Annotated in this window: 399 protein-coding genes, 3 pseudogenes and 4 riboswitches (1 of these 406 only partly in view); of the genes and pseudogenes, 153 read left to right on the forward strand and 249 right to left on the reverse strand. The window is 68.8% G+C overall.

Going from position 1 to position 461,373, the window contains the following annotated elements; genetic code table 11:
- Positions 1–4: 4 nt before the first annotated feature.
- Positions 5–661, reverse strand: a complete 657-nt coding sequence (locus BKA25_RS14810; protein ID WP_069849002.1) for a CGNR zinc finger domain-containing protein — start codon at positions 659–661, stop codon at positions 5–7.
- 227 nt (positions 662–888) lie between these two features.
- On the opposite strand from BKA25_RS14810, the gene BKA25_RS14815 reads away from it, so the two are divergent.
- Positions 889–1,470: a TetR/AcrR family transcriptional regulator gene (locus BKA25_RS14815; protein ID WP_069849000.1), complete on the forward strand. Its 582-nt coding sequence runs from the start codon at positions 889–891 to the stop codon at positions 1,468–1,470.
- Positions 1,471–1,506: 36 nt separating this feature from the next.
- On the opposite strand, the gene BKA25_RS14820 is transcribed toward BKA25_RS14815, so the two are convergent.
- The 3 genes from BKA25_RS14820 to BKA25_RS14830 all read right to left on the reverse strand — a co-directional run bounded on the left by BKA25_RS14820 (position 1,507) and on the right by BKA25_RS14830 (position 3,718).
- Positions 1,507–1,755, reverse strand: coding sequence for a Na+/H+ antiporter NhaA (locus BKA25_RS14820; RefSeq protein ID WP_069848999.1), 249 nt, complete (start codon positions 1,753–1,755; stop codon positions 1,507–1,509).
- 68 nt (positions 1,756–1,823) lie between these two features.
- Positions 1,824–3,071: a right-handed parallel beta-helix repeat-containing protein gene (locus BKA25_RS14825; RefSeq protein WP_084642946.1), complete on the reverse strand. Its 1,248-nt coding sequence runs from the start codon at positions 3,069–3,071 to the stop codon at positions 1,824–1,826.
- Positions 3,072–3,331: 260 nt separating this feature from the next.
- Positions 3,332–3,718 (reverse strand): ArsR/SmtB family transcription factor, encoded by a 387-nt coding sequence (locus tag BKA25_RS14830; RefSeq protein WP_311734479.1) that lies wholly within the window; start codon positions 3,716–3,718, stop codon positions 3,332–3,334.
- 286 nt (positions 3,719–4,004) lie between these two features.
- Between BKA25_RS14830 and BKA25_RS14835 the strand changes: the two genes are divergently transcribed.
- The 4 genes from BKA25_RS14835 (at position 4,005) to BKA25_RS14850 (ending at position 10,549) form a co-directional block, all read left to right on the forward strand.
- Positions 4,005–5,249 (forward strand): calcium:cation antiporter family protein, encoded by a 1,245-nt coding sequence (locus BKA25_RS14835; protein ID WP_069848997.1) that lies wholly within the window; start codon positions 4,005–4,007, stop codon positions 5,247–5,249.
- A 307-nt stretch (positions 5,250–5,556) separates the two neighbouring features.
- The gene (locus BKA25_RS14840; RefSeq protein ID WP_069848995.1) at positions 5,557–8,277 is read left to right on the forward strand and encodes an exo-rhamnogalacturonan lyase family protein; all 2,721 of its coding nucleotides are present in this window, start codon (positions 5,557–5,559) and stop codon (positions 8,275–8,277) included.
- A 355-nt stretch (positions 8,278–8,632) separates the two neighbouring features.
- On the forward strand, positions 8,633–9,004 hold the full coding sequence (locus BKA25_RS14845) for a DoxX family protein (RefSeq protein WP_069848992.1): 372 nt from the start codon (positions 8,633–8,635) through the stop codon (positions 9,002–9,004).
- A gap of 327 nt (positions 9,005–9,331) precedes the next feature.
- A complete protein-coding gene (locus BKA25_RS14850) occupies positions 9,332–10,549 on the forward strand; it encodes an MFS transporter (RefSeq protein WP_069848990.1) in 1,218 nt (405 codons plus the stop codon).
- Between the two features lie 365 nt (positions 10,550–10,914).
- Here the strand turns inward: BKA25_RS14850 and BKA25_RS14855 are convergent, their stop codons facing one another.
- The 6 genes from BKA25_RS14855 to BKA25_RS14880 form a co-directional block, all read right to left on the reverse strand.
- Complete coding sequence (locus BKA25_RS14855) at positions 10,915–12,834, reverse strand: ABC transporter ATP-binding protein (protein ID WP_084642942.1); 1,920 nt, start codon at positions 12,832–12,834, stop codon at positions 10,915–10,917.
- Positions 12,831–14,543: an ABC transporter ATP-binding protein gene (locus BKA25_RS14860; protein WP_069848988.1), complete on the reverse strand. Its 1,713-nt coding sequence runs from the start codon at positions 14,541–14,543 to the stop codon at positions 12,831–12,833. The genes BKA25_RS14855 and BKA25_RS14860 overlap by 4 nt, the downstream gene beginning before the upstream one ends.
- Positions 14,540–15,373: an ABC transporter ATP-binding protein gene (locus tag BKA25_RS14865; RefSeq protein WP_084643645.1), complete on the reverse strand. Its 834-nt coding sequence runs from the start codon at positions 15,371–15,373 to the stop codon at positions 14,540–14,542. Before BKA25_RS14865 ends, BKA25_RS14860 begins: the two co-directional genes overlap by 4 nt.
- Positions 15,374–15,395: 22 nt before the next feature.
- Positions 15,396–16,487 carry a FecCD family ABC transporter permease gene (locus BKA25_RS14870; protein WP_236750760.1) on the reverse strand — a complete coding sequence of 364 codons (1,092 nt, stop codon included), beginning with the start codon at positions 16,485–16,487 and terminating at the stop codon, positions 15,396–15,398.
- 20 nt (positions 16,488–16,507) lie between these two features.
- Positions 16,508–17,542 (reverse strand): FecCD family ABC transporter permease, encoded by a 1,035-nt coding sequence (locus BKA25_RS14875; RefSeq protein ID WP_069853610.1) that lies wholly within the window; start codon positions 17,540–17,542, stop codon positions 16,508–16,510.
- Between the two features lie 183 nt (positions 17,543–17,725).
- The gene (locus BKA25_RS14880) at positions 17,726–18,748 is read right to left on the reverse strand and encodes an iron-siderophore ABC transporter substrate-binding protein (protein ID WP_069848985.1); all 1,023 of its coding nucleotides are present in this window, start codon (positions 18,746–18,748) and stop codon (positions 17,726–17,728) included.
- A 405-nt stretch (positions 18,749–19,153) separates the two neighbouring features.
- Between BKA25_RS14880 and BKA25_RS14885 the strand changes: the two genes are divergently transcribed.
- A complete protein-coding gene (locus tag BKA25_RS14885) occupies positions 19,154–22,186 on the forward strand; it encodes an AfsR/SARP family transcriptional regulator (RefSeq protein WP_084642937.1) in 3,033 nt (1,010 codons plus the stop codon).
- A gap of 27 nt (positions 22,187–22,213) precedes the next feature.
- Here BKA25_RS14885 and BKA25_RS14890 read toward each other — a convergent pair whose 3' ends face one another.
- On the reverse strand, positions 22,214–24,013 hold the full coding sequence (locus tag BKA25_RS14890; protein WP_084642935.1) for an ABC-ATPase domain-containing protein: 1,800 nt from the start codon (positions 24,011–24,013) through the stop codon (positions 22,214–22,216).
- Positions 24,014–24,205: 192 nt separating this feature from the next.
- On the opposite strand from BKA25_RS14890, the gene BKA25_RS14895 reads away from it, so the two are divergent.
- Positions 24,206–25,198: a bile acid:sodium symporter family protein gene (locus tag BKA25_RS14895; protein ID WP_069848981.1), complete on the forward strand. Its 993-nt coding sequence runs from the start codon at positions 24,206–24,208 to the stop codon at positions 25,196–25,198.
- Positions 25,199–25,301: 103 nt separating this feature from the next.
- Positions 25,302–25,739, forward strand: a complete 438-nt coding sequence (locus BKA25_RS14900; protein WP_069848980.1) for an SRPBCC family protein — start codon at positions 25,302–25,304, stop codon at positions 25,737–25,739.
- Positions 25,740–25,821: 82 nt separating this feature from the next.
- Here the strand turns inward: BKA25_RS14900 and BKA25_RS14905 are convergent, their stop codons facing one another.
- Positions 25,822–26,355, reverse strand: coding sequence for an adenine phosphoribosyltransferase (locus tag BKA25_RS14905; RefSeq protein WP_069848978.1), 534 nt, complete (start codon positions 26,353–26,355; stop codon positions 25,822–25,824).
- Positions 26,356–26,510: 155 nt separating this feature from the next.
- On the opposite strand from BKA25_RS14905, the gene BKA25_RS14910 reads away from it, so the two are divergent.
- The 5 genes from BKA25_RS14910 (at position 26,511) to ligD (ending at position 31,655) form a co-directional block, all read left to right on the forward strand.
- Entirely contained in the window at positions 26,511–27,311 is an 801-nt protein-coding gene (locus BKA25_RS14910; protein WP_069848976.1) for an SAM-dependent methyltransferase, read from the forward strand.
- 91 nt (positions 27,312–27,402) lie between these two features.
- Positions 27,403–29,544, forward strand: coding sequence for a catalase (locus BKA25_RS14915; RefSeq protein WP_069848974.1), 2,142 nt, complete (start codon positions 27,403–27,405; stop codon positions 29,542–29,544).
- Positions 29,545–29,648: 104 nt separating this feature from the next.
- Entirely contained in the window at positions 29,649–30,065 is a 417-nt protein-coding gene (locus BKA25_RS14920; protein WP_069848972.1) for a CBS domain-containing protein, read from the forward strand.
- Between the two features lie 38 nt (positions 30,066–30,103).
- A complete protein-coding gene (locus BKA25_RS14925; RefSeq protein WP_069848970.1) occupies positions 30,104–30,697 on the forward strand; it encodes a DNA polymerase ligase N-terminal domain-containing protein in 594 nt (197 codons plus the stop codon).
- 40 nt (positions 30,698–30,737) lie between these two features.
- The gene (gene ligD, locus BKA25_RS14930) at positions 30,738–31,655 is read left to right on the forward strand and encodes a non-homologous end-joining DNA ligase (protein WP_069848969.1); all 918 of its coding nucleotides are present in this window, start codon (positions 30,738–30,740) and stop codon (positions 31,653–31,655) included.
- Positions 31,656–31,711: 56 nt separating this feature from the next.
- Here ligD and BKA25_RS14935 read toward each other — a convergent pair whose 3' ends face one another.
- The 3 genes from BKA25_RS14935 to BKA25_RS14945 all read right to left on the reverse strand — a co-directional run bounded on the left by BKA25_RS14935 (position 31,712) and on the right by BKA25_RS14945 (position 36,370).
- A complete protein-coding gene (locus tag BKA25_RS14935; protein WP_069848967.1) occupies positions 31,712–31,927 on the reverse strand; it encodes a hypothetical protein in 216 nt (71 codons plus the stop codon).
- Positions 31,928–32,046: 119 nt separating this feature from the next.
- Complete coding sequence (locus tag BKA25_RS14940; protein WP_069848965.1) at positions 32,047–33,600, reverse strand: serine/threonine-protein kinase; 1,554 nt, start codon at positions 33,598–33,600, stop codon at positions 32,047–32,049.
- Between the two features lie 2,260 nt (positions 33,601–35,860).
- On the reverse strand, positions 35,861–36,370 hold the full coding sequence (locus tag BKA25_RS14945; RefSeq protein WP_069848963.1) for a hypothetical protein: 510 nt from the start codon (positions 36,368–36,370) through the stop codon (positions 35,861–35,863).
- A gap of 233 nt (positions 36,371–36,603) precedes the next feature.
- Between BKA25_RS14945 and BKA25_RS14950 the strand changes: the two genes are divergently transcribed.
- On the forward strand, positions 36,604–36,801 hold the full coding sequence (locus BKA25_RS14950; protein ID WP_069848959.1) for a DUF397 domain-containing protein: 198 nt from the start codon (positions 36,604–36,606) through the stop codon (positions 36,799–36,801).
- Positions 36,802–36,959: 158 nt separating this feature from the next.
- Positions 36,960–38,258, forward strand: coding sequence for a glycosyltransferase (locus tag BKA25_RS28415; protein WP_084642933.1), 1,299 nt, complete (start codon positions 36,960–36,962; stop codon positions 38,256–38,258).
- A gap of 18 nt (positions 38,259–38,276) precedes the next feature.
- On the opposite strand, the gene BKA25_RS14960 is transcribed toward BKA25_RS28415, so the two are convergent.
- Entirely contained in the window at positions 38,277–39,497 is a 1,221-nt protein-coding gene (locus BKA25_RS14960; RefSeq protein ID WP_157421046.1) for an ATP-grasp domain-containing protein, read from the reverse strand.
- A 202-nt stretch (positions 39,498–39,699) separates the two neighbouring features.
- Complete coding sequence (locus BKA25_RS14965) at positions 39,700–40,593, reverse strand: helix-turn-helix transcriptional regulator (RefSeq protein ID WP_084642932.1); 894 nt, start codon at positions 40,591–40,593, stop codon at positions 39,700–39,702.
- Positions 40,594–40,721: 128 nt separating this feature from the next.
- A riboswitch (cobalamin riboswitch) is annotated at positions 40,722–40,873 on the forward strand.
- Between the two features lie 238 nt (positions 40,874–41,111).
- Between BKA25_RS14965 and BKA25_RS27885 the strand changes: the two genes are divergently transcribed.
- From BKA25_RS27885 to BKA25_RS14995, 6 genes are all read left to right on the forward strand, one after another.
- On the forward strand, positions 41,112–42,209 hold the full coding sequence (locus BKA25_RS27885) for a CbiQ family ECF transporter T component (RefSeq protein WP_069848956.1): 1,098 nt from the start codon (positions 41,112–41,114) through the stop codon (positions 42,207–42,209).
- Complete coding sequence (locus BKA25_RS14975) at positions 42,206–43,822, forward strand: ABC transporter ATP-binding protein (RefSeq protein ID WP_069848954.1); 1,617 nt, start codon at positions 42,206–42,208, stop codon at positions 43,820–43,822. The genes BKA25_RS27885 and BKA25_RS14975 overlap by 4 nt, the downstream gene beginning before the upstream one ends.
- A complete protein-coding gene (locus tag BKA25_RS14980; protein WP_069848952.1) occupies positions 43,819–44,616 on the forward strand; it encodes an ECF transporter S component in 798 nt (265 codons plus the stop codon). Before BKA25_RS14975 ends, BKA25_RS14980 begins: the two co-directional genes overlap by 4 nt.
- 288 nt (positions 44,617–44,904) lie before the next feature.
- Positions 44,905–45,636 carry a DUF742 domain-containing protein gene (locus BKA25_RS14985; RefSeq protein WP_084642930.1) on the forward strand — a complete coding sequence of 244 codons (732 nt, stop codon included), beginning with the start codon at positions 44,905–44,907 and terminating at the stop codon, positions 45,634–45,636.
- A 113-nt stretch (positions 45,637–45,749) separates the two neighbouring features.
- On the forward strand, positions 45,750–46,376 hold the full coding sequence (locus BKA25_RS14990; protein ID WP_069848950.1) for a DUF2231 domain-containing protein: 627 nt from the start codon (positions 45,750–45,752) through the stop codon (positions 46,374–46,376).
- Positions 46,373–47,413: an NAD-dependent epimerase/dehydratase family protein gene (locus BKA25_RS14995; protein ID WP_236750753.1), complete on the forward strand. Its 1,041-nt coding sequence runs from the start codon at positions 46,373–46,375 to the stop codon at positions 47,411–47,413. Before BKA25_RS14990 ends, BKA25_RS14995 begins: the two co-directional genes overlap by 4 nt.
- A gap of 70 nt (positions 47,414–47,483) precedes the next feature.
- Here BKA25_RS14995 and BKA25_RS15000 read toward each other — a convergent pair whose 3' ends face one another.
- From BKA25_RS15000 to BKA25_RS15010, 3 genes are all read right to left on the reverse strand, one after another.
- Positions 47,484–48,218 carry an SGNH/GDSL hydrolase family protein gene (locus BKA25_RS15000; RefSeq protein WP_084642928.1) on the reverse strand — a complete coding sequence of 245 codons (735 nt, stop codon included), beginning with the start codon at positions 48,216–48,218 and terminating at the stop codon, positions 47,484–47,486.
- A 219-nt stretch (positions 48,219–48,437) separates the two neighbouring features.
- Complete coding sequence (locus BKA25_RS15005; RefSeq protein ID WP_069848946.1) at positions 48,438–49,907, reverse strand: phytoene desaturase family protein; 1,470 nt, start codon at positions 49,905–49,907, stop codon at positions 48,438–48,440.
- A gap of 29 nt (positions 49,908–49,936) precedes the next feature.
- Positions 49,937–50,674: a zf-HC2 domain-containing protein gene (locus tag BKA25_RS15010; protein WP_069848944.1), complete on the reverse strand. Its 738-nt coding sequence runs from the start codon at positions 50,672–50,674 to the stop codon at positions 49,937–49,939.
- 64 nt (positions 50,675–50,738) lie between these two features.
- Between BKA25_RS15010 and BKA25_RS15015 the strand changes: the two genes are divergently transcribed.
- The 3 genes from BKA25_RS15015 (at position 50,739) to BKA25_RS27890 (ending at position 53,390) form a co-directional block, all read left to right on the forward strand.
- Positions 50,739–51,314 (forward strand): sigma-70 family RNA polymerase sigma factor, encoded by a 576-nt coding sequence (locus BKA25_RS15015; protein ID WP_069848942.1) that lies wholly within the window; start codon positions 50,739–50,741, stop codon positions 51,312–51,314.
- A 168-nt stretch (positions 51,315–51,482) separates the two neighbouring features.
- Entirely contained in the window at positions 51,483–52,484 is a 1,002-nt protein-coding gene (locus BKA25_RS15020; RefSeq protein ID WP_069848940.1) for a glycoside hydrolase family 5 protein, read from the forward strand.
- Between the two features lie 303 nt (positions 52,485–52,787).
- Entirely contained in the window at positions 52,788–53,390 is a 603-nt protein-coding gene (locus tag BKA25_RS27890) for a winged helix-turn-helix domain-containing protein (RefSeq protein ID WP_236750751.1), read from the forward strand.
- Positions 53,391–53,405: 15 nt separating this feature from the next.
- Here BKA25_RS27890 and BKA25_RS15030 read toward each other — a convergent pair whose 3' ends face one another.
- The 4 genes from BKA25_RS15030 to BKA25_RS15045 all read right to left on the reverse strand — a co-directional run bounded on the left by BKA25_RS15030 (position 53,406) and on the right by BKA25_RS15045 (position 57,159).
- Positions 53,406–54,035 carry a DUF1707 SHOCT-like domain-containing protein gene (locus BKA25_RS15030; protein ID WP_236750744.1) on the reverse strand — a complete coding sequence of 210 codons (630 nt, stop codon included), beginning with the start codon at positions 54,033–54,035 and terminating at the stop codon, positions 53,406–53,408.
- A gap of 119 nt (positions 54,036–54,154) precedes the next feature.
- Entirely contained in the window at positions 54,155–54,796 is a 642-nt protein-coding gene (locus tag BKA25_RS15035) for a DUF1707 SHOCT-like domain-containing protein (protein ID WP_236750742.1), read from the reverse strand.
- An 82-nt stretch (positions 54,797–54,878) separates the two neighbouring features.
- Entirely contained in the window at positions 54,879–56,510 is a 1,632-nt protein-coding gene (locus BKA25_RS15040; RefSeq protein ID WP_069848934.1) for an amidohydrolase, read from the reverse strand.
- Positions 56,511–56,559: 49 nt separating this feature from the next.
- A complete protein-coding gene (locus BKA25_RS15045) occupies positions 56,560–57,159 on the reverse strand; it encodes an FxsA family protein (protein ID WP_084642922.1) in 600 nt (199 codons plus the stop codon).
- Positions 57,160–57,330: 171 nt separating this feature from the next.
- On the opposite strand from BKA25_RS15045, the gene BKA25_RS15050 reads away from it, so the two are divergent.
- Genes BKA25_RS15050 through BKA25_RS15060 form a run of 3 tightly spaced genes read left to right on the forward strand, consistent with a single transcriptional unit; the run spans position 57,331 to position 61,335 of the window.
- Positions 57,331–59,943: an ABC transporter permease gene (locus BKA25_RS15050; RefSeq protein WP_157421045.1), complete on the forward strand. Its 2,613-nt coding sequence runs from the start codon at positions 57,331–57,333 to the stop codon at positions 59,941–59,943.
- A complete protein-coding gene (locus tag BKA25_RS15055; protein WP_236750740.1) occupies positions 59,936–60,649 on the forward strand; it encodes an ABC transporter ATP-binding protein in 714 nt (237 codons plus the stop codon). The genes BKA25_RS15050 and BKA25_RS15055 overlap by 8 nt, the downstream gene beginning before the upstream one ends.
- Positions 60,646–61,335: an ABC transporter ATP-binding protein gene (locus BKA25_RS15060; RefSeq protein ID WP_236750738.1), complete on the forward strand. Its 690-nt coding sequence runs from the start codon at positions 60,646–60,648 to the stop codon at positions 61,333–61,335. The genes BKA25_RS15055 and BKA25_RS15060 overlap by 4 nt, the downstream gene beginning before the upstream one ends.
- On the opposite strand, the gene BKA25_RS15065 is transcribed toward BKA25_RS15060, so the two are convergent.
- Positions 61,332–62,180: a putative RNA methyltransferase gene (locus tag BKA25_RS15065; protein ID WP_069853603.1), complete on the reverse strand. Its 849-nt coding sequence runs from the start codon at positions 62,178–62,180 to the stop codon at positions 61,332–61,334. The two genes, BKA25_RS15060 and BKA25_RS15065, sit on opposite strands and share 4 nt — an antisense overlap.
- A gap of 283 nt (positions 62,181–62,463) precedes the next feature.
- On the opposite strand from BKA25_RS15065, the gene BKA25_RS15070 reads away from it, so the two are divergent.
- Positions 62,464–63,543 carry a GDSL-type esterase/lipase family protein gene (locus tag BKA25_RS15070; protein ID WP_069848927.1) on the forward strand — a complete coding sequence of 360 codons (1,080 nt, stop codon included), beginning with the start codon at positions 62,464–62,466 and terminating at the stop codon, positions 63,541–63,543.
- A 31-nt stretch (positions 63,544–63,574) separates the two neighbouring features.
- Here BKA25_RS15070 and BKA25_RS15075 read toward each other — a convergent pair whose 3' ends face one another.
- Positions 63,575–64,027 carry an Lrp/AsnC family transcriptional regulator gene (locus BKA25_RS15075; RefSeq protein ID WP_069848925.1) on the reverse strand — a complete coding sequence of 151 codons (453 nt, stop codon included), beginning with the start codon at positions 64,025–64,027 and terminating at the stop codon, positions 63,575–63,577.
- A complete protein-coding gene (locus tag BKA25_RS15080) occupies positions 64,024–65,178 on the reverse strand; it encodes a M24 family metallopeptidase (RefSeq protein ID WP_069848924.1) in 1,155 nt (384 codons plus the stop codon). The genes BKA25_RS15075 and BKA25_RS15080 overlap by 4 nt, the downstream gene beginning before the upstream one ends.
- A gap of 125 nt (positions 65,179–65,303) precedes the next feature.
- Here BKA25_RS15080 and BKA25_RS15085 point away from each other — a divergent pair, with 125 nt between their 5' ends.
- On the forward strand, positions 65,304–66,284 hold the full coding sequence (locus tag BKA25_RS15085) for a 5'-3' exonuclease (RefSeq protein WP_069848922.1): 981 nt from the start codon (positions 65,304–65,306) through the stop codon (positions 66,282–66,284).
- Between the two features lie 29 nt (positions 66,285–66,313).
- Here BKA25_RS15085 and BKA25_RS15090 read toward each other — a convergent pair whose 3' ends face one another.
- From BKA25_RS15090 to BKA25_RS15100, 3 genes are all read right to left on the reverse strand, one after another.
- Positions 66,314–67,522: a GNAT family N-acetyltransferase gene (locus tag BKA25_RS15090; protein WP_069853602.1), complete on the reverse strand. Its 1,209-nt coding sequence runs from the start codon at positions 67,520–67,522 to the stop codon at positions 66,314–66,316.
- A 67-nt stretch (positions 67,523–67,589) separates the two neighbouring features.
- Positions 67,590–68,162: a DUF4333 domain-containing protein gene (locus BKA25_RS15095; protein ID WP_069853601.1), complete on the reverse strand. Its 573-nt coding sequence runs from the start codon at positions 68,160–68,162 to the stop codon at positions 67,590–67,592.
- 153 nt (positions 68,163–68,315) lie between these two features.
- Complete coding sequence (locus tag BKA25_RS15100) at positions 68,316–71,282, reverse strand: DEAD/DEAH box helicase (protein WP_069848920.1); 2,967 nt, start codon at positions 71,280–71,282, stop codon at positions 68,316–68,318.
- Between the two features lie 338 nt (positions 71,283–71,620).
- Here BKA25_RS15100 and BKA25_RS28420 point away from each other — a divergent pair, with 338 nt between their 5' ends.
- Complete coding sequence (locus BKA25_RS28420; protein ID WP_172803781.1) at positions 71,621–71,836, forward strand: HC3 family zinc finger protein; 216 nt, start codon at positions 71,621–71,623, stop codon at positions 71,834–71,836.
- A gap of 245 nt (positions 71,837–72,081) precedes the next feature.
- Here BKA25_RS28420 and tatA read toward each other — a convergent pair.
- From tatA to pafA, 5 genes and pseudogenes are all read right to left on the reverse strand, one after another.
- Positions 72,082–72,354, reverse strand: a pseudogene (gene tatA / locus BKA25_RS28425) (Sec-independent protein translocase subunit TatA); the annotation flags it as partial.
- Entirely contained in the window at positions 72,332–72,601 is a 270-nt protein-coding gene (locus tag BKA25_RS15115; RefSeq protein WP_069848917.1) for a bacteriophage holin, read from the reverse strand. The gene BKA25_RS15115 and the pseudogene tatA, both read right to left, overlap by 23 nt.
- 4 nt (positions 72,602–72,605) lie before the next feature.
- The gene (locus BKA25_RS15120) at positions 72,606–73,595 is read right to left on the reverse strand and encodes a helix-turn-helix transcriptional regulator (protein WP_069848915.1); all 990 of its coding nucleotides are present in this window, start codon (positions 73,593–73,595) and stop codon (positions 72,606–72,608) included.
- The gene (locus BKA25_RS15125; protein ID WP_069848913.1) at positions 73,592–74,569 is read right to left on the reverse strand and encodes a helix-turn-helix transcriptional regulator; all 978 of its coding nucleotides are present in this window, start codon (positions 74,567–74,569) and stop codon (positions 73,592–73,594) included. The genes BKA25_RS15120 and BKA25_RS15125 overlap by 4 nt, the downstream gene beginning before the upstream one ends.
- Positions 74,570–74,766: 197 nt before the next feature.
- Positions 74,767–76,125 carry a Pup--protein ligase gene (gene pafA / locus BKA25_RS15130; protein WP_069848911.1) on the reverse strand — a complete coding sequence of 453 codons (1,359 nt, stop codon included), beginning with the start codon at positions 76,123–76,125 and terminating at the stop codon, positions 74,767–74,769.
- A 69-nt stretch (positions 76,126–76,194) separates the two neighbouring features.
- Between pafA and BKA25_RS15135 the strand changes: the two genes are divergently transcribed.
- Together BKA25_RS15135 and BKA25_RS15140 are read left to right on the forward strand one after the other, a co-directional pair.
- Positions 76,195–77,694 carry a bifunctional phosphatase PAP2/diacylglycerol kinase family protein gene (locus BKA25_RS15135; protein ID WP_069848910.1) on the forward strand — a complete coding sequence of 500 codons (1,500 nt, stop codon included), beginning with the start codon at positions 76,195–76,197 and terminating at the stop codon, positions 77,692–77,694.
- Positions 77,695–77,852: 158 nt separating this feature from the next.
- Complete coding sequence (locus BKA25_RS15140; RefSeq protein ID WP_069848908.1) at positions 77,853–78,338, forward strand: universal stress protein; 486 nt, start codon at positions 77,853–77,855, stop codon at positions 78,336–78,338.
- 63 nt (positions 78,339–78,401) lie between these two features.
- On the opposite strand, the gene prcA is transcribed toward BKA25_RS15140, so the two are convergent.
- From prcA to arc, 7 genes are all read right to left on the reverse strand, one after another.
- Positions 78,402–79,193: a proteasome subunit alpha gene (gene prcA, locus BKA25_RS15145; RefSeq protein WP_069848906.1), complete on the reverse strand. Its 792-nt coding sequence runs from the start codon at positions 79,191–79,193 to the stop codon at positions 78,402–78,404.
- Between the two features lie 129 nt (positions 79,194–79,322).
- Positions 79,323–80,165, reverse strand: a complete 843-nt coding sequence (gene prcB, locus BKA25_RS15150) for a proteasome subunit beta (protein WP_069848904.1) — start codon at positions 80,163–80,165, stop codon at positions 79,323–79,325.
- Positions 80,166–80,218: 53 nt separating this feature from the next.
- Positions 80,219–80,416: a ubiquitin-like protein Pup gene (locus BKA25_RS15155; RefSeq protein WP_069848902.1), complete on the reverse strand. Its 198-nt coding sequence runs from the start codon at positions 80,414–80,416 to the stop codon at positions 80,219–80,221.
- Between the two features lie 85 nt (positions 80,417–80,501).
- Positions 80,502–82,001 (reverse strand): depupylase/deamidase Dop, encoded by a 1,500-nt coding sequence (gene dop / locus BKA25_RS15160; protein ID WP_069848900.1) that lies wholly within the window; start codon positions 81,999–82,001, stop codon positions 80,502–80,504.
- 228 nt (positions 82,002–82,229) lie between these two features.
- Positions 82,230–83,186, reverse strand: coding sequence for an aldo/keto reductase (locus BKA25_RS15165; RefSeq protein WP_236750736.1), 957 nt, complete (start codon positions 83,184–83,186; stop codon positions 82,230–82,232).
- Between the two features lie 123 nt (positions 83,187–83,309).
- Complete coding sequence (locus tag BKA25_RS15170) at positions 83,310–83,843, reverse strand: DUF3558 family protein (RefSeq protein ID WP_069848899.1); 534 nt, start codon at positions 83,841–83,843, stop codon at positions 83,310–83,312.
- Between the two features lie 441 nt (positions 83,844–84,284).
- Complete coding sequence (gene arc / locus BKA25_RS15175) at positions 84,285–86,081, reverse strand: proteasome ATPase (protein WP_069853599.1); 1,797 nt, start codon at positions 86,079–86,081, stop codon at positions 84,285–84,287.
- Between the two features lie 231 nt (positions 86,082–86,312).
- Between arc and BKA25_RS15180 the strand changes: the two genes are divergently transcribed.
- The 3 genes from BKA25_RS15180 to BKA25_RS15190 all read left to right on the forward strand — a co-directional run bounded on the left by BKA25_RS15180 (position 86,313) and on the right by BKA25_RS15190 (position 89,374).
- On the forward strand, positions 86,313–87,032 hold the full coding sequence (locus BKA25_RS15180; RefSeq protein WP_069848897.1) for an Rv0361 family membrane protein: 720 nt from the start codon (positions 86,313–86,315) through the stop codon (positions 87,030–87,032).
- A gap of 351 nt (positions 87,033–87,383) precedes the next feature.
- Positions 87,384–88,184 carry a hypothetical protein gene (locus BKA25_RS15185; protein ID WP_069848895.1) on the forward strand — a complete coding sequence of 267 codons (801 nt, stop codon included), beginning with the start codon at positions 87,384–87,386 and terminating at the stop codon, positions 88,182–88,184.
- Positions 88,185–88,522: 338 nt separating this feature from the next.
- On the forward strand, positions 88,523–89,374 hold the full coding sequence (locus tag BKA25_RS15190) for an Rv0361 family membrane protein (protein ID WP_069848894.1): 852 nt from the start codon (positions 88,523–88,525) through the stop codon (positions 89,372–89,374).
- 82 nt (positions 89,375–89,456) lie between these two features.
- Here the strand turns inward: BKA25_RS15190 and BKA25_RS15195 are convergent, their stop codons facing one another.
- Together BKA25_RS15195 and BKA25_RS15200 are read right to left on the reverse strand one after the other, a co-directional pair.
- Positions 89,457–90,290 carry a tRNA (adenine-N1)-methyltransferase gene (locus BKA25_RS15195; RefSeq protein WP_069848892.1) on the reverse strand — a complete coding sequence of 278 codons (834 nt, stop codon included), beginning with the start codon at positions 90,288–90,290 and terminating at the stop codon, positions 89,457–89,459.
- Between the two features lie 149 nt (positions 90,291–90,439).
- Positions 90,440–91,570 carry a site-2 protease family protein gene (locus tag BKA25_RS15200; protein WP_069848890.1) on the reverse strand — a complete coding sequence of 377 codons (1,131 nt, stop codon included), beginning with the start codon at positions 91,568–91,570 and terminating at the stop codon, positions 90,440–90,442.
- Positions 91,571–91,790: 220 nt separating this feature from the next.
- On the opposite strand from BKA25_RS15200, the gene BKA25_RS15205 reads away from it, so the two are divergent.
- Positions 91,791–92,684: a RecB family exonuclease gene (locus BKA25_RS15205; RefSeq protein WP_069848888.1), complete on the forward strand. Its 894-nt coding sequence runs from the start codon at positions 91,791–91,793 to the stop codon at positions 92,682–92,684.
- 169 nt (positions 92,685–92,853) lie between these two features.
- Positions 92,854–94,833, forward strand: coding sequence for an ABC1 kinase family protein (locus tag BKA25_RS15210; RefSeq protein ID WP_069848887.1), 1,980 nt, complete (start codon positions 92,854–92,856; stop codon positions 94,831–94,833).
- A gap of 426 nt (positions 94,834–95,259) precedes the next feature.
- Here BKA25_RS15210 and BKA25_RS15215 read toward each other — a convergent pair whose 3' ends face one another.
- Positions 95,260–95,742, reverse strand: a complete 483-nt coding sequence (locus tag BKA25_RS15215; RefSeq protein WP_069848885.1) for a DUF6069 family protein — start codon at positions 95,740–95,742, stop codon at positions 95,260–95,262.
- 154 nt (positions 95,743–95,896) lie between these two features.
- Between BKA25_RS15215 and BKA25_RS28670 the strand changes: the two genes are divergently transcribed.
- Positions 95,897–96,871, forward strand: a complete 975-nt coding sequence (locus tag BKA25_RS28670) for an AraC family transcriptional regulator (RefSeq protein ID WP_375791886.1) — start codon at positions 95,897–95,899, stop codon at positions 96,869–96,871.
- A gap of 251 nt (positions 96,872–97,122) precedes the next feature.
- On the opposite strand, the gene BKA25_RS15225 is transcribed toward BKA25_RS28670, so the two are convergent.
- A complete protein-coding gene (locus BKA25_RS15225) occupies positions 97,123–98,592 on the reverse strand; it encodes an MFS transporter (RefSeq protein WP_311734480.1) in 1,470 nt (489 codons plus the stop codon).
- Between the two features lie 284 nt (positions 98,593–98,876).
- Between BKA25_RS15225 and BKA25_RS27910 the strand changes: the two genes are divergently transcribed.
- The 4 genes from BKA25_RS27910 (at position 98,877) to add (ending at position 102,640) form a co-directional block, all read left to right on the forward strand.
- On the forward strand, positions 98,877–98,999 hold the full coding sequence (locus BKA25_RS27910) for a hypothetical protein (protein WP_257786104.1): 123 nt from the start codon (positions 98,877–98,879) through the stop codon (positions 98,997–98,999).
- Between the two features lie 462 nt (positions 99,000–99,461).
- The gene (locus tag BKA25_RS15230) at positions 99,462–100,409 is read left to right on the forward strand and encodes an ATP-binding cassette domain-containing protein (RefSeq protein WP_069848881.1); all 948 of its coding nucleotides are present in this window, start codon (positions 99,462–99,464) and stop codon (positions 100,407–100,409) included.
- Positions 100,406–101,227: an ABC transporter permease gene (locus BKA25_RS15235; protein WP_069848879.1), complete on the forward strand. Its 822-nt coding sequence runs from the start codon at positions 100,406–100,408 to the stop codon at positions 101,225–101,227. The genes BKA25_RS15230 and BKA25_RS15235 overlap by 4 nt, the downstream gene beginning before the upstream one ends.
- A gap of 378 nt (positions 101,228–101,605) precedes the next feature.
- Positions 101,606–102,640, forward strand: coding sequence for an adenosine deaminase (gene add, locus BKA25_RS15240; RefSeq protein WP_069848877.1), 1,035 nt, complete (start codon positions 101,606–101,608; stop codon positions 102,638–102,640).
- Between the two features lie 52 nt (positions 102,641–102,692).
- Here add and hisG read toward each other — a convergent pair whose 3' ends face one another.
- The 3 genes from hisG to BKA25_RS15255 form a co-directional block, all read right to left on the reverse strand.
- On the reverse strand, positions 102,693–103,538 hold the full coding sequence (gene hisG / locus BKA25_RS15245) for an ATP phosphoribosyltransferase (protein WP_069853597.1): 846 nt from the start codon (positions 103,536–103,538) through the stop codon (positions 102,693–102,695).
- Positions 103,539–103,555: 17 nt separating this feature from the next.
- Positions 103,556–103,819 carry a phosphoribosyl-ATP diphosphatase gene (locus tag BKA25_RS15250; protein ID WP_069853596.1) on the reverse strand — a complete coding sequence of 88 codons (264 nt, stop codon included), beginning with the start codon at positions 103,817–103,819 and terminating at the stop codon, positions 103,556–103,558.
- Positions 103,820–103,908: 89 nt separating this feature from the next.
- Positions 103,909–104,718, reverse strand: coding sequence for a methyltransferase domain-containing protein (locus BKA25_RS15255; protein ID WP_069853595.1), 810 nt, complete (start codon positions 104,716–104,718; stop codon positions 103,909–103,911).
- 515 nt (positions 104,719–105,233) lie between these two features.
- Here BKA25_RS15255 and BKA25_RS15260 point away from each other — a divergent pair.
- Positions 105,234–106,193, forward strand: a complete 960-nt coding sequence (locus BKA25_RS15260) for a polyprenyl synthetase family protein (protein WP_069848875.1) — start codon at positions 105,234–105,236, stop codon at positions 106,191–106,193.
- Positions 106,194–106,217: 24 nt separating this feature from the next.
- Here BKA25_RS15260 and BKA25_RS15265 read toward each other — a convergent pair whose 3' ends face one another.
- On the reverse strand, positions 106,218–107,069 hold the full coding sequence (locus BKA25_RS15265) for a GNAT family N-acetyltransferase (RefSeq protein WP_084642915.1): 852 nt from the start codon (positions 107,067–107,069) through the stop codon (positions 106,218–106,220).
- A gap of 48 nt (positions 107,070–107,117) precedes the next feature.
- Entirely contained in the window at positions 107,118–108,335 is a 1,218-nt protein-coding gene (locus BKA25_RS15270) for a sialidase family protein (protein WP_069848872.1), read from the reverse strand.
- 189 nt (positions 108,336–108,524) lie between these two features.
- On the opposite strand from BKA25_RS15270, the gene BKA25_RS15275 reads away from it, so the two are divergent.
- The 6 genes from BKA25_RS15275 (at position 108,525) to BKA25_RS15300 (ending at position 119,560) form a co-directional block, all read left to right on the forward strand.
- Positions 108,525–108,920 (forward strand): hypothetical protein, encoded by a 396-nt coding sequence (locus tag BKA25_RS15275; protein ID WP_157421043.1) that lies wholly within the window; start codon positions 108,525–108,527, stop codon positions 108,918–108,920.
- 101 nt (positions 108,921–109,021) lie between these two features.
- Positions 109,022–111,343: a protein translocase subunit SecD gene (gene secD / locus BKA25_RS15280; RefSeq protein WP_069848868.1), complete on the forward strand. Its 2,322-nt coding sequence runs from the start codon at positions 109,022–109,024 to the stop codon at positions 111,341–111,343.
- A gap of 182 nt (positions 111,344–111,525) precedes the next feature.
- A complete protein-coding gene (locus BKA25_RS15285) occupies positions 111,526–112,827 on the forward strand; it encodes an APC family permease (RefSeq protein WP_069848866.1) in 1,302 nt (433 codons plus the stop codon).
- A 275-nt stretch (positions 112,828–113,102) separates the two neighbouring features.
- A complete protein-coding gene (locus tag BKA25_RS15290; RefSeq protein ID WP_084642911.1) occupies positions 113,103–117,848 on the forward strand; it encodes an OmpL47-type beta-barrel domain-containing protein in 4,746 nt (1,581 codons plus the stop codon).
- A 124-nt stretch (positions 117,849–117,972) separates the two neighbouring features.
- On the forward strand, positions 117,973–118,656 hold the full coding sequence (locus BKA25_RS15295; RefSeq protein WP_236750724.1) for a 3-keto-disaccharide hydrolase: 684 nt from the start codon (positions 117,973–117,975) through the stop codon (positions 118,654–118,656).
- 178 nt (positions 118,657–118,834) lie between these two features.
- On the forward strand, positions 118,835–119,560 hold the full coding sequence (locus BKA25_RS15300; RefSeq protein ID WP_069848864.1) for a sugar isomerase domain-containing protein: 726 nt from the start codon (positions 118,835–118,837) through the stop codon (positions 119,558–119,560).
- Between the two features lie 87 nt (positions 119,561–119,647).
- On the opposite strand, the gene BKA25_RS15305 is transcribed toward BKA25_RS15300, so the two are convergent.
- The gene (locus tag BKA25_RS15305) at positions 119,648–120,052 is read right to left on the reverse strand and encodes a winged helix-turn-helix transcriptional regulator (protein ID WP_236750722.1); all 405 of its coding nucleotides are present in this window, start codon (positions 120,050–120,052) and stop codon (positions 119,648–119,650) included.
- Positions 120,053–120,168: 116 nt separating this feature from the next.
- On the opposite strand from BKA25_RS15305, the gene BKA25_RS15310 reads away from it, so the two are divergent.
- Positions 120,169–121,026, forward strand: a complete 858-nt coding sequence (locus BKA25_RS15310; protein ID WP_069848861.1) for an SDR family oxidoreductase — start codon at positions 120,169–120,171, stop codon at positions 121,024–121,026.
- Positions 121,027–121,363: 337 nt separating this feature from the next.
- Here BKA25_RS15310 and BKA25_RS15315 read toward each other — a convergent pair whose 3' ends face one another.
- The 7 genes from BKA25_RS15315 to BKA25_RS15345 all read right to left on the reverse strand — a co-directional run bounded on the left by BKA25_RS15315 (position 121,364) and on the right by BKA25_RS15345 (position 128,800).
- A complete protein-coding gene (locus BKA25_RS15315; RefSeq protein WP_069848859.1) occupies positions 121,364–122,170 on the reverse strand; it encodes an enoyl-CoA hydratase/isomerase family protein in 807 nt (268 codons plus the stop codon).
- A 103-nt stretch (positions 122,171–122,273) separates the two neighbouring features.
- Positions 122,274–122,483 (reverse strand): helix-turn-helix domain-containing protein, encoded by a 210-nt coding sequence (locus tag BKA25_RS15320; protein ID WP_075740427.1) that lies wholly within the window; start codon positions 122,481–122,483, stop codon positions 122,274–122,276.
- A gap of 177 nt (positions 122,484–122,660) precedes the next feature.
- On the reverse strand, positions 122,661–124,289 hold the full coding sequence (locus tag BKA25_RS15325; RefSeq protein ID WP_069848855.1) for an ABC-F family ATP-binding cassette domain-containing protein: 1,629 nt from the start codon (positions 124,287–124,289) through the stop codon (positions 122,661–122,663).
- A 377-nt stretch (positions 124,290–124,666) separates the two neighbouring features.
- The gene (locus BKA25_RS15330) at positions 124,667–125,365 is read right to left on the reverse strand and encodes an acVLRF1 family peptidyl-tRNA hydrolase (RefSeq protein WP_069848853.1); all 699 of its coding nucleotides are present in this window, start codon (positions 125,363–125,365) and stop codon (positions 124,667–124,669) included.
- Positions 125,366–125,483: 118 nt separating this feature from the next.
- On the reverse strand, positions 125,484–126,083 hold the full coding sequence (locus BKA25_RS15335) for a hypothetical protein (protein ID WP_069848851.1): 600 nt from the start codon (positions 126,081–126,083) through the stop codon (positions 125,484–125,486).
- Positions 126,084–126,141: 58 nt separating this feature from the next.
- Positions 126,142–127,686 (reverse strand): deoxyguanosinetriphosphate triphosphohydrolase family protein, encoded by a 1,545-nt coding sequence (locus BKA25_RS15340; RefSeq protein WP_069853593.1) that lies wholly within the window; start codon positions 127,684–127,686, stop codon positions 126,142–126,144.
- Positions 127,687–127,897: 211 nt separating this feature from the next.
- Positions 127,898–128,800, reverse strand: a complete 903-nt coding sequence (locus tag BKA25_RS15345; protein WP_069848850.1) for a helix-turn-helix domain-containing protein — start codon at positions 128,798–128,800, stop codon at positions 127,898–127,900.
- Positions 128,801–128,938: 138 nt separating this feature from the next.
- Between BKA25_RS15345 and BKA25_RS15350 the strand changes: the two genes are divergently transcribed.
- From BKA25_RS15350 to BKA25_RS15375, 6 genes are all read left to right on the forward strand, one after another.
- A complete protein-coding gene (locus BKA25_RS15350; RefSeq protein ID WP_069848848.1) occupies positions 128,939–129,856 on the forward strand; it encodes an MBL fold metallo-hydrolase in 918 nt (305 codons plus the stop codon).
- Positions 129,856–131,328 (forward strand): carboxylesterase/lipase family protein, encoded by a 1,473-nt coding sequence (locus BKA25_RS15355; protein ID WP_172803780.1) that lies wholly within the window; start codon positions 129,856–129,858, stop codon positions 131,326–131,328. The genes BKA25_RS15350 and BKA25_RS15355 overlap by 1 nt, the downstream gene beginning before the upstream one ends.
- A gap of 384 nt (positions 131,329–131,712) precedes the next feature.
- Positions 131,713–132,987, forward strand: coding sequence for a lycopene cyclase family protein (locus tag BKA25_RS15360; protein ID WP_084642906.1), 1,275 nt, complete (start codon positions 131,713–131,715; stop codon positions 132,985–132,987).
- Positions 132,984–134,780, forward strand: a complete 1,797-nt coding sequence (locus BKA25_RS28430; RefSeq protein WP_236750720.1) for a GGDEF domain-containing protein — start codon at positions 132,984–132,986, stop codon at positions 134,778–134,780. Before BKA25_RS15360 ends, BKA25_RS28430 begins: the two co-directional genes overlap by 4 nt.
- A 147-nt stretch (positions 134,781–134,927) precedes the next feature.
- Positions 134,928–135,167, forward strand: a complete 240-nt coding sequence (locus BKA25_RS15370; RefSeq protein WP_236750719.1) for a DUF397 domain-containing protein — start codon at positions 134,928–134,930, stop codon at positions 135,165–135,167.
- A gap of 129 nt (positions 135,168–135,296) precedes the next feature.
- Complete coding sequence (locus tag BKA25_RS15375) at positions 135,297–135,512, forward strand: DUF397 domain-containing protein (protein ID WP_069848845.1); 216 nt, start codon at positions 135,297–135,299, stop codon at positions 135,510–135,512.
- 84 nt (positions 135,513–135,596) lie between these two features.
- On the opposite strand, the gene BKA25_RS15380 is transcribed toward BKA25_RS15375, so the two are convergent.
- The 8 genes from BKA25_RS15380 to BKA25_RS15415 form a co-directional block, all read right to left on the reverse strand.
- Positions 135,597–136,016 carry a metal-sulfur cluster assembly factor gene (locus tag BKA25_RS15380; protein ID WP_084642904.1) on the reverse strand — a complete coding sequence of 140 codons (420 nt, stop codon included), beginning with the start codon at positions 136,014–136,016 and terminating at the stop codon, positions 135,597–135,599.
- On the reverse strand, positions 136,013–136,474 hold the full coding sequence (gene sufU, locus BKA25_RS15385; protein WP_069848843.1) for a Fe-S cluster assembly sulfur transfer protein SufU: 462 nt from the start codon (positions 136,472–136,474) through the stop codon (positions 136,013–136,015). Before sufU ends, BKA25_RS15380 begins: the two co-directional genes overlap by 4 nt.
- A gap of 1 nt (position 136,475) precedes the next feature.
- The gene (locus BKA25_RS15390; protein WP_069848841.1) at positions 136,476–137,786 is read right to left on the reverse strand and encodes a cysteine desulfurase; all 1,311 of its coding nucleotides are present in this window, start codon (positions 137,784–137,786) and stop codon (positions 136,476–136,478) included.
- Positions 137,787–137,893: 107 nt separating this feature from the next.
- The gene (gene sufC, locus BKA25_RS15395; protein WP_069848839.1) at positions 137,894–138,664 is read right to left on the reverse strand and encodes a Fe-S cluster assembly ATPase SufC; all 771 of its coding nucleotides are present in this window, start codon (positions 138,662–138,664) and stop codon (positions 137,894–137,896) included.
- A gap of 73 nt (positions 138,665–138,737) precedes the next feature.
- A complete protein-coding gene (locus tag BKA25_RS15400; RefSeq protein ID WP_236750718.1) occupies positions 138,738–139,073 on the reverse strand; it encodes a non-heme iron oxygenase ferredoxin subunit in 336 nt (111 codons plus the stop codon).
- Positions 139,070–140,263, reverse strand: coding sequence for a Fe-S cluster assembly protein SufD (sufD, locus tag BKA25_RS15405; RefSeq protein ID WP_084642902.1), 1,194 nt, complete (start codon positions 140,261–140,263; stop codon positions 139,070–139,072). The genes BKA25_RS15400 and sufD overlap by 4 nt, the downstream gene beginning before the upstream one ends.
- Before the next feature lies 1 nt (position 140,264).
- Complete coding sequence (gene sufB, locus BKA25_RS15410; protein WP_069848835.1) at positions 140,265–141,734, reverse strand: Fe-S cluster assembly protein SufB; 1,470 nt, start codon at positions 141,732–141,734, stop codon at positions 140,265–140,267.
- Positions 141,731–142,456 carry a helix-turn-helix transcriptional regulator gene (locus BKA25_RS15415; RefSeq protein ID WP_236750949.1) on the reverse strand — a complete coding sequence of 242 codons (726 nt, stop codon included), beginning with the start codon at positions 142,454–142,456 and terminating at the stop codon, positions 141,731–141,733. Before BKA25_RS15415 ends, sufB begins: the two co-directional genes overlap by 4 nt.
- A gap of 422 nt (positions 142,457–142,878) precedes the next feature.
- On the opposite strand from BKA25_RS15415, the gene mptB reads away from it, so the two are divergent.
- The 4 genes from mptB to BKA25_RS15435 all read left to right on the forward strand — a co-directional run bounded on the left by mptB (position 142,879) and on the right by BKA25_RS15435 (position 147,458).
- Positions 142,879–144,630: a polyprenol phosphomannose-dependent alpha 1,6 mannosyltransferase MptB gene (mptB, locus tag BKA25_RS15420; RefSeq protein WP_172803908.1), complete on the forward strand. Its 1,752-nt coding sequence runs from the start codon at positions 142,879–142,881 to the stop codon at positions 144,628–144,630.
- Positions 144,631–144,662: 32 nt separating this feature from the next.
- Positions 144,663–145,595 carry an ABC transporter ATP-binding protein gene (locus BKA25_RS15425; RefSeq protein WP_069848833.1) on the forward strand — a complete coding sequence of 311 codons (933 nt, stop codon included), beginning with the start codon at positions 144,663–144,665 and terminating at the stop codon, positions 145,593–145,595.
- Positions 145,592–146,389: an ABC transporter permease gene (locus BKA25_RS15430; RefSeq protein ID WP_069848832.1), complete on the forward strand. Its 798-nt coding sequence runs from the start codon at positions 145,592–145,594 to the stop codon at positions 146,387–146,389. The genes BKA25_RS15425 and BKA25_RS15430 overlap by 4 nt, the downstream gene beginning before the upstream one ends.
- Before the next feature lie 61 nt (positions 146,390–146,450).
- Entirely contained in the window at positions 146,451–147,458 is a 1,008-nt protein-coding gene (locus BKA25_RS15435; protein WP_236750716.1) for a COX15/CtaA family protein, read from the forward strand.
- Between the two features lie 31 nt (positions 147,459–147,489).
- Here BKA25_RS15435 and BKA25_RS15440 read toward each other — a convergent pair whose 3' ends face one another.
- The 3 genes from BKA25_RS15440 to BKA25_RS15450 form a co-directional block, all read right to left on the reverse strand.
- Positions 147,490–147,972, reverse strand: a complete 483-nt coding sequence (locus BKA25_RS15440; RefSeq protein WP_069848830.1) for a GbsR/MarR family transcriptional regulator — start codon at positions 147,970–147,972, stop codon at positions 147,490–147,492.
- Positions 147,973–148,162: 190 nt separating this feature from the next.
- A complete protein-coding gene (locus BKA25_RS15445; RefSeq protein ID WP_069848829.1) occupies positions 148,163–149,053 on the reverse strand; it encodes an ATP-grasp domain-containing protein in 891 nt (296 codons plus the stop codon).
- A complete protein-coding gene (locus BKA25_RS15450; RefSeq protein ID WP_069848827.1) occupies positions 149,050–149,364 on the reverse strand; it encodes a hypothetical protein in 315 nt (104 codons plus the stop codon). Before BKA25_RS15450 ends, BKA25_RS15445 begins: the two co-directional genes overlap by 4 nt.
- 194 nt (positions 149,365–149,558) lie before the next feature.
- Between BKA25_RS15450 and BKA25_RS15455 the strand changes: the two genes are divergently transcribed.
- The 7 genes from BKA25_RS15455 (at position 149,559) to BKA25_RS15485 (ending at position 156,494) form a co-directional block, all read left to right on the forward strand.
- The gene (locus BKA25_RS15455) at positions 149,559–150,674 is read left to right on the forward strand and encodes a sensor histidine kinase (RefSeq protein WP_069848825.1); all 1,116 of its coding nucleotides are present in this window, start codon (positions 149,559–149,561) and stop codon (positions 150,672–150,674) included.
- Entirely contained in the window at positions 150,671–151,327 is a 657-nt protein-coding gene (locus tag BKA25_RS15460) for a response regulator (protein WP_069848824.1), read from the forward strand. Before BKA25_RS15455 ends, BKA25_RS15460 begins: the two co-directional genes overlap by 4 nt.
- A gap of 92 nt (positions 151,328–151,419) precedes the next feature.
- Positions 151,420–152,133, forward strand: a complete 714-nt coding sequence (locus BKA25_RS15465; RefSeq protein WP_069848822.1) for an ABC transporter ATP-binding protein — start codon at positions 151,420–151,422, stop codon at positions 152,131–152,133.
- 5 nt (positions 152,134–152,138) lie between these two features.
- Positions 152,139–152,930, forward strand: coding sequence for a hypothetical protein (locus tag BKA25_RS15470; protein WP_069853585.1), 792 nt, complete (start codon positions 152,139–152,141; stop codon positions 152,928–152,930).
- Entirely contained in the window at positions 152,930–153,685 is a 756-nt protein-coding gene (locus BKA25_RS15475) for an ABC transporter (RefSeq protein WP_069848820.1), read from the forward strand. Before BKA25_RS15470 ends, BKA25_RS15475 begins: the two co-directional genes overlap by 1 nt.
- Positions 153,686–153,748: 63 nt before the next feature.
- Positions 153,749–155,383, forward strand: coding sequence for a DUF885 domain-containing protein (locus BKA25_RS15480; RefSeq protein WP_069848818.1), 1,635 nt, complete (start codon positions 153,749–153,751; stop codon positions 155,381–155,383).
- A gap of 142 nt (positions 155,384–155,525) precedes the next feature.
- Positions 155,526–156,494: a quinone oxidoreductase family protein gene (locus tag BKA25_RS15485; protein WP_069848816.1), complete on the forward strand. Its 969-nt coding sequence runs from the start codon at positions 155,526–155,528 to the stop codon at positions 156,492–156,494.
- A 99-nt stretch (positions 156,495–156,593) separates the two neighbouring features.
- Here BKA25_RS15485 and BKA25_RS15490 read toward each other — a convergent pair whose 3' ends face one another.
- The 5 genes from BKA25_RS15490 to BKA25_RS15510 all read right to left on the reverse strand — a co-directional run bounded on the left by BKA25_RS15490 (position 156,594) and on the right by BKA25_RS15510 (position 162,528).
- Positions 156,594–157,169, reverse strand: coding sequence for an FKBP-type peptidyl-prolyl cis-trans isomerase (locus BKA25_RS15490; RefSeq protein WP_157421042.1), 576 nt, complete (start codon positions 157,167–157,169; stop codon positions 156,594–156,596).
- A 943-nt stretch (positions 157,170–158,112) separates the two neighbouring features.
- Complete coding sequence (locus tag BKA25_RS15495) at positions 158,113–158,793, reverse strand: TlpA family protein disulfide reductase (RefSeq protein ID WP_069848813.1); 681 nt, start codon at positions 158,791–158,793, stop codon at positions 158,113–158,115.
- Positions 158,772–159,053, reverse strand: coding sequence for a hypothetical protein (locus BKA25_RS15500; protein ID WP_157421041.1), 282 nt, complete (start codon positions 159,051–159,053; stop codon positions 158,772–158,774). The genes BKA25_RS15495 and BKA25_RS15500 overlap by 22 nt, the downstream gene beginning before the upstream one ends.
- Before the next feature lie 200 nt (positions 159,054–159,253).
- The gene (locus BKA25_RS15505) at positions 159,254–161,263 is read right to left on the reverse strand and encodes a M6 family metalloprotease domain-containing protein (RefSeq protein WP_172803779.1); all 2,010 of its coding nucleotides are present in this window, start codon (positions 161,261–161,263) and stop codon (positions 159,254–159,256) included.
- Positions 161,264–161,571: 308 nt separating this feature from the next.
- Complete coding sequence (locus tag BKA25_RS15510) at positions 161,572–162,528, reverse strand: heme o synthase (protein ID WP_069848809.1); 957 nt, start codon at positions 162,526–162,528, stop codon at positions 161,572–161,574.
- 563 nt (positions 162,529–163,091) lie between these two features.
- On the opposite strand from BKA25_RS15510, the gene tkt reads away from it, so the two are divergent.
- From tkt to BKA25_RS15545, 7 genes are all read left to right on the forward strand, one after another.
- Complete coding sequence (gene tkt / locus BKA25_RS15515; protein ID WP_069848807.1) at positions 163,092–165,191, forward strand: transketolase; 2,100 nt, start codon at positions 163,092–163,094, stop codon at positions 165,189–165,191.
- Entirely contained in the window at positions 165,188–166,312 is a 1,125-nt protein-coding gene (gene tal / locus BKA25_RS15520; RefSeq protein ID WP_069848806.1) for a transaldolase, read from the forward strand. The genes tkt and tal overlap by 4 nt, the downstream gene beginning before the upstream one ends.
- Positions 166,309–167,949, forward strand: a complete 1,641-nt coding sequence (locus BKA25_RS15525; protein ID WP_069848804.1) for a phosphoglucose isomerase-related protein — start codon at positions 166,309–166,311, stop codon at positions 167,947–167,949. Before tal ends, BKA25_RS15525 begins: the two co-directional genes overlap by 4 nt.
- Before the next feature lie 2 nt (positions 167,950–167,951).
- Positions 167,952–169,490 carry a glucose-6-phosphate dehydrogenase gene (zwf, locus tag BKA25_RS15530; protein WP_069848802.1) on the forward strand — a complete coding sequence of 513 codons (1,539 nt, stop codon included), beginning with the start codon at positions 167,952–167,954 and terminating at the stop codon, positions 169,488–169,490.
- Positions 169,487–170,686, forward strand: coding sequence for a glucose-6-phosphate dehydrogenase assembly protein OpcA (opcA, locus tag BKA25_RS15535; RefSeq protein ID WP_069848801.1), 1,200 nt, complete (start codon positions 169,487–169,489; stop codon positions 170,684–170,686). Before zwf ends, opcA begins: the two co-directional genes overlap by 4 nt.
- A 4-nt stretch (positions 170,687–170,690) precedes the next feature.
- Complete coding sequence (gene pgl, locus BKA25_RS15540; protein WP_221313439.1) at positions 170,691–171,434, forward strand: 6-phosphogluconolactonase; 744 nt, start codon at positions 170,691–170,693, stop codon at positions 171,432–171,434.
- Positions 171,435–171,586: 152 nt separating this feature from the next.
- Positions 171,587–171,994: a DUF2267 domain-containing protein gene (locus tag BKA25_RS15545; protein WP_069848797.1), complete on the forward strand. Its 408-nt coding sequence runs from the start codon at positions 171,587–171,589 to the stop codon at positions 171,992–171,994.
- A 90-nt stretch (positions 171,995–172,084) separates the two neighbouring features.
- Here the strand turns inward: BKA25_RS15545 and BKA25_RS15550 are convergent, their stop codons facing one another.
- On the reverse strand, positions 172,085–172,522 hold the full coding sequence (locus BKA25_RS15550; RefSeq protein ID WP_069848795.1) for a nuclear transport factor 2 family protein: 438 nt from the start codon (positions 172,520–172,522) through the stop codon (positions 172,085–172,087).
- 159 nt (positions 172,523–172,681) lie between these two features.
- Between BKA25_RS15550 and BKA25_RS15555 the strand changes: the two genes are divergently transcribed.
- Both BKA25_RS15555 and BKA25_RS27925 read left to right on the forward strand, forming a co-directional pair.
- Complete coding sequence (locus BKA25_RS15555) at positions 172,682–173,152, forward strand: SDR family NAD(P)-dependent oxidoreductase (RefSeq protein ID WP_236750714.1); 471 nt, start codon at positions 172,682–172,684, stop codon at positions 173,150–173,152.
- 85 nt (positions 173,153–173,237) lie between these two features.
- Complete coding sequence (locus tag BKA25_RS27925; RefSeq protein WP_236750712.1) at positions 173,238–173,393, forward strand: hypothetical protein; 156 nt, start codon at positions 173,238–173,240, stop codon at positions 173,391–173,393.
- A gap of 227 nt (positions 173,394–173,620) precedes the next feature.
- On the opposite strand, the gene BKA25_RS15560 is transcribed toward BKA25_RS27925, so the two are convergent.
- Entirely contained in the window at positions 173,621–174,310 is a 690-nt protein-coding gene (locus BKA25_RS15560) for an FMN-dependent NADH-azoreductase (protein WP_069848793.1), read from the reverse strand.
- A gap of 84 nt (positions 174,311–174,394) precedes the next feature.
- Between BKA25_RS15560 and BKA25_RS15565 the strand changes: the two genes are divergently transcribed.
- The gene (locus BKA25_RS15565; protein WP_069853583.1) at positions 174,395–175,327 is read left to right on the forward strand and encodes a sigma-70 family RNA polymerase sigma factor; all 933 of its coding nucleotides are present in this window, start codon (positions 174,395–174,397) and stop codon (positions 175,325–175,327) included.
- A gap of 88 nt (positions 175,328–175,415) precedes the next feature.
- Here the strand turns inward: BKA25_RS15565 and BKA25_RS15570 are convergent, their stop codons facing one another.
- From BKA25_RS15570 to rpe, 15 genes are all read right to left on the reverse strand, one after another.
- Positions 175,416–175,757 carry an RNA polymerase-binding protein RbpA gene (locus BKA25_RS15570; protein WP_084642897.1) on the reverse strand — a complete coding sequence of 114 codons (342 nt, stop codon included), beginning with the start codon at positions 175,755–175,757 and terminating at the stop codon, positions 175,416–175,418.
- A gap of 71 nt (positions 175,758–175,828) precedes the next feature.
- On the reverse strand, positions 175,829–176,065 hold the full coding sequence (secG, locus tag BKA25_RS15575) for a preprotein translocase subunit SecG (RefSeq protein WP_069848791.1): 237 nt from the start codon (positions 176,063–176,065) through the stop codon (positions 175,829–175,831).
- Between the two features lie 72 nt (positions 176,066–176,137).
- Positions 176,138–176,926, reverse strand: coding sequence for a triose-phosphate isomerase (gene tpiA / locus BKA25_RS15580; protein ID WP_069848790.1), 789 nt, complete (start codon positions 176,924–176,926; stop codon positions 176,138–176,140).
- A 7-nt stretch (positions 176,927–176,933) separates the two neighbouring features.
- Positions 176,934–178,169 carry a phosphoglycerate kinase gene (locus BKA25_RS15585; protein ID WP_069848788.1) on the reverse strand — a complete coding sequence of 412 codons (1,236 nt, stop codon included), beginning with the start codon at positions 178,167–178,169 and terminating at the stop codon, positions 176,934–176,936.
- A gap of 19 nt (positions 178,170–178,188) precedes the next feature.
- Positions 178,189–179,208, reverse strand: coding sequence for a type I glyceraldehyde-3-phosphate dehydrogenase (gene gap, locus BKA25_RS15590; protein ID WP_069848786.1), 1,020 nt, complete (start codon positions 179,206–179,208; stop codon positions 178,189–178,191).
- Between the two features lie 385 nt (positions 179,209–179,593).
- Positions 179,594–180,580, reverse strand: a complete 987-nt coding sequence (whiA, locus tag BKA25_RS15595) for a DNA-binding protein WhiA (protein ID WP_069848785.1) — start codon at positions 180,578–180,580, stop codon at positions 179,594–179,596.
- Positions 180,581–180,582: 2 nt separating this feature from the next.
- On the reverse strand, positions 180,583–181,599 hold the full coding sequence (locus BKA25_RS15600) for a gluconeogenesis factor YvcK family protein (RefSeq protein ID WP_084643635.1): 1,017 nt from the start codon (positions 181,597–181,599) through the stop codon (positions 180,583–180,585).
- A gap of 20 nt (positions 181,600–181,619) precedes the next feature.
- Positions 181,620–182,522 carry an RNase adapter RapZ gene (gene rapZ, locus BKA25_RS15605; protein WP_069848783.1) on the reverse strand — a complete coding sequence of 301 codons (903 nt, stop codon included), beginning with the start codon at positions 182,520–182,522 and terminating at the stop codon, positions 181,620–181,622.
- Positions 182,519–184,768, reverse strand: a complete 2,250-nt coding sequence (gene uvrC, locus BKA25_RS15610; protein WP_084642896.1) for an excinuclease ABC subunit UvrC — start codon at positions 184,766–184,768, stop codon at positions 182,519–182,521. The genes rapZ and uvrC overlap by 4 nt, the downstream gene beginning before the upstream one ends.
- Positions 184,769–184,908: 140 nt before the next feature.
- Positions 184,909–185,991: a hypothetical protein gene (locus tag BKA25_RS15615; protein WP_069848782.1), complete on the reverse strand. Its 1,083-nt coding sequence runs from the start codon at positions 185,989–185,991 to the stop codon at positions 184,909–184,911.
- A 233-nt stretch (positions 185,992–186,224) separates the two neighbouring features.
- A complete protein-coding gene (locus tag BKA25_RS15620; protein ID WP_069848780.1) occupies positions 186,225–186,695 on the reverse strand; it encodes a PH domain-containing protein in 471 nt (156 codons plus the stop codon).
- Positions 186,692–187,189, reverse strand: a complete 498-nt coding sequence (gene ribH / locus BKA25_RS15625) for a 6,7-dimethyl-8-ribityllumazine synthase (RefSeq protein WP_069848778.1) — start codon at positions 187,187–187,189, stop codon at positions 186,692–186,694. The genes BKA25_RS15620 and ribH overlap by 4 nt, the downstream gene beginning before the upstream one ends.
- The gene (locus BKA25_RS15630; RefSeq protein WP_069848776.1) at positions 187,186–188,472 is read right to left on the reverse strand and encodes a bifunctional 3,4-dihydroxy-2-butanone-4-phosphate synthase/GTP cyclohydrolase II; all 1,287 of its coding nucleotides are present in this window, start codon (positions 188,470–188,472) and stop codon (positions 187,186–187,188) included. Before BKA25_RS15630 ends, ribH begins: the two co-directional genes overlap by 4 nt.
- A complete protein-coding gene (locus BKA25_RS15635; protein ID WP_069848774.1) occupies positions 188,469–189,107 on the reverse strand; it encodes a riboflavin synthase in 639 nt (212 codons plus the stop codon). Before BKA25_RS15635 ends, BKA25_RS15630 begins: the two co-directional genes overlap by 4 nt.
- Before the next feature lie 201 nt (positions 189,108–189,308).
- Positions 189,309–189,986: a ribulose-phosphate 3-epimerase gene (rpe, locus tag BKA25_RS15640; RefSeq protein ID WP_069848772.1), complete on the reverse strand. Its 678-nt coding sequence runs from the start codon at positions 189,984–189,986 to the stop codon at positions 189,309–189,311.
- Positions 189,987–190,249: 263 nt separating this feature from the next.
- Here rpe and def point away from each other — a divergent pair, with 263 nt between their 5' ends.
- From def to BKA25_RS15655, 3 genes are read left to right on the forward strand one after another with little or no spacing between them, the layout of a single operon-like run.
- Entirely contained in the window at positions 190,250–190,789 is a 540-nt protein-coding gene (gene def / locus BKA25_RS15645) for a peptide deformylase (protein WP_069848771.1), read from the forward strand.
- Between the two features lie 7 nt (positions 190,790–190,796).
- Positions 190,797–191,726, forward strand: coding sequence for a methionyl-tRNA formyltransferase (gene fmt / locus BKA25_RS15650; protein WP_069848769.1), 930 nt, complete (start codon positions 190,797–190,799; stop codon positions 191,724–191,726).
- Complete coding sequence (locus tag BKA25_RS15655) at positions 191,723–193,156, forward strand: RsmB/NOP family class I SAM-dependent RNA methyltransferase (RefSeq protein WP_069848768.1); 1,434 nt, start codon at positions 191,723–191,725, stop codon at positions 193,154–193,156. The genes fmt and BKA25_RS15655 overlap by 4 nt, the downstream gene beginning before the upstream one ends.
- A 73-nt stretch (positions 193,157–193,229) precedes the next feature.
- On the opposite strand, the gene BKA25_RS15660 is transcribed toward BKA25_RS15655, so the two are convergent.
- The 4 genes from BKA25_RS15660 to BKA25_RS15675 all read right to left on the reverse strand — a co-directional run bounded on the left by BKA25_RS15660 (position 193,230) and on the right by BKA25_RS15675 (position 197,805).
- Complete coding sequence (locus BKA25_RS15660; RefSeq protein ID WP_069848766.1) at positions 193,230–195,422, reverse strand: primosomal protein N'; 2,193 nt, start codon at positions 195,420–195,422, stop codon at positions 193,230–193,232.
- Positions 195,423–195,527: 105 nt separating this feature from the next.
- Entirely contained in the window at positions 195,528–196,304 is a 777-nt protein-coding gene (locus tag BKA25_RS15665) for a class I SAM-dependent methyltransferase (protein WP_069848764.1), read from the reverse strand.
- A gap of 91 nt (positions 196,305–196,395) precedes the next feature.
- The gene (locus BKA25_RS15670) at positions 196,396–196,593 is read right to left on the reverse strand and encodes a ferredoxin (RefSeq protein WP_069848762.1); all 198 of its coding nucleotides are present in this window, start codon (positions 196,591–196,593) and stop codon (positions 196,396–196,398) included.
- Positions 196,594–196,602: 9 nt separating this feature from the next.
- Positions 196,603–197,805, reverse strand: a complete 1,203-nt coding sequence (locus tag BKA25_RS15675) for a cytochrome P450 (protein WP_069848760.1) — start codon at positions 197,803–197,805, stop codon at positions 196,603–196,605.
- A 145-nt stretch (positions 197,806–197,950) separates the two neighbouring features.
- Between BKA25_RS15675 and BKA25_RS15680 the strand changes: the two genes are divergently transcribed.
- Positions 197,951–198,481: a GbsR/MarR family transcriptional regulator gene (locus BKA25_RS15680; RefSeq protein WP_069848759.1), complete on the forward strand. Its 531-nt coding sequence runs from the start codon at positions 197,951–197,953 to the stop codon at positions 198,479–198,481.
- 171 nt (positions 198,482–198,652) lie between these two features.
- On the opposite strand, the gene metK is transcribed toward BKA25_RS15680, so the two are convergent.
- The 12 genes from metK to pyrR form a co-directional block, all read right to left on the reverse strand.
- Positions 198,653–199,855, reverse strand: coding sequence for a methionine adenosyltransferase (gene metK, locus BKA25_RS15685; RefSeq protein WP_069853581.1), 1,203 nt, complete (start codon positions 199,853–199,855; stop codon positions 198,653–198,655).
- A 92-nt stretch (positions 199,856–199,947) separates the two neighbouring features.
- Positions 199,948–201,198, reverse strand: a complete 1,251-nt coding sequence (gene coaBC / locus BKA25_RS15690) for a bifunctional phosphopantothenoylcysteine decarboxylase/phosphopantothenate--cysteine ligase CoaBC (RefSeq protein ID WP_069848757.1) — start codon at positions 201,196–201,198, stop codon at positions 199,948–199,950.
- Positions 201,195–201,485: a DNA-directed RNA polymerase subunit omega gene (rpoZ, locus tag BKA25_RS15695; protein WP_172803777.1), complete on the reverse strand. Its 291-nt coding sequence runs from the start codon at positions 201,483–201,485 to the stop codon at positions 201,195–201,197. Before rpoZ ends, coaBC begins: the two co-directional genes overlap by 4 nt.
- Entirely contained in the window at positions 201,482–202,120 is a 639-nt protein-coding gene (gene gmk / locus BKA25_RS15700) for a guanylate kinase (RefSeq protein WP_069848756.1), read from the reverse strand. The genes rpoZ and gmk overlap by 4 nt, the downstream gene beginning before the upstream one ends.
- Positions 202,117–202,434, reverse strand: coding sequence for an integration host factor, actinobacterial type (mihF, locus tag BKA25_RS15705; protein WP_069848754.1), 318 nt, complete (start codon positions 202,432–202,434; stop codon positions 202,117–202,119). The genes gmk and mihF overlap by 4 nt, the downstream gene beginning before the upstream one ends.
- Positions 202,435–203,060: 626 nt before the next feature.
- Positions 203,061–203,903 (reverse strand): orotidine-5'-phosphate decarboxylase, encoded by an 843-nt coding sequence (gene pyrF, locus BKA25_RS15710; protein ID WP_069848753.1) that lies wholly within the window; start codon positions 203,901–203,903, stop codon positions 203,061–203,063.
- Complete coding sequence (gene carB / locus BKA25_RS15715; RefSeq protein WP_069853579.1) at positions 203,900–207,205, reverse strand: carbamoyl-phosphate synthase large subunit; 3,306 nt, start codon at positions 207,203–207,205, stop codon at positions 203,900–203,902. The genes pyrF and carB overlap by 4 nt, the downstream gene beginning before the upstream one ends.
- Positions 207,206–207,570: 365 nt before the next feature.
- A complete protein-coding gene (carA, locus tag BKA25_RS15720) occupies positions 207,571–208,704 on the reverse strand; it encodes a glutamine-hydrolyzing carbamoyl-phosphate synthase small subunit (protein ID WP_069848751.1) in 1,134 nt (377 codons plus the stop codon).
- Positions 208,701–209,246: a PH-like domain-containing protein gene (locus BKA25_RS15725; RefSeq protein ID WP_084642894.1), complete on the reverse strand. Its 546-nt coding sequence runs from the start codon at positions 209,244–209,246 to the stop codon at positions 208,701–208,703. Before BKA25_RS15725 ends, carA begins: the two co-directional genes overlap by 4 nt.
- Positions 209,243–210,598 (reverse strand): dihydroorotase, encoded by a 1,356-nt coding sequence (locus BKA25_RS15730; RefSeq protein ID WP_069848747.1) that lies wholly within the window; start codon positions 210,596–210,598, stop codon positions 209,243–209,245. Before BKA25_RS15730 ends, BKA25_RS15725 begins: the two co-directional genes overlap by 4 nt.
- Positions 210,598–211,527 (reverse strand): aspartate carbamoyltransferase catalytic subunit, encoded by a 930-nt coding sequence (locus BKA25_RS15735; protein WP_069848745.1) that lies wholly within the window; start codon positions 211,525–211,527, stop codon positions 210,598–210,600. Before BKA25_RS15735 ends, BKA25_RS15730 begins: the two co-directional genes overlap by 1 nt.
- Positions 211,524–212,150, reverse strand: coding sequence for a bifunctional pyr operon transcriptional regulator/uracil phosphoribosyltransferase PyrR (gene pyrR / locus BKA25_RS15740; protein WP_069848743.1), 627 nt, complete (start codon positions 212,148–212,150; stop codon positions 211,524–211,526). The genes BKA25_RS15735 and pyrR overlap by 4 nt, the downstream gene beginning before the upstream one ends.
- Positions 212,151–212,405: 255 nt before the next feature.
- Between pyrR and bldD the strand changes: the two genes are divergently transcribed.
- Positions 212,406–212,894 (forward strand): transcriptional regulator BldD, encoded by a 489-nt coding sequence (gene bldD / locus BKA25_RS15745; RefSeq protein WP_069848742.1) that lies wholly within the window; start codon positions 212,406–212,408, stop codon positions 212,892–212,894.
- Positions 212,895–212,988: 94 nt separating this feature from the next.
- On the opposite strand, the gene nusB is transcribed toward bldD, so the two are convergent.
- From nusB to BKA25_RS15760, 3 genes are all read right to left on the reverse strand, one after another.
- Positions 212,989–213,408 (reverse strand): transcription antitermination factor NusB, encoded by a 420-nt coding sequence (gene nusB, locus BKA25_RS15750; protein WP_069848740.1) that lies wholly within the window; start codon positions 213,406–213,408, stop codon positions 212,989–212,991.
- Positions 213,408–213,971 (reverse strand): elongation factor P, encoded by a 564-nt coding sequence (gene efp / locus BKA25_RS15755; RefSeq protein WP_069848738.1) that lies wholly within the window; start codon positions 213,969–213,971, stop codon positions 213,408–213,410. Before efp ends, nusB begins: the two co-directional genes overlap by 1 nt.
- Before the next feature lie 109 nt (positions 213,972–214,080).
- The gene (locus BKA25_RS15760) at positions 214,081–215,190 is read right to left on the reverse strand and encodes a M24 family metallopeptidase (protein ID WP_069848737.1); all 1,110 of its coding nucleotides are present in this window, start codon (positions 215,188–215,190) and stop codon (positions 214,081–214,083) included.
- Between the two features lie 215 nt (positions 215,191–215,405).
- On the opposite strand from BKA25_RS15760, the gene BKA25_RS15765 reads away from it, so the two are divergent.
- A complete protein-coding gene (locus BKA25_RS15765; RefSeq protein ID WP_069848735.1) occupies positions 215,406–216,374 on the forward strand; it encodes a glycoside hydrolase family 6 protein in 969 nt (322 codons plus the stop codon).
- Positions 216,375–216,561: 187 nt separating this feature from the next.
- Here BKA25_RS15765 and BKA25_RS15770 read toward each other — a convergent pair whose 3' ends face one another.
- The gene (locus BKA25_RS15770) at positions 216,562–218,148 is read right to left on the reverse strand and encodes a glycoside hydrolase family protein (RefSeq protein ID WP_184285093.1); all 1,587 of its coding nucleotides are present in this window, start codon (positions 218,146–218,148) and stop codon (positions 216,562–216,564) included.
- Between the two features lie 397 nt (positions 218,149–218,545).
- Between BKA25_RS15770 and BKA25_RS15775 the strand changes: the two genes are divergently transcribed.
- A complete protein-coding gene (locus BKA25_RS15775) occupies positions 218,546–219,319 on the forward strand; it encodes a hypothetical protein (RefSeq protein WP_157421039.1) in 774 nt (257 codons plus the stop codon).
- A 337-nt stretch (positions 219,320–219,656) separates the two neighbouring features.
- Here the strand turns inward: BKA25_RS15775 and aroQ are convergent, their stop codons facing one another.
- The 8 genes from aroQ to BKA25_RS15815 all read right to left on the reverse strand — a co-directional run bounded on the left by aroQ (position 219,657) and on the right by BKA25_RS15815 (position 225,588).
- Positions 219,657–220,091, reverse strand: a complete 435-nt coding sequence (aroQ, locus tag BKA25_RS15780; protein ID WP_069848729.1) for a type II 3-dehydroquinate dehydratase — start codon at positions 220,089–220,091, stop codon at positions 219,657–219,659.
- Complete coding sequence (gene aroB, locus BKA25_RS15785) at positions 220,088–221,197, reverse strand: 3-dehydroquinate synthase (protein WP_069848727.1); 1,110 nt, start codon at positions 221,195–221,197, stop codon at positions 220,088–220,090. The genes aroQ and aroB overlap by 4 nt, the downstream gene beginning before the upstream one ends.
- Before the next feature lie 218 nt (positions 221,198–221,415).
- The gene (locus BKA25_RS15790; protein ID WP_069848725.1) at positions 221,416–222,162 is read right to left on the reverse strand and encodes a lipoprotein; all 747 of its coding nucleotides are present in this window, start codon (positions 222,160–222,162) and stop codon (positions 221,416–221,418) included.
- Between the two features lie 104 nt (positions 222,163–222,266).
- The gene (locus BKA25_RS15795; protein ID WP_069848723.1) at positions 222,267–222,842 is read right to left on the reverse strand and encodes a shikimate kinase; all 576 of its coding nucleotides are present in this window, start codon (positions 222,840–222,842) and stop codon (positions 222,267–222,269) included.
- Entirely contained in the window at positions 222,839–224,026 is a 1,188-nt protein-coding gene (aroC, locus tag BKA25_RS15800) for a chorismate synthase (protein WP_069853577.1), read from the reverse strand. The genes BKA25_RS15795 and aroC overlap by 4 nt, the downstream gene beginning before the upstream one ends.
- Positions 224,027–224,139: 113 nt before the next feature.
- Positions 224,140–224,787, reverse strand: a complete 648-nt coding sequence (locus BKA25_RS15805; RefSeq protein ID WP_069848721.1) for a prepilin peptidase — start codon at positions 224,785–224,787, stop codon at positions 224,140–224,142.
- Positions 224,788–224,860: 73 nt separating this feature from the next.
- Complete coding sequence (locus tag BKA25_RS15810; protein ID WP_069848720.1) at positions 224,861–225,355, reverse strand: PTS sugar transporter subunit IIA; 495 nt, start codon at positions 225,353–225,355, stop codon at positions 224,861–224,863.
- The gene (locus BKA25_RS15815; RefSeq protein WP_069853576.1) at positions 225,352–225,588 is read right to left on the reverse strand and encodes a PTS sugar transporter subunit IIB; all 237 of its coding nucleotides are present in this window, start codon (positions 225,586–225,588) and stop codon (positions 225,352–225,354) included. The genes BKA25_RS15810 and BKA25_RS15815 overlap by 4 nt, the downstream gene beginning before the upstream one ends.
- Before the next feature lie 247 nt (positions 225,589–225,835).
- Between BKA25_RS15815 and BKA25_RS15820 the strand changes: the two genes are divergently transcribed.
- The 3 genes from BKA25_RS15820 to BKA25_RS15830 are packed head-to-tail and all read left to right on the forward strand — an operon-like array spanning position 225,836 to position 228,298.
- A complete protein-coding gene (locus tag BKA25_RS15820) occupies positions 225,836–226,642 on the forward strand; it encodes a GntR family transcriptional regulator (RefSeq protein ID WP_069848718.1) in 807 nt (268 codons plus the stop codon).
- Positions 226,632–228,017 (forward strand): PTS transporter subunit EIIC, encoded by a 1,386-nt coding sequence (locus tag BKA25_RS15825; protein WP_084642892.1) that lies wholly within the window; start codon positions 226,632–226,634, stop codon positions 228,015–228,017. Before BKA25_RS15820 ends, BKA25_RS15825 begins: the two co-directional genes overlap by 11 nt.
- Before the next feature lie 8 nt (positions 228,018–228,025).
- The gene (locus BKA25_RS15830) at positions 228,026–228,298 is read left to right on the forward strand and encodes an HPr family phosphocarrier protein (protein ID WP_069853575.1); all 273 of its coding nucleotides are present in this window, start codon (positions 228,026–228,028) and stop codon (positions 228,296–228,298) included.
- 71 nt (positions 228,299–228,369) lie between these two features.
- On the opposite strand, the gene BKA25_RS15835 is transcribed toward BKA25_RS15830, so the two are convergent.
- The 7 genes and pseudogenes from BKA25_RS15835 to BKA25_RS15865 all read right to left on the reverse strand — a co-directional run bounded on the left by BKA25_RS15835 (position 228,370) and on the right by BKA25_RS15865 (position 236,417).
- A complete protein-coding gene (locus BKA25_RS15835; RefSeq protein ID WP_069848715.1) occupies positions 228,370–229,233 on the reverse strand; it encodes a shikimate dehydrogenase in 864 nt (287 codons plus the stop codon).
- Positions 229,234–229,318: 85 nt separating this feature from the next.
- Entirely contained in the window at positions 229,319–230,539 is a 1,221-nt protein-coding gene (gene mltG / locus BKA25_RS15840; RefSeq protein ID WP_069848713.1) for an endolytic transglycosylase MltG, read from the reverse strand.
- Positions 230,540–230,866: 327 nt separating this feature from the next.
- The gene (gene mltG / locus BKA25_RS15845) at positions 230,867–232,096 is read right to left on the reverse strand and encodes an endolytic transglycosylase MltG (RefSeq protein WP_069848711.1); all 1,230 of its coding nucleotides are present in this window, start codon (positions 232,094–232,096) and stop codon (positions 230,867–230,869) included.
- Positions 232,089–232,637, reverse strand: a complete 549-nt coding sequence (gene ruvX, locus BKA25_RS15850; RefSeq protein WP_069848710.1) for a Holliday junction resolvase RuvX — start codon at positions 232,635–232,637, stop codon at positions 232,089–232,091. The genes mltG (BKA25_RS15845) and ruvX overlap by 8 nt, the downstream gene beginning before the upstream one ends.
- Positions 232,634–235,312: an alanine--tRNA ligase gene (gene alaS, locus BKA25_RS15855; protein ID WP_069848708.1), complete on the reverse strand. Its 2,679-nt coding sequence runs from the start codon at positions 235,310–235,312 to the stop codon at positions 232,634–232,636. Before alaS ends, ruvX begins: the two co-directional genes overlap by 4 nt.
- 359 nt (positions 235,313–235,671) lie before the next feature.
- Positions 235,672–235,995: pseudogene (locus tag BKA25_RS27930) on the reverse strand (hypothetical protein); the annotation flags it as partial.
- On the reverse strand, positions 235,992–236,417 hold the full coding sequence (locus BKA25_RS15865; RefSeq protein ID WP_069848707.1) for a DUF948 domain-containing protein: 426 nt from the start codon (positions 236,415–236,417) through the stop codon (positions 235,992–235,994). The pseudogene BKA25_RS27930 and the gene BKA25_RS15865, both read right to left, overlap by 4 nt.
- Before the next feature lie 311 nt (positions 236,418–236,728).
- On the opposite strand from BKA25_RS15865, the gene BKA25_RS15870 reads away from it, so the two are divergent.
- The 4 genes from BKA25_RS15870 to BKA25_RS15885 are packed head-to-tail and all read left to right on the forward strand — an operon-like array spanning position 236,729 to position 243,259.
- Positions 236,729–238,354: a pyridoxal phosphate-dependent decarboxylase family protein gene (locus BKA25_RS15870; protein WP_236750708.1), complete on the forward strand. Its 1,626-nt coding sequence runs from the start codon at positions 236,729–236,731 to the stop codon at positions 238,352–238,354.
- On the forward strand, positions 238,351–240,159 hold the full coding sequence (locus BKA25_RS15875; RefSeq protein WP_069848704.1) for an IucA/IucC family protein: 1,809 nt from the start codon (positions 238,351–238,353) through the stop codon (positions 240,157–240,159). The genes BKA25_RS15870 and BKA25_RS15875 overlap by 4 nt, the downstream gene beginning before the upstream one ends.
- On the forward strand, positions 240,156–241,463 hold the full coding sequence (locus BKA25_RS15880) for a lysine N(6)-hydroxylase/L-ornithine N(5)-oxygenase family protein (RefSeq protein ID WP_069848702.1): 1,308 nt from the start codon (positions 240,156–240,158) through the stop codon (positions 241,461–241,463). The genes BKA25_RS15875 and BKA25_RS15880 overlap by 4 nt, the downstream gene beginning before the upstream one ends.
- Positions 241,460–243,259: an IucA/IucC family protein gene (locus BKA25_RS15885; protein ID WP_069848701.1), complete on the forward strand. Its 1,800-nt coding sequence runs from the start codon at positions 241,460–241,462 to the stop codon at positions 243,257–243,259. Before BKA25_RS15880 ends, BKA25_RS15885 begins: the two co-directional genes overlap by 4 nt.
- 109 nt (positions 243,260–243,368) lie before the next feature.
- On the opposite strand, the gene BKA25_RS15890 is transcribed toward BKA25_RS15885, so the two are convergent.
- Both BKA25_RS15890 and BKA25_RS15895 read right to left on the reverse strand, forming a co-directional pair.
- Positions 243,369–244,103 (reverse strand): DUF899 family protein, encoded by a 735-nt coding sequence (locus BKA25_RS15890; RefSeq protein ID WP_069848699.1) that lies wholly within the window; start codon positions 244,101–244,103, stop codon positions 243,369–243,371.
- Positions 244,104–244,126: 23 nt separating this feature from the next.
- Positions 244,127–245,494 (reverse strand): replication-associated recombination protein A, encoded by a 1,368-nt coding sequence (locus BKA25_RS15895; RefSeq protein ID WP_069848698.1) that lies wholly within the window; start codon positions 245,492–245,494, stop codon positions 244,127–244,129.
- A 73-nt stretch (positions 245,495–245,567) separates the two neighbouring features.
- Here BKA25_RS15895 and BKA25_RS15900 point away from each other — a divergent pair, with 73 nt between their 5' ends.
- A complete protein-coding gene (locus BKA25_RS15900; RefSeq protein ID WP_069848696.1) occupies positions 245,568–245,930 on the forward strand; it encodes a cupin domain-containing protein in 363 nt (120 codons plus the stop codon).
- A gap of 37 nt (positions 245,931–245,967) precedes the next feature.
- Here BKA25_RS15900 and BKA25_RS15905 read toward each other — a convergent pair whose 3' ends face one another.
- Both BKA25_RS15905 and aspS read right to left on the reverse strand, forming a co-directional pair.
- Positions 245,968–247,176 (reverse strand): phosphotransferase family protein, encoded by a 1,209-nt coding sequence (locus BKA25_RS15905; RefSeq protein WP_221312350.1) that lies wholly within the window; start codon positions 247,174–247,176, stop codon positions 245,968–245,970.
- 103 nt (positions 247,177–247,279) lie between these two features.
- Entirely contained in the window at positions 247,280–249,052 is a 1,773-nt protein-coding gene (gene aspS / locus BKA25_RS15910; RefSeq protein ID WP_069848694.1) for an aspartate--tRNA ligase, read from the reverse strand.
- Positions 249,053–249,260: 208 nt separating this feature from the next.
- Here aspS and BKA25_RS15915 point away from each other — a divergent pair, with 208 nt between their 5' ends.
- A complete protein-coding gene (locus BKA25_RS15915; protein ID WP_069848692.1) occupies positions 249,261–249,734 on the forward strand; it encodes a hypothetical protein in 474 nt (157 codons plus the stop codon).
- Positions 249,735–249,888: 154 nt separating this feature from the next.
- Here the strand turns inward: BKA25_RS15915 and BKA25_RS15920 are convergent, their stop codons facing one another.
- Positions 249,889–250,476 carry a hypothetical protein gene (locus tag BKA25_RS15920; RefSeq protein WP_069848691.1) on the reverse strand — a complete coding sequence of 196 codons (588 nt, stop codon included), beginning with the start codon at positions 250,474–250,476 and terminating at the stop codon, positions 249,889–249,891.
- A 537-nt stretch (positions 250,477–251,013) separates the two neighbouring features.
- Between BKA25_RS15920 and BKA25_RS15925 the strand changes: the two genes are divergently transcribed.
- Complete coding sequence (locus tag BKA25_RS15925) at positions 251,014–252,012, forward strand: terpene synthase family protein (protein ID WP_157421038.1); 999 nt, start codon at positions 251,014–251,016, stop codon at positions 252,010–252,012.
- Positions 252,013–252,413: 401 nt separating this feature from the next.
- Here BKA25_RS15925 and BKA25_RS15930 read toward each other — a convergent pair whose 3' ends face one another.
- Positions 252,414–252,860, reverse strand: coding sequence for a DoxX family protein (locus tag BKA25_RS15930; protein ID WP_069848688.1), 447 nt, complete (start codon positions 252,858–252,860; stop codon positions 252,414–252,416).
- Positions 252,861–253,121: 261 nt separating this feature from the next.
- Between BKA25_RS15930 and BKA25_RS15935 the strand changes: the two genes are divergently transcribed.
- The gene (locus BKA25_RS15935; protein ID WP_069848686.1) at positions 253,122–253,631 is read left to right on the forward strand and encodes a MarR family winged helix-turn-helix transcriptional regulator; all 510 of its coding nucleotides are present in this window, start codon (positions 253,122–253,124) and stop codon (positions 253,629–253,631) included.
- 97 nt (positions 253,632–253,728) lie between these two features.
- On the opposite strand, the gene BKA25_RS15940 is transcribed toward BKA25_RS15935, so the two are convergent.
- Entirely contained in the window at positions 253,729–254,766 is a 1,038-nt protein-coding gene (locus BKA25_RS15940) for a lytic polysaccharide monooxygenase auxiliary activity family 9 protein (protein WP_069848685.1), read from the reverse strand.
- A 464-nt stretch (positions 254,767–255,230) separates the two neighbouring features.
- A complete protein-coding gene (locus BKA25_RS15945) occupies positions 255,231–256,454 on the reverse strand; it encodes an MFS transporter (protein WP_172803775.1) in 1,224 nt (407 codons plus the stop codon).
- A gap of 224 nt (positions 256,455–256,678) precedes the next feature.
- On the opposite strand from BKA25_RS15945, the gene hrpA reads away from it, so the two are divergent.
- Positions 256,679–260,581 (forward strand): ATP-dependent RNA helicase HrpA, encoded by a 3,903-nt coding sequence (hrpA, locus tag BKA25_RS15950; protein WP_084642888.1) that lies wholly within the window; start codon positions 256,679–256,681, stop codon positions 260,579–260,581.
- A 45-nt stretch (positions 260,582–260,626) separates the two neighbouring features.
- On the opposite strand, the gene BKA25_RS15955 is transcribed toward hrpA, so the two are convergent.
- Entirely contained in the window at positions 260,627–261,280 is a 654-nt protein-coding gene (locus BKA25_RS15955; RefSeq protein ID WP_157421037.1) for a hypothetical protein, read from the reverse strand.
- Positions 261,277–262,200, reverse strand: coding sequence for an ATP-binding cassette domain-containing protein (locus BKA25_RS15960; protein ID WP_157421394.1), 924 nt, complete (start codon positions 262,198–262,200; stop codon positions 261,277–261,279). Before BKA25_RS15960 ends, BKA25_RS15955 begins: the two co-directional genes overlap by 4 nt.
- A gap of 66 nt (positions 262,201–262,266) precedes the next feature.
- Between BKA25_RS15960 and BKA25_RS15965 the strand changes: the two genes are divergently transcribed.
- The 10 genes from BKA25_RS15965 to BKA25_RS16010 all read left to right on the forward strand — a co-directional run bounded on the left by BKA25_RS15965 (position 262,267) and on the right by BKA25_RS16010 (position 273,239).
- Entirely contained in the window at positions 262,267–262,449 is a 183-nt protein-coding gene (locus tag BKA25_RS15965; protein WP_069848680.1) for a hypothetical protein, read from the forward strand.
- 153 nt (positions 262,450–262,602) lie between these two features.
- On the forward strand, positions 262,603–263,004 hold the full coding sequence (locus BKA25_RS15970; protein ID WP_172803774.1) for a nuclear transport factor 2 family protein: 402 nt from the start codon (positions 262,603–262,605) through the stop codon (positions 263,002–263,004).
- 243 nt (positions 263,005–263,247) lie between these two features.
- Positions 263,248–264,453, forward strand: coding sequence for a PucR family transcriptional regulator (locus BKA25_RS15975; protein WP_069848676.1), 1,206 nt, complete (start codon positions 263,248–263,250; stop codon positions 264,451–264,453).
- Between the two features lie 570 nt (positions 264,454–265,023).
- Positions 265,024–266,169, forward strand: coding sequence for a pyruvate dehydrogenase (acetyl-transferring) E1 component subunit alpha (gene pdhA, locus BKA25_RS15980; RefSeq protein WP_069848675.1), 1,146 nt, complete (start codon positions 265,024–265,026; stop codon positions 266,167–266,169).
- A gap of 85 nt (positions 266,170–266,254) precedes the next feature.
- Positions 266,255–267,247 carry an alpha-ketoacid dehydrogenase subunit beta gene (locus tag BKA25_RS15985; protein ID WP_069848673.1) on the forward strand — a complete coding sequence of 331 codons (993 nt, stop codon included), beginning with the start codon at positions 266,255–266,257 and terminating at the stop codon, positions 267,245–267,247.
- Between the two features lie 25 nt (positions 267,248–267,272).
- Complete coding sequence (locus BKA25_RS15990; RefSeq protein WP_069848672.1) at positions 267,273–268,562, forward strand: pyruvate dehydrogenase complex dihydrolipoamide acetyltransferase; 1,290 nt, start codon at positions 267,273–267,275, stop codon at positions 268,560–268,562.
- Positions 268,563–268,699: 137 nt separating this feature from the next.
- Positions 268,700–268,960 carry a hypothetical protein gene (locus tag BKA25_RS15995; RefSeq protein ID WP_069848670.1) on the forward strand — a complete coding sequence of 87 codons (261 nt, stop codon included), beginning with the start codon at positions 268,700–268,702 and terminating at the stop codon, positions 268,958–268,960.
- Positions 268,957–269,436: a hypothetical protein gene (locus BKA25_RS16000; RefSeq protein WP_069848669.1), complete on the forward strand. Its 480-nt coding sequence runs from the start codon at positions 268,957–268,959 to the stop codon at positions 269,434–269,436. The genes BKA25_RS15995 and BKA25_RS16000 overlap by 4 nt, the downstream gene beginning before the upstream one ends.
- Positions 269,437–269,572: 136 nt before the next feature.
- A complete protein-coding gene (locus tag BKA25_RS16005) occupies positions 269,573–272,077 on the forward strand; it encodes a DEAD/DEAH box helicase (protein ID WP_069848667.1) in 2,505 nt (834 codons plus the stop codon).
- A gap of 118 nt (positions 272,078–272,195) precedes the next feature.
- On the forward strand, positions 272,196–273,239 hold the full coding sequence (locus BKA25_RS16010; RefSeq protein WP_069848666.1) for a phosphotransferase family protein: 1,044 nt from the start codon (positions 272,196–272,198) through the stop codon (positions 273,237–273,239).
- 40 nt (positions 273,240–273,279) lie between these two features.
- Here BKA25_RS16010 and BKA25_RS16015 read toward each other — a convergent pair whose 3' ends face one another.
- Positions 273,280–274,185, reverse strand: a complete 906-nt coding sequence (locus tag BKA25_RS16015; RefSeq protein ID WP_069848664.1) for a GlxA family transcriptional regulator — start codon at positions 274,183–274,185, stop codon at positions 273,280–273,282.
- Between the two features lie 12 nt (positions 274,186–274,197).
- On the reverse strand, positions 274,198–274,788 hold the full coding sequence (locus tag BKA25_RS16020) for an isochorismatase family protein (protein WP_172803773.1): 591 nt from the start codon (positions 274,786–274,788) through the stop codon (positions 274,198–274,200).
- Positions 274,789–275,100: 312 nt separating this feature from the next.
- Between BKA25_RS16020 and BKA25_RS16025 the strand changes: the two genes are divergently transcribed.
- A complete protein-coding gene (locus BKA25_RS16025) occupies positions 275,101–275,709 on the forward strand; it encodes a hypothetical protein (RefSeq protein WP_069848663.1) in 609 nt (202 codons plus the stop codon).
- Positions 275,710–275,826: 117 nt separating this feature from the next.
- On the opposite strand, the gene BKA25_RS16030 is transcribed toward BKA25_RS16025, so the two are convergent.
- From BKA25_RS16030 to BKA25_RS16050, 5 genes are all read right to left on the reverse strand, one after another.
- Positions 275,827–276,735: an amidohydrolase family protein gene (locus tag BKA25_RS16030; RefSeq protein ID WP_069848661.1), complete on the reverse strand. Its 909-nt coding sequence runs from the start codon at positions 276,733–276,735 to the stop codon at positions 275,827–275,829.
- Between the two features lie 4 nt (positions 276,736–276,739).
- Positions 276,740–277,747, reverse strand: coding sequence for an aldo/keto reductase (locus BKA25_RS16035; RefSeq protein ID WP_069848660.1), 1,008 nt, complete (start codon positions 277,745–277,747; stop codon positions 276,740–276,742).
- Entirely contained in the window at positions 277,744–278,055 is a 312-nt protein-coding gene (locus tag BKA25_RS16040) for an L-rhamnose mutarotase (protein ID WP_069848658.1), read from the reverse strand. The genes BKA25_RS16035 and BKA25_RS16040 overlap by 4 nt, the downstream gene beginning before the upstream one ends.
- A 79-nt stretch (positions 278,056–278,134) precedes the next feature.
- Positions 278,135–278,899: an SDR family NAD(P)-dependent oxidoreductase gene (locus BKA25_RS16045; RefSeq protein WP_375791887.1), complete on the reverse strand. Its 765-nt coding sequence runs from the start codon at positions 278,897–278,899 to the stop codon at positions 278,135–278,137.
- A gap of 329 nt (positions 278,900–279,228) precedes the next feature.
- Positions 279,229–281,172, reverse strand: coding sequence for a rhamnogalacturonan lyase family protein (locus BKA25_RS16050; protein ID WP_157421035.1), 1,944 nt, complete (start codon positions 281,170–281,172; stop codon positions 279,229–279,231).
- Between the two features lie 279 nt (positions 281,173–281,451).
- Here BKA25_RS16050 and BKA25_RS16055 point away from each other — a divergent pair, with 279 nt between their 5' ends.
- On the forward strand, positions 281,452–282,144 hold the full coding sequence (locus tag BKA25_RS16055; protein ID WP_069853568.1) for a FadR/GntR family transcriptional regulator: 693 nt from the start codon (positions 281,452–281,454) through the stop codon (positions 282,142–282,144).
- On the opposite strand, the gene BKA25_RS16060 is transcribed toward BKA25_RS16055, so the two are convergent.
- The 3 genes from BKA25_RS16060 to BKA25_RS16070 form a co-directional block, all read right to left on the reverse strand.
- Positions 282,106–283,383: an alpha-L-fucosidase gene (locus BKA25_RS16060; protein WP_069848656.1), complete on the reverse strand. Its 1,278-nt coding sequence runs from the start codon at positions 283,381–283,383 to the stop codon at positions 282,106–282,108. The genes BKA25_RS16055 and BKA25_RS16060 overlap by 39 nt on opposite strands.
- Before the next feature lie 156 nt (positions 283,384–283,539).
- Positions 283,540–284,805, reverse strand: coding sequence for an ABC transporter substrate-binding protein (locus BKA25_RS16065; protein WP_069848655.1), 1,266 nt, complete (start codon positions 284,803–284,805; stop codon positions 283,540–283,542).
- A 226-nt stretch (positions 284,806–285,031) separates the two neighbouring features.
- A complete protein-coding gene (locus BKA25_RS16070; protein WP_069848652.1) occupies positions 285,032–285,301 on the reverse strand; it encodes a helix-turn-helix domain-containing protein in 270 nt (89 codons plus the stop codon).
- Positions 285,302–285,445: 144 nt separating this feature from the next.
- Between BKA25_RS16070 and map the strand changes: the two genes are divergently transcribed.
- Positions 285,446–286,213, forward strand: coding sequence for a type I methionyl aminopeptidase (gene map / locus BKA25_RS16075; protein ID WP_069848651.1), 768 nt, complete (start codon positions 285,446–285,448; stop codon positions 286,211–286,213).
- 158 nt (positions 286,214–286,371) lie between these two features.
- Positions 286,372–287,052, forward strand: coding sequence for a ThuA domain-containing protein (locus tag BKA25_RS16080; protein ID WP_069848649.1), 681 nt, complete (start codon positions 286,372–286,374; stop codon positions 287,050–287,052).
- 83 nt (positions 287,053–287,135) lie between these two features.
- Here the strand turns inward: BKA25_RS16080 and BKA25_RS16085 are convergent, their stop codons facing one another.
- Positions 287,136–287,372, reverse strand: a complete 237-nt coding sequence (locus BKA25_RS16085) for a hypothetical protein (RefSeq protein WP_069848648.1) — start codon at positions 287,370–287,372, stop codon at positions 287,136–287,138.
- A gap of 386 nt (positions 287,373–287,758) precedes the next feature.
- On the opposite strand from BKA25_RS16085, the gene BKA25_RS16090 reads away from it, so the two are divergent.
- Positions 287,759–288,745 (forward strand): Gfo/Idh/MocA family protein, encoded by a 987-nt coding sequence (locus BKA25_RS16090; RefSeq protein WP_069848646.1) that lies wholly within the window; start codon positions 287,759–287,761, stop codon positions 288,743–288,745.
- A 460-nt stretch (positions 288,746–289,205) separates the two neighbouring features.
- The gene (locus BKA25_RS16095; RefSeq protein WP_236750694.1) at positions 289,206–290,738 is read left to right on the forward strand and encodes a glycoside hydrolase family 1 protein; all 1,533 of its coding nucleotides are present in this window, start codon (positions 289,206–289,208) and stop codon (positions 290,736–290,738) included.
- Positions 290,739–290,815: 77 nt separating this feature from the next.
- Here the strand turns inward: BKA25_RS16095 and BKA25_RS16100 are convergent, their stop codons facing one another.
- The 3 genes from BKA25_RS16100 to BKA25_RS16110 form a co-directional block, all read right to left on the reverse strand.
- Positions 290,816–291,523 (reverse strand): hypothetical protein, encoded by a 708-nt coding sequence (locus tag BKA25_RS16100; RefSeq protein WP_069848644.1) that lies wholly within the window; start codon positions 291,521–291,523, stop codon positions 290,816–290,818.
- Between the two features lie 120 nt (positions 291,524–291,643).
- The gene (locus tag BKA25_RS16105) at positions 291,644–291,937 is read right to left on the reverse strand and encodes a hypothetical protein (protein WP_069848642.1); all 294 of its coding nucleotides are present in this window, start codon (positions 291,935–291,937) and stop codon (positions 291,644–291,646) included.
- Between the two features lie 237 nt (positions 291,938–292,174).
- The gene (locus BKA25_RS16110; RefSeq protein WP_069848640.1) at positions 292,175–292,726 is read right to left on the reverse strand and encodes a DUF4383 domain-containing protein; all 552 of its coding nucleotides are present in this window, start codon (positions 292,724–292,726) and stop codon (positions 292,175–292,177) included.
- Between the two features lie 220 nt (positions 292,727–292,946).
- Between BKA25_RS16110 and BKA25_RS16115 the strand changes: the two genes are divergently transcribed.
- Both BKA25_RS16115 and BKA25_RS16120 read left to right on the forward strand, forming a co-directional pair.
- On the forward strand, positions 292,947–295,505 hold the full coding sequence (locus BKA25_RS16115; protein ID WP_069848639.1) for an ATP-dependent Clp protease ATP-binding subunit: 2,559 nt from the start codon (positions 292,947–292,949) through the stop codon (positions 295,503–295,505).
- On the forward strand, positions 295,502–296,662 hold the full coding sequence (locus BKA25_RS16120; protein ID WP_236750687.1) for an acetate/propionate family kinase: 1,161 nt from the start codon (positions 295,502–295,504) through the stop codon (positions 296,660–296,662). The genes BKA25_RS16115 and BKA25_RS16120 overlap by 4 nt, the downstream gene beginning before the upstream one ends.
- Before the next feature lie 31 nt (positions 296,663–296,693).
- Here BKA25_RS16120 and BKA25_RS16125 read toward each other — a convergent pair whose 3' ends face one another.
- From BKA25_RS16125 to BKA25_RS16150, 6 genes are all read right to left on the reverse strand, one after another.
- Entirely contained in the window at positions 296,694–297,428 is a 735-nt protein-coding gene (locus tag BKA25_RS16125; RefSeq protein WP_069848637.1) for a metallophosphoesterase family protein, read from the reverse strand.
- Positions 297,425–297,691 (reverse strand): BON domain-containing protein, encoded by a 267-nt coding sequence (locus tag BKA25_RS16130; protein ID WP_069848635.1) that lies wholly within the window; start codon positions 297,689–297,691, stop codon positions 297,425–297,427. The genes BKA25_RS16125 and BKA25_RS16130 overlap by 4 nt, the downstream gene beginning before the upstream one ends.
- Positions 297,691–298,287 carry a nucleotidyltransferase family protein gene (locus BKA25_RS16135; protein ID WP_236750685.1) on the reverse strand — a complete coding sequence of 199 codons (597 nt, stop codon included), beginning with the start codon at positions 298,285–298,287 and terminating at the stop codon, positions 297,691–297,693. The genes BKA25_RS16130 and BKA25_RS16135 overlap by 1 nt, the downstream gene beginning before the upstream one ends.
- Positions 298,288–298,320: 33 nt before the next feature.
- The gene (locus tag BKA25_RS16140; protein WP_069848633.1) at positions 298,321–298,548 is read right to left on the reverse strand and encodes a hypothetical protein; all 228 of its coding nucleotides are present in this window, start codon (positions 298,546–298,548) and stop codon (positions 298,321–298,323) included.
- A 160-nt stretch (positions 298,549–298,708) separates the two neighbouring features.
- Complete coding sequence (locus BKA25_RS16145; RefSeq protein ID WP_069848631.1) at positions 298,709–299,491, reverse strand: SigB/SigF/SigG family RNA polymerase sigma factor; 783 nt, start codon at positions 299,489–299,491, stop codon at positions 298,709–298,711.
- Positions 299,488–299,931, reverse strand: a complete 444-nt coding sequence (locus BKA25_RS16150) for an ATP-binding protein (RefSeq protein ID WP_184285094.1) — start codon at positions 299,929–299,931, stop codon at positions 299,488–299,490. Before BKA25_RS16150 ends, BKA25_RS16145 begins: the two co-directional genes overlap by 4 nt.
- 411 nt (positions 299,932–300,342) lie before the next feature.
- On the opposite strand from BKA25_RS16150, the gene BKA25_RS16155 reads away from it, so the two are divergent.
- Both BKA25_RS16155 and BKA25_RS16160 read left to right on the forward strand, forming a co-directional pair.
- On the forward strand, positions 300,343–300,582 hold the full coding sequence (locus BKA25_RS16155) for a DUF6480 family protein (RefSeq protein WP_069853563.1): 240 nt from the start codon (positions 300,343–300,345) through the stop codon (positions 300,580–300,582).
- A gap of 130 nt (positions 300,583–300,712) precedes the next feature.
- Positions 300,713–301,309, forward strand: coding sequence for an SRPBCC family protein (locus BKA25_RS16160; RefSeq protein WP_084643634.1), 597 nt, complete (start codon positions 300,713–300,715; stop codon positions 301,307–301,309).
- 99 nt (positions 301,310–301,408) lie between these two features.
- On the opposite strand, the gene BKA25_RS16165 is transcribed toward BKA25_RS16160, so the two are convergent.
- Positions 301,409–302,662: a glycosyltransferase gene (locus BKA25_RS16165; protein WP_069848629.1), complete on the reverse strand. Its 1,254-nt coding sequence runs from the start codon at positions 302,660–302,662 to the stop codon at positions 301,409–301,411.
- A 302-nt stretch (positions 302,663–302,964) separates the two neighbouring features.
- A complete protein-coding gene (locus BKA25_RS16170) occupies positions 302,965–303,609 on the reverse strand; it encodes a D-glycero-alpha-D-manno-heptose-1,7-bisphosphate 7-phosphatase (RefSeq protein WP_069848627.1) in 645 nt (214 codons plus the stop codon).
- A 219-nt stretch (positions 303,610–303,828) separates the two neighbouring features.
- Here BKA25_RS16170 and BKA25_RS16175 point away from each other — a divergent pair, with 219 nt between their 5' ends.
- Positions 303,829–304,467 carry an ATP-binding protein gene (locus tag BKA25_RS16175; protein ID WP_069848625.1) on the forward strand — a complete coding sequence of 213 codons (639 nt, stop codon included), beginning with the start codon at positions 303,829–303,831 and terminating at the stop codon, positions 304,465–304,467.
- A complete protein-coding gene (locus BKA25_RS16180; protein ID WP_069848624.1) occupies positions 304,464–305,426 on the forward strand; it encodes a glycosyltransferase family 9 protein in 963 nt (320 codons plus the stop codon). Before BKA25_RS16175 ends, BKA25_RS16180 begins: the two co-directional genes overlap by 4 nt.
- Positions 305,427–305,441: 15 nt before the next feature.
- On the opposite strand, the gene BKA25_RS16185 is transcribed toward BKA25_RS16180, so the two are convergent.
- Positions 305,442–306,350 carry a TerC family protein gene (locus BKA25_RS16185; RefSeq protein ID WP_084642878.1) on the reverse strand — a complete coding sequence of 303 codons (909 nt, stop codon included), beginning with the start codon at positions 306,348–306,350 and terminating at the stop codon, positions 305,442–305,444.
- 214 nt (positions 306,351–306,564) lie between these two features.
- Between BKA25_RS16185 and BKA25_RS16190 the strand changes: the two genes are divergently transcribed.
- The 3 genes from BKA25_RS16190 to BKA25_RS16200 all read left to right on the forward strand — a co-directional run bounded on the left by BKA25_RS16190 (position 306,565) and on the right by BKA25_RS16200 (position 310,151).
- Positions 306,565–307,743 (forward strand): thiolase family protein, encoded by a 1,179-nt coding sequence (locus BKA25_RS16190; RefSeq protein ID WP_069848622.1) that lies wholly within the window; start codon positions 306,565–306,567, stop codon positions 307,741–307,743.
- 80 nt (positions 307,744–307,823) lie between these two features.
- The gene (locus tag BKA25_RS16195; protein ID WP_069848621.1) at positions 307,824–309,509 is read left to right on the forward strand and encodes a bifunctional 3'-5' exonuclease/DNA polymerase; all 1,686 of its coding nucleotides are present in this window, start codon (positions 307,824–307,826) and stop codon (positions 309,507–309,509) included.
- Between the two features lie 12 nt (positions 309,510–309,521).
- Entirely contained in the window at positions 309,522–310,151 is a 630-nt protein-coding gene (locus BKA25_RS16200; protein ID WP_069848619.1) for a nucleoside/nucleotide kinase family protein, read from the forward strand.
- Between the two features lie 8 nt (positions 310,152–310,159).
- On the opposite strand, the gene BKA25_RS16205 is transcribed toward BKA25_RS16200, so the two are convergent.
- The 6 genes from BKA25_RS16205 to BKA25_RS16230 all read right to left on the reverse strand — a co-directional run bounded on the left by BKA25_RS16205 (position 310,160) and on the right by BKA25_RS16230 (position 321,172).
- A complete protein-coding gene (locus BKA25_RS16205; RefSeq protein ID WP_069848617.1) occupies positions 310,160–312,673 on the reverse strand; it encodes a serine/threonine-protein kinase in 2,514 nt (837 codons plus the stop codon).
- Between the two features lie 260 nt (positions 312,674–312,933).
- Positions 312,934–314,088 (reverse strand): PP2C family protein-serine/threonine phosphatase, encoded by a 1,155-nt coding sequence (locus BKA25_RS16210; RefSeq protein ID WP_069848615.1) that lies wholly within the window; start codon positions 314,086–314,088, stop codon positions 312,934–312,936.
- Between the two features lie 3 nt (positions 314,089–314,091).
- Positions 314,092–316,944: a serine/threonine-protein kinase gene (locus BKA25_RS16215; protein WP_084642876.1), complete on the reverse strand. Its 2,853-nt coding sequence runs from the start codon at positions 316,942–316,944 to the stop codon at positions 314,092–314,094.
- 125 nt (positions 316,945–317,069) lie between these two features.
- Positions 317,070–318,047 (reverse strand): glutamate ABC transporter substrate-binding protein, encoded by a 978-nt coding sequence (locus tag BKA25_RS16220; protein ID WP_069848613.1) that lies wholly within the window; start codon positions 318,045–318,047, stop codon positions 317,070–317,072.
- A complete protein-coding gene (locus BKA25_RS16225) occupies positions 318,044–319,474 on the reverse strand; it encodes a GlnX family signal transduction membrane protein (RefSeq protein ID WP_084642874.1) in 1,431 nt (476 codons plus the stop codon). Before BKA25_RS16225 ends, BKA25_RS16220 begins: the two co-directional genes overlap by 4 nt.
- 444 nt (positions 319,475–319,918) lie before the next feature.
- Complete coding sequence (locus BKA25_RS16230) at positions 319,919–321,172, reverse strand: aspartate aminotransferase family protein (protein WP_069853560.1); 1,254 nt, start codon at positions 321,170–321,172, stop codon at positions 319,919–319,921.
- A gap of 93 nt (positions 321,173–321,265) precedes the next feature.
- On the opposite strand from BKA25_RS16230, the gene BKA25_RS16235 reads away from it, so the two are divergent.
- Positions 321,266–322,732 carry an NAD-dependent succinate-semialdehyde dehydrogenase gene (locus BKA25_RS16235; RefSeq protein ID WP_069848611.1) on the forward strand — a complete coding sequence of 489 codons (1,467 nt, stop codon included), beginning with the start codon at positions 321,266–321,268 and terminating at the stop codon, positions 322,730–322,732.
- 77 nt (positions 322,733–322,809) lie between these two features.
- Here BKA25_RS16235 and BKA25_RS16240 read toward each other — a convergent pair whose 3' ends face one another.
- From BKA25_RS16240 to BKA25_RS16255, 4 genes are read right to left on the reverse strand one after another with little or no spacing between them, the layout of a single operon-like run.
- Complete coding sequence (locus tag BKA25_RS16240) at positions 322,810–323,490, reverse strand: GntR family transcriptional regulator (RefSeq protein ID WP_069848610.1); 681 nt, start codon at positions 323,488–323,490, stop codon at positions 322,810–322,812.
- Between the two features lie 3 nt (positions 323,491–323,493).
- The gene (locus BKA25_RS16245; protein WP_157421034.1) at positions 323,494–324,216 is read right to left on the reverse strand and encodes a maleate cis-trans isomerase family protein; all 723 of its coding nucleotides are present in this window, start codon (positions 324,214–324,216) and stop codon (positions 323,494–323,496) included.
- Between the two features lie 47 nt (positions 324,217–324,263).
- Entirely contained in the window at positions 324,264–325,022 is a 759-nt protein-coding gene (locus BKA25_RS16250; protein ID WP_069848608.1) for a maleate cis-trans isomerase family protein, read from the reverse strand.
- Between the two features lie 14 nt (positions 325,023–325,036).
- Positions 325,037–325,531, reverse strand: coding sequence for a DUF3830 family protein (locus tag BKA25_RS16255; protein ID WP_069848606.1), 495 nt, complete (start codon positions 325,529–325,531; stop codon positions 325,037–325,039).
- 221 nt (positions 325,532–325,752) lie between these two features.
- On the opposite strand from BKA25_RS16255, the gene BKA25_RS16260 reads away from it, so the two are divergent.
- Entirely contained in the window at positions 325,753–326,730 is a 978-nt protein-coding gene (locus tag BKA25_RS16260; RefSeq protein ID WP_069848605.1) for a D-2-hydroxyacid dehydrogenase, read from the forward strand.
- 42 nt (positions 326,731–326,772) lie between these two features.
- Positions 326,773–328,200, forward strand: coding sequence for an amidase (locus tag BKA25_RS16265; protein ID WP_069848603.1), 1,428 nt, complete (start codon positions 326,773–326,775; stop codon positions 328,198–328,200).
- Between the two features lie 5 nt (positions 328,201–328,205).
- Here the strand turns inward: BKA25_RS16265 and BKA25_RS16270 are convergent, their stop codons facing one another.
- A complete protein-coding gene (locus BKA25_RS16270) occupies positions 328,206–329,162 on the reverse strand; it encodes an alpha/beta hydrolase (protein WP_084643633.1) in 957 nt (318 codons plus the stop codon).
- Positions 329,163–329,263: 101 nt separating this feature from the next.
- Between BKA25_RS16270 and BKA25_RS16275 the strand changes: the two genes are divergently transcribed.
- Complete coding sequence (locus BKA25_RS16275) at positions 329,264–329,833, forward strand: TetR/AcrR family transcriptional regulator (RefSeq protein WP_236750681.1); 570 nt, start codon at positions 329,264–329,266, stop codon at positions 329,831–329,833.
- Between the two features lie 231 nt (positions 329,834–330,064).
- A complete protein-coding gene (locus BKA25_RS16280; RefSeq protein WP_069848598.1) occupies positions 330,065–330,541 on the forward strand; it encodes an OsmC family protein in 477 nt (158 codons plus the stop codon).
- A 141-nt stretch (positions 330,542–330,682) separates the two neighbouring features.
- Here the strand turns inward: BKA25_RS16280 and BKA25_RS16285 are convergent, their stop codons facing one another.
- From BKA25_RS16285 to BKA25_RS16305, 5 genes are all read right to left on the reverse strand, one after another.
- Positions 330,683–332,113 carry an aldehyde dehydrogenase family protein gene (locus BKA25_RS16285; protein ID WP_216637857.1) on the reverse strand — a complete coding sequence of 477 codons (1,431 nt, stop codon included), beginning with the start codon at positions 332,111–332,113 and terminating at the stop codon, positions 330,683–330,685.
- 51 nt (positions 332,114–332,164) lie between these two features.
- Positions 332,165–332,467, reverse strand: coding sequence for a hypothetical protein (locus BKA25_RS16290; RefSeq protein WP_157421033.1), 303 nt, complete (start codon positions 332,465–332,467; stop codon positions 332,165–332,167).
- A 339-nt stretch (positions 332,468–332,806) separates the two neighbouring features.
- Positions 332,807–333,991: an SPFH domain-containing protein gene (locus tag BKA25_RS16295; RefSeq protein ID WP_069848594.1), complete on the reverse strand. Its 1,185-nt coding sequence runs from the start codon at positions 333,989–333,991 to the stop codon at positions 332,807–332,809.
- 52 nt (positions 333,992–334,043) lie between these two features.
- On the reverse strand, positions 334,044–334,472 hold the full coding sequence (locus tag BKA25_RS16300; RefSeq protein ID WP_069853557.1) for an NfeD family protein: 429 nt from the start codon (positions 334,470–334,472) through the stop codon (positions 334,044–334,046).
- A gap of 141 nt (positions 334,473–334,613) precedes the next feature.
- Positions 334,614–335,441, reverse strand: coding sequence for a DUF3097 domain-containing protein (locus BKA25_RS16305; RefSeq protein WP_069848592.1), 828 nt, complete (start codon positions 335,439–335,441; stop codon positions 334,614–334,616).
- An 86-nt stretch (positions 335,442–335,527) separates the two neighbouring features.
- Between BKA25_RS16305 and BKA25_RS16310 the strand changes: the two genes are divergently transcribed.
- Positions 335,528–336,325 carry an Rv1486c family protein gene (locus BKA25_RS16310; RefSeq protein WP_069848590.1) on the forward strand — a complete coding sequence of 266 codons (798 nt, stop codon included), beginning with the start codon at positions 335,528–335,530 and terminating at the stop codon, positions 336,323–336,325.
- 97 nt (positions 336,326–336,422) lie between these two features.
- Positions 336,423–337,358 (forward strand): hypothetical protein, encoded by a 936-nt coding sequence (locus tag BKA25_RS16315; protein ID WP_069848588.1) that lies wholly within the window; start codon positions 336,423–336,425, stop codon positions 337,356–337,358.
- A 24-nt stretch (positions 337,359–337,382) separates the two neighbouring features.
- Here the strand turns inward: BKA25_RS16315 and BKA25_RS16320 are convergent, their stop codons facing one another.
- From BKA25_RS16320 to BKA25_RS16355, 8 genes are all read right to left on the reverse strand, one after another.
- On the reverse strand, positions 337,383–338,456 hold the full coding sequence (locus BKA25_RS16320; protein ID WP_069853556.1) for a ferrochelatase: 1,074 nt from the start codon (positions 338,454–338,456) through the stop codon (positions 337,383–337,385).
- Positions 338,457–338,583: 127 nt separating this feature from the next.
- Positions 338,584–339,351 (reverse strand): enoyl-ACP reductase FabI, encoded by a 768-nt coding sequence (gene fabI / locus BKA25_RS16325; RefSeq protein ID WP_069848586.1) that lies wholly within the window; start codon positions 339,349–339,351, stop codon positions 338,584–338,586.
- Between the two features lie 205 nt (positions 339,352–339,556).
- A complete protein-coding gene (gene fabG, locus BKA25_RS16330; RefSeq protein ID WP_069848584.1) occupies positions 339,557–340,261 on the reverse strand; it encodes a 3-oxoacyl-ACP reductase FabG in 705 nt (234 codons plus the stop codon).
- A 111-nt stretch (positions 340,262–340,372) separates the two neighbouring features.
- Positions 340,373–341,338, reverse strand: a complete 966-nt coding sequence (locus tag BKA25_RS16335; RefSeq protein WP_069848582.1) for a VWA domain-containing protein — start codon at positions 341,336–341,338, stop codon at positions 340,373–340,375.
- On the reverse strand, positions 341,338–342,315 hold the full coding sequence (locus tag BKA25_RS16340) for a DUF58 domain-containing protein (protein WP_236750678.1): 978 nt from the start codon (positions 342,313–342,315) through the stop codon (positions 341,338–341,340). The genes BKA25_RS16335 and BKA25_RS16340 overlap by 1 nt, the downstream gene beginning before the upstream one ends.
- Positions 342,312–343,394 carry an AAA family ATPase gene (locus BKA25_RS16345; RefSeq protein WP_069848580.1) on the reverse strand — a complete coding sequence of 361 codons (1,083 nt, stop codon included), beginning with the start codon at positions 343,392–343,394 and terminating at the stop codon, positions 342,312–342,314. Before BKA25_RS16345 ends, BKA25_RS16340 begins: the two co-directional genes overlap by 4 nt.
- A 169-nt stretch (positions 343,395–343,563) precedes the next feature.
- Positions 343,564–344,208, reverse strand: coding sequence for a molybdenum cofactor guanylyltransferase (gene mobA, locus BKA25_RS16350; RefSeq protein ID WP_069848578.1), 645 nt, complete (start codon positions 344,206–344,208; stop codon positions 343,564–343,566).
- 143 nt (positions 344,209–344,351) lie between these two features.
- Positions 344,352–345,248 (reverse strand): DMT family transporter, encoded by an 897-nt coding sequence (locus tag BKA25_RS16355; protein WP_084643631.1) that lies wholly within the window; start codon positions 345,246–345,248, stop codon positions 344,352–344,354.
- A 130-nt stretch (positions 345,249–345,378) separates the two neighbouring features.
- Here BKA25_RS16355 and BKA25_RS16360 point away from each other — a divergent pair, with 130 nt between their 5' ends.
- Positions 345,379–346,272 carry a LysR family transcriptional regulator gene (locus BKA25_RS16360; RefSeq protein ID WP_069848574.1) on the forward strand — a complete coding sequence of 298 codons (894 nt, stop codon included), beginning with the start codon at positions 345,379–345,381 and terminating at the stop codon, positions 346,270–346,272.
- Between the two features lie 83 nt (positions 346,273–346,355).
- On the opposite strand, the gene BKA25_RS16365 is transcribed toward BKA25_RS16360, so the two are convergent.
- Together BKA25_RS16365 and BKA25_RS16370 are read right to left on the reverse strand one after the other, a co-directional pair.
- The gene (locus BKA25_RS16365; RefSeq protein WP_069848572.1) at positions 346,356–347,543 is read right to left on the reverse strand and encodes a macrolide family glycosyltransferase; all 1,188 of its coding nucleotides are present in this window, start codon (positions 347,541–347,543) and stop codon (positions 346,356–346,358) included.
- A gap of 90 nt (positions 347,544–347,633) precedes the next feature.
- Positions 347,634–348,932 carry an NlpC/P60 family protein gene (locus tag BKA25_RS16370; RefSeq protein WP_069848571.1) on the reverse strand — a complete coding sequence of 433 codons (1,299 nt, stop codon included), beginning with the start codon at positions 348,930–348,932 and terminating at the stop codon, positions 347,634–347,636.
- 342 nt (positions 348,933–349,274) lie between these two features.
- Here BKA25_RS16370 and BKA25_RS16375 point away from each other — a divergent pair, with 342 nt between their 5' ends.
- From BKA25_RS16375 to acnA, 3 genes are all read left to right on the forward strand, one after another.
- Positions 349,275–349,667 carry a hypothetical protein gene (locus BKA25_RS16375; RefSeq protein WP_069848569.1) on the forward strand — a complete coding sequence of 131 codons (393 nt, stop codon included), beginning with the start codon at positions 349,275–349,277 and terminating at the stop codon, positions 349,665–349,667.
- Between the two features lie 109 nt (positions 349,668–349,776).
- Positions 349,777–351,120 (forward strand): hypothetical protein, encoded by a 1,344-nt coding sequence (locus tag BKA25_RS16380; RefSeq protein ID WP_069848567.1) that lies wholly within the window; start codon positions 349,777–349,779, stop codon positions 351,118–351,120.
- 425 nt (positions 351,121–351,545) lie between these two features.
- Positions 351,546–354,377: an aconitate hydratase AcnA gene (gene acnA / locus BKA25_RS16385; protein ID WP_069853554.1), complete on the forward strand. Its 2,832-nt coding sequence runs from the start codon at positions 351,546–351,548 to the stop codon at positions 354,375–354,377.
- A 93-nt stretch (positions 354,378–354,470) separates the two neighbouring features.
- On the opposite strand, the gene BKA25_RS16390 is transcribed toward acnA, so the two are convergent.
- Together BKA25_RS16390 and BKA25_RS16395 are read right to left on the reverse strand one after the other, a co-directional pair.
- Positions 354,471–356,483 (reverse strand): multicopper oxidase family protein, encoded by a 2,013-nt coding sequence (locus BKA25_RS16390; protein WP_236750670.1) that lies wholly within the window; start codon positions 356,481–356,483, stop codon positions 354,471–354,473.
- 130 nt (positions 356,484–356,613) lie between these two features.
- Complete coding sequence (locus BKA25_RS16395) at positions 356,614–358,458, reverse strand: multicopper oxidase family protein (protein WP_084642871.1); 1,845 nt, start codon at positions 358,456–358,458, stop codon at positions 356,614–356,616.
- A gap of 874 nt (positions 358,459–359,332) precedes the next feature.
- On the opposite strand from BKA25_RS16395, the gene BKA25_RS16400 reads away from it, so the two are divergent.
- Complete coding sequence (locus BKA25_RS16400) at positions 359,333–359,977, forward strand: HNH endonuclease family protein (protein ID WP_260331691.1); 645 nt, start codon at positions 359,333–359,335, stop codon at positions 359,975–359,977.
- A gap of 63 nt (positions 359,978–360,040) precedes the next feature.
- On the opposite strand, the gene egtD is transcribed toward BKA25_RS16400, so the two are convergent.
- The 4 genes from egtD to egtA are packed head-to-tail and all read right to left on the reverse strand — an operon-like array spanning position 360,041 to position 364,389.
- On the reverse strand, positions 360,041–361,015 hold the full coding sequence (egtD, locus tag BKA25_RS16405; protein ID WP_069848565.1) for an L-histidine N(alpha)-methyltransferase: 975 nt from the start codon (positions 361,013–361,015) through the stop codon (positions 360,041–360,043).
- The gene (gene egtC / locus BKA25_RS16410) at positions 361,012–361,806 is read right to left on the reverse strand and encodes an ergothioneine biosynthesis protein EgtC (protein WP_069848563.1); all 795 of its coding nucleotides are present in this window, start codon (positions 361,804–361,806) and stop codon (positions 361,012–361,014) included. The genes egtD and egtC overlap by 4 nt, the downstream gene beginning before the upstream one ends.
- 1 nt (position 361,807) lies before the next feature.
- Complete coding sequence (gene egtB, locus BKA25_RS16415) at positions 361,808–363,145, reverse strand: ergothioneine biosynthesis protein EgtB (protein ID WP_069848561.1); 1,338 nt, start codon at positions 363,143–363,145, stop codon at positions 361,808–361,810.
- Positions 363,142–364,389 (reverse strand): ergothioneine biosynthesis glutamate--cysteine ligase EgtA, encoded by a 1,248-nt coding sequence (gene egtA, locus BKA25_RS16420; protein WP_069848559.1) that lies wholly within the window; start codon positions 364,387–364,389, stop codon positions 363,142–363,144. The genes egtB and egtA overlap by 4 nt, the downstream gene beginning before the upstream one ends.
- A gap of 145 nt (positions 364,390–364,534) precedes the next feature.
- Between egtA and BKA25_RS16425 the strand changes: the two genes are divergently transcribed.
- From BKA25_RS16425 to BKA25_RS16440, 4 genes are all read left to right on the forward strand, one after another.
- Positions 364,535–365,131: a TetR/AcrR family transcriptional regulator gene (locus BKA25_RS16425; RefSeq protein ID WP_069848557.1), complete on the forward strand. Its 597-nt coding sequence runs from the start codon at positions 364,535–364,537 to the stop codon at positions 365,129–365,131.
- A 388-nt stretch (positions 365,132–365,519) separates the two neighbouring features.
- Positions 365,520–366,974, forward strand: a complete 1,455-nt coding sequence (locus BKA25_RS16430) for a hemolysin family protein (RefSeq protein ID WP_084642869.1) — start codon at positions 365,520–365,522, stop codon at positions 366,972–366,974.
- A complete protein-coding gene (locus BKA25_RS16435; protein ID WP_069848555.1) occupies positions 366,971–368,032 on the forward strand; it encodes a hemolysin family protein in 1,062 nt (353 codons plus the stop codon). Before BKA25_RS16430 ends, BKA25_RS16435 begins: the two co-directional genes overlap by 4 nt.
- Positions 368,033–368,386: 354 nt before the next feature.
- The gene (locus BKA25_RS16440) at positions 368,387–369,532 is read left to right on the forward strand and encodes a substrate-binding domain-containing protein (protein ID WP_069848553.1); all 1,146 of its coding nucleotides are present in this window, start codon (positions 368,387–368,389) and stop codon (positions 369,530–369,532) included.
- A 35-nt stretch (positions 369,533–369,567) separates the two neighbouring features.
- Here the strand turns inward: BKA25_RS16440 and BKA25_RS16445 are convergent, their stop codons facing one another.
- From BKA25_RS16445 to BKA25_RS16490, 10 genes are all read right to left on the reverse strand, one after another.
- The gene (locus tag BKA25_RS16445; RefSeq protein ID WP_069848551.1) at positions 369,568–370,017 is read right to left on the reverse strand and encodes a pyridoxamine 5'-phosphate oxidase family protein; all 450 of its coding nucleotides are present in this window, start codon (positions 370,015–370,017) and stop codon (positions 369,568–369,570) included.
- Positions 370,018–370,215: 198 nt separating this feature from the next.
- A complete protein-coding gene (serS, locus tag BKA25_RS16450) occupies positions 370,216–371,490 on the reverse strand; it encodes a serine--tRNA ligase (protein ID WP_069848549.1) in 1,275 nt (424 codons plus the stop codon).
- A gap of 205 nt (positions 371,491–371,695) precedes the next feature.
- Positions 371,696–374,608, reverse strand: coding sequence for an aminomethyl-transferring glycine dehydrogenase (gcvP, locus tag BKA25_RS16455; RefSeq protein ID WP_069848547.1), 2,913 nt, complete (start codon positions 374,606–374,608; stop codon positions 371,696–371,698).
- Between the two features lie 202 nt (positions 374,609–374,810).
- A riboswitch (glycine riboswitch) is annotated at positions 374,811–374,915 on the reverse strand.
- A gap of 105 nt (positions 374,916–375,020) precedes the next feature.
- Positions 375,021–375,587, reverse strand: coding sequence for a MerR family transcriptional regulator (locus BKA25_RS16460; RefSeq protein ID WP_069848544.1), 567 nt, complete (start codon positions 375,585–375,587; stop codon positions 375,021–375,023).
- 288 nt (positions 375,588–375,875) lie between these two features.
- Complete coding sequence (locus tag BKA25_RS16465) at positions 375,876–376,361, reverse strand: bifunctional nuclease family protein (RefSeq protein ID WP_069848542.1); 486 nt, start codon at positions 376,359–376,361, stop codon at positions 375,876–375,878.
- A 162-nt stretch (positions 376,362–376,523) separates the two neighbouring features.
- Complete coding sequence (ftsR, locus tag BKA25_RS16470) at positions 376,524–377,252, reverse strand: transcriptional regulator FtsR (RefSeq protein ID WP_069848540.1); 729 nt, start codon at positions 377,250–377,252, stop codon at positions 376,524–376,526.
- A complete protein-coding gene (garA, locus tag BKA25_RS16475; protein ID WP_069848538.1) occupies positions 377,249–377,710 on the reverse strand; it encodes a glycogen accumulation regulator GarA in 462 nt (153 codons plus the stop codon). The genes ftsR and garA overlap by 4 nt, the downstream gene beginning before the upstream one ends.
- A gap of 180 nt (positions 377,711–377,890) precedes the next feature.
- A complete protein-coding gene (gene gcvH / locus BKA25_RS16480; RefSeq protein ID WP_069848536.1) occupies positions 377,891–378,280 on the reverse strand; it encodes a glycine cleavage system protein GcvH in 390 nt (129 codons plus the stop codon).
- Between the two features lie 208 nt (positions 378,281–378,488).
- On the reverse strand, positions 378,489–379,091 hold the full coding sequence (clsA, locus tag BKA25_RS16485; RefSeq protein WP_069853550.1) for a cardiolipin synthase ClsA: 603 nt from the start codon (positions 379,089–379,091) through the stop codon (positions 378,489–378,491).
- 194 nt (positions 379,092–379,285) lie between these two features.
- Complete coding sequence (locus BKA25_RS16490) at positions 379,286–379,513, reverse strand: hypothetical protein (RefSeq protein ID WP_069848534.1); 228 nt, start codon at positions 379,511–379,513, stop codon at positions 379,286–379,288.
- A gap of 419 nt (positions 379,514–379,932) precedes the next feature.
- Between BKA25_RS16490 and BKA25_RS16495 the strand changes: the two genes are divergently transcribed.
- Positions 379,933–380,541, forward strand: a complete 609-nt coding sequence (locus tag BKA25_RS16495) for a superoxide dismutase (RefSeq protein ID WP_069848532.1) — start codon at positions 379,933–379,935, stop codon at positions 380,539–380,541.
- A 104-nt stretch (positions 380,542–380,645) separates the two neighbouring features.
- Here BKA25_RS16495 and BKA25_RS16500 read toward each other — a convergent pair whose 3' ends face one another.
- From BKA25_RS16500 to metE, 7 genes are all read right to left on the reverse strand, one after another.
- Complete coding sequence (locus BKA25_RS16500; RefSeq protein WP_069848531.1) at positions 380,646–381,959, reverse strand: MAB_1171c family putative transporter; 1,314 nt, start codon at positions 381,957–381,959, stop codon at positions 380,646–380,648.
- Positions 381,960–382,132: 173 nt separating this feature from the next.
- Positions 382,133–382,666 carry a hypothetical protein gene (locus tag BKA25_RS16505; RefSeq protein ID WP_157421031.1) on the reverse strand — a complete coding sequence of 178 codons (534 nt, stop codon included), beginning with the start codon at positions 382,664–382,666 and terminating at the stop codon, positions 382,133–382,135.
- A 124-nt stretch (positions 382,667–382,790) separates the two neighbouring features.
- Entirely contained in the window at positions 382,791–383,270 is a 480-nt protein-coding gene (locus BKA25_RS16510) for a helix-turn-helix domain-containing protein (protein WP_236750666.1), read from the reverse strand.
- Positions 383,271–383,661: 391 nt separating this feature from the next.
- Positions 383,662–384,807: an N-methyl-L-tryptophan oxidase gene (solA, locus tag BKA25_RS16515; protein ID WP_069853547.1), complete on the reverse strand. Its 1,146-nt coding sequence runs from the start codon at positions 384,805–384,807 to the stop codon at positions 383,662–383,664.
- A gap of 177 nt (positions 384,808–384,984) precedes the next feature.
- Entirely contained in the window at positions 384,985–385,614 is a 630-nt protein-coding gene (locus BKA25_RS16520; RefSeq protein ID WP_069848528.1) for an MBL fold metallo-hydrolase, read from the reverse strand.
- Positions 385,614–386,699 carry an S-(hydroxymethyl)mycothiol dehydrogenase gene (locus tag BKA25_RS16525; protein WP_069848526.1) on the reverse strand — a complete coding sequence of 362 codons (1,086 nt, stop codon included), beginning with the start codon at positions 386,697–386,699 and terminating at the stop codon, positions 385,614–385,616. The genes BKA25_RS16520 and BKA25_RS16525 overlap by 1 nt, the downstream gene beginning before the upstream one ends.
- 220 nt (positions 386,700–386,919) lie before the next feature.
- Positions 386,920–389,223, reverse strand: a complete 2,304-nt coding sequence (gene metE, locus BKA25_RS16530) for a 5-methyltetrahydropteroyltriglutamate--homocysteine S-methyltransferase (RefSeq protein WP_069848524.1) — start codon at positions 389,221–389,223, stop codon at positions 386,920–386,922.
- 171 nt (positions 389,224–389,394) lie between these two features.
- Positions 389,395–389,567: riboswitch (cobalamin riboswitch) on the reverse strand.
- 140 nt (positions 389,568–389,707) lie between these two features.
- On the opposite strand from metE, the gene BKA25_RS16535 reads away from it, so the two are divergent.
- A complete protein-coding gene (locus BKA25_RS16535; RefSeq protein WP_069848521.1) occupies positions 389,708–390,259 on the forward strand; it encodes an acyl-CoA thioesterase in 552 nt (183 codons plus the stop codon).
- Between the two features lie 275 nt (positions 390,260–390,534).
- On the opposite strand, the gene BKA25_RS16540 is transcribed toward BKA25_RS16535, so the two are convergent.
- Both BKA25_RS16540 and BKA25_RS16545 read right to left on the reverse strand, forming a co-directional pair.
- Positions 390,535–391,326 carry an ABC transporter permease gene (locus BKA25_RS16540; RefSeq protein ID WP_069848519.1) on the reverse strand — a complete coding sequence of 264 codons (792 nt, stop codon included), beginning with the start codon at positions 391,324–391,326 and terminating at the stop codon, positions 390,535–390,537.
- Positions 391,323–392,294: an ATP-binding cassette domain-containing protein gene (locus BKA25_RS16545; RefSeq protein WP_069848517.1), complete on the reverse strand. Its 972-nt coding sequence runs from the start codon at positions 392,292–392,294 to the stop codon at positions 391,323–391,325. Before BKA25_RS16545 ends, BKA25_RS16540 begins: the two co-directional genes overlap by 4 nt.
- Positions 392,295–392,466: 172 nt before the next feature.
- On the opposite strand from BKA25_RS16545, the gene BKA25_RS16550 reads away from it, so the two are divergent.
- Complete coding sequence (locus BKA25_RS16550) at positions 392,467–393,255, forward strand: TetR/AcrR family transcriptional regulator (protein WP_069848516.1); 789 nt, start codon at positions 392,467–392,469, stop codon at positions 393,253–393,255.
- Positions 393,256–393,262: 7 nt separating this feature from the next.
- Here the strand turns inward: BKA25_RS16550 and BKA25_RS16555 are convergent, their stop codons facing one another.
- The 5 genes from BKA25_RS16555 to BKA25_RS16575 form a co-directional block, all read right to left on the reverse strand.
- Complete coding sequence (locus tag BKA25_RS16555; RefSeq protein ID WP_069848514.1) at positions 393,263–394,807, reverse strand: multicopper oxidase family protein; 1,545 nt, start codon at positions 394,805–394,807, stop codon at positions 393,263–393,265.
- Between the two features lie 142 nt (positions 394,808–394,949).
- Positions 394,950–395,846: a metal ABC transporter permease gene (locus tag BKA25_RS16560; protein ID WP_069848512.1), complete on the reverse strand. Its 897-nt coding sequence runs from the start codon at positions 395,844–395,846 to the stop codon at positions 394,950–394,952.
- The gene (locus tag BKA25_RS16565; protein ID WP_069848511.1) at positions 395,843–396,733 is read right to left on the reverse strand and encodes a metal ABC transporter permease; all 891 of its coding nucleotides are present in this window, start codon (positions 396,731–396,733) and stop codon (positions 395,843–395,845) included. Before BKA25_RS16565 ends, BKA25_RS16560 begins: the two co-directional genes overlap by 4 nt.
- Positions 396,730–397,551, reverse strand: a complete 822-nt coding sequence (locus tag BKA25_RS16570; RefSeq protein WP_084642863.1) for a metal ABC transporter ATP-binding protein — start codon at positions 397,549–397,551, stop codon at positions 396,730–396,732. Before BKA25_RS16570 ends, BKA25_RS16565 begins: the two co-directional genes overlap by 4 nt.
- On the reverse strand, positions 397,548–398,570 hold the full coding sequence (locus BKA25_RS16575) for a metal ABC transporter solute-binding protein, Zn/Mn family (RefSeq protein ID WP_084642862.1): 1,023 nt from the start codon (positions 398,568–398,570) through the stop codon (positions 397,548–397,550). Before BKA25_RS16575 ends, BKA25_RS16570 begins: the two co-directional genes overlap by 4 nt.
- Positions 398,571–398,757: 187 nt before the next feature.
- A riboswitch (cobalamin riboswitch) is annotated at positions 398,758–399,005 on the forward strand.
- Between the two features lie 128 nt (positions 399,006–399,133).
- Here BKA25_RS16575 and BKA25_RS16580 point away from each other — a divergent pair.
- Positions 399,134–401,818 carry a ribonucleoside-diphosphate reductase subunit alpha gene (locus tag BKA25_RS16580; protein ID WP_236750663.1) on the forward strand — a complete coding sequence of 895 codons (2,685 nt, stop codon included), beginning with the start codon at positions 399,134–399,136 and terminating at the stop codon, positions 401,816–401,818.
- 52 nt (positions 401,819–401,870) lie between these two features.
- Entirely contained in the window at positions 401,871–402,959 is a 1,089-nt protein-coding gene (locus BKA25_RS16585; protein ID WP_069848508.1) for a ribonucleotide-diphosphate reductase subunit beta, read from the forward strand.
- 188 nt (positions 402,960–403,147) lie between these two features.
- Here BKA25_RS16585 and BKA25_RS16590 read toward each other — a convergent pair whose 3' ends face one another.
- Both BKA25_RS16590 and BKA25_RS16595 read right to left on the reverse strand, forming a co-directional pair.
- A complete protein-coding gene (locus BKA25_RS16590; RefSeq protein WP_069848506.1) occupies positions 403,148–403,708 on the reverse strand; it encodes an ATP-binding protein in 561 nt (186 codons plus the stop codon).
- 238 nt (positions 403,709–403,946) lie between these two features.
- On the reverse strand, positions 403,947–404,753 hold the full coding sequence (locus tag BKA25_RS16595; RefSeq protein ID WP_069848505.1) for a S1 family peptidase: 807 nt from the start codon (positions 404,751–404,753) through the stop codon (positions 403,947–403,949).
- A gap of 638 nt (positions 404,754–405,391) precedes the next feature.
- Between BKA25_RS16595 and BKA25_RS16600 the strand changes: the two genes are divergently transcribed.
- Positions 405,392–406,696, forward strand: a complete 1,305-nt coding sequence (locus BKA25_RS16600) for an MFS transporter (protein ID WP_069848503.1) — start codon at positions 405,392–405,394, stop codon at positions 406,694–406,696.
- Between the two features lie 136 nt (positions 406,697–406,832).
- Complete coding sequence (locus BKA25_RS16605; protein ID WP_236750661.1) at positions 406,833–407,312, forward strand: TetR/AcrR family transcriptional regulator; 480 nt, start codon at positions 406,833–406,835, stop codon at positions 407,310–407,312.
- Positions 407,313–407,433: 121 nt separating this feature from the next.
- Here BKA25_RS16605 and BKA25_RS16610 read toward each other — a convergent pair whose 3' ends face one another.
- The 5 genes from BKA25_RS16610 to lat form a co-directional block, all read right to left on the reverse strand.
- A complete protein-coding gene (locus BKA25_RS16610; RefSeq protein ID WP_069848501.1) occupies positions 407,434–408,309 on the reverse strand; it encodes an LLM class F420-dependent oxidoreductase in 876 nt (291 codons plus the stop codon).
- 639 nt (positions 408,310–408,948) lie between these two features.
- Entirely contained in the window at positions 408,949–411,453 is a 2,505-nt protein-coding gene (locus BKA25_RS16615; RefSeq protein ID WP_157421030.1) for a S8 family serine peptidase, read from the reverse strand.
- A gap of 615 nt (positions 411,454–412,068) precedes the next feature.
- A complete protein-coding gene (locus BKA25_RS16620; RefSeq protein ID WP_172803771.1) occupies positions 412,069–416,538 on the reverse strand; it encodes a S8 family serine peptidase in 4,470 nt (1,489 codons plus the stop codon).
- 396 nt (positions 416,539–416,934) lie between these two features.
- Positions 416,935–418,338 carry a GNAT family N-acetyltransferase gene (locus BKA25_RS28435; RefSeq protein WP_157421028.1) on the reverse strand — a complete coding sequence of 468 codons (1,404 nt, stop codon included), beginning with the start codon at positions 418,336–418,338 and terminating at the stop codon, positions 416,935–416,937.
- Between the two features lie 195 nt (positions 418,339–418,533).
- Positions 418,534–419,889, reverse strand: a complete 1,356-nt coding sequence (gene lat / locus BKA25_RS16630) for an L-lysine 6-transaminase (RefSeq protein WP_069848495.1) — start codon at positions 419,887–419,889, stop codon at positions 418,534–418,536.
- A 361-nt stretch (positions 419,890–420,250) separates the two neighbouring features.
- On the opposite strand from lat, the gene BKA25_RS16635 reads away from it, so the two are divergent.
- The gene (locus BKA25_RS16635) at positions 420,251–421,873 is read left to right on the forward strand and encodes a peptide chain release factor 3 (protein WP_375791858.1); all 1,623 of its coding nucleotides are present in this window, start codon (positions 420,251–420,253) and stop codon (positions 421,871–421,873) included.
- Between the two features lie 163 nt (positions 421,874–422,036).
- On the opposite strand, the gene BKA25_RS16640 is transcribed toward BKA25_RS16635, so the two are convergent.
- Positions 422,037–422,468 carry an uL11 family ribosomal protein gene (locus tag BKA25_RS16640; RefSeq protein WP_069848493.1) on the reverse strand — a complete coding sequence of 144 codons (432 nt, stop codon included), beginning with the start codon at positions 422,466–422,468 and terminating at the stop codon, positions 422,037–422,039.
- Between the two features lie 545 nt (positions 422,469–423,013).
- Here BKA25_RS16640 and BKA25_RS16645 point away from each other — a divergent pair.
- Positions 423,014–423,400, forward strand: coding sequence for a DUF8691 family protein (locus tag BKA25_RS16645; protein WP_069848491.1), 387 nt, complete (start codon positions 423,014–423,016; stop codon positions 423,398–423,400).
- Between the two features lie 83 nt (positions 423,401–423,483).
- Here the strand turns inward: BKA25_RS16645 and BKA25_RS16650 are convergent, their stop codons facing one another.
- Entirely contained in the window at positions 423,484–424,815 is a 1,332-nt protein-coding gene (locus BKA25_RS16650; RefSeq protein ID WP_084642856.1) for an NAD(P)/FAD-dependent oxidoreductase, read from the reverse strand.
- A 464-nt stretch (positions 424,816–425,279) separates the two neighbouring features.
- On the opposite strand from BKA25_RS16650, the gene BKA25_RS16655 reads away from it, so the two are divergent.
- Positions 425,280–429,344 carry a tetratricopeptide repeat protein gene (locus BKA25_RS16655; protein ID WP_069848488.1) on the forward strand — a complete coding sequence of 1,355 codons (4,065 nt, stop codon included), beginning with the start codon at positions 425,280–425,282 and terminating at the stop codon, positions 429,342–429,344.
- An 89-nt stretch (positions 429,345–429,433) separates the two neighbouring features.
- On the opposite strand, the gene BKA25_RS16660 is transcribed toward BKA25_RS16655, so the two are convergent.
- Positions 429,434–430,471: a hypothetical protein gene (locus tag BKA25_RS16660; RefSeq protein WP_157421026.1), complete on the reverse strand. Its 1,038-nt coding sequence runs from the start codon at positions 430,469–430,471 to the stop codon at positions 429,434–429,436.
- 876 nt (positions 430,472–431,347) lie between these two features.
- Here BKA25_RS16660 and BKA25_RS16665 point away from each other — a divergent pair.
- Positions 431,348–433,204: a YibE/F family protein gene (locus BKA25_RS16665; RefSeq protein ID WP_236750659.1), complete on the forward strand. Its 1,857-nt coding sequence runs from the start codon at positions 431,348–431,350 to the stop codon at positions 433,202–433,204.
- Between the two features lie 47 nt (positions 433,205–433,251).
- Here BKA25_RS16665 and BKA25_RS16670 read toward each other — a convergent pair whose 3' ends face one another.
- The gene (locus tag BKA25_RS16670) at positions 433,252–433,977 is read right to left on the reverse strand and encodes a hypothetical protein (protein ID WP_236750657.1); all 726 of its coding nucleotides are present in this window, start codon (positions 433,975–433,977) and stop codon (positions 433,252–433,254) included.
- Positions 433,978–434,040: 63 nt separating this feature from the next.
- Positions 434,041–434,757: an MBL fold metallo-hydrolase gene (locus tag BKA25_RS16675; RefSeq protein ID WP_069848481.1), complete on the reverse strand. Its 717-nt coding sequence runs from the start codon at positions 434,755–434,757 to the stop codon at positions 434,041–434,043.
- Positions 434,758–434,914: 157 nt separating this feature from the next.
- Here BKA25_RS16675 and BKA25_RS16680 point away from each other — a divergent pair, with 157 nt between their 5' ends.
- Positions 434,915–435,712 (forward strand): peptidylprolyl isomerase, encoded by a 798-nt coding sequence (locus tag BKA25_RS16680; protein ID WP_069848480.1) that lies wholly within the window; start codon positions 434,915–434,917, stop codon positions 435,710–435,712.
- Positions 435,713–436,110: 398 nt separating this feature from the next.
- On the opposite strand, the gene BKA25_RS16685 is transcribed toward BKA25_RS16680, so the two are convergent.
- The 6 genes and pseudogenes from BKA25_RS16685 to BKA25_RS16710 form a co-directional block, all read right to left on the reverse strand.
- On the reverse strand, positions 436,111–438,414 hold the full coding sequence (locus BKA25_RS16685; protein WP_069853540.1) for a RelA/SpoT family protein: 2,304 nt from the start codon (positions 438,412–438,414) through the stop codon (positions 436,111–436,113).
- Positions 438,415–438,877: 463 nt separating this feature from the next.
- Entirely contained in the window at positions 438,878–439,321 is a 444-nt protein-coding gene (gene yajC, locus BKA25_RS16690; protein WP_069848478.1) for a preprotein translocase subunit YajC, read from the reverse strand.
- A gap of 166 nt (positions 439,322–439,487) precedes the next feature.
- Complete coding sequence (gene ruvB / locus BKA25_RS16695; RefSeq protein WP_069853539.1) at positions 439,488–440,555, reverse strand: Holliday junction branch migration DNA helicase RuvB; 1,068 nt, start codon at positions 440,553–440,555, stop codon at positions 439,488–439,490.
- Between the two features lie 158 nt (positions 440,556–440,713).
- On the reverse strand, positions 440,714–441,310 hold the full coding sequence (gene ruvA, locus BKA25_RS16700; protein ID WP_069848476.1) for a Holliday junction branch migration protein RuvA: 597 nt from the start codon (positions 441,308–441,310) through the stop codon (positions 440,714–440,716).
- Positions 441,311–441,651: 341 nt separating this feature from the next.
- A pseudogene (gene ruvC / locus BKA25_RS27940) lies at positions 441,652–442,224 on the reverse strand (crossover junction endodeoxyribonuclease RuvC); the annotation flags it as partial.
- 320 nt (positions 442,225–442,544) lie between these two features.
- On the reverse strand, positions 442,545–443,402 hold the full coding sequence (locus tag BKA25_RS16710) for a class I SAM-dependent methyltransferase (protein WP_216637816.1): 858 nt from the start codon (positions 443,400–443,402) through the stop codon (positions 442,545–442,547).
- 674 nt (positions 443,403–444,076) lie between these two features.
- On the opposite strand from BKA25_RS16710, the gene BKA25_RS16715 reads away from it, so the two are divergent.
- Entirely contained in the window at positions 444,077–444,697 is a 621-nt protein-coding gene (locus BKA25_RS16715; RefSeq protein ID WP_069848474.1) for a PadR family transcriptional regulator, read from the forward strand.
- Between the two features lie 367 nt (positions 444,698–445,064).
- On the opposite strand, the gene BKA25_RS16720 is transcribed toward BKA25_RS16715, so the two are convergent.
- From BKA25_RS16720 to BKA25_RS16760, 9 genes are all read right to left on the reverse strand, one after another.
- On the reverse strand, positions 445,065–445,367 hold the full coding sequence (locus tag BKA25_RS16720) for an antibiotic biosynthesis monooxygenase family protein (RefSeq protein ID WP_069848472.1): 303 nt from the start codon (positions 445,365–445,367) through the stop codon (positions 445,065–445,067).
- Positions 445,364–445,699 (reverse strand): antibiotic biosynthesis monooxygenase family protein, encoded by a 336-nt coding sequence (locus tag BKA25_RS16725; protein WP_069848470.1) that lies wholly within the window; start codon positions 445,697–445,699, stop codon positions 445,364–445,366. Before BKA25_RS16725 ends, BKA25_RS16720 begins: the two co-directional genes overlap by 4 nt.
- On the reverse strand, positions 445,699–446,451 hold the full coding sequence (locus BKA25_RS16730; RefSeq protein WP_069848468.1) for an SDR family NAD(P)-dependent oxidoreductase: 753 nt from the start codon (positions 446,449–446,451) through the stop codon (positions 445,699–445,701). Before BKA25_RS16730 ends, BKA25_RS16725 begins: the two co-directional genes overlap by 1 nt.
- 189 nt (positions 446,452–446,640) lie before the next feature.
- Positions 446,641–447,108, reverse strand: a complete 468-nt coding sequence (locus tag BKA25_RS16735; RefSeq protein WP_069848467.1) for an SRPBCC family protein — start codon at positions 447,106–447,108, stop codon at positions 446,641–446,643.
- A 4-nt stretch (positions 447,109–447,112) separates the two neighbouring features.
- Complete coding sequence (locus tag BKA25_RS27945) at positions 447,113–447,373, reverse strand: acyl carrier protein (protein WP_084642853.1); 261 nt, start codon at positions 447,371–447,373, stop codon at positions 447,113–447,115.
- Positions 447,374–447,461: 88 nt separating this feature from the next.
- The gene (locus BKA25_RS16745; RefSeq protein WP_069848465.1) at positions 447,462–448,718 is read right to left on the reverse strand and encodes a ketosynthase chain-length factor; all 1,257 of its coding nucleotides are present in this window, start codon (positions 448,716–448,718) and stop codon (positions 447,462–447,464) included.
- Between the two features lie 52 nt (positions 448,719–448,770).
- The gene (locus tag BKA25_RS16750; protein WP_069848463.1) at positions 448,771–450,039 is read right to left on the reverse strand and encodes a beta-ketoacyl-[acyl-carrier-protein] synthase family protein; all 1,269 of its coding nucleotides are present in this window, start codon (positions 450,037–450,039) and stop codon (positions 448,771–448,773) included.
- Entirely contained in the window at positions 450,036–450,464 is a 429-nt protein-coding gene (locus BKA25_RS16755) for a cupin domain-containing protein (RefSeq protein ID WP_069848461.1), read from the reverse strand. The genes BKA25_RS16750 and BKA25_RS16755 overlap by 4 nt, the downstream gene beginning before the upstream one ends.
- On the reverse strand, positions 450,461–450,796 hold the full coding sequence (locus BKA25_RS16760; RefSeq protein WP_069853536.1) for a TcmI family type II polyketide cyclase: 336 nt from the start codon (positions 450,794–450,796) through the stop codon (positions 450,461–450,463). Before BKA25_RS16760 ends, BKA25_RS16755 begins: the two co-directional genes overlap by 4 nt.
- A gap of 199 nt (positions 450,797–450,995) precedes the next feature.
- Here BKA25_RS16760 and BKA25_RS16765 point away from each other — a divergent pair, with 199 nt between their 5' ends.
- Together BKA25_RS16765 and BKA25_RS16770 are read left to right on the forward strand one after the other, a co-directional pair.
- Positions 450,996–451,385, forward strand: a complete 390-nt coding sequence (locus BKA25_RS16765) for a SchA/CurD-like domain-containing protein (protein ID WP_069853535.1) — start codon at positions 450,996–450,998, stop codon at positions 451,383–451,385.
- 432 nt (positions 451,386–451,817) lie between these two features.
- Positions 451,818–453,233, forward strand: coding sequence for a cation:proton antiporter domain-containing protein (locus BKA25_RS16770; protein ID WP_069848460.1), 1,416 nt, complete (start codon positions 451,818–451,820; stop codon positions 453,231–453,233).
- A 62-nt stretch (positions 453,234–453,295) separates the two neighbouring features.
- Here the strand turns inward: BKA25_RS16770 and BKA25_RS16775 are convergent, their stop codons facing one another.
- From BKA25_RS16775 to BKA25_RS16795, 5 genes are all read right to left on the reverse strand, one after another.
- Positions 453,296–453,751 (reverse strand): anthrone oxygenase family protein, encoded by a 456-nt coding sequence (locus BKA25_RS16775; RefSeq protein WP_069848458.1) that lies wholly within the window; start codon positions 453,749–453,751, stop codon positions 453,296–453,298.
- A 115-nt stretch (positions 453,752–453,866) separates the two neighbouring features.
- Entirely contained in the window at positions 453,867–454,850 is a 984-nt protein-coding gene (locus tag BKA25_RS16780) for an NAD(P)-dependent oxidoreductase (protein WP_236750655.1), read from the reverse strand.
- A gap of 4 nt (positions 454,851–454,854) precedes the next feature.
- Complete coding sequence (locus BKA25_RS16785) at positions 454,855–455,235, reverse strand: SchA/CurD-like domain-containing protein (RefSeq protein ID WP_069848456.1); 381 nt, start codon at positions 455,233–455,235, stop codon at positions 454,855–454,857.
- Positions 455,235–455,972, reverse strand: coding sequence for an SDR family NAD(P)-dependent oxidoreductase (locus BKA25_RS16790; RefSeq protein WP_069848455.1), 738 nt, complete (start codon positions 455,970–455,972; stop codon positions 455,235–455,237). The genes BKA25_RS16785 and BKA25_RS16790 overlap by 1 nt, the downstream gene beginning before the upstream one ends.
- A 134-nt stretch (positions 455,973–456,106) precedes the next feature.
- Positions 456,107–457,651: a peptide MFS transporter gene (locus BKA25_RS16795; RefSeq protein ID WP_069848453.1), complete on the reverse strand. Its 1,545-nt coding sequence runs from the start codon at positions 457,649–457,651 to the stop codon at positions 456,107–456,109.
- 921 nt (positions 457,652–458,572) lie between these two features.
- Here BKA25_RS16795 and BKA25_RS16800 point away from each other — a divergent pair.
- On the forward strand, positions 458,573–460,474 hold the full coding sequence (locus BKA25_RS16800; RefSeq protein WP_157421023.1) for an AfsR/SARP family transcriptional regulator: 1,902 nt from the start codon (positions 458,573–458,575) through the stop codon (positions 460,472–460,474).
- Here the strand turns inward: BKA25_RS16800 and BKA25_RS16805 are convergent.
- On the reverse strand, positions 460,434–461,373 hold the end of the coding sequence (locus BKA25_RS16805) for an AfsR/SARP family transcriptional regulator (protein WP_069848449.1). Its footprint extends 1,145 nt past the window's final position; the window shows 940 of its 2,085 coding nt (coding positions 1,146–2,085); its start codon lies off the right edge, out of view; its stop codon occupies positions 460,434–460,436. The two genes, BKA25_RS16800 and BKA25_RS16805, sit on opposite strands and share 41 nt — an antisense overlap.

Below are 461,373 nucleotides of genomic sequence, written 5' to 3' on the forward strand. Positions count from 1 at the left end.
CGGCTCACGCCTCGCGTCGGCGGGCGGCGTAGGCGCGGGCCTTCGCCCGGTTGCCGCAGACACGCATCGAGCACCAGCGCCTGCTGTGGTTCTTCGAGGCATCGAAGAAGACCATCGCGCAGCTGAGCGCGGCGCAGCGGGTCAGCCTGCCGATCTCGCCGGTGATGCGGATGGTCGCGACCGCCCCCGCGATCGCGCTCATGGCCCGGCGGGCCGCCGTCTCGGTCGGATCGGCGGTCAACGTCTCCGCTTCGACGCCGAAGAAGAAGTCGCGCGGGAGGTCCGTGGCGGGGTCGACAGCCGGCACGGCATCGAGCGCCGCATCCTCGGGAGCCGGTTCGCCCTCGACGACGACCGGCCGCAGCATCGAGGACAACGAGACGAACATCGGAAGTCGCCGGGTCACCTCGTCCGAGGCGGCGACCAGGGTCGGATCGGGGTCGCCTGCGGCGTCGAGCAGTTCGCGAACCCCGGCACGGAGCACCAGGAAGTCACGCAGTTCCGACTCGCAGACGTCGATCGAACCCGCTGCGGCCAGTCCCATCTCGATCAGCCAGCCGGCCAATCCCTCGCGGGAGTCGGCGCGATCGGTACCCGCCTCCACGTCGAGCGTGTTGGCGAACTCCTTGACGAGTAGTGCGCGGCGCGACGGCTCGGCCATGGCGACCTCACCTCCCTCCTCGTCATGAATCCCGACGTCACCAGGCTAACCAACCGACCCCGCCAGGCTGCGGACATGATCGAGAACCCGACGACCGTGTCGGAATCGGACGCGTGCCGCTGCACCAGAGGATCACCGCCCCGGTATGGCCGTAGGCCGTAACGTGTTGCATCCTGACATTGCGAGTTGGATCACTTCTTGGCGCGTTAGCGACTAACATCACCGACGTGTCGAATCGATCCGCCGAGACACGTGCGCGCATCCAGCAACGTGCACTGGAGCTGTTCGCCCGCGATGGCTACGCCGCCACCAGGGTGGTCGACATCGCCGCTGCGGCAGGGGTGTCCCATATGACCTTCTTCCGGCATTTTCCCACCAAGGAAGACGTGGTCCTGGACGATCCCTTCGATCCGTTCATCGCGGATCTGATCGCCGCCCAGCCCCGTGATCTCCCGGTCCTGGAACGGGTGCGCCTCGGACTGCTCACCTCGGCCACCGAACTGCCGGAATGGGCGGTGGCACAGACCAGGGAGCGGATTCGGCTGGCCGCCTGCGAACCCGCCCTGCGCGCCCGACTGTCCGAACAACTGCGCACCACCGAGCGCTGCATCGTCGCGCGGTTGATCGAACAGGCGACCGACCCGCTCACCGCGTCGACGGCGACCGCCGCCTGCCTGGCGGCCCTGCGGGTGGCCCTGCTGGACTGGGGCGAGCACGGCGACGAGACCCTGAACGACCGCATCCGCGCCGCGCTCGGCGTGCTGGGCCCGGCCGAGGCGCCCTGCGAGCCGAGCACGAACGCCGAGTGACCGTGGGATTGCCACCGCAGAGCGGCGCTCCGTCGGTCAATGCGCGCTCTTCGAGGGCGCGTCGTCGTCCGGGTGCACCCCCGTCTCGGCGCGGCGCCGGTATGCCCGGTTGCGCACACCGAGCACCAGGGAGGCCGCCAGCGCCGAGAGCAGCGAGCCCGCCAGCACTCCGACCTTGACGAACTCCGCCCGAGGGTCGTCGGCGCCGAAGGCGAGCTCACCGATCAGCAGCGACACCGTGAAGCCGATCCCGCCGAGCATCGACAACCCTGGCTGCACCCCCATGTCGTCACCTTGGCCGTTTCCGTCCGGTCCCCTGCCCGACGGTCCGGGCGCGGAGGGTGCGGGCTCGATCAGAACCGGGCACCCAGCTCCGGGTGGTCGGTCGGCACCAGGAACGGGCTGGAGGCGATGCCGCCGTCGGCGTCCCGGGGCCCGCTCAGCACCGAGGAGTCCGTGCTCGCCAGGTCCGAGTCGTCCCACTCATCGGCGATGTCCCAGGAGTTGCCGGTCCCCGTCGAGTCACCCAGCTGCACCGGGACGACGTCGCCCACCGTGAGGTTCCCGGTCAGCACGCTGGTCGACTTGTCGAACTGGAAGCCGTATCGACCGTTGTCGTAGGAGGTGTTGCGCTCCACGGTGAGCGTGCCGGGGTTGTTGTTGTCGATGAAGCCCGCGACCTCGTTGTCGAAGGAGATGTTGTTGCGCACCACGTGATCGGCGGGTTGCACCTCGTCGCCGCCACCGAGCTTGAATCCATTGCCGTCGCCCTGGAAATCCGGGAAGTCCCAACGGTTGACGCCGTTTCCGTAGGCGACGCTGTCCTCGATCAGAATCGGGGACAGGAACTCCCAGGCGTCGAAACCGTCGTCGACGTTGTTCCACAGCCGCGCGCCCCGCACCACGTTGCCCTCCCCCGAGCCCTCCTTGATGGCCAGGCCGTCGGCGCTCTCGCCGTTCTTGCGCGGGTCCCGGTTTCCGTAGCTGTCCAGGTTGAGCACCAGGTTGTCGCTGGAGGAGCCCTGGATCTGTAGACCGCTCTCGTAGTTGTCCCGGGTGGTCAGCCCGTCGAAGACGGTGTTGTCACAGCTGTCGCAGTAGATGGCGTACGGACCTCTGATGATTTCCAGATCCCGGTAGACCCAGTGAGCGGCGTTCTCCTGGTGGATCGCCCCGCGCTCGGAACGCGGGATGCTGCCGCCGATCGGCGTGTGGCTCGCCGGGAGCGCCTCGCCGTCGATCACCGCGTGTTCGTCCTGGTACGGGGCGATCGTGATCGGTCGGTCCGGTTCGCCGCTGTGCAAGATCTGGATGTTGGTGCTCAACGCGTAGGTACCGCCCCGCAGCGCGATCACGTCGCCCGGCTCTGCGAGATCGACCGCCCGCTGGATCTCGCGCAGGGGCGCGTCGATCGTGCCGGGGTTGGCATCGTCGCCATCGGGGGCGACGACGATGAGGCCGTCCTGGACCTGCGGCTCGGCCACGGCGACCGTCGAGGTCGCCAGTACCGCGACCGGGACGACGGCGATCACGGTCAGCACGCGCAGGCGATCTCGCGTGATCGACCTCGGAACGGCATGGTGCACAACGACGTTGTTCATGGCGGCACCCTTCTTCGTCGAAGGCCGCACTGAAGCGGGGTCCGATGCAACCTCGCGCGGAAAACGCTTTCCATCACGGTAGGGAGCCGACTCGCACCCGGTCAATCGACCGGATCGACGCAATGCGAGGCCGCCATCGGGACCAGTTCGGCAGACTGCCCCGAGCCCGAACGCGTCGGGCTCGCGCTGTCCTGCAACGCATACGGAGCGTCGGAACACCAACCACAGGGCCTGCCGCCCTCGCGGGATAGCCCGAAGGCTCAGCTCAGCGGCGGGTCGGGAGCAAGGCTGCCGTCGGGAGCGATGTGCTCGAAGATCTGGTCCACCAGGGCGACGACGTGCGGGTCGTCGACGGTGTAGAAGTGCTGACGCCCCTCCCGGCGAGCGGAGATGACCCCGGCCAGCCGAAGCTTGCCCAGATGCTGACTCACCGTGGCGATGCTGACGCCGACGCGACGGGCCAGGGTGCCGACGTCGTATGACCCGTGGGCCAACAGCCACACCAGATGCAGTCTCGGCCCGCTGGAGAGCAGAGCGAAGGTGGCCGCAGCGGCGCTGAGCTGCACCGCGGTCGGCTCTGGCGCGGAGCACGAATGCGTGCCCGGCTCGGCGGGTGCTGAATCGGATTGGACCATGGCGATCTTCATTGTCTCGCATGCACCACCACCAGCACGAGACCGGTGTCGGCAAACCTCCCATTTCGTCGTTTCGTCGATTGCGAAACCATCGAAAGGTATGGCAGCATGGGCTCGTTCCGAAGGGGAGTAGCCCGCAAGCCCATCGTCGACACGCTGAGACCCACCTCGGTCTCCGGCGTTGGGGCCCGGCCCATCCGGCGGCCAGGGTGGGCGAGACCTTCGGCCAGCAGCCATCGCCTGGCCGAGGTCGTTCTTCGTCCCCGCCCTGGCATGTGCTCGACCGGGGAAGGTATCCATGTTCGCCAAGCTGATTCGCCCGCTGGGGTTGTGCCTGATACTGGCGCTGCCCGCCTTGGTGCTCCGGATGGGTGGCATCCACCCGAGCCCGCTGATCGCGCTGCTGCTGTTCGGCGCGGGGGTGGTGGCCGCGTCGTTCGTACTGGCCTGGGCCGCCGAGGCCGCACAGGTGGATATCTCCGGCGGGCTGGCCATCGCGATCCTCGCCGTGATCGCGGTACTGCCGGAGTACGCGGTCGATCTCTACTTCGCCTTCACCGCGGGCAGTAATCCCGAGTACGTCGCCTACGCCGCCGCGAACATGACCGGATCGAACCGGTTGCTGTTGGGACTGGGATGGTCCCTGGTGGCGCTGATCGCCCTCGCGGTGGCCAAACGCCGCACCGGCAAATCGCTGCGCGCCCTCACGCTGGACTCCGGCCACCGGGTCGAACTGGGCTTCCTGCTGGTGGCCTCCGTGCTCGCCTTCACCATCCCGTTGACCAGCCAGATCCACATCACCCTCGGTATCGGCCTGCTGATCTTCTTCGGCTTCTACCTGTGGAAGGTCTCGCGCGGCGACACCGAGGAGCCCGAGTTGGTCGGCCCCGCCGCCACGATCGGCGCCTTGCCGGTCAAGGTCCGCAGGCCGCTGGTGGTAGGCCTGTTCGTCGGTTCCGCCACGGTCATCCTGATGTGCGCCGAGCCCTTCGCGGACGCATTGATCGAAAGCGGCGCGCAGCTCGGCATCGATGAATTCCTGCTGGTCCAGTGGTTGGCGCCGTTGGCGTCGGAGGCTCCGGAGTTCATCATCGCCATCCTGTTCGCCCTGCGCGGCAACGGCGCGGGCGCCATCGGAATGCTCATCTCGGCGAAGGTCAACCAGTGGACGCTGCTGGTGGGTAGCCTGCCGGTCGCCTATCTGATGGGCGGCGGCGACCTCGCCCTGAATCTCGATTCCCGGCAGGTCGAGGAGTTCCTGCTGACCGCGACCCAGACTCTGCTGGGCATCGCCGCGCTGCTGGCGCTGCGCTTCCCGCGTTGGGCGGCCTGGACGCTGCTCGGCCTGTTCGCCGTGCAGTTCCTCTTCCCCGGTCAGGAGGCCAGATACGTACTCAGTGGGGTCTACGCGGTGATCGCACTAGGCGCCTTCGTCTATCACCGCAGGTACCTGCTGCCCACGCTGGCCGCGCCGTTCCGGGCGCATCCGGACGAGGTGGCGGCCGCAGAACCGGTGGAATCGGGGCGCCGCTCCGGTTCCTGATCGGTGGGCATGGCAGTCCCACCCGAGGGCCGCGCTCGGCACCGGAAGTGCGGCCCGTCCGGTGTCGATGCGTGGGGTTCGAGCCGGGGACGGGTGGCTGAATCCGGCCTCGCACGGTCACCGGCATTGACCGGAGAGTGAGGCCGGCTAGGTTCGGAAATCGACATCCCCGCCGCGGCGATGCCCGTCCCGCCCGCTCCACCAGCGAAGAACGCACTGCGCTCCACCGTGGACTCGAGGATCCCGCTCGATCCCCACCGACGACGGGTCGCGCCTCGGGTCAACGCCGACGGAACGGAGCTCGTCCATGCCTGGATTCGGCCGACGTGGTTTTCTCGCCGGAACGGTTGCCGCAGGCGCCGCCGCCCAACTCCCCTGGCTCGGCACGCCGATCGCCGCAGCGGCCCAGGACTCACCTGCGGCACCCGACGAGGTTCGGCTCGGCTGGCTGGAGGGCGGTGCGCCCGCCGAGACACCCGGAACCACCTGGGGCGTGCCCTGGCCGAAGGGTGCGCTGCCCGCCGATCAGCCCTTCGCACTGCATACCGAGAGCGGCGAGGCCGTGCCCGTGCAGACCTGGCCGATCGGCTACTGGCCCGACGGCTCGCTGAAGTGGTCGGCGCACTCCGTCGGGCCGCACACCGCCGCCGAGGGCTACCGACTCACCCCGGGTGACGGCGCCGCACCGCAGGCCCCGGTCACGGTGCAGGAGGACAACCGCACCGTCACCGTCGACACCGGGGTGATCCAGGTCCGCATCCCGCGCAGAGGATCCACCCTGGTGGAGTCGATCAGCCGAGACGGCGTGGAGATCGCCAGAGCGGGCGAGTTGATCCTGATCCGAGGCGACTCCCCCGAGGACGGCGACGAGGGCACCAGCAGACGCGAGCGGTTCATCGGGCGGACCGACACGGTCACCGTCGAACAGACCGGGCCGGTCCGTGCCGTGGTGCGGGTGTCGGGGATCCATCGGGCCCGACGCGGCGGCCGCGAGATGCTGCCGTTCACCGTGCGGCTGTACTTCCACGCGGGCGCCGAGAACCTCCGGATGATGCACAGCTTCGTCTTCGACCGGGACGGCCAGGAGGACTTCGTCCACGGTCTGGGCGTGCGATTCCAGGTCCCGATGCGCGACCAGACCCACGATCGGCACATCAGGTTCGCGGGCCAGGACGGCGGTCTGCACGCCGAGGCCGTCAAGGGGCTCACCGGCCTCCGCCGCGATCCGGGCGAGGAGGTGCGCAGCGCACAGGTCGCCGGACAGCCGACCCCGCCGGTGGCCACCTTCCCCGACAATGTGCGCACCCGCCTGCACCTCATCCCGGACTGGGGCGACCACAGCCTGAGTCAGTCGTCCTCGGAGTCCTTCCAGGTCCGCAAGCGCACCAAGGAGGGCCACGCCTGGATCTCGGTCGACAGTGGCGGCCGGGCCGCCGGGCTGGGGTATGTCGGCGGCATCAGCGGCGGTCTGGCCTTCGGGTTACGCGACTTCTGGCAACGCCATCCCACCCAGCTCGACGTCCGCAACGCCGCGAGCGACACCTCGGAGGCGACGGTGTGGCTGTACTCGCCGGACGCCAAGCCGATGGACCTGCGGTTCTTCCACGACGGCCTCGGTCAGGACACCTACGAGGAACAGCTGGAGGCCCTGGAGATCACCTACGAGGACTACGAACCGGGCTTCGGCACGGCGGAGGGGATCGCGCGCACCAGCGAACTCCTGTTCTGGGCGCTGCCCGCGACACCGAGCTCGCAGCGGCTCGCCGCGATGTCGACGGCGGTGAGCACACCACCGCTGCTGACCGCGCCGCCCGCCCACCTACACGGCGCCGGAGTGTTCGGCGACTGGAGCCCGGTGGACCGGTCCACCCCGGCCAAGGCGGAGATCGAGGACCGGCTGGACTTCCTGTTCGACTTCTACCGCGATCAGATCGACCAACGACACTGGTACGGCTTCTGGGATTACGGCGACGTGATGCACACCTACGACGCCGACCGGCACGTCTGGCGCTACGACGTGGGCGGCTACGCCTGGGACAACTCGGAGCTGGGCACCGACATCTGGCTCTGGCTGCACTATCTGCGGACCGGCAGCGCCCAGGCGTTCCGGCTCGCCGAGGCGATGGTGCGGCACACCGGCGAGGTCGACGTCTATCACTCCGGCCCGTACGAGAAGCTCGGGACCAGGCACAATGTGCAGCACTTCGGTTGCAGCGCCAAACAGGTGCGGATCTCCACGGTGGCCAACCGTCGCTACTACTACTTCCTGACCGCCGACGAACGGGTCGGGGACCTGATGCACGCCCAGATCGACGTCGATCAGACCTTCCTGACCCTGGATCCCAGTCGCAAGGTCCGCGACGACGTCTACGAGCCGGACCCCAACGCCTTGAGCATCGGCACCGGTACCGACTGGAGCGCGCTGGCCATCGCCTGGTTGACCGAGTGGGAGCGCGGCGGCGATCCCATCGCCAAGGAGAAGCTGCTGGCAGGCGTGGAGACGATCCCCCAATTGCCGCACGGCTTCTACACCGACGGCGAACGCTACGACATCGACACCGGGCGCTACCACCTTCTCGAGGATCACGGGATCAGCGTGTCCCACCTCAACGCGGTGTTCGGCCAGGTCGAACTGTGCAGCGAGTTGATCGACCTGCTGGACGATCCCGCGTTCACCGAGGCCTGGCTGCAGTACTGCAGGTTGTACAACGCCACCGCCGAGGAGCAGGAAGCCGAGTTGGGCGAGTCGCTGGGCAATCTGAACCTGGGCCAGGGGCATTCCCGGCTGACCGCCTACGCGGCGCACCGCCTCGACGATGCGGCGTTGGCCGAGCGTGCCTGGGCGGAGTTCTTCGGCGGAGCCGCCGGTTACGGTCCCGACATCGAGTGGACCACGACCCGGATCGAGGGCGAGCACAGCCTGAATCCGGTGGACGAGGCCACGTTCGTGTCGACCAACGCCAGCGCGCAGTACGGGCTGGCGGCGATCCAGAATCTGGCGCTGATCGGCGACCGCCTGCCGAACTGACCACACCCGACTCGGCCAGTCCTCGCCGTGCGCATCGGCGAGGACTCCCCGAGTGCTCCGCTCCTCGATCGGACCCGCGGGTGACGCAACATCGACCACTCATCGAATCCCGGACGGTCGATGCGCCAAGCGGGTGGTTACCCGACGATCACGAGTGCATCCGCTCGGTGATCGGTAGCGTGGAATGGACAGCGGCACGGGGGTGCCGCACGGTCACCAACCCGGCGGGTGTCCGGGTGGTGCGGTCCTGGCTCGCCGTGGTCATCGGCGACGGATCGCTCCAGCCGACATACCCGCAGGCCGTCCCGTGCGACACAGGGGCGCCCCGCGAGGCAGCCCCGCGATAGGAGCCTTGGTGAGCATCGCCATCTGGGTGCTGCAGATTCCCCTAGCCTTGACGTTCTTCATCTCCGGAATCATGAAACTCGTGCAACGGGAGCACGAGTTACTGGTCAACATGCCCTGGTCGGAGGAGTTCCCCGTCCGGCAGGTCCGCATCATCGGCGGAATCGAGTTACTGGCGACCGTGGGCCTGGTCGCCCCCGGTCTTCTCGGCTTCGCGACCTTCCTCACTCCGTTGGCCGGGGTCGGGGTGGCGCTGCTGATGATCGGCGCGGTGGTCGTGCACGCCCGCCGATGGGAGATCCGACCGATGCTGGTCAACCTGTTGCTGTTGGTGGCGGGGGCCGTGGTGGCGTGGGCCCGATTCGGCCCGATCCCGTTCTGACGGCAGCGCAGTACGCAGGCGTGGACGCAGGTGTGGACAGTGCCCGGCAGCTGATGAGTGAGGCCCCGTTCGGGGCGCGGACCAGGATTGACCTGGGAAGGTACCGCTCGCGGCTGCGGCGATGACCGAGGGCGCCTGCCGACGACGACCAATGCGGACAGTCGGCGCACCGCAGAGGCGATCACCTACGCACCGGCGACTCGGCGGCTCGCCGAGCCGGGTTCGCACGCCGATGTGGCGCAGTGACGAACCAGGGGCAAGGCGGTAGGTTCTGATTGAGGAAAGCGCTTTCCCCTGCCGGTCCCGTCTCAGCGTGAGGCTCTCCTGGTGTCACTCTCGCGATATCGCGAACTGCTCTCGATTCCCGCCGTCCCCGGTCTACTCGCCGCCTCGGTTCCCGCCCGCGCCTTCACCGGGATGACCAACCTGGCGATGCTGTTGTTGGTCACCCAACACCACGGATACGACGTGGCCGGGTTGGTCACCGGCTGCTCGGCCATCGGCTCGGTGTTGGCGGGTCCCGCAGTGGCGAAGCTGGCCGACCGCGTCGGTCGACGACTCGTGCTGTTGATCGGTTCGGTCGGCTACTCGGCGACCCTCGTCCTGCTCACGATCCTGCCGCCCGAACCGTTGGCGTTGATGGCGGTGGCCGCGCTCGGCGGCGCGTTCACCCCGCCGGTGTTGGCGGCGCTGCGGGCGGCGTTGGCCGCGCTGACCTCCCCGCAGCAACGACTCACCGCGTTCTCCCTCGACTCGACGCTGCAGGAGATCGTGCTCGTCACCGGCCCGATGTTCACCACGCTGCTGGTCGCGTTGGCGAGCCCGTCCGCTGCCCTGATCGGTTCCGGAGTGCTCACCCTGGTGGGCACGCTCCTGTTCTGTGGGCAACGCGCCGCCGAGGCGGGCAGATCGGCCCGGACAGCGCGTCCGACCCGGACCGAACGCGGTCGGAGCCGCAGCCGGTTGGCCGGGCCCGGCTTCGTCATGATGCTCGCGGCGGCGAGCGCGCTGCTCGCAGGCCTGGTGGTGGTCAATCTCGCGGCGGTGGCGGGCGCGGGCGGTCCCGACGCGCCGACCGCGTCGGCCATCATGCTGGCCTGTGTCGCCGCGGGTTCCGGCGTGGGCGGACTGGTCTTCGGCGCGCGGGCCAAGGGAGACACCGCGCTGGCGCTGTTTCCCGGCGGAGTGGCGGTGGGCGCGGTGCTGCTCGCGCTGGCACCGGGGATCGGGATACTCGCGGTGCTGCTCTTCCTGTTCGGCACGATGGTCGCGCCCGCGCTGACCATGCTCTACGACGGCATCACCCGGCGGGCGTCGCCGAGCCGGGCCACCGAGGCCTACGCCTGGTTGGCCAGTGCCACCGGCGTTGGCGGGGCGCTCGGCAACATCGTCGGCGGGTCGGTCGTCGAACACCTCGGTCCGAGCACGGGATTCCTCGTCGCCGCAGCGCTGCTCGGGACCTGCGCGGTGATCTGTCTGCTGCCCGTGCTGCGCAGACCCGGGGTCGGCCCCGAACCGTCGAGCAGCGAACCCGCGTACCGGTAGGACGGGACACCCGGCTTTCATCCCGGCGGCACGGCGAGGGAGTCGAGCCGGCCGTCGGGTCACGGCCGATGCTGCCGGCGGTGGTCATCACCATGACGGCCGAGGCGATGGTCGGGATGCTCCGGCTACTGCACCTGCAACGCGGGTTCGACCTGAGGATCACCGAGATCGCGTTCGTCCTCCTCCCCGGCGCGATCGCGATGGGGGTCCTGCCGCTGGGAAGCAGGGCTCCGAGGACGGCGTGGCCGGGATCGTCTACGGCGCCGCGCGAATCTGGGCCCTGGTCGATGCGCTGTGCACGATCTGGCAGGTCGTTCGGCCCGACGGGCGGCCGCAGCTCATCTCGAGCCGCCGCGTCGGGTGCCTCACGCTGTCTCGTCCGCCTCGCGGCCCTGCCAGGCCGCCCACAGCCGGGCATACCGGCCCCCCGCCTCGACCAGTTCGGCGTGGGTGCCGCTCTCGATGATCCGGCCGTGGTCCAACATCACCACGCGGTCGGCGGCCACCGCCTGCGGCAGCCGGTGGGCCACCACCAGGGTGGTGCGTCCCTCGGTGGCGGACACCGCAGCCCGTTCGAGTTCCCTGGCACCGGCGCTTCCCGCCTCGGCACTGGCCTCGTCCAGGATCGCCACCGAGGGGTCGGCGAGAACGAGCCGGGCCAGCGCCAGCTGTTGTGCCTGTGGGGCGGTGAGTCTGCGCGCGCTGTCGCCGACCACGGTCTGGACGCCGTCCGGCAACGCCGTCACCCAGCCCCGGGCACCGACCCGGTCCAGCGCGGCGAGTACCTCGTCCTCGGTGGACTCGGGGGCGGTCAGTCGCACGTCGTCGATCAGCGGGCCGGAGAAGACATGCACCTCCTGGCTGATCAGCACCACTCGGCGGCGCAGCGCCCGCAGGCCCAACTCCCCCGTGGCCACCCCGCCGAGCGACACCGAACCGGAGGTGGGCCGGATGACACCCGCCGCGATACCCGCCAGCGTGGTCTTGCCCGCACCGCTGGCACCGACCAGGGCGACTCGCTCGCCCGGACGGATGTGCAGGGTGACGTCGTCGAGTACCGGCGGGCCCTCGCCGTACCGGTGGGAGACCGCCTCGATCCGCAGGCCCGAGTCGACGGGTTCCGGCGGGTCGGCGGGCTCCGGTTCCACCGGCATATCGGCTACTCCCACCAGCCGAGCCAGGCTCGCGCCCGCCGACTGGACCTTGTCGAATCCCATCATCACCGCGCTGAGCGGGTTGAACAGTCGATGGAAGTACAGGGCGGCCGCCGTCGTTGCGCCGACCGTGACCAGGTCGGCCCGGACCAGTAGGAAGCCGACGATGATGATCGAGGTCAACCCGACGAACTCACCGAGGTTGACCCGGATCCCGAACCGGGTGAGCAGCCGGAAGACTCGGACCGAGATCGATTTCGCCGCCTCAGAACGGTCGTCGATCATCGCGACCCGCTCCGCGTTCCAGCGGTAGGCGTCGACGGTGGCGCGGCCGTGCAACGAACTCATCATGACCTCGGCACGCTCCGCGATGGCGACCCGTTCCGAGGCATACCCCGGGCCCGATCTCGGGAGATACCAGAACAGTCCCCGGATGTAGATCGGCAGCGCGACGAGACCGGCCAACCCCAGCCGCCAGTCCAGGGCCACCAGGCCGCCCATGGTCAGCAGCAGCGCCAGCACGGCGGAGACCAGCACCGTCGCCTCGCCTGCGACCATTCGACCGACCACGGCCACGTCGTCGCCGACCCGGGACAGCAGGTCGCCCGCGCCCACCCGTTCCAGGGTGCCGGCAGGCAGATGCAGCGCGCGGTCCACCACTCGCTCTCGCAGCCGGGCCAGCATCGTCTCGCCCGCTCGTACCATCAACGCACCCGCGAGCGCGGTGAAGGCGCCACCCACGAGCGCGGCGACGGCGATCAGCAGCACGGTGCGCAGTACGTCGCCGCCCGTCGCGCCACGGGTCACCGCGTCGACGAGATCGCCGAGGGCCCAAGGCGCCACCAAACCGCACAGGGTGGCGAGCACCCCGGTGATCAGGGCGGCCGAGGTGGTTCCCGGGGTGCGGAAGAGCTCCGCGACCACCACGTTCCACGTCCGGGACGCGGTGGCGATCGGGAGGACCGAGGGCGGCTCGGTGTTCACCGCCTGCCGCGTCCGGTCCTCGGCCCCGGTCGCACCGCGCTCCGGCTGCGCGCCGGCTGCCGGCGGGGTCCGGCGGTCCTCGGGTTGCGGCTGGGGTCGGGGTGGCGACCCGTGGTCACCCGCCTGATCGGTCGGCGAATAGGTCATCGCAGGACTCCGCTCCGGTACTGCTCGTCGGCCGCCGTCAACTCGGCATGGGTACCCACCAGCCGGACGCGGCCGTCCACGATCGACACCACCCGGTGGGCCCTGGCCAGCAATGTGGGGCTACTGGTCAACACGATCGTCGTTCGAGGCTGCGGCACCTCGGGACCATGGCGGAGCTGGAACAGGTTGCGCGCGATGGTCTCCTCCGTGACCGCGTCGACGGCCGTGGTGGGGTCGTGCAACACCAGGATCGGCGGGTCGGTGACCAGGGCCCTGGCCAGGCCGAGGCGCTGGCGCTGCCCACCGGAGAGCGTGGCTCCTCGGTCGACGACGACGTGGTCCAGGCCCTCGGGATGGGCGGCCGCGACCTCGTCGGCTGCGGCGGCGCGCAAGGCCGAGGCGACCTCCGGTTCGGTTGCCATCGGCCGACCCGACGAGACCGTCGACCGCAGCGAGCCCTCGAACAGGTCGACGTGGTGGTGCTCCACCAACAACACCCGGCGCAGCTCGTCGAGTCGAAGGGTGTGCAGCGGGGTCTCCCCCAGCCACACTCCGGAGTCCGGTGCGGCGGTGCCCGCCTCGACGGGCAGTCGGCCCGCGAACACCTCGAGCAGTGCCTCGGCGTCCCTCGGGTCATCGGCCACCACGCCGACGAACTCCCCCGGCTCGGCACGGAGATCGAGGTGCCGCAGCGAGCCGTGGTCCACCTCGGTGAGACGCAGCACCGGCGGCCCGACGAGATCGCCGGTGCCCGCATCGACGCGATGCGGCGCCTGCAGGACCGTGGTCAGTCGCGCGGCGGAGGCTCGCGCCACGGCGAGGGTCTGTCCGCAGTAACCGAACAGCTGCACCGGCTCCGCGATGAACTGCGCGAGTCCGACCACGGTGATCAACTCGCCGATCCCGATCCGGCCCTCGACGGCATACCAGCCGGCGAAACCCGCCACCGCCGCGAGCAACAGGCCGCTGGCGGCGGTCGTGGAGCCTCGGTAGACCCCGATCGGCGTCGCGGCCCGCAGGGTGCTGCGCAACGCTCCCGTGCTCAGCTGCCGGTACCGTTCGCCCGCGCTGTGCTCGGCGCCAAGACCGCGCAGTGCGTGCAACCCTCGAATCAGATCCGTCGCCAGCGCGGAGAGCCTGCCGACCGCAGCCTGCTGTTCACCGCTGCGGCGGGTGAGCAGCGGCGCGGCGAACTGCAGCAGCAGCACCAGGACCGGGACACCGATCAGCACGCCGAGCCCGAGCGGCACATCGATGCTCAGCAGTACGACGGCGGAGAGCACCATGGCCGTGGACCCGGCCACCGCGAGCATGACGACGTCGAGCACGCCTGCGGAACGCTCCGCGTCGGTCGTGGCCACCGAGAGCAGTTCCCCGGCGGGGGTGTCCCCTCGGGTTCCCCTCGGGTCCAGGACTCGCCCGGCCACCTCGACACGCAGTAGGTGGGTCTCCTCCTGCAACGCCCCGAACAACGATCGAACGCCGGTCCGGTAGGCCACGTTGAGGGTGAGGAACAGCATTCCCAGCGCGGCGACCGACAGGGCCAGCGCGCGGAAGTCGCCGCTGACCACCGCGCTGTCGATGATCAGGCCGATCGCCACCGGGACCATCGTCTCGGCGGCCTGGTGCGTACTCAGGCCCAGCACCCCGACGGCGAGCCTGCGGCGATGTCTGCCCAGCGCGCGGCGGAGCAATCCTCCCGGGGTCACGATGCGGCGGAATCGGCGCCTGCGGCGGCCATGGCACCGTGATGCCTGCCGATCGGCACCACCATCGGTGTGGCCGAGACCGGGCAGGGCACCACGCGGGAGGACATGTCGAACACGTCGGACACCAGTTCCTCGGTCACGATCTCGGTGGGCGGCCCCTCCGCCACGATCTCGCCGTCCTTCATCGCGATCAGGTGGTCGGCGTAGCGGCAGGCCAGATTCAAGTCGTGCAGGACGAGCACGACGGTGGATCCCTTACGTCGGTTGAGATCGGTGAGCAGATCCAGCACCTCAACCTGGTGGCTGACGTCGAGGAAGGTGGTCGGCTCGTCGAGCAGCAGCAGATCGGTCCCCTGTGCGAGGGCCATGGCGATCCACACCCGCTGTCGCTGCCCGCCGGAGAGTTCGTCGATGGATCGGGCCGCCAACTCCAGCGTGCCGGTGGCCAGTAAGGCCTCGGCGACCGCGTCGTCGTCGCCGCTGCTCCACTGGCGGAACCAGCCCTGGTGCGGATAGCGGCCCCGGCCGACCAGGTCGGCGACGCGGATGCCCTCCGGCGCGGTGGGCGACTGCGGCAGCAACCCGAGCACGGCGGCCACCGCCTTCGTCGACTGCGTGTTGATGTCCTTGCCGTCGAGGTAGATCGTTCCGGCTGCGGGCGAGAGCAGTCGCGCCAGACCGCGCAGCAGTGTCGACTTGCCGCACGCGTTGGCCCCGACGATCACCGTGACCTTCCCCGGCGGGATGTCGACGCTGAGGCCCTTGACCACCTCGCGGCTGCCGTAGGCCAGGCGCAGGTTCTCAGCGCTCAGCGTGTGTCGGTCTGTCATCGGCAAACTCCTCATCCGCTGCTCATTCACTGCGACCCACCCGGTTCGATACCGCCAGCAACCACAGCAGGTAGGGGGCGCCGATCAGGCCGGTCACCACGCCGACCGGGAAATCGGCCCCGGTGATCAGGTGTTGCGCCATCAGGTCGGCGACCACCACCAGAAGGCCGCCGACCAGGGCCGACGGCAGTAGCGCCAGGCCTGCGCCGGTGAGCAGCCGTCGAGCGATCGGCGCGGCGATCAACGCCACGAACGACACCGGTCCGGCCGCAGCGGTGGCCACGCTGGCCAACGCGACCCCGATCATGATCAAACCCAACCTCGACCGTTCCACCCGCACTCCGAGGGCCGAGGCCGAATCGTCGCCCAGCTGCAGCGCGCGCAGCGGACGGGACAACACGACCACCCCGGGCACCAGGACGAGTAGACACCACACCAGCGGCGTGGCATGGGCCCAGGTCCGGGCGTCCAGGCTGCCGGTCAGCCAGACCAGGGCCTCCTGGGCGGTCTCGATCCGCGTCCTGGTCATCAGATACGAGACGACGGCCGAGAGGATCGCAGCCACCGCGATCCCGATCAGGACCAGGCGCTGCCCGGTGACTCCTCGGCGCCAGGCCAACAGATAGATCGCCGCTGCGGTGGCCAGGCCGCCGAGCACGGCCCCCACCGACACCAGCGTGCCGCTCACGCCGAACACCACGATGCACAGCACTGCGGAGGCCGAGGCGCCCGAGGTGATCCCGATGATGTCGGGGCTGGCCAAGGGGTTGCGCAACAGGTTCTGGAACAGCGCTCCTGCCAGACCGAGTGCGACGCCCACCAGGATCCCGGTCAGCGCCCTGGGCAGCCGCAGTCCGCCGATGATGAACTCGGTGGCCGGTTGGGCTCCGCCGGTCAACCACGCCAGGACCTCGGAGACCGGGATGGGGAATTCGCCGAGCGCCAACGCGGCGACGAAGGCGCCCAGCAGTGCCACCGCGAGCACCAGGGTCACGGTCACCTCTCGGGTGCCGTGCCCACGTCGGGCCGAGGCAACCATCCGCCTGGCCTGCTCCCGTTGGGAGGCGGACCGGGCGGTGGGTGGGGAATCGGGTACCGGTCTCGAACTCGACACGGTCGTCCTGTCGGGGGCCATCACAACTCCGGCAGACTGCGTCGACGGATCAAGGCGATGAACACCGGCGCACCCAGCACCGCGGTGACGATCCCGACCTGCAGTTCGCCGGGATGCGTCACGACCCGGCCCAGGATGTCGGCCACCAGCAGCAGGATCGGGGCGAGCAGTGCCGAGTAGGCCAGCACCCAGCGGTAGTCGGGTCCGGTGATCAGTCGGGCGATGTGCGGGACGGCGAGCCCGACGAAGCCGATCGGACCCGCCGCCGCCGTGGCCACGCCACAGAGCAGGACGACGACGCTCAGCACGATGAGCCGGTCCCGTTGCACCCGCCTGCCCAACGACCTGGCCAGGTCGTCGCCGAGCGACAGTGCGTTGAGCAGTCGCCCGAAGAACAACGCGACGACCAGGCCGACCAGGACGAACGGCAGCGCCTGCACGACGACGTCCATTCCACGGCCCGCCAGCGCGCCGACCTGCCAGAATCGGAAGCGGTCGAAGGTCCCGCCATCGGTGATCAGCACCGCCGTGGTCAGCGACAGCAGGGCCGCACTCATCGCCGCGCCCGCCAGGGCCAGCTTGACCGGCGTGGCCCCGCCGCGTCCCACCGCCGCCACGCCGTAGATGACCACGACGCTTGCCGCGGCTCCGGCGAATCCGAACCAGACGTAGCCGGTCAGGGTGGTGACGCCCAGGACGCTGATGGCGATGACCACGAAGAACGCCGCTCCGGCGTTGACCCCGAGGATGCCGGGGTCGGCCAACGGATTGCGCGTCACGCCCTGCATCAGGGTGCCCGCGACGCCGAGGGCGGCGCCCGCCAACACACCGAGCAGCGTTCTGGGCAGTCGCAGTTCCCGCACGACGAGGTGGTCGCTGTCGGACGGATCGAAGGTCCAGAAGCCGTTGTGGAAGAAGGCATCGAGGACCACGGCGGGCGGGATCGGCTTGGTGCCCACCGCGAGACCCGCCACGGCCGCCGCCACCAACAACACGACCAGCCCGACGAGTCCGGCGCTCAGCCCGATCCTCTTGGTGGCGGACCGCCCCGCCATGGCCGCCGAGGCGCCCGCGTCCGGGGGTGTCGCGCGGTCCGGAGCAGGTTCGACGTCGTCGGGAGTTCGCAGCGCGGTGCCCACCGCCGACCCGGTCGGTCCCCGGTCGAGCTGCCGTGGACGGTCGCCGTCATGGTGCATCTCTGAGGTGTCCTTCTGCCTTGTCGACTACAGCGTCGCCGGTCAGCGGACCTTCTCGACCAGTTGCGGCACCAGCTCGTCGATGACGAAGGGAATGCTCAGCACGGTGTTGTGCGCCATGGCCAGACCGGGGTCTCCGGTCGCCAGCCAGATGACGTCGTCGCGCTCGACGACGTCCAATGCTTGGAAGACGGCGTCGTCCTCGGCCGCCTCGCGATCGCCGTCCCGTTCGAGGACCACGAGCACGTCCGCCTCCAGCAAGTCCATGCGCTCGGCGCTGAGGTCGAGGTAGAAGGACGCGCCGTCGTCGAGTTCGGCAAGGGCGTCGGGGAGCCGCATCCCCATCGACGACAGGAACTGGCCGCGCGGATCGAGGTCGGTGTAGGGCCAGTAGCCGCCGTCGGGGTTCGGCAGCAGCGTCGCGCCGGTCTTGCCCGCCAGCTCGGGGTTCTGCTCCGCGGTCTCCTGGAGCAGGGTCTCGGTCTCCTCGATCAACGCGGCGGCCTCGTCCGGCTTGCCCACTGCCTGGCCGATGACCTCGGTGTGCTCCTGCCACGGGATCGCGAAGTCGGCCTGATCGGCGGACCGGACCACGGTGGGCACCAGTTCCGAGAGGGCGTCGTAGGTCGTCTGGTCCATAGCGGAGGTGACGCCGATGATCAGATCCGGGGCCAGCGCCAATACCTCCTCTGGATCGGGATCGGTGGCGCTGGGGAAGATCTTGGGCTCGGCGTCGCCCAGGAGTTCCTCCGCCCACGGTCCCACGTTCTCCATGGAGAAGCCGGGGTGCACCGCGATCGGGGTGACGCCCAACGCCAGCAGCGGGTCGTGGTCGGTGATGCCGAGGGTGACGATGCGCTGCGGCCGATCGGTGATCTCGGTCTCGCCGAACTGGTGCTCGATGGTCACGGGGTAGGCCTCGCCCACGCCGCTGTCACCCGCCAGTCCTGCGTCGGTGTTCGACGCGGAGTCCTCGGTGCCGCCACAGGCGGACACCAGTAACAGCGTGCCCGCAAGGCAGGCGACCGCCCGGCGTAGATTCCGGGGTGACGGGTGCGAGGGCATGGGGTTCCTTTCACCAACGAACCAGAGTTAGGTCAGGCTAGCCTAAAGCTTGCAGGTGATCGGTGGTACACGGAGGTGGCACGGATCGCTTCACTCGGCGCCGACCCCACCCGAGGAACCCGACCGCGGAACCCGAGCGACGACCCACCGTCGACCGGTCCGGACGCAGCGTGTGTTTTCCGGACCGCCACGGCCGATCGGCCACTTTTCCCCCTCGCCACGCGTCGACCAGCGGGTTCTACACTCGAATCGTGATCATGCCGCGTCGCCCACCAGCGGCGAGAAGACCATGAACACGCCGTCACCCGGAGTGGCTCGGCATCGGCGGATCCGCCCGCGGCCGACCGACGGCCTGAGGCGAGGATCCGAGGGTGACGGGGTCCAGGCGAGGACGCGAGGACACGGATGGATTCGAACGAGATCCAGGCTTGCGAGCCGATGTTCCGGCTACTGGGCGCGGTGGACGTCCAATCCGTCGAGCTACCGCTCGGACCGCCGAAACAACGCTGCCTCCTCGCCGCGCTGCTCCTCGAACCCGGGCGCACCCGCACCGTCGAACAACTCATCGACGCCATCTGGGGTGAGGATCCGCCCGCCTCGGCACGCAAGGCGATCCAGGTCTACGTCTCGAACCTACGTCGCGCGCTGGCCCCGCTGCGGGATGTCGCCCTCGAGACCGCCTCGGGCGGATACCGGCTGGTGAGTCCCACCGTGGCCATCGATCTCCTGAGATTCCGAGAACTGGTCGATCGCGCGGGCACCGAATGGGGCACCACTCGCCGGACCCTGCTGCACCGCGCCGTGCGCTTATGGCGCGGCACTCCCCTCTCCGGCACCGGCGACAGCGACTTCATCCTGCGCAATCAGGCCCGGCTGCAACAGGAACGGCTGGAGGCACTCGAAGCCCGCATCGCCGCCGATCTCGACGCCGGTGAGATGGCGGGGCTGACCCGCGAACTCGATGGGCTGCTCATCGAGTTCCCGCTGCGGGAACCGCTCTACGAGCTGCTGATGTTGGTGCACTGGGCCGAGCAGCGTCCCAACGAGGCGCTCGCGGTGTTCGCCACGGCGGGCAGGGTGCTCTCGAGGGAACTGGGCACCGACCCCGGCACCGCGCTGCGCAGACTGCACCGCCGACTGCTGGCCGCCGATCGACGTTCGGCCGAGACCACCCACACCGCGCCCCGGTTGGCCCAACTGCCCGCGGGCACCCCGCAGTTCACCGGTCGCCGGGCCGAGCAGCGACGCATCGCGACGTTGCTCGCCGACGCAGACGCGGGTACCAGTCCGGTGATCGTCGTCGACGGGATGGCGGGGGTCGGCAAGACCGGGCTGGTGTTGCGATGCGCCCACCAGGCAGCGGACCGATATCCGGACGGACAGCTCTACCTGGACATGCGCGGCCACGGCGGCGGCAATCCGGTCTCCGCGCAGGAGGCGCTCGAACGCCTGCTGCGCTCGCTGGACGTCCCGGCCGAACAGATTCCCGAGGACGAATCGGCCGCCGCCGCGCTCTATCGCAGCACGCTGTTCGGGCACAGGCTGCTCATCGTCGCGGACAACGTGGGACACGCCGAGCAGATCTACCCCTTGATCCCCGGGGATCTCGACAGCCGGTTGATCGTGACCAGCAGGCATCGACTCAACGGGTTCATCGCGAGGACGGGAGCCGACTCGGTATCACTGGACGTGCTCTCGACCGGGGAGTCGGTGGAGCTGATCGGCCGGGTCGCGGGGCCCGACGTCGTGCTGCGGGAGCCCGAGGCGGCCAAGACGCTCGCGGCCCTGTGCTCCTACCTGCCGCTGGCCCTGCGCATCGCGTTGGCCCGGATGTCGGCCGAGGACGGTCTCGGCGGGCTGGTCCGGCGGCTGGGGGCGGGCCGACCACTGGCCGACCTGCATTTCGACGACGATCCCCACGCCTCGGTGCGCACGGCGTTCCATCACTCCTACGTTCTGCTCCCCATCGCCCAACAACGCCTCTTCCGGCACATCGGGCTCAGCGGGCTCGGGGAGATCGACGCCCACGGCGCGGCCGCCCTATTGGAGATCGAACTCGCCGAGGCCGACGACCACCTGCGCAGGTTGGCGGAGGCGCATCTCGTCGAGCCTGGCGAGAACCGGGGGTTCCGCCTGCACGACGTGGTTCGCGAGTACGCGATGGAACTCGGTTCCGAACGGGACTCCGCCGAGGCCAGGGCGGCCGCATTGGGTCGGCTGCTGGCCTACTACCAGCAGACCGTCGAAGCGGCGGTCCACCACATCATCCCGCCGCATGACCGCCCCGCGCGGACTCCGGCGACCCAGCACCACTTCGCCGATCGGGCGACGGCGCTGGCCTGGCTGGACTCGCAGCAGGTGAACGTGGTGATCCTGGTGGAACAGGCGGCCGAGCAGGGCCGGGTCCGAGCGGCCTGGCAGCTGGCCGACGCGCTCTGGCGCTACCTGCTCTTCCGCAGGCACATCACCTACTGGCTGTCCACTCACCGGGTGGCGCTGCGCAGCGCGGAGCTCGCGGGCGATCGCATCGGGGAGGCCATCACCCTGACCCACCTGGCGATCGGCACTTTCAGCGCCGGGCGTTTCCACGAGGCACAGCGATTGGCGGATCGGGCGCTGATCCTGCACCAGCGCTCCGGGGACTGGGCGCACGAGTGGCAGACGATGAACAGCCTCGCCAATTGTGCGTTCCGGCTCGGCAACAGCGCCGAGGCGCTGGAATGGCATCGCCATGCCGCCGCGCTGTGTCGTCGCCACGACGCGGTCGCCATGCTCGCGGGCACCATGACCAACCAGGCACTGCTGCACGAGCAACTGGGCGAGTTCGCCCAGGCCCTGAGTTGCTCGGAACAGGCGCTGACCGCCTATCGGCAGATCGGCGACCGACCCGGCGAGGCGCGGGTGCTGAGCAATCTGGGCAAGATCCTCACCCGCAGCGGTGATCCCGGGAGGGCGTTGGAGGTACTCCGCGACTGCCTGGCCATCAAGGAGGAGTTGGGCGACCGGGACAGTCTGGCCGCCCCGCTCGCGAACCTGGGCAGCGCGTTGGCCCGCCTCGGCAGGCTCGCCGAGGCCGCCGAGTACCACCGGGAGGCGCTGGAGATCGTCCGGCGTACGGAGCCGACCGTGGCGGCGGAGATCCTGAACTCGCTGGGTCTGGTGCTCACCGCGATGGGCGAGGCCGCCGAGGCGATCCGGCACCACCGGGCGGCGCTCTCCTCGGCTCGACAGTGTCGGGACCGCTATCAGGAGGCCAAGGCCCTCGACGCGCTGGCGACGGCGCACCGATCCCTGGGCGAGCACGCCACCGCGCGGGAGCGACTGCGCGATGCACTGAGCGTCTACGAGGCCCTGGGCGTCCCCGAGGCCGAGGCGACCCGCAGCAGGCTCGCCGAGGACGCCGCGGCCGACGCGGACCGGGCCTGCCCACACGGCTGATGCGTGCGGGACGCCCGAGCCCTCCCACTACGGCCGCCGCGCCGCTCGGTCCGCCGTGCGACCGGCCGTCTCGACGGGATCGGCGATGCGCAGCGTGCGTAGTCGGTTGAGCGCGGCGGCGACCTCGAACATCCTCGGCACGGCCAGATCCCCGGGGAATCCCGCGGCCAACGCCGAGGGCCCCCGCTCGGCGATCTCGGCCGCCAACCCGGTCAACGCCTCGCGCAGGGTGCGAGTCCCATCGAGCCGACCACGCTCGCCCAGTGCGGCCAGCGCCAAGCCGACTCCGACGAGTTGCGCCGGATCGACGAGCTGCTCGATCAACCGGACATCGATCTCCTCCTCGCCCAACAGGACCACGTCGAGTCCCCGGGCCCGGACGCGCCGTCGGCCGCCGCCGATCGCGGCATCGATCGACTCCGCCAGCGGCCGCCTGGCCCGCACCGGGGGGAAGATCCGATCGTCCTCGGTCGCCCGATCACCGGCCAGCAGGCGGGCGCGCTCGGTGACCTCGCGCGGCTGGTAGGCGTCCATCATCACGACGTGATCGGCGACGGCAAGGTAGTCGCCGGTCCCCCCGGTGACCACGATGGTGGAAGTGCCGTGATCGGTCCACAGGGAGCGAATGAGATCCAGCAGCGGGGTGAGCGGCTCGTGCTCGGCCGATACCAGCGCCCGCATCCGCGCATCCCGGATCATGATGTTGGTGGCGGCCGTGTCCTCGTCGATCAGCAGGGCACGCGAGCCGACCTCCAACGCCTCCACGATCGACGCCGCCTGCGAGGTGGATCCCGAGGCGTCGGCGGTGCAGAAGTCCGCCGTGGTGGCGCCGTTGGGCAGGGTGGACAGGAAGGCGCCCAGATCGAGCCGGGTGACGGACCGGCCGTCCTCCGCACGGATCTTCACCGCGTCCGCCCTGGTGACCACGAGTTCTCGACCGTCGCCGGGCAGGTGGTCGTATACGCCGCGTTCGATCGCGCGCACCAGCGTCGACTTCCCATGGAACCCGCCGCCGACGACGACGGTCACCCCCTCGGGGATGCCCAGGCCGGTGACCTCGCCCCGGTACGGCAGCCGGACCCGGACGGCCATCGACTCAGGCGCCCGAAACGGTAGTGCCGTCGACATGGGTTCCTCGGAGACACCGGAGCGTCGGGGCAGGATCGCGCCGTCGGCCACGAAGGCGATCAGGCCCAGTTCGGGCAGCATCTCGCGGAGTGCGACGGCGTCGGCCACCGTGGCCACGACGCGGCGGGCCGCAGGCAGATCGATCGACTCGCCCCGGACGGCGTCGACGGCGGTGGGCAGCAGATCGGTCAGCGCGCGGCGGGCGGCCCGGCCGTCGATGCGACGGCCGCGCCCGGGCAGCGCGAGCGCAAGGCAGAGTGTCACCGCGCCGTCGAGGATCCGGCCCGAGCTGCGGTCCAGGATCTCCGGCCCACCGACGTCGACGGTGAAGGGCCCGCCGGACAGGGCGGCGGCGAATCGGCGCAGCAGGTGGGCACTCGTCGCCCGCGCGGCATCCGGGGTGTCCCACAGATCCGAGGGCAATCCGGCGGATCGGTCGCCGATCTGCACCTCCACCCGGCTGGGCGGGGCGTAGGGATCCGGTTGGGCCCGGCGCACCGTCAGGGTGAAATGCGGGAAGACCCAACGCCCCTCGATGCGGCGATAGGCGGGGTAGCCGTCGCCGTCGATCCGTTCCAGTAGCTCGGCCAGTTCCTCGGAGTCACCGCCGGACGCGGCATGCGAGGTGGAGCTGGACGCGGCCGGGCGCGGTCGGCGGCTCGATGGCCGGCCACCGGGAGGGCCGTGCTGTCGCGTCATGTCCGACTCCTACCACGGTGTCGGATATCAGCGCCCGGCCACCCGCGCCGGGGCGCTGTCCTGTGGCCGATCGCGCACCCGAGGCGCGGCTGATCAGGCGTGATCTCGGGGTAGCCTTCCCCAGCGTCATCCCAGGGTGGATCGGCGACCATCGTGGATCGCCGACCGCGCCACGCTTCGACTGGAGGACCCATGACCGGAGCATCGCCTATCGTTCGCCTCGCCTCGGCGGTGGGTCGATGGTTCGCGCTGCTGGTGCTGTTGGGCGCCGTCGTGGGGCTGCTGGCGCCTGGCCCGATGGCAACGCTGTCCCCGTGGGTCCCGGTGTTGCTCGGCGCGATCATGTTCGGGATGGGCTTGACGCTGCGCGGGCAGGACTTCGCGCTGGTGCTGCGTCGTCCTTACGCGGTGATCGTCGGCGTGGTCGCCCAGTTCCTCGTCATGCCGCTGATGGCGTGGCTGATCGGCACGCTGCTCGGGCTGCCGCCCGCCCTGATGGTCGGGATGGTGCTGGTGGGCGCCGCACCGGGCGGCACCGCGTCGAACGTCATCGTCTACCTCGCCAAGGGTGATGTGGCGCTGTCGGTGACGATGACCTCGATCTCGACGCTGCTCTCGCCGCTGTTGACCCCGCTGCTGGTGCTGTGGCTGGCAGGCTCGGCGCTGCCGGTGGACGCGGGAGCCCTGTTGCTGTCGATCGTCCAGGTCGTCCTGGTCCCGGTCCTGGCCGGTCTGATCGTCCGGCTCGTGGCGAGCCGGTTCGTGGAGCGGGTTCTGCCGCTGCTGCCGCTGGTGTCGGTGACCGGGATCGTCCTCGTCGTCGCGGCCGTGGTGGGAGCCAACGCGGACGCGGTCCTGGGCAGCGGATCGCTGGTCATGCTCGCGGTCGTGCTGCACAACTCGGCGGGCCTGCTGCTCGGCTATCTGGCCGCCAGGGTCGCGGGGATGAGCGAATCGGCGCGACGTGCGGTCAGCGTCGAGGTCGGGATGCAGAACTCGGGCCTGGCGGCGAGCCTGGCGACCGTGCACTTCACCCCGCTGGCCGCGCTGCCCGCAGCCCTGTTCTCGGTGTGGCACAACATCTCCGGGGCGCTGGTCGCGACCTTCTGGGCGCGGCGGGGCAGGCCCGAGGACGCCGAGTCGGCAGGCCCGGCAGCCGAGGACGACTCGCCGACATCGCGATAGCGGCCTCGGATAGCCGCTGGCCACGGTCGGTGTGCTGATCTTCACTGGCCGACGTGAGTCGAGTTCGGGTATCAAGCAGTAGAACATCGACTCTGGAGGCACGATGGCAGATCGTCAGATCAGCGCGACCCGCACCATCTCCGCGCCGGCGGCGCGACTGTTCGACTTGGTCGCAGACCCCGCCAAACACCCGTTGGTCGACGGGTCCGGAACGGTACGGGGCGTCCGGGAGAACCAGACCAAGCGGCTGGAGCTGGGTTCCCGGTTCGGGATGGAGATGCGCATGGGCGTGCCTTACAAGATCACCAACCAGGTGGTGGAGTTCGAGGAGGGCTCGCTGATCGCGTGGCGCCACCCCGGCAAGCACATCTGGCGGTGGGAGTTCAAGGCGATCGACGACGACCGCACCGAGGTCACGGAGACCTTCGACTGGTCCGGGGTCAAGGCAGCGAAGTTCTACGAGATCGCCGGACTCCCCCGGCGCAACCTCAAGTCGATGCAGAACAGCCTGCTGCGCATGGAGCAGGTCGCCGTCGGCTGAGCGGCGCCGGAATCGCGGCGCGGGCTGCCGAGCTGCCTCGACAACGAGGTCGACGCCGGTGCCGCCCGTGGGCGCGCGGCGGTCAGGACCCCGCGGCGGGGACCTCGCAGAGGGAGACGACGTCATGGCCGCCGAGCGTTCGTTCGGCGCCGAGGCCCGCCAGACTCACCAGGGCGGCCATGCCGGCCACCGTTCCGCCCGCCGCCGAGACGAGTCGCGCGGCGGCGGCGAAGGTTCCGCCCGTCGCGAGAAGATCGTCGACCACCAGCACCCTGGTGCCGGGGAACACGGCCTGGCGTCCGATCTGCAACGTGTTGGTCCCGTACTCGAGCGAGTAGCTCTCCTCCAGCACCTCGCCGGGCAGCTTCCCTGGTTTGCGCGCCAGGATCAGCGGGCGCGCCTCGTGCCGGGCCAGCGCCGCGCCCAGCACGAATCCGCGGGCCTCGACCGCGAGAACCGCGTCGAACCGTCCGGTGAATCGTTGCGACAACTCCGCCACCGAGGCTCCGAAGAGTTCGGGGTCGGCGTAGATCCCTGCGAGGTCGCGAAACAGGACTCCCGGGGTGGGGAAGTCCGGAATCGAGACGAGACTTGCGGCGATACGGTCGGCCAACACCGGGCGAACCTACCCCAGCCGGAAGCATGGCCGGCCACCACTCTCTATTACCGAACGCTCACAGGCTCCCCGTCTTGATCATCTTGACGGGGTAAGGTCACTCACTCGTTTGAGGTACTTGTCACTTCAAGTGGCAGGCGGCGAATGGAGGGCACATGGCCGAGACACCGGAGCGCCCGGACGGAGTCGATATCACCAAGCCGAGTGCGGCTCGGATCTACGACTACGTCCTCGGCGGCAGCGCCAATTTCGCCGTCGACCGGGAGTTCGCCGACCGCGCGCTGGAACGCTTCCCCGGGGCCCGTCTGGTGGCGACCGCCAATCGATCCTTCCTTCGCAGGGCCGTGCAGTTCTGTCTTCAGCAGGGCGTCCGTCAATTCCTGGACATCGGTTCGGGGATCCCGACCGTCGGCAACGTCCACGAGGTCGCACAACGCATCGACCCCGACGCCACGGTCGTGTACGTCGACTATGAACCGGTCGCTATCGCCCACAGTCGCCAACTTCTCGAGTCCAATCCCAAGGCGACGGCGGTACTGGCCGATGCCCGCGAGCCCGAGGCGCTACTCGACAACGCGGATCTACGCGCACACCTCGACTTCGATCAGCCGGTCGCGGTCCTGATGGTCGCGCTGCTGCACTTCGTCCCGGACGCCGATGATCCCGCAGGCCTGGTCCGGTCCTATCGGGACGTCCTGGCGCCCGGCAGCCTGCTGGTGATCTCCCACGGCACCACCGATGGCGTCCCGGAGGTCGCCGCGCTGGCCGACCAGTACAAGCACAGCGCCAACCCCGCGACCATGCGCAGCCGCGAGCAGGTCACCGCGATGATGGATGGATTCGAGATCCTGCCGCCGGGCGTGGTCTTCAGCGCCGCATGGCAACCCGACGACGAGCCCGGCGAGGTTCGCCCCGAGCAGTCCGGCGCCTACGCCGTGGTGGGGCGCAGGCCCTGATCGATCGTCGCCCGGTCGACCTAGTTCACCGACCCCGATCTTCGGGTATCCGAGGCAGGCACACCTGCAGGCGGAGACCAGGAGGAACGGCATGGCGAACACCTCGGGACCGGGCGAGCAGACCCATGGCGGGGACGAGAAGGATCAGGATCTCGCCTCGGCACGGGTGGACCCGGCCGGGAGCAGGCTCACCACGGCGCAGGGGCTGCGGGTCGAGCACACCGACGACTCGCTGCGGGCCGGTGAACGAGGTCCGACCCTGCTGGAGGACTTCCATGCCCGAGAGAAGCTCACGCACTTCGATCACGAACGCATCCCCGAGCGGGTCGTGCATGCCAGGGGGTCCGGCGCCTACGGCTACTTCCAGCCCTACAACGACGTCCTAGCCCAGTACACGGTCGCCGAGTTCCTCCGGGACCCGGCGCGGCGCACCCCGGTGTTCGTCCGGTTCTCCACGGTGGCCGGCTCGCGGGGCTCGGCGGACACCGTCCGCGATGTCCGAGGGTTCGCCACCAAGTTCTACACCCGTCAGGGCAACTACGACCTGGTCGGCAACAACATGCCGGTGTTCTTCATCCAGGACGGCATCAAGTTCCCGGACTTCGTGCACGCGGTGAAACCGGAGCCGGACAACGAGATGCCGCAGGCGGCCTCGGCGCACGACACGTTCTGGGACTTCGTCGGCATGCAGCCCGAATCGCTGCACATGGCGATGTGGCTGATGTCCGACCGGGCACTGCCACGCAGCTTCCGCATGATGCAGGGATTCGGGGTCCACACCTTCCGTCTGGTCGATGCCTCCGGGGTGGGCACCTTCGTGAAGTTCCACTGGACGCCGAGGCTCGGCACCCATTCCCTGATCTGGGATGAATGCCAGCGAATCGCTGGAAAGGATCCTGATTTCCTGCGCCGCGACCTCTGGAACGCGATCGCTTCGGGCGACTATCCGGAATGGGAACTCGGTGTGCAACTCGTCTCGGAGTCCGACGAGTTCGCCTTCGACTTCGATCTCCTGGACGCGACCAAACTCATTCCCGAGGAACTCGTCCCGGTACAGCCGGTCGGGCGAATGGTGTTGACCCGGAATCCGCAGAACTTCTTCGCCGAGACCGAGCAGGTCGCCTTCCACACGGCCAATCTGGTGCCCGGCATCGATTTCACCAATGATCCGTTGTTGCAGGCTCGCAACTTCTCCTATCTGGACACCCAGTTGATCCGACTGGGCGGCCCGAACTTCAGTCAGCTACCGGTGAACCGCCCGATCGTCCCGGTGCACGACAACCAGCGGGACGGCTATGCACAGCAATGTATTCATCTCGGGCGCGCCCCGTACCACAAGAACAGCATCGACGCGGGCTACCCGATGGTCTCCAGCGCGAGCGAGGGCGGGTACACCCATTATCAGGAGCGGGTCGACGGCCATAAGATCCGCAGCCGCAGTGGGAGTTTCGCCGACCACCACAGCCAGGCGACGTTGTTCTGGAACAGCATGGCGGAGTGGGAACGCGAGCACATCGTCGCGGCCTTCCATTTCGAGTTGGGCAAGGTCGACCGGCTCGAGATCCGCGAACGAGTCGTCGCGCATCTGGATCACATCTCCCGGGAGCTGGCCGAACGGGTAGCGCCGGGCATCGGCGTCACGGTGCCGTCCGGGCCGGCACCGACCACGCACTCCCGCACGTCACCGGCGTTGAGCCAGGAGGGCACCGTCACCGACATCGTCCGAGGCCGCAGCGTCGCCGTGCTGGCGGCCGACGGGGTGCACGGTGAATCGCTGCGTTCGCTGACCTCGGCACTGTCCGAGTTCGGGCTGCTGGTCGAGGTACTGGCGCCCCACGCGGGTCCGCTGCGCGCGGTGGGCGGCGGACAGGCGAGCGCCGACCGGGCCATGCCCACCATGTCGTCGGTGCTCTACGACGCTGTGCTGGTCGCCGACGGGGAGGAGTCGGCGGCGAACCTGCGTGCCGACGGGCTGGCCGTGCACTTCGTCGCGGAAGCCGTCAAACACGCCAAGGCCGTCGCGGCCGTGGGCGCGGGCGTCGAGGTCCTGCGGGCCGCCCCGCTGGCGGGTTTCCGATTCGCCGAACCCGGCGAGGACCTCGTCTCGGACCAGGGCGTGCTCACCAGCGGGTCCTCCCCCGACGTGCCCCCGACCCGCTTCCTCACCGCCTTCGCGGGCGCGATCGCCGCCCATCGCACCTGGACTCGGGCCGTCGACTCGATCCCGGCCTGAATAACCGCTGGTCAGAACCCTATCGGGTTTGGCATTTCCCCGATCGAGGTAACCCTCGTCGGTATCCACCCCCGCTGCCACACCGGCGAACGGAGGAGACGTCGATGACGGCCGCACGACACATCATGACGCCCGATCCAGCTCTGCTGAGTGCCGAGGACAACCTCCGGGCGGCCGCACACCGCATGCAGGAACTCGGGGTCGACTCGATGCCGATCTGCGACTCGGAAGGCAGTCTGCTGGCCATGCTGAGCGAACGCCAGATCGCCCGACACGTTCTCGCAGGCGAGCTCGACGCCGAGGAAACGAACATCGGGGAACTACGGGGAGGCGAGCCGATCAGCATCCTGCCGGACGACTCGGCCGAGGGACTGATCAACATCATGATCGACAACCGGCTGCGCAGGCTCCCCGTGCTGGACGGACCTCGGCTGATCGGCATGGTCTCGCTCGCCTCGGCGGCCGAGGCCATGCCCGAGGACGACATCGGCCTGGTGATCGAGGCACTGGCCATTCCCTGACCGAGGAGAGCGAGCCCGAGCGAGGACGGAGAGCCGAGATGTCCCAGCGCGACCAGCTGACCGCCTATCGAAGCAAGCGGCGTCCCGAGGTGTCGGGCGAGCCGACGGGCGGCACGCCACGCGAGAAGCAGACCTTCGTGATCCAGCGACACGACTCGCGACGCCTGCACTTCGATCTCCGGCTGGAGATCGGCGGCGTGCTGGTCTCCTGGGCGGTCCCCCGAGGGCCGTCGCAGGATCCCAGCGAGAAGCGGCTGGCCGTGCGCACCGAGGACCATCCCTTGGACTACGCGCGCTTCGAAGGCGTCATCCCCGGCGGTGAATACGGCGCTGGACGGGTGGTCGTCTGGGACATCGGCACGTACCAGAACATCTCCCACGACCGCCACGACGAACCGGTCTCGATCGAGGAGGCACTGGAGCGCGGCCACATCGGGTTCTGGTTGCACGGCACTCGACTCACCGGCCCGTTCGCGTTGACCAAGACACCGACCTCCGGCCGTCAGGAGCCCTGGTTGCTGGTCAAGGCACGCGGAGTCGGCACCGATCGCCGGGCCCACCCCGCGTTGACCAGCACCGAATCAGTGCTCACCGGCCAGGCCAGCCCCGGCGCGGGCGGCCGATCCGTCTGAGCCGGGCGATCAGCCGCCGAATCGTCGAGGGGAGCGTCGGATGGCAGCCCATGAGCAGGTCGAGATCGACCACCGGGTGCTGACGCTGTCCAATCCGGCGAAGGTGCTCTATCCCGCCACCGAGGACCGCGCCGAGATCAACAAGCGTCAGGTGATCGACTACTACCGGTCGGTCGCCGATGTGCTGTTGCCGCAGCTGCACGGACGGCTGCTGACCATGCGCCGCTACCCCGACGGCATCGAGTCGGCCGGGTTCTTCCAGAAGGACGCGGGCGGCAGGCTGCCCTCGTGGGTGCACACGGTGTCAGTCGCGCACCGCCGCAGGGGCGGGTCGACGAACCATGTGGTGTGCGAGGACGAGTCCACCCTGGTCTACCTGGCCAATCTGGCGAGCCTGGAACTGCACATCCGGCTCTGTCCGGCCGACCGCCCCGAATACCCGGACCGTTTCGTGGTGGACCTGGACCCACCGCCCGGCGTCGGCACCCGCGAGCTTCGCCCGCTGGTGCGGGCGGTCGCCGAGCGCTTCGACGAACTCGGCCTGACCCCGTTCCTCCAGACGACCGGCGGCAAGGGCTTCCACGTGGTGGCACCGCTGATCCCGGACTGTCACGTGGACGACGTTTTGGCCTCGGCCCGCCGGATGGCCAGCGATCTCGCGGCGGCGGAACCCCGATTCACCGTGGAGCAACGCCGGGACAAGCGCGGCGGACGAGTACTGCTCGACGTCAATCGCAACGGCCATGCTCAGACGGTGATCGCGCCCTACTCGCTGCGGGCACGGGCGGGAGCCCCGGCGGCGGCACCGATCACGGCGAAGGAACTCTCCAGGGCCCAGCCTGCGGGCTTCCATCTCGGCAACCTGCCGCGTCGGATCGCCGCGAAGGGCGATCCCTGGGCCGAGATGGACCGGCACGCGACCTCGGCGACGCGCCTCCACGAACTGCTGGGCGGCTGACCGCTTCCGTCCGCAGTTCGAACCGCTGATGACATCACGATCGAGATCGGCGCGGGTCAGTCGCGCTCGGCCTCCTCGTCGGCCAGCACGTCGGCACGCTGCTCGACGACGTCGGCCTCGCCTGCCTCCTCGGGCAGCGCCGCGCCCGCCTCCACAGGCAGGACCTCGCCCGCCTCGGCAGTGGACGGTACGGCCGACTCGACGACCTCGCGCTGCTGTTCCGCCCGGTCGGCCGCAGTTCCCGCTGGCTGAGCTGGCTCGTTGCCGGTCACCGAAGAACCTCCGAGGGTCGGGCGTCGAGCCGGGCTCGATCGCGAAACGCGGGCGTGGTCACATCATGCCCCCGGTGGACCCGCTCCCGCCGGATCACGATCGCCCAGTCCGGTGTCTCTCACTCCTCGGGCACGTGGATCATCGAACGGTCCAACGAACGCCCGTCGGCCCGGTGCAGGACGCAGTAGCCGAGATTGGAGTCGGTGTCCTCCTCCTCCGGATCGCTCGACCATTCGGCGGCGGTGGGCACGATGACCGTGAAGGCCAGCTGTTCCTCCTCGCTCTCCGGCTTCTCGATCAGATGCGAGGAGAAGTTGATCCCGCAGACGGCCCCGATATACGAGGTCAGCGGTTCCTGTCCGGGATACTCGACGCCATCGGCGAGATCAAAGGGCCGAACCCGCCGGAAGACCTCGAAATCGTGGTCGCTCTCGCAGACCAGCGCGGAGCCCTCGGTGAAATCCCGGGGACCCGCAGTCAGATCGCCGTTCCCGCAGCTGCCCACGTCGATGGAGAAACCGGTCAGGTTGGGGGATTCCGGCAGATCGCCGTCCGGGGTTCCATAGGTCACCGTCCTGGCCCAGGCCTCGGGTCGGGCCACCGTGTCATCCGAGGACACCAACCGGTGGGTCAGGAATCCACCGCCGAAGGCGAGTCCCGCGATGAGCAGGACCACCGTGCTGCCGATCACGATCTTCTTGAACGTCGTGGCACCGGTCGGCTGCCCAGACGCCTGCCCGACGAGATGGCTGGTCGCCGGGCCGCCCATCGGGCTGGTCACCGACTGGTGCGCGTGGGTATGGCTCGCCGTCGACGGCTGACCGGTGGACAGCTCCGGTCTGGCTGCGGCCGCGTCCAACAGCGTGCCCGCCTGCTCCGAGGAGATCCTGGCCGAGGGCGCGGAGATCATCAGGCCGCTGATCACCGAGGCCAGCGGCCCCTGACAGCGGGTCAGATAGGGCACCTCGTTCATGATCGCGTGCAGTGTCGCGGCCGTCGACGGCCGCTCGAACGGCGCCCGACCCTCGACCGCATAGAAGAGCGTCGCGCCCAGCGCCCACAGGTCCGAGGCCGGGGTGGCGGCGTTGTCGCTGATCCGTTCGGGGGCCATGTAGGTGGCGGAGCCGACCAACAGGCCGGTGCTGGTCAGCCGGGGGTCGTCGGCAGCCTGGGCGATACCGAAGTCGGTGAGCTTGGCCCGTCCGTCCGGGAAGACCATGATGTTGCTCGGCTTGACATCCCGATGCACGATCCCCGCCGAGTGCGCGGTGTGCAGCGCGTGCAGCAGCCTGCGGCCCAGGTCGGCGACCTGCGGCGCGGGAAGCGGGCCGTGCGCCCGCACCAGGTCGGACAGCGTCGGCGCTTCGACCAGTTCCATCACGATGTAGGTCGTCTCATCCTCGGAGACGACGTCGAAGACGGTGACCACGGACGGGTCGTTGAGTCGGCCTGCCGACCGCGCCTCGCGCAGCACCCGTTCCTCCAGAACGCTGCGCTCCTGCTGCGGAACACCCTCGGGTAACCGAAGTTCCTTCACCGCGACGCGGCGGCCGATCACCGTGTCCTCGGCCCGCCAGACCACGCCCATCCCACCTCGGCCGATCTCCTCCAACACGACATAGCGACCCACGATCTGTCGCTGCTCGCGCGCGGAGGCATGCTGATCGGTCACCCTCGGTCTCCTTCTCGGCTGTGCTGTTCACTGGTCCGACGGCGTGCTGCGACACCACAGCAGGCGCCATGCTGTTGAGACTCGTTTGTCCGAGTCGGCCCGTGCTGTCGCCGAACGCGCCGGTCCCCGTCCCCATCGGTCTCCCGGCACGGGCCGCCGCTTCGCGGCGATGTCGTGTTCTCTCGCCACGCGAGACGGCGAGGAGGAAACGGCCAGGCGGGCGACCACCGCAGACCGACATCAGAGCCGTTCGACCGACATGCGAGGCCGACTCGCGACCTGGAAGAACGGTAGCCGATCTCCATGCCGCGCCGGGCACCGACCGGGAGGTCCGTCGGACCGTTTCGGAGATCGTCGGGTCGGTCGGGATGGGCGGACGCGACGGCAGGCCGGCCATTCGGCGCGGACCGCGACGGCGATGACGTGGGTGGGGGCTCGGCCGTACGAGGGCGATACGGCATCGAGGCCGGGGCGGACGCCGGGTGCCGTCGGGCCGCCCCGTCGAGGAGACCCTCGCCGAAGGCGGGCGCGCTCAGCGCCGCCGATACGCAGGCGGCCACGGACGCGACGGTCCGATGGCCGTCATCTCGCCACGAGTGCCGAGCTCGGACGGACGACCATGACAGGCGTCGAGTGCGTCGGACGGCTGCGTGAATACGGGATCTCGAAGAGCAGGAGTCGGGCGGGCACGCTGGCCGGGCGAGACGGCCCGGCCGACGGCCCGAGGTTCACCGCACCGACGCCAGCCGCGCTCTCGGTCGCGACCGGGTCACCTCCAGGCAGCGCGGGCAACGCTGTTCGTCGAAATAGCAGACTTCGATGGGCTCACGATTGAGCGGTGAGAAAGCGACCGTCGATTCACAGACCGGATCGACGGGGTTGTATCCGTCCCAGTCCTCTTCGGCGAGATGGGTATCTCCAGCGCGGACGGAGCGCACGAACCAGGCGTACATGGGGACTCCGGGAGAGCGGGCGAACCCCGGGGCGACCGACGGGTTCGCGGATACGACAGAGGGAAGCCTCCCGATGGAGGACGACACGGGCCGGTCCGAGTCCGGCGGAGATCTGTCTGCGCTCGCAGCGTTGTCGGTTCGATGAGGTACGCCCACCGGAACTAAGTCATGGGTCGATACCCCAGACTGTACGGACGGTCCACCGACGTCCATGTGATCACCTCCATGAGAAACGGTTGAAAGCCGACCATCAGCTTGGTACGCATTCGGAGCCAGTGGTCGAGTTACACCCGGATGTGCTACCTGTTTTTCGGCCGAATGGAGTATTCACCGCAGGCGAACGGGCGAAAGTCCGCCGGCTCGACCGACTCCGCATCGACCGAGACGGGCGGGTTTCGTGCCTGCCGACTGCTGCGGGACGGGGCCGGGGAAGAGGTCGCGGCCTGACGGAGGTCGGCACGATCCGCATCATCGTCCGCCACGCCGGATCTCGCATGACGAGTTCACCCTCGGCGGCCGACTGGTCCGATCCGCGAACGTATCGCGACCGATGTCCACCCGATCAGCTGAGCCGGCTACCGGCCTGCCGAACCGATGACAAAGAAGTACCCCCCTTGCGGCCCCGGTGCCCCTCCCCCTGGCACCGGGGCCGCCTCTCGTCCGAGGAGTGCCACCGACCGGCCCGCGCGGCCAAGCGTTCACCCTTGGGTCCACGCACCGCAGGGCGGCGAGAACCACGTGTCGGGCCGACCGGCGGCCATACACCGCACACAGGTCCAGGTGCGGTGGCCCAGCACGTCCGGTGTGCAGTCACAGGGATGCCAGCCGACGAGCAACTCACCGGGGCCCAACGGGTGGTGCCCACTGGGACAGCGGGACGGCCACCTCGGTTCGCTCATATGTTCGATGCTGCGATGCGGTTGGTTGTGATCGCAACAAGATGGGAATCACGTCGGGAGGCCGACTACCGCCTCGCTCGGCCGTGAACGGCGACCGGGCGGACACGCTTACACCCGAGATTCGCGATCACCGAGTGTTCACCGCAGCCCGATCGAAACGCGGGATCACCGGCCGCCTGCTGCCATCCCGCGGGCCAAGACCGCCCTGGCGACATGGAACGGCCCCGACGCACGGGGAAGTCGACCGTCGGGGCCGTCTTCTCCCCATATCGGCAGCCGGATCGCGTGGCCGGCTAGGCCGTCCGGATGATCGTCGGGCCGACAACGCGGCGAACGGGTGATGTCCCGACCCGAGGTCATGTCCTGACGCCCAACGACGCCGACCCGCGCGGGCACCGGGATCGGACGTCAACCACTCCCGATCTCCGATGCGGCGTCGAGTTGCGCAGCACAGGCGTCACGCACCAGCTCGCGGAGCTCGATGGCCGAGCCGGAGAAGCCGTCGTCCCAGACCTCGTCGACGCCGAACGCTCCCGACAACGGCAGGGCGTAGGCCTCGTCGACGTAGGACACCGCGTGCAACACCCGGTCCACGGTCCAGGCCACCCACCGTTCCTCGACGAGGCCCTGGAGACACAACCTGGCCAGGTAGCGGAAGCACGCCTCGGCGGCCTCGACCTGTGTGGCGAACGGTGCCACCGCCACTTCCTGGAGGACCGACGGCATCAGGTCGCGAATCTCCCTGGCGTCCTCGGCACCGAGACCGGCCAACTCCCGCAGTGCCGGTCCGTCCCAGCCCTGGACGAGCCACTCCGCCGCCCACCAGGGCACCCGGTCGGTCTCCAACAGACCGAGCACCCACCACGCCGCCACCTGCTCGGGCGGCGGGGTCTCCGATTCGAGCCCCGGAATGATCATTCCCTCCTTTCTAGCCCTGCAGTGCGGGCAAGACCATCTCCTTTCCCGAATCGGAGCCGATCAGAGCAGTGATCGGGCGGACACCGCGACTACGCGGAACCACGAGCGGCGTCGAACTCGCAACGCTCACCCGATCGGGAGCGATTCCCACCGACCGAACCAACGTGAAGCCCGAGATCGGACCGATACGGCTACCGTGTGGTGACCGCTTCACTCGTCCAAGGGAGCAGTCCATGACCTATCTCGGTCCGGGCCTGCGCCGGTCGGCAGGTGGCTCACCGCACGAGTCCTCGGTCGAGATCGCACAGGCGCCCGGTCTCACCTGCATCCGCGACGCGAAACACCGCCACGGCGGAACTCTCGAGATCAGCAGGCGCCGGTTCCTCGATTTCATCCGCGCGATCAAACAGGACCGCCTGCGCCGACCATGAACAACTACTTTCGGTGATGGTTCCTCGACCGAGGGTGTGGGCTTCCGTATGCTGCTGCACCGGAGACGCCGCGTCAGACCGCGTCCGCCCTATCAGAGGCAGGGGCGGTGAACCGACGCAGCGCCGACTGGGGCAGTGATCGTGAGGAGAAGCCTGAAGTGACCCGAGTGCTGTTGTGCGCGATACCGGTCTATGGCCATGTGATGCCGCTACGCCGGATCGCACGGGATCTCGTCGAACGCGGCTACGACGTCCTCTTCCTCACCGGAAGTCTGTTCCGCACCGCCATCGAGCAGACCGGGGCCCGGTTCTGCCCGCTACCCGCCGAGGCCGACATCGTCACCGGGTTCGACGAGCTGTTCCCCGAACGCGAGACGATCAGGTCGCCTGCCGAGCGGCTGGAGTTCGACGCCCAACATGTCTTCGCCCGGCCGATGGTCGCCCAACACCAGGCGATCCAGGCGCTGCTCGCCGAGGACGGGGCGGAGCCGACGATCATCCTGCACGACACCGTGTTCCTCGGAGTCTGGCCCATCCGGCACGGCGCACCAGGCATCGAGCCCTTGGGCGTGGTCGGGATCGGCGTCGTCCCGCTCCCGCTGGCCGATATCGATCACGCGCCCTTCGGCTACGGCTTGTTGCCGGACTCCTCGGTGGAAGGACGTGACCGCAACCGGCGGCTGGCGGCGGAGGCCCGGGAGCTCACGGACGCGGGCTCGTACCGCGAGCTGGTCGCGGGGTTCCAGCGTGCCGGTGCGACGGAACCGCCGCCGCAGATGTCCCGAGGCCTGGTGTGCGTGCCGGACCGCTTCCTGCAGCTCAGCATCGAGAGTCTGGACTACCCCCGCAGCGAGCCGCTCCCGCCGCAGTTGCGCTATGTCGGCGCACTGCCTCCGGAGCAGGACATCGAGGCCACGCTCCCCGAGTGGTGGGACGAGGTGGTCGCGGCGGACCGGGTGGCGGTGGTCTCCCAGGGCACCCTCGCCAATGCGAACCTCGGCATGCTGATCGAACCGACATTGCGCGCGCTGGCCGACCTCGACGTGCTCGTGGTGGTCTGCACCGGCCGCGATGTCACACCGACGGACGTCCCGGCAAACGCCAGGGTGGCCGAGTTCATCCCCTTCGATCTGCTGCTGCCCCACGTCGACGTGCTGGTCAGCAATGGCGGGTTCGGCGGTGTCCAGCAGGCCCTGTCTCACGGCGTCCCGCTGGTGCTCGCCGGATCCACCGAGGACAAGGTGGAGGTCGGTGCCCGCGCGGAGTGGTCGGGGGCGGCCGTGAACCTGGCCACCGGCGAACCGGACGAGTCCGATATCCGCAAGGCCGTCGAGGAGACCCTGCAGGATCCGAGCCGTACCGAGCGGGCCGGGCAGTTGCGATCGGAGTACGCCGCCCGCGACCCGTATCAGGCGATCGTCAACGCCATCGAGGAGCTGGCCGGAGGTCAGGGGTGAGCGGGGACACCGGCCGGGTCACACGGTCAGGCTCCCCTTGGCACGACCCGATGCGGTGAGCAGCGAGCTCACCTCGAGTGCCGTCGAGGCCAGTCGTTGCGGCGAATCGGCCATGAGTGCGTCCGGCGGGAAACCGCGCAGCCATTTCGCCAACAGGACCGGGTCCTCGGCGGTGACCAGCCAACGCTGGGCATCCGAGGCGATCCACCGGTCGGTCGGCGAGGGGAACCTCGGTCGGACCCGGACTCCGGCCGGTAACACCGGCGATTCGACGTCGAGCCGGACCGGCAGTTCCATCGCGAGTCTGCGGGCGGGCGGCACGGCCCACGGCTGGCCGAGGCACAGGTCGACGAAGGCGTCGTAGGGATCGAGGCCGGTGGCGTTACCACCGAGATCCGCCAGGCTGCTCAAGCCGCCGTCGACCCGAAGGACCTGGAGTCGTCCTCCGCAGATGGCGAAGTCGATCCGCCATGGGCCCCGTACGTCGAAGTTCGCCAGCACATCGCGGATGAAGTAGGTGAGGTCGAAGCCGACGGAGGTGGGCAGCGCCACCGGTGCCAGTCCGGTCCGGTGGGTAGCGGCATGCCTGGGGTCGGCCCGGCCGAAGGAGACGATCGGCCACAGTTCGGTGACGCCGCCCGCGCTCATCAGTTCCAGGCCGAACTCCTCACCGCCGCAGGCGTGCTGGACGACGAGGGGGGACCCGGTGGCGGGCAGGGCGGCGATCGCGTCGCGGTCGGCGAGGTGCGCACGCCTGCGGTCCGGCGGCGCCGTGGCCTGCTCGACCACGACGGGGAACCCGCCGACCTTGGCGACCGCCGCCTCGATCTCGCTTCGGCGTCGGCAGATCACGGTCCGAGGAACCGGCCAGTTCTCGTCCTGCGCGATCCGGTGGAACAGCGCCTGGTCCGTGACCAGGTCGGCGAACGCCGTCGAGTGCACGACCGCCCGGCGTCCGCACCCGCGCCACCGCTCGGCCGCCGCAGCCAGGGTGGGCAGCAGTCGACCCTGCTCGATCGGGCACAGACTCGGCACGACCAACTCGATGCGTTCCTCGGTCCAGGCGTCCACCAGTTCGCCCTGTTCGGTTGATCCGACGATGGGCCGGTGGCGAGATCGTCTTCCGACGTAGCCGGTGACGTCGGTGGGGCTCAGCAACAGCAGATCGTGCCGCCCCGACCGGGTGATGGAGTCGACGACCCGCTCGGCGCGGAACTCTCCGATGACGGCGATCCTCATGTGACTGCCTCGTCCTTCGTCGGTAAGCCCGGCCACCCGGACGACCGTTGTCCTGACGTCGTCTCGGGTCGCGGGTTCGAGCCGTCCGATCGGCCGTGTTCGCGGCGGCTGGCGAACGCCGGTGAAGCCCCGCCACCGCCATTCGACCACTCTTCGTGACCAATGTCGATCACTTACGGTGATTACCTCGGTTGCACGGGCGTTACGCGAAACGGAGTCGCGTTTCGAGGTCTCCTGCCGCCATCGGTACTCCGGATGAATGCGGTGCGCTGATCGACTCCGGCTCGACCACCCGCAGGGCCCGCAACATGCCCAGGGCCTCCGCACTGCGGCTGCCGGGTTCCGCGTGGTAGATCACGAGCTGTTGGCCCGCCGCGCCACGCACGTCGAACGCCTGGTAGGTCAGGGTCAGCGCTCCCACGTCGGGATGAAGGAAGTCCTTTGCCTCGTGGGTCTTACCCCGGACCTGGTGGGTCCCCCACAGCTCGCGGAACGCCGGACTGCCCTCGGACAGCGCCTCGATCAGCGACTCGAATCTCGGATCGTGCTGCGCGAAACCCGAGGCCGATCGCAGGTTGGCCACCGTGGCCTGGGCCGCTCGATCCCACTGCGGGTAGAACCGTCGGGCGGCCGGATGCAGGAAGACCATCTCCGCCAGGTTCCCTGCGGGACGCAACGGCGCGAACAACGCGTCGGCCAGGGCATTGGTGGCGAGCACGTCCAGCATGCGGTTGATGACGAACACCGGGGTGGCGAGGTAGCCGTCGATCAACTGGCGCAACTCGACGCCGACGCCGGGCTCGATCGCCGATTCGGCAGGCGGCGTCGAGCCCGCCAGCCGGTACAGGTGCTCCCGCGCGGCCGGGCCGAGATCGAGCGCGCGGGCCAGCGCATCCAGCACCTGCGGCGACGGGTTGCGTTCCCTGCCCTGCTCCAGGCGGGTGTAGTAGTCGACGTTCACCCCGGCGAGGACGGCGACCTCCTCACGCCGTAGCCCGCTCACCTTGCGCTGCCCGGAGTACAGCAGACCCGCGTCCTGGGGAGTCCGCTGTGCGCGGCGCGCTCGGAGGAACTCGCCCAACCCGCTACCCGTCATATCCCCACGGTAGGGGCACCGCACGTCGACGAGGTGGGTATGTCACACCCACCCAACCTGGACCTCGGACGCCTCGAGATCGATACTGGATCATCGCCGAGAGCGTGGGTTAATCTGCTCGGTGGCCTGTCCCGCCGGTTGCCGCCGGTGGACGACGGCGACAACTCCATACGTCTCTCGGGCGGGGGAAGCCGGTGACAATCCGGCGCTGACCCGCAACCGTGAATCGTGCGCCGTCCGCATGATGAGCCGGATCACCCGCCGGAGACGAGCGGCTTCAAACACTGTCGTGGTCCACGGTGGGAGCCCGAATCGGCAGACATGCGTCTGCGCCGGCTCTCGCCGGTCGCCGCAGGCATGCCGCCGGTTCGGACGCCTCTTCCCAGACCCACTCGGGAAAGGCGTTCTTGAACGATGCTGGGTGGGCCGGGCAGGACACCGCGCGGTCGAGCGCGGACCGCCGAACCGACCAGACGCTCCGACCATGCCGAACACCGCATCGAGATCGGGCGGGCCGGGTGAACGGCGTCGCGAGTCTGCTGGGCAGCGCCCTGCCGCGCCCGCTGCATCCCGGAGCCTGGTGGTTATGGGCGCTGGCACTGGCCGCGGCGGCGAGTCGGACCACCAATCCGCTGTTACTGGGCCTGATCCTGACGGTCGCGGGCTACGTGGTGGTCCAGCGGCGTGGGAGTGCGCCGTGGGCGGCGACCTTCCGGATGTACGTGTACCTCGGGGTGTTCGTCGTCATCATGCGGGTGTTGTGGCGAGTGGTCTTCGGCGGCGGCGCTGGCGAGCACATCCTGTTCGCGCTGCCGGAGATCACCCTTCCCGAGGCGGCGGCGGGGATCCGGCTCCTCGGCCCGGTGAGCGCCGAGCAGGTCCTCGGCGGCTTCTACGACGGTCTCCGGCTGGCGACCATGTTGATCTGTCTCGGCGCCGCGAACTCACTGGCCGATCCACGACGGATGCTCAAGGCGGTGCCCGCCGCGCTGTACCAGATCAGCACCTCGGTGGTCGTCGCGCTCTCGGTGGCGCCACAGCTGATGGAGAGCGTGCTACGCGTACGGCGGGCCAGAAGGCTGCGTGGTGGCGGCGGACGCGGGATGCGGGCGTTGCGGGGGATCATCGTTCCCGTACTGGCCGACGCGCTGGACCGATCGCTCGCCCTGGCCTCCGCCATGGATTCACGGGGCTATGGCCGACTCGGCGACACACCGGCGAGAACGCGCCGATGGACCGGTGGTCTGGTGATCGCCGGCCTGTTGGGGGTCTGCGTCGGCGTCTACGGCCTGCTGGGCGGTACCGGACCCGTGTTCGGCCCGGCGATCACGGTCACCGGATTACTCCTGGCCGGCTCGGGTTTCGCGTTGGCGGGCCGTCGCATCCGGCGCAGCGTCTATCGGCCGGACCGCTGGCGGCTACCGGAGACCTCGGTGGTGATCTGCGGGCTGATCACGGTGATCCTGCTCGTGGTGGGCGCCGAGCTCGACCCGCTGAGTCTGCATCCCGCACTGAGCCCGCCGAGTTGGCCGACGGCGACGCTCCTACCGGTTCTCGGCATTCTCGCGGGGGTCGCCCCCGCCTGGCTCGCCCCACCGCCGGAGGTAACCGCGTGATCCGTTTCGAGCAGGTGTCGATCAGCTACGACGACGACACCGGACCGGTGCTGTCCGAGATCGACCTGGAGATCGCCGAGGGCGAACTGTGCCTGGTGGTCGGCCACACCGGATCCGGGAAGTCGACGCTGTTGGGTGCGATCAACGGGCTGGTGCCGCACTTCACCGGTGGCACGCTGCGCGGCCGGGTACACGTGGCCGGCCGGGACACCAGGACGAACCCGCCCCGTGAGCTGGCCGATCTGATCGGAGTGGTCGGTCAGGACCCGTTGGCCGGATTCGTGACCGACACCGTCGAGGCGGAGCTGGCCTACGGGATGGAACAACTCGCCATCCCGGCGGACGTGATGCGCAAGCGGGTCGAGGAGACGCTGGACCTGCTCGGCATCGCCGAGTTACGCGATCGCTCGCTGCGTTCACTCTCCGGCGGCCAGCAGCAACGGGTGGCGATCGGCTCGGTGCTCACCGCGCACCCTCGGGTGTTGGTCCTCGACGAGCCGACCTCGGCGCTGGACCCGACCGCCGCCGAGGAGGTCCTGGCCTCGATCACCCGACTGGTGCACGACCTCGGGGTGACGGTGGTGATCGCCGAACACCGCTTGGAACGGGTCGTGCAGTACGCGGACGGGATGATCTTCCTGCCCGGAGACGGCCGAGTCGTGCACGGACCGCCCGTCGAGGTGCTCGCAGAAGCGACCTTGGCGCCGCCCGTGGTCGAGCTGGGCAGGGTGGCGGGTTGGACGCCGCTGCCGCTGTCGGTGCGCGATGCGCGCCGCCGCGCCCCCGAACTGCGCACCAGGTTGGCCGGGTGCACACCGCAGACAGACACCGTTCCGGACTCGGCGAGCCCGTTGCTCGGTGCGCGCGGCGTCGTGGTGCGGCACGGCGAGACGGTGGCGGTCCGCGAGGTGGATCTCGATCTGCATCGTGGTCGGGTGACCGCGCTGATGGGCCGCAACGGATCCGGGAAGTCCTCCCTGCTGTGGGCGCTGCAGGGCTCCGGTCGGCGGTTCGCGGGCACGGTGTCCACCGGCGGGATCGACCCCGCCGCCGTTTCTGCTCGGCAGGCCAGGTCTCTTGTCGGGCTGGTGCCGCAGACGGCGGCGGACCTGCTGTATCTGGACACGGTCGCGGCCGAGTGCGCGCAGGCGGACCGGGAGTCGGAGGCACCGCCGGGTACCTGCCGGTCGCTGTTGATCAGGATGATCGACGAACCGGATCCCGCCGCGCACCCGCGCGATCTCTCCGAGGGACAGCGGTTGGCCTTGGTCCTGGCCATCCAGCTGGTGACCGCGCCGCCGGTCGTCCTGCTCGACGAGCCCACCCGGGGCCTGGACTACCGGGCCAAACGGCGATTCGGTGCCGTCGTCGCGGAGCTGGCCGCCGAGGGACGGTCGGTGGTGATCGCCACCCACGATGTGGAGTTCGTCGCCGCCGTCGCGGACCGGGTCGTCGTCCTGGCCGGTGGCGAGGTCGTCGCCGACGGCGATACCGCCGAGGTGGTGAGTTCCTCACCGTCCTTCGCTCCACAGGTCGCCAAGATCCTGGCACCGCAGGGCTGGCTGACGGTCGAACAGGTGCGTCGGGCGCTGGCCGAGGACTCGGGCCGGTGACGGTGCGTCCGCGAGCCGGGACGGCCGTCGTCCGCATCACCCCGCGCCGGGCCGCAGTGCTGACCCTGGCCGCGCTGGCCGGGGTGGCGATGTTCCTCTGGCCGTTGTTCGTCGCACCTCCAGCCGACCCCACGGCCCGTGCCGTGGACGCCCCGCTGGTCTTCGTGATCCTCCTGCCGCTGCTGCTGGCCATCGTGCTCGCCGAGCTGTCGGACTCGGGGATGGACGCGAAAGCGCTGGCCCTGCTCGGCGTGTTGTCGGCGGTCAACGCGGGTCTGCGCCCGTTGGGTGCGGGGACGGCGGGTATCGAGACGGTGTTCTTCCTGCTGGTCCTGGCCGGCCGGGTATTCGGTCCGGGATTCGGATTCCTGCTCGGCTCGACCTCGTTGTTCGCCTCGGCGCTATTGACCGCCGGTATCGGTCCGTGGCTTCCGTTTCAAATGTTGTCCTCCTCGCTGTTGGGTCTCGGTGCCGGGCTGTTGCCGGCCCGACCGCGCGGTCGGGCCGAGATCGCGATGTTGGCCTGTTACGGAGTACTCGCCGCCTATGTCTTCGGTTTCCTGATGAACATGTGGTCCTGGCCGTTGCTGACGGGCACCGATACCGCACTCTCGTTCGTTCCCGGCGGGCCGATCGCAGAGAATCTGCACCGTTTCCTGCTCTTCACGCTCACCACGTCCACGCTGGGCTGGGACACCGGTCGAGCGATCACGAACCTGGTGGCCATCCTGCTGGTCGGGCCCGCAGTCCTCACGGTGTTGCGACGTGCCGCCCGACGTGCCGCATGGGCTTGATACTCCCGATGGAGCAATTCCGGCCGTCATTCGGACGCAATTCCTTCTCGTCGCCCCGACCGCAGTCGGCGAAACGCGATCCGAAAGAACCAGCGACGTGGACTGTTCATTCGGATAGAATCCGGTCGAGGCATCCTGAAAACGGATCTCACTATTTTCCGGTCTCAGATGTCGCACGCGGGACGATCGAGGTGATCAGCGTCGATCAGCGAGCCGTCTCGATTGCCAGTGGCCGGTCGAGAAAACGGGGAAGGACCGGCTGGGGAGACGGCGAGAAACGGACGGTCGATGACCTCTGAGCGATACCAATCGGACCAGACGGACGACGACCTGATGGTCGGGCTGACGGGCGCGAGGTTCGGCCCGACGTCGGGCAGACGGATTCGCCGTGCGCAGGCCGACGAGGACGCGGCATTCGCGCCGCCGAACCAGGCGGACGAGGGGCGGTCGACGATCGGTACGACCGGCGCGCGGTTCGGCGGTGCCGCCCGCCGCCGACGCGACACGCCCGAGGGTCAGCCGAGGTCGACGCCCACGCCGCCGAGCGGGGACTCCGGGCACGTCATGCATATCGACTTCGACCGCACCGCCGCCCGACTGCCTGCCGCCTTCGACGATCTCGACGAACCCATCTGGCCGCCCGGGCTGGCCGGAATGGACGGCTGGGGCGCGATCACCTTCGAGGAATCCCTGGTCCGCCCGTATGCCAGGACCGGCGGGCGCACCTCCGTCGGTCTCGACCTGAGCATGGAGACGCTGATCTCCGCGACGGCCGAGCCGATGCCGTTCGCCGTCGCCGCCCGCCCGGAACTCCGCCGGATCACCGAGATCTGCGCGGAACCCTGCTCTCTCGCCGAGGTCGCCGCATTGATCGCCCTGCCGATCGGCGTCACCAAGGTCCTGATCGCCGACCTCGTGGAATGCAACGGAGTCCGGGTACACCCGCCGATCGATACCCAGGCGCTCGTGATGGACGGTGCCTTCCTACAGCGGGTGCTCACGGGACTGCAGCGACTCTGACCATCGCGGCAGGCGACGCGAATCGAGACGGCGACCAGCCGCGGTTCGCTCCACGACCGCGTCGCCCGCCGCCCGGGTCGTTTCCCCGCGAAGGGCGGGGGTACCCGCCGCACATGAATGCAGTACAGCGATGGTTGAAGTCGATCGAATCCCGGCAGTCGCTGGACGCGGTGGCCGAACGGCTGCGCTCGCGGGTCCGGCCCTTCCTCCGCGAGCGCCCCGGCCTGGATAGAGCGCTGCGAGGCAAATGGCTGGGCCACCCCGCCCATCCGGCACTCGTCGCGATGCCCATCGGCTGCTACGGCGCCGCAGCGGTCTGCGACCTGCTCGGCCGCCGGGTGACGGCCCGACATCTGATCTCGCTGGGCCTGCTCACTGTCCCGCCTGCGGCGATCACGGGACTCGCCGACTGGAGTGAGCTGGACCTGCGGCAACGCCGCGTCGGCTTCGTGCACGCCTCCGCGAATATCGCGTCGTCGGTCTGCTACCTGATGTCGTGGACTGCTCGACACCGCAGTAACGACACCGCCGGACGCGGCTGGGCGCTGCTCGGACTGCTCACCGTCAGCGCGGCCGGTGCGATCGGCGGACATCTGGCCTACGCGCAGGGCGCAGGCGTCTTCCGCTGGTCCCGGCCCGCCGAGGCAGCCGACGGGCCTGCGGGACCGATGCCACGCACGCCGGAGGACGACGCCGCCGGCAGTCATCGAGAGCGAACGTCGGGGTCGGGCAGACAGTGACCGCAGCAGGCATCCGGGTGGTGGTCGTGGGGGCCACCGGCAATGTGGGCACCGCCCTGGTCCGCACCCTCGCAGGCGACTCCCGAGTCGCCTCGATCGTCGGAGTGGCCCGACGCCAACCGTCCTGGCGACCGCCGAAGACGACGTGGCGGACCGCCGATATCACCGACGACGACCTCGTCGAGATCTTCCGGGGCGCCGACGTCGTCGTACACCTGGCCTGGCGGTTCCAGCCGACGCACTCCCCCGATGTCACCTGGCGCACCAACGTTCTGGGTGGCATTCGGGTATTCGAAGCGGTCGCCTTCGCGGGAGTGCCCGCCCTGGTGTACGCATCGTCGGTGGCGGCCTATTCCCCCGGCCCCAAGAATCGTGGCGTGGACGAGAGCTGGCCGACCCATGGTTGGCCGGGCGCCGCATACAGCCGGGAGAAGGCCTATCTGGAGCGGGTGCTGGACACGGTGGAGGACAGCCAGCCCGATCTCCGGGTGGTGCGCATCCGTCCGGGCTTCATCCTGCAACGGCAGGCCGCCCAGCAACAACGCAGGCTGTTCGCCGGTCCCCTGATTCCGTCGGTGTTGTTGCGGCCGGGCGGGATACCGGTGGTCCCTGATCTTCCGGGCCTGAGATTCCAGGTTTTGCACGCCCAGGATGTCGCCGAGGCCTTCCGGCTCGCCGCGCTGAGCCGATCGGCCGGTGGGTTCAATCTGGCCGCCGAGCCGATCGTCGATGCCGAGCTGCTGGCCGACTGCCTCGATGCCACGGTGGTACGACTCCCGGCACGCCCGGTACGGGCGGCGATGTCGGCGGCCTGGCGGTTGCGTGCGGTCGCGGCCTCGCCCGATCTGCTCGACACCCTGCTGCGCCTGCCGGTGTTGGACACGACCAGGGCGCGGGTGGAACTCGGGTGGTCACCGGTGCACACCTCCCGTGATGCCCTGGGCGAGTTCTTCCTGGGCCTGCGGACCGGCCCGGGGCCGACCCCGCCGCTGGCGGCGCAGGGGCTCGGCCGACTCCGAACCATCGGACGACGGTAGTCGTCCCCGGGAACCCGCCGGTATCGGTTCACGGCTCGGGTGAAACCGCGGCGGATCTCGGTCGGCGTCCTCAGCGGAGTCCGTCGAGGACTCCGGTGAGGACCGGATGCCAACGGTCGGCGATCTTGCGGTCGCCTCCCTCGACCGGGTGCACCCCGTCATAGGTGTCGTTACCGGTGTCGAACCCGGTCCACTGGTCCACGACGAGCACCGGGGACGTCTCGGTGCTCAAGCCATCGGCCCACGCGGGGATGGCGGCGTTCAACTCGACGACCCGTTGGGCGCACTCCCCGCAGTTGACCGGGTTCATCGGGATGATCTGTGCGACGAGGATCCGCATGTCCGGATTCGACTCGCGCATCTGGGTGACGAGGGTGGTGAACGCGGACAGGATCGACTCGGTGGGCCGGGCGCTCCAGGCGTCGTTGGTGCCCAGATGCATCAGGACGACGTCCGGGTCGGTGGCCGAGAGCCAGCCCGGCAGCAGGTTCTGCTCGGCGATCCCGGTGGCGAGGAAGCCGCCATGTCCCTCGTTGTCCCCGTCGTGTTCGACGCCGCAGCCCTGCGGGCCGAGGGTTCCGACGAAATCGACATCGGTGTGCCCGGAGTTCTGCAGGTCGTTCCACAACATCGCTCGCCAGCATCCCGGGGATCCGGTGATCGAGTCGCCCAGCGGCATGATGCGCAGCGGATCCTGGGCGGAGACCGCCGTTCCCGCGCCGACACCGACGAACATGGCCGTCAGCACCGTCAACACCATGCCGAACACCGAGGTGCGTCCGAGTCTGCCCCGTAACCCACGCATCGATCGCCTCCTGTGCTCTGCGGCGACCCGGTGGGTTGGTGCTTCGGCATGCGGAGGCGGGATCGCCGGACGCCCATCGACGAATCGATGTCGGACCGCATGTCGAGGTCGAGCAACCGGGTGAGATGCTCCTACCGCCTCGACCGTACGACGACCGCGTCCGGGGCGGTATCGCCCCATCGGCGGCATTGTCGACGTCTGGCGGAGGGATTCGTCCGATCACGACTGCCGCAACAGCCGCAGCGGGTCGTCGGTGATCCCGAAGCGCTGTCGTAGCACGCGCCGAGCGGCATGCAGGCCCGCCATGCCATGGACGCCGGGGCCGGGAGGCGTCGAGGCCGAGCAGAGGTAGACCCCGTCCAGGGGCGTGGCATAGGGATCGAACCGGAGTACCGGACGTGCGATCAACTGGCGCAGGGTGACGGCCCCCGCCGCGATGTCGCCGCCGACGTAGTTGGCGTCGTGTCCCTGGAGGTCCATCGCGGTCCGAACCCGGTGCGCCGCCACGATCTCCCGGAATCCCGGGGCGAATCGCTCGATCTGGTCGATCACCGCCGCGCTCACGTCCCGGTCGGAGCCCTGCGGCACGTGTGCATAGGTCCACAGCGTGTGGCTGCCTGCGGGTGCCCTTCCCGGGTCGACGACGCCTGGCTGCACGGCCAGCACGAAGGGGCGTTCGGCGTGCAGGCCCGCTGCCACGGCACGCTGGGCGACGACCGCATCGGCCCGGCTGCCGATCAGATGCAGCGTCCCTGCCGATGCGCAATCGGAGTTCGCCCAGGGCACCGGGGCTCTCAGCGCGAAGTCGACCTTGCAGGCCGCACCGCCGTAGCGGAACGCCGCAAGCCGGCGGGCGTACCGTTCGGGCAACTCGGAGCCCGCGATCCGCAGCAGCCCGGCGGGCGTGAGATCGAGCAGCACCGCGCGAGCCCTCGGCAGCTGTGCGAGCCGGTCGATCCGGCTTCCCGTGATCACCCGACTGCCATGCGCCCGCAGATCGGCCACGAGGGCGTCCGTGATCGCCGCGCTACCGCCCTCGGGGATCGGCCACCCCACGCCGTGCGCCAGCGCTGCCAGCAACAACCCGGCCCCGGCCGGCGCGATCGCCTGTGACGGGGCGATCGCATGGGCACAGACTCCGGTGAACATCGCGGGCGCGATCTCATCTCGGAATCGCAGATTCCACAGCGGCGAGCCCTGCTCCAACATCCGACGAGCCAGCCGGATGGCCGAGAGCGGATCGGCGGGTACACCACGCAGATCCGACATCGCCAGGTCGACCACCCCTGGCCAGGCCGCCGCGAGCGGACCGAGCAGGCCACGCCATGCCCGGCCGTCGACGCCGAGGCCCGCCGCCGTGCGGCCCAGATCCCGCCAGGCCAACCCCGCCCGACCGCCGTCCAGCGGATGCGCGTAGGCCAGGTCCGGTTGAAGCATCCGCACGCCGTGCGCCGCGAGATCGAAAGCACGGAAGAACGGGGAGGCCAGGCCCATCGGGTGGACGGCCGAACAGACATCGTGCCGATGACCGGGCAGCGTCGACTCCTCGGTGCGCGCCCCACCGCCGGGGGTCGACGCAGCCTCGTGCACCTCGACGGACAGTCCGGCCCTGGCCAGGATCACCGCAGCGGCCAGCCCGTTGGGGCCCGCGCCCACGACCACGGCGTCGAGCGAGGAATCGGTGGTCATCGGTGTCCTTCCGCCGGGGCCGGACCGCGCTAGGCGACGCGGCTGCCACCCGCCCATCGCGGCCGATCGCGGTGTTCCCAGTCCACGGCGTCGAGTGTGGACCCCTGCGTGTCGAGGCGCCGTGGCGGCGCGGCGTCGGAGACCGGTGGAGCGATCAGCGCCGGTCTGCCCGGTTCCGGGCTGCGCCGAGATTCCTGGCGTCGCACCAGCGCGAGCAATCCGAGTCCCAGGACCAGCAGGCCGTGCGAGGCCACCCGCATCAACTCCACCTCGCCGATGACGAGGTCGCGCACGCTGAAGATCGCGAGTATCAGCACGAAACCACCGAGCACCGGCAGCATTCCCCGGGAGAGCCCGGTGCGCAGCGCGGCCCAGAGCATGCCGAGGCCGATGGCCAGGCTCCACGCGGTGCTCTCGTTGAGCAGGTGCACCGAACCGGCGGCATCGTGGCCGAGCCCGTGGTCGAAGCCGAAGAGCTGGGCGATCGCCAGTGCCAGCTGCCCGATCCCGACCAGGCCCAGGGCCACCCGCGCCACCGATGGAGGGCGCACGGTGTGTTCGGCGGCGGCCAGGATCCGCTCGGTGAGGTCGGGAGTCGACACCGCAGGACGGACCCGCATCGATCTGGTCAATGCGGTGGCCTGTTGTTGCCAGATCCGGCATTCCACACAGGTCTTCAGGTGTTCGTCGGTCCGTTGCGCCTGCACGGGCTCCAGCTCGGAATCGAGCCGGGCGGACAACGCGTCACGGCAGCTGTCGCACTCCACGCGGAGAATTCTCCTCCATTCGGCGGACCGGGTCAGTATGACGATTGCGCTAATCTTCCGATCTGTGACCTGGCCGGCCGACGCCGATGTCGACCTCGATACGACAGATTCGGCTCTCGCAGCGAGTGCCGGAGATCGTCGTGCCCTGGAACGCTTCATCCGGGCCACCCAGCACGATGTGTGGCGGTTCACCGCGCATCTCGCCGGTACGGCGTCGGCGGACGACCTGACCCAGGAGACCTACCTGCGCATGCTGCGCGGGCTATCGAGTTTCCAGGGTAGATGCTCGGCACGGATCTGGTTGCTGTCCATCGCCCGCCGGGTCGTCGTCGACCAGTATCGCAAGGCGGGCCGCAGGCCGCGTCAGGTGTCGGGTATGGACCTCACCCAGCTCGCGGACGCGACCGCACGGCCGGGCTCGACCTCGGGCGGCTTCGAGGATGCGGTCGAACTCGATCTGCTGCTGGCCGATCTGGCGCCGCAGCGGCGGGAGGTCCTGGTACTGACCCAGCTGCTCGGGCTGTCCTATGAGGAGGCTGCGCTGGTGTGTCGCTGCCCCGTCGGCACCATCCGATCCCGAGTCGCCCGTGCCCGCAGCGAACTGATCCGCGCCCTGAACGCCGCACACGACGGCGAGTGAGCCGAACAGCACGCAGGCGCCGGGGCATTGTGTGCCCGATCACCGTCCATTAGTCTCGAATCGCCGCCACAGGAAGCCGGGTCCTGTCGTCGCCGGCGTGCTGTCCTCGGTCCGCCCGACGCTTCCCCGCTCGCGGGTTCACTCCCGGATCCTTCCCTGAGGTAGGTCATGAGAAGACGACTCGTATCCCTCGGCACGGCCGTGTGTGCGCTGCTCCTCGCGCTCTTCGTCGTCCCCACCGCGCACGCCGAAACCGGCTTCCACATCGAGAACGGCAGACTGCACGAGTCCAACGGCTCGGAATTCGTCATGCGGGGGGTCAACCACCCCCATTCCTGGTTCACCAACGAGACGCCCCAGTCGCTGGCCGACATCAAATCGCTGGGCGCCAACACCGTGCGCGTCGTCCTGAGCAGCGGCGATCAATGGACCGAGAACGATGCCGCCGACGTCGCCGAGGTCATCGGCCAATGCAAGGCCAACCGGCTGATCTGCGTGTTGGAGGTACACGACACCACCGGTTACGGCGAGCAGCCCACTGCGGTCAGTCTGGACCGAGCGGTGGACTACTGGCTGCGAATCCAGAGCGCATTGGTCGGTCAGGAGGACTACGTCCTGGTCAACATCGGCAACGAGCCCTTCGGCAACAACAACTACACCGGTTGGGGCGCCGACACCTCGGCCGCCATCGGCAGGCTGCGGGCCGCGGGCTTCGATCACACCCTGGTCGTCGACGCGCCGAACTGGGGACAGGACTGGTCGGGGACCATGCGCAGCCAGGCTGCGGGCGTGTTCGCCTCCGATCCCGATGCCAACACCCTGTTCTCGATCCACATGTACGGCGTCTACGACAACGCCACCGCCGTCAGTGATTACCTCGAGTACTTCGTCGACCAGGGCCTGCCCATCATGGTCGGCGAGTTCGGCCACGATCACTCCGACGGCAATCCCGACGAGGACGCCATCCTCGCGACCACCGAGTCGCTGGGCCTCGGCTATCTCGGCTGGTCGTGGAGCGGCAACAGCGGCGGCGTCGACTACCTGGACATGGTCGAGAACTTCGACCTGAACAGCCTGACGTCCTGGGGCGAGCGCATCTTCCACGGTGAGAACGGAATCGCCGAGACCGCCGAGGAGGCAGCCGTCTTCGGTGGCGGTGCGGCCGACTGATCGACCGATCACGGCTCGGAGTCCGAGACGGGACGTCCACGGTGTACTGCGCCGACTCGGTATGCGTCGGCGTCCCGTCGCGGGCTCGGGTACGGTTCGTCGGCGGTTGTCCAGACAGCACCGCGCGATGTCCAGCCGTTGGGAGTCGTTGACACTCCTCGGGGCGCTTGGTGCGATCGATGATGTGGTCGCCACCGTGCTCACGCGCCGCCGTCATGTGGACTACGTCCGCGTGACCACCCAATCCTGTGCGAGATCCGGTCCTGGCTCCTGTTCGGCACCGGCCCCCTCGTGAGGAAGCCCATGGCACAACCGTTCTCGCCGCCCCCGACCACCATCCGAGCACCCGAAGATCCGATGGACGACGCGGCCGTGACCGTCACCTTGAGCACCGACGATCACGACCCGGCGAGCCTCGCGGGCCGGCTGGTCGAGATCATCGGCACGGTGTTGGACCCGCAGTCGGTCACGGTGACCGTTCGCGGCGCCTCACTACGATCCGCCGCCCCACGACCGCGCCCCGCCGGTGCGACGGCGCCACCCAGACACATGGTGCCGGTCGGTTCCGGGTCGGTTCCGGTGCTGATCGACGTTCCCTCCCGGCGCGTCGTCTGCCGTGGACTGCCGATCGAGCTGACCCGCCTGGAGTTCGACCTGCTGCTGTTCCTCTGCGAGCACCGAGACCGGGTACATCGCAGGACATCGCTGATCAATCGACTCTGGGGTGCCAGCCACGAGCCGCCGGGCAATCGCACGGTGGACGTGCACATCCGCCGGATCCGCGCGAAGCTCGGCGACGAGGCCGAGGTGATCAGCACCGTCCGTGGGATCGGGTACCGGGTGGACGTCGACGCCGAGGTGATCGTCCGATATCACTCGCCGCCTGCCCCGGCACACCGGCCGTAGGCCGAATGCGGCGGATCAGTCCTCGTCGTCGTCGTCGGTCCAGCGGCGCCGCTTCTTCTTGGGATGCCGGATGACGTCGTCGCCGAGTAGCGAGAAGCTCTTGATCCGCACCACGGGCGAGTTCGGCAGCACCGCGCTCTCGTCGACCTTGACCGTGGAGTCACCCAGCAGCCGGAAGCCCTTCGAGTGCTCTACCCGGACTCCCTTGGGCACGATGATCTCGTAATCGCCGAGGACCCCGAACAGGGTGATCTCGACCTCCGGGCCGCCTAGTTCGGCATTGCTGAGGTCGATCTTGTTGTCTCCGAGGACGGAGAAGAATCCCATCCGACGGTGCACCCGCCACCGGCCGCTGACCTTGTTGTCGCCCAGCAGGGCCAGTTTCCACTTCCGCTTCGCAGAAGGGTCCTTCTCGACCTTGGCAGGCGCCGCATCGGCCGATCGATCCGCCGCGACCGGCAGGTCCGTGACCAGTTTCTCCAGCTGTCCCCTGGTGTCCGCCGCGTAGGCGAGCCCGACGCGTTCGGTGAACTCCTCCAGGGTCAACCGTCCCTCGCCGACCGCCTGGTTCAGCAGGGTGGCGGTCTGGTCGCGCTCGGCATCGGAGACACGGACCTCTGGTCGGCGATCGGGTTGCTCGGTCACGTAAGCCATCCTATGGGGTGAGCGATCTTCGATCGGCAGCCCGGGAGCGACGACTGATCGACCGTCGCCCACCGACGCGGCCTGCACGGTGCGGACCGGACCGATAGGGCCGCGCTCGGTCAGTCCTCCAGTGCGCGGCGACGCTTGCGCTTCTTGCGCTTCGGGTTCTTGATCTCTTGCCCGCCCATGAAGTTGTACGTACGGATCCGCACGACCGGCGCGTTGGGCAGCACCTCGTCCTGATCGATCTTGACATCGTCGCCGCCCATCAGGTTGAAGCCGCCCACATGCTCGACCCGGACGCCTCGGGGAACGATCACGGTGTGACCGCCCATGATGCCGATCAGCACCAGCTCAACCTCCGGTGCATCCAGCTCGGCATCGCAGAGGTTGATGTCGCTGCCGCCCATGAATCCGAAGAAGCCCATCTTGCGACGGACTCGCCAGCGGCCCTTGAGGTCGCTGCCACCCATGATCGCCAGGTCCCACTTCCGGCGGTCCGCGTCACCAGCGTCGTCGGAACGCACCACCACGCCCTGCGAGGCATCCGGGGTCGCCACGTCCCGAGCGACCGGCAGGTCGGCGACCAGCTGGTCCAGTTCACGCCGAGTGGTCGCCTCATAGACCAGGCCCACCCGTTCGGTGAACTCGTCGAGGCTGATCCGTCCCTCCCCGACCGCTTGGTTCAGCAGTGTGGCGATCTCATTGCGTTCGACATCGGAGGCACGGACCTCCGGTCTGCGGTCCGGTTGTTCCGTCACGCTCACACACCCTAATGGGATCGGGTATCGGTTGAAGCAGGTATGACCTCAACGAACCGCGCAGACCATCGCCCACCGTCGATCAGCCGACAGGCAGCAGACCCTCCGGGTCGTGGATCGCCCGACCACGCAGCACCGTCGCCCGACACACCGGCAGGTCGACATCCGGCTGGAGATTCGGAAGCCGAGGAACCCTGGACCGGGGGTCGGTGGACCACCGGGCGATCCGGTTGTCGGCTGCCGGTGCGACCAGCTCGCCTGCCGTCCAGATCGCGTAGGTCGCCGAGGCACCAGGGACCAGCGATCCGGTCAACTCGTCGGAGGCGCCGGAGGCACGCCAGCCGCCTCGGGTGTGCGCGGTGAACGCGGCCCGGGGCGAGATCCCCGCGCCGGGGGTTCGGTGGTGCACCGCAGCGCGAACCGCGGCCCAGGGGCCGATCGGGGTCACCGGGGCGTCGGAACCGAAGGCCAGCGACACGCCTGCCGAGGCGAGGGTGGCGAAGGGATTGAGCCCGATCCCCCTGGTCGCGCCCAGACGATCGACGTACATCCCGTCCGGCCCGCCCCACAATGCATCGAACATCGGCTGCACGGAGGCGATGACTCCCCACCGGGACAGGGCGGCGGCCTGCTCGGCGTCGACCATCTCCAGGTGTTCCAGTCGATGTCCACGCACGGTCAGCGCCTGAAGCCCGACCACGGCCTCGGCACGACGGAAACCCTCGATGACCTCGGCGGTGGCCCTGTCGCCGATGACGTGGAATCCCGCCTGCATGCCATGTCGAGTGCATTCCACGAGGTGGTCGGCGATCTGGGTCGAGTCCAGGTAGGCGGCGCCGCTGGTGTCGGGGGCGTCCGTGTAGGGCTCGGTCAGCAGAGCGGTTCGGGAGCCGAGCGCACCGTCGACGAACAGATCGCCCGCCAACCCCGCCACCCGCAACCGTCGGGCGACGCCGGCCGAGGCGAGTTCACCCCAGTACGCGGTCACCTCGGGCAGATCCTCGGTGCCCGCGAGGACGAGTAGATCGGTGAGGTCCTGGGGGTCGGAGATGTCCGGGCCTGCGCACTCGTGCACGGCGGCGATCCCCTGCGCGGCGGCATGCCGCAGGAATCCGTGTTGGGCCCGACGACGCTGAGCCGCGTCGATGCTGTTCCTGGCCACCGCTCGTACCGCGTGATGGGCCTGGGCGGTCAAGGGGCCGTCGGGGTGGAAACCGGGCGCGGTGCGCGCCTCGGGCGCCTGATCGAGCAGTGCGCTGGACACCAGGGCCGAATGCACGTCGATCCGAGACAGGTACACCGGATTGCCCGCCGCGACCGCGTCGATCTCGGCTCGCGTCGGCGGCCTGCCCTCCGGCCAACGGCTCTCGTCCCAACCGTGGCCCCAGATGATCGTCCTCGGGTTGGCGGTGGCGTGCTCCCGCAGCAGGCGCAGACAGTCGGCGAGGGTGCGACAGTCGGTCAGGTCCAACCCCTCGAGCAGCAGACCGGCCGAGGTGCTGTGGACGTGGGCATCGACGAAGGCCGGTGCGACGAAGGCGCCGTCGAGGTCGACGATCGTGCTCTGACCACCGAAGAGCGCATCCCCAGCCGCATCCTGGCCGATCCAGACGACCACCCCGTCGGTGACCGCCATGGCGGTCGCGTCCTGGCTGGCGGGCGAATGGATTCGACCGCCTCTCAACAGCGTCGTCCGGTGCTCAGTGGTCGTCACAATGCAGCAGTCTGCCCGGCTGGCGGACACAAGCCGACTCGGTGTGAGGTCAATCGCGATCGGTCGGGGGTAACGGGCGTTCGGAGGAACCGGACGTCGAGCCGGTCCGATCGGTCTCCGACGTCGACGAGTGCGGTTCGACGTTCTCCGAGATCACCTCGCCGTCGATCACCTCGCCCTCCACGACGGACCCGCCTGCGGGTGCACCCCGATGCGGGGCACCCGCCGGGCCGGGGACGAACCCACCCGCACCGGGCTGGGTGACGAAACGATTGCTGCGGCGCAGCCTGTCGGCGACGAGACGCTTGCTGACCGGGATCATCAGCAGCAGACCGGAGAAGGTGGTGACCAGCCCGGGGATCAGGAACAACAGCGCCACCACGATGCCGATCGGGTCGGGGGAGTCCGTTGCGATCCTGCGGGTCCGCATCGTCTCCTGCACCGCGGCCATCGCCTTGCTTCCCTCCCTGCGGAGCAGGTAAGCGCCCAGGACGCTGCCACCGACGACCAACAGGATGGTGGGCAGCACGCCGATGAGGTTGCCGACCACGATGAGGGCGGTGATCTCGAGGATCAGGAAGAGCAGGGGAAACAAGGGCACGGTGGGCGGCTCCCTCGGCAGTCGGGCATTGAGGTCGTACCGTGTCAACGACGGGACGGTGGCGTTTGCTCCCGCCGGCGGACGCCGATCGTAGTACGCCCACCCAGACCGTGGTGTACATCACATCCAAGGGGCGTGGTGTAGGCGCATGTTGCCGAATCATGTCAGTTTCGCCGAATCGCTAGTGGCGCATTTCACCATCCGGCACCCTCTCGTGGTGTGAAGGCCAAGCGCAGCACGTTTCGCAAGCTTCCGTGGACTCGGGCGCCGCGTGCGGCGCTGTCCAGCCCCTCCACGATGCTCGTCGCGATGCTCACCGGTCTGGTGGTGGCGTTCGTGATCGCCGGAGCGGTCCTGCACGTGTCGACGGTGGGCAGCGCAGCGGTCTCCTACAACCTCGACCGGCTCTGCCCGCACAACCTCGGGCCGAACGTGGTCGGCGAAGCACTCGACAACGACAACGCCGCGACGGTGGTCGACGCGGCGACGGAATCGGGCGCGCGGCATGGCTTCACCGAGAGCGTCAGCGGTCGCTACACCATGCCGCTCAGGGTCGACTTCGGGACGGACAGCGCGCTCACCCGGATCGGCCACCGCGATCAGGCGATGGACAACCTCACCGTGCTCGAAGGTGGGGAACGCAGCGGGTTGTGGATCGCGCGCTCGGTGGCGGAACAGGCCGGAGTCCGGGTCGGCGATCGCGCCCAGGGTCTCGGCGTCGATGCCGCAGCATCGACCGTGACCACGATCTACGAGGATCTGGTCCAACCACAGGACCAGTTCTGGTGCACCGAGGAAGCACTGGTCACCGTGCGACCGCTCAGCGGAGACTTCGAAGACGCCCAGGTGTTGTTCTTCGCCGACCGCGAGGAATTCGAAGCCTTCACCGCCGCGACACCACTGTTGCTGGCGACCACGGTGCGGTTCCCGGTCGAACAGCCGCAGACGCCGGACGCCGCTTCGGCACTATCCGAGCGTGCGGCGCACGTGGTCTCGGATATCCGAGGGGTCGTCGGCGACTTCGCGACGGACCAACCGGTCACGGCGCGGGCCTACCTGGATCGGCCCGTGGAGCTGGCAGGCGAATCCAGTCGGAGTGTCACCCTGGCCGTGCTCCCCTTGACGCTGGTCAGCCTGTTGGTCGGCCTCGCCGGGGTGGCCGCCGTCGCGGTGCAGTGGTGCCAGCGCCGACACACCGAGATCAGGCTGCTCTGGTCGCGTGGGGTCTCGCCCCTCGCCATCGGCGCCAAGGCCGTACTGGAGCTCGGCCTGCCGCTGCTCGCGGGTATGGGTCTCGGGGTCGGGGTGGCCTTCGCTGCGTTGGACCTCTTCGCACCGGCTTCGCAGATCCAGCCCGGAACGGGAACCCTGCTGACGTTGATCATGTTCGGCGTGGTGGCCGTCGCGATCGGCGTGGTGGGGGCAACAGTCGCTGTTCGAGTCCGAAGTGGTCTGGAACGGGCCCGGGTCCGACACGGTGGCCGCGTGCGGCGGATCCTCACCCTGCTGCCCTGGGAACTGGCCACGGCGGGCTTGGCGGTCTGGGCAGGCAGCAGGCTGTGGGACGGTGCGCTGAGCGTCGAGGCGGACGAGGTGATCCCGCGCATCGACCCGGTCGCGTTGGCTTTTCCGCTGTTGATCGTCCTGACGGTCGCCGGGCTGATCGCCCGACTGCTCAACGGCTCTCTGATCAAATCCCATTCGCTGCAGATGTGGTCTCGGCCCGCCGCCCAGCTGGGAATCCGCAGGCTCGCGGCCTCGCGCGGCACCGTGACCGGTGTGCTCGTGGTGGCGTTGCTGGCGGTCGGCACGATCGCTGTCGGCAACGGAGTGGTGACGGCCCAGCAAGGAGCCTTCAACGCGAAGTCGGGCCTCAGTGTGGGCGCCGAGAGCTCGGTCCAGGTCGGCAATGCCGAGATCAGGGACGGGTTGACGCTGCCTGCCGAGATCGCAACCGAATCCACCTTCGTCGGAGTCACCACCAGGGCGATCCCGGACCAAAGCCGCGATGGTCGCATCGTGGTGGTCGACCCGGCGACCTTCGCGCGAGGAGCGTTCTCCGACGACACCGCACGGTCTCGACAGATCGACGAGGCCCTCGAATCGCTGGGCGCCGCCGACACGAACGGTCGGATACCCGCCCTCGCCGTCGCGGGCGCCGCCGAGGGCACGGTGGACATCGGCGGGGGCATGGAGGTGCGAACCGTCGGTGCGGTCGAGGGCTTCCCCGGTCTGACCCGCAGCATCGGCTACGTGATCGCCGCAGAGGCCGTGGAGCAACCCACCACTATCGCCTCGTGGTTCGTCTGGTCGAACCACGGCTTGACGACGGTGGTGGAGGCACTCGCCGCCGAGGGCGTGGAGGCGTTGAACACTGCGGAGCGGGCTGCGGCGATGGATGCGCTGGCGTTCTTGACCGTGGAATGGACGTTCTCCTTCATCGTGGTCCTCGGCCTGGTGCTCGCGGCGCTCGCAGTGGTCTCGCTGCTGCTGTCCGTGGAGGCCCGGCGCAGGCAGAACGAGCTGTCCGGTGCGTTGGCGGCCCGGATGGGACTTCGGCTGCGCACACTGGTGTCGAGTTATCTCGTCGAGTTGAGCGTGGTCGCGGTGTTGGCCATCGTCTTCGGCTCGCTCGCAGGCATCGTCGGCGCCCAGCTGTCGTCCAGCAGGCTCGACCCAGCGCCGGAGGTCTTCCCGGCTCCGGAGCCGGGATTGCCGTGGGGATTCTTGATCTGGACGGTCCTGATCACCTCGGTCGTGGTTGCGGTCGCGACCTGGATCGCCGTCCGACTGGTGCGGACCGCTCGAGTGGGGGAATTGATTCGTGGCTGAGATAACGACGCAGACCACCGTCACGGCCGAGTCCGTACTCGGCCTGCGCGCGGTGTCGGTGACCTATCCGACGCCGTCGGGCCCGGTGGAGGCGGTCCGAGGGGTGACGCTGGACGTCCCGAACCGTGGTCTGACCGTGCTGGCGGGTCCGTCCGGATCGGGGAAGTCCACGCTGCTCCGGGTGCTGGCCCTGCTCGACAAGCCGACCGAGGGCCAGGTGTTGCTGCGTGATCGGGAACTCGGCGGCCTGGACGCGGGCGAGCTGCGCAGGCTACGGCGCAGTCGCATCGCCCTGGTGTATCAGAATCCGGCCGAGAACCTGTTCGACTACCTGACCGTGGCGGAGAATCTACGGGCTGCGGCACAGCTGGCCGATCGCCCGGATCCGGGCGAGGAACTACTGGAACAACTCGGACTGCCCGGGACCGGTGGCTGGCGGATCCGCTCCCTCTCCGGCGGGCAGCAACAACGCCTGGCGTTGGCGTGCACACTGGCGATGGGCTGTGAGGTGGTACTCGCCGACGAGCCCACCTCGCAGCTCGATGCCCGCTCGGCCGATCTGGTGCTCGATGCGCTGCGTCGGGTCACCGCGCTGGATGTTCCGGTCGTGGTCGCCTCGCACGATGAACGACTTCGATCGGGCGCGGACACCCTGGTCTGGTTGCGTGATGGTGAGCTGACGGCGATCGAGGGAGCGGGCAGATGATGGGGACGCAGATCGCGGCGAACGCGCCGGTGCTGCGGGCGAGCGGCATCCGACGGTCGTTCCGACAGGGCACGACGACGGTCGACGTGCTCCGAGGGGTCGACCTCACGGTCAACGCGGGCGAGATCACGACCCTGTCCGGGCCGTCCGGTTCGGGCAAGAGCGCGCTGTTCTCGGTGCTGTGCGGCTTCGATCGCGCTGACGAGGGCGAGGTGTCGGTCCTCGGCGACCCGCTGAGCCCGACCATCGCGTGGCACGTCGTGGCGGTCCTACCGCAGGCCATGGGTCTGGCCACCGAGTTGACGCTGGCGGAGAACGTGGCCTTGCCGCTTCGGCTGGCACCGGCCGAGCACACCGTGCCGGTCGGCGACATCGACGAGCGGGTCCTGGAGTTGCTGGCCGTGCTGAAGGTGGATCAGCTGGCGGATCGGTATCCCTCGGAGGTCTCGTTCGGACAGCAACAGCGAGTGGCACTGGCCAGGGCGCTGGCCGTCCGACCCCGAGTGCTGCTGGCCGACGAGCCGACCGCCCATTTGGACCATGAGATGGTCGCGGCCGTGTTGGGCCTGCTCAGGCAGGCCGCAGACGACGGCGCAGGTGTCCTGCTCTCCACACACGACGACGAGGTCCGACGGATGGCCGACCGCAGGCTGCGGATCTCGGACGGCCGGGTCGTGGCCGACTAGGACGGGGCGGGCCGGTACCGGGAGACGTCCACCGAGAAGCGGACCGTCACCCGCGCAGGCAGCCGCGCGACCTTGCGGTCGAGCTCGGCCGGGTCCTGGTGCCAGGCGTTGGGTCCCATCCCGACGACGGCCCGAACCTGGGAGTGGTCCAGTTCTCGGTGCCAGGTGGTGGTGTGACGCTCGTCGAGCGCCAGGCCCGGGCCCAGGGTGTCGGCCAGCCTGCTGTGCTTGTCGGCGGCGACGGTCAGCAGATCGAGTTCCTGGATCAGCTCCGATAGATGCCCTCGGGTGGGGGTCACGATGAACAACCGGCCCGCCGGGGCGAGCACCCGACGCAGTTCGGGGCCGTTGCGCGGCGCGAAGATGTTGACCACGGCGGCGGCCGAACCGGTGCGGACCGGTAGACCGCGCCAGACATCGCAGCACACGGCGGCCATTCTCGAATGTGCTCGCACCGCCCGCCGCAGCGCCGGTTTCGACAGGTCCAGCGCGATACCGACCCGCTCGGGCACCGCGTCCAACACCCGGCCGAGGTGCCTACCGGTGCCCGCGCCGACGTCCAGCACACACCCCGGGACGTCGTCCACGGCGGCGGCCACCAAGGACCGCAGCGCCTCGGAGATCGGGTCGAGGTGGCCACCGCCGAGGAAGTCCGACCGAGCCGCGACCATCTCGGCCGTGTCGGCGGCCTGTGGCCGCGCCGCGCCGGGCAGCAGACTGACGTAGCCCTGCTTGGCGACGTCGAAGACGTGCCTCTCGGGGCAGTGCAGCGAGCCTGCCACTCGGTGCAGCTCGTGGCCGCAGTGCGGGCAGCACAGGAACGGCACCGCCTGATCGAGCGTCATCGACGCGGTCAACTCCTCGTCCTCGCCACGGTTGGTGTCACGATCGGGTCGGTCCAGGCCGCACCGAGAGCTCGTCGGCGCGGTCCCGCCCGCCAGGCTGGCCGGGTCGCAGGCCCCCTGTCCGAGGGCCTCGACGTACCGACGAACGCCATCGCGGGCGCCCTACCCTAGGGTCTCCCACCGATCCGATCGGACCACGGCAGCGTCCGGCGTTGCCTTCCACCGGGAAGGGTCCGATTTCTCCCGCAATCGCGTTCGCGTGAAATTCCCTAGACTGACGGCGATGCATCCTCCTCGCCATCGGCTCGCCATCCTCCTGTTGGCCCTCGCACCCCTGCTCGGTCTCGTGGTGCTCGTGGGCGACAGCCCCGTGCCGCCGAGGCCCGGCCCGCCGCCAGGCGCACCGGACGTCGTGGTGGCGATGGGCGACAGCACGATGTCCGGCGAGGGCGCCGGCGACTACGAGCCGGGCACCCACGGCGAGAACGGCAACTGGTGCCACCGCTCCCCCGCAGCACTGATCAATCTCGTCGAGGGCGAGCCGATCGACGAGCGGATCAACCTGAGCTGTTCGAGTGCCCGTTCCGAGCACCTGCGCCTCAGCGGGGTCGGGCAGCACGGCACCGACTCGCAGACCGTGCAGTTGGACACACTGGCCTCGGAGAAGCGGATCCGCACGGTGGTCATCGGTCTGGGCGCCAACGATGATCCGCGCTTCTCCGATGTGCTCGGCGAGTGCTTCCAGGCCTGGTTCGCCCGCAACGGCCCCGCCTGCACTCACGGGGAGTTCGAGGAGGAATGGTTGGACCGGGTCGACCGCATGGTCCCGAAGGTGACCGCGGTCCTCGACGACGTGCGCAGCGTGCTGCGGGACAACGGCTACCCGGACAGCGCTTACGAACTCGTCGTGCAGTCCTATGCGTCGCCGGTCGGTGCGGACCTTCGACGCGATCTCGCGGGCCTGACGGGCTGCCCGTTCCGGACCGAGGACGCCCGCTGGATGCAGGAGGTCGGCGTGAGCGCGCTCGCCGATGGCCTGCGCCGGGCCGCCGAGGCCGCCGACGCCCGGTTCCTGGACTACTCCGAGGCGGGGGTCGGCCGGGGTGCCTGCTCGGCGGAGGACGTCTCCGACGAGTGGTTCACCCGACTGACGGTGGACTGGAGCGCGTTGGAGGACCAGGATCGTGCGCCGCACGCGATCCAGGAGTCCTTCCACCCCAATGCGGCCGGACACCGCGCCTTCGCGCAATGTCTGTCGGAGTTCCTCGCCACCACCTCGGACAGCGCCCGGTGTGTTCCCGACGACGACGGTGGCCTTCGGGCCACCTCGGAGGAGCAGCTGGTCAGCCGGGCGACCGGCTGACCGGCCGCGCCAAGCCGGCGTCGGCGACGTCTCAGACCGCGGGCGAGCGATTCTCGAACGGGGTGGACAACACGACGGTGGTGCGCGTCGCGACCTTCGCCGCCTCCCTGATCTGCCGCAGGAGATCCTCCAAACCTGCGGGCGAGGCGACCCGCACCCGCAGGATGTAGGACTCCTCGCCTGCCACCGAATAGCAGGACTCGATCTGCGGCAGATGTCGGAGGCGCTGCGGATAGTCGTCCGGTGCGGCCGGGTCGGTCGGGGTGAGCGAGATGAACGCGGTCAGTCCCAAACCGATCTGCTCGCCGTCCAGCCGGGCCGCGTAGCCCTGCACGACGCCTCGCTGCTCGAGGCGCCGCACCCGCTGGTGCACGGCGGACACACTGAGGCCGACGCGTTCGGCAAGGTCGGTGAAGCTGCATCGGCCGTCGGCGGACAGCTCGCGCAGGATGGCACGGTCGGTCGGTTCCAGGGCGGTGGTCATGCGGGCAGCACCGTCAACTCATGGGTCCGGGTGTTCACCGAGCGGACCCCGTCCGCCGTCACCACCACGATGTCCTCGATCCGCGCGCCCCACCGGCCCGGCAGGTAGATACCGGGCTCCACGCTGAACGCCATGCCCTCCTCCACCGGGAGGTCGTTGCCGCCCACGATGTAGGGCTCCTCATGTACGTCCAGACCGATCCCGTGCCCGGTGCGGTGGATGAAGAACTCCCCGAGGCCGGCCGCTTCGATCGGCTCCCGCGCCGCCGCGTCGATCTCGGCGGCGGTGACCCCGGGACGCACCGCGTCCACCGCGGCCTGCTGTGCCGAGCGGAGCACCTCGTAGGTGGCGCGGACGTCGTCGGCGGGCTCGCCGAGGACATAGGTGCGAGTGCAGTCGGAGTTGTAGCCGGAGGGGATCGGCCCACCGATGTCGATCACCACCACGTCACCAGCCTGCACGATCCGGTCCGAGACGTCGTGGTGCGGGCTGGCCCCGTTGGGGCCGGAGCCGACGATCACGAACTCCGCCCCGGTGTGCCCCTCCTCGACGATCGCGGCGGCGATGTCGGCGCCGATCTCGGCCTCGGTGCGGCCGACCCGCAGCCACTCGCCCATCCTGGCGTGCACCCGGTCGATGGCGGCTCCCGCCGAGGCGAGTCCCTCGATCTCCTCGGCGGTCTTGCGCATCCGGAGTTCCCGCAGGACCGGCCCGGTCAGGCTCTGCTCGATGCTCGGGTCGATGGTCCGCAGCGCGAGCACGTGCATCGCCTCGAGCATGTCGCCGACCGCGACCCGGCGAGGCAGCCTGCCGCCCGCGCCCAACAGATCACGGACCAGCTGGTACGGGTTCTCGCCGTCGACCCAGGTCGCGAGACCCAGACCGATCTCCTCGGCGGGGACCGCCGCGAAACCGGGAGCCTCCAGCTTGGGCAGCACCAGGATCGGCTGCGCATCGATGCCCTCGGCGGGCACCACGAGGGTGGTGAGTCGTTCGTGAGAGCCGCCCGAGACACCCAACAGATACCGGAGATCGGAGCCCGGGGCGACGAGCAGCGCGTCGAGACCGCCGGCTGCACAGGCCGCACGGGCGCGATCGATACGGTCGCGGAGTACCTGGGCAGTGGGCAGCGAGACTGGGGTCGACGACATGGACGACAGCCTAGCGAGACCGCCGAGCGGTCGAACACCGATCGCCTCGCCACCGGAATGGTCGACGCAGGGGGAAGCGGGGTGTCCACGGCGCGTTCGTCGGTCCCTGCCGGCAGTCTGACACGGTGAACGCTCCCCTGGTGCTCCTCGACTCCGCGAGCCTGTGGTTCCGCTCCTTCCACGCGTTGCCCGAGTCCCTGACCGCTCCCGACGGCACCCCGGTCAATGCCGTCCGGGGATTCGTCGACACCGTGGCCCGCATCGTGTCGGACCGGCGGCCGGGACGGCTCGTGTGCTGTCTGGACGCCGACTGGCGACCTGCGTTCCGGGTCCGGGCCCTGCCGTCCTACAAGGCGCATCGGGTCGCGGAGGAGTCCCCACACGAGGGGGGCGCCGACACCGACTCGGCAGGCACCCCGGTGGCGGAGTCGGTACCCGACACCCTCACCCCGCAGGTCCCGATCATCCTCGAGGTCCTCGCCGCAGCCGGGCTGGCGACGGCCGAGGCCGCCGGATTCGAGGCGGACGACGTGATCGGAACACTGGCGCATCGGGAGGGCCGCGACCCGGTCGAGATCGTCAGCGGTGACCGAGATCTGTTCCAGACCGTGCGCGCCGAGCCGACGACGGTCGTGGTGCTCTACGTCGGTCGAGGCTGGCTCAAACGCGAACGGATCGACCCGGCCACGCTGGCGGCGAGATACAGCATTCCCGAAGCGGATGCGGGCTCGGCCTATGCCGAGATGGCGATGCTGCGCGGCGACCCCTCCGACGGGCTGCCCGGGGTTCCCGGGATCGGCGAGAAGACCGCCGCGAAGTTGATCAGCGTCTTCGGCTCGCTGGCCGCCCTGAGGCAGGCCGCCGCGGAGTCCTCGGCCGAGGTCCCGAAGCGCGCTCGGACCGCGTTGGTGGCGGCGGCCGGCTACCTCGACGTGGCTCCGACCGTGGTGCGTGTGGCGCTCGACGCGCCGATCACCGGCAGCGAGACCGACCTCCTGCCTGCCGAGCCCGCCGATCCCCAGCGGCTCGCCGAACTCGGCGAACGCTGGGGCTTGACCAGCTCCGTGGATCGATTGACCCAGGCGTTGGCCCAGGCACGGCGCTGATCTCGGGAGCCTGCGGCGGGCGGACGGGATCAGAAGAAGGTGCCGCAGTAGGGCGGAATGGTCGTGCGGAACAAGCGATCGGCCCGGGCCAACACCGTCTCGTCGGTCGCGGTGAGCCAGCCGGAGCAGGCCAGCGCCGAGGGTGCGACGTCTCCCAGATACAGCGCACCCAGCACGGCCACGCTCATCACCAGGTCCGCGGGTTCCTCGGTGCGGTGGGCGCCCTCGCCGTCGATGCGATAGCGGCCCGAGTTCGCGGGCAGCTGTGGGTCCTCGACCTCGATGACCACCGCATCGCCGCCGGCGTAGGTGCGGGCGGCCAGAGCGGTCGGCACGTCGAGGATCCGCAGCCAGGTCGCGTCCTCCACCCCGGTGACCTCTACCGCCCGACGGTCGGTGAGCAGCCACTCCAACGGGTCGTCGACCGCCTGCATCATCACCTTGATCGAATCGATGAGATCGATGCTCAACAGGAATCGCCAGAGTTCCCGGGTCGCCGTCGGCGTGGCACCGTGTAGGTCGATCACCTCGAGGAAGCTGGTGAACCCGGAGCCGTCCTTGGCGGTGCGATAGACGACGAAACCGTCGTCGGTGCCGTCGGCATCGGAGTGCACGGCCGTCCGAATCAGGTCGCTGCTCGTGCGCCAACCCAGGAATCGCGCACGCCACAGTTCGTCGGGACGCGTGATCATGCCCGCCCGGTGCAACCCGATGCGCTCGTAGAGCGCGGGTAGCAGCGAATCGATCCGAGTCTGGTCGACGAGCCGGGTGTGCCCCACACGCGGCACCGTCGGGCGAATCCGCGCGATCGCCGACCGCACCGTGATGGACCGGATGCGCTCGGCGACCCCGTAGCCGAACCGGCCGTAGATCGATGCCTCCGAGGCACGCAGCGATGCGAAGACCTCGCCGCGACCGGCGAGGTCGGCCAGTTGGTGTTTCTGCAGCATCGTGAGAACGCCGCGTCGGGTGTGATCCGCGCGGACCGCGATCCTGCTCACCGCCGCCATGGAACGAACCGCACCACCGGGCACCGCCAGGGCCGACGGGAAGGACATCGCGGTGCCCACCAGGTCGTCGCCGTCCAGGACGCCAAGGGCGCGGCCTGCGGGGTAGCCTGCCCGCACCTCGGCCCGATGTTCGGCCTCGGACGGTCGGGAATGCAGTGCGGCTCGGAAGAGGGTGTTCGCCTCGACGACGTCGTCGCCGTCGAGCGTTCTGATCGCGTAGTCGGACACCCGGCCGATGATGCCCGTTCGGCGCGCGGGGAGGCGAATGATTTCCGTCTCCCCGGCGCCGCTGTCGTCAGGGCTGGCCGACCTGGTACTCACCCTCGTCGGTCTGGACCGAGATGGTGATGGTCGACTGTTCGCCGTCCACCGTCGCCGTGCAGTCGAACGAGGTTCCCGCTTCCAACGGCCTACCCGCCGGGCAGGTCACGTCCGAGACCTCGCTGGCGCCGTAGTCCTCCCGCACGATGCGGGTGACGGCCTCCTCGACGGCGTTCTCGTCGAAAACCCGGGTGTTGAAGAAGCCGGGCCAGACGAAACCGAGCACGGCGAGGGCACCCAGGAGCACCACGACGATGCCGGTGATCACCCAGGGCAGAGCCGACTTCTGCGGCGGCGGCCCACCTTGCGGATAGCCGTAACCGCCCTGGCCGCCGTAGGTCTGCTGCGGGTAGCCGCCCTGTTGCGGATAGCCCTGCTGCGGGTAGGCGCCCGTCTGCGGGTAACCCTGTTGCGGGTAGCCGCCCGTCTGCGGATATCCCTGCTCGGGTGTCCCGCCCGCAGGCGTTCCGGTGTAGCCCCCGTAAGGCTGCTGGCCCCACTGTTGTTGTGGGTCGTTCCCCCCGGACGGTCCGTACGGGCTGGTCATGGTTGCCTCCGGGTTGACACTGGATGACACGGTGCTATTCAAGGGATCCGGTGCGGACATAAGCCACCGATTCCGGCCGATCACACCATAGTCCTAGCCCTGACCACACCGAATGGTCGAGGCTGTAGTAGGGCTGTGATCGATGGTCGCCGCTCAGGCAGTACTCATCGCGACGACTCCACGCCGCAGCGACGCCACCGCCTTGGCCGCCGCGCCACCCACCGGGTCGCGGGTGCCCACGACGGTGCGCAGTTGATCGAGCAGATCCACCACCTGGCGGCACCAACGCACGAAGTCCCCAGCCGAGAGCTCATGGCCGGTGCTCTCCGCCGCCGTCAGCACCTTCTCCAACGATTCGCCGCGCGCCCACCGGTACACCGGCCACGCGAAGCCCGCGTCGGGTTCCCTGGTTCGATCCAGCCGATGCCGACGCTCGTCGTCCTCCAGGTCCGCCCAGATCCGCATCGTCTCCCCCAGCGCATCGGTCACCGGTCCCGCAGGCAGGGCGACGATCGGACCGTTGTCCCGGCGGGACTCGAAGACCAGGGCGGAGACCACCGCGGCCAGTTCGGCCGGTTCCAGGCCACGCCACACCCCGTGACGCAGACACTCGGCAGCGAGTAGGTCCGATTCGCTGTAGATCCGGGCCAGCCGACGGCCGTGCTCGCTGATCACCTCGCCATCGCCGCCCACCACGACCACGGTGCCGCGCGACGGGATCGGCTCGGCAGCGGCCTCCGCCGGAACATCGTCCGACCTCGTCACGCCCTCCGAGACATCCTCGGTCGCCTCCACCTGCGCAGACTCCGAGGTCGAGACCGCCGGGGCCGACTCGCTCCGGATCTCGCCGCCCTGTGCCGCGCCGGGTTCACCGGGTTCCAGGTAGCCCCTGGCACGCAGCAGTGCCCGGATGCGGTCGAAGGTGCGAACCAACGAGTGGGTCGTCCCGGCGACCTTGCGCCGTAGTTGATCGTTCTCGGTCGCCAACCGGTGGTGTCGTTCGGCCCAGCGGGCGTGATCCTCCCGTGAGTCGCAGCCGTGACAGGGGTGGGACCGCAGGGCGCGGCGGAGCGTGTTGAGCTCCTCGTCCTCGTGCGCGCCGCCCGGCTTGTTGCGTCCGCGGACCGGGACCGCGATACCGGTGGAACGCAGAGCCGATGCGAGGTCCCGACGGGAGCGCGGCGACCGCACCTCAAGTTGCTTGGGCAGCCGCATCCTGCCGAGCGCCTCGACCGGTGAGGGGAAGTCCATCACCGACAACCGGCCGCCCCATCGATCCTCGGTGACCACCAGCGGTCTCGGCTCGTTCAACGGATCCAGGCCCGGGTCCACGACCACGGCCAGCCCGGATCGCCGACCGGAGGGAACCGCGATGACATCGCCCTTGCGCAGCCGTTCCAGCGAGGCGGCGACCTCGGCCCGCCGCCCAGCGCTGTTCTGCCTGGCCAGGGCCTTCTCCCGTGCCGAGACACGCCGTCGCAGGTCCATGTACTCGTCGAAGTCGCCGAGGTGACACCGCGCCGACTCCCGGTAACCGGCCAGCGCCTCGTCGTTGCGCTCGATCCGACGGGACAGCCCCACCACCGAGCGGTCGGCCTGGAACTGGGCGAACGACTGTTCCAACAGGTCCCGTGCGGCCGGGACGCCCACCCGGTGCACCAGGTTCACCGCCATGTTGTAGCCGGGGCGGAACGACGAGCGCAGCGGGTAGGTGCGGGTGGAGGCCAGCCCGGCGACCTGACGCGGGTCGATCCCCGGCTGCCAGATGACGACCGCATGGCCCTCGACGTCGATGCCGCGTCGACCCGCCCGGCCGGTCAACTGGGTGTACTCCCCCGGTGTGAGGTCGACGTGCGCCTCACCGTTGTACTTGACCAACTTCTCCAGCACGACGGTGCGGGCAGGCATGTTGATCCCCAGCGCAAGCGTCTCGGTGGCGAACACCGCACGGACCAGGCCCCGGACGAACAGTTCCTCGACGGTCTCCTTGAAGGCCGGCAGCATACCCGCGTGGTGTGCGGCCACCCCGCGCTCCAGGGCCTCCCGCCACTCCCAATAACCCAGCACACCGAGATCGCCGTCGGGCAGGTCCACGGTCTTGAGATCGATGACGCGCCGGATCTCCTCGGTCTCCGCCTCCGTGGTCAGCCGCACCCCGGCCCGGACACACTGATTGACGGCCGCGTCGCAGCCCGCCCGGCTGAAGACGAAGATGATCGCGGGCAACAGCCCGGCGGAGCCGAGGCGCTGGATGACGTCCGGGCGAGCGGGTGGCCGGAAACGGGCAGGGTGCGAGGGGCCGCCTCTACGATCACGCGACCCTCGATCACGCCGGGGCCCACGCCACGCAGGCTCACTGCGTTCGGTGTTCTGCACCTGGCGCAACAGGTGCGGGTTCAGCTTCAGTTCGCCACCCGACTCGCCGCCGAAGAGGTCCATCGACCGGTTACCGACCATCATGTGCTGCCAGAGCGGCACCGGCCGGTGTTCGTCGACCACCACGGACGTGTCGCCTCGGACCGCGTCCAGCCATTCGCCGAACTCCTCGGCGTTGCTGACCGTCGCCGACAACGACACGAGCCGGACGTTCTCCGGCAGATGCAGGATGACCTCCTCCCAGACCGCGCCACGGAACCGGTCCGCGAGGTAGTGGACCTCGTCCATCACCACGTAGCCGAGTCCCTCGATGCTCGAGGAACCCGCATAGAGCATGTTCCGCAGCACCTCGGTGGTCATGACGACGACGGGAGCGTGGCCGTTGACGGCGGTGTCGCCGGTGAGCAGCCCGACGTTCTCCGCCCCATGGCGTGCGCACAGATCGGCGTACTTCTGGTTCGACAGCGCCTTGATCGGTGTCGTGTAGAAGCACTTCCGCCCCTCGGCCAGGGCCAGATGGACGGCGAACTCACCGACGATGGTCTTGCCCGCACCAGTCGGTGCGCAGACCAGGACGGCGTGTCCCGCCTCCAACGCCCGACAGGATTCGAGCTGGAAGGGATCGAGTTCGAAATCGATCTCGAGGAGGAAGTCCGACAGACGAGGGGCTCCGCTGCGAGCGCGGGCGGCGGCGTAACGACCCGATGGGGTCAGTGCCGAGTTGTTCGAAGAGCGTGCGGCCACGACCTCAGGCTTTCACATCGAGCCGACGAGTACCCGGATCATTATCGACATTCGGCGCCTGATCAGCGGAGATCGGTCGAATAACCGTGGGGTCCGGCGGCGGGGAACGCACTATCCGGGCACCGATGCCGGTCGGGCGCGCGGACACCGACGGCGTTGCCGGATGACGAGAAATCGATTGAGATCCGGCGGATACCAACGGAAGCCGCCCCCTGCGCGTCACTAGGAAGACGGAACCTGTCGCCATTGATCGTTCGGCGTCGTTAACGTGGAGGAGAGAGATCATCACCGACAGTGGTGATCCTCGCGCTGAAGAACAGCAGAGGGGGTGTGCACCAGTGAGCGTCTACCACTGGCAGCCTGCGAGTAATCAACGCCATGTGCTGCGCGGCCCGCGTCGCAGGTATGGAGACGAGGAGACCGCGACTGCGCTGTGTGACGAGGTGGTCGTCGTAGCGAGCGACGACAACGGATTGGCTCGGTTCTGGGCGAGCTGCGAGAAGTGTTGGGAAGCGGCCAAGGAGATCGACATGTCCGCCACCCAACGAGGCTGACCTCGGCGGAGGATCGCGCGACGATAGAACCGACTCCATCGGGCCCGGCCGGTGTGGGAATGCCGGGCCCGACGAGTGAGCTGTTACTCGGCGTTGTTGGACGTGGCCTGCTGTTGCGGGGCGGCGGCTGCGGGCTGGGCCACGGTGGGCTGGGCGGCCTGCGGCGCAGCCGCGGCGGGCGGCGCGGTCTCGGCGGGTGCTGCCGCTGCGGGCTGCGCGGCGGGCTGCGGCTCGACTGGCTGGGCCACCGGCTGCGCGGCCACCGGAGCGGCCGTCGCAGGCTGGGCGGCCTGAATCGGCTGCGGAGCCGGAACCGGTGCCTGCGGGGCGGGGGCGGCGGCCTCGGGTGCCGCGTCGTTCTCCTCCTTGCCCTCGCTGCGCATGCCCTTGGTCTCCGCCTTCAGAATGCGGGCGGACTGGCCGAGCGAACGCGCCATCTGCGGCAGCTTGGTCGCGCCGAAGAGGAGCACGAGCACTCCCGCGATGATCAGGATCTCAGCGGTTCCGAGGTTGAACATTGATGACGCTCCCGTTCTCGTCCTGGTGATCGTGGGGCACCTGGGTTGTCGGCCTGTTGTTGCGTTCCTGCACCGCGACCTCGACGGCGGCGAGCCGGGCTCGAAGCATGCCGCCCCGGTCCCGGACCGTGCGACTTAGCCGCGACTGGGCGTGACGCATCCTCCGCAGCGACCTTAGTAGCCGATGCAGGACTATGGCGAGAAGGATGAGACCGACGACGACCAGCCCGCTGAGCAGATAGACCACCGGTCTACCGTATCCCGTCGGCCGCGAGGTCTTCCGCGAGCTTGTCGGCCAGCGACAACGCCGCACCGGCTCGACTCCGAACCGCCTCGGCCAGGCTCGCCGGTTCGAGGATCTGCACCCTGCCGCCCAGTCCGAGCACCAGCCGCAGCATCCAGGAGCTGTCGGAATAGCGCATGGTCACGCGGAGTCTGCCCCCCTCGACCTCGATCGGGTCCTCGACCGGGTGGTACTCGGCGACCCAGCGCACGTCTCGGTCGAGCACCAGTACCGCCGCGTGCTGGTCGGCGGCGGGTCGGAACGCACCGGTGGTCAGGTCGACCGGCTCGGCGTGCTTGGGGGGCGCCGCAGGCTCGTCGGTCACGTCGGCCTGGTCGATCCGATCCATCCGGAACAAGCGCATGCCCTCGGCGGATCGACACCAGCCCTCGAGGTAGTCGCGCCCGTCCAACAGCACCAACCGGGTCGGATCGATGGTGCGCTCGCTGATCTCGTCGCGCGATGCCGTGTAGTAGCGAAGCCGCAGGGCCCTGCGACGTTCCAGCGCCTGCTGCACCGAGTCGCGCACGCCCTCGCGGACGGCACCGTGCCTGCCGAGACCGACCACCACACCGGAGGGCTGGGCGCGACCCACGGCAGCCTCGATCTTGGCGACGGCGCGAGCGACCGCGTCGACGTCGGTGACGCCGGGGTCGTCGGTCAGGGCCCGCAGGGCGACCAGCAGCGAGGTGGCCTCGGTGGTGGTCAAGCGCAGTGGCCTGCTCATGCCCGCGTCGTAGGAGACCATCACCGACTCGTCGTCGAAGGACAGGTCGATCAGGTCACCCGGCCCGTAACCGGGCAGGCCGCACATCCACAGCAGTTCGAGGTCCTTGCGCAGCTGCCGAGGAGTCACGTCGAAGTCCGCGGCCGCCTCGGCGATCGGGATTCCCGGCCGGGCCAGCAGGTACGGGACCAGGGACAGCAATCGGGACAACCGTTCCGACGAGGCACTCATCGCGTTCCCTCCCCAATCGCGCCGAGCAGCGCGGTGCGCACCGAGGTCCGCAGTGGCTCGGGCTCGATGACCAGCACGTCCGGTCCGTAACCGGCGATCCAGTCGGATGCCGTGCCGGAATCGTTGAACTCGACCTCGAATAGGTCGCCCTCGATGCCGTCCACGGTGCGTTCACCCAGCTCGCGCCCATGTCTGCGCAGTCCGGTCGCACGGTCCCTGGCGATCCACAACACGGCGGGAGCCGCAGGCGCGGGCGGTTCGGAGGTGTGCGCGACGATCGACAACAGGTCGACGCCCTCCGGCCTGCTCACCGCACCCTTCTCCCCGGAGGCGGTCACCGGTCCGACGATGCGGGACAACCGGAAACAACGGGTCGCCTCCCGGTCCCGGTCGTGCCCGACCAGATACCAGCGGCCCCGCCAGGACACCACGCCCCACGGTTCGACCACCCGGCGGATGGGCTCCGGGCTGCTGTTACGGCGATGCTCGAAGCTCACCACCTGTCCGGCCTGTACTGCCGCGTGAAGTTCGGCGAAGGCGGGTTCGGTGATCCGCACCCTCGGTTCGACCGACGGTGCCGTGCCCTGGTCGACGTCCACCCCGGCGGCCCGCAGCTTCACCACGGCACGCCGGGCGGCGTCGGCGAAGTCGTGCGAGTCCCACAGGCGGGCGGCCAGCGCCACGGCAGCGGCCTCGTCGGGCTCCAGATCGATCTCGCCCAGCTCGTAGTCCCGCCGGGCGATGCGGTAGCCCTCGGTCCCGTCGAAGCTGGAGTTGCGGCCGGTCTCGAGCGGGATCCCCAGGTCCCGCAACTCGGCCTTGTCACGTTCGAACATTCGGAAGAAGGCGTCGCCGGTCGGCGCGTCCGCGTAGCCCGGAACGATCCCTCGGATCCGGTCGGCCCCGAGAAACTGACGGGTGGACAGCAGGCACAACACCAGGTTCACCAGGCGCTCAGCGCGTGCAGTTGACACCTTCGCACCCTAGCCGCTGGCCACCCGACGGTGTGACGCACCCGCTACCTCTGGACGACATCGATCTCCGGCCCGATGGAGGGCCCTCCAGCCACACCCGCACCACCGGTCACATCGGCAGGCGGGACCGTCGACCCGAACCGGCCTCATCCGAACGGACTGCGCAGGACGGAGGCCGGCCGGTTCCGGACGCGGTGTCACAACGAGGCGATCAGGCGTTCCACTCGCTCGTCGACCGCTCGGAAGGGGTCCTTGCACAGTACGGTCCGCTGAGCCTGGTCGTTGAGCTTGAGGTGGACCCAGTCGACGGTGAAGTCGCGGTTGGCGTTCTGCGCCGCCGCGATGAAGTCGCCGCGCAGCTTCGCCCTGGTGGTCTGCGGCGGGGTGTCCTCGGCGGCCTCGATCTCGCCGTCGTCGGTGACCCGCGCGACCATGTCCTTGCGTTGCAGCAGGTCGAACAGGCCCCGGCCTCGACGGATGTCGTGATAGGCGAGGTCGATCTGCGCGATCCTCGGACTGGACAGTTCGAGGTCGTGCTTGTTGCGGTAGCGATCGATCAACCGCTGTTTGATCGCCCAGTCGATCTCCCGGTCGATGAGGCCGAGCTGCTGCTGCTCGACGGCGTCGAGGGTGCGTCCCCACAGCTCGACGACCCGTTCGAGCATCGCGTCCGGCTCGCGGTCACGCAGGTGCTCGACCGCCTTGGCGTGGTAGTCGCGTTGGATGTCCAACGCCGAGGCCTCCCGGCCGCCCGCCAGCCGAACCGGTCGCCGACCCGTGAGGTCGTGGCTGATCTCGCGGATGGCCCGGATCGGGTTGTCGAGCGTGAAGTCGCGGAACTGCACCCCGGCCTCGATCATCTCCAACACCAGGTGCGCGCTGCCGACCTTGAGCATGGTGGTCGTCTCGGACATGTTGGAGTCCCCGACGATCACATGCAACCGTCGATAACGCTCGGCGTCGGCGTGCGGCTCGTCCCTGGTGTTGATGATCGGCCGAGACCTGGTCGTCGCACTCGAGACGCCCTCCCAGATGTGCTCCGCGCGCTGAGACAGGCAGTAGACGGCACCCCGAGGCGTCTGCAACACCTTGCCGGCGCCACAGACGAGCTGGCGGGTCACGAGGAACGGCAGCAGGACGTCGGCGACCCGCGCGAACTCGCCTGCGCGCCCCACCAGGTAGTTCTCATGGCAACCGTAGGAGTTGCCCGCAGAGTCGGTGTTGTTCTTGAACAGGAAGATGTCCCCGCCGATGCCCTCGTCCGCCAGTCGACGCTCCGCGTCGATCAGCAGGCCCTCCAGGACGCGCTCGCCCGCCTTGTCATGCGTCACCAGCTGCGTGATGTCATCGCACTCCGCGGTGGCGTACTCGGGGTGGGAACCCACGTCGAGGTAGAGCCGGGAACCGTTTCGAAGGAACACGTTGGAGGAGCGTCCCCAGGACACCACCCGTCGGAACAGATACCTGGCCACCTCGTCCGGGGACAGACGCCGCTGCCCGTGGAAGGTGCACGTCACCCCGAACTCGGTCTCGATCCCGAAGATCCGCCGCTGCATAAGGTCCACAGTAAGCGCTGTGACGGGATTCCTCCGTGATCCGTTCGGGGAAACGCTAGCGTCTATCCGGTGTGGAACTGGCTGCGCAGCGTGGCAGGCGGCATCGACCGCGTGGATCGAGACCTCGTCCGGCGGAGTTCACGCCTGCCGAGGACTCCCGCCGACCCGCTGATGAAGGAACTGGGGAACGCCGCGAACCACAGCCTGCTGTGGGTCACGGCGGCGGCCGTGCTGGCCGTGCGCAAGGGGCCGACTCGGCGAGCGGCGTGGCGCGGGTTAGCCGCGATCGCCGGGGTGAGCACGATCGCCAACGCGGTGGCCAAGCCCCTGTTCCCCCGGCGGCGCCCCGCAGTGGACTTGCTGCCGGAGCACCGGCGCTACCGATACCGTCCGCGCTCCTCCTCCTTCCCCTCGGGACATGCCGCCTCCGCCACCGCCTTCGCCACGGCGGTGGCCATGGAGAGTCCGCGCGCGGCCATGGTGGTCGCTCCGGTGGCCGCCGCGGTCGCCGTCTCGCGGGTGCACACCGGGGTGCACTGGCCCAGCGACGTGCTCGGCGGTGCCGTGTTGGGTGCGGCGGTGGCAGGCGCCACCCGCCGCTGGTGGCCGGTGTCCGAGGAGGTCTACGACGGGCCCGGCGTCGAGATCGACCTGCCGAAGCTGGGTGACGGCGACGGGTTGGTGTTGTTGATCAACCCGGGGTCCGGGGTGGAGGGCGAGGACGCGAGCGAGCACCTCGCCCAGGCCTGGCCCTCGGCCACCGTGGTCTACCCGAAGGAAGGCGCCGACCTCGTCGAGCAGCTGGCCGAGGTGGTCGACGACTTGGGTTCGAGCGTGCGGGCGATCGGCGTCTCCGGTGGTGACGGCACCGTGGCCGCCGTGGCCTCGGTCGCGGCGGTCCGCAAACTTCCGCTGCTGGTGATCCCGGGCGGCACCTTGAACCACTTCGCGCGCGATATCCGGGTCGACGGGCCGACTGCGGCGACACTGGCCGCCGAACAGGGCACCGGGATCGAGGTCGACCTGGGCAGCGTCGAGATCGACGGACGCACCGATCGCTGGTTCCTCAACACGGCCAGTCTCGGTGGCTACCCGGACATGGTGCGGTATCGGGAGCAGCGGGAGGACCGGTGGGGCAAATGGCCCGCCGCCGGTGCCGCCCTGGTCCGGGTGCTGCGGGAGTCTCGACCGATGACGGTGCGGATCGACGGTCGGGTCCGGCGGGTCTGGCTGCTCTTCGTCGGCAACGGCGCCTACCAGCCCCGAGGCTTCGCGCCCATGCTTCGCGGTGGACTGCACCACGGCACCTTGGACGTGCGCTACGTGCGAGCCGACGTCCCGTTCTCCCGGCTGCGATTCGTGTTGGCCGCGATGACCGGCGCGTTGCACCACAGCCGGACCTATGTGCAGCGCTCGTGCGCCGAGCTGACGGTGCAGGTGGCGGGCGACCCCGTCCTGCCCGCCACCGACGGCGAGGTGGGACCGGCCGGACGTCGCTTCCGCTTCGCCGCCCACTTCGGCGTGCTGCAGGTGTATCGACCCCGACTGAGCAGGGCGATGCGCGACTGATCGAGATTTCGCCCGATCGGCAGCTCGTCACAGTAGTGTGGTGTGTCTCACCCTGGAGCAATCGACGCAGGGAGTCCGCCATGCCGAACCTCGACAAGGTCAGCTATTCCACACCGGACAGGGCCAGGCCGCCGCTTGCGAATCGGGACCGGTAGGCGATGCGAGCAGATCTGGGTATCGATGGCGGGGTCGTCGTGGGTATCGACGGCTCCGAACCCTCATTGCACGCACTCCTACTGGCCTCGGACGAGGCACGACGACGCGAAGTCACGCTGCATGTCGTACGGGCATGGACGCTGCGTACGGCACCACGACCGCCCGGATTCCGCCCCTCGGCCGTGCCCAGTGTCGAGGAGTTCCACCACTGGGTGGAGAACCGCACCCAGGCCCTCATCTCCCAGACACTGCCCACGCAGGGTCCGGCCTCGGGGATACAACTGCATCTGCCGCGATCACAGGCGGTGGGAGCGCTGTTGACGGCGTCCGAGACCGCTGAACTGCTCGTGGTCGGTCACCGTGGGCGCGGAAGCAGGTTGATGCTCGGTTCGGTGGCCGCGATCTGTGTCCGGCGGGCAGGTTGCCCGGTGCTGGTCACCAGGCCGCATCACCGCCGTGCGCTGCAGCGCAAGCCCCCGACCCCCTGACCTCGGGTCCGGCGGCCGCCTAGCCCGCTGGCCATGCCCTGTCGGGCACGGCCAGCGGCTGCCTCATGCCTCCGGCCTCTCCTGAGCCTGCTCGTCCGAGTCCGAGTCCGACTCCGGCTTCGCGGGCTCGGAATCCTTCTTCGCGTCGCCGTCGGCGGTCTCCAGGATCGCGCTCACCGAGGCCGATCTGATGCGGCGGAATGCCCGGTGCGGCCGGTCACGCTCCAGGACGGCCACCTCCAGCTGTCCCACCGGCAGCTCCCGGGGTTCGTTCTTGCTGTTGGCCGGCTCGGCGGTCAATGCTCGGACCGCGTCGCGGACGGCCTCCTCCAAGGTCGACGTCGCATGGTCGGCGTCCCGCAGGGCGCCGGAGATCGTCTCGGCCTGTCCGCCCATCACCACGAAGCCGGGCTCCTCGATGATCGAGCCGTCGTAGGTGAGGTGGTAGAGCTGGTCGAGGTCCGGTGACGCACCGACCTCGGCGACACAGATCTCCACCTCGTAGGGCTTGATCTGCTCGGTGAAGATCGCCCCGAGGGTCTTGGCGTAGAAGCTGGCCAACGAGCGTCCGGAGACATCCCGCCGGTCATAGGCGTAACCGGTGAGATCGGCATGGCGGATGCCTGCCACCCGCAGGTTCTCGAACTCCGGATAGCGCCCGGCCGCGGCGAATCCGATGCGGTCGTAGATCTCGGAGACCTTGTGCAAGGTCTTCGACGGATTCTCGGCGACGAAGAGAACACCACCCGCGTAGGTCAGGACGATGGCGCTGCGGCCCTTGGCGATTCCCTTTCGGGCCAGCTCGGACCGCTCGCGCATCAACTGCTCTGGCGAGGCGTAGAACGGCATGCTCACGAGTGACGCTCCTGGCGTTGTCGGACGGGCAAGAAGTACACGAGGCGATGGGGATCCCTCCGCAGGAGGCCGCAGCCGATCCCGGTCGAGGCATGACCTCGGCCCGGTGACCCCATCGATACCAACGGCTCAGCCGCCCGGGTTCTCCTGGCGACCCTCCACCACGGCGCGCGCGACGGCCTCGGCTCGATCGTCATCGAGCCTGCGTGCGCCCTCCTCGGTGATCAGGACCACCGTCGGGTAGATCCGTCTGGTCAGATCGGGGTGTCCGGTGGCGGTGTCGTCGTCGGCGGCGTCGTAGAGCGCCTCCACGGCGGTCCGCACCGCCTCGTCGGCGTCGGCCTCGGGATCGTGCCGCTTCTTGAGCGCCGATTTCGCGAAGAGCGAGCCGGAGCCCACCGCGTGATAGCCCGACCGCTCCTCGTAACGACCGCCCGCGACGTCGTAGGAGACGATGCGACCCGCACGCAGCGGATCCGAGGCGTGCACGTCGTAGCCGACGAACAACGGGATCACCGCCAGCCCCATCATCGCCTGGTCCAGGTTGCCCCGGACCATGCCCGCGAGTTGGTTGGCCTTGCCGTCCAGGGACAACGAGACGCCGTGGATCTTCTCGTAGTGCTGGAGCTCCACGGTGAACAGCCGCGCCAGCTCCACCGCGATCCCGGCGGCGCCCGCGATGGCCACCGCAGAGTGGTCGTCGGTGACGTAGACCTTGTCGATGTCGCGCTGTGCGATCAGGTTCCCGCTGGTAGCCCTGCGGTCGCCCGCGATCAGGACGCCGCCTCGGAAGGTCAACCCGACGATGGTCGTGCCGTGGGGGGTATCCACTCGGCCTCCGTTCTCAGCTCGGCCACCGGGCAGCAGCTCGGGTGAGGCCGCTCGAAGGAAGTCGACGAAGGACGAGCCCGGCGCGAGGTACGCGGCGGGCAGCACGGCGCCTGCAGAGGGCGCAACCGAGGACGGTTCCATCGGCGAGATGATCTCCTTGGTCGAGGGGACGGTGGCGGTCGTGATCGGAGTGGCTACTGGCCACCCTTCTGGACATAGGCGCGCACGAAGTCCTCCGCGTTCTCCTCGAGCACGTCGTCGATCTCGTCCAAGATCGTGTCGACGTCCTCGCCGAGCTGTTCGCGGCGCTCCTGACCGCCGGTACCCGCGTCGGGAGTCTCCTCCTCGTCGCCGTCACCGCCGCCATGGCGTTGCGTTCGCTCCTGGGCCATCTCGCCTCCTCAGGTGTTGGGGCTCGACATCAACATTACCCAGCCTGGCCTGCCCTGTCGCCTACTCGAACAGCGGTAGACACCGTCAACGACGGGTCAGGGAGTCGACCAGCTCCTCGGCGGTCTCGGCCGCCTCGAGAAGGTGTCCGACGTGCGCCTTCGTGCCGCGAAGGGGTTCGAGGGTGGGAATACGCACGAGGGATTCGCGTCCGAGATCGAAGATCACCGAGTCCCAGGACGCGGCGGAGACCGCCGCCGGGTAACGCTGCAGGCAGCGACCTCGGAAATAGGCCCTGGTGTCCTCGGGCGGCATGCTCATGGCGGCGAGCACCTCGTCCTCGGTGACGAGCCGCCGCATCGAGCCCCGCGCGACGAGGCGGTTGTACAGGCCCTTGTCGAGCCGGATGTCGGAGTACTGCAGGTCGACCAGGTGCAGCCGGGGCGACGCCCAGCCCAGCCCGTCCCTGGTCCGATATCCCTCCAGCAAGCGCAGCTTGGCAGGCCAGTCGAGTCGGTCGGCACACTCCATCGGGTCACGGCCCAGAGCGGCGAGGATCTCGCCCCACATGTCCAGCACCGCCCGACCCGCAGGTTCGAGGCCGCCTGCATCGGCGAACTCCTGGGCGCGGGCGTGATACGCCCACTGCAGGTCCAAGGCGGTGAACCGACGGCCGTCGGCCAGCGAGACCGTGGTCTTGAGCGTGGGGTCGTGACTGATGGCGTGCACCGCCTGTACCGGGTCGGCGAGCCGGAGATCGTCGAACCGCCTGCCGGACTCGATCAGATCCAGCACCAGCGCGGTGGTCCCCAGCTTGAGGTAGGTGGAGGTCTCCGCGAGGTTGGCATCGCCGAGGATCACGTGCAGCCTGCGGTACTTGTCGGCATCGGCGTGCGGCTCGTCGCGAGTGTTGATGATGCCGCGCTTGAGCGTCGTCTCCAGTCCGACCTCGACCTCGACGTAGTCGGCGCGCTGCGAGAGCTGGAATCCCGCGCCGTCGCCTGCGGCGCCGATACCGACCCGTCCAGACCCGCAGACCACCTGCCGGGAGGCGAAGAACGGCGTCAGACCGGAGACCACCGAGGTGAACGGTGTGCTCCTGGCCATCAGGTAGTTCTCGTGGGTCCCGTAGGAGGCGCCCTTGTTGTCGATGTTGTTCTTGTAGAGCTGGAGCTTGGGCTGCCCGGGCACGGTGGCCGCCCGCATGGCCGCCGCCTCCATGATCCGCTCGCCCGCTTTGTCCCAGATCACCGCATCGCGCGGGTTGGTCACCTCGGGCGCGGCGTACTCGGGATGCGCATGGTCGACGTAGAGGCGGGCGCCGTTGGTGAGGATGACGTTGGCCGCCCCGAGTTCATCGGAATCCGGATCGGCGGCGGGAAAATGGCCGGAACCGAGATCGAAACCGCGCGCATCGCGCAGCGGAGACTCGACCTCGTAGTCCCAGCGGGCCCGCCGCGACCGGGGAATGTCCGCCGAGGCCGCGTAGGCCAACACCACCTGCGTCGAGGTGAGCACCGGATTCGCGGTGCTGTCCCCCGGCACTGCGATGCCGTATTCCACCTCGGTGCCCATGATCCGCCGCATGGTCGCCAGCCTACGGGTTCGCGGGCCCGACGGTCGGCGGTCGGAAGATCACGGAACAGTCGTCGCACGGGGCCGGGTCCTCGGCGTGTCGTCCGTGCAAGGGGACGTCACGGCGCGATCGGGAGGGCGCGCCGCGCGCGGGCCGTCTCCGCCGGAATGGCACGCTCGGTATTGCCCGTTCGGATGACAGCGAGCCCGCCGCTCAAGCCTGCGCGACGGGTCGGGCGCCTAGTTCCACGGCAGCGCGGCGCGTTCCTGCCAGTACCGGGTCGCGGGCTGGGCCAGTCCGGCGATCTGCTCGAGTTCGTCCTCGGTGAGCCGCACATCCTCGGCTGCGAGATTGGCCCGCAGCTGGCCGGGGCCTGCCGGGCCGAACAGCACGGAGTCCACCCATGGCGGGCACAACGCCGCCGCCAGCACCACGGCGTCCGCTCCGACGCCGTGTCGGCGAGCGATCTCGCCGATGACGGCGGGCGGCTCCACCACGAGCCTGCCGTTGGCCAGCGCCTCTTTCACCAGGACGTGAACACCCTCGCGATGCGCTTCGGCGAGAGCGTCACCGACCGAGGGCTCCAGGGGGTTCCACGTCGACTGCACCGCTCGGAACAGCCGTCGCCCGTCGAACTCCAGCTCGAGCGCTCGGCGCACGGTGTCGGCCTGGCCGGGCCCGGACGTGGAGAAGCCCAACCGCACGCCCTCCGCCGCGATGTCGGCGAGCGCCGCAAGCAACTCCGCGTCCTCGAACAGCGGGCTGTCGGAGGTCAACGAGTGCACCTGGTAGAAGTCGATCCACCCGTCGAGCAGCGCTCTACTCTGCGCCCATTGGGTGCGCAGCCGCTCTAGGGAGTGCTCCTTCACCTCGTGCACAGTGGCGTCGGTACGCCACTCGCCGACGTAGGCGTAGCCCCATTTGCTCGACACCGTCACGTCGCTGTGGCCTCGTTCGGTGAGCCAGCCTGCGAGGAACTCCTCGGAACGCCCGTAGGAGCGGGCGACGTCCACCCAGCGAATTCCGTGTGCGTAGGCGAGATCCAGCGTCTCCCAGGTGGCCGCCTGCATCGCCGCGACGCTGCGGTCGTGCGGTAGCTCTCCCTCCCGACCGAGATTGATGTAGGCCGGTCGCCCTAGGGCTGCCAGCCCCAGCGCCACCCTGGGTGCGATCGGTTGTCGGGAAGTCGTGGGCACGGCGACCACCGTAGTCGGTCGTGGCACCACCCGCGGTTCTCCGGATTCGTGTTCCTCGATCACAGGTCGGACCCGACGTCGATCGCCGAGTGCGCCCCGAGGCCTTCCGGAGGCGGCGCCGGGTCAGCGGCCGTCCAGGACCTCGCTCGCCAGCTCGGCGGCCACCTCGCACGGCGTGTCGTCCCGCACCAACCGCACCTCGACGCTCAATGCCGCGCCGGAGACATCCACCAGGACCGCGCAGCCCTCATCGGTGGCTCCTTGCGTCGCGGGTAAGCCACCGATCTCCAGCGTGGAGGTCTCGCCGGTGATCAAGGTATCCGACTCCAACCATTCCGCATACGGTGCTCCGGAAATAGCAGTGATCGTTGCTCCCTCCAGGTATTCACGGTTAGTCCAATTGCAGGTAGGCCCCTGCACCCGGTTGGTGGTGTAATTTCCGGTGGCATCCGGTAATTCCTGCAATACCACCTGGGTCGGTTCATCGCAGGCGCGTTTCGCGGCCGCGATCAACTCGTCCTCGGCCGTCTCCACGGAACTCCGGGAATCGGAATCCCCGCCGGGAGCGGCCGAATCGGCCTCGCCGCAGCCTGCCAAGAAGAGCAGCAACGCCGCCGACGCGCCCGCGCTGGCCAGCCGGGGAATAGACATCGACATGATCAGCTACCTCTGTCATCACTTGAGCTTCAGAGAACGCCTGGGCTCATCAGCCGGGAGAATCCCGAGTAGCGGACTCGTCGGTCGTAGGCGCCGTACTGCGGATCACGCATCTACTCCGCGCCTCGCCATCATCACTCGATCTCCGGATTCGGCCGATAACGGAGATCACCTTACACAGCGAGAAGGCCCGGATTGCAAGGTTGAAATGGCTCAAATCGGAAGCGAAATTTTCAACCGGGTCGGATTGCCGCTGACCTGCGGAGTCGCCGTTGACGATTCTCCACGACCTCAAGAAATGAACGGGCCGAAAATAATTCACCAGATGCCCGCCGCGTACCGCCACCGATTGCCTTACTCGCCGCCCGGGTCGGCCTGACCCTCTCGCGCGATCGGCCCGGGACGCGATCCGCCCCGGGCCGGCCACACTCGTAAAAACAGCTACAGGTACTGCCCAGTGTTCGTCGCCGTGTCGATGGCTCGACCCGACTCCTGGTTCTTACCGGTCACCAAGGTGCGGATGTAGACGATCCGTTCGCCCTTCTTACCGGAGATCCGCGCCCAGTCGTCCGGGTTGGTCGTGTTCGGGAGGTCCTCGTTCTCGGCGAACTCGTCCACGATCGCGTCGAGCAGATGCTGGACCCGAAGCCCCGGCTGGCCGGTCTCCAGCACGCCCTTGATCGCGGCCTTCTTCGCTCGGTCGACGATGTTCTGGATCATCGCGCCCGAGTTGAAGTCCCGGAAGTACAGCACCTCTTTGTCACCGTTGGCATAGGTGACCTCGAGGAAGCGGTTCTCCTCCGACTCGGCGTACATCCGTTCCACGGTGTTCTGGATCATGGCATCGACGCAGGCCTGCTTGTCGCCTTGGAACTCCACCAGGTCGTCGGCGTGGATCGGCAACGTGGCGGTCAGGTACTTGGAGAAGATGTCCTTGGCGCCCTCGGCGTCCGGGCGCTCGATTTTGATCTTCACGTCGAGCCTGCCCGGTCGCAGGATCGCCGGGTCGATCATGTCCTCCCGGTTGGAGGCGCCGATGACGATGACGTTCTCCAGCCCCTCGACGCCGTCGATCTCGCTCAACAGCTGCGGAACGATGGTGGTCTCCACATCGGAGGAGACGCCGCTGCCCCTGGTGCGGAAGATCGAGTCCATCTCGTCGAAGAAGACGATGACCGGAGTGCCCTCGGAGGCCTTCTCCCTGGCCCGCTGGAAGATGAGTCGGATGTGTCGTTCGGTCTCGCCGACGAACTTGTTGAGCAGCTCCGGCCCCTTGATGTTGAGGAAGTAGGACTTGGCCTGCTCGTCGGGGTTGCCGCCGCGCGCCGTGACGACCTGCTTGGCCAGCGAGTTGGCGACGGCCTTGGCGATCAGGGTCTTCCCACAGCCCGGCGGACCGTAGAGCAGCACGCCCTTCGGCGGACGAAGTTCGTACTCGCGGAAGAGATCGGAGTGCAGGAAGGGAAGTTCCACCGCGTCGCGGATCTGTTCGATCTGCCTGCCGAGCCCGCCGATATCGGTGTAGCCGACGTCGGGCACCTCCTCCAGCACGAGATCCTCGACCTCGGCCTTGGGCACCCGTTCGTAGGCGTAACCCGCCTTGCTGTCCACGAGTAGGGAGTCGCCGGACTTCAGCGGCGCCTCGCTGAGTGGCGCCGCCAGCCACACCAGACGTTCCTCGTCCGTGTGACCCACGACCAGTGCACGACTCGGGCTGCTCTGTCCGGGGTCGGTGAGGAGCTCACGCAGCGTGCAGATCTCGCCGATCCGCTCGTAGCCGCCCACCTCCACCACGGTCAGCGCCTCGTTGAGACGCACGGTCTGGCCCAGGGTGATCTCCTCCGCCGAGACCGTCGGCGAGAGCGGCACCCGCATCCGACGGCTGGCGGTGAACACATCCGCCGTGCCGTCTTCGTGCCCTCGAAGGAACACTCCATATCCGCTGGGCGGCTGGGCGAGGCGATCGACCTCTTCCCGCAACGCTGTCAGCTGGGTACGAGCGTCTTTGAGGGTGTCCACCAGTTTCGCGTTGCGTTCGGTGAGTTGGTTGATACGGTCGGACGCCTCGACAAGGCGCTGTTCCAATAGTTGGGACTGCCGAGGAGACTGCGAGGACTGACGGCGCAACAGCGCCACCTCGTCCTCGAGGAATCGGATCTGCGCAGCGAGCTCGGCGTCCCCACCGAACCGCTGCTCGTCGCCGCTGTCAGGCTTGCTGCCGGGATGGTCGTGCGGCATCTCGGCACCTCCTCCCGTGCTGGTGGATACCACGGTACCGGCGATCACCGTCCTTGGCGGTGTTGCTCCTGGGTGTGACCCATAAACGCCCGGTCGGCGGGATGGAATCCACCGAACAGGGCTAAGGCGGGAACGAAATCAATTACGGTGCGTCCCAAGTGTCAGCACCGGTTCGACCAGCCGCTAGGCTCCGCCCGATCACGTGGATGCGGCAGCATTGAGGAGAAAGTCATGACCGTCCCGCCCAACCCCCAGGGCCCCTACGGGCAGCAAGGCCAGCCGGGCGGTCAACCGCCGTACGGCCAGCAGCCCGGACCCTACGGCCAGCCCCCGCAGGGTGGCCAGCCCCAGTTCGGCCAGCAGCCCGGCCAGTTCGGGCAGCAGCCGCCCCCCGGCCAGTTCGGCGAGCAGTCCGGACCGTTCGCCGCGCAGCAGTACGGCCAGCAGCCCGACGGTTTCGGCGGCCCCGGCGGCGAACCGCCCAAGAAGAGCCCGCTGCCGTGGATCCTCGCGGGCGGCGGCGTCGTGGTGATCGCGGTGATCGTCGTCCTGATCTTCACCCTCGGCGGCGGTGGTAGCTCCGGCAGCCCGCAACAGGCCGCCGACGGCATGGTCGCGGCGATCAACGAGCAGGACTGGGAGGGCGCAGCCGAGTTCATGTGCGAGGCGCAACAGCCCACTCCTGAGGACCTCGCCACCCAAGAAGAAGACATGGCCGCCGGGTTCGAAGCACTGGGTGAGGACGTCTCCATGCAGTTCTCCGTGGTCAGCGTGAGCGAGCCTGCAGACGGCAAGGCCAATGCCGAGATCGCGATCGAGCTGCAGGGACTCGACCCGCAGATGCAGCAGATGATGGATGAATCGGGCGAGAGCATCCCGACTCTCTCCTTCGAACTGGTTGAAGAGGACGGCGGCTGGAAGGTCTGCGGCGGCGGACTGGGCAGCATGTGAGCCGTTCCACCTCGTAAGTCGTTTCATCTCGAAAGCGGCCGGGTCCCGTACGGGACCCGGCCGCTTTCGTGTCTCCTACCCGGACCGACCAGCAGGCACGCGGCGACCGTCTACAGCAGCCCGAGCAGACGGGCATCACGGCCGTTGGTTCCTTAACACGATCCTCACTGTGCACGTGAGAATTAATCACACTTATTCGCCGCCTTCTTCGAAAGAATTCCACGAACCTCCGCGCAGGGCGCTACCGTCGCCGGGCAGACCGCACATCACGGTGCCGACCGCAAGATGCGGCGGGCAACGGTCCGCGAACAATGTCGACGAGACGTCCGTGCGTCGTAGGAGAGATTCGCTATGTCCATGCCGCCCCAACAGCCCGGCCCGCACGGCCAACCGGGAGGTTGGCAACCGCAGCAGGGCGGACCGCCGTCGGGCGGATTCCCGCAGCACCACGGCCAGGGCCCCGGCCCGGGTGGCCCGGGGCAGCCCGGCGGCCCGCAGGGTTACGGCCAGCAGCCCGGCGGGTACGGCCCCGGGTTCGGCGGCCCCGGCGGGGAACCACCGAAGAAGAGCCCGCTGCCGTGGATCCTCTCCGGTGTCGGCGTGCTCCTCGTCGTCGGAATCGTGGCGGCCATCTTCCTCTTCGGCGGCTCCGATGAGGATTCCGGCGACGGGCAGAACGCCCAGTCCGGTTCCGGATCCGACAGCCAGAGCGAGGGTTCGCCCGGCGAGGGCGGCGATTCCGAAGGTAGCGGCTCCGAAGGCGGCGGCGGCTCCGAAGGCGGCGCATCCGCAGATTCGCCGGAGGGCGCTGCCACCGCTTTCGCGAACGCGTTGAGCGAAGAGGACTACATCACCGCGAACAACATGACCTGCGAAGCCGAGCGGGTGCCCGACGAGGAGGCCTCGCAGATCGACATCATGGCGGGTGCCCCGCCCGAGCTCGCCAACGCCGTGCCCCAGTTCACCGTCGAACAGGTCAATGAACCGGACTCCAGTGGTGCGGTCGCGGTCGATCTCTCGATGGAGCTCACCGGTCTCTCCCCGGAGGAGAAGACGCAGCTGGAGGAACAGGGCATGCGGCTCGCGGCCGACGCGTCCATCACGGTGGTCGAAGAAGACGGCTGGAAGATCTGCGACCTCAGCGTCGGCTGACGCGAACACCTCCCGTTGTTCCAGTGTGGTCGGGCTCGATCGACCGGGTCCGACCACACCGCTGTACAGGCGAAAGACCGAGGTGTGCGGCGTCCGAGCATCGTTGCGAGCCACAGGATGCGCTCCCACCTGTGTGCACCTGGAAATTGTCTAGTCGGCAAGCGCTCGACTTTCGGCAACCGCCCTCCACGAGGGCGAAAGAGGCCGCTACGGTCGCCTCACGCCGTTGTCCGACAACAGATCCGGACCGGCGCCACGATGCCCGCCCGCTCCATCTTCGGGCCTCGCCAAGATCCGATCCGGTGACCGACCTCCGTGAGTCGTAGGAGATACATCCCATGTCCATGCCTCCCCAGCCCGGCCCCTATGGGCAACAAGGCGGCTGGCAACAGCAGCCCGGCGGCTACCCCCAGCAGGGCCCCCAGTCCGGCGGGTTCCCGCAGCAGGGCCAGCAGCCCGGTGGCTATCCCCAGCAGCCCGGCCCGCAGTCCGGTGGCTTCCCCCAGCAGGGTTGGGGCCAACAGCAGCAGCCTGGTCAGTACTACGGACAAGGTGGTCCGGGTGGTGGCCCGGGCGGCGCAGGCGGGCCCGGCGGCCCCGGCGGTAAGAGCCCGCTCCCCTGGATCCTGGGTGGCGGCGGTGTCCTCGTCGTCGTCCTGATCGTCGTTCTCGTGATCGTTCTCGGCGGCGGCGATGACAACGGCGGCAGCTCGAACACCGCCAGCGGCAGCGACTCGGCCGGTTCCTCGCAGGACGACGGTGGTGGCGGCGACTCCGAGAGTGGCGGCGGCGCCGTCGCCGGCACTCCCGAGGAGACCGCCCAGGCGCTCGCCGACGCCTCGAACAACGAGGACTACCAGGCCTTCATCGATCTGACCTGCGAGCAGTATCAGAACGAATATGGCACTGCCGAGATCGAGGAGATGGCCGGGGGCATGGACATGTCCCAGGTCGACCCCTCGCTCGCTGAGATGGAGGCGACCATCTCGGTGGACAGCGTCGAGCAGATCAGCCCGGAGGAAGCCGAGGCGCGGCTCGTCATCAACTACTCCAATGTTCCTCCGGAGCTGGCGGACTACATGCCCACCGACATGGGCGTCTACTTCACGCTGGTCCCCGAGGACAACCAGTGGAAGATCTGCGACTTCCGTCTCGACGAGGGCTCGATGCCCTCGATGCCCACCTACTGATCGTCGGACGCCCGGTCGTCACTCCCGTTCGGGGGCACTGCGCACCTGCAGTGCCCCCGTCGTCATGAGCGGGCCGCGTCCATCAGCCCTTGCTGGGCCGCCGTTGCGGCTTCGGCGCGCTGACACCGTCGGCGAGTCGACGGGCGGTCAGCAGGAAGGCCGTGTGGGCGACCATCCGATGTTCCGGCCGCACGGCCAGGCCCACGACGTGCCAAGGGCGAACCAGGGTCTCCCACGCCTCGGGCTCGGTCCAGCACTGCTGTTCGCGCAGCGCCTCGGTCACCCGGGAGAGCTGGGTGACCGTGGCCACGTACACCACCAGCACTCCGCCGGGAACCAGGTTCGCCGCCACGACCGGCAGTTGCTCCCACGGCCCCACCATGTCCAGCACCACGCGGTCCACCGGACCGCCGTCGTACTCGGCGAGGTCCGAGACGTTCAGCTGCCAGTTGTCCGGCTTGTCACCGAAGAAGCGACGCACATTGCGGTCGGCGTGCTCGGCGTGGTCCTGGCGGATCTCGTGCGAGACCACCGAACCCTCGTTGCCCACCGCCCGCAACAGCGAGCACGTCAGCGCTCCGGAACCCGCGCCCGCCTCCAGCACTCGCGCCCCAGGAAAGATGTCGCCCCACATCAGGATCTGTGCGGCGTCCTTCGGATAGATGACCTGCGCACCACGCGGCATCGACAGCGTGTAGTCGGCCAACCGGGGCCGCAGGGCGAGATACGTGGTTCCGCCGACCGTGGAGGTGACCACCGACCCCTCCGGCTTACCGATGAGCGCGTCATGGGCCAGGGCACCGCGATGAGTGTGGTACTCGCCGCCCTCTTCCAACACGATCGTGTAGTGGCGGCCTTTGGGATCGGTGAGCTGCACCCGATCGCCTGCCTGGAACGGGCCGCTGACACTGCTCACTGGGGTCGAACCTCCTGCGCTGATCTATTCGTTGACACCACACGACCGTGCGGCGGCTGGGCGATCGTCGCAGACGGTCGCCGACTCGCCGACACCGAACCTCCCGGACGGGCCGTTCGCAGCCGATCGCCGAGCCTGGACGGCAGCGCTCATTCCGTGCCGAGTGCGGCCCGCAGGTCCTCCCGGCGCAGCACACCGGACGGCCTGCCGTCGTGGCCCACGACCAGGAACTGCCCGGCCGAGGTGCTCAACACGCGTTCGGCGATCTCCTGGCCCGGTTCGGAGTCCAACACGACGTTCTCCGCGGTGATCGGCTCCGCCGCGTACTCGGCTGGCGAGGCGGGCGAGATCGCGGCGAGGTCCTCGGCGGTCCGACGGTCCAGCAGGCCGACGGCGACCCCGTCGGCCCTGACCAGCACCACACCTCGGCCTGCGGAGGCGGCGAGCGCGTCGGCGACCGGGCTCTCCGATGGCAGTTGCAGCACCGGCCGGGTCAGCTGATCGAGCCGCAGTCGGGCGGGCCAGGGCCGCCGGGCACCGAGCGCCAGCTCCGCGCCGATTCCCAGGCCGATGAACCAGATCATCACCACGCACGCACACAGTCGCAGCCAACGGTCGTCGCTGGTCGTGAAGAGCCCCGCCAGCGCCCACCACGCGAGCAGCACGGCGACCACCATGCCGCCGACCGCCGCCGCCGTGGTCCCGGTGCCCCGCCTGCCGCTGATCCCCCAGACGACCGCCCGCAGCATCCGTCCGCCATCCAACGGAAGTCCTGGCAACAGATTGAAGGCCCCGACCACTGCGTTGGCGACCGCGACCTGCGCGACCAGGAGCCACAGGACACCGCGCGGCTCGACGATCGGCAGGAAGCCCGCGAAGACAGCGGCGAGGGTGAGCGACACCATCGGCCCGGCCACCGCGATCATGCCCTCTTGGCTGGCCTTGTTCGGCGGACGGACCAGTTCGGCGACCCCGCCGAGGAACTGCAGCCGGATCCGCCGCACGGGCAGGCCGAGGCTGAGCGCCACGAAACAATGGCCGAGTTCGTGCAGCAGGACCGAGACCCCGAGCAGCAACACGAACGCCGCCGCGAGCACGGCGGAGGCACCGAGACCGATCTCGGGCAGCAATCTGCGGACCAGCGGGGTGTACAGCACGACGATCAGCAGCGAGATCAGCCACCACGACGGTGCCAACAGCACTGGGACGCCCCGCACCCGAAGCAGGAGCAGTCCCGGGATCGGACCGGCAGGCGAGACGTGTCTGCTGGTGGCGGGCATCCTGGCAGCCTAGAACCCCGGGAGTGTGGCGGCAGTGCATCGGTCGCCGGTCTGTCGCGAACTCGGCGGTAGGCCGATATCCGGGCATGCCGGAACTCATTCGATGCTCCCGTCCACCGGAGGTCGGTCGAGCCGCCGGCGGTGCTCGACTCCCGTTGTGTTCGAGACGTCCGACGGGAAGCGGACGAGAGGGTCGGTGCGGTGTCCTAGGGTGCGCTGCATGACCGACACTGCGGCGACCAGCATCGAGGCCGGGCGGCTCCCGGAGCGCGCGGTCCGCAGACCAGCGCTGTCGCCGTCCCGCGCGGGCGACTTCAAGCAATGTCCCCTGTTGTACCGCTTCCGGGCCGTGGACCGGTTGCCGGAGAAGCCGACCAAGGCCCAGGTACGCGGCACGGTGGTGCACGCCGTCCTCGAACGGCTCTTCGCACTGCCGATCGACGAGCGACTCCCCGAGCGCGCCGAGGCCCTGCTGGAGCCCTGCTGGCAGGAGCTCTCCGCCGAGCAGCCCGAGTGGCGTGCGTTGTTCGACGGACCGGACGATCCCGCGCTGGCGGAGTGGCTCGGATCGGCCCGCAAACTGTTGACCGGGTACTTCGAGCTGGAGGATCCGCGCAGATTGCAACCGGAGGCCTGCGAGCTGCTGGTCGAGACCGAGCTCGACTCCGGGGTGTTGTTGCGCGGCTACATCGACCGGCTCGACGTCGCCCCGACCGGCGAGATCCGGGTGGTCGACTACAAGACGGGTTCCGCGCCCAGGGCGATCGGGGAGGCCAAGGCGCTGTTCCAGATGAAGTTCTACGCGCTGGCCCTGTGGCGGTTGCGCGGCGTGGTGCCCCGGCAGCTCCGACTGATGTATCTGGCCGACCGTCAGGCCTTGGCCTATACCCCGGACGAGGCCGAGCTCCGTCGGTTCGAGCGAACCCTGGACGCGATCTGGCAGGCCATCCTGCGCGCGGGCCGCACCGGCGATTTCCGCCCTAACCGCAGCAAACTCTGTGGCTGGTGCGATCATCAGAGCCACTGTCCGGAATTCGGCGGAACTCCACCGCCCTACCCCGGTTGGCCCGAGCCGATCGCGCCCGCCGAAACCGCCCTCGACCGAGCCGACTGACCGGCGGGTACGGCAGAACGCCACCGCCGACATCCCCGGTCGAGTCGGCACCGCGGGTCCGAACTCCTGCTGCGATGTGACCGCACGGGGTCCAGGCGCCGCTTCCGCGAGGTAGGGCGGGTCTCCCGGGGGCAATCGACGTGCGGGGCGCGCCCGCCAGGAGGTTTACATGTTCGGCATCGCGGCGGCCGTGACGGTGATTCTGACGATCCTGATCTTCGCGACCATGGCGCGTCGATTACTCGGGGTCCAGTTCAGTCGATTCCGCACGGTGGCCGCGGGCTTCGCGGGCATGGTGGTGGGCGGCCCGCTGATGCTGCTCATCGTGAGCCCGGACGTCGACGAACCGGGATTGCGGCCCCTCGCGCAGCTCGCCCTGGCCACCGCGTGCGCGGTGTTGTTCGCGATGGTGTTCCTCGTGCTGGCCGAGGCCTTCGTGCCCAGCGGTTCGGTATCGCCCATCGCGCAATGGATTCCCGCGCTGCGCAGGCGGATCGCCAGGACCCAGCGGTACACCAAGCTGACCTCGATCGCCGTGCGGCACGGGCTCGGCCCCTACCTGCGGGGCCGTCAGCAGACCGGACCCGACTCCTCGGGCGGCCGGCACCGACTGGCTCGTTCGCTGCGAGCGGCCTTGGACGAGGGCGGTGTCACCTTCGTCAAGCTCGGTCAGGTGTTGTCGACGCGGCAGGACCTGGTCTCCCCCGAGTTCATCGAGGAGCTGTCCGCGCTGCAGGACCGGGCGGCGCCCATCCCGTGGGAGCAGGCCAGCGCCGTGTTGACCGCCGAGTTGGGTCGTCCGCTGGACGAGGTGTTCGCGGAGTTCGAGCGGGAACCGCTGGCAACGGCCTCCATCGCGCAGGTGTATCTGGCCCGCCTGGTCACCGGCGAGGAGGTGGTGGTCAAGATCCAACGGCCGAACATCGCCGCCGCCGTGGAACGTGATCTCGACATCGTCACCCGGTTGGGCCGCACCCTGGAGAAGTCGACCCAGTGGGGCCGCTCGTTGGGGATCGCCGAGTTGACCGAGGGCTTCGCGACGGCACTGCGCGAGGAACTGGACTTCCGCATCGAGGCGGGCAACATGGCCACCGTCGTGGCCAACGCCAGGGCCCGGCGTGACGACAGCGTCGTGCTTCCGGAGCCACACGCGCAGCTGTGCGGTGAGCGGGTCCTGGTGATGAACAGGATCTCCGGCGTTCCGCTGCGCCGCGCGGGTGGGCTGCTCGAACAACGTGGCATCGATCCGGTGGACACGGCCAGGACACTGCTGAGCTGCGTGCTGCGGCAGATCATGTTCGACGGCGTCTTCCACGCCGATCCGCACCCGGGCAATGTGATGGTGACCGAGGACGGCGGCATCGGACTGCTGGACTTCGGGTCCGTCGGCAGGCTCGATGGGGCCACCAGGGATGCCCTGGCCCAACTGTTGGTCGGGCTGAACTCCGGAAACGCGGGGATGGTCACCGACGCGCTGTTGACCGTGGTCCTGCAACCGGAGCCGGTGGACGAGCAGCAGTTGGAGCGGTCCCTCGGACAGTTCATGGTCCGACACCTCGGTGCCGGGTCGACGCCGTCGGCGCAGCTGTTCATCGATCTCTTCACCATCGTGTCCGACCACGGTCTGTCGGTTCCGCCGCAGATCGCGGCCGTGTTCCGGTCCTTGGGCACCTTGGAGGGAACGCTGCAGGTCGTCGCGCCGACCTTCGATCTGGTGGGTGAGGCCCGTGCTTTCGGGTCGGCTCAGTTCGCCGAACAGGGTTCGATGGGCTCGCTGCGGGAGACTGTCCAGAACGAACTGATCTCGCTGCTGCCCATGCTGCGCAAACTGCCGCGCAGGGTCGATCGGATCTCCGATTCGCTGGAGCGCGGCCGACTGAGTGTCAATGTGCGGCTGCTGGCGGACGAACGCGATCGGCGCTTCCTGACCGGCCTGGTGCACCAGGTACTGCTGACCGTACTGGGGGTCACCGGCGGACTGCTCGGCGTGTTGCTGCTCGGGCTGCCCGAGGGCCCGGACGTGGTGGAGGACCTGCCGCTCTACGACGTCCTCGGTTACGCCATGTTCGTGCTGTCGTCGGTCCTGGTGCTGCGCGTGGTGGCATCGATCTTCCGCAACGGCTCCGGCGACGAAGACGGCCGCGACTAGGCGACACGTCGGAGCCCGGGCAAGCCGGGTACGGGAAAAACCGGTCATCTCACCCGGAGTGCCCAGGCATACTCGGCGGCCGAAGGTCACGTCGACATCTCCGAGATTCGCTACGAGCTTGCCGATAGGTGAGCACCCACCAGTCGCCTGCGGTCCCGCCGCAGCACTGTTTTCCGGCTTCGGTAGTCCAGGCCATCGAAACAGACCGGCCCGAACCGGCCGTTGCGATGCCGAGCGAGCCCCACGCCGACGAGGATGCTGAAGTCACCGCTCAGCACGACAGCGATGTCCCGGTCCTTGATGATCGGTGGAGCCGCCCGACCAGACGAAGCGGGGTTCGATGGTCGCCGCTTCGTCACGCATCTCGCCGTCTGCCCGGCTGGGGCGCGAAACGGGAAGACCGCGCCGCAGCGCAGAACGCGCCCGTCAGACGCTCAACGCTCCTTCCACGTCGTTTCCTGCTGTAGCGCCGTCATGCCGGCGGAAGAAGGGGATGATGACAGCTGCGGCGGCGATGTGCATGGAGGTCAGGGCCAGTGCGGTCGCGAGGTCCGCCTCATAAGCGAACGCCGGCAGCATCGAGGCAGCCGCCGCGGTGAGCGCGACGACCGTCCAGATGGTTCGGGCTCGCGTAGTGAGCGCTTCGAGCACGATGAGCAGGATCCATCCTGCGGCAGCGGCCGCAAGCACGGAACCGATGACTGCTCCGACGGTCACCTCCATCGTCGCGTCCGTTGTGCCGAACGAGACCGCGAACGATGCGCCCATCGCAGCTCCCGCAAGCCAGATGAGGACGCAGGCCAGCACGGCGATGACGGCGCCGATCGAGCGCGAGCGCCAACCAGCCGCCAGTGCTGCGCGCAAGGTGGGTCGCGGGGTGGATTGGGCAAGTTCCTGCTCGGCGCGCATCGGGTCTCCTGATTCATGAGGCCGCACCGGGACTCGGTGCGGGCAAGAATCACGCTATGGCCCTGATGTACGACGATCAATACGCATACAGATCAATAAAATGCGTGATCGTACACACCGGCAATTGCGCAGATAGGATCAATTCGTGGACATGATGAGTGAGGTCGTCGCGGTCCTCCGTCGAGGTCGACCGCGATCTCAGCGCGTCACCTGGAACGCGCCATGGGGTCAGCACTTCGCCGCGGTCGGTGGCTCGGCAGGCTTCCAGGTTGTTCTCCGCGGATCGTGCTGGCTGCTCCGTGATAGTGAGCAGCCCGTTCGCTTACAAACAGGAGACGTCGTGTTCCTCCCCAGCGGCGCCGAACACGCACTCGCCGACCGAATCGATGCCGAGCTCGCCGCTGCATGCGAACCAGGCCAGGTGACGGACAACGGCGCAGTCGAGGTGCCCGCGAGCTCGGATCATGCGCCGGGAGAGAAGACCGTGACGCTGTGCGGTGCTTATGAACTCGACCTGCGCTTCATTCACCCACTGCTCGCGCAGCTTCCACCAGTGGTCATCTTGCAGGCGCCGTTCGATCGTGGCGATCCGCTCAGGGATGCCGTGGAACTGCTCGGGATGGAACTCGACCGACCTGGACCGGGCACGGATCACTTCATCGCCGCGCTCCTCGACATGCTGTTCATCCTCATCCTCCGTGCGTGCCACGATGAACGTGTCCTGCCGGACCAAACACGATCGTGGGTCGCAGCGATCCAGGACACAGGAATCCGCTCCGCACTCGACGCGTTCCACGACGCCCCCGGGCACCCTTGGACGGTCACCGAACTCGCTCGACGATCGGCCATGTCCCGCACCGCCTTTGCTCGGCGATTCCACGAACTGATCGGGAAGCCACCCATGACCTACGTCACATGGTGGCGCATGAATCTGGCCAACGCCTTGCTGACCGACACCGATCAATCGATGCACGCCATCGCGCAGCGGGTGGGCTACAGCTCGGAGTACGCCTTCGCGCATGCCTTCCGCCGTGAGCGTGGCATAGCACCTGGTGCGGCGCGCCGCACCAGCGCGCGCGACCGCCTGCCGGACTCCGCCCGCCGATCACGAGTCGGAGTCACGGCATGACGACCCGAACCCCGGCCGCCGCCGCGAGGATCGTCCGGCCGCGATCACCGGCTCCGCATCGGAACGCAACTCGACGTGTTGTTCGTAGTCCCCCGTCCCGACCTGGTCGGTCAGATCGGGGTCATCGGTGCCGGGGCGCAACCGTCGAGATGTCCGGGCACTGCTTCGAATGGGGTACCGCTCGCGAACGCGTGCCGGGCATCGGTCGGCTACAGCCGGGAGGGGCCGACCATGAGCCCACGTGCAAGTCCTCAATGTGGCGCAGGCGTGTGCCGAGCATCCGGGCGGCGCAGAAGCAGTAGGGCGATCACCACTGCTACACCTGCCAGTGCGGCGGCGATACCGAAAGCCAGGTGGAATCCATTCTTGAGGGCGTGCACCGGCTGCAACCCGTCGGTGAGGAGTGCGGCGGTGTGGGCTGCGGCCAGCGTGGTGAGTGTCGCGATGCCTGCGGTGTCTCCGATCATGCCGGAGGTGGCGGCGACTCCGGATGCCAGCCCTGCCTCCCGGAGATCGCGGACCGTCATGCTGGACGCGATGACCGCTGGCATCACGATTCCGCTGCCTGCACCAACCAGCGTGATCGCAGGCAGGATGTCGATGATGTAGAGCGGATCGGCTGGCAGGCGAGTCGCGAGCAGGAGACCGCCCGCGACCACGATCAGACCTGCGGCCAATGTGCGTCGACTATCGAATCGCGAGGCCAGGCGGGGGTACAGGGCGAGCGAGGTGACCGCGGAGGCAAGCGCGAGCGGCATCAAAGCCAACGCAGCATCGAGAGCGCTGTAGCCCGCAACCTGTTGGAGGTAGAGAGCGATCATGATGTTGAAGGGAACGGTGCTACCCGTCGTCAGGATGTGGATGATGTTCCCACCGGCCAGGGTGCGGTTACGTAGAAACCCAAGAGGAACCAGTGGCACGCGGGCGGTCGCCTGCCGAAGGATGAAGCCACCCAGCAGAGCCAGCGAAACCAGGCCGACAAGCACGTTCGGAGAATTCCAGCCGTGGTCGCCGATGATCACGATGGCGTATGCGCCGAGCATCAACCCGGCTGTGGCGAGCACCGCGCCGAGAGCGTCCAATCCCGCGCGTAGCCCGATGCCGCTGTCCCTCGGAATCCGCCGGATGGCGAGGACGGACGCGACGAGACCGATGGGGACGTTGACGTAGAAGATCCAATGCCAGCTGATGGCGTGTGAGAGGACACCACCGAGGAGGACGCCCACCGAGGCGCCTGCGGCCTGTGTGAAACCGACCAGACCCAGCGCTCGGCCACGTTCGCGCGGCTCGGTGAAAAGTGTGATCACGATGCTCATGGCGACCGCGTATGCCAAACCCGCTCCCACGCCTTGGACGAACCGAGTCGCGATGAGGATCTCCTGGCTCCACGCCACACCGCTCAGTGTGGAGGCGACCGTGAACCCGGCCACGCCGGCGATGAACACGGTTCTGCGGCCGATCAAATCTCCTAATCGTCCGGCTAGTAGCAGCAAACCGCCAAACCCGATCGTGTAGGCGTTGATCACCCAGCTCAAACGCGATTGATCGATGTCGAGATCGCTCTGAATGGAGGGAAGCGCGATCGTGACAATGCTGACATCGACGACGATCATCGTCTGCATTCCGCATAGCACTGCGAAGGCGAGCCACCGGTGACGACGAGTCCGATCCATCGATGTGCCTCGGTTTTCAACCGCCATGCCCGCACCCTGCTCCCTCATCTGCCTCACCTGACTGGTCGACAGCTCGCAAACCGACCCTAAAGAGGCAGTGATTGTGCGACCAATGCGTTAGACGGCGCCGGTGATGCGCAATCGTCCCAGATTCAATGGTTACGCTGCTTGCTACTCCTGGTTACGAAGGCCTGCACGCCGGGGAGAGACACCCGGGGTCAACCCGGGTTGACGACCCTCCGGTTCGTCAATTACAGTTGACCACGCGGAGCGCCCGACGACGCTGACCCGGGGCGACGGGGTGGGGGCCGTCGGCCGGTCTGAAGTTGACGGTGCAGGTTCGTCAAGAGATCGAACGGGTGGAGGCAGTGCTGGGACGCCACGTCCGCAACCAAAGCGCGGCCTGGATGAACATCGCCGTGGCGTTGGGAGTGTCCAAGCAGGCCATTCAATAGAAATACGGGCAGAGATCTGTTCGGGGGACAGAAGTAAGTCGGTAACCAGCGCCACCGTAAGCGGTTGAGCAGCAGTCTCGACCACCGTAGATCCGCACACTCGAGAAAACGGGCGGTTTCACCCTGCCCACCCGTAGATAAGGAAGGACCCACAGACTCGAGAGCGAGACAATGCGCTCGACTTTCACACCGACGATGAGGACGACCACTCCGTCCTGTAGTGGGGCGCTGCCCCGGGCACAGGAAACTCCTCCACTGTGGTCCGACTCTCCGAGTAGTCAGACATCGGCCGATCGAGGCGGTCGTGGACTCCCGCGAGCCGCGCGGCTCGGTCTGCCCGTCGTTGGCGATCTGGTTGATGACGCCCGCCGCGCCCGCGATAACGGCACGACCGCCGCACAGGCAGCCATGCTCCGCACGGCGGCCCAACGAATCCGACAGTGTTCACAGAAGGGAACCCTCATGGCCGCGATGATCAGCGCCATAGATCTCCGCAAGACCTACGGCAAGCGGCAGGCGCTCGACGGATTCACGCTTTCCGTGGACGAAGGAACAGTCTGTGGGCTTCTGGGACCCAACGGTGCTGGAAAGACCACTGCGGTGCGTATCCTCGCCACGCTACTGAAAGCGGACTCCGGCAGCGCCAGCATCGCCGGATACGACGTCGCCACGGATGCCGGCCGGGTTCGCGCCGCGATCGGTTTCACCGGACAGTACGCGGCCGTCGATGAGATCCTGACCGGACGGCAGAACCTCGACATGTTCGCCCGGCTCTACCACCTCGATCGGCGACGATCACGCGAGCGAACAGACGAACTGATCGACAGGTTCGGGCTTCACGACACCGCCGACCGACCCGCAGGCGGCTACTCCGGTGGAACCCGGCGCCGCCTCGACCTCGCGGTCAGCCTCATCCTCGCTCCACGTGTTCTCTTCCTAGACGAGCCGACGACCGGCCTCGATCCACGCACGCGCGCCGAGGTCTGGAAAGACATTCGCCAGCTGGTGTCCGCAGGAACAACCGTCCTGCTCACGACTCAGTATCTCGATGAAGCCGACCACCTGGCCGACCAGATCGCCGTCATCGACGACGGGGCGATCATCGCTGGCGGCACACCTCGCGAACTGAAGGAAAGCGTCGGAGGCGACCAGATCGAACTCGTGCTCCGCGACGAGGAACAGATGGAGTCGGTCGCACGCATCCTTGCCGCCTCAACGGGCAGCGAGCCCACCGTCAACCTCGACCGACGCCGCATCAGCGCGCCCGCTCCCGACAGATTCCGCAGTCTCGACACCACCATGCGCAACCTCGACCGGGCAGGCATCGATCCCGAGGACATCGCCCTGCGCCGCCCCACCCTCGATGACGTCTTCCTCAAGCTCACCGACCGTAAGGAGAAGGCAGCATGATCTCGCTCGCGCCCTGCACAGGCCGTTCGCCAGCGCGGTGGGCTCTGCACGACAGCCTCGAGGTCGCCCGTCGATACCTCACGCACTTCCGCCAGCAACCCTCACGGCTGATCGGCAATCTCTTGTTCCCGATCGTGATGGTGCTCATGTTCGGGTACGTATTCGGGAGCGCGATCGTTCTGCCCGACGGCGGAAATTACCGCGAATTCCTGATGCCTGGACTGTTCGTGATGACGATGGCGCTCGGCATGGCCCAGACCGTCATCTCCGTTACCACCGACACGGCCAAAGGCATCACGGACAGGTTCCGCACGATTCCCATGTCCGACGCGGCCGTCGTCGCGGGGCGAAGCCTCGCGGACCTCGTGGCGTCCGTCCTCGACCTGATCGTCCTGCTCGCCTGCGGACTGCTGGTCGGCTGGCGGGCCAACGGCACCGGATGGCAAACGATCGCCGCCATCGGACTTCTGCTGCTCCTGCGCTACGCGCTCGCCTGGGTCGGCATATACCTCGGCCTGACTTTGCGGTCGCCCGAACTCGCGGGCGTCGCCCTCGCCCCCATCTACCCGCTGACGATGATCTCCAACACCTTCGTTCTCCCTGACCAGATGCCAGCCTGGCTCGGCGCGATCGCCGAATGGAATCCTCTGTCGGCCACGGTCACCGCAACGCGCGAACTATTCGGCAATCCCGGCGTCACAACACCGACGTCCTGGGCCGCCGAGAACGCACTGTCCCTCGCGATCGCATGGCCCATCGTCCTCATCGCCGTGTTCCTTCCACTGGCAGCCCTGCGCTATCGGCACTTGGCCAAGTAGGAGTACGGGATGCAGCCGGCCGCCGTCGTCGACTCGTCGCGGTCTCGCGCCGAGCACACGATCTCCGAAGACCTCGTCGGGTCGGGCACTCCCCCAAACGGTCATCGTCGTGGCGCCGTCGGGGCGGCGGCTCGACGGCGCCACGAACGCGCTGTTTCCCGCCTCGGTCCGATCTCGCCGGACGAGTGACATCGCGACGCCTCGCCGGCTACAGTGCGGGCATGCGCCCGTTCGCAGAGCCGCCGCAACTCCCCCTGTACGGGGAGGATGACGAACGCGGAGACCTCGCTCCTTGAACCGGCGGCGAGTCGGCAGCCCATCGCGCGCCGCTCGTCAGGCCGAGTAGTCGCACACCCCACTGTTCAGGGAGTCCTCGTCATGCCCGAATCCGTTTCGAACGTCCATTCCTTGATCGATGCGTTGCCCAAGGTCGAGCTGCATGTCCATCTGGAGGGATCGCTGGCCCCGGCGACCCTGTTGAAGCTGGCTCGCAAGCACGACCTGTCCTCGGTGCCCAGCACCCTCGACGAGCTGCGGCAGTGGTACGCATTCCGGGATTTCCCGCACTTCATCGACGTGTATCTGGCGTCGTTGCAGGCCCTGCGCGACGAGGAGGACTTCGCGCTGCTGGCGTTGGAGACCGCACGCAACCTCGCCAGGCAGAACGTCCGATACGCCGAGGTCCACATCAGCCTGCTCAACCACCTGGAGCGGGAGGTGCCCGCCGAGGTGGTCTTCGCGGGAGTGGAGGCGGGCAGGCGCCAAGCCGAGGAGGAGCACGGGATCATCCTGCGGTGGATCCCCGACTTCCCCGGGCACTACGGCCCGGATGCGGGTGAGCAGACCCTCAAGGAGGTCATCGCGGTCGGTCCTGACTCGGTGATCGGTTTCGGTGTCGGCGGCATCGAGGTCGAGCGCGATCAGTTCACCGAGGTCTTCGCCAAGGCCAGGGCCGCCGGGCTGCGCAGCCTGCCGCATGCGGGTGAGACACACGGTCCCGACCGGGTCTGGTCGGCCATCCGCGCCCTGCACGCGGAACGAATCGGACACGGTATCGGCAGCATGCAGGATCCGGAGTTGGTGGCCTACCTGCGGGATACCCAGCTTCCGGTCGATGTGTCGCCCACGTCGAACGTGGCAACCCGCATGGTCGACACCGCGGTGGAGCACCCGCTGCCCCGCATGTTGGCCGAGGGGCTCCTGGTCACGTTGAACTCGGACGACCCGCCGATGTTCGGTACCGACCTCACCAACGAGTACCGCACCGCCCACCAGATGGGCATGACGCCCGATCAGTTGGCGACGCTGGCGCGCAACGGGGTGACGGCGTCCTTCCTCGACGACACGCGTAAGACGGCGCTGCACACCGAGATCGACGAGGTGCTGCGTCGCTGGCAGGCCGACCAGGGCTGAGCCACTCGGGAAGACCGGGGTGTCCGGCGGTCGTCGCCGGACACCCCGGATCTCACAGCCTGCAGAATCGGATGTCGGAGGCGAGGATCGCCTTGGCACCCAGTGCCGCCAGCCGGTCCATCACCTCGTTGGCCTGCTTCCTCGGCACCATCACGCGCACCGCGTTCCATTCCGGTTCCGCCAGCCTCGACACCGTCGGCGATTCCAGGCCGGGGGCGATGCGAATGGCCTCGGACAGCAGAGCCGCCGGGCAGTTGTAGTCCAACATCAGGTACTGCTGGGCGAACACCACGCCCTGCAACCGTGCGGCGAGCTGGGTCTTGGCCGGGCTCTCCTCGGCGTGCACGCCTTCCAACAGCACGGCCTCGGACACACAGATCGGCGCCCCGAAGGCCGTCAGGCCGTGCTGACGCAGGGTGATACCGGATTCGACGACATCCGCCACGGCGTCGGCCACATCGAGCTGCACCGAGATCTCCACGGCACCCTCGAGCCGGATGACCTCGGCCTCCACCCCGTGGTTACGCAGGTCGTTGCGAACCAGACGGGGGTAGGAGGTGGCGACCCGCTTCCCGGCCAGGTCGGCCACCGTCCACTCCCGGCCCGCCGGGGCCGCGTAGCGGAAGGTCGACGCCCCGAAGCCAAGGCCCAGCAGTTCCTTCACCGGCGCCTCGGAGTCCAATGCGAGGTCACGGCCGGTGATTCCCAGGTCGAGTCGGCCGGAGCCGACGTAGACCGAGATGTCCTTGGGGCGCAGGAAGAAGAACTCGACCTCGTTGGTCGGGTCGAGCACGGTCAGGTCCTTGGGTCCCGGCCTCCGCCGGTATCCCGCCTCGGCGAGCATCTCCGATGCCTTCTCGGCGAGAGATCCCTTGTTGGGGATCGCGACACGCAGCATGTGCTTCTCCCTCGAGCTCACAGATAGCGATAGACGTCGTCGGTGTCGATCCCTCTGCCGATCATCAACACCTGAAGGCGGTAGAGCAGTTGGGAGATCTCCTCGGCGAGTCGCTCATCGGATTCATGCTCGGCCGCTATCCAGACCTCACCCGCCTCCTCCAGCACCTTCTTGCCCTGCGCATGGACCCCGGCGTCCAGGGCGGCGACGGTGCCGGAACCCGCCGGGCGGGTGGCGGCGCGATCACGTAGTTCCGCGAACAGCTCGTCGAACGTCTTCACGAGGCCCGATCCTCGCATCCCCGGCCCGATGGCACCCCGGTCACCCCGAACACGGCGGGTCGAGACCCCCGGCGGGACCGCGCTCGACCTCACACCAGACAGAGCACCTCGCCGTGCAGCACGGCGAACCAGGCGTCCTCGTCGGCCGCCCAGTCCCGCCACCCGTCGGCGATCTCGGCGAGTTCCGCGCTGGTCGAGTGTCCCTCGTCCACGGCTCGGGCGGCGATGGTGGACTCGGTCATGCGCTGCGCCCACAGCCCGCCCCACCACCGACGATCGGCAGGCTCCGCGTAGCACCAGGTGGAGGCGGTGGCCAACACCTCGGTGAATCCCGCACGTCGCGCCCACCCCGCGAGTCGCCTACCCGCGTCGGGCTGGCCGCCACTCGCCGAGGCCACTCGCCGGTAGATCGATCGCCACCGTTCGAGGGCGGGCGGCTCGGGAAACCAGGTCATGGCCGCGTAGTCGGCATCACGTGCGGCCACCACGCCACCGGGCCTGCACACGCGGCGCATCTCGCGCAGGGCGGCAACCGGATCAGACAGGTGTTGCAACAGCTGGTGGGCGTGGACCACGTCGAACGAGTCGTCGGCCTCGTCCAAGGCGTAGACGTCGCCGACGCGGACCGCCAACTCCGTCAATCCGGTTCGATCGGCCAGTTCCCGGGTCGCCGTGACCGCGGTGGCGGCGGCGTCGATCGCCACGACCCGGCCCGGCGCCACCAGATCCGCCAGTTCGACGGTGATCGTGCCGGGGCCGCACCCGACGTCGAGCAGGTCGTGACCGGGACGGAGCCGATCCGCCAGGTACGCGGCGGAATTGGCCACAGTCCGCCACCGATGGGATCGCAGCACCGCATCGTGGTGGCCGTGTACATAGCGATCCGACGTGGCGCTCATCGCCGCCCACTCCCTCCGAAGCAGATCGCGACCCGCCTCAATTCCCATTCACCGGGAGGAATCCTCCCATTATTCGAGAATACCAGCGGACGACACGCACTGGACTCCGCCCCGATACCCGCAGGCAACGGCGATGCGGGCAATTAGCCCGCATACTGGGTCAGACTGGGCGAAATGACACCGATCCGGCGACCGGGGAGTTGCGCTCGACGATTGCCATCACCGACGCCCGCCGCCACATTCCGGGTGTTACCTGCATCGATCCACCCGAAACCGCGATCCGCCGATGTCTCTCCATTGTTGACGCTGCTCCGTTCGTCCTAATCGAGATTGGACTGATTCCATCTCGGCGCTCTTGAGTTTCGTTTTCGAATGAGTTTGGATCCTTGTCTGCCATTGTGTCGACTGGCAGTGTGAAACCGATCAAGAGACTTCCGAGGGGGCGGTGCACCATGACCACTAGGTCGCAATCGAGCAACTCTTCTTTTCCTCGGCTCGCCACGGATCTTCGCAGCGTGCAGGAATCGATCGTCGATTCGATCACGGTCGGCGATGATCGGGCGCGTGGCCCGTTCGAGCATTTCACCAGACGCCCCGGCAGGTTGTTCCGACCGACCCTCACCCTGACCTCGTCCTATGTGGTGGAACCGCAGATCGCGACGGATCAGGCGGTCCGCGCAGCAACGATCGTCGAACTGCTCCATATCGCCACGCTCTGCCACGATGATCTGTGCGACAACGCGCAGACAAGGCGCGGACAACCCACGATCAACGCCGTGTTCGGCAATACCACAGCGCTGATCTCCGGCGACTACTTGCTGGCCTGTGCGACCAGTCTGGCGGCGACACTGGGCACCGTCTCGATGCGGATTGTCGGCGAGACTCTGAAAACGGTGTGTCTGGGACAGTTGCAGGAAGGTCTCGATCTCTATGACGTCGACCGCACCGAGGACGCATACTTCTCCTGCATCGCGGGCAAGACCGCTGCACTGATGGAGGCCGCCGCGATGCTCGGTGTGGCGGCTGCGGGTGGCGACGCGGCGACCCGGTCGGGAATGGGCTCCTATGGCCGAAACCTCGGAATCGCCTTCCAGATCTGGGACGACGTCCTGGACATCTGGGCACCGGGCGAGACGACCGGCAAGGAGACCGGCCAGGACCTGGCCAACGGTGTCTACACGCTGCCGGTGATCTACGCCTTGCAGGAACGCCGCGCGGAGTTGGCGCCGCTGCTGGGGGCGGGCGAGTTCACGCCGCAGCGGCGCTCGGAGATCCTCGCGGTGCTCGATCGGACCGATGCCGCCGAACGCGCCATGCGGGTGGCCAGGGCGCACGTCGAACAGGCGCTGACCGACGTGACGGCGCTATCCGGTGTCGCACCGGACGCGGCCGGTCGGCTGCTCTCGGTGGCTCGCAACCTCATGCCGGAGATCGATCGACTGATCCACGCGCCTGCCGAGTTCGAGGTGGCCTGACCGGGGAGGAGACCTCGGCTCGTGTCACCGCTCGGCGACCACCCAGGCCCGCGTGTGGGCCTGGGCGCCGAGGTCGACGCAGGTCGTGTGCACGTCGGCCATGCTGTCGTCGACCTCGACGAGCAGGTCCGTCCGAGGCGGCAGCGCCGAGGCCATGGTGCAGAGCAGTTCCCTGACCACACCGGGCGCGCGCGTCGAATGCGGTTGCAGCGAACCACCGCTGAAGATCCAGCCGTCGTCCTGGAACAGCAGTGCCGCCCCGGCGGGGCGTGCCGAGGTGGCCTCCACCAGCACTGCGCCGATGGCCGCCGACAGATGGCTCTCGGACAGCAGCTCCCCCACCTGGGGATGCGGCGGGTCGGTGGGATGCGCCGCGACGTAGAAATCCCGGAATGCCCTGGCGAGGCGGGGATCGTCCAGGGCCACGGCCCGACCGAACCCCTCGGGACGAGGGAATCGATCGGCCCGCAGTCCTCGGATCTCGGAGTCGATGAGCAGCCGCTGCAACCCGAGCGCCCAGGCGAAGCCCGCCGACGGACCCCCCGGTCGGACCTTCGCCCGCAGCGGACGACCGTCGGCGGCGCCGAGTTCGCGCAGCGCAGTGAAGATCGCCGTCCCGATACCGCGTCTGCGCTGGTCCGGGCGGACCTCCACGTAGACCCAGAGCCGGCGGGGATGGAAGCGGGGCGAGAGCAGTGCACCCATCCCGACGACCGTGCCGTCGATCTCCGCGACGATGGTCCGCCGCCAGTGCTCCCCGTCTCGCTGCGGACCGAGCAGCGCTCTGCCCTGTGCCCAGAGGACGTCCTGCTCCCCCGACGCGATGACTCCGGCCAAGGCCGGCGCGTCGTCGACTGTCCAGGGACGAAGTCGCATCGTCGCATTCTGTCACCGCGTGGCACCCGGGCTGCGGTCAGTCCTCGATCATCGGAGATCGCGCGCGGACAGCCGTTGGAAGGAGATCGTCTCGTAGGAGGAGTCGACTCCGGTCTCGTAGTAGACGCCGACGCCGCCCCGGTGCAGCGGCACCAGATCGGAGTAGGCCGCAGGCGCCTCGGACAACACGACACCGTCCGACCAGCTCGCCCCGTCGTCGTGGCTGGAGCGCACGGCGAGGCGTTCGCGTCGGTCGGGATTGCTCGGGGCGGCCAACAGCAGCGGACCGTCCTCGATCTGCAGGACGCTGCCCTGCACGACCGGGGTGAGGAGGTCCGGCACCGGCTGCAGTGGCTCGTCGAAGCCTGCGCCGCCATCGCTGCTGTAGGTGGCGAGGCGGTTTCCCGGCGCAGTCCCGTTCTGATTCCGGGAGTTGACGTAGATTCGACCGTCCGGCAGCTCCGCGATCGTCGTCTCGTTGCCGTTGACGGCGCCGTCCGGGGTGTCCTCCATCGCCCCGATGGTCCAGTTCAGCCCGCCGTCGTCGCTGTAGATCAGGTGGGCGTCGTAGTAACGGTCCTCGATCCCGGTGTCCGGGCTCCCCTCCGGCGGCGCACTGGAGTGATTGGCGGGCACCACCAGACGTCCAGCGTGCTGCCCTCGACTCAGTGCGATGGCGTGCACCGGACCTGTCGCATACCAACGCCATTCCGGCAGTTTGGTGTCCTCGGTGATCTCCCGGGGCTCGGTCCAGGTCCGGCCGTCGTCCTCGCTGTGCTGCACCCACACCCGTCTGGAGTCGGCGGGGTCGACCTCTCCGGCGCGGATCTCGTGCTCGGTGACCGTCCCGCCGTTGTGGGTCGACAGCAGCACGATTCGACCGGTGGCCGGATCCACCACCGGGCTGGGATTGCCGAAGGTGTTGGGGCCGTTGTCGCCGACCACCGTGAGCGCTCCCCAGGTCCTGCCGTCGTTCGTGGACCGCTTGAGCACCAAGTCGATGTCGCCGCTGTCGCCACCGCCGTCCCGGCGCCCCTCGGCGAAGGCGAGCAGGTCGCCGTTGGACGCGCGGATGATCGCCGGGATGCGGAAGGTGTCGTACCCCTCGGTGCCCGAGACGTAGACCTCGGTCGGCGAGTACGGGCGGCCGGGCCGCTCCGAGCCCGGGCGGGCGCTGCCCGGATCCGCCGAGGCCGGGAGACCCGTTGCGCAGAACAGCAATGCGGCGGCGAGCAGTGTCGTGGCGGCTCGTGGAAAGGCTCTCATCACGCTCCTTCGAGGATGAGCGGCCGTGGTCTCCTCTCGAGAGACCTCGGCCGTTCCGGCGCCGAGCCGATTTGGACATCGGACATCGGACGTGGGATGTCTAGACGCTACTGTCGCCTACCTAGACCAGACAAGACCGCTCGGTACACTCCGCCGCGAGCACACCGCCGCAATTTCAGGGAGCAGCCGATGAGCACACGCTCCGCGCGAGTGCTCTCCTGGCCCCTGGTCGTGCTCGCCACTCTCTCCGCCGTCCTGGGCCTCGTCTCGAATTCGGGCATCCGACCCGGGACCACCGGAGCGACCATCGGTCAGTCGTTCTTGACCGCGCGCACGGAATCGGTGGAACGCACCGGGAATCGTGGCGTTCGCCCGTTCGCGGGCACCACCTGGCAGACCGCCCGCACCGTGGTCGGCGCGGTGCTGACGGTCGACGAATCGCCGCAGCGCGAACAGCTGCTAGGCCCGCCGAGCCCGCCGACACTCATCGCTCCGAGCCACCTCGAACATCGACCGATCGCTGCGTCGGTCCGTCGACTGCGACCGGCCTGGTCTGCGCTCGTCGGCAGTCGCGGACCGCCGTAGCCCACGTCGGACTCCACGCCCATGGCGACCGTCGACGCGGCCGCCTCATCGCTTCCCCGGCGCCCACGGCGCGCGGGGAATCCGACTTGGAGAGACTCAACGTGTCAGGCAAAACAGAACGACGTGGGCTGCTCGTCAGAGGACTGCTGTCCCTGATCGTGCTGATCGCCTCCGGAGCGCTGCTGGTCACCACGGAACCCCGGCTGGGGCTCGACCTCGAGGGCGGCACACAGCTGACCCTGGAGGGCATCCCCGGCGAGGACGTCGTCATCAACGACGAGACGATGAACCAGACGCTGGAGGTGATCCGCCGCCGGGTGGACTCCCTCGGTGTGGCCGAGCCGAATCTCGTACGGTCCGGCGACAACCGCGTCGTGGTCGAGCTTCCCGGGGTGGAGGACCCGCAGGAAGCGTTGGAGACCATCGGACGCACCGCCCAACTGACCATCCATCCGGTCACCGCCGCCGCCAGCCCGGAGGAAGCCGAAGAAGCCGCCGATCCCGAGGCGCAGGCCAGTGACGAACTCGTCCTCACCGACGAGAACGGTGCCGCGCTGCGGCTGGCGCCTGCCGTGATGACCGGCGAGGCGATCAACAGTGCCACCGCCCGGCTCGACGGGCAGACCGGCCAGGGCTGGTTCGTCGGCCTCGACTTCGCCGACTCGGCGGGCTGGTCGCAGGTCACCGGCCAGGCGGCCTGCGCCCCGATGGGCGACCCGGCGCGCCGCGTCGCGATCGTGCTGGACAGCACGATCATCTCGGCGCCCGAGGTGCAGGGCGACACCACCTGCAACGTCGGCATCCCCCCGGGCGGGGAGACCCGGATCACCGGCGACTTCAACCAGGCCGACGCCGAGCAACTCGCCCTGCTGATCAGCGACGGCGCGCTGCCGGTGCCGGTCGAGGTCGTCGAACAGCGGACCCTCGGCCCGACACTGGGCGACGATGCCATCAGCGCCAGCATCACGGCCGCCATCATCGGTATCAGCCTGTCCGGTCTGTTCCTGGTCGTCGTGTACCGACTGGCGGGCTTCATCGCCACCCTCGCGCTGGCCGCGTACACCGGTATCGCCTACGCACTGCTGTTGGCGATCGGCGCGACCATCACCCTGCCCGGCCTCGCCGGTTTCGTACTGGCGATCGGTATGGCGATGGACGCCAACGTGCTGATCTACGAACGATCACGTGAGGAATACGCCGACAGCGTCGGCACCAAGTCGGCGAAACGCCGGATGTCCAACGCGGTCGCCGGCGGCTTCAAGGGCGCCATCACGGCGATCGCCGACTCCAACATCACCACCCTGTTGGCGGCAATCCTGTTGTTCGCCCTGGCGACCGGCCCGGTTCGCGGCTTCGGCATCACGCTGACCACCGGTGTGCTCGCCTCGATGTTCAGTGCCCTGGTGCTCAGCCGGGTGCTTCAGCAACTCGTCTTCCGGGGTCCGGTCGCCAAGCACCCGAAGATCAGCGGTATCGCCCACATCGGCAAGGTCCGTCAGTGGTTCGAGCGGCGCTCGCCCGACTTCCTCAAGGCCTGGCGCAAGTGGCTGGTGGCCTTCGGCATCGTGCTCGTGGTGATCGGCTCTGGTCTCGCGATCCGGGGCCTCAACCTCGGTGTGGACTTCACCGGCGGCCGATACATCGCCTACCAGGCGCAGGAGGAGCCCGACCTCGGCGCGGTGCGCAGTGCACTGGAGGACGCGGGATTCGACGACGCGGCCGTCTCCGGCGCCGACGACAACGGTCTGACCGTCCGGACCGGACCGTTGCCGGAGGAGCGGGTCGGCGAGATCCGCGAGGCCGTCGTCTCCGCAGTCGGGGAGGTCGACCAACTCCAGAGTGATCTGATCGGTCCGAGCCTCGGCGAGGAGCTACGAGATCGCGCGATCCTCGCGTTGCTGCTCGGCGCACTCGCCCAGGTGGTCTACCTGTCCTTCCGATTCGACTGGCGACTGGGTATCGCGGTCATCGTCGGTCTGGCCGCGGACGTGATCTTCCTGCTGGGCACCTTCGCCTGGACGGGTCGACTGGTCGACAGCGTGTTCGTGGCCTCGATGCTGACCGTGATCGGTTATTCGGTCAACGATTCGGTGGTCGTCTTCGACCGGGTACGCGAGCTGCGGGCAGCCCGACCGAAGGATCCGTTCTATCGGATCGCAGGTAGCTCGGTGCTCCAGACGATGCCTCGGACCGTCAACACCGGTATCGGTGTGTTCGCGGTGTTGGGTGCGCTGCTGTTCCTGGGCAGCGGGTCGCTGGTCGACTTCGCGTTCGCGGTCATCATCGGCGCCGTGATCGGCAACCTGACGACGATCTTCGTCGCCGCGCCGTTGGCCATCGGCCTCGATTCCCGTTGGCCGGGAGCCGCCAAGCAACGCAAGAAGAAGAAGCGCGACCCGAACAGCAGCGGCGCGGTCGTCTAGCGCCGAAGACCCCGGTACTCCCGTATCGTCGGGAGCACCGGGGTCGACCGCCGTTCCTTCTCGTCGGTTGCTGTTTCCCGAATCTTCACGATCCCCCGCTACGCTGTGCGCCCCGCCGGGCAGAACGCCGGGTACCCCGTGATCACACGCTCGCGGCGACGATGAGGAGACGGGACCCGACGATGGCAGCAACGCCCGGAAGCCGGGGTTCCGGTGTCGCAGGGACCCTGCGACGACGACTGACCACGCGGGACGCGGTCTTCGTCGGTTTGGGCGCGATGCTGGGCGCCGGAGTGTTCACCGCCTTCGCCCCCGCAGCTCGCGCGGCAGGCGGCCTGCTGTTGCCCGCCCTGGGGATCGCCGGCCTGATCGCCCTGTGCAATGCGATCTCCTCGGCCCGACTCGCGGCGCGATATCCCGTCGCGGGTGGCACCTACGTCTACGGCCGAGAACGGTTGGACCCGTTCTGGGGATACCTGGCGGGCTGGTGCTTCGTGATCGGCAAGACGGCCAGTTGCGCTGCGATGGCGTTGACCATCGGGCTGTATCTCTGGCCGGACCACGCACGTCCGGTGGCGACCTCGGCGCTGCTGGCCCTGACCGCGTTGAGCCTGTTCGGGGTGCGTCGCGCCCTGTGGTTCACCCGGATCGCCGTCGTCGTGGTGCTCGCGGTCCTGGTCGTGGCTGCGACTGCCGCGGTCTGGGGCGATCCGCGCCCGATGGACGTCGCCCCCGGCGCTGCGGGCTCCCCCACTGCGGGCGGACTGCTGGAGGCGGCCGGGCTGCTCTTCTTCGCCTTCGCGGGATACGCCCGCATCACCACCCTCGGGGAAGAGGTGGTTGATCCCGCCCGCACCATCGGCCGCGCAGTGCCGATCGCCTTGGGCATCACCTTGACGGTGTACCTCGGCCTGGCTGCCGCACTGCTGACCGGGGCAGGGGCGGACGCGGTGGCGGGCTGGGCCGATCCACTGGCGACGGTGGTCGCGGTGTCCGAGTTGTCCTGGGCGGCCCCGCTGGTGCGGTTCGGCGCGATACTCGCCGCCGGAGCCGCGCTGTCGGCGTTGTTGCTCGGAGTGTCCAGGACCGTGTTGGCGATGGCCCGTGATCGTCGTCTGCCCGGGGCACTGGCGGTGATCCACACTCGGCATGAGGTGCCCATGCGGGCGGAGCTGGTGGTAGGGCTGGTGGCCGCCGCAGCGGTGTGGACCGCGGATCTCCGCGACGTGATCGGCTTCTCCTCCTTCGGCGTGTTGGTCTATTACGCGATCGCCAACGCCTCGGCGTGGACGCTGAGCCGTTCCGAGCGTCGGCCACCGAGGTGGCTCAGTGCCGTGGGACTGGCGGGCTGCGTGCTTCTCGCGGCCTTCCTGCCGACCACATCGGTGATCGGCGGGCTGATCCTGGTCGCCCTCGGCGTTATCGGATGGCTGGTGCTGGCGCGCCGCGACGTTAAGCGGCCCGCCAATCGCTCGTCCGAATAGTACAAGCGATGAATTAAACCTATCGGGTCCACTTAGGTCCGGACGAATGGCCGACGACGACCCCGCAATAGGAATACAGTGCGTGTCTGAACATTCTTTCTTCGCCATCGCACACGGCGTGTGACCACTGCCATAGCACAGTATTTCGCAAGAATAAAGACTGTGTTAACAGCATCGGCATTCACATACTTGAGCCTGCCCCGAACAAAGTGGTCGAGCGCTCCTGGCGGCGGGAGAGCGCGGCCACCGTTGACCCATGTCCAGAAAGGACCCGCATGTCATCGACACGCCGTCGCGTGCTGGGGTTCGTCCTCGGTGCCGCGCTGCTGGTGCCTTTGGCCGGGGTAGCCCCGGCCGCCGCCCAGCAGTCGGATCCGCAGCCACCCGAGGAGAGCACCAGGCTCACCGCGGTCCCCGAAGACCTGACGCCGTTCGCCGAGGCCACCGGCGACTTCGAGAAGATCCAACTCACCGAGGACGTCGGCGAGCCGATGGCGCTGGCCGTCACACCCGACGGCCGGGTGCTGATGACCGACCGACGCGGCATCATCAAGATCTTCAACCCGGACAGCTACAACGTGACGACCGCCGCGGAGATCGAGGTCTACGCGGGCGAGGAGGACGGCCTCCAAGGCATCGCCGTCGACCCGAACTTCGAGGAGAACGGCTGGGTCTACACGTATTACTCGCCGCCGGACCCCGAGCCCCGCAACCGCCTCTCCCGGTTCAAACTCGAAGGCGACGTGATCGATCGCGAGAGCGAACAGATCATCCTCGAGGTCCCCACCCAGCGCGACCTGTGCTGCCACGTCGGTGGTGACATCGACTTCGACTCGGCTGGCAACCTCTTCCTCTCCACCGGAGACAACACCAACTCGTGGGCGTCCGACGGCTACACGCCGATCGACGAGCGCGAGGACCGCTCCGCATTCGACGCGCAGCGGTCGTCCGGCAACACCAACGACCTGCGCGGAAAGCTGCTGCGCATCCACGTCGAGGAAGACGGCAGCTACACCATCCCCGAGGGCAACCTGTTCCCCGAGGGCACCGAGGGCACGCGCCCCGAGGTGTACTACATGGGTCTGCGCAACCCGTTCCGCTTCAGCGTGGACCAGGAGACGGACCGGATCTTCCTCGGTGTCGTCGGCCCCGACGCACGGGATGCCAACCCGGACCGTGGCCCGCACGCCTTCGACGAGGTCTACCTGATGGACGGCCCCGGCAACGGCGGCTGGCCGTTCTGCATGGGCCCGAACGAGCCCTATCGGGACTACGACTTCGCCACCGGCGAGTCCGGCGAGGCCTTCGACTGCTCGGCCCCGGTCAACGACTCGCCGAACAACACCGGTCTGACCGACCTGCCCCCGGCGACCCCGGCGGACATCTACTACACCTACGGCTGCTCCGAGGAGTTCCCGGAGATCCCCTGCGAGGGTGGCAACTCGGCCTTCGGTGGCCCGGTCTACCGCTATGACGAATCGCTCGATTCGCCGACGAAGTTCCCCGAGTCCTACGACGGGGCACACTTCTTCTACGAATACTCGAGAAACTTCGTCGCCGACGTCCGCTTCGACGAGAACGGCGAATACTCCTCCATGACGCCGTTCCTGGAGGAATTGGACTTCAACCAGCCGATGGACATGGAGTTCGGGCCCGAGGGTTCGCTCTACGTCATCGAGTACGGTGGCGGATTCTTCACGCCCGGCACCTACGCGGGTCTCTACCGCATCGATTACACCGAGGGCGTCCAGTCGCCGGACGTTGCGCTGGCCTCCACCGAGACCTCGGGCGAGGCCCCGCTGGAGGTGTCCTTCGACGCGACCGGCACCACCGATCCCAACGGCGGAGAGCTCAGCTACGCCTGGGACTTCGAGGGTGACGGTGTCAACGACGCCGAGGGCATCACCGGTACGCACACCTACACCGAGAACGGCATCTACAACGCCAAGCTGGAAGTCACCAACTCGGCGGGCCGGGTCACGGTACGACGAGTGACCATCACGATCGGCAATTACGCCCCCGAGGTCGAATTCACCACCCCCGGCAACGGCGCGTTGTTCGGCTGGGGCGATGAGATCGCCTACGACGTGTCGGTCGACGACGTCGAGGACGGCACCATCGGCGATGGCATCAGCTGTTCCGCTGTCACCGTGCAGACGGCATTGGGCCATGACGTCCACGCGCACCCGCAGAGCAATATGCAGAGCTGCGAGGGCGTGACGACGACCCAGGAGGACGGCGGCCACGGCGGCGAGGCGAACCTCTTCTGGGTTCTGCGATCCAGCTATGAGGACCGAGGCGCCGAGGGCGTCGCGGCCACCTCGGGCGAACAGGAGATCATCCTGCAGCCCAAGCGCAAGCAGGCGATCCATTTCGACGGCTCCGAGGGTGTCGAGGTCATCGACGACGAGGCAGCCGAGGGCGGCCGAGCACTGGGCGGGGTGAACGCGGGCGACTGGGTCTCGTTCTCGCCGTACAACCTGGCGATGATCGACTCCGTGCGTCTCGGCGCGGCGGGGTTGGCGGGCGGCACCGTCGAGCTTCGGGCGAACGCCCCCGACGGCGAGGTCATCTCGACCACCGAGGTGCCTGCGGGCTCCGGCGACGAGTACGTCGAGCTGGACCCGACCGAGATCACCGCTCCCGAGGGCACCTTCGAACTGTTCGTGGTGTTCGCCGGCGAGGGTGACGAGGAACTGCTCAAGCTGAACTACCTCGACTTCGACGGTCTCGGTGCGGCAGGCCCCCGGGTGATCCATGCCGAGTCCGATGTCGACCGTGGTGCGGCACCGCTCGCGGCGAACCTCACCGTTTCCGGCGAGGCGCTTCCCGAGGGCACGACCTTCTCCTGGGATCTGGGCGATGGCAACACCGCCGAGGGCGAGTCCGTGTCGCACACCTACGAGGCGACCGGCGAGTACACGGCCACGGTGACCGCGACCGATGCGGACGGCGTGGTCCGAGGGTCCGCCGAGACGACGATCGCGGTGCACGAGCCGATCGACGGCACCATCGAGGTGACGCCGGAATCGGCCGAGCTGAACACCCGCGAGCAGCAACAGGTCTCCGCGACCTTCACACCCGGTGAGGGCACGCCCGCCGACAGCGCGGTGAGCATCGAGGTCTACCGCTCGTCGCCCGCCAGCGAGCTTCCGCCGGGACACACCGAGGGTGAGCCCTACGTCCGAGTCGAGCAGCATGTCGCCGAGCCCGACGAGAACGGTGCGGTCACCTTCGACTACACCAGCACGGTCGGCGCGTCCGACCACATCGTGGCGTGCCTCGGTTACGGCGGCTCGTGTGTCCGAGGTGAGAGCCTGGTCGTCACCGATGAGGGCCCGGTCAACCTTCGGGAGGACCTCGCCTCCGACAGTGGTTCGGTGAGCTGGCAGGCAACGCCCGACGAAGAGGGTTGGATCACCCTGTTCGACGGCAAGAGCCTGGCGGGTTGGGACCACGTCGGCCAGGGCGGCTTCGAGGTGACCGAGGAGGGTCTGCTCAAGCCGCAGACCGGTGGCTTCGGCGTCCTCTACTACGACGACGCCGAGTTCGAGGACTACGTCCTGGAGGCGGAGTACGAGAGCTTCAGCGTCAGCGCCAACTCCGGTCTGTACCAGCGTTTCCCGGATCCGGAGGGTGACGCGGGGGTCCCGGGCCGCGAGGGCTACGAGGTCGCGATCCTGGACCGCGTCGACAACGTGGTCAACCGAACCGGGTCGATCAACGGGTTGATGGCCGCGAAGTACCTGACCGCCAAGCCGCCGTACGGCGGTTGGAACCTCTTCGAGATCGACGTGACGGGCGATCAGTACAACGTCGTCCTGAACGACCGCGTGGTCACCGAGTACACCGGCGATGGCAGCCGGGGTCAGGGTGGGCACATCGGTCTGGAGAACAGCAACGCCAACCAGCTGCACTTCCGCAACATCCGGATCAAGCCTGCAGACGGCGGCGGCGAGGAGGACACGACGGCGCCGGTGACCTCGGCCAGCACCACCCCGGGTGAACCCGACGGACAGGACGGCTGGTTCACCAGCAGCCCCGTCCAGGTCACCCTCGAGGCCACCGACGACGACAGCGGCATCGACACCACCGAATACCGCATCGGCGACGGCGACTGGACCACCTACCAGGAACCCATCACCCTCACCGACGACGGCACCCACACCGTCGAATACCGCTCCACCGACACCGCAGGCAACATCGAGGAACCCCAAACCCTCGACATCGCCATCGACACCACCGCCCCCACCACCGAGGCCACCTTCCCCGATGCGGGCGAGGGCGGCTGGCACGATGGTGAGGTCACCGTGGCACTCGAGGGCATCGACGAGGGCAGCGGCGTCGCTCGGACCGAGTGGAGCCTGGACGGCGGTGACTGGACCACCTACGAGGAGCCCGTCACCGTCACCGGCGAGGGCCCGCACTCAGTGCTCTATCGCACCATCGACATCGCGGGCAACATCGAGGCCGAGAAGGCCGCCACCATCCTCATCGACCCGACCGCACCGACTCTCGTCGTCGCGGGCGTGGCCGACGGACGGGTCTACGGCGACGCCACCGACCTCGTCCTGCACTGGCAGGCCAAGGACGCCACCTCGGGTGTCGCCACGACGGTGGGCACGCTCAACGGCGAGGAGTTGGAGTCCGGGGAGTACCTGCCCCTGCACCGGCTTCCGCTCGGCGTGCAGGAGCTCTCGGTGACCGCATCGGACAACGCGGGTAACACCACCGAGCAGTCGGTCTCCTTCGCCACCAACACGTCCACCAGGGACATCAGCCAGTTGATCGACCGGTTCCGCGCCACCAACCGGCTCAGCCTCACCGCCACCATCCAGCTGCGCGAGCAGCTGACCGAGGCACGACTGGCCGAAGCACGCGGTGACGACCTCGCCACCATCGACGAGCTCCACTCGCTCCTGGAGGCCATCGGCGACACCACGCTCGTCACCGCCGACGATGTCCGCGAAACGCTGTCCAGGGACATCCAGGCTGTCATCGACGCGATCGAAGGGGTTTAGCAGCGAACGCGATCCCGACCGCAAGCACCTTCGAGTGATTCGAAGGTCGTGAGCAGGCGGGCGGGCCGACGATGAGGTCGGCCCGCCCGCCCCCTCTTCTTTCAGCACAGAAAGGAATCGAGACGTGCGCGATGTACGACGAATGCTCGGTGCTGCTCTCGCCGGTGTCACCCTGAGCAGCCTGTTCGCGGTGGGAATCGGTGGCTCTGCGAGTGCCTCGTCCACTCCCGAGACGGCGAAGGATCCGGTCGCGCTGGCCTGCGAGGCTCCGGTCCGGCTGTTCGACGGCAACACCACCGAAGGCTGGTACCAGGCTGGGCCCGGCGGATTCGACGTCGTCGACGGCACCCTGCAGAGCCGTGATGGCATGGGTCTGCTCTGGTACGACGAGCAGGACTTCGCCGACTACATCCTGATGCTGGACTGGCGGGTCACCGCCGAGACGGACAACTCCGGGGTCTTCGTCCGCTTCCCCGATCCCGGCGACGACCCGTGGGTGGCCGTCGACCATGGCTACGAGATCCAGATCAACGACAACCCGGCGGGCGACCCGCAGAAGACCGGTTCCGTCTACAACCACCAGGAGCCGAGTTCCTACCCGTCCAACGAGGTCGGCGAGTGGAACCGGTACGTGATCAAGGTCGTCGGCGAGCGCTACCAGGTGTACCTGAACGGCACGCTCGTCAACGACTTCACCAGCACCGACCCCGCCCGGGGCCTGGAGGGTTACATCGGGTTGCAGAATCACGATCCGGAGACCCGGACCCAGTTCCGCAACATCTGGGTGCAGCCGCTGTGTGAGCAGTAGTCCCGTGTGACAGCGCCGCCGTCTACCGCCTCGGTTCCAGCAGGCGGAGGACGGCGGCGCCGTCGTCTCTGGAGGGTGCGGCCTGCATCGAGGCCCGCCCATTGCATCCCGAGCACTGCCGCGCACCGTCGACCGTGTGGTATAGACCAGTGCCACGGATCCGACGAAGGAGGCGGCGATGACCGACAGCATCCCGACGAGCTACGGCACGATCGTGGGCGACCATCTGGCACGCATCGAGAAGCACAACGCCGAGGCGATCGACCGGGCCGCGTCCGCGATCCTGACGACGGTGCGGGCCGACGGCACCGTGTACACGGCCGGGGCGGGACATTCGCTCGCCGCCGTCGCCGAGACCTTCTACCGGGCAGGCGGTCTCGCCCTGATCCGCCCGCTCTATCACCCGGATCTCCTCCCGATGCACGGCGCGCGCAGCAGCACCACCGCCGAGCGCCGCTCGGGGCTGGCCGAGGAGGTGCTCGGGAAGGTCGACATCACCGGCGAGGACACCCTGGTCGTCTTCTCCCATTCCGGGATCAACCCCTACCCCGTGGAGCTGGCCGCAGCGGGCCGCGCCGCAGGCTGCCCGGTGATCGCGGTGACCTCCACCGCCGCAGGTGCGGCGGCCCCGCGTCGGTCGCACAGCACCGTCGCCGAGCAGGCGGACGTCATCCTGGACACCCTGGTGCCGCCCGGCGATGCCGCCTATCCCCGCGAGTCGCCGGTCACGGCAGCGCTGTCCTCGATCTCCACCGGCTTCCTGTGGAACCTCGTGTTGGTGCGGCTGCACGACCGCACCGAGACCGAACTCCCCCGTTGGCGCAGCGCGAACGTCGTCGGCGGCGATCAGGCCAATGCGGCGCTGTTCGACCGCCAGCTGCCCCGGATCCCCGAGTTGGGCTGACAGCCGCCCTCGACCGGCCCCGTCTGCCCTCGCCCTCACCACGGCGCACGAGAGGCGCGGGGCCTCCGCTCGCCGAGGCAGGCGGGATCAGCCAGCCGGGTGTGACCGGTCGTACCGATCTTGTGCTGCCACGATGTCGTGCGCCCGCAACGCAACCCAGTCCAGCATTCCCTGCAGCGGGACGGTCAGTTCGTCCCCGAGCGGCGTCAGCGCATAGGAGACCTGCGGCGGGGCGGTGGGCTCGACCGCGCGGTCGACCAGCCCGTCGCGCACCATCAGACGGAGGTTCTGCGCCAACATCTTCTCACTGATCCCATCGATGCGGTCGCGGATCGCCGAGAATCGAAGCGGACCATCGCGAAGCGCCGCCAAGACCAGGATTCCCCACCGGCTCGCGATATGGCTGATGACAGTCCGACCAGGACAGTCGTTGTTGAATGCATCACTGGTCGGATCGGCGGCGGGCGCACTCGCCAGCATGCTTACGTCCACTCCACAAGCTTACTTATCGGTAGGTACTTACTAGAAGTGCGCCGATCTTCCTAGGCTCCCCTCTCGTTGACCGCTCGACAGGACGATCGGTCCGGACAGTGATGGAGAGCTCATCGATGACGAATCTCAAGCCAATCCTGGTGATCGGCGCGACCGGCCACGTCGGTGGGGCGGTGGTCAACCGATTGGTCGAACTCGGCGTCCCGGTCCGCGCGCTGAGCCGCCGACCGGCGGCGGTCGACCTGCCCGGCAGCGTGTCCGTCGTGCCGGGTGATCTGTTGGAGCCCGCAACGCTGCGCTCCGCGGTACGAGGCGTCGATGCGGTGTTTCTCGTGTGGCCCTTCTCCGACGGAGAAGCAGCAGGCCGCATCATCGACGTGCTCTCCGACGGGCCTCGACGTTTGGTGCTGCTGTCCACGGCCGCAGTACGCGACGACCTCGAGGAACAGGACAACCCCATCGGCGAGGCTCATGCGCCCGTCGAACAGGCGATCCGACGGTCGGGACTGGAATGGACGTTCCTACGGCCATTCGGATTCGCGACGAACACCCTGAACTGGGCATCCCAGATCCGCGCCGACGGAGTCGTGCGCGGTGCCTTCGGCGCGGCCGCAGCGACCTTGATCCATGAGCGCGACATCGCCGACGTGGCGGTGGCAGCACTGACCGAGCCAGGCCACGCGGGCCGAAGCCACCTGCTGTCCGGCTCCGAGCCGTTGACCCAGATCGAACAACTTCGACTCATCGGGGCAGCGATCGGCCGGGAACTACGGTGGGAGGAGGTCACCCGCGATGAGGCACGGCAACGGCTGAGCGTCTGGCTGCCGGCCCGCTTCATCGACGTCATGATCGACGGCCTCGAGCAGTCGGTGCAATCGCCGATCCCGGCACTGCCTACGGTGCAGGAGATCACCGGACGGCCCCCTCGATCGTTTCGGCAATGGGCGGCCGATCACGCTGCGGACTTCCGTTGATCACGCCACGACAGGCTCAGCAGACAACAGGCACGTGAGCGCACGCTGATCGATGAGCCTCCGGCAGTGCACGCGCGTCGGGATCACCGCAGCGGCGCGAAACCAAGTGTTACGACCCGGCTGCGTTTCAGGACCGCAGCCGGGCGTCGGTGTACCCGAGTCGCCCACGGCGATGGAGCTCCGGCGATGACCGGGAATGAGCCACACCGAGGTGTCATACCAGCTGCAGAGAAGCGGGGCGGACCCGCTCCTCGATGGAGACCACCACGATATGGCATGCGGAGATGTGCACCGGTGTCCACATCAAGTCCGAAAGAGACGGATGCACGATCTCGTCCTAAGCGCTCGCGCCCCCAACCGCCCGTGCCAGCGACCGCAGTTGCGCGGCACGTTCAGCAGCGCGCTGCTCCACCGGCGGCCTGCCATCGGCTGCGGCCGAGAGCAACCGCAGGGTCTCGGTGACCGCCGCCGCAGGAGCGGCCAGCGCCGCCTCGACGAATCGATCCACCGCGCCTGCAAGCTCGGCGGCGGGAACGGCCGCATTGGCCAGTCCGATCCTCGTCGCCTCCTCGGCGCCCACCGACCGGCCGGTCACACACAACTCCGCTGCTCGTGCATAGCCCACCAGCCGCACGAGCCACGAGGTCCCGCCGAGGTCGGGCACCAGCCCGAGCTGGGTCTCCGCCATGGCGAACTGCACATCATCGGCCACGATCCGCACGTCACACGCCAATGCGAGCTGGAAACCCGCACCGACGGCGTGGCCGTGGACCGCGGCGATCGTCAACCGCTCGGGATCGGCCAGCCAGGAGAATCCCGTCTGGTACTCCGCGATCCTCGCATCGGCGTCCTCGGAGTCCGCCGCCGCCAAGGACGGCAGCCCCGGCATCCCGTCGAAGCCCTCTTCAGTGAACAACCGCCGATCCAACCCCGAGGAGAAGGATCGGCCGGTGCCCGCGATCACCACCACCCGCACCTTCTCGGGCAGACTTCGCCCGATCTGCGATAAGGCCGCCCAGGTGCGGGGCGTCTGCGCACCCCGTACCTCGGGTCGGTCCAGCGTGATCGTCGCCCGAGGGCCATCGATCGCCAGCTGGAGGCCGCCACGGCGAAGCGTGTCGGCATCCACCGGTTCGTCCGTCACCCACCGACCTCTCTCGAACCGCCGCGCCCACGACGCGGCGGGTCCTTCCTGGGAAGAGCCGGGGACTCGGCCGGGCGACACCGCCCGAACCCCGGTCCCTCGATCACTTCTTCTTGGTTCGGGTCGCGCCCCCGCGCCCCCGAAGCTGCACGCCGGATTCGCTGAGGACCCGATGAACGAAGCCGTACGACCGACCGGTTGATTCGGCCAGGGCACGAATGCTCGCGCCCTTCTCGTACTTCTTCTTCAGATCCGTCGCAAGCTTGTCCCGTGCGGCGCCGGTGATGCGGGCGCCCTTCTTCAGGTCAGCCACCTTGTCCCGCCTTCCGTCCGAGCAGGTCGGGCCCCTTGCGGCCCCCGTCGCCGCAATGATCGAACACGAACAGCATTAATGCCAGGCGATCATGGGAAAACATCGCAAAGTGTTTATTGCCGCACTGTGCGTTATCAATGCTGACCAGGGGGTACCGTGAAAGTCACCGCGCGTAGATCAGGCGAGCTGTACCAGCTCCAGATAATCGTCCGACCAATGATCCTCGGTGCCGTCCGGCAGAAGAATCACCCGTTCGGGTTCGAGTGCCTGGACGGCACCGGGGTCGTGCGTCACGAGGATCACCGCGCCCTGGTAGGTGCGTAGCGCTTCCAGGACCTGTTCCCGGCTCGCCGGATCGAGGTTGTTGGTGGGCTCGTCGAGCAGCAGCACGTTGGCGGCGCTGGACACCAGTCCCGCCAAGGCCAACCGGGTCTTCTCGCCGCCGGAGAGTGTGCCCGCAGGCTGGTCGAGCTGCTCCCCGGTGAACAGGAAGGCACCGAGCAGGGTGCGCAGTTGTTGGGCGGGTGCGTCGGGCGCCGCGTGTTGGATGTTGGCCCACACACTCGCCGAGTGATCCAGCGTCTCGTGTTCCTGCGCGTAGTAGCCGATGCGCAGGCCGTGCCCGGGGATCACCGAGCCCGCGTCAGGGGTCTCCCTGCCACCGATCATCCGCAGCAGGGTCGTCTTGCCCGCACCGTTGAGGCCGAGCACGACCACCCGCGAGCCCCGGTCGATCGCCAGGTCGACGCCGGTGAAGATCTCCAGCGAGCCATAGGACTTGGAGAGGCCCTCCGCCGTCAACGGCGTCCGGCCACAGGGCGCGGGAGCCGGGAAGACGATCTTGGCCACCTTGTCGGAGACCCGCTGTTCGTCCAGCCCCGCGAGCAGTTTGTCGGCTCGCTTGGCCATGTTCTGCGCCGCGACGGCCTTGGTGGCCTTGGCACGCATCTTGTCGGCCTGGGCCATCAGCGCCGAGGCCTTCTTCTCGGCGTTGGCCCGTTCCCGGCGACGGCGCTTCTCGTCGGTGGCCCGCGCCTCCAGGTAGCGCTTCCACTCCATGTTGTAGATGTCGACCTCGCCACGGGTGGCATCCAGGAACCACACCTTGTTGACGACGGCCGCCAGCAGTTCCACGTCGTGGCTGATGACGATGAGGCCACCGGTGTGGGACCGCAGGAAATCACGAAGCCAGACGATGGAGTCCGCGTCGAGGTGGTTGGTGGGCTCGTCCAGGAGCAGGGTCGTCGCCGACTTGCCACCCGGCCCGGACTCGGAGGCGGCGAACAGGATGCGCGCGAGTTCCACCCGGCGGCGCTGGCCACCGGAGAGGGTGCTCAGCGACTGGTTCAGGATGCGGTCGGCCAGGCCGAGGTTGGAGCAGATCCGCGCGGCCTCGCTCTCGGCCGCGTAGCCGCCCAGCGAGGAGAATCGGTCTTCCAGCCTGCCGTATCGGCGGATCGCCGCGTCACGCTTGCTGTCGTCGACCAGCTCCGCCATCGCGGTCTGGGACTTCTCCATGTCGCGGAGCAGCTCGTCGAGTCCTCTGGCGGAGAGCACCCGGTCCTTGGCCGAGACCGAGAGGTCGCCCTCGCGGGGATCCTGAGGCAGGTAGCCGAGCTCACCGGTGCGCCGGGTCTCGCCCCCGTAGGGCGCCCCCTCACCCGCCAGCACCTTCAGCGTGGTGGTCTTGCCCGCCCCGTTACGGCCGACGAGACCGACGCGGTCGCCGGCCTGCACCCGCAGGTTGGCCTCCGAGAGCAGGATGCGCGACCCAGCGCGCAGTTCGAGATCCGTCGCAGTGATCAAGAGAGAACTCCGAGAAAAGAGGTGTGTGGTCACGGGCATGAGGGAGCGGCCCGTCGAAGAGACGACGCGCCTGCCCATGGGTTAATCGATGCGGACCACGTGCCCCAGTGTACGGGTCGGATCAACGCGAATTCCCCCGCGCCGACCCCTCGGACGACCCGGCCGCCTGGCTCGCAGGTCGGCTCGTACTCGCGGAGGGCGCTTCGGCGGCGGCCCACGGTGTTCGAGGAGCCCGAACGGCCATGATCGCCGTCGCGGTGTGGGCCGGGACGACACGGCGGCTCGATCTGGTGCATTCCGGCGGCCCGCCCAGGCTGTCGGGCGGACCTCGTCCTCGGCAGCTCGGCTCCCGGGGCGAACGCCCGGTCGAGCGCGCCTCAGGCGGGCGGGTCGACGACCACCACCTCCACGGCACGGGCCCGCTGTGCCGCGTCGTCCAGGACGACCCTGCGTGGCTCCACGACATCGAGGAGTCGAGGTTCGGCGATCGCGAAGAGCGGCGCGAGCCGGTTATCGGCGCGGAGTTCGTCCACCGCGTGCCGATCACCGCCGAACACCACGGCCTCCAGGGTCGGCACTGCGGGCAGCAGGACCTCGAAGGTCGCCTCGGCCGCAGCCGACAAGGACACCCGGGCCTGTCCCGCCCGACGGCGGGCGAACCGCTGCTGCGACCAACCGCCCGCCTTGTTCCGACCGTGGACCTGTCGGCGGCCGCTGCGCGAGGACACCACCGCGCCGTCGACCGCGACGCCCACGCTGAACCCACCGAGCCGCACCAGCACCAGACCGATCCGACGGGACCGTGACACGTGCGCGGTGAGTGCCTCGACCGCTCGTTCCGGCGCGCCCTGCTCGGTGCCGATGGCGGCGACGGACTCATCGGTGAGTCCCCCGAAGGGCACCGCCACCGAGACGGCGGCACCGTCGGCGGCGGTGATCTGCAACTGTGTCGCCGAGGTCGTCGTCTCGGCGAGACCGCCGTGCCGCTCGGCGAACCGCCCGAACCAGCCCGCCAACCGCTCCGGCTCGATCTCCACGGCCCGACCACCGCCTGCGACGCTGCGCACCCGGCTCATCGCCGGGCCCCCATCGAGTACCGCATCCGATTCATCCCCCGTCTCGCACTGATGTGGCCGCCGCCCGGTGACGTGTCCCGGCAGGTCCCCGCGCCCCGCCGTGCAGCAGCGCCGGGGCTCATCGGGGCGCCACCGCGACCCACACCGGCAGCGGGTGCCCGCTCTCGCCCGGCGACAGGCGCTGTACCGCCACGAAACCGGCGATCTGGAAGGCCTGCGCGATCTGGTCCCTGGCGAGTACCCGATGTCGGGTGGCGGTGCTGTGGGCTACCTCCCAGTCACCGTCCCGGCGATGCAGCCGCACTACTTCGAGTCCGTAGCCGGTGCCGTCCTCGGACCAGTCCCACAGCTGAACGGTGATCTGCCGGTCCTCCCCCGCGCCGGTGACCCTCGGTGGCGGCGCAGTCGGACGCAGGCTGCGTAGTCCGCTGAGTTCGGGGACTGCGGCCACCACGAGTCCACCGGCGCGCAGGGCGCGGCGGGCGGCGGCCAGCGCCCCGCTCACGCTGCCCTCGTGGGCGAGTTGCGGCAGGACGTCGTCGCCCACCCGCACCACATCCAGCCGCTCGGCCATCCGACCGTCTAGGACGTCGAGCAGTTCGGCCGAGCGGTACTCGGCGGAACCCAGGACCGCCGCGGCGACCTGTTCGAGGGCGTCCGCAGACGCGGCGGAGCCCGTCGAGGCGTGGGCATTACCGGGAAGTCGGCCGCCGGTCATCTCGAAGAGCCTAGATCCATCGGGGGCCCGAGCCCAGCCCGTGGTGCCGTCCGCCGCGTCATAGCACGAAGGCGTCGGTCCAGGTCTGACCGGAACGGCCGGACAACGCGTCCAGCAGTGCCACCGCCTGTCGGTCGCTGAGCGAGGCCACGAAGTCGACGACCGCACGACCTCTGGCCAGCGAGGCCACGGCGTCCGGCCCACTGGGGATCTCCCCGGTGGGGCCGGTGAGCAGGCTCGCGTCCCGGGCCGCCAACGACCGGTACTCCTCGTGCGCCAGCTCGACGAGGTCGTGCAGCCTGCGTGGTAGCCGCGCCGCCTCCATTCGATCGGTCAACCACTGCTCCAACGCCTCGACCAGGGCGGTCAGCAGTCGGGCCTGCCCGCGTTGGTGCAGGGCCAGGTCGGGGCGCAGCAGGACGAAGTGCCGGTGGACGAACTTCAGGACCTGGACCTCGTGCCACTGCCGGGGCGCGAGCACGATGTTGGCCGACCGGTTCGTCGGTTCGGCGAGGACCTCGACACCGGCGACCAACCGGCTCGTCCAACTCGCCGAGAACGAGGCGACCGCCTGTTCCGCCTCCACGGAACCGTCGAAGGGCACCGCGAGAAGTCGATCCACCACCTCCCGCTCCACCCGGTCCACCGCTTCGGCGAACGCCTCGTCGTCGACGATCCAGGAGTCCTTCCAGTGCAGTCGGCGGCGCAGTCCCTCCAACGCGTGGCCTGGTTGACGGGCCCGATCGGCCAGCTCGTCCTCCGAGAGGTTGCGCAATTCGGCCGCTCGGCTGAGCCAGCCGTGCAACTCGGCCCACACCGTGGCGTGTTGGAGCACGCCGACCCGATGGAAGTCGTCGAGATCGTGGATCGCGTAGGCGATGTCGTCGGCGGTGTCCATCACGGCCGCCTCGACGGTCTGCTGCCACTCGGGTATCCGGCCGAGGAAGGCCGCCCGGGACTGATCGAGATCGTCCAGCTCGGTCACATACGCCGAGAACTTGGCCGAGCCGGTGCCCGGTGAGTCGTCGGGCTCCGCGGACCCGCGCGGCGGGACCGCCATGGTCCGAGGATGCGGATGCGGGTGCGAGAGCCGGGTCCACGGGTATTTGAGGACGGCGGCACGCACCGCTGCGGTCAGGTCGAGGCCTGCGGTGGCGGTTCCACCGGTGTCGATCGTGGTGACGATCCGGAACGACTGGGCATTGCCCTCGAAGCCGTCGGCCAGACCGAAACGGTTGCGGGCCAGCCGATCGAGCACCTGCTCCCCGAGGTGCCCGAACGGCGGGTGCCCGAGGTCGTGCGCGAGCGACGCCGCCTCGACCACGTCGGCGCTGAGGCCGCCGAGCTTCGCGACCAGGCGCTGTGCCGCCGGATCGGCGGTCAGCCGCTCGGCGATCCCCCTGGCGATCTGGGCGACCTTCAGGCTGTGGGTGAGCCGGTTGTGCAGCAGCAGCCCGGATCCCGTCGGGCTGACCACCTGGGTGACGCCGCCGAGCCGCGCGAAGAAGGGCGATGCGGTGATCCGGTCCCGGTCCACCCGATAGGGGTGGGCGGACAGATCCGATGGGCTCCGGCCCGCGCCGGAACGCCGGATCTCACGCAGCTTCTCGAGTGTCGTCTCCTCGGTCACCGGATGACCGTATCCCCGAGACGGTCGGGTGGGGCTCCGGCCCGTGTCCGGACCGACGTGCCCCGGCTGCCTGCCATGGTCTCGGTGCCCGGCGGCGGATCGACCGGTTCCGGCCGCCCGAACTCACCGCTGGGAGACGGTGACGTCCCGAGCCGCCTGCATCGAGACGCCGGCGAACCCTCCCCTAGTGATGGCTTCTCATCCGACCATCGAAGTGCTCTGCGGAGGGCTCCTGGCCAGTGCCCGCCTGTCGGAGTAGCGCGAGCGCCTCCCCTGCGGGTGAGCCGAGCGCAGTCGTACACACGATCAGCGCCTGTTCCGGCGAGCGGGCAATCGACAGCGTCTGCTGTGTCACGGTCACCGTGCCGACGACGGGGTGGTGCAGTTCGTAGGACGCGGCGTCACAGGGTGCCACCCGGTGGTCGCCCCAGAGTGCGACGAATTCCGGGCTCTTCATCGTCAGTTCGCCGATCAGCTCCGCGAGGAATGGGTCATCCGGGTGCCTGCTGACGGCGATCCGCAGGTTGCCGACGATCGCACGGGCCTTGCGCTGCCAGTCCGTGTACAGCTCCCGGCAGTGCGGGTCCAAGAACAGCATCCGACTCAGGTTCGGCCGTCGGGCCGGATCATCCGGGTCGAGGAAGTCCAGGTGACCGGCCAGCAGGGCGTGCCCGAGGGTGTTCCACGCCAGCACGTCCGTGCGCCTGCCGAGCACCAGCGCCGGGACGCCGTCCACGGCACGGAGGAGATCCCGCGTCTCACAGGCGAGCTTCTCGGGCCGAGGGCGTCGCGCGCGGGGCATACGGCGGGCGGCGCCGACGAGCCGGTGGAGGTGCGCACGCTCGTGGTCGTCGAGCAGCAGGGCGCGGGCGATCGCGTCGAGCACCTCAGCCGAAGCCCCTCGGGACAGGCCCTGCTCCAGTCGGGTGTAGTAGGAGACGCTGACGCCTGCCAATTGGGCCAATTCCTCCCGCCGCAGCCCGGGTACCCGCCTGCGAGGCCCCAGTTCGCGCAGGCCGACGTCCTCCGGCCGCAGCCGGGCCCGTCGGGCTTGGAGGAAGTCGCCGAGTGGGCCGGGTGCGTCCATGACCCCAGTATTCGGGGCACGACCCGACCCCAACCACCCCCTGCGAGGGGTACCACAACGCGGGAGTGGTTCGTGCTCGTCCCGGTGTCCAGGCTCGGTCGTATTCGGGCACATACCGCGAATTCGAGGACGGCTCACATGGAACAGACTCCGGAACAGATCGTTTTAGGCGACGTCACCGTCACCCGCATCAAGGAGTTCTACGGTCCGGTAGGGATGACTCCTGACGAGTTCTTCCCGGACAGTCCCGACGGCTCCTGGGAGGAGCACCGTGGCTGGCTGTCGCCCGACTTCTGGAATCACGAAACAGCCGAGTGCCACTCGGCGATCCAGTCCTGGCTGCTGCGCAGCGAAGGGCGCACGATCCTCGTCGATACCGGTGTTGGCAACCACAAGGACCGGCCGTACTCGCCGGTGTGGAGCAGGCTGAACACCGGATATCTCGACAACCTCGCCGCAGCAGGGGTGCGACCCGAAGATGTCGACATCGTGGTCAACACCCACCTGCATGTCGACCACGTCGGCTGGAACACCCGCCTCGACGGGCGGAGGTGGGTCCCGACCTTTCCGAACGCCACGTATCTGATGACGCGGCGGGACTTCGAGTTCTGGGACCCGGCCAACGAGAACGAGTCTGTGCTGGGTCGTGGCAACCAGAACGTCTTCGAGGACAGTGTCACTCCGGTCCACGAAGAGGGGCTGACACACCTGTGGGAAGGGTCGTACCGGATCGACAGGAACCTGCGGCTCGATCTCGCTCCCGGGCATACCCCCGGCTCGTCCGTGCTGACGCTGGACTCCGGTGGCGATCGGGCCCTGTTCGTCGGGGACCTGGTGCACACCGCGCTGCAGATCGCCGAGCCGGAGACCAATTCCTGTTTCTGCGAGAACCCGGCCGAGTCCCGTGCCACCCGACACAGGCTGCTCGGTCACGCCGCCGAGAACAAGGCACTCGTCTTCCCAGCGCACTTCGGCGGCCACGGCGCCACGGAGGTGGCACGCAGTGGTTCGAAGTTCACGATCAAGCGCTGGGCGGGCTTCTCCCGCATCTCCTGATGACCCGAACGAACCAGGAAAGGAAGTATTCCGTGCGCCAGCTTGCAGGCCCGGTCGTCACAACACCGGCGGGCGCCGTGCGCGGCATCCGCGACGACTTCGGCGAGCTCTACCGTGCCGTCCCCTACGCGGCAGCACCGACCGATGCCCGCCGCTTCGCCCCGCCCGCACCGCACCCGGGCTGGTCCGGGGTGCGCGATGGCACGCAACCCTCGTCCACGGCTCCCCAACCGGCCCGCGACTTCGGCAGGCTCGACATGACCCCCTACTTCGGACCCGGCTGGGTACGGGGCGGGGAGTACCTGACCGTCGATGTCCGCACCCCGGCCGCCGGCGACGGCGAGCGCCCCGTCATGGTCTTCGTGCACGGCGGCGGATTCGTCACCGGTTCGACAAGCGCCGCGCTGTACGACGGCAGTGCCTTCGCCCGCGACGGCATCGTCCTCGTCACGGTGAACTACCGCATCGGTATTCCCGGTTTCCTCGACCTACCGGGAGCTGTGCCCAACCGAGGATTGCTCGACGTGCTCGCCGCGCTCGGCTGGGTACGCGACACGGTCGCGGCGTTCGGCGGCGACCCGGACAACGTCACGATCTTCGGCCAGTCCGCAGGCGCCACACTCGTCGGAGCGTTACTCGCGACGCCACAGGCCAACGGCCTGTTCCAGCGGGCGATCATGCAGAGCGGCAGCGGTACCGGCGCCTTCACCCCGGAGCAGGCGCACCGAGTCACCGTCGCAGCGGCCGACGCGCTGGGTGTCGAACCGACAGCCGAAGCCTTCTCCTCGATCACCGACGAACGCTTCATGGAGATCCTTCCGGCCCTGGCAGGTCTCGATCTACGCACCGGCTCCGCCACTGATCCGCTGGCCGGGCTCAGTCCGTTCGGTCTGGTTCTTCCAAGCCAACCCGCCGACACTCTCGCCGACGGCCCGGCCCGCCACGTAGACCTGCTGATCGGCACCAATACCGAAGAGGGGCACCTCTACCTCGTGCCGCAGGGCGACCTGGAGTCCTCCACCGAGGCCGACGTGCTCGCCATCGCCACCAGGGTGTACGCGAACCCGGAGACCGGGGTCGCCGCGCATAGCGCGGCCCGACCGGACGCTACACCTGGTGAACTACGTTCCGCCGTGCTCGGAGATGCCCTGTTCGGAGCTGGTACGGCCCGCATGGCACAGGCACACGCACGGATTTCGAGCGGCGGCACGCACGTCTACTCGTTCGGTTACCGCTCAACCGCCTTGGATGGGCGACTCGGCGCCGCCCACACCGTCGAGCTGCCCTTCGTATTCGACCTCGCCGACAAACCATGGCTGCACGGGGAGACCGGTCTATTGGGCCCCGACCCCGCCCCGGCGAGCCTCGCGACACGGATACACGCCGCTTGGGTCTCGTTCGCCAGAACCGGGGACCCCGGCTGGGCTGCCTACGACCCGCAACACCCCGTGACGGAGATCCTCGGCAGCTGATCCGCGTCCCGGACGGGGAGGCGTCCGAACGATCGGCGATCCCACCCACCGCGGTGCCCGCCCCCGAACCCGACGCAGGCTGAACGAAGACCCGTTCGTAGGCACCGGCGAACTTCCCAGAACGCTGGAGCCGGGTGGTTCCCGGGCAACAGGTGCCCACCGAACCGATGCGGCCCCAGCGCGGACGAAGTGTTTGGCGCAGCGCGTTCAGGTGCCGGCCGAGGATTGGCCCATCGGCTCCCCGCCCGGCCTCGAATTGACCCGACAGGATTGAGCGACGGGTCCCAACCAGTGGGAGATGCAGCCGGGTCGCAGGCGGGTCGCAGGCGGGCGACCAGATCGGTGTGTCCCATTTCGTCGGAGAAACCTGGTAGTGATGGCGGAGTGGTCGACATCGTCATCGCGGGAGCCGGGCCTGCAGGCCGGGCTCTTGGCGCGGCCTGCGCGGATCTCGGGCTGTCGGTGACGCTGATCGATCCGGCTCCGCAGCGTCCTTGGCGGGCGACCTACGGACTGTGGCTCGACGAACTCCCCGGTCTGCCCGACAGGGTGATCGCCACCTGCGCGGAGACTGTGCTGGTCGTCACCGACTCCGGACAGCGGCGGCTGACCGACCGGAGTTACTGCGTGTTGGACAACGCGGCGTTGCGCGCGGAACTCGCCCGGCCCGACATCGTCCAGCACACCGGACGGGTGCGGGCGGTGGAGCACAGCGGATCCGGGTGCACCGTGCTGTTGGCCGACGGCCGGTCGATCGAAGCCGGGCTGTTCGTGGACGCCAGTGGCACCGGTCGGTGGCGGCGGGGAAGCTCGCCGGCTGTCGGTCACTGTAGCGAGGCTGCCGCCGGAACCCGCCTCGGCTCGGCCGGAACCGATCGATGCGGTGCGCGGCGACAATCCGCCGCGCAGACCGCATTCGGCGTCGTGCTGCCGTCCACAGCCGCTCGCCGCTATGTTGCCCCGGGCGAGGCGATTCTCATGGACTGGCGGCCGGTGGAACAGGTCGGGCGAACCCCGAGCTTCTGCTACGCGGTGCCGCTGGGCGACGATGAGGTTCTGATCGAGGAGACCTGTCTGGCGGGCCGACCGGCCCTGTCCTTCGGGGAGCTGCGCAACCGGTTGTCCCGGCGGATGGCAGGGCACGGCGTGGATCTCAGTGGTGTGCGGCGCAGGGAACGAGTCCGGATCGATCTCGACCGGCCAGCCGCGACGACCGCCCGAACCATGAGTTTCGGGGCCGCCGCCGGACTGGTCCATCCGGCGTCCGGATACGGGTTGGCGACCGCCCTGCGGCTGGTCCCGGCCATGGCCACGGCGCTGGCGGCAGGGGTTCGAAGCGGTCCGTCTGCGGTGACCAGGGCGGCCCGACACGTGCTTTGGCCACCCAAGGCACGCATGGTGCACGCGTTGCGGCGCTATGGTCTGGAGGTGCTGCTCACCCTGGACCGCGCCGAGTCGTCTGAGTTCTTCACGTCGTTCTTCCGGATTCCGACCGACGTGCGGACCTCTTATCTCTCCGATAGGGAGGATGTGCTGGGCACGGCCAAGGCGATGGTCGCGGTACTGGCGGGCTCGGGGCCGTCCTTGGCCCTGCGCATGACCACCGGCGGTCGGTTCGCGGCCACGGTACGTGCCAGCGATGGCAGACACCGACTGTGACGGAGCAGACAGACAAGGACGCGACCTCGGTCTCGTCTTCGATCTCGGACAGGGGGGAGCATGGTCAGGTGACCGCGCCGCCGCAGAATGTGCGCTTCGCCTTCCAGCCGCTGGTCAACCTCGCCACCGGCGGGATCGTCGCGCTCGAAGCAGTTCCCCGGCCGCATGGCGGTGAGATGCGTGAGCTGTTCCGCCAGGCGGTGCAGGCCCGCAAGCTCACCGAACTCGACGTCGAGTTGGCCATGGCCGCCGCATCGGAGGCGGCAGCGGGCGGAACCAGGTTGCCGCTGCACATCAACGTGCTGGCAGGCACGATCGCCTACGATATCGAGCGCTTCGAACTGCTCGACGCGGTCTTGGACGAAGCCGGGCGACCGCCGCATCAGGTGACCCTGGAGGTCGGTCCGCCGTTCTACCGCCTGGACCACGAGGCACTGCTCAACGGGTTAGGCGTGTTGCACGAGCGCGGCTACCGGCTGGGCCTCGACGGGCTCGGCGAGGGCGATGCACCCCTGCGGCTGGTGGCCTCCGGGCTGATCAACCTGCTCAAGCTCGACCAGACCCTGGCCACCCGGGCACATGCCGAACCGGCCACACTCGCGTTCATCGAGTCGATGGTGACCTTCGCCGACCACAGCGGGATGCAGCTGGCCGTCCACGGCGTCGACACCGAGGAACAACTCACCGCGCTGCGAGCAGCAGGCGTCGGTCTCGTCCAAGGCGATCTGATCGCGGCGCCGTCGCGCAGGCCGATGTCACAGGTGGCCGTGAGTTCGGTGCTCTCCGAACTGTCCCAGGTGCAGGCACCCCGGATCGCGGCGCGCTCGGCGGGTCCCCGCGTCACCGATTTCCTCCAGCCCGCCGTGCCGCTGCCGACCACCGCTACCGCCGACGAGGTGCGTGTCGTCTTCGCCGACCACCCCGACAGCACCAGCGTCGTGTTGCTCGACCGGACCGGGCGGCCGCACCGGTTGGTCGACCGCAATCGCTTCCTGCTCGCGGTGACGGGCCCGTACGGGCACGCCCTGCACGCCCGCCGCGAGGCGTTACGACTCGCCGAGGAACCGAAACTCGTCGGAACGCACAACACGGTGGTCGAGGCCCTGGACCTGGTCGCCGACTCCGGGCCGGATCAGATGTACGTAGACCTCGTCGTGGTCGATGAGGCCGGACGTTGTCTCGGCGTGGTGCGGGCCGGTGATCTGTTCCGGGGCGTGGCGGAGATGAAGGTGGAACAGGCCGCCACCCTGAACCCGCTCACCCGACTGCCCGGCACCGATTCGGTCGCCATGGAGATCGATCAACGGCTGGCCGACGGCGAGGCGTTCACCGTCAGCTGGCTGGACATCGACGGTTTCAAGGGCGTCAACGACACGGTCGGCTTCGCGGCGGGCGACGAGCTGATCCGGTCGTTGGGCAGGCATCTGACCGACCTTGCAGCGGGAATGCCCGGTGTCGTGGTCGGCCACGTCGGCGGCGACGATTTCCTGGTGGTCTGCGACCTCGACCAACTGATGCCGCTGGGAGCAGAACTGCTGGACGTAGAACGGGAGGCGGAGGGCCGACCGGTGACGGTGTCGCTGGCCTCATTGGTCTGCGCACCCGGCACCGTGCCGAGCCATCACGACGCCTCCCGTCGACTGTCGCCGTTGAAATCGAGGGCCAAGGCACTGCTCGGCACCAGCTGGGTCGTCGGCCGATCCACCTCCGACCAGGTCGACGAGCTGCGCGGCACTCCCCCACAGAGCCCATCGCAGTCCCAGATGCCGCCCCGCCGGCGAGCCACCGGCTGAGGGGCGGCCCGGTCTGCGGCGGGCCGGGCACCGGTTCGATCTGTCTTCGGCGAGACAGCGAAACCAAGCTTCCTTGACCCGGCGGACATTTGGATGGACTCCCCCGAGGGTCACAAGATCCAACCGACGCGAGTGTGAGGAGTAACCGTGCGAACCACATCGAACCCCACCGACAGCCGCGTGAACCCGACGTACTGGCGTAAATCCAGCCGTAGCGCCGACACCGGCGGTAACTGCGTCGAAGTCGGCTTGGACAACAACGAGATTCAGGCCATCCGGGACAGCAAGGCGCCCGAGGCCGGGGCGCTGTCCCTGACGCCCACCCAGTCCGGCGACTTCTTCGCCGCCGTCAAGGCCGGGCGCTTCGACAGACCTCGCCCAGTCTGAGACAGCAGTCCTTTAGACACCTCAGATAGCGGGTAGTAGAGAACTTGCAGCGTGTCGCGCTCGGTCCCACCCAGTCGCTGGCGCTGATCAAGTCGATGATCGCTGAGTAGGACTCATGGGAGGAACGTCATGGACACGTCGACTCGGGTGAGTGGTTGGCGGAAGTCCAGCCGTAGTGCGAACAATGGCACCTGCGTCGAGTTGGCCTGGGTGGGCGATGCCCAGGCCATCCGGGACAGCAAGGCGCCCGGGGCCGGGGCGCTGGCCCTGACGCCCTCGCAGTCCGCCGACTTCTTCACCTCCGTCAAGGCCGGGCGCTTCGACAGACCTCGCCGTGGGCGCTGATCCGAGTCAAGACCCACCTGCGGAACGACAACGCGGCCGGATCCCGATCGGGGTCCGGCCGCGTTGTGAAGTCCGTGGTCGTGCTCAGACGGTGAAGCCCAGCGCCCGCAACTGGTCGCGGCCGTCGTCGGTGATCTTCTCCGGGCCCCACGGCGGCATCCACACCCAGTTGATGCGGATGTCGCTCACCAGACCGCCGTCGGGGCCGCCGGTGAGTGCAGACCGGGTCTGGTCCTCGATGACGTCGGTCAGCGGACAGGCCGCCGAGGTCAGCGTCATGTCGATGGTCGCGATGTTGCTGTCGTCGACCGTCACCCCGTACACCAGACCGAGGTCGACGACGTTGATGCCGAGTTCGGGGTCGACCACGTCGCGCATGGCCTCCTCGATGTCCTCGATCTCCGGCTTGTCGGCGCGAGGGGCGGGCGGCTCGGGGAGTCCCTCGACACCGCGCTGCACCTGCTCGGCCCCGGGATCCGAATTCTGGTCTGCCACGCTGGTCATACTGTCCTCACCTCGTCGACGACGCGACTCACCGCGTCCTTGAACGCCATCCAACCCAGCAGCGCGCACTTCACCCGTGCCGGGTATCTCGCCACCCCGGCGAAGGCGATGCCGTCGCCGAGGACGTCCTCGTCCGGCTCCACCTTGCCCCGCCCCTGCATGAGCTCCAGGAACGCCTCCGAGACCGTCATGACCTCGGGCAGCGGTCGACCGACGACGAGATCGGTCAACACCGAGGTCGATGCCTGGCTGATGGAGCAGCCCTGCGACTCATAGGAGACGTCGACGACCGTGGCGGCCGAATCGTGCCCGGACAGGGCCACCCGCAGGGTCACCTCGTCACCACACATCGGATTAACCTGGTGTGATTCGGCGTCGAACGGTTCCCGCAGGCCGTGGCCGTGCGGATGCTTGTAGTGATCCAGGATGATCTCCTGGTACATCTGGTCCAGCTGCATGTCAGGCCACCCCCGCGGCCGAGGTCGCCCCATCCGAGTCGACGCCGAAGAATCGACGGCTCTCCCGGACGCCTGCCACCAACGCCTCGACGTCGGACAGGTCGTTGTACAGATAGAAGCTGGCCCGCATCGTCGCCTGGATGCCCAGCCGTCGATGCAGCGGCCAGGCACAGTGATGTCCGACCCGCACCGCGATGCCGAGGCTGTCCAACACCTGACCGGCGTCGTGCGGGTGGATGTCATCGATGACGAAGGACACCGCGCCGCCTCGCGCCACGGTGTCGGAGGGTCCCACGATCCGCACACCGGGCACCTCGGCGAGACCGGCCAGCGTGGCCTCGACGAGGGTCTTCTCGTGATCGGCGATGCGATCCATGCCGACCACCCGCAAATAGTCCACGGCCGCACCCAAGGCCACCGCCTGCGAGGTCATCGGCACACCCGCCTCGAAACGCTGCGGCGGGGCCGCGAAGCTGGAGGACTCCATCCGCACGATCTCGATCATCGAGCCGCCGGTCAGGAACGGGGGCAGCGCGGCCAGCAGCTCGCGCCTGCCGTAGAGCACCCCGACGCCGGACGGGCCCAACATCTTGTGCCCGCTGAACACCGCGAAGTCGACGTCCAACGCGTGCAGGTCGATGGCGGCATGCGGCACCGACTGGCACGCGTCCAGCACGGTCAGCGCGCCCACCCGCTTGGCCAGGGCCACCAACTCCGACACCGGATTGACCGTGCCGAGCACGTTGGACTGGTGGGTGAAGGCCACCACCTTGGTGTGCTCGGTGACCACCGAGTCGGCATCCGACAGGTCGAGCCTGCCCTCGTCGGTGACGCCGAACCACTTCAGCGTCGCGCCGGTCCTGGCGCACAGCTGCTGCCACGGCACGAGATTGGCGTGGTGTTCCATCTCGGTCACCACGATCTCGTCGCCGGGGCCGAGCCGGAAGCGCGCCGCCTCCGGGCCGGAGGTCGCCGCGTTGCCCATCGCATAGGCCACCAGGTTGACGCCCTCGGTGGCGTTCTTGGTGAACACCACCTCGTCGTCGTCGACGCCGATGAACGCGGCGATCCGCGCCCTGGCCGACTCGTAGGCGTCGGTGGCCTCCTCCATCAGCTGGTGCGCCCCGCGGTGCACCGCCGCGTTGGAGGTCTCCAGGAACGCCCGCTCGGCGTCGAGCACCTGACGGGGCCGCTGTGCGGTGGCGCCGGAGTCGAGATAGATCAGCGGCTTCCCGTCTCGCACCGTCCTGGCGAGGATCGGGAAGTCAGCCTTGATGCTTGCGATGTCCAGCGGTGTCGCCGTGGTCGCCATGGCCGCCGCCCCCTTCTTCAGTCACGATCCTCGCCTGCCTCGGATACCGGTCCTCGTCCGCCGCCGGGTGCGCGCACCCTGATCGGCGGACTGCCAGGACATCGGTATCAGACTGCGGCGGTCTCCTTGTTGCCGGTGAACCGCACGTAGCCGTCCCGCTCGAGCTGGTCGGCCAGCTCGGCGCCGCCGGACTCCACGATGCGGCCGCCCGCGAACACGTGGACGTGGTCCGGCGCGATGTGCTTGAGGATCCGGGTGTAGTGCGTGATCAGCAGCACGCCCTTGTCGCCGCCTGCGGTGTAGCGGTTGACGCCGTCGGAGACGACACGCAGGGCGTCGACGTCCAGACCGGAGTCGGTCTCGTCGAGGACCGCGAACTTCGGCTTCAACAGGTCGAGCTGCAGGATCTCGTGCCGCTTCTTCTCACCACCGGAGAAGCCCTCGTTGACGCTGCGCTCGGCGAAGGACGGCTCGATGTCGAGGTCCGTCATCGCCTGCTTGACCTCCTTGACCCAGTGGCGGATCTTGGGGGCCTCGCCACGGACCGCCGTGGCGGCCGAGCGCAGGAAGTTCGACATCGAGACGCCGGGGACCTCGACCGGGTACTGCATGGCCAGGAACAGGCCTGCGCGGGCCCGCTCGTCCACGGTCATCTCCAGCACCTCCTCGCCGTCCAGCAGCACCGAACCGGAGGTGACCTCGTACTTCGGGTGGCCTGCGATGGCGTAGGCGAGGGTGGACTTGCCGGAGCCGTTGGGCCCCATGATCGCGTGGGTCTCGCCGCCGCGCACCGTCAGGTCGACGCCCTTGAGGATCTCCTTGGGCGCGTCGTCGGTGGACACCGAGACGTGCAGATCCTTGATTTCCAGAGTGGCCATCGGTCTTCGTTCTCCTGATTTCGCTGGTAAGTCTGGGGAAGGCGCGGGTGGGCGTGGCGCGGACGCCGTCGCCTCAGCCCGCGATCCTGCGTGCCGGGTCGACACGGACCCAGCCCTGGCTGATCTCGGTCGCGAACACCGCCACCGGATCGGTGGCGGGCAGACCGGTCGGAGCCCCGGTGCGGAGGTCGAAGCACGAGCCGTGCAACCAGCACTCCAACATGAGCTTGCCGCCCTTGGTGACCAGGTCGCCCTCGGACAGGGCCACCTCGGCGTGCGAGCAGACATCGTGCAGCGCGTGGACGCCGTGGGCGTCGCGCACGAGGACGACGGAGACACCGTCGACATCGTGGCGAACGGGCTTCCCCTCGGGCAGCTCGTCGACCTCGCACACCGGGGTCATCGTCATGTGCCGACCGCCGCCAGCTCGGCCTCGATAGCGGCCTCGAGCCGCTCGCGGACCTCGGGCACCGCGATCTTCTGCAGGATCTCGCCGAAGAAGCCCCGGACCACGAGCCTGCGGGCCACCTCGACCGGGATTCCCCTGGCCTGGAGGTAGAAGAGCTGCTCGTCGTCGAACCGACCCGTGGCGCTGGCGTGTCCGGCACCCTGGATCTCCCCGGTCTCGATCTCCAGGTTCGGCACCGAGTCGGCACGCGCACCATCGGTGAGAATCAGGTTGCGGTTCAGCTCGAAGGTCTCGGTGGCCTCCGCGGCAGCCTGGATCAGCACGTCGCCGATCCACACCGTGTGGGCGCCCTCGCCCTGCAGCGCGCCCTTGTAGACCACGTTGCTCCGGCAGTTGGGCACGGAGTGGTCCACCAGCATCCGGTGTTCCAGGTGCTGGCCCGCGTCGGCGAAGTACAGCCCGAGCAGCTCGGCGTCGCCGCCCCTGTCGCGGTAGTTCACCGTCGAGGAGATCCGAACCAGGTCGCCGCCGAGGGTGACGGCGAAGTGGCGCAGGGTGGCGTCCCGACCGACCGAGGCGTGCTGGGCGCCGACATGGACGGCGTCGGTCGCCCAGTCGTGCAGGGTGATCACGGTCAGTCGGGCCGAGTCGCCCGCCACGATCTCCACGTTGTCGGCGACCGCGCCGGAGCCCCGGTAGTCCAGGACCACGGTGGCCTCGGCGAACGCCTCCGCCCGCAGGTGCAGGTGCCCGTAGGCCGACTTGTCCGCGCCCGGACCGGTCACCACGACCGAGATCGGGTCGGGCCGGGTGTCACCGGGGATGGTGACCACGGTGGCCTCGGTGAAACCGGACCAGGCGGCAGCGGCCACCCGGTCGGCGGGCACGCCGCCCTGACCGATCCTGGCGTCGGAACGGTCCACGGTCTCCACGGTCACGGGCGCCTCGGCGGTGACCTCCACGGTGAGGCTGCCGTCCACGGTCTTGGCGGCCTCGTGCAGGCCCGCCAGCCTCCGCAGCGGGGTGAAGCGCCAGTCCTCCTCGCGGCCGCCGGGAACCTCGAAGGCGGCCACGTCGTAGGAGGTGAAGCGTTCCCCTCGGGAGGACTGCGGGATCACCGGACCACCGTGCGAGTGGGCCTTGCCCGCAACGCCGGGTGTGACATCCGAGGTGTGAGTCGGTGTCGCCATCTCAGCCGACGGCCCCTTCCATCTGTAGCTCGATCAGGCGGTTGAGTTCCAGTGCGTACTCCATCGGGAGCTCGCGAGCGATGGGCTCGACGAAGCCGCGCACCACCATGGCCATCGCCTCGTCCTCGGTGAGGCCGCGCGACATCAGGTAGAAGAGCTGGTCGTCGCTGACCTTGGACACGGTCGCCTCGTGTCCCATCGCCACGTCGTCCTCGCGGACGTCCACGTAGGGATAGGTGTCGGAGCGGCTGATCGTGTCGACCAACAGCGCGTCGCACTTGACCGTGGACTTCGCGTGGTGCGAGCCCTTGTTCACCCGGACCAGTCCTCGGTAGGAGGCCCGGCCGCCGCCCCTGGCCACCGACTTGGAGACGATGGTCGAGGAGGTGTGCGGTGCGAGGTGCGTCATCTTGGCGCCGGTGTCCTGGTGCTGGCCCTCGCCCGCGAAGGCGATCGAGAGGACCTCGCCCTTGGCGTGCTCGCCCATCAGGTAGACCGACGGGTACTTCATCGTGACCTTGGAACCGATGTTGCCGTCGATCCACTCCATGGTCGCGCCCTCTTCGGCCTTGGCGCGCTTGGTGACCAGGTTGTAGACGTTGTTCGACCAGTTCTGGATGGTCGTGTAGCGGCACCGACCACCCTTCTTCACGATGATCTCCACCACGGCGGAGTGCAGCGAGTCGGAGCTGTAGATCGGTGCCGTGCAGCCCTCGACGTAGTGCACGTAGGCACCCTCGTCGACGATGATCAGCGTCCGCTCGAACTGGCCCATGTTCTCGGTGTTGATCCGGAAGTAGGCCTGCAGCGGGATGTCCACCTGCACGCCCTTGGGCACGTAGATGAAGGAGCCGCCGGACCAGACCGCCGCGTTCAGCGCGGAGAACTTGTTGTCGCCCGCCGGGATGACCGAGCCGAAGTACTCCTGGAAGAGCTCGGGGTGCTCCTTCAGACCGGTGTCGGTGTCCAGGAAGATGACGCCCTGCTCTTCGAGGTCCTCCCGGATCTTGTGGTAGACGACCTCGGACTCGTACTGAGCGGCGACACCGGCGACCAGGCGCTGCTTCTCCGCCTCGGGGATGCCCAGCCGGTCGTAGGTGTTCTTGATGTCCTCGGGCAGGTCCTCCCAGCTGGTGGCCTGCTTCTCCGTCGACCGGACGAAGTACTTGATCGCGTCGAAGTTGATGCCGGAGAGGTCGGCGCCCCAGTTCGGCATCGGCTTGCGCTCGAACAGGCTCAGACCCTTGAGGCGGGTCTGCAGCATCCAGTCGGGCTCGCTCTTCTTGCCCGAGATGTCTCGGACCACGTCCTCGTTCAGACCTCGGCGAGCACTGGTGCCCGCCGCGTCGGAGTCGGCCCAGCCGTACTCGTAGTTACCCAGCGTGGCGAGCGTCTCCTCCTGGGTCAGCGGCTGCTGGCCCTGGGTGGTCGACGCAGTGGTGGGTGTTCGCTGCTCGGCAGCGGCAGTCATGCGGGTTCCCCTCCATCCGGATTCGGGGCGGTCTGAACTGGTGTCGCGGTAGCGGGCACCAGACTGGTGGACGAACAGTCGGGGGATTCCGACTGCTCGATATCGGTGTGCTCCGGTGCCCGCTCGGCATGTGGGACGTGCGTGGTGCACGCCGCGTCGCCGCGAGCGATCGTGGCCAGTCGTTGCACGTGGGTGCCGAGGAGCTCGGCGAACAACGCCGTCTCGGCCTCGCAGAGTTGCGGGAACTCCGCAGCGACGTGCGCGACGGGACAGTGGTGTTGACAGAGTTGCTCTCCCGACCTGACCCGCCGGGTCGAGGAAGCGTAACCCTCGCTGGTGAGCGCCTCGGCGAGCACCTCGGCACGGGCTTCGGGCTCGGCGGCGGCGACAACGGCCCGATGGCGGACCACGAGGTCGGCGACCCGCTGCCTGGCGAAGGCCGTCACGGCGTGTTCGCCGACGTGCTCGGCCAGGAAACGCAGCGCGGAGACGGCCAGATCGTCGTAGGCATGGCCGAATCGGGCGCGACCGGCCTCGGTGAGCAGGTACAGCCGGGCGGGGCGGCCTCGCCCCCTCGGGCCCTTGGGGGCCTGCCTGGTGCTCGCCTGGCCGTCGGCGATCAGCGCGTCGAGGTGCCGTCGCACCGCAGCCTGGCCGAGACCCAATTCCTCGGCGATGACCGCGGCGGTGGCGGGGCCGTTCTCGAGGAGCAGCCTGGCCACGGCGTGCCTGGTGCGTCCCTCGGCGCCAGAGGTGCCGGTGGTCGAATCCGTCGGTGCGTCGGGCTCGCTCGACGCCGGAGTGGCCTCGGGCGTCGATTGCGCACGCGGAAGCACGCCGGGCACCACGGTAGGGTGCTCGGCGTCGTTCGCAGCCGCAGCCGACGGTCCGACGAATTCCACAACGCGAATGTTACCTAATTCGAGCGGGCGATCAACCGGCACGTCCGCCAGCGTGAGTGGCGTCACGGCGACAGCCCTTTCCCTCGGTGTCGACCATGATCACCTCGGCTGATCCTCATCGTGCCGCAGGCAGGCCCTCGCAGCATGAGCGACTCCAATGGGCGGCTTTGCCACCTTGCTCGACCGACTTGCGCGATCCGGCGTTCCGGAACTGTCGGTCACGGCTACCCTTCTGCCCCGTGATGTCGGGCGAGGCGATCGGTGGTCGGGCGATCAGCAAGCAGAGTGCACACGATGCGGAGCAGGTGGCCGACTCGTCGAACCCGCGCCGGACGATCTCGGCGGATTCCACCGACGAACGGTCGGAGAGCCAAACCGACGCGCAGTCCGGTGACCAGCCCGAAGCGCACGATGCACCCGAAGCAGGCGGTGGTCCGACCTCGGATCCGCCGGACGCGGAGAACGCCTCGAAGGCCGAGCGGGGCGCGGCGGCCACCCCACCGGCACCGCTGAACCCGGCCGAACGCCGAAGTCTCAACGTGGTTCGCCACTTCGGCACGGTGGCCGCGCTGTTGATGGCCGTCGGTGCACTGGGCGCGGGCGCGGCGCCGGTGATCAACCCGGTCTCCGGTGTCCGGTTCCTCGGCCTGCTGTCCCGGATGCCCACGGTCGCCCTGGCGATCACCTACACGGGCATGCTGATGCTGGTGGCCTCCTGGCTGTGGCTGGGCAGACTCGCCAGGCCCGGCCGGGAAAGATTGCTGTCCCGCAGCCAGATGGATCGCACGCTGGTGATGTGGACGCTGCCGTTCGTCGTCGCGCCGCCGATGTTCAGCCGCGATGTCTACAGCTACCTCGCGCAGAGCGAGATCGCGGCACGCGGGATGGACCCCTACGAACTCGGTCCGGCCACCGCATTGGGCGTTGACGACCCGCTGACCAGGGGTGTCACCAACATCTGGCGCGAGACCCCCGCGCCGTACCAACCGCTGTTCCTCTTCCTGTCCCGAGGCATCACCGCGATCGCCTCCGACAACGTCGTGGCGGGCATCCTGCTGCACCGCCTGCTCGCACTCCTGGGGTTCGCACTGATCGTCTGGGCCCTGCCCCGGCTGGCCCGTCGCTGCGGAGTGCAGCCGGTCTACGCGCTCTGGCTGGGCGCCGCCAACCCGCTGTTGCTCTTCCACCTCGTCAGCGGGATCCACAACGAAGCGCTCATGATCGGCCTGATGATGGCGGGCCTGGAGATCGCGCTCTCCCGATCGATCTGGATCGGCGCGATACTGATCTCGCTGGCGGCGATGATCAAGATTCCCGCCGTGCTCGCCCTGGGTTTCCTCGGGGCGATCGTCGCCCGCCGCAACGGCGGGCGGATACCCGATCTGCTGCGCATCGCGACCGGGTTCACCCTCGTGTTCGTGTTCGTGACCGTCGGGGTGTCGATGGGTAGCACCCTGGGCTTCGGCTGGATCGAGGCCCTGAGCGTGCCTGGATCGGTGCGCAGTTGGCTCTCCCCCGTGACCGCTGTCAGCCAGGCGAGCGCAGGTGTCGGCATCCTGCTCGGGGTCGGCGATCACACCGACGCGGTGATCTCACTGGCCCGGGTTCTGAGCTACAGCCTCGCCGCGACCATCTGCGCCCGACTGCTCTGGGCGGCGTTCCGGGGTCGGATCGAACCGCTGGTCGGTCTCGGTGCCGGTCTGGGCGCCGTCGTGTTGCTCGGCCCGGTGCTGCACCCCTGGTATCTGCTCTGGGCGGCGATCCCCCTGGCGGCCTCCAGCACCCGGCTGCGGTTCCGGCTCACCGCCACCGCGTACTCCGCGATCGTCGCGCTGTTGGTCTTTCCGACCGGCTCCGGTTTCGACAGCAGAACCTACGTGGTGGCACAGGCCTTGCTCGCGGCGCTGGCGATCTTCCTGCCTGCCATGTTCATGATGCGCAAGCGCATTCCGGCGGCCGAACCCCTGCTGCACCCGGCTGCACCACCCCACTGAGCTGGAGTTGCTCTCGGCTACCCTCCAGCTTCGTGACACCTCCCGCCGACCAGCCCGCCGTCGAGGTCGAGGACCTGGCAAAGCGGTTTCGCTCCACTGTCGCGGTCGATGGGCTGAGTCTGCGGCTGGACCGGGGCCGGGTATTGGCCCTTCTCGGTCCCAACGGGGCAGGCAAGACGACCACCGTCGAGATCTGCGAAGGATTCCAGCGACCCGATTCCGGCAAGGTCCGGGTGTTGGGACTCGATCCGATCGCCGACGCCGACCGGCTGCGGCCTCGGGTGGGAGTCATGCCGCAGGGCGGCGGGGCGTATCCGGGAGTACGCGCCGAGGAGATGCTGCGATTGGTCGCCTCCTGCGCGGCCAACCCGCTGGACGTCCGGTGGCTTCTGGAGACCCTCGGCCTCGATTCCGCCCGTCGCACCCCGTTCAAGCGGCTTTCGGGCGGGCAGCAACAGCGCTTGTCGTTGGCCTGCGCACTGGTCGGCAGGCCGGAGTTGGTGTTCCTCGACGAGCCCACCGCAGGGCTCGACCCGCAGAGCAGACACCTGGTCTGGGAACTGGTCGCCGCCTTACGAAACGACGGCGTGAGTGTCCTGCTCACCACGCACCTGATGGACGAGGCCGAGCGATTGGCCGATCAGGTGGTGATCGTCGACGGCGGCACCGTGGTCGCACAGGGCAGCCCGGCCGAGTTGACGAGCGAGGACGCCCACCGGCTTCGGTTCCGCTCCAGGGCGGGACTCGATCTGCGACTGCTGCTGGATGCGCTTCCCGACGGCTATTCGGCCAGCGAGATCGGTCTGGGCGAGTACGCGGTGTGCGGCGTTATCGACCCCCAAGTGGCCTCGACCGTCACCGCGTGGTGCGCCCGACACGAGGTGTTCGCCCAGGACATGCGGCTGGCCCGCCGCAGCCTGGAAGAGGTCTTCCTCGAATTGACCGGACGGGAACTTCGCTCGTGACCGAGCCCACCGCTGCCGCCACTCGGTTCCCACCGGGTGGGTTCCGCCCCGATCCCGGACGCGGACACCTCGGCAGGATGCTGCTGACCCAAGCTCGGACCGAGCTGATGCTGACCTTGCGGCACGGCGAGAATCTGCTGCTCACCATGCTGATCCCGCTGGCGCTGTTGATCGGGTTGAGCACCCTCGACGTGATCGAGATGGCAGAGCCTCGGGTGGACAACATCGCCCCGCGCATCCTGGCGCTGGCCGTGATGTCCACCGCATTCACCGGGCAGGCCATCGCCTTGGGTTTCGATCGTCGTTACGGCGTGCTCAAGCGCCTGGCCGCCACCGCCCTACCCCGCTGGACGCTGGTATGCGGGCGGGTGCTGGCGACCTTCGGCGTGGTCGGAGTCCAGCTGGTGGTGCTCGGCGGGGTGGCCCTGTTGCTCGGTTGGTCGCCCAACCTGGCGGGACTCGGGTATCTGGTGCTGTTCCTGGTGCTGGGCACCCTGGTGTTCGGGGCACTCGGCGTGCTGCTCGGCGGTTCACTACGCGCCGAGATCGTGCTGGCACTGGCCAACACCGTGTGGTTCGCCATGCTGCTGGCAGGCGGCGTGGTGGTCCCGCTGGACACGTTGCCCGACGGGCTCGCCGCCGTGGTCTCCTGGCTGCCCTCCGCAGCGTTCGCCGAGGGCATGGTCTCGGCGACGCTGAGCGGTTCGGGGGTCGGCTGGCAACCGATCGCGGTGCTGGTCGGATGGGGTGCCGCTGCGGGAGCGCTGGCGATCCGCACGACCCGGCTCACCTGATGGACCGGCCGTCACGGGGCGGCCTGTTCGCCCGATTCGGCCGGGTCATACGATGCGTACCGTGCCTGCGCAAGACGCCTTCTCCCGCCTGACCGATCGGCTTCCCGATGTCGGAGCGCGGGTGATCCGGTGGCTGCTCGTGATCAACCTGATCTGCCAGACGGTCATCGCGGTGACCGGCTCGGTCGTCCGGGTAACCGGGTCCGGTCTGGGTTGTGACACCTGGCCGAACTGTCACCCCGGCACTCTCGTGCCGGTGGCACACCCCGAATTGGACGCGATCACCCAGTGGATCGAGTTCGGCAATCGACTGCTGTCGGTCGGCATCGGCCTGGTCGCGTTGCTGTGTGTGCTGGCGGTGCTGGGGCATCGCCCCCGCAGGACTCGGCTGGCTCGACTCACCATCGTGACGCTCGGTGGAACGCTGTTGCAGGGTCTGATCGGCGGCATCACCGTGCTGATGGACCTGCGGTGGTGGACCGTGGCGGTGCATCTGCTGGTCTCGATGAGCCTGGTGTGGACGGCGATGCTGGCCCTGCGTGCCAGCGGCGAGGGCGATCGGGAGCCTCGTCCGCTGGTCCCCGCCCCGATCCGGCAGCTCGTCGCCACCGCCAACGGTGTGCTCGGGGCCCTGCTGGTGGCAGGCACGCTGGTCACCGCCGCTGGTCCGCACGCAGGCGATGCGGCGACGCCCCGGCTCAATCTGCCGATCGATGTCCTTGCGCAGCTGCACGCCGAGCTGCTGTTCCTCTTCCTCGGCCTGCTGATCGCGCTGAGCTTCGCGTTCCGCGCGGTCTCGGCTCCACCGAGGGTGTGGCGGGGCTATTGGTGGCTGTTGGGCGTGGTCGTGGCGCAGGGCGCCATCGGCATGGTCCAGTACTGGACCGGAGTGCCGGAAGTACTGGTGACACTGCACGTCCTCGGCGCGGCGCTCGTGGTGGTGGCCGCCGCCTGGCTGTGGACCACGCTGCGTGATCGAGGCTCGGTCCCCACCGCCTTCGACCCGACCAAGACCAATGCGATCGCCGATTCGGCGGGTCGACGCGGCGAGTTCGCTTCGTCCAAGTGACCACGGGTGATTCGTTCGCGGGCAGGACGACTCAGCGTCGAGTGTTGCGACGTTGTTCTTCCCAGCGGGTCCACAATTCCGGCAGCTGGTCGGTCAGCCAGTCGTAGAACTCGGTGACCTCACGCAGCCGCGCGGCACGCTGCGAATCCCCGGACAACAATCGCAGGCCTTCCTTGGTGAGGTCTCTGGCCCGCGATACCCGATCGAACCGGTCCTGCACGAACCCGGGCCAGCGCTGCTCCTCGAGTCGGTACAGGGCGGCTTCCCTACCGCGCCGGGTGGTCTTGCTGACCAGTCCGGCCCGCGCAAGCAGGCGGATATTGGTGCTGACCGATCCGCTGCTGGCGTCCACGGCTGCGGCCAGTTCGGCGGCCGTGCGCTCCGGTGGATCACAGATCAGCAGGTAGCCGAGGATGCGGCCTGCGATCAACGGCATCCCCTCTTCGACGTAGAAGGCGGCTACCCGCTCGATCCAGTTCGCCGCCGGAGTGGAGTATGTCCCGCGCTCGGTCATCGGCTACTTCCCCAGACTAGGTTCATTCGACACTGAAGCAACCGTAGTTCCTGAATGATCAATAGACAAGACGTCGCCTGCAGCGCACGGCGTCCGGCCGGGTCGGTAGTGCCAAAATGATGAAGGCCGAGCAGCACGACAGACCACGAGGTGCGAACGGCGGCCGAAGCCCGCCCGACGAACCGTCCGGTCAGTTCGCCCGGAGCCTGGTCTGCACGGCGTCGACGAACCGCTGGATCGCCGAGGGCTCGGTGCGACCGAAGCCCAACAACGGCTCGCTCAGCTCCAGTTCCAGCAGCAGCGGGGCGCCCGTGTCGTCGGCGATGAGGTCGACCCGCGCGTACAGCAACTCGGCAGGCCGCAGCCCGAGCTGAGCTGCCGCCGTCTTCAGCGCGTGCTCGGCCACCGCCCGATAGTCGGCACTCGCCTGCGCGGGCCGCACCACCTCGGCGTCGGCCAAGTCCGTCTGGGTGCGGGCGGGCCGCCCGTCCAGCAAGGCGGGCTTGGCGAAGGCGTGCGAGAAGCGACCGGCGAAGAAGACCAGGGCCCGCTCCCCGACGGTGTCCACGCTGGACTGATAGGGCTGTACCAAGGCCGCCGATCCGGCGTTGTGCAGCGCGGTGAGATGCGCGACGGCGTGGTCGCGCCGTTCCCGGGCGAAGCGTCCGACACCGACGGATCCCGCGCCGACAGTGGGTTTGACCACCACCTCGGCCCACTCCGCAGGCCACGCCGCCGGTTCACCGGGCGCGATGATGGTACTGGGCACCACCGCGACGCCCGCGCTGCTCAACTGCGTCAGATAGCGCTTGTCGGTGTTCCACCGGACGACGGATGCCGGATTGGCCAGCCGGGGAACCGAATCGCACCAGCGCAGGAACTCGTCGAGCCGCTCGAAGTAGTCCCATGGCGACCGCAGCACCACCAGATCGGCGGCGGCGAAATCGACGGCCGGGTCATCCCAGCGACTCCATTCGGCGGCGACACCCGCCTCCCCGAGTGCGCGAACCAGGCCCGCGTCGTCGGAGTAACCACCGGGAAGGTCTGCGCAGGTGACGAGCAGGATTCGCGGCGAACTCATCGGACCCGCAGACCCGCCATCCGCCTGCGGTGCGCGGGACCGATGGTCAGGGCAGCCGTGGTGTCCCGGTCCTCCCAATCGGACTTCGTGAGCCCCTCGACCCGGTCGCACAGCGCCTCGCCGATGGCGACGTCGTCGACCACGATGTCACCGAGCGCGCCGTCGGCACCGACCAACGTGACCCTGGCGCCGCGACGTCCGAGGTGCGCGACCACGGCGCGGGCGTTCTTTCCATGCGCAGCGAGGAACCGCTGGGCAGCAGCCACGGCGGCGGGCGGGACGACAGGCTCCGGTGACGACTGCTCAGACATACGTCCGAGCCTAGGTGTCCCGGCCGGTCGCAGCAGGCGATTTGATCCGTATCACAACCGGACCGAGCGGTTTCGCAGATCGGTGTGCACCGGACTCCCGTCGCGCGAGGCGACCGGGAAAGGCGCGGACCACGGGTTCAGCGGAGCGGAGTCGGCCCCGCGACGACAGTGAGATCCGTGATCGAATAATCCGTATGACCGGTTTAGCGGTGCAGGCTCCCGATAGGGGCTCGGTGCTCTCGTGGGGAGTCGACATCGGAGCCGCCGCCGCGCTCGTGGTGGCGTTCTGGCTCCGACCCATGATCGATCTCACGGAACCCAGGATCGTCCTGGCTGGGGTTTGTTCGGCCGCCGGGGTGGCGGTGGCGGTGGTCCTACGGTGGCGACTGCCCGCGATCGCGCCCGCCGTCGCGCTGGTGGCCACCGGTATCGGCTGGGTACTGGAGGCGAGCACCGACCCCCTGCTGGGCGTGGCCTGGAGTCTCTATCCGCTTGCCGTACGCAGTGCGGTCCGGGCACGGCTGCTCGGCGTCGCTGCGGTGGTGACGCTGATCGCGGTCTCGGTGAGCTATGGAGGCGAGCCCTCGGGCGGTTTCGATCAGCGCATCGTGCTGGCGGGCGCCGCGATCGGCATCGCGTGGTTGCTCGGTCATACCGAGGCTCGCCGTCAGGAGGCCACCCGGGAGGCGGTGCGCCAGGAAGCCGAGGCGGAACAGGCCCGGCGGCAGAATGCGATGGCGCGCGAGGTTCACGACGTCGTCGGCCACGCATTGAGCGTGATCAGCGCGGAAGCGGACGTCGCCAGAAGCCTGCCGGATCTCCGGGAGGCCGACCTTCGATCGAGCCTCGCCGACATCGAACACCGAGCGCGCAGCGCGTTGGAAGAGGTACAGGGTCTGGTCCGCGCGCTGCGCACCGGTGAGAGCAGCACGCAGGCGGCCGTGATCCTGCCGCAGCTGGTGGCCGCCGCGCGGGCGAGTGGGCTGGAGGTGGCCCAGCACATCGAGGTGACGGCCGCTTCCCACCAGACGGATCTGGTGGTGGTCCGCGTGGTGCAGGAGGCGGTGAGCAACGTGATCCGGCATGCGGGCGCCCGCTGGTGCGAGGTATCCGTCTCGCCGGAAGACGGCGCGGTCGTGGTCCGTATCGACGATGACGGCTCCGGGCTGCCCGACGACTGGCGGCCCGGGACGGGGTTGATCGGAATGCGGGAACGGGTCGAGGGGCTCGGCGGTTCCCTCACCGTGACGAATCGGCTCGCGGGCGGGACGCGGGTGCTGGCGAGGGTTCCCGTGGCGGCCGTCTCGTGAGCGAGCAGATCAGGGTGCTCCTGGTCGACGACGACCCGGATTTCCGGCGGGTCTACCGGCGGTTGTTCGAGGGCAGTACCGGGTTCCGAGTCAGCGGTGAGGCAGGCACCGGTGCGGAAGCGCTGCGGATGCTGTCCGCCTTGCGTCCGGATGTGGCGCTGGTCGACGTGCAGATGCCCGGCGGCTCCGGATTGGACGTGGTGCGCGGGGCTGCTGAGCTGGGCACCAGGATCATCATGCTGACGACCTTCGACCTGGACGACTACGTCACCGAGGCGCTGCACGGCGGCGCAGCGGGATTCCTGTTGAAGAACGCCTCCTCGCCCGAGGTGCTGGCTGCGGTGCGCGCCGTGCATGCGGGCCACAGTTCGCTCGCCCCCGAGATCACCGCGCGCCTGGTCGACCGGTTCAGCGGCAGGCCACGTCCGAGGCCGCACCCCTTCGTCAAGGTCAGGCTGAGCGAGCGTGAATTGCAGTTGGTCAGGTTGATCGCGCGGGGGAGATCGAATCGGCGCATCGCCGAGGAGCTGTTCCTGAGTGCCGAGACGGTCAAGACCTATGTGAAGCGGCTGTTCACGAAGCTCGACGTGACCGATCGAACCCAGCTCGCCGTGCTCGCCCATGAGGCGGGTCTGTTGCACGAGCCCCGCTGAGGTGTCCACTTTCGGGGGTCACAACCCGATGCGATGAAACGTCACGGTGGCAGGGAACAACTTCCCGGTTCCAGTGTGAGGAGCAGCACCGCATGATCGAAGTCAACGACGTCACCAAGAGATACGGGGCGAAGACGGCGGTCGATGGGGTGAGCTTCGCCGCCGAACCCGGCCGGGTGACCGGATTCCTCGGGCCGAACGGCGCGGGCAAGTCCAGTACGTTGCGCATCCTCCTCGGCCTCGACCGAGCGACATCGGGAACCGCGCTGATCGACGGGGAGCCCTATGCCTCGTTGCGGCAGCCGTTGCGCACGGTCGGGGCCATGGTGGACGGAGCTTCCGCGATTCCGGAACGTCGTGGCATCGATCACCTGCGCTGGATCGCCCAGTCCAACCGCATCCCCGCGCAGCGCATCGGTGAGGTGTTGGAAACGGTCGGACTCACCGACGCGGCGAAGGTACGGGTGAAGAAGTACTCGCTGGGGATGAAACAGCGGCTGGGGCTCGCGGTCGCACTCCTGGGTGAGCCGCGCATCCTCGTGCTCGATGAACCGGTCAACGGCCTGGACCCGGAGGGCATCCGCACCATTCGCACCTTCCTGCGCGGCTACGCCGAGCGGGGCAACACCGTTCTGTTGTCCAGCCACCTCATGGGTGAGACCGCCGAGACGGTCGATGACATCGTGATCATCGACAAGGGCCGCGTCATCGCCACCGGCACCCTGACCGAGATCACCGAGGGACACGCCTCGCTCGAAGCGGCGTTCTTCTCGTTGACCGGCAGCACGCCCGGCGGGAGCTGGTGATCGCCATGCTCGGCATCATTCGATCCGAACTGACGAAAATCCTGACACTGCCCAGCGTGTGGATCACCGCAGGCGTCATCCTGGCGGTGAACCTCTTCTTCCAGTACCAGAGCATCGGGTTCAACATCGAAACGGTCGCGAACATAGGGCCGGACGGATTGGTCGAGGTGCGCGGGCAGCTCGAATCCGCGGAGACCGTGCTTCGCCAGGCACTCGAAGCCAGCCTTTTCAGCCCCAGCATTCTTCTGTGCGTGCTGGGCGCGGTCATCGCAGGCGCCGAGTTCCGCACCGGACAACTCGGTCTGAGCCTGGTCGCCGTGCCCGGTCGGGTCCGACTCGTGCTGGGCAAGATCATCGCCACGACGGTCTACGCGCTCGGCTTCGGCCTGTTCTGCATCGCCCTGGCTGCCGCGTTCCTGTATGTCGCCGCCCGGGACTGGAATCCCGGCATCCTGTGGAGCCTGGAGCTGCTGGCGGGCGAAGCCAGGATCCTGCTGTTCATGGTCACGTTCACGCTGATCCCGCTCGCGATCACGCTCATCACCCGCCGGACGCTGAGCGGGATCATCGTGGCGATGGTCCTGGTCATGCTGACCATGGCCCAGGTCGTCGCGGTCGTCTCGCCTGCGGTGGACGCGTTCCTACCGGTGAGTGCGGCACGGAACTTGCTGTTGCAGGGGACGGACAATCCCGTTCCCCTGACCGGTAGCGCCGGACACGGTGCGATGGTCCTGATCGGATGGACGGTACTGACCTGCATCGCATCGGTACTGATCATCAGGCGGAGGGACGCCTGATGAGCGTGCTGCTTCCGCCGCCGGTGATCCGGCTGCGAGATGTCATCGCCTCGGAGATCACCAAGATCACCACCGACCCGGTCACCGTCCTCATGCTCACGGTCACCATGACGGCGAATCTGCTCCTCGCGGGCATCGAGGCATCGGGCGTCACCTTCTACACCGGAGGCGCAGGCGAACAGCCTGCCTCGTTGTCCTCCTTCGGTGTCGTCATGTTCGCTCCGGTCTACGCATTCCTCGTCCTCCCGGTGCACGCCGCAGCAGGCGAGTACCTCGGCGGGCAACTCCGGGTGAGCCTCACCGCGACGCCCGACCGGCGCACCCTCGTGGTGGCCAAGTCGGTGGCGATGGTGGCGGTGGTGTCGGTCGCCGCGATCATCGCGCTCGCCCCCGCACGACTGGTCATCGGCATCTCGGACGGGGTGGGGCCACCCGCTCTCCTGGCCGACCTCGGTGCCTGGGTCGCCGCGTACCTGGCCATGTCGGTGATCGCCTTCGGGCTCGCCGGGCTACTACGCGGTGTGGTGGCACCTCTGGCGATCCTGATCGCCTCGCCCATGGTCGTCGCCACCGGCATCCTGCAATGGCCCGCCGGACTCCGATTCCTTCCCGACCAGGCAGGCATGAGCCTGCTCGGAACCCCCGCCTACGAGATCACCGCGATCCCGATCGGAATGGCGGCCCTCGCCCTCGCGGCGTGGGCATCGGTGTCCATCGCCGTGTATGCGCTCACCCTGCTCCGCCGGGACGCCTGACCCCACGGATTGACGGGCCGACAACCGTACCGTTAGCAAGGCGAACTGATTTAAAGTCGTCTGATGACCGCGCACTCCGAGCTGACACTGACCGCGCTGGTCGAGGACTACCTCGGCTGGTACTACGACCGACATCCCGTGCACGCCGCGACGCTGGGCTCCCCGGCCCACCAGAACACCCTGGGAGACTTCTCCGCCACGGCTCTGACCTCGGTCGAGACCGAGGGCACGGCCTGGCTGCGCCGATTCGAGGCAACCGCTTCCGGCGGGCTGTCCGTCGACGATGCGGTGGACCGGGGCCTAGTGATCGCCACGCTGCGCGGCGCCGCGATCAACGCCGAGTGGCCGTTGTGGCGTCGCGATCCCTCGGTCTACACCGGCCCGATCTTCAGCGCGCTGTTCATCCCGTTCCTGCGCGGCGGCGCCCCGGAGGCGGAGCTGGTCGCCGCCGCCCGCCACAAGCTGGCCGAAGTGCCTGCCGTGCTGGCGGCGTGCCGGGCCAACCTCGATCCCGAGCTGTCGGCGCCGCTGTTGGTGCGGCGTGCCCTGGAGCAGGCGCGGACCGGCCGGTCCTTCCTCACCGAGTCCTTACCCGCGATGGTCGCCGACCCCACCCTGCGGGCACAGCTCGCCGAGGCCGCCGAGCCTGCCGCCGAGGCCTTCGACGCGGTGGTGGCGTTCCTCACCGACTTCGCCGAGCGAGCCAGGGGCGACTGGCGGTTGGGCGAGAAGGGCTACTCCGCCCTGTTGCTGGACAAGGAATTACTCGGTTACGACACGGCGGAGCTGCACCGTCGCGGGCTGGCCGCGCACGCCGCCTTGGAGACCGAGATGCGGGAGGTCGCCCAGCGCGTGCCCGGCGGCTCCGCCGACTGGCGCGCGGTGATGGAGCGCCTCCAGGACGACTACCCGCCCACCCTGGAGGCGATGCGGTCGGAGTACGCCGCCGAGACCGAGCGAGCCCGGCGCTTCCTGATCGAGCACGAGCTGGTGTCCTTCGCCGAAGGCGAGCGTTGCGAGGTCGTGCCCTCCCCCGCGTACCAACGACCGATCCTGTCGGTGGCCTCCTACATGGCCCCTCCCCCGCTGACCGCCTCCCGACTCGGCCACTTCTTCGTCCCGTTCACGCCGGACGACTTCACCGAGGAACAGGTCCGGCAGCGGCTACAGACCAACGCCCGCGCGCAGATGCCGACCATCGCGGTGCACGAGGCCTACCCGGGCCACCACTGGCACCTGTCCTGGGCCGCAGCCAATCCGCGTGGACTCCGCAAGACCTTCCGCACCCCGTACTTCAGTGAGGGCTGGGCGCTCTACGTCGAGACGCTGATGCGGGAACAGGGTTACTTCGCCGACCCCGCCCACGAACTCGGGCACCTGGAAGCCCGGCTGTTCCGCGCAGCCCGCATCGTGGTGGACACCGCGCTGCACACCGGAGAGATGGAGATCGCCGAGGCCGAGGAGTTCATGGCCACCAAGGCATCGCTGACGCCCGGCACGGCCAAGGGCGAGGTCCGGCGGTACTGCGCGTGGCCGACCCAGGCGCCCTCCTACCTGACCGGCTGTCTGGAGATCGAGTCGATCCGGGCCGATTACCTGGCGGCCGGACGTGGCTCGTTGCGGACCTTCCACGACACCATCGCGGGCTCCGGCGCGCTGCCGCTGGGACTGGCTCGGCGGGTTGCGCTCGAAGGCTGAAGCGGACAGGTCCGAATGGCGGGCGGGTCCATGAGGGGCTCGCGCGCCGCAGGCGACCGGAGTTGGATGGGCCGGGCGGATGATCGACGTCGGCCCGACCCGTCGAATCGGGTCTGCGGAGGCACAACGAAAGGGAGTACCCATGCGGGCGATCGAGGTTGCGGCGCCGGGTGGACCGGAGGCCATGGTCTCCGTCGAACTCGCCGACCCCACGCCGGGGCCGGGCGAAGTGGTGGTGGCCAGTGTCGCCGCCGGAGTCAACTTCATCGACACCTACCAGCGCTCGGGCGTCTACCCGGTGTCCTACCCCTTCGTGCCCGGGCAGGAAGGCGCGGGCCGGGTCATCGAAGTAGGTGATGGGGTCACCGACTTCGCGGTCGGCGACCGGGTCGCCTGGGGCCACGGTGCTCGGGGATACGCAGAGAAGGTCGTCGTCGCCACCGGCAATCTGGTGGCGCTGCCGGACTCGATCGAGGAGCGCACGGCAGCCGCCCTGATGTTGCAAGGGCTGACCGCGCACTACCTCGCGGTGTCCACCCATCCCATCACCGCAGGCGAGACCGTGCTGATCCACGCGGCGGCGGGCGGCCTGGGGTTGCTGCTGACGCAGCTGGCGGCGGCACGGGGCGCTCGGGTGATCGCCACGGTGTCCACCGCCGAGAAAGAGGCGCTGGCCAGGGAAGCAGGCGCGGCCGAGGTGGTGCGCTACACCGAGGTCGACTTCGTCCCGGCGGTGCGCGAACTGACCGAGGGCGTCGGAGTGGACGTGGTCTACGACAGCGTCGGCAAGGACACCTTCGACGGCGGCCTGCAGGTATTGCGGCGGCGCGGCCTGATGGTGCTGCTCGGCGGATCCAGCGGCCAGGTCCCGCCGTTCGATCTACAGCGGTTGAACTCCTCGGGTGGCCTCTTCGTCACCCGCCCGTCCCTGGCCCACTACCTGGCGGAGCCGGGTGAGCTGGCCTGGCGCGCAGGCGAGCTGTTCGAGGCGGTCGCGTCGGGAACGTTGTCGGTGCGCATCGGCGGCGAGTATCCGCTGGCCGAGGCGGCGGCGGCGCATTCCGCGCTGGAAAGCCGGGCGACCACGGGGAAACTGCTGCTGGTGCCCTGAGTCGACGGTCGTCCTCGATTCGTCACCGGAGGCAGCGACGGACGCGGGCCTCGTCTTCCCGAGTAGGAAGACGAGGCCCGTCGTATCGGTGCAGAGGTCCTAGGCGGCGGGACCGGTCTCCACGACGTCGACGATGAAGATCAACGTCTCACCGGCCAATTGCTGCCCACTCCCCGCAGGGCCGTAGGCCAGCTCCGGCGGGACGATCAGCGCGTTACGGCTGCCCGTTTCGAGTCCGACAAGCCCTTGGTTCCAGCCATCGATGACACCGGCCTGACCGACGTTCTCCACCAGAATCGGCTCGTCCCGTTCGAACGAGGAGTCGGCGATCTGCCCGGTGGACCACACGGTGAGTTGGTAGTCCATCATCGCGATGTCGCCCTCGGCCACCGCGGGCTCCTCGCCCGGCTCGATCGGGACGACGACCAGCTCGGTGGGCGGGCCGCAATCCTCGGGAACCGTGACCTGCGGGTCCTCGCCGAATCCGCCGACGACCTCGATCTCCTCGCCGGTGCAGGGCGGCAGGTCACTGGCCGAGTCCTCCTCGGCCAGACTGGTGGTCGGCGTCTGCACGTCGTCCGTGCGTGGGGGATCGGCGGGCTCCTCCGCCGAGGTACAGGCGGCCACCATGGCCAGCGATACCAGGGACAACCCGATCGGGGCAAGTCTGCGCATGGTCACGCACTCTACTGCGGAGGGGTCAGATGCCAGGATTTGCCCATACAATCCCAGCACACACTCTCAAAAGCTGACCTTAGCGCAGAAGTCGCGCTCCGAAGGAGAGATTATTAGATTCGGAGCACGAACCTCCTGTCACAGGCTATCTCGCATCAACGCAAGCTGCCGCAACCCACGCAGTCAACATCGGCACACGCACGATCTCATACCACGCTGTATAAACTGGGCCCCCAGGTGTGCAAGTGTAACTACCACCATAGGTAAAACCCATAATGTTTCGACATTCACCCACATTAAGAGCCACTGGCGAGTCATAATTAGTGCCAGGACCAGTCCTCACCCTCACTGGGCCGTACGATCCTCCGCATGCCTGCTGTTGCATAATTTCCTGACCGTACACCTCATCAGATTCAACCGGGCTCGATGCGGACGCCTGAGAAATTGACCCAAATTGCAGGAGCACAACTGCAAAAAGGCCAATCAAGACTCTGGAAACTCTTCCAAGTAACACGGCAATCCTTCCAAACTTCCGTATTCTTACGCAACTAGCCTGACGCCCATGAACCATCAAGCGGAAGACGAAATGACCCAAACCACACCAAAGGAGTAACCCCGTCACATCCAGTAACGACCATTCGGCGGTACACCTCTGCAAGCACCGTCATATCCAGGTAAAAGTTATCCACATTCAGCTCACGCCTGACATGCTCCGCATTGAGCACACCACAAGGTCACCACGCTCCCTACCGGAACCTACCGACCTCCACCGCCAAATTGAGGCCATAATTACACCGTTGCAGTCGAAGTCAATTGTGCCTATAAGGCATATTTATCACGCATGAAAATCGCACGCAGTAATCAAAGATTATATGCCATTTCCGGGAGTCATGCAGCATCGATATACAACGAGAATCCTGGACTATTTCACCGAACGCAAGATTCATTTCCGGCGGTAGAGATCGCGCAACTGCTCATCGAGTTCCGTTGCGGCCTCGGCATCGGTGATCCCACCGGGGACACCGCGCACCAGCCCGCCGCCGCGTTCGATCACCGCGATCAGCGGAGGTTCCTCGGCCGCATAGTGCCGGGCGGCCCGTTGGTCGGTATCCAGCGCAACCGGGTAGCCGACCGCGTGCTCGACGAGGAAATCCCGCACCTCCGCAGGCTCGTCCCGACCCGCCACGCCGAGGAACGCCACCGCGTCGCCGTGGGCCGCCACCAGCTCCGACAGCCTTTGCTGTTGGTCCGCACAGCTGCCACACCAGGAACTGAAGAAGACCACCACCGTCGGTCGCTGCGTCCACAGCTCCGACAGCTCCAGCTCGGTGCCATCGAGGAGGGTCAGGTCGAGGTCGGGGGCCGTCGGCAAGCCGGGTGTCGGTTCCGAGTACTCGATGCCCTCGGCGACCGGGCCGGGCAACAGGTGCCGCCCGCCCGGCTCCGAATCCTCGGTCGGGGCGCCGGAAGTACAGCCTGCGAACAGGAAGAACAGTGCGAGCAGCCAGCCGAATCGACGCGGGGTCCACGAGCGCAGCAGAGGGTCGGCCGAATGCGAAGTCGCGCCGGATAAAGGGTCGGGAAGGTCCGTCCGTCGAAGACTCAGGGCAGACTCGCAATCCATTGGCCGTCGCCAGCCGAGGTCAACTCCACCGGCTCCCGATCCGCCACGGCAAGCCGATACGCCGAGGCGGGTGGCGCGATCACCGCCAGTGTCATCTCGCAGAAGGTCGGGCGACGCGGCACGATCTCGGGATCCAGCGCCGAATCCAGTTCGGCATCCACCGCCGATACCGCCCGCCCCGGAGACAACTCGCCCGTCGCGACCCGCCGGTCGGAGTCGTCCAACAGTTGGAAAGGCGCGGTCGCGTGCAGATCACTCATCGACGCCGTTCCGGAGCATTCGGCGCCAGGGGCCCGAAAACTGCCGTCCCGCAGCAACACTCGCACCGTCAGTTCGGCCTCGGACCCGGCAGCTCCGGGGCCGCCCGCGCAGCCCGCAACGCCACCGGGCACGAGAACGAGCGCCAGTCCGATCCCCGCCCTCCGCCACTCCGACCGACCAAACTGTCCTGGCCGATCGGTCACCGGGACAGCACCACCCGGCAGTCGGCGGTCTGCCGCTGCGTCGGGTCGCTCTCCGAGACCGCCGTCAACACGACCTCGCCGGTGCGCGCCGCGTCCTCCGCTGCGGTGGCCAGCACCGAGACCGACACCGTCTCCCCCGGCGAGCTGGTCACCAACTCGGTGGGCAGCTGGGTCGACCAGCCTTGGGCGTCGGTATCCGCGCTGAGCCGGTAGACGTCACCGCCACCCTCGACAGCGCCGAGATTGCGCAGCGGGAACGAGCACTGCGCGACACCCTGCTCCGCATGGGCGGCGCCTGTCGGGCGCAGCGACAGGCCACGACGGTGTGGTCCGTCGCCGTCCAGGGAGCGCACCGCCACCGTGTAGGACAGCACCCCATCGGCGTCGCGGTTCAGATCCAGGACATAGAAGTGCAGGCGGTTGGCCTCGTCGACGAACTCGGCCGCACTACCGGACTCGGTGCCCGCTTTGAACAGTGCGTCGGCCAGCTGCCGGGGATCACCGATCGAGACCATCGCCGGGGTGCCGTCCGGACGGTAGAAGTCCACCAGTCCGATGTCCTCGGGGTTGGCGTCCACCACCCAGATGAAGGGGGCGCGGTCGATGTCCTTGGTCTTGGCCAACAGCACGCCGCTGTCCGGGGTGAAGGAGTCGCTGCCCATTCGGTCGACGACCTCCAGGGTGTAGTTCTGGTAGCCGCCGCCGTCGCACAGCGGGTTTTGTGCCTGATCACAGGCGGGCGACTGATCGCCGTCGGGAAGCACCACGTTGATCCCGGTCACCGCGGGCCCCTCCGGCGCGACGACGCGGGCGGTCACCTCGGCGATCGCCACCCCGTCCTCGGCCAGTTCGCCCGCGTCCAGCCGCAACACCTCGGATTCGTCGATCAGGCCGAGTTGGAGTTTGTTGCGCATCATGTGCTGCGCCCCCATCGCACTGCCTGCGGTGGGCGGGATCAGCCAGCGGGTGTGGGTACCGCCGGGGCCGTTGAAGGTGCCCCGGCTCATCATGTCCCAGAGTCCGCTGTAGGAACGGATCGGTGGATCGGCGTAGGGATTGTTGTAGTTGTCGCCGATGCCCAGGATGTGGCTCAGCTCGTGGACGTACACGGCCTGACCGGAGCTTTCGGCCTGTGTCGACGAGCCGGATCGGGCGTTGGGCCAGATTCCGGCCGCCGCGCGCCAGGAGGTCCAGTCGACATACCGGGTGTCCGACCAGTTGGGCAGGCTCTCGTCCGGCGGCCCGAATTCATCGGGTACGTCCTCGCGGTCGGCGAACATCATCTCGCCGAATTCCTGCCAGGTGGAGGACTCGTCCTGGCCTGCGCTGAGGAAGAACACGAAGTCGAAGCCGTCCGCGACCTCGTCACCGACCTCGGCCCGCCACGCCGCTCCGGCGTCGGCGCGCAGATCGCGATCGCAGGAATACCCGGTGGGACAGAACTCGGGACCCTGCATGTCGATGCCGTATTCGAAGGACCGGCCGGGCAGGCGGAACGGACCGAACCCGGTGAGTTCGACGCCGAACCGGCCCCGCGAGTCCTCCATCCAGTACTCGTTGATGGTGTGGCCGTGGTTCAGCTCGCCCGGCGTGTTGAGGAAGGAGGCGTAGAAGTCGTCGACCTCATTCCTGGGGACGTCGGCGGCCAGCACATCGGGATTGCCGAACACCGTCGATCCTGCGGGTTGGGTGACCGCGAAATCCTGGTCCGGGTAATCCGCGAGGACCAGTGCACCCCGGAAGGTGTCCTCCGTCGGCACCAGCGAGGGGTCGGCCCAGTTCGTGCCGGGCACCGCCCGATAATCGGCCCAGCTCATGTCCTCCGGGTTGACCCAACTCGGCGGATCGATCGGCGCGGACGCGACCGCGAATCCGTCCGTGCCGACCGCCGAGGATTGCGCGGTGGCGGGAAGGGCGCCGATCGAGACCACCATGGCGGCTGCCACGGTCGTCACCGCCGCTCGCCGCCCGATCCGTCGTCTGATACCGGTGTGGCGTGGACGCATCGCCGACCTCCTCCGCGCCCGGCATCGCCCTCGACGCGGCGCCGAAGATGCAATCCGGGTGAGTCGGTTGCCAGGCTAGGCAGGTCAGGACGGAGATTCTGCGGCCAGACGGGGTAATCAGTCGGCCACGCTGAGTTCTTCCCTGGCATAGACCAGGAATCGTCCTCGAAGAACAGACCCCGCGATATCGACGCGAACGGGCGGTGATCCTCGATCGAGGGCTCGGCGGTCTGAGTCCCAGGAACAGCGCGGCCGACAGAGCGCTACCGCCCAGGCGGGCCGAGAGGATCGCGCTGCACCGAGCGGCTCTAGAAGGTCCAACCGAAGGCGGGCCAGCCGATCACCGAGTCGACCGCGAGCCCCACGAACAAGGCCATCAGATAGGTGTTGGAGAGGTGGAACAGCCGCATCGGCCGCACCTCGGTCCCCCGGCGCACTCCCAGATGCATCCGGTGCGCGGAGATCAGGAACCACGCCCCGGACACCACGGCCAGCACCAGGTAGATCCAGCTCGCGGCGGGCACCAGCAGCAGGGTCCAGACGACCATGACCCAACTGAACACGACGATCTGCCGCGAGACGTACTCGGCGGAGGCCACGACCGGCAGCATCGGCACCCCGGCCCGCTTGTAGTCCTCACGGAAGCGCATCGCCAGCGCCCAGGTGTGCGGGGGCGTCCAGAAGAAGATCACGCCGAACATCACCAGCGCTGGCCATTCGATCGTGCCGGTGACCGCCGACCAGCCGATCACCACGGGCATGCAGCCCGCCGCGCCGCCCCAGATGATGTTCTGCGCGGTCCGACGCTTGAGCACCATCGTGTAGACGAGGACGTAGAACAGGATGGTCGCCACCGCCAACACGGCGGCCAGCAGATTCGTGGTCGCCCAGAGGAAGGCGAAGGACCCGATACCGAGGGCCACGGCGAAGATCAGCGCGTTGCGGGTCGACACCTGGTCGCGGACCAGTGGTCGGGCGCTGGTGCGCTTCATGACCGCGTCGATGTCGGCGTCCAGAACACAGTTCAACGCATTCGCACTCGCAGCCGCCATCGTGCCGCCGATGAGAGTGGCCAACACCAGCCACAGCGACGGAACACCGCGCTGGGCGAGCAGCATCGCCGGGATCGTGGTGACGAGCAGTTGCTCGACGACTCTGGGCTTGGTGAGCGCGACATAGGCCCGCAACACCGAACCGACAGATCGAGGGGGATTCTCGCTGACGTCGGTGTTCACCGGGTGTCCCGCAGTGCTCGCCGACGACATGAGACTCCTTAGCAGCGTTGTTCCAAGCCCTGGACAACCGGGCCGCTCGAATGGTAGCCGCGCTACCTGATCGGCCCGGCCACCGGGTTCACACATGTGAGCTGAGACTCGCTCTGAGCTGGGGAAACCCGTCCGAGGCCGAAACCGGATCGACGCAGGCCGACGCACGATTCAGCGATATCGGGCGCAGCGATGCACACTGGAAGATCCGCTGAAGCGATCATCGCGACCGATCGGCCGAGACCAACCGGCACTGATCCGAGCGACGATCCGAAGATCCGCCGCGACCCGTCGGCGCGCGCACCCCTCCGGGCGCCGCGATCGTCGGCGAGGCACGCAACCCTCGGCCGCAGCTGCGGCAGATCGGACAGAAAGCTCGGTGAATCGCGTGACGAAGACCGCCCGATGCGCACGACGCGGCGCTCCTGCGTTCCGGTCCACCCGGACTAGGCTGGTCGATGGACGAAGGGTTGCGTGATTCGGGGCAGGAGGACTGGGAAGAACCCGAGTACTCCGGTGCCGCCGATACAGCCCGTTTTACGAGCGAAACAGGAGCAGAGTTCGTGTCCGTAAGCGACGATCTTAGCCGCCTGACCACGCCCCAGCTGCCCGCCGATTGGTCCGATCTGGACCGTCGTGCGGTCGACACCGTCCGGGTGTTGGCCGCCGATGCAGTCCAGCGCACCGGCAACGGGCATCCAGGCACCGCGATGAGCTTGGCGCCCGTCGCCTACGCGCTCTACCAGCGGGTCATGCGACACGACCCCACCGACGCGGAATGGACCGGCCGGGACCGCTTCGTGCTGTCCGCCGGTCACAGCAGCCTGACCCTCTACATCCAGCTCTTCCTGTCCGGTTACGGACTCGAATTGGAAGACCTGAAGGCGCTGCGCAAGTGGGGATCCAAGACCCCCGGCCACCCGGAACACCGGCACACCCCCGGCGTCGAGATCACCACCGGACCGCTGGGCCAGGGCCTGGCCTCCGCCGTCGGCATGGCGATGGCGGCCCGCCGGGAGCGGGGCCTGTTCGACCCCGAGCCCGCACTCGGCGAGAGCCCGTTCGACCACCACATCTACGTGATCGCCTCGGACGGCGACATCGAGGAGGGGGTCACCTCCGAGGCCTCCTCGCTGGCGGGTCACCAGGAACTCGGCAACCTGGTGGTGATCTACGACGACAACAAGATCTCCATCGAGGACGACACGACGATCGCGTTGTCCGAGGACACCGCCAAGCGCTACGAGGCCTACGGCTGGCACGTGCAGGTCGTCGAGGGCGGCGAGAACGTCACCGGCATCCTCGAGGCGCTCGAGGCGGCGAAGGCCGAGACCGGCAGACCGTCGTTGGTCCTGCTGCGCACGGTGATCGGTTTCCCGGCGCCGAACAAGGCCAACACCGGCAAGGCCCACGGCGCCGCGCTCGGCGACGACGAGGTGGCCGAGACCAAGCGCATCCTCGGTTTCGACCCCGAGCAGACCTTCCAGGTCGACGACGAGGTGCTGGCCCACGCCCGCGCCGTGGCCGACCGGGGCGCCAAGGCCCACGCCGAGTGGCGACAGGGCTTCGACGCCTGGGCACAGCGGGAACCGGAGCGCAAGGCGCTGCTGGATCGGCTGATCAACCGAGAGCTGCCGGAGGGCTGGACCGACCGGCTGCCCAGCTGGGCGCCCGATCCGAAGGGGATCGCGACCCGCAAGGCCTCCGGCGAGGTGTTGGCCGCCGTGGCCGAGGCGCTGCCGGAGCTGTGGGGCGGTTCCGCCGACCTCGCGGAGAGCAACAACACCACGATGAAGGGTGCGGACTCCTTCGGTCCGACCGGCATCTCCACCAAGGAGTTCAAGGCCAACCCCTACGGCCGCACCCTGCACTTCGGGGTTCGCGAGCACGCGATGGGCTCGATCCTCAACGGCATCGCGCTGCACGGGCCGACCCGGCCCTACGGCGGCACCTTCCTGGTGTTCAGCGACTACATGCGCCCGGCGGTCCGGCTGGCGGCCCTGATGAAGGCCCCCGCGGTGTACGTCTGGACGCACGACTCGATCGGACTCGGCGAGGACGGACCCACCCACCAGCCGATCGAGCACCTGGCCGCGCTGCGGGCCATCCCCGGTCTGACCATCGTGCGGCCCGCCGACGCCAACGAGACCTCGGCAGCATGGCGGACGATCATGGAGCGTCCCGACGGCCCGGTCGGATTGGTGCTGAGCAGGCAGAACCTGCCGATCCTGAAGGGCACCTCGACCGAGGGCGTGAGCCGAGGCGGTTACGTGCTCGCCGAGGCCGAGGGCGGCGAGCCGAGGGTCGTGATCATCGCCACCGGTTCCGAGGTGCAGATCGCGGTGGAGGCCCGTGAGGAGCTGCAGGCCGAGGGCGTGCCCACCCGGGTCGTCTCGATGCCGTCCGTCGAGTGGTTCGAGGCCCAGGACCTGGCCTACCGCGAGAGCGTGCTGCCGCCCGAGCTGCACGCCAGAGTCGTGATCGAGGCGGGCATCGCACAGCCGTGGTACCGCTTCGCCGGTTCCGACGGCGTGATCGTGTCCGTCGAGCACTTCGGCGCCTCCGCCGACTACCAGACGTTGTTCCGCGAGTTCGGCCTGACCACCGATGCCGTGCTGGCCGCCGCGCGCGTCACCCTGACCAGAGCCGAGGAGAAGCGATGAGCAGCAACGACCGACTGGCAGCACTGTCCGAGGCTGGAGTCTCGATCTGGCTCGACGACCTGTCGCGCGACCGGATGGACTCCGGCAACCTCGCGGAGCTCATCCGCGACCGGCACCTCGTCGGCGTCACCACGAACCCGACGATCTTCGCGGGCGCGCTGGCCAAGGGCACCGCGTACGACGAGCAGGTCGCCGAGCTGGCGGCCCGGGACGCCTCGGTGGACGAGGCGGTCCGGGAGATCACCACGGCGGACGTCCGGCGGGCCTGCGACGTGTTCCGCCCCGTGTGGGAGGCCACCGACCGGATCGACGGTCGGGTCTCCCTGGAGGTCGACCCCCGCCTGGCCCACGACACCTCGGCGACGGTCGCCGAGGCCGCCGAGCTCTGGGAGACCGTCGACCAGCCGAACCTGTACATCAAGATCCCGGCGACGGTCGAGGGCGTGCCCGCGATCGCCAAGACGCTGGCGGCGGGCATCAGCGTCAACGTGACGTTGATCTTCTCGGTGGACCGCTACCGCGATGTCATGGACGCGTTCCTGGAGGGCTTGGAGCAGGCCAAGGCCAACGGCCACGATCTGCGCACCATCACCTCCGTCGCGTCGTTCTTCGTGTCCAGGGTGGACAGCGAGGTCGACAAGCGACTGGACGCGCTGGGCGGGTCCACTGCGGAGGGACTCCGGGGCAAGGCGGCCATCGCCAACGCCCGGCTGGCCTTCGCCGCCTATGAGGAGGTCTTCGCCTCCGCACGGTGGCAGGAGCTCGCCAAGGCAGGCGCGCGGCCGCAGCGGCCGCTGTGGGCGTCGACCGGCGTCAAGGACCCGGCGTACTCCGACACCCGTTACGTCGACGAGCTGGTGACCTCCGGAGTGGTCAACACCATGCCGGAGAAGACCCTGTTCGCCGCGGCGGAGCACGGCACGGTCGACGGCGACACGGTGCGGGGCACCGCCGAGGCCTCCCAGGAGGTCTTCGATGCGCTGAGCCGCGCTGGCGTGGACATCGACGACGTGTACGCCGTGTTGGAGAACGAGGGCGTGGCGAAGTTCGAGAAGTCCTGGGAAGAACTGCTGGAGACCGTGTCCGGCCAGTTGGAGAAGGCGAAGGACAGCACTCGATGACAGAGGTGAACGATGCGGCCCCGTCGGTGGTCATTACCGGCGGGGCACGCGCCGAGGAAGCACGCGAGCTGGCCGAACGGCTCGCGGCGGAGTCGGTCGCCAGTGAGCTGACCATGGGCAACCCCACGCTGTGGGGGCCCGAGGCCGAGGCCGAGGCGGCCGTGCGGTTGGCCTGGACGGGGCTGGCCAGGACGTCCCGTCCGCTGCTCGGCGAGATCGCCGCCCTGCGCAGCGATCTACACGCCGAGGGTGTCGACCGAGTGGTCTTGGCGGGAATGGGCGGTTCCTCGCTCGCCCCCGAGGTCATCACCGCGGCGGCCGGGGTGCCGCTGACCGTGCTGGACACGACCGACCCCGGGCAGGTCGCCGACGCACTCGCCGGTGATCTGTCGCGGACGGTGCTGGTGGTCTCGTCCAAGTCGGGCTCCACCGTGGAGACCGATAGCCATCGCCGGATCTTCGAGGCCGCCTTCGAGGCGGCCGGAATCGTGGCCTCCTCGCGGATCGTGGTGGTCACCGACCCGGATTCGCCGTTGGAGCTCACCGCCAGAACCGCCGGGTACCGCCATGTGTTCCGCGCCGATCCGAACGTGGGTGGCCGCTACTCGGCGCTCACCGCGTTCGGGTTGGTCCCGGCCGGGCTGGCGGGCGCCGATGTCGGCGCGTTGCTGGCCGAAGCGGCGGCAGCGGCACCCGCGCTGAGCCGCGACGAGGCGTCGAACCCGGCGTTGGTGTTGGCGGGTCTGCTGGGCGCGGCGTTGTCCCGAGGCGCGGAGAAGGTCGTCTTCGCCGACAACGAATCCGGCCTGCCGGGCTTCGCCGACTGGGCCGAGCAGCTCATCGCCGAGTCCACCGGCAAGGACGGCACCGGGCTGCTTCCGGTGGTGGTGGAGGGCATCGACGCGCCGAACTTCGCCGATGCGGGCGACGACGCCACCACGGTGGCCGTCGGCGCTCCGACGGAGGCGGCGACGGTGGCCGTGTCGGGTTCGCTGGGTGGCTCGTTCCTGCTGTGGGAGTACGCCACGGCCATCGCGGGCCGGCTGCTGGGCATCAACCCGTTCGATCAGCCCGACGTCGAGGCGGCCAAGAAGGCAGCTCGTTCCCTGCTCGACGCCGACTCCGACGCCCCGACCGGAGACCCGGTGCTCGTCGACGGCGCGGTGGAGCTCTATGCCCCCGGGGCGTGGCAGCCGCCTGCAGGCGCCGACCTGGACGAGGCGATCACGGCGTTCGTCGCCGCGACCCCCGACCAGGGCTATCTGTCGATCCAGGCGTACCTGGACCGGGAGCAGGACGCGTCGGCCTCGGTGCTGCGCCGCGAGCTGGCCCGCAACGCCGGAGTGCAGACGACCTTCGGCTGGGGCCCACGGTTCCTGCACTCCACCGGGCAGTACCACAAGGGTGGCCATCAGAACGGGGCCTTCCTCCAGATCACCGGGGTCGCCGAGGAGGACCTCGAGGTTCCGGAGCGTCCCTACACCCTGGCCACCCTGCAGCTGGCTCAGGCGCTCGGCGACGGGCAGGTGCTGGCCGAGAAGGGCAGGCCGCTGTTGCGCGTGCACCTGACGGATCGGCTGGCCGGGCTGGCCAGGCTGGTGCACGCAGTCCAGACGGTGCGGGGTGCGGATCGGTGAGTGTGCCGAGGAAGCAATGGCGCAACCCGCTGCGCGACGATCGCGACAAGCGTCTCCCGAGGATCGCGGGCCCGTGCGGGCTGGTGATCTTCGGGGTGACCGGCGATCTGTCGCGTCGCAAGTTGATGCCCGCGATCTACGACCTGTCGAACCGGGGGCTGCTGCCCCCGGGCTTCGCGCTGACCGGGTTCGCCCGCCGCGATTGGGCGGATCAGGACTTCGGCAAGGTGGTCTACGACGCCGTGCGCGAACACGCCAGGACCCCGTTCCGGCAGGATGTCTGGGATCGGCTCGCCGAGGGACTGCGATTCGTCCCCGGCAGCTTCGACGACGACGAGGCCTTCGACCGGCTCGCCGCGACGGTGCACGAGCTGGACGACGTGCGTGGCACCGGCGGCAACCACGCCTTCTATCTGTCGGTTCCACCGAAGGCGTTCCCGCTGGTGTGCAGGCAGCTCGCGCGGTCGGGGCTGTCCACGCCGCAGGAGGGCACCGACCAGTGGCGGCGGGTGGTGATCGAGAAGCCGTTCGGTCACGATCTGTCCAGTGCCCAGGATCTGAACCGGATCGTCAACGAGGTCTTCCCCGAGGAGTCGGTGTTCCGCATCGACCACTACCTCGGTAAGGAGACGGTGCAGAACATCCTGGCGCTGCGTTTCGCCAACCAGCTGTTCGAGCCGCTCTGGAACGCCCACTACGTCGACCACGTCCAGATCACCATGGCCGAGGACATCGGCCTCGGTGGCCGGGCCGGGTACTACGACGGGATCGGCGCGGCGCGGGACGTCATCCAGAACCACCTGCTGCAGTTGCTGGCGCTGACGGCGATGGAGGAGCCGGTCTCCTTCCATCCCAAGGCGCTGCGCACCGAGAAGGTGAAGGTGTTGGCGGCGACGCGGCCGATGGCCCCGTTCACCGAGACGGCCGCCCGCGGCCAGTACACCGGCGGCTGGCAGGGCGGGCAGAAGGTCCTCGGGCTGTTGGAGGAGGGCGGTTTCGCCGCCGATTCGGTCACCGAGACCTATGCGGCGATGACCATGGAGGTCAACACCCGACGGTGGGCGGGAGTGCCGTTCTACCTGCGCAGCGGCAAGCGGCTGGGCAGGCGTGTGACCGAGATCGCCGTGGTGTTCAAGCGGGCCCCGCATCTGCCGTTCGACGCCACCGCCACCGAGGAGCTGGGCGAGAACGCCCTGGTCATCCGGGTGCAGCCCGATGAGGGCGTGACGATGCGCTTCGGCTCGAAGGTGCCGGGCACCGCCATGCAGATCCGCGACGTGACGATGGACTTCGGTTACGGCCACGCCTTCACCGAGGACTCCCCCGAGGCCTACGAGCGGCTGCTGCTGGACGTGCTGCTCGGTGAGCCCTCGCTGTTCCCGATGAACGAGGAGGTCGAGCTGTCCTGGCAGATCCTCGACCCGGTGCTGGATTCGTGGCAGGCGGAGGGCACACCCGAGTCCTATGCCGCAGGCACCTGGGGACCGCCCTCCGCCGATCGAATGCTCGCTCGAACAGGAAGGCACTGGAGGCGGCCGTGATCATCGACCTGCCCTCGACAACCACCTCGAAGGTCAACAAGAAGCTGGTCGAGCTCCGGGAGAGCGGCGGGGCCGTTGCGCTCGGCCGCGTCCTCACCCTCGCCATCATCACCGACGACGGAACCCAGGCCGAGGAGGCCATCGCGGCCGCCAACGAGGCCAGCCGGGAACATCCCTGCCGGGTGGTGCTCATCGCCAAGGGCGCCCGTCGTGCCGCGGCGCGATTGGACGCCCAGATCCGGGTCGGCGGCGATGCGGGCGCCAGCGAGGTGATCATGCTTCGGCTGTACGGCCCGCTGGCCGACGAGGGCGCGAGTTGCCTGGTGCCGCTGCTGCTGCCGGACGCCCCCGTGGTCGCCTGGTGGCCGTACGAGACACCGAAGGTGCCCGCCGACGATCCGATCGGACGGCTGGCGCATCGCCGGATCACCGACGCCAAGTCGGAGCGCAATCCGGTGAAGGCACTGGAACATCGGGCCGCGGTCTACGCCGACGGGGACACCGACCTGGCCTGGACCCGGCTGACCTCGTGGCGGGCCCTGCTCGCCACGGCGTTGGATCTGCCCCCGCACGAGAAGGTGGAGTCCGCCACCGTCACCGGTCGGGCCGATTCGCCGTCGACGACGTTGCTGGCGGCGTGGTTGGCGACGGCGTTGCAGGTGCCGGTCCAGCGGGTTCGCTCCGAGGACGGTCAGGGCATCGTCTCGGTGGTGCTCGAACGGCCGTCCGGCAAGATCACCCTGGACCGGCCGGACGGTCAGGTCGCCACGCTGACCCAGCCGGGCCAGCCGGATCGGCGGGTCACCCTGCATCGGCGCTCGGTCCGGGACTGCCTGATCGAGGAGCTGCGCAGGCTCGACCCCGACGAGATCTACTCGATGACGCTGAAGGCGTTGCCGAAGGTCGAGCGGCGGGGATCGGGCACCTCGGCAGGCCGGAGCACGGTCAAGCGCAGCACGCGCTCGTCGGCCAAGTCGAGTGTGGCGAGTGTGGCGGGCAAGACCACCAAGACGACGAAGCCCTCGGCCGCCACCGGGGCGAAGGCCTCGGCCCGGGCCGTCGCGAAGTCGGCCGGTATCGCCCGAGGCGGCAGGCGGACGGCGGAGCCCAAGCCGAGCAGGCGCAGCTCCGCGGCCTCGGCCCGGGCCAGGGGCAAGGCCGTCGAGAACGGGGAGGACGCCGGTGAGCAGAGCTGAGCTGATGGTGCACCGCTCCGGCGAGCAGTTGGCCGAGGCGGTCGCCGCCCGGCTGGTGACGGTGCTGTCCGAGGCGCAGGAGCTTCGGGGACGGGCGTCGCTGGTGTTGACCGGCGGCCGGACCGGGGGTGCGGTGCTGACCGCGCTGCGCACCACGCTGGCGCGGGATGCCGTCGACTGGTCTGCGGTGGACTTCTACTGGGGTGACGAACGGTTCCTGCCCTCGGGCGACGAGGAGCGCAACGAGACCCTGGCCAGAGCCAACCTGCTCGATCACCTGCCGGTCGACCCGGCGCGGGTGTACCCGATGGCGGCATCCGACGGCCCGTTCGGCGCCGATCCGGACGCGGCGGCGGCGGATTACGCCCGAGTACTGGCCGAAGCGGCAGGCGAGGGCGACGTACCGGTCTTCGATGTCTGCCTGCTGGGGGTCGGCGAGGAGGGCCACACGGCCTCGATCTTCCCGGACTCGCCTGCGGTGCACGAGCACGAACGCAGCGTCGTCGCCGTGCGGGACTGTCCCAAGCCGCCGCCCACCCGGATCTCTCTGACGCTGCGGGCGATCCGTTCGTCGGCACAGGTCTGGTTGCTGACGACCGGCGCGGGCAAGGCCGAGGCGGTCGCGGCCGCGATGCGGGACGCCGACGAGGTCACAGTGCCCGCCGCAGGCGCGCGTGGCCGGGACCGCACGCTGTGGATCGTGGACTCGGCTGCGGCCGCGCTGCCCGACAGCGGGCCGCCACGCTGAGCGGACATCTGGTCGCTTTCGGGGGAGGCTGCGGTTGCGCAGGCTCCCCCGATGCGTTCGCGGACGGGCGCTGACCAGGGGTTTCCTGACCGGGGTGTACTCGGGACGTCGTCCGGGTAGGGCGAGAGAGACCCCTGGAAGGAGGGACGCCCATGCGACACGACGAGTTCATCGGCCAGGTCCAGGCCAGGGCACGGTTGTCCAGCCGTGGAGAGGCCGAGGCCGCCACCAGGGCCGCGTTGGAGACCCTGGGCGAGCGAGTGCCGGAACGCGCCGCCGATCACCTCGCCGACCAATTGCCCGCCGAGATCGGCGAACACCTGCGCCGCACCGAGATCTGGGACGGCGCCGGGCCCGGCGAACGGTTCGACTTCGAGGAGTTCGCCCACCGAGTGGCCGAGCGCGGCCATCTGCACGAGCCCGACGCGATCTATCGCACCCGGGTGGTGCTGGAGGTGACCGGCGAGGCCACCGAGGGTGTGCTGGGCAAGGTGCGGGATCAGTTGCCCGCCGACCTACGTCCGCTGGTCGATGCGGGCAGCAGCGGCCCGCTGCGGTGACCCAACGGAAAGTGGCACGGCCGCAGGCAACGCGGCCTGCGGTCGGGCTGGGGGCCGCTGGAAGGCGGATACTCGAACACCGGCGTCGGCTCAGCCCGGCGCACCGCCGCTCAGGGCCTGCCCCGCCGCTCCGGTGCCCGCCAGGATGTCGGCGGCGGCGAGCGGGCTGAAGTAGTCGCGATAGTGTGCGATCTCGCCGTCTCGGACGGTGATGACCGCGATGTAGCGCATCAGATAGGGCCGTCCGGTGGGGACGACGGTGCCCTCGATGGCGAACTCGACGATCATGGTCTCTGCTTCGGTGCTCTGGTGCACCACCTTCTCCGCGAGCCGCTGCGGCCGCAGGATCTCGGGGTAGGCGCCGAGGTACTCCTGGACTGCGGCTCGACCGGTCAATCTCCGAGCGGCTCCCGAATCGGCGAAGGGGAACTCCAGGATCCCGTCCTCGGCCCATAACGCGGCGAAGGCCTGCATCTTCGAGGCGAGTACGAGGTCCACGGCGTGGTCGACCAGTTCACGAGGTTGCATCCGACACTCCTAACGACAGGACGGTACGTTACCGTCCCGTCGACAGAGTACTCGCAGTCGATCTCCCGTCGCCAGCCCGGTAGACCGACCCTCTCGGCCCTCGGCCCTCGGCCCGACCGGACGCCCGATCGCCGCCGCGCAGCCGCCCCAGTGATCGCCGTGTTCGGCGCTGGAACCGGCCTCGGCGCATCCGTCGCCCGCCGCTTCGGACGCGAGGGCTTCCGGGTCGCGCTGGTGGCCCGCAGGCAGGAACGGCTGCAGACCCTCGCCGGGGAACTCGCCGAGGAGGGCACCGAGGCCAGCGTGTTCTCTGCCGACCTCGCCGAGCCCGCCGGGGTGCCCGCTCTCATCGCGGCGATCCGGGACCGCCTCGGTCGCATCGACGTGGTCGAGTACGGGCCGATCAGCACCGCCGAGGGATTCACCCCGGCCGCCGAGTTGGACGCGGCCGCCCTCCAAGAGCTGATCCCGCTCCTGCTGCTCACCCCCGTGGAGGTGGTGCAGGCCGTGTTACCGGAGTGGACCGAACGCGGCGACAGCGCCTTCCTGCTCACCCAGGGCTACTCGGCGGTGCAACCGATGCCGCACCTCAGCGGCCTGGGTCCGGTGATGTCCGCAGCCCGGAAATAATCTGTACTCACTCCACTCCGACGTAGCCGATGCGGGGTTCTACGCCGGAACCCTGAGCATCGCGTCGCTGATCGCCCGAAGTGAGATGAGCGCCCGGGCCCAGGCCACGTTCGAAGCGGTCGACGACGCCCCGCAGTTCTCGACCGTCGACCCCGACGACCTCGCCGATATCTACTGGGAGATGTATCGCAGGCCGGATCGGGTAGAGCAGGTTCATCCAGCACCGACAACCGCCGCATAACGCCTGCGTCGTCGAACAGCAGCCGGGTGGACAGCTCCGCGAGTGCCCCAGAGATCGTCCCCGCCTCGCAGGCTGCTCTACCGCGCGCACCCGGACCCGGGTCGACGGCATCCTCCGAACGGGAGAATGCCGTCGACCCTATCGGGTAGCCATCGGCTTCCCGGAGTTCCTCAGGCAGCACGCCGGCTCATTCGCGACCCAGCACCTGCGCAGGACACTGCTCCGTCTCATCCCACGTCGACCCCGGTCGTGCCGGTCGACAGTTCCCGATCATGCGCCCGCCGTTCGGCGAGATGCGCGGCCGTGCGCTCGGCCAAGGCCCGCGCCTCGGCGCGGGACAGGTCCGCCTGCGGCCGCAGCTCGGCCAACGCTGGATCGATTTCGGCCGCCGTCAGCTCGGCGGCGATCACGGTGACCTCCGCACCGAAGAGGTCACCGAAGATACGTCGGAGATAGGGCGTCGCGTGATCCCAGCCCTCGCGTGGGGCGCCGGGGGCGTAACTGCCACCGCGCGCGATCACCAGCGTGAGCGGCACCCCCGCCAGCGCCCGTCCGGGCAAGGTGTGCCTCGGGTCGAACCTCGGATCGGTGATCAACAGGTCGACCCAGGATTTCACACTCGCCGGGGTGCCGAAGTTGTACAGCGGTGCACCCACGACGATCTCGGTGGCGGCGAGGACCTCGTCGGCGAAGTCGGCGGCCAGCGCCTTGCCCCGGCGCATCGCAGGCGTCCAGTGCGGCTCGGGCAGGAACCCCGCCGAGGCGGCCTGGTGCCAGGCCGCATGAAGGTCGGGGCAGCCGGTGAGGTCACGATGGACGACCTGGTCGGCTGGCCAGGTAGCCGCCATGATGTCGGCGAGTTCCCGAGTGATGGAGCCGAGTCGGCGAACACTCGTGTCGACGCGCAGCAAAGTCATCTGATCTGGTGTCCCATCGGGTCGATGCGGGTCGTCAAGAACATGACGACAGGCATGACGGATCCGCGCGGCACAAGGGGACAGATGAACGAACGGGACAAGGCCGCACGGCGGTTCGAGGAGCATCGAAGCCACCTGCGAGCGGTCGCCTATCGAATCGTCGGCTCGCACACCGAGGCCGAGGACGCCGTGCAGGAGACCTGGCTGCGCTACGACCGCTCCGACACGGGCGCCGTCGACAACCTCCGGGGCTGGCTGACCCGGGTCGTCGCGCGGGTGTGCCTGGACATGCTGCGTAGTCGACGAGCGCGACGCGACCGACCGACACCATGGCCGGAACCGGAATCCGACTACTCCCGGACGGGGAACGAACCCGATCCCGACGCGATCGATCCCGAGCACGAGGCCGTGCTGTCCGACTCGGTCGGCCGTGCGCTACTGGTGATGATGGAGACGTTGTCACCCGCCGAGCGCATCGCGCTGGTCCTCCACGACAGCTTCGCCGTCCCCTTCGCGGAGATCGCACCCCTTCTCGACCGTTCCCCGGGCGCAGCGAAGAAATTGGCGGTCCGAGCCCGGCAGAAGATACGGGACACCGAGACCCGCCAATCCGATCTGTACCGACATCGCCGGATCGTCGACGCCTTCTTGGCCGCCGTCCGCAGCGGTGATCTCGACCGACTACTGACGATCCTGCATTGCGATGTCGTGCGGCGAGTGGACGGCGATCTCGCGGAACAGGCGCCCATCGAGGTGCGTGGCGCGCGCAACGTCGTGGAGGAGGCACGGCTCTTCGCCGGACGAGCCCGCTACGCCCGACTCGTCCTGATCGACGGTGCACCCGGCGCCGTGGTGACCGATCGCGGCAGGCCCACACTGGCTTTGACCTTCGTGATCAAGGAGGAGCGGATCATCGAGTTCGAGGTGATCACTCGATCGGCGCGACTGCGAAGAATGCGATTCGCCCCTGGGCTGTCGGTGAGAGAACGTGCGGCGGCTCTCCGACCCCACCCGTGATCGCCACACCCTCCCCAACGAGAACGACGGCACCGTCCCGATCGGGACGGTGCCGTCGTTCTCGTGCAGACAGGATCTCGGGCCGGACTTACTCGCCTCGGCGCTCGCGGAGTCTCTTGAGCGCCTCGTCGAGGATCGCCTTGCCGTCCGAATCGCTGCGTCGTTCCTTCACGTACGCCAGGTGCGTCTTGTACGGCTCGTTACGCGGTGGTGCCGGAGGCTGCTCCTCGTCACGCCCTGCGGGACAACCGCAGCGTGGACAGTCCCAGAACTCCGGCTCGTCCGCTTCCACCGCGAAGGATGGCCGCACCTCATGGCCATTGGCGCACCAGTAGGAGACTCGACGCCGAGGCGCCGATTCCCCTCGTTCCGACTCGCCTATCGGGCCCGCCCCGACTCGCGTGCCCCTGATTGCGTTACCACCAGCCATCGACGCTCAACACCCCACAACGTGGTCGCCCTACATGCCGGCCGGGGAGACCGGCATGGTGCTCGCCGGAGTCAGACCTCGACCCGGACCAGCAGACCCACCGCCACGATGCAGATGACCCAGATCGCGGACGTGAAGTACGTGATCCGGTCGAGATTCTTCTCCGCGACGTTCGATCCGGACAAGGTCGACTGCATCCCGCCGCCGAACAACGACGACAGGCCGCCCCCGCGACCCTTGTGCAGCAATACAAGCAGGATCAGAGCCAGGCTGGAGATCACCAGCATGACGTGCAGGAAGAGTCTCATCTCACCCTCGCGTTGGCGGTAGGCATCATAGGGTACCGGGTCGGTGACCGCGGGTGGTACGCCCGGCTAGCTCTAGGGCAGTGGTCCGCCCGCCGCGAGCGCGCAGAGCTTAGCGAACTCGTCGGCGTCCAGACTGGCACCGCCCACCAGGGCGCCGTCCACATCGGGCGCCGCAATGAGCTCCCCGATGTTTCCGGACTTCACGGAGCCACCGTAGAGGACCCGAACCTGTTGACCCACCTCGGCGCCGTATTTCTCGACGAGGGCGGCGCGCAGTTCTCCGCAGACCTCCTGGGCGTCGGCAGGCGTGGCGACCTTGCCGGTACCGATGGCCCACACCGGTTCGTAGGCCACCACGACCTCGGCCACCTGCTCGGCCTTCAGGCCCTTGAGTGCCGCGAGGAGCTGGGCACGGCCGTGGGCGACGTGTTCACCCGCCTCCCGGACCTCCAGCGGCTCACCGACGCACAGGATCGGGGTCAACCCGTTCTTGAGCGCGGCCCGCACCTTCTTGTTGACCAGCTCGTCGCCCTCGGCGTGGTACTCACGCCGCTCCGAGTGCCCGATCACGACGTAGGTGCAGCCCAGCTTGGCCAGCATCGAGCCGGACACCTCGCCGGTGTAGGCACCGGACTCGTGTGCCGAGAGGTCCTGCGCGCCGTACTTGAGCAGCAGCTTGTCGCCGTCGATCAAGGTCTGCACGCTGCGGATGTCGGTGAACGGCGGGATCACCGCCACCTCGACCTTGGCGAAGTACTTCTCGGGCAGCGCGAACGCGATCTTCTGCGTCAGCGCGATGCCCTCGAAGTGGTTGAGGTTCATCTTCCAGTTGCCCGCGATCAGCGGTAGTCGAGCAGCCATCTGTCGGTCAGTCCTCCAGAACCGCGACGCCGGGGAGGACCTTGCCCTCCAAGAACTCCAAGGACGCCCCGCCCCCGGTGGAGATGTGGGAGAAACCGTCCTCCGGCAGACCCAGCGCGCGGACCGCCGCAGCGGAGTCACCGCCGCCGACCACGCTGAAGGAGTCGCCGTTCACCAATGCCGTGGCCACCGCGCGGGTGCCGCCGGCGAACGCCTCGAACTCGAAGACGCCCACCGGTCCGTTCCAGAACACCGTGGCGGCGTCGGACAGCCGCTCGGCGAACAGTTCCCGGGTGCGCGGGCCGATGTCCAGGCCCTCGCGGTCGGCGGGGATCTCCTCGGCCGAGACGATCTCGACATCGGCGTCGGGAGCGAACTCGGTCGCCGCCAGCACGTCGACCGGCAGCACGAGCTCGACGCCCCGCCGCTCGGCCTCGGCGATGAAACCGCGCACCGTGTCCAGCTGGTCGGTCTGCAAGAGCGACTTGCCGACCTCGTGGCCCTTGGCCTTGAGGAAGGTGTAGGCCATCCCGCCACCGATGAGCAGCCGGTCGACCTTGGTGATCAGGTTCTCGATCACCGCGAGCTTGTCCGAGACCTTGGAACCGCCCAACACGACCGCGTAGGGCCGGGCGGGCTCCTCGGTGAGCTTGCGCAGCACCGTCACCTCGGCGAGGACCAGCTGGCCCGCGTAACGCGGCAGCAGCCGCGCGACGTCGTAGACCGAGGCCTGCTTGCGGTGCACCACACCGAAGCCGTCGGAGACGAAGGCACCGTCCTCGCCGACCAGGTCGGCCAGTTCACGGGCCAGCTCGGCGCGCTCGCCGTCGTCCTTGCTGGTCTCGCGCGGGTCGAACCGCACGTTCTCCAGCAGTGCGATCGAGCCTTCGCCCAATCCGTCCACGACGGACTTGGCCGAGGGCCCCACCACGTCCTGCGCGAGCGCCACCTCGGCGCCCAGCAACTCGCCCAGTCGGGCGGCCACCGGGGCCAGGGAGAACTTCTCGTCGGGCACGCCCTTGGGCCTGCCCAGGTGGGCGGCCACCACCACTCGCGCGCCCGCCTCGATCAGCTTCGACAGCGTGGGCAGCGAGGCCCGCACCCGGCCGTCGTCGGTGATCCGCGCGCCGTCGAGCGGGACGTTGAGGTCGGCGCGCACCAGCACGCGCCGACCCCGAGCCCCCTCGGACAGCAGGTCCGCAACTGTCGCGACGTCCCCACGAGGGGACTCTGACGTCGTCACTGGGTCGTCCTCTTCCTGATCAGGAGAGCTTGGAGCCGACCAGCGCGGCGAGGTCCGCCAGCCTGCTGGAGTAACCCCACTCGTTGTCGTACCAGCCGAGGACCTTCACGGTGGTGTCCGCCTCGTCCGGGCCCGCGGTCTGGGTCAGCAGCGAGTCGAACGTGCAGGACGCCGCCGAGCCGACGATGTCGCTGGAGACGATCGGGTCCTCGGTGTAGACGAGGACGCCCTTCAGCGGGCCCTCCGCAGCGGCCTTGAACGCCGCGTTCACCTCGGCCTTGGTCACCGGGCGCGAGAGCTCCACGGTCAGGTCGGTCAGCGAGCCGTCCGGAACCGGGACGCGGATGGCCATGCCGTCCAACTTGCCCTTGAGCTCCGGCAGCACCAGCGCGGTGGCCTTGGCGGCACCGGTGGTGGTGGGGATGATGTTGCTGGCCGCGCCACGGGCCCGACGGAGGTCCTTGTGCGGGAAGTCGAGGATGACCTGGTCGTTGGTGTAGGCGTGCACCGTCGTCATGAGGCCCTTGACGATGCCGAACGCCTCGTCCAGGACCTTGGCCATCGGCGCCACGCAGTTGGTGGTGCAGGAGGCGTTGGACAGCACGACCTGGCTGCCGTCGTACTTCTCGTCGTTGACGCCCAGCACGATGGTGAGGTCCTCGCCCTTGGCGGGCGCGGAGATGATGACCTTCTTGGCGCCTGCCTCGATGTGCTTGCGCGCGTCCTCGGCCTTGGTGAAGCGGCCGGTGGACTCGATGACGACGTCGACGCCCAGCTCACCCCACGGCAGCGCGGCGGGGTCCTTCTCCGCCAGAGCCTTGATCGACTTGCCGCCCACCTTGATCGAATCGCCCTCGGCGACGACCTCCTCGGCGAGCGTGCCGAGCACACTGTCGTACTTGAGCAGGTGTGCAAGGGTGCCGATGTCGGTCAGGTCGTTGACGGCGACGATCTCGACATCCAGGCCGGATGCGTTCACCGCACGCCAGAAGTTACGACCGATGCGACCGAAGCCGTTGACGCCTACACGAACCGTCACGGTGCGTCTCCTCAGATACTCGAACGATTGATTGCCACTGCGTTACGCACGGATGGCCACGCTGCCAGCCGCCACCCTATCGCTCGATGAGAAGCACAGGTCATCACAACCTGATGTGTTTCTTGATCGAGCCAGCCACACGGTAACCGGAGCGGTCCCCGACTGCCCAGCCCCCTCGAACAAGCCGCTTGCGATCGCGAAGTGGCTCGCGGGCCGGGGCAGCCGGTCGAATGCAGCTCCGCGCGGGGTCCGCGAGCGTCGGCGGGACAGGCACGGCCGTCCACGCGTCCACATCCGGTCGCCCGGGCTCGCCGGGTCGGCGGTGTCGCGCGCGGCGGTGTCGTCGCACGCCGCGCGCCCCGCGTGGGAGCCGGCCGAGGGCGCCTCAGACCTCCGCCTCCAACATCTCGGCGGTGACCGCGGCATCGGTGTCCGGCACCCCGAGGTCCCTGGCCCGTTTGTCGGCCATCGCCAGCAGCCGCCGGATCCGGCCCGCCACCGCGTCCTTGGTCATCTGCGGGTCGGCGAGCTGCCCCAGCTCCTCCAAAGACGCCTGCCGGTGGGACAGCCGCAACCGACCGGCCGCGAGCAGGTGCTCCGGCGTCTCCGGCCCGAGCAGCTCCAACGCGCGCTCGACCTTCGCCGCGGCCGAGACCGCCGCCCGCGCGGAACGACGCAGGTTCGCGTCGTCGAAGTTCGCCAACCGGTTCGCCGTGGCCCGCACCTCGCGGCGCATCCGGCGCTCCTCCCAGGCCAGCACACTGGAATGCGCGCCGAGCCTGGTCAGCAGGGCACCGATCGCATCGCCGTCCCGCACCACGACGCGGTCCGCCCCCCGGACCTCCCTGGAGCGCGCCTGCACGCCGAGCCGCCGGGCCGCGCCGACCAGCGCCAACGCCGCCTCCGGCCCCGGGCAGGTCACCTCCATCGCGGAGGACCGTCCGGGCTCGGTCAGCGAGCCGTGCGCCAAGAACGCACCTCGCAACGCCGCCTCCGCGTCGCAGACCCCACCGGACACGACGTGCGCGGGCAGCCCGCGCACCGGCCGCCCCCTCGGATCGAGCAGCCCGGTCTGTCTAGCCAGTCCCTCGCCGTCGGCGGCGACGCGCGCCACGTAGTGGCTGCCCTTGCGCAGCCCGCCCGAGGTGATCACATGCACCTCGGCGGTATAACCGAACAGATCGTGGATCTCCTTGCGCAGTCTGCGCGCCACCGAACCCGTGTCGAGTTCGGCCTCCACGACGACCTTCCCGCCCACGATGTGCAGGCCCCCCGCGAAGCGCAGCAGCGACGAGACCTCGGCGCGACGGCAACACGTCTTGGTCACCGTCAGCCTGCTCAGCTCGTCCTTGACCGACGCGGTCATCGCCACGATCAGTCCTCCTCTCCCTCGGCTCGCCGCGCCACACCGCGACCGCCGGAATCCCCGTGCCGACCGTGCGCCCCCGCAGCGGTGAAGGCCTCGGACAGGGCGCGGGCCAACGCCTCGGGATCGTGTCGCTCCGGCGCTCCCGCCGCCGCGACCCGGCGAAGATGGGCCGTGCCGCCCAGCGAAGCGGCGGCGGTCCGCAATCGGTCCGGTGTCGCCACCGAGTCCACGTCCGCTACCACCGCATCCACCCGTAGTCGGGGGGCGTGTTCGGAGAGTACGTGCAGGTGTTGTTCCGGTGAGAACCCGGCTGTCTCGCCCGGTTGAGGGACGAGATTGAGAACGACGACCTTTCTGGCGGCCGTTTCGACGAGTGCCTCATGCAGTTCCGGCACGAGCAGATGCGGCAACACGCTGGTAAACCATGATCCGGGGCCGAGCAGAACGACGTCGGCACCTCGGACCGCCTTGACTGCTTCCGGGGTCGCCGTCGGGGTCCGATTCGGACCGGTCGCGTTGTGGAGCCGGACTCTTTTCACTCGTCCGGGGGTAGTCGCGACGGCGACCTGGCCCCGGATCCGCCGAATCACGGCGGGATCCTCGTCCAAGCCCGTCACATCGGCCTCGATGTCCAACGGCTCCGTCGACATCGGCAGCACCCGGCCGTCGATGCCCAGCAGGACCCCGGCCTGATCCAGTGCGGCGACCGGGTCGCCGATCACCTCCAGCAGCCCGGCCAGCAGCAGATTGCCCACCGCGTGACCGGCCAGTGCCCCGTCACCGCCGAAACGGTGCTCGAACACCTCGCTCCAGGGAGCCGCGCCCATCCCGTCGTCGGCGAGCGCGGCAAGGGCCTTGCGGAGGTCCCCCGGCGGCAGCAGCTCCAACTCGCGCCGCAACCGTCCCGACGACCCCCCGTCGTCGGCGACGGTGACCACGGCGGTCGGGTGCACCGCGAGTCTGCGCAGGGCAGCGAGCGTGATCTGAAGTCCGTGCCCGCCGCCCAGCGCGACAGCCCGCAGCATCTCCGACCGCCCCGCCGTCACTCGCGGCCCAGATCCCGGTGCACGACCTTGACGGTCAATCGGTCCTCGGTGGACAACCGCCGGGACAGCTCCTCGGACAGCGCGACACTGCGGTGCTTACCGCCGGTGCAGCCAAGGGCCAGCGTCAGATACCGCTTGCCCTCCCGCCGGTAGCCTGCGCTGACCAGTCGCAGCAGTTCGTGATAGCGGTGCAGGAACTCCTCGGCGCCCTCCTGGGAGAGCACGTAGTTGCTGACATCCGAGTCCTGGCCGGTCTGGTCCCGCAATTCCGGGATCCAGAACGGGTTGGGCAGGAACCGGACGTCCATCACCAGATCCGCGTCCATCGGCAGACCGTACTTATAGCCGAATGACAACACTGTGACCCTGGTGCGGGTGCTGGCCTCGGTACCGAAGGCGTCCTCGATCTTGCCCCGCAGCTGATGCACGGACAGCCCCGTGGTGTCCAGCACCAGGTCGGCCTCCTCGCGCAGTCGCGCCAACAGCGCGCGCTCGGCGCCGATGCCGTCGGCCAACCTGCCGTCGCCCTGCAGTGGGTGACCACGGCGGACCGCCTCGAAGCGGCGGATCAGCACCGCGTCGGTCGCCTCCAGGAACAGCACCCTCGGCTTGTATCCCCTGGCGTCGAGATCCTTGATCACCGAGGCGAGATCCTCGGTGAACGCCCGGCTCCGGACGTCCATCACCACGGCGACCCTGGTGATCACCGAGCTCGACCGCGCGCCCAGCTCGACCATCGTCGAGATGAGTTCCGGCGGCAGGTTGTCCACCACGAACCAGCCCAGATCCTCCAGGCACTTGGCTGCGGTGCTGCGCCCGGCTCCGGACAGCCCCGTCACCACGGCCACCTCGATGCCCGGCTTGTCGTGCGACCCCTCGTTCTCGGGTGCGCTCGTCACGTCCCCTCCTGTTCCCCGTTCGCGGTACTCCCACTCCTGTCCCCGTTCAACGCCGAATGCACCGCCTCCGCGGTGCGGCGTCCGACGCCGGGAACCAGGCTGATCTCCTCGATATCCGCAGCCCTCAACCTGCGGAGCGAACCGAAGTGTTTCAGCAGGGCTGCCCTACGGGTGCGACCGAGCCCGGGAATCTCGTCGAGCGCCGAGGTCGTCATCCGCTTGGACCGCTTCGCCCGGTGGTAGCCGATGGCGAATCGGTGGGCCTCGTCCCGGACCCGTTGCAGCAGATACAGCGCCTCGCTGGTCCTGGGCAGGATCACCGGATCGACCTCACCGGGCACCCAGACCTCCTCCAACCGCTTGGCCAGCCCGATCACGGCGACGTCGGTGATGCCCGCCTGGGCGAGTTCGTCCGCGGCCGCAGCGGCCTGCGGGCCCGCACCGTCGACCACCAGCAGATTGGGCGGGTAGGCGAAGCGGCGCGGTCTACCGGTCTCCGGGTCCAGGCCGGGTCGAACGGCGGGCATCGCGACCGGGTCGGCGGTCTCCGATGCAGGCTCGGCGCTCTCGGCCGAGGCCAGGGCGGCGTCCGTCTCGACCATTCCGTCCTCGGCCGCCGGATCCCGCACCGGTTCGTGGCTCGGTGGCGACGCGGGCGGCTCCTCGGCCGTCTCGGCGCGGTAGCGGGCGAACCGCCTGCGGACCACCTCGGCGATGGACGCGACGTCGCCCCCCTGGGCGCCCTCGCGCACGGCGAATCGCCGGTAGTCGGACTTGCGGGCGACGCCGTCCTCGAAGACCACCAGCGAGGCCACCACGTCGCTGCCCTGCACGTGGCTGACGTCGATGCACTCGATGCGCAGGGGCGCGCTGTCCAGCCCGAGCGCCTCCTGTAGGTCCTGCAGGGCCTTGGACCGCGAGGTCAGGTCGCCCGCCCTGCGCAGCTTGTGCTGGGCGAAGGCCTCCGCCGCGTTGCGGGCCACCGTGCCCAGCAGGGCCCGTTTGTCGCCCCGGCGGGGCACCCGCAGATTGACCCGTGAGCCGCGCAGTCCGGACAACCACTCGACCATGGCCTCGGTGTCCTCGGGCAGCCTCGGGACCAGTACCTCCTTGGGCACCGGACTGCCCCCCGCGTCGGCCTGGTCGGCCAGACTCGCCTGCTCCCCGTAGAACTGGCTCAGGAAGCGGCCGACCAGCATCGGGGAGATCGTGCTGCCCGGCTCCTCCGCCGACTCGTCATCGGCGGACCTGAGCTCGGGCCCCGACCGTTCGCCGGATTCGGGCGCCGACTCCGCATCGGCGGCGGAAGCGTCGGAATCCGGCTGCGTCGTCGTTTCAGCCAGATCGGCGGAATCGGCGGCCGGGTCCTCGGTCTTGTCGATGACCCATCCACGCTGACCTCGGACCCGGCCACCTCGGACGTGGAAGATCTGGACGCCCGCCTCCAACTCGTCCTGCGCGAAGGCGATGACGTCGGCGTCGGTGCCGTCGCCGAGGACGACCGCCTGCTTCTCCATCGCCCGACGCAGTGCACCGAGGTCGTCGCGCAGGCGGGCCGCGCGTTCGAACTCCAACTCGTCGGAGGCCGCCTGCATCTCGCGTTCGAGTTTGCGCACCAGGGAGTCGGTGCGACCCGCGAGGAAGTCGCAGAAGTCGTCGACGATCGACCGGTGCTCCTCGGCGTCGACGCGGCCGACACACGGCGCCGAGCACTTGCCGATGTAGCCGAGCAGGCACGGCCTGCCGATCTGCTGATGGCGGCGGAACACCCCGGCCGAGCAGGTTCTGGCGGGGAACACCCGCAACAGCAGGTCGAGGGTCTCGCGGATGGCCCAGGCGTGGGCGTAGGGGCCGAAGTACCGCACGCCCTTGCGCCGGGGCCCCCGGTAGACGAACAACCGGGGGATCTCCTCGTGCAGGGTCACGGCGAGCACCGGGTAGGACTTGTCGTCGCGGTACCGGACGTTGAACCTCGGGTCGTACTCCTTGATCCAGGAGTATTCGAGCTGGAGTGCCTCCACCTCGGTGCCGACCACCGTCCACTCCACCGACGACGCGGTGGTGACCATCTGGCGGGTGCGCGGATGCAGCGTGGCCAGGTCCGCGAAGTACGAGGACAACCGGGAGCGCAGGCTTTTGGCCTTGCCGACGTAGATCACCCTGGCGGTGTCGTCGCGGAATCGATAGACACCGGGTTCGTCCGGGATGACACCCGATGCGGGGCGGTACGTCGATGGGTCGGCCACCCGCCCAAGCCTACGGGCGGCCCCGGACAACGCTGTCGGCTCACCCACTGCCACCGCCTCGGGCGGCCGAACAGGCGCCCGCGGAGTCGGGTGTCGGGGTCGGCGACCTGCGATCGCCGGTGTCCGGCCGTCCGCCTCGGCTATCGCGGGGCTTCCTCGGTCCCGGGGCCGTCCCCGACGATCGGCTGCCCCGGCCAGTGGAACTCGGTGGGCCCGGACCCCTCATCGGGCCGGAGAGCGGCCGAGGCATGCCCGCCGGGAGCCGAGTCCGCCACCGTGGCCGGTTCCGACGCGATCAAGGCATCCGATCCGTCGAGGAGGTCGATCCGCAGGACGATCGACGGGGCCGCGGGGTCGGCTCCCGCCTCGGTCAGCAGCTGGGACACGCCTCGGCCGACCCAGACCAACAACAGCACCAACAGCAGGACCGCGATGACGGCAGGCAGCATCAGGGCCGGGATCACCAGAGCCTCCGGTTTGAAGCCTCGCCGCCGACGAGGTCCGGTCCGAGGCGCGGGGTCCTCCTGACCGTCGTCCGGCTGCCAGGTCTGCGATTCCGCGTCCTCGCGGCCCTGGCGGGGCTCCGGCACCGAATGCTCGACGAAGGTCTCCTCGGCCAGCTGTGCCTCGCTGGGCACGTCGAACCCGAGGTTCAGGGCCAGCAGCGCGGCGTGCACCTCCGGCGAACTCCACCGTCGGCCACCCCGGTCGAGGCGGGTGATCGTCCTGCGCAAGGACTGGTGATCGTTGGCACAGACCAGGTAGTCGCCGAACCGCGCGGCGGACCGGTCCTGTCGCACCTTGAGGTCGGGGCCCGCCACGCACACCAACCCGGCCACCGCGTCGCTGCGCGCGCCGGAGACCCGCAGGTGCTCGCGTAAGGCGAAGACGAGTCGGGTGACCCGCTCACCGGGATTGGCGTCCTCCTCGGTGCGCAGGCCTGCGTCCATGCCGTCCACCGTCCAGGTGCCGCTGGTCTCGGCCCGCAGTCTGCCGCCCCGATACCAGGGCAGCGAGCGGAGTTCGACCACGATCAGCATGGCCGGTGTCAGCAGGATGGCGTGTGCCTGTTGGGTCGGACCGCCCTGCATCGGGATGGGGACCTCGAAGTAGGCCAGGCCCGCCGGTCCGGCCCCCCGGCCCGTCTCCAGGAGCCGCTGCCTGAACCACGAGCCCGCGGTGCTGGACAGCAGCTTGGCCCGCTGAGTTCCGACGACCTGCATGCCGCCTCCTGCACCACTGCGCTTCTCGTGCCGCCGGCCGCGATCACACGGCAACCTAGCGCAGCAGCGCACCGAGGCCGAGCCGTGGACGGCGATACCACCGGTACGGCGGCATCCCCTCACCCGGCCGGCGCAGGACGGCACGGCGGCCGTCGCCGGCCGTGGTCCGGCCTGCGGGCACCGCGTCACCCGGATGCCGGATGCGGACCGCCCGATCCAGAACGGGCCCGGGATCAGTTCGCGTGCGGGCTGTATTCGTAGTAGAGCCTGCGCAGCTCACGGATCGCCCGCACGGCGTGCTGGCCGTCGGCGGCCTGGATGGCCATCACCGCCTCGTACTCGTCGTCGGGCAGCTCCAGCCGCGCCCACGGCGTGCCGTCGGGGAAGGTGACGTCCAGGATCAGCGCCCATTCCAACCGCTTGGTGCCGGCGAAGTTGCGGACCGTCAGGCCGGTCGAGTCGGCCACCAGCTTGGGGCGCGCGAAGATCAACGCGCCGCAGCCGAGTAGGACGCCGAGCAGGGCCATCGCGATCTGGTCCGACAGCCGGAAGTACACCCCGGTCGGTGTGTCGCGAAGCAGGGTGGCGACGACGGCGAACACCACGATCAGCACCACCGCCGCGCCGATGGCCACCGCCCTGCCCCGGCGTGGCCGGACGACCAGCAGGGATCGCTCGGTGGCCTCGGTGGTCGACTCGCTCATCCCTGGCTCCCGCCTCTCGATTGGCCACGCAGGTCCCGCAGCAGCGCGGCCGCGTCGATCGCCGCGATCGTCGCCTCGTGACCCTTGTCCTCCTGCGCTCCGGGCCGACCGCTGCGTGCCACGGCCTGTTCCTCGTTGTCGCAGGTCAGTACACCGTTGCCGACCGGGGTCGACTCGTCGAGCGCCACCCGGGTCAGACCGGCCGTGACGGCGTCGCACACGTAATCGAAGTGCGGGGTGCCACCCCGGATGACCACACCCAGCGCAACCACGGCGTCGTGGTCGCGCGCGAGTTGCTGACAGATCACCGGGAGTTCCACGGCGCCCGCCACCCGTACGACCAGCGGCGGCGGCCCGCCCGCCTCGGCCAGCGCGGCCTCGGCGCGCTCCACCATCGTGTCGACGATCGCCGCGTTCCAGCGGGTCGCCGCGATCGCCACCCGCATTCCCGCCGCCGAGGGGGTCTCGGCGGTCGGCCTACCGGTTCCGCTCATCGTTGTGCTCCTGCCCCGCCGTCCTCGGTTCGCCCGACGGGCGCTTCGAGGTCTCCCAGTTCGTGGCCCATCCGGTCCCGCTTGGTCTGCAGGTACCGCAGGTTCTCCGGGTTGGGTCGGATCGGCAGCGCGACCCGCCCGGTCACCCGGAGTCCGTAACCCTCCAGGCCGATGCGCTTGTCCGGGTTGTTGGACAACAGCTGCATCGACCGCACTCCCAGGTCCACCAGGATCTGCGCGCCGGTCCCGTAATCCCGGGCGTCGGCGGGAAGTCCCAGGGCCAGGTTCGCATCCACGGTGTCCGCCCCGGCGTCCTGGAGTTGATACGCCTGCAGCTTGTGGATCAGCCCGATCCCGCGCCCCTCGTGGCCACGCATGTAGAGCACGATGCCCCGACCCTCCTCGGCGACCGCGGCCAGCGCGGCGTCCAACTGCGGGCCGCAGTCGCAGCGCAGCGAACCGAAGACGTCACCGGTCAGGCATTCGGAGTGCACCCGGACCAGGACGTCCTCACCGTCGCCGATGTCGCCGTACACCAAGGCGATGTGTTCGATCCCGTCGAGCGTGCTGTCGAACCCGTAGGCCCGGAAATTCCCGTGCGGGGTGGGGATGCGGGCCTCGGCGACCCGCTCGACCTGCTTCTCGAACCGACGTCGATAGGCGACGAGGTCGGCGATGCTGATCAGGGTGATGTCGTGTTCGGCGGCGAACACCTCCAGCTCCTCGCGCCGCGCCATCTCGCCCTCGTCCTTCTGGCTGACGATCTCGCACAGCACCCCTGCTGGATGCAGTCCGGCGAGCCTGGCGAGGTCGACGGCGGCCTCGGTGTGGCCGGGCCTGCGCAGCACCCCGCCCTCCTTGGCCCGCAGCGGCACCACGTGACCGGGTCGCAGCAGGTCGGCGGCGGTGGCGGTGGGGTCGGCCAGCAGTCGCACGGTGTGGCTGCGGTCGGCGGCGGAGATGCCGGTGGTCACCCCGTCCTTGGCGTCCACGGTCACCGCGTAGGCCGTGCCGCGTCGGTCCTGGTTGCTGTGGTACATCGGCGGCAGGTCCAGCCGGACGCAGTCCTGCTCGGTGAGTGCCACGCACAGGTAGCCCGAGGTGTGCCGCACCATGAACGCCACCAGCTCGGGAGTGGCCCTGGCGGCGGCGAAGATCAGATCGCCCTCGTTCTCCCGGTCCTCGTCGTCGACGACCACGACGGGTTTGCCCTCGGCGATGTCGGCGACGGCCCGCTCGATCCGCGCCAGGTCGGGCCCGGTGCCCGTGCCGTGCCCGCTCATCGGGTCGCCTCCGTCCCCGTCGCGATGCTCGTGCCGAGAGCAGCGGCCGGCGCGGCCGTGAGCTTCTCCACATACTTGGCCAGCACGTCGACCTCGAGGTTGACCCTGGCACCCGGCGTCCGGTGGCCGAGGGTGGTCAGTTCCAGAGTGGTCGGGATCAGGCTGACGGTGAAGGAGTCCGCGTCGACGGCCGCCACGGTCAGGGACACGCCGTCGACGGCGATGGATCCCTTCTCCACGACATAACGGGCCAACGATTGCGGTAGCTCGATTCGGACGAGCTCCCAGTGCTCGGCCGGGGTGCGCTCCAGGACGGCGCCGAAACCGTCCACGTGACCCTGCACGATGTGGCCGCCGAAACGAGCGCTGACGGCCAGGGCGCGTTCCAGATTGACGGCGTCGCCCTCGGCGATCCCGTCGAGGTTGCTGCGGCGCAGTGTCTCGAGCATCACATCGGTGGTGAAGGCGCCGTCGAGGACGTCCACCACGGTGAGGCAGACGCCGTTGACCGCGATCGAATCACCGTGGCGGGCGTCGGAGACCACCGTGGGGGCGGCCACCGTCAGCCGAGCGGCGTCCGCTAGCCGGGTGACCTCCCGAATCTCGCCCAGTTCCTCCACGATCCCGGTGAACACTGGTGACCTCCATGACGAGTGACGGCCGCCTGGCGCCGACGTCGGCGGCCCGGTGCGGTGCGCGGTGTGGCAGCGCTGTCCTCGGAGTCTCCCACCGTTGGCAGCACGGCCCCCAGTCCGGTCCCGATTCGGCGAGGGGTCGAACAATCCACGTCGAACACCGGCGCAGGCCCGGCCGTCGCCGGGCCACGCGGTCGCGGGTCAGTGCGCCGGTCGTGCGGCCGCGGCCTTGTCCCGCAGCGTGGTCACGGCGAGGCCTGCGTCGGGCGCCGAGTAGACGGCGGAACCGGCGACGAAACAGTCGACGCCCGCCTCCGCGGCCTCCTCGATCGTCTCCGCGTTGATCCCGCCGTCGATCTCGATGAGCAGCCGCAGGTGCCCGGTCTCCACCAGGTGCCGCGCCTGGCGGACCTTGGCCAGGGTCGCGGGCAGGAAGGACTGGCCGCCGAACCCGGGCTCCACCGACATCACCAGCAGGGTGTCGTAGTGCCGCAGCACGTCGAGGTAGGGCTCCAGGGGGGTGTCCGGCTTCAGCGAGAGACCCGCCCGCGCTCCGGCGGCCCGCAGATCGCGGGCGATGCCCAGCAGGTCGACGGCGGCCTCGGCATGCACAGTCACGTTGTGCGCCCCCGCCTCGGCGTAACCGACCGCCCACCGCTCGGGGTCCTCGATCATGAGGTGGCAGTCCAGCGGGATATCGGTGGCCGCGCGCAAGGCCATCACCACGGGCAGCCCCAGTGTGAGGTTGGGCACGAAGTGGTTGTCCATGACGTCGACGTGCAGCCAGTCGGCGCCCGGGCTGTCCTCGGTTCCCGCCACGGAGGCGGCCTCCTCCGCCAACCGGGCGAAGTCGGCGGACAGGATCGACGGGGCGATCATCGGCCTGCGAGCTGCGGTCGAGGACACGGCGCTTTCTGACACGGCGGACACGGCGCCGAGTCTAAGTGGCCGGTGCGGCCCGATCGGGGAGTCGGGTCCGCGGCGCACCGACGGCGCCCGCATCGCGGTTCTCCCCCGGTGGTCCGGCGTCGGCTCTCGGAGATCGCCTGGGCCGATCGCACCACGCCCGCCGCAGACCGCTTCGTGACTAGACTCCTGGCGACCAACGCCCCGGCGAGTGTCCCCCTGGGACTAGGAGCCTCGTGTCCGTCCAGCCCATCACGTTCTTCGGTGATCCGGTGCTTCGCACCAGAGCGCAGGAGGTCGTCGACTTCGACAAGACGTTGCGGGCCCTGATCCAGGACCTCTGGGACACCATGGAACAGCAGGGCGGCGCGGGCGTCGCCGCGCCGCAGATCGGCGTGGGACTGCGGGTCTTCGCCTACCACTGTGCAGGCCATGCAGGCCATCTGGTCAATCCCACCGTCCGGGTACTCGACGAGGAGCTCGACGAGCAGGCCGAGGGCTGCCTGTCCATCCCGGGGATGAGCTGGGAGTGCCGCCGGGCCAACCGGGTGCTGGCGACCGGGTGGAACATGCACGGCGAACCCGTTCAGGTACCGGGCGAGGGTCTGCTGGCGCGTTGCCTGCAGCACGAGGCCGACCATCTCGATGGCGTCCTCTACATCGACCGACTCGCGCCCGAGGACGCATCGCTGGTGATGCGCGACATCCGCCAGACCGCGTGGTTCGACGACTCCGCACTCGAGGAGCTCTCGCCCGCGCTGGCACGAAGGAACTGAGGCGACCATGCGACTCGTCTTCGCGGGCACTCCCGAGCCCGCGCTCCCCGCTCTTCGCGCGCTGATCGACTCGCCACGCCACGAGGTGGTGGCCGTGGTGACCCGGCCGGACGCCCCGGCGGGCCGGGGCAGGCGACTGCTGCGCTCGCCGGTCGGCATGCTCGCCGACGAACACGGCATCGAGGTGTTGACCCCGCCCAAGGCCAGCGATCCGGACTTCCTGGCGCGACTGACCGACATCGCCCCGGACTGCGCGCCGGTGGTCGCCTACGGCGCGCTGCTGCCCAAGGTCGCCAGGGATATCCCCACCCACGGTTGGGTCAACCTGCACTTCTCGCTGTTGCCCGCCTGGCGGGGCGCGGCGCCCGTGCAGGCGTCGATCAGGGCGGGCGACGAGATCACCGGGGCGAGCACGTTTCGGATCGTCAGGGAACTGGACGCCGGGCCGGTCTTCGGCGTGGTGACCGAGCGGGTCGACCGCCGAGACACCGCAGGCGACCTGTTGGGCAGGCTCGCCGAGTCCGGCGCCGCGCTGCTGGCCGCCACGCTGGACGGGATCGAGGACGGCACGGTGACCGCCGCCGAGCAGCCTGCGGCGGATGTCAGCTACGCCGCCAAGCTCACGGTGGAGGACGCCCGACTCGACTTCACGCTGCCCGCGACGGCCGTCGATCGCACGGCCAGGGCGCTGACCCCGGAACCGGGCCCCTGGGCGATGTTCCGAGGCGAGCGACTCAAGCTCGGCCCGGTACTGCCGGTCGTCATCGACGAACCGCTGCCGCCGGGGCGCATCCTGGTGGAACGCAAGCGGGTACTCGTCGGGACGGCGACGGACCCGGTCGTACTGGGCGAGGTGCAGGCCCAGGGCAAGCGCAGGATGGCGGCGACCGATTGGGCGCGCGGCGTGCGCATGGAGCAGGACGAGGAGCTGGGATGAGCCCGCAACCCGCAAGGAGGGACCGCCGAGGCGGCCCGTCCGGCCCGCCGCGTGGTCGAGGCGGCCCGCGCAGGCCCCCGGCGCAGGACCCGGCCAGAGAGGCCGCGCTGGACACCCTCGGCGCGGTGCGGGAGAAGGACGCCTACGCCAACCTGGTCCTCCCCCGGTTGCTTCGGGACCGACGGATCGGCACCCGCGACGCGGCCCTGGCGACCGAGCTGGCCTACGGTGCCAGCCGGACGCTCGGTCTGCTGGACGCGGTCCTCGGCGAGTGCAGCGAGCGGCCCCTGACCGAGATCGACGGCGTCGTGCTGGACGGCCTGCGGCTGGGCGTCTATCAACTGCTGCGAACCCGGATCCCCCCGCACGCGGCCGTCTCGGCCAGTGTGGAGCTGGTCCGGAGCCGGGCAGGCACCGGGGCGGCGGGGTTCGCCAACGCGGTGCTGCGCCGAGCCACCGAACGCGACGAGGACGGGTGGGTGGAGTTCCTCGCGCCGGACTCGGCCGAGGACCCGCTCGGCTACCTGGCGCTGCGGCATCCCCACCCGCGTTGGGTGGCCGAGGCGTTCGCCGCGACCCTGGCCGAGGCGGGGGCCGAGGACGAGCTGGCCGAGCTGCTGGCGGCCGACGACGCGCGTCCCGCCGTTCATCTGGTGGCCCGGCCCGGTGAGATCAGCTCGGCCGAGCTCGCGGCGATCACCGGCGGCGACGAGGCGCCCTACTCGCCCTACGGTGTGCGGTTGGAGGCGGGGGCGGGTGATCCCGCCGATCTGGAGCCGGTCCGCGAGCGACTCGCGGCGGTGCAGGACGAGGGCAGCCAGCTGGCGGCGCTGGCGTTGACCCGGCCGCAGATCGAGGGTTCCGATCTTCGCTGGCTGGATCTGTGCGCGGGCCCGGGTGGCAAGGCCTCGTTGCTGGGCGCGCTGGTCGGTCTCGACGGCGGCACCCTGGACGCCGTGGAACCCGCCACGCATCGGGCCGACCTGATCCGCTCGGTGGTCAAGGATCTCCCGGTCCGGGTGCATATCGCCGATGGACGCCGGAGCGGGCTGCCCTCGGCGGCCTTCGATCGGGTGCTGGTCGACGCGCCGTGCACCGGGCTCGGGGCGCTGCGCCGCAGGCCGGAGGCCCGGTGGCGACGGCAGCCCTCGGATGTCGCGCCGCTGACCACCTTGCAGACCGAGTTGCTCGGCACGGCGCTCGATCTGGTGCGGCCGGGCGGAGTGGTGGCCTACGTCGTGTGTTCCCCACACCTGGCCGAGACGGTCGAGGTGGCGACGGCGGCGGCGGCTCGACCCGGCGTCACCCAACTCGACGCCAGGCCCTTCTTCCCCGACGTACCCGGGCTGGGCGAGGGGCCGGGTGTGCAGCTGTGGCCGCATCGACACGGCACGGACGCCATGTTCTGCGCGTTGTTCCGTCGCGACTGATTCGGCCGGTCCGGGTTGAGCGGTCCCGTTGCGGCCGTCCCACCCGGCGCGACGGATCGGCACGCGGCCGGGGTCAGACCAGGTCGAGTGGGTCGATGTGCACCCGGATGGGTTCGGCCTCCCGGCGGGCGGTCCGCACGGCGATGGCCTCGGCCACGGCGGCCGACAGCGCCCTGCCCTGACTCAGCGGCGCCCGCACCAGCAGTCGTTCCCGGGCCTGCGGCTCCGATCGGGCACCCGATCCGGGCTGCGCAGCGGCGCCTGACGGCAGCGGGACGGGTCCGAGCAGCTCGGCGCCCTCGGGCAGTCGGAGTAGTTCCCGGATCTGTTCGATCGCGGCGGGAACGGCATCCAGGGCTGCCATTCGGGCCACGGGCGGGAAGCCGAGCTCCCGTCTGCCCGCGAGTTCGACGACGGCGTGGCGGACCGGGTCCCACCACACCAGGGCCTGCACCGGATTGAGCGAGGACTCGGCCATCACCACGACCCGACCGCCCTGTTCGGCGGGCCGGACCATCGCCGCCGCCGAGAGCCAGCGTCGCAACGCCTCCTCCTCGGCACGCAGGTCCGGACGGCCGAGCAGGGCCCAGCCGTCCAGCAGCAGGGCGGCTCCGTAGCCCGTCGGGGCCAGTGGTTCCGCGCCGGGAGTGCACACCACCAGTGCGGGACCGGCCGGGATCTCGTCGAGGACCTCCGAACCTCCCGAGGTGCGCACCACCACCCCGGGGAAGGCCCGGCCCAGCTCCTCGGCGGTCCGTCCTGCGCCGACCACCACCGCACGCAGTCGACGCGATCCACAGTCCGGACAGCGGAAGCCCGCCTCGGTCGCGCCACACCAACGGCAGGCGGCAGGCCGGGGCACCCGATCGTCGGAGCCGGGCAGCGCCAGCGGTCCCGCGCATCGACGACAGCGGGCCCGTGATCGGCACTGGCCGCAGGCCAACGTCGGAACGTAGCCCCGCCGCGGCACCTGGACCAGCACCGGAGCCTCGGCCGCCAACGCCGCCCTGGCGGCCTCGAAGGCGATGCCCGGCAGCCGGGCGCTGCGGGCCGCCGGGTCGCGTGCCTCCTGCTCCGCGCTGGCTCCGACCGCGACCACCCTCGGCGCCGCCGCGCGGACCACGCTCCGCTCGGCGATCACCTCCTGCGCCCACCGGGTCTCGACCAGTAGTTGTGCCTCGGCCGTGCGAGGGAATCCCGCGATGATCAGGCCCGCCCCGGTGAGGTGCGAGCGCAGCATCAACACCTCGCGGGTATGCGGGTAGGGCGCGTGCGGATCGGAGTGCACGTCGTCGCCGTCGTCCCAGACCACCAGCAGACCGGGGCGTTCGACGGGGGCGAAGGCCGCCGAGCGGGTGCCGACGACGATCCGGGCCGTTCCGCGCCGGATGGCCAGCCACCGGCGGTAACGCTTGGCCGGTCCGAGCCCGGCCGACAGCGCCACGACCTGCTCCGCCTCGCACAACCGGGTGCACGCGGCGGCGACCCTGGCCACATCGCGTTGGTCGGGCAGCACGATGACGACGCCGCGCCCGGTGGCCGCGACGCTCGCCGCCGCCTCGGCGAGACGGGCGGGCCAGTCCTCGCCGGGCAACGGCTGCCAGACCGCGCGAGCGGCCTTCCCGGCATGCAGGGCCGCGAGGAGTCGATCACCGTGCTGGTAGCGGCGCCAACCGCCGGGGTCCGGGGCCTCGGTCTGGATGGTCTGGGGCTGGTCGGCCTGGGTCTGGGTGGCCTCGGTCTGGGTCTGGGTGGCCTCGGGATGCCGCTCCGGCGCGGCGGGCGACGGCTCTTCGAGTGACGGAACCGCGCCGGCTGCGATGGCCTGCTCGGCTCGCTCCCGTTCGGGCGGGCTCGGCTCGGCGGCCCGCGCCGCCTCCTTCTCCACGGCGGCATGTCGGGGTGGGATGGCCAGCCGCAGGACGTCCATCAGCGTCCCGGCGTAGCGGTCCGCGACCGCCCTGGCCAGTTGCGCCACCTCCGGGCTCAACACCGGCTCTGGGGAGACGACCTTGTCGATCCACTGCAGGGTGCCGTCGAAATCGGTCTCCGCCACCCGCTCGAGTAGGAAACCATCGACCAGTCGACCGGCGAACCGCAGGCGGACCCGGACACCCGGTTGCGCCTGTTCGTCGAGGTGGGCGGGCACCCGGTAGTCGAAGACACGGTCGAGGTGGGCGGGCGAGACGTTCACACAGACCCGTGCGACCGACGCGACCGACGCCTGCTGCCATTCCCCGCGTCGGGGGGTCGTCGACCGTGCCATGTGGATGGGTCTACCAGACGCCACGGACGGTGCTCGCCTGCCCCGGGTCGATCAGCTGCGATCCGATTCGATGCGGCGCAGACCGAGTTCTCGACCGCGCCGGTCTCAGGCGACGCCGGGTCGCCGATATACCCGATAGCGGGCCGTTCTCGCCTGCCGCAACGGCAGATCGGGGTCCACACCCGCATCGGCCATGACGTCTTCAACCAGCTGGGCCAGCGGACCGAGATCGCTGCCGCCCGCCCAACCGTCCGGGTCCTGCGCGGCGGCCGCCATCGCCGCCCTCGGGGTGTGCTCGACCGCGTAGTCGACGACGATGTCGCCCGCTCTGACCAGGCCACGACAGGCGACCTGGTCGACCTGGTCGGGGTTGGTCTCCAATCCGTTGCCCGCCTCGGCGGGTGGCACTCCCCGCTGTTCGGCTCGGCGGCGTAGTTCGGCGAGGAGGTCGTCGATCAGGTTGGGCGCGCGACCGCCACCGACATCCAGGCACAGCGCCCCCGCCGGGCGCAGGACGCGGGTGGCCTCGGCGACCGCCGCCCGCCAGTCCCTGGCCCGGTGCAACGCCCTGGAGATGTGCACACCTGCGAGTGCGCCGCTGCGGAAGGGCAGCTCGTCGGCGGCCGCCAGCACGAACGGCACGTCCGGGCACTGCGGGCCTCGCCGGTCGGTGACGTCGGTGGCCATCAGCCCGACGCCTCTGGCCGCGAGTTCGGCGGCGACCGAACCAGGGCCGGTACCCACGTCGAGTACCGGCCCCTCCCCCCGCCAGGTCGCCGCCGCAGCCCCGAAGAACTCGTCGGCCGCCTCGGACGGCAGTTCCGTGCGTCGATCGGGCAACGGAATCGGACCATCGTCCGGAATCACGCGAACCGCTCTCATCCGTGCAAGATTAGGCCGGCCAGCGGGCCACGACACGCCTGCGGAAGTTCCCGGTCGGCCAATGTGGACGATCGCCCGAGGCGAGATCGGTTCAGTCGGATCGCAGGCGGATCGCCTCGGCGGGACACAGTTCCGCCGCCTCGCGAACCTCGTCGTGCGCCGAGGCGGCCGGGTCGGCCACCAGCAGCACGACCCGCCCGTCGTGTTCGTCCTGATCGAACATCTCGGGTGCGGTCAGGGCGCACATCCCCGCACCGACACAGCGTTGCCTGTCTACTTCGACCCGCATCTCGACCTCCTACCAGGCCACCGGCAGGCTGTGCACGCCGTAGATCGCCTTATCCGTGGTCAGGACCACCTCGTGCGGTTCCACCGCCAGACGCAGGTCCGGGAACTCCCGGATCAGGGTGGCGAATCCGACGCGCATCTCGGTCCGAGCCAGCTGTTGGCCGAGGCACTGATGCACCCCGTGGCCGAAGGAGAGATGGCGGGCGGATCCCCTGGTGACGTCCAGCCGGTCGGGATCGGGGAATCGTTCGGGGTCCCGATTGGCCGCAGGCAGCGAGAGGATCAGGTTCTGTCCCTCCTCGATGGTCACGCCCGCCAACTCGACGCGCTCCAGGGCACATCGCGAGGTACCGAACTGAATGATCGACAGGTAGCGGAGCAGTTCCTCGACCGCGCCGTCGATGAGGGTCGGGTCCGCACGCAGCGCAGCCAGTTGTTCGGGATGCCGGAGAAGCGCGAAGGTACCGAGTCCCAACATGTTGGCCGTGGTCTCGTGCCCGGCGACCAGGAGCAGCAAGCCGATCGACACCAGTTCGCGGTCGGACAGCGCGGTGTCGGTGATCAACCCGCCCAGGATGTCGTCGGTGGGTTCGGTCCGCTTGGCCGTGACCAGCTCCCCCAGAAAGGCATGGAACGTCGCCATGTTGACGCCGAATTGTTCGGGCGTCTGGTCCAGCCGCAGGAGCGCGGCAGTGGTCTCCTGGAACACCGCCCGGTCGGCATAGGGCACGCCGAGCAGCTCGCAGATCACCAGGGACGGAATCGGCAGCGCGAAGGAGGACACCAGGTCGGCGGGCGGCCCTTGGGCGCGCATCGCCGCTGCGTGGGCTTCGACGATCTCGACGATTCTCGGTTCCAACGCTCGCATCCGACGCACGGTGAACTGGGCGATCAGCTCGCTTCGATACCGGGTGTGGTCGGGCGGATCCATCCGGATGAACATCCCCGGTTCGGCGGGTGGCTGCGGCTGTACACCCAGCGGGTGTTCGAACGGCAGGCGTCGGAGTTCCTGCCGCGCGCTGAACCTCGGATCGGCCATGACCGTCCGGATCGCCTGGTAGTCGGTGACCAGCCAGCCCTGGTGTCCGTCCGGGTACGCCAGCGGGTGAATGCCCCGGTCCGCCCGCAGCCGTAACAGTTCGGCGGGCGGGTCGAAGGGATTGTCGCGTGTGGTGGGCAACGTGATCGCACCGGAGCGGTCTGCAGTCGTCATCGTCGAGCCTCTCGATTGAGCGGAAGACGTTCGATTCCCCACGACGGTTCACGGGGCGGGCCCGCCCGCCCTCGTGATCGCCGATCACCACAGTACGCAAAGTTCAAGAATTTCGTGAACTTATTGAAGTAGATAGCATCGGCGGATGAGTCAGGACCAGGCACCCGATTCCGGGTCGCCCACCGCCATCGAGGAACGCGACCCCGACGAGATCGCGCGGTTCCTGGAACGGTTCGCGCTGGCGTTCTCCAACACGGGGATACCCAGGATGGCGGCTCGGACCTTCGTCGCGATCATGATCTCCGATGAGGGCACGCGCACCGCCGCAGAACTGTCCGCGCAGTTCGGGGTCGGCGCGTCCGCCATCTCCGGCGCCGTCAAATACCTCGAACAGCTGCGACTGGTGACCCGGGAACGCGATCCGGGCCAGCGCCGTGATCACTACCGGGTCGACGCCGACGTCTGGGGCACGCTGTTTCGGCGCAGGCTCCAATGGCTGGAGGATTGGGATCGGGGAGCCCGCGAGGGCGCCGAACTGCTGGGCCGGTCGACACCTGCGGGTCGTCGGCTCAGCGAGATGGTCGAGATGATGGACTTCCTGGCGGTCGAGCTGCCCGCGATGCTCGGACGTTGGTACGAGCATCGCGACGCCATCCGGGCGGCGGCCGCCGGCTGAAGGGCGGCTCGTTCGGCTTCGGCCCTGCTGGACCCTGCCGGTGGTGGGCACGGCAGATCAGCGTGGGCTCGCCCGGCGCACCACCCGGGCCGTTCTCCGCAGAACGACCGACGGCCGCCGTCATCGCGAGGACGACAGCGACCGCCGGTCGTGGTCGATCGATGATCGGGGTCAGGAACCCGCGATCGACTTCAGTGCCTCTGCTCGATCGGTGCTCTCCCAGGGCAAGGCGCAGTCGGTGCGTCCGAAGTGTCCGTAGGCTGCGGTCTGCGCGTAGATCGGCCGCAGCAGGTCCAGATCACGGATGATGGCCCCGGGGCGCAGGTCGAACACCTCGGCGATCGCCGCCTGGATCTTCAACGGGTCCACCGTCTCGGTCCCGAAGGTCTCCACGAACAGACCGACCGGCGCAGCCTTGCCGATCGCGTACGCGACCTGGACCTCGACCCGGGAGGCCAGGCCTGCGGCGACCACGCTCTTGGCCACCCAACGCATCGCGTAGGCACCGGAGCGGTCGACCTTCGACGGGTCCTTACCGGAGAAGGCGCCGCCGCCGTGCCGCGACATGCCGCCGTAGGTGTCGACGATGATCTTGCGGCCGGTGAGGCCCGCATCGCCCATCGGGCCACCGATGACGAACCGGCCGGTCGGGTTGACCAGCAGCCGGACATCGGAGACGTCCAGGTTCAGGTCGGCGATCTCCGGGTCCACCACCTTGGACCGGACATCGACGCCGAGCATCCGATCGAGGTCGATGTCGGCCGCGTGCTGGGTGGACACGACCACCGTGTCCAGTCGCACCGGCTGATCGCCCGCGTACTCGATCGTCACCTGGGTCTTGCCGTCCGGACGGAGGTAGGGCAGCTCGCCGTTCTTGCGAACGCTGGTCAGCCGCCGGGACAACCGGTGCGCCAGCGCGATCGGCAGCGGCATCAACTCCGGGGTGTCGGAGCAGGCATAGCCGAACATCAGTCCCTGGTCGCCCGCGCCCTGCCTGGCGATCTCGTCCTCGGAACCCTCGACGCGGCTCTCGTGGGCCGTGTCGACGCCCTGGGCGATGTCCGGGGACTGCGAGCCGATCGCGACGTTCACCCCGCAGGAGTGACCGTCGAAGCCCTTGGCCGAGGAGTCGTAGCCGATGCCGAGGATGACCTCGCGGACGATGGTCGGGATGTCGGCGTACGCCTCGGTGGTCACCTCGCCCGCGACGTGCACCTGCCCCGTGGTCACCATGGTCTCGACGGCCACCCGGGACCGGGGATCCTTGCTCAGCAGCGCGTCGAGGACGGAATCGCTGATCGCATCGCAGATCTTATCGGGATGGCCCTCCGTCACCGACTCGGAGGTGAACAACCTGCGGGCGTGCTGACTCACGTGATTCTCCATCCGCTTCCGGCCCCGGTCTGGCTAGTCATACCGGTGCTTCAAGTTGATGACCAGCGTATCCACCGGTGCCCACCACGCCCTCAAGCGTGAAGCAGGGGGAAAACCCCGTCCCACACCATGGACGCGAGCTCCGATTTCGCCCGCCTCGGCAGCGTTTGCTCGCGACCATCGGCGTACAGCAGCCAGCCCTCGTTGTCCTCGGTCTCGAAGGCCCGTCCCTCGCCGACCTCGTTGAGCACCAGGAGATCGCACCCCTTGCGCTGCAACTTGTGCCTGCCATGGTGCAGCACATCGCCCGCGTCGTCCCCGGTTTCGGCGGCAAAACCGACGATCACCGTGTCCGGAGTCCGTCGAGCGACCAGTTCGGCCAGGATGTCGGGGTTTCGGACCAGTTCGAGGGCTGCCGGATCGCTCGCACCCTTCTTGATCTTGTGCTCGGCACGCAGGGTCGGCCGGAAGTCCGCCACCGCCGCCGACATGACGACCACCTCGGCGTCGGGAGCCCGCCGCAGCATCTCCGTACGCAGCTCCTCGGCGCTGCCGACGCGCACGACGTGCACCGCCGCCGGGGTCGGCAGATCGGCGTTGGCCGCCACCAACGTCACCTCGGCGCCGCGCTGCGCGGCGACCCTGGCCAAGGCGTAGCCCTGCCGCCCCGAGGAACGGTTGCCGAGGAAACGCACCGGGTCCAGGGGCTCGCGAGTGCCGCCTGCCGAGATGAGCACGCGACGACCGTCGAGGTCGCGCGGCAGTGCCTCGCGCCGGGCCAGCAGCAGCCGGGACAGCTCGACGATCTCGGCCGGATCGGGCAGCCGGCCCCGGCCGGTGTCCGCGCCGGTCAGCCTGCCGCTGGCCGGCTCGGCGACCACCACGCCACGCTCGCGAAGAGTCGCGACGTTGGCCCTGGTGGCGGGGTGCTCCCACATCTCGGTGTGCATGGCGGGCACCAGCAGGACCGGGCACCGCGCGGTCAGCAGGGTGTTGGTCAGCAGATCGTCGGCCAGACCGTTGGCCGCCTTGGCGATCAGGTCGGCCGTCGCCGGGGCCACCACCACCAGATCGGCGTTCTGCCCGAGCCGCACGTGCGGGACCTCGGGGACGTCGGTGAAGACGTCGGTGCGGACCGGGAGTCCGGAGAGCGCCTCGAAGGTGGCCGCTCCGACGAACCGCAGCGCCGACGCCGTCGGCACCACCCGCACGCGATGACCGGTCTCGGTGAGTCCGCGCAGGACCTCGCAGGCCTTGTACGCGGCGATACCGCCGCCCACCCCCAATATCACCGAGGGCGGGTCGGACTCCGTCGCCGGATCAGGGGTCGACGGTGTCGTCACTCGCCCTCGGTGTGCTCGAGCACGCCCGCGTGGATCTCGCGCAACGAGATCGACAGCGGCTTCTCCCTCGGGCCGGGCTCGACGAGCGGTCCGACGTACTCCAGCAGGCCCTCGCCGAGCTGGGCGTAGTAGTCGTTGATCTGCCTGGCACGCTTCGCGGCGTAGATCACCAGCGCGTACTTGGAGCTGACCTGCTCGAGCAGGTCGTCGATGGGCGGGTTGGTGATGCCCTCAAGGGCGGTGCTCGGCGGCGTGCCGAGTCCACCCAGTTCTGCCGGGGTGATCACGTGGATGACTCCTGGGGTCTGCTCGACGGGCCCGTGGCGCTAGTCCGCGGCTCTACGCGCGGATCGGGCCCGGTCAACAAGGTTAGCAACTGTTCGGCGGCCTGTTCGACATCCTCGTTCACCACGACGACGTCGAACTCGTCGGAGGCCGCGAGTTCACGGCGCGCGGTCTCCAGTCTGCGCCGCACGACCTCGTCCGACTCGGTGCCCCGCCCGACCAACCGGGACACGAGCACATCCCAGCTCGGCGGGGCGATGAACACGGTGAGCGCCTCAGGAAGCGCTTCCCGAAGGTTTCTGGCGCCCTGGAGGTCCAGCTCGACCAGTGCAGGTCGGCCTGCGGCGAGCCGCAGCTCGACGGGTTCGCGTGGGGTGCCGGAGCGGTGGGTGCCGCCGTGGATCTCCGCCCACTCGAGCAGGTCGCCCGCCGCGATCGCATCGCGGAAACGCTCGGCGGTGACGAAGTGGTAATCCCGACCGTCCACCTCGCCGGGGCGAGGAAGCCTGGTGGTCATCGAGACGCTGAACCACAGATCGGGCAACAACTCGCGTAGCCGGGCGACGACACTGCTCTTACCGACACCGGAGGGGCCGGCCAGTACAACCAGCCGGCCCCTCCTTGATGAAACACTCACTCGCTGCTGAATTCGGCGAGCAGCGCCTTGCGCTGCCGATCACCCAATCCACGCAGACGACGACTGGACGCGATTTCCAAGCGTTCCATGATCTGCTGGGCCCGGACTTTTCCGACTCCCGGAAGCGCTTCCAGCAGTGCGGACACCTTCATCTTGCCCAGGACCTCGTCGGCTTCCGCGTCGGTGAGCACCTGCTTCAAAGTGGTGCCACCGCGCTTCAGGCGCTCTTTCAATTCCGCCCTGGCGCGGCGGGCAGCAGCCGCTTTCTCCAATGCTGCGGCCCGCTGCTCCTCGGTCAGCTGGGGAAGGGCCACGATCTCCTCCGTGGTGTGGGTTCCTCTGGATCGGTGCCGCGACCGTACCGACCGCGTCTGACGCGGCACAACACGGGTCCGGCCTACCCAGGTGATTCTCACCTGGGCGTTCGCCTTCGGTGGCGCGGGCGCACAAGCTACCGCCATTCGTAGAGAGCCCATTACCCAGGGTGCCGATCAAGACGAAAGCGCTCTCGATCGACGGAACCCGATCGCGCGTTAAGATGATCATGATGGACGGACCGAGAACAACGAACCTGCTGGTTAACCCGATACGAAGGCCACGCCCGGGCACTTCGTGTCCTCCGAGGTGCCTGCGGTCCGCCGAGCTCTCGTGTCGCGTTCCACGCTGTCGGGCGCCTCGACGGTGTCTGCTCCTCCCTCCTTCCGGAGATCGGCCGCCGACACCGCCGAGGCGTGCCCGTGATGGGGTCGAGATCACGCCGAGATCGAGGGTCGATACCCGTCGTTCGTCGGCGGCGACACCGATGCGGCACCTCTCGCCCGCGCGGACGCCCCGAGTGCGGGTGGTGGGCGTCGGCCACCACGAGCCGGTCTCGACTCGCAGTGGTCGGCGGTCCACCCCCGCCACCGGACGGCCCCGTCACCGAGGGGCCCGGCCGGAGTCAGGCCGCCGGTTCGGTGAGCCGCGCGCGCAGCTCGCGAACCGCCGCCCGCAGCGCCTCGGCGTCCGGTCCGTGCCGCAGGACGTCGCGGGAACTGGTCGGCAGGACTCCTTCGAGGTTCGGCCCGAACAGGCGACGCAGATCCGCGACCGTGCCGCCCTGTGCTCCGAAACCCGGAGCGAGGATCGGTCCGTTCAAGCCGCTCAGATCGAGATTCAGCGTCGGCAGGTTCCCGCCGACCACAAGTCCTACCGCGCCCAATCGTGGAGCTCCCACGTTGAGCTGGGCGGCAGCGTCGACCATGCCCTGCGCCACACTGCGCTCGCCGTCCGCCTTCGAGGCGACCGCGTCCTGTACGGATGAGCCCTCCGGGTTGGAGGTGCGCGCGAGCACGAACACCCCGCGCCCCGATGCGCTCGCGGCCTCGAAGGCGGGTGCGAGCGAGTCGAAGCCCAGATACGGGGAGAGGGTGACCGCGTCCCCGGCCAGCGCCGAGCCCTCGGTCAGATAGGCCTTGGCGTAGGCGGTCATCGTGGAACCGATGTCGCCCCGCTTGGCGTCGACGAGAACCAGGGTTCCCCTGGCTCGGGCGTCGGCGATCAACTGCTCCAGCACCGCGATCCCACCGGAACCGTGGGATTCGAAGAAGGCGGACTGCGGCTTGAGCATCGCGACCTCGTCGGCCAGCGCCTCGACGCAGATCTCCGCGAAGCGCCGCAGCCCGGTGAGGTCGTCGGTCAGCCCCCACGCCGTGAGCAGCGCCGGGTGCGGATCGACCCCCACGCACAACGGGCCCCTGGCGTCCATGGCGGCACTCAACCGAGCACCGAAGGTCGTGATCATTCGCGCCCCTTCCGCAAGGCCGCCTGGAGGTCCTGGAGGCTGCGTACGCCGATGTCGTCGCGGATCGACGCCTCGATCCCCTGGACCGCAGCCGCCGCGCCCTGCACGGTCGTCACACAGGGGATGTCCCTGGCCACGGCCGCCGTGCGGATCTCATAACCGTCGACCCGGGGTCCGGGGTTGCCATAGGGGGTGTTGATCACCAGGTTCACGGTGCCCGCCCGGATCTCGTCGACGATCGTTCCCGCTCCCTCGAAGTGCTTGCGCACCACTGTGCAGCGGATCCCGTTCCGCCGCAGCACCTCGGCGGTGCCCGCCGTGGCCAACACCTCGAAACCGAGGTCGGCCAGTCGTTTCACCGGGAACACCATCGAGCGCTTGTCCCGGTTGGCCACCGACACGAACACCCGACCCGAGGTCGGCAGCGAGCCGTAGGACGCGGCCTGCGACTTGGCGAAGGCCGGGCCGAACGCCACGTCGATGCCCATCACCTCACCGGTCGACTTCATCTCCGGGCCCAGCAGCGAGTCGACGCCCTGTCCCTCCGGGGTACGGAACCGGTGGAAGGGCAGCACGGCCTCCTTCACCGCGACCGGTGCATCGGCGGGGAGCTCGCCCCCGTCGCCCTCCCGAGGCAGCATCCCCTCGGCGCGCAGTTGTGCGATGGTGGCGCCGAGCATGATCCTGGCGGCCGCCTTGGCCAGCGGCGCTCCCGTCGCCTTGGACACGAAGGGGACCGTCCGCGACGCCCGCGGGTTGGCCTCCAGCACGTACAGCACGTCGTCCTTGAGCGCGTACTGGACGTTGAGCAGACCCTTCACCCCGATGCCCTTGGCGATGGCCTCGGTGTGGCGGCGGACCTGTTCCAGGTCGGTGCGGCCCAGGGTGATCGGCGGCAGCGTGCAGGAGGAGTCACCGGAGTGGATGCCCGCCTCCTCGATGTGCTCCATCACGCCGCCGAGGAAGACCTCCTCGCCGTCGCACAGCGCGTCGACGTCGATCTCGATGGCGTCGTCCAGGAAACGGTCGACCAGCACCGGGTGCTCGGGCGTGACCTCGGTGGCCCTGGCGATGTAGTCGGCCAGCGTGGTCTCGTCGTAGACGATCTCCATACCCCGTCCGCCCAACACGAAGGACGGCCGGACCAGCACGGGGTAGCCGATCTCGTCGGCGACGCGCCGGGCGCCCTCGAAGGAGGTCGCGGTGCCGTAGCGCGGGGCGGGCAGGTCCGCGGCGTCGAGCAGCTCACCGAAGGCGCCCCGGTCCTCGGCCAGATCGATGGCCTCCGGAGCGGTGCCCACCACGGGGACGCCTGCCTCGGCCAGCCTGCGGGCCAGCCCCAGCGGTGTCTGGCCGCCGAGCTGGACCACGACGCCGACCACGGTGCCCGACGCCTGCTCCGCGTGCACGACCTCGAGCACGTCCTCGAAGGTGAGCGGCTCGAAGTAGAGCCGGTCGGAGGTGTCGTAGTCGGTGGAGACGGTCTCGGGGTTGCAGTTGACCATCACGGTCTCCAGCCCCGCCTCGCGCAGGGCCATCGCCGCGTGCACACACGAGTAGTCGAACTCGATGCCCTGGCCGATCCGGTTCGGCCCGGATCCGAGGATGATGACCTTGGGGCGATCCCGCTGCTCGACGACCTCCGTCTCGGCCGCGGCGTCGACCTCGTAGGCCGAGTAGTGGTACGGCGTGGTCGCGGCGAACTCGGCGGCGCAGGTGTCGACGGTCTTGTAGACCGGGCGGACCCCGAGCCGGTGCCGCAGCACCCGGACGCCGTCCTCCCCGGCCAGCTCGGGGCGCAGGGCCGCGAGCTGGCGGTCGGACAGGCCCGAGCGCTTCGCGGCGCGCAGCAACGACTCGTCCAGCACGGGGGCATCGATGATCTCCCGACGCAGCTCCACCAGCGAGAGGATCTGGTCCAGGAACCACGGGTCGACCTTGGACGCCTCGTGCACCTGCTCGATGGTGCCGCCGAGTCGCAGGGCCCGTTCGATCGTGTACAGCCCGCCGTCGTGCGGGACCCGCAGTCGGGCCAGCGTCGATTCGAGGGTCTCGCCCTCGTCGTCGGGCTTGGTCCAGAAGCTCAGCGCCCGGGTCTCCATGGAGCGCAGCGCCTTGCCGAGGGCCTCGGTGAAGCTGCGGCCCATCGACATGCCCTCGCCGACGCTCTTCATCGTCGTGGTCAGCGTCGGGTCGGCGCCGGGGAACTTCTCGAAGGCGAACCGGGGCACCTTGACGACCACGTAGTCCAGCGTCGGCTCGAAGCTCGCCGGGGTCTCACCGGTGATGTCGTTGCGGATCTCGTCGAGGGTGTAGCCGACCGCGAGCTTCGCGGCGATCTTAGCGATCGGGAAGCCGGTCGCCTTCGAGGCCAGCGCCGAGGAGCGCGACACCCGAGGGTTCATCTCGATGACGACGAGCCTGCCGGTGGTGGGGTTGACCGCGAACTGGATGTTGCAGCCGCCGGTCTCCACCCCGACCGCCCGGAGCACGGCGATTCCGAGATCGCGCAGCTCCTGGTACTCGCGGTCGGTCAGGGTCATGGCGGGCGCGACGGTCACCGAGTCGCCGGTGTGCACGCCCATCGGGTCGATGTTCTCGATCGAGCACACGACTACCACGTTGTCCCGGTGGTCGCGCATCAGCTCGAGCTCGTACTCCTTCCACCCGAGGACGCTCTCCTCGATGAGCACCTCGGTCACCGGGCTCTCCGTGAGACCGGTCGAGCCGAGCCGCTCCAGCTCCTCCTGGGTGTGGGCCATGCCGGAGCCCAGGCCACCCATGGTGAAGCTGGGCCGGATCACCACCGGCAGACCCAGGTCCTCGACGGTCTCGCGGACCTCCTCCATCGAACGGCAGACACGGCTGCGGGGCACCTCGCCGCCGACGGAGCGGACGATGTCCTTGAAGATCTGGCGGTCCTCACCGCGCTGGATCGCGTCGATGTCGGCACCGATCAGTTCGACGCCATAGCGCTCCAGCACGCCGCGTTCGTGCAGCGCGACGGCGGTGTTCAGCGCGGTCTGCCCACCGAGGGTGGCCAGCAGCGCGTCCGGACGCTCCGCGGCGATCACCTTCTCCACGAACTCGGGCGTGATCGGCTCGATGTAGGTGGCGTCGGCGAACTCGGGATCGGTCATGATCGTCGCCGGGTTGGAGTTGACCAGGCTGACGCGCAGCCCCTCTTCTCGCAGTACCCGGCAGGCCTGGGTTCCCGAGTAGTCGAACTCGCAGGCCTGACCGATGACGATCGGCCCGGAGCCAATCACCATCACATGGTTGATGTCGGTCCGTTTCGGCATGGATTCCCTCACTGGAGCAGGCGACGGACTCCGTCGCGAAAGTCTTCGAACGCTTCTTCGGGTGGGCTCGGCGGGCGCGGCTCGCAGGCGCGGGCACCGCTGCCGAGGCGATCGGCGGCGGCCGGAGGCAGCACGGCCGCCGCCCGGGCCGACACGGGCATCTGCCCGGCGGGCACTCGGGCCTCGTCTCGAACCGGCAGGCGGGGTCGGCCCGCCGGGGTGGACTCGCCGAGAGCACGGCCGATCCGGCCGGTGCACCGGGCGATCCCGGCCGCCGCGCCCGTGGCGATCGCACGGCGGCGCGGCAGCCGGGACTCGGCGTCATCGCCGAGATGCCCACCGGGATGTTCCGCAGTCCGCCGTCGTCACGACGCGGATGCGGATCTGGTCGCCATGAGGTCGACGAACTCGTCGAACAGGCCGGCCGCGTCGTGCGGACCCGCCGCCGCCTCCGGGTGGTATTGGACGCTGAAGGCGGGTGCGTCGGTGCACCGCAGCCCCTCCACCGAACCGTCGTTGGGGCAGTGGTGACTCACCTGCGCCGCACCGAAGTCGGTGTCGAACCGGTCGCCCGCCGCGCCCGCCACCGCGAAGCCGTGGTTCTGCGAGGTGATGGCGACCCGGCCGGTGGCCGCGTCGACGACCGGGATGTTGATGCCCCGGTGCCCGTAGGGCAGCTTGTACGTGCCGAGACCCAGCGCCCGACCGAGGATCTGGTTACCGAAGCAGATACCGAACAACGGCAGCTCGCGACTCAACGCCGCCCTGGTCAACGCGACCGGGTGGTCGGCGGTGGCCGGGTCGCCCGGGCCGTTGGAGAGGAACATGCCGTCGGGTTCGACCGCCAGGACGTCCTCGAAGGACGAGGACACCGGCAGCACGTGCACCTCGATCCCCCGCTGCGCCAGCATCCGGGGGGTGTTGGATTTGATGCCCAGATCCAGGGCCGCCACGGTGAACCTGCGTTCCCCGATGGCGGGCACCACGTAGGGCTGCTGCGTGCTGACGTCACCTGCCAGATCGGCCCCCGCCATCGGCGGCGCGGAGCGCACCCTGGACAGCAGCTCCTCGTCATCGGCCAGGGCCGCACCGGAGAACACGCCCGCCCGCATGGCACCGCTCTCGCGGATGTGTCGGGTCAGGGTGCGGGTGTCGACGTCGGCGATGGACACGATGCCCTGCCGGTCCAACTCCTGGGCCAGGGTGCGACGGGACCGCCAGTTCGACGGCGTTCGGCTGGGGTCGCGCAGGACGTAACCCGCGACCCAGATCCGCTTCGACTCGTCGTCCTCGTCGTTCCAGCCGGTGTTGCCGATCTGCGGCGCCGTCTGCACCACGATCTGCCGGTGGTAGGAGGGGTCGGTGAGCGTCTCCTGGTAGCCGGTCATCGCCGTGGAGAAGACCACCTCGCCGAGGCTCTCACCCTCGGCGCCGTATGCCCCGCCGGTGAAGACGCGCCCGTCCTCCAGCACCAGCTTCGCCGGGGACCGTCCGCTCACCTATCCGCCTCCGTCGTCTCCTGGGGCGTACCGCCGAACGGTTCGCCCGCCGCCAGGGCGCGCACGTCGCGCACCCACTGCTCATAGTCGCCTCGCTCGTCGGCACGGAAGGCGGTGTCCAAGTCGAAGTCCCCGTGCTGCCAGGTGATCACCAGCAGACCGCCGCCCGGCACGACCTTGCCCGCCGACTTGCTGTCGATCCGGGCGGTCCGTAAGGCGTGGGCGGGCAGCCACAGGGTGCTCGCGCCGTCGCGCTCGATCAGCGCGCCGTCGGCCACCAGCCGCAGCGAGCCTGCCGAGCGGTGACCGAAGTCGCCCGCCAACACCCTGGCCTGCCAGTTCTCCGCCGAGGTGGTGCCGATGTAGACACCGGTGAGGGCGGGGCGCAGGTCGGTGGCCGCCAGCAGTTCGGCGGTCGCCGAGGGCGGGTCCGGCAGCATCGCGGCCTGGTCGGCGGCCCGTCGGTGCCAACCGCGCCACATTCCGTAGGCGCACAGCACGAAGAACCCCAGTACGGCCAACGTCATCAGCAGTCGGATCACCCGAGCACCTTCCCGTCCTGCGCGGTGAATCGACCGCGCAACATGGTCGCCACCACCCGAGCGGGCAGTCGCATCCCCTCGAAGGGGGTGTTGTCAGCGAGACTCGCCGACTCCGTGCCGCGCACCGTCCAGTGCGCGGTCGGGTCGACGAGGGTCAGCGAGGCCGGTTCGCCGACAGCGATCGGCCTGCCCTGGTCGGTGAGCCCGACCAGTTCCGCAGGACGCTCGCTCATCACCCTGGCGACGCCGCGCCAATCCAGCAGCCCGGTGTTCACCATGGTCTCGACGACGACGGACAACGCCGTCTCCAAGCCCAGCATCCCAGGTCTGGCGGCGGCCCATTCACAGTCCTTGTCCTGCGGGGCGTGCGGGGCGTGATCGGTGGCCACGCAGTCGATGACGCCCTCGGCCAGCGCGGACCGCAGCGCGAGCGTGTCGGACTCGGTACGCAGTGGCGGATTGACCTTGTTCACCGGGTCGTAGGTGCTCAGCCGGTCGTCGGTGAGCAGCAGGTGATGCGGGGTGACCTCGGCGGAGACCCGGCCGCGACGACCGGAGGCCGCCGGGCCGCGCAGGCCGGACAGCGAGGCACGCGCCCAACGCAGCACCTCGACGGTGCCCGCCGTGGAGACATGGCACACATGCAGCCTGCCGCCGGTGTGATGGGCCAGCAGACAGTCGCGGGCCACGATCGACTCCTCCGCCGCGGCGGGCCAGCCGGCCAGGCCCAGCAGAGCGGCGTGCTCGCCCTCGTGAGCCTGGGCGCCGACGGTCAGCCGAGGCTCCTCCGCGTGTTGGGCGATGGTGGCGCCCAGCGTCGAGGAGTACTCCAGGGCCCGGCGCATCAGCAGCGGGTCGGCGACGCACAGCCCGTCGTCGGAGAACATCCGCACGCCTGCCTGCGAGGCGGCCATCCCGCCCAGCTCGGCGAGCCGCTCGCCCGCCAGTCCGACGGTGACCGCCCCCACCGGGTGCACGTCCACCAGCCCGACCTCGCGGCCACGCCGCCAGACGTGCTCGACGAGCACCGCGTTGTCGGCGACCGGATCGGTGTTGGCCATCGCGAAGACCGCCGTGTAACCGCCCAGCGCCGCGGATGCGGAACCAGTGTCGATCGTCTCGGCGTCCTCTCGACCGGGTTCCCGCAGGTGGGTGTGCAGGTCGACGAAGCCGGGCAGCACGATGAGCCCGGCGGCCTCGACGATCTCGGCGCCTGTGGTGTCGAGCGAGTCGACCGGGCCGATGGCGGTGATCCGTCCCTCGTCGACGCGCAGGTCGACCGGTTCGCCCTCGCCATAGGGGCGGGCCCCACGCAATACCACGGGCGTCGAGACAAGATCAGTCGAGCTCATCACTCGGCCTCCTCTCCGGCCAGCAGGTGGTAGAGCACGGCCATTCGCAGGTGAACGCCGTTTCGGACCTGTTCGGTGACCTGTGAACGCTCCGAGTCCGCAGCGGCGGAGCTGATCTCCATACCGCGCAGCATCGGACCGGGGTGCAGGACCGGTGCGTGCTCGGGCAGCAGGTCGAGCCGTCGTTTGTTGAGGCCGTAGTGCACGGCGTACTCGCGAGCCGACGGGAAGAAACCGCCGTGCATCCGCTCGGCCTGCACCCGCAGCATCATCACCGCGTCCACCCCGCCGAGAACCGAGTCCAGATCGTGCCGTACCTCGACGGGCCAGGATCCGACGCCGGTGGGCAGCAGAGTGGGCGGCGCGACCAGCACGACCTCGGCCCCCAGAAGGGTGAGAAGGCGCACATTCGATCGGGCGACGCGGCTGTGCAGGACGTCACCGACGATCGCGACCCGCCTGCCTGCGAGTTCACCCAACCGTTCGCGCAAGGTCTGAGCGTCCAGTAGTGCCTGGGTGGGGTGCTCGTGGGTGCCGTCGCCCGCGTTGACCACGGCGACCCCGGTCTGGTCCAACCAGCTCGCGAGTCGATGCGCCGCCCCGGAGGCGGGGTGCCGGACGATCACGCAGTCCGCGCCTGCGGAGGCCAGGGTGAGCGCGGTGTCGCGCAGCGACTCGCCCTTGCCCACCGAGGAACCGCCGATGGAGACATTGATCACATCGCCGCTCATCCATTTCCCGGCGATCTCGAAGGAGACCCTGGTCCGGGTGGAGTTCTCGTAGAACACGGTGACCACCGTGCGACCGCGCAGGGTGGGCAGCTTGCGCACCTGCCTGCCGAGCAGCGTCTTCTTCAGCTCGTCGGCGGTGTCCAACAGCATGTTCGCGTCGGCGACGTCGAGGTCTGCGATCGAGAGCAGGTGTCTCATCCGGCGTCCTCTGGCGTGTGGTCCTCGGCGGCGACGTCGGACTCCGACCTGCGTAGCAGTACCGCGTCGGCACCGTCGAGCTCCGCCAGCCGCACCAGGACCTCCTCGCGGCGGGCGGTCGGCACGTTCTTGCCGACGTAGTCCGCGCGGATCGGCAGTTCACGGTGGCCTCGGTCGATGAGCACCGCGAGCTGCACGGCCGAAGGACGGCCGTGGTCCCGCAGGGCGTCCAGGGCAGCCCGCACCGTCCGACCGGAGAACAGCACGTCGTCCACCAGAACCACCAGCGCGTCGTCGAGACCACCATCGGGCAGGCTCGTCGGTTCCAACGGCCGGTTGGGACGACGTCGCAGGTCATCGCGGTAGAGAGTCACGTCGACGGTGCCGGTGGGGATCGTCACACCGGTGAACTCGGTGATCTTGGCGGCCAGCCTCCTGGCCAACGGGGCACCTCGGGTCGGGATGCCGAGCAGGACGACTCGTGGGGCATCCGACGCGTCGAGCGCCGTCTTCTCGATGAGCTGATGGGCCATCCGGGCAATCGTGCGTGCGACATCGGCCCCCACGAGCAGTTCGCGCTCCTGGGAACTCGTCGCACCCGCTCGGGCTGAGCGTGGCGCCACGGTGTAGACCTCCTTCCCCGCCTCGCTGGACGGGTCGTTAAAGGACGTCGGGGTCCGAGGGTCTCGGACGGTTCGGACGGTAGCAGTGTGCGATTGTCAATCTTCCGGGTGGTGTCAGAAACTCGCCCGGCTGTAGCAGTCGCACCGGCTTGACCTGGTGACGACGGCAAGCGAACATTACTCTGCGTATTGATCTGGGCCTTCCCGCAGACCTGTCTAGAGGCTGACGGGGCGAACGAAACGGAGAACCGCCACATGGGCGACTACGCCAAGGCGCTGGGCGCCAAGCTCCGCGCGATCCGCCAGCAACAAGGGCTGTCGCTGCATGGGGTCGAGCAGAAGTCAGGCGGCCGGTGGAAGGCCGTCGTCGTCGGTTCCTACGAACGCGGCGACCGGGCGGTCACCGTCCAGAAGCTCGCCGAACTGGCCGACTTCTACGGCGTGCCCGTGGCGGAACTGCTTCCGGAGGGCCGGGTGCCGTCCGGGGCGGAGCCCGCCACGAAGATCGTGATAAATCTGGAACGTCTGCAACAGCTGCCAGCGGAGAAGGTCGGTCCGTTGGCTCGCTACGCGGCCACCATCCAGAGCCAACGGGGCGACTACAACGGCAAGGTCCTCTCCATCAGAACCGAGGACCTGCGGTCGTTGGCGATCATCTATGACATGTCGCCGGGGGAACTGACCGAGCAGCTCATCGACTGGGGGGTCCTTCCTCCCGAGGCGCGACCCGCCAAGGAGGAGTGAGCTGCTCACCAACTGAAACACCCGAGCTCCACCCGCACCACCGTTGAACCGCCGGGGGCGCCGTCATGACACAGGTGACGGCGCCCCCGAGGCGTCAACTCGCCGCGCGCAACCGATCGGCGATCCTGGCCAGCCGGTCGAGAATGCCGTTCACGAACCTCGGGGAGTTGTCGGTCGACAGAGTCTTCGCCAGCTCGACGGCCTCGTCGATGACGACCTTGTCGTCCACCTCCTCCGACCACAGCAGCTCGTAGACGCCCAGTCGCAGCACCGCCCGGTCCACCGCGGGCATCCGCGCCAGGGTCCAGCCCTCGGCGTACTCCGAGAGGAGCTCGTCGATCCGCTGCCGGTGCTCCTTCACGCCCTCCACGAGGGTGATCGTGTAGTCGTTCACCGGGGGCAGCTCGGGCACGCCCACTCGATCGGAGAGCAGCGTGATCGGGTCCACCGAACGGACGTCGGCCTCGTAGAGCAGGTCGACGGCGCGCTTGCGGGCCTTGCTGCGTGAGCCCATTACGAGTTCACGCGGCCCAGGTAGCGGCCGTCGCGGGTGTCGACCTTGACCTTGTCGCCCGTGTTGAGGAACAGGGGAACGCTGATCTCCGCGCCCGTCTCCAGCTCGGCGGGCTTGGTTCCACCGGTGGAGCGGTCGCCCTGCAGGCCGGGGTCGGTGTGCTTGACGATCAGCTCCACCGAGGAGGGCAGCTCGACGTACAGCGCGACGCTCTCGTGCACGGCCACGACCGCCGTCTGGTTCTCCAGCATGTACTTGGCCGCATCGCCGACGGTCTCGGTCGGGATGTGCAGCTGCTCGTAGGTCTCGCCGTCCATGAACACGAAGTCGGTGCCATCACGGTAGAGGTAGGTCATCTCGCGCTTGTCGACGTTGGCCGTCTCGACCTTCACGCCTGCGTTGAAGGTCTTGTCCACGACCTTGCCGGAGAGCACGTTCTTCAGGGTGCTTCGCACGAACGCGCCGCCCTTACCGGGCTTGACGTGCTGGAAGGACACGACGGTCCACAGCTGGCCGTCGAGGTTGAGGACCAGTCCGTTCTTGAGGTCGTTGGTGCTCGCCACGGTGGTGGTATCTCCTGAGTCGAGTGGGCCCGCCGGAAAGACGAGCCGGGGCGGGGACTGGCCGCAGGCTGCACGCCCGCATACCTGCGGCGATGCGACGTGAACTACGTCAGACGACCACGAGTTCTTTCGTGGTCAAGGTGAGGAGTTCCGGCTCGCCGTCTCGAACGACGAGGGTGTCCTCGATGCGGACGCCACCCTGCCCGGACAGGTACACACCGGGCTCCACGGTGACGGCCATACCGGCGATCAGTCTACCGGCACCGGCCTTGGACAGGCTCGGAGCCTCGTGAATCTCCAGGCCGACCCCGTGGCCGAGGCCATGCAGGAAGTGCTCGCCATGACCGGCGGCCTCGATCACCCCTCGCGCCGCCGCATCCACCGCGCGCACCTCGGCGCCGACTGCCACCGCAGCGCGTCCGGCGGCCTGAGAGCTCCTGACCAGCTCGTACAGCTCCTGCTGCCAGTCGGCGGGTGACCCGAGCACCATCGTGCGGGTCATATCCGAGTGGTAGCCGTCGACCAGCGCACCGAAGTCGATCTTGACGAGGTCACCCGCGCGCAACGCCTTCGCGGTCGGCCGGTGGTGCGGCACCGCCGAGTTCGCACCCGAGGCCACGATCGTCTCGAAGGACGGCCCGGAGGCCCCGTTGTCGCGCATCCGGTTCTCCAGATCGCGCGCGACGTCGATCTCGGTCCGGCCTACTCGCAGGCCGTCGTTGGCCAACAGCTCGGCCAGCGCCCGGTCTGCGGCGGCGCACGCCATCCGGAGCGCCTCGACCTCGGAGTCGTCCTTGATCAACCTCAGCTGCTCCACCAGGCCGGGCGCACGCACCAGTTCGACGCCCTCGGCGGCGGAGGTGAGGGAGCCGAGCCCGTCGACGGTCACCGTCTGGCTCTCGAAGCCGGTGCGTCGGTACGCGGCGGCCTCGGCGCCCGCCTTGGCGGCCAGCGCTGCGGCGGAGGCCCGTTCGATCACCCGGTTCAGGTCGGGCACCTGCTCCCCCGCCTGCGTCAGGTAACGCCCGTCGGTGCAGAAGACAGTACGGTCCTCGGCCCCTGCGGAGTCGGAACCGTGCACGAGCAGAGCCGCGTTGGACCCGGTGAAGCCGGTCAGATAGCGGACGTTGAGCAGGTCGGTCACCAACAGGGCGTCCAGGTTCGCGTCGCGCAGCAGTTCACGCAGCGCGACGCGACGCAGGGCATGTGATTCAGGCATGCCAGGCAGCATAGAAGTCCGTTGACGTGCCGACCGCCGCTTTCGCCCGCAGGCCCGGGTCTCGCCGGCGAGCGCGGCCCGGATGCTCGGCCGAATGGCGCAGAGCGGGAGCCTCGATAGGAGGACCCGCGACCCGAGATCAGATCGTAACCTTGTCGTGTCTGGGAGCGCTCACAGCACGGTGTCTTCGTACACCAACGACCAGAGGAGAGAGCATGACCAGCAGAATCGGCGCGGGTATCGCCACGATCGCCGTCCTGGTCGCAGCCATCGGTGGCGCCGTCGTCGCACCAACGGCATCGGCCGACGCCCCGCTCGACGACACGTTCTACGTCAACCCGGAGACCAATGCCGCACGCTGGGTGGCGGCCAATCCGGACGACTCGCGAGCAGCGCTGATCGGCGAGCGCATCGCCACCGTCGCACAGCCGCAGTGGTTCACCCAGCACAACCCGGACGAGGTCGCGGCGCAGGTCGACGCATACGTCGGCGCCGCAGCCGATGCCGCAGGCATCCCGATCATGGTCGTCTACAACATCCCGAACCGGGACTGCAGCAACCACAGCGGCGGCGGGGCACCCGACCACGATTCCTATCGAACCTGGGTCGACCAGGTCGCGGCAGGACTCGCCGATCGACCTGCGACGATCGTGCTCGAACCGGACGTGTTGTCGCTGATGGACTCCTGCATGTCCGAGGCGGAACAAGCCCAGGTGAGCGATTCGATCGCCTACGCAGTCTCCGCCCTCACCGCAGGCTCGGCGCAGGCCGACGTATATCTCGATGCAGGCCACTCCGGCTGGCACCCGCCCCAGGAGACGGCGGCGAGACTGGTTAGAGCAGGCATCGCGGACGGCGCTGCGGGCATCGCCACGAACGTCTCGAACTACCGCTGGACGGACGACGAGACGAACTACGCCAAGGCGGTCCTCGACGCGACCGGCGTGCCGGGACTCGGCGCGGTGATCGATACCAGTCGCAACGGCAACGGACCGGCGGGCGACGAATGGTGCGACCCGGCGGGACGCGCGATCGGAACCCCGAGCACCTCGGCCACCGGGGACGCGGCCATCGACGCCTACCTGTGGATCAAGCTGCCCGGCGAGGCCGACGGCTGCGCGGGAAGCGCGGGCGAGTTCGTTCCGCAACTCGCCTACGACCTGGCGGCCGCGAGCACCCGGTGAACAACGGGGACTGAGCGGCCGACCGCGACCATCGGCGCGGCGGGCGGGCACCGGACAGCCCGCCGCGCTCCCTGGTCCCACCGGGATCGGCTCGCGCGACCGGGAACCTCACCGGGCCCGAACGACCTCGTGCCCGCCCATGCCGGACGAATCGTCACCAGCGCGACGTGTCAGGCCGAGTCGAGGCTCAGCCGCCCGGCCGCATCTGGCGACGCCGGGCGATTCGGTCACCCGCCGGTCGCAGGGCACGTCGACGTAGGTCGCGGATGTTGCGTCGCGCCGCCCACTCCTGGGGGGTCACCTCGGTGATCCGCGAGCCGTTCAGGTCTGCGACGTCCTTGCCGCCGACCACCCACAGCCGGTCCTCGGTCAGCAGACCGACCGGCCCGTCCGCGACCTGGACGCCGGGCAGTTCCGAGGCCAATGTCCCGTCCGAGGGCAGTTCCGCCACGGCGGGCACGGGTTCGTCGAGGACCCGATGGGCGAGCTTCTCCGCCACCGAACGTCGTTCGATGCGTACCCGGGTTCCATCGATCACCAGCTCCACCGTTCGGTCGGGAGCCGGCACCGCGTAACCGTCCAGCACTGCTGCGGCCCGACGCGCATCGCGACAGCCGTTCGCCGCGACCACATCGAGACCGAAGTGCGCGATGTCGGTGGGGACCGAGCCCGTCGTGGCCCGCAGGACGTCGAAGGGCACCCGGCCGCATGGATCCTCCGACGGTACCGGCGCGTGCCCCCCATGCGATCGCACCAGACCCGGACCCTCTCGCCACGGGCCCTCGATCAACAGCCGTTCGTAGGGCGCGTAGCGGAAATCGCGGTCCCAGAAGGTGAGGCTGGTGCCTCCCTCGGTCTGGTGGGCGATCACGAAGCTCTGTAGCGCGTCCACCCACATCAGGTCCGCGCTGAAGGCGTCGACCACCGAGAACGTCCGAGGCTCCTCGGTGGAGTCCACAGGCTGGAAGCCGTTCTGGCCGAGCGCTTCCAGGCCATCGGTGAACAGCGGGTCCCTCGCACGCAGAACGAACTGACCGGCCCCGTTCCACCCTGCGGCCGCGCCGGTGGTGTCGGTGAACATCAGGTAGAACCAGTCGTCCAGGAACACGGCGGCGGGTTGGCCCGCACCGTAGGCGTTCTCCCGCTCCTCGTCGTAGGACGCGGAGACCACCGGGTGTCCCTCGCCGAGCCGATTCCAGGTGATCCCGTCGGAGCTGTGCGCCACTCCGACGCCGTTGCCGTCGTTGTGATCCCCCGCCGCTCCCGTGTAGTAGAGGTAGTAGGAGTCCTCGACCTTGAGTACCGAGGGATCACAGGTGTGCATCCCGTCGAAGGAGCCGGGCTCGCCGGTGAAGACGGCGACCGCCGGGGAACCGTCGGCGGCCGTGTACGGCCCACCCGGCGCGGTGGCCTCCGCGTACAGCACGTCGTCGCCGGGAGGTCCCATGCCGGGCAGCTGGCTGCACCAGTACGCCCGGTATCGACCGTCGTCGAGCAGCACGGTGGGTCCGTAGTTGTAGGGGGCGCGGTGATCGCCCGCGAGCACCGGGGTGTCGTTGCCGCGCACCGCGTCGACCGCTAGTTGCAACGGCTCCGGTGGTGGGCCCGCGTCCGACCCGTCCTCGTCCGGCAACGCCAGGACATCCACCGAGTCGGATCCACCGTCCTCGCGGTCCGCGCCCTGCGCTCCGGTGCAGGCCGCCACCGTCACGAGGACGAGCAGTACTGCCCAAAGCCGCAGGATACGGCGATAGCCGGTTCCGGGACGCGTCACCACACGACCACCGACAGCGGACCACGCACCGTGGTTGACCCCTCCATGAGAGCACCGGACCCGGTGCCGCCTGAGACCCCGGAGCACCCACCGGGGATCCGCATCAGTGTAGGGATCACGGCATGGGCGGCGCAGTCGAGCCGGGAGAGCCACCCCATCCGGTCTGCGGCCGGGGACTCGCCGAGAGAGAACCAGGAGGAATAAGACACAAGGCCACAGAAAAGGCGACAATCGACCGAGAAAGGACACCGCGCAGCGCGAATCGCTTCATCCCGCGTTTAGCCATGGTAAAGAAAGACGACCTCCGACGGTCATATCTCTCGGCAAAGCAAAGATGCTTCTCCGTACCGAAGTCGAGTAGCAGTACGCACTCTCCCACCGTGGTTATACTCCCCGAATGAATTACCCCGGCCAGCAGAACAGGCCTGGCGAGCAGCATCCCCAGTACCCGATCGCGCCGCCGCATCCACAGAATTCCGGTCAACCGCCCGCCATGCCGCCGAACACCGGCGCTCCCGGCCAAGGACAGCACGGCGGGCCCGGTCAGTACGGCGGCCCCGTGGCCCCAGGAACGGCCTACCCGACGGGACAACATCAACAGCCGGGCACGCCGACCCCGCCTGCGGGAAAGCAGCGCTACACGCGTTTCAACGCGCTCCCCTCGGCGTTGGTCGTGGTGGGGACGATCGTCGCCGCGATCGGAGTGGCGGCGCTGGACTGGGCCCGGGGCGAACCGCTGTTGAGGGTGCATGAGCTCTACCGCACGGCGCTCGACCAGGGAATCCTCTCGGGTGCCTGGGGCAACCACCTCATGGTCTGGTATTTCGGCTGGGGCGCTCTCGTGCTGGTCGGGCTGCAGGGCCTCTACGGCGCCACCTGGACCATGGGCGGCGTCAGAGGCAAGGTCGGCACCTGGATCATCCTGTGCAACTCTGGCAAACAGCTCGCCCAGGGGCGAATCGCCGGATCCAACACGACAGCTGCGGTGACCGCGTTCGCCATTACCGTCATCCACGGCCTGTACATCTACCGGCTGTTCGATGGCGACTTCGCGGCAGCCGAAATCGGATGCTGGGTCACGCTGCTCGGTAGCTGCCTGGTCACTGTCGGAGCGGGAATAGGGCCACGGCTACCACAGCGAACCCCAGCGCAGGCTCCACCCAGGTATTGATCGATCGCAATCCGGTGGGTGCCCTCTTATCCGACAAGGCGTTGCGAATAGTGCAACGATCCTGGTTCGAATATCGCCGGATGCGTGAATCCAAGCACTATCCACAGCGAATCGGGGAATCATCGCGGCCAGCCGATTAAGGAAACCGCATGCGGCAGGCCACCCGCATCCATATTCGCCCGTGGGTTCCGTGAATCCGCGCTCGGCCCGGGTCTGCCGGGGTGGGGCGGGCCATCATGTCCGTCCATCGTGATGGCCCACCCGGCCTCGGTCGAGCCCGTCGCGTGGATGTCCCAAGCGTCACGAGTCACGGCCGCGATCTGGCGAACGACGCGGGTCAGGATCCACCGTGTTGCGACAACCAACGCAGCGCCAACGGATACCCGGCGACCCCGAGCCCGACGATGACCCCGCTGGCCAAGGCGGAGAGATAGCTGTGGGAGCGGAACTCTTCCCGCTGATGGACGTTGGAGATGTGCACCTCCACCCACGGAGCGGTGAGTTGCGCGCACGCATCCCGGATCGCGATGGAGTAATGCGTCCACGCCGCGGCGTTGAGCACGATGGGCAGCTTCTCGTCAGCGGCCTCGTGAAGCCAGCCGATCATCCGACCCTCGTCGTCGGTCTGTCGGACGGTGACCGACATGCCCAGCTCGTCGCCGGTCGCCTCGCACAACGCCACCAGGTCGGCGTGGGTGGTCGATCCGTAGACCTCGGGCTCCCGGAGTCCGAGCCTGCCCAGGTTGGGCCCGTTGAGCACCAATGCCCTCACAGCAGGATCCCTCCGTTCGGTCGAGTGGGCTCGCCACTGATCGCCGAGTAGGCAGCGGCCAGCAACGACGGATCGGGCCCCTCCAGCCTCCCCGGCTTGCCGATGCCGTCCAGCACGACGAACCGCAGGACGCCCGATCGGGTCTTCTTGTCCCGCCGCATCGACTCGACCAAGGACGACAGCGCGTCGGGGTCATAGGACGTCGGCAGGCTCAACGCGGCGAGGACCCGCCGGTGCCGCTCGACGTCCGCATCGTCCAATCGGCCCGCCAACCTGGCCAGTTCGGCCGCGAACATCATGCCGACCGCCACGGCTGCGCCGTGCCGCCAGCGGTAGCGCTCCCGGCGTTCCACCGCGTGGCCGAGAGTGTGCCCGTAGTTCAAGATCTCTCGCAGACTCGATTCCCGCAGATCGGCCGCCACGACATCGGCCTTCACCTGGATCGCTCGGCGCACCAGCTCGGCCAGCACCGGTCCGGTGGGATCGGTGGCCGCCTCGGCATCCTCCTCGACCCGCTCCAGGATCACCGGGTCCGCGATGAAACCGGCCTTGACGACCTCGGCCATCCCCGCGAGCAACTCGTTACGCGGCAACGTCTCCAAGGTGGCGAGATCGACCAGCACGGCCGCAGGCTCGTGGAAGACGCCCACCAGGTTCTTGCCCGCGTCGGTGTTGATCCCGGCCTTGCCACCGACTGCGGCGTCGACCATCGCCAACAACGTGGACGGCACGTGCACCACCCGGACGCCGCGCATCCAGGTCCCGGCGACGAAGCCCGCGAGATCGGTGACCGCTCCCCCACCCACGGAGACGACGACGCCGTCCCGGTCCATTCCGATCTTTCCGAGCACGTCCCAGCAGAACCCGGCCACCGCCAGACTCTTGCCGTCCTCGGCGTCGGGAATCTCCACCCGGTGGGCGTCCAGGCCTGCGTCGACGAGTTCGGTCCGCAACGACTCGGCCGTGGTGGTCAAGGTCGGCTGGTGCATGATCGCCACGGACGACGCGGTGCGCAGCGTCTCCACGAGTTCGCCGAGCAAACCTCTGCCGATCACCACCTCGTAGGGGCGCTCGGTGGCGACGCGAACTCGTATCGGGTCTGACATTGCGCTCCTCAGCACGGTCGTCGGTCGGTTGCAGATGCGGCAGGCCCGGCGGCCGGGGTGGCACGCCCGCACCACAGGTCCGTCAGCTCGTTCGTCCGACCGACACCGGGACAGAAGGGCCACCCGGCCGCTCTCGGAGCCCGGCACGGAAGGAAGCACCGGGCCGCCATCCGATGCCAGCATTCCACCACCGGCGGATTGCGCTGCGGGCCCCAGGGTCAGCCGTTGATGTGCAGCGTGTTCACGGCCAGCCGATAGGCGGGTAGCCCGGACTCGAACTCGGCGAGATCGAGTCCGGTGAGGGTCACGATGATCGGCTGTGCCTCGGTGTCCACCGCCAGCGCCAGTTCCTGGCGTTGCCACTCCCCCGCCCGGAACAACGACACCTCCACGGCGGGCGTGCCATCGACGACGACGTCCCGGAATTCGGGGACGCCCTCGACCGCCTCGCTCGCATAGGCCTCGAGGGCCGTGGTCGCATCCGAGGCCGGGTCCTGCGAGGTGTTCACCCGGATCGAACCGAACACCCCGGCATGCCTGCCGTGCAGCTCGCACAACGGAACCAGCCCGTGCATCACGATGTCGAGGTCGGTCACGTCCATGACCTCCCAGTCCGCGGCCGCGCTCAGACTGACGGGTAACGGACACGGGCCGTCCGGCGAGCCGACGGTCACCCCGCTCTGGGCGACCTCGCCGGGTGGGGCGGGCGCGCCCGGAGCTCCCGGGTTCGAGCCGGGCGGGTCGTCCGCGATGTGCGAGGGGTCGGGCTCTGCGGAGCCGCCCGGTTGGACATCGGCGGATTCGGTGGTAGTGCCCTCGGAGGCCTCGCCATCCCCGGTCGAGGGGCCGCTCGGCGGAGCGGCCCCGTCGCCGTCGGCGGGCCCGGTAGTGCACCCCGCAAGCACTGCGACGCCGAGGACCAGCGAGAGCACGGCGGAGGTCGAGAGACGGATAACCCGGTTCATGGCATCTCTTCTCGATCGGCCCGCCCGGCTGGCAGGCGTTGCCATCTCGACGTCCACCGGCGGGTTCAGGTTGCCTGCGCCGCTGGATTCACCCGTTTCGCCACTCAGACGGTGCCGGGCTCGGCCGGACCCGCGTCAGTGGACCCGCTCGCCGCATCCCCGCTGTCGAGCGCGGCGAGTTCGGTGAGCACCGCGACCGCGACCTCGTCGGCGCTCTGTCGATCCGTGATGACCTCCAGGCTCGCGACCTCGCGATACAACGGGAGTCGAGCGTCCAGCAAGGCCTTGAAGGTCGCCCTGGGGTTGATCCCCGCCAACAGCGGGCGGTTGGAGGAGAGACCGGTCCGCCGAACACCCTCGGCCATCCCGACGTTGAGGAAGACCACGGTGTGCTCCCGCAGTAAGGACCTGGTCTCATCGGCCAGCACCGCTCCGCCGCCCAGCGCGAGGACCCCGCGATGCTCGACGAGGCTGCGACGCACCGTGTCGCGTTCCCACTTGCGGAAGACGTCCTCGCCCTGCCCGGTGAAGATCTCGGCGACGGTCCGGCCCGCCTGCCGCTCGATCTCGTCGTCGACATCGAGGAAGCCGAGGCCCAAGCGCCCGGCCAGCAGTCGTCCGGTGGTGGACTTACCCGCTCCCGGCGGACCCACCAGCACGATCGGCGTCGAGCCGCTCATCGGCGCTCCTCCAACTCCCGCAGGTATGCCTGGGCATTGCGTCGTGTCTCGGCGACCGAGTCGCCGCCGAACTTCTCCAAGACCGCGTCCGCCAGCACGAGCGCGACCACGGATTCGACGACCACCCCTGCCCTGGGCACCGCGCAGATGTCGGACCGCTGATGGATGGCCACCGCCGGTTCGCCGGTGACGACGTCCATGGTCGCCAGCGCCCTGGGCACCGTGGAGATCGGCTTCATCGCGACCCGGACCCGCAGCGGCTCGCCGTTGGTCATACCGCCTTCCAGACCACCCGCGCGATTGCTGCGCCTGCGCACCCAGTTCGGGCCGTCGGCGGGGTCGATCTCGTCGTGTGCGGCGCTGCCGCGACGCCGGGCGGTGGTGAACCCGTCGCCGATCTCGACGCCCTTCATCGCCTGGACCCCCATCAGCGCGCCCGCCAGGCGGGCGTCGAGGCGCCGGTCCCAGTGCACATGGGAGCCGAGCCCCGGCGGAAGTCCGTAGGCGAGCACCTCGATGACGCCGCCGAGGGTGTCGCCGTCCTTCTTCGCCGCCTCGACCTCGGCCATCATCGCCTCGCCCGCAGCCGGGTCGAAACAACGCACCGGGTGCTCGTCGATCGCGGCCAGATCGCCGAACTCCGGCAGTGGATGTCCCTGCGAGGCCGCCTCACCGATGGACACCACGTGGCTGAGAACCCGCACCCCGAGCACCTGCTCCAGGAATCGGGCCGCGACCGTGCCCAGCACCGTGCGGGCCGCCGTCTCCCGAGCACTGGCGCGCTCCAACACCGGCCGTGCCTCGTCGAACCCGTACTTCTGCATTCCCGCCAGGTCCGCATGTCCGGGCCGGGGCCTGGTCAGCGGTTCGTTGCGCGCCGAGCCCTCGAGCTCCGAGGGGTCGACGGGGTCGGCCGCCATGACCTTCTGCCACTTGGGCCACTCGGTGTTGCCGATCCGGACCGCGACGGGGCCGCCCTGGGTTGTCCCATGCCGGATGCCACCGATGACCTCGAGGTCGTCCACCTCGAAGGCCATCCGAGGGCTCCTGCCGAAGCCGAGCCTGCGGCGCTCCAACTGTGTGGTCATGTCGGCGGTCGTCACCTCGACGCCTGCCACCATGCCTTCCATCACCGCGACCAGCGCGGGCCCGTGCGACTCACCTGCGGTCATCCAACGCAACACCGGGCGATCCTCCCACGTCGCATCGGTCGTTCCCCTCCCGGGAGCGGCCCGACCACCGCCGACGCGCACCGCCCGGGATCCTCGTCTCGACAGCAAGAGGGGCGCCCCGCCGGTCACGGTTGGAAGGTCACGAGAAGCCAGGCGGGAATCAGCATGCTCGGACCGTGCGGTATCGAGACGCGGCCGCCCCGACGCAGCGCGACGGCAAGCCCCAGCAGACCGGTCAGCAGCGGCGTGATCACCGCCGCCAGCAGCCAACTCGCCCAGGACACCGAGGCCAGGATCATCCCGACCACCATCGCCAGCTTGACGTCGCCCGCGCCCAACGCCCTCGGACTCGCGAGGTGCACCGACGCATAGAGCGCGGCCAAGCCGAGCCCGCCGAGCACGGCACGGATCAGGACACCGCCATCGGCCGCCGCCCAAGCGGCGAAGATCAGCAGCAACGCCAGTATCGGCGGTGCCCGCAGCGTCAGCAGGTCCGGCAGGCGTCGATGAGCGAGGTCCGTCGCGGCGGCGAGCACCGTCAACAGCCCCGCAGCACACGAGACCGCCAACCAGCCGACCGGCAACGCCCCCGAGGAGACGCGCAGCGCAGCGACCGTCCACAACAGACCCGCCAACGCCGCACAGCCGTACACCGGCACGGGAGCGGGCACCCGGAGTCGACCGAGCAGGCGTGCCCCCGCCCCGCCGAGAAGGAAACCGACCACAGCGGCGAGCAGGGTGAGAGCCACCGGGAACCACGCTTCGTTGATCATGGGAACCAGGCTGCCGATCGACCTCGGCGCGGCGCATCACTCGGCCGGGTAACACCGCAGGAAGATCGGGTGATCAAGGCCGACAGGCGAACAGCTCCTCGCCGGTGGCCACCGGCCCGTCGGCATGCAACTCCAGCAGCGACTCCGGCGCGGCGTCCAGCGCGATCACCGGACACACCGTGGCCAGGCCCTCGCCTCGAATGGCCGTCGGGCTCCAGTCGATCAGCTTCTGTCCTGCCTGCACCGTGTCGCCCTTGGCTGCGTGCAGGGTGAAACCCGCGCCCTTGAGTCGCACGGTGTCGATGCCCAGGTGGACCAGGATCGAGACGCCCGTCGGCGCGGTGACGACGAAGGCGTGCGGATGCAGGGCCGCGATGACACCACCGATGGGCGCGACGGCCGTCGACGCCTCCTCGTCCTCCGGTTCCACGGCGATACCGGGGCCGACCACGGCCTGCGCGAAGACCTCGTCCGGTACCTCGGTCAAGGACACCACCCGGCCGTTCACCGGTGACAGGACCGAGGTGCGCACCGACTCGTCGGAGGTGGTCTCCGTCGATGCGTTCATCGCAGATCCTCGATGTCACTGGCGATGTTGTCGGCATCCGGGCCGACCACGATCTGCACGGCATCGCCGGAACGCAGCACGCCGTGCACGCCGATCTTCCGCAGGGCGGTCTCGTCGACCAGATCCGCGTTCGACAGCTCGCAGCGGAGTCTGGTGATGCACGGTTCGATCTCGATGATGTTGTCGCTTCCGCCGATTGCGGCCAGAATCCCGGCGGCCTTGTCCTGACTCACGTCGTCGTCCTCCTCGTTCGCACCCGGCGCCATTGCCCAGCGACACCGAGAGCGGTCTTCGGCACGGGAAACCCCGCTGCCGCCGAGACTCGCTCGTGACCTCACGAATGGTTGACACCCGAGATCGCGGCGAGCATTCTCCACGGCTAAGTGGTCTGGACCGGACAGTACCAATCCACCCTGGCCGCAGGCGAGAAGTTCGTACCGATCGGCAGCTGCCGACAACACCAGGACGGGGGCTCGCTCGATGGCCGAGCATGGCGAGAGACCCGCACGGCGCGATCCGCGCCGACGCCTCGCCGCGGGCCCGACCCCGAAACACGTCCAACTCGGCGCCATCCTGCGTGATCTGGTCGAACACGAACTGCCGCCGGATTCCGCGGTCCCCTCGGAACGCGAACTGGCCGAGCGATTCGGCGTCTCCCGGCTCACGGTGCGGGAGGCCATCGGCAGGCTGGTCGCGGCGGGTCTGCTGACCCGGATCCGGGGGAAGGGGACCTTCACCGCGCGTCCTCGGCTGGAGACACCGCCGCTGACCTCGTTCACCCAGGAGATCGAGCGGCATGGCATGACCGTCACCAGCATGGTGTTGACCTGCGGCGAGGAGGTTCCGACCGCGAGCACCTCGACGACACTGGGGCTGGCCCCTGGTGAACCCGCCTACCGGGTCTGCCGAGTGCGGATGGCCGACGGAACCCCGCTGGCCTTGGAACACGGCTGGTTCAGCCCGAAACGGGTGCCCGGCCTGCTCGACCACGACCTGACCGGATCGCTGTACAACCTGCTCGCCCAGAACTACGGGGTCCTGCTCGATCACGGGCGGCAGACCGTGTGGGCGGCCGAGGCGGACGTCTCGACCGCGCGATTGCTCAAGGTGCGGACCTCCAGCCCGCTCCTCGTCTTCCGCCGTGTCTCGTCGGCGGGAGAGCATCCGGTCGAGGACACCACGTCCTGGTACCGGGGCGACAAGTACCAGTTGACGATGCCGTTGGACCGACCCGGCACAACCGGGGGTCCGCACCATCCTGCGCAAGGAGGAACCCATGAGCGCTGACGCCTCTACGGCGGCACGCGGTCGCAACAGTAAAGGATTCGCCCTGGCACAACGGTTCGGCCGCAGCCTCATGCTGCCGATCGCGGTGCTTCCGGCAGCAGCGCTGCTGTCCAGATTGGGCTATATCGATGGTTCCGGCGCGGGGCAGGGTGAGCTGATCGCCGCCATCCCCGGTGACTTCTTCGACCGCGCGGCGCAGGTCGTCGGCCAGGGTGGCGACGCGCTGTTCCAGTACCTACCGCTGCTGTTCGCCGTGGGTGTCGCGATCGGCATGGCGCGCAAGGCCGACGGTTCCACCGCCCTGTCGGCCGTGGTCGGCTATCTGGTGCTCCACAATGTCCTGTGGGCGATGCTCGGTGAGGAACTGACCGAGGGCAAGAACTTCAACAACGGCCCGTACGGCGTGTTGGGCGGCATCGTCTCCGGTTTGATAGCCGCCTATCTATGGCAGCGATATCACCGGATCAAGCTGCCGACCTACCTCGGCTTCTTCGGCGGGCGTCGTTTCGTACCGATGATCACCGCGTTCGTGATGATCATCGTCGGCGTGGTGATGGGCCTGATCTTCACCGGGTTCAACGCGGGCCTCACCTGGGTCGGTGACGCGGTGGCCAGTTCCACGGTGTTCGGCGCGGGCGTCTACGGCGTGTTGAACCGCTTCCTGCTGCCCTTCGGTCTGCACCACATCCTCAACTCGGTGGTGTGGTTCCTGTTCGGGGACTACGACGGAGTCACCGGCGACCTCAACCGGTTCTTCGCAGGCGACCCCGCAGCGGGCACCTTCATGACGGGCTTCTTCCCGATCTTCATGTTCGCGCTGCCCGCGGCGGCCCTGGCGATCTACCACACCGCCAAGCCGCACAAGAAGAAGATGGTCGGCGGTCTGGTCTTCGCGGGAGCCCTGGCCTCCTTCCTCACCGGCGTCACCGAACCGTTGGAGTACGCGTTCATCTTCGTGGCGTGGCCGCTACTGGTGGTGCACGCCCTGCTGACCGGTCTTTCACACGCCGTCACCAACGCCTTGGGCGTGCATCACGGTTTCGGCTTCTCGGCAGGCGCGATCGACTACGTCCTGAACTGGGGTCTGGCCACCGCCCCTTGGTTGATCATCCCGATCGGTCTGGTCTTCGCGGCGATCTACTACTTCGTCTTCCGCTGGGTGATCACCAAGTGGAACCTGGCGACGCCGGGTCGGGAGGACGACGAGGACGACGAGGGCGGCAGTGCCGCTGCGCCCGCAGCAGCCGAGCCGGTGACGGTGGCATCCACCCCGGAGAGCGGCGCGACGTCGACCGAGACGAAGTCCGCAGAAACCACGTCCGCCAAGGAGTCCACCAGCCCGGCGAGCAAGCCCTCGGCAGAGACGAAGGAGTGATCACGAGGATGGCGGAACGACGAGTGACGGTGGCGAGCGTTGTCGGCCTCCACGCCCGGCCCGCAGCCCGACTGGCCAAGGCGGCCGCCGCCGCGAAGCCGCTGACGGTCACCATCCGCAAGGGCGACGGCCCCGAGGTCGCCGCGGCCAGCGTGCTCGGTTTGATGACCCTCGGAGCCATGCACGGCGACGAGGTGGTGCTCGCCGCCGAAGGAGAAGGCGCCGAGGCCGTGCTCGATGATCTGGCCGCGTTGGTCGCCGCACAGGCCGACCACGAGTGAACGACGGCCGCCGACCTCAGCGGAGGTCGGCGGCCCGCTCGACGTGGGTTCCCGTGACCGATGCTCGAGGCTCAGCTCAACGGCAGCGGCACCGCGCCGCCGGTGGCCGCGCTCAGCGCATCGCGCATGTCTCGCCTGGGCGCGGGCCGGCCGGTGAACAGCTCGACCTGGCCGAACGCCTGGTGCAGCAGCATGTCCAGGCCGGTGGCCATCCGGCCGTCCGCCGCCGCGACCGCCTCGGCGAGCGGGGTCGGCCAGGGGTGGTACACGGCGTCCAACACACAGGGCGCGGCGGCGAGCGTGTCGGCCAACGAATCCGCGACGCCTGCGGGCACCGTGGAGATCAGTACCGCCGAGGATGCCGCGGCGGCCGCCAACTCCGGTTCGGACAGACCCACGATCTGCACCGACACGCCCGATCGCTCTGCGGCGGCCAGTGTCTCCGCCGCGCGGGCCGCAGAGCGCACTGCCAGCCGCACCGAGGTGACACCGAGATCCGCGAGCGCCACCATGGCCGCCGCTGCGGTGCCGCCCGCGCCGAGAACCAGTGCCGTATCCGCCGGGTCGGGCCGGTAGCCCGCCGCGACACGGAGCGCACCGGTGATGCCCTCGACGTCGGTGCAGTCGGCCCGCCAACCGCCGTCGGGCAGCGGGACCAGGGTGTTCGCCGCGCCGACCGCTTCGGCGCGGTCGGTCACCACGTCGGCCATGGCCAGGGCGGCACGCTTGCCGGGCATGGTCACCGAGAGCCCGACCCATTCCGGGCCGAGGTCGGCGACCAGCGCGGGCAGCGTCTCGGCGTCGCACTCGACACGGTCATAGCGCCAGTCGGACAACCCGAGCGCCCGGTAGGCGGCACCGTGCAATACCGGCGAGAGCGAGTGCGCCACCGGCGAACCGAGCACCGCCGCGCGGCGGATAGTCGTCTCATTCATCAGGACGCCCCCTGTCGGGCAGGCGAGATCTCGATTCCGATCGAGCCGAAGTCATCCGGCCATTGTGTTCGGCTGGCGAGCCTACTCACCACACGCCTCGTTCCTGAGCGTCGAGACGATCCGCGTCGTGTTCCTCGAACGTGTAGTTGAAACACGAGGTGCCGTCGGTCTCGCACTTGACGAAGTACATCCACTCCTCGTCCACGGGATTCGCCACCGCTTCCAGGGCCGGAGTGTGCGGGGAGGAGACGGGAGTGGGTGGCAGGCCATGCCGCATGTAGGTGTTGTAGGGGTTGTCGATCAACCGAACATCGCGGTCGGTGCGGATGGATCCGGTGCCCGCGAAGTAGTTGACCGTGGAGTCCAAGCGAAGCCGGTCATCGATCTGCAGTCGGTTCAGCAACACCGTCGCCACCGACGAGAAGTCGGATTCGATGCCCTCCTTCTCGACCAGCGACGCCAGGATCAGGAATTCGTACGGGGTGAATCCGGAGTCGTCCGAGATCCCCGGCATCCCCGCAGCCTCCAGACGAGCTGCCGAAACGGCCAGAACCTCGGCCAGCAGCTCCTCGGCGCTCCAGCTCGGGTTCAGATGGTAGAGACCGGGCGCGATCAAACCCTCCAGCCGACGGCGCGGCTCCGGAGCCGCTTGAACGCCGCTTGCCGCCCAGCTCGGGACATCCAGTTCCGCGAGGTCGGTGTTCTCCGCGACGTCCCACAACTCATCGATCGACACACACTGCTCAACACCATCGAGCTCCGCACAACTGGCCTCGGCAAGGATCGTGATGATCCCCTTCGACTGCACACTGCCATCCCCGGCCATCGTGTCGTGCAGCAACATCCCACCCTGCACATCGGCCTGCCCCAGACGAGCCTCCTCATCCAGGATCCGATTCAACGCCGCCTCACCCGACATCTCACTACGCAACAGGTAGAAACCCGGCTGGATACCCGTCGCCGCAGGATTACTCTCAGCAGCCGAGGTGAAGGCCCGGCCACTGGCGATGACGCCTTCGTCGGCCATCGTCTGGGCGATCTGGCCCAGACTGGCTCCGTCGGCGACCTCGATGACAACGCTGCCGGTGCCCTCACCCGCGTAGTCGTCGTACCCGCCGATTCCGGTGAACTGCCGAATGCCGTAGACCGCCCCTGCGGCGACCAGCCCCAACATCACCGCCCCAGCGATCAGAGTGATCACGCGCCGACGACGTCGGGTGTGCGCCTTATCGCGGAGCACAGGCGTGCGGCTCGTCCGACCGGGTTCGTCGGTCTCCTGGTCGACCATTCCGAGGTTGTCACCCACTGGGAGCCCCCTGAATTCAATGCCGCTGGCCAGCCCGCGACCGCTGCACGCACCCGAGGAGAAGGCGGTGGCGGACTCCCCCGACGTCAACGGGAGGGCTCAGCCTAGCGACCAGCATGGAATGGTTCATCGACCGCCAACGCACACTCATCGGGCCCCCGGTTGCTCCGCGCGATGCAGCAGGCGCACCCGTGCCGAGGATCCACCCGGTGCGTCGATACGAATACGAATCGGCGGCGCCGGTATATCCAGGGGAAGGCCGTCGGTCCCATGGGGCGATTCCACGAATGGAGTCGCCCCACGAGTCCGACCGGCCGGGTTAGCTCTTTACCAGACGTCCCTGGCCTGCGCGTCCGCGACGTCGGCCTGGTGCTCCTCATAGGTGAGGTTGAAGCAGGAGGTGCCGTCGGTCTCGCACTTGACGAAGTACATCCACTCCTCGTCCGTCGGGCTCGCGGTCCCCTGCAGGGCAGGAGTGTGCGGCGAGGAGACGGGAGTCGGCGGCAGGCCATACCGCACGTAGGTGTTGTACGGGTTGTCGATCGCCCGCACGTTGCCCTCGGTACGGATGGATCCGGTGCCCGCGAAGTAGTTGACCGTGGAGTCCAACTGGAGCCGCTCGTCGACCCGCAACCGGTTGAACAGCACCGTCGCGATCGAGGGGAAGTCGGACTGGATGCCCTCCTTCTCGACCAGCGACGCCACGATCAGGAATTCGTACGGGGTGAATCCGGAGTCGTCCGAGATCCCCGGCATCCCCGCAGCCTGCAGGCGGGTGGCCGAGGTGCTGAGGACGTTGGCCATCAACTCCTCCGCGCTCCAGCTCGGGTTCAGGTGGTAGAGACCGGGCGCGATCAGGCCCTCCAGCCTGCGCCTGGGTTCCGGGGCGGCCTCGGCGCCGTCGAAGGCCCAGCTGGGTACGCCGAGCTCGGCGAGGTCGGCGTTCTCCGCGACGTCCCACAACTCATCGACCGACACACACTGCTCAACACCATCGAGCTCCGCACAACTGGCCTCGGCAAGGATCGTGATGATCCCCTTCGACTGCACACTGCCATCCCCGGCCATCGTGTCGTGCAGCAACATCCCACCCTGCACATCGGCCTGCCCCAGACGAGCCTCCTCATCCAGGATCCGATTCAACGCCGCCTCACCCGACATCTCACTACGCAACAGGTAGAAACCCGGCTGGATACCCGTCGCCGCAGGATTACTCTCAGCAGCCGTCGTGAATGCCCGAGCACTGGCGATCACACCCTCATCGGACATCGACTGGGCAATCTGACCGAGACTGGCACCATCCGCCACCTCGATCACCACACTGCCCGAACCCTCACCCTCGAAATCCTCGTAACCGCCGATGCTCATGATCTGTCTGATGCCGTAGACGGCGCCTGCGGCGACGACCATCAGCATCACCGCGCCACCGATCAAGACGATCATGCGCTTACGTCGCCGGGCGGCCGGATCCTGAGTCGTCTCCTCCTTACGAGAGGACTTCGATCTCTTGCCGCCGGACTCCTCGTCGAACAGTCCGAGGTCGTGGTCGTCACTCACGGGGCTCCTCCTGAGTCCGCCGCTGCTGCACGGTCCGCGCGGCCGACCTGACGTCCAGCCAGGTCTGCAGGATCTCGACGGCCGCCGCCTGGTCCACCACAGCACGCTGCCGTTTTCCTCGGACACCGCGTTCGGCGAGCACTCGGGTGGCTGTGACCGTCGTCAGTCTCTCGTCGGAGAGTCGAACCGGCACCGGAGCGACCCGCGCCGAGAGGACTGCGGCATAGGCCTCGGCGGTCTGTGCCGCGACGCCGTGTCGGGCCGCCAACGTACGAGGCAGTCCTACGACCACCTCGACCACCTCGTGCTCGGCGACGAGGCGCTGGAGCTCGTCGAGATCCCGATCATCGCGTTCATCACGGGACAAGGTACCGAGGGGGGTGGCGAGTATCGCGGCGGGATCACTGATCGACACGCCGACTCGAACGGATCCGACGTCCACCCCGAGGCGACGCCCGGCACCGGGATCGTCGGCGCCGGGCCGGTCGGGACCCGAACCGGCGTCCCGACCGACCTTCTTCGGCTTCTTGGCCCGGCTCACCGGCCCGCCGTCGCGGCGGCCAGCTCCCGCTGGAGTGCGGCGATGGCCTCGGGCACGCCCGCCGGGTTCGTCCCGCCGCCCTGCGCCATGTCCGGCTTCCCGCCGCCTCGGGCGGCGATGGCGGGTGCGAAGGAGGGCACCAGCTTTCCGGCGGCCAGTCCCTGCTCGCGCGCGGCCGCGTTCAGCGTGACCAGGAAGGCGACCTTGCCCGCCGCCTCATCAGCCGAGAAGAGTGCGACGACTCCGGGCCGCTCCCCCAGCCGGGTGCGAACGTCCATGGCCAGGGTGCGGAGGTCTCCACCGCCGACGCCTGCGGGCAACGCAGCAGCGACCACGGCGAGCCCACCGACGTCCGTCGCGCTGTCTGCGATGGCGCCCGCCGAGGACAACAGCGCGGCGGCCCGAACCTTCTCCAGCTCCTTCTCCGCGATCCGCAGCCGCTCCACCAGGTTCTCCACCCGGGCGGGCACCTCATGATCGGGCACCTTCAGCAGACCCGCGATGTTCTGGACCAGCGCCCGTTCCTTGGCGAGGTAGCGGAATGCCTCGATGCCGACGTAGGCCTCGATGCGTCGCACGCCGGAGCCGACCGAGGACTCGCCCAGCAGTGTGATGGGCCCGATCTGCGAGGAGTGTTCGACGTGGGTGCCACCGCAGAGCTCCCGCGACCACGGGCCGCCGATCTCCACGATGCGGACGGTCTCGTCGTAGGTCTCACCGAAGAGCGCGAGCGCGCCGAGCTCCCTGGCGCCCTCCATCGAGGTGTGTCGCACCGCCACCGGGAGATCCCGTCGCACCGCGAGGTTGGAGACATCCTCGATCTCGCTCCGGGTCTCCGAGGACAGTCCGCCCGGCCAGGCGAAGTCCAGCCGCAGGTAACCGGGCTTGTTGTAGGAACCGCTCTGCAGCGCGGACGGGCCGAGCACCTCACGCAGGGCGGCGTGCACGACGTGGGTTCCGGAGTGGCCCTGTCGGGCGCCGGTCCGCCATTCGGGGTCGACCTTGGCCAGCACCCCGGCGCCCTCGACCAACTCGCCCTGCAGCACCCGAACCTGGTGGACCCAGAGCTTGCGGGCGACCTTCTGCACGTCGAGCACCTCGGCGCGCACCGAGTCGCCCAGGATGCTGCCCGCATCGCTCTCCTGACCGCCCGACTCCGCATAGAGCGGACTGCGGTCGAGCACCACCTCGACGATGTCGCCCTCGCCCGCACTGCGGACCCGCTCGCCGTCGGCGACCAGGCCGCGGACCACCGACTCGCTCTCGAGCTGCTGGTAACCCACGAAGTCGGTGGCGCCCTGGTCGAGCAGCTCGCGGTAGACCGTCTTGTCGCCGTGTCCGGTCCGCTTGGCGGCGGCCGCCGACTTGGCCCTGGCCCGCTGCTCGGCCATCAGGGAGCGGAATCCGTCCTCATCGACCGAGAGACCCTGCTCGGCGGCCATCTCCAGGGTCAGGTCGATGGGGAATCCGTAGGTGTCGTGCAGCTGGAAGGCCTTGTCTCCGGGCACCACCAGGCCACCACCGGCCTTGGTCGCGGCGGCGGCGACGTCGAAGATCTTCGAACCACTGGTGAGGGTGGAGAGGAAGGTGTTCTCCTCTGCCTGCATCACCGACTCGATGCGGGCGTAGTCGGTGGCCAACTCGGGGTAGGCCGGGGACATGACGTCCCGGACGACCGAGGTGAACTCGCCGAGCACCGGCTCGTGCACACCGAGCAGCCGCGCGGAGCGGACGATGCGACGCAGCAGCCTGCGCAGCACGTAGCCCCTGGCCTCGTTGCCCGGCGTCACCCCGTCGGCGATCAGCATCACGCCGGAGCGCGCGTGGTCGGCGATCACCCGGAAGCGGACGTCGGCGACCGGGTCGGCGCCGTAGCGCTTACCGGAGAGCTCCTCGGCCTTCGCGATGACCGGTCGGACCAGGTCGGTCTCGTAGACGTTGTCCACGCCCTGCAGGAGGTACGCGACCCGCTCGACGCCCATGCCGGTGTCGATGTTCTTCGCGGGCAGCTCGCCCAGGATCGGATAGCCCTCCTTGGCGGGTCCCTCGCCTCGGATGTTCTGCATGAAGACGAGGTTCCAGATCTCCAGGTAGCGATCCTCGTCCACCTCCGGGCCGCCCTCACGGCCGTGTTCGGGGCCCCGGTCGTAGAAGATCTCCGAGCACGGTCCGCAGGGTCCGGGCACGGTCATCGACCAGTAGTTGTCGGCCATGCCACGCCGTTGGATGCGTTCCTCCGGCACTCCCGCGATCTTGCGCCACAGCAGGGCGGACTCGTCGTCATCGTGGTAGACGGTGGGCCACAGTCGATTGGGGTCGAAGCCGAAACCACCGTCGGACTGGCTGGAGGTCAACAGGTTCCAGGCGTGCTCGATCGCCTCGGCCTTGAAGTAGTCGCCGAACGAGAAGTTGCCCGCCATCTGGAAGAACGTGTTGTGCCGCGAGGTCTTGCCGACCTCGTCGATGTCGCCCGTGCGAACACACTTCTGGATGCTGGTGGCCCTCGGGTACGGCGCGCCTGCCTCACCGAGGAAGTAGGGCTTGAACGGAACCATTCCCGCGTTGACGAAGAGGAGGTTCGGATCGTCGAGCAGCAGCGACGCGCTGGGGACCACGGTGTGGCCCGCCCGCTCGAAATGAGAGAGGAAACGTTGGCGGATGTCGTGTGTCTGCACGGTGATCCCTTACTGAATCAGGTCTCGTCCTGGACGCGGCGACCGAAGCGGGCCTACCCGGGCGACGGCATGGCATCGGCGGCCGACCCCCATCGGGGGACGACACGAACACCCCCGTGGGCGCTCGATCACGCCTGTACAGCCGTTCATCTTCCCGGCCGCGCCTCGGCAGGGTCCGACGAGGTGGGCGAAACGGCCTTTCGGCCGACGTGCGGGCTGTCTCGGCGGGAGGGTCTACGACAAGCTCTCGGCGACGAGGAGTCGCGTCAGCCTCCCGCCCTCCGCGCTCGTCCACGCGAGCCGCGCGCCGCCTGCACCGGCGGCAGAGCGCCGGAGATCTCGGCCCGTCGGTGCAGGTCGCCGGTGACGGGCTTGATCGTCCGAACCGGACGGGACAACCCGGGAATCGACTGACCGGGCACCCATGAACGTGCCGCCGGGTCGGTCCTGGTCGTGGATCCGGTGCGGACCTCGACGATGTCGGCCAGCTCTCGCTCGCGCTCGTCCATGCCTGCGCGCACATCGGCACCGAAGGAGCCCACGGCGACGGCGAGTTCCCGCACGGCGTCACCGACGTTGGCGGCGATGCCCGCAGGCGTGGCCTGGCGGGCCGCCTCGGCCATCCGCCTGCTGACGGCGATACCCGCTGCGATGCCCGCGCCGAACCAGAACAGTCGACTCATCGCCTGCCTCCTCTGATCCGAACCCGTCGACGACCACCACGGTCGGAGTCGAGACTACCGCGTCCACCGCGCTTCCCACGCCTACCGCGCAATGCCTTGCTCAGGCCGTAGAACAGCGCCGCGAGCTTGACCAGGGGGCCGCCGAGGGTGGCGGTGAACAACGAGCTGAGCGCCGAGACGTTTCCGGTGACGGTGCGCGCGTTGGAGGTGATGCCGTCCACTCGCTCTAGCTGCGCGTTGACATGAGTGAGAGTGGTGTTGGCCTCGGTGAACAACGGCTCGGAGTTCTCATGAGCCTTGCGGATGGCGATGGTCGCCTCGTCCAGGGTCCGACCGAGCTTCAGCAACGGAACCGCCAACAGCAGCACCAGCAGCACGAACGCACCCGCGGCCACGAGTGCCGCGATCTGGCCTGCCGACACGAGACTCCTCCTAGCGGATTAACCGGTGAATGGGAGGTATCGCGATCCCCCGCCGATTCGCCGCGGGGCCGCGTTCCTTGATCGTTCTTCGAACGGCGATCAGGTTACCGGGTGGCATGCGGAGCCGCTCGGGCAGGCCGATCGGCGGGGAGGGGAATGGGCTGTCCGGCGCAGCAGCGGCAGCTGTTCGAGTGCCGAGTGTCACCCCTCACACACACTCCGCACCTTCCCATGCGCAGTCTCGTTAGCCTAACCTAACTTTTGCCAAGGGTGGCTTAGCGGTCACCAGCAGACGAGAATTGTGAGGTCCCGTGACGCAGACCCTGTGGTCCGCTCCGCCCGAAGCACTCGGTGGTTCACCCTCGCTGGCCGCATGTTCACCGGCCGACATGCTGCGCGTGATCAATCTGATGACCGCTGGTTTCGCCGGAACCACGGACGTACCCACCCGTTCCGGGCCGCTACCGGAAGGCGCCCCCGCCAAGGTCGCCGAGATCGTGTCGTCCGCGCTGGGACCCGCCCGGCTGGCCGAGGACGGACTCGGGGCCGCCGACGCGCTGCGGCGCGTGACCGGCGTCCTGGTCGAACAAGGTCTGAACCTGACCCATCCCGGGACGCTGGCGCATCTGCAGCCCGCCCCGCTGCCCGTCGCGGTCGCCGCCGATGTCTTCGCGTCGTTGGGGAACGCCTCGCTGGACACCTATGATTCCGGGCCCTCCGCCGTCGCGGTGGAACGCTGGTTGATCCGCGTGCTGACCGGCTTGGCCGGACTGACAACGCGGGCGGACGGTGTGCTGACCCCCGGCGGCTCGCTGTCGAACCTGATGGCGTTGTTACTGGCCAGAGATGCGGCGGCGGCCAGGATCGGCGTCGACATCCGACGGTCGGGCATCGCGGGCCTGCCCGGTCCCGTGGTGTTCTGCTCCGAACTGGCGCACTTCTCCGTACATCGGGCGTGCGCGGTGTTGGGCCTCGGAGAGGAGGCGGTGCGATCGGTCCCGGTGGACCGCCACCACCGGATGCGGCCGGATGCGTTGGCCGCGATGCTCGCGGAGCTGGGCCCAGATCGGACCCCGATCGCCCTGGTGGCCACGGCGGGCACCACCGACTTCGGCAGCATCGACCCGCTTCCGGAACTCGCCGAGATCACCGCCGCACACGACATGTGGTTGCACGTCGACGCCGCCTACGGATTCGGCACGCTGTTCTCCGACCGGCTCGCCGGGCTGCTGCGTGGGATCGAGCTTGCCGACTCAATCACCGGTGACCTGCACAAGCTCGGCTGGCAGCCCGCCGCCGCCAGTGTCCTGCTCCTCGCGGATCGCGCGTCCTTCACGCCGTTACACCGCGAGGTCGCCTACCTGAACCCCGCCGACGACACGGCCGCCGGTTTCGGCGGTCTGCTCGGACAGACCCTGCAGACCACTCGACGCCCCGACGCGGTCAAGGTCGCCACCACGCTGCTGGCCCTGGGCCGAGGCGGTCTGGGGCGGATGGTCGAGAGCTGCCACGACCTGGCCGAACACGCGATCGGACGCATCCTGGAGCATCCCCGGCTCGAGCGCATCGGCGGCGGAACGCTGACCACCGCGGTCTTCCGCTTCCGCACCGCACAGGTCGCCGACTCCGATTCGGTGAACTCGGCGCTGCGCAGGAAGCTGTCCCAGACCGGCGGCAGCCTGCTGGGCCGCACGACCGCCCGCGACGCAGACGGGATCGAACGGACCTGTCTGAAGCTCACCTTCCTCAACCCGGACACGACTCGGGAACAGGTCGACGAGGTCCTGGCCGAGGTGGTCGCGACCGGGATCGCGTTGGAGCCCGAGATCCGCGAATCCTCGGTGATCGCCACCGAGACCATCACGGCGGAGACGATCGGCGCGGAGAAGATCGGTGCGGCGACGCTGCGGACCGCCGGAACCGAGGAGAGCGCATGACCGGCCACGACCCACTGCTGAGCACCGATCCGGCGGCGGTGTCGGCGCACGCGCATCTGGAGGCGCTCCTGCGCTGTTGGGTGCGCGAGACCGGCATGGAGATCACCGCCGGTCCGCTGCGGATCGCGCTGCCGCGCACCGGCCTGACCCTGGGCACCGAGGTGCTGCACTTCTCCGCCACCGATTGGCATCGGTTCGGCCCGGTGCGGTTGATCCGGGCGGACGGCGGCGACGCGGGCCCGGTCGATCCGATCCTGGCGGCGGCGCTCGTGGCAGACGAGGCCGCCCGGACCGGACAGGCGTTCTCCACCGAGGACGGTCTGCTCCCGACCGCCGCTGCTGCCGAGGTCGCCGATCTCCTCGGCCGCACCTCGGAGTCGCTGACCCGGGTGGCCCGGTACATCGAAGTGCGGCGTAGCGCCGAGGCCTCGGGCGAGCACGAGTCCGATGGATTCCTCGCCGCCGAGCAGGCGCTGCTCCTCGGGCATCTGCGCCACCCGGCGCCCAAGAGTCGGGACGGGCTCTCCGAGGCCGAGGACGACCGCTTCGCGCCGGAGCTGCGTGGCGGCTTCGCACTGCACTGGTTCGAGGCCGATCCCTCGATCGTCTCGCACGATGCGGCGATCGACGGGCCGGGAATGGCCCAGCGCACCGCGCCCCAGCTGTTCGCCGATCTGTCGGGCATCGCCGCCGTCGATGGTCGGATCCTGCTGCCCGCTCATCCGTGGCAGGCCAGGGAACTCCGAACGCGGCCCCGGATCGCGGCATTGCTGGCCGCAGGCACACTGCGGGATGTGGGCGAGTCCGGTCCACAGTGGCGGCCGACGTCGAGCCTGCGGACCGTCTACCTGCCCGGCGAGTCGGTGATGCTGAAACTCTCCTTGGGCCTGCGTCTGACGAACTCGCGTCGGGAGTTCACCCGCACCGAGTTACTGCGCGGTTTGGAGGTGCATCGGCTGCTCGCCGCAGGTCTGGCCGACTCGACCTTCACGGCCCATCCGGGCTTCCGGGTGCTGCGCGACCCGGCCTGGGCGGCCGTCGACGAACCCGGTAGGCCGACGGGACCCACGGTGACCGGTCTGGAGGTCGCCGTTCGCGAATCGCCCGCCGACATCACCGATCTCCGCTGTCTTGCGGGGCTGGTGGCACCTCGCCCCGGGCTGGGCCGTTCCCTGCTGGGCGAGATCGTCGCCACGCACTCGAGCTCCTCGACGATGGCGGAGGCGGCCGCCGCCTGGACCGCCGACTACGTCGACCGGGTGTTGGTACCGATGCTGCACCTGTATGCGAGCACCGGCATCGGGCTGGAGGGACATCAGCAGAACACGCTGGTCCAGCTCGACACGACAGGCCGGATCGTCGGCGGCGCGTTCCGCGACAACCAGGGCTACTACCTGGCCTCGTCGCGACTGCCGGAGCTGTTGCGGGTCTCGGCGGCGTCGGCTTCGACCCTGGCCGTCGTCGAGGACGCGTTGGTGGACGATCGGCTCTCCTACTACCTGTTGCGCAATCAGGCGCTGGCCGTGGTGGGCGCGCTGGGTGTCGACGGGTTGGCCGAGGAACACGATCTGCTGGCCGTGGTCGCCGACCGGCTGCGGGCCGCGCTGCCCGACCTCGCGGAGGCGGGTCCGGACGGGGATCGACTCGCCCGTCGCTGGTTGGACGCCGAGGCCCTGCCCTGCAAGGCGAACCTGCTGACCCGACTGAAAGGCATCGACGAAGTGCTCGCACCCTTGGACAACCAGTCCGTGTATCTGACGGCGCCGAATCCGCTGGCGTCGGCGCGGCTGGGTGCAGGCCGATGAGCGTCGAACGTTGCGACGTGCTCGCGGTGGGCGGCGGACCGTTCAACCTGGGGCTGGCCGCGTTGGCCGAGCCGCTGGCCGATCTCGACGTCGTGGTCTGCGAGGCGGCGGCGGAGGCGGAGTGGAGCTGGCACTCCGGGGTGCTCTTCGACGACGCCATCCTGCAGGTGGGCTTTCTCGCCGACCTGGTCTCGCTGGTCGATCCGACGAGCCCGCTGTCCTTCTTGAACTATCTGCGGGACCGGGGTCGGCTCTATCAGTTCTACGTGCGGGAACGGTTCCACCCGACCCGACTGGAATACCAGGACTACCTGCGCTGGGCAGCGAGCAGTCTCGACGTCCGCTATGGACACCGGGTGCGCACCGTGACCTGGGACGTCGAGGCGCAACGGTTCGCGGTGTCGATCAGCGGTCCGGACGGCGAATCGCGCGAGATCTCGGCCCGGCACCTGGCGTTGGGAGTGGGAACCGCGCCGTGGTTGCCACCCGAGCTCGCGGGCCTGGGCGCCGACGCGGTCGTGCACTCGGCCGACTATCTGCATCGGGTCGCCGACCTGGACCGCGCCGAGCGGGTGACCGTGGTCGGCTCCGGTCAGTCGGGTGCCGAGGTCATGCTGGATCTGCTGCGCCGCAGCGGAAGCCGAGGGCCCCGGCTGAGCTGGTTGACCCGCACCGAGAGCTTCGCGCCGCTGGACTACAGCAAGCTGGTGCTGGAGATGACCACGCCCGACTACGTCCGCTACTTCGCCGGTCTCCCGGAACAGGTGCGGGACACGCTGATCGCCAATCAGTGGCGGCATTACAAGGGCATCTCCGAGGAGACCCTCGATGATCTGCACGACGAGTTCTACCGGCGTCAGGCCCACGGCGGGCCCGAGGTGGAGTTGCGCAGCGGGGTCGCGGTGCGGGGCGCGGCCGCTCACGACCGGGGGTTGACGTTGGACTGCGTGCATCGGGACACCGGCGGCCGGTTCGAGCACCACACCGACATCGTGGTGGCGGCGACCGGTTATCGACACCGCTCCACCGAGTTCCTCGCGCCGATCGCCGATCGGCTGGGGCGCGATGATGCGGGCCGTCTCCAGATCCGCGAAGATCATTCCGTTGCGACCGACCCGTCGATCGTGGGCCGGATCTTCGCGTCCAACGCGGATCTGCACCGGCACGGGGTCGCCGCGCCGGACCTCGGTTTCGGTGCGGTGCGCAATGCGGTCGTGCTCAACACCGTGCTGGATCGAGAGGCGTACCGGCTGCCGACCCGCACGGCGTTCACCAGTTTCGGAACACCAGGAGAGGGCGGATGACGGCGGTGCCGACGCAGGCGGAGATCTGGCGGATGGCCTCGGCCAGACTGCTGGCCAAGATGATCGGGCAGCTCGCCTTCGAGGACCTGCTGCGTCCCGAGCCGTTCGCCGACGGCGAGTGGTTGTTATCGCTGGCCGAAGCCGAGTACTCCTTCCAGGCCGTGCGCGGCGCGTTCGGCGACTGGACGGTGGCGCCGGAGTCGATCCGGCATCGGGTGACCGGGATCCTCGGCGATCGGCTGGGGCAGCCTGCCTGGGATCCGGCGCGGTTCCTGCTCGACGCGGCCGGCACCATCGGGGTCTCGCCGGAGACCTCGGCGAACTACCTGGCCGAGCTGACCGCGACCCTGCGGGCCGACGTCGCACTCGCCGAGAACGACGTGCCCGTCGACGTCCTCGCCGACCTCGGGCACACCGAGCTGGAGGGTCACCTGGTCGGTCACCCCTGGCTGGTGGCGAACAAGGGCCGCGTCGGTTTCTCCTCCGACGACCAGGCCCGTTATGCACCGGAGGCCCGTAGCAGGTTGCGGCTGCCCTGGTTGGCCGTCCATCGGGGACTGGCCGAGTTCCGGGCCACGCCCGCGCTCTCCGAACACGCGGTACGCGAACACGAACTGGACGAGGCGACCAGGACGGCCTTCGCCTCGGTGTTGCAGAGCCGAGGCGTCGACCCCGACGCCTATGTGTGGCTGCCGGTGCATCCCTGGCAGCTCGACCACGTCGTGCGCACGTTGTGGGCACCGGAGCTGGCGGCCGACCGCATCATCGAGCTGGGCGTGGCCCCCGACCCGATGCTGCCGACCCAGGCCATCCGGACGATGTCCAACGTGGAACACCCGGATCGGTTCCAGGTGAAACTGCCGCTGCGCATCCTGAACACCGCAGTCTGGCGAGGCATCCCGCCGCACTGCACCTCGGCGGCCCCGACGGTCACCCAGTGGCTGCGTGGGCTGTGGGACGGTGACGCGGAGTTGGCCGAGACCGGCGCCGTCCTGTTGGGCGAGGTCGCCTCGGTGACGATCGAGCACCCCCTGTTGTCCACGGTGCCCGGCACGCCCTACACCTGGTTGGAGACTCTGGGCTGCATCTGGCGGGAGTCGGTGGACCCGACCCTGCGGCCCGGGGAGCGGGCGGTCCCGCTGGCGGCCGTCCTACATGTCGACACGGCGGGCCGCAGCCTGGTGAGCGAGTACATCGCCCGCTCCGGCTCGGATGCACAGAGTTGGATGGCCGATTTGTTCGCGGCGTTGCTGCGGCCCCTACTGCTGGTGCTCTACCGGTACGGGATCACGGTGAACCCGCACGGCGAGAACGTGCTGCTGATCCTCGACGAGTCGGGCAGGCCGACGCGCGTGGCGATCAAGGACCTCATCGACGATGTGAACGTCTCGGTGGAACCGGTCGCCGAGCGCGGCCCGGAGCCGGACTCGCATTACCGGGTGCTTCCTCGCAAGCCCTGGCATGTACTGCGGCAGTACCTGGTGGATGCCCTGCTCGTCGGGGTGTTCCGGCCGTTGGCACGCCTGCTGCGCGAGAACCACGGGGTGGCCGAGGCTCGGTTCTGGGGTCGGGTGCGCGGCGAGATCGAGGACTTCCGCAGGCGGCACCCCGAGTTGGCCGACCGCATGGCGCAGGGCGACCTCCTCGGCCCCACCTTCGCCCGATACCCGCTCAACGGCGACCGACTCGTGCAGACCGGTTACGCGGAACTGTCCTATCGGCATGCCATCGCGCCGCACGGGGAACTGCCGAATCCGCTGTACGAGGTGACGTCCATCGCCCCCGAGGGGCGCTGAGTCCTCGGTTGTGCGCCGATGCGGCGGCCGTCGGGCCGCCGCATCGGGCGTCATCGAGGTGGATCGGGCTCCGCAGGCGACGTGCCGGTCGCCGGGGGTCGATGGCGGATCAGTCGCCTGCGGCGATGGCCCAGTCCACATCGCGCACCGGCTCGTCGGTCTCCTCGGCAGCCGTGGTCTCGGCGGTGCGGTCGGCTGCGGCGGGCGTCGCGAGGGTCACCGGGGCCGCCGACGCCGAATCGGCGGGGCTCGGCGACGCCGCCTCCTCGAATTCCACGAGGTCGAGTAGCGACCAGGGCCCACCCGGGACGTCGGCGGCGAAGACGTTGCGCCGCATCGTGCCGTCCGGCATCCAGCGGAACAGACTGACGGCCGCCCTGAGCCCGTCGTCGCGACGCAGGCCGAGGTCGTCGGTGAGTCGGCTCGGCTGGGTGGAGACCACCTCGATCCGCCGCCAACCCCGTCGTTGGACCTCGTCGTGCAGCGCGCCGGGCGAGGCAGGGGCGAACACCACGACTGCGGCACGCGGAGCGAGGTGCTCCACCAGGCTGTCGAGCCCGTCGACCCAGCGGGCCGAATCCGGGCAGGATCGCAGCCAACCCTCGTCGAACCGCAGGTGGTATCCGATGAGGACCCGACGCGAACCGAACAGACCGGCCAGCGTGACGGGTTTGCCCGCCGCCGTCGTCAGCGGCGTCGCCGACTCCGCCAGCGGCCCGGCGGGAAGCGCCCGACGCGCGGCGGCGAACTCGGCCGCCGCATCCCACAACTTCCGCTCGGCCTTGCTCAGCCGGTCACGGGCCTGCCTCGGACCGTCGACGGCCCCATCGCGAGGTCTTTCCATGTGCCGGGAGCTTACGGTCGTCCTCAGCTCCGCCGGGGCGTTTCGCCTCGAATGACCCGCCGTAGCCGGGGAACCCGCTCCGACAGGGTTCGCTCGGCTCCTCGTTCGGTGGGTTCGTAGTAGTCGCGTCCGACCACGACGTCCGGCGCGTACTGCTGGGCCAGCACGCCCTCGGCGACGTCGTGCGGATAGCGGTAGCCCGTCGCATTGCCCAGTTTCGCCGCACCCGAGTAGTGCCCGTCCCGCAGGTGCGCGGGCACCGGACCCGCCGCCCCGGAGCGGACGTCGCCGAGCGCCGCATCGATCGCCGTGATCACCGCGTTGGACTTCGGCGCCGTGGCCAGATGAATGGTGGCCTGCGCCAGGGTGATGCGGCCCTCCGGCATCCCGATCAACGCCACCGCCTGAGCGGCGGCCACCGCCACACCGAGCGCCGTGGGGTCGGCCATCCCGATGTCCTCGCTGGCATGCACCACCAGTCGTCTGGCGATGAAGCGGGGATCCTCCCCCGCCTCGATCATCCTGGCCAGATAGTGCAGCGCGGCGTCCACATCGGACCCTCGAATGGACTTGATGAAGGCACTGGTCACGTCGTAGTGCTGGTCGCCGTCGCGGTCGTAGCGCACCGCCGCCTTGTCGACGGTCGCCTCCACCGTCGACAACTCGATCACCGCCGAGTCGGTCGACTCCGCGGCCTCGGCGGCGGCCTCCAACGCCGTCAACGCCCGTCGCGCGTCCCCGGAGGCGAGCCGCACCAGGTGCTCGGCGGCGGCCTCCGTCAGCCGCACTCGGCCGCCCAGGCCACGTTCCTCGACGACGGAGCGATCGACCAGCGTGCGCACGGCCTCGTCGGTGAGCGACTGGAGTTGCAGGACCAGCGATCGCGACAGCAACGGTGACACCACCGAGAAGAAGGGATTCTCCGTGGTCGCCGCCACCAGGAGCACGACGCGATCCTCGACCGCGCCGAGCAGGGCGTCCTGCTGGGTGCGGGAGAACCGGTGTACCTCGTCGATGAACAACACCGTCGACTCCCCGGAGCGACCGAGCCGGTGTCGAGCCTCCTGGATGACCGCCCGTACTTCCTTGACACCGGCCGACAACGCCGAGAGCGCCACGAATCGTCGTCCGGTCGCCTGCGACACCAAGGTCGCCAAGGTCGTCTTGCCGGTGCCCGGCGGGCCGTAGAGCAGGATCGACGCCGGGGCCGCTCCCTCCACCAGTCGCCGCAACGGCGCGCCCGGTGCGAGGAGATGGTCCTGGCCGACGACCTCGTCCAGGTTGCGTGGGCGCATCCGGACCGGCAGCGGCGCGTTGTCGGCCAAGGCACGCTCCGCCTTGTCCGCCACCTCGGCGCCGAAGAGTCCCTCGTCGAATAGCCCGTCTGCCACGCGCGCGACGCTACCCGGCCCGCACGACACCGACGACGGGCACCACGGCGTGCGACTCGGCGATAATCGTCGGATGAACTCGACGGTGTCCCTCGCGGACAAACTCGGCAGGATCGACGACCACTGGTCGCCACGCATCGTCGCCCAGCTCAATGATCAGCATGTCAAAGTCGTCAAGCTGCTCGGTGAGTTCGTCTGGCACGAACACGCCGACACCGACGAGCTCTTCCTGGTGGTACACGGAACCCTGCACATCGATCTTCCCGACGAACGTCGGACCCTGCGCACGGGTGAACTGTTCGTGGTCCCCCGAGGAGTCCGGCATCGGCCGGTGGCCGAGCAGGAGTGTCAGGTGGTGTTGATCGAGGCCGCAGGCACCGTCAACACCGGCGACCGCTCGGACAGCGAGTTGACCAACCCTGCGGAATGGCTCTGATCAGAGCGCCGCAGGCATCGGTCGGTACGCGAGACGGTCAGCGGAATGCCGGGTAGAACGGAAGCCGCTGGCCGGACAGACCGAAGTGATCCCGCAGGGCAGCGGCGGTGGAATCGGCGAACTCCGCCAGCGGTTCGGCCACGCCCGCGTCCGAGGCCAGCCGTTCCCACTGGTCGATGACGTCCAGGTACCGCAGCATCGGGTCGCCCTGCTCGGTCTCCGAGGTCATCACGCCGCTGGTCCCCGACAACACCCGCCAGGTCGCCACCCAGGCGTAGATCAGCTGCGCCTGGAAGAGCCTGGGCAGCAGGATCTCGTCCTGATCGAGTTCCGGCCACACCGAGGTCACCTCGGAACGCCAGGTGGCCAGCATCGCCTCGCCGATCTCCTCCGGCACGCGCAGCGCGCAGGCACACGAGGCGAACGGGACCAGCAGGCTGATCGCGTCCAGGGCGATATCTCGCACGCAACCGGACTCGAAGTCGAGGAATCGGACTCCGTGCCCGGTGACCACGCTGTTGTCCGGGCTGATGTCGCTGGTGCTGAACGCCCGATAACGCTGTGCGGAGAACAGTTTGAGCGCCTCGCCCACATCGGCGAGGACCTCGTCGGGAACCGGGCGTTCGTGCAGCGTGGCCAACAACGCGGGAAGTTCGCGCACGGCTTCGGCGGCCTCCTGCGCGACGGGGTGTATGCCGTCCCGGCCGCCCAACCGCCGCAACAACGCATCGAAGTCGGCGTCGCGACCGGCGGTGCTGGTGTGCAGCCTGCCCAGGGTCCTGGCCCAGGACAGCAGGGTGTTCTCGGCGGCCCTGGTGTCCTCACCTCGCAGGACGTCGGCCAGCGTCGAGGCGCGGCCGAAGTCCTCCAGGATCACCAGTCGCTCGTTCTGATCCTGACCGACCAGTTCCGGGCTGACCCAGCTCTCGGCGGGCAGCGCGGTCAGCAGCTGGCAACTCGCCGCCTCCCTGGCGAACGCGCCGCCGTCCTGGTCGTCGGCGACACGGGGGTAACGCTTGATGACCAGAGTCTTGGGCATCGTGAAAGGGGTCTCCGCGACCCGGACTCGAACGACGGCGGCTCGGCCGCTGCCCCCGAGGTCTTCGGGGTCGGCGAGTCGTACCGAGGCGCCGAACCGGCCGGTGAGCACCGTCTCCGCCGCGCGAACCGTGTCGTTCAGTTCATCGTGACTCGTGGTGCTCCGGTCGGACGCCTTTGACCGACTGACAGCTGTCTCGAGGCTCATCTCTTCCGACCCTACCGTGGTTCGCCATCCCATGATGACCACTGTTCGGCTGAAACAACCGATGAATCCCCGCCCCGGGAACGTCCCGGGGCGGGGTACGAGCTCAGGACTGACGTGCGTTGGGCTTGGCGTCGACGCCCGCTTCTTTACGCTGCTCGGCGGTGATCGGCGCGGGTGCCTCGGTGAGCGGGTCGAAACCGCCACCGGACTTCGGGAAGGCGATGACCTCGCGGAGCGATTCCGCTCCGGCGAGCAGCATCACGATCCGGTCCCAGCCGAAGGCGATACCGCCGTGCGGCGGGGGACCGTACTGGAAGGCGTCCAGCAGGAAGCCGAACTTCTCCTGTGCGTCGGCCTCGGAGATGCCCATCACGCCGAAGACCCGCCGCTGCATCTCGGCCTGGTGGATACGGATCGAGCCGCCACCGATCTCGTTGCCGTTGCAGACGATGTCGTAGGCGTAGGCCAACGCGTTGCCCGGGTCCTCCTCGAACCGCTGCGCCCACTCCTTGGTCGGCGAGGTGAAGGCGTGGTGCACGGCGGTCCAGCGACCGGAGCCGATGGCGACGTCGTCGGTGTCCTCCGCCGACTCGAACAGCGGTGCGTCCACGACCCAGACGAAGGACCAGGCGTCCTCGTCGATCAGGTCGCAGCGCCGACCGATCTCCAACCGGGCCGCACCCAGCAGCGAACGGGCTCCCGCCGCGGAACCCGCCGCGAAGAACACGCAGTCGCCGGGGTTCGCGCCGACCGCCGCTGCCAGACCCGCGCGCTCGCCCTCGGTGAGGTTCTTGGCCACCGGGCCGCCCAGGGTGCCGTCGGGCTGGATCAGGACGTAGGCCAGGCCCTTGTGGCCACGCTGCTTGGCCCAGTCCTGCCAGGCGTCGAGCTGACGTCGGGGCTGGTCCGCACCGCCGGGCATCACGACCGCGCCGACATACGGCGCCTGGAAGACGCGGAAGGTCGTCTCGGCGAAGTACTCGGTCAGCTCGGTCAGCTCCAGACCGAAGCGCAGATCCGGCTTGTCGGTGCCGTAGCGCGCCATCGCGTCGGCGTAGGTGATCCTCGGGATCGGGCGCGGGATGACGTGGTCGGCCAGGCCCTGCCAGAGCGCGGCGACGATGTCCTCGCCGAGGGCGATCACGTCGTCCTGCTCGGCGAAGCTCATCTCGACGTCGAGCTGGGTGAACTCCGGCTGCCGATCGGCGCGGAAGTCCTCGTCGCGGTAGCAGCGGGCGATCTGGTAGTAGCGCTCCATACCGGCGACCATCAACAGCTGCTTGAACAGCTGCGGGGACTGCGGCAGCGCGTACCAGGAACCCGGCTGCAGGCGCGCGGGAACCAGGAAGTCGCGGGCGCCCTCCGGCGTCGAGCGGGTCAGCGTGGGCGTCTCGATCTCCACGAAGTCCTGGTCGTGCAACACCGTCCTGGCGATCCGGTTCGCCTCGCTGCGCATGCGCAGTGCGGCGGCGGGGCCGGAACGACGCAGGTCGAGGTAACGGTGGCGGAGTCGGGTCTCCTCGCCGACCTCCAGGTGCTCGTCGAGCTGGAAGGGCAGCGGCGCGGACTCGGACAGCACCTCGAGTTCGTTGACCGTCACCTCGATCGCACCGGTGGGGATCTCCGGGTTCTCGTTGCCCTGGGGGCGGATGACGACGTCACCGATGACCCGCAGGCAGAACTCCGAGCGCAGCCGATGGGCCCGCTCGGCCATCTCGCCCTCGCGGAAGACGACCTGGGCGACCCCGGAGGCGTCCCGAAGATCGATGAAGATCACGCCCCCGTGATCGCGTCGACGCGCCACCCACCCGGTGAGGGTGACTGTCTTGCCGACGTGCTCGGCGCGTAGGGCGCCGGCCTGATGGGTGCGCAACACGGTTCCTGATCTCCTTGCCGACCGTCTGGCGGATAGTCGTCCAGGCCGTTTCATGACGAGTGCCCAGACCGATACCAGGCTAGCCAACCTGGCAGCGGCCGACGCCGGCAGGCTGGATCGCGGGCGCGGGCCGAGGCGACGCTCGACGGCGTGCAACGCTCGCAGCCAGGCCCGCGATGAGGGAGTACCCGATGTTCGAGGGGGCCAGATGACCGATTCGGTCTGGATTCGACGGCACGGCTGGTGGTTGCCGCCCGCACCCTTCCGCGAGGACCACGGCTGGCACCTGTGGCCCGCCGGGCAGACGCCGAATCGCTCGCCGGTGCGGCTCTTCGCTCCCGGTTTCCGGTACTACGTCTGCGATGGGGGCCGTTCCGGCGAGCGCCGGGTGCGGTTCCTCACCGAGATGGAGGCGGTCTCCCCGGTGTATGCCGTCGTGTCGCTGGACGAGGGTTTCGGGAGGCTGGAGGAGTTCTTCGGGCGGCAGGGCAGGACGATGTCCTGGTCGGCCTGGTACGAGGACTCCTACGCCGTCGAGAAGTTCCGCACCCCACGCACCTTCGCCCTGCTGGCGTGGACGTTCTCGGTTCGACGGTCCTTATCGGTGCCGTTACCGCGCGCGCAGCGCTTCGCTCCCAGCGGCTGGTTACAGGTTCCGCGAGACGCGATCGCGCTGAAGTGACCGATGATGCGGGCGATGGACCGCGCCGCGCGGTCGGCGCGATCGTAAGCCTGCGCCGTGGCGGCGTCCGCGCACACCCGACCGGCAGGACGACGAGACTCCTCGCCACGGCGTCGCCCGATTCGACGCCCCGGAGCACATCGATGTGATCGACTCAATCCTCCGGACGGGCCAAATCCATTCTCGCCACATGGACGAACACGTCACGGACCGTTTTCAGTTCCTCGGTCGTCACCGATCGGCCACGGCCCAGCCGCAATACCAGCAGACGCGAATAAACATCGGCCGCATCGACCACCTCCGGCGAGCCGAGAAGATAGACGGGGGCGAGCGCGGACCACAGATTCTGTCCGAGTCGGGTGAGTTCGATGCGCCATTCGGAATCGGCGGAGGATTCGGGTTCGGCCGAATAGCAGGCGAGCAGATAGACATTGGCTGCGCCGAGGAACTCGGCATAGGCCACCCGCCGCTGGTGCACCTGTTGGCGCCGCACCTGCTCGGTCGTTCGTCGGTCGGCCTCGCGCTCCAGGTCCCGCCGTCCGTGCTGGGCGGCGATGCGCAGTTCACGCGCCCGGTGTTCGGCCTGCTCGTTGAGCCGGGTCATCGCGTAGTTCGCCTGTTCCCGGGCCTGCTTCTCGAATCTGCGTAACGACCGACCGACGAGGGTGAACGCCACCAGAGCCGCCACCAACGACACCACTGGCGCGGCCATCCCGACCAACTCGAGGATCGTGGGGTTCACCCATAGAACGTTAGGCGGCCCGGCCCGCGATTCCTAGCCGTCCATCGGATCCGCGTGCTATCGATCCGTCCTATTCCGGCCGCAGCGCCGTCGAATGCTCGTTGGTGGCCACGGAATTCCATCGAGGCGGGTACATAACGGTCGACCGACCGTGATGACCACCGCTCAGCGATCGGTTCGACTTCACCGACCGGACGCGTTTTCCACAAGGCCGACATAATCACGACTCGCCGCGACCACTCGGTGCAATCAATTCGCGCGATCAGGTGATCCACTACGGCCAACGGGGTGATCGAAGCCCTCGACTCCTTGAGGACGCCTCGAGTGCGAAGTCAAGATCGTCTCCACGCCACAGCCCCTCGACAGACAGCAGACGCCCCACCCGGTCCGGACGAACCCCAGACAGGCTCGGCGACCCGATTCGGGAGCCGTGCGGAGTACGACCACCCGAAAGCGCAGTACCAACCCGGCGGCGAGATCCGCGCGCACACCGAGACCGCGGATCCGGCGACGACCAGCGCAGAGACGAGGACTCGGATGAGCTTGCACCGCCTACTGACACTGATCGAGCCGCCACCGCCCCGAACGGCCGAGTACGGCAGCACCGTTCTCGCGGTGCGCACGGGACTGCGGGCCTGGGCGGCGGAGGTCGGACTCGTCGGTTCGGGGTCCGCCGGAGAACGCGTGGTGGGCGACGGCGTCGAGTCGATGGCGGTCCGCAGCTTCCCCACCGCCCCGGTGGAGCGGGTGACCCTCTTCACGAAGTGGCTGGCCTGGGTCCTCTGGGAGGACGACGAGATCGACGAGGGTGGTGTCGGCGGCACGCCGTCGTTGGTCGCTCAGCGCTATGACTCCCTGTTGAGAGCATTGCGGGCCGGAGTCGCCGGGCCCGACGCGGACGGCCTCGAACGCGCCGCCGTCGCTCTGTGGCAGGAGACCATCCCGGAGATGGGCGCCGCGTGGCGGGAACGTTTCCTGACCAACCTGGCCGGGCACGCGGACGCGACGCTGGCTGCGGCACACAACCAGCAGCGGGGTCGGACGCCCACCCCGGCGGAATTCCCGATGCTGCGCGGTGGACTGGCCGGTCTGCATGTCTACGACCTCGCAGAACCGGTGTTGGGCCGAGAGTTGCCCGAAGCGGTGGCGAGCAGCCATGAATGGCGCACCCTGGTCGGGGGCGTCAACGATGTGGCGGCCTGGTGCAACGACATCGCCTCGCTGGAGCGGGAGACCGCGGGCGGCGAGGTGCACAACTACGTGATCGTCATCCGGCACGCCCTCGGCTGCTCGGATGAGGACGCCATCGCCTGGGTGGCGGACCGGATCGCCGATCGCTTGTCCGAGGTGGCGACGACACAGGCGGCGCTGCCCGCGTTGACACGACGGCTCGGCCTGTCCGATCACGATGCACACACGGTCGAGGCGGACGCCAAGGTGATCTGCGCGGTTCCTCGCGACCAACTCGAATGGCTCGTCGGATCGCAGCGCTATTCGACGGTCGCCGTCGGGCCGGTGGAGACCGCCACCGGTTGAGCACCACGGCAGCGGTCGCTCCGGCATGGCCGCGTGCCTCGCCGGGTGGTCGATGTCCGGATGCGCGACCGACGGGTCTGTGCTCCCTCGCACGCGAGTGCCTGCCGAGCGAGGCCGGTCGGGTGCCCGAGAACGATCGTTCGAATGCACGCGATGGTGTCCTCGGCAGGAGTCGGGTCGACGCCTTCGGCGACCGCGATCTCCCCGGCGGGCGAACCACCGCCCGCCGCAGGGCCGGGGGCCTGCGTGTTCTCTCCCGGGAGCCGGATCGGGGGCTCGGGTGGAGCGGGATCCGCATCCATCCGCACTGTCTTACACCGTGGCGGCTCGGAGCCCGCCTCGGTGCGCCCCGATGCCGATGCCGCCGGGTGTCGGCGTCGGCTGGCGGCCCGCCGCCCGCGTCACGCGGCGGCCGGCACCTCGGGGCGGTTGTTCTTGAAGACGACCGGGGCCAGGAAACGGTCGATGCTGAAGGCACCGGCACCGCTCACGGCCAGCAGCAGAGCCGCCACCATGATGACGAGGACGAACTCGAAGCCGCCGTCGCTGACGAAGATTCCCACGCCGGTGTGCGCGACGGCCCAGGCGCCCGCCATGTTCGCGGCGACCAGGACGCCGACGATCGGCACGGCGAGTCCGAGGATCAGTGCGATTCCGCCGCCGAACTCGACGAGGGTCGCGAACCAGGCTGCGGCGCCGGGCAATGGGACTCCCATCGCCTCGAAGCCCGCAGCGGTCCCGTCGATGCCCCCGTCGATCTTCTGCCAGCCGTGGGCGATGAGCACGATTCCGAGCCCCAGCCGTGCGGCGAGGAGCACGAGGTTGCGAATGAGTTCGAAGGATTTCATGTCGTCTTCTCCTGGTGTCCAAGCGTGGCTCGCAGCATGGGATGGGAAGTCACCACGTGTGATGACGGTAACCGCAAGTCACGCTTTGATATATTGAAGGTTCAAGGATCGTGACGATACATGAGGCTTCAACTGTTTCCACTCCGCCTCGTGGACCAAGAAGTCTCGACCGATCCCTGCGGCATTCGGCGGAGCCCGAATGCGCCTCACCTCGATCGCGAACCACAGCCGACCGCCCGGCTCGATGGATAGGATCCGCAGGTGGACGAGGCACGGTGGCTCACCGACGAGCAACAACGGGCATGGCGGAAGCTCGCGGGCGTGATCACGGTGCTCCCGGCGGCCCTGGATACCCAGCTGCAACGCGACGAGTCGCTGACCCACTTCGGCTACTGGGTCATGGCCCTGCTGTCCGAGGCCGAGCAGCGATCGGCCCGGATGAGCGACCTCGCAGCCAAGGCGAACGCCTCACCGTCCCGCTTGTCCCACGTCGTCAGCAGGCTGGAGAAGCAGGGCTGGGTGCGAAGACAGCGGTGTGACCAGGACCGGAGAGGAAGCCTCGCGGTCCTGACCGATGCAGGCTACGAGAAGGTGGTCGCCGCAGCGCCCGGCCACGCCAACAAGGTCCGCGAACTGCTCTTCGACGGCTTGGACGATGACCAGGTCCGGCAGTTGGACGACATCTGCGCGGTGTTACTACGCCAGATGGGCTACCACGCCGACACCGCGATGCCGATCGACCGGTCCGACGAGACCGAGCCGCCGTGTTGACCCCACTTCGAGTGGCCGTCGAGGCGCGATCCGGCGCGACGGCGGGACACGGCCTCGTTGCCCGCCCCGCCGCCGCAGGTCGTCGAACCCTCGCGGATCAGCTGCAGAGGGTGTCGTTCACCGCGAACGTGGCGGGCACGGAGTTGCTCCCGCCATGCGTGCCCTGGAACCCGAAGGTCACCGAGCCACCGACCGGGATGTGCCCGGTTCCGCTGTTGGATCGCACGGTCACCTCCGCGCCCTGCTGAGCCACCGAGGCTCCCCAGGCGTTGGTCACCTGCTGCCCATCGGAGTAGGGCCAGGTCAGACCCCAACCGGAGATCGCCGCGCTACCGGTGTTGCGCAGCACCACCTCGGCCACGAAACCGTTGTTCCATTCGCTCTGCTTCGTGTACTCCACCGCGCAGTCGATCGCGATCGGCTCCGGCTCCGGCGGCTCGGGCTCACCGGGGTCTCCGGAGTCGCTGAACACGACGTCGGAGCAGTTGTAGAAGGCCTCCGCGCTGTCCGAACGCTGCCAGATCGAGTAGATGAGGTGCTTGCCGCTCTTGCCCGAGGGCAGCTGACCGCGCCAGGTGTACTCCGCACCATGCGGACCGCTGCCGTCGATCGGCGGATTGGTGACCTCGTCGAAGGGCACCGACTCCAGGTCCGACCACCGCAGCGGCTGGTTCGGGTCCCAGCCGTCCTTGGTGATGTACTGCGACCACGTCCCGGGATGCGGGGCCCAGGCGTTGTACCGGAAGGTGATGTTCGCGCCCGCCTGCAGCTGGGTGGTGGGCCAGTCGGAACGCGCGAGGTTGAAGCCGCTGAACGTATCGGAGGGCCCGCAGAGGTTGCCGTCCGGGATGATCTCCCGGTGTCTGCCGCCCGCATCGCTGATGAGGTTGCCGAACCAGTTCCACAGCGCGTTCTTGCCGCCCTGGGCGACCGCTGCGGCACAGGCCGGATTGGTCGGGTTGACGTCGCCGCCCTGCCCGCCCTCGAGACCGTTGACGTAACAGGCATAGGTCCTGGTCGCCGGGTAGGTCAGACCGCCATGCGCCAAGGCCTCCTCGGCGGGAGTGACCACCACCAGGGCACCGACCAGGGCGGCGAGAGCGCCCCAGAAGCCCACCTTGTGTCGTGTCCTCACTGCAATCCTCCTTGATTTCAGTTCTGACAACCTCGGGTGACGGTCGTGCTCCTCGTGGCCTGCTTTCCGTCGACGAGACGGGACACATCGGGATAGCCCTCGCCCACTCGGTGAGTGATCGATGCGAAACCACAGCGGTCGGATGGGCCTCGGGCCGCGCCGCCCGATCACCCACGGCTCCCGACCCGGCACGCTTCGCAACTGGGAGCGCTCCCAGCGTGACGGAGGCCACGGCACGTTGTCAATATTCGTTGCGAGACAGCACCATTGCCGCCGCGACCTGGTGTGATTTCGCTTCCGCCCGAGGTGGGCCGCCCGGACATCCGGTTGCGGCCGACTGCGGCCTCGATGTCCGATCCAGGCGTGCCGGCTCCCGTTATTCGATGGGAATATCGATCCGAGCGCTTACTCCGGGAGCGCTCCCAGGATCCCGGTGCGCCTTCGCGGCCGAATACGGCGCTTGGTCAGTCGCCGACGGTCCGGCGCAGGCGGACGGGGTCGAAGATCCGCGACTGCCACGCCAGGAACAGCCCGAACACCGGTAGCACGGCCATCGCGGTCGGCAGGCTCACCGCGTCGGCGAGCATGCCGATCAGCGGTGGCATCAGCAGGAAGCCGACCCGCGCGAACCAGGAGACGATCGCGATGGCATTGGCGCTAGGGATCCCCGGGATGCTCCCGGCCGCGTGGATCGCGGAGGGGAAGAGCGTCGCAGTCCCCAGCCCGGCCAAGGCGAAGGCCACGATCAGCACCGGCACCGAGCCGATGGGCAGCGCGATCGCCATCGGAACGGCAATCAGCAGACCGCCTGCCTGCCCGACCCGCAGGTGTCCGAACCGGTCGGTCATCCGGTCGCCCAGTAGACGGCCGACCATCATCGAGCCCTGGAACGCGACATACGCGGCACCCGCCAACGCGGCCGGAGCGGCGTAGGAGTCGCGCAGCAGCACCGCTCCCCAGGACGCCGGGGTGTCCTCCACCGCACAGGCCGCCATCATCACCAGGCCGAGCAGACCGAGGACGCGACGAACATGTCCGGTCTCGGTGCGGTCCCGCTCGGTCGCGTCGGTCGTCGGGGTGCCCGCCTGCGGCCGGTCCGCAGCCAGTTCACTGTCCTCGCCCCCCGGCAGCAGCAGGGGAAGGCAGCTCACGGCCAACACGGCGACCGCGATCCCGATCGCGATGAGATGCACCCCCAACGGGATACCCAGCCCGGCGGCCGCACTGCCCGCGACTCCCCCGCAGACCGCGCCGAGGCTCCACACGCCGTGGAAGCTGTTGAGCACCGAGCGGCCGTATCGGCGCTGCACCCGGATTCCGTGCGCGTTGCTGGCCGCGTCCATCACGGAATCGGCGGCGCCCAGGACGAACATGGTCGCGGCGAAGCCCAACCAGAGGTCGGCCAGCGACGCGGTGGGCACGACGACGCCCAGCAGGACGCCTGCGAGCACCGCGAGCCTGCCGCTGCCGAGCCGGGTGGATAACGGCCCGGCCAGCAGGCCTGCGACCAGCGCTCCGGCGGGCATCGCCGCGATCCCGAGGCCGAAGGCGCTGTTGCTCAGCTCGAGATGGTCCTTGAGCTGCGGGAATCGCGCCACGATGTTGGCGTAGGCGAAGGCGTTGATGAAGAACAGCACCGCCACCGCGACTCGCGTACGTCGCAGCGCCGCCATCGTCATCTCGGGCATCGCACTCCCTACGACCTCGTGAGACGACTGGCGGCCACCGCGCCGATCCCTCGAACGGGTATCTCTCGTCTGCCACCGCACCGGTGACCGTGCTGGTTCTACAGGACCGGATCCGGCGGCGCGGAAGCAGTCAGGAGATGCCCGCTGCGATCTCGATCCCATTCGCCCGACGCGGGAGAAATGACGAGACCGGCCTCGGCCGCCCCGCCTATCCTGGGCGGCGTATGAGAACGTCGTCTGTGACCTCGCCGCTTGCCGAGCTGTCGGCACGCCTCCCCGAACTGATGCTCCGTGATCAACACCGCATCGCGCGGCGGTTGGACGGAATGCGCCGAAACCGCAAATCCGGTGGCCCCGCCCGCGAGGAGGCGCTCGCTTCGATCAGCGCCGAGATCGATTCCGCCGCACTGCGCATCGAGCGACGTCGGGCCGCCGTGCCGAAGATCAAGTATCCGGCCGAGCTGCCCGTCGGACAACGCAAGGACGAGATCCTCGAGGCCATCCGCGACCACCAGGTCGTGATCCTCGCGGGCGAGACCGGCTCGGGAAAGACCACGCAGCTGCCCAAGATCTGCCTCGAACTCGGCCGTGGCGTGCACGGGTTGATCGGGCACACCCAGCCCAGACGACTGGCCGCCCGCACCGTGGCCGAACGCATCGCGGAGGAGCTGCACACCGAGCTGGGCCAGGCGGTGGGTTACGCGGTGCGCTTCACCGATCGGGTCGGCGAGGACACCCTGGTCAAGCTGATGACCGATGGCATCCTGCTGGCGGAGATCCAGCGGGACCGGATGCTGCGTCAGTACGACACGATCATCATCGACGAGGCGCACGAGCGCAGCCTCAACATCGACTTCCTGCTCGGCTATCTCAAGGAACTGCTGCCGCGCAGACCCGATCTCAAAGTGATCATCACCTCCGCGACGATCGACCCCGAGCGGTTCTCCCGGCACTTCGGCGACGCGCCGATGATCGAGGTGTCCGGCCGGACCTATCCGGTGGAGGTCCGGTACCGGCCGATCGTGACCGACGAGGTCGAGCGAGATCAGGTCCAGGCGATCTGTGACGCGGTGGACGAACTGGCAGGCGAGGCACCGGGCGACGTCCTGGTGTTCCTCAGCGGTGAGCGGGAGATCCGTGACACCGCCGACGCGCTGGTGAAGCAGGACCTCCGCAACACCGAGGTGGTCCCGCTCTACGCCCGACTCTCGGCGCGCGAGCAACATCGGGTGTTCCAACCGCATACCGGACGGCGCATCGTGTTGGCGACCAACGTCGCCGAGACCTCGCTGACCGTGCCGGGGATCAAGTACGTGATCGACCCGGGCACGGCGCGGATCTCGCGGTACAGCCTGCGCACCAAGGTTCAGCGGCTGCCCATCGAGGCCATCTCACAGGCATCGGCCAATCAGCGCTCCGGCCGCTGCGGCAGGCTCTCCGCAGGCGTGTGCATCCGGCTCTACTCCGAGCAGGACTACCTCGCGCGGCCGGAGTTCACCGACCCGGAGATCCTGCGTACCCATCTGGCCTCGGTGATCCTGCAGATGAGCGCACTGGGGCTCGGCGACGTCGCGGCCTTCCCGTTCGTCGACCCGCCGGATCGACGCAACATCTCCGATGGCGTTCAGCTGCTCCATGAGTTGGGCGCGTTGAACCCCGACGAGCCCGATCTGCGCAAGCGACTGACCCCGCTCGGCCGCAGCCTGGCGCAGCTGCCCGTCGACCCGAGATTGGGTCGCATGGTGCTGGAGGCCCAGCGCAACGGCTGTCTCCACGAGGTCATGGTGATCGCCGCCGCGCTCTCCATCCAGGATCCGAGAGAACGGCCGGAGGACAAGCAGCAGGCCGCCGCCGAGCAGCACGCCCGGTTCGTGGACAAGAACTCCGACTTCATCTCCTATCTGAACCTGTGGGAGTACCTGCAGGAGCAGCAGAAGGAGTCCTCCTCCAGTCGGTTCCGCCGGATGTGTCGTGCCGAGTACCTGAACTATCTGCGGGTCCGCGAGTGGCAGGACGTCTACGGACAGCTGCGGCAGGTGGCCAGGACCCTCGGTTCGGCGCCCGGCGATGACCGCACCGATCCCGATCGGGTGCATCAGTCGCTCCTGGCGGGGTTGCTCTCGCAGGTCGGCCTCAAGGACACCGACAAGAACGAGTACCTGGGTGCTCGCAATGCGAAGTTCGCGGTCTTCCCGGGGTCGGCGCTGTTCAAGAAGCCGCCCCGGTGGGTGATGGCCGCCGAGTTGGTCGAGACGTCCCGGTTGTGGGGCCGCATCGCGGGCCGCGTGGAACCGGAGTGGATCGAGAAGGCGGCGGGACACCTGGTCCGGCGCAGCTACAGCGAGCCGCACTGGGAGAAGAAGCAGGCGGCGGTCATCGCGTTCGAACGCGTGACGCTGTACGGCATCCCGCTGGTGGCGGGTCGCAAGGTGAACTTCGGACGCATCGACCCGGAGACCTCGCGTGACCTCTTCATCCGACATGCGTTGGTGGAGGGTGACTGGGAGACCCGACATCGGTTCTTCCACGAGAACCGCGAGCTGCTCGCCGAGGTCGAGGACCTGGAGCATCGGGCGCGCAGGCGCGACATCATGGTCGACGACGAGACACTGTTCGAGTTCTACGATCAGCGCATTCCGGCCGACGTGGTCTCCGGTCGACATTTCGACAGCTGGTGGAAGAAGGCCAGGCACGACGATCCGGCTCTGTTGACCTTCGAGAAGTCGATGCTGGTCAACGACCAGGCGGCGGGGATCGGCGAGGCCGACTACCCGGACGTCTGGTCGCAGGGTGACCTTCGGCTGCGGCTGACCTATCAGTTCGAGCCGGGCACCGACGCCGACGGCGTGACCGTGCACATCCCGCTGGCCGTGCTCAACCAGGTCACCGAGACCGGCTTCGACTGGCAGATCCCCGGTTTGCGGGCGGAGCTGGTGGAGTCGCTGCTGCGTTCGTTGCCCAAGACCCTGCGTCGACATGTCGTCCCGGTCCCGGATTGCGCCGCGGCGCTGCTGCACCGGATGACCCCGGGCTCGGCACCGCTGTTGGACGCGGTGGAGGACGGGTTGCGCCGTCAGGTCGGCATCGTGGTGCCGCGCGATGCCTGGCAACTCGATCGGATTCCCGACCATCTGCGCATCACCTTTCGCATCGTGGACGAGCGGCAGCAGCGGCTCGCCGAAGGCCGCGATCTGGCCCGGCTGCGTGACGAGCTGCGGCCCCGACTGCGCGAGACCCTCACGGCATCGGCGCAGGGGGTGGAGAAGACCGGGCTGCGGGACTGGACCATCGGGGACCTGACCAAGACTCACCGCCGGAAACAGGGCGGCTACCTGGTCACCTCTTACCCTGCGCTGGTCGACGAGGGCGACGACGTGGCGGTCCGGCTGTTCGATTCGGAGGCGGAGCAGCGCCACGCGATGTGGGCGGGAACGCGCAGGCTGGTGCTGTTGGGCGCCCCGGCGCCCATCAAGCTGATCCAGGGCAGGCTGAGCAACCAGACCAAGTTGGCGCTGACCCACAACCCGCACGGCGGGGTGGGTGCCCTGCTGGCCGACTGCGCGTCCTGTGCCGCCGATCGGTTGATCGTCAAACACGGCGGTCCGGCGTGGACGAGCGAGAAGTTCGCCACGCTGCGGACCCAGGTGCGGGCCGAGCTGCCGCCGCTGATGACGGACGTGGTGACGAAGGTGGAGGCCATCCTCACCGAGTGGCGCTCGGTGGAGCTGCGGTTCAAGGAGGTGGCCCGGCATGCTCCGGCCGCGTCCACCGCCGATATCCGCACCCAGCTCGGTGATCTGGTGTTCCCCGGTTTCGTCACCTCGGTCGGCTACCAACGGCTGCCACACGTGCTGCGTTACCTGCGGGGTATCGATCGGCGCTTGGAGAAGTTGCCGGAGAACCCCGGCCGCGATCAGGACTGGACGGCGAAGGTCGCCGCGGTCACACAGGCCTATCAGCGCCTCGCCGACCGGGTGCCCTCGACGGTCACGCCGAGCAAGGGCCTTCGCGAGGTGCGGTGGGCCATCGAGGAACTGCGCTTGAGCTACTTCGCCCAGAACATCAAGACCGCGTTCCCCATCTCGGACAAGCGGATCATGAAGGCTCTGGAGCAGCTGGAGAGCTGATCGGTCGACTCCGGATCCACGAGACGCGGTCCGGGTGCGGGAGGCTCAGGCGCGGCGGGTCAGCACGGCCAGGACCACGGCGAGTACCGCCGCGAGCGCACCGGCGCCGATGCCGAGGTCGAGGAGGGTGCCGCCCCACAGGTCCACATCCGGTGTGCCCAGTCGACGCACCGTCGTTCCCACGGGCGGCAGCCATGGAGTGAGCGCGGTCGCCAGCACCACCCCCGAGGTCGCGGCGAAGGTCCATCCCGCGCGGTGCACCAGCGGGCGGGCGCACAGCAGGCCGACGGCCGTCCCGGCGAGCGCGGTACCCAGGTGGGCGAGCAGGCCCAGGCCGATCAGCGCAGGCGGTGCCGAGCCTGTCCCGATCACCGGCACCCCGACCGCCGTCACGATGAGCAGCAGGTCTCCCAGTACGCAGACGACCACCGTCCCGGCGAGTATCGGGCCGTGGCCGCCCGCCGCGACCACGGTCACCGTGCGCCCGACCGGTTCCTCGGAGTTGGCCACGGTGGTGGCCAGCCAGGCGCTGATCGGGTACAGCAGCAGTACCGAGGCGGCCCACGGCTCGGGCGGCGCTCCCGCATCGTTGGAGAAGAGGATGGCCAACACCGCCGCATAGGTGAGCATCGGCGCCAGGAAGAGTTGGGAACGCAGCAGGTCCGCCAGCAGATACCGTGCAGCGGCGATCGTCTTCATGCCCGGTGTGTCCTCGCTTCCGACCACGCGGCCGAGTCGCTCGGTCCGCCGGACCCCGATCCGGCGGTACGGACGGCGCGCACCGAGCACCCCGACTGGAGGGCTCGCAGCAATAGGGCGTCGCAGAAGTCCGCCGCCACCCGGATCGCGTGGTTCGCGCTCGATGGCCGCTCCGCCTCCGGTGCGGCTCCGGGCGGGTTGTCGGCGGGCACCGTGGGGATCACGTCGGCGGGCAGACCCGTCGTCAGTGCGGCGGGGTCGATCGGACAGTCGAGTTCGACGTGCATCCACGCCGTCGGGGCCCGCCGAGTCGGTTCCTCGACCACGATTCCGTCCCGCAGTCGTACCGCGACCGCGCCGGGCAGGCCGATCGCCGTCGAGGTGTGGTCGGTCAGCAGGACCGCCACGCCGGTCGCCGCCAGGGCGCCCAGTCGCACGCTCAGTGTCTGCCGGGCGGTGTGGTCGAGCCCGGACCACGGCTCGTCGAGGATCAGCAGTCCGACCGGGTCGGCCATGGCCTGGGTGAGGGCCACCTTCTGGGCGTTGCCCTTGGACAGGGTCGACATCGACGCCTCCGGGTCGCCGGTGAAGCCCAGTTCGGTGAGGAACTCGCGATGCCGCCGATCGGCCGGTGCTGCGGGCGCCCCACGCAGCGCGGCGAGATGCCGCAGGTAGTCGATGCTGGAGAGCCGGAGCCGGGCCGGGAAACGGTCGGGCACGTACCCCACCGAGGCGGGCCGGTCCACGATCCGACCTCCGGTGGGCCGGGTGATGCCTGCCGCGACGCGGAGCAGGGTCGACTTCCCAGCCCCGTTGTCGCCGAGTAACACCACGATGCGTCCGGCGGGCAGCTCCAGATCCACGCCGCGCAGTACCTCGGCGTTGCGGCGGTAGCCGAGCCGTACACCGTCCAGGCGCATCACGGCGTCGATCCTCTCATCCGCAAGCCGCCACAGGGTCGATGCGACGGCGGGTAGCGTCGTGGAGTGCCTTCCCCCGCAGCCGACTCTGTGGAGCAGACCACCCGCTCGCTGGCCCAGACCCGGCTCGCCGACGTCCCGGCCCTCACCGAGCGGCTGCTCCTCGCGGTGGGTTGCTCGGCATTGGCTGCCATGGCCGGCCGCTCACCCACGTCGTCGCTGAAGAGCATGGCCAACACGGCTGCATAGGACGAGCATCGGTGCCAGAAGGAGCGGCTAACCGCGCCGCAGGAGGGTACTTGCGGCTCAGGCCTCACATCCGAGCACGTGATCATGGCTTTAGACTGATGACGCGCTGGCATGTGCGAGCCCATGCCAGACCTGATGACAAAGGGAAGAAACATGACGATCGACCAGAATAAGACTTCCGCCAAAAAACTAGTCGAAGGCCTAGGAACGAACGGGAGTCCGGACGCCTTCGACCTGCTTCACGAGAAAGCAGTGTGGACCGTCATGGCTGACGCTGCCACTTTCCCGGTCTCCGGAGATATGTCAAAGCCCGCGTTCATCGAACACATGAAGAGGTTCCACGACTCGCTTCCTGATGGCATACACATGTCGGTGATCAGCGTGATTGCAGATGAAGCCAATGCGTCGGTGGAGGCGAGGTCGCACGCAGCCCTCGTTAACGGGAAGAGCCTCAATCAGGTATATCACTTCGTATTCGAATTAGCAGACGGTAAGATTATCGCAGCACGCGAATACATCGACACGGCCCGTGCCCTCTCCGCGTTTTCCGGGTGAGCGCACTGTTCATAAATCGACTCAGGCGTGCTTGAGAAGATTGCTTCGACTGCATCGACTTGCCTGCCCCGTTGCCGCCGAGCAGTACCGTGCTGGCCCGTAGGCACGTCGAGGTCGATGCCGCACAGCACATCCAGTCCTCGGCCCTATCCGAGCCGCACATCCTCCAGCCGTATCATGACAGCAATCGCCTCATCGGCATGATCGCCGTACGGTCACATCGACGGCGGGTAGCGTCGTGGAGTGCCTTCCCCCGCAGCCGACTCTGTGGAGCAGACCACCCGCTCGCTGGCCCAGACCCGGCTCGCCGACGTCCCGGCCCTCACCGAGCGGCTGCTCGCGGCGATCTTCACCGATGATCCCGATTGGACGACCGACTACAGCCCGGTCCCGCCCGACGACCTGCGGGACGGCTGCCGCCGTTACCTGGGGCAGGTGTTGCGGGTGTTGTGCGGCGAGGACGAGACACCCGAGGACGACGTGGCCACGGCCATCGGTCGGGACCGCGCCGAACAGGGAGTACCGCTCGCGGTGATGCTGCGGACCTTCCGTCTGGGCGGTCGGATCGTCTGGGAGGCGTTGGTCGAGCAGGCGCAGATAGACGGGGCCGCCCCGGAGGTGATGTTGCGGGTGGCGACCTCGATGTGGACCGTCATCGACGAGTTGTCCTCGCGGCTGTCGACGTCCTATCGCCAGACCGAGTTGGAGCGGTTGCGCAGCGACGAACAGCGCAGGCATGCCCTGGTCGAGGGGCTGCTCAACGGTCGAGCCCAGGATGCGGGCTTCGCGCAGCGGACGGCCAAGGAGTTGGACCTGCCGATCGGCGGCCGCTATCTGGTGATCGTGGCCGAGGCCAGCGCCGACGGCGGTTTCGCGCTCAAGGGCCAGCAGCAGACCCTGGACGCGCTGCATCTGCGCTCGGTGTGGCAGGTTCGAGCCGACACGCTGGTCGGTCTGGTCGCCTTGGAGCGCCGCGACGAGGCGTTGGCGCTGGAGAAGCTCCGGCCGTTGGCCACCGGCCGGGTCGCCGCGTCGCCCGCCGTGGTCGGACTCGCGGAGCTGGGCACCGGGCATCAGCTGGCGCTGACCGCGCTGGGCACCGCGCCGCACGGCGAGTCGGGACTGATCTCGTTGGCCGAGCGGTTCCCGGAGGCCCTGCTGGTCCAGGCACCCGACCTGGCTCGCAGGCTGGTGGACTCCCAGCTCGGTCCGGTGTTGGAGTTGCCGGAGCGGGAGCGGGACATGCTGCTGGGCACGTTGGCGTGTTGGCTGGAGCAGGAGTGCTCGGCTGCGAACGCCGCAATTCGGCTGCACTGCCATCGCAACACGGTGTTGAACCGGTTGCAGCGGATCAGCACCCTGATCGGCCGGTCGTTGAACGGGCATCGCGCTCATCTCACCCTGTCGCTGGCCCTGTCGGCACTGGCGCTGTCCGGACCCGAGGAGTGACGACGGCTCGGCAGCCCGTCGAGTCGCGCTCCAGCCGCCCGAGCCGCCCGGACGGCCGTACCGACGCCGGGATTCGGCGTCGAGAGCGCACCGCAGCGCCACCCGATGAGACGCAGGCCTCACCCGATTGGGCGCTGCGCCCAGTTCTCAAGCCCAAGGTCTGGGCGATCAGGCATGGCGCGAACGTGGTCGGGATCACGAGACTCTGATTCAAGACCCGCCGGGCACGATGCTGCCCTGACGCGGGCGAGAAGCAGCAGCAGAAGGAGCACGCCGAGGTGCAGGAGTCCGACCGTCGCAGGGCGACCGAGGCCGCTGACTCGCGGCGCCGGGCACACAGCGCCCGCGCCGACCGGTATGGCTCCCATCTGGGCAGATGCGCGGGGCACACCCGAGGCTCCTGTGTATCCACCCCCTCGCGACCGACACCGTCCACTGGCGATCCGCTGGCACGCAGATCGTTTGCCACCGACGTCCAGGGGCAGTCGGGTACGGCGTCCGCCGAACCGATGCGGGTGGTTCACACCGCCCAGGCGGCGCCTGCTCGACCTCTTGAGAGGAGAACCAGCAATGGCAGACACGACCACCCGCAGGGGGTCGACGACGCGCGCAGGAGCCAAGAGCCGCAGCGCTCGGTCCCGCGCCAAGGACGCCGCCCAGCCGGAGGCGTCCGAGGTCGAGAAGTCGGAGGCACCCGCCGAGCCGTTCGCTGGTGAGTCCCCGGAGGTCCTGCTCGACTATCTGCGGCAGATGACGCTGATCCGCCGTTTCGAGGAGCGCGCCGCGCAGGGCTACACGCAGGCCAAGATCGGCGGCTACTGCCACCTGAACCTGGGTGAGGAGGCCACCGTCGTCGGCCTGATGGCGGCGCTGCGCTCCACCGACTACCTGTTCACCAACTACCGCGAACACGGCTACGCGATCGGCAAGGGCATCGACCCGGGCCGCGTGATGGCCGAGCTCTACGGGCGCACCACCGGTACGTCCAAGGGCTGGGGCGGCTCGATGCACATGTTCGACGTCGAGACGCGGCTGCTCGGCGGTTACGGCATCGTCGGCGGACAGCTCCCGCTGGCCACCGGTGCGGCCTTGGCGATCGACTACCGGGGTGGCGACGAGGTCGTCATGTGCCAGATGGGCGACGGCACCACCAACATCGGTGCCTTCCACGAGGCGTTGAACATCGCGGCACTGTGGAACCTGCCGGTCGTCTTCGTGGTGATCAACAACTACCTCGGCATGGGCACCACGGTGGAGAAGTCCTCCGCCGAGCCCGAGCTGTACAAGCGCGCGGCGGCCTACCGGATGCACGGCGAGCGGGTCGACGGCAACGACGTCGTCGCGGTGCGCGAGGCGGCGGGCAGGTTGGTGGAGCGGGCCAGGGAGACCGGGGCCCCGGCGCTGCTGGAGGCCGTCAGCCACCGGCTCAAGGGCCACTCGGTGGTGGACCCGGCGAAGTACCGCAGCGACGAGTCCGTCGAGCAGGCCCGGTCCGCCGACCCGGTGGTGAACCTGCGTGCGCAGTTGATCGAGGCGGGTCTGCTCGACGAGGCGGGCGCCGAGGAGATCGACCGGCAGGCCCAGGCCGAGGCCGACGCCGCGGTGGCCTTCGCGGACTCCAGCCCGCACCCCGACGTCGAGACGTTGTTCGACTACACCTACGCGACCCCGGTGGCAGGCGAGGACCGCAGGTTGCCCGCCGACCCGCTGTTCTGATCGCGAGCGCTTTCCACCACCGGTATCGCTGAGCGGCCCGCCCCATCGGACGAGGCCGCTCACCAGGACTTCCAGGAGAAACCCCTTGGCCGTCATCACCTATCGTCAGGCGCTGCGGGACACGCTGCGCGCGGAGATGCTCCGCGATGAGGAGGTCTTCCTCATCGGTGAGGAGATCGGCATCTTCGAAGGTTCGTACAAGATCACGGCCGGTCTGCTGGCCGAGTTCGGTGAGAAGCGGGTGCGCGACACCCCGATCGCCGAGGAGGGCTTCGTCGGGGCGGCCGTCGGCGCCGCCATGCTGGGTCTGCGCCCGGTCGTCGAGCTCATGACCATCAACTTCTCGTTGATCGCTCTGGACCAGATCGTCAACCACGCCGCCAAGATCTACGGCATGTTCGGCGGTCAGAACAGCGTCCCGATGGTCATCCGCATGCCGGGTGGCGGCGGGCAGCAGCTCGGCGCGACCCACTCGCAGAACATCGAGCTGTACTACGCCTTCGTCCCCGGGCTCAAGGTCGTCGCGCCGAGCACCCCCGCCGACGCACGGGCCCTGATGCTCGCGGCGATCCGCGATGACGACCCGGTGTTGTTCCTGGAGAACCTCGCGCTCTACAACACCAAGGGCGAGGTCCCCGACGACGTCGAGCCCGCCGAGATCGGCAAGGCCGCGGTGACCCGCCAGGGCACCGACATCACGATCATCGGTTACTCGCGGATGGCCGTGGTCGCCACCCAGGTGGCGGAGGCGCTCGCCGAGGAGGGGATCTCCGCCGAGGTCGTCGACCTGCGCAGCCTGCGCCCGCTGGATCGGGAGACGATCGTCGAGTCGGTCCGCAAGACCGGTTGTGCCGTGGTGGCCGAGGACGACTGGCTGACCTACGGCATCGGCGCGGAGATCGCCGCGACCATCTCCGACGGAGCCTTCGACTTCCTGGACGCCCCCGTGCGCCGGGTCGCCGCTGCGGAGGTGCCGTTGCCCTATGCCAAGCCGTTGGAGCGGGCCGCCCTGCCCTCCGCCGAGTCCCTGACCACCGCAGTCCGCGAGACACTGGACGCGGTCGGCCACCGCCGCTGATCACCAGCCTTCGCCGAGGAAGAACATGACTGAGATTCAGATGCCACGGCTCTCCGACACCATGGAGGAGGGCGTGATCTCCTCTTGGTTGAAACAGGAGGGCGACAAGATCAGCAGAGGCGACGTGGTCGCCGAGATCGAGACCGACAAGGCCGTCATGGAGCTGGAGGCCTACGACGACGGCGTGTTGGAGAAGATCCTGGTACCCGCCGGTGAGCTGGTACCGATCGGTGCGGCGATCGGCCTGCTCGGCGACGGTTCCGAGTCGGCTTCGGCCTCGGCCCCGGCCGCGCCCGCCGAGCAGCCTGCCGCCGCCGAGACCGTCGAGGAGCCCGCCGCGCAGCGGGAACCGGCTCAGGCCGACGCTGCTGCGGAGTCCGACTCCGCAGCCGGTCCCGCCTCCCGGCCCCGGTCCTCCCCGCTGGCCAGGAAGATCGCCCGGGACGCGGGCGTCGACCTGGACACCGTGACGGGCAGCGGGCCGCGTGGACGGATCGTCCGTGCCGACGTGGACGCCGCAGTGGCGGCGAAGCGCTCCGCCGAGGCCGAGCCCACCGAGTCGAAGCCCGCGCCGACGCAGGCCGCGAAGCCCGCCGCCGTCACGGCCGCCGCCGAGGACGTCGAGGAGATCCCGCTCAGCAACATCCGGCGGGTGGCCGCCAAGCGGCTGACCGAGAGCAAACAGCAGGCGCCGCACTTCTACCTCACCAGCGCGGTGGACGTCACGGAGCTGCTGACCTTCCGCGCCGACCTCACCGCCCGAGTGCAGGCGGCGGGCGGCCCGAAGATCAGCATCAACGACCTGCTGGTCAAGGCGGTCGCCACCGCGCTGCGGGCGAACCCGACGGTGAACGTCTCCTTCGCGGGCGACAAGATCCTGCAGCACAAGCGGATCCACCTGGGGATCGCCGTGGCCATCGACTCCGGCCTGGTGGTCCCGGTGCTGCGCGACGCCGACCGCAAGAGCGTGTCCGAGCTCTCCGGCGAGGCCAGGGAGAAGGCGGGTCGCGCCAGGGAGGGCAAGCTCAAGAGCGACGAGATGACCGGTGGCACCTTCACCATCTCCAACCTCGGCATGTTCGGCATCGAGGAGTTCGCGGCGGTGATCAACCCGCCGGAGGCCGCGATCCTGGCCGTCGGGGCGGTCCGCGACGAGCTTCGGCTGCGCGAGGACGGCAAGAACAAGGTCGAGGTGCGCAAGATCCTGCGGATCACGCTGTCGGCCGATCACCGCGCCATCGACGGCGCGGTGGGTGCCGTGTTCCTGCAGCAGCTGACCGCGCTGCTCGAGGACCCGATCCGCATCATCGCCTGATCGGGGCGAGGTCGGCGGTCGTCGACCATCACCGCAGGTCGCCCGTTGCTGTCGTGTCCACGACACGAACAGGAACGGGCGACCTGCACCGTCTACTTCAATAGACACTTGCACGTCTACCTGACTAGACTTACACTGTGGTGAACAAGCGAATGAAGCCCGCCAGAGTGCTCAGCCTGATCAGGCGGAGTGCACGTGACGCTGGCCTGACGATCGAGCAGATCCCCGGCAGGGGAAAGGGCTCCCACCAGATCTTCGTGGTGCGCAACGATTGCGGAACCCAAGTAGGACGGTTCGCCATCACCGGTCACGGTCGAGAGTTGTCGTGGACAGTGCTCCGAAGCATCGAGCAGGCACTCGCACCGCTGTTCGGCGCACAGTGGATGGAGGAGAAGTGACGGCTCTACCGGTATTCGTGGTCAGGGTCAGCCGCGAGGACAATCTTTGGGTTGCCGTCGTCGACGGCCTGCCAGGCGGCGCGACCGACACCATCCGGCTGGACGATATCGAGCTCGAGACACGCGATCTGATCGCCGGGCTGACCGATAGGGAACCCAGTGGCTTCCAGCTCGAGTGGAGATTCGAGCAGGACGGCCACGATCTTACTCCGATGTTGAGCGCCCTGCGGTGGCGAGAAGTCGAGGCAGCCACCGCAGCCGGGTTGCGGGATGAGGCCCGTCGGGTCGCGATCGGTGCCCTACGAGGAGCCCGGTTGAGTCTGAGAGCCGTCGCCGAACTCATGGGAATCTCCCATCAACGCGTCCAGCAGCTCACCGACGAACGAGTAGTCGATCAAGACGGCCGGTCCGCGTCCCCATCCACCTCACGAACCACGACCGGCGTGCCCGGCCCCGCATGGAGCACGGGCGCATGACGCGCTCTCGACAAGGTCCGACCGGCACGTAGGACATCGACGATCCGCGCATCCGATTCGCCCCGACGACTGCCGCGACGGTGAGGGGCCACCCGAGGTGACATCGCCGGGAGACAACAGGCACCATCGACTCACCATGACCCTCACCGACCGGATTCCCCCGACCCCCGATCCCGACGTTCTCTTCGAGGCCTTCTCCGACTGGGCCGACGAGCAGGGCCTCGCCCTCTATCCGGCGCAGCAGGAGGCGCTGATCGAGGTCGTCACCGGCTCCCACGTCATCCTCAGCACCCCGACCGGATCCGGCAAGAGCCTGGTCGCCGTGGGCGCGCACTTCACCGCGATGGCGCACGGCAGGCGGAGCTTCTACACCGCGCCGCTGAAGGCGCTGGTGTCGGAGAAGTTCTTCGCCCTGTGCGATACCTTCGGCGCCGCCAACGTCGGCATGCTGACCGGTGACGCGAGTGTGAACGAGACCGCGCCGATCATCTGCTGCACCGCGGAGATCCTGGCCAACATCGCGCTGCGGGACGGCGCCGAGGCCGACGTCGGTCAGGTCATCATGGACGAGTTCCACTTCTACTCGGAGCCCGACCGGGGTTGGGCCTGGCAGATTCCGCTGCTGGAGCTGACCAAGGCCCAGTTCGTCCTGATGTCGGCGACGCTGGGCGATGTCACCCGGTTCAAGGAGGACCTGACCCGACGCACCGGGGTGAGCACCTCGGTGGTGCAGTCGGTGGAGCGACCGGTCCCGTTGATCCACTCCTACGTCGTCACGCCGCTGCACGAGACGATCGAGGAACTGCTCACCACCCACCAGGCCCCGGTCTACATCGTGCACTTCACCCAGGCCGCCGCCGTGGAACGTGCGCAGTCGTTGATGAGCATCAACGTGTCCACGCGGGCGGAGAAGGATGCGATCGCCGAGCTCATCGGCGGTTTCCGGTTCACCGCAGGCTTCGGCAAGGTGCTGTCCCGGCTGGTTCGACATGGGATCGGCGTGCATCACGCGGGGATGCTGCCGAAGTACCGGCGGCTGGTGGAGCGATTGGCCCAGGCGGGTCTGCTGAAGGTCATCTGCGGCACCGACACGCTGGGCGTCGGCATCAACGTGCCGATCCGCACGGTGCTGTTCACGGCGCTGAGCAAGTACGACGGCGTGCGCACCCGGCATCTCAAGGCGCGCGAGTTCCATCAGATCGCGGGCCGAGCGGGCCGCGCGGGCTACGACACGCTGGGCACGGTCGTGGTGCAGGCGCCCGACCACGTCGTCGAGAACGAACGGCGGCTGAAGAAGGCCGGGGACGATCCGAAGAAGCGACGCAGGGTGGTGCGGACCAAGCCGCCGGAGGGCTTCGTCAACTACGGCGAGTCCACCTTCGACCGGCTGGTCGCCGCCGACCCGGAGCCGCTGAACTCCAGTTTCACCGTGAACCACGCGATGCTGCTGAACGTGATCAGCAGGCCGGGCGATGCCTTCCAGGCGATGCGCAGACTGCTGGAGGACAACCACGAGCCGCGCAAGTCGCAGCTGCGTCTGATCCGCCGGGCCATCGCCGTCTACCGGGCGCTGCTGGCCTCCGGAGTGGTCGAACGACTCGACGAGCCCGACGAGACCGGCCGCACCCTGCGGATCACCGGCGACCTACAGCTGGACTTCGCGCTCAACCAACCGCTGTCCCCCTTCGCGTTGGCCTCCCTCGATCTACTCGACCGCGAATCGCCCACCTACGCACTGGATGTCCTGTCCATCATCGAGTCGACGCTGGACAACCCTCGGCAGGTGCTCTCCGCACAGCAGTTCAAGGCACGCGGCGAGGCCGTCTACCAGATGAAGGCGGACGGCATCGAGTACGAGGAGCGGATGGAGCTGCTGGAGGACGTCACCTATCCCCAGCCGCTGGCGGAGTTGTTGGGCGCCGCCTTCGAGATGTACCGCCGGGGCCACCCCTGGGTCCTCGATCACGAGATCGCGCCGAAGTCGGTGGCCAGGGACATGTTCGAGCGGGCGATGACCTTCACCGAGTACGTCGGTTTCTACAGTCTGGCGCGCTCGGAGGGACTGGTGCTGCGTTATCTGGCCGACGCCTACAAGGCGGTGCGCCAGACCGTACCGGAAGAGGCCAAGACCGAGGAGCTCAACGATCTGACCGAGTGGCTCGGCGAGCTGGTCCGGCAGGTCGACTCCAGCCTCCTCGACGAGTGGGAGCAGCTGCGAGACCCGAATCAGCCCGACGCGCCCGAGGTCACCGTCGAGGCCGGTCCCAGAGGGGTCACCACCAACGTCCGCGCGTTCCGAGTGCTGGTCCGCAATGCCCTGTTCCGCCGGGTGGAACTGGCCGCGCTGCGTCGCTACGACCTGTTGGGCGAGCTCGACAGCGAGATCGGCTGGAATGCCGAGGCCTGGTCGGAGGCCGTCGAACCGTACTTCGAGGAGCACGACTCGATCGGCACCGGTCCCGATGCCCGAGGCCCGAGGCTGCTCATCATCGAGGAGGACGGCCGGACCTGGCGGGTACGTCAGATCTTCGACGACCCGGCGGGCGACCACGACTGGGGCATCAGCGCGGAGGTCGATCTGGACGCCTCCGACGAGGCCGGTACGGCGGTACTGACCATCACGGGGGTCGACGGACAGTAGGCGAAGCGGTCGGTACACGGTCGGCGGGCCGCTGGTCGAACGACCGGCGGATCACGCCGAGTCCTCGGTCGGGCTAGGTAGGGTCGGCCGCAGTCAACCGACGACGAGGCGAGGTCCGATGAGCGAAGTCGACGCCTCTGGGCTGGCCGACGCGGATCTCACCGGCCTGGTGACCGCAGCAGGCCTGGCAGGCCCGGTCGTCTCCCGGACCCGGCTCGGCGGCGGCATGTACAACGCCGTCGAGCGGGTCGAGCTCGCCGACGGGCAACGGCTGATCCTCAAGGTTGCCCCGGACCCGACGCTGCCTACGCTGCGCTACGAACGGGACATCCTGCGCACCGAGGCGTTGTTCTACCGCCAGGCGAGCCGGGTCGGTGCGCCCGTGCCCTCGGTGCTGCACACCGCATTCGATCGAGCGCAGAACCAACCTGACGTCCTGTTGATGACCGAGCTTCCCGGCGTTCCCTGGGCACAGCGGGCCTCGACGCTGTCGGACTCGGCCCACCGGACGGCTCGTCGAAGCCTGGGCGGGGTGGTCGTCGATCTGCACCGGGTCACCGGTCAGCGATTCGGCTATCCCACCGGGGCGGTCGGCCCCACCGAGGCGCGCTGGCAGGCCGCGTTCCTGACGATGCTCGACGCCGTGTTGGCCGACGCGCGCCGGTTCGAGGTCGCACTTCCGTGGGGCAGCAGGGAGATTCGGGCAACGATACGTGGAGCGGCGGGGCTCGGCCCCGGGTCAACGGTGGCCGACGGCACCGGGCTGTTGGCGGCGATCACGACGCCGGTTCTGGTCCACTTCGATCTGTGGCCGGGCAACCTCCTACTCGCGGGCCCGGACGAGGCTCCGGTGATCAGTGGGGTGATCGACGGGGAACGCGCCTTCTGGGGCGATCCCGCCGCCGATCTGGTGTCGCTGGCACTCTTCGACGACGTCGAGAAGGACGAGGATCTCCTCACCGCCTATCGGGACGCGGGCGGGGCGATCGTCTTCGACGACGCCACCCGGACCCGTCAGGCGCTGTACCGCGTCTACCTGTACCTGATCATGCTCGTCGAGACGGTTCCCCGGGCCACCGCAGGCGATGCCCTACGCCGGCTGGAGCACAGGGTCGGCGGACTGCTGGTCGACGAGTTGTCCTGGCTTCGCAGGCAGACCTGAACGCAGCAGACATGTCCGGTCCGCGTTCATCCGCCACCGGTCACGCCCGCGCCCGCAGTCTGCGCAGCATCCGGGCGTCCTCGAAGCCGACCACCCTGGCCGCGGCCTCGTGGGTACTGCCCTGCTCGATCAGATGCTCGGCGCGTTCCACTCGCAGAAGCTGTTGGTAGCGCAGCGGCGTCATCCCGGTGGCTCGACGGAAATGCCGGGTCAGGGTGCGTTCGGCGGTTCCCGCGATCGCCGCGAGTTCCGGCAGCCGCAGCGACTCGCTGAAGCGTGCATCGAGCGCGTCCTGGGTCCGGTGCACCACGTCGTCGAGGTGATCCCGGTGTCTCAGCATGACGCTGGCCTGCGGGTCGGAGCCATTGCGCCGGGCGTAGACGACCATCGCCCTGGCGACCCTGGCCGCCTGCGCAGGCCCGTGGGCCGAGGCCACCAGGTGTAAGGCCAGGTCGATGCCGCTGGCGATGCCCGCCGAGGTGACCACCCGATCGTCGACGACGTAGAGGACGTCGCGAACCACGATCGCCCTGGGGTGGCGGGCGGCCAACTCGTCCTGCACGTCGTGGTGCGTGGTGCAGCGCCTGCCGTCGAGCAGGCCCGCCCTTCCCAAAGCGTCCGCACCGGCGCACACGCTGGCCACGGTGCCGCCTGCGGCGTGGTGTGCGGTCAATCGCTCCAGTGCTGCCGCCCCGAACGTCCCGGTGCCACGCAGGGTCGGCGCCCGCCAGCCGGGCACGATGATGAGGTCGTCCGGGCTGGATCGCGGCCAATCCGTGGCTGCGGTGAGGACGATGCCCTGCGCGGTCGGGATGTCGGTGGTCTCACCGAGGTGGTGTTGGGTGTACGGCAGGCCGAGATCGGCGGCGGTGGAGAAGACCTGGGCCGGGCCCGCGAAGTCGAGTAGGTGCACGCCCGGCGCAAGCAGGAAGAGAACTCTGGTCACGATCCGGTCATGCTACGCATCGCCTGCCAGGACCTCGGCCACGGTGCGGACGTCGGCGAATCGTCCGGACAGGGCGTAGACGGTCCGCGCCACGATGTCCTGGGTGGACAGCGTGGTCGGGTCGGCGAGGATCTCCTCGATGCCGCGGCAGGCGGGCGCGTCCGGGTGCTCGATCGGCGTCGTCGCGGTGGCATCGATGGCGAAGGTGACCCGGTAGCCGAGGTCGGAGGCGAGCCGGGCGGTGGTCTCGCAACACTGCTCGGTACGCACCCCGCACACCGTGAGATCCAGGATGCCCGCCGAGGTGAGGAGATGAGCGAGATTCGTGGTGGTGAAGGCGTTGTGCACGGTCTTGCGAAGTACCGGTTCATCCTCCAGCGGCGCCAATCCCTCCAACGGCCGCACGAAGCCCAGCGCCGGGTCGAAGACGGTGCCGGTGTGCGGTTCGGTGTGCAGCACCCAGACGACGAGATCGCCGCGCGACCGCGCCCGGGTCACCAACTGGTCGATCCTCGCGACGATGTCCGGATTGGACACCGCCTGCCAGTTGTCGCGCTGCCGAAAGGATTCCTGAGCGTCGATCACGATGAGTGCCTCGGTCATGGGTGCGATCCTCTCCCCGGTTCCGACGCCCCGGTAGGCACCGATGCGCCGGAAAACGGACCGATCCGGTCACCGATCGACTGTCGGAGCGTGGGCAGCCGAGCGCCAGGCCACCGTTCCGAGAGTCAGCACTCGGTTCGGCGCAACGTGAGCCATCGGCCCTGAGCACCAACCATCGAGTGATTCGAACGTGCGTTCGAGTGAGATCGGCCGTTCTGTCGGCCCTCTCCACTAGAATAAGACGCATACCAGGTGCCCTGACCTGGCATTTCGGTACCGGTCACACGTCGCGCCAGACCTGCGGAGGCCTCGATGCCGTCGATCACTCTGCCCACCTTCGTGAGCTACACCGCCAGTGGTGGTGCCGCTCGCATCACCACGATCCACCAGCAACGCCGGAGGTACGAGAACCCCGAGCCTGCGGCGTTCAACTTCTACCGCCGACCGGCCGACGCGATCCGCGCCGGGTTGGCCACCCATCGCGAGGAACTCGCCATGACCACGATGGTGCAGCAGGCACACGCGGTCCAACGGCCGCACTACGAGGCGATCGCCGATGGTTGGCTGGCCTTACTCGCCGACTGGCATCCCCGACTGGTCGACGTGGGCCGTGCGCGGTGGTCCTCGGGCAATCTGGAGGTACGGATCAGCCCGCACCTCGGTCTACTCGACGACGACAACCGGCTCTGGTCGGTCTTCCTGCACTTCAAGGAGGCCGAGCTCACCAGAGAGGGCTCCTATGCGCCGCTGCGCCTGATGGAGCAGAACATGGACGAGCTGTTACCCGGCGGTGCCCCGTTGGTCATCGATGTCCGCCGATCCCGGGTGTTCAAGGCGACCAACCGTAGTCGGCAGCGGCTCGATGCCTGGCTGACCGGTGAGGCCGCCGCGTTCTCGACGCACTGGGCCTGCGCGGCCTAGCCCCGGAATGCGGATGCCTCGCGGTGAGTGGGTGTCACCGCGAGGCATCCGCCGGGTCCAGGTCTGCCGCACCATCAGGCGGCGCACGGTTCCCCGACGCCAACCGGTGGTAGTGGTTCAGGACCCGCCAAGTCGGTACCAGCGACGCGCGTTGGCGGCCAGCACCTCGGTCCGCTCGTCCGCCGACAATCCGACGCACAGTTCTCGAGCCAGGCTCAGCACCCGACCGTAATCCCCTGCCAGCTCGCAGACCGGCCAGTCACTGCCGAAGATCAACCGATCCGCGCCGAAAGCCGTCAGCAGCCGGTCGCCGTACGGCCGGATGTCCGCGACGGTCCACCGTGTCCAGGATGCCTCGGTGATCAGTCCGGACAACTTGACCATCACGTTCTCCGCCTCGGCCAGTTCACCCAACTCCGCCGACCATCGCTCGGCCGCCGACGGCGAGCCGCCGACGGGACCCGAACCCGGAGCCAACGGTCCACCCGTCCTGATCGGCGGTTTGCCACCGTGGTCCAACACGAAGCGGAGATCCGGCAGTGCCCGCACCACATCCCGTGCCGAGGACAGCTGATCGGGCCGGATCAACAGGTCGTAGACCAGGCCCGCGTCGGCCACCGCTCGTAGCCCACGGCGGACGTCGGCCCGCGCCAGCCAATCCGGATCGGCCTCGCTCTCGACCTGGTGTCGGATTCCCACCAGCGCGACGCCACCGGGTCGGTCGCGCAGCGCGGCCAACTCCTCGGCCACCTCGTCCGAGGTCAGGTCCACCCAACCGACCACCCCCGCGATCAATCCAGCGCTGTGCTGGGCCGTCGACAGGAACTCCTCGGTCTCGGAGCGCTCTCCGACGGTCTGCACCAGCACGGTCGCCTCCACCGGAGTACCTGCCAGGGCGGCGGCGAGTTCGGGCAATCCGTAGCGGCGGCGGATCGGGGTGAACTGCTCCCCCGACAGCCACGGGTAGCTCCGGTGCGCCGGGTCCCACAGGTGATGGTGGGCGTCAACGACGCCGACGTCGGTCATCGGATCACTCCTCGGGGACGCAGACGTCGGCCCGCAACAGTCCCTCCGCCTTGAGCCGAGCCCAACAGTCGGCGGGCACCGGTCGGGCGGCCAGGGCGATGTCGTGGGCGATCTCCTGACTCGACCGGGCACCGACCAGGACTCCGGCCACCGCAGGATGGCCGAGGGGCAGTTGCAACGCGGCCTGCGGCAGCCGAGCCTCGTGGGCGTCGCAGATCTCGGCGATCCTTCGGGCGCGATCGATCAGCGCGGCCGGGGCACGGGCATAGTCGTAGGTGGCGTCGGGACCCGGTCGGTCCTGTGCGGACAGTCCCGAGTTGAACACGCCGCCCGCCAGCACCGAGGTGCCCCGGCGCAGACAGGCGGGAAGCAACCGGTCCAAAGCGCCCTGCTCCAGCACCGTGTAGCGGCCCGCGAGCAGCACCACGTCCAGTTCGCACTCCTCGACCAGTCTCGAGAGGGCGTCCGCGTCGTTCATCCCCGCCCCGATCGCCCCGATCACCCCAGCGGCGCGCAGCTCGCGCAACGCCGGGTAGGCCTCGCGGATCGACCAGTCCAGGTGGTCGTCGGGATCGTGCAGCAGGACGACGTCGATCCGGCCGAGCCCGAGCCGGTCGATCGAGTCGGTCAGGGCGGCCCGCACCCCGGCGGCGCTGAAGTCCCAGCGCCGACGGTGGGTTGCCGGGACATCGAAGCCCTCCTCGTCGCCGAGCACCGTGGTCCCCGGTGCGACGGGATCCAGGAGGCGCCCGACCTTGGTGGACAGCACGTACTCGTCACGCGGACGATCGCGCAGCGCAGCGCCGAGCCTGCGCTCCGACAAGCCGAGGCCGTAGTGCGGCGCGGTGTCGAACAGCCGGATGCCGCCGTCCCATGCGGTGTCGACCGTGGCGGCGGCCTGTGTGTCGGGTAGGGCGGTGTAGAGGTTCCCGAGCGCCGCGCAACCCAGGCCCAGTGGCCCGACGCGCACCTCGCTGCGGCCGAGAGCGACCAGGTCGGTCGGGGATCTCATGGCAGCTGCCAGACCATCGGGATCCCGCTGTCGTCGCCGGAGTAGTCATCGGGCACGGCCAGCAGCGGGGCCAGCCGTCGTTGCCACTCGACGTTGGCAGGATCCTCCCGCAGGGCAGCCCGCATCGACTGGTAGTCCTCGCATTCGACGAGGTGGAACAGCTCACGGCCGTCCCGCCAGATCCGCCAGGAGTGCACACCCGCCGCCCGCAGTGCCGCGTCGAGCTCGACCGGGATCACCCGGTGCACCTCGTCGTAGTCCTGTTCTCGGCCCGGCTCCAGCCGGGTGTGCAGTGCGATCGTCTCCATCGGTGGATTCCCTTCTGGCAGGACACATCCGGGCACGGGCTGGCCCGGTCCGGCGGGCCGGCCTTTTGTCGGCGGATGGTCAGCGGGCGGGCGGTGGCAGTCGCAGTCCCTGCATCCCGCCGTCCACCGCCAGTGCGGTACCGGTGGTGGCGCCCGCGTCGGGGCCCGCCAGGTAGGCGATCGCGGTGGCGACCTCCTCTGCGGAGACCAGCCTGCCGATCGGCTGTCTGCGACGCAGCGCCTCCCGTTCGGCCTCGGGATCGGCGGCGGCGGACAGCAGCCGCTGCACCCACGGGGTGTCCACGGTGCCGGGGTTCACGCAGTTGACCCGGATCCCCTCGGCCGCGTGGTCTGCTGCCATGGCCAGGGTCAGCGACAACACGGCGCCCTTGCTGGCGCTGTAGAGCGCCCGGCGGGGTAACCCGGCGGTGGCGGCGATCGAACAGGTGTTGACCACGGCGGCCGCCGTCGAACGACGCAGCCAGGGCAGCGCCGCCCTGGTGACCCGCACGATGCCCAGCAGGTTGACGTCCAGGACGGCCCGCCACTGGTCGAGTTCGTTGTCCTCGACGGTGCCCTGCGCACCGATACCCGCGTTATTGATCAGGATGTCGATCCCGCCGAGCTCCTCGGCGGCGGCCGCCACGGCGGTGGCCACCTCGCCGTCGTCGGACACATCGCAGCGCACGCCCAGCAGCGGCGGCGTCACACTCGCCGGGTTCACGTCGAGGCAGGCGACCCGGGCGCCCCTGGCGGCCAGGGTCTGCGCGGTGGCCGACCCGATGCCGGAGGCACCGCCGGTCACCACCGCCCGCAGCCCGGTCAGGGCGCCCGGGGCGGCCACGGTGTCCGAGGGGAGGTCGGCAGGGGAGGAAGACGAGGTCACAAGCTCCTACCTTTCGTCCGCCGCAGCGGCTGCGCGAGAGGATGTGCTCGGTGGGGAAGCTGGATGGCAGCACGGCGATCCGGTGCGGTGCTCATCGGAATACCGGTTCGCCGAGCCGCTCCGGTTGCGGCCCGCACCCCGCAGGCTAGTCCTCGAACAGGTCACGGTGAAGTGTGTGCGCAGATCGCCCGCGCTGAAGAGATCCGATGTCTCGGGCCGGACCGAAGCCGGCAATCCAGGGGCGCCCGTCCCGATCGACGACACGGGCGCCCCTGGATGAGACCGGATCACCGGCTCGGTGCGGACTCCGCGCCGAAGTAGAACCCGGGCTGGGTGGACTGCATGTATCCGGAGGACTCGCTGGCCAGACTGGACCGGTAGTCCTTGTCCTGCAGGAAGGTCGGGAACCGGTGTTCGGTCGGAATCGTGGTGGTGTAGATCCGGACCTCACTGGCGTCGTGCACGTAGAAGACCTCCTCACGCCAGTCGCCGATCACATCGCCGTAGCCCAGGACCGAGTACCGCTCGGTGCCGCTGGCCGGGTCCGCCTCGGCGGTCACCAGGTTCACCAGTTCCTCGTTCTCGTAGTCCCACTTGTCGATGTAGACCCCGTCCAGGGACTCCCGCAGCAGGTCGCCGTCCCACCAGATGCCGTAGTTGACGCTGTACGGCCGGGTGCCGACGACCTCGCCGGTGGCGTCGTACAACTTGTCGGTCGGCGGCGCGATCTCGGTGGCGCCCGTGGGATCCGGCCGCCCCGACCACACCTCCAGGCCCGGGCGGGTGGGGTCGATGTCGGCGGCCGAGCCGCGACCGACGTCGGCCCACTTCTCGCCCTCGATACCCCAGATCAGTTCGCCGGTCGCCGCGTCCCTGAGGTGGATGGGGTGCTCGTAGTGACCTTCGACCTCCTGAACGTAGAAGATCTCCAGCCCGGGACGTGTCGGGTCGATGTCGGTCATGTGCAGCCGGTCGCCGTGGCCCTCGCCGGTGATCCACAGGGTGGTGCCGTCATCGTCGATGGCGACGCTGCCGTTGATCAGCTCGTCGCGGCCGTCGCCGTCCACGTCGCCGGTGCGGATGTTGTGATAACCCATCCCCTTGGTGTATTTGCCCTGTTCGTCCCTCGGCCGCAGCCAGCTCCACAGCTTCACGGGTTCGTCGCCGTGGAAATCCCAGGCCTCGGCCTTCATCTGCGCGTAGATGCCGCGCATGACGATCAGGCTCGGCTTCTCGCCGTCGAGGTAGGCCACCGCGAGCTGCTGGCGTTCGGAGCGGTTGCCCTTCTCGTCGCCCCACTCCCCCGGTTCGCCTCGGGAGATCCAATCCTCCCGGTGCAGGGTCTGCCCGGTCGCGCCCTCGAGGATCTCGACGTACTCGGGCCCCTCGTAGACCCGCCAGTTCGCCGATCCCCGATAGTCGGTGCGCCCGTCGCCGTTGAGGTCCTCGTCGACCTCGCTCGACTTGTAGGCGACCTCGGCCTTGCCGTCGCCGTTGAGATCGGCCACGACATAGGGGGTGTACCAGATGCCCGTCCGGAGATTCACGCCCAGATCGCGCCGCCAGAGGAACTCGCCCTCGTTGGTGTAGCCCTCGAGCTTGTAGGTGTCGGTCGGTTCCTCGCCCTTGGACGGGTCGATGTTCTGGTTGCCCCGCTTGATGACGAAGTCGAGATCGCCGTCGCCGTCCAGGTCGCCGGTGGCGATGTGCCGCGCGGTCTGGTCGATGTCGTCGGCGAGATCGAAGGCGAGATAGCCCTGCTCGGCGCTGTCGGCACCGAGGGTGTACGCGGTGCCCCGACGGTCCGGTGCACCGTTGCCCACGGCCTGGACCGTGTAGGTGTTCTCCTTGGTCAGGTCGGCCGTGGTGTCGACGAGATTGGTGCTCTCGCGCAGCGGCGACCTGGTCAGTTTGGTCTTACGGCCATCGGTCTCCCGGAATACATGGAAGCCGACCTGGTCGTGGTCGGCCTCCAACAGCCGCCAGCCGACGTAGACCCGACCCTCGCCCTGGTTCAACGCGACGACGCCCCGGTCGAGGTTGGGCTCGACACCGTAGGACTGTCGTTCGACGGGCACCCAGTCGGAGCCGCGCTGCGACGGCTGATCCTGCGCAGGCCGGTGCTGCGCGGTCGCGGCCGTCGGGGCCCCGAGCGTCGCGGCGATCAGTGCGGCCGCCACTCCGGCTGCGGACACCGCAGACCGGCGGGCTCGCCTGCCTCGTCTCTCCACACCGTCTCCTCACCATCACGCCTGCTCCTCGTCGAGCAGGGCAACACATAGGACGTATCTTCGAACTCTTCCGCATGAAAAGTCCATGTAGCCCCCTTCGCCCTGGCCGATTACGGCAATTAATCCGATGTATTGGCGGCCATACACATCGACCCGAAAGCCTTGAGACAGAACACGTCCGACGTGGGCGGTGCACCCCGAGGGGTGGCGCCGGTGTCGACCCGGGCGCGGGCTGTCGTACGCTCCTGCGCACCACGACTGCACGGCGGAGGACGACAGGTGTCGCTGACCGACACGGCCATCACGAAGATCCGCGGCATGATCGTCGCTGGGGAGCTGCGACCGGGCGACCGGTTGCCGCGTGAGGCTGATCTGGCCGATCGGCTGGGGTTGTCCCGGAATTCGCTCCGCGAAGCGGTGCGCGCGCTCTCCCTCATCCGGGTGCTGGACGTCCGACAGGGCGACGGCACCTACGTCACCAGCCTGGAGCCCTCGGTGTTGTTGGAGGCGATGGGCTTCATCGTCGACCTGCACCGCGACGACAGCCTGCTCCAGTTCTTCGAGGTGCGCCGCATCCTGGAACCCGCCGCCGCGTCGCTGGCCGCGCAGTCCGCGGACGACGCACAGGTAGCGGATCTCGCCGCACTGCTCGACGATCTCGGCGCCGATCCCTCGGTCGACCAACTCCTCGCCAACGACCTGGAGTTCCATCGCCGGGTCGCCTCGGTCAGCGGGAACGAGGTGTTGGTGTCGTTGATCGAGACGGTGTCCAGTCGCACCCAGCGGGCCAGGATCTGGCGAGGGCTCACCGAGAACGGCGCGGTGCAGCGCACGATCGCCGAGCACCGCGCCATCCTCGACGCCATCCGCTCGCGGCGGCCGGACCTGGCGGCCGCCGCGATGACCATGCACGTGGCAGGCGTGGAGCAGTGGCTACGCGCGCAGGCTCAACTCGATGACGGGAACGGCTGACTCCGGCTGTCGTGCGGGCAGGGTGAGGACCACCGAGCCCTCCGGCCCCAGTGCGACCCGATGTGGCACATCGGCAACCCAGTCCCGCACCTCGACGAAGGGCACCTCCGCGCCGTCGTGCAGGAACGAGGCATAGCGCAACCTGCCCGCAAGTCCTTCCAGGACCAGGTGCCCGGCCGGCCAGGAGAACAGGTGGACGAACACCCGATCTCCCGACTGGGTGATGCGGCAGTCGGCGGGCGCCTGCACCTCGGTGCTCGCGCCCGCGCCATGGATCGACTCGCCGTGCAGGCGCATCCACTCACCGACCTCGGCCAGCAACCGCCTGGCCCTCGGCTCGAACTCGCCTCGGCCGGTGGGGCCGACGTTGAGCAGCAGATTGCCGTTCTTGGCGACGCCGTCGATCAGCAATCGGAGGATCTGCCCGGCGTCGAGCCACTGTTGGAACGACGGGGCGTAACCCCAGGAGCCGTTCAGCGTCCGGCACGATTCCCACGGCACGGCCCGCTCTCCCGCAGGCGGCTGGGCGTGCGGCGCCATCTCCTCCGGGGTGACGAAGTCGGCGCTGCCCGGCAGGTCGAGACGGTCGTTGATCAGCACATTCGGGTCGAGCTCTCGGATCCGCCGCACCAGCCGATCCGACTGCCAGTCCGCGCGCCCCTTGCCCGGCGCGTCCTTCTCCGGTGGGAACTCGGGGAAGGAGAAGTCGAACCACAGCACGTCGGGGTGATGGGCGGTGACGAGCTCCTCGACCTGGCCGTGCAGGTATTCGACGTAGGAGGGCAGGTCACCGCCGGGCTCGACACCGCTTCGCCAGGCCGGGTGCATCCAGTCCAGCGGATAGTCGGGGTGATGCCAGTCGATCAGGGAGTGATAGAAGCCGACGCGCAGCCCCTCGGCACGGAAGGCGGTGACGAACTCGGCGAGCAGGTCCCGGCCTGCGGGGGTGTTCGTCGCCTTGTAGTCGGTCAACGCCGAGTCCCACAGGCAGAAACCCTCGTGGTGCTTGCTGGTCAGAATGGCGTAGCGCATCCCGGCGGCCTTGGCATCGGCGGCCCACTGTGCGGGGTCGTAGCGGTCGGCGCGGAACTGCTCGAGGTAGCGGTCGTAGTGCTCGTCCCCGAGACGCTCCCGGAGCTTGACCCACTCATGTCGAGCGGCCAGCGAGTAGAGACCCCAGTGCACGAACAACCCGAAGCGTGCCTCGGTGAACCATTCGGTGTCGGCTGCGGACGTCATTCGTTCATCTCCTTCGGATGGATCGTCTCGCCGGTGGGTGTCTCGACGCCGCCACCGGACCCGGGAGACGCCACGAGGGCGCCGCCCCGGTCTCCCGGTGGCGGCACCCTCGTGCGCGATGCGGTGGTGGCCCGGGAGAATCACGCGGGCCGGGGGTCAGGAGAGCTGTTGTTGCGCTCCCGCGATGAACTCCTCCGCGGCTTCCTCGACGGACAGCCGACCGAAGGCGACCTCGTCGTTGATGCGCTGGAAGTCCCGCTTGATGGCGCCCTCGCCGGGCGGCGGCGGTGCGGGTGCGGCGACCAGCTGGTCGGCGATGCCCTCCTCGAACTCGTAGGCGGCCAGTTCGGCGCCTTCGAGCGAACCGCTGATGGACTCCCGCACCTCGTCGTTGGCGGGCATCCCTCGGGTGGTGCCCAGGATCTCGCCCGCCTCCGGGTCGTTGATCATGAAGTCGATGAACAACGCGGCCTCGGCGGGATGCTCGGATCCGGAGAAGACCGATGCCAACATGCTCGGCTTGGCGTACTGCCCGAGCTGGTCGCCGTCGCTGGGGAACGGCGCGAGGCCGATCTGCTCGCCGAGGGTCTGGGTGTAGGAGACGAGTCCGCTGTCGTACCCGAACTCCGATGCCGCCCGATTCTTGCCCATCGGGCTGGTCGCGATGGAACCGTCGGCACCGGTGCCGATCTCGGCGGGTGTCGCCGCCCCGGACTCACGGAAGCTGTCGGCGAGGTCCCAGTACTCGGCGACCTCCTCGGCGCCGTACCCGAGCTGGCCGTCGGCGGTGTAGAGCTCGCCGCCCTGCTGGGCGAGCCAGACCTCGAACCAGTCGATGGCCATGCCGAAGTCCGCCGTACCGAACATCTGACCCTCGTCCAATGCGCTGACGGCCTCGGTGGCCGCCGCGAAGTCATCCCAGGTCCAGCCGTCCTCCGGGGAGACGCCGGCCTCCTCGAAGAGCTCGGTGTCGTAGAAGAGGATCTGGGTGTTCTGGCTCATCGGCACGCCGAGCAGCTGGTCGCCGAGCCTGCCGGAGGACAGTAGTTCCTCGGCGATGCCGTCGGTGCCGAGCTCGGCGGCGATCTCCGGCGAGGAGAGATCCGCCAGGGCGCCCCGGTCGCCGTACTCGCGGAGGTAGCGGTAGTCCATCTGAATGACGTCGGGAGCGTTCCGACCGGCGGTCTCGGTGGCGAGCTTCTGGAAATAGGACTCGAACGACGCGATGGACGCCTCGACCGTGATGTTCGGATTGCGCTCCTCGAACAAGGCGATGGCCTCGTTGGTGGCCTCGGCGCGGTCGTCGTTACCCCAGTACCCGAAACGCAACGTGACCTGATCGTCCTCGCCCGCAGACGAGCTACAGCCGGCGGCCAACACGGCGACGGCGCCGACGATCCCCACCAGAGAACGTCTCAACATCGAGTACGGTCCTTTCTGTTTGCGCCTCGCGGGCTGTCCCCGGGCTCATGCGCGTCGAACACGATCTACGGGCGAGTGCGGTGTCCGTCGCGTCGGAGAGATCACGCGAGCACGTCGCCTCGAACCGTGGGTTCGGTGGCGGCCATCAAACCCCCCGAGGGCACGGCAGGAGACGGTTCCGGGCTGCGAAGGCCCCTTCCGGCCACTTCTGACTCCGAATGGCCGATCAGGCGGAGAGCGCGGGGCCCGCCTCATCGCCGAGGCTGGCGTTCGCCACGGCGTCCAGGGACAGGTCGAGGGCGGCGGCCAGCGCGACCACGGTGAAGAAGGCGGGGGTCGGGACCCGGCCGGTCTCGATCTTGCGCAGGGTCTCGGTGGAGACGCCTGCGATCGCGGCGATCTGCGCCATGCTGCGCTCGCCCCGTGCCTGCCGGAGCAGAACGCCCAGTCGCTCGCCTCGTTCACGTTCCACACCGCTCAACGGGGGTCGCACCATACCGGGATAGTAATACCGCCGAGGCCACCCCGCGTAGCGCGGAAGCCCTCCGATTCGCCGCAAGCCGGGACGGTGGTCGATACCCGACTACCGTGATAAGAATACCGGTATAGCTATTGGCACTCCGGGATGAGGAGAACGGGCATGGTCGAGATCAAGACAGCCTCGGAGCTGTCCGCGATGCGCGAGGCGGGCCGCGTGGTCGGCAGGGCACTGGTCGAAGTCCAAGCCGAGGCCAAGGCCGGCGTCTCCCTGCTGGAGCTGGACGAGCTGGCGCACACTGTGATGCGGGAGGCGGGCGCCAAACCGTCGTTCCTGCACTATCAGCCGACCTTCGCGACCACGCCGTTCACCGGAGTGCTGTGCACCTCGGTCAACGACGCCATCGTGCACGGCATCCCGAGCCGATACCGGTTGCAGGACGGCGACCTGGTCAGCATCGACTGCGGCGCGGAACTCGACGGCTGGCACGGCGACGCGGCCGTCAGCATCGTGATCGGTACGGGCACCGAGGCCGACCACCGCCTGATCGCCGACACCACCGAGGCGCTGGAGGCGGGCATCGCCGCAGCCGTGGTGGGCGGCAGAATCGGCGACATCTCGCACGCCGTGGGCACCATCGGACGGGCCAGAGGACGTGGAATCCCCGCGGACTTCGGCGGACACGGTGTCGGTCGCGCCCTGCACGAGGGGCCCGCCCTGCCCAACGACGGCGAACCCGGACGCGGGATGCGGTTGCGTCCCGGTCTGGTCCTGGCCATCGAACCCATGTTCATGGCGGGCGGCCGCGACGCCTACCGGGTGGACGAGGACGGCTGGACCCTGCGCACCGTCGACGGCAGCCGCGCCGCACACGTCGAACACACCGTCGCGGTGACCGAGGAGGGTCCGCGCATCCTCACGCTCCCCTGAGCAGTGCCGGACGGACTCGGCCCACTGCGGACGATCCGGCGTGCGGCCCGGAACGCGAGTCGGCTCTGGAACACTGACGCCCGCCGCGTCGTGCGGCAGCCCCAGACGCGGGACGCCGGGTTCGGCCGACCGCCATCGTCGATCGCCGGAGGGCACCCATGAATCAGCCCGTCGACCACCCCAGAGTCCTGGTGTTCTCCCGCACCACCGCATTCCGGCATCGCTCCATCCCCGCCGGGGTGCAGGCGATCCGCGAGCTGGGTTCGGAGCACGGCTTCGCGGTCGAGGCCACCGAGGACGCCGCAGTGCTGACCGCCGAGGCGGCACATCAGACGGCGATCGTCTTCCTCAGCACCAGCGGCACCGTGCTCGACGCCGGGAGCCGGGCCGAGTTGGAGAAGGCGGTCCGCGCGGGGGCGGGTTTCGTCGGGATCCACGCGGCGAGCACCACCGAGCGGGACTGGCCGTTCTATCGGGAACTACTCGGAGCCCGATTCGTCGACCACCCGGCCATCCAACCCGCCGGGATGACCGTCGAGGACGCCACGCATCCCGCCACCGCCCACCTCGGCGCCACCTGGGACGTCGTCGACGAGTGGTACAACTTCGACGGCAATCCGCGCGGCGAGGTGCGAGTCCTGCTCTCCGTCGACGAGTCCGGCTACGATCCGGGCCCCAACACCATGGGCGAGGATCACCCGATCTCCTGGTGCCACGAGCGTTTCGGCGGTCGCAGCTGGTACACCGCACTGGGCCACGACATCGAGACCTACTCGGATCCGAGCTTCCGCGCCCATCTGCTCGGTGGCATCCGCTGGGCCGCGCGCCTGACGGCCTGATCGAACGCCCAGACCTCGTCGGTCCGGCCGCCGCCCGCACCGGGTGCGGCGGACGGCGACGGGACCGGGTGTCGGCCGAGGCGTCAGCGCACCACCGCCAGTGGTCTACGGGTCGATGCGGTCGTGGCCGCCACCATCAGGCAACTCGGGCAGCGCTGATCGTCGTAGTAGCAGTCGCGGATCGCCACGCCGAACGCATTGGCCGGGTAGAAGGGTCGGCTGGGATCGCAGATCGGTCGGACCGTGCCGAGTCCACTCCAGTTCGCTGTCGACAGGTGGGTGTCGCCCTCGGCGACGGAACGAACAAACCAGGCGAACATGTTCTCTCCAGTACAGGGAATCGACTGACGTTGGCGGCCGGAACCGGCGCGACGGGTGCCCACCGAGAAAGGGAGCGAGACCCGCGCACGCGACCGCAGGTTGTGCGGGGGCGCGGGCCTGTCGATCGGCGGTGAGAAGACCGATCGCGCTCATTTCCCTGGTCCCATCGCGACGACGGTTCGCGAAAGCGGTTCGGGTGAACCGATTCAGCAGCCGCTCTAGCTCGTCACTATTGGTTACGATTGGTAGACGAAGAGTAATATCTCATTGATTCCCGCACCGCAGCACGACACGCGGTCCACGTCCTGACGCACCTCGAGGCGGACCCGTTGATCACACGACAAAGCTTCTCGATCGGGTGAAAGATCAGGCTAGCCTGGGCGCCGTGACCGACAGGGATGCACGACTGCGTTGGGGAGTCATCGCCACGGGCAAGATCGCCTCGGTGGTGACCGAGGATCTACATCGGGTCGACGAGGTCGAGGTCCTCGCGGTCTCGTCCCGTTCACAGGCCAGGGCGACGGAGTTCGCGGAGCGACATCGGATTCCCCGCGCCTACGACGACTACCGGCGCTTATTGGCGGACCCGGACATCGACGTGGTCTACATCGCGACACCCCACTCCCAACACCACGAGGTGGCCAAGGCCGCGCTGATCGCAGGCAAACACGTCCTGTGCGAGAAGCCGTTCACGTTGACCGTGGCGGAGGCCGAGGATCTGGCCGCCCTGGCCAGGATCCATGGCCGCTTCCTGATGGAGGCCATGTGGACTCGGTTCAACCCGCTGATCCAGCAGCTGCGCACGCTGGTCGCCGACGGCGTGCTCGGCCAGGTCCACACCATCTCCGCCGACTTCGGCTTCGCCCATCGCTATGACCCGACGCACCGGCTGTGGGACCCGGCCCAGGGCGGCGGCGCGTTACTGGACCTCGGGGTCTACCCGATCTCCTTCGCGCACATGCTCTTGGGCGAACCCATCGGACTCGAGGCCCACGGCGCCCTGGCACCCAGCGGCGTCGACGCCGATACCGGCCTTCTCCTGCGGTACCCCGACGGCGGCCATGCCGTGCTCCGCTGCTCCCTCCGGGCCGCGCTGGACGCCCGAGCAGGCATCTCGGGCCCGCTCGGCCGCATCGACCTGCCCGAGCTCTTCTTCCGGCCGACCGAGCTCATCGTCCGGATCACCGGGGAGGAACCGGTGACCCACTCGATCGAGCTGGACGGCGCCGGGTACACCTACCAGCTCCGCGAGGTCTGCCGGGGCATTCGTGCAGGCGAGGTCGAGAGCCCGCAGCTCACCCATGCCGAGTCCATCGCGGTACAGCGGACCCTCGTCGCCGCGATGGAGACCGTCGGCGCCCGCGTGGGATAGGTGCTCGGTGCCGGTGCATTCCGCCGAGGGCGAACCGCCGGGAAAACCCGTTGCCGTGGTCTCCGCCGCGCGCCTATGTTCGTCTTACACGAGAGAGGAGGTGGTCCAGCGTTGAATACCAGCAGGACTCGTGAGGTGGGTACCCGCTAGACCGCCCGACGGCGTTTGACTGCCGCCCGGCCCGCTGCGAGACACCCCCGGCCACACACCGGGAGTGCGCGACGGGAACTGCGGTCGGCGAATACCAGGTAGTCACCCGGCCCTCGAAGTGCCGAGCTCCAGTCCGGCTCGGCCCTGCGCGTCCCACGCGCAGGAGCGACTTCGGGGGCCGTTTCCTGTTCTCGGGCAGCTGTCAAACCGGCCGACGACCGGCCGCCCTTGCTCATGGGAGCGCTCCAAAGAGATCATGGGGCCGCGGTCTCGACGACGGACCGCCCCCAACGGCGATCAGGAGTCCTCTGTGCCCATTCCCGCAGCCGCCCGCGATGTCGACGCCCCCGGACTGCGCTTCCCGCCCTCCTTCGTGTGGGGCGTGGCGACCTCGTCCTATCAGATCGAGGGTGCCGTGGACGCCGACGGCAGAGGCGACTCCATCTGGGACGCCTTCAGCAGGCGACCCGGTGCGGTGGCCCGAGGCGAGAGCGGCGATCCGGCGTGCGACCACTACCACCGTTGGCCGCAGGACGTCGAACTGCTCGATCAGCTCGGTGTCGACGCCTACCGGCTGTCCATCGCCTGGCCTCGAATCCAGCCGGAGGGGCGCGGACCGGTCAACCGCAAGGGCATCGACTTCTATCGCAGGGTGCTCAGCGCGGTGCGCGACCGAGGCATCTCGCCGTTCGTCACCATGTATCACTGGGACCTGCCGCAGGCGTTGGAGGAGACCGGCGGATGGCGGTCCCGGGACACCGCGCTGCGCTTCGCCGACTACGCCGTGGCCCTGCACGACGAACTCGGCGATCTGGTCGAGAACTGGATCACACTCAACGAGCCGTACGTGTCCTCCATCGTCGGCTACGGACAGGGCAGGCATGCGCCGGGCGCCAGGGAGGGCCACGGCGCGCTGGCCGCCGCCCACCATCTTCTGCTCGGGCACGGGCTGGCGGTGACGGCTCTGCGCGACCAGGCACGACCGGATGATCGACTCGGCATCACGCTGAACCGCTCCCCCGTGGTCGGTGTGACCGACACGGCGGCCGACATCGCAGCGGCGGCCCGGTTGGACTGCGTGCTCAACCACCAGTTCAGCGACCCGGTGCTCGGCGCCGGGTATCCGGCCGAGCTCACCGAGATCTACGCCGGGGTGTCCGACTTCTCCTTCCGGCACGATTCGGATCTCGCCACCATCGCCGCGCCGCTGGACTTCCTCGGATTGAACTACTACTACCGGATTCATGTCTCCGATGCCCCGTATGCCGAACCGGACCCGGCCGCACGCAACGCCGACGACCTGGGCTCGGATCGGACGCATCGGCCTGCCGAGGCACGCCGTAGCGGCCTGAACTGGCCGATCGAGCCTGCCGGACTGCGTGAGGTGCTCACCGGGCTGCGCGATCGACACGCGACACTGCCGCCGATCTATCTCACCGAGAACGGTTGCGCCTATCCCGATCCCGCAGCGAAGGGTGTGCCGCCCGAGCACACCGACGAGCCAACCGAATCCGCTGCCACCGCGAGCCCGGCGTCGACCACGGGCGTTGCGGGCAACGATGCCCCCGACGACGCGGAGCGCATCGACTTCCTCGCCGAACACCTCGCGGTACTGCGAGAGGCGATCGCGGCGGGCATCGACGTGCGGGGCTACTTCCTCTGGTCGCTACTGGACAACTTCGAATGGGCACTGGGTTACGGACCCCGGTTCGGGATCGTCCGGGTGGACTACGACACCCAGCAGCGGACCCCGCGAGCCTCGTTCCACTGGTACCGCGAGCTGCTCAGAGCACAGCGGTCCGGAGCCGACACCGAGGTGGCCGAGTCGGATCCGACCGGCTGATTCGATAGGAAGCCCGGGGCGCGGCTGCGGCGGCGCCCCGGGCGTGTTCCCCGTCTGGTCGGTCTGTTCCGGCTAAGTCAGTGCCACCGGCCCCGGCAACGACGTCCGTGGCCCTTGTGCTCGGGCTGGGCCTGAGTGGAGTGTCCGCACTGGTGGTGCCCGCGGTGCCAACGATGCCCATGCAGGCCTCGGCGCTGCCAGTGCCGCCCATGATCCTCGGATTCGTGACGACGATGCGGGTGCCGGTGGTGGTCATGATGCTCGTGGTGTCGTTCGCCTCGCTGCTGCTCGCCGTGCAGCGCGTTGACCACCTCGATGGCGCCGGTCAGCAGTGGAACCGCCCACTGCACCATCCGAAGTCGTTGCTGCAGCGCCACCATCTCCGGGTCGACCTGGTCTGCCTCTTGGTCACCGCGCGCGGACGGCTGATCGGTCATCTCGTCGAGCCTGCGGCCGAGTTGTTTTGAGTAGACGGTGGCGGCGAGCGCGAGACCGGTCAGCGCGGCCTTGACCGCACTGGAAGCGGCGACACTGCGATGCTCGGCGATCCGCTGGCGATTGGCCCTGGTCAACGCGATACCGCCGAGCAGATGCGTACCGATCGCCAAGGCATTGAACGGGGCCCATCGTCGCCACCCCGCCGTCACGATGTGAATTCTCTCGGTGGCGGAGGAGCTCTCCTCCGATGCGCCGGTGAGCCCGACCGCGCCCATGAGCGACCCGCCGAACCACGCGGCGAGCCCGACATCGTGTACGGCGCGGACCACGGTGTTCCGATGCGACATCAACTACCTCCCCAGACCGGATGCGATAGGCACCGGATACCCGCAGGCGCCGCAGACCATCCGGGAGTCGGCCGATGATTCGCGCGAGTCCCGAACCGGCGGGCACGCCGAGGTATCGCCTCAGACCGTGGTGGAGCCGACCAGTCGCTCCTGCAATTCGTGCAGGAAGTTCTCGTCCAGGTGAACCAGCCAATCGAGGTCGATGTCGTGTTCGATGTCGCCGCCACGCTCCGCCAGCACGCCGACGGCCGCCTCGACGAGTCGTCGACCGTCGGCATCGGAGAGCCCGATCCGGGCCGGGAAGGTCACGCTGTACACGACCAGGTGGTGGGTCGTCTGCTGGGCCCGATGCATCACCACGGCGTAGGTGCCCTCACGCATCTCCCGCGCTTCGATCCACTGGTCCATGGTCATGGTCCTCCCCCGCGTGGGTACGTTGTTCCTCCGTCCTACCCAGTGCTCCGCACCACTACACCGGGCTGCCCTCGCCTGGAGGTAGCTCGATCAGGCGAACATCGCGTGAACCTCTTGAAAGCTGTGACGGATCTCGGGACCGCGTGGTGTTCGCCGAGGTGCGATGCCCACCCGAGAGCACGCGTAGGTGCGGCCAGCCGGATCCACTCCGACCGACCGCACCGTGATGAGAACCGATCAGTGCCCGTACACGGGCCCCGAACCAGGTCGGTGCGACCTGGTGGCGTCGGTCGCCGAGGACTCGGACGGCCTCGACGCATCGATCGTGTCCGACGACCGATCCTGGCGGCTACCCGGCAGCAGGGCCAGCAGGAGCAGGCCGAGGCCGGTAAGGAGGTGCAGCCAGTTGTCCGCGCCGTTCATCGGGAAGAAGTTCGCCGTGCTCTGCTGGTCGACCAGCGCGCCGTAGAGGCCCAGCGCCAGCAGAACCACACCACCACCGATCAGCATGCCCTTGGCGGCAGCCGCCGCACGTCCTGCGGCCAGCAGCGCGGCACCGAGGATGAGGTGCAGGATGTTATGCAGGACCGACACCTGGAAGATGCCGAACAGCATCGCCTCGGACTCGTGTCCCGCGAACTGCATCGTGTCGTAGTTGGTGGTGATGCCGGGAATGAATCCCAACACACCGAGTAGCAGGAAGATCGTTCCCACGACCCGTGCCGCAGTGGTGGCTGCGGACGTGGACGGGCTCGCGTCGGCAGCACGCGCCCCGTGAGTCTGAACCATCGCCCCTCCCTTGGGTCCGAAGTGAGTTCTCGATCCGTACGTCTAGCGGCTACCCGAACGCCCTCCCCGATAACCCGATGGGGCGGCCAGGCACGGCACCCAGGCCGGACCTCGCCAGGCGGCGGCAACCGTTTCGGGCGGGCGGGCCCGGGTAATCCCGGGCCTGCACACGCCCGAGGGCTCGGACGCGCGGATCCAACGCGGGATAGGGGAGCTGACCATGACCGGTCTCGGCGATGCGGGCGGTTTCGGGGCGAACCCCTTCGAGGAGTTCCTCGCCCGCTTCTTCGGCTCCACCGATCCGCGCCACGGCGTGCGACGGGTCGACTTCACCCGCCTGATGAGCGAGCAGGCCCGGCAGATGGTCGTCGCCGCCGCCCAGCACACGGCGGAGCGCGGCCGCGACGATCTCGATGCCGAACAGCTGCTGTGGGCCGCGACGCGCGCAGAGTCGACCCGCGAGCTGCTCAGCCGAGCGGGCACCGATCCCGATCTGCTGGCCAGTCGTATCGACGAGCAGACGCCTCCGGGTGGGCATCAGCAGGCCGCGCCGATGCTGACCCCGGCCGCCAAGCGCGCGCTACTGGACTCCTACCAGCTCTCCCGGGGCCTGGGCTCCTCCTACATCGGACCGGAACATCTGTTGTTGGCCTTGGCCGCCAATCCCGATTCCGGTGCCGGGCGACTTCTCTCCGCCGCCAGGATCACCCCGGAGGCACTGCGTTCGGCCGCCGAGGGCCGGGCGAACAACACTCCCCCCGGCGGCACGGCGCCCTCGGCCGCAGGCGCGTCGACGACCCCGAGTCAGACTCCGACGCTCGACCAGTTCGGCCAGGACCTCACGGATCTGGCCCGGCAGGGCAGGCTCGATCCCGTGGTGGGTCGGGCCGACGAGATCGAGCAGACGATCGAGGTGCTGTCCCGACGCACCAAGAACAATCCGGTGCTGATCGGGGAGGCGGGCGTCGGCAAGACGGCCATCGTGGAGGGACTGGCCCAGCGCATCCACGATGGCGAGGTGCCGGATTCCCTGATGGGTCGCCGTGTCGTCGAGTTGAGCCTGGCCGGTCTGGTAGCGGGGACCCGATTCCGAGGGGACTTCGAGGAGCGGATGCGCAAGGTCGTCGACGAGATCAGGGAGGACGAACGCCTGATCATCTTCATCGACGAGCTGCACACCATGGTCGGAGCCGGTGCGGGTGCCGAGGGCGGCATGGACGCGGGCAATCTGCTCAAGCCGGCCTTGGCCCGAGGCGAGCTGCATGTCATCGGGGCCACCACCCTCGAGGAATACCGGCGCACGGTGGAGAAGGACGCGGCGTTGGAACGCCGGTTCCAACCCATCACCGTGTCCGAACCGGGAGTCGAGGACGCGGTGACGATCCTGCGCGGGCTGCGGGACCGCTACGAGGCGCATCATCAGGTCCGCTACACCGATGAGGCGTTGGAGGCGGCCGTGGTGCTGTCCGATCGGTACATCAACGACCGGCACCTGCCCGACAAGGCCATCGACCTGATCGACCAGGCGGGCGCCCGGCGCCAGCTGCGTCGGAGCACGCCGCCGGGGGACGTCCGAGGTCTGGAGCAGCAGCTCGACCAGCTCGCCAGGGACAAGGACGAGGCGGTCGCCCAGGAGCAGTACGAGAAGGCATCCCAGCTGCGGGACCGGATGCAGTCGGTGCGCACCGAGATCAGCGAGGCCAGGATGCCGCCGAGTGGGTCGGTGACCGAGGTCAGCGTGGGCGACATCGCCGAGGTGGTGGCCCGGGCGACCGGCATCCCGGTCAACCAGCTGACCGAGGAGGAACGCGATCGACTCCTGCGGCTGGAGGACCGACTGCACGAGCGGGTCATCGGCCAGCGCGATGCCGTCTCGACCGTCGCCGAGGCGATCCGACGGTCCCGCTCGGGCCTCGGCGACCCGAGGCGGCCGGTGGCGAGCCTGCTGTTCCTCGGGCCGACCGGGGTGGGTAAGACCGAACTGGCCAAGGCCCTCACCGACACCATGTACGGCGACGAGGACCGGATGATCCGGCTGGATATGAGCGAGTTCCAGGAACGGCACACGATCAGCAGGCTGGTCGGCGCCCCGCCCGGTTACGTGGGCTACGGCGAGGCGGGGGAACTCACCGAGCCGGTGCGGCGCAGGCCCTATTCGCTGGTGTTGCTCGACGAGATCGAGAAGGCGCATCCGGACCTGTTCAATCTGCTGCTGCAGATCCTGGACGACGGGCGCCTGACCGACAGCGAGGGCCGCACCGTCGACTTCCGCAACACCGTGTTGATCATGACCTCCAATCTGGGTTCGGATCTGCTCGGCAAGGCGACCACCCTGGGTTTCCAGAGCGGCACCGGCGACGGCGACGCCGACCTGCGCCAACGGCTGACCGCCCGGCTACGCGAGTCCTTCCGACCGGAGTTCATCAACCGCATCGACGAGATCATCATCTTCCGACGACTCGACGCCCGGGAGTTGCACGAGGTCACCGAGCTGCTTCTGGAGGACACCCGCAACAGGTTGAACGACATGGACATCACCGTGGAGTTCGACGAGGACGCCGTGCGGCTGATCGCCGAACACGGCCACCAGCCGGAGTTCGGGGCCCGTCCGATGCGGCGCACCATCCAACGCGAGGTGGACAACCCCCTCGCCGCCCGACTGCTGGACGGTTCGCTACAGGCGGGCGGCCACGTCCGGGTGTCGGCGGCAGACGAGGAGTTGGACTTCCGCATCCATCAACCCGCCGAGGAGCAGCAGGGCACCGACGACCAGCGGTGACGACGTCGGTCCACCGCAGGCCGGGCGAGGAGCAGGAGGCAGCTGTGACCACCGTGCTGACGGTGAACGCCGGATCGAGCAGCCTGAAGAGCCACCTGGTCGACGCCGAACACGAGACGGTGCTGGCGGAACGCACCATCTCGCACCTGCCCTCCCGCGAGGAGACACACGAGCTGCTGGACGGGCTGCTCGACGAGGCGTCCCACAGCGGCGTCGAGGTGGACGCCGTCGCCCACCGGCTGGTCCATGGGGGAAGCGAGGTCCGGAAGGCCACACTCGCCGACGAGGACTCGATCCGGGCCGCGTGGCAGGCGGCCTCACTGGCCCCCGCCCATGTCCCCGCCGCGCTGCACCTGCTGGAGTACACCCGGGACCGCCTGCCCGACCGGCCGCAGGTGTTGTGCCCGGACACCGCCTTTCACGTGGGGCTGCCCGAGGAGGCGGCGACCTATCCGCTGCCCGCGCGGTGGCGGGAGCGGTTCGGCCTGCGACGTTACGGCTTCCACGGACTGTCGTTCCAGTGGGCGACCCGTCGAGCCGCCGCGCTGTTGCCCGGGGCGGCCGATCGGCTGTTGCTGGCGCATCTCGGTGGCGGGGCGTCCGTCTGCGCGGTTCGAGGTGGGCGCAGCATGGACACGTCGATGGGGTTCACCCCGTTGGAGGGGCTCCCGATGACCACGCGCTCCGGCAGCGTCGATCCCGGCATGTTGCTGTGGTTGCTCACCAAGGAGGATCCGCTGACCTCGGCAGACCTCGCCGACGGCCTGTACCACCGGTCCGGCCTGCTCGGTCTGTCCAACGGCCGCTCCGCAGACACCCGCGATCTGGTGGCCGCTGCGGCGGAGGGCGACACGGCGTCGGAGCTGGCGCTGGCCGTCTTCGCACACCGGACCGCCAGGGAACTGGCGGGTTGCGCGACCGCACTCGACCGGATCGACGCCGTGGTGTTCACGGGAGAGATCGGTTGGGACCAGCCGGAGGTCCGCTCCGCCGTCTGCGCGCGGCTCGCCTTGCTGGGGGTGTCCGACTCCCTGTCGGGCAACCGATCGAACGACGGGCTGATCAGTGAGCAGGGCGCGGCGGTACCGGTCCTGGTGATCCAGACCAGGGAGGAACTATCGCTGGCCGCCGAGGCCGCCGCCATCGTGCGGCGGTGACCGCGCCCGCCGGTGTTCGGCGCATCGGCGTCTACTCCCGCCGGTGCGGGTCGCGCGGTTCGAGGTCGTAGACCGCATAGGCGGAGTGCAGCACGGGCTGGGCGACGTTGCGGACCCGTACTCCGCCCGGTGTCGTGCCGTGCTCGGTGCCGTAATGCGCGTGTCCGTGCAGTGCCAGCGCGCAGTCCGCCTCGTCGATCGCCTCGGCGAGGTGATACGAGCCCAGGAAGGGATAGATCTCCAGCGGTTCGCCTCGCAGCGTGTCGGTGACCGGCGAGTAGTGCGTCAACGCGAGCCGGACGTCGACGTCCAGTGCGAGCAGTGCCCGGCGCAGGCGCCCGGCGATCGCCGTCGTGTGGTCGATGAACGCCTTCATCTCGGGTTCGCCGAACGCGGTGCCACACCGGCCCGCGAAACCACCGCCGAAGCCCTTCACCCCGGCGATCCCGACGCTGAGACCTGCGATGGTGAAGACCACCGAGTCGCCTTCGAGCACCGTGATCCCGTGTGCGGCCAGCACACGACCGACCTCGTCCTGCTGATCGGAGTGATAGTCGTGGTTTCCCAGCACCGCGACCACCGGCACGCCGAGCTCGGCGAACTCCTCGCCGACGGTCCGGGCCTCGTCGAGGGTGCCGTGTCGGGTGAGATCCCCGGCGAGCAGCAGCAGATCGGCCTGCCGTGCCACCGAGTTCAGCGCCGGGCGCAGGGTCCCCGCCGTGGACGGGTCGAGATGCACATCGCCCACGGCGGCGATGCGGATCACCGAAGCTCCTCGGCCGTGGACGGCCCGCGTGCCTCGGTCACCCGCACCCGGTTGTGCACCTGGAGCCCTGCACCGGCATCACGGGCGACCTCGGTCAACGCTTGTGCGCGCGCCGCACCGGTCACCTCGCCATCGAGGTATGCCACGTCGGCGCGAACGCTGACCTGGACGCCCAGTTCCGAGGTACGCGGATCCGAGGCCAGGGCCTGGCGAATCTGTTCCACCGCGTACTGCGGTGGCTCCGGCTGGTTCCGTTCGCTCATCACGACCTCCGCTTCACTCCGGTCTCGGCCACCGCCAATCTGTCGATCAGCAGTAGGAAGGCGGCGGCATACGGCGATGTCTCGGTCGCAGCCTCGACCTTCGCCCAATCGACCTGCTCACGCAGCGCACGGGCAGGCGGTAGCGCCTCGGTGAAGTCGCACCGATGCGGGCCGAAGACGAGCAGCTTGTCGATCACGACGTCGGTGGCCGTGACCACCGGAGCCAGCACCGCGCCCACTCGCATCGGCTCGGCACGGTTCAGAGTCTCGTCCGTCACCGGACGCTCGTTCGGCCGGTGGATCAGGTCGACGAGCACCTCTCCGTCGTAGACCTTGGACAGCCAGTCCTCGGGTGGATCGACCGCTCGCAGACCGGCCTCGACCAGGACTTCGACCGCCTTGTCGACATCGCCGAGTCGCAGAAGCAGGTCCACATCGTGATCGGTCTCGGGTCCGCCCCTGGCATAGACCGCGAGCCCGCCCGTCACCGCGAACGGGATCCGGTGCGCCTGCAGAGTGGTGGCGACGCGCGTCAGTGTCCGCACCAGCCGATCGACCTGCGATGCGTCCATCATGAGGCGTGAATCGGTACTCATCGACGACACCCTCCGCTGTGTTGCGCGGCCTGATCAGGCCGCGCTGCGAGGAGACGGAGTCTCGACCACCGCCTCGATCGTCTCCGATACGACGGTCGTCGGTCGCGTCACCGAGGCGATCGCATCGGACAACACCTGAGCGAATTCCGCCGTGATCACCTGGCCACGACGTACCGTCACCTCGATCGTTCCCGAGTCGGAGCGGCGTACCGCGACCGAACCGGGGATGTCGTCGGAGACGGTGAAGAGCACAGCCTGCATATCCTGCCTCCCGAGACCGAAATCCCTGATCGGGTGACGATCCTCACCCGATGTCGTATTCGGTACCCTCGGCTCGGCGAAGCCAAACGGTGCGCCTGAGCGGCTCGTGGCCGAGGAGCGCCTGCTGGGTCTCCCCTACGGGCAGGACCGACGCAGCGGATCAGCTGTCGGCGAGCTGCTCTCGCAGGTGCCGCAGCGTCTTGGTCAGGATGCGGGAGACGTGCATCTGCGAGACACCGACCCGTTCGCTGATCTGGGTCTGTGTCATGTTGCCGAAGAACCGCAGCAACAGCACGGTGCGCTCGCGTTCGGGCAGCGCGGCCAACAACGGGTGCAGTGCCTCGCGGTTCTCCACCACCACCATCTCCGGGTCCTCCGCGCCCAGCGTGCTGCTCAGCGCCGGGGAGTCCTCGTCACCCAGCACCTCGTCCAGGGAGGACGACCGGTAGGCATGGCGGACCTCGAGACCCTCGATGACCTCTTCGCGGGAGATGCCCAGCTTGGCGGCGATCTCATTCGAGGTCGGTGCCCGACCGAGCACCTGGGACAGCTCGCGGACCACCGCATTGATCGCGAGGTGCAGTTCCTTCAGCCTTCGTGGGAGGTGCACCGACCAGCTGCGGTCCCGGAAGTAGCGGCGTACCTCGCCCATGATGGTCGGTACCGCGAAGGCCAGGAAGTCGGTGCCCCGCGCGGGATCGAACCGGTCGACGGCCTGGATGAGACCGACATTGGCGACCTGTACGAGATCGTCCATCGCCACGCCCCGATTACTGAACCGTTGCGCGATGTGCAGCGCCAACGCCTGATGCTCGGTGATGAGGCGCTCGCGCACCGAACTCCGCCGGGGATCGCCCTCCGAGATCTCGGTCAGGGTCACGAACAGCGGAAGCAGGTGTTCGTAGGTCTGATCCCGGCTGCTCACCGGCGAGCGCTGAGTCACGGAATCGCCTCCCTGCGGACTTTGACGAACTCGATCTCCAGCAGTTGCCCGGTGCGGTGCTCCGAAGTCCGTGCGACGGCGGTGACCTCCGTGACGAGCGTCGTCAACACCCGCCACCCGAAGGTGTCCCGCCGGAGTACGGCGTCCTCGGCCGCGATCACCGTGACCTTCCCGGTGATCGCGTCCGGCGCGACCTGGAACCGGGCCACGAGCCGTGTTCCGGGTATGGCCAGGCGCACCAGAGACGAGCATGCCTCGTCCACCGCCAACCGCAAGTCGTCGGCCGCGTCGAGGTCGAAGTCCGCACGCAGCGCAAGACCCGCGACGACGCTGCGCACGACATGGAGCCGAGCAGCGTCCGCCGCGACGCGTACCTCGGTGGTGTCGACCGAGTCGGCTCGCCAGCGACGTTGATCGGGGATCTGTTCGGCTGCGCTCACGCGGCCCGAGGCTACCGATCGTCCGGTCCCCGTCCGAGGCCGTCGGGGGCAGCAGGCGGCGACCGGCGCACCGGGATCCTCGGTTGGGCAGGCACTCACCCGGACGGGATCGACCGGCATATCGGCGGCCCGGACACCGCATCCTCAGCGTCGGGACCAGGCACGCCGACCGATCCCGGATCAGCGTCCGACGGCGTCCGAGGACACGCACCGTCGCCGGTGGCGGGGGCGAACGGGTACGGCGAGCTCGTCGCGGATCGAGCTGGAGAACACCCATCCCGGTGACAGAATTTCCATCGATCTCCCGTTTCGGGTTGCTCGCCGCGACCGGTGCTCGGTGACACGACGGCGCCTCGAACGGCTCACGATCACATCGGGGTTATGCCCGACGGCGTCGGGTACCCGGCGCAGATGAGCCTGCCTCCCGATCCCGAGCCGGATCCGCCCTCAGAGTCCGAGCCGGGCGGCGGCGTGCCGCCTGGCTCGACACCGCCCGCCGAGGGCAGCGCGACCCGAGGTGTCTCGCACAACGAGACCGTCCCGTCGCCCCGATGGGCCAACCGCCTGGTCCAGGTGCTCATGGTGCTGCTGTTGGTTCTCGTCCTGGTGTTCGTGGTGCGTCATCTCATCGCCTTCATCGCAGGCTTGTGATCTCGCCGGTCCAAGGCCGTTCTTCGCCGACAGCCGACCCGCCACACCTGATCGGGTGCGGCAGGAAGGTGTGATTCCGCTGGTAGCGGGTACCCGAACGGGAGCGCAGTCCAGCGAATGGAGGATCGTCGTGACGACCATCACGAAGTCGGTCGACGTGCATGTCCCGGTGTCCCGGGCCTACGACCAGTGGACCCAGTTCGAATCGTTCCCCCAGTTCATGAAGGGGGTGGACCGGATCGAGCAACTGACGCCGACCAGGACACGCTGGCGGACCTCGATCGCGGGCGTGGTGCGCGAGTTCGACGCCGAGATCACCGAACAGCACCCCGACGAGCGCATCGCCTGGCGTTCGGTGGAGGGCCCGACCCAGAGCGGCGTGGTGACACTGCACCGCTTGGATGCGAGCACGACGAGGGTGCATCTGCAGATGGAGTTCGAACCGACGGGCGCGGTCGAGAAGGCGGGCAGCGGCCTAGGGTTGGTCGATCACCAGGTGCAGAGCGACCTGGAGCGCTTCCGCGAGTTCATCGAGGGCAGAGCCCAGGCGACCGGTGCCTGGCGCGGCGATGTGCCCCGTGCCGCGCAGGAGGGCGATCCGGCGGCGCCCAAGCCGAAGCCGGGCCCCGCCAATCGACCGAAGCCGGGCCCGCGTCCCGGACCGCCGAACCCGGCCGGGCAGCCGGAGGCACCGCGCACCGGAGGCCCGCGCCCCGGACCACGCTGAGCTGAGGCGAGAACCCGATCAGGGCCTTGCGAACCACTCCGGTTCGCAAGGCCCTGATCGCGTCACGGGGGTCGGGTCACGGCGGCTGGTCGCCGGTGATCAGCCGACCACCACGTCTCGGTCCGCCAACTCCGGGTCGACACAGCGCTGCGGCGCATGCACGGTGGCATAGACGCGTGCGGTGTCGGCCGCGATCCGGTTCCACGCATAGCGCGCCTTGGCCCGATCGCAACCCGCCACGCCAAGGGACTGGCGTCGCGAGGCGTCCCGAATCAGTGCGCGCAACGTCGAGGCCAAGGTGTTCGCCTCACGCGGCGGGACGTGCAGACCCGTGACCCCGTCGACCACGGTGTCGGCCAGACCGCCGACCGAGCTGACGACCACCGGCACGCCACAGGCCATCGCCTCCAGAGCGACGGTGCCGAAGGACTCGTACCAGGGCGCACAGACGACGACATCGGCGGAACGCAACACCGAGGGCAACCTCGATCGAGGAGTCGGACCCGCCCAGTGCACGCGGTCGGCTACTCCGGATCGCTGCGCATGGGCCCGCAGTCGGTCCCGATCCGCATCGCGTTCCGTTTCGTCACAGGCGTTCCCGCCCGCCACCACCAACTCGGCCTCCGGCAGCAGTCGCAGCGCCGCGATCACGGTGTCGATGCCCGTGTGCGGCAGCGAGGAACCCACACACAGCAGCCGGAACCGTCCGCTGCGCGACGCCACGGGCCCGGTGGGGGTGAACCGGTCGACGTCGACGCCGGAGGGCGCCACGATGATGTTCGTCCTGGCCACCCCCATCCGTACCAGCTCGGTGACCTCGGCGGCACTGGTCGCCGCCACCCGGTCGGCGGAGCAGGCGATCATACGTTCGAGTCGGAGCCGTTCCGAGGGGTCGATACCGGTGTCGGGCAGGGTCTCGCCGAACCGGCTGCGGACCGACTGGAGGTCGCGGAAGGTCTGCACCACCGGGATCGGGGGCCGGTCCGACGGCTGTCCGCGAACCGCCAGCAGCGCGGCGAGGCCCGACATCCAGCAGTGGGCGTGTACGACGTCCGGCGGGTCGGTGGCCCAGTTGTCGACGAGCCCCCTGGCGAACAGTCCCAGCTGGGCGAGAAGTCGCTCCGCCGGAAGAACACAGGCCGGTCCTGCCTGCAGGGACACGATGCGGGCACCGGCACGTTCGGTGGGTGCGGGTTCGGTGGGTCGATCACGTCTGATGTAGACCGAGACCTCGTGTCCTGCGGCGACCAGAGCTGCGGACAACTCGGCGACGTGGACCTGTGCGCCACCGCAATCCTCGTCCTCCGGTCCGGACAGTGGGCCCGCCTGCGCGGAGATCATCGCGATCCTCATCAAACCCCTCCCTCGGCTGCTCGTCTCGACGGACCCAGCGGATGGTCCGCAGCGCAGGCCGGGAGATCCGGATGTGTCGAGCCGTCCGACAGTGGAGATGCCGATCACGACCGTCGAAGCATCAACCGGTTCCGCCGCGCAGTGGGGCCGGTGCCTTCCTCGGCCATCCTCCCCGGCACGGCACGGGCGGGCATCCTGGAGGAGGGCACCGAACGGGTCGGATTCACCACGGTAGGGCACAGCACCCAGCCGAGGATCGGGTCACCGACGCAGAACGTCGGGATGTCCCGATGCGGCGGGGATCAGTGCAGTCGACCGGTCGGGCGGCGCCCCGGCTCCGGAGTCCTGGGGCCCGGCAGCGCGTCCTCCACGATCACGCGGGGCAGTGCCAAGCCGAGTGCCAGGTGGACCGCGAGGTCGAGGTCGTCGGCGACCAGGGGCGCCTGCTCGATCTCCACCGGGAGCGTCATCGGGCTGGGGACCAGGATCGGCGTTGCTCCGGCGGCGAGGGCCGCCTGCATGTCGCTGCCCGTGTCACCGATGACCACGATCTCGCTGACCGGAACGCCCAGTCGGCTCGCGCAGGACAGCACCATCCCCGGCTTGGGCTTCCGACAGGCACAGCCGCCGTGATCGGTGGGCTGATGCGGGCAGACCGCCCAGACGTCGAACCGGCCGAGTTGGGCCTCCACGATCCGGTTCACGGCCTTGACCTGCTCCGGTGCCATCAGGCCCCGGCCGAGCCCCGACTGGTTGGTGATCACCCCGACGGGGATGCCCAGGGCTCGAAGCCGCTCGAGCGCGCGACGAGCCGATGGCACGGGGCGCACCCGACTCGGATCTCCGTTGTACGGCACCTCTTCGATGAGCGTGCCGTCGCGGTCGAACAGCACCGCCGAGACCCGGCCAGTCGGTCGTCCGGTCGCCGCAACACTCGTGCCCTTCATGTGCGGAGGAGTTGCCGGGCCGATCAGCGGCAAACACCGGGTCTTCAATTACTACCGAGGGTAGCTATCCTTCACTCCGGTTAGGGATCCCGCTGCACTACTTCGACCGCTGACATCACGGAAAGCTGTCGAACGCGGGTCACTCTCGGTGTGTAGGAACGTCGAGTGCGGGTACTGCAAGTCCACAAGCCGCGCCGTCGAGAACCGCGAGGTGATCATGTGTTGACCATTCGGCCCACCGAGGTTCACCCGGAATCGACGGAACGCGACGAGGACGTCTTCCTGCGCGTGGCGGCCACGGAGCAGCGCGTGGCCCTGGTCAGAGGGTTGGCGGGAGACATCGCGGCGCGCGCGGAGTTCGACATGGACCGCATCGAGGATCTCCGACTCGCCGTCGAGGAGGCGTGCGCCGTCCTCATCGAACAGTCCGTGCCCGGCGCGGTCCTCGACTGTCGATTCCGGATCGCGCCGGACCGGATCGGCCTCCGGCTGCGCAGCGCGACCGATAACGCAGCGGGACCCGATCGCGACACCTTCGGCTGGCATGTCCTGGAGACACTCAGCGATTCCGTTCGGCTAATGGTCGACCCACCGACCGTCGAGTCCGCGGCGAGCACGCTGGAGCTGGAACTCGGCGTTCGGCGGCGCCCGTTGCACGGCCAGGACGGCAGGCCGACCGCCGACGAGTTCGATCCCGCGCGCGTGTCGGAGTCGTCCACTGTGGTCGACGCGATGGCCGCGCGGGCGGTCGGAGGCGACGACGAGCGCGAGAACCCGATCACCGAGCGCATCGAGAACGCTCCTTCGGGAGCCAACGGGACCGTGGTGCCTGCTCCGATGGCAGGGAGCGAACAGTGAGGACGGGGACTCGGCGGGTACGACACCTCGTCGTATTGCGTGCGCTGGGCATCGGCGACCTGCTGGCCTCGGTTCCCGCGCTCCGCGGCCTGCGGGAGGCGTATCCCGACCATCGGGTGGTGCTGGCGACCTCGCCGACGCTGGAACCGCTGGTCTATCGGACCGGCGCCGTCGACGAGGTGCTGCCCGCCCACGGACTACGCGTCCTGGACTGGCGGGACTCCGCCGATATCGTGGTCAACCTGCACGACCGGGGGCCACAGAGCGCGCGCATTCTCGACGCGCTGCGTCCCGGACATCGAATCGGGCATCGCGCTCCCGGTTGGGACGGGCCGGAATGGGAGTCCGCCGTTCCGGAGCGCGAGCGGTGGTGCAGGCTGCTCGCGGCGCACGGCGTGCCCGCCGATCCGACCGACCTGCGGTTGGATCGCCCGCGTCGCACCGGCGGGCTGCCGCGCGCGGTCGTGATCCACCCCGGAGCGCCGCAGGCCAGTAAGCGATGGCCGGTGGAACGCTTCGCCAAGGTGGCGCGAAGCCTCCACGACTCCGGTCATCGAGTGGTGATCACCGGGAGCTCCTCGGAACTGCCGCTGGCCATGAAGGTCGCGGGCCTGGCCGGACTGAGCATGCGCCACGTCCTCGCGGGTCGCACCGACCTGGCGGCCCTGACCGCGCTCATCGCGCGCGCTCGGCTGCTCGTGTGCGGTGATACCGGTGTAGCGCATCTGAGTTACGCCTTCGGCACCCCGTCCGTGGTGTTGCTGGGTCCGACCCCGGCGCGGGAATGGGGACCGCCCCCGGGCGGCCCGCACCTGGCGTTGTCGGCGGACCGGCTTCGTCGCGGCGAGGTGTTCGCCGACACCCCGGATCCGGCGCTGCTGGGGGTGGGCACCGATTGGGTGGCCGCCTCGGCGCGGCGGTTGCTCACCGATACGCCGAGGCGGACCTTCGCGATGTGATCGCGCGGGTGTCGATCAGCCCCGTTCGGGGCGGTCGTCCTTCGGATCGACAGCGGGGCCGTCGTCGTCGGCGGCGGACGGGGTAGGCCCGTCTGCGCCGGGGGCCGCCGAGGTGCCTGCCGCGCTGGCCGCGGTGCCCTCGGTCGTCGAGGTCGGGGCGCCGACCGCGACGGGCTCGTCCTCCTTGACGTAGGTGGGGCGAAGGTGGACGGGCTGGTTCTTGGCCCGGTTCGCCTTGGCCCGCAGGTTGAGGAACTCCACCAGGATCGAGAAGGCGATCGGTCCGTAGACGTAACCCTTCGGGATGTGCTGTTCGAAGCCCTCGGCGATCAGGCTGGCGCCGATGAGGACTAGGAAGGTCAGCGCCAACATCTTGACGGTGGGGTGGCGGTTGACGAATTCACTGATCGCCCCGGCCGAAACGAGCATGATGATCATCGCGACGACGACGGCCGCGACCATCACCGGGAGTTCGTCGACCATACCGACGGCGGTGATCACCGAGTCGAGCGAGAACACGATGTCCAGCACGAGGATCTGCAGGATCACCGCACCGAAGGACGCCGCCTTGCCGCTCTTGGCGTGCTCGTTTCCTTCGAGATGTTCGTGAATCTCATACGTCGCCTTACCGAGCAGGAACAACCCGCCCAACAGCAGGATCAGATCTCGTCCCGAGATACCCATCCCGAACACCTGGAATAGGTCCGCGGTGAGCCCGATGATCCACGACAACGAGGCCAACAGCAGCAGCCTGGTCACCAGGGCGAGCGTCAGCCCCAGCGTGCGGGCCTTGGCCTGCTGCTCGGGAGGCAGCTTCCCGGCGAGGATGGAGATGAAGACGACGTTGTCGATGCCGAGCACGATCTCCAGCAGAAGCAGTGTCGCGAATGCGACCCAGATCTCCGGGCTGGTCAACAGCTCCATCCTTGCGCCCCTCTTCCAGACATGATGCGGCGGACCGACTCTCGGACCGCTCGCGCAGGGAGACCATAGCGAAAGGACATAGGCGAGAAATCGACAATCTCGGAGATTTCGAATCGACACACGGACCACACATCCGTTAGGGCATGGTCTATTGCCGAATCGGCGGATGGCAGGCTGCGGACACCACTTCCCGCACCGTGCAAGGAGATGCTCCATGACCAGCGCAGTGATCGTCGACACCGTGCGCACCGCCTCCGGCCGGGGCAAACCGGGCGGTGCTCTCTCCGGTACCCATCCGGTCGATCTGCTGGCCGTGGTCCTTCGGGCCCTACAGGAGCGCAACGACCTCGATCCGGCCCTCGTCGACGACGTCATCGGCGGCTGTGTCTCGCAGGTCGGCGAGCAGAGCTTCAACGTCACTCGCAAGGCGGTGCTGGCCGCCGGCTTCCCCGAGCACGTACCGGGAACGACGATCGACCGGCAATGCGGTTCCAGTCAGCAGGCGGCCCATTTCGCCGCGCAGGGCGTCATGGCAGGCGCCTACGACGTGGTCATCGCCGCCGGGGTCGAGACGATGAGCCGAGTGCCGATGTTCTCCTCGATCCAGGACGCCGAACAGTACGGAGCCGGGATCGACGCGCGCTATCCCGAGGGACTGGTGACGCAGGGCATCGCCGCCGAGTTGTTGGCCGCCCGCTGGAACCTGGGTCGCGGTGAACTGGACGAGTTCGCCGCCCGTTCGCACCGGCTGGCCGCCCGCGCCGCAGCCGACGGACTGTTCGACGCCGAGATCGTCGGAGTGCCGGTCGAGGATGGCGTGCACGATCGGGACGAGACGGTGCGACCCGGCACCACCTCGGAGGGGCTCGCCGCGCTGCGGCCGTGCTTCGTCGACGAGGCCGCGGGAGCACGTTTCCCGGAGATCGAGTGGCGGGTCACGCCCGGTAGCTCGTCCCCACTGACCGACGGCGCCTCGGCGACGCTGATCATGAGCGAGGAGCGGGCCGCGCAGCTGGGCTTGCGGCCACGTGCCCGTTTCCACTCCTTCTCCGTGGTGGGCGACGACCCGACCCTGATGCTGTCCGGCGTCCTGCCCGCCACGCACCGGGTGTTGGAGCGCTCGGGCCTCGGCATCGGCGACATCGACGCCGTCGAGGTCAACGAGGCCTTCGCACCCGTGCCCCTGCTGTGGGCCGCCGAGTTCGGAGCCGATGAGGACCGGCTGAATCAGCGCGGCGGAGCGATCGCCCTCGGCCACCCGCTCGGGGCCTCGGGCACCCGACTGTTGACAACGCTGGTGAACACCCTTGAACACACCGGCGGGCGATACGGATTGCAGACCATGTGCGAGGGCGGCGGGATGGCCAACGCGACCATCATCGAACGTCTCTGACCCGGCTCGCCTCGGCCCGGCCACCACACCGGGCCCGGGCCCTCCCCGAACATGTCGGACGGTTGGTCGAGGATGCAGCCATGTTCACGGCGGTGGCGGGCAGCGACGATCGAGGCTCGGATGGTCGGGGCGGCGCCCTGGTACGGCTGGACCACAACGGTGCGGCACGAGAACCGGTCCGATTCGTCGCGGATCTGGCCGCCGCCATCGCCGAGGAGGAGACCGCCGAACGTCCTCGCTGGGTACTGGCCGACGCGGCAAGGACGGCCCGGCGACTCGCCGAGGCCGGTGTGCGGATCCGACGCTGCCACGACCTGCGCATGACCGAGGCCCTGCTACTGGGCCATGCGGGACGGTGGGGGGAACCGGCCGCTCTGGCTGCGAGCGTGGCCCGGTTGCGGGGCTTGGCCGTGCCCGAGGACTCCACGGTGTCGGATCACGGACTCGTCCCCGCCCTGTTCGAGCCGGAACCACCTCCCCTGCCCGGTGGCGGGCGGGAGATCGACGCGGTGCTCGCGGTCCATGCCGACCAGCGACGTCGAATCGCGCAGACCGGACAGCCGGGCCGATTCAACCTGCTGGTGGCCGCCGAATCGGCCGGGGCGCTGGTCGCCGAGGAGATGGGGCGCCTCGGTCTCCCCTGGCGGGCCGACATCCACCACGAGCTGCTGGTCGGGCTGCTGGGGCCGAGGCCGCCCGCCGGGGTCGCACCGCGAAGACTTGGCGAGTTGGCGTCGGCGATCGCCGACGCGTTGCAGGCACCTCGGCTGCATCCCGACTCGCCGCAGGAGATCATCCGAGCCTTCGCACAGGTCGGTGTTCGACTCACCTCGACCCGGTCCTGGGTGCTGCGGGAGGTGGACCATCCCGCTGTCCCCCTGCTGTTGGAGTATAAGGAACTGTCCCGACTGCACAGTGCCCACGGCTGGTCCTGGTTGTCGGAATGGGTTCACGACGGCCGTTTTCGTCCGCAGTACGTCCCGGGCGCGGTCGTCTCGGGTCGTTGGGCCAGTCGTGGCGGCGGCGCGCTGCAGATCCCCAAGACCATCCGACGGGCGGTGGTCGCGATGCCCGGTTGGACGCTGGTGGTCGCCGATGCCTGCCAACTCGAGCCGAGGGTGCTCGCGGCGATCTCGGAGGATCCCCGGCTCGCCGCGGCCAGCCACGATGCCGACCTCTATCGGACCACGGCGGCGGAGGCGTTCGACGGCGATCGCGAACGGGCCAAGATCGGTGTGTTGGCCGCGCTGTACGGCCAGACCAGCGGAGAGGCCGGCACGTTGGTCGCGGCACTACGACGTCGATTCCCCGTCGCGGTGGACTACGTCGAGCACGCCGCGCGGCAGGGCGAGGCAGGTGCCCTGGTGCGGTCCAGGCTCGGTCGTACCTGTCCCCCGTCCACCTTGGACGCCGACCGCGCCGCCGAGAGCTCGGACGATCCGGCGTCGATGCGTGCGGGCTGGGCACGCGGCCGGTTCACCCGCAACTTCGTGGTGCAGGCGAGTGCTGCGGACTGGGCCGCCACGCTGGTCGCGCTCCTACGGACCGCGTTGTTCGAACGCGCCGACGCCGAACTCGTCTTCTTCCAACACGACGAGGTCATGGTGCACTGCCGCAAGGAGGTCGCCGAGGAGCTCGTCGAGACGATCCACCACGCCGCCTCGGAGGCATCCCGGCTGGTGTTCGAGGGTAGCCCGGTCCGCTTCCCGATGGATATCGCCGTGGTCGACTGCTACGCCGACGCGAAACAGCCACGCACCCCCTGAGACGATCCACCGGTGGAATTCCGGTCGAGCACAGCGCAGCGGCTGCCCGTCGAGATCGCCGACTGGATCGACGACCGATCAGGCGGACGACGAATCCGGCTGGCGCTGGATGCGCCGGTCGCCGAGCACGGCGCGCAGTTGGCCGAGTCGCTGGTCGACGAACTGGCCCGCCGAGGCCGTCCGGCGTTGCGGGTCGCCGCCGCAGGATTCCTACGTCCCGCCTCACTTCGATGGGAGCACGGGAGACAGGATCCGGACTCCTATCCCGATTGGCTGGATCACGCGGCGTTGCGCAGGGAGGTGCTGACTCCCGCCGAGACGACCGGCACCGGCCGGATACTGCCGAGCCGCTGGGATCCGATCACGGATCGGGCCACGCGGGCCGACTACGTCGCGCTGCAACCGAACTCCGTCGTGATCGTCGACGGGATGTTCCTGCTCGACGGGACGCTGGACTTCGACCTGACCGTGCACCTCGCGGTCTCCCCGCGCGCGATGCAACGTCTGATTCCCGAGGAACTGCAGTGGACGCTGCCTGCGCACCGCCGGTACGCCACCGAGTCCGTCCCCTCGGAGGTGGCCGATCTGATCGTGCAGATGGACCACCCCGAACGCCCGGCGTATCGACGACGATCACGCTGAACTCCGGGCTATTCCTCGGGATCGAACGCGGAGAACCGGCGGGTACCGCCGGGAGAATCCGTAGGCCGCGCAGGTGGTGGTGGCTGTGGCGGAGCAGTCCCGGAGCCCGAGGCCGCGACATTCGGGGCGACGCCTGGCGGGCCACCGGGTTGCGGAGCGGCTCCGGAAGGAGCACCCGCGCCACGCGGACCGGTCGGCCCGGGAGCACCGCCGTGGCCTGCCTGCCCTTGCGGCGGAGCGCCGGTGGCGAACGGGGGTCGGTTCGGGCCGGGCCGTCCCATCGGAGCCGATCCGGTGGGCGGCATGGGTGGGCGGCCCGCCGAGGAACCGGGCGGGGCCTGTCCCGGCGGGACCGGACCCGGTCCAGGTCTGCCGGTGGGCGGACCCGGTGGCCGAGGCGGTGGATTCCGGGGGCCTTGGACCTGGGTGGGCGCCGCCGATACACCCGGTGTCGGCGGACCGAGCGGGGCCTGCGGTCCGCGTTCGGCGGCAGGCCCGATCGGCGGGGCGGCCCGACGGGTGGTGGCGTCGGAGTCCGGAGTGGCATCGGTCGTGCGCAACCGCTGGGTCACCGGACCGTCGGGGCTGGCCCCGGATCCGTTGAGGTAGGCGGTCATTCCCGCTGAGATCATCGTCAGCGACGGCCGACGAGACGGCTCCGGGCCGAGGGCGGCGACCAACCGAGCACGGTGCTTGCTTCGTTCCGGGAGGTGGACGAGCTCGGCGGCCTCGGCGGCAGCCATCAACGCCGAGATCGGACTGTCCCGATAGCCCCGGGGCGGATTGCCCGTCAACGCATAGGACACGGTGGCCGCCAGTTGCCAGCTGTCGGAGGACGGGCTCGCGGCCTCGCCCCGGGCGACCTCGGGCGCGAGGAAGTCCGGCGTGCCGACCATCATCCCGGTGGCGGTCAGTGTGCTGTCGCCGTCGCTGCGCGCGATCCCGAAGTCGATGAGCTGCGGCATCCCCGCCTCGTCCACCAGGATGTTGCCCGGTTTGATGTCCCGGTGGAGCAGGCCCTTGTCGTGGGCGGCGCCCAGCGCCTCGGCCATCGTGCCCCACAGTCGTGCGGCGGCCACGTCGTCGAGGGGGCCGCTCGCTCGCACCACATCGGACAGCGCGTCGCCCGCGATGTACTCCATGACGATGGCCAGGCCGTCGGTGCCGTCCCCGAGGTCATCGAGGATGTCGTAGATCCGAACGCAGTTGGGGTGCCGAACCGCGGCCAAAGCCCGCGCCTCGCGCAGCATCCGCTCCTCGCTCTCGGTGTCGGGCGCGTGAGCGATCTTGACGGCCACCTCGCGGTTCAGGCCGGTGTCCAAGGCCAACCAGACCTCACCGAACCCGCCCTTGCCCAGACGTCGAATGCGTTGGAATCGGCCGCGCCCCGCTCCGCTTCCACTCACCGGCACGCTGCCGCCCAGCAGCGTCGGAACGTCCATATTGGCGCCTGCATCGGCATCTCCGCGTGCGGAATCGCCAGCCCCCGCGGGTGCGGCACCACCGAGCAGGAAGGCGGGCAGGGGACCCGGGGTGTCGGCCAGCCTCGGCGCGTCGTCGGGCTTCGGTTCGACGGCCGACGGCGGCAGGATCGGGGCCTGCTCCACCGGTGGCGAGCCTGCCCGCACCACGTTGTGGTGTGCGGGTCGCGGATCGACGGGCGGCTGGGGCTGCGCCATCGGTGTGTACTGCTGGTCCTGCACGGCGACTCGTTGGGGAGCCTGCGGCTCGCGGGGGTGGTGAGACTGCTGGACGTCGTAGTCGTCTCGCGGGGAGTGCTCGGCCGACGACCGCTGATGGTCGGAGCTGTCCGAGTCCGGCCGTTCCGACCACTCGATGACCGCACGCGGCGGTGGGCCGACCGCGAGCAGGACCAGCGCACCGACGAACAGCGGCGGCAGCATTCCGACCCACAGGTGCACCACGATCTGTGCGGTCAGTCCGCCGGTGAGCAGCGCGAGGATCGCGAAGGGCGCCCACAGCGTCACTCCGGGCCAGGCCGGACCCCTGCGCGCGGCGAGGCGACCCTGCCAGGCGACCAGCGCCAACAGCACGATGGGCAGCCCGACGAGCGCGGCGATGTACAGCCACCGCAGCGGGGCACCACTGTCGACGATCGCATTCGACACCGAGCCATTGGCGATCAGGTAGTCGCCCTGGGTGCCGGGACCGCCGAGGCAGATGCCGACGGACAGGCTGTCCGATGCCTGCGCAGCCAACGGGCCGTATCCGGAGGCCGCCCTCGTCAGCGCCTCGGAGATGCCCTGGAAGAACATAGTCGGGATCACGAATGCCGTGCACACGCCGATGAGGCCGATCAGCAGCCCGATGCCGACGTTGTAGCGATTGCCGATGCCCTTGCGCAGCACGGCGATGACCAGGCTGCCGAACGACACGATCATTCCGATGAGGACTCCGGCGCCCGTCACCGTCCATGCCCAGTCACCGGGACAGAAGTTCGCCCCCACCAATCGGTGCAGCCAAGACAGGAGTGCCGCCGCGAAATCAACGACGGGTTCCAACTGGTCTCGCCCCTTCCCTCACGGTGCTGTCGGCATCGAGCGAGCACCACAGCCGCGTCCTAGGGCCACCCGCGGCAGGCGCGAGCCTGCGCGTACACGATATGCCTGCGGGTCCGCAGGTTGTGGATCAACCCCGAAAGGCACTGCCGAGGTCGGTGTGCTCGACTCGATCGAGAAGCTCGCGGCCGTCGTGGCCGGGGATCGAAGGAGCCGAGCGTTCGCGGTGCCCCGGCGGCGATTCGACCGCCGGGGCATCCGGATCAGGCCGATCGACCGCTGGCGTTTCCCAGGGGGAACGGCACCAGGGCAACGGTGATGTTGTCGTGGCCACCGCCCCGCAGGGCGAGGCTGGTGAGCTCGCGGGCCGCGTTGAACGGATCGCCCAACGCGGCGACCCTGGTCGCGGTCTGCGTCGGATCGCCCAGGTAATGCCACAGACCATCGGTGCAGACCAGCACGATTCCCGGACCGCTCGGCCGGAATCTCACCACCTCGGCAGGCCTGCCGTCCGAGTCCGCGCCCAACCATCGACACAGCGCCGGAGCTCGCCGGTCGCCCTGGATCTGCAGCTCGGTCATCTCACCGGTGGAGACCATCTGCCGAGCCCAGGAGTGATCCAGCGTCAGACAGGCGGAACCGCCCGCCGCGACCACCTCGGTCACCTGCTCCTGATGAGCCTGCGAGCTGATCGCGATGTCGGCCCCGCCCACCACGCCGAAGTTGGCCATGGTCGACTCGGGCTCCGGCAGGGCCAGCCAGTAGGCCCGGCTGTCGCCCACCCAGCCGATGGTCACCTCGGTCTCGGTGACCACCGCCGACACATACGTGCAGGACGGCGGGTCGCGGTCGGCCGCATCGGTGTGCAGCCTTGCGACGGACTCCGTGGCCGCCCGTACCGCGCGGCGGGTCGCCTCGGCGGTCTCCGAACCCGCCCGGACCGCCTCGGACAGCAGTTCCGCCGCGGTGTAGGCGGCCACCCGGGAGGCGTCCTCGGCGCGCGACGAGGAGGAGACCCCGTCGCAGACCACCACGATGGTCGCCGACGTGCCGTCGGGACACGCCAGCGTCCGAAGCCCGAAGGCGTCCTCGTTGTGGTGATGTCGAAGCCCTCGGTCGCTGACGCCGGCGACCACGCCGAGATCGACCTCGACCCGATCGTTGTCGGCGGGTTTGGCCCGACCGCACCGGGAGCAGAGGCCGTCCGCGGTGAACTGCGAGTGTCCGCAGCCGCCGCAGAGGACGGTTCCGGCGGGCGGGGCGGCCGGTGTGGGTTCGGGTGTCTGGGCGAGCACGGGGCCCAGGTTCTCCCCGCAGTCCTCGCAGAAGAGATCGCCTGCCATCGTCACGTACTCGCATTGCGGGCAGGCCGGTCCGGTCGGCGTGTCGCCGAGGACCGAGGTCTGTCGTTGCGCCATCGGCTACACCAGAGTTCGGGGGCGAAGGCTGTTCGCCCGGTCCACCAGGGCGATTCGCTCGGCCCGGTCTTCCACGGCCTTGGCGAGGCTGCGATAGCCGCTCTCCAGGCCGAGTCGGAGGATGTGCTCGTCCAGTTCCAGGCCGAACAAGCGGCCGGGCGCCCTGGGACGCCCACCCATGCCTGCACCGACACCTCGGGCCCACTCGTGGGCCGCCTGCAACACCTCCACGATCAACCGAGCACGTCGTTCGTTGTCCAGGCCCAAGGGCTCGAGTCGGACGGCGGCGTCGAGCAGGTCCTGATGACCGAGGTCGCCGGGAGCCCGATCCTGCACGCGGGCCAGGACGGCGGCGATCCGCGCTGCGACGTGATGACTCGAGGTCTCCGGGACGGACTCCAACACCGCGACCGCACCGCGCACGTCGCGAACCCGCAACCGGGCTCTGGCCAGGCCGAACGCCGCACTCACGAAATCGTGGTCGCTACGCCACACCATCTCGTATCGGCGGGCGGCCGAGGCGTTGTCGCCTCGGAACTCGTCGGTGACCGCCACGGCCAGCTTCGTGGCCTGTTCGCCGGGAAAACGGTCGTAGAGCGATTCGAATCGGCGCTTGGCGTCCTCGAAATCACCGCCCGCCAGCGCGCCCAGCGACAGATACCAGGCGATACGCCAGTCATCGGGTTCCTGGCGTGCCGCATCCTGCAACACCTGCCAGGCCGGGCGCAGCTCGCCTCGATCGATGTGTGCCCTGGCCAGCCGCAACCGGACCTCGATCGTCTGCATCGCGCCGCGCAGCTGATCCGGGCCCGCGTCCTCCGCGCTGAGCAGGAAGCCCGCCGCCGGGTCCTTCGGATCCACCAGCGGCACCGGCAACGCCATCGCGACCCGGCGGGATTCCAGCACCGCGCTGCCTGCGGCGATCTCCCGCACCTTCTCGATGCCGAAGCTGCGCCTCTCGGGGGTGAACAGCGGTGACACGCCGGGGATCGGCTTGTGATCGCGAACGGCGACGACCTCGCGCAGCACACCGGTGAGCTGCTCGGCCATCTCGTCCGCCGAGTCGAAGCGTTGATTGGCGTCGGTGTGACAGGCCCGCCGGAGGAAGCGCAGCAGGGATTCGTGCTCGGCCAGCACCGGAACGTCGGCCGGGTCGGGCAGCCGTTCCTTGAACTCCTTGTTGTAACCGGGGAAGTGGAAGCTCAGCACGGCCAGCAGCCTGCCGACGGTGTACAGATCGGAGGCCACGGACGGACCGATGGTGGCGATCTCGGGCGCCTGGTATCCGATCGTGCCGTAGACGGCGCCGTAGTCGTCGTCCATCCGGAGGACGGCGCCCATGTCGATCAGTTTGACCTGTTCGGACGTCTGGATGACGTTGTCCGGTTTGAGGTCGCAGTACAACAGGCCGTGTTCGTGCAGGTAGCCCATCGCGGGCAGGATCTCCAGCACGTAGGCGATGGCCTGGTCCAGGGGTAGAGCCGCCGTGGCGCCCTCGGTCTTGCGGCGCTCGGTCAGGATGTCGCGCAGCGATTGGCCGCCGACGTACTCCATCACGATGTAACCGACGGTCTCGGTCGAGCTGCCGTCCGTCGGCTGGACCACGTTGAAGATCCGCACCACGTTGGGATGCTCGACCTGGGCCAACGCCCGCTGTTCGTTCAGCGTGGCCTCGACCGCGTCCGCGTCACCGTCGTTGAGCAGGCCCTTGAGGACGACCCAGCGGTCGTGCACGTTGCGGTCGCGGGCGAGGTAGATCCAGCCGAAACCACCATGGGCGATACAGCCGAGCACCTCGTACTGCCCGGCGAGGAAGTCGCCCGCCCGCAGCTTGGGGCTGAAGGAGTACCGCGCCCCGCACTGCGGGCAGTAGCCGTCCACCCTGCCGGGCCTGCCGCCTCGACTGCGGCCGACCGGCTGCTGGCAACTCGCGCAGTACCGCTTGTTCTCGGCGACCTGCGGATTGGCCAGGACCACCGATGCCGGGTCGCGGGCGGGTACCTGCGGCACCTCGACGAGTCCACCGCCGAGCCTGCCCCGCCTGCTGGATCGCGAGGATCCACGACGTGAGGGCGACGACGCGGTCCGGCTGGACGTCGAGCTGGTGATCTCGCCGCGCGTTCCGACCTGGTTGGTCTGGGTGGTCTGCGGCGAGGCGAAGGCCGCCCGGCCGGGCGGATTGGTCACGACGGTCCGATCCGGACCGAGTCCGGATCCCACCGAGGCACCGGGCGGGTTGGGTCGCGGCTGCGAGGTGGAGCGGGCCGTGGTGTTCGGCGGCTGCGGCGGCGCAGGTCGCGCCGGTCCGCCCGTCGGGTAGGAGACCGAGGTGACTCCGGGGGGTACTCCGGGAGGCATGGGTTGCCGTCCCGGGGACACCGGAGTCCGCGTGGTCAACGGCGGCGGATACTGCGCAGCAGTGTTCGGTGGCGGCGGGTACTGCTGTTGAGGCGTCTGCTGTGTCGATCCCGGCGGCATCCCCGGTGGCCGTAGACCTGCCTGCTGTTGGCCCGTCACCCCGCCGGGAGGTGTCGACTGACCCGAGGACATCGGCCGCGCGCCGGTCTGCTGCGGTCGACTCACCCCCGTGGCGGGCTGTTCGTGCTGGGTGGTGACAACGGGATCGGCCTGCTTGTTCGCCTCACCCGGACCGGACACCCGTCGTCGGCCCTCATCGTCGAGCCCGCCGAGCCGAGCCGCGACGCGCGAGGGAGTCGGTGGTTCGTCCGTCGACGGGTCGACGAGCCGGTTGACCACGGAGTCCGTCCTGGGCTGCTCGGCGGCGGGTTGCCCGCAGACCCCACAGCGGCCGTCGACCACCCGGCCGTCACAGCCTGCCTTCGTGCACTCGGTCATCGTCGTCCCTCCTTCCCCGTCATGTCGTGTCCGTGCCGCGCGACACTCACCCGCGCCTCCCGCCCAACGCCGTCCTCATCGGTCCGGCGGTCCGCAGGCAGCCCTCGCGCCATCAGCGACACGTGTCAGTCCCGGTAGTTGGCGGTGGGCGGGTCCGGGGCGGGCCCCAGGTCGGTCAGCCAGTCGTCGTACATCCGTTCCCAGGTCCCGTCGTCGCGCATCTGGGCCAACAGCGCGTTGGCGAAGCGGACGAAGTCCTCGGCGTCCTTGTTGAATGCCATCCCGTAGGGCTCGCTGGAGAACCGGTCGCCCACCACGTGCAGCTGCGGATCCTGCCTGGCCATGCCCGCCAGAATGGTGTCGTCGGTGGAGAATCCCTCGACCTGGCCCTGCTGCAACATCACCAGGCAGTCCGACCAGTCGGCGACCTCCACCGGCACCAGGCCCGCGTCGTGGGCGGCGAGTCGGCGCAGCGAGGTCGAGCCCCGCGCGGAGCAGACCCGTTCGCCTGCGAGGTCCTCGACGTCGGAGTAGCCGGAATCGCGGTGCACCAGCAGCCGCTGTCCCGCCTCGAAGTAGACCGTGGAGAAGTTGACGCGTTCCCACCGTTCGCAGGTGACGGTCATCGTCCGCACCACGACGTCGACGGTCCCCTCCTCCAACGCCTCCTCGCGCTGATCGGAGGTGACGGTCACGAAGCGGACCCGGTTGGGATCGCCGAAAAGTGCGTCGGCCAACTCATGGACCAGGTCGATGTCGAAACCCGAGAGGCGCTCGGCCGTGGGGTCGCGGTATCCCATCAGATAGGTCGTCTGGTCGACACCCGCGATGAGGACGCCTCGGTCGACGATCTCGTCCATGGTCGAGCCCGCAGGCATCTGACCGGGCTGCGGAAGGCCGCCGGACGGTCGAAGGCTGGCCGTGGGATCGCAGGCCCCGTCCTCGGACGGCGGCGGATCCAGCTCCCCCGCCTCCTGGGCGCCGACCGGTAGGGGGCGTTCGACGTCGACCTCGACGTCGGTGGGCACCGAGGGGGCCCCGGAGCAGCCCGCCAAGGTCAGTATCGCGGCCAGCGCGACGGCGACTCGACTACCAGACCTCATCGATACTCCCTCACGCGCTGCCAGATGCCCGCACCAGCGCCGACCGCCGCGATCAGGGAGCAGGCCAACATGCCGATCGCCAGTCCACCGAGGGCACCGTGCGCATCGGCCGAGCGAGCGACCATGGTGTCCCGGACCGCGTCGAGTGCCGTCATCAGATTGCGGTCGACCTCGGAGAACGCCTCGTTCGCCGTGGTCGTCGTCAACTCCACCGCGTCATCGAAACTGCCTGCCTCGTCGTGGGACCTGATCTCGGCATGTAACGACATCCACGTCTGGTTCTGTTCGATCGCGGCGTCGACCGCGTTGCGGACCTCGGGGTCGGTGGCCATCTCCCTGGCCTCGCCGAGCAGTCCGCCCGATCCGTCGGTGCCGCCCAGCTGCTCGGCGGCCTCGTCGAAGTCCTTGACGTAGGAGCCGCCCGAGCCCTGCGCCACGAGGGTGAGGGTCTCGCCGCTTCTGGCCTGCAATGCGGCGATCCTGGCCCTGGCCAGGACGTCGACCTGCGCGGATCCCTCGGTGCGGCTCTCGTCGAGGCTGCTCAGCATGCTCAGCTGGGCGATCCCGGTCCAGGCCAGACTCGCGACCACGGCGACCGTCGCGACGACCATGCCGATGTTGAGGATCCGGTTGGTTCGACGGAAGACGTAGAGCTGGCCGAAGGCCAACGCCCCGAGTAACACCACGCCAAGAGCGACCTCGACGATCGGCCAGCCGGAGGCGTCGTCCTGGTCCGTGACCACACGGGCCATCTCGGACTGGTAGAGCTCCTCGGCGGCGGGCAGCATCGTCGACTGCATCAGGCCGGAGGCCTCCCGCAGATAGGCCGCACCGACCGGGAATCCCTGCCGGTGATTGGCCCTGGCTGCCTCGACCAGGCCGGTGTACACCGGCAGCTGGTTGGACAACCTGGCCACCGGCTCGGAGAGCCTGCCCGCTCCGCCCGCGCCGTGGGCGGCGGCGGTCAAGGCATCGGCGGCCGCGGCGATGTCGGCCTCGTAGCGCTCCCGGACGGCGAGCGGTTCGCCGCCGCCCACCAGGAAGGCGCCCGCGACAGTCGCGTCCGCATCCGACAGCGCGCTGTAGAGATCCTGGGCCGCGATGCTGAGCGGTTCGCTGCGCAGGACGAGGTCGTTGAGCCCGTCCTCCTTGGTCTGCACGGCGAAGAACCCGAACAGACCGGCGATCACACTGAGCAGGGCGATGGTCGCGCCGAGCATCGTGAACCGGCCCGGCGTGGTCGAGCGCAGCGCACGCAGATCGGCGAGATAGCGGCGCAGCGCGCCCTGTCGTGCGGGCCGTCGGCGTTGCTCGGCCGGATGCGATGCGGGCGGCTTCGGCTGTTGTCGTCCCACGGTGCCGGGCTGCGGCGGTACACCCGGACCGGCCGGGGGCCGAGGCTGCTGGGGCGGCGGTGCGCTGTTCATGCCTGCGATCCCCCTCGCGACCGTGATCGGGCCGCGAAGCCCTGCCGCCGAGGACGTGAAGACGCCCCGAACCGGACGATTCGTCCGCTCGGCGTGTCAGGACCCCTCACCGCGTCACACCCTCACGATCTGTTCCGGCCACATCCAGTGGATTCGCCGCCCGCGAGAACCACATGTCCTCGACGGAGGCCCGGCGGTATCCGGCGATTCTGCCGTTGGAAGCAGAATGCGGGTACACCGCCCGCACGATCAGGCGTGCCGACCGGGCGACTCACTCGGATCGCCGAGCATGCGCCCGATCTCGTCCCCTCGGACATTCGTTCCTGCGTACTGGGAGCGAAGATACCGCCCGCTCTTGATCAAGATAGCGGTTTGGATCATTTCGTGACGCGGCAGGCGGCCCGGTGCGACGGGAGGGTTCTCGTCACACCGGGCGCAGCGGGCTCAGCCCAGTCCGACGGCCACCGCCTTCGACCAGATCTCCAGGCCCTGGTCGATCTGCTCCGCATCCACGATCAACGGGGGGATCATCCGCACGACGTTGCCGTGCGGACCGCAGGTGAGCAGCAGCAGCCCCAGATCCGATGCGGCGCGATGCACCCTGGCCGCGGCCGCCGGGGCGGGGGAACCGTCCGGTTCGACGAATTCGCTGGCGACCATCAATCCGAGGCCCCGCACATCGCCGATCGCCGAATGGTCCGCGGCGATCCGGCGGGCACCCGCCAGAAGCTGCTCGCCGGTGGTCGCGGCATTGGCGACGAGTCCCTCCTCCTGGATGACCTCCAGGGTGGCGATGGCCGCAGCGCAGGCCACCGCGTTGCCGCCGTAGGTACCGCCCTGCGAGCCGGGCAGGGCCCTGCTCATCAGCTCGGTGCTCGCAGCGATGGCCGACAAGGGGAATCCGCTTGCCAAGCCCTTCGCCGTGATCAGGATGTCCGGCTCGACCTCGGAGTGCTGGTGCCCCCAGAATCGACCGGTCCGGCCGAATCCGGTCTGCACCTCGTCGAGGACCAGCAGGATGCCGTGTCGATCGGCCCGCTCGCGGAGTCCGGCGAGGAAGGCCGGTGGCACCGGAACGTACCCGCCCTCGCCGAGCACCGGTTCGATGAAGAAGGCCGCGATGTCGGCGGCGGGGCTCGCGGTGGCGAACAGATAGTCGAGCTCGCGCAGTGCGAAGGCGACCGCGTCCTGTTCGGACAGTCCGTAGCGGTAGGCGTAGGGGAAGGGTGCCACCGTCACGCCGGGGACCAGCGGGCCGATGCCCGCTCGGATCTTCGCCCCGGAGGTCGTCAGCGAGGCCGCGCCGAAGGTCCGGCCGTGGAAGGAGCCTTGGAAGACCACCGCGTTCTGCCTGCCGGTGGACTGCCGGGCAAGGCGGAGCGCCGCCTCGACGGCCTCGCTCCCGGAGTTGACGTAGAACAGCGAGTCGAGTCCGGCGGGCAGTACCTCGCCGAGTCGCTCGGTCAACGTGATCAGCGGCTGGTGCATCACGGTGGTGTACTGGCCGTGGATCAGCGTGGCCACCTGTCGTTGAGCTGCTGCGACGACCTTCGGATGACAGTGTCCGGTGCTGGTGACGCCGATCCCGGCGGTGAAGTCGAGATAGCGCTGGTCGTTCTGATCGTAGAGGTAGACACCCTCACCCCGGGTGACCTGCACGGGAGTGGCCTGCTTGAGCACCGGCGACAACTGAGCCATGATCACACCCAACTGTAGGATTGTCGACAATCTATCTCCATGCAACCATCGACCGTGGTCGCATGTCCACACCAACGCGGAGGGTCTTAGGCAATGAGCGTCGAGACGGTCCTCGAGAAGACTCCGAGAGATCTCTTCATCGGAGGCAGCTGGGTGCCCGCATCCGGCGGTCGCACCTTCGACGTCGACGATCCGGCCACCGGGGCGGTGCTGTGCTCGGTGGCCGACGCCACCGCCGCCGACGGGCGGGCCGCGCTCGACGCGGCGGTCGCCGCCCAACCGGGTTGGGCCGCGACACCGCCGAGGGAGCGCGGCGAGGTCCTGCGACGCGCCTTCGAGCTGCTGATGGCCCGACAGGACGATCTCGCGTTGTTGATGACCTCCGAGATGGGCAAACCGCTGGCCGACTCCAGGTCGGAGATCGCCTACGCGGCCGAGTTCTTCCGCTGGTTCTCCGAGGAGGCCGTCCGCATCGACGGCGGCTACCAGGTCGCGCCCAACGGCGCGGGCCGGTTCCTGGTGATGCGGCAACCGGTCGGGCCGTGCCTGTTCGTCACGCCCTGGAACTTCCCCATGGCGATGGGAACCCGCAAGATCGGGCCCGCCATCGCGGCGGGCTGCACCAGCGTGATCAAGCCCGCACACCAGACCCCGCTGTCGATGCTGGCGTTGGCCGCGATCCTGCAGGAGGCAGGACTACCCGACGGCGTCCTGAACGTGGTGCCCGCCGTGGCCGCAGGCGAGCTGATGGAGCCGTTGATCCGCGACGGTCGTGCCCGCAAACTCTCCTTCACCGGCTCCACCGCCGTCGGGAAGAAGCTGATCGAGCAATCCGCCGACCAGGTACTACGGGTCTCGATGGAGCTCGGGGGCAACGCGCCGCTGTTGGTCTTCGACGACGCCGACCTGGACAAGGCCGTGGACGGCGCGATGCTGGCCAAGATGCGCAACATGGGCGAGGCGTGCACCTCGGCCAATCGCATCTACGCCCAATCCGGCATCGCCGAGGAGTTCGGCAGGCGGCTGGCCGAACGGATGGCCGCGCTGCGGGTCGGTCACGGCATCGAGGACGGCGTCCAGGTCGGGCCGCTGATCGACGCCAAGGCCAGGACGAAGGTCACCGAGCTGGTCGACGACGCGGTCGAGCGGGGTGCGCGAGTGGTCCTCGGCGGCGGCGCGCCCACGGGCGAGGGCTATGCGGGCGGCTACTTCTACTCCCCCACCGTGCTGACCGACGTGCCGACCGACGCGAGGCTGGCGAACGAGGAGATCTTCGGTCCGGTGGCGCCGATCAGCGTCTTCGAGACCGAGGCGCAGGCACTGGAGTTGGCCAACAACACCGAGTACGGCCTGGTCAGCTACGTCTTCACCACCGACCTGGCTCGCGGCCTGCGTATGTCGGAGGGCTTGGAGACCGGGATGGTCGGGCTCAACCAGGGCATCGTGTCCAACCCCGCCGCGCCGTTCGGCGGCGTGAAGCACTCCGGCCTCGGCCGCGAGGGCGGCAGCACCGGAATCGATGAGTTCCTCGAGACCAAACTGGTCGCCATCGCACTGTGAACCAGGGTCGGCGGGGCCCGCTGCCCGAGCCCCGCCGACATCGGGTCGATCCGGTCGAACGCCACGCTCGGTCGGGGTCAGCGGTGGCGGGTCAGCCGCTCGACGGCCTCGGCCATGTGCGCTTCCAGACTGCTCAGCACCAGCGCCGCGTCGCCCGCCTCGATCGCGTCGACCAATCCGCGATGCTCGTCGATGGTGTCGCCGGAATGCCGTGTCGTGCCCTGCAACGCGAGCAGGCACATCCGGGTCTCCACGAGCAGTGTCTCCGCCATCCGCTCCAGCCGAGGGCTGCCGGAGGCCGACACCAGCGTCTGGTGGAAGAAGTGGTCGGCGTCGACGAGTGCGTCGGCATCGCCCGCAGCCGACGCGGCCGCCATCCCCGCGTGCGCCTTGCGAAGTCGCGCGACCGCCTCGACGCGATCCCCGCCGAGGATCAGCTCGCACGCGGCGCGCTCGATCGCGAATCGCGCCCGGTAGATGTCCCGCACGTCGGCATCGTCGAGGTCGATGACGAACAACCCCCGATGCGGCTCGCTGCGCAGCAGGCCCTCCTGCACGAGCCGTTGCATCGCCTCGCGTAGCGGGCCCCGACTCACCCCGAGCCTGCTCGCCAGGTCGATCTCACCCAACTGACCCCCGGGGGGAAGCTCACCCCTGGTGATCGCGGTGCGCAGCTGCTCCGCGACGATCTCGGCGGTGGATCTCCTGGTCAGCGGCCCGAGTCCGCCCACCGCCTGCCCAGTGTCGACGGTCACCATCGTTCACTCCGTTCTCCGGCCGGACAACACGCCCAACCCCTGTGGCGCTACCGCGTCCACCAGGCGAAGACCCTCCCACACACTCACCTGGTTGGCGGTCAGCACCGGCTTGCCCACCCGCGCGGTCAGCTCGTCGAGCAACAACGCGGTATGCAGCGCCGTGTCGGGGACCAGCACGGCCTCGGCGTCGGGATGATCATGTGCGGCCACGAATTCCAGCACATCGGCGCTGGAGAGCGTCCCGACCTCGGCCGCGGTCACGATTCCTCTGCTGGCCAGCGACGACACCTCGACGCCGTCGTCGGCGAGGAAGTCCACGAACCGCTCGGCCACATCGCCCGGATAGGTGGCCGCGACCGCCACCCGTCGCACGCCCAGCGCTCGTAAGGCCCGGACGAAGGCGAACGAGGTGCTCGATGCTGGCACGCCCGCCACCTCGGCAAGCTGTCGCACCTGCCGGGTGGCCCCCTCCACGCCGAAGACGAAGCTCCCGCTGGTGCACGCCCAGACCACGGCGCTCACGTTCTGCTGCCGCAGCCGCTCGGCGCCCGCCGCCAGGACCTCGGCGGAACCGATGTCCAGTAGGGCGTCGACCCGGTGTGCGTCCTCGCGCATCTCGGTGTGCACCAGCGGCAGGGCCACCTCGGCGCCGAGGATCCGTTCCAAGGTCGGATAGTCGTCCTCGGCGCTGTAGCCCGGGTACAGGAACCCCACAGTCACGGCCACGATGTCTCCGATCCTCACCCGACTAGATTGTCGACAATCCTACCGGGTCAGGCCGCAGGAAGCCGGGTCTGCCGCAGAAGCAGCTGCTCCGGTGCCACCGCCTCGCGGTCGAGGAGGCGCAACGCCGCCCACATCGTCACCTGATTCGCCGTCAGGACGGGCTTGCCGAGGATGCGTTCCAACAGCGGGATGATGTCGTAGGTCGGCAGGTTCGTGCAGCTGACGAACATCGCCTCGGCCTCGGGCCGGTCGGCGGCGCACACGATGTCCACCACCTCCCGATACGGCACCTTCCAGATCTGGTCGAGCAAGCCCAGGCCGCAGCAGGAGGCCACCTCGATCCCGTGCTCGGCGAGATAGGAGTCCAATCGTTCGTTGATCGGCCCGATATAGGGCGTGGCGACGGCGACCCGCCCGACGCCGAGCAGCCGCAGCGCCTCGACGAGCGCCCCGGAGGTCGTGACGGCGGCGGGAGCCCCGGCCTCCAGCATGATCGTGGTCAACGCCCGCTCCCCGACCAGGCCGTTGACGAAGGAACCGGACGTGCAGGCGTAGGCGATCACCTTCGGCCCCGGGGTCAGCAGATCCCGGGTGGCCGCGTGTACCGCCTGTTCATCGCTGATCATGGTGGCCATCTCGACGGTGACCGGCACCGGCACGAAGGGCACCCTGGTCGTGTGCAGGGTGACTCCCGCCGGTACCCAACGCCACAGTTCGCGATCGAGCGCGAAATCGAATGGGGCGACGATGCCGATCCCGTCATCCGGGTACGGGCCGTCGACCGCCCCGAGAACCTCGGGCGGCATGGCGTAGTCCCGGATCAGCCGGAGTGCCTGCGGTAGACCAGCCGCTCGCCGACCGCGCCGGAGCGCCAGACGTCGTTACACGCCTCGGCCATGGGTTGCAGTCCCTCGACGATCGTCGCGTAGACGTTGCCGGGCACCCAGCCGACGTCCCCGTTGAGCAACAGGTTGTTGCGCCCGTAGAAGATCGCGAGGTCGATCACGCCGGGCAGACCGTGGATGTTCTTCTCCTCTTTGAAGCGACGATCGAGCATGCCGCCCGCGAAGTCGAAATACACCACGTCACCGGGGATCGGCGTGACGGTCGGGTTCTCCAGACCCGGCGGCTCGGCCGCGAACCTGGGCACCATCGTGTACACCTCGTTGCGCGCGTACTTGGCGTGATGGATGTCGCCGCCCTGCGGTAGCGCCTGCCAGACGACCTCGCAGGTCAGCGGGGCATCCGCGTCCAACAGTTCGGCCACGCAGGACACGCCGCGTTTGGTGAGCTCGATCTCGATGTATCGGGGCATGGCGGAGACCTTTCGAACGGGTCGCGCTGCGGTCAGCTATAGGCGTTTCGAGGCGGGCCGACGTTGGCCTTGAGCTTCTCCGCGCGCCCTGCCCTATGGACGCCCATCGGTGCCGGTGCGGATTGTTGACAATCCTACGAGAGCTTTCTAGCGTGTCAATGCCCGAGCTGGTAGACCGATGGTCTCTTCGTGAACCGCCCCCGACCGACGGAGCCTGCTGCATGTCGCCACTCGTCCGCCCCGCCGTCGCCGTCCTGCACGATGGCCGCGATCCGCTGCCCGCCTCCGCCGAGCTCGACGAACTCGCCGAGGTCCGACCGGCCGAGGCGGACCGGCTCGCCGAGGTGCTGCCCGGCGCCGACGTGCTGTTGGCCTGGGACTTCTCCTCCGGTCAGGTCGAAAAGGCCTGGCAGGCCGCCGATTCACTGCGTTGGGTGCACTCGGCCAGCGCCGGAGTGGACCGGCTGTTGTTCCCCGGGCTACTCGACTCGGACGCGGTGCTCACCAATTCACGCGGGGTCTTCGACCAGCCCATCGCCGAGTACGTCCTGGGGTTGATCCTGGCCTTCGCCAAGGGGTTCGTCGAGACGATCGACCTGCAACGCCGGAACCACTGGCAGCACCGGGAGACCGAGCGCATCGCGGGCAGGCATGCGCTGATCATCGGCACCGGTCCCATCGGCCGTGCCACCGGCCGGTTGCTCCGCGCCGCCGGGCTGACGGTCGAGGGTGTGGGTCGCCGCCCCAGGCAGGCCGACGTGGACCTCGGGCTCGTCCACGCCAGCGAGAACCTGCTCGACGCGCTCCCCCGGGCCGACTTCGTGGTCTGCGCTGCGCCATTGACCCCCGCCACCCGAGGCATGATCGACGCAACGGCCTTCGCCGCGATGCGCCCCACGGCGCGGTTCATCAACGTGGGGCGGGGACCGCTGGTGGTGGAGGACGACCTGATCGCCGCGCTACGGGCGGGCTCCCTGGCGGGGGCGGCCCTCGACGTCGTCGCCCAGGAACCGCTGTCGCCGGAGTCGCCACTGTGGACCATGCCGAACGTGATCGTCTCGCCGCACATGTCCGGTGACGTCACCGGCTGGCGCGCGGAGCTGTTCGAGCTGTTCCTGGCCAACCTCCGCCGCTACCGCGCGGGCGATCCACTCGAGAACGTGGTCGACAAGAACCGGGGCTACGTCCCCACGGGATGAGGTTCGCCCGACCGGCGGACACACGGTTGAGAAAGCTCGACGATGAGGAGGCCGACGGTGGGCGAGGACGTGGCGGACTTGACCGCGCTGGAACTGCGAGCCGCCTTCGACCGGGGTGAGACCACGCCCCGAGCGGCGGCCGAGGCGGTGCTGGCCCGCATCGATCGACTCGACGAGCAGGTGAACGCCTTCTGCCTGCTCGACGAGCCGACGACGTTGGCGGCCGCCGACGCCGCCACCGAGCGGTTGCGACGGGGCGACTCGCGCGGTGCGCTCGATGGCATCCCGGTGTCCATCAAGGACGTGCTGCTCACCACCGGGTGGCCCACCCTGCGTGGTTCGCGGACCACCGATCCCGACCAGCCCTGGGACGCCGACGGGCCCTCGGTGGCGCGGCTACGCGAGCACGGGGCGGTGTTCGTCGGCAAGACCACCACCCCGGAGCTCGCCTGGAAGGGCGTCACGGACGGGCCGTTGACCGGTGTCACCCGCAATCCCTGGGACACCAGCCGGACGGCGGGCGGTTCCAGCGGTGGCGGTGCCGCGGCCGTGGCGCTGGGCATGGCCCCGCTGACGCTGGGCACCGACGGCGGCGGCTCGGTGCGCATCCCCGGCAGCTTCTGTGGAATCTTCGCGCTCAAGCCCACCTACGGACTGGTACCGCACTATCCCAGCAGCCCGTTCGGCACCCTGGCCCATGTCGGCCCGATGACCAGGACCGTCGCCGACGCAGCGCTGCTACTCGACGCGGTCGCGGTCCCGGACCCGCGTGACTGGTCCGCGTTGCCCGCTCCCACGGCGTCCTTCCTCGACGGACTGGACGCCGGAGTTCGCGGGCTGCGGATCGCCTACAGCCCCGATCTCGGCTACATCGAGGTGGATCCGGCGATCGCCGAGCAGGTCGCGGCCGCCGCCGCGGTGTTCACCGAACTCGGTGCCACCGTGGAGGAGGTCGGACCCGGATTCGCCGACCCGGTCGCCGATTTCCACACCCTGTGGTTCTCCGGTGCGGCGAAATCCCTGGAGACCCTGTCGAGGACACAGCTGGCCGAGCTGGACCCGGGGCTGCGCGAGATCGCGGAGCAGGGCGCGGGCTACTCGGCGTTGGACTATCTCACGGCCAATGCCTGCCGCGCCGCCCTCGGCGCCGTGATGGGCGATTTCCATCAGCGCTACGACCTGCTGCTCACCCCCACGATGCCCGTCGCGGCCTTCGAGGCGGGCATGGAGGTACCAGCCGGGTCGGCCGAGGCGCGGTGGACCAGCTGGACGCGGTTCACCTATCCCTTCAACATGACCCAGCAACCGGCCGCGTCGGTGCCCTGCGGGTTCACCTCCGACGGCTTGCCGATCGGCCTCCAGGTGGTCGGCCCCCGGCATGCCGACGCGATGGTGCTGGCTGCCTGCCACGCCTTCGAGCAGGCCCGACCGTGGCATCGGCGGCGTCCGCCCCTGCTCGCGGCGGGCTGATCACCTCACCGCTCGACTCGACCATCCTCCACGGTGGGAGGCGGTAGCGTCTCGGACGGCTGCGGTGCGGGATCCTCGGCGAGCACCGCTGACAACACCCGCATGCCCTCCTTCTCGATCGGGAAATGGCCCGCACCCGGTAACAGCACCAGCCGGGTGGGGGCGGTGATCCGCTCGAAGAACGGCAGGCTGAGTTCCACCGGCGTCCAACGATCCGCAGCCGGATGGGCCAGCACCAGCTCGGGTCCGGTGAAGTCCTCGGGTTCGACGCTCGGCACGGCGTCGAGATAGCTCTGCAGGAACCCCAGCGGCAACCGGTTCCCGCCGCCTCGCCGATCCCGGAGGACCAGGTCGACCAACGCAGGCTCGTTGCCGACCGCCCGCATGTTCGCCAGGAGACGCAACGGCAGCTCGATCCGTGCGAGCGGCCCGATCGCCGCGCGCAGCATAGGTCGCGCCATCGCGCCCAGCCACGGGGTTCGCGCGATACCCCGGCGAACACGCCGGTCGCGAGTGTCCAACAGGCAGGTGACGACCACGCGATCGGCGAGTCCGGTCCGCGCGGCGACCTCGTAGGCGATCATGCCGCCCATGCTCGCGCCGATCAACGTCAACGGACGCGGATCGCCGCGCCGCTCGGCACGGAGCAGGTCGCAGACCAGCTCGATCCAGGCCCCGTACCTCAGCGAGCCGCGCCGAGGCGCCTGCGTCCGACCGTAGCCGGGCAGATCCGGCACCAACACCTCGAAACCTCGACAGGCCAGCTGCGAGCTGACCGGCCACATCGTCGCCGAATTGCCGCCCACGCCGTGCACCAGCAGCGCCCGTCGAGGCGCATCGGGCTCGCCGACCCGTTCGAGGTGTACCGCCGGATCACGGCCGTGCCACCAGGTCGAGCGTCGGGTGGGCAACCGCTCGGGGCGAAGATCGTCGGCCAACAGCGCCAGATAGTCGTCATGCACACCGATAGTCTTGAAGCCCTGGACCGACTCCGACAACTCGCATTGGGGCGCTCGTCGACACTCCCCGCAAGATCCCTCGCCAGCAGCGTTCACGGGAGACCGTGGCGGTGGTGCTGGAGGCGGCTGCTCAGCTTTTCGATCGAAACGGCCTGGCCGCGACCACGAATCACATCGCCGAACGGGCCGGGGTGTCCATCGGAACGGTGTACCAGTACTTCCCACGCAAACAGGCCCTGCTGTACGCGCTGGCGGTCCAGCACGCCGCCGTGGCGACCGCACGACTGGACACGGTGTTCGCCGAGCTACGCGATCGGCAGCCGTCCTTCGAGGACCTCGCGAGCGTGCTCGCCTCGGAGCTGGTGGCGCTGCATGCGGCGCGGCCGAGGCTGCACGCCCTGATGCACCGCAACGCGCCGAGGGTCGCGGAGGGGGTCGCCGAGTTGCACGCCTTCGCCGACCGGACGATCGACGAGGTGTCCCACCACCTGATCCGCTGTGGACTGGGCGGCACGATGCCGGAGCTGGTGGCGGCGACACTGGTCCACGCCGTCGACGCACAACTGCACCGGGTACTGCTCGAGGCGCTGCCCGCACCGGCCGATCAGGTCGATCGACTGGTCGCGCTGATGCTCGCGGTCGCGGGTGCGGCACCGGAGCACCGACAGGCCTAGTCGGCGGGCCTGGCAGCGGATCGCTTTCGCATCGGCGGTTCGATGCAGTCGGTGCCGCGCGCCGAGAGCCGCGTCGCACGGCAGGCAGGACTCTGTTGCCGAGGCAACAGGGCTGGAACAATCAGCGGACCCGGACCCGATCCAGGGATGCGCCGCACAAGCCGCGCCGGTCCACCACAGCGCCCGCGATATGCACGCGGGCTCGATTCCACCGAGAGAGGCCTCTTCGACATGGGTAGGAAGCACGACTACGAGATCACCGTGCAGTGGACCGGTAACAGCGGGCCGGGCACCTCGGGCTACCGCGCCTACAGCCGCGACCACGACATCACGGCGTCGGGCAAGACGACGATCCAGGCCAGCGCCGACCCGGCGTTCGTCGGCGACCCGCAACGCTGGAATCCCGAGGACCTGTTGGTGGCCTCGCTCTCCGAGTGCCACATGCTCAGTTATCTCTCGTTGTGCTCGCGAGAGGGTGTCGTGGTCGTCGACTACACCGACACCGCCCGAGGGACGATGGAGGAGTCCGCGCGGACCGGCGGCCGGTTCGTCGAGGTCGTCCTGGCACCCGTGGTCACGGTCGCGGAGGCGGGCTTGGTCGCCAAGGCCGAGGAGCTGCACGAGCGGGCCCACGAGGTCTGTTTCATCGCGAACTCGGTGAACTTCCCGGTTCGGCACACCCCGACCATCCGGGTCGAGGGCGCATGAACAGCTGAGCAGCCGACTTCGGACCGGGGCGCACCGTCTGCCCCGACACCGCAGGGGTCGCCCGTGCTCGACTTCGCGGCCGACCACCGAGCGACGCGCTCCGGTCCCGGTCGGCGAGGCCCACGCCCGTCGGCTCCGGGGTCAGCGCGGCATCAAGCTGGTCATGACGTGTTTGAACCGCGTGTAGTCGTCCAAGCCGTGTCGCGAGACCCCGGTCCCGTGTCCGGAATGCCGAAAGCCGTTGTGCGGCATCTCGGGCACCACGCTGCCGTGTGTGTTGATCCAGACGCTTCCGAAGGACAGCGCCGAGGACACTCGGGCGGCCAAGGCGTTGTCCGCGGTCCACACACTCGCCGCCCGGCCGTAGCGGACGCCGTTGGCCAGGGTGAGCGCCTCCTCGACGTCGGTGAACCGCTGGACGGTCAGCACCGGACCGAACACCTCGTTCTGGACCACCTCGTCGTCCTGGCGGACACCCGCGATCACCGTGGGCCGCAGGAAGAATCCCGTCTCCCGGGTACGACCTCCGGTCGTCAAGACATCGGCATGATCGGGCAGTCGATCGAGGTAACCGTTGACCTGTTCGAACTGGGTGAGATTGTTCAAGGGCCCGTAGTCGGCAGAGACGTCCTGAGGCGGCCCGGTGCGCAGGGCCTGCGCTCGCGTGACGATCTCGGCCACGAGTTCCTCGTAGACGGTTTCCGCTGCGAGGATCCGCGTCGCCGCCAGACAGTCCTGCCCGCCGTTGGCGAACGCGGCCCGCACCAACCGCGCCGCCGTGTCCGGGATGTCCACATCGGCGAAGACGACGGCGGGTGCCTTGCCGCCCAATCGGAGATGAACGCGCTTGAGATCGGAGGCGGCCGAGCCCGCGACCTCCATTCCCGAGCGCACCGAGCCGGTCAAGGCGATCAGCCTCGGCGCCTCGTGTGCCACCATCGCGCGCCCGGTGTCCCGGTCGCCACAGAGGACGTTGAGCGTGCCCGGCGGGAGCACTGAGGCGGCGTGCTCGGCGAGGAGCAGGCTCGTGGTCGGAGTCGTCTCGGCCGGTTTGAGCACCACCGCGTTGCCTGCCGCGAGCGCCGGGGCGATCGAGGCCGCCGCGAAGACCAGCGGATGACTGTGCGGCGTGACCTGCGCGCACACTCCCAACGGCTCGCTGTGCAGCATCGAGGAATGTCCCGGCACGTACTCGCCACTGGCCGTGCCGTCCAGTACCCGGGCGGCCCCGGCGAAGAAGCGGATCTGGTCGACGGCCTGCGGTAGTTCATCCTCCACGACCTGCCGCACCGGTTTACCGGTGATCGCGCATTCGGCGAACACGAAATCCGCGGCGGCGTCCTCGACCGAGTCCGCCAAGCGCAGCAACGCACGTTGCCGTTGGGCCGGCGTGGTGCTCGCCCAGGTCTCGTGCGCACGTTCGGCCTCACGCATGGCGGCATCGACGTCGGGCCAGCGACTCAGCGGTGCGTCGCCGACCTCCTGGGCGGTGCTGGGATCGATCAGGGTCGTCGTCGATCCGTCCACCGTGTCGACATACTCGCCGCCGACGAAGTTACGCAGCATCGCCAGGTCGTCCACTGTCGAATCCGCCCATCCCGGGTTGCGCCGAGGCGCAGGTGGTCACTCCGTCTCGCCCGCCGCCTTGTGCACGGCATCGACCAGCAGACCGAGCTCGCCACCCGCGTGGGCCAACCGTTCGGCCACCACACTGGCATGTCCCGAGAGATCCCCCCCGTAACCGGTGCTGCGCAACCACTGGGTGATTCCGTCCAAGCCGTCGGCGGCACCGGTCACGGCGGCGGCCAGGCCCGCCACGATCCGCTCGATATCGGAGAGACTGTGCAGCGCATTGGTGTCCGAGAGCTGGTCGCCCAGCTGGCGGGCGGCTTCGCCGACTTCTTGTGCGACATCTGCGGGGGGCATCGCGTCGTTCCTATCGACGTCCTTGGCCCCGCGCCGCGGACCGGTGCGCGGGACCGGCTTGTAGCGGCCGGCCCTACCCGTCTGTCGTTCCCGGTGCGTGGAGGCATCCATGAGTTGCGAGGGTAGTCCCCTTCGGCCCCTTCGTGTGCAGACTCCCGGGCCACCGATGATCGGCGAGTCGGGGGTCATCATGATCACTCAACGTGATATTCCGTGCTCAGTCGTCGCGGCGTCATCTCTCCGACACCGAGTGGACGGCGCGTCCGGTCCTGAATCGACATCTCGATGTGTTGGGACACGCAGTCCGCCGGATCGTCGGTCGGCACCCGGCGGACGCGCTCATTCTCCGGGCTCGGCCCCGGGTTCCCGGCCTGCGCCGAGTTCCGGGCCTGCCGACGACTTCAGCGCGCCCAGGCCCGAGACCGGGCTCGGCACCTCCTTCCGGGCGACCTCCTCGGCGGCGCGGACCGCTTCGGCGACCTTGGGGTCCGATGAGGTGTCGAACCAGCTCGCGATCGACTCGTCCTGTTGTTCCGGGCGCGATTCCGGGATGTCCTCGGTCGGCGGCTCGTAGCGGAACACGCCGTCCTCCCCCGGCGCACCGAGCATCCTGGCGAACCCCTCCAGCGACTTGTTGAAGTCACTGGGGATCACCCACACCTTGTTGGCGTCGCCCTGCGCCATCTGCGGCAAGGTCTGCAGGTACTGGTAGGCAAGCAGTTCCGGGGTCGGCTTGCCCGCCTTGACCGCCGCGAAGACCTTCTCGATCGCCTTGGCCTGTCCCTGCGCTTGGAGGAATCGGGCCGCGCGATCACCCTGGGCCCGCATGATCGTGGCCTGCCGGTCGCCCTCGGCTTCGAGGATCGCCGCCTGCTTGGCGCCCTCGGCCCCCAGGATCTGCGATTGCTTCTGGCCTTCCGCGGTCTTGATCGCGGCCTCTCGCTCGCCCTCCGCAGTGAGGATCATGGCGCGCTTCTCCCGGTCCGCGCGCATCTGCTTCTCCATCGAGTCCTGGATGGACGGCGGCGGGTCGATGGCCTTCAACTCGACCCGGGCCACCCGGATCCCCCATCGCCCGGTCGCCTCGTCCAGCACACCCCGCAGCTGGCCGTTGATCTGATCACGCGAGGTCAGCGTCTGCTCCAGGGTCATCCCACCGACCACATTGCGCAGCGTGGTGGTGGTCAACTGCTCGACGCCGATGATGTAGTCGGAGATCTCGTAGACCGCCGCACGGGGATCGGTGACCTGGAAGTAGACCACCGTGTCGATGGACACCGTGAGGTTGTCCTCGGTGATCACCGGTTGCGGTGGGAACGAGACCACCTGTTCTCGGAGGTCGATCCGCTGCCGGACCCGGTCGAAGAACGGCACCAGGAGGTTCAGGCCGGGTGCGGCCACCGCATGGAACCTGCCGAGTCGCTCGATCACGGCGGCGGACGCCTGGCCGATCACGAGCACCGCCTGGGAGACGATGGCCACGATCAACAACAGGATCACGGCGAACACGATGGCAGTCGTCATTTGATCAAGACCCTCCACTGTAGAACGGGACGTTCGACGCCGGTCGTCTCGTTCATGGCGCTTCCCAGACGACGGCCGTCGCCCCCGATATCTCCATGACGGTGACCACGCGATCGACTGCCATGACCTGGGTCGGGTCAAGGCTGCGCGCGGACCAGACCTCACCTGCGAGCCGGACCTGTCCGCCGGTCGCGCTGACCTCCGACAGGACGGTCGCCTGCTCTCCGATGAGTGCCTCGGCGTTGGTCTTCACGAGCTCGCCCCGGTTCAGGCGTCGGCGCAGCGCCGGCCGAGCCAGTGTCACCAGGCCGACCGAGAACACTCCGAACACGGCCAGGTCGACCCAGAGCGGCATCCCGAGCCCTGCGGAGATCGCGGCCAACAGCGAGCCGAGCCCGAGCATCAACAGGACGAGCTCGCCGGAGACGACCTCGGCAACGATCAGCAGCGCTCCCACGATGACCCAGATCAGGGCTGCCATACCGTCCATGGTGGCAGAACACTCACCGACCGGTGTGACGAGAAGCACTGCCGCAACGAGAGCGTGATCTCAACCGAGTGCGATCACCGAGGACTCGAGGATCGCCCGGCCGCGCTCACCTGCCCCGTCGCCGGGGCGTGATCAGGAGGCGCCCGGTTCGGTCACGAAGTCGATGAGACGTTCCACCGCGCCGAGCAACGGCGCTTCCAGATCGCGATATCCCTCGACCGAGGCCAGCACCCGGCGCCAGCCGTCGGCAGGCTCGCCCCAGCCGAGTTCGGCGCAGACCCCGGCCTTCCACTCGGTGCCCCGCGCGATCACCGGCCAGGCCGGGATCCCGAGCGACGCGGGCCGAACCGCCTGCCAGATGTCGACATAGGGGTGGCCGGTGATCAGGACGTGCGGCGAGTCGATGGCGGCGACCAGCCTGGACTCCTTGCTGCCGGGAACCAGATGATCGACCAGCACCCCCACCCGTCGATGCGGTCGCGGATCGAACTCGGCGAGCGCGTCGGCGAGGAGATCGACACCCTGCAGGGGCTCGACCACCACCCCCTCCACGCGCAGGTCGTGTCCCCACACCCGCTCCAGCAACTCGGCGTCGTGCAGGCCCTCCACCCAGATCCGACTGGCCCGAGCCGTCCTGGCCCGTCGAGTCTCGGCCCGCACCGAACCGGAGGCCGAGCGCGCCGGACCAACGGGGGCGGCGGTGCGCGGCGGGACCGTCAACGTCACCGGTTCGCCCTCGAGCAGGAAACCTCCGGGGTGCAGTGGGAAGACCCGTCGGGCACCGTGGCGGTCCTCCAGCGTCACGCCGTTGCGATCGCAGTGGACCACCGCGCCGCAGAATCCGGCGAGATCCTCCACCACCAGATCGTTCGTCGCCGGGACCTCGCGGGGCGGCGCGGGTCGGCGACGCCCGTCGAGGACGCCGTGCCGGTAATCGGCGTTGCTGTACCGGGAAGTCACCCGGCGACCTTACGACCGCCCCGGGCGGTGGTGCATCCACCGACCCTCGTGCGCCCGCCGGGGGAGGGCAGGTAACCTCCCTCGTCGTGCCATGCCCCAGTGCGACGATCGTGACCTGGACCTCGGCTTGGCTGCGAGGAGCAGCCGCCGCTGACGACGTGTTAGACGCGCTACGTGTCTGGGCACAGGCGCACGAGGTGCGTGCCGCCGACCAGCACACGGCCGCGATCGCCGACCTCCCCGGACCGGACGAGCAGGCCGTCGCCCCCGCGATGCTGCTCGCCACGTTGCGTCGCTTCCCGGCGACGACCGCCCGGCTGGTGCTCCCCGTCGCGGGAGACGTGCGCGGGCTCGGCGGGCCCGGCCGCTTCGCCGAGGACGCCCTGCGAGTCGGCGAGGCAGCGCTGTTCCCCGAGGCCGGGCTGGCGTTGGTGCCCGACATCGGCCCGGAGGGACTGATGTGGTGGACCGTCCACACGCTGCCCGAGATGATGCCGCCCGTCGAATATCACCCGATCGGCGAAGCCGAGCATGGGCTCGCCGCAGCCATGCGGCAGGCCGCGACGGCGCTCACCGAACTCGGAGTCGCCAGGCGGCGCCCGGGCGTCCGCGAGGAGATCGCCGAGGCGTTGGCATCGCGCCCGATGCCGGATTGGCCGGAGGGCATGCCGCAACGGGCCCTGCGGGTTCTGGAGCGGGCCGCCGAGGTCGCCGCGATCCTGGACGTCGCGGGCCGCGATGCGCCCGGCGGGGCGTTGTCGGCCTCCGCCGCGCGGGCCAGGGACGAGGCACTGCGCCCGATCAAGGCAGCGGTGCGCGCGGCCAGAATGACGGCGGTGGACGACGCCGCCCGTATCCTCAGTGAGCGTGCCGAGAAACACTGATCATCGCGATCCGGTTCGACAACGGCGTCGGCCCACGATCGGCGAACGCAGGCCCATGAGGCGCGTGGGCCCTCGATCACCGGGAAGGACGGCTCAGTTGTCCGACGAGGGCTCACATCCACGCCGTCGGCAGGCGGCCGACATCGTCGACTGGTCGGATCGCGCGATCGTGGCCATCAGAGCCACCGACACCGACCAGCTCCACCGCGTCGTGACCGAGGTCCTCGGCGCCGATCGACTCACTCCGCTGTTGCGGCACTGGACCGACACGATCGTCCGATTCGCCGAGCATGACGAGACCGGCGGTGTGCATGCGCCGGCACCGCCTCTGACCGGCGACAATCGAGAGCTCTGGATGCACGCGGTCGCCGAGTTGTTCAGCGCCACCGCAGCGGGGGACGAGACCGCCGCGCAGCGGATCTGCTCCGGAATCGCGGCGTGGTCGGATGCCGACCAGGAGGCGCTGGCCGAGACCTTCGCCCGGGTGGTGAGCAGCGCGATCTCGCCCTTCGCCGTGCCATCGCACTACGTGGTCCTCAGTCAATGGCTGTCGACCGGCGCACGAGGTCGGTACGACGAGAAGCTGGTCCGCGACATGGCGTTGGTCGTCACCAGGATGTGGTTGGACGACGGCACACCAGGGGCGACGGCGGCCGGGGCGCTGCTGACCACGACCGAGCGGCTCCAGGAGGCGGTGACCCTGCTCGCCCGCACCCTCGGTTCCCGGTTGGCGCCGGGCGCGCAGGTGGTCACCCGCGTGATCGGGGTCGATGCCGCCGACCACAGCGACGACCTGGACGCCGCCACCGAGGATCCCTCGACGGTGCTGGATCCGCGCAGGCGGGCACTGCTCTACGCGGGGCGCGCGGTGCGGGACATGGCCAACGGCGAGCCGGATCGGGTGGCCGCCGACCTGGAGTCCATCGGGGACGATCGGGAGATGTTGGGGATCGTGGTCCTCTCGCTGGCCTACATGTTCCGGACCACGATCCTGCGGATGGCCCCCGACATGGGCGGCCCCGCAGCCCGGTGAGACACCCGGCGCAGTGCGCCGGTCCTAGGCGTCGACGGTGACCGGGGTCTGCCGGGCCGGCCTGCGAGCCGGGGCGCAGCAGTCGGTGGCGCACCAGGCGCCGTTGACCGTGCAGCCCTCGGCGGGCAACTCCGACATCCGCCGCACCGGTGCCCCGTCCGTCAGCTCACGGATCAACTCGACGATCAGCTCCGCGAACCTGTTGTCGGTGCCGGGCGCCGCCGCTCGGGCGAAGCCCATGCCGAGTTCCTCGGCGCGCTGCCTGGCCTCGTTGTCCAGGTCCCAGATCACCTCGAGGTGATCGCTGACGAAGCCGATCGGACAGACCACCACGGCCTGGGCGCCCGAGGTGTAGAGCGTGTCGAGGTGGTCGACGATGTCCGGCTCCAGCCACGGAACCTGAGGCGGGCCGGAGCGCGACTGCCACACCACGTCGTACTCGTCGATGCCCAGCTCGGCCGCCACCAACCGGGATGCCTCGAACACCTGGCGCGAGTACAGATGTCCGCCCAGCGCGGGCGGTCCCGCCGAGGCGTCCGCCGACTCCGGCACCGAGTGGGCGGTGAACACCAGCCGTGCCCGCTCCCGTTGCGCGACGGGCAGTTCGGCGAAGGCCCGCCTGACTCCGTCGGCGAAGGCGGCGACGAACAGCGGGTGATCGAAGAACTGTCGTAGTTTCACCAGCTCGGGCGCGGCGTCGCCCACGGCGGTCCGCGCGCGAAGGATGTCCTCGTCGTACTGCCTGCACGCCGAGTACCCGCCGTAAGCGCTGGTGGCGAACACCAGGGCGCGACGAACGCCGTCCGTCGTCATCCGCTCGACGGTCTCCTCCACCATCGGATGCCAGTTGCGGTTACCGAAGTAGATCGGCAGGTCGAGCCCGCCTCGATCCAGCTCGGCACGCAACCGGCCGATGATGTCCCTGTTCAACGCGTTGATCGGCGACACGCCGCCGAAGTTGTGATAGTGCTCGGCCACCTCGTCGAGCCGTTCGGCCGGGACGCCCCGACCTCGGGTGACGTTCTCGAGGAACGGCCGGACGTCCTCCGGGCCCTCCGGCCCGCCGAAGGACAGCAGAAGCACCGCGTCGAAGGGGATGCGCTCGTCGGTCACCCCGCCATTGTCTCCCCGCCGGTTCCCGGCCGACCGGCGGCCCCGGTCGCCGGGTCCACCGGCACCGGGGCATCGGCCCACAGGATGTTCTTCGCAGGTCGACAGGTCTTTCTCAGAAGCCGACCGCGTGGAAACCGCCGTCGGCCATCACCATCGAGCCGGTCGTGACCGGCAGCCAGTCCGACAGCACCGCCGCCACGGTCTTGGCCACCGGCGTGGCGTCCTCGACATCCCAGCCCAGCGGTGCCCGACCGCTCCAGCCCTGCTCGAGGTCGACGAAACCGGGGATCGACTTCGCGGCCATGGTGCGCACCGGACCCGCCGAGACGAGGTTCACGCGGATCTGCCGGGGGCCCAGGTCCCTGGCCAGGTATCGGGTGGTCGATTCCAGCGCTGCCTTCGCCACACCCATCCAGTTGTAGGCGGGCCACGCCTGCCGCGCGTCGAAGTCCATCCCGACGATCGAGGACCCCGCCGACAGCAACGGCAGCGTCGCGACCGACAGCGACTTCAGCGAGTACGCCGAGACCTCGACGGCGGTGGCGACGTCGGACCACGGCGCCTCGAGGAAGTCGCCGCCCAGGCAGGAGGCCGGACCGAAGGCGATCGAGTGCACCACCCCGTCGAGGCCGTCGACATGCTCGCCGACTCGATCGGCCAGGGTGTCCAGGTGTTCCTGGTTCGTCACGTCCAGCTCGACGACCGGTGCGGGCTGCGGCAGTCGGCCGGCGATGCGCTGCACCAGGCTCATCCGACCGAAGCCGGTGAGTACCACCTGAGCGCCCTGTTCCTGGGCGATCTTCGCGACGTGGAAGGCGATCGATGCGTCGGTGATGACACCGGTGACGAGCAGTCGTTTGCCCTCGAGCAGTCCGCTCACTTCGTTCCTCCTAGTTGATGGGCGTGCATGGGTGGTCGACTCGGCGCGGTCCCGAGGTATCGCGGTGCGATGGACGCCCTGGCCGGTAGGCGGTATCGCGTTGCGCTCTCGGCGAGCGCAACGCGCGCGGGCGACCGGTTCTCGCTCCGGCGACAGCCGACGGCGGGCGCGGCGATCTGCGAGCCCGCCCGGGATCACATCGGGGTCAGTGCCCCATGCCGACTCCGCCGTCGACGGGCAGCACCGCGCCCGTGACGTAGGAGGCCTGGTCGGATGCCAGCCAGGTCACCGCGGCGGCGATCTCCTCCGGCTTGCCGAAGCGGCCGATGGCGGCCTGACCGAGGATCTCGGCCTTGCGCTCCTCGGAGACCGTGTCGGCCATGTCGGTGTCGACGAATCCGGGAGCGACCACGTTGGCGGTGATGTTGCGCGAGCCCAGTTCCCTGGCGATGGAACGCGCCATGCCCACCAGTCCCGCCTTGCTGGCCGCGTAGTTCACCTGGCCGGGTGAGCCGGACAGGCCCACCGCCGAGGAGATGAACACCATCCGGCCCCAGCGCTTGCGCAGCATCGCGGACGCCGCCTGCTTGGCGACGCGGTAGGCGCCTGCGAGGTTGGTGTCGACGACCTTGTTGAAGGTGTCCTCGTTCATGCGGAGCAGCAACGTGTCCGAGGTGATGCCCGCGTTGGACACCAGCACCTCGACGGGGCCGTTCACGGCGGCGATCTCCTTGAAAGCCGCCTCCACCTGCGCGCCATCGGTGACGTCGCACCGAACGCCGAGAAGTCCCTCGGGGACCTCGGAACCCCGGTGGGTCACCGCGACCTTGTCGCCCTGTGCGGCGAACGCCTGGGCGATCGCCAGCCCGATACCTCGGTTTCCTCCGGTGACCAGAACCGACCGTGCCAAGAAAAGCTCCTCTGTTAGGTGCCGGCCTCGCCCCGGCGCCCGACCAACGCTATCGGTTGGCCTCGACCACCCTGTTCACCACCGTCGACGGCACAGCAGGCCGGGTTTTGTTCACAGGGAACGTTGACCGATCAGCAGTGAGGCGGCTCCGGCCAGCAACGCGCTGATCGTCCCGAGCACGAACCACGGACGGGAGGCGTCCCGCTGCTCCAGCTGGTAGCCGATCTGCTCGCCCAGCGTGTCGTACACCCGACGCAGTTCCTCGGCGCTGGCCGCCTTGTGGAACTCGCCGCCGGAGATCTCGGCGATCTCCTGCATCGTCAGGTCGTCGACGGGAACCGGCACCGGTTCGCCCTCGATCTCGACCTGTCCGCCGTCGGTTCCGAAGGAGATCGTCGAGATCGGGACCTCCCGGTCAGCGGCGTCCTGCGCGGCGACCAACGCGTCCATGCCCACGGTGCTCTTGCCATCGGTCATCAACACGATACGGGCGGGCGGCGGTCCCTCGGCGCCGCCGACCACGCTGCCGAAGGTGTCGATGGCGGCCAACGAGGCGGTGATCCCCTCGCCGGTCGCGGTCGCCTCGGCCACGTCCAGACCGTCGATCGCCTGGGTCACGGTGTCGCGCTCGGTCGTCGGCGGGACGAGCACCGTGGCCGAACCGGCGAAGGAGATCAGTCCGATGTTGACGCCGGGCGTCATATCGGCGACGAAGCTGGTGGCAGCGGCCTTGGCAGCCGCCAGCCTGCTGGGCTCGATGTCGGTGGCATTCATCGACATGGACACGTCGATCGCCAACATCACCGTGGCGCGGTTGCGGGGCACCCGTTGTTCGGAGGTCGGTCCCGCCATCCCGATGGTCAGGAAGATCAGCGACACCCCGAGCAGCACCGGCGCCAGGTGTCGCCTGCGTCGGTTACGAGCCGGGGCGACCTTCTCCAGCAGCTCGAGATTGGCGAATCGCAGCGTGTCACGGCGACGGCGGCGCATGGCCAGCACATAACCGACGACCAGTGCCGCGATGAGCAGCAGGAGCAGGAACCACCACGGTTCCACGAAGCCGCGCAACGACGGCATCAGGTGACACCTCCCGACCAACGGCGTTTGCGCGATACGACGAAACGGACGATGTCGGCCACCCAGTCGGAATCGGTGCGCAGCGTCAGATGCGCACAGTTGGCCCGCCGCAGCCCCATGGCCACCTCGTGGCGGTGGGCACTCGCGGCGGCCGCGAACTCCCGCCGCAGCAGCGGCGTGGTCTCGATCTCGCGTTGTCTGCCGGTCTCGGGGTCGGCCAGCACGACGGTTCCCACGTCGGGCAGCTCGATGTCCCTGGGGTCGATCACCTCGACGGCGATCAGATCGTGCCGCAGGGACAGTGCCCGCAGCGACCGTTGCCAGTGCAGCGGCCCGAGGAAGTCGGAGATCATCACCACCAGGCCCCGGCGACGCGGCGGCCTGCGCAGTTCCTCCAACGCGGTCACGACGTCGCCCCGCTCCCCCTCGGCCGCCCGAGGGGTCTCGGCGACCCGTCGGACCAGGCTTCGCGTATGCGGCAGCCCGCCCCTGGCCGGAATGCGCACCAACCGGTCGCCGGTGGAGACCACCGCCCCGATCCGGTTTCCGCCGCCCCTGGTCAGGTGGGCTATCGCCGACACCGCTGCCACGGCGAGCTCCCGCTTCTCACAGTTGACCGTGCCGAAGTCGAGGCTGGCCGACAGGTCCAGGGCCAACCAGGTCTCCAGCTCCCGATCCGCGACCGTCTCCCGGAGATGCGGCTGGGTGGTGCGTGCGGTGACCGCCCAGTCCATCCGCCGCACATCGTCGCCGGGCTGGTAGAGCCGGGCCTCCCCCGGTTCGCTGCCCGGTCCCGGCACCAGGCCGAGGTGGTTGCCCTGCAGCAGACCGTCGAGTCTGCCTCGGACGCTGAGCTCCATCGTGCGCAGCGCCGCCTCGAGTCGTCCGCCGCTCAGGGAGGGTGGCGCCCAGGACGGACGGTCCGCCGTCGGCTCGGCGGCTTCGTGCGGCGAGTCCGCCGTGCGCCGCCCGATCACGGATGTCCCGGGGCTCCAGCCGCCGCGGGAACGCCCTGCGCCCCGCCAGACGACTGTGGCCGGGCGGAGACCTGCGGCAACGGCACCGTCTGCAATGCCCGGTTGATGATGTGCTCGACGGGGACCCCGTCGGCCAGCGCGTCGTAGGACAGAACCAGGCGATGCCGCAGCACGTCGGCCGCCACGTCCACCACGTCCTGCGGCAGCACGTAGTCCCGGCCTCGCAACAGTGCCAACGCCCGCGCCGCGGCCACCACGCCGAGCGTGGCCCGGGGCGAGGCGCCGTAGGCGATCCACTCCGCGACATCGCCGAGACCGTGCTCGGCGGGCGACCGGGTGGCCACCACCAGGCGCACGACGTAGTCGACCAGCGAATGGTGCACGAACACCCGGGAGGTCACCTCTTGGAGGCGGATCAGCTCCTCCGGCGTCAGCACCTGCTGGACCTCGGGCCGCGACACCCCCATCCGGTAGACGATCTCGCGCTCCTCCTCCGGCGAGGGGTACTCGACGAGGATCTTGAGCAGGAAACGGTCGCGCTGTGCCTCGGGAAGCGGGTAGACACCCTCGTTCTCGATCGGGTTCTGCGTCGCGAGCACCAGGAAGGGCTTGGGCATCGGGAAGGTCTTGCCACCGATCGAGACGTGGCCTTCGGCCATCACCTCCAGCAGCGCCGACTGAACCTTGGCGGGCGCCCTGTTGATCTCGTCGGCGAGCACGAAGTTCGCCACGACGGGACCGAGTTCGACGTCGAAGACCTCCCGGCCCTGTCGGTAGATGCGGGTGCCGAGGATGTCGGCGGGCACCAGGTCCGGGGTGAACTGCAACCGCGAGTACGCGCCGCCGACCACCTGGGCGACGGTCTCCACCGCGAGGGTCTTGGCGACGCCGGGGACTCCCTCCAGCAGCAGGTGCCCCTTCGCCAACAGACCGACCATCAACCGCTCGACCAGTCGGTCCTGACCGACGATCACCCGTTTGATTTCGAACAGGGTCCGTTCGAGCAGCTGTGCGTCGCGGGCAGGCGTGGGCGGGGCCTGACTCGAGAAAGTCTGATCGGCGGGCCCGGCATCGGTCACTGTCGACAACCTCCTACGGGAAACGGCGTACGACCGCCAGTCTCCGCCATCGTGTCCCGCCTGCGGACGCCAGGGGGCGCCGTCGTCGCCCCGGCACGGGAGCAGACCATCAAGACGGTATGGGCTCGGTGAAGATCGCTGGGTGTCACCCGGCGGGGTGCAAGGCCCGTCACCGGGGACGCCCTCCAGTATCCGGGTCGGTACCTGCTCGGAGACGGCGTAGGTCCTCCGGCGTGTCGATGTCCCAGGCCTCGTCGGCGCACGCGGCCACCTCGATGACCGAGGACGAACCCAGTACCGACCGCAGGGAGACACCGTGGGGCGAGGCAGGCAGTGTCGCGCGCAGCGCCGGCAGCCGCCAGCACGAGACCAGCCATTGGCGTCTGCCGGTCGCATCGACGAGCACCGCGCCGTCGGCGTCCGGCGTGGCCCGCAGCGCCGCGCGCAGCCGGTCGCCGGTATCGGCACTCGGCGCGGCCTGGTCGCCCGCATACAGCAGCACCCGATCAGCCGGGACGAGTCCAGGGCAGGAGTCGACGGCGGCGACCTCGGTCAACCGCCGCAGCCCGGCGGACAGGGCCGCCACCGGCCCCCCGAGGGGTGGTTCCTCCCTGGTCCAGTGCACCTCGGACTCGGTCGGGATCTCCGGTCCCACGACCACCACCGGCCGACTGCCGCGCAACGCCCGCAGGACGCGATCCAGCAGGGTGCGGCCGCCCACCATCAGCCCGGGCTTGTGCACGCCGCCGAGCCGCCGACCGCCGCCGCCCGCGAGCACGATTGCGGCGACGGAGTCCTGTTCCCCGCCGTTCATCGGCGCCGTCCTCGGTCCGCCCGGTCCGGCGAGGAGAACGAGGTCCGAGTCTTGGTCGCGTCGTGCCCGCAGCCGAGGCCGAGGAAGCCTCGCACCGCGCCGGATCCGCACCGTTGCATGGCTCGACACGGTAGCGGTGCCGATCACCGTCCGGTGACGAGTCGCGTGTCGGGGTCCGCCGCCGTCCGCAGCGGTCCAGCGGATCTCCTGCGTGTCATCCCGACGGCCACGAGCACGACGACCATGCCCAGCACGACTCGAATCCCGAGTTCCTCGCCCAGGACGATCGCCCCCAGGGCAACCGAGACGACCGGCAGCAGATATCCCACCGCGGCGGTATTGGTGGCGCCCTCGTCCGCGATCATCCGGTAGGTCAGCGCGAAGGTGATCCCGGTGCAGAACACGCCGAGTACCAGGACGGCGATCAGGATCACCGGGCTGAGCGCAACGGGCGGCCAGCCACTCGCCGGGAGGGTCACCGTGGTCAACCCGGTCGCGACGAGGAGTTGCGCGGCGGCAAGGGCGATCGCAGGCGTGCCGCGCCCGACGAGATGCCGCCCCATGTAGACGAAGCCGATGGCGTAACCAACCGCCGCCACCACGATGGCAAGGGCGCCCCAGCTCACCATGCCGTCCTGCTGCCATGGCGCGAAGATCAACAGGATCCCGACGAAACCGAGTCCGAGCCCGCCCAATCTGATCGGCCGCAGGTCGCGCTCCGCGCCGATCACGATGCCGATCACCAGCGACCACAGCGGTGTCGTGGCGTTCAGAACGCCCGCCACGCCCGAGTCGACCGTCTGTTGTCCCAGGCTGAACATGGCGAAGGGCAACGCATTGCAGAAGAACGCCGCCACCAGCAGATGCCCCCAGGTGGCCCGGTCTCGCGGCAGCCGTAGCCGGGACACGGCACACCAGACGATCAGGACGATCGTGCCGAGGGCACAGCGGACGAGGGTGACCTGCACCGGGGCGAGCCCCTCCAGAGCCACCGAGATCCACAGGAACGTCGAACCCCAGAGCAGGGCCAACACCCCCATCCGCGCCACGGCTGCCGCTCCACCGGTTGCACTGGTCACTGTCGCCTCCTCGTCGATGTCCTCCCACGATGAGGCCGAACACTCTTCAGAAAAAGCGAAAAGATCTGCACATACCGTTAAGCTTCCCTTCATGCTAGATGTGCGGCGAATGCAGATCCTGCGAGCGGTCGTCACCAGTGGATCGATGACCGAGGCCGCTGCGAATCTCGGCTACACGCCCTCTGCGGTGAGTCAACAGATCGCCGCGCTGGAACGGGAGGCGGGCATCGTCTTACTCGAACGGGTGGGGCGCGGGGTCCGCCCGACGGCAGCGGGCCTGCTGCTCACCGAGCACGCCGCCGTCATCAGCCGCGATGTCGCAGAAGCAGAGGCGGCGCTGGCCGAACTCCGAGCAGGGCGCACCGGGCGGTTGGTGGTCCGCTATTTCTCCACGGCGGGCGTCGCGCTGGTCCCGCCCGCCCTGGCTCGGCTACGCCGCGAGTTTCCCGGTGTCCGGGTCGACCTGACCCTGATCGATCCCGCGGATCCGCTGCCGGACGTCGAACGGGGCGACGCCGACCTGGCCGTCGTCGTCGGCGGACGCACTCGGCCCCGTGATGGCGTCCGACTGGTGCCGCTGCATGACGACCCCTACCGTGCGGTGCTGCCCCGAGGACATCGACTCGCGGACAAACGCGTACTCGACCTCGCCGATCTCGCAGACGAGCCGTGGGTGGGCACGGAGTGGCGGGCCGGACGGTGTCTGGAGATCATGCTGGCTGCGTGCGCCACTGCGGGTTTCAGTCCGAACTTCGCCGTGGAGAGCGACGATTACGCCACCGCCCAGGGCTTCGTGGCCGCAGGACTGGGGGTCAGCCTCATTCCCCGCCTCGGTCTGGGGACCCGGCATCCCGGTGTCGTGGTGCGCAGGGTCCGCAAGCCGGAGCCGATCCGCTCCATCTATGCGGCGGTGCGGGAGGCCTCGGCGACCGATCCCGCGCTGCGTGCACTGATCGACGCGTTGCGCGCGGCCGCACCCGAGTGACGAGTCGGTCGGGCACCGTCGACGTCGTCGCATCGCACGGCCGCAGCGACCCAAGCCCGCCCTGGAGCAGGTGTTCTCTCCGCCTACTCCGGTTTCGGATCACCGCTCGGAAGCAGGTTCTCCACCGTGTCGGCCGCCGAGGCGGCTCCGCCGGATTCCGCGATCTCGCCGCGCATCCAGGCCAGCCGGTCCCGTATCCCGGGGTCGTGCATGACGCCGTCCACGGCCTCCCACAACGCCTCGGCGGTCAGCACCTCCGGGTCGAGCGCGCGCCCGAGCCCCAGATCGACGATCCGGTCGGCGTTGGCCCGCTGCTCGGCCATCTGCGGCAGCGCCACCATCGGCACGCTGTGGCTGAGGCTCTCCATCGTGCTTCCCATGCCCGCATGCGTGACGAACGCCTGAGCGTGTCGTAGCACGGCCAACTGCGGCACCTGTCGGTGAATCTCGACATTCGGTGGCACCGGGCCGAGCAGTTCGCGGTCCACATCGCCGATCGCCATGACGATCTGCCCTGGTCGGTCGGCAGCGGATTCGAGGACCATGCGGTAGAACTCGGGGCGGGCGTTATAGGCCGTGCCCAAGGCGATCAGGGTGACCGGCGATGCGGTGGGCTGCCAATCGGCTTGGAAGCTCCGTTCCGTCAGCATCGGTCCGACGAACTGGAAAGTACCGCCGAAGGTGTCGCCCTCGTATTGGAATGCCCTGGGCAACAAGACCAATCGACTTGTCGCCTCGTCCCCGTTGAAGAAGCGGCCGATGCTGGTCACACCCTCACTGCGCAAGAACCTGGCGATCCGCGCGGTCTGCAAGAGGAACCGTGGACTGAACGGATTGATGGTCGTGTAGTTCTTCGCCATCGACCATTCCGCGTTACTCACGAAGTTGGGCCAGGTCTCCACCGAGGGCACCTGCCAGCGCTGCGCGAGAATCCGGCCCCACCACGCCAGCGTGCCGTCGTGCACGACGAGGTCGGGCCGTTCGACCTGGGCCGCGACCGGCAGAATCGCCTTGGTCTCCTCCAACAGCAGTCGCATGGCCCTGACCAGTTCCTTGCCGTGCATCTGTGGTACCTGCTGGGCTTGGTCGTGCGCTTTCCAGGTGGAGACGGTCGGGTGGTGCTCGGCGCCCGTCTCCAGGATGCGATCGGCGTATTCACGCGGTGCGCAGTAGATCACGCGGTGACCTCGGCGTACGAGTTCGGTCACCAGGCCGAGGGTCGGGTTGATATGCCCGGCGCCTGCCGGGCCGAAGAACGCGATCAGTGCCACCCGAGCATGCTATGGCAGCGTGGTCGAGGAATCGGCGAGAACGAGGAAGGAACCGGTGGGACCGAACTGAAGACCGCGTGCCGGGGACCTTCAGAGCATTCGCACCGCGTAGGGTGCGATGCCCCCATAGCGGACCGGGGTGACGCGGACCTGGTTCCCGGAGTATGGAGCCTCGACCATCATTCCGTCGCCTAGATAGAGGGCGACGTGGTGAATTCGCCCGCCGGTCTGCCAGAAGATCATGTCGCCCCGACGCATTTGCGCCAGTGGAACGCGATTCCCCGACTCGTACTGGTATCCGCTGTATTTGGGCAGATCGACCCCGGCTCCGGCGAATGCGAACACCATCAGCCCGGAACAATCGAATCCGACCTTCTGATAATCCCCATGGGCGTCGGCCACTCCGCCGTCTCGCACACCGATGGTCGGTCCGCTCGCCGTACCACCGCCCCAGGAATAGGGCACGCCGAGTTGAGCCATGGCGCGCTCGATGACCACCTCGATGGATCCGGAGGTGGTCGCGGCGTTGTGGACGGGTGCGGGCGCGGACACCTCCGCGTGGATGGCCGTGGCCACCTGTTCGGCTTCCTCCCGCTGCTGTCGCTGCCATTGCTCGAACTGGGCACGTTGCGATTCCAGTCCGTCGACTGCGGAGTGGGCGGCGGAGAGCTCCTCCTCGACGGCGGACCGCTCGGCCTCGACCTCGGTGATCGCCGCCTGTTGCTCCTGTTCGGCGGCGATGGCGGCCTCGAGTGCCTCGTCGGCGGTGGACTTCGCCTGCGCTGCAGCGGCCTCGTCGGTCTCGGCCTCGGCCAATGCGGCCCTGGCCGCCGAGTCCTTGTTGACCTTCTCCGTTCTGGCCCGTTCCAGTTCGTCGAGCAGGTCGACATGGCTGCCGCTGACGGCATCGAGGAGCTGAGCCCGCTCCAGCAGATCGTCCGGACTCTCGGCGCCGAAGTACGCGCTCAGCGAGCCGACCATGGTCCCCTGCTGGTAGCTCGCCGCAGCGAAGTCGTCGAGTTCGGAGCGCACCCGGGCGATCTGCTCCGCGGCCGCGTCGGCCTCGATCTGCGCGGTGGTCGCCGCATCGGCTGCCCGCTGCGCGACCTCCTCGGCCGTCTCGAGGTCGACCAGTGCGCGGTTGGCGTCCTCCATGGCGAGCTCGACCTGGGCGAGAAGCTCGTCGCGGCGAGTACCGAGTTCGGCCATCCGGTTGGTGAGCTCGCCGACCCGGGTCGCCGCGTCCTCGACCCGCGCGTTTCCCCGCTCGATCTGGGCATCGCTTGGCTCGGCGGGCGGTTCGGCGGCGGACGGGGCGCTGCCGATCAGCAGACCGACCACGGTCAGCAGTGCGAGCATCCGGGAGCGAAGTCCGGACCGATTCCCCATTGCCGGTCGATCGACCGGCTGCCGCGCATTCCGTCGTCCGAGCACGACGCCCCCAATTCCTCGCCCACGCTTCTTCGGCCACCGATCGCCCGCCGTCGGCTGACTAGGCCGTTCGGAGCAATCACCGGGACTGTCCCATTAGGTCACTCGAGCTGCTACTCGCCTCGCCCGTGTCTCAGGAACCTTCAGCCACTCGAGGAAAAATCTTCACGGGAAGTGACGAAAATGCGTCGGTTACCGTCCAGTACGCCGTGGTGGCAAAACTTGTGGGTGACAGCTGCCAGAATCCGCGACGTGCAGAATTGGCCGCGCCACCGAGCCCCGATCATTGGGATCGCCGGGATGACGATCGCCGTGATCGGCACCTTCCTCCCCTGGCTGCGGTCGGGATCGGTGTTTCGGGACAGCCATCAGACGCTGGGCGTCCTTCGTAGACTGCTGGAGCCGCCGCCTGCCCTCGACACGATTCTCGGGGCCTGGCCGCTGCTCATTCCCGTGCCTGCGCTCGCCGTTCTGCTCTACGTGATCGGACTGCGCGCCACCGCCGCAGGAGTCGCTTTATTTTTCTCCGTCCTGATGGGAACCGCGACCACCGTCGCGCTCGTCCTAGGACTCAACAGCACCGCATTGATCGGCCTTTCGGGAATCGGCCCGATCACAACCCTCATCGGCTTGGCGCTGACCGTGTTCGGCGCGCTCGACGGGTTGTTCCATCGTGTTCCACAGAAGTCGTAAACGCAGGAGGCATGTCGTGTCCCACCCTGGTTCCGGTCCCTGGCAGCCGGAGAACCAGCAGCCGAATGGACCGGGTTACCCCGGTTCACCTCAAGGCGGCGGTTACCCCATGCCCAACACACCCCACGATGGCCAGCAGTACGGGGCGCCGTTACCCGGCCCGGCGGGCTACGGCCAGCCGCAGCCCGGCCCCTACGGCCAGCTTCCGCCGCAGGCACAGCCGCCGAAGAAGAAGACCGGCCTGGTCATCGGTTCGGTCGTCGCCGTGGTGGCGGTCGCCGCAGCAGCGACCGGCACCTGGTTCGCCTTCAACAACTCCGAGACCGCCGTGGCCGGGGAGGCGACTCCCAGCGACGCGGCGACAAGGCTGCTCACCGCGACCGGCAGCAACGACGTCGTCGGTCTCTTCGACACGCTGGCGCCGGTGGAGGCCCAGCTGAGCAGGGACTACCTCGAGGCCACCGTCAGCGAGCTGACCCGGTTGGAGATCTTCGAGCCGGGCACCGATCCGTCCGCCATCCAGGGTTGGGGAACCACGCTGGAGGGCCTGGAGTTCGACCAGGCGTCCGAGGAGCGGATCAACGATCACCTGGTCATCACTCAGGCGACGGCGGGCACGTTGACGGTGAACTCCGACCTCGCGGAGCTGCCGCTGACCGACAGCTTCGTGGCTGCGGCCTTCCCCGACGGGTTGCCCGAGGGCGAGAACGAGCAGATCGATTTCGCCGAACTCGATGAGCCGCTGCGCATCGCGACCATCCAGGTCGGCGACGACTGGTACCCGAGCCTCTTCTACACGATCGCCGACTACGGTCTGCGCGAGGAGGGCATGACCTGGCCCGAGTCGTCGGTGCAGCCGGTGGGCGCCGACTCGCCGGAGGCCGCCGTCCAGGAGTTCGTGGCCGCTGCGGGCTCCGGTGACGTCGAGAAGCTCGTCGGGATGACCCCGCCCGACGAGATGGGCGTTCTCTACGACCTCGCCCCGCTGTTCCTGGACGAGATCCCCTCGATGACCGACGACCCGAACGGCGTCACGGTCACCGATCTGCAGACCAGCACGCGGGAGTCCAACGGCAGCACGGTCGTGATGTTGGAATCGATCTCCATCGAGGGCAGCGGGCCGCAGGAGCAGGCCACCATCACCATCAACGGCGACTGCATCGACATCGCCGTCTCGGGTGGTCCCACCGACAACATGTGCATCGACGACATCGTCGCGCAGATGGAGATCGCCGCCCAGCAGGAAGGCGCGGCGCTCCCGCCCGAGCTCGCGGCCTTCGCCGAGCGGCTGCTGACCAACGTCCTCGACATCGGTGTCGCCACCGTCGAGGTGGACGGCCGTTGGTACGTCAGCCCGGTGCGCAATGTCGGTGAGATCTTCATGCTGCTGCTGCAGAGCACGGAGCCCGGCGACATCCAGACGCTGATCACGGCCGCCAACGAGACCTACTGATTCCACACCCGCCCCGGCAGGGGCGGACACGGCGGCAATCGGGCCGGAAGCGGATCCTCGCTTCCGGCCCGACGTCGTCTCCGGGGGCGTCTTCTCCGCGACCGCGCGCGGCCTCGATTCCACCGCCCACAATGGGATTCACCGCCGGGACCACACCGAGCTATCACCCCAACGGCGGTTGCCGGTGATCTCCCCACCGTGCCCGTCGAGATCGACCACCCGACTTGAAACCCAATACAGGACAAGCGTACTGTTTGTTCTTGCCGCCGTGTCCGCGACGATCGACGGCCTGCTCGACGAGCGGGGCGCCAGACCAGACCGGGCACGCCATTAGAAGAAGTCGAGCAGCATGGCCCGCGCAGCTGGGCCAGACTTGACGTCATTCCCGAACTGACGTGCGCCGTCGCGAGATGGAGTTGTTGGACGTGACTGCACCTGCTAGCCAGGACAGCTTCGGCGCCCGCGGCACGCTCTCCGTCGGGGACACCTCGTACGAGGTGTTCCGACTGAGTGCGGTCGAGGGCGCGGACCGACTGCCTTACAGCCTGAAGATCCTGTTGGAGAACCTGCTCCGGACCGAGGACGGCCATAACATCACCGCCGACCACGTCCGGGCGCTCGGTTCGTGGGATCCCTCAGCCGAACCCGCCACCGAGATCCAGTTCACCCCGGCCAGGGTGATCATGCAGGACTTCACCGGTGTGCCCTGCGTCGTCGACCTCGCCACCATGCGCGAAGCGGTCACCGGACTGGGCGGCGACCCGTCCAAGGTGAACCCGCTGGCACCTGCGGAGCTGGTGATCGACCACTCGGTCATCGCCGACATCTTCGGCAGGCCGGACGCCTTCGAGCGCAACGTCGACCTCGAGTACGAGCGCAACCGCGAGCGGTACCAGTTCCTGCGCTGGGGCCAGAGCGCGTTCGACGAGTTCAAGGTCGTCCCGCCTGGCACCGGCATCGTGCACCAGGTCAACATCGAACACCTGGCCCGCGTCGTGATGACCAGGCAGGGCGGCGACGGAGGCACCACACTCCAGGCCTACCCGGACACCCTCGTCGGCACCGACAGCCACACCACCATGGTCAACGGCATCGGCGTCCTGGGCTGGGGCGTCGGCGGTATCGAGGCCGAGGCCGCGATGCTGGGTCAGCCGGTGTCGATGCTCATCCCGCGCGTGGTCGGTTTCAAGCTTCACGGCGAGCTGCCCGCAGGCGCGACGGCCACCGACCTGGTGCTGACCATCACCGAGATGCTGCGCGAGCACGGCGTGGTGGGCAAGTTCGTCGAGTTCTACGGTTCGGGCGTGAGCGCCGTGCCGCTGGCCAACCGGGCCACCATCGGCAACATGAGCCCGGAGTTCGGCTCGACCTGCGCGATCTTCCCGGTCGACGAGGAGACCACGAACTACCTCCGGCTCACCGGCCGGTCCGAGCAGCAGGTCGCGCTCGTCGAGGCCTACGCCCGCGAGCAGGGCATGTGGCACGACCCCGAGGCCGAGCCCGCCTACTCGGAGCGGCTCGAACTGGATCTCGCCTCGGTAGTCCCGTCCATCGCAGGCCCCAAGCGCCCGCAGGACCGGATCGACCTGTCCTCGGCCAAGTCCGCGTTCCGCGCGGCCATCGGCGATTACGTCGACGCCGACGAGTCCGTGGTCGATCAGGCCTCGCAGGAGTCCTTCCCCGCTTCCGACGCCCCCACCTACTCGCGCGAGGACGACAACGCGGGCAGGCCCGTGCACTCGGCGGCCAACGGCGCGACCGGTAGGCCGAGCAAGCCCACCCGCGTGACCGTGGACGGCGCCGAGTTCGAGCTCGACCACGGAGCCGTCGCGATCGCCGCGATCACCTCCTGCACCAACACCTCGAACCCGAGCGTGATGATCGGTGCCGCGCTGCTGGCCAAGAAGGCGGTGGAGCGCGGTCTGGCCCGCAAGCCGTGGGTGAAGACGACCCTGGCCCCGGGCTCGAAGGTCGTCATGGACTACTACGAGCGGTCCGGGCTGCTGCCGTACCTGGAGAAGCTCGGCTTCAACCTGGTCGGCTACGGCTGCACCACCTGCATCGGCAACTCCGGCCCCCTGCAGGACGAGATCTCCGAGGCGATCAACGCCGAGGACCTCGCCGTGGTCTCGGTGTTGTCGGGCAACCGGAACTTCGAGGGTCGGATCAACCCCGACGTCAAGATGAACTACCTCGCCAGCCCGCCGCTGGTGGTGGCCTACGCGCTCGCAGGCACCATGGACCTGGACCTGAGCACCGAGCCGCTGGGCACCGACACCGAGGGCAAGCCGGTGTTCCTGTCCGACATCTGGCCCGACGCCGCGGAGGTCCAGGAGGTCATCGGATCGGCGATCTCCTCCCAGGGCTTCACCGAGGGCTACGCCGACGTCTTCGCGGGCGACGAGCGCTGGCGTTCGATGTCGACCCCGGAGGGCAAGACCTTCGAGTGGGACCCGGAGTCGACCTACGTGCGCAAGCCCCCGTACTTCGAGGGCATGACGCAGGAGCCCACCCCGGTGAACGACATCGCGGGTGCCCGCGTGCTGGCGATGCTGGGCGACTCCGTGACCACCGACCACATCTCGCCCGCCGGTGCGATCAAGGCGGACTCCCCCGCGGGCCGCTACCTCAGCGAGCACGGTGTCGAACGTCGGGACTTCAACTCCTACGGTTCCCGCCGCGGCAACCACGAGGTGATGATCCGAGGCACCTTCGCCAACATCCGGCTGCGCAACCTGCTGCTGGACGCGATCGAGCCCGGCGGTGTGCAGGGTGGCTTCACCCGCGACTTCCTCGCCGAGGGCAAGCAGACCACCATCTACGACGCGTCGGTCTCCTACGCCGAGGCGGGCGTGCCGCTGGTCATCCTGGCGGGCAAGGAGTACGGCTCCGGCTCGTCCCGCGACTGGGCGGCGAAGGGCACCAGCCTGCTGGGTGTGCGTGCCGTGATCGCCGAGTCGTTCGAGCGCATCCACCGGTCGAACCTGATCGGCATGGGCGTGCTGCCGCTGCAGTTCCCGGCCGGGCAGAGCGCGAGCTCGTTGGGTCTGGACGGCACGGAGACCTTCGACGTCTCCGGCGTGACCGGGCTGAACGACGGCGGCAAGCCCGCCACGCTGCGGGTGACGGCGGCCAAGCAGGACGGCACCACCGTCGAGTTCGATGCGGTGCTGCGCATCGACACTCCCGGCGAGGCCGACTACTACCGCAACGGCGGCATCATGCAGTACGTGCTGCGCAAGATGCTGCGCAACTGATCCAGAGCTGAATTGTCGGGGCCCGAGCGATCCTCTCGCTCGGGCCCCGAGCTCGTCTCGGGACCACGGCCCGCCGCGCGGGAGCCCGATCGGTCAGTGCCCGGCGTGTCCGTCCTCGTGTAGTCGTTCCATGAGTGCCACCACCGGTTCGGGGGCCACCACGAAGGGCCGCATCATGCCCATGTCCTCGTGCTCCAACAGGTGACAGTGGTACATGTACTGTCCGGTCGCGCCCTCGAAGTGCGCCATGATCGTCACCTCCTCGCCCCTGGCCACCCGGATCGTGTCCTTCCAGCCCTCCTCGTCGGGTAGCAGAACGCCGCCCCGCTCGTATCGGATCGGGGTCACGGTGCCGCCACGGCTCTCGTCGAAACCCGCGACCACCACCGGGTTGCCATCGACGATCTCGGTCTCGTTCACCACGTAGTGATCCCGGGTGATGGCCTGGAACCGCACCAGGTGCAGGTGTATCGGGTGGACCGGCGCGCCCAGGCTCATCAGGTGCCAGTCCTCCCAGTCCCCGTGTCGGACGAACCAGTTCACGGTGTCCTCGAACACCCGGGACAGCCGCCGGTAGGTGACGATCGTCCCGCCGACCTCCTGGATCTGGACGAATCCGTCGTGGACGGTGCTGCCGTCGAACTCCGGGATGTCGTCGACCTGCGGATCCAGCTTGCGCATCTCCCAGAGTTGACCGTGCCCGGTCGGCCCGTTGGCCAGCATCAACATCCGATGCCGTGCCGAGCGGTGTGCACCGGGTAACCGCCGGTAGGAGCTCGACAGGGTGGTCGGCAGCCGGAATCGGTCGCCGCTCGGCCTGCGATCCACCCGGAACTCCATGACCTCGGGGTGGACGGTGTTCGGGTCGGCGTCGACCAGGCGGACCGAGGCGCCGCGCAGCCCACCGAAGTCGATCAGCAGGTCGACTCGTTCCGCGGGCGCCATCGTCAGACCGTCGGGCGGGAGTTCGATCGGCGCGGGCAGCAATCCGGAATCGGTGCCGATCTGCCAGGCCACGCCCGGGATCGGCTCGCCCGAGTCGTCACGCAGTGCGAGTCGATAGGTACGGGCGTTGGCCGAGTTGAGCACGCGGAAGCGGTACCAGCAGGCACGGACCGACAGATGCGGCCAGATCGTCCCGTTCACCACGGTGAAGGGCCCGCTGAAGGCTCGTTCGTCGACCGTCTTGTGCACGAGCCTGCCGCTGAGCGAGCCGTCGTCCTCCGTGTCCAGATTGCGGTCGGCGATCACCAGTGGGACCTCCCGCTCCCCGGCGGGCAGGCGCAGCGCGTCCTCCTCCGCATCGCGGATCAGATAGGTGCCGACCAGGCCGGCGTAGACGTTCCACCTGGTGATCATCATGGCGTGGTCGTGGTACCAGAGCATCGCGGCTGGTTGGTCGTTGCCGTACTCGCACAGCTGACTCTCGCCGGGCAGCACCCCGTTGTGGGCCCAGCCATCGCTGCCCGCGCCGACGACGGCGCCGTGCAGGTGGGTCACCGACCAGGCGGGCAGCCTGGTGACCTCGGGGATCGGGGTGCCGCCGCTGAGACCGGGCACCTCCGATGGCGAGGGCTCCCCCTCGGCGGGAGGCGGTACGTCGACCGCCACCACCGGGAAGGGGCCCTCGATCTCGTTCCGCCATTCGATCCGGACCCCGGATCCCCGCCGTACCTCGATGGTGGGGCCCGGGTAGTGGCCCTCGTAGGCCCACACCGTCGTGGGCGGCAGCTCCGAGTGCAGCCGCACCGACGTCGTCTTCTTCGTCAGGACCAACGACTCGCCGTCGGCGGCCGTCAGGACCGGCGGAACGCGCAAGGGGTCGAGGAACCTCGTCAACTCGGTGGTGGGGACGCGGTCGCCCACCGCTGCGTCGAGCGCGCCCGGCGCCGGAATCCGACCGGCCGCGGAAGCACTGGTGAACCCGGTCTCCGAGGTCGTCGCGGTGAGCGGCGGCCCGCCATCGGGGGCGACCGGGTTCGGGTCCGAGGGCCCCGCCGCAGCCTGTGCGGCGGGGCCCGCCGTGAGCAGCGCCGCCGCAGTCCCGGCGCCGATCCCCATCAGACGTCTTCGCGAGAGCGACGTTGCCCCAGCAGAGTGATCCATCCATGCACCGTATGCACTAACCGGGGCGCGCGACTAGAGCAGAACCGAATGGATACAGAAAAACCTGCGCGGACACTCCGATCCGGGGGCGCCCTTGCCGTGACCTGGCAAGATCAGCTTTCTGATCCACTCACGATGCCATCCTCGTCGCCCGCGCGGCAGCATGGTGGCCGCCACCGTGTCCGTGTAGCTGCTCCATCAAGGTGATCACCTGATCAGGGGCGACCACGAAGGGCCGCATCATGCCCATGTCCTCGTGCTCCAGCAGATGACAGTGGTACATGTACTGCCCGGTCGAACCGGTGAAGTGGGCCAGGATCGACACGAGATCGGCCGAGGCGACCCGGATGGTGTCCTTCCACCCGTGTTCGTCGGGCAGCAGTTGCCCGTCGGCCAGGAATCGAACCGGGGTCGCCGTCCCACCGAGCGCGGAATCGAAACCGCTGATGTCGAACCGGCTGCGCGCAGTGGCCTGGAACCGGACCAGGTGAACGTGGATCGGGTGGGTGGGACCGGTCAGATTCAGGATGTCCCACTGTTCCCAGCTGTCCTGTCGCACGAACCAGTTCACCGTGTCCTCGAAGACCCTGGACATCCGGTGATAGGTGATCACCTCACCATCGGCGCCCTGTACCTGGACGTATCCATCGTGGACGGTGACGCCGTCGAATTCTGGAATGTGATCGTGCTCGGGATCCAGTCGGTGCATCTCCCAGAGTTCCCCGTGCCCGCTGACACCATTGGCCAGCACCAACAGCCGATGCCCGTGCTCATGGCCCGGATCGTCGTGACCGAGCCGGACATAGGAATCGGAGATCTTCGCGGGCAACCGACGGAATTCGTCGGGAACGCGTCGTCGTCCCACCCGGAACTCCATGACCTCGGAATTGCCCGCCGGGTCCGCCGCATTGACCAATCGCAGCTTGCGTCCGGCGAAAGCGGCGAAGTCGATCAGGAGGTCGGCCCGCTCGGCGGGTGCCATCACCAGGCCGGTCTCCGGCACCGGAAGCGGGGTCGGGAGCAGACCGCTGTCGGTACCGATCTGCCAGACCGCGCCATGGACGGGCTCACCGAACTCGTCCTGAAGCGAGAGCGCGTAGGTGCGCGCGTTGGCGGCGTTGAGGACACGGAACCGGTACCAGCGGCGCTCGACGTCCAGGTGCGGCCAGATCGCCCCGTTGACCAGGGTGAACGGCCCGCTGAATGCACGGGCGGCGACGGTCTTGTGCACCAGCTCCCCGGTCAGACCCCCGTCGGCGTCCGCGTCGAGATTGCGGTCGCCGATGATCAGCGGGATCTCCTGGTCGCCGGAGGGGAGGTTGAGCGCGTCCTCCTCCTCGTCACGCAGCAGGTACATCCCGACCAGCCCCGCGTAGACGTTCCAGCGGGTGATCATCATGGCGTGGTCGTGGTACCAGAGCGTCATGGCCGGCTGATCGTTGAGGTACTCGCACAGTTGCGCCTCGCCGGGCAGCGAGCCGTTGTCGGCCCAACCGTCGTTACCGGCCGCGGTGACCGCACCATGCAGGTGGACGACCGTCCACGGCGGCAGTTCGGTGACCTCCTTGATCGGCGTGCCACCCGAGAGCCCGGGAACGGTGGACGGCGAGGGCTCCCCCGGCTCCGGCAGCGGCACGTCCACGGCCGTGACCGGGAAGGCGCCCTCGATCCGGTTGGTCCATGCCACCCGCACCCGCTGTCCCCGACGCACCTCGAAGGTCGGGCCGGGGAAGTGTCCGTCATACGTCCAGACCCGGGTGGGCGGCAGCTCCGAGTGCAGCCGTGCCCAGGCCGCCTGCTGCACCACGGTCACGATCTCGTCCCCCTCCGGCCGCAGCACCGGCGGGATCCGCAGTGGATCGCGGAACTTGGTGAGAGTCCTCGGTCGTCGCTCGGTGGATAAGGCCTCGAGCGTCGGGTCGATCACCAGACCCAGCTCGGCATTTCCTCCGGTACTCGCCACTGTCTCGGTCATTTATTCGTCCCCCCAGATTCCAGTACAACGACGAATACCCGAGCCGCGTTGCAACGGACTTCGGTTCGACATTCGTCACCCCCGTCGAAACAGATCGCTCAACCACGTTCCGGGCAGGCCGAAATAGCCGCTCGACCCATCCGGTAGACGCGAAAGAACACCACAGCAGGGCCGAGGGCACTCGGCGCAAGCTCCTTCGATCACCTACCCGAACAATGCGGGCAGGTTTGGTTAGACCAGCTGACCGCACAGTCAGACAGTCATCTTCGCCACCCCCATGGCGCCCCTCTCCCCCAACGGATTCGAGGTCTGCGCATCACCCCCTGACGCGCGCTTCTCGATCCAGACGCCACCATAGTACAGATTCGCGGAACCGCGCCGGCTTATTAGGACAATCGGTTCACCGGGCGATTACCGCACCCTCCTTGTACGGAACTTCGAATACGTCGTTGGAATACCTTTCACACCCCGTCGGACACATCGGACGTCGTCCACCGCCGCATCCGGGTGCCCGCAGGCTCGTTCCGGGAGTCGGCGGTCGCGACATCCGCCCGCAAGGGGAGAACCGAGGCACGAGATCGCCTGACGCCACAGGAGGGCGACCCGAGAAACGATTACCCACGGTGATCGATCTCGCCGTGTCCGGCTCCATGCACCGCTCGTTCTGGTGATCGCGGGCGAGGCGAGAACGGCTAGGGTTTCGGCGAGGTGAGCGGCATCGAGGCTTCTCGTAGGCAGACCACCGCCCGACTGCGGCTCACCGTCTCCAGACGAACCGCCGCCACTCACTCCCTGCGAGGAAGACATGTCGCACACCACTCGCCCGTACCCCGCCTCAACGGAGCCTGCGAGGCCCTCGCGTGGGGTGTCCCGGTTGGTAGCCGCACTCACGGTCGGCGTGGCGGCGATCGCGCTGACCGCCTGCTCGGAGATGACCGATGCCGTCGACGAGGCCTTAGGCGAACCGACCGGATCCTCCGGTGCGCCCAACGGACCCGATGCGGCGACACAACTCGCCGAACTCACCGTGGCGGCCGAGCAGCCGATGACCGACTACTCCCGGGACGCGTTCCCACACTGGTCCAGCCAGGGCGAGGGCTGCAACACCCGCGAGGTCGTCCTGGAGCGCGACGGAACCGATGTGGTGACCGACGACGAGTGCCGCGCCGAGTCGGGAACCTGGATCAGCGTCTACGACGACGAGGAGTTCACCGACGGCGGCGACCTCGACATCGACCACACCGTCCCGCTCGCGGCGGCGTGGCGCAGCGGCGCAGCCGACTGGGACGAGGAGCGCAGGGAGGCCTTCGCCAACGACCTGGAGGCGCCGCAGCTGCTCGCTGTCTCGGCCTCGTCCAACCGGTCGAAGGGCGACCAGACCCCGGCCGACTGGGTCCCGCCCGCCACGGCGTACCACTGCACCTACGCCTCCGACTGGATCGCGGTGAAGCACGCCTACGAGTTGACCGTCACCGAGGACGAGGTCGCCGCCTTGGAGAAGCTGCTCGCCACCTGCTAATCCGACCCGGCCGAGCCCGGCCCTCGGCGGCGATCCCCGACCACGGTGATCCGTCGCGCCGGGCTACCGGTCGGCCTCGGCCAGACTCACCGCGAACAGCCCGTCGGGATCGGTCCACTGCCGATGCAGCCGGAAGCCCGCCGCACCCAACTCGGCGGTCACGGTCTCCGGTCGGAACTTGGCCGACACCTCGGTACGGAGCTCCTCGCCCTCAGCGAAATCGACGGTCAGTCCCAGGGCCGCGATGCGGACCCGGGACGCCGACTTCGCCCGCAACCGCATCTCGATCCACTCGGCCTCGGCGTCCCAGTGCGCCACGTGTTGGAAGCGCTCGGGATCGAAGTCGGCAGCCAGCTCGCGGTTGAGCACGCGCAGGACATTGCGATTGAACTCGGCCGTGACGCCCTGGGCATCGTCGTAGGCGGCGATCAAGGTCGCCTCGGGCTTCACCAGGTCGGTGCCCAGCAACAACCACTCTCCCGGTTGCAGCGCCTGCCTTGCCTCGGCCAGGAAGGCCGCGCGTTCGGCGGGCAGCAGATTGCCGATGGTGCCGCCGAGGAAGGCCAGCAACCGGCGGCCGCCGCCGGGCAGGGTGTGCAGGTGGCGGGTGAAATCCCCGACGATCCCGTGTACCTCCAGGTCGGGATAGTCGGCAGCGATATCGGCCGCCGATCCGCGCAACGCGGCGGCGGAGACGTCGAAGGGAACGAACCGCCGAAGCGCGCCCTGCTTGCCCATGGCGTCCAGCAGCAGCCTGGTCTTCTCCGCGGCTCCGGAGCCGAGTTCGATCAGTGTGTCAGCCTCCACGATCTCGGCGATGTCGACCGCCGCCCGATTCAAAGCCGCTCGCTCGGCCCTGGTCGGGTAGTACTCCGGCAGCCGGGTGATCGCCTCGAACAGCTCGCTACCCCGCGCGTCGTACAACCACATCGAGGACAAGGTCCGCCGCGCGGCGGTGAGACCCGCGGCGGCTTCGGCACGCAGACTTCGGCCTGCGGCGGCCTCGTCGAGATGAACATCGATGCGCGCAGCGTTCACAGTCTCCCTCTCGATGGCGCCGGGTGAATCGGCGTGATGTCGATCTCGTCGCGGGTGGCGACGAGCAGGCTCGCGTCGGGCACTTCCGTCCATCCCTCGGCGGTGTCCAGCGGTTCGGAGGACACCATGAGGCGGCCGGGTGCGCTCTGCACGAAGAGCGAATGGGTCCAGGTGCTGGCCACCACCGTCGAACCGTCGGTGAGCAACAGGTTCAATCGAGATCCGGGGATCTGCGCTGCGGCGCCGACGAGGTCCCGGACCGCCGAGGCCGGTGGATCGCCCGCGTCGAGCCTGGCACGCAGCCAGGCCCACAGCAACGCGGAGTCCGTCGCGCCCGAGGTGGCGAGTGCGGCGGTGGGCAGCGTCTCGATCAGTCGCGTCGCGCTGTCCGGCCAGCCGGGCAGTAACCCGTTATGGCTGAAGAGCCACCGACCATGGCGGAACGGCGCGCACGCCTCCTCGCTGATCGGCATCCCGACCGTCGCCGAGCGGACGGCGGCCAACGCCGCCCGGGTGCCCACCACGGTGCTCATCTCGGCGAAACCGTGGTCGTTCCAGATCGGCCCGGTTCGTCGGTACAGCAACGGCGCATCGGCCTCGGATCCGACATCGGCTCGTGCCTCGTCCGGCGCGGCCGGGAACCAACCGACACCGAAACCGTCCACGTTGACCGTGCCGCCCTGTCGCATCATCGTCGGCGCCCAGGATTGCCGCTCCAGTGAATTGGCGCCTTCGAAGATCAGGGCGGCCAACGACGTGGCAGGGCCCAGGTAGGCCAGATGACGACACACGCTAGGCCCACTCCCCGGGCGAGACGTCTCGGGCGCAGCGGAATCCGGCGAAGATCTGCCGACGAATCGGGTGGTCCCAGTTGCGGAACGTGGCGCGCCCCATCGAGGTATCGGTGCCGAAGGACCCACCACGCAATACGCGATAACCGCTGTCGAGGAAGACCTCGGAGTACTCCCGGTAGGGGAAGGCCGCGAAATCGGGATAGCCCCGGAAGACCGACGACGTCCATTCCCAGACATCGCCGACCAGCTGATGCACCCCGGCGGGCGTCGCGCCGCGCGGGTAGGCGCCGACCGGGGCGGGTCGCAGGTGCCGTTGGCCCAGATTCGCGTGTTCGGCGGTCGGTTCCGCAGCGCCCCAGGGATAGCGCCGCGAGCGCCCGTCGATCGGATCGTGTCGCGCCGCCTTCTCCCACTCCGCCTCGGTGGGCAGTCGTCTGCCACGCCAGCGGGCATAGGCCTCGGCCTCGTGCGCGCAGACGTGCACGACGGGTTCGTCGGCGGGAACCGGCTCGACGACCCCGAACCGTCGCCGCCACCAGGAACCGTCCGAATCGCTCTCCCAGAACAACGGCGCGCGCAGTTCGGCGCGGGAACGGTGTGCCCAGCCCGTCTCGGTCCACCACTCGCGCCGCCGGTAGCCCCCGGCCTCGATGAACTCCGCGTAGGCCGCATTGGTCACCGGGGTCGTGTCCAGCAGGAACGGCGCGACGAACACGGTGTGCGCGGGACGCTCGTTGTCCAGGGCCCATGGATCGGTGTCGGTGCCCATCGTGAAGGGGCCGCCCGGGATCAGGACCTCGGTGGTCTCGGGAAGGGCGCTCGCCGACGGTGGCGCGGGCGCGTGCAGGACAGGCTCCCCCATCCGGAGTTGGTGCGTGGCCAGCATCGTCTCGGCGTGCTGCTGCTCGTGTTGGGCGATCATGTGGAAGGCGAAGCCTCCCGCCACGAGCCTGCGCCCGCGAAAGCGAGTCCGGTCCAGAACGTCCAGTGCCTTCTCCCGAACTCCGCGCACGTAGGCCCGCGCCTCGTCCGGGCTCAACAGCGGCAACGCGGGTCGATCCGCGCGCGCATGCTGGAAGGCGTCGTAGAGCTCGTCGATGTCGCTGCGCAGCGGCACGAGACCGCCCACATCCCGGACGAGCCACAGCTCCTCCTGATTGCCGATGTGCGCGTAGTCCCAGACCAGTGGAGACATCAACGGCGAGTGCTGCCTGGTCAGGTCCGAGTCGTCGACGCTCTCGGTGAGCGCGATGCTGCGGTGGCGGGCCCTGCCGAGCTCGGCGGCGATCGCCGTGCGCAGTGTCTCCTCACCGCCGATGGCCGGTTCCGTCGTCATATCCCGTCCTCTCCGAGGTCGGCCGTCACTCCCGCCGCACGTCGTTGCGCCGTCTCGACCACCCTGGCGAGCAGGTCGGCGGGTAGGTCCAGCCCGCACAGTGCGGCGCAGGCCAGGTCGATCACCTTGGGCGCCGCTGCCGCCAATACCGGATCGGCCAGTCCGTCCCTGGCCGAGGTGATCCAGCGGTGTGCTGCGGGCCTCGACAGCTCGGCGGCCCGCGCCACCGTCGCGGGCTGCGCGAACAGAGCGATCAGCACCAGGGCGGGCACCGCCCAATCCGCCCCCGGCTGTGCGTCGAGGTAGCGGACCTCGAGGTAGCCGCGCGGCCGCACCGGCGGAAACAGCGTCGTGAGGTGATAGTCGAGATCGTCGATGCCGGGCGGTGGTGAGAGGGATCCCTCGATCCAGTCCGCGAAGCGCATCGGGAGGTCGACGTCCCAGCACTGCCCGGGTCGGCGCACACAGATCGTCGGGGTGTCCAGGACCCGCCGTGCCCACTGTCCGGCGGGGTCCGGGTCGCAACGGCCGGGGCGCACTCGGACGGGATCGGTGGCGAACAGCGACCTCATCCGGGCCGATGCCCACCCACTCGGCGCGCCCGCCGCCTGTCGCGAGTTGGCGAAGGTCGCGATGAGGATCGGCCCGAGCGCGTGCAGGGTGGACCAACGCAGCGGGGCCTCATCGATCTCGCCCGCGTCCAGGCATACCTGCAGACCGGCCGTGCTGCACATCATCGTCTTGCCACCGGGGCCGATCCGGTCGAAGGCCCGTTCCATGGCGTCGTAGCGCGGGGTGTGCAGCAGTCGATTGGCGGGCCGCCACGGATCGATGCCGCGCGTACCCAGCCGCAGATCATGTGCGCCGAGGAGTTCGGTCAACAGCGCGCGGTCCTCGTCGACGACCTCGACGAGACGGCGGATGCCGTGTTGGGGAAGACAGGAGATCTCGACCTGGCCGCCCGGTTCGACGGTGATCATCGAACCGCTGGGCAGCGGGAGATGGGGACTATCCGGGACGAGCATGGTGGGCGCATGGGCACCCAGAGCCGAGGCCAGCGTATCGGCGTCGAGCGGCCGTCGGGGGTCTGCGCGATGGTGCACGGTCCATTCGAGTTCGACACCGGCCAAGGTGGGCGGTCCGTGTTTGAAGCACACCGAGGCGACGTAGGCTTCGGCCTCCACCCGACTCCGGATCCGGGCGGTGTCGATGCTCTCCTCCGACGGCCGGTGGGACAGCGTCATGCAAGCTCACCTCGCACTGCATTCGGAGAACCGACGCTACTCCCGTCTCTCCTGCGGTGCAGGTTTCTCGCCCGTCCGTACCAGTGCCACCCAAGACGTACGTACGTGTTGGATTTTCGCCTGTCGCACTGGGACGATCTCCGGTATGCCACGCGTCACCCAAGATCACCTCGACGCTCGTCGACGACAGATTCTCGACGGCTCGCGGACCTGTTTCACCCGTCACGGGTACGAGGGCGCCACGGTGCGGCGACTCGAGGAGGCGACCGGGCTCTCCCGAGGCGCCATCTTCCATCATTTCCGCGACAAGGAGTCGCTCTTCCTCGCCTTGGCCGAGGACGATGCGCATCGGATGGCCGAGGTGGTCGCGGAACAGGGCCTCGTGCAGGTGATGCGTGATCTCATCGCGGCGCCCGCGGGCTCCGAGGCAGTCGATCACCCCGCCTACTGGCTGGGCACTCGCCTGGAGGTCTCCCGGAGGCTGCGCACCGATCACGAGTTCCGCGCCCGCTGGGCGGAGCGCTCGCAGGAGCTCACCTCGGCGACCCGGGCCCGGCTGTCCCGGCAACGCGCGGCCGGGAAGCTCCGGGACGACGTCGAGGTGGACGTGCTCACCGCCTACCTCGAGTTGGTGCTGGAGGGACTGGTCTCGCACCTGGCCAGAGGGCTCTCCGCCGAGGCGATGGGCCCGGTGCTGGATCTGGTGGAGGACTCGGTCCGCCGACACCGTTCGTCCGACTAGCGGGTCCTCGCCGTGCTCCGAACGGCGTAACGCCTCATCCGGCCCCGACCGGCGTCCCGGCCCGCTGCCCCGAACGGCGGCGGGCGCTGCCACTTCGCCGCGCCTTCGATCAGTCCATCGGGACTATCCGCCCATCCCTCGATTCGCCACTAGGCCGTTCGGCGCTGTCCTGCTGCATACAAGCCCTACAATGAGCCTTCCGAATCCCTGACCGGACTCGACGTGCCGTGCACCGACACCTCGGGCGCACACCGTCGGGCGGGTCGGTCTTTAGTGAAAAAGGAGTGAAGACTTCCGTGCAGAAGGCGGAGTCACCCGGCAGCAGTAGCGAGCCGGGCGAAGATCCCGGCTGCCAATCCGTCCCGAGCGCCCCACGAGGGTGCGCCCGGTGAACGAGATCCTGATCACCATCCTACTGTTGTCACTGGTCGTTGTACTCACCGCAGGAACCTTCATCTGCGTCGCGGCCGAGTTCGCACTCACCTCGCTGGAGCGGAGCACCATCGACTCGCACGTCGCCGAAGTAGGCGACAAACGGGCGAAGATGGTCCTCCATGCTCATCGGACGCTGTCTTTCCAGCTCTCCGGCGCGCAACTCGGCATCACCGTCACCACCGTCACCACCGGCTTCCTCGCCCAACCCGCCATCGGCGAGCTCATCAGCCCTGCGCTGAGCGGGCTCGGTCTCTCCGCGTCCACGGCGGCGGGCGTGTCGGTCGGACTGGCGTTGGTGATCGCCACCTCGCTGTCGATGCTGTTCGGCGAGCTGGTCCCCAAGAACCTGGCCATCGCCAGGCCGCTGGAGACCGCTCGCGCCGTGACCGGCATCTATTCTCGGTTCACCCGGATGTTCCGTTGGCTGATCAACGTGGCCAACAACGGGGCGAACGCCATGGTGCGGAAGCTGGGAGTGGAACCGGCCGACGAGCTGCGGTCCGCACGATCCCCGGAGGAACTGGGCTCCATGGTCCGCAACAGCGCGGAACAGGGGACGATGGATGCGGGAACCGCAAGCCTGCTGGATCGCTCGCTGCGGTTCGGCGACCGGACGGCGGGCGAGCTGATGACGCCCCGGGTCCGCGTCGCCGCACTGACCGCGGACTCCACGGCGGTCGATCTACTCGAGATCGCCCACCGCACCGGTTTCTCCCGGTTCCCGGTCCACGGCGGCGACCTCGACGACGTACGCGGTGTCGTGCACGTCAAGCAGGCCTTCACGCTGCCGACGGCCGAGCGGGCGGCCACCCGGGTCGCCACGCTGGCCAGGCCGGTGCCGAGCGTGCCGGACTCGCTGGAGGGCGATGCCCTGCTCGACCGGCTGCGCGGCTCCGGACTCCAGCTCGCGCTGGTCGTCGACGAGTACGGCGGCACGGCGGGGCTGGTCAGTTTCGAGGACGTCATCGAGGAGATCATCGGCGACGTGCGAGACGAGCACGATCGGCGTGAGATCTCACCGATCCGCCCGCTCGGCGAGGGCACCTGGGTGGCCTCCGGGCTGCTCCGGGACGACGAGCTCGCGGAGGCGACCGGGTTGCAGATCCCCGAGGGGGACTACGACACGCTCGCAGGCTTCGTCCTCGATCGACTCGGTCGGATTCCCGACGTCGCCGACGAGGTACGGCTCGATGGCTGGCTGCTCACGGTCCTGCGGATGGATCGCAGGCGCATCGCCGAACTCCGCGTGGCACAGGTCACCGAGGCCTCCGGCAACGGTGCACATCCGGATGCGACCTCGGGTGACGGTGGATCGGCCACGCCCGAGCAGAGCTCGGCGAACACGGTGACCAGCAACGGTGTGTCGCACACCGTGATGCCGAGCAAGGCAGAGGAGGGCCTGCGATGAGCGACGGAATGGCCGTGCTCGTCGCGGTGCTGTTGTTGATCTTGAACGCCTTCTTCGTGGGCGGCGAGTTCGCCCTGCTCTCGTCCCGACGCGACCGCCTGGAGAACCTGGCCGAGCAGGGACACAAGCGGGCGAGGACGGTGATCAAGGCGAGTAAAGAGATCTCGCTGATGCTGGCGGGTTCACAGCTGGGCATCACCATGTGCACGGTGGGACTCGGTGCACTGGGAGAACCCGCGGTGGCTCACCAGCTCGAACGGGTATTCGAGCCGTTGGGTGTTCCCGAGGCACTACTACATCCGATCGCATTCGCGATCGCTTTGTCACTTGTCAACATCTTGCACATCATGCTTGGTGAAATGGTGCCGAAGAATCTCGCGATCGCCTCGCCGGAACGGATGGCGATGTGGCTGGTTCCCGCACACGTGGGCTTCGTGCGGTTGGTTCGACCGGTGATCGCCTTGTTCAACATCGCGGCGAACGGAATCCTGCGATTGATGAAGATCGAGCCGAAGGACGAGATCGCCTCGGCTTACACGGCTCAGGAGATGACGAACCTGATCGCGGAATCGCGCCAGGAAGGGCTTCTGGAGGATTCCGAGCACCGCAGGCTCGCCAAGACGCTGTCCTCGGCGGAACGCACCGTGGGCGATGTGCTGGTTCCCGTCGGCGAGCTGACCACGATTCCGGAGAACCCCACCGTCGGCGACGTGGAACAAGCCGTATCCCGGACGGGCTTCTCGCGGTTCCCGGTGCGCTCGGCCGACGGCCGGATGGTCGGCTACCTCCACATCAAGGATGTGCTGGAGCAGGCCGACGCGGATCGAGGCGCGCTGGTCACGGCGGGGCGGATCCGCAGTCTGCCGCAGGTCGCAGCCGAGATGCGGCTGGGCGAGGCGTTGACCACGCTTCGCCGCGCGCAAAGCCACCTGGCGGCGGCCGTGGGCGCCGACGGCGAGGTGCTGGGCGTGGTGGCGCTGGAGGATCTGGTCGAGGAGTACGTCGGCACCGTGCGCGACGGCACTCACGTCCGGGCCGTGCCGCGAACGGCGGGATGACGACTGCGGATGATTTCCGCATTGCACGATTCGGGGGCGGGGCGGCGACTCACGCGGCCTCGCCCCCCACTCGCGGTGATCGGGGAAACGCCGTCCGATCACGGCATAACTCGATCTCCGGTCCTTCGGCCCACAGTCGAATTCCGGCCGAATGACGACCGGTCGCGGAAGGATCTTGACCGAGAGTCTTCACCTGTTAGCGTAGCTTTCGGCCAAGCGGGCTCACAGCGTTGTGACCAGTCCGTTCTCGTTACTTAGCGAAATGAACTTTCGCTTTTCTACGTGAAAGGGAGCCGAATGGCTCGACACCGTGGCTCAGGACTCAGGCTCCGCCGAGTCGCAGGATGGCCTCTCGTGGTCGTCGCGGTTCTACTGATCTCGACGCTCGGGTACGTCGGCTGGTCGTCCCTCTCCGCAATGGTCGCGCAGCGTGCCGACGCCGAGGCGGCGAGCTGTCCGGCAGGCGATCAGACACTGCGCATCGCCGTCGAGGACGCGATGGCCGAGCCACTGATCGACTCCGCCCAGGCGTGGAGCGCCGAGCGCCCGGTGATCCAGGACGCCTGCATCCGGGTCGAGGTGGTCGCGCACGACTCCAGTGAGGTCCTCGCGGGTCTGACCGGCGAATGGAACGAGGGCGAACTCGGGCCGAGGCCGAACGCCTGGGTCCCCGACTCGCTGCGCTGGGTGCAGCAGCTCACCGAACAACAGGGCGACCTGATCGGTTCGCAGCCGCAGATCCTGGCCACCAGCCCGGTGCTTCTCGCGATGACCGAACCCGCAGCCGACGCCGTGCGGATGCACGGCGGGATGAGCTGGACCGACCTCGCCTCGCTGGTCGAGGACCCCCAGGGCTGGAGCCGGTTCGAGGAACCGGCCTGGGGACAGTTCCGGTTGGTGCTCCCCGATCCCGCGACCAACCCGACCACCGGCTTGGCACTCCAGGGTCTGCTCGCGGGCGAGAATGGCACGGGACCGTTGACCTCGGAGGCGCTCGCGGAGGAGTCCACGCAGGATGCGCTGCGGCAACTGTGGCAGAACGAGCCGCTGGAGGTGCCCGCCAGCACGCACGATGCGCTCGTCGAACTCGGCGCGGCCACCGAGCCGGGCATCGAGGGTTTCCACGCCACCCCGGTGAGCGAGGTGGATCTCTACCGGCGCAACCTGGGACTCGATGGCGAGCGGGCACCCGGCACCCCCATCGCGGGTTTCATGCCCGGCGGTGCCAACCCGAGCGTCGAGTACCCGTTGGTCGCGATCAACGGCGGCGCGGACGACAGCACCCTGAGCCGGGCTACCCAGCAGTTCGGCGAGTTCCTCCGGCATCGCGATCAACAACGCGGGATGGCCGAGGCAGGCTTCCGGGTGACCGCGGTGATGTACTACCCCAACCCCGCCCCCGGGGTGCGATGGAGCACGCCCGACGCGAACCTCACCGCGGCCGATGGCGCGACGACCCAGGAGTTGATCGATTCCTGGCACGGTCAGGCCGCGAGCTGAGGCGGGGCAGGCGGCGATCCGAGCGACCTACCGTTCTACCAAGGGCTGACACCGGGGTTCTGCGCCTGGCTCAGCCACTTCTCCGGACGCATCCGGACCAGGACCGACTGGTCGTTCAGCGTCGTGTCCACGAAGGAGACCGCCTGGTCTGCCGGAAGGTAACGTTCGGCGATCTCCAGCGCCTGTTGGCGGCTGGGCGTATCGATGCCCACGACCGGCCCCTCGACGGTGACGAATCGGTACGGCAGTGTCACCGTCTGCGTGGCCAGGCTGAACCAACCCGCCGCTTCGATGGCCCGGTGCTTGGTCGAGCCCCGGTTCATCCGGATCGTGACCTCGCCGCCGGGCTGGTAGCCGTACCAGATGGGCACGGCCAACGGGCCCCGTCCCTCCCGGCCGATCGCCAGGATGGCGACATGTGCCTCCGCCAGATAGGCCTCACGCTGGTCGATACTCATCACCGACCACAACGATTGACTCGCCATCACGCCTCCAGCGGTTCGACCGGAAAGATCCACACTCTTATGTCGATCAACCTCGGCAAGGGTGCGGGGTATTCCCGACCGGTACGCCAGAGATGTGTGCCTCGGCGATGCGGATGACGGCGTCTATCGCCCACCCGGCGTGGCACGACGCCGACCGGCCGGGCCGCGCGAACACGACTCGGCCGGGCCTGAAGCCCGTTAGGGGCGGATGACGTCCGTACCGATGTAGGGCACCAACGCCTCCGGGATACGCACCGAGCCGTCGGCCTGCTGGTTCTGCTCCAGGATCGCCACGATCGTGCGGCCCACGGCCAGACCGGAGCCGTTCAACGTCGCGGCGAAGCCACGCTTGCCGTCCTTGGTCCTAGTACGGATGCCCGCGCGGCGCGACTGGAAGACACCGCAGTCCGAGACGCTGGAGATCTCCCGATACCGCTGCTGGCTGGGCAGCCACACCTCGATGTCGTAGGTGTACTGGGCCGAGAAACCGATGTCGCCCGCAGGCAGCGTCACCACCCGGTAGGCCAAGCCGAGCCTGCGCAGGCACTCCTCGGCGTGTCCGAGCATCAACCGCAGTTGGGCATCGGACTCGGCGGGATCGCAGAACCGGACCAGTTCGACCTTGGAGAACTGGTGCATGCGGATCAGACCCCGGGTGTCACGCCCGTAGGAACCGGCCTCGGACCGGAAACACGGCGTCTGAGCCGTGTAGGCCAACGGAAGCTCCTCGGAGGCGAGGATCTCGTCCGCGTGCAGGTTGAGCAGCGGGACCTCTGCGGTCGGCACCAGGAACAGCTCCCGGTCGGCGACACCCGTGCGGAAGAGGTCCTCCTCGAATTTGGGCAGCTGTCCGGACCCGGTGAGCGCGGCGCGATTGGCCATCGCGGGCAGACCGAACTCGGTGTAGCCGTGTTCCTCGGTGTGCAGAGCGAGGAAGAAGCTCGCCAAGGCCCGCTCCAACCGTGCGCCCGCTCCCTTGAGGACGGCGAACCTCGGTCCCGCGATCTTGGTGGCCCTGGGGAAGTCGAAGATTCCAAGCCGCTCGCCGATGTCGACGTGATCGGCGGGTTCGAAATCGAACCGGGGCCGCTCACCCCAGACATTGACCTCTTCGGCGAACTCGTCGGTGGCGCCGTCGGGCAGTCGATCGTCCGGCAGGTTGGGGATGCCGAGCAGCAGCTCCGTCAGCTCCGCGTCGAGGCGTTGGTGCTCCTCCTCCGACTCGGCGATGCTGCCCTTGAGGCCCTTGGCGTGTTCCCGCAGCTCGGTGATGTCCTCGCCGCGCTTGGCGGCCTGTCCGACCGAGGCGGCGACCTTCTTCGACTCGGCCCGTGCCTCGTCGGCGCGCTGGATGGCGGAATTCCGGGAGGAAAGCAGCTTCTCGAGTCGCGTCAGGTCAAGCTGGTAGCCACGTCGTGCGAGCTTGCGCACGGCGTCGGTGGCCGGGTCGAGCAGAACGCGCGGGTCGTGCATCTCTTCAAAGCTCCATCGCCTCAGAGGACGGGGCACCGCCGCTGTCGCACGGCGCCACCGCAGGCTTTCGGTCGGGTAATCGCCTGACAGCCTAGCCGCCGGGCACCCGGCCCCGTCGCTTCCCCGTGGCGCCTCGGCGGGATCGGGTCCGCGCGGGGCCGTGGCGGCGTGTGCCACCACGACCCCGGCGAACCCGTGCGGGGTGTCAATCCTGGTAGGCCGTCAACGGCGGGCACGAGCACACCAGGTTGCGGTCGCCGCGCGCTCCGTCGATACGCCGCACCGGCGGCCAGATCTTCTGATGCGCACGCCCGCCCGGGTACACCGCCTGTTCCCGGGAGTAGGGGTGCGACCACTCCTGGGTCAGGCACTCGGCAGTATGCGGCGCATTGCGCAGCGGGTTGTCCTCCGCAGGCCACTCCCCCGCGCCCACCCGATCGATCTCGGCACGGATCGAGATCATGGCCTCGCAGAAGCGGTCCAACTCCGCGAGATCCTCGCTCTCCGTCGGCTCCACCATGAGGGTGCCGGGAACCGGGAACGACATCGTCGGCGCGTGCAGGCCATAGTCGGCCAACCGCTTGGCGACGTCGTCCACGGTCACGCCCGTGCTCTTGGTGATCCCGCGCAGATCGAGGATGCACTCGTGCGCGACGAGGCCGCCGCTGCCCGTGTACAGCACCGGGTAGTGCTCGGCCAGGCGCCGGGCCACATAGTTGGCCGCCGCCACCGCGGTCAGCGTGGCACGCCGCAGCCCCTCGGCGCCCATCATCCGCACGTAGGCCCACGAGATCGGCAGGATGGCGGCGCTACCCCACGGAGCCGCACTGACCGGCCCGACACCGCCGATGGGGCCCGCCGAGGGCTGCAAGGGGTGCCCGGGAAGGAAGCGGGCGAGATGCTCGCGGACCCCGACCGGTCCGACTCCGGGGCCACCGCCGCCGTGCGGGATGCAGAAGGTCTTGTGCAGGTTGAGGTGGGAGACGTCGGCGCCGAACCGACCGGGCTTGGCCAGCCCGATCAGGGCGTTGAGGTTCGCGCCGTCCACATAGACCTGACCGCCCGCGTCGTGTACGAGGCCGCACACCTCCCGCACGGTGTCCTCGTAGACGCCGTGCGTCGACGGATAGGTGATCATGATGGCGGCGAGGTCCTCGCGATGCTCCTCGACCAGCTCGCGCAGATGAGGCAGATCGACGTTGCCCGCGTCGTCGCAACGCACCACCACGACACGCATCCCGGCCATCACCGCGCTCGCCGCGTTGGTGCCGTGTGCGCTGGCGGGGATCAGACACACCTCGCGCCCGGACTCGCCACGATCATGGTGGTACGCCCGGATCGCCAGCAGGCCCGCGAACTCGCCCTGGCTGCCGGCGTTGGGCTGCATGCTCACCGCGTCGTACCCGGTGATCTCGGCGAGCCAGCGTTCCAGGTCGGCGACGATCGACAACAGCCCCGCCGCGTCCTCCACGGGGGCGAAGGGATGCAGCTCGCCGAACTCCGGCCAGGTGATCGGCTCCATCTCGGCCGTGGCGTTGAGTTTCATGGTGCACGAGCCCAGCGGGATCATGCTGCGGTCCAAGGCCACGTCCTTGTCGGAGAGCGCCCGCAGGTACCGCAGCAGCGCCGTCTCCGAGTGGTGCCGATGGAAGACCGGGTGAGTGAGGAGGTCCTCGGTGCGTAGGAGTCGCTCCGGCAGCGCATCGGGTGCGGATCCGTCCAGCCGGTCGATCTCGGCCTGGCTCACTCCGAACGCCCGCCACACCGTGCCGAGGTCCTTGATGGTGGTCGTCTCTGAACAGGCGATACCGACGTGATCGGCGTCGATCCCTCGCAGATTGACGCCCAGGTCACGGGCGATCGTCACCACCTGCTCGGCGCGGCCCGCGATCCGAACGCAGACGGTGTCGAAGAAGTCGTCGTGCACGATCTCGTGACCGCCCCGGCGCAGTCCCTCCGCCAGCACCACCGCCATCCGATGTGCCCGCTCGGCGATCCGCCGCAGCCCGTTCGGCCCGTGGTAGACGGCATACATCGCCGAGACGACGGCAGGCAGCACCTGCGCGGTGCAGATGTTGCTGGTCGCCTTCTCCCGGCGAATGTGCTGTTCGCGGGTCTGCAATGCCAGCCGGTAGGCCGGTGCGCCGTCCGCGTCGATGCTCACGCCGACCAACCTGCCGGGCAGCTGACGCTCCAGCCCCTTGCGGACCGCCAGGAAGCCTGCGTGCGGGCCACCGAAGCTCATCGGGAACCCGAAGCGCTGCGCCGAGCCCACGACGGCGTCCGCGCCGATCAGTCCGGGCGAACGCAGCAGCACGAGGCTCAGCAGATCCGCGGCCACCGCCACCATCGCGCCCCGTCGGTGGGCCTCGGCGATCAGCTCCTCCTGGTCGGTGATCCGGCCGGAGGCGCCCGGGTAGGAGAGCAGCAGGCCGAAGAGGTCGCCCTCGGGCAGGACGCCGCCGCTCAGGTCGGCCTCCAGGATCTCGATGCCCAACGGCTCCGCCCTGGTCCGCAGCACGGCGAGTGTCTGCGGCAGGGTGTCGGCGTCCACCACGAACCGCGCCGACCTGGACTTACCCGCCCGGCGAAGCAGCGTCATCGCCTCGGCCGCCGAGGTCGCCTCGTCCAGCATCGAGGCGTTGGCGACCGGCAACCCGGTGAGGTCGGAGACCATGGTCTGGAAGTTGAGCAGTGCCTCGAGCCTGCCCTGCGAGATCTCGGGCTGGTACGGCGTGTAGGCGGTGTACCAGGCGGGGCTCTCCAGCACGTTGCGCCGGATGACCGGCGGCGTGACCGTCCCGTGGTACCCAAGGCCGATCATCTGCACACCGAGCCGGTTACGCCCGGCGAGCCCGCGCAGCTCCTGAAGGGCGACCGTCTCGCTCGCCGCCTGCGGAAGCGCATCCGACATCGCCTCGTCGCGGATGCCCTCGGGCACGGCGCGGTCGGCGAGTTCGTCGAGCGAGTCGACGCCGATGACGGCCAGCATCGCGGCCAGGTCGGTGGCTCGGGGGCCGATATGGCGTTCGGTGAAGGGGATTCCCTGTTCCAGCACCGCCAGCGGCAATCGTTCTGGACGGGTCCGTTCGGTGGGTCGCTGCTCGGAGATCGTCATGGCCGAACCTCGGGTGACTCGGGGGCGGTGGCCTCGCGTCGGGCGCCCGACGTGAGGGTTCTCCTCCCCCTCTGTCCGTACCCGCATACCGCGCGGGCGCCTGAGAGCTTCGTCCGAGTTCGGCCACGGACTTGCACCGTCGGCGGGGCCTCCCGATGAGCGGCTTGCGCCACCGCACCGTCGGCCCGCTTTCCAGAGGCGTCTGTCTCGTGCGGTCCCTGCTGCCTGAGAGGTTCCGGGGAGGAGTTGCTCCTTCGGCGCCGCCGCCACCCATCAGAGTGACAACGGACTCTCCCGCACGAGGTTCGGTCCTGCGGGCGAATCGAGCTTCCGACTCGCCCACAAGCCCTGACGACTACGCGCAGAGGCTACCCCGAACCGGATGGGGTGAACCCGGTGCGACCGTCGAGGGTCAACCGGTGCGTCGGTCCCGTCGTCTGCGGGACAGCTCGTCACAGGCGGGTTCCTCGGAGATCGGGCCCTCCGCCCGTTCGGCCGGGAACTCGTGAATGGTGCCGCTGATCTCTCGCATCGCCCCACTCACCGCGATGCCGAACACGCCTTGGCCACCTTGGAGGAGGTCGACCACCTCCTCCGGGGAGGTGCATTCGTAGACGGTGGTTCCATCGCTGAACAGGGTGATCCTCGCCAGATCCGCCACGCCGCGTCGCCGGAGGTGTTCCACCGCGACCCGGATGTTCTGCAGGGAGACCCCGGTGTCGAGTAGCCGTTTGACCACCTTCAGCACCAAAAGGTCCTTGAACGAGTACAGCCGTTGACTACCGGAGCCGTGCGCACTCCGTATCGACGGCCCCACGAGGCCCGTTCGCGCCCAGTAGTCGAGCTGCCGGTAGGTGATGCCCGCGATCTGGCAGGCCGCCGCACCGCGATAACCGACCAGTTCGTCCGGCAACGACACGTCGGGGAACAAGCCGACCTGTTCACCGGAGGTCGACCAGACCGGCGAATCCTCAGTCACGCCTGCCTCCTCTCGTGCGGCCGTGGAGGCCGTTCCTACGTCTCATGATCGCCCACGCGTTACGAGACCGCCACGACGACCTGGAGGGGTATTCCAGGTGACATTCATCCGACAACGACGGTAAGACCGGCATGCAGACAGGTCAACGCGACGCGCGGGAGCGCGGAACACAGGTGTGGTGTGTCGCGAGGCCGCTCCCGCACCCAGGTCGCAGCTGGGAGGCATCCGAGGCCGGTGGTCCCGTCGGTGGCCATCGATGACGGTCGGCCGGGCGGCCGCGCCCGGGCCTCAGGTGTCGGCGCCCCGGAAGTCCTCCGGCGAGACGGAGTCCAGGAACTCCCGGAACTTCTCGACCTCGTCCTCTCGCTCGTCCTGTTCGTCGGCGACGATCAGCCCCGCCTCGGCGAGCACCGATTCGTCGGCGTGGATCGGTACTCCGACGCGCAGCGCCAGGGCCACCGAGTCGCTCGGACGGGCCGAGACCCGGACATCGCCGTCGAAGACCAGCTCGGCGAAGAACGTGCCCTCGTGCAGATCGGTGATCCGCACCTGCTCCAGCTCGCGCCCGAGGGCGCCGATGACGTCCTTGAGGAGGTCGTGGGTCATGGGGCGCGGTGGCCGCATGCCCTGCTGCTCCAGAGCAATCGCCGTCGCCTCGACAGAACCGATCCAGATCGGCAGGTACCGCTCGCCGTCGGTCTCGCGCAGCAGCAGCATGGGCTGGTTGGCAGGCAGTTCCACCCGCACACCCACGACGCGCATCTCACTGCTCATCGGGTCTCGCCTCCTCCCGTGAACCACACACTGCTCGGCGCACACACAACAAGTCGGACAGCACACCATCGAGGATTGCCTACCGTCGCCTTCGACGCTACCCGCGATGACCGCAATACGCTCTACATTCTTGGCGGACCAGACCCGGATTCAGGCACGAGTTCATCGGCCGATCACATCGCGCAATCCGGTCTTGACCAGGAGTGCATGCAGGCTGACCGACAACGCGGCCAGTTCCCGCAAGGTCTCCTCGGCCCGCGCTCCCGCATCGGCGCCGCGCTGCCGTGCGATCGGTCGCACGGCCTGCGCCAACAGGTCCACCTGTCGATCGGCCGAACTACGCAGCGCGCGCAGGTGCCGGGGCTCGATGCCGAACTCCGTCACCGCACGGACGGTGCGGGCGATCTCCACCGCGTCGGGATCGTAGAACCCCGCCTGCCCTGGACGCACTAGACCGTATTGCTCCATCTCCGCGAGAAGCGCAGGCGCGATGTCGGAAGCTGCCAGCATCTCTTCCCTGGTCAACCGCATCTCGCCACCGCTCGCGAAGTCGGACGCTCTCGGCATTCCGGTACTGGCGACACCTATCGGCGGTCGCCCCGCCTTCGGCAGGGCAAGCTCGCCCCCTCGCTCGGCAGCCAACAGTTGTTCCTTGATCACTTTGAGCGGCAGATAGTGGTCGCGCTGCGCGCCGAGTACGAATCGGAGCCGCTCGACATCCTGCTCGCTGAACTGTCGGTAGCCGGTCTGGGTACGTGCCGGGCGGACGAGGCCTTCTGACTCGAGGAATCGAATCTTCGAGATGGTCACCTCAGGGAAATCGACACGAAGCTGCGAGAGCACCATGCCGATGCTGAGCGCACCGCGCTCGGACCGCCCGGCCGCGGTCACCGTGGTTCCTGACCCCCGGACACACCGGACAGGAACACCAGGCGGAACTTACCGATCTGAACCTCGTCGCCGCTGGTCAGCACGGCCGTATCGACCGGCTCGCGGTTGACGTAGGTGCCGTTCAAACTCCCGACGTCGACGACGACGAACTCGCCGCCCTCCCGCCGGAATTCGGCGTGCCGCCGCGAAACCGTGACATCGTCGAGGAAGATGTCACTGTCCGGGTGCCTGCCCGCGCTGGTCGTCTCCCGATCGAGCAGGAAGCGCGAACCCGCGTTCGGTCCCCTCTTGACGACGAGCAGCGCCGAACCGGCGGGAAGCGCGTCGATACCGGTGACTGCGGGCTCCGGAGCCGCGTTCTCGGGGTTCTCGACCTCACTGAGGAAGTCAGCCCGGAAGACGGAGGTCTGTTCCGGGGACCGCTCCGGCGGAACGCCGGGCCCGTCGTTCGTGCTCACCTGAGCTCTCCTCCTGCTGAATAAACGATGCCAAGCTCGCCTCAAACTACCTTGCCGATCAGAGCGCACGTGGCCCGACTCCCGAGATCAGGTTGTTCACCATGGACGTCCGCCGTCGGTCGACGGCGGCTGAAGTATCCCGTCGCCGTCGGTCGACGGCGGCCGAGGGACAGACCGCCATTACTCCGGCGCGATCAACTCGCCGTACGCGTCGGCGTCGAGAAGGTCCTCGAACGCCTTGCGGTCGGCAAGTCGCACCTCGATCATCCACCCTGCCCCGTATGGGTCCGAGTTGACCAGCTCGGGTTGTTCCTCCAGGTCCTCGTTCCGCGACACCACCTCGCCGGTCACCGGCGCGAAGAGGTCCGAAACGCTCTTGGTCGATTCCACCTCGCCGATGGTCTCCCCCTGGGAGACGTTGTCTCCCACCTGGGGAAGCTGGACGAACACCACATCGCCGAGCTGCTGTTGCGCGTAGTCGGTGATGCCGATGCGCACCGTGTCCTGATCGCCCGATGCGAGCCACTCGTGCTCCTGAGTGAACCGCAGCTCCTGAGGAACCGACGACATCCTGCCTCCGCTCAATGCTCTCCTTCGGCGCCACCGTCCACTGTGTGCGGACGGTCACCGCCAGGGCATTCTGCCACTACCCAGTGTCGGGTTCAGTCGGCATCACACCCAGCCGCCGAGTCACACCCCTATCCTGCCAAGTCCCGCCGGCGGGCACACAGGGGCCATCGCTAAATTCGGGCTCGCTGCCGGGATTCCGCCTGCGCCCCTAGGACGCGGCGCGCTCCATGGGCGCCCGTCGGACCCGGCGGATCGCTCCGCCGAACTGGATGAGGTACAGCGCCCCCGACCAGAGGTAGAGCAGGCAGCCCCACGCGGTGAAGGCGAGGCCGAAGGGGCTCGCCACGGCCGCGAACGCGGAGTCGCCCTCGGCGAGCAGCAGCAGCGGGAAGGCGTACAGCAGGGTGAAGGTGGCGGCCTTACCGAGGTAGTGCACCTGGGGCGGCCCGAAACCGTTGTGGCGCAGCATCAACAGCGCGCCGACGAGAACGATCTCCCTGGCCACCAGGACCGCGACCAACCACCAGGGCACGATGCCCCTGATCATGAATGCGATCAGGGTCGACAGGATGTACAGCCGGTCCACCGAGGGGTCGAGCAAAGCTCCGAGCGCGCTGGACTGATTCAGCCAGCGAGCGATCTTGCCGTCCAACCAGTCGGTGATCCCACTGACCACCAGGACCAGCAGCGCGAGCATGTCGTACTGCGGGCCCAGCAGCAGCCAGAGGAAGAGCGGGACGCCCACGAGTCTGAGAAGACTCAACAGATTGGGGACGGTGAGCAGTCGATCCCTGCGAATCGCGTTCCAGATGCCGTCGCCGAACTCCGGCCCGAGAAAGGCTTCCGCTCCGCTCGGCCTGGCGATGCCGGTATCGCCGCCCACTACGCCTCCCCTGCGTCACCCTGAACGGTGGGAACGCAGGCCCCTCTCACCGGACCGCCCGACCCACCGTCAAGGTCTCATAGCCTGTCATACCGGCTCGACGGCGGGCGTGCGTGGTGTCTCTACGACCAGCTACGACTCCAGCCACGCTGTGTGAGCTCGGCACTGGTCAACACGATGGGGCGGCCCCGATCGTCGACACCCACCCAACGGGCCTGCCCCGGCCCGCCCTCCAGGACGTAGGCGTGACCACGGCTCCAGACCACGCTGCAGGGCACGGTGGGCAGGGTCGGGTCGGTCGGCCTACTGATCGATCGGACGTCGGCGTCGGTCGCCGTATCAGTACTCATGTGGTGCACCTCCATCGGGGATGACGACACGTCGTTGTGTCGCGATCCCGGCCTTCGATTGTGGACCTTCTCGCTCGTGTTCGGCTCGGACCCGCCCGAGCCTTAGCCCACCGGACCGGTTCAGTCGTCCACCGACCAGGTGGCTACGTCGAACGGATGCGCGCGACCGAAGCCGGGCCTGCCGTTCGCCGCGCGTGAGAGACCAGTCGTCCACATCGAGATGACAGCCCGTCGCATGCGACGAGGATGCCCGTCCAGTGCTAACAGCCCGTTAGCGCGATGTTGCGAGGCCGAGGTGAATCCCGCCACCTTCGGGCGTGTCGCGCGCGACCCCGAGGTGAGAAGGACGCTCTTCGGGTTTAGCGTTAGACCTGATCCACTGCGACTTTCGTCTATTCACCGATGCGAGGTGGCTACTCGTGACGTACACCCTTCCGGACCTGCCCTACGATTACGGCGCACTCGAACCGCACATCTCCGGCAAGATCATGGAGCTGCACCACAGCAAGCACCACGCGACCTACGTCAAGGGCGCGAACGACGCGCTGGAGCAGGCGGCGGAGTCCCGGGAGAAGAACCAGCTCGGCACCGTCAACCTGTTGCAGAAGAACCTCGCGTTCAACCTCGCGGGTCACGTGAACCACTCCGTCTTCTGGCCGAACCTGTCGCCCAACGGCGGCGACAAGCCGGACGGCGAGCTGGGCGCGGCGATCGACGATGCCTTCGGTTCCTTCGACGGCTTCCGGGCGCACTTCACCGCGAACGCACTGGGCATCCAGGGCTCCGGTTGGTCCATCCTGGCCTGGGACTCCCTCGGCCAGCGGCTGCTGCTAGAGCAGCTCTACGACCACCAGGGCAACCTGGCGGCAGGCAGCTACCCGCTGCTCATGCTGGACATGTGGGAGCACGCCTTCTACCTCCAGTACCAGAACGTCAAGGCCGACTACGTCAAGGCGTTCTGGAACATCGTGAACTGGGCGGACGTGACCGAGCGCTTCGAGAAGGCTCGGGGCGTGAAGATCAACTGATCTGCCGCACCTGTACGACGGATGCCTCGTCGCCTCGCTCGTCAACGGAGCGGCGACGGGGCATTCCGCGTCGTCGACGACGGTAAACGCCGATCCTCCGACGCCTAACGCTCGTCGGGGTTCGGCTCCTCCGCCGGACCCGCCGCCACGTTCTCCCGATCCGCGGCCACCGAGCGCCATTCCCCGATCAGTGGCGAGGAGACGAACGCGCGGGAGACCAACCGGAGGAAGGCCGCCTCGCTGCGCAGTTCCGGCTCGATCTCGGCCCGCCCGAGACGCCCGGGATACGCATCGGCCGGATCTCCTTCCTCATCGACCGCCGCGGTCGCCGGACTGCCCCGGCGTAATGCGTCGATTCCCGCAGCCAGGCCGACGGCCTCGATCGTGGCGACCAGCTCGTCGCCCGCCAGACCAGCCGCGCTCGCCCTGTCTGCGGCCCACAGCTCCACGGCGGGGTCGCGATAGGGCCGTACGACCAACACCCCGTCTCGGATCTCGATGACCCGCCGGTATAACCGCATCCCGACGTCGCGTCGGGCATAACTGCCCGTCACGGCCTGCGGCGAGGTCAACGCGATCTCCGGGACCGCGCTGTACAGCGCGTTCCACAACGGCCGGAGTTCCCGATGGACCCGGTACTCCAGCGGCCACCGGACGACCCGGACCACCACCGGAGCGGCCACCGGTAGCGAGATGCCGATCAGCATGACCAACACCGAGATGGCGGGCATCCCCACCGCCATCGTGCAACCGAAGTTCTCGAATGGGTGCACACAGAACTCGGCGGCCGCGTCCGGCCCGTGCAGTGTCTGACGCAGGGTGCTGACCAGCTTCTCCGCGATGTAGGACAGACCGAGCAGACATCCGAGGGCCAACAGCCGCAGTCCAACCCGCAGCGCGCCGCTGGTGGCCGAGGAGTACCGCAGGGTCAGCCGGCCCAGGTCGACGAGCACCGTTCCGAGGTAGGCCGAGTAGACCAGGACGTATCCCGCGAGGGTCGGATGCGTCGAGTAGTACTCCGAGAACAGCCCCCGGCTCTCGGGGATGTCCGACACGAAGAACAACACCCACATCGCGATCACCGAGACGACGTAGGTGGCCAATCGCCTGGGCACCCTCGTCCTGGCCTGCTCCTGCGGGTAGGCCAGATACAGGACGAGGGTCAACGCCGCCAGCGCGGCGGTCAGCGTCGCGGTGTTGGAGAGCAGTCTGCCCAGGTTCGGGTAGAGGCGGCCCTCGATCTCCTGGATTGCAGGCGCCAGGAACAGGAAGGCGAAGCCGAGGGCGCCGAGCAGGCCTGCCAGAGCCCAACGGCCCGGGTTCGACCGGTCGCGCGGCGAACGCAGAGCTCGATAGGCCCGATAACCCGCAGCGACGAAGGTCAGTGCCGAGACGCTGAGGAAGAGCAGCGTGACCAATGGAATGGGCTCCTTACCGGGCGGAACCGGACACGGTCGGGACGCGATCAGCGCGAAGGGGTTCGACGGCTTCGAACATGCCGAGCGGGAACACGGCGCGATCCGACCCGGACCGACCTCGTCGGTTCACCCCGGACTGATCGGCCACCGGATTCTCCCCAGCGTCTGGCGGCTCAGCCGCCGAAGATGTCACGGAATCGGTCGGCGATCTGGGCCGCCTGTGGGGAGGCCTGCTCGGTGACCGCCCCGCCGCCCCGGTGTCGAGCACGTTCGAGGATCAGTGAGGCGATCATCTCGGCCTCCTGCTCCTCGATCTCCGAGTACGACGTGCGGCCCATCATCCGAACCGCGACCGCGGGATCGACATCGGGAGCCAGTCGACGCAGGAAGTCCTGGTCGAGTAGCTGACCACCCCGGTGCGCGGAGATCATATGTCCGACCTCGTGCAGGACGATGTGCCAGACGTGCAACGGCGTCGTCACGGCGTGTGCGATCACGTCGGCGTCCCCGAGGTCCAGCCATAGTCCGCAGGCACGTCCCGCGACGTGCTCACTCGGATGCAACAGGATGGGCCTGCCCCGGTGCTCGGCGAGCCGGTCGAGGAAGCTCTGCAGCTCGAAGGGGCGCGGGATGCCTGCCTCGTCGTCGAGCCTGCGCACGCGATCCTCGCAACGCCGCCGCAACTCCTGGTACTGCATCGAGGCCATCGCCTCCTTGATCAGCGGCGGTGCCCATCCACGAGCCAGGCGAAGACACGCGGGTGGGCGGGAGGGCACCCTGCGAGGGTCGTGTTCGATTTTGTCATGTCCGCCCGTCACTACTCCGCCACCATCATGCATCCGGTGCGAGCGGCGAGGTGTTGGGCGGGCTTCCCGGTCGTAGGCCCCGGATCTGGCTGATCTCCGCGACGATACGGGCCACCGAGCGACGTGCGTCGTCGTCGAGCTCCATCGTCCGCAGGGCGACGTCGCGGACGTCGGCGTCCCGCAGTGCCGTGATCAGGTCGAGCTGGGCATCGACGCGCGCCGCGTGGGCATCGTCGAAGAAGTAGGCCGGGGGGACGCCGAAGAAGCCCGCAAGCGCCTCGAGATGCCGCTTGGTCGGGTTGTCCGAGCGACCCTTGCGCAGCGCCCAGATGTAGCTCTGCGAGATGTTGACGCCCTGCTCCCTGATGGCAGCGGCGACATGTTCGTTGCTGTACTCGGCCTGGCCCGCCGCGCGGACCTTGCTGAACAGATAGTTCAGCTTGTCGGCCAGGCTCCGTTCGTCCTGATTGTCCGACATCGCCACGGCGACCACTCCCCAGTCCATCTCCACTCATGAGAAACACGAATGGAGCAACATCTTCACCCCGGTTGAAAAAACGTCTGTCTCAACCCTAGACTGCCACTGACGGCGGCTCAACTGACCTGAAGACGGAGCCTCGTTAGCTTCCACTGAAGTGGAGGCCCACGTGCCAGCCTGGGGATGCCGGGGGCGGCAGAGTGGGTCACCGCTCGGATGTCGGGAGGGGCGTCCGAGCGGTGATCAGCTCTTCACCGTTCCCCGGCGCAGGCAATCATCCGCGTGCTGAACCCGGTTCGGATCCACCCGAGTACCGGATGCAGAACTTCACTCGTATAGGTGAAGGCGCGCTTGTCCTTCCCGCTTCCGATGTCGACTCGCGACACACGTCGCAGCCGACCGGTCGCCTGCGAAGGGCTCAGCTCCGGGTGGAGAACCGTTGCGGATCGAACATCTCGATTGAATGTCCGGTCACACCGTCGACCACGAGGTCGGCCAGGATCTCCCCGATCACCGGGACGAACTTGAAGCCGTGACCGGAGAACCCGCAGGCCACGGTGACCCGATCGTGCCCCGGATGGGCACCGATGACGAAGTCCTCGTCCGGCGTGGTGGTGTACATGCACGTCTTGGCACGGACCAGCGGCCCGGGAAGTGCGGGCACCTTGCTGAGGAGGAACTCGCGCAACGGCTCCTCCTCGCCGGGGGCCACCACACGATCGACGGTGTCGGCGGTGCAGGTGGCTCCGTCCCGGAAGAACGCCGCCTTCACCGTTCCGTCCGACTCGGGGTGGATCGGGAAGGCATAGCCCTGCCGCCGGTCGGCGTCCTCCCAGATGAAGATCGGGTGCCTGCTCTCGTCGAAGTCCGCGGCCGAACCCGTGGGCTGGAACCAGAACTGCACGACCCGCTCGATGACCAGCGGCAGTCCGAGATCGGCCAACAGCGCGGGTGCCCACGCTCCGGGACAGATCACGAGTCGATCGGCCCGATGGACACCGTCGGCGGTGCGCACCGTCACGCCGTGCGCATCGGTCGTCCACCCCTGCACCTGGACGCCGTATCGCAGCTCGGCACCTGCGGCCGCCGCCACGGCCAGGTTCGCGGTGACGGCCCGCTCCGGGGAGACGAAACCCGCGGTCTCCTCGTACAACGCGATGTCGGAGTCGGCCGGGTTCATGGTGGGGAAGCGACGACGCAGGGCGTCGGCGTCCAGCAGCTCGTGGTGGAGCCCGTGTTCCCGCGCGCTGCGCAGGCTTCCCTCCACCGCCAGGCTGTCCTGTGCGCCGATCATCAGGCCGCCGGTGCGGTGGCGGACCTCGATGCCGGACCGGTCCTCCAGGTCGTCCCACAGCTCGAAGGCGCGCACCAGCAGTGGAACGTAATCGGCGCCCTCGAAGTACGCCTGCCGGATGATCCGTGAGCCGCCATGGCTGGAGCCCTGATCGTGCGCGGGCGGGAATCGATCCAGGCCGAGCACTCGCAGGCCCCGGCGCGCCAGGTGATCGACTGCGGCGCTGCCCATGCCGCCGAGGCCGACGACGATCACATCATGAGAAGACATCCTGACCCACCTCACGCCTGCCGGATTCACTAGGCGAGCTCGCCCGAGCCACCGGACTCGGACTCTGCCCGGCCAGGTGTTCCGTTGTCCAGACCCGACTGGATCGGGGTGATCGGCCGCACGATCTCACGGTCGACGGACGGAGCCGATCCAGTCGGGGTGCTGTGGACGCGCCGGTCAGTGACCTCGGGCGATCCACTCCGGCAGAGCGGGCGCCTCGGCACCGATGGTGGTCCGATCGCCGTGCCCGGTGTGCACCTCGGTCTCCGGAGGCAGCGTCAGCAGCCGCTCCCGGATGGACTCGATGATCGTCGGGAAATCGGAGAACGACCGCCCGGTGGCGCCGGGACCACCCGCGAACAGGGTGTCACCGGTGAGGACTGCGGCCAGGTCCGGGATGTACAGGCACACCGATCCCCAGGTGTGTCCCGGGGTGGACAGCACTCGGACCTCGGTTCCGGCGACCCGGAGCACCTGCCCGTCGGACAGTTCGCCGTCCGGGGTGGCGTCGGGATGCGCCTGTGCCCAGAGCTCCTGGTCGGCCGGGTTCAGCAGCACCGGCGCGCCCACCTCGGCGGCCAGCGCGACCGCGCCGTTCACATGGTCGTTGTGACCATGGGTGCAGACCACCGCGACGACCTCGCGGCCCGCCACGGCGCGTTGCACCGCGGCCGGATCGTGCGAGGGGTCCACGACGATCACCTCGGCATCGTCGCCGACCAGCCAGACGTTGTTGTCGACGTCGAAGTCCTGGCCGTCCAGGCTGAAGACGCCCGAGGTGACCACGTGCTCGATTCGGGCCGCCATCAGAGCACCACGACCGAACGCAGCACATCGCCCTGGTGCATCCGGGCGAACGCGTCCTCGACGTCCTCGAGGCCGACCTTCTCGGTGACGAAGGCCTTGAGATCGAGCCTGCCCTGGAGGTACAGGTCGATGAGCATCGGGAAGTCACGGCTGGGCAGGCAGTCGCCGTACCAGGAGGACTTGACCGCTCCCCCGCGCGAGAACACGTCGAGCAACGGCAGTTCGAGTTTCATCTCCGGGGTCGGCACCCCGACCAGGACGACCTTGCCCGCCAGATCCCGGGCGTAGAAGGCCTGGTTGAAGGTCTGTGGGACGCCGACGGCATCGATCACCACGTCGGCGCCGTTGCCGTCGGTGAGTTCCCTGATCTTCTCCACGACGTCGTCCTGATCGGCCCGCACCGTGTGGGTGGCACCGAGACCGACGGCCCAATCCAGCTTCTGCTGGTCGAGATCGACGGCGATGATCTTCGCGGCCCCCGCGAGTTGGGCACCCGCCACGGCGGCCGCACCCACCCCACCGCAGCCAATGACGGCCACCGAGTCGCCTCGGCCGACCTCGCCGGTGTTGATGGCCGCGCCCAGTCCCGCCATCACACCGCAGCCGAGGAGTCCGGCGACCGCGGCCTCGGCCCTGGGGTCGACCTTGGTGCACTGTCCCTGGTGGACCAGGGTCTTCTCCGCGAAGGCGCCGATGCCCAGCGCGGGCGAGAGCTCGGTGCCATCGGTGAGGGTCATCTTCTGCGTCGCGTTGTACGTCGAGAAGCAGTACCACGGCCTGCCCCGATTGCACGCGCGACAACGGCCGCAGACCGCACGCCAGTTCAGCACCACGTAGTCGCCGACCGCGACGTCCTCGACGCCCGCCCCGATGGATTCCACGGTGCCTGCGGCCTCGTGGCCGAGCAGGAAGGGGAACTCGTCGTTGATCCCGCCCTGTCGGTAGTGCAGGTCGGTGTGGCACACCCCGCATGCGGCGATGGAGACCACCACCTCACCGGGCCCCGGGTCGGGGATGACGATCGTCTCGACGGTGACGGGGGCATCTCGCGCGGTCGCCACGACCGCTCTGACCTGCTGCGGCATCCGATTTCCTCCGATTGGCCCGACGCTCCCACTACAGACTGTGCCGGGAGCGAAGGACCACGGTAGAGCAGGTCTGGACGACGCTCCACCCGCCCGGCGGGTGATCGATACCCGAAAGAGCCGGTCGTCGATCGGAGGCGCCGGACGAACACCACGCCCCGGTGCTCGTCCGGCGAGTTCGGTCCGACCGATCTCGGACGGTGCCGACGGTGCTGGGCGATCAGCCCTGGAGTGCCGCCCGACGGGAGCGGGCGGCCGCGACCATGGCGCGCAGGGCCGGTTCGACCTCGCGGTAGCCCCGGGTCTTGAGGCCGCAATCGGGGTTCACCCACAGCCGATCGGCGGGAACCGCTTCGAGGGCGGCCGCGACCAGTCCCGTCACCTCCGCCTCATCGGGTACCCGAGGCGAGTGGATGTCGTAGACGCCCGGACCGACACCCCGGCGGTAACCGATCTTCTGCAGGTCGGCCAACACCTCCATCCGCGACCGGGCGGCCTCGATGGTGGTCACATCGGCATCCAACGCGTCGATGGCGTCGATGACGTCGCCGAACTCCGAGTAACACAGGTGGGTGTGGATCTGGGTGCTGTCGGCGGCGCCGGAGGTCGCCAGCCGGAAGGAATCGACCGCCCAGTCCAGGTACGCGGCACGGTCGGCCTCCCGCAGCGGCAACAACTCCCGCAGCGCCGGTTCGTCGACCTGCACGATGCGCAGTCCGGCCCGCTCGAGATCGTGGATCTCGTCGCGCAGGGCGAGCGCGACCTGCCGGGCGGTGTCGCCCAGCGGCTGATCGTCTCGGACGAACGACCACGCCAGGATCGTGACCGGGCCGGTGAGCATCCCCTTGACCGGGCGCTCGGTCAGCGATTGTGCGTACGAGCTCCACTCCACGGTCATCGGCGTCGGCCTGCTGACATCGCCGTGGATGATCGGCGGCCGCACACAACGTGATCCGTAGGACTGGACCCAGCCGTGCTCGGTGGACAGGAAGCCGATCAGGTGCTCGGCGAAGTACTGGACCATGTCGTTGCGCTCGGGCTCACCGTGCACCAGCACGTCGAGTCCGATGTCCTCCTGCAACGCGATCACGTCCGAGATCTCCGCGCGCATCCGGTCCTGGTACTCGGATTCGTCGATCCGACCCGCCCGAAGATCCGCCCTCGCCCGGCGCACCGAGGTGGTCTGCGGGAAGGAGCCGATGGTCGTGGTGGCCAGCGCGGGCAGGCCCAACCGTTCGGCCTGGCTCGTCGCGCGCTCGGCGTAGTCGGCTCGCTTGCGGTGCTCGGGGCGGAGCGATTCGAGTCGGGCCCTGATCCGTTGGTCGCGAGCTGCGGCGTTGCGCGCGTTGCCGACGGCCCGACGTGCCTCGTGCAGGGCCTCGGCCACCGTCTCGGTCTCGCCTCGCAACGCCCGGTCCAGCAGTACGACCTCGTCGACCTTCTGGCTGGCGAACGCCAACCGGGAGCGCAGCGCGGGATCGAGGTCGGACTCGGCATCGAGGTCGTAGGGCACGTGCAGCAGCGGCGCCGAGGTGCCGACGACGACCTCGCCTGCCACACCCAGCAGCGTCGCGCAGTAGGCGAGGGCGGCGTCCACGTCGGTCCGCCAGATATTGCGTCCGTCGACGACGCCCGCCAGCACGGTCTTGTCCCGCAGGCCTCGGATGCTCGCGATTCCGTCGAGGTCGGCACGGCCCGCCACGAGATCCAGTCCCACCGCCTCGATCGGAGCCTCGGCCAGCACCTCCAGGGCCGCGCCGAGTGCACCGTGATAGCAGGCCACCAGTGTGCTCGGCCGCTGCCGAGCCTCGCCGATCCTTCGGTAGGCGTGGGCCAGGGCCCGCAGCTCGGCAGGCGTGCGGTCGGCGGCGAAGGCCGGTTCGTCGAACTGGACCCAGTGCGCCCCGGTCTCGGCGAGCTCGGCGAGCAGTTCGAGATAGCAGTCGATCACCGCGTCGAGTTTCTCCAGCGGATCGAATCCGGCCGGGGCCTCGGCGGCGGGCTTGGACAGCAGGAGGAAGGTGACCGGCCCCAACAGCACCGGTCGAGTGGGCACACCCAACTCGGCGGACTCGACGAACTCCTCGACGGGTTTCCGGCTGGCGAGCCGGGGATCGGTGTCGGGCCCCAGCTCGGGCACCAGGTAGTGATAGTTGGTGTCGAACCACTTGGTCAGCTCCAGAGGCGCGAGCTGATCGGCGCCTCGGGCCGCAGCGAAGTAGGTGTCCAACGGTGTGCGATCGGAATCGCGGAAGCGCGCGGGCAGCATGTCCAGCAGGACCGCGGTGTCGAGTACCTGGTCGTAGTAGGAGAACGTGTTGGAGGGCACGGACCCCAGGCCCGCGTCGCGCAGGGCGGTCCAGGTGTCCGCGCGCAGCGAGACCGCGACGCTGTGCAGGGCGTCGGCGTCGATGCGTCCGGCCCAGTACGCCTCCAGCGCCCGTTTGAGTTCTCGATCCGGTCCGATTCGGGGGTAGCCCAGAACCGTGGCGCCCAGCGCCGGGACGTCGGTGCGGTGGGTCATCGCTCTCTCTCCTCGCGAGGCGGCAACGAACCCCGAGGTCGGACACCCGGGCGGCCGGAGACGCGAGCGGACCGCAGCGTGACGGCAGAGGTCACCGATCCCATCGCACCCGGTCCTCCCGCGAAGACCTCGGAGCGGCACGCGCCCAGCCGGGCACGCGCCGCCGATGGCAGGTCTTCGGACTCGCGGGCATTCCGGCCGGGTCGGCCGGTGGACCTACTGTCCGTCGCTTCCCGGGGGCCGCAGACCCCCAGTGCTTCTGATCCGTCCTCGTGCGAGGACGGTGACGGAGTTCGTTCCCGCTCACCGCTGCGGGGCAGTCCCGGAATCACACCGGGTTCCCTCTTGCCTCGTCGCCGCCCGCACCGCACCGATTCGAGCGCGCTGTCGGCCGACGACGAACCATCGGCGGCACCGATCCTAGTCGGCCATGGTGACCGTCGACTCAATATCTCGGCCGTCGGGATCGCCTACGCTCGGTGCCATGCATCCCGTCTCCGAGCTTCCCGGCAAACCGACCTCGGCAGCGGCCACGACACTGAGTCAGATCATGACCGCGAGCGAGACCAACCTGTATGGCACGGTCCATGGCGGCGTGATCATGAAGTTCGTCGACGACGTGGCCGCGGCATGCGCGGGGCGGCACTCGGGTGGCACCGCGTTGACGGTGTTCATGGACGAGATGCTGTTCCTCGTCCCGGTGCGCGTCGGCGATCTGGTGCACGCCAGCGCCCAGGTCAACTGGACCGGACGGACCTCGATGGAGGTCGGCGTCCGGGTGGTCGCGGAGCGTTGGAACGAGTCCGTGCCATCGACCCATGTGGCGACCGCCTACCTCGTCTTCGTGGCCGTCGACTCCGACGGCAAGCCCAGACCGGTGCCGGAGGTACTGCCGGAGTCGGCCATCGACCGCCGCAGGCAGGCGGAGGCCGAGATCCGCCGCGAACACCGATTGGCCCGGCGGGCCGCCATTCGACGCAGTCGTGAGGTCGAGGCCGAGCCGGAGCGGGCCACCGATGCCGCGTCCCGAGGCTGATCCGAGATCTCGGTGCGGGTCGGTTCGTCGTCACCCCTCATCGACGACGAACCGACCATCCACCTGCAGTGCCGAGCCTGAATTCGCCGACCGGCGAATCCACCCCCTCGACCGGTTCGATGGGCCCGCCCGTTCCCATCGGACCGCTCGACTGGCAGGCACTCACGGGAGGCCGGTTTCCCGGCGGATGCCCGCACACACACCGGACACCGTTCTCCCCCCGATCGAACGAGTGATCTCCCCCTATCGAGCGTCCTCGTCCGACGATTCGGTCATCAGCGAGCAGTCCTGCGGACGAACAACGTCGTCGCGATACCGAAGGCCACCAATCCGATGCCGAGACACCAGACGACGGCGAGCAGCGCGTTGTCTCCCACCGGCAGGCCCAGCGTCAGCGCGCGTACCGCCTCGATGACCGGGGTGGCAGGCTGGTTCTCCGCGATGACCCGCAGGAACGAGGGCATCGAGTCGGTGGGCACGAAGCCGCTGCTGAGGTACGGCAGGAACAGGATGGCGAAGGAGAACTGGCTCGCGCCCTGCACCGTCTTGGCCAGCAGGCCGAAGATCATCGACAGCCAGCAGATCATCAGGATGTAGAGGGCGATCACGCCGACGGCGGCGATCCATCCCAGGACATCGGCCTGCGGCCGGAAACCGATGAGCAGAGCCACGCCGACGACCAGACCGGTCGAGACGAGGTTGGTCAACAGGCTCGAGACGACATGTCCGGTGAGTACCGAGGACCTCGTGATCGGCATGGTTCGGAAGCGGTCCACCACCCCGGTGACCAGGTCACCGGTGAGCCCGGTTCCCGTGGAGGATGCGGAGAACCCCGCCGCGAGGATGATCACGCCGGGGACGACGTAGTCGACGTATTCCCGACCCACCTCGATCGCTCCGCCGAAGACGAAGACGAAGAGCAACATCATGATGATGGGCAGCAACAGGGACACGATCAACTCGTCGGGCGTTCGCCGGACATGGCGAAGTTTGCGACCGATCATGATCAGTGAGTCGGAGATCGCCCAGCGCGGGCCGCTCGCGACGGCCGGGTTCGAGGTACTCATCGGGCCGATACCTCCTGGCGGGTGGCGGGATTCGTCGATGCGTCGGAGGTGAGGGCGAGGAACACGTCGTCGAGGCTCGGGGTGTCCAGTTCCAAGGTCGTCGCCGTGGCGCCCGCCTGCCTGGTCCGTTCCAGCAGGACACGGACGTGTTCCGCGGTGCCGTCGAAGGCGACCCGCAATTGCAGTCTCGTCTCGTCGCGGTGCAGAACCTCGTGGCCGAGTCGCCGGGCCGCCCGGTCCAGGTCGGTCTCGTCGAGGAAGGCCAGCTCCACCGCCCCCGGCGACAAGCCACGCTTGAGTTCGGCCGCGGTGCCCTCGGCGACGATCGTGCCGTTGTTCAGCACGGCGATCCGGTCGGCGAGCTGGTCGGCCTCCTCCAGGTACTGCGTGGTGAGCAGGATCGTGGTCCCCGCCGCCACCAATTCGCGGATGACCGTCCACATGGTCTGACGGCTGCGCGGGTCCAGTCCGGTCGTCGGCTCGTCGAGGAAGATCACCGGAGGGTTGCTGATCAGGCTGATGGCGAGGTCGAGCCTGCGTCGCATGCCACCCGAGTAGCGTCCGACGATCCGATTCTGGGCGTCCTCGAGGTCGAACCTCGCCAGTAATTCGGCAGCGCGTGCTCGAGCTGCGGCCCGCCCGAATCTGTTGAGGCGCGCCATCATCACCAGATTCTCGCGACCGCTGAGCAATTCATCGACCGCCGCGTACTGGCCGGTCAGACTGATCACCCGACGTACGGACTTGGCCTGCCGGACCACGTCGTATCCGGCAACCGTCGCGGTCCCGTCATCTGGTCGCAGCAGCGTGGACAGGATGCGCACCATAGTCGTCTTACCTGCGCCGTTGGGTCCCAGTAACGCGAAGACGGTGCCCCGCTCGACGGCGATGTCCACCCCCGCCAACACTGGGTTGCGGCCGTAGGACTTGGTGAGTCCGACGGCCCGAACGATTGGCTCGGAACCCATTGATCCCCCTTCTCATCGGTCTTGTCGAAGCGACGCCGGATCCCCTGGTACACGCTGGCGCCGACCTAAGATATATGACATAAACAGGTTTGTGTATGCCATATGCGGGAAGTGTATCTCATACACAGATCTATGATGCGACTTCGGTGCGACAAGGCGGATGCGGGGGACGATGGGCGACGACGGCAGGGCCGACGAGGTGCGACAGGACACGGAGATCGAGCTTCCACCCGCGCTCGCACTGTTGTGGGGCAGAACGGACCGGCCACGCTCCGGGCCCCGCCCCGGCCTGAGCCTGGAGGCGATCATCGAGGCCGCGGTCGAGGTCGCCGACGCCGACGGACTCGAAGGCCTGTCCATGGCCAAGGTCGCCCAACGACTCGGCTTCACCACCATGTCGCTCTACCGCTATGTCAGCGGCAAGGACGTCCTGCTGGTCCTGATGAGCGACCGTGCATCCAGGATGCCCGCCGAGGTCATCCCGGAGTCCGGAGATTGGCGCACGCGGTTGGAGACCTGGACCCGAGCCCAGCTCGACATGTATCAGAGCCGCCCGTGGCTGGTCGACATCAAGATCACCGGACCGCCGTTGCTGCCGAGCTCGATGGACTGGATGGAACACGGGCTACGCGCCGTGGCCGACACCCCGTTGAACGCCCGATCCCGACTCGGTGTGATCGAGATACTCACCGGCTACGTGCGCAACCAGGCACGATTCTCCCGCGACCTCGGCCAGCGCGACCCGCAACAGCACAGCAGCACCGGGTACGGTCAGGCGCTCGCGCAGCTCGTCGATTCACGGACCCATTGGGCGCTGGTCGATCTCGTCGGCTCCGGGATACTCGACGGTGCCCCCGACGAGACTCTGCAGGAGGGTTACCTGGACGAGGATTTCGACTTCGGCCTGAAGATCATCCTGGATGGCATCGCGGCCATGATCGCCGAGCACGGGTCCGACTGAGTCGACGTCACCGGACGCGGAAATTGGCCATCATCATCATGTCCTCGTGCTCCAGATTGTGGCAGTGGAACACGTACCGGCCTTGGAAACCGTCGAAGCGAACGATGATCTCCGCCTCCTCCCCGCCCGCCAGGTCGACGGTGTCCTTCCAGCCCGCGTCATACGGCCCGGGCGCCCGCCCATTGCGGGTCAACACCTGGAAGTGCGCCATGTGCAGGTGCACGGGGTGATGCACGTTGGTCCGCAGCCGCCAGATCTCCACCGCGCCGAGGGCCGGGTCGGCATCGATGCGCTCCGGGTCGAAGGGCAGACCGTTGATCGTCCACATCCGGACGCCGTCGACCCTGTCGTTGGCGAAGCGGAAATCACGCTCGACGGTCGCGTCCGCGCGGTCCAATGTCTCGAACTCGACGAGGCGTTCCGGGATCCGGGTGTCGTCCGGCTCCTCACGAACGACGTGGAACCGCATGATCGGTCGGGTCGTCTCGACCCCGTAGGCGTTGACCAGGGTCACCTCGGTGCCCACCGGATAGGCGGCGAAGTCGATCACGACGTCGAATCGCTCCGCCGAGGCGATCTCGATCTGGTCATGGGCGATCGGCGCCCCCAGCAACCCGACATCGCTGCCCACCTGCACGAAGGACGGACCCTCCGCCGGTCGCGGGTCGAGCTGCAGCCGGTATCTCCTGGCGTTGGCGGCGTTGAGGATCCGAAAGCGGTACCGAGTGTTGGAGACCTCGAGATACGGCCACGGAGCACCGTTGACCAGGTTGACGTCTCCCAGCACGCCGTCCATGAGGTCGACGGGGACGCCGGGGACGCCGCCCAAGGACGGATCGATCGAGGGGTAGGCGAACGAACCGTCCTCCGCGAAGGTGCGGTCGCAGATCATCAGGGGCACATCCCGTTCCCCTCTCGGCAACGGCAGGGCGTCCTCGATGTCGTCTCGGACCAGATGGAAACCGGCCAGTCCCCGATAGACCTGCGGACCGGTGAAGTCCATCCGGTGATCGTGGTACCAGAGCGTGCACGCCGGTTGGTCCAACGGATAGACGTACTCCCGTTCGTCCTGGCTGGTCACCCCCAACGGATGCCCGGCGTGTGCCGGGTCCGGCTGCCAACCGCCGACGGGCAGGATGACGTCGATCGGGTACCCGTCGTGTTCCTCGGGAGTGACTCCGCCGTGCAGGTGCACCGCCACCGGGACCGGTAGCTCGTTGCGCTGGCGCACGACGGCCCGCCGCCCGCGACGGGTCACCAGGGTCGGACCCGGGAAGATGCCGTTGTAGCCCCAGATCTCGGTGGTCAGTCCGGGCAGGATCTCCCGCTTCGCCGCGCGCTGGGTGATCTCGTAGTAGTCGGTGGACTCGTCGGTGCGAACCGGTTCGAGCACCGGCGGGATCGGCAGCGGCACCCCGAACGGTTCCGGCAACGGTGCCGCGCTCGGCACCAGGATTCCGGTGCTGCCCTGATCAGCGCAGCCTGCGAGCAGGGGCAGGGCGACGACAGCACCACCGAGGATTCGAAGCACGACTCTGCGCGGCAACGACATGCCTGGTCCTCCACAATCGGTCCCACCGGCCGCGTCCCCCGCACAGCCCAGGCGACATCATGCGCAGAGTGTTCACGTCAGCACGGTAAGGAGTCGATGCCGGCGTGTCGGCCGTTCGCGAGATCGCCGGATTCGCTGGGCCTCAGTCCGAGGAGCCGATCGAGCTGCGCGAACGCCCGGGCGACCGTGGATTCGCCGCGCTGCTCCGGCGACGACCGAACAGCAGCGCGATCAGGAAGATCCCGACCGAGCAGAGGCCGACGGTCCCCGCGATCGAGGAGTTGAGGGCCACCGCCAATGGCTGTCCCAACAGCGCCGCCGCCCACGCAGCGGCGACCGCGATGGCCAGCATCCCGTCCAGCCGGACCGCCAGGAGGCCGCCGGTCGCCGCGGGCACGATGAAGAAGGTCACCACCAGAACCGCGCCGACACTCTCGAAGGCCGTCACGGCGACCAGCGCGGTGGCCACCAGGACGGTCCGGTCGACGACACGCCTGCCCAACCCGACGACCTGCGCGAAGTCCGGATCCAGCGTGGCGGTCTGCAGCGGCCGCCACAGGACGAGAACCAGTATCAGCACGCCTGCTGCCGCGAGTCCGGTGATCACCAGCGAACGTGGCACCTCCGCACCCAGGATCGACATCGTCCGCAACGGCGCGAAGGTGATCTCCCCGTAGACCGCCGCGTCCAGATCCAGGTGTGCGCCGCTCGCGAAGCGGCTCACGCCGAGGACACCCAGGGAGAACAACGCGGGGAAGACCAGGGCGATCGCGGCGTCCGAGCCGAGCAGGCCACTGCGCCGCAGGGCGGTGTAGCCCACCACGCAGATCACCCCGAAGGCCGCGGCACCCAGGATCATCGTCAACGGCGCGCGCTGGCCGGTCACGAGGTAGACCAGGACGATGCCCGGCAGCGCCGCGTGGCTCATGGCGTCGGACAGCAGGGCCTGCCGCCGCAGCACGAGGAAGCATCCCAACATGGCGCAGCCCGTGCCCAGCAGCCCCGCAGTCAGGATGATCACCAGATCGTCGGCGCTCACCGTGGACTCCCGACCGCTCGCCGAGATCGTCGGCGCGCGCCGCGCAGCAACACGCCTCGCCCGGGTGCGAACAGGACCGCGGCCAGGGCGATGGCCGTCGCGACCAGCACGATCACCGGCCCGGTCGGCAGGTTCTCCCCGCCGGAGACGAACGCGCCGATGCCGCCGGAGAGGCCGCCGATCACTCCGGACACCGGGATCAGCGTCGCGAGACTCCTGGTCAGCTGGCGCGCGGCGACCGCGGGCGCGACCAGCAGGGCGACCATCAGGATCGCTCCCGTCGTGCGCACGCCCAGCACGATCCCGACGACCAGCAACGCCGTGATCAACATGTCCACCGCCCAGGCGGGAATCCCGATCACCGAGGCGAAACCCGGATCGAAGATCGCGGTACGCAGCACTCGGAACCAGCAGATCACGACGCCGACCGCGATGACGCCCACGATCGAGGCCACCACCAGATCACCCCGCACCAGCCCCGCAGCCTGCCCGAACAGGTAATCCTCCAAGCCACTCTGCCCACCGCCGCCCTCGGAACCGACCCTGGTGAGCAGCACGATGCCCAGCGTGAACGCGGCGGAGAGCACCACTCCGATGGCCACGTCGGGGCTGATCCGCCGCGCCCGCTCCAGAGTGATCATGGCCACCGCTGCCAGCGCGGCGGAGATGGCCGCACCGAGCAGGAGCAACGTGGGGTCCTTCACCCCCGCGATCATGAATGCCAGTACGACGCCGGGCAGCGTCCCGTGGCTCATCGCGTCGCCGAACATGCTGCGACCCCGCAACACGGCGAACGGGCCGAGTATCCCGGCCACCACACCCAGCAGGACGGAACCACCGATCACCACCGACGCCGCGTAGGACAGGCCGAGGAACCCACCGGTCATCCCGCCCGCTCCGGGCCCGCGTCCTCGACCGCAGGGGCGGGCTCGCCGATTCCGGCAGCATCACCCGGTCGACCGGTGCCCACTCGATCGGTGGTGGGCATCGGGATTCCGTAGGCGGTCTCCAGGTGCTCCGGGCTCAGGACCTCGCGCACCGATCCTGCGGAGATCACCCGACCGGCCAGGAGCACCGCATGGTCGAAGTGGTCCCGCACGGTACGCAGGTCGTGGTGCACCAGCACCACCGACCGGCCCTCACGCGCGCAGAACTCGGTCAGCAGCTCCAGCAGTCGGGCCTGGGTACTGGAGTCCACTGCGGCGAAGGGCTCGTCCAAGACCAACAGGTCCGCCTGCTGGGCCAGTGCCCTGGCGAGGAACACCCGTTGTCGTTGTCCGCCCGAGAGTTCGTCCAGGGGCGTGTCCGCATGGGCCGCGACACCGGTTCGGTGCATCGCCTCGGCGACGGCGAGATCGTCCTGCCTGGTCAGCCGGCGGAACCAGCCCCGATGGGGGTACCGACCCATTTCGACCACCTGCACGGCGGTGATGGGGAAATCCTGGGCGACCGCGTCGCGTTGCGGGACATAGGCGACTCGGCTGCGGACCGAGGACAACCGCCTGCCCAGCAGCCGGATCGTGCCTGCGTCGATGGGCAGCAGGCCGAGCGCGGCCTTGATCAGGGTCGACTTTCCCGCGCCGTTGGGCCCGACCACGGCGGTGAGTCTGCCCGCCGGGACCACCAGTTCGGGCACCGCCAGCACGGCTCGGCCCCGGTATCCGACGGTCAGGTCGGTGATGGACAACGCGGGTGTGGCGCTCATCGCAGCCCCGCCACGAGCAGATCGACGTCGGTCCGAATCATCCCGGGATAGGTGCCTTCCGGGGTCCCGGCCGCACCTGCCGCGTCGGCGTACAGGCTGCCGCCGATCGTCGCGGTGGCTCCGAGCGCGGCCGCGGCATCCAGCACGGCGGCCGAGGTCTGCTCGGACACACTGGATTCGACGAACACGGCGCGCACTCCGTGTTCGGCGATGATGCCCGCCACCCGGTCGATGTCGGACACCGTGGCCTCGTCCGCGGTGGAGATGCCCTGGATCGCCTCGACCCGCAGGTCGTAGGCCCGACCGAGATAGCGGAACGCGTCATGCGAGGTGATCAGGATGCGCCGGGACTCCGGGATCTCGGCGAGTCGGGCCCCGACCTCCTCGTGTAGGGCTGCGAGCTCGGCCCGATGTCGGTCCCAGCGGGATCGGTGCCTCACGGCGTGGCCGGGGTCGACCTCGGTGAGCGTGTCGGCGACGGACTCCAATGCATCGCTCCACAGTGCCACGTCGAACCAGAGGTGCGGATCGTACTCCTGCGCGCCGCCCGATTCGGCGGGCAGCAGCGCGGCGGTGGGCACGGTCTCGCCGACGAACACCACGCGGGTGTCCTCGGCGAGATCGTCGAGAACGGGTCGGAGCCCGGCCTCCAGGTGCAGTCCGACGGCGACGACCAGATCCGCTTCGCGAAGCAGGGTCAGATCGCCTGCCTGAGCCTGGTAGAGGTGCGGATCGACGCCGCTTCCCATCAGTCCGGTCAGTTCGATGTCGGAGCCGCCGATCACGCCGACCGCATCGGTGAGGAAGTTGGTCGTGGTCACCACGCGCAGTCTGTCGCCCGATTCGGCGTGATCGGCGGAGTTCCCGCCGCCCAGCGCCCACCCGGTGGCGGCGAGTACTGCGGCGATCGACGCCGTGATGCCGAGTGCGACACGCCGAGTTCGGCAGGTTCTGGCCCGTTGCCGGTCCCGCGCGGGAGCCTCGTGCTCACCGGGGACCTGATCCGATATCGGCTCCACCGCGCTCCTCTCGACCGATCACACCCGCACTATTGAGAATAGTTTTCACCAGAACCCGGGGTCGAATCGACTGTGACACCGCCCCGCGACCACGGATCCGCAGTCGTCTCGGCGCGTCACCCTAACCGACCGCCTCACGAAACACGCCAGGATCTTGGGGTGAATTACAGAGCGGACCCCAACATGTAGTCTCTCCCCCGCTGATGGTTCGTCACGGCCCCAACGGGTGCCACGACGAGGAGACAGGGAACCCGGCGGGAATCCGGGACTGCCCCGCAGCGGTGAACGGGAACGACAGCCGTCGCCGTCCAACTTGGACGGTGTAGCCACACTGGGAGACCTCCGGTCCCCGGGAAGTGACGGCCGTAGGACCGGTGAGAGACCACTCGCCGGATGCCCGTGAGTCCGAAGACCTGCCATCGGCGCGTGCCAACGCGCACGTCGTCCGCGGCCTCGAGGGTGGGCCGAGTGGACAGTGCCTGCCCCGCCATGCCGTGGGCCGGGCGCTGCCGCGCGCTCCTTCCTCACCGGGCCGATGCCATGCCGGCTACGAGGAGACCACCGTGACCGTCGAGTCACTCCGACCCGCCCGAACCGTCTCGGACGATCGCCGCGCGATCGCCGAGACCGCCGCCCTTTTCCTGCCCGGCACCGAGGCGTCGGCGGACCCCACCGAGCCGATGCCGCCCGGCGAGCATCCCGGTGTGCCCACCATCGATGTGCGCGCCGCCGTGGCCCGCGACATCGCGGTGCGCGGTACGGACGGCACCTCGAGCCCCTTGGACGTCGGCAGGCTCGCAGCGACCGTGGCACAGGCCTGTGCGGGTCTGGCCGGAGTCAGCGCACAGACGGTCTTCGATGAGACGCTGCGCAATCTCTACGACGGGATCGGCGCCGACGAGCTCGCGCTCGCGCAGATCATGTCCGCCCGCAGCATGGTGGAGATCGAGCCGCACTACTCCCAGGTCGCCGCACGGCTGCTGCTGGAACGACTGCGGGCCGAAGCGCTGACCTTCCTCGACCAGCCCGTTCCCGCCGCCGACTCCGAGGACATCGTGGCGGGTTACCCGGCCGCGTTCGAGGCCTTCGTCCACCGTGGTGTCGCCCTGGAACTGCTCGACCCGGCACTGGCCGAGTTCGACCTCGACCGGATCGGCGCGGCGCTGCGCCCACACCGGGACCGAGACTTCCAGTTCCTCGGGCTGCAGACGCTCTACGACCGGTACCTCCAGCACAGCGACGATGTCCGATTCGAGCTGCCGCAGATGTTCTTCATGCGGGTGGCGATGGGCCTGGCGCTGCGCGAGGACGACCGGGAGGGACGGGCGATCGAGTTCTACGAGCTGCTGTCCACCTTCTCGTTCATGTGCTCCACGCCGACCCTGTTCAACTCCGGAACCACCCGGCCCCAGCTCTCCTCGTGCTTCCTCACCACCGTCGAGGACGACCTGAGCGGGATCTTCCACGGGATCCGCAACAACGCGATGCTGTCGAAGTACGCGGGCGGGCTCGGCAACGACTGGACGCCGGTGCGCGGCCTGGGCGCCCACATCAAGGGCACCAACGGCTCCTCGCAGGGCGTGGTTCCCTTCTTGAAGATCGCCAACGACACCGCGGTGGCGGTCAACCAGGGCGGCAAGCGACTCGGCGCGGTGTGCGCCTACCTGGAGACCTGGCACGTCGACGTCGAGGAGTTCCTCGACCTGCGCAAGAACACCGGTGACGACCGGCGACGCACCCACGATATGAACACGGCGAACTGGGTCCCCGACGAGTTCCTGCGTCGTGTCGAGGCCGACGAGCAGTGGACGCTGTTCTCCCCCGACGAGGTGCCGGACCTGCACGATCGCTACGGCCAGGACTTCGCAACGGCCTACCGGTCCTACGAGGCGGCCGCCGACCGGGGCGAGATCAAGGTCTTCCGCCGGGTCCGGGCCGTCGAGCTGTGGCGTCGGATGCTGACGATGCTGTTCGAGACCGGGCACCCGTGGATCACCTTCAAGGACCCGTGCAACCTGCGGTCCCCACAGCAGCACATCGGGGTGGTGCACTCGTCCAACCTGTGCACCGAGATCACCCTGAACACCTCCGCCGACGAGGTCGCGGTTTGCAACCTCGGCTCGGTCAACCTCGCCGCCCACCTGCACCGGGGCCCGAACGGCGAGCTCGAGCTGGACCGGGATCGGCTGCGCACCACCGTCACCACCGCCGTCCGGATGCTGGACAACGTGGTGGACGTCAACTTCTACACGATCCCGGAGGCCCGTCGCTCCAACCTGCGGCACCGCCCGGTCGGGCTGGGCATGATGGGCTTCCAGGACGCCCTGTTCCGGCTCGGACTGCCGGTCGCCTCCGAGGAGGCGGTGGCCTTCGCCGACCGCAGCATGGAGGAGATCAGCTACCACGCGATCGCCGCGTCCAGCGAGCTGGCGGCCCAGCGCGGCAGCTACGAGACCTTCGCGGGTTCGCTGTGGAGCCGGGGTGTGCTGCCGATCGACTCGATCGCGTTGCTCGCCGAGCAGCGCGCGAGCGGTGACCTGGTCATGGACACGACCTCCACGATGGACTGGGACGCCCTACGCGAGCGGGTCCGCACGGTCGGGATGCGCAACTCCAACGTGATGGCCATCGCGCCGACCGCGACCATCGCCAACATCTGCGGGGTCGGCCAGTCCATCGAGCCGCAGTATCAGAACCTGTTCGTCAAGTCGAACATGTCCGGCGACTTCACGGTGGTCAACCCGCACCTGGTGGCGGCGTTGAAGGAGCGTGACCTCTGGGACGAGCAGATGGTCACCGATCTCAAGCGTCACGACGGCAGGCTCGGCGCGATCGAACGGGTGCCCGCAGATCTGCGCTCGCTCTACGCCACGGCCTTCGAGATCGACCCGAAGTGGCTGGTCCTGGCCGCGTCGCGGCGGCAGAAGTGGCTGGACCAGGCGCAATCGCTGAACCTCTACCTCGCAGAGCCCAGCGGCCGCAAGCTCGACACGCTCTACCGTCTGGCGTGGCGTTCGGGCCTGAAGACCACCTACTACCTGCGGGCGCAGAGCGCCACTCACGTGGAGAAGTCGACCTTGCAGGGCACCGACGGCAGGCTCAACGCGGTTCAGGCGAGCGTTGCGACCTCGGCCCCGGTGCCGAGCGCGACGGTGCCCGCCGCCGAGGTGCCCGTAAGCGACGTCCCCCTCGAACTCACCGGCGCGGCCTGCTCGATCGAGGACCCGGAGTGCGAGGCATGCCAGTGATCACGACGACAGCGGCCTGCGCGCCGATGAACGAGCAGAACGGAGCAACCCGATGACCGGAGTCGAGACGGAGCGGCCCTCGGTCGCAGAGGGCAGCGGACTCGGTGAGATCGACCGGCAGGGCGGTCGGGTCGACGTCGACGACAAGGCCATGATCAACGCCAGGGCCGACGTCAACCAGCTGCTCCCGCTGAAGTATCGGTGGGCGTGGGAGAAGTACCTGGCGGGCTGCAACAACCACTGGATGCCCACCGAGATCTCCATGCAGGCCGACATCGCGCTGTGGAAGTCGACCGACGGCCTCACCGACGACGAGCGGCGCATGATCAAGCGCAACCTCGGCTTCTTCGCGACCTCGGAATCCCTGGTGGCCAACAACATCGTGCTGGCGGTGTACCGGCAGCTCACCAACCCCGAGTGCAGGCAGTACCTCCTGCGGCAGGCGTTCGAGGAGGCGGTGCACACCCACACCTTCCAGTACATCTGCGAGAGCCTCGGCCTCGACGAGGGCGAGCTGTTCAACATGTACCGGGAGGTGCCCTCGATCACCGCCAAGGCGGCCTGGGCACTGGAGTACACCCGCAACCTGGAGAATCCGGAGTTCCGCACCGGCACCTTCGAATCCGACCAGGCGTTCCTGCGGGACCTGGTGGCGTTCTACGTGATCTTCGAGGGCATGTGGTTCTACACCGGGTTCGCGCAGATCCTCTCGCTCGGGCGCAGGCACAAGATGGTCGGCATCGCCGAGCAGTACCAGTACATCCTGCGAGACGAGTCGATCCACCTGAACTTCGGCATCGACGCGATCAACCAGATCAAGATCGAGAACCCCCGACTGTGGACCGACGAGTTCCAGGCCGAGATCCGGCGGATGCTCGTCGAGGCCTGTGAGCTGGAGGTCGCCTACGGGCACGACACCATGCCCCGGGGCGTGCTGGGCATCAACGCCGAGTTGTGCGAGCAGTACATGCACTTCATCACCAACCGGCGCTGCGGTCAGCTCGGACTGGAGCCGGTGTTCCCGGCGGCGGAGAACCCGTTCCCGTGGATGTCGGAGATGATCGATCTCAAGAAGGAGAAGAACTTCTTCGAGACCAGGGTGAACGAGTACCAGACCGGCGGAGCGCTGGACTGGGACTGACCCGGTAGCGGCTCGAAGCGGATTCGGGCTGGAGAGCAGAAGGGCCACCACGGCGGCGACTCCGCTGTGGTGGCCTTTCTGGCGATACCACCGCGCCGAACGCGCTCGCGGCTTCACCCGGCTCGATTCTCAGTGCGCCGGGGTCGCCCGGTGCGAAGTCCACGCCTGTCGGATCGGGCCGGGTCTGCTCACTGTGCTGCGATCCCGCACCGGTCCAGGATCTCCGCCACCGTCTGCTCCACGGTCTGCGAGGCGTTGTCGATCCACAGGCCCTCCCCGGCGATCTGCGACCGCATCGCCGCATCCAGGAACGACCAGTCGTCGACGAGGACCTTCTCTCGCGATCGATTGCGCGCGTTGGCCACCTCGGGGTCCGGAGCGAGCACCACCAACGTCGGGTTCCGGGTGCGCACCGACTTCCGGTAGAAGTCCAGGTGCGGCTTCAACACCACCACGTCGTCGATCACGGGCACCACCCCGGCACTGGCGAAGCTGTCGGACAGCAACGCCGCATTGCGTGCACGCAGGAACAGCTGTCGGTCCGGTTCCTCCTCCGGTTCCGGGCCCGGCCATCGACCGCCCGAGACAATGCACTCCTGAAGCTTGTCGACCTCGATATAGGCTCCGAGCGCGAATCGCTCCGCCAGCGCACGCGCCACGGTCGACTTGCCGCTACCCGGAATACCGGTCACCAGGAAGATCGCCGGAGGCGGCGCTCGATCGATGGGAACGACTTGGAACTCTTTCACGGTGTGCCTCGCTGACAGTGCCTAGCGGAGATGAACGTATTCGCGCGATCGATTGTCCAACCGGACTAGAGCCAGCGACCGGGGGGCGTGGAAAGACCGATGGTCGAGTGGGTAGGGCGGCATTCGGCGCTCGGTCGCCGCGCGGGTCCGCCACCGTCTGCTGTGTGAGAGAGAACAACGGCGGCGGGCAGGAGGAGGGCCTGCCCGCCGCCGAAGCGAAGGTGAATCACATCATCGATCAGGAGTTGATCTGCGCCTGGATGTCGGCGGTGTAGGCGCCGACCCGCGTGTAGACACCGGGGTAGCCCGCCTCGGCGCAGCCCTGACCCCACGAGGTCAGACCGACCAGGACGCCGTCCACGACCAGCGGCCCGCCCGAGTCACCCTGACAGGCGTCGATGCCGCCCTCCGGGTAGCCCGCACAGATCATCGAGTCGCTGCCGAACGAGTTGCCGTAGGCGTCGGAGCAGGTGGCGTCACTGGTCAGCGGCGCCACGGCTTCCAGCAGGTAACGCGAGGTCGATCCGGTCTCCGTGGTGCCCCAGCCGAGGATGGTGGCCTCGTTGCCCTCGGTGTACAGGGCATCGTCGGCCGACGGAGCGAGATCGATGGTCTCGTAGGGGAGGTCGGTCTCCAGCGTCAGCACCGCGACGTCCTCGCCCGAGGTCACCGTGACGTAGTCCGGGTGCACCCAGATGTCGGTCACGCCGACGACGTCGCCGTCGGTGCCCTGCTTGTCCTCCCGACCGGCGACGACATCCACGTCGGAGGCCGACGAGCCCTCGACGCAGTGTGCCGCGGTGGCGACCTTGTCGGGTGCGACCAATGCACCGCCACAGAACTGGAAGCCAGTCGGCGTGGCGAGGTAGACCGTGAACGGGTAGTCGTCGATGGACGCCCGTTCGCCACCGATGACCCGCGTCTCGACGGGGTCGCCAGCGGTTTCGTCTGCGGCCGAGGCGACACCGAATCCGGTGACGCTGAGCGACACTGCTGCCAGTGAGGCACCCAATAACGTCCGCAGGCGAGGCCGGGTGATCGCCATGTGGTTCTCCTTCGTCCGTGGTTGCTGGTGAAGCGCTTTCAGACCAGCAGAGACGGTTAATCACATACAAGAGGCCGATCGGGTTACTTTGCGCCAAATGGAGCACCGGGATGGCTCATTAGTGACAGACATGTCACCTGGAGTAAATATCGCCGCGCGATCTCACTGATCAGTATTCGAGCCAACACCGAAGGTGATCGAGTCCGACTGCAAGAATTTCCGCTTTGCCGCCCGGAAGGAAGCCTCGCGACAGCAGGCGGATCACCGACACCGAGCGTGATCGCGACGGCCGGGGCTGCCTCTTTCGGACGGGCGCCCGGGGCTGCCTCGGCGCCAGCCAAGATCGACAGCTGGCGAGCGCAGAGCCGGATTCCCCGCCGCCTCGGCAAGAGCAATGGTCGACCTGAGCCCCAACGACGCCGAGCCGGGCAGCCCACGGCGAAAACCCCATCGTCGGATCAACGGGTTCGGGCCAGCAGTGTCAACCAGCCGGCCGATCGGCGAAGGCCCAATCCCGACATTCTGGCAACAATCTGAACGATCGCTACATTTGTTACGATCGTTCAGGTTTTTCCCTGAGCTAGGAGGTCCCACCGTGTTGCGTCCATTCCCCCGCGTCCACCGGACCGGTGCCCGTCATGGCTAACTCCTATGTGCGGCTCTTCTCCGCTCCCGGCGCGGTCGGTTTCTCCATCGCAGGATTCCTCGCCAGGATTCCGCTCTCGATGACCGGCATCGGCATCATCACGATGCTGTCCCGGGTGCACGGCGACTTCGCGCTCGCGGGGGCGGTCTCGGCAACATTCACGCTGGCGGTGGCGTTGATCAGCCCCCAGGTATCCCGGTTGGTGGATCGACACGGCCAGGCGCGCGTGGCAATGCCCGCAGCAGCAACCAGCGTGATCTCGATCGGCGCTCTCCTGTTGTGTGTACGAGCCGATGCGCCGGTCTGGACGAATTTCGTCTTCGCGGTACTGGCCGGTTGCATGCCCAACATGGGGGCGCTGGTCCGGGCCAGATGGCAAGCGCTGTATCCGACGTCATCGAGGCTGCACACCGCTTTCTCCTTCGAGTCGGTGGTCGACGAGCTGTCCTTCGTCATCGGTCCAGCGCTCTCGGTGGCACTCAGCACCATGCTGTTCCCGGAGGCTGGTCCGCTGACCGCTGCGGTCCTGCTGGCCGCAGGCACGGTATGTTTCCTCGCCCAACGTGCGACCGAACCACCGCTCACCTCGTCGACCGGAGGTACCGGCCGGTCGGTTATCGGCTCGCCCGCGGTCTTGATCCTGGTGGGTACCCTCGTCGCGGGCGGCGTGATCGTCGGCACTGTCGATGTGGTGAGCGTTGCCTTCGCCGAGGCACAGGGCGATGCCTCCTCGGCAGGCTTGGTGCTGTCCGTCTACGCCGTGGGCTCCGCGCTGGCCGGATTGTGGTTCGGCGCCCGAACTCTTCCGATCCCGGCGCCCCGACTGCTGATCACGGGCACTGTAGGCACAGCGCTCACCACGTTGCCGTTGTTGCTCTGGGTCGACGGAATCCCCAGCCTTGCCGCAGCGGTGTTCTTCGCGGGTGTCTTCTTCGCACCGACCATGATCGTCGTCATGGGCCTGGTCGAGCGCATAGTCCCGGCTTCCCGACTCACCGAAGCCATGACGTGGGCCATCACCGGGCTGAACATCGGAGTCGCACTGGGAGCCGCATCGGCGGGCCGGGTTGTCGACGCGCACGGTCCCAGCGGCGGGTTCGCAGTGGCCGTGGTCGCCGGCACCACGGCAGCGGCAACAGCGCTGGTCGGATACCGGCTGCTCACCTCGGCGACGCGTGCCTCGGAGGATGAGGATCCGGCAACCCTTTCGGCGGAAGAGACATCCCCCGAATTCAGCAGCAGAGAAACCCCGGACGGTCACGAGGTCTCGCCTGCATCGCAGGATCGAGTTCGCTGACCGAGACCACCGGATATCTTCGACGCCCACACTCACCCATACCGGGAGAATCACACTGAACGAGCCGAAGACAGACGGCCGCCTGGCCAAGGGCGAGCGTCGCAGGCGGGAATTGATCGACGCCACGGTGCGCGTAGTGGCCACCCATGGCGTGGCGGGCGTCAGTCATCGGACCGTGTCCAAGGAGGCGGGCCAACCCGCGACAGCTGCCGCCTATTACTTCCGCAGCATCGATGATCTCCTCACCGCCGCGTTGAGCAGCGTGATGGATGCGGACTCCACACGGTTGCGACAGGTCGTCACCCATGGCCGCGATGGAGTGACCGGCCTTCGCGCGGTCGCCGAGCTGATGGCTTGGGCCGTCGGCGATCGCGCGCACCTGCTTGCGGAGTACGAGCTGTTCCTACTCGCAGCTCGTGACTCCGCTCTGCGTCCCCCCACACATCGGTGGTTGGAGGCAGTCGCCGAACTCGGCAGACGGCACACCGACGATCCGGTGCGGGTCGCGGGGTTGGTCGCCGCCTTCGATGGGCTACTGCTTCATGCACTGCTCTACGACGAGCCACCCAGCGCCGAGGAGTTCGAGGCGATTCTTCGCATGCTGTTGTCCGGTTAGACAACTGAGAATGCAGAAAGTGACGCGCTTTCGAGACTGCGTAGGCGCAGACTGTCCGGGTGCGGCGGGCCCGTTCCAGGGTTCACCCGCCGCACCCGCACCGGACGGGCTCAGATCTGAGCTAGCCGAGCTCGGCGAGCTTGGGCACGATGGGGGCGACCCCGTCGATCCAGGCGGCAGGCAGACCGCCGGTGGGCATGACGATGACTCGATGGACACCCAGTCCGGCGTATCCCGCCATCTGCCGGACGAATTCGTCGTGGGTGCCCGGATCCGGCTGCAGTCCACCGGCGAGGATGGTCTTCTGGATGGTCGTGTAGTCGCGCCCGAGGTCGTCACAATGCCGCCGCAGCACCGCAAGCTTGTGTTCGACCTCCTCGACCGAGCTGGCGAAGAGGTTGCAGGCGTCGCCGTACTGCGCGACCAGCCGTAGCGTCTTGCGCTCGCCACCACCGCCGATGAGCACCTTCGGTCGGTTGATCGGCTGCGGCGAACAGAGCGTCTCGGCAAGTCGATAGTGCTTGCCATCGAAGGGTCCGTTGTTCGCCGGATCCCACATCTGTCCGCAGATGCGCAGCGTTTCCTCCAGCCGTTCGAACCGTTCGGCCACCGGAGGGAACGGCACGCCGAGCCCGTGGTGTTCCCGTTCGAACCAGGCTGCGCCGATGCCCAGGGTGGCACGGCCGCCCGAGAGCACGTCGAGCGTGGTGACGATCTTGGCGAGCAGGCCGGGGTGTCGATACGTCACCCCGGTGACGAGCAGGCCGAGATCGACGGTGGACGTGTGCGCGGCCAGGAAACCGAGGGTCGTGTAGCCCTCCAGCATGTTGGCCTCGGTGGGCAGCCCGGTCCCCTCGATCTGGAAGAAGTGGTCCATGAAGGAGAGCCAGCTCGCGCCGGAGGCCTCCGCCGAGGTACCCGCCCTGGCCAGTTCCCCGGCGATGGCGGTGGGGCCGCCATCGATATCGAAGACGGGGAGGTGAAATCCGAGCTCCATCAAGCGATCCCTTCGGTAAACGAGAACTGCTTCGGTCCAGCCACCGACGCGCACGTCTCACTGCGACGAGAGGAGATAACGGGATGATGCCGCGAAACCGGCGACGCAGCGGCGGGCCGAGCCCGTGTTCGACCTCGCCGCCATGGCGACCACGCCGCAGCGCAGATGCCCTGACGTGTTCCGCCAGGCCAGACTATCCCCGATCTCGGTCCGAGGCAGAGAGCAGCGTCGGCGCCCGCCGACCGGTCGATGGCACGCTCCCCTCGGATCCACGTTCCCGAGGACAGCACCGGGAATCGTGGGAATACTGCACGGCATTCGTCCCATCGGCCTTCTCGAGGCCGACCGTTGCGGAGGAGCCTGCGCGCGATGGGGACGTCGGCGGGCGGATCCGTGTGAGAGAAGACGACACCGTCGGACTCGTGGAACCGCACGGCGAGGCTCGGCCGGGTTCGGAGGACGAGCGGTCGGCCAGGATGCGGGCAGTGCTTGCTTCGCCTCCGTCGCGACAGGGTGGTCAGCGCGGGTAGGCAGGCAGGGGGCGATACCTGTCGCAGGTATCGCCCCCGCTCTCGGCCACCCGTTCCGGGCTGTCAGGCCGGATAGAGCGGTCTCACCGCCCTGGCCAGAGCCGGTGGCTCAGCTCGTTCGCAGTCGAGTTCCGTCCGCACCCACCGGTGAGGTGAACCGAATCGACCGGCCCGAGGACAGCACCGGCGTGTCGTAGGAGAACAAGAGGGCGTCCGTGCCATCGGCGTTCTCCAAGCCGATCGTCGCCGAGGAGCCCTGTGCTCGTTCCGAGTCGGCGGGCACCTCGCCGTAGCCGAAGACGAGATCACCGTCCTCGTGGAATCCGACCGAAACGGTGACCAGTTGGTCGCTTTCGATCATCCGCAGGCCACGCCACTCGATGACGAGAACGCGGTCGCCCGCCTCGCCGTGCAATCCGGTGTACACCCGGCCGCCGTCGGTCGGGGTCAGGTCATCCCAGAACGGATAGACCGCCGCGTTGGGGTGATCGGGATCCGGGATCGCGGTGTTGTCGTAGACCGACGTCGACGCGTCGAACGACAGGTAGCCGTTGGCGGAGACATGCGCCTGCTGATAGGTCTGTCCGTAGAAGCCCACGGGGAAGGGAAGGTCGATCGTGGTGACCCCGTCGTCCCCGGTCAGGCCCAGATCCGTGTTGCCGGACAGGAACTCCTCGGAGCCGACCCGACAGGTGTGCCCATACTCGTCGGTGACATCGGGCAGCTCGAGGTCCAGGCGTGCAGCGCCGCCCTCGACAGACAACTCCCGATCGAGCGGCCCGAGACAACCGTCGGCCGTCGCGGTCACCCGGTAGGTCCCCTCGGGCACGGCCTCGACGCGATAGTCGCCGTGGGCGTCGGTGGATACGGACGGCAGGACGCCGTCGCCGATGGTCACCGTGGCGCCGGGCAACCCGGCTCCCGCCGAGTCGACGACCCGGCCGGTCACCGAGTGGGTGGGAATCGCGCCGAGCGCGAGTTCGACGGTGGTGGACTCTCCGCTCGCCACCGACGTCTCGACCTCGGTCGGGTAGAAGCCGAAAGCCGAGGCGGCCACGGTGTAGTCGCCCACCACCAGCAACACCGAGAAGGTGCCATCGTCGCCCGCACCGATCTCCCGCTGCTGCGGCCCGGCAACGGTGATCTCGGCGCCGGCCACCGGCGCTCCCGAATCATCGACCACCGCTCCCGCGAGCACGCCGGTCTCGCCGCGCGGAGCCGCCGCGATGAGCGCGAGGACATCGAGTCTGCCCTCGCCCCACACGTTGTTGTCCTCGGCCGTACCGCCGCAGCTGGTGTCGTCGACGTCGATCGCGCTGCCGTCGAGTAGTGCCCTGGTGCCCGTGATGTCGCCGACCAGGTTCGGCACCGCCGACCACAGCAGCGCCACCGAGCCGGAGACATGCGGTGCGGCCATCGACGTGCCGCTGGACAGGCCGTAGGCATCACCGGGCCGCGCCGAGCGCACGTTCACGCCGGGCGCGGCGATGTGCGGTCGGATGTCGCCGTTCGCGCCGGGGCCTCGACTGGAGCTCGCGGCGATCTGATTGTCCGCGCCATAGGACCCGACGCTGTAGGAGTGCACGGAGTCGCCGGGCGAGCCCGCCGAGTCGCAACCGGGACCGTAGTTGCCGTTGGAGAACACGGCGAAGATCCCCGAGGCGGTCCAGGCGCTGACGATATGGTCGTACCAGGGGTTGATCGCCGAGCCGTTGGCCATGCCCCAGGAGTTGTTCACGATGTGCGGACGCAGGTCCGGTCGCGGGTTCTCACCCGCCGTGTTCGTCGGCGCGAGCATGAACTGCCCGGCGGCCAGCAACGATGCGTCGGAGCAACCACCGCCCTCGCAGCCTCGGGCCGCGATCCATCGGGCCCCGGGTGCCACACCGATCCGATTACCGGGGCCGTCGTCGCCGACCATGGTGCCGGTGACGTGGGTGCCGTGCCCGGATCGGTCACAGGGCTCCACCGAGATCCCGTCGCAGTCGCCGGTGGGGTCGAACCAGTTGTAGTCGTGGTCGAAGCCGCCGTCGCCCAGGTTCCCGCGATAGGCCTCGACCAGCGCCGGGTGGTCGTACTGGACACCGGAGTCGACGCTGCCGACGACGATGTCCTCGCCGAGAACGTCGTACTCCGACCAGGCCTCGTCGGCCTTGATCGACGACAAACCCCATTCCACGTCATCGCGGCCGGCCTGTTCAGCGGTCTCGAACGTCTGATCAGGCAGGTCCAGGTGGCCGGTCAGGGTGACCTCGTCGACGCCCTGCAGCACTGCCATCGCGTTCGTCAACGATGTCGAGGCGTCGCGGACGAGCACCCGATTGGAGATCCAATAGGGAGTGAAGTCGTCATGCCGCTCCTCGAGCAGCTCGACGATCTCGGCCTGACTGCGTTGCGCCTGATCCCGCAGGGCGTCGACGACGGCGGCGCCGCGATCGGCCCAGTCGTCGATCGCCGCAGCGGCAGTCAGATCCGGCTGTTCGTCGAAGACGACCCAGACATCGGTGGAGCCCTGATCCGCCAGCGCCGCGACGACGTCGGCGTCCACCCGGCCGGGGGCCGTGCTCGGCGAGTCGTCACCGGTCTGTGCGAGGGCAGGTCCAACGCCGCTCACGACCAGTGCACTCGACATTGCGATCGCCAGCCCTACCGCGCCCGATCTGGCCGACCGGCGCTCAGCCACCCACGCCGGTAAACGCTTTCTTCGCACCGATTCTCCTTCTTGTCGCATTCAGCTCGAACGTCACCGCCACGTCGGATTGGTGCGCGATGACTGGTTTCGACCTAACCGCTGAATCGGTTCACTTGGCAATCGTCTGATCGGCGTAGCAGACCGAATATCGATGCCCCATTGATTGTTGCCGGCGTTGACCTCCGCGCGATCGCGCCGACACCGAATCTGCGGCAATAGCAACAGAAAGACCGGATTTCATCGCAGCGTCGCCCTTTCATGCAGATAAATCCGTGCCCTTCGAGCAGTAATAGCGACCCAAACGCACCACGCCGCGCTCAATCGAGCGAATCGGCAGGCGCGAGCGAACCAAGAAAGAGAACGGTCGGTGAATTACCGACCGGACCGAATAGGCCATTCGTGGGTTATCGGTGAACAGCGACACACCTACCGATCAAGCGATTCGACCGCCAACGCGGCGATGGGTGGTCGCCGAGCGGATTCCCCGCTCGGCGACCACCCACATCACCTGAGAATCGTGCGAACTATTGGTGCCGGTCACCAGTCCGGCCGGTGCACCACCTCGACGTTGTTGATCGCGGCGGGCTGGTAGCTACGCCGGTTGAGGAACTCGATGTCCAAGGACTCGCCCTCATCGATCGTCACGGTGTACACCCGCTGATCGGCCGCTCGCCCACCCACCGTCTGGGCGATGTCGTAACCGAGCAGCGCCACCTGGTCGTTGAGCGTGACGTCGAACTTCCGCCAGTCGACCTTCGGGGACCTCTTGAGCTCGGCGAAGCCGAGGGTCACCTCATAGGTTCCCGCAGGCAGATCATCGAACCGATACGCCTCCAGATCGCTGCGCTGACTTCGGTAGAGAGCGTCCTCCCTGGTGTTGACGATCTCCACGTTGTCGCCGACCGCATCGGTGACGGAATCCTCGCCGATCCAACCCCACGAACCCTCGGTGTACGCCTGGTCCGGCGCGAACGCGATCTCGTCGGCCGCCACGTGCTCCTCCACGCCACCTGCGGAGACACCCTGCCAATAGCCGGAGACCACCACCTCGACCGGAACCTGCACGACGGGCTGCCTGCCCGCGTTGGTGTCGAACAGCAGTGTCGCCTGATACACGCCGGATTCCAGGCCCGAGGTGTCGATCTCGACCTCGACGTCGATCGAGTCTCCCGGCTCCAGCGAGCCGGTGGTGACCTTCTGCTTCAGCCACGGGACATCCGTCGACACGGGCACCCCGCTGTCGATGAGGTACGCCGTGTTGGACACCTGGGAGGTCACCCACAATGCGCCGTCGGCGTCCAACTCCGCGCCTGCTCCCGCGAACTGGACGGTCTCCGGGAAGGCCACCGTGGAGATGACCGCGCAGGTCGCGGGGTCGATCTGATAGATCGTGTCGGTCGGGCTGTTGGTGGTGACCCACAGTGTCCCGGCCACCGGGTGATAGGCGAGACCGGCCACGCCCGTCTCCGGCGCGGTGCAGCTCGCCAGGAGCGAGCCCGGCTCGGAGTGCGAGGAACCCGCGACGTGGTAGATGACGCCCTCGTTCCAGCCGCCGATGTAGAAGGAGTCGTCGTCGGCCCGGTAGGCGAGTCCGCGTTGCGAGGTGTCGCTCCACGGCGAACCCGTGATGCTATAGCCCACCGAGCCGTCGGCCTCGTCCCAACAATGGATTCCGTTGTCGCCCCCCACATTGACCTGGCAGAGCAATCCGTTGCGCGAGTCATAGGCGAGATCGGCGTTCCAGGTACCCGCCCAGTCCGCATCGAAGGTCCGGCCGGTCGCCGAGCCATCGGTGGCGAACTCGGTGTTGGTGATCGACACCGGGTCCGAGATCCACACGCTCTCGTTCACTCCGACGCCCCAGGCGGTGTCGACCTCGTCGACGTCCCAGGAGGCCAACACCTCGCCCTCGGCCAACGGTGCGGCGCCTGCGAGGTCCGCGATCTCCTCCTCGGTGTAGTTCGCTCTGGTGTCCACTGCGGAGCGGTCGGCCTCCGAACGCACCTCGGCCAGCAGTTCGGCCTGCGCGGGGGTCTGATTGACGCGATCGCCGCCGCGTTCGGAGATCGCCCAGCTCAAGTCGTGATCCCCGGTGTTGCTCAGTGTCACCGAGGTACTGCGGGTCGCGTCCTGGGGAACGATCCAGGAGACATCACCGGGGCTGGCCTCGCCCCGAGCCGTGGTGAGCTCGGCATCGACGGTGACCGTCTCCCGGTTCTCCCCCAGGTATGCGGTGGTGGTGAACTCCGAGTAGTCCTCCTTCCCCACCGACACCGTGTAGTAGCCGAGCAGCTGCTGGGCTACGAAGGTGCCGTCGTCGGCGGTGGTCACCGTGTTGAGCACCGAGCCACGTTGCGACACCGCCACGGAGGCGCCGCCGACGGGCAGGCCATCGTTGGCGTCGACCACGGTGCCGGTCAGGAAGCCCGCGTCGGGCTCGTCGAAGCGGATCGAGGTCCCCTCGGCGAGCACAGCGGAGTTGAAGGAGTACTGCAATGCGTCGGTCCCCGAGGCGTTCTCGATTCCGACGGTGGCCGAGGACCCCAGTGCAGCGGGCACGCCCGAGGGCAGCTCGGCGTAATTGAAGGTCAGCCCGCCTGCTTCCTGGAACGCCACCGAGAAGGTGATCCGAGCCTGCGAGGCCAGGATGCGGACGTTCCGCCATTCGATGACGAACTCGCGCTCGCCCTCGTCACCGGACAGCCCGGTGAAGACGCCGCTCGACGAATCGACCGTCAGATCGTCCCAGAACGGATACACGGCCCCGTTCGGCGCCGCCGAGCTGGGCAGTGCGCCGTTGAGATACGAGGTGGCCGGTGCGGTGAAACTGAGGAAACCGTTGGTGGACACGTAGGCCTGGTCGTACTGCTGACCGTAGAACCCGACCGGGAACGGCAGTGCCACGGTGGTCTGGGCGTCGTCACCGGTCAGCGACACGGGGGTGTCGCCTGCCACGAAGGCATCGCCCTCGGTGCGGCAGAAATTGCCGTGGGTGTCGGTGATGTCGGGAAGAGAGAAATTGGCGACGGTGTTGCCACCGGCCACCACGAGCTCCCTGCTCTGATCGCCGACACAACCCGAACCGCCTGCGGAGAGCTCGTAGGTTCCCTCCGGTACGGCGTCGAACGTGAACCCGCCGTTGGCGTCGGTGGTCACCGGGGCGAGCACGCCGCCGTCGAAGGCGACGTCGATACCGGAGAGTCCGGTCCCCGCCGAGTCGGCGACCTGACCGAACACCGTGCGGGTCGGAACGGCGGTCAACGCGAGGTCGACGGTGGCGGTCTCGCCGGCCAGCACGGCCGCCGATCCGTCGGCCGAGCCATAGCCGAATGCCGATCCGGTGACGGCGTAATCCCCGACCGCCAGGGTCAACGAGAAGGTGCCGTCCTCGTCTGCGGTCGCCGCGCGCTCCTGCGGGCCGGACACGGCGATCTGAGCACCCGAGACCGGTTCGCCGGTGGCGGTATCGGTCACGGTGCCAGCCAGGATTCCGGTGTCGCCCCGAGGCGCGGCGTCGACGGCGGCCGCGATATCGAGTCTGCCCTCGCCCCACACGTTGTTGTCCTCGGCGGTGCCGCCGCAGGTGGTGTCGTCGACGTCGATCGCCGTGGTGTCCAGTAGAGCCCTGGTTCCGTCGATGTCTCCCACCAGGCTCGGCGCCGCCGACCACAACAGCGCGACCGCACCTGCCACGTGCGGGGCGGCCATCGAGGTGCCGTTGTAGGAGCTGTAGCCACCGCCGGGCACCGACGAGCGGACGTTGACGCCCGGCGCGGAGATACTCGGGCGGATGTCGCCATCGGCTCCCGGTCCCCGGCTGGAGAAGTAGGCGATGTCGTTGTTGACGTCGTAGGCGCCGACGCCGTAGGACAGCGCCGAGTCGGCGGGTGAACCGGTGGTGTTACAGCCTGGCCCGGAGTTGCCGTTGGAGAACAGACCGAAGATGCCCGAGGCGGTCCAGGCACCGACGATCTCGTCGTACCACGGGTCGATGATCGACCCGTTCGAGGATCCCCACGAGTTGTTGACCACGTGGGGTCGGAGGTCGGCTCGGGGGTTCTGTCCATCGGTGTCGGTCGGAGCCAGGATCCACTGACCGGAGGCGAGCAACGAGGAGTCGGAGCAACCGGTGCTCTCGCAGCCCTTCGCAGAGATCCACTGGGCGCCTGGAGCGACGCCGATCTGGTTTCCCGCTCCGTCATCGCCGGTCATGGTCCCGGTGACGTGGCTGCCGTGCCCGTTGTTGTCGCAGGGTGCGACCGACGGCGAACCGCAGGCGTTGGACGGGTCGAACCAGTTGTGGTCGTGGTCGAAGCCGCCGTTACCGAGATTGCCCCGGTAGGCATCGATCAACGCGGGGTGGTCGAACTCGGCACCGGTATCGATGCTGCCCACCACGATGCCCTCACCGGTGACGCCGTGATCGGCCCAGACGTCATCGGCGTTGATGGAACCGATGCCCCACTCGATCGCATCGACGACCGCATCGGCCTCGGTCTTCTCCAGCGGTTCCGGTATCTCCAGGACGGACGGCAGGGCGACCCGCTCGACACCGGGAACCTGCGTGATCGAGTTCGCCAACGACTCCGAGGCCGACCGAACGAGGATGCGGTTGGAGATCCAGTAGGGCGTGAACTCCGCTGCCGATTCCGTCAGTAGCGCCACTGCCTCGGCTTGGCTCTGCTCGGCGTGCTCCTGCAACGTGTCGACGACGGCCTCGCCACGGTCCGCCCAATCCGATACCTCGGCGGCCGCCGAGAGATCAGCGCGGTCCTCGAGGACGATCCAGACGTCGGCGCTGCCCTTCTCCTCGAAGACCTCGAGGACCTCGGCGTCGATCGATGCCGTCTCGTCGCCGGTCTCCGTGGTCTGCTGAGCTATCGACGGTGCTGCGGTGGCCGCCGTCAATGCGGCCACCAAGGTGAAAACCAAACCGGGTGCGCCGGGTAAGCGGGTTCGGTCCGGGGTGCGTCTTCTCGACCGCATTGTGCCGATGGTTCTAGACACCGAGCCTCCTTGTAGGTCCAGACACCAGGGCCGACGAATTCTCGGCTAAAGCCGAGTAAAACGGCGGCCGCATCCGACTTAACTTCGCGCTCTCGATTCCCACAAGAGACCAATCGGCGGATCGCGGGGCAGGACACATAACGTCGGCTGATCGATCGGCCGGTCCGGATAATCGGATACCCGATTTGTCTCGGTTCACATTATTAACGCGCCGGAAACCTGTGAATGCGGGCCTACGCCCTGGGCTGGGCGCCGCCAGCCCGTGGCCACGTTCCGAGAACGACGACGGAACGAGCCAGTCCACTATTCGCCATCCTGACACCGCATAGGAGATTGGGCGGTGAATAACCGACATGAAATCCCCTGCGTTACCTCCGTTTCAAGGACGCCTGATTTCTAGTCGCCGGTATCGCCGTGTAGTCCGGCGCTGAGACGCAGTGCACCATCGCGCAGCCGGTGAGTCGGTCGATCGGCGACCCGGTTCATGATCCTGATCATGCGGAGATCGTCGGGCTGGGTACTGGCGTGCACCACACCGATCCCCCGGTCCTGAGCGGCCCGCATCAGGCGCCGAGTCAGTGTCGTGCCGAGACCCGAGCCCTGTCGATCGTCACGCACCAGCAGGCCCAGCTCGGCTTCATCCTCCCGCCAGACGAGGCAGCCCATCGCGATCACATCGCCGGCTGCGTCGCGAACGAGCAGGGTATGGGATTTCTCCGGGGCCAACAGCAAGCGCAGTCCATCGCGATTCGGCCCGGCCGGGGTGCCATAACGCCTCGACCGGGATTCCGGTGTGCAGCGTCGATGCAGGTCTCGCACGGCGGCGAAATCCAACTGGTCTGCCTCGACGATCGTGATCGTCTCTGGTTCGGCCGCAGGACGATCCACCCCGTTCCGCGCTGCTGATCGCGCCGTGAGCGCCAGGTCGCGCAGCGCCCGCGCCCGCGCGAATTCCGCAGGAGTGAACGGAAGTCCGCTACGAACGATCCGGACGATGCCTAGCTCCGGGTCCGAGAGGATCAGTACGGTCGCCGACATTCGATCGGGCTCGGTCGACGGCACGGGTGTTCGGTGGACGTCGACGGCGTCGAGCAGATCGATCAGCGCGGCTTCCAGATCGGTGGGGTCGGCCGCGACCCTCGCGGCCAGCCGCAGCGCCGAGGCGGGTGGGTCGGTCAACTCGTGTACGTCGGCTACGGTGACATGCGGTTCGGTGCCGCCTGCGCGCAACAACGCCTCCTGAAGCTCCGTCGCCGTCACGGCGGTGGGGGCGGACACCAACAGCTCGTCGATGATTCCGACGTCGGCTGGATGCACCTCCAAGGACCGGATGTCGACCGACAGACCTGCCAGCACACCCGCAAGGTAGGCCAGTCTCCCCGGTCGGTCCTCGAGGTTGACCCGCAGACGCCACAGTGTGGTGGCCAGGTCGGTGCCGGTGAGCGGTGCGGCGATCTCATGGCGCTGTGGGGAGCGCGCCGAAGCGGCGGACGGAGTCCCGATGTGGTGGGCGGGCGCGACGCTGGATCGCCTACGCGGCCGACGCGCGTGCCAGCTTCGAACGAGGATGGAGATCAGGATCAACGTTGCGCCGACCACCAGCAGGATCACCGATCCATCGTGCTGCGCGGCCACCCCCGAGGCGAAGACGTGCGCGATGGCGGCGGCGAAGCAGACACCGGCGAGTTCCAGCATCTCCCTGGTCCAGCCCGGTGCGGCCGGTCGCTGCACGTCGGTGGACGTCGGGGGCGTCGAATGATCGCGTGACGGGTGCCTGCCCGCCGTCCTGTCGACTGTCACGGTTCCAGCATCGACACGGTGTGTTGCGTGAGCGGGACTTCACGTGACGTTTCCGTGAAGAGGGTCCACGCCGTGCCCAGCGTTACCGAACGGTCTCCCCCGATCGAAGGACGCAACCGCGCGAGCAGCGGAAATGGAAACCCGTCGCACCCAACGTGAGCGGCGGGTGCGACGGGTCGTCTCGGTGGAGTCGGGTCAGCCCAGTCGGCCCAGGACCCGATCCAATGCGTCGACAGCCACGGTGAGTTCCGCACGGGTGATCGTCAACGCCGGACGGAACCGAATCGACCGCTCGCCGCTGGGCAGCGCCAGCACGCGCTCCTGGTCCAGCAGTGCGCTGAGCACCGCGCCTCGGGTGGCGGCGTCCGGCAGGTCGAGCGCGACCATCAGACCGCGGCCGCGCACGTTGTCGATCAGGCCCGGGTGACGTGCCGCCAGATCGGCCAGCTGCTCGGCCAACCAGGTGCCGTCCCCGGCGACCTTGTCGAACAGGCCGTCGCGCTCGATGATCTCCAGGTAGCGCCGCGACCGGACCATGTCGACCAGGCCACCGCCCCAGGTGGAGTTGATACGACCGCCCACGACGAAGACGTTGTCGGCGACCTCGTCGACGCGACGACCGGCCATCACGCCGCCGACCTGGGTCTTCTTGGAGAAGGCCACGATGTCCGGGCTCAGACCCAGCTGCTGGTAGGCCCAGGCGGTCCCGGTCACGCCGACGCCGGTCTGCACCTCGTCGACGATGAACAACGCGTCGTTGGCGTGGCAGAGCCGCTGCATGGCCTGGAGGAACTCCGGGCGCAGGTGGTTGTCGCCGCCCTCACCCTGGATGGGTTCGACGATGAAGGCGGCGATGTCATGGGGATTCGCGGCGAAGGCGGCCTCGGCCTCGGCGAGCGACTTCTGCTCGGCGGCGATGATGTCGTCCAGGTGCTCGGCCATCGGGAACCGCATCGCAGGCGAGGAGATCCTGGGCCAGTCGAAGGCCGGGTACCGCGCGGTCTTGCCGGGGTCGGTGTTGGTCAACGACATGGTGTAACCGCTGCGACCATGGAAGGCCCTGGTGAGGTGCATGATCTTAGTGCCGAGTTCGGCCGACCGGCCGTGCTGTTCGTTGTGCCTGCTCTTCCAGTCGAAGGCGCACTTGAGTGCGTTCTCCACCGCGAGCGCGCCGCCCTCGACGAAGAACAGGTGCGGCAGTTCCGGGTCGCCCAGCACGCGCGCGAAGGTCTCGACGAATTCCGCGTAGTGCGTCGTGTAGATGTCGGAGTTGGCGGGCTTGTTCGCCGCCACCTCCGAGAGCACCGCCATGAACTGCGGGTCCTCGACGATCCCCGCCGGGTTGAAGCCCAACGGCGCGGAGGCGAAGAAGGAGTACAGGTCCAGGTAGCGGTCGCCGTTGCGTGCGTCGACCAACCAGGAGCCGGAGCTGGCCGCCGTGTCCAGAACGAACGGGAATCCGTCCACGAGCAGGTGCCTGCCCAGCAGCTGATGAACGTCCTTCGGTGCGATCGTCGCGTCGAGTTCCGCCGTCGTGCTGCCCTGAGTCATACCGACTCCCTCCAGGATTTTTTCCATTAGATCAGTCGAATGGCCGCAAAACCTACGTTAACCGGGTCGTCCGCCAGAAGCAATGCGCAGAGAACTCCGACCTCCCATGAACCTCGTGCACCGCCTCCCCCGATGACGCCGCGCGCACCCACCGTCGACTCGCGCGGCGCAGCACCACATCGGCCATGTCCAGATCTCGGTCCTCCCGTCCTCCCGATACCGAGCCGAGGCTGATCAGGGCGCTGACCTGCGGCGGGTCGGAACAGAGCGTGACGGGCCGGTAGAGTGGCTCGGCGCGAAGGTGCGCCTGCTATCGGGCCACCGCGACACCATCGATGGGCACCAGGACAGGGAGCGGACAGTGGCGGGCAACGATCCGGCCCTAGGGCGACAGACCAAGAACGACGAGTCGCAGGTGATACGGGAAGCCGCCCGCCGGAGGACCTTCGCCGTCATCAGCCACCCCGACGCGGGAAAATCCACGCTCACCGAAGCACTCGCCCTCCACGCCCAGGTCATCTCCGAAGCAGGCGCGGTACACGGCAAGGGCGGCCGCAAGGGTGTGGTCTCCGACTGGCTCGAGATGGAGAAGGCCAGGGGAATCTCGATCACCTCCGCCGCCCTGCAGTTCGCCTACGGCGACACGGTGATCAACCTGTTGGACACCCCCGGCCACTCCGACTTCTCCGAGGACACCTACCGGGTGCTCGCAGCTGTCGACTGCGCGGTGATGCTGCTCGACGCGGCCAAGGGCCTCGAGCCCCAGACGCTCAAGCTCTTCGACGTCTGTCGGCATCGCAATATCCCGGTGATCACCTTCGTCAACAAGTGGGACCGGCCAGGCCGAGGCGCCCTGGAACTGTGTGACGAGATCTCCGAGCGGATCTCGCTGCGTCCGATGCCGCTGACCTGGCCGGTCGGCGAGGCGGGTGCCTTCAAGGGCGTGCTCGATCGGACCGATGGCGGCTTCATCGGCTTCACCCGCAATGCGGCGGGCGCCAGCCGCGCGACCATACAGACCATGACGGCGGACGAGGCGGCCGAATCCGTCGGCGAGGAATGGGAGCAGGCGGGCGAGGAGTCGGAGCTGTTGTCGATCTCCGGTGCCGACATGGACTACGACGAGTTCCTCGACGCGAAGGCGACCCCGGTGCTGTTCGGCTCGGCGGTGCTCAACTTCGGCGTCAAGCACCTCTTGGACCTCCTCGTGGAGCTGGCGCCTCGGCCCACTCCCCGCCCGGACGTCGACGGCGGCGCCCGATCGTTGGAGGCACCGTTCTCCGCTTTCGTCTTCAAGGTGCAGACCGGGATGGACCGTGCCCATCGCGATCAGGTGGCCTTCGCCAGGGTCTGTTCCGGGCGTTTCGACCGAGGCATGGTCGTCACCCACGCCGCCTCGGGCAGGCCCTTCGCGACGAAGTACGCCCAGCAGGTCTTCGGGCAGCAACGCAGCACCCTGGACGTCGCCTATCCCGGCGACGTGATCGGCCTGGTCAATGCCTCGAACCTTCGAGTCGGCGACACGCTGTACGCAGGCAAGCCGAAGGTCACCTTCCCCGGTCTGCCAAGCTTCGCCCCGCGTCACTTCGCGACCGTGGCGGCCAAGGACCCCGGACGGGCCAAGCAGTTCCGGCGCGGCGTGGAACAGCTCGAACAGGAGGGCGTGGTACAGGTACTGCGCTCGGACCGTCGTGGCGAGGCGACGCCGATCTTCGCCGCAGTCGGCCCCATGCAGTTCGAGGTGGCCACGGACCGTCTACAGAACGAGTTCGGCGTGACGATCCTGTTGAACCACCTGCCCTACACCGTGGTCCGCAGGCTCGGCGATCCGAACGAACGCAAACTGATCGACGGACACTCCAGCGAGGTCCTGACCAGGGGCGATGGCGCGGAACTCGCACTATTCACCGATGACATCACGCTTCGGCTACTACTGCGCAAGCATCCCGACGTCAAGCTGGAGAGCCTCGCGGGCGGCGTCTGATCCGCGCCCTCGCACCCGTATTAGCCCGGTCGGGCAGCACGACCGCCCGGCTGGGCATGATGCGGCGCGGTCACAGCTGCCCTCCGACAAGACTGAAGGGGGCTACCCGGCCGGGTAGCCCCCTTCAGTGAACAGCCTCGCTCAGCATCGAACCGCCGGGATATCAGCCCTCGACGGTGACGCCCATGGACCGCGCGGAACCCGCGACGATCTTCATCGCTGCGTCCAAGTCGCCGCCTGCGTTCAGGTCGGGCATCTTGCGCTCGGCGATCGCCTGGACCTGCTCCTTGGTGAGCGTGCCGCCGGGAACGTGCCCGGGACGCTCGGAGCCGGACTTCGCGCCCATCGCCTGACGGATCAGGAAGCTGGTGGGCGGGGTCTTGTACCGGAGGGTGTAGGTCCGGTCCTCGAAGACCGAGACCACCACGGGAACGATCTCGCCTCGGTGAGCGGAGGTGTTCTCGTCGTACTCGAGCTTGACGTTTCGGGTGTTGACACCCGTCGGGCCGAGCATCTTTCCGAGATCGACCATGGCTGCATTGCCAGCCTCAAGTTCGAGTGTCGCCTCGAACGTCTTGCGCTGCTTGGGTGGCACCTACGACCCCTCACCTTTCGAACACTTCGCCGACGAATTCTACACCACGTCGATCGCTGGACACGGCATACCAGCCGTGCAGGCCCGAGCATCGGACTCGCACAGCACAACGCCATCGCCGGATGCGTGGTGTGATGAGGTCGGTCCGCCGTCGACTCCGCCTGATCCGCCTCGACCGTCGGGCTCACGCCGCGAGTCCGAGATCTTCGACCGGCCTCTTGCCCACCACTGTGTCACACACAAGGCCACCCAGGTCGCCCGGGGGTTGCCCAACCCCACGTCGCCGCAGCCGCAGGTACCGCAACCACGATGGGGCTACCGTCCGCTGGTGGCGGACTCGCATATCGACCGAGTGGATTCACGGGCGAATCGCGGACAACACGCGATGTCTCGGGCACCGTCGAGACGGTGCCCGATCAAGCCTCGGACACTCCAGGTCACCCGTTCGCCGAAGGAGTCGACGATGACCAATTCAGTTGTCCCCTCACGCCAACCGCTGGTAGGCGACCATCCAGCCGTCGATCCCGGCGAGGAGGCGGTATCCGATGAGCGTTGACCAGTGGCCGCCGGTGGATCCGGCCCCGACACAGTCCTCGACGACGAACCGCTCCTACGAACTGCGCGTAGCGGGCCGGTCGGTGTACCGAATCGCGCAGGTCTTCCCCGAGATGAGCGTCGGTCGCAACACCCAGGAGGCGATCCTGCGCGGAACGATCCTCGATGACGCCGCGCTGCACAGCCTGTTGGTCCGGGTCCAGACCCTCGGTCTGCGGCTGCTGTCCATCCACCAGGTTCCGTCGATCTCGGATCCGGAGTCCAGCACGGGCGACTCCGGACCGCCCGCCACATCGGCGGCCGCGCCCGCCGTCACCCCGGAATCGCGGCGCAGGCCGAGTTCGTCCAAGCGGAGGTCGGCCAGCCGGACCGGCTGAGCCGTCTCCCCCGAGGCGGGTGGTCGGTCGCCGACCGCCCGCCACCGAGGGGTTCTGATCGCGGGCGCCTGCCCGAGCAGGGTTTACGACGAGGTGGACCGCAGCGCGGCACGCATGGTGCTCAGTAGGAACCGAGGACGAGCGAGTTCACGGGGATGGCTGCGCATGGCCGCGACGTCGAGATAGCGACGATGCACCCCCGCATCGGTGATCGTCGCCTTGGCCAGCAGGTCGGTGAACACCCGGGAGAGCTGCAGGCCGAACGGCCCTTTGCCCTCGGGCTGCGACGGTCGGCTGTCCTGGGCCGCCGCGCTCGCCCATGCGGCGTCCACCACGACCCTACTGCGTTCGAAATAGGCGTCCGCGGGTTCGCTCAACACGGCGGGCCCACGCAGCCAGCTGTGCAGTGCGCTCGCCTGCAACGCCGCGAGGATCAGGCCCTGACCGTGCATCGGGTTGAGCGAGGCCACCGCATCGCCGAGTGCGATCAGGCCCCCTGGAAGGCGTCGGATCCGGTGGTAGTCCCGGCGTCGGCTGTCTCGATGCCGAGCGGCGGCGACATCCGAGACCGGTTCGCCCTCCTGAATCAGTGTTCCCAGCTCGCCGACCGGCTCGATCCGGCACCGTGCCTCGAAGTCCTCGATGTCCCTGGTCGGTCGGTTGTCGCCATAACCGATGACGGTGGCGCTCCATCGATCGCCCTCGACGGGCAGCAGGACCAGTCCGCCAGCCGGCCCGGAGCGGCCGGTGCGCAGCGAGTAGACGCTGTCCATTCCGTCGACCGTCTGGCCGGGGCTTCGCCGGTAGAGCCGGGTGGCGTAGCCGAGGTCGCCGCCGAGCCTGCGCATCGGCGGCGGGGGGTAATCCGCGCGCTCCAGCCAGTCGCCGAGCCTGCTGGATCGGCCCATCCCGTCAACGACCAGGTCGGCGCCGATCCGTTCACCCGGCCCTCGATGCCCCGGCTCGGCGACCAGCGCGCCGTCCACTCGGGTTCCCCGGTGTGTCAGGCCGGTGGCCTTGCCTCGTTGGAACCGCACCGCGCCGAGCCCGGCGACGTGTTCCCGCATCCGACGGTGCAGGAACGGCAGGGTGAGGCTGACCAGCGGCTCGCCCACCACGGGTGCCCGGCGGACCCCGTCCACGTGCCAATGCGATCCGGAGTCGACCGGTTGAGCACCATCGGCGACCAGTTCCTCGATCAACCCGGGCATCCAATGGTCCAGTTGTCGACGAGCCAGTTCGGGGATCGGATGGGAGTGCGGCGCGGTGGGTGTGCCCCGCCGTGGGCCCGAGTTGTCCGCCGGATCGTCGCGGTCCACGACGATCACCTCGTCCGCATGTTCGGCGAGCACTCTGGCCGCCGTCAGTCCCGCGATGCCGCCGCCGAGTACCAGCGCACGTCGCACGAAAGCCACCTCACTCCTCCGACGGAGAGCTCCGCCTTGATCACTCGAACCGGACGGTAAACCGATCACCGAAAGTGATCGAACCCGCCGTGCGACCCGCGCGACCTGCGGCGCCACCGATCGACTACCACCACCGCGCACCCGCCGGTCGCGGTACCCGGCCGGTGCGGGCGTCGTCGCGGGTCCGCAGGGCCATTCCCGGTATCGATGCAGCGTTGATCACCCTGTCACACCCGACGGCGGACAGTCCGCCAACACGCTCCCCCACCGTGACCGATCACAACCCGTGACCATGCTCACGTCCTCCGCCGCCCACTGGACCTCGCAGCCAGGCCGGTCCAGCCGGGATTGTCACCGTCGAGGATGAGACTCGCCTGCACCGCCCGGCCATCGACGAAATCCTGCAGCGTCGTAGCCGCCCACCATGGGAGGCTTCCCGGGTCCCGCTGCCCAGGAAGGACGTCCAACCCCACATGAGTTTCCTCGACGACATCGCCGACGATCTGGAAAGGGCGATCGACACCGAGCCGGAGCCGGTCATGGCGCTGTCGCTGCGTGCGAAGCTCCACCGCTCCCACGCCCGCGACGACGAGGCGCTGGCCGATCTGAACCGCGCGCTGAGCTTCGAGCCGGACTCCGCGGAGTTACTCAGTCAACGCGGCGAGACACACCGCCTGCTGCATGACAACGAGGCGGCCGTGGCCGACTTCGATCGTGCGCTGCGGATCGAACCGGACGAACCGTGGACACTGGCCAGCCGGGGACAGGCACATCGCGCGCTGGGCAATGCGGTGCAGGCCTTCACCGACATCGATCGCGCGTTGGATCTCGATCCAGAACTCGATTGGGCCCTGGTCGAACGGGGCGCGCTGCGGCAGGACGCCCGCGAGTTCGACGCGGCCATCGTCGATTTCAGCGCCGCCATCGAACAGAATCCCGAGTACACCGCCGCGTATACCCGGCGGGGCGAGTGCCATCGGATGTCCGGCCGGATCACCGCGGCGATCGCCGATCTCGACCACGCGGTCGCGCTCGACCCCGAATCCTTCTACGCGCGCATCGAGCGCGGTGAGACCCGCCGGTTACTCGGCGACGACGCCGGTGCGATCGACGACTTCGATCTCGTGCTCGCGCGGATGCCCGATCACGCGTTCACCCTGGCCTCGCGGGGACAATCGCACTTCACCCTGGGCAACCATCGCCAGGCGCTCGCCGATCTGAGCCGGGCGCTGGACCTCGAACCGTTCCTGGCCTGGGCGCTGGACGACCGGGCACGGTTGCATCGTGTCCTGGGCGACCTCGAGGCTGCCGCCGAGGACAGCGAGCAGGCCGTACTGCTGATGCCGGACAACCCCACGACGGTGGCCAACCGCGCGGAGACCCACCGAATGCTGGGCAACCTGGGACGCGCGTTGGTCGACTTCGACCGCGCCATCGAACTCGCCCCGGACTATGCCTGGGCGCTGGGCGGCCGCGCCCAGGTCAACCACGCGCGGGGGAAGGCCGAGGAAGCACTGGCCGACCTCGACGCCGCGATCGAGCTCCGTCCGACCATGGAGTGGTTGATCGCCGAACGTGCCTTGGTCCACCGGTCGCTGGGCGACGTGGACGCGCAGCTCGCCGACCTCGACTGGCTGTTGGAGCTGGATCCAGCGGCGGACTGGACCTACCTGCAACGGGGGCGGCTGCATGCGATGCGCGACGACGTCGAGCAGGCGTTGGCCGATTTCGATCGCGCGTTGGAGATCGCCCCCGACAACGCCAACGCCCTACATGACCGAGGTGAGCTGTACCGCTTCATCGATCGCTTCGACGAAGCTCTGGTCGACCTCAACCGCGCGTTGAAGTGCGACCCTGGGCTCGCGCCCACCTATGCGAGCCGGGGAGAGGTATACCGGGTCACCGGACGACTGACGGCGGCGCTCGCCGATTTCGACCGAGCCGTGGAACTCGACGACGACTATCCCTGGGCGTTGGCGGGTCGGGGCCAGGTCCGCCGGGCGCTGGGCGACCTCACCGGTGCGCTCGCGGATCTCGACAACGCCCTGGAGCTGGATCCCGATCTCGGCTGGGCACGGTCCGAACGGGACTCGGTCCGCGAACGGCTGAGCGGCCTCTCGACCGGAGCAGACGACGGCGACCAGGACGCAACGCGGGGGCCCGGCGAGATCGCCGCTGCCGAGCCTTCCGACCGAGACGTTCCGCTGCCGGCCTCCGACCGTGAGGCTCTCCGCGAACTCGATCGAGCGGTGGCCGACGAACCCGACGACGGGTCGGGTTATGCGGCCCGTGGCCGGGTGCACCGCAGACTCGACAATCACGCCGAGGCGCTGGCCGATTTCGACCGGGCGGTGGAGCTGGGTCTGGACCAGGCGTGGCTGCATGACGAACGCGGCAGGCTGCGTAAGGCGCTGGGCGACCTCGATGGCGCGCTCGTGGACTTCGAGCGGGCGCTGCTACTGGAGCCCGACCGCAGGCTGGTGCTGGTAGCCCGCGGACACACCCATCGCCTACTCGGCCGGGAACGACAGGCACTCGCCGATCTCACCCGCGCCATCGAGTCGTCATCACGCTTCGTTGCGGCGATCGGCGCCCGAGGTCATCTCCACCGGGCCATGGGCAACCACGTCGAGGCGCTGGCCGATTTCACCCGTGCGCTCGAGATCGCCCCCGGGCTTCGCACAGCCATCGCCGGACGCGGCGAGGTGTACCGGTTGACCGGCGAACTCGCGCTGGCGCTCACCGACCTCGATCAGGCACTGGGTGGCGACCCCGACGACCACTGGGCGCTGGTCAGCCGGGGCCGGGTGCACCGTGCGCTGGGTGATCACGAGCGTGCCGCCGCAGACCTGGATCGGGCGGTCGAGCTGCTGACGGCCGCGGCGAGTCGCGAGAATTCCGCCGCAGCAGCCAGGGAGCACTACTCCGCCGGTGGCGGTTTCGATTGGACGGTGGGACTGGACCCCGAGATCCAACAGGCCCACCACCGCCAAGGCGAGCGACATCGGTTGGCGGGCCGATTCCGGGAGGCTCTGGCGGACTTCGATCTCGCCATCGCGATGGATCCCGACGACGCGAGTGTGCTGGCCAGTCGAGCGCAGACCCACGCGGACCTCGACAACCACGCGCGGGCCATCGCCGATTTCGACCATGCGCTGGAGATCGAACCCGACTACGTCTGGGCCTTGAAGCATCGGGGCGAGGCACATCGACTCGCCGGGGACACGGCGGCAGCCATCGAGGACTTCACCCGCGCGTTAGAACTGTCCCCACACGACGCATGGGCGCTGGCCAGCCGGGGTCAGGCTCTCGCGGCACAGTTCGACCTGTCGACCGCACTGATCGACTTCGATAACGCGCTGGCCATCGACCCCGGACTCGACTGGGCACTGGAGTCGCGGAGTGCCCTGCACCGACTCCTCGGCGATGACGACGCCGCGCTCGCCGACCTCGATCGGCTCATCGAGCAGGACGGCACCGATCTCGAGGCCCACCTCGATCGAGGCCGACTCCATCACCGCCGCGGCGACCACGATCGGGCAGCCGCAGACTTCGACCGCGCGGTGGAGCTCCATCCCGAGGCGGTGTCGGCCTACAACGCCCGTGGCGAGTTCCACCGAGCGACCGGCCGGTTCACCCACGCGATGGCGGATTTCGATGCAGCCATCACGCTCGCTCCCGACCGAGGCTGGTCGATCGGAAGCCGAGGGCAGGTCTACCTGGCGCTCGGCGACGAGACTCGGGCGCTCGCCGATCTCGACCGCGCCGTGGAGCTGGGTCATGATGCGGACTGGGTGCTTTCCGAGAGGGCAGGTCTGCTACGTGATCTCGGGCATAGCGAAGCCGCCATCGCCGACTACAGCAGGCTTATCGAGCGTGATCCCGATGATCGGGCGTCCTATCTGAACCGGGCGCTGTCTCTTCGGGAGACCGGGCGGCACCACGAAGCGCTCGCGGATATCGACACGGCGCTGCGGCTGGGGCCGGATGCCGCCTGGATCGCGGCTGAGCGGGGACGCAATCTCCGATCGCTAGGCGAGCACGAACAAGCGATGGTCGCCTTCGATCGGGCCGTGGAGTTCGCCCCAGACCACAATCATGCCTACACCCCGCGTGGCAGGCTGCACCTCGCGCTCGGGAGATACGACAGGGCGGTCGACGATTTCATCGCGGCGGACCGGATCGATGGCGACGAGGCCTTCGATACCTACCTCCTCGCCCTGGCGTACTTGGGGATGCACGACCTTCAAGAGGCGGCGCGGCTGCTCGCCGATGCCCTCGCCCAGGATCGCGCCAAGCTGGCCCAAGACGGGACGCAGCATCGAATCCGGTTGAGTATCGGCACCTACCTCGCTGCGGCAGGCCAGGACGAGGCGGCGACGCGCGCGATCCGGGAGGCATTGACCTACCCGGTCTCCTCGGTCCATGTCGTTGCGACCGTCGAGGACTTCCGAGAGTTGGAGGCCTGCACCGGGATTCCGACCGAGGACCAACGCGAGCTTCTGATCTCCTGGTTGGACGATCACGACGCCCGCTGAGTAGGGATAGCCGAGGCCGAGAGACGACATCGCCTCTCCCGGCCTCGTGCCGACCTCCCGATGAAGGCCGCGCCTAGGTGTTCGAACGGTCAGCCGACGCGGGCGTCCCAGTCCGACCAGGCGCGGTATTCGGCGGGCCATTCGAAACCGGTCGACCGCGCTCCATCGGCGTGGGCCGGTGCCTCGACGGTACGTAGGGCAACGGTGAACCCATTCCGATGGGGCGCGCCCCGGTGGGTGGCAATCGCAGCGTCGTCCGGCGTTGAGATCTGGATGGCATCCGACAGGCCGAAGGCCGGATGCCGCAGCCGGTCCCGCACGGACCGTGGCGCAGGCCCTGCGGCCCATTCCCACCACCACTGTCCATGCCGTCCCCATGACGTGGACCAGAGCGCCGAAGACAGCAGCCCGCTGCGGCGCAGCAGCTCACTACCCACGCCCGCTGGGTCCGATCCGGGCGACTCCGTGAGGTGTTGCCGCTCTGCTGCGTCCAGCCGATCGGGCGACGCCTCCGCGATCGAGTGAGTCCCACGTTCGGTCTCCGTCGCCCAGCGGGAGGCGAAGGCGAGACCTGCCCGGAAGGTTCGGCCATTCACTCCCGCCAACACCACCCGACCCGGCAGATCGTCGCCGAGCAGCACCAGTTCGACGGATCGATGCCGCCGTCGATACCGCAGACCCGGCACTCCTTCGAAGTGGCCCGCGCCGGTCCTCGGAAGCAGTTCGAACAACAACGGCCCCAGAGCGTCCGGCCACAGGTGCACGATCAGCTCCGCTGTCGTCGGCCGTACGGCCCGGATCGGCTGCGCGGGACGAAGGAGATCCGCAGGCGGGCGTAGTTGCAGATGGCTGCCGACTCGGGTGAGTGCCAGCAGCAATGCCGAGTCCAACCGGCGTTGCCCCGGCGTCCCGGCAGGCGAGAGCAATGAATGCCGGACCGAGTCGGCAACGCGTATCCCACCGATCTCATCGGGACCGGCACGAAGGACATCGACGAGAGTGCTTCGTTCGTCTCGGGCCAGGTGAGTCACCGCGGCGACGATTTCCGGGGTGGCCGCGCTGGCGTTCCCACCCGTGTACTGGCAGCGCAGCGCCACAAGCTGGTCGGTCAGCGAGGTTCGTGACATGACTGTCCTCGGTTCCGCCGCCCGGCTCGGCATGGTGAGGACGCTCGGCTGGCGGGCGTCGAATGAACGGATCTTCGTCGATGAGCAGGGGATGCCTCAACCCTGCGGCGGAAGCGCCACTCGATGCACCGGGGAGTGGCTCCAGCCTCACGTCTGCTCGAACGCCTGACCGACATCATACGCGGGCTCGAGACCGACGTCGCAAAGCCGGTGGATGGCCCGTGGCGTGGGACTCGCGGCAACCGGTGTGGGAGGGCTCCAGTTGCCCGCGCCATGTCCTCGCCGACCCCATAGGATGCGCGGAATGATCGAAGCGCCGCTTGCTGGCGAGGTCGTGTGAGCGACGAACGCCGAGGTGACGACTGGTTCGGCCATTCGCCCACGCCCGAAGGTTCCCCGTCGGATCCGGCTGCCGGCCCCGCATCCGACGTCGAACGACCACGTCGCCGCAGACAGCCCCCCGCCGCTGCGCCCCAGGACGGCCGCCGTCGGGCACGACCGGCCGAGGAGACCGGCGGAGAGCGACATCCCAACGCTGGGCACGGCTCGGGCGACGCCTCGCCACCGCGACGTCGGCGACCGATGCCCGGAGCGGAACCGCCGGAACCGAACCGCCGCCGAGCGATGCCTGACGACCGTGGCGAACGGCCTGCCGGACCGGGAGCACCCGACATCGGCTCCGGGACAGAGCGAAGCCGTCAGGCCGGCAGGCGGGATGCAACCGGTGTCCCTCGGGAACCCGGTCTTCGGGGCGAACGGCCGGACGAACCGAGAGCACCCGGAGCCGGCCGTCCACAACGACGCGATCCCGAACGACGTGCGAGCACGTCGGCCAAGCCGGTCCATCCTGCTGATTCCACCAACGCATCCGATGCGGTGCCGACCGATCCCGGTGACCGCACCGCAGGCAGGCGCACCGGACGCACTTCGGCGACCACGGCGGGAAAACCCGCTCGCCGCGAGCGCAGGACCGCCGAAGCCGTCGGCCATGGCCATGGCCATGGACACGGACACGGGCCCGCAGGCCGCTCCTCGACCAAGGTGCGCATCCTGTTGGCCGCGCTGTTGGTCCCGGTCGCGCTGGCCACCGTGATCGGGGCCTTGCTGCTCCACCCGTTCGGGCAGGAGACGCAGAGCTCCAGTGAGCTCGGCTTCTTCCAGGAGCCGTTCAACGCCGAGGTCCTCTCGGCCGAGGTGGGCGGCTGTCAGAGTGGCGGAGCACAGCCTGTCCCCGGCGGTACGCAGCCCGATCCCGGCGGTGCAGACCCCGGCGGTGCGCAGCCCGATCCGAACACCGGTGCGCCGCAGGATGATTCGCAGTGCCAGGTACTCCAGGTGCGGCTGGACGACGGAGAGGCCGCCGGTCAGACGATCGAGCAGGTGCTCCCGTTGGAGCCGAGCACGCCGACCTTCGAACAGGGCGACCAGGTCGTACTGTCGTACACCGGCGCACAACCGACCGAGCCCTCCTCTTATCGCATCGTCGACTTCCAGCGGGGCGGATCGCTGCTGTGGCTGGCCGTGCTGTTCTCGGCGGCCGTGCTGCTGCTGGCCCGCTGGAAGGGACTCACCGCGCTGGCGGGCCTCGCCGTCAGTTTCGCGATCATCACGATGTTCATCATCCCGGCGATCCTCGCAGGCGAGAACGCCGTGACCGTGGCCGTCATCGGCTCGGGACTGATCATGTTCGTGGTCCTCTACCTCACCCACGGTTTCTCGGCACGCACCTCGGCCGCCGTGTTGGGCACGTTGATCAGTCTGGCTCTGATCGCCGTCCTCGGGATCGTCTTCTCGGAACTGACCAAGCTCACCGGCTTGGACGAGGAGACCGTCAACCTCATCACCATTCTCGGCACCGACGTCGATGCACGCGGCCTGTTGCTCGCCGGCGTGATCATCGGCGCACTCGGTGTCCTCGACGACATGACCATCAGCCAGACCAGCGCGGTCTGGGAACTACGCAAGGCCAACCCGACGATGGGCTGGGGAGCCCTGTACACCGCGGGCGTGCGCATCGGACGAGACCACATCTCGGCTGCGGTGAACACCCTGGCCCTGGCGTATGCGGGTGCCGCCCTGCCGTTGTTGTTGTCCTACTCGCTGTCCGGTGTCGACCTCGGGACGCTCTTCGGCGCGCAGGTCGTCGCGCAGGAGATCGTCCGAACGCTCGTCGGCAGCATCGGTCTTGTCGCCGCCGTGCCGATCAGCACCGCGCTCGCGGCGTTGGTGGTCACCAGAGGACCGACGGAACCGACCGACGACCATGATCCCGTGGACCCACCCGACCCGGTGTACCCGCCGGACATCGAGGACGAGCACGGCGACGACACGGCACACACCCCTCGTCGGGAGGCGTCGGCAGGCACAGGGGGTCTGCAGGCACGCGCCGCCGAGGACGCCCCGCGTCGATCCGGCGGTACCCAGACCAGACCACCCACAACCCGTACCCGCCGCGACGAAACCGAGGAGGACCCACGCCGCGCCGACCAGCGACGACGCGTCCGCCCGGCACAACAGCCGCCTGCCGAACCGGATGCAGTCGGGGACCGCGTCGCACGCGACCCGGCTGGTCGGCCGCCGCACGATGGACAGCGGCGGGCGCCTCGACGCCCCACGCCGGAGGACAGGCCCGCCCGACGGGCTCCACACGGCGGGACACCGGGTCGGACCGACGGTCCGAGGTCCGCGGCGGAGGGCCGCAGGCGTCGACCGGAGGGCCACGAGCCGATCTAACCGGCCTCGGCCCCGGCAGCAGCGTCGCCGGGGCCGGGATCCGCCGATCAGTCCAGGGTGGAGACGAACCGGGCGACCGCCTCGGAACTCAATCGGGACGGCAGTCGACCTGCGGGAGCCACCGAGGCCAACTTGTACAGCGGACGATCTGCGGCAGCCTCGCCGCGTGCCTCGGCCCGAAGCTGTGCGACCAACAGCTGCGACAGGGTCAGCGTGCGCATGTCCCCTACGGCGGCCAGGGCGTCGGCGAGACGGCGAAGCTCCAGGATGCCGAGTTCGCGACCGCCTGCACCCGCGTAGAGCGCCAGAGACAGGTTCACCGTCTTGCCCTGCCCCTGCATCAACAGCCCCACGGTGCGCATTCCGCGCTGATCCAGGACCAGGACGTCGATCTCCCGCAATTCGTTGAGATCCACTCTCCGGGTGCCGAAGGCCGACACGGAGACGACGCTGCCGGCGAGCCGGGTTCGTCGACGAGCCTCCGCCCAGGCCAGCAACAGCAATGGAACGGCGATCACTCCGCCGGCGACCAGGCCGGCCGTGCGCCCGCCGATCAGACCGAAGAGTCCCCCCAGCGCCGCGCCGACGATGAGCGCGCCTGCCGCGATCGACCACGCACGTCGCCGAACCAGTTGGGAAGGAAGTAGGTCGAGCGCGATGCCGGGCTGGGCGGGCTTGCCCTCGGATCGCGCTGCTCGGTCGGATTGCTCGCCGGTATCGGACCGCTCGGGAATACCGGGTCGGTCGAGCTCGCCGGGATCGTTCTCGGTCACCGGGTCGATGCCTCCTTCATCCGCGCCACTGACACGATCGTCCACGAGTCCCGGCCCGTCGGGTCAGGCGCCCGGAGTGCTCAGGCCCTGCAGGAACGGGTTGGTGGCCCGCTCCCGGCCGATGGTGCTGGTCGGGCCGTGCCCGGAGAGCAGCACCATGTCGTCGGACAACGGAAGGATGCGATCCCGCAGCGTCTCGATCATCACCCGTTGATCGCCGCCGGGGAGGTCTGTCCGCCCGATGGACCCGGCGAAGAGCGTGTCGCCCGCCAACAACAGGCTGGTCCGTTCGGTCGGCTCGGATCCGACCTCGGCTGCCGGGTCAGCGGGTGCGATCACCACGTGGAAACACACCGAGCCCTCGGTATGTCCCGGGGTGTGCAGCACGGTGATCCGCAAGCCCGCCAGGTCCAGGGCCTGGCCGTCGGTCAGATCACACAGCTGCTCCGGCTCGCGCATGGCCAGCTCCGGCCCCAACAACCGGGCGAGTTCGGAGCCGACACCACGAAGCGGTTCGGAGAGCAGGGGCCGGTCGCCGGGATGCGCCCAGACCGGGATGTCGTGGGTCTCGGCGACCTCGGTCGCCGAGTAGGCATGGTCGAAATGCCCGTGGGTGAGCAGCACGGCGGCAGGAGTCAGGCGGTGCTCCGCCAGCCGGGCCTCCAGCGGGGCCGCCACGTCCTGACCGGGATCGACGACCACACAGGGCCCATCGGGCCCGCCCGCGAGCAGATAGCAATTGGCCTGCAATGGGCCACTGGGGAACCCGACGACGAGCACGAGGCGCCTCCGTGGAGAGCAGGGGTCGGGTTGGGCCGAAAGGCCGCACCCGCAGACCGACCAGCCTAGCCGGCCCATACCGGTACACACAGACCACACCCGCTGGCTCTAGACTCCCGGCTGCCACCCCGTCTCCAGCATCCCTAGGAGGGAGCCGGTGCCCACCAACGAGCAACGTCGCGCAGCCGCCAAGCGGAAGCTCGAACGGCAGCTCCAACGCCGTGCCCAACGCGCCAAACGCCGCCGCACGATCGCCATGAGCGCGACGGTGCTGGGGACGGTCCTGGTCGTCGGGCTGGTCTACTTCTTCGCCACCCAGGGTGGCGATGACGCCGAGGCCGCCGGGCAGAGCGACACGCCTGAGACGCCGTCCTCCGTCGAGACGACGGACGGCCCCTGCGGCTATGTCACCAGCGGCGAGCCCGCCAAGGAGGTCGACATCCCCGAGGACGTCGATCCCACGCCCGCCGAGGGCACCGTCGACGCGACGCTGGCCACGAACCAGGGCGAGATCGGTCTGACCCTGGACCGCGAGGCAGCGCCGTGCACGGTGCAGAGCTTCGTGCACCTCGCGGAGAGCGGCTACTTCGACGAATCGCAGTGCCACCGGCTGGTCACCGCCGAGGGCTCGTTGGAGGTCCTGCAGTGCGGCGACCCGACCGGCACCGGCAGCGGCGGGCCCGGCTATGAGATCGCCGACGAGCTGACCGGCGAGGAGACCTACGGCCGAGGCACCCTGGCGATGGCCAATGCGGGCCCCAACACGGGTGGCTCGCAGTTCTTCATCGTCTACGGTGACTCGGAGCTCCCGCCGTCATACACGGTCTTCGGCACGATCGACGAAGGCGGCCTCGAGGTCGTCGACGGGATCGCCGAGGCGGGTGAGTCGACCGGTCAGGGCGACGGTCCGCCCAACACCGAGACCATCATCGAGAGCGCGTCCATCACAGCCTGACGCCCTCTCGCCACGACATTCGGCCCCGGTCACCGTCTCGCCGACGGTGACCGGGGCCGAACTGTCTCCCCCGCCGTCGGCTCGTGCTCCGTCCGGACCACATGGCCGACCTGAGCAGGGGGAAGGCGGCCCTTGGTGATCCACTCGATCGATACCTTGCCGGAATCGAACATCCGTTCGATCATCGAGTCATGGTCATCACTGCAGGGTTTCAGGCGATCTGCCACTCCACAGCGGTCCGCTCCCTTCGGGGCCGAGGTGTCCCCGCGGGCGAGGAGTGCTCGAGATACGAGTGGTCGACGCATCACCGAGTAAGACGACGCCTGCGATGGGCTGTGCCCGCACCGCCGTGCTCCGGCTCCGCACCGCCACCGACGAGCGGGGCGGCCCCGGTGGGGCTATGCGGTCGAGGTGACCCGGTAGACGTCGTAGACGCCCTCGATGTTGCGCACCGCCTTCAACACGTGCCCGAGATGTTTCGGGTCGCCCATCTCGAAGGAGAACCTGCTGACCGCCACCCGATCCCGGCTGGTGTTGACCGAGGCGGACAGGATGTTGACGCGCTCGTCGGCCAGGATCTTGGTGACGTCGGAGAGCAACCGATGCCGGTCGAGTGCCTCCACCTGGATCGCCACCAGGAACACCGAGGACGACGATGGCGCCCATTCCACCGGCACCAGACGCTCCGGGCTGGCGCGCAGCTCGTCCGCATTGGTGCAGTCGGTCCGGTGCACGCTCACGCCGCCGCCCCGGGTGACGAAGCCGAGGATCTCGTCACCGGGCACCGGGGTGCAGCAGCGGGCGAGTTTCACCCAGACGTCACCCGCGTCCTTGACGACGACCCCGGCGTCCGAGGTGGCCCGCCTACGGTGGTGCATCGTGGAGGGCGTGGAGCGCTCGGCCAGCTCCTCCTCGGCATGCTCCTCGCCGCCGACCAGGGCCATCAGTCTGGTCACGACGTGCTTGGCCGAGGAATGGTGCTCGCCCACCGCCGCGTAGAGGGTGCTGATGTCGGTGTAGTGGAGTTCGCGCGCCACGGCGCCGAGCGAGTCCGCGGAGACGAGCCGCTGCAACGGCAGTCCGACACGGCGCAGTTCCCGCGCGATCGCCTCCTTGCCGCTCTCGATGGCTTCCTCGCGGCGTTCCTTCGCGAACCACTGTTTGATCTTTGCTCGAGCCCGAGGAGAGGCCGCGAACGACAACCAGTCGCGGCTGGGCCCCGCACCCTCGGCCTTCGAGGTGAAGATCTCGACGACCTCGCCGTTCTCCAGACCGCGTTCGAGCGCCACCAGCCTGCCGTTGACCCGGGCCCCGATACAGCGGTGACCGACCTCGGTATGCACGGCGTAGGCGAAGTCGACCGGTGTGGAGCCGGTCGGCAGCGTGATCACATCCCCCTTGGGGGTGAAGACGAAGATCTCCCTGGTCGCCAGGTCGTAGCGCAGCGACTCCAGGAAGTCGCCGGGGTCGGCGGCCTCACGCTGCCAGTCGAGGAGTTGACGCATCCACGCCATCTCGTCGACCTCGACCGCGGAGGTTCCGCCGCTGCCGTTATTGCCCTTGGTCTCCTTGTACCGCCAGTGGGCGGCGATGCCGTACTCGGCGGTGCGGTGCATCTCATGGGTGCGAATCTGCACCTCGAGCGGTTTCCCGTCCGGGCCGATGACGGTCGTGTGCAACGACTTGTAGACCCCGAACCGAGGCTGTGCGATGTAGTCCTTGAAGCGGCCCGGCATGGGCTGCCAGAGGGCGTGCACCACGCCCATCGCCGCATAGCAGTCCCGGACCTCGTCCACCAGGATGCGCACGCCGACCAGGTCGTGGATGTCGTCGAAATCGCGGCCTCGGACGATCATCTTCTGGTGGATCGAGTAGTAGTGCTTGGGCCTGCCCTCGACCCTGGCCACCAGCCGGGCACTGTTGAGGTTGTCGGTGAGCTGATTCACCACGCCGCGCAGGTAGGTGTCTCGAGAAGGCGCGCGGTTGGCCACCAGACGAACGATCTCGTCGTACTTCTTGGGCTGAAGAATGGCGAAGGCCAAATCCTCCAGCTCCCATTTGACCGTCGCCATCCCGAGTCGATGCGCGAGCGGAGCCAGCACCTCGAGCGTCTCGCGGGCCTTGCGGGCCTGCTTCTCCGGCGGGAGGAAACGCATGGTGCGCATGTTGTGCAGGCGGTCGGCGAGCTTGATGACCAGTACGCGAGGGTCGCGGGCCATCGCGATGACCATCTTACGGATGGTCTCGGCCTCGGCGGCCGCACCGAGCTTGACCTTGTCGAGCTTCGTCACGCCGTCCACGAGGTGCGCGACCTCGTCGCTGAAATCGCTGCGCAGCCGCTCCAGCGAGTAGTCGGTGTCCTCCACCGTGTCGTGCAGGAGCGCGGCGACGAGCGTGATGGTGTCCATGCCCAGTTCCGCCAGGATGGTGGCCACCGCCAGCGGGTGGGTGATGTAGGGGTCACCCGACTTACGACGCTGGCTGCGGTGCTTCTCCTCCGCGACGTCATAGGCGCCCTGCAGCAGGGCCAGGTCGGCCTTGGGATGCAACTGGCGGTGCACGGCGGCCAAGGGCTCGAGCACCTGCTTGACCGACGAGGAGCGCTGGGCGGTGATCCGACGCGCCAGCCTGGCCCGGACGCGACGAGTGGCCGACGGCTGCCTCGGTGCACCCGGTTGGCCCTGTTCGACGTCCTGACTCACCGGCACGCTCCAGATTCATCGCGTTGCTCGTGGTCCCACGTCGGGCACACGACCCGAGTCCCTCTCCGGGCAGCCCGGATGACGAGGATAACGCCGATCCGATCCCCGATGTTCAATCAGGGTGAACCAGCGGGAGTCCCACGCGGACGCACTCGGGGTCGCGACCGCGTAGACCGCCGTGACCAGATCGCATCGACAGTCGATCCCGCCCTTCGACCACGCCGACGCGCCTGCCGAGCATGGGCCGGGTTCGTCTCGATCGACGAGTGGTGGGCCTCTCGCCGGCGCCGAAGGAGGCCACCGGCCACCGATGGCGCGTTACCAGCGAAGACCCGGCCATCGGCTATTTCTTCCCCGAGGCGGGTGCGCTGACCTGATCTGGCCGATGACGCCGATCGCCCGCCTGCCACCCCTCTCCTTGCGGAGGGGATCGGCCTGCGGGCGATCGAGGTAACAGAGACGGTCAGGACTTCTTGCCGGCGTCGGCGCCCACACTCGTGGTGGCCTTGTCGGCGTCAGACGTGACCTCGGACACCTCGTCGGCGTCGTCCGTCTTGGCGGTGGTCTCGTCGGCGTCGAAACCGGTCGACTTCTCGATGCCCTCGGACTCGTCAAGGCTCTCGGGAAGCTCGACGTCGGTGTCCTCGGACTCCGGCGACACCCGCTCGCGGATGGCCGCACGCACCCACGTGGTGGTCACGCCGGGGGCGATCTCCACGTCGATGGTGTCTTCGCTGGAGTCGGTCACCGTGCCGTAGAGACCAGAGCTGGTCATCACGCGGTCACCGGGCGCAAGGGAGTTCTGCAGCTGCTGCATCTCCTGCATCGCGCGCTTCTGCTTGCGGCTGGCCAGGAACAGCGGCAGCACCAGCAGGAGCAGGAGCAGCGGAAAGATGAAGGATTCCATCGTTCTCCGTTCAGCGGACGCCAAGCTCGACGCACGGTTCGTCCGTTATTTCGGGTATCGACTACCCAGTGTGCCAGGCCTGCTGAGCTGATGACCCACCACCCGTGCCTGCGGGACACTCCCCGACTCCGGTGAGCGCACTGAGACGTCAGGTCAAGTACCGAGTCTAGTCCTGATCGTCGGCGAACAACGATCTGGTGCCACCAACCGTCTCGGGAGGAGGCGTAAGCCCCAGGTGAAGCCACGCTGCGGCAGTCGCCACCCGACCCCGGGGAGTCCTGGCGAGCAGACCCGCACGCACCAGGAACGGTTCGCACACCTCCTCGACCGTGGTCGACTCCTCACCCACCGCGACAGCGAGGGTGGAGACACCTACCGGCCCCCCACCGAAGGAACGGACCAATGCCCCGAGCACCGCCAGATCCAGCCGATCCAACCCGATCTCGTCTACCTCGTAGACCTCCAGCGCGGATCGGGCCACCGACCGGGTCACCGCGCCGTCCGCCCGCACCTCGGCGAAGTCCCGGACTCGGCGTAGCAGGCGGTTCGCAATTCGTGGGGTGCCCCGCGAACGTCCCGCGATCTCCTCGGCGCCATCGGCGTGCAAGCGCAGGCCGAGGATGGCCGCCGAACGGTGCAGGACCTGCTCCAGCTCTGCAGGGCTGTAGAACTCCATGTGCGCGGTGAATCCGAAACGGTCCCGCAGGGGTCCGGTGAGGGCGCCGGCCCTCGTGGTGGCACCGACCAGAGTGAACGGCGCGATCTCCAGCGGGATGCTCGTCGCCCCGGGGCCCTTGCCCACCACCACGTCGACCCGCAGGTCCTCCATCGCCAGGTACAGCATCTCCTCGGCGGGGCGGGCGATCCGGTGGATCTCGTCGATGAACAGCACGTCGCCTTCGACGAGGTTGGAGAGCATCGCGGCGAGATCACCGGCGCGTTCCATCGCAGGCCCCGACGTGACACGCAACGCCGAGCCGAGTTCCGCAGCGATGATCATCGAGAGACTCGTCTTGCCGAGCCCGGGTGGGCCGGAGAGCAGGACATGGTCCGGCGGGCGCCCTCGCCGCAGTGCTCCGGACAGCACCAGCTCGAGTTGTTCCCGAACGCGCGGCTGGCCGATGAACTCGCTCAGGTCGCGGGGGCGCAGCGAGGACTCCACGTCCTGCTCTGCGACCTCGGCATGCGGGGAGAGGTCGACGGTGCCCGGCTGGTCGAAGCCGGCTTCCGTCATGTCCCCGACGGCGGGCCACTCCTCGGTCACCGCTCACTCCCCCGTTGTCCGTGCACTCATGTCGTCCAGTTTCCAGCCGCGCCGTTCCCAGCCGAGGCAGTGGCGGTCGCTCGCGGCCACCGTGGATCGGCTTGCGGCTCGCGGGCGTCGCCGAGGCGCTAGCTTTTACGTCCCAGTATCGCCAGCGACCTCCGCAGTACTCCGGCGGTGTCGGCAGGGCCGTCGGGGTCGGCGAGCACGGCGTCCACCGCCTGTTCGGTCTGCTTCGCGGTGAAGCCGAGACCGACCAAGGCCTCGATCACGCTGGTCCTGGTCTCCGAGGCCGCAGCGGTCCCGGGCGCGCCTGGCGAGGTCGTGGGACCGACCTTGTCACGAAGCTCGACGACGAGACGCTCCGCCCCCTTGCGGCCGATGCCCGGAACCTTGGTGAGTGCAGTGAGGTCACCCTCGGACACCGCGTGTCGGAGTTGATCCGGATCCAGGACCGCCAGCATCGCCAACGCGAGTCGCGGTCCGACACCGGAAACGGTCTGGACCAGTTCGAACAGGCCCCGAGCGTCGGCGTCGACGAATCCGTAGAGAGTCCAGGAGTCTTCTCGGATCACCAGGCTGGTCATGAGTTCCGCCTCGGCACCGCGTCGTAGCGTCGCCAGGGTGGCGGGCGTGGTGCGAACGGCCAATCCGATCCCGGAGACCTCCACCACCACATGATCGAGGGCGACCGACTGCACTCGCCCGCGGACCGAGGAGATCATCCGCTTACCTCTTTCGTCGTCGTCTCGTCCCTAGTGGTGCTGCGGCGAGGTGTCGCCGACACCTGCCGATCAGCGCCGCCCTGCGGGCTTCTCGGCTGTGATGGCGTCGGCTGCTGCGGTGAGCTCGACTGCGAGGTGGACCCGGGTGTCGCTGTTCGTAGCCGAGCGGCCAGAGTCCGGCCCGTCTGCGGCACCGGCCTACGCCGGGCCGACACCGGCGCCCCGGTGGGTAGACCTTGGGTCGGTCCGTTCTGCGGCGCGGCCGGTGCGGCCTGCGGTGCTGTGGCTCGGACACCATGATCAGCGGGTGCGCTGCTGCCGTTCCGCTCGCTGCTCGATGGCGCCGACTGCGATCCCTTCCCTCGCGCCCCGGACAGCCTGTTCCGGTGCGCTGCGGCGAGTCGGTCGGATTCGGCCTTAACACCGGCGAGCCGGTCGGCGGCAGGGGCCCGCCATAGATGACAGATGGCCAGGGCCAGTGCATCGGCGGCATCGGCGGGTTTCGGGGGCGCATCCAGCCGAAGTAGCCGGGTGACCATCGCGGTCACCTGCGCCTTGTCGGCCCGGCCCGAACCGGTGACCGCGGCCTTGACCTCGCTGGGTGTGTGGAATCGCACCGGGAGTCCACGCCGTCCCGCCAGCAGGGCGACCACACCGCCTGCCTGCGCGGTACCCATCGCGGAACGGACGTTGTGCTGGCTGAAGACCCGTTCGATGGCGACCACGTCGGGTCGGTACTCGTCGAGCCACTGCTCGACGCCGTCGGCGATCTGACCCAGTCGATCCGGGAGTTCGTCCTCGGGTGGGGATCGAACGACACCCACGGCCACGCAGGAGATCGTGCGGCCGACGCCCCCGTTCACCACGCCGAGGCCGCATCGGGTCAACCCCGGGTCCACGCCGAGCACCCGCACTCCGGCCTCCGATCACGAACATCAGTTCGAGTGACGAGGTTACCGGTTCGCGATCTACCTCCGTGACACCACGCGCCAGTCGGCCGGCCGATCTGACGGTGATGTCGCGCGAGGGCAGATTCGGATCCGGCCGTGACGGGAGGAGCAGGCCATCTCCATCCGGTGTCGCGATCAGACGGACGTTGCTCTATCCGGCCCTGGATCAGCCGCAGCCCCGACCTCGGCAAGGCCCTCCGGCCGTCCGATATGGATCTCCGTTATGGACCTCCGGGGTGGATCGACGAATCGCCGGGTCCGGCGGTCGCCGGGACCGAGTTCGCTCAATGGATCGGGTCCCACTCCGCACGAACCGAGTACACGGCGGGAAGCGGGAATCCCTCTCGTTCCCAATGCCACCAGCCACTATGCCCCTCCAACGCCTGCTGCTCCGGCCAGCGCTGCCACGGGCTCAGTGCGTGCTCGGTCAGCGTGCGAATCCTGAATCCCGCCGCTGCCAGTGCACTGACCACCTCACCCAGGTCGTGCGACCACTCGAAGCTGACCGCCGAGGCCGGATCGACGATGCGTCGCCCCTCCCCCTCGTAGGTTCCACCGTCATCGAAGCGGAAGGCGGTTCCCGTGCTCAGGTAGGGGAAATCCGTCGACAACCCTGCGCCGGGCTGGGCGTCGGCTGCGGCGATGAACAGCGGGTGGAACTCGACGAGATACAGGAACCCGCCCGGCCGTAGAAGGCCTGCGGCGGCTTGGGCCCATTGCGCCAGATCCGGTAGCCAGCACAGGGATCCCTTGCCGGTATAGACGATGTCCGTGCTCCCCGCACCGAGGAGTTCGACGGAGTCGTACACGTCACCGTGGACGTACTCGATGTCGACAGCGCAGTCGACTGCGAGCTCACGGGCGGCATGAACGGCGGCCTCCGAGAAGTCGAGGGCTCGGACGACCGCATCGCGTCGAGCCAGGTCGATCGTGTCGGTGCCGAGGTGACACTGCAGATGCGCGATGCGGCGGCCCGCGATCGGTCCCATCTCGGCGAGTTCGAACGGCGCCAGCCGGGCGCCACCGGAACGCAGCGAGGCCAGGTCGTAGCCGGTCAGATGGATGGGAACTCGCGCGTCCCAATTTGCTCGGTTCGCTGCCAGCATGGCCGGTTGATCGGGTGCTTGCGAATCCTTCGCCATACCGCACAGTAAATCGACGATCTGGTCCGGTGCTTACGATTTATTCGTTTCTTCGTGCACCGGCAGGGTTTCGCAGACAGCACGGCGAACACTCATGGACTGCATTCAACCGTGGGAACGTCGTACGGCCGACCGCCGTCAGGGCGAGCAGCGAACAGGCCGGTTCGGCGGGCCGTCGATGTCGTGGAATCCGAAGTCGATCGATGCGCTTTCGCAGGGAGATCTGCGCGGTAGTAGGCGGGTAGCGGAGGCCGGTGGCGATCACCGACCCGTCCGATGATCGGCGCCCACGAGTCTGTTTCCGACGCCTGGACCACGCGCCGACAGAAACTAACTAAGATCGTGCCCAGTTCGCCAAGATCCACCATTCAGCGGTCGCCGGCGTCGATCGCAGACGGGCGCGAGTCGTACGGCACCCGACCACTGGAGGTCGTGAACATTTCGGCCCGGTTCTTGCGCACTCAACCATTCCCAGAAGTTTTTCCAGAAAATATTTCAAATAGACCACCATGAAAGACTCATTCGAAATGACGTCACCAGAGACGGTACGGTGGCGTCAATCCAGCACCATCGCACGCCAGGACCATGTTCGCCAGCCCGGCAAACCATGCCCTAAGGTGTGCCGCATCGCGGCCCCTGGCCAACATATTCTTTCTCGAGTAATCGGAGGAACCATGGCGAAGCGGCGGGCATCCAGCCCGTTGACGCTGGCGGTGTTGGCCTGTCTCGCCCAGCGGCCGATGCATCCCTACGAGATGGCCACCACGATGCGCGATCAGCACCACGATTCCGCAGTGAAGATCAACTTTGGTTCGCTGTACAACGCGGTCGAGACCTTGCGCAAATCCGAGCTCATCGATGTGCAGGGCACCGGCAGGCAGGGCAACCGACCGGAGCGCACGACCTACGAGATCACCGAGAGCGGCCGTGATGAACTCGCTCAGCGGCTACGGGAACTCCTGAGCACTCCTGCCAAGGAGTACACGCTGCTCGCCGCCGGGTTGACGTTCATGACAGCGCTCGCACCGGATGATGTCGCCGCACAGCTCGCCCTGCGTGCCCATCGATTGGAGAAGGAACTCGAGATCGGCCACGAGGAACTCCGCGCACATCACGAGGGAGCCGATGGAGCACCCCCGCTCGCGCGGATCTTCCTGGTGGAGGACGAGTATCAGCTCGCCCTCAAGGAGACCGAGCTGAAGTGGGTCCGAAGATTGCTCCAGGACATCAACAGCGAGGTCCTCGATGGAGTGGCGGACTGGCGAGAACGGTCTTCGTCCCGTCGCCCGAGATGAGTCGGGCGACACGGGACGAGCACTCCGGGTCGACCTGTCTCCGGGACAGGGCGGCGCCCGACCGGCGCCGCCCGCGCAATACTCGGGAGAGGTCCCGTCGTGATGTCGGCGTCGACGGAGGCCCCGGAAGCAGCCGGTGTCGCTCATGCCCTTGCCGCCCGTTACCCCCGCATGGCCGTGAATCCGGGACGCCCCCGCGCTGTGCTGACGAGACGGCGCCCTGTTCTCAGCCGAGCCCTCGACGTGCCCGATGACGCCGCGCGGCGTGACCCGAGACCGTCGGTTCCTGCTCACCGCCCGTCCCGACGGCCGGTTGTCCGCACAATGCGAGGCGCCGGTCGCCGGGATCGCAGCCGATGACGGGCGTTCAGTACGCGGCTGCCACCTGGTAAATCCCGAAAGGAGTTCGCAGCCGAGGATCACGGAACGGCCGCAATGGCGCCGTGCTGTCGCGGTGGGTCGCGCTCCGCTCCCATGCGTGGAAGGCCGCGAGGTCCTGCCATGCACTGGCGACGACGAATCCACTGTGGTCGTGCACCGACCGCAATAGCTCGTTGCCGTTCAGACCCGGCACGCCGCGCAGACTGACGCTCGCCTGGTGGTAGGCCTCTTCGATGGCCTTCGCATCCGGTGTCGCGTGGTAGACGAGGACTCGGACTTCACCGGTCATCGAGCGGCCTCCCACTCGTGATGGCTGACGTCCTGGGCTTGGCCGCGTAGATACGCCACGACGTGCATCGTCGTGATGGATCCTTCCGACCGATATGGATGCAGTTGTTGACGGTGTTGGAGATGTCGATCGCTGTGTTCGAACTCGCGGAAGCGCGGCTCGTCGACCCAGTCGCTGACGATGAAGTAGACGCCGTCCTGCGCGCGGGCCAACCACTGGCCGAGGTTCGCCGGATGAGAGGTGACGGAATCGCCGACCTCCAGCCACACACGTTCGAACTCCCGCTCCATTCCAGTCTTGATCTGCATGCGGAGCATCACGCGGAAGGCCATCAGGAGATCCCTCCGTCGACGTGGATCGTCGCTCCGGTGACGTAACGCGAGAGGTCGCTGGCCAGCCAGAGCACCGCTCCGGCCACCTCCTGCGGAGTGCCGAGCCTGCCGAGCGCCGTCTTCTCGCTGTAGCGCCGGATCATCGATTCTCGTTGTTCGGCGGGCATCGCCTGCATCGCCTCGGTCTCGATGACCCCGAGGGCCAGGACGTTGAACCGCAGGCCCGCCTTGCCGTACTCCTTGGCCAACGAGCGGCTCAGACCACGCAGTGCGGCCTTGGTCGCCGTGTAGTGGGCCCGCTGCGGAATACCGACCTCGGACGAGGTGGAGCCGATACCGATCACCGACGAGCCGTCGCCCATGAGGGGGATCGCCTGCTGGACGATCAGGTACGCCGCGGTGAGGTTGGTGTCGATGATCCGTCGCCACTCGACCAGCTCCAGCTCGCCGTAGGGCACGTGGCTGATGGCGCCCGCGTTGTTCACCACCACATCGAGTCGTCCGTGATGCCTGCCCGCCGTGTTGACGAACTCGATGGCCTGGGCGGGGTCGGCGAGATCCGCCAGCAGGACCCGGTGGTTGCCGCCGATCTCCTTGAGCTCACGTTCCAGCGAGGCGACCGCCTCGCTCTGCCGCCGATAACAGGTGACCACGTCGACGCCCGCCTTGGCCAGAGCGAGCACCACACCGCGCCCGATGCCCCGGGTCCCCCCGGTCACCAGTGCCTTCTTACCCGTGAGATTGAGGTCCATCGTGTTCCTTTCGCGAGTCCTACGCCGAAGTCGGCGCCGAACGGGCCACCCATCGATGCGATTCGTTCCCCGAGGGGCGAGGGGCGGTCAGCGGTGCGCGAGCAGATGCGGGCACGGCTGCTCGGCGGAGCAGCGGATCGCCCGCGCACGACGATGCGGCAGCCGCACCGTCCGCCGTGGTGCGGTCGATCAGCCCGAGACCTCGGCGCGGGCTGCGGCCGCCTCGACCTTCTCCTTGATCAGCGCGAGTTGGATCGGCGAGTTCCCGTTGATCCGCTCGGTCATCGCCGCGTCGTCCACCGGGGCCTGCGGTCGCATCTCGAAGTCCTGCACCCAACGCATCCGCACGCCGTCGTCGGTCTGGAGGTACTCCCAGTAGATCCACATGTATTTGAAGGGGCCGGTCTGGACACGGTGCGAGCGGACCGTCCTGGTCGCCTCGTCGGGGGTCCGGGCGGAGACCCAGTCCCAGACCTTGCCGTCCTCGTCCGGGTGCAGGGCGAGCCGGAAGAGGATCGTGCCGTCGCGGCGCTCGATGATCTCCGCCTTGCTGTACTCGCTGAACAGATTCGTCCAGGACTCGATGTCGTTGGTCATGTCCCAGACCAGGTCCATCGGTGCGTCGATGACGATCTCGTTCTCGGTGTGTCCCGCCACGTCCTCAGGCTCCTGCCTTCTCGAGCTGGATGTTGATGAAGTGGACCGCTTTCGCGGGGGTGCCCGACTCGGTCACGATGTCGTCGGGGATGGGCACGCCGTAGCGGCGCTGCACGATGCTGGCGAATTCCAGGACGGCCAGGGAGTCGTAGCCCAAGTCGTCGAAGTCGCGGTCGCCGATGTCGGAATCCAGATCGACGCCCTCGTCGACACCGGCGCTGGATCGCATGATCTCCCGCAGCTCGTCCAAGGTGAAGATGCTCACCGAGGTCTCCCCTCTCCTGCTTGTTGGAGTGCCGCGCCGAAACCGGCACGGCGAGGTCGTTGCTCGCCCGAGGTGGTCGATGGGCGTGTCAGCGCTGCCGGTCCGACGCGAACCCGGCCCGACCGAGGACGAGCGCGGCGGTGAATCCGCCATGTCCCCTGGCCAGTACCAGCGCCCGCCGCAGCGGCAGACTGCGCGGCTGTCCCAGCACGAGATCGAGCTCGATTCCGGGGGCGAGGCGGGTGGTTCCCGTGGTGGCGGGAACCACCTGGTCGCGCAGGGCGAGCAGCGCGGTCGCCACGTCCAGCGACGCGCCGCCGCCGTAGAGCCGTCCGGTCAGGGTCTTGGGGGCCGTCACCGGGACCGCACCCGCACCGAACACCGAGGAGATCGCACTCGCCTCGACGAGATCGGCCGACCGCTGCCCTGCGGCGTCCGCGAAGACCACGTCCACATCGGTTGGAGCGCACCGGGCATCGGCCAACGCCCGTTCGATGGTGCGTCGAAGTACCGGCGGTCGCGCCGATCCCTCGGGCGGATCGAAGCCCGCCGCATAACCCAGCACCGAGCCATAGCCTGCACCGATGCCCCGTTGTCTGGCTCCGTCGAGGGTCTCCATGATCATGATTGCGCCGCCCTCGCCCGGCACGTACCCGGTGGCATCGACGTCGAAGGGCAAATAGGCGCGATCCGGGTGCTCGGCGACCGACAGCAGTCCGGTGGCGAGTTGGGCCACCAGGCCGTAGGGGCAGAGCGAGGCATCGGTTCCGCCGCTGACGACCAGCCGGGCATCGGCGCGCAGCAGCCGACGACCCTGCCCGACCGCATCGATACCACCCGCCTGCTCGTTGCAGACCACCCCGCAGGAGCCGCGCATGCCGTGTCGGATCGAGACCTGGCCCGTGGTCGCCGCGTAGAACCAGGCGATGGACTGGTACGCCCCCACCCAGGACGGACCGTTCTGATAGAGCCGTTCCATCTCGTGTTGGCCGAACTCGGTGCCACCGGAGGAACTCGCCGTGACCACGGCCATCTCGTACTCGGGCAGCGTCGCGGGCACCACCTGGGCGTCGTCGAGCGCCGCCTGCGCGGCGGCCAGACCCAGGTGTGTCCAGTGGTCGGTCTGCGGTATCAGCCTGCCGGGAACCCGCTCGCCTGCGGCGAATCCCGAGACCTGGCCCGCTAGCTTGACCGGATACGGCGAGGGGTCGAAACGGTTGATCCGGCCGATGCCGGACTTCCCGGCCAACACGGACTCCCAGTGCGCCTCGACGCCGAGGCCCGTCGGCGCGACCACCCCGATCCCGGTGATCACGGTTTCCGTCGTGTGAGCGGATGCAGTCATCGCTGGGTCTTCCTCCTGCGGAGTTCCGGCGGCGCACTGATCGGCGCCGCGTTCACGGCGGGGCCACCACTCCGGGGCGGGCCAGCAGCATGGCGCTCTGGAAACCACCGAAACCGCTACCGACACTCAGCACGACGTCCATCTCGTGCTCCCTGGCCACCTTCGGCACGTAGTCCAGGTCGCACTCCGGGTCCGCGTTCTCCAGGTTCGCCGTGGGCGGGACGACCTGGCGGTCCAGGGCCAGGGCACACGCGGCGACCTCGATCGAACCGATCGCCCCCAGCGAGTGCCCGACCATCGATTTGATGGAACTGACCGGCACCTCGTAGGCGCGGGATCCGAGGCTGCGTTTGAAGGCGGCCGTCTCATGCCGGTCGTTCTGCTTGGTGCCCGAACCGTGGGCGTTGATGTAGTCGACATCGGAGGCGTCGACTCGGGCCTGATTCATCGCGACCCGGATCGCCTCGGCCATCTCGCGGCCGTCGGGTTTGAGCCCGGTCATGTGAAAGGCGTTGCTGCGCCCGGCGAATCCCACGAGTTCGGCGTAGATGTGCGCGCCCCTGCGGCGGGCCGACTCCGCGTCCTCGAGGACCAGCACGGCGCTGCCCTCGCCGAGGACGAAGCCGTTCCGGGTGGCGTCGAAGGGCCGCGAGGCGTGTTCGGCGTCGTCGTTGCGTGGCGAGGTGGCCTTGATGGCGTCGAAGCAGGCCGAGGTGATCGGGGAGAGCGGGGCGTCCGTCGCGCCCGCGATCATGATGTCGACGCTGCCCTCGGTGATCAGCGCGGCGCCGTGGCCGACCGCGTCCAGTCCCGAGGTGCAGCCCGTGGAGATGAGGCTGACCGGGCCCTCTGCGGCGTTGTCCCTGGCGACCTCGACCGCCAGCGTGCTCGGCACCATGTAGCCGTAGAGGTGCGGGACGCCGTGGTGGTGGTCGACCAGCCAGTTCCGCCCGTTGTCCGACAGGACCGCATACTCCTCTTCGAGGCCCATCGTGCACCCGACGGCGCTGCCGATGCTCACGCCGACCCGGCTCGGATCGGCGGTCAGGTCCACGCCGCTGTCGGCGATGGCCTCTCGTGCGCTGACGACGGCGAACTGTGCCGCCCGGTCCATCCGGCGGATCTCCCGTGCGGTGAGCCCCGAGGCGACGGGATCGAAGTCGGCCTCGGCGGCGATCTGCGAGCGGAAGGCCGAGGCGTCGAACATGCTGATCCGGCGGGTGGCAGTCCGACCCGCCGTCAACAGTTCCCAGAAGTTCTCTCGTCCGACACCGCCGGGGGCGACCACTCCGACACCGGTGACGACCACCTGTCGGCTCACCGAGCTCCCCCGACGTCCGGGTTCGGCGCCTCCGGTGAGGTGGGCGTCTCGGTGTCGACGTGGCCGAGTTCCGGGCGGGGGGCCAACGGGGAGAGGTGGAAGACCGCGTGCGCCTGGGTGGTCCCGGTGTTGACCAACCGGTGTCGAACCCCGATCGGCACGAGCAGCGAGTCACCCGCGGCGAGTGCGATGGGCACGCCGTCGAGACTCATCTCGAGGTTGCCCGCCACCACATGCAGGAACTCCTCCGAGTACGGGTGATAGTGCTCCGTGACCGCCTCACCCGCCTCCAACCACATCACCCCACCGAAACCGGAGGTCGACCCCACCGTCTTCGGGCTGAGGGTGACCCGCAGATCGCCGCCGCGCTTGCGGTTCGGCACGGCCTCGGAGAAGTTGACCTTTCCTGGTTGCGTCGCGGTCACGCGATCCTCCCGTGCTCAGATGTCCAGACATAGAACGGCGATGCCATCGCATCCCTCGGCTCCCGCCAGCCCGGGTCGTAAGGCGAGACCAATTCGGAGAGCCGATCGTTGATATCGCGATAGAGAGGATGCGACCTCGCTTTGTAAAGGTCTGGTTGGATGTCGTGGGCCGCTTCGACGAGGTGGAAGTACAGATCGTGGAAATTGAAGAGGGTGCGTCTGGCCACCCCGACCATTCGGGGTAGGTCCGTCGCATCCGATTCGGCGAACACCTGGGCGATGGCAGCAGGATCGTCGGTCTTGAGCTTGGCGACGATCAGAGTGCGGTGCACGGTCTCGGCCTCCTGTGGTCGCGCGATCGAGCGGGACGACACGAGCGTGCCAACCGGCTCTCGACACCACCTCGAACCGAACTAAAGGCGGAATCGAGAAACGAGCCGATAAGCCCTGATCGAGAGGAGAATTCTTCGCAGGGGCGCGCGAAGTCGATAGCGGATGCGCCGTTTATTCGAGACGAAGGAGCGATTCCCGATGCCGTTCGCCGCGATCACCTATGACATCAGGGCAGGCCACGAGGATGAGGTCGTCGAGGCTTTCGGCGGATTCCAGCGGGTGCCCTCGGCCGAGGTGGTCGACGGCGAGGGCCGGGCGGCGGCCCGGATTCTGGCGACGGCGGTATTCATCCGCGACGACCTGCTGGTCCGGTTCATCGAGTACGAGGGAGACCTGGACGCGGTCGCGCGGTTCATGGCCGCTCAGCCGGGGGTGCGCGAGGTGGAGCGCAGGCTGGCGCCGTACCTGAAGAGTCCTCGCAACACCGGCACCGTCGAGGGGTTCGTCAAGACCTTCGCCGACAGCATGCTGCGGTCGGTCACCCAGATCTCGGTGCCTCGCGGGCCCGCCACCGAGACATCCGCCTGACCGTCCGCGGGTCGCAGGCGGGTTCGGCCGGCCCGTCGAGGCCCGCACAGGGTCGAGCGGGCGCCCGGGCCTGCGAGTCAACGACGATGTCGCCGACGCTCCACGATGGTGGCTCTCGACGACAGTCGAGTACACCCGGCGGAACCTCGGTCCACGCTGCGCAGCCGCTTCCTGGATTCCGACGAATCCCTCCGCATCGCCCGATTTCGACGTTAGGATTTCCGCGGCCACAAAACGGTTTGACGGCCGCCCGCACCGAGCTCGCGGGTCCGGCCGTGCCGTCACCATGGATCAGTGAGCTGCGGGGTCTTCGACGAAGCAATCCGCCCGGTTCGGCGGAGAGCGTTCACGATCAGGGGATCCGTCATGGTGACAACATCAACACAGGAGGAAAGACCGAACGCCGTAGGAACCAATCGATGGCGCCGACCATTGATCTACTTCCTCTTCGTGGTACCCGCCGCCGCGATCGCGCTGTTCCTGGTGCAGGCACGCACGTCCTGGGTCGGCGACGAACCGGCGCAGGCGGGCATGGCGGGCCAGCTGGTGGCACCGCTGCACGACGTACTCGGCCTGGTGCTCGTCGCCTGCGCCATCGTCGTGGTCGCCACTCAACTCGCCGGCGCTCTGGCCGCCCGATTCCAGCAGCCGAGGGTCGTCGGGGAGATCACCGCCGGTCTCCTGTTGGGCCCGACCGTGCTGGGTTTACTGGCCCCATCGGTCTCCGAACTCCTCTTCCCAGGCGACGTCCGGTTCTTCCTCACCACGATCGGCCAACTCGGCGTCATCTTCTTCATGTTCGAGGTCGGTCGGGAACTGCCCTTCTCACTGCTCAAGAAGAACACCTCGGCCGCGGTGATCGTCGGCCACGCCGGAATCGCGATCCCCTTCGTACTCGGGGTCTGCCTCGCGGTGTGGCCGTTGGCGGATCTGCGACCGGAGGGCGTCGGAAGCGGTCCGTTCGCGATCTTCATCGGGGTGGCGTTGAGTGTCACCGCGTTCCCGGTCCTGGCCAAGATCCTGCACGACCGCAAGATCAAGGACACCAGGATCGGCGCACTCGGCATGGCGACCGCGGGAATCGACGACGTCACCGCATGGTGTCTGCTCGCGCTGGTGGTGGCCGGGGTCAACGGGGACTCACTCGGCAGCGTCCTCGGGATCGTGCTGCTCTCGGTCACCTACGCGGCGATGATGTGGTGGGTGGTCCGCCCATTGCTGGCCAGGCTCGCCGCCTATACCGATGCCGATCCGAGCAGATCGCCGATTCTGATGATCGCCATCCTGATGCTCATCATGCTGTCCTCCGGGGCCACGGCGATGATCGGCATCGAGGCCATCTTCGGCGCATTCCTGGCAGGCATCGTCACACCGAGGTCTTCCCGAGGGGCGACGGAGTTCGCTTTCCGACTGTCGGGGCCGACACACTGGCTGATGTTGCCGGTGTTCTTCGCAGGCATCGGCTTGAGCACCGACCTCTGGGATGCGGCATCCGGAGCCGGCGGCCTCGTCATGGGACTGGTGCTCCTGGTCGCCGTCGGCGGGAAGTTCCTGGGAGTCGTCCTGCCCGCGCTCGCGGTCGGCACCGGCGCGCGAACGGCGCTGGCGCTCGGCTCGATGATGAACTGCCGAGGACTCACCGAGATCGTGGTCCTGAATCTTGGGCTGTCACTGGGAGTGATCTCGGCGGACCTGTTCGCGGCGTTCCTGATCATGACGCTGTTGACCACTGCGGTCACCGGTCCGCTGTTGGAGCTGCTACGCCCCCGCAGCGGTCCGGACGTCGTCATGTGGCAGATGGAGCCGGAGGCGGTGCAGGAACCGGTGTCGAGCTCGACGCGTTCCTGATCCATGCAGGATGACGGGGTGGACATCGCACGGCGGATGTCCGCCCCGTCGTATCGTCCCGCTCAGCCCAGGCCGAGAGACACGGTCGTGCTCAGTGCCGCCAACAGCGACAGCACCGTCCGCGCCGCGTGCCATCGACGCCAGAGCGGCCGGGGGTCCGACCAATCGGCGGGCATGGACTCGGGATCCAACACCTTGACCCGCCGATTGATCGGCACATTGCAGAAGTGGGACACCACCGAGACCGCGGCCAACAGCGCTGCGGCGAGGAGATACAGCAACCGTCGAGAACCCTCGGGAACGAGGAACGCGAGGACGAGACAGACCGTCGTCGAGGACAACACCAGGATCGGCATCGTGGGGTCCCAGTTCCGACCGATCAACCTGTGGGTATAGACGTACCGATCCGGTGGCATCGCGATCATCGCAGGCAGCACGCTCAGTGCCACGGCGAACAGCACCCCGGCCACCACCGAACTGCCGAGCACGGCGGCGGTCCCGAGGACGAGGACCGTCATGTCGGGACCGCCCCGATGCTTGCCTTCACCTGATTCGCTCCTTCCCCGTGGCACGGCGGGCTCGACCGTGCGCCTGCTGATTCCGGCGCACCCCACGGCCCGTGTCCAGGACGGCTCAGCTCGTGCCGGTCGATGTGGCGCTGGGGACGGACACCGCGGCGACGTCGACCACGGCGGCCGCGTCATCGTCGCCCCGCCCCCGCTCGATCAGGGTGTCGAACCGGCGGGCCGTCTGATCGACCACCGGAAGCGCGAAGCCGTGATCGGCGGCGGCCTCCTGCACCAGGCGGAGGTCCTTGCGCATCAGCTCGGTGCGGAACCCGGCGGGGGTGAAGGTCCCCCTCCGCATGAAGTCCGCACGGAAACCGAGGACCGGGGAACGCCAACCACTGTTGTCCAGCGCGTCGAGCACCAGCTCCCGGTCCAGTCCCGCCGATTCCGCGAAGGCCAGCGCCTCCGCCAGACCGGCGGTCTGCACCCCGAGGATCAGGTTGAAGGCGAGCTTCAACGAGCTGGCCCGTCCCCATGTCCCGAGGTAGCGCACCTCCTGGCTCACGGCGCTCAGGACGTCCGAGACGGAGTCCACGGCCTCCTGCTCTCCCGAGGCGAAAACCCGCAGCATGCCGAGCGTGGCCATCTGCGGGTTGCCGATCACGCATCCCTCCACCCGGTCGACCCCGAGGACGGCGAGCCGATCGGCGGCGGCCCTGGCGAAGTGTGGGGCGACCGTGGACGCGTCGATCACCGTGCTGCCCGGTACGAGACGAGCCGCGGCCTCACCGAAGAGGATCTTCTCGACGGCGGCCTCGTCGGCCAGGCTCAGCAGGATGACCGGGGACGCTCCCGCAGCGTCGGCAGCCGACTCCGCGAGTGTCGCCCCCGCCGCCACCAACGGCGCGGCCTTGGCGGGGGTCCGGTTGTAGACGGTGACAGGGAAGTTCGCGGCCAACAGGGCATGAGCCATTCCCGCGCCCATCCCGCCGAGCCCGATGACCGACACCGGACGCGGGGTGCGGGCTCTCTCGTTCTCGGCGACCTGCAGACCCGATTTCGGGCGGGCCCCGGGGTGCTCGGAGTTCGACACAGTCGACATCGCCATGGCACTAGCTCCCGACTCGATGTGTGTCGACCGACAGCTGGGAGATGCAGCGCATGGTCGCATCCCGGAAGTAGGCATCGAAGCCCTCCTGCGTATCGGTCTCCCGCTGTTGCTGCAGGTAGGGCGCCAATTCGTCCTCGACCACGTGCACCCCGCGTTGGGTCGCCATATGCCCGGCGATCGCGCTGAAGTCCCCCTCGTAGTGGATGACCCGAACCATGAACTCGTCCTTGATGAAGACGGCGGTGCCCAGCAGGCGTCCGGCCGGAGTGCCGTCCGGCGAGCGGAACTCGGGAGTGTCCACCCGCTGGTAACGGCCGAAGATCTCGGCGATCGCATCCTCGTTGCCGGGCTGCACCCGGTAGGTGATCGCGGCGTACGGCATCAGATTCCTCCATCCACGTTCAGGATTGCTCCGGTGATGTAGGCAGACGTGTCCCCTGCCAGGAACAGCACGGCGCCCGCGACGTCCTCGGGTCGGCAGATCCGCCCGAGCGCCGTCATCGCGACGATCCGGTCGTGAACCTGCGGTGGTAGGTCGTCGGCATCCTCCGACGCCACGACGCCGGGGGCGACGAGGTTGACCCGGATGCCGCGCGGACCGAGTTCCTTGCACAGGGCGCGGGTGAAACCGATCAGCGCGGCCTTGGCAGCCGTGTAGTGCACGCCCGCAGGCCTGCCCCGCAACGCGACCGAGGACCCGATCCCGACCACGGAGGCGCCGGGCGCGAGTAGATCGTCCAAGGCGTGGGTGACCAGGTACGAGGCGGTGATGTTGTGATCGAGGACCCGCCGCCACTCCTGCTCGCCGAGCGCGCTGAACGGGACGGCCCCGTCGACCCCGACGTTGTTGACCAGCACGTCGACCGACCCGAGGCCCTCGCGTACCGACTCGGCGAGCCGCTCGACGTCGTGCGCGACGGTCACGTCCGCTTGGACGAGTCGCGGTTGCAGGCCCCGTTCCGCCAGCTCCTTGGCGAGGTCGTCCGCCGCATCCCCCGGCGAGCGGTGGACTACGAGCAGCTCGGCGCCCTCTCGCGCGAACGCCTCGACGATCACTCGACCGATCCCTCGGGTCCCGCCGGTCACGACAACCTTCTTCCCGGCCAGAGCTTGGTCCACCGGTACTCCTCTCCTCGACGAAACAGGTGCCCGAACGAACCCGCGAGCGCACTTGGGCGCTGGCTGAGCGAGAAGCATGGGCAGTGCAGGCGGCCCACCACGGACACGAACCGGACCGGCGCGATGGATCGCCCTCAGCCCGAGCCGATGGGCGTCGGCGGTGGCCCGACCGGCCGATTCGGGACCGTCGAGCCCGCGCTCCCCTCGCCGCGCCCCCGGCTCAGCGATCGGGTCAGTCGTCGCCGACCCAGCACGAAGCACAGACCGACACCGGTCGTGATCGAACCGAGGAGCAGGTAGTAGAGGGGCTCCGGAATGAGTTGGGCCAGTTGCACGACGCCACTGCCCAGGCCGCCGCCGAGGCCGGCGAAGAGCCACAACAGACCGAGGAGCCGCGAGGTGAACTGCGTGGGCAGCACCTCCGCGGCGGCGGCGATGCTCACCGAGGCGATGACGATCTCGCCCCCGGCATGTGCCAGGTACACCACCAGCAGCCAGCCCGGCGAGACCAGCGCGCCCATCGAGGCGAGCGAGGTGGCCACCGACATCAACAGGAAGCTGCCACCCATCAGCACCAAGCCGATGGCGAACTTCACCGCGACGTTGTTGCGCCGTCCGATCCTGGGCAACGCGGCGGCGATCACCGGCGCGAGCATCAGGATGAACAGCGGGGTCGCGGACTGCAACCAGCTGGCGGGAACCTCCCAGCCCAGCACCATCCGATCGGTGTGGTCCCTGGCGAAGAGATTCAGCAGCGAGGACGCGTGCGCATTCATCATCCAGAACAGCGCCGCGCCGAGGAACACCACCAGGAACGCCCGAAGCCTACGTCGGTCGCCGCTGCCGAGCCCCGGATCACGGTGCAGAGCGGCGAATCCGAGGAACGGCGCGATCACGGTGGCGATCCCGATGAGTGCGACCACCACCAGCAGGTGAAGCGCACCGAACCACCAGAGCACCAGTGTCGCGGCCAGGACGACGCCCAAGCCGATGGTGGCTCTGCGTCGCGCGACGGCTCGTTCCCGGATGTCCAATGGACGAGCCGGTGCCGCGCCGACCACGCCGAAGCGGCTCCCGCTGTTCGCCAGCCGCAGACCGCACAGCAGCATCATGAGGGCGGCTACGAGGAAACCGAGCCGCCAGTGCACCCGCTCACCGAGATAACCGGTGATCAAGGGGGCTAGCAGCGCGCTGATCTGAACACCGACGTACATCAGCGAGATACCGGCCTCGCGTTGACGTGCATCGGAGAACATCAGGTTGATCATGGCCTGGTGGTTGGGTTTGAAGAGGCCTCCCGCGACCGCCAGTACGATGAGGCCGAGCACCGTCTGGATACCGACGGGCAAGGCCATCAGCAGGTAGCCGACCATCCCGAGGAACGCGGCCGAGGTGAGTGCACGGCGTTGGCCCAGGACTCGGTCCCCACACCAGCCACCGAAGTGCGAGAGCATGAACATCAGGCCGATCCAGGCGCCGAACAGGGGCGCCGCCTGGCCTATCGGCAGACCCAGGCCGCCCTCCGTCCGAGGCGCCGATGCATAGAGCACCAGGACCGCCTGCATACCGAAGAATCCGAACCGTTCCAAAGCGTCGGTGGAGAACAGCGTCGCGTACCACCGAGGCATGGCTCGGAGCCGAACGGGTTCGGCCGAGGGATGTGGTGTTGCGGAGTTCATCGGACGCCTCCCGCCGATAGCGCGCGGTCGATCGGTCAGGACCGCAGAACCGGCGGCGAAGCGACCGTGATGCGACTCCGGCGGAGCCGGGGCAGCGAATGAGGCGAGCTCTCGTCGGCAGTGCTCGCGCTCGGGCCACGCCGGTGATCACGCCGCAGCATCGCAACCCTGCCTGCGGCGCGGATCGACGTGGCGTGTGCCTGCGGCGAACACCCGTCGACGTCCAGGTGCGATGCCCGGCTCACAGAACCTGTCATGGCGCCAGACTGACGATCCGCCATCGAGAACCGCTCAAGTCGATCTCGGAGGCGCGGTCGTCCGGTCGAGGGCGCCGATGCCCTCGCACGCGCGGACACGGTGCACGTGGAGCGCTCGTGACGGGTTCCGCCATCGCGGAATCAGGATTCGACGGAATCGGAAAGCTTCATCCGGTCGGTTCCACACTCGAAGACAGGCCGAGAACGGGTGACACCCGAGGGTCACTCAATCGGGCGGAGTCCTATTTCGCGGAAACATAACGACGATGCGCCACGACAAGCATATGACCACCGAAACCAGGCGCAGCAGTGTATTGGTCACCGAAGCGACACCGGTCCACCACAGGTGACACAAGCTGTTCTATCCAGTCGATTTCCAGCCTTACTCCAGTCAGACTCCAGCCAGCCTCCAGTTCGAGCGACGAACGTCGCGCTTGGTGCAGGCGACCGGATAAGACGAGAACCGTCTACATGAGCCGGGATCGACTGATATCGAAGCAGTGAGGGGAAAGAGTCGAGACAGTAGCGACCCTGCGGGGGCCGTTGGGGGCCGATATCGCCGCCGATCGCGGGTACACGACCTGGTGACTATCCGCCATCGACACGTGAGATCGGCATTCCGGGAGCTCACTGGATCAGGTCGACCGGAAGGAGAGTGTCAGTAGTGCAGGTCAATGTACTGGGGCCATTCGAAGTACTACGGGAGGGGAGATATGCCACACCCTCCGCGCCGAAACTCCGTCAGGTACTCGCATTGTTGGTGACTCACGCCAACAACATCGTCCGCACCGACCAGTTGATCGAGGAGTTGTGGGAGGACCATCCACCCAAGAGCGTCACGACGACACTGCAGACCTATGTGTATCAATTGCGCAAGCTGCTGCACCTCAGCGGTTCGGGAACCCCCGTACTGCACCGGACCGATCAGTTACTCGAGGCGATGCTGTCGACATCGCCCAGCGGTTACCTGCTCGGGCTACCGCCGGATGCCATGGACTCGCACCGTTTCGAGCAACTCGCCGAACGGGGCCGGGTCGAATTCGAGGCTGGGTCGCTCGCGGAGGCCACCGAGACGCTCGGTACGGCGCTGAAGCTGTGGCGCGGCCCCGCGCTGGTGGACGTCACGCCGGGTCCGGTCCTGCAGGCCGAGGTCGTCCGGCTCGACGAGATCCGCAAGAACGCCTTGGAACGACGGATCGACAGCGCACTCTCGCTGAGCAGGCATCGCGAGATGCTCGGTGAGCTGACCACCGCCGTGACCAGGGAGCCGACTCACGAGGGCTTCCAGGCCCGATTGATGCTGGCGCTCTATCGATCGGGTCGACGCTCGGACGCGTTGCAGGCCTACCAACGGGCTCGGAAGGTACTCGCCGACGAGCTCGGGCTGGACCCGTCATCGGAACTGCAGCGATTGCACAGCGCCGTGCTCTCCGCCGATCCCACGCTGGAGGCGCCCCGGATCCGGGAGTCGGTCCGGGTGTCGCAGTCGGTCGACCCTCCTGCGGAGCTGCCCTCGGATCTGGCCACGATCATCGGCCGGGAGGCACAGCTGACCACGGCACTGCAGGCGTTGACGAAGCCGGATCGCAAGGCCCCTCCCGTCGTCGTCGGTGTCGGGTCGCCCGGCACCGGGAAGTCGGCCTTCTGCATTCACACCGCGCACCGCATTCGCGGTGACTATCCGGACGGGCAGCTCTACGCCCAGCTGCTCGACGCGCACGGTGAACCGGTGGATCTCAACGAGGTGCTCGGTCACTTCCTGCGCGCGCTCGGTGTCGCTCCTGCGGCGCTGCCGAGGTCGTTGGACGAACGCTGTCAGATGTTCCGGGGCCGAACGGACGGGCGGCGCGTGCTGGTGGTACTCGACGATGTGGTCAGCACCGAGCAGGTCCTACGGCTCAAGCCGACCGGCAGCGGATGCGCCGTGCTCGTGGCCAGCCGAAGACGTCTCTCGGATCCGACGATCACCACGACGGTCGAGATGACGCCGTTGAACATCGGCGACTCGCTCGCGTTGCTCGGGGCCACCTTGGGCGCACATCGCGTCAACGGCGAGGTCGACGCCGTGCACGCGCTGGCGGACCTGTGCGGTGGTATGCCGCTTGCGCTGCATGCCGCCGCCGGCAGGTTGCGATTGCGGCCGCACTGGTCGATCGCGCGGTTGGTCGACTGGGTCCGTCGGGAACAACGGCGCGGCCCGGAGCTGGCGGTCAAGGCGTTGGATCTCTCCGCGAGCATCGAGCAGACCTATCGACTGGCCTCGCCTGCGGTCCGGACGGCGTTCCGTCTGGTCTCGATCCTGCATGAGCAGCCGGTCTCACTCCAGGCAGCCGCAGCCGTTCTGCGCTGCACCGAGTTCTCCGCCGAGTCCCTGCTCGAGGAACTCGTCGAGTTCCGGCTGTGCGATGCCGAGCCCGCCGCCGAGGAACCCGGGGGCTTCCGTTATCGATTCCCGAGTCATCTGCGGGCCGCCGCGGGCCTGTTGGAGGTAGTGCCCGACCACGACGAGATCTTCCTTCCCTCGGTCAGCGCGACACCGACCCAACGGACACCGAGTCCGCGCTGAGCGCGGCAGCAGTCGGTCCGTGGTGTGCCCGGCTTGCGGCGTCCTGTCCTCGTTGTCGCGGACAGGGCGCCGCATTGTCGGGGCTCCACCCGCCGAGACAGCCTGCGAGCTGCGTCGCCTCGCCATCCAGACCCGTCGATTCCCGCTGTTCCCGGGCGAACCACCGCGCCAGTGGGTGGAAGCCGAAGCGGAGCTCCTCGGTCGGGGCCCGCGCGACGATGCGCAGCAGGCCGCGTCCGACCAGTTGAACGAGCATCGCCTCGACCTTGGTCGGGTCGGCGTCGATCCGCTGCGCGGCGTCGGCCACGGTGAAGGAGGCGGGCAGTGTGGTCAGCTCACGCAACACCCACCACGCGACGCTGGTGAGGCCGCGAATCCCGGTGGCGAGACTTCGTCGTACGTCCAGGCCGTCGAAACGCAGCAGATCCAGTGGGCGCCCACTGCTCTCCAGGTGACCGGCCATCCGCGAGATCGGCCAGCCCGCCGCCGCGCTCAGGCGTGCACCGACACACCGCACCGCCAGCGGGAGGTGGCCGCACAGCTCTGCGATCCGAGCGGCCTGTTCACGTTCCGAGTCGACGCGATCGGCCCCGATCATCAGGCCCAGCAACGCCAGGCTCTCGGCGCTGGTGAGCGATTCCAGGGCATGGACCCGAGCGCCGGGCAGGCCGTGCACCCCGGCTCGCGCGGTGACCAGCACACCGCACCGTTCGCCTGCGGGGAGCAGTGGTCGGACCTGCTCGACGCTCGCGACGTCGTCGAGCACCACCAGCAGGCGACGTCCCGCACTCCAGGTGCGAAACAGCGTCGACAATTCGACCAGTCCACCGGTGAGCTGCTGCGGCGTGAAACCGGCCGCACGTAGGAAGTCCCGGAGCACCTCGACCGGCGATCGTGGT

This window comes from Actinoalloteichus hymeniacidonis, from assembly GCF_014203365.1.
Taxonomy (GTDB): domain Bacteria; phylum Actinomycetota; class Actinomycetes; order Mycobacteriales; family Pseudonocardiaceae; genus Actinoalloteichus_A; species Actinoalloteichus_A hymeniacidonis.

Coding starts and splice junctions, on each gene's coding strand:
- BKA25_RS15375 (WP_069848845.1), top strand. CDS start 135,297: ATGGACACGTCGACTCGGGTGAGTGGTTGGCGGAAGTCCAGCCGTAGT.
- BKA25_RS15790 (WP_069848725.1), bottom strand. CDS start 222,162: ATGAACCGGGTTATCCGTCTCTCGACCTCCGCCGTGCTCTCGCTGGTC.
- BKA25_RS27890 (WP_236750751.1), top strand. CDS start 52,788: ATGGCACAACCGTTCTCGCCGCCCCCGACCACCATCCGAGCACCCGAA.
- BKA25_RS16510 (WP_236750666.1), bottom strand. CDS start 383,270: ATGGACTGGGGAGTGGTCGCCGTGGCGATGTCGGACAATCAGGACGAA.
- BKA25_RS15880 (WP_069848702.1), top strand. CDS start 240,156: ATGAGCGTCGAACGTTGCGACGTGCTCGCGGTGGGCGGCGGACCGTTC.
- BKA25_RS15900 (WP_069848696.1), top strand. CDS start 245,568: ATGAACTCGACGGTGTCCCTCGCGGACAAACTCGGCAGGATCGACGAC.
- BKA25_RS14895 (WP_069848981.1), top strand. CDS start 24,206: ATGACCGGAGCATCGCCTATCGTTCGCCTCGCCTCGGCGGTGGGTCGA.
- BKA25_RS16785 (WP_069848456.1), bottom strand. CDS start 455,235: ATGCCGTACGCCGCGATCACCTACCGGGTGCAGCCCGGCAACGAGGAT.
- add (WP_069848877.1), top strand. CDS start 101,606: ATGCCCGAATCCGTTTCGAACGTCCATTCCTTGATCGATGCGTTGCCC.
- BKA25_RS15930 (WP_069848688.1), bottom strand. CDS start 252,860: ATGAAATCCTTCGAACTCATTCGCAACCTCGTGCTCCTCGCCGCACGG.
- BKA25_RS16250 (WP_069848608.1), bottom strand. CDS start 325,022: ATGCCGCCCGAGGTTCTCGGGGCGGTCGACGGCCCGTACCCGGATGAC.
- BKA25_RS16220 (WP_069848613.1), bottom strand. CDS start 318,047: ATGAGGTCTGGTAGTCGAGTCGCCGTCGCGCTGGCCGCGATACTGACC.
- ruvB (WP_069853539.1), bottom strand. CDS start 440,555: ATGACGGAAGCCGGCTTCGACCAGCCGGGCACCGTCGACCTCTCCCCG.
- BKA25_RS16100 (WP_069848644.1), bottom strand. CDS start 291,523: ATGTCGCATCGGAACACCGTGGTCCGCGCCGTACACGATGTCGGGCTC.
- BKA25_RS15825 (WP_084642892.1), top strand. CDS start 226,632: ATGAGCGCTGACGCCTCTACGGCGGCACGCGGTCGCAACAGTAAAGGA.
- BKA25_RS15060 (WP_236750738.1), top strand. CDS start 60,646: ATGATGGGGACGCAGATCGCGGCGAACGCGCCGGTGCTGCGGGCGAGC.
- BKA25_RS14825 (WP_084642946.1), bottom strand. CDS start 3,071: ATGAACAACGTCGTTGTGCACCATGCCGTTCCGAGGTCGATCACGCGA.
- ruvA (WP_069848476.1), bottom strand. CDS start 441,310: ATGATCTCCTCGGTCCGCGGGCGAGTGCAGTCGGTCGCCCTCGATCAT.
- bldD (WP_069848742.1), top strand. CDS start 212,406: ATGGGCGACTACGCCAAGGCGCTGGGCGCCAAGCTCCGCGCGATCCGC.
- BKA25_RS16370 (WP_069848571.1), bottom strand. CDS start 348,932: ATGGGGAATCGGTCCGGACTTCGCTCCCGGATGCTCGCACTGCTGACC.
- BKA25_RS14900 (WP_069848980.1), top strand. CDS start 25,302: ATGGCAGATCGTCAGATCAGCGCGACCCGCACCATCTCCGCGCCGGCG.
- ribH (WP_069848778.1), bottom strand. CDS start 187,189: ATGAGCGGAACCGGTAGGCCGACCGCCGAGACCCCCTCGGCGGCGGGA.
- BKA25_RS16140 (WP_069848633.1), bottom strand. CDS start 298,548: ATGCAGGCTGTGCTCTTCACCGTCTCCGACGACATCCCCGGTTCGGTC.
- BKA25_RS15215 (WP_069848885.1), bottom strand. CDS start 95,742: ATGCGCGCCGAGCAGGAACTTGCCCAATCCACCCCGCGACCCACCTTG.
- BKA25_RS15480 (WP_069848818.1), top strand. CDS start 153,749: ATGACCGCGCACTCCGAGCTGACACTGACCGCGCTGGTCGAGGACTAC.
- BKA25_RS16425 (WP_069848557.1), top strand. CDS start 364,535: ATGCCACGCGTCACCCAAGATCACCTCGACGCTCGTCGACGACAGATT.
- BKA25_RS16595 (WP_069848505.1), bottom strand. CDS start 404,753: ATGGCGATCACCCGGCCTCGCCTGCGGACGTTATTGGGTGCCTCACTG.
- BKA25_RS15345 (WP_069848850.1), bottom strand. CDS start 128,800: ATGGACGCACCCGGCCCACTCGGCGACTTCCTCCAAGCCCGACGGGCC.
- BKA25_RS15885 (WP_069848701.1), top strand. CDS start 241,460: ATGACGGCGGTGCCGACGCAGGCGGAGATCTGGCGGATGGCCTCGGCC.
- BKA25_RS16265 (WP_069848603.1), top strand. CDS start 326,773: ATGAGGAGGCCGACGGTGGGCGAGGACGTGGCGGACTTGACCGCGCTG.
- lat (WP_069848495.1), bottom strand. CDS start 419,889: ATGACTCAGGGCAGCACGACGGCGGAACTCGACGCGACGATCGCACCG.
- gcvP (WP_069848547.1), bottom strand. CDS start 374,608: ATGACGATCTCCGAGCAGCGACCCACCGAACGGACCCGTCCAGAACGA.
- BKA25_RS15020 (WP_069848940.1), top strand. CDS start 51,483: ATGAGAAGACGACTCGTATCCCTCGGCACGGCCGTGTGTGCGCTGCTC.
- rpe (WP_069848772.1), bottom strand. CDS start 189,986: ATGATCGCCCCGTCGATCCTGTCCGCCGACTTCGCCCGGTTGGCGGAG.
- BKA25_RS16715 (WP_069848474.1), top strand. CDS start 444,077: ATGGCGAAGCGGCGGGCATCCAGCCCGTTGACGCTGGCGGTGTTGGCC.
- BKA25_RS14965 (WP_084642932.1), bottom strand. CDS start 40,593: ATGACGGGTAGCGGGTTGGGCGAGTTCCTCCGAGCGCGCCGCGCACAG.
- gcvH (WP_069848536.1), bottom strand. CDS start 378,280: ATGTCGTCGGTTCCTCAGGAGCTGCGGTTCACTCAGGAGCACGAGTGG.
- BKA25_RS15945 (WP_172803775.1), bottom strand. CDS start 256,454: ATGCCCGAGATGACGATGGCGGCGCTGCGACGTACGCGAGTCGCGGTG.
- BKA25_RS15445 (WP_069848829.1), bottom strand. CDS start 149,053: ATGAGTTCGCCGCGAATCCTGCTCGTCACCTGCGCAGACCTTCCCGGT.
- BKA25_RS15820 (WP_069848718.1), top strand. CDS start 225,836: ATGGCCGAGCATGGCGAGAGACCCGCACGGCGCGATCCGCGCCGACGC.
- BKA25_RS15660 (WP_069848766.1), bottom strand. CDS start 195,422: ATGGCACGGTCGACGACCCCCCGACGCGGGGAATGGCAGCAGGCGTCG.
- BKA25_RS16005 (WP_069848667.1), top strand. CDS start 269,573: ATGACCCTCACCGACCGGATTCCCCCGACCCCCGATCCCGACGTTCTC.
- BKA25_RS15665 (WP_069848764.1), bottom strand. CDS start 196,304: ATGAGAGCGGTTCGCGTGATTCCGGACGATGGTCCGATTCCGTTGCCC.
- BKA25_RS16105 (WP_069848642.1), bottom strand. CDS start 291,937: ATGACCATGGACCAGTGGATCGAAGCGCGGGAGATGCGTGAGGGCACC.
- BKA25_RS15355 (WP_172803780.1), top strand. CDS start 129,856: ATGACCCGAACGAACCAGGAAAGGAAGTATTCCGTGCGCCAGCTTGCA.
- BKA25_RS15510 (WP_069848809.1), bottom strand. CDS start 162,528: ATGTCGTCGGCGAGCACTGCGGGACACCCGGTGAACACCGACGTCAGC.
- BKA25_RS15490 (WP_157421042.1), bottom strand. CDS start 157,169: ATGCGCAGACTTGCCCCGATCGGGTTGTCCCTGGTATCGCTGGCCATG.
- secG (WP_069848791.1), bottom strand. CDS start 176,065: ATGAGACTCTTCCTGCACGTCATGCTGGTGATCTCCAGCCTGGCTCTG.
- BKA25_RS16130 (WP_069848635.1), bottom strand. CDS start 297,691: ATGAGCGAACGGAACCAGCCGGAGCCACCGCAGTACGCGGTGGAACAG.
- BKA25_RS15450 (WP_069848827.1), bottom strand. CDS start 149,364: ATGTCTGAGCAGTCGTCACCGGAGCCTGTCGTCCCGCCCGCCGCCGTG.
- BKA25_RS15230 (WP_069848881.1), top strand. CDS start 99,462: ATGGCCGCGATGATCAGCGCCATAGATCTCCGCAAGACCTACGGCAAG.
- BKA25_RS15000 (WP_084642928.1), bottom strand. CDS start 48,218: ATGCGTGGGTTACGGGGCAGACTCGGACGCACCTCGGTGTTCGGCATG.
- mptB (WP_172803908.1), top strand. CDS start 142,879: ATGTCGGGCGAGGCGATCGGTGGTCGGGCGATCAGCAAGCAGAGTGCA.
- BKA25_RS16775 (WP_069848458.1), bottom strand. CDS start 453,751: ATGACGGTCCTCGTCCTCGGGACCGCCGCCGTGCTCGGCAGTTCGGTG.
- BKA25_RS16290 (WP_157421033.1), bottom strand. CDS start 332,467: ATGCCCCCCGCAGATGTCGCACAAGAAGTCGGCGAAGCCGCCCGCCAG.
- BKA25_RS16115 (WP_069848639.1), top strand. CDS start 292,947: ATGACCGGTCTCGGCGATGCGGGCGGTTTCGGGGCGAACCCCTTCGAG.
- BKA25_RS15270 (WP_069848872.1), bottom strand. CDS start 108,335: ATGAGAGCCTTTCCACGAGCCGCCACGACACTGCTCGCCGCCGCATTG.
- BKA25_RS15570 (WP_084642897.1), bottom strand. CDS start 175,757: ATGGCTGGTGGTAACGCAATCAGGGGCACGCGAGTCGGGGCGGGCCCG.
- BKA25_RS16710 (WP_216637816.1), bottom strand. CDS start 443,402: ATGGCGAAGGATTCGCAAGCACCCGATCAACCGGCCATGCTGGCAGCG.
- BKA25_RS15335 (WP_069848851.1), bottom strand. CDS start 126,083: ATGACCGGCGGCCGACTTCCCGGTAATGCCCACGCCTCGACGGGCTCC.
- BKA25_RS14840 (WP_069848995.1), top strand. CDS start 5,557: ATGCCTGGATTCGGCCGACGTGGTTTTCTCGCCGGAACGGTTGCCGCA.
- BKA25_RS16730 (WP_069848468.1), bottom strand. CDS start 446,451: ATGGACCTCAATCTCACGGGTAAGAAGGCACTGGTGACCGGGGGGACC.
- BKA25_RS15465 (WP_069848822.1), top strand. CDS start 151,420: ATGATCGAAGTCAACGACGTCACCAAGAGATACGGGGCGAAGACGGCG.
- BKA25_RS16725 (WP_069848470.1), bottom strand. CDS start 445,699: ATGGCCTTCCGCGTGATGCTCCGCATGCAGATCAAGACTGGAATGGAG.
- BKA25_RS15455 (WP_069848825.1), top strand. CDS start 149,559: ATGACCGGTTTAGCGGTGCAGGCTCCCGATAGGGGCTCGGTGCTCTCG.
- serS (WP_069848549.1), bottom strand. CDS start 371,490: ATGCACGACCCGCGCGTTCTGCTCGACCCGGCCACCGACGCCGTGCGC.
- BKA25_RS16600 (WP_069848503.1), top strand. CDS start 405,392: ATGGCTAACTCCTATGTGCGGCTCTTCTCCGCTCCCGGCGCGGTCGGT.
- BKA25_RS16360 (WP_069848574.1), top strand. CDS start 345,379: ATGCTAGATGTGCGGCGAATGCAGATCCTGCGAGCGGTCGTCACCAGT.
- BKA25_RS15470 (WP_069853585.1), top strand. CDS start 152,139: ATGCTCGGCATCATTCGATCCGAACTGACGAAAATCCTGACACTGCCC.
- BKA25_RS16655 (WP_069848488.1), top strand. CDS start 425,280: ATGAGTTTCCTCGACGACATCGCCGACGATCTGGAAAGGGCGATCGAC.
- BKA25_RS14830 (WP_311734479.1), bottom strand. CDS start 3,718: ATGAAGATCGCCATGGTCCAATCCGATTCAGCACCCGCCGAGCCGGGC.
- BKA25_RS16380 (WP_069848567.1), top strand. CDS start 349,777: ATGCCCAACACACCCCACGATGGCCAGCAGTACGGGGCGCCGTTACCC.
- BKA25_RS16645 (WP_069848491.1), top strand. CDS start 423,014: ATGAGCGTTGACCAGTGGCCGCCGGTGGATCCGGCCCCGACACAGTCC.
- BKA25_RS16225 (WP_084642874.1), bottom strand. CDS start 319,474: ATGAACAGCGCACCGCCGCCCCAGCAGCCTCGGCCCCCGGCCGGTCCG.
- BKA25_RS15380 (WP_084642904.1), bottom strand. CDS start 136,016: ATGACCAGCGTGGCAGACCAGAATTCGGATCCCGGGGCCGAGCAGGTG.
- BKA25_RS28670 (WP_375791886.1), top strand. CDS start 95,897: ATGAGTGAGGTCGTCGCGGTCCTCCGTCGAGGTCGACCGCGATCTCAG.
- BKA25_RS15070 (WP_069848927.1), top strand. CDS start 62,464: ATGCATCCTCCTCGCCATCGGCTCGCCATCCTCCTGTTGGCCCTCGCA.
- BKA25_RS16545 (WP_069848517.1), bottom strand. CDS start 392,294: ATGGGTTCCGAGCCAATCGTTCGGGCCGTCGGACTCACCAAGTCCTAC.
- BKA25_RS14945 (WP_069848963.1), bottom strand. CDS start 36,370: ATGATCATTCCGGGGCTCGAATCGGAGACCCCGCCGCCCGAGCAGGTG.
- pyrF (WP_069848753.1), bottom strand. CDS start 203,903: ATGATCACGACCTTCGGTGCTCGGTTGAGTGCCGCCATGGACGCCAGG.
- pafA (WP_069848911.1), bottom strand. CDS start 76,125: ATGCAGCGGCGGATCTTCGGGATCGAGACCGAGTTCGGGGTGACGTGC.
- map (WP_069848651.1), top strand. CDS start 285,446: ATGGTCGAGATCAAGACAGCCTCGGAGCTGTCCGCGATGCGCGAGGCG.
- BKA25_RS16110 (WP_069848640.1), bottom strand. CDS start 292,726: ATGGTTCAGACTCACGGGGCGCGTGCTGCCGACGCGAGCCCGTCCACG.
- BKA25_RS16525 (WP_069848526.1), bottom strand. CDS start 386,699: ATGCCGCAGCAGGTCAGAGCGGTCGTGGCGACCGCGCGAGATGCCCCC.
- BKA25_RS16155 (WP_069853563.1), top strand. CDS start 300,343: ATGAGCCTGCCTCCCGATCCCGAGCCGGATCCGCCCTCAGAGTCCGAG.
- sufB (WP_069848835.1), bottom strand. CDS start 141,734: ATGACTGCCGCTGCCGAGCAGCGAACACCCACCACTGCGTCGACCACC.
- BKA25_RS15560 (WP_069848793.1), bottom strand. CDS start 174,310: ATGACTTTGCTGCGCGTCGACACGAGTGTTCGCCGACTCGGCTCCATC.
- BKA25_RS15655 (WP_069848768.1), top strand. CDS start 191,723: ATGAGCCCGCAACCCGCAAGGAGGGACCGCCGAGGCGGCCCGTCCGGC.
- hrpA (WP_084642888.1), top strand. CDS start 256,679: ATGAGAACGTCGTCTGTGACCTCGCCGCTTGCCGAGCTGTCGGCACGC.
- BKA25_RS15505 (WP_172803779.1), bottom strand. CDS start 161,263: ATGCGTCCACGCCACACCGGTATCAGACGACGGATCGGGCGGCGAGCG.
- BKA25_RS14925 (WP_069848970.1), top strand. CDS start 30,104: ATGTCCCAGCGCGACCAGCTGACCGCCTATCGAAGCAAGCGGCGTCCC.
- BKA25_RS16085 (WP_069848648.1), bottom strand. CDS start 287,372: ATGTTCGCCTGGTTTGTTCGTTCCGTCGCCGAGGGCGACACCCACCTG.
- sufU (WP_069848843.1), bottom strand. CDS start 136,474: ATGCAGCTGGACCAGATGTACCAGGAGATCATCCTGGATCACTACAAG.
- BKA25_RS15330 (WP_069848853.1), bottom strand. CDS start 125,365: ATGAGCCGGGTGCGCAGCGTCGCAGGCGGTGGTCGGGCCGTGGAGATC.
- sufD (WP_084642902.1), bottom strand. CDS start 140,263: ATGGCGACACCGACTCACACCTCGGATGTCACACCCGGCGTTGCGGGC.
- BKA25_RS15140 (WP_069848908.1), top strand. CDS start 77,853: ATGCGAGCAGATCTGGGTATCGATGGCGGGGTCGTCGTGGGTATCGAC.
- BKA25_RS16795 (WP_069848453.1), bottom strand. CDS start 457,651: ATGAACTCCGCAACACCACATCCCTCGGCCGAACCCGTTCGGCTCCGA.
- BKA25_RS15205 (WP_069848888.1), top strand. CDS start 91,791: ATGACCGACACTGCGGCGACCAGCATCGAGGCCGGGCGGCTCCCGGAG.
- BKA25_RS15680 (WP_069848759.1), top strand. CDS start 197,951: ATGAGTCAGGACCAGGCACCCGATTCCGGGTCGCCCACCGCCATCGAG.
- BKA25_RS15080 (WP_069848924.1), bottom strand. CDS start 65,178: ATGTCGTCGACCCCAGTCTCGCTGCCCACTGCCCAGGTACTCCGCGAC.
- BKA25_RS15275 (WP_157421043.1), top strand. CDS start 108,525: ATGAGCACACGCTCCGCGCGAGTGCTCTCCTGGCCCCTGGTCGTGCTC.
- BKA25_RS15065 (WP_069853603.1), bottom strand. CDS start 62,180: ATGACGCTCGATCAGGCGGTGCCGTTCCTGTGCTGCCCGCACTGCGGC.
- BKA25_RS15255 (WP_069853595.1), bottom strand. CDS start 104,718: ATGAGCGCCACGTCGGATCGCTATGTACACGGCCACCACGATGCGGTG.
- BKA25_RS16255 (WP_069848606.1), bottom strand. CDS start 325,531: ATGCCCCGATACATCGAGATCGAGCTCACCAAACGCGGCGTGTCCTGC.
- BKA25_RS15440 (WP_069848830.1), bottom strand. CDS start 147,972: ATGACCGAGCGCGGGACATACTCCACTCCGGCGGCGAACTGGATCGAG.
- BKA25_RS16610 (WP_069848501.1), bottom strand. CDS start 408,309: ATGGAGCTCGGATTTCACCTCCCCGTCTTCGATATCGATGGCGGCCCC.
- BKA25_RS16520 (WP_069848528.1), bottom strand. CDS start 385,614: ATGGCGGCCCGAATCGAGCACGTGGTCACCTCGGGCGTCTTCAGCCTG.
- metE (WP_069848524.1), bottom strand. CDS start 389,223: ATGACCCACCGCACCGACGTCCCGGCGCTGGGCGCCACGGTTCTGGGC.
- BKA25_RS16720 (WP_069848472.1), bottom strand. CDS start 445,367: ATGACCGGTGAAGTCCGAGTCCTCGTCTACCACGCGACACCGGATGCG.
- mobA (WP_069848578.1), bottom strand. CDS start 344,208: ATGAACGGCGGGGAACAGGACTCCGTCGCCGCAATCGTGCTCGCGGGC.
- BKA25_RS15390 (WP_069848841.1), bottom strand. CDS start 137,786: ATGGCGACCACGGCGACACCGCTGGACATCGCAAGCATCAAGGCTGAC.
- BKA25_RS16010 (WP_069848666.1), top strand. CDS start 272,196: ATGAGCGAAGTCGACGCCTCTGGGCTGGCCGACGCGGATCTCACCGGC.
- BKA25_RS16215 (WP_084642876.1), bottom strand. CDS start 316,944: ATGACCGAGTGCACGAAGGCAGGCTGTGACGGCCGGGTGGTCGACGGC.
- BKA25_RS15730 (WP_069848747.1), bottom strand. CDS start 210,598: ATGAGCTCGACTGATCTTGTCTCGACGCCCGTGGTATTGCGTGGGGCC.
- BKA25_RS15775 (WP_157421039.1), top strand. CDS start 218,546: ATGAATTACCCCGGCCAGCAGAACAGGCCTGGCGAGCAGCATCCCCAG.
- BKA25_RS16240 (WP_069848610.1), bottom strand. CDS start 323,490: ATGGTGACCGTCGACACTGGGCAGGCGGTGGGCGGACTCGGGCCGCTG.
- BKA25_RS15500 (WP_157421041.1), bottom strand. CDS start 159,053: ATGAGTGATCTGCACGCGACCGCGCCTTTCCAACTGTTGGACGACTCC.
- BKA25_RS16190 (WP_069848622.1), top strand. CDS start 306,565: ATGACCAGCGCAGTGATCGTCGACACCGTGCGCACCGCCTCCGGCCGG.
- BKA25_RS16080 (WP_069848649.1), top strand. CDS start 286,372: ATGAATCAGCCCGTCGACCACCCCAGAGTCCTGGTGTTCTCCCGCACC.
- BKA25_RS15485 (WP_069848816.1), top strand. CDS start 155,526: ATGCGGGCGATCGAGGTTGCGGCGCCGGGTGGACCGGAGGCCATGGTC.
- BKA25_RS14865 (WP_084643645.1), bottom strand. CDS start 15,373: ATGACAGACCGACACACGCTGAGCGCTGAGAACCTGCGCCTGGCCTAC.
- BKA25_RS15735 (WP_069848745.1), bottom strand. CDS start 211,527: ATGAGACACCTGCTCTCGATCGCAGACCTCGACGTCGCCGACGCGAAC.
- BKA25_RS16280 (WP_069848598.1), top strand. CDS start 330,065: ATGGGTAGGAAGCACGACTACGAGATCACCGTGCAGTGGACCGGTAAC.
- BKA25_RS15810 (WP_069848720.1), bottom strand. CDS start 225,355: ATGAACGCATCGACGGAGACCACCTCCGACGAGTCGGTGCGCACCTCG.
- fmt (WP_069848769.1), top strand. CDS start 190,797: ATGCGACTCGTCTTCGCGGGCACTCCCGAGCCCGCGCTCCCCGCTCTT.
- BKA25_RS15290 (WP_084642911.1), top strand. CDS start 113,103: ATGTCATCGACACGCCGTCGCGTGCTGGGGTTCGTCCTCGGTGCCGCG.
- BKA25_RS16535 (WP_069848521.1), top strand. CDS start 389,708: ATGCATCCCGTCTCCGAGCTTCCCGGCAAACCGACCTCGGCAGCGGCC.
- tal (WP_069848806.1), top strand. CDS start 165,188: ATGAGCAGCAACGACCGACTGGCAGCACTGTCCGAGGCTGGAGTCTCG.
- BKA25_RS15670 (WP_069848762.1), bottom strand. CDS start 196,593: ATGCGGGTCGAAGTAGACAGGCAACGCTGTGTCGGTGCGGGGATGTGC.
- BKA25_RS14990 (WP_069848950.1), top strand. CDS start 45,750: ATGAATGCAGTACAGCGATGGTTGAAGTCGATCGAATCCCGGCAGTCG.
- BKA25_RS16235 (WP_069848611.1), top strand. CDS start 321,266: ATGAGCGTCGAGACGGTCCTCGAGAAGACTCCGAGAGATCTCTTCATC.
- BKA25_RS15565 (WP_069853583.1), top strand. CDS start 174,395: ATGAACGAACGGGACAAGGCCGCACGGCGGTTCGAGGAGCATCGAAGC.
- BKA25_RS14915 (WP_069848974.1), top strand. CDS start 27,403: ATGGCGAACACCTCGGGACCGGGCGAGCAGACCCATGGCGGGGACGAG.
- BKA25_RS16490 (WP_069848534.1), bottom strand. CDS start 379,513: ATGAGTACTGATACGGCGACCGACGCCGACGTCCGATCGATCAGTAGG.
- BKA25_RS15795 (WP_069848723.1), bottom strand. CDS start 222,842: ATGAGCGGCTCGACGCCGATCGTGCTGGTGGGTCCGCCGGGAGCGGGT.
- BKA25_RS15615 (WP_069848782.1), bottom strand. CDS start 185,991: ATGCAGGTCGTCGGAACTCAGCGGGCCAAGCTGCTGTCCAGCACCGCG.
- BKA25_RS15005 (WP_069848946.1), bottom strand. CDS start 49,907: ATGACCACCGATTCCTCGCTCGACGCCGTGGTCGTGGGCGCGGGCCCC.
- egtA (WP_069848559.1), bottom strand. CDS start 364,389: ATGACGCTGTCCCACCGGCCGTCGGAGGAGAGCATCGACACCGCCCGG.
- BKA25_RS16555 (WP_069848514.1), bottom strand. CDS start 394,807: ATGTCGTTGCCGCGCAGAGTCGTGCTTCGAATCCTCGGTGGTGCTGTC.
- BKA25_RS16185 (WP_084642878.1), bottom strand. CDS start 306,350: ATGGAGCTGTTGACCAGCCCGGAGATCTGGGTCGCATTCGCGACACTG.
- BKA25_RS16165 (WP_069848629.1), bottom strand. CDS start 302,662: ATGAGGATCGCGATGATCTCCGCGCAGGCGGGCCCACTGTCCGGACCG.
- BKA25_RS15525 (WP_069848804.1), top strand. CDS start 166,309: ATGACAGAGGTGAACGATGCGGCCCCGTCGGTGGTCATTACCGGCGGG.
- BKA25_RS16065 (WP_069848655.1), bottom strand. CDS start 284,805: ATGTTGAGACGTTCTCTGGTGGGGATCGTCGGCGCCGTCGCCGTGTTG.
- BKA25_RS15310 (WP_069848861.1), top strand. CDS start 120,169: ATGACGAATCTCAAGCCAATCCTGGTGATCGGCGCGACCGGCCACGTC.
- BKA25_RS15890 (WP_069848699.1), bottom strand. CDS start 244,103: ATGGAAAGACCTCGCGATGGGGCCGTCGACGGTCCGAGGCAGGCCCGT.
- BKA25_RS14920 (WP_069848972.1), top strand. CDS start 29,649: ATGACGGCCGCACGACACATCATGACGCCCGATCCAGCTCTGCTGAGT.
- BKA25_RS14985 (WP_084642930.1), top strand. CDS start 44,905: ATGACCTCTGAGCGATACCAATCGGACCAGACGGACGACGACCTGATG.
- pdhA (WP_069848675.1), top strand. CDS start 265,024: ATGGCAGACACGACCACCCGCAGGGGGTCGACGACGCGCGCAGGAGCC.
- BKA25_RS15285 (WP_069848866.1), top strand. CDS start 111,526: ATGGCAGCAACGCCCGGAAGCCGGGGTTCCGGTGTCGCAGGGACCCTG.
- BKA25_RS16395 (WP_084642871.1), bottom strand. CDS start 358,458: ATGACCGAGACAGTGGCGAGTACCGGAGGAAATGCCGAGCTGGGTCTG.
- BKA25_RS16390 (WP_236750670.1), bottom strand. CDS start 356,483: ATGGATCACTCTGCTGGGGCAACGTCGCTCTCGCGAAGACGTCTGATG.
- BKA25_RS15550 (WP_069848795.1), bottom strand. CDS start 172,522: ATGCAACCTCGTGAACTGGTCGACCACGCCGTGGACCTCGTACTCGCC.
- BKA25_RS14810 (WP_069849002.1), bottom strand. CDS start 661: ATGGCCGAGCCGTCGCGCCGCGCACTACTCGTCAAGGAGTTCGCCAAC.
- hisG (WP_069853597.1), bottom strand. CDS start 103,538: ATGCTGCGTGTCGCGATCCCCAACAAGGGATCTCTCGCCGAGAAGGCA.
- BKA25_RS16335 (WP_069848582.1), bottom strand. CDS start 341,338: ATGCCGTCGTTGCGCGGCTTCGTGGAACCGTGGTGGTTCCTGCTCCTG.
- BKA25_RS16765 (WP_069853535.1), top strand. CDS start 450,996: ATGCCGTTCGCCGCGATCACCTATGACATCAGGGCAGGCCACGAGGAT.
- BKA25_RS16565 (WP_069848511.1), bottom strand. CDS start 396,733: ATGACCGGTGGGTTCCTCGGCCTGTCCTACGCGGCGTCGGTGGTGATC.
- BKA25_RS14910 (WP_069848976.1), top strand. CDS start 26,511: ATGGCCGAGACACCGGAGCGCCCGGACGGAGTCGATATCACCAAGCCG.
- sufC (WP_069848839.1), bottom strand. CDS start 138,664: ATGGCCACTCTGGAAATCAAGGATCTGCACGTCTCGGTGTCCACCGAC.
- BKA25_RS16445 (WP_069848551.1), bottom strand. CDS start 370,017: ATGGCGAGTCAATCGTTGTGGTCGGTGATGAGTATCGACCAGCGTGAG.
- BKA25_RS16020 (WP_172803773.1), bottom strand. CDS start 274,788: ATGACCGAGGCACTCATCGTGATCGACGCTCAGGAATCCTTTCGGCAG.
- BKA25_RS15630 (WP_069848776.1), bottom strand. CDS start 188,472: ATGAGCGGGCACGGCACGGGCACCGGGCCCGACCTGGCGCGGATCGAG.
- BKA25_RS15350 (WP_069848848.1), top strand. CDS start 128,939: ATGGAACAGACTCCGGAACAGATCGTTTTAGGCGACGTCACCGTCACC.
- BKA25_RS15475 (WP_069848820.1), top strand. CDS start 152,930: ATGAGCGTGCTGCTTCCGCCGCCGGTGATCCGGCTGCGAGATGTCATC.
- BKA25_RS16035 (WP_069848660.1), bottom strand. CDS start 277,747: ATGAGATCCCCGACCGACCTGGTCGCTCTCGGCCGCAGCGAGGTGCGC.
- BKA25_RS15155 (WP_069848902.1), bottom strand. CDS start 80,416: ATGGCCCAGGAGCGAACGCAACGCCATGGCGGCGGTGACGGCGACGAG.
- BKA25_RS15075 (WP_069848925.1), bottom strand. CDS start 64,027: ATGACCACCGCCCTGGAACCGACCGACCGTGCCATCCTGCGCGAGCTG.
- BKA25_RS15955 (WP_157421037.1), bottom strand. CDS start 261,280: ATGAAGACGATCGCCGCTGCACGGTATCTGCTGGCGGACCTGCTGCGT.
- egtB (WP_069848561.1), bottom strand. CDS start 363,145: ATGACGACGGAACCGGCCATCGGCGGTGAGGAGACACTGCGCACGGCG.
- BKA25_RS16505 (WP_157421031.1), bottom strand. CDS start 382,666: ATGGCCTCGATGCAGTACCAGGAGTTGCGGCGGCGTTGCGAGGATCGC.
- carB (WP_069853579.1), bottom strand. CDS start 207,205: ATGCCGAAACGGACCGACATCAACCATGTGATGGTGATTGGCTCCGGG.
- BKA25_RS16570 (WP_084642863.1), bottom strand. CDS start 397,551: ATGAGCGCCACACCCGCGTTGTCCATCACCGACCTGACCGTCGGATAC.
- BKA25_RS15200 (WP_069848890.1), bottom strand. CDS start 91,570: ATGCCCGCCACCAGCAGACACGTCTCGCCTGCCGGTCCGATCCCGGGA.
- BKA25_RS15960 (WP_157421394.1), bottom strand. CDS start 262,200: ATGCGCCTGGACGGTGTACGGCTCGGCTACCGCCGCAACGCCGAGGTA.
- BKA25_RS16550 (WP_069848516.1), top strand. CDS start 392,467: ATGGGCGACGACGGCAGGGCCGACGAGGTGCGACAGGACACGGAGATC.
- BKA25_RS16070 (WP_069848652.1), bottom strand. CDS start 285,301: ATGGTGCGACCCCCGTTGAGCGGTGTGGAACGTGAACGAGGCGAGCGA.
- BKA25_RS15095 (WP_069853601.1), bottom strand. CDS start 68,162: ATGACCAGCCCGTACGGACCGTCCGGGGGGAACGACCCACAACAACAG.
- BKA25_RS14835 (WP_069848997.1), top strand. CDS start 4,005: ATGTTCGCCAAGCTGATTCGCCCGCTGGGGTTGTGCCTGATACTGGCG.
- BKA25_RS15805 (WP_069848721.1), bottom strand. CDS start 224,787: ATGATCAACGAAGCGTGGTTCCCGGTGGCTCTCACCCTGCTCGCCGCT.
- BKA25_RS14950 (WP_069848959.1), top strand. CDS start 36,604: ATGACCTATCTCGGTCCGGGCCTGCGCCGGTCGGCAGGTGGCTCACCG.
- BKA25_RS15225 (WP_311734480.1), bottom strand. CDS start 98,592: ATGAGGGAGCAGGGTGCGGGCATGGCGGTTGAAAACCGAGGCACATCG.
- BKA25_RS16295 (WP_069848594.1), bottom strand. CDS start 333,991: ATGACGACTGCCATCGTGTTCGCCGTGATCCTGTTGTTGATCGTGGCC.
- BKA25_RS15905 (WP_221312350.1), bottom strand. CDS start 247,176: ATGAGCCTCGAGACAGCTGTCAGTCGGTCAAAGGCGTCCGACCGGAGC.
- BKA25_RS14880 (WP_069848985.1), bottom strand. CDS start 18,748: ATGCCCTCGCACCCGTCACCCCGGAATCTACGCCGGGCGGTCGCCTGC.
- BKA25_RS16195 (WP_069848621.1), top strand. CDS start 307,824: ATGTTCACGGCGGTGGCGGGCAGCGACGATCGAGGCTCGGATGGTCGG.
- tpiA (WP_069848790.1), bottom strand. CDS start 176,926: ATGGCTGCTCGACTACCGCTGATCGCGGGCAACTGGAAGATGAACCTC.
- BKA25_RS14885 (WP_084642937.1), top strand. CDS start 19,154: ATGGATTCGAACGAGATCCAGGCTTGCGAGCCGATGTTCCGGCTACTG.
- prcB (WP_069848904.1), bottom strand. CDS start 80,165: ATGGAACCGTCCTCGGTTGCGCCCTCTGCAGGCGCCGTGCTGCCCGCC.
- BKA25_RS15765 (WP_069848735.1), top strand. CDS start 215,406: ATGACCAGCAGAATCGGCGCGGGTATCGCCACGATCGCCGTCCTGGTC.
- arc (WP_069853599.1), bottom strand. CDS start 86,081: ATGCCGCACGACCATCCCGGCAGCAAGCCTGACAGCGGCGACGAGCAG.
- BKA25_RS15760 (WP_069848737.1), bottom strand. CDS start 215,190: ATGCCTGAATCACATGCCCTGCGTCGCGTCGCGCTGCGTGAACTGCTG.
- aroB (WP_069848727.1), bottom strand. CDS start 221,197: ATGTCAGACCCGATACGAGTTCGCGTCGCCACCGAGCGCCCCTACGAG.
- BKA25_RS16780 (WP_236750655.1), bottom strand. CDS start 454,850: ATGGCGATGTCGACTGTGTCGAACTCCGAGCACCCCGGGGCCCGCCCG.
- BKA25_RS16585 (WP_069848508.1), top strand. CDS start 401,871: ATGACCGGAGTCGAGACGGAGCGGCCCTCGGTCGCAGAGGGCAGCGGA.
- BKA25_RS16540 (WP_069848519.1), bottom strand. CDS start 391,326: ATGAGTACCTCGAACCCGGCCGTCGCGAGCGGCCCGCGCTGGGCGATC.
- BKA25_RS27925 (WP_236750712.1), top strand. CDS start 173,238: ATGAGCGCCCGGGCCCAGGCCACGTTCGAAGCGGTCGACGACGCCCCG.
- BKA25_RS15300 (WP_069848864.1), top strand. CDS start 118,835: ATGACCGACAGCATCCCGACGAGCTACGGCACGATCGTGGGCGACCAT.
- BKA25_RS16030 (WP_069848661.1), bottom strand. CDS start 276,735: ATGACCGACGTCGGCGTCGTTGACGCCCACCATCACCTGTGGGACCCG.
- BKA25_RS15830 (WP_069853575.1), top strand. CDS start 228,026: ATGGCGGAACGACGAGTGACGGTGGCGAGCGTTGTCGGCCTCCACGCC.
- BKA25_RS16040 (WP_069848658.1), bottom strand. CDS start 278,055: ATGGAGACGATCGCACTGCACACCCGGCTGGAGCCGGGCCGAGAACAG.
- BKA25_RS16060 (WP_069848656.1), bottom strand. CDS start 283,383: ATGACGTCCGCAGCCGACACCGAATGGTTCACCGAGGCACGCTTCGGG.
- BKA25_RS16170 (WP_069848627.1), bottom strand. CDS start 303,609: ATGAAGGGCACGAGTGTTGCGGCGACCGGACGACCGACTGGCCGGGTC.
- BKA25_RS15990 (WP_069848672.1), top strand. CDS start 267,273: ATGACTGAGATTCAGATGCCACGGCTCTCCGACACCATGGAGGAGGGC.
- BKA25_RS16660 (WP_157421026.1), bottom strand. CDS start 430,471: ATGTCACGAACCTCGCTGACCGACCAGCTTGTGGCGCTGCGCTGCCAG.
- BKA25_RS16135 (WP_236750685.1), bottom strand. CDS start 298,287: ATGAGTACCGATTCACGCCTCATGATGGACGCATCGCAGGTCGATCGG.
- BKA25_RS15970 (WP_172803774.1), top strand. CDS start 262,603: ATGACGATCGACCAGAATAAGACTTCCGCCAAAAAACTAGTCGAAGGC.
- BKA25_RS15235 (WP_069848879.1), top strand. CDS start 100,406: ATGATCTCGCTCGCGCCCTGCACAGGCCGTTCGCCAGCGCGGTGGGCT.
- BKA25_RS16355 (WP_084643631.1), bottom strand. CDS start 345,248: ATGGGGGTGTTGGCCCTGCTCTGGGGTTCGACGTTCCTGTGGATCTCG.
- BKA25_RS15190 (WP_069848894.1), top strand. CDS start 88,523: ATGTCCATGCCTCCCCAGCCCGGCCCCTATGGGCAACAAGGCGGCTGG.
- BKA25_RS16025 (WP_069848663.1), top strand. CDS start 275,101: ATGCCGTCGATCACTCTGCCCACCTTCGTGAGCTACACCGCCAGTGGT.
- BKA25_RS14820 (WP_069848999.1), bottom strand. CDS start 1,755: ATGGGGGTGCAGCCAGGGTTGTCGATGCTCGGCGGGATCGGCTTCACG.
- BKA25_RS14875 (WP_069853610.1), bottom strand. CDS start 17,542: ATGGCGGGGCGGTCCGCCACCAAGAGGATCGGGCTGAGCGCCGGACTC.
- BKA25_RS14890 (WP_084642935.1), bottom strand. CDS start 24,013: ATGACGCGACAGCACGGCCCTCCCGGTGGCCGGCCATCGAGCCGCCGA.
- BKA25_RS15925 (WP_157421038.1), top strand. CDS start 251,014: ATGAGCTTGCACCGCCTACTGACACTGATCGAGCCGCCACCGCCCCGA.
- solA (WP_069853547.1), bottom strand. CDS start 384,807: ATGTCTTCTCATGATGTGATCGTCGTCGGCCTCGGCGGCATGGGCAGC.
- BKA25_RS14855 (WP_084642942.1), bottom strand. CDS start 12,834: ATGACCTATTCGCCGACCGATCAGGCGGGTGACCACGGGTCGCCACCC.
- BKA25_RS15495 (WP_069848813.1), bottom strand. CDS start 158,793: ATGGATTGCGAGTCTGCCCTGAGTCTTCGACGGACGGACCTTCCCGAC.
- BKA25_RS16375 (WP_069848569.1), top strand. CDS start 349,275: ATGACGATCGCCGTGATCGGCACCTTCCTCCCCTGGCTGCGGTCGGGA.
- ligD (WP_069848969.1), top strand. CDS start 30,738: ATGGCAGCCCATGAGCAGGTCGAGATCGACCACCGGGTGCTGACGCTG.
- dop (WP_069848900.1), bottom strand. CDS start 82,001: ATGCGGCGGATCATGGGCACCGAGGTGGAATACGGCATCGCAGTGCCG.
- BKA25_RS16435 (WP_069848555.1), top strand. CDS start 366,971: ATGAGCGACGGAATGGCCGTGCTCGTCGCGGTGCTGTTGTTGATCTTG.
- BKA25_RS15915 (WP_069848692.1), top strand. CDS start 249,261: ATGACCGATTCGGTCTGGATTCGACGGCACGGCTGGTGGTTGCCGCCC.
- nusB (WP_069848740.1), bottom strand. CDS start 213,408: ATGGGCTCACGCAGCAAGGCCCGCAAGCGCGCCGTCGACCTGCTCTAC.
- BKA25_RS16465 (WP_069848542.1), bottom strand. CDS start 376,361: ATGAGCAGTGAGATGCGCGTCGTGGGTGTGCGGGTGGAACTGCCTGCC.
- BKA25_RS15835 (WP_069848715.1), bottom strand. CDS start 229,233: ATGAATGAGACGACTATCCGCCGCGCGGCGGTGCTCGGTTCGCCGGTG.
- pgl (WP_221313439.1), top strand. CDS start 170,691: ATGGTGCACCGCTCCGGCGAGCAGTTGGCCGAGGCGGTCGCCGCCCGG.
- BKA25_RS15120 (WP_069848915.1), bottom strand. CDS start 73,595: ATGAGTGCCTCGTCGGAACGGTTGTCCCGATTGCTGTCCCTGGTCCCG.
- BKA25_RS16260 (WP_069848605.1), top strand. CDS start 325,753: ATGTCGCCACTCGTCCGCCCCGCCGTCGCCGTCCTGCACGATGGCCGC.
- BKA25_RS16210 (WP_069848615.1), bottom strand. CDS start 314,088: ATGGCGCAACGACAGACCTCGGTCCTCGGCGACACGCCGACCGGACCG.
- yajC (WP_069848478.1), bottom strand. CDS start 439,321: ATGGAATCCTTCATCTTTCCGCTGCTCCTGCTCCTGCTGGTGCTGCCG.
- BKA25_RS14960 (WP_157421046.1), bottom strand. CDS start 39,497: ATGAGGATCGCCGTCATCGGAGAGTTCCGCGCCGAGCGGGTCGTCGAC.
- BKA25_RS15210 (WP_069848887.1), top strand. CDS start 92,854: ATGTTCGGCATCGCGGCGGCCGTGACGGTGATTCTGACGATCCTGATC.
- BKA25_RS16300 (WP_069853557.1), bottom strand. CDS start 334,472: ATGGCAGCCCTGATCTGGGTCATCGTGGGAGCGCTGCTGATCGTTGCC.
- BKA25_RS16230 (WP_069853560.1), bottom strand. CDS start 321,172: ATGGCTCAGTTGTCGCCGGTGCTCAAGCAGGCCACTCCCGTGCAGGTC.
- BKA25_RS16745 (WP_069848465.1), bottom strand. CDS start 448,718: ATGACTGCATCCGCTCACACGACGGAAACCGTGATCACCGGGATCGGG.
- BKA25_RS15170 (WP_069848899.1), bottom strand. CDS start 83,843: ATGTCGATGTCTATTCCCCGGCTGGCCAGCGCGGGCGCGTCGGCGGCG.
- BKA25_RS15620 (WP_069848780.1), bottom strand. CDS start 186,695: ATGAGCGAGTCGACCACCGAGGCCACCGAGCGATCCCTGCTGGTCGTC.
- BKA25_RS15400 (WP_236750718.1), bottom strand. CDS start 139,073: ATGACGATGACCCCGGTGTGCGAGGTCGACGAGCTGCCCGAGGGGAAG.
- BKA25_RS15545 (WP_069848797.1), top strand. CDS start 171,587: ATGCGACACGACGAGTTCATCGGCCAGGTCCAGGCCAGGGCACGGTTG.
- BKA25_RS15265 (WP_084642915.1), bottom strand. CDS start 107,069: ATGCGACTTCGTCCCTGGACAGTCGACGACGCGCCGGCCTTGGCCGGA.
- BKA25_RS15875 (WP_069848704.1), top strand. CDS start 238,351: ATGACCGGCCACGACCCACTGCTGAGCACCGATCCGGCGGCGGTGTCG.
- BKA25_RS15675 (WP_069848760.1), bottom strand. CDS start 197,805: ATGACGACTGCAGACCGCTCCGGTGCGATCACGTTGCCCACCACACGC.
- BKA25_RS15185 (WP_069848895.1), top strand. CDS start 87,384: ATGTCCATGCCGCCCCAACAGCCCGGCCCGCACGGCCAACCGGGAGGT.
- BKA25_RS15180 (WP_069848897.1), top strand. CDS start 86,313: ATGACCGTCCCGCCCAACCCCCAGGGCCCCTACGGGCAGCAAGGCCAG.